395 protein-coding genes, 3 tRNA genes and 13 pseudogenes (1 of these 411 running past the window's edge) are annotated in these 461,373 nt (G+C 64.4%); 202 read left to right on the top strand and 209 right to left on the bottom strand.

What is annotated here, in order from left to right; all coding sequences use genetic code 11:
* Positions 1-796 carry the 3' portion of an ABC transporter permease gene (locus OKW26_RS24320; protein WP_090804632.1) on the top strand. 29 nt of this gene lie to the left of the window's left edge, so only the last 796 of its 825 coding nucleotides appear in the window; the start codon falls outside the window, past its left edge; it ends in the stop codon at positions 794-796.
* A 78-nt stretch (positions 797-874) separates the two neighbouring features.
* Here OKW26_RS24320 and OKW26_RS24325 read toward each other — a convergent pair whose 3' ends face one another.
* Complete coding sequence (locus tag OKW26_RS24325; RefSeq protein WP_187610153.1) at positions 875-1,849, bottom strand: NADPH:quinone oxidoreductase family protein; 975 nt, start codon at positions 1,847-1,849, stop codon at positions 875-877.
* A gap of 344 nt (positions 1,850-2,193) precedes the next feature.
* On the opposite strand from OKW26_RS24325, the gene surE reads away from it, so the two are divergent.
* The 6 genes from surE (at position 2,194) to rlmD (ending at position 8,549) form a co-directional block, all read left to right on the top strand.
* Positions 2,194-2,952 (top strand): 5'/3'-nucleotidase SurE, encoded by a 759-nt coding sequence (surE, locus tag OKW26_RS24330; RefSeq protein ID WP_184063695.1) that lies wholly within the window; start codon positions 2,194-2,196, stop codon positions 2,950-2,952.
* On the top strand, positions 2,949-4,136 hold the full coding sequence (locus tag OKW26_RS24335; protein WP_429355468.1) for a protein-L-isoaspartate(D-aspartate) O-methyltransferase: 1,188 nt from the start codon (positions 2,949-2,951) through the stop codon (positions 4,134-4,136). The genes surE and OKW26_RS24335 overlap by 4 nt, the downstream gene beginning before the upstream one ends.
* Positions 4,137-4,141: 5 nt before the next feature.
* Positions 4,142-5,089 (top strand): peptidoglycan DD-metalloendopeptidase family protein, encoded by a 948-nt coding sequence (locus OKW26_RS24340; protein WP_429355469.1) that lies wholly within the window; start codon positions 4,142-4,144, stop codon positions 5,087-5,089.
* 11 nt (positions 5,090-5,100) lie between these two features.
* Positions 5,101-6,189 carry an RNA polymerase sigma factor RpoS gene (gene rpoS / locus OKW26_RS24345; RefSeq protein WP_018418126.1) on the top strand — a complete coding sequence of 363 codons (1,089 nt, stop codon included), beginning with the start codon at positions 5,101-5,103 and terminating at the stop codon, positions 6,187-6,189.
* 4 nt (positions 6,190-6,193) lie between these two features.
* Positions 6,194-6,970, top strand: a complete 777-nt coding sequence (locus OKW26_RS24350; protein ID WP_184064915.1) for a 3'-5' exonuclease — start codon at positions 6,194-6,196, stop codon at positions 6,968-6,970.
* A gap of 148 nt (positions 6,971-7,118) precedes the next feature.
* The gene (rlmD, locus tag OKW26_RS24355) at positions 7,119-8,549 is read left to right on the top strand and encodes a 23S rRNA (uracil(1939)-C(5))-methyltransferase RlmD (protein ID WP_429355470.1); all 1,431 of its coding nucleotides are present in this window, start codon (positions 7,119-7,121) and stop codon (positions 8,547-8,549) included.
* Between the two features lie 93 nt (positions 8,550-8,642).
* Here the strand turns inward: rlmD and OKW26_RS24360 are convergent, their stop codons facing one another.
* The gene (locus OKW26_RS24360) at positions 8,643-9,503 is read right to left on the bottom strand and encodes an outer membrane protein assembly factor BamD (RefSeq protein WP_090804648.1); all 861 of its coding nucleotides are present in this window, start codon (positions 9,501-9,503) and stop codon (positions 8,643-8,645) included.
* 38 nt (positions 9,504-9,541) lie between these two features.
* On the opposite strand from OKW26_RS24360, the gene OKW26_RS24365 reads away from it, so the two are divergent.
* The 14 genes from OKW26_RS24365 to OKW26_RS24430 all read left to right on the top strand — a co-directional run bounded on the left by OKW26_RS24365 (position 9,542) and on the right by OKW26_RS24430 (position 24,753).
* On the top strand, positions 9,542-10,792 hold the full coding sequence (locus OKW26_RS24365) for an RluA family pseudouridine synthase (RefSeq protein ID WP_429355471.1): 1,251 nt from the start codon (positions 9,542-9,544) through the stop codon (positions 10,790-10,792).
* Positions 10,789-11,652, top strand: a complete 864-nt coding sequence (gene pgeF, locus OKW26_RS24370; RefSeq protein WP_429355472.1) for a peptidoglycan editing factor PgeF — start codon at positions 10,789-10,791, stop codon at positions 11,650-11,652. Before OKW26_RS24365 ends, pgeF begins: the two co-directional genes overlap by 4 nt.
* A 606-nt stretch (positions 11,653-12,258) precedes the next feature.
* Positions 12,259-14,073, top strand: a complete 1,815-nt coding sequence (gene phaC / locus OKW26_RS24375) for a class I poly(R)-hydroxyalkanoic acid synthase (RefSeq protein ID WP_429357125.1) — start codon at positions 12,259-12,261, stop codon at positions 14,071-14,073.
* 196 nt (positions 14,074-14,269) lie between these two features.
* Positions 14,270-15,451 (top strand): acetyl-CoA C-acetyltransferase, encoded by a 1,182-nt coding sequence (locus OKW26_RS24380; RefSeq protein ID WP_184043870.1) that lies wholly within the window; start codon positions 14,270-14,272, stop codon positions 15,449-15,451.
* A gap of 225 nt (positions 15,452-15,676) precedes the next feature.
* A complete protein-coding gene (locus OKW26_RS24385; protein ID WP_184003457.1) occupies positions 15,677-16,417 on the top strand; it encodes a 3-ketoacyl-ACP reductase in 741 nt (246 codons plus the stop codon).
* A gap of 137 nt (positions 16,418-16,554) precedes the next feature.
* Positions 16,555-17,190, top strand: a complete 636-nt coding sequence (gene phaR / locus OKW26_RS24390; protein WP_429355473.1) for a polyhydroxyalkanoate synthesis repressor PhaR — start codon at positions 16,555-16,557, stop codon at positions 17,188-17,190.
* A gap of 273 nt (positions 17,191-17,463) precedes the next feature.
* Entirely contained in the window at positions 17,464-18,507 is a 1,044-nt protein-coding gene (locus OKW26_RS24395) for a tRNA dihydrouridine synthase (protein ID WP_429355474.1), read from the top strand.
* An 81-nt stretch (positions 18,508-18,588) separates the two neighbouring features.
* Positions 18,589-19,983, top strand: coding sequence for a 30S ribosomal protein S12 methylthiotransferase RimO (gene rimO, locus OKW26_RS24400; RefSeq protein WP_184043864.1), 1,395 nt, complete (start codon positions 18,589-18,591; stop codon positions 19,981-19,983).
* 3 nt (positions 19,984-19,986) lie between these two features.
* Positions 19,987-20,937 carry a sugar kinase gene (locus tag OKW26_RS24405; RefSeq protein WP_429355475.1) on the top strand — a complete coding sequence of 317 codons (951 nt, stop codon included), beginning with the start codon at positions 19,987-19,989 and terminating at the stop codon, positions 20,935-20,937.
* 87 nt (positions 20,938-21,024) lie between these two features.
* Positions 21,025-22,209: a beta-ketothiolase BktB gene (gene bktB / locus OKW26_RS24410; protein WP_090804666.1), complete on the top strand. Its 1,185-nt coding sequence runs from the start codon at positions 21,025-21,027 to the stop codon at positions 22,207-22,209.
* A gap of 63 nt (positions 22,210-22,272) precedes the next feature.
* Positions 22,273-22,941, top strand: a complete 669-nt coding sequence (locus OKW26_RS24415; protein ID WP_429355476.1) for a hypothetical protein — start codon at positions 22,273-22,275, stop codon at positions 22,939-22,941.
* An 84-nt stretch (positions 22,942-23,025) separates the two neighbouring features.
* Entirely contained in the window at positions 23,026-24,210 is a 1,185-nt protein-coding gene (locus OKW26_RS24420) for a cystathionine beta-lyase (protein ID WP_429355477.1), read from the top strand.
* A gap of 183 nt (positions 24,211-24,393) precedes the next feature.
* On the top strand, positions 24,394-24,570 hold the full coding sequence (locus OKW26_RS24425) for a hypothetical protein (protein ID WP_184065081.1): 177 nt from the start codon (positions 24,394-24,396) through the stop codon (positions 24,568-24,570).
* A 51-nt stretch (positions 24,571-24,621) separates the two neighbouring features.
* Positions 24,622-24,753: a hypothetical protein gene (locus tag OKW26_RS24430; protein ID WP_260321381.1), complete on the top strand. Its 132-nt coding sequence runs from the start codon at positions 24,622-24,624 to the stop codon at positions 24,751-24,753.
* Between the two features lie 78 nt (positions 24,754-24,831).
* Here the strand turns inward: OKW26_RS24430 and serB are convergent, their stop codons facing one another.
* Positions 24,832-25,671 (bottom strand): phosphoserine phosphatase SerB, encoded by an 840-nt coding sequence (gene serB, locus OKW26_RS24435; RefSeq protein ID WP_429355478.1) that lies wholly within the window; start codon positions 25,669-25,671, stop codon positions 24,832-24,834.
* A 216-nt stretch (positions 25,672-25,887) separates the two neighbouring features.
* Here serB and OKW26_RS24440 point away from each other — a divergent pair, with 216 nt between their 5' ends.
* The 4 genes from OKW26_RS24440 (at position 25,888) to OKW26_RS24455 (ending at position 31,590) form a co-directional block, all read left to right on the top strand.
* Positions 25,888-27,123 (top strand): cytochrome P450, encoded by a 1,236-nt coding sequence (locus tag OKW26_RS24440; protein ID WP_429355479.1) that lies wholly within the window; start codon positions 25,888-25,890, stop codon positions 27,121-27,123.
* Between the two features lie 201 nt (positions 27,124-27,324).
* Complete coding sequence (locus OKW26_RS24445) at positions 27,325-28,335, top strand: Ku protein (RefSeq protein WP_429355480.1); 1,011 nt, start codon at positions 27,325-27,327, stop codon at positions 28,333-28,335.
* A 48-nt stretch (positions 28,336-28,383) separates the two neighbouring features.
* Positions 28,384-31,200: a DNA ligase D gene (ligD, locus tag OKW26_RS24450; RefSeq protein ID WP_429355481.1), complete on the top strand. Its 2,817-nt coding sequence runs from the start codon at positions 28,384-28,386 to the stop codon at positions 31,198-31,200.
* A gap of 87 nt (positions 31,201-31,287) precedes the next feature.
* A complete protein-coding gene (locus OKW26_RS24455; protein ID WP_184033394.1) occupies positions 31,288-31,590 on the top strand; it encodes a hypothetical protein in 303 nt (100 codons plus the stop codon).
* 22 nt (positions 31,591-31,612) lie between these two features.
* Here the strand turns inward: OKW26_RS24455 and OKW26_RS24460 are convergent, their stop codons facing one another.
* On the bottom strand, positions 31,613-32,581 hold the full coding sequence (locus OKW26_RS24460; protein WP_429355482.1) for a LysR substrate-binding domain-containing protein: 969 nt from the start codon (positions 32,579-32,581) through the stop codon (positions 31,613-31,615).
* Positions 32,582-32,693: 112 nt separating this feature from the next.
* On the opposite strand from OKW26_RS24460, the gene OKW26_RS24465 reads away from it, so the two are divergent.
* Together OKW26_RS24465 and OKW26_RS24470 are read left to right on the top strand one after the other, a co-directional pair.
* Entirely contained in the window at positions 32,694-33,710 is a 1,017-nt protein-coding gene (locus tag OKW26_RS24465) for a zinc-binding alcohol dehydrogenase family protein (protein ID WP_429355483.1), read from the top strand.
* Positions 33,711-33,943: 233 nt separating this feature from the next.
* The gene (locus OKW26_RS24470) at positions 33,944-34,492 is read left to right on the top strand and encodes a DUF6013 family protein (protein WP_429355484.1); all 549 of its coding nucleotides are present in this window, start codon (positions 33,944-33,946) and stop codon (positions 34,490-34,492) included.
* A gap of 95 nt (positions 34,493-34,587) precedes the next feature.
* Here OKW26_RS24470 and OKW26_RS24475 read toward each other — a convergent pair whose 3' ends face one another.
* Together OKW26_RS24475 and OKW26_RS24480 are read right to left on the bottom strand one after the other, a co-directional pair.
* Entirely contained in the window at positions 34,588-35,394 is an 807-nt protein-coding gene (locus tag OKW26_RS24475; protein ID WP_429355485.1) for an ABC transporter permease, read from the bottom strand.
* Positions 35,391-36,131: an ABC transporter ATP-binding protein gene (locus OKW26_RS24480; RefSeq protein WP_184064988.1), complete on the bottom strand. Its 741-nt coding sequence runs from the start codon at positions 36,129-36,131 to the stop codon at positions 35,391-35,393. The genes OKW26_RS24475 and OKW26_RS24480 overlap by 4 nt, the downstream gene beginning before the upstream one ends.
* 170 nt (positions 36,132-36,301) lie before the next feature.
* Between OKW26_RS24480 and OKW26_RS24485 the strand changes: the two genes are divergently transcribed.
* Complete coding sequence (locus OKW26_RS24485) at positions 36,302-38,785, top strand: AsmA family protein (protein WP_429355486.1); 2,484 nt, start codon at positions 36,302-36,304, stop codon at positions 38,783-38,785.
* A gap of 150 nt (positions 38,786-38,935) precedes the next feature.
* Here the strand turns inward: OKW26_RS24485 and OKW26_RS24490 are convergent, their stop codons facing one another.
* The gene (locus OKW26_RS24490) at positions 38,936-39,427 is read right to left on the bottom strand and encodes a hypothetical protein (protein WP_184033415.1); all 492 of its coding nucleotides are present in this window, start codon (positions 39,425-39,427) and stop codon (positions 38,936-38,938) included.
* A gap of 68 nt (positions 39,428-39,495) precedes the next feature.
* Between OKW26_RS24490 and OKW26_RS24495 the strand changes: the two genes are divergently transcribed.
* The 4 genes from OKW26_RS24495 to OKW26_RS24510 all read left to right on the top strand — a co-directional run bounded on the left by OKW26_RS24495 (position 39,496) and on the right by OKW26_RS24510 (position 44,028).
* Positions 39,496-39,816, top strand: coding sequence for a hypothetical protein (locus OKW26_RS24495; protein ID WP_187610130.1), 321 nt, complete (start codon positions 39,496-39,498; stop codon positions 39,814-39,816).
* Positions 39,813-41,423: a sensor histidine kinase gene (locus tag OKW26_RS24500; RefSeq protein ID WP_429355487.1), complete on the top strand. Its 1,611-nt coding sequence runs from the start codon at positions 39,813-39,815 to the stop codon at positions 41,421-41,423. The genes OKW26_RS24495 and OKW26_RS24500 overlap by 4 nt, the downstream gene beginning before the upstream one ends.
* An 80-nt stretch (positions 41,424-41,503) precedes the next feature.
* Positions 41,504-41,995, top strand: coding sequence for a response regulator (locus OKW26_RS24505; protein WP_429355488.1), 492 nt, complete (start codon positions 41,504-41,506; stop codon positions 41,993-41,995).
* 59 nt (positions 41,996-42,054) lie between these two features.
* The gene (locus tag OKW26_RS24510) at positions 42,055-44,028 is read left to right on the top strand and encodes a response regulator (RefSeq protein WP_429355489.1); all 1,974 of its coding nucleotides are present in this window, start codon (positions 42,055-42,057) and stop codon (positions 44,026-44,028) included.
* A 123-nt stretch (positions 44,029-44,151) separates the two neighbouring features.
* Here OKW26_RS24510 and mscL read toward each other — a convergent pair whose 3' ends face one another.
* From mscL to mfd, 4 genes are all read right to left on the bottom strand, one after another.
* Positions 44,152-44,598 carry a large conductance mechanosensitive channel protein MscL gene (mscL, locus tag OKW26_RS24515; protein WP_090804694.1) on the bottom strand — a complete coding sequence of 149 codons (447 nt, stop codon included), beginning with the start codon at positions 44,596-44,598 and terminating at the stop codon, positions 44,152-44,154.
* A 99-nt stretch (positions 44,599-44,697) separates the two neighbouring features.
* Positions 44,698-45,732 (bottom strand): threonine ammonia-lyase, encoded by a 1,035-nt coding sequence (locus tag OKW26_RS24520; RefSeq protein WP_090804696.1) that lies wholly within the window; start codon positions 45,730-45,732, stop codon positions 44,698-44,700.
* Between the two features lie 89 nt (positions 45,733-45,821).
* Complete coding sequence (gene argE / locus OKW26_RS24525) at positions 45,822-47,054, bottom strand: acetylornithine deacetylase (protein WP_429355490.1); 1,233 nt, start codon at positions 47,052-47,054, stop codon at positions 45,822-45,824.
* A gap of 172 nt (positions 47,055-47,226) precedes the next feature.
* Positions 47,227-50,706 carry a transcription-repair coupling factor gene (mfd, locus tag OKW26_RS24530; RefSeq protein ID WP_429355491.1) on the bottom strand — a complete coding sequence of 1,160 codons (3,480 nt, stop codon included), beginning with the start codon at positions 50,704-50,706 and terminating at the stop codon, positions 47,227-47,229.
* Between the two features lie 121 nt (positions 50,707-50,827).
* Here mfd and ispD point away from each other — a divergent pair, with 121 nt between their 5' ends.
* Both ispD and ispF read left to right on the top strand, forming a co-directional pair.
* The gene (gene ispD / locus OKW26_RS24535; protein ID WP_429355492.1) at positions 50,828-51,541 is read left to right on the top strand and encodes a 2-C-methyl-D-erythritol 4-phosphate cytidylyltransferase; all 714 of its coding nucleotides are present in this window, start codon (positions 50,828-50,830) and stop codon (positions 51,539-51,541) included.
* Positions 51,542-51,623: 82 nt separating this feature from the next.
* Positions 51,624-52,103, top strand: coding sequence for a 2-C-methyl-D-erythritol 2,4-cyclodiphosphate synthase (gene ispF, locus OKW26_RS24540; protein WP_018432029.1), 480 nt, complete (start codon positions 51,624-51,626; stop codon positions 52,101-52,103).
* 34 nt (positions 52,104-52,137) lie between these two features.
* On the opposite strand, the gene OKW26_RS24545 is transcribed toward ispF, so the two are convergent.
* The 3 genes from OKW26_RS24545 to ompR all read right to left on the bottom strand — a co-directional run bounded on the left by OKW26_RS24545 (position 52,138) and on the right by ompR (position 54,890).
* Positions 52,138-52,686: a peroxiredoxin gene (locus OKW26_RS24545; RefSeq protein WP_090804730.1), complete on the bottom strand. Its 549-nt coding sequence runs from the start codon at positions 52,684-52,686 to the stop codon at positions 52,138-52,140.
* A gap of 76 nt (positions 52,687-52,762) precedes the next feature.
* Positions 52,763-54,112, bottom strand: coding sequence for an ATP-binding protein (locus OKW26_RS24550; RefSeq protein ID WP_090804732.1), 1,350 nt, complete (start codon positions 54,110-54,112; stop codon positions 52,763-52,765).
* 43 nt (positions 54,113-54,155) lie between these two features.
* Positions 54,156-54,890, bottom strand: a complete 735-nt coding sequence (gene ompR, locus OKW26_RS24555; protein ID WP_006048917.1) for a two-component system response regulator OmpR — start codon at positions 54,888-54,890, stop codon at positions 54,156-54,158.
* A 227-nt stretch (positions 54,891-55,117) separates the two neighbouring features.
* On the opposite strand from ompR, the gene OKW26_RS24560 reads away from it, so the two are divergent.
* Positions 55,118-55,444 (top strand): hypothetical protein, encoded by a 327-nt coding sequence (locus tag OKW26_RS24560; RefSeq protein ID WP_184065017.1) that lies wholly within the window; start codon positions 55,118-55,120, stop codon positions 55,442-55,444.
* 492 nt (positions 55,445-55,936) lie between these two features.
* A pseudogene (locus OKW26_RS24565) lies at positions 55,937-56,906 on the top strand (DUF1501 domain-containing protein); the annotation flags it as partial.
* Here the strand turns inward: OKW26_RS24565 and OKW26_RS24570 are convergent.
* Positions 56,812-57,648, bottom strand: a complete 837-nt coding sequence (locus OKW26_RS24570) for a squalene/phytoene synthase family protein (protein ID WP_429355493.1) — start codon at positions 57,646-57,648, stop codon at positions 56,812-56,814. The pseudogene OKW26_RS24565 and the gene OKW26_RS24570 overlap by 95 nt on opposite strands.
* A 230-nt stretch (positions 57,649-57,878) precedes the next feature.
* Between OKW26_RS24570 and OKW26_RS24575 the strand changes: the two genes are divergently transcribed.
* Positions 57,879-57,965, top strand: a tRNA-Leu gene (locus OKW26_RS24575).
* A gap of 120 nt (positions 57,966-58,085) precedes the next feature.
* Here OKW26_RS24575 and OKW26_RS24580 read toward each other — a convergent pair.
* From OKW26_RS24580 to OKW26_RS24590, 3 genes are all read right to left on the bottom strand, one after another.
* Complete coding sequence (locus tag OKW26_RS24580; RefSeq protein ID WP_184065023.1) at positions 58,086-58,373, bottom strand: hypothetical protein; 288 nt, start codon at positions 58,371-58,373, stop codon at positions 58,086-58,088.
* 119 nt (positions 58,374-58,492) lie between these two features.
* Complete coding sequence (locus OKW26_RS24585) at positions 58,493-58,942, bottom strand: MarR family winged helix-turn-helix transcriptional regulator (protein ID WP_184063596.1); 450 nt, start codon at positions 58,940-58,942, stop codon at positions 58,493-58,495.
* Between the two features lie 63 nt (positions 58,943-59,005).
* Positions 59,006-60,151 (bottom strand): glycerate kinase, encoded by a 1,146-nt coding sequence (locus OKW26_RS24590; protein ID WP_429355494.1) that lies wholly within the window; start codon positions 60,149-60,151, stop codon positions 59,006-59,008.
* Positions 60,152-60,693: 542 nt separating this feature from the next.
* Here OKW26_RS24590 and tig point away from each other — a divergent pair.
* From tig to OKW26_RS24630, 8 genes are all read left to right on the top strand, one after another.
* A complete protein-coding gene (gene tig, locus OKW26_RS24595; protein ID WP_429355495.1) occupies positions 60,694-62,040 on the top strand; it encodes a trigger factor in 1,347 nt (448 codons plus the stop codon).
* Positions 62,041-62,234: 194 nt separating this feature from the next.
* Positions 62,235-62,888: an ATP-dependent Clp endopeptidase proteolytic subunit ClpP gene (gene clpP, locus OKW26_RS24600; RefSeq protein WP_013089401.1), complete on the top strand. Its 654-nt coding sequence runs from the start codon at positions 62,235-62,237 to the stop codon at positions 62,886-62,888.
* 196 nt (positions 62,889-63,084) lie between these two features.
* Entirely contained in the window at positions 63,085-64,356 is a 1,272-nt protein-coding gene (gene clpX / locus OKW26_RS24605) for an ATP-dependent Clp protease ATP-binding subunit ClpX (protein WP_013089402.1), read from the top strand.
* Between the two features lie 201 nt (positions 64,357-64,557).
* Positions 64,558-66,978 carry an endopeptidase La gene (gene lon / locus OKW26_RS24610; RefSeq protein WP_018418078.1) on the top strand — a complete coding sequence of 807 codons (2,421 nt, stop codon included), beginning with the start codon at positions 64,558-64,560 and terminating at the stop codon, positions 66,976-66,978.
* A 318-nt stretch (positions 66,979-67,296) separates the two neighbouring features.
* Complete coding sequence (locus tag OKW26_RS24615) at positions 67,297-67,569, top strand: HU family DNA-binding protein (RefSeq protein WP_018418077.1); 273 nt, start codon at positions 67,297-67,299, stop codon at positions 67,567-67,569.
* 101 nt (positions 67,570-67,670) lie between these two features.
* Positions 67,671-67,746 (top strand) — tRNA-Val (locus OKW26_RS24620).
* 47 nt (positions 67,747-67,793) lie between these two features.
* Positions 67,794-67,870, top strand: a tRNA-Asp gene (locus OKW26_RS24625).
* 86 nt (positions 67,871-67,956) lie between these two features.
* On the top strand, positions 67,957-69,891 hold the full coding sequence (locus OKW26_RS24630) for a SurA N-terminal domain-containing protein (protein WP_429355496.1): 1,935 nt from the start codon (positions 67,957-67,959) through the stop codon (positions 69,889-69,891).
* An 81-nt stretch (positions 69,892-69,972) separates the two neighbouring features.
* Here OKW26_RS24630 and OKW26_RS24635 read toward each other — a convergent pair whose 3' ends face one another.
* On the bottom strand, positions 69,973-70,314 hold the full coding sequence (locus OKW26_RS24635) for a hypothetical protein (RefSeq protein ID WP_090804745.1): 342 nt from the start codon (positions 70,312-70,314) through the stop codon (positions 69,973-69,975).
* A 117-nt stretch (positions 70,315-70,431) separates the two neighbouring features.
* Positions 70,432-71,136 (bottom strand): arylesterase, encoded by a 705-nt coding sequence (locus OKW26_RS24640; RefSeq protein ID WP_184003517.1) that lies wholly within the window; start codon positions 71,134-71,136, stop codon positions 70,432-70,434.
* Between OKW26_RS24640 and OKW26_RS24645 the strand changes: the two genes are divergently transcribed.
* Positions 71,135-71,821 carry an ABC transporter ATP-binding protein gene (locus OKW26_RS24645; RefSeq protein ID WP_026225394.1) on the top strand — a complete coding sequence of 229 codons (687 nt, stop codon included), beginning with the start codon at positions 71,135-71,137 and terminating at the stop codon, positions 71,819-71,821. The genes OKW26_RS24640 and OKW26_RS24645 overlap by 2 nt on opposite strands.
* 136 nt (positions 71,822-71,957) lie before the next feature.
* Here OKW26_RS24645 and pgi read toward each other — a convergent pair whose 3' ends face one another.
* The 3 genes from pgi to OKW26_RS24660 all read right to left on the bottom strand — a co-directional run bounded on the left by pgi (position 71,958) and on the right by OKW26_RS24660 (position 77,042).
* Positions 71,958-73,580 (bottom strand): glucose-6-phosphate isomerase, encoded by a 1,623-nt coding sequence (pgi, locus tag OKW26_RS24650; RefSeq protein WP_429355497.1) that lies wholly within the window; start codon positions 73,578-73,580, stop codon positions 71,958-71,960.
* A 347-nt stretch (positions 73,581-73,927) separates the two neighbouring features.
* Positions 73,928-75,568, bottom strand: a complete 1,641-nt coding sequence (locus OKW26_RS24655) for an NAD(P)H-hydrate dehydratase (protein WP_429355498.1) — start codon at positions 75,566-75,568, stop codon at positions 73,928-73,930.
* A 178-nt stretch (positions 75,569-75,746) separates the two neighbouring features.
* Positions 75,747-77,042, bottom strand: coding sequence for an NAD(P)/FAD-dependent oxidoreductase (locus OKW26_RS24660; RefSeq protein WP_429355499.1), 1,296 nt, complete (start codon positions 77,040-77,042; stop codon positions 75,747-75,749).
* Between the two features lie 313 nt (positions 77,043-77,355).
* On the opposite strand from OKW26_RS24660, the gene purL reads away from it, so the two are divergent.
* Positions 77,356-81,492 carry a phosphoribosylformylglycinamidine synthase gene (gene purL / locus OKW26_RS24665; RefSeq protein WP_429355500.1) on the top strand — a complete coding sequence of 1,379 codons (4,137 nt, stop codon included), beginning with the start codon at positions 77,356-77,358 and terminating at the stop codon, positions 81,490-81,492.
* A gap of 166 nt (positions 81,493-81,658) precedes the next feature.
* Here the strand turns inward: purL and OKW26_RS24670 are convergent, their stop codons facing one another.
* The 5 genes from OKW26_RS24670 to OKW26_RS24690 all read right to left on the bottom strand — a co-directional run bounded on the left by OKW26_RS24670 (position 81,659) and on the right by OKW26_RS24690 (position 85,532).
* A complete protein-coding gene (locus OKW26_RS24670) occupies positions 81,659-82,438 on the bottom strand; it encodes a peptidylprolyl isomerase (protein WP_429336418.1) in 780 nt (259 codons plus the stop codon).
* Positions 82,439-82,448: 10 nt separating this feature from the next.
* Positions 82,449-82,760 (bottom strand): BolA family protein, encoded by a 312-nt coding sequence (locus OKW26_RS24675; RefSeq protein ID WP_013089413.1) that lies wholly within the window; start codon positions 82,758-82,760, stop codon positions 82,449-82,451.
* 1 nt (position 82,761) lies between these two features.
* Entirely contained in the window at positions 82,762-83,292 is a 531-nt protein-coding gene (locus OKW26_RS24680) for a septation protein A (RefSeq protein ID WP_085481354.1), read from the bottom strand.
* A gap of 162 nt (positions 83,293-83,454) precedes the next feature.
* Entirely contained in the window at positions 83,455-83,877 is a 423-nt protein-coding gene (gene msrB / locus OKW26_RS24685) for a peptide-methionine (R)-S-oxide reductase MsrB (RefSeq protein WP_184043795.1), read from the bottom strand.
* 98 nt (positions 83,878-83,975) lie between these two features.
* Positions 83,976-85,532 carry a protein adenylyltransferase SelO gene (locus tag OKW26_RS24690; RefSeq protein ID WP_429355501.1) on the bottom strand — a complete coding sequence of 519 codons (1,557 nt, stop codon included), beginning with the start codon at positions 85,530-85,532 and terminating at the stop codon, positions 83,976-83,978.
* A 155-nt stretch (positions 85,533-85,687) separates the two neighbouring features.
* On the opposite strand from OKW26_RS24690, the gene OKW26_RS24695 reads away from it, so the two are divergent.
* The 3 genes from OKW26_RS24695 to OKW26_RS24705 all read left to right on the top strand — a co-directional run bounded on the left by OKW26_RS24695 (position 85,688) and on the right by OKW26_RS24705 (position 90,943).
* A complete protein-coding gene (locus OKW26_RS24695; protein ID WP_429355502.1) occupies positions 85,688-87,385 on the top strand; it encodes a 3-(methylthio)propionyl-CoA ligase in 1,698 nt (565 codons plus the stop codon).
* Between the two features lie 141 nt (positions 87,386-87,526).
* Complete coding sequence (locus OKW26_RS24700; protein ID WP_429355503.1) at positions 87,527-89,617, top strand: 3-hydroxyacyl-CoA dehydrogenase NAD-binding domain-containing protein; 2,091 nt, start codon at positions 87,527-87,529, stop codon at positions 89,615-89,617.
* A gap of 147 nt (positions 89,618-89,764) precedes the next feature.
* Entirely contained in the window at positions 89,765-90,943 is a 1,179-nt protein-coding gene (locus OKW26_RS24705) for an acetyl-CoA C-acyltransferase (protein ID WP_429355504.1), read from the top strand.
* A 20-nt stretch (positions 90,944-90,963) separates the two neighbouring features.
* Here OKW26_RS24705 and OKW26_RS24710 read toward each other — a convergent pair whose 3' ends face one another.
* Together OKW26_RS24710 and OKW26_RS24715 are read right to left on the bottom strand one after the other, a co-directional pair.
* Positions 90,964-91,473, bottom strand: a complete 510-nt coding sequence (locus OKW26_RS24710) for an LEA type 2 family protein (RefSeq protein ID WP_429355505.1) — start codon at positions 91,471-91,473, stop codon at positions 90,964-90,966.
* A 69-nt stretch (positions 91,474-91,542) separates the two neighbouring features.
* Entirely contained in the window at positions 91,543-91,935 is a 393-nt protein-coding gene (locus OKW26_RS24715) for a hypothetical protein (protein ID WP_429355506.1), read from the bottom strand.
* 178 nt (positions 91,936-92,113) lie between these two features.
* On the opposite strand from OKW26_RS24715, the gene OKW26_RS24720 reads away from it, so the two are divergent.
* The 5 genes from OKW26_RS24720 (at position 92,114) to OKW26_RS24740 (ending at position 97,182) form a co-directional block, all read left to right on the top strand.
* Complete coding sequence (locus OKW26_RS24720) at positions 92,114-93,619, top strand: PLP-dependent aminotransferase family protein (protein ID WP_429355507.1); 1,506 nt, start codon at positions 92,114-92,116, stop codon at positions 93,617-93,619.
* Between the two features lie 64 nt (positions 93,620-93,683).
* Positions 93,684-94,169, top strand: a complete 486-nt coding sequence (locus OKW26_RS24725) for a PaaI family thioesterase (RefSeq protein ID WP_026225390.1) — start codon at positions 93,684-93,686, stop codon at positions 94,167-94,169.
* 28 nt (positions 94,170-94,197) lie between these two features.
* On the top strand, positions 94,198-95,196 hold the full coding sequence (locus OKW26_RS24730; RefSeq protein ID WP_429355508.1) for an NADP-dependent oxidoreductase: 999 nt from the start codon (positions 94,198-94,200) through the stop codon (positions 95,194-95,196).
* Positions 95,197-95,248: 52 nt separating this feature from the next.
* Positions 95,249-96,130, top strand: a complete 882-nt coding sequence (locus OKW26_RS24735; protein ID WP_429355509.1) for an SDR family oxidoreductase — start codon at positions 95,249-95,251, stop codon at positions 96,128-96,130.
* Positions 96,131-96,222: 92 nt separating this feature from the next.
* Positions 96,223-97,182, top strand: coding sequence for an alpha/beta hydrolase (locus OKW26_RS24740; RefSeq protein WP_429355510.1), 960 nt, complete (start codon positions 96,223-96,225; stop codon positions 97,180-97,182).
* A 65-nt stretch (positions 97,183-97,247) separates the two neighbouring features.
* Here the strand turns inward: OKW26_RS24740 and OKW26_RS24745 are convergent, their stop codons facing one another.
* The 3 genes from OKW26_RS24745 to OKW26_RS24755 form a co-directional block, all read right to left on the bottom strand.
* Positions 97,248-98,114 (bottom strand): NRDE family protein, encoded by an 867-nt coding sequence (locus OKW26_RS24745; RefSeq protein ID WP_429355511.1) that lies wholly within the window; start codon positions 98,112-98,114, stop codon positions 97,248-97,250.
* Positions 98,115-98,259: 145 nt separating this feature from the next.
* Entirely contained in the window at positions 98,260-99,327 is a 1,068-nt protein-coding gene (locus tag OKW26_RS24750) for a YgfZ/GcvT domain-containing protein (RefSeq protein WP_184065075.1), read from the bottom strand.
* Between the two features lie 310 nt (positions 99,328-99,637).
* The gene (locus OKW26_RS24755; protein WP_090804775.1) at positions 99,638-99,934 is read right to left on the bottom strand and encodes a hypothetical protein; all 297 of its coding nucleotides are present in this window, start codon (positions 99,932-99,934) and stop codon (positions 99,638-99,640) included.
* A gap of 533 nt (positions 99,935-100,467) precedes the next feature.
* Here OKW26_RS24755 and mltG point away from each other — a divergent pair.
* The 10 genes from mltG to OKW26_RS24805 all read left to right on the top strand — a co-directional run bounded on the left by mltG (position 100,468) and on the right by OKW26_RS24805 (position 110,294).
* Positions 100,468-101,478, top strand: coding sequence for an endolytic transglycosylase MltG (gene mltG / locus OKW26_RS24760; protein ID WP_184063529.1), 1,011 nt, complete (start codon positions 100,468-100,470; stop codon positions 101,476-101,478).
* Complete coding sequence (gene tmk, locus OKW26_RS24765; protein WP_090804781.1) at positions 101,478-102,098, top strand: dTMP kinase; 621 nt, start codon at positions 101,478-101,480, stop codon at positions 102,096-102,098. The genes mltG and tmk overlap by 1 nt, the downstream gene beginning before the upstream one ends.
* A gap of 95 nt (positions 102,099-102,193) precedes the next feature.
* On the top strand, positions 102,194-103,237 hold the full coding sequence (locus tag OKW26_RS24770; protein ID WP_429355512.1) for a DNA polymerase III subunit delta': 1,044 nt from the start codon (positions 102,194-102,196) through the stop codon (positions 103,235-103,237).
* 49 nt (positions 103,238-103,286) lie between these two features.
* Positions 103,287-103,802, top strand: a complete 516-nt coding sequence (locus tag OKW26_RS24775; RefSeq protein WP_090804789.1) for a GNAT family N-acetyltransferase — start codon at positions 103,287-103,289, stop codon at positions 103,800-103,802.
* A 93-nt stretch (positions 103,803-103,895) separates the two neighbouring features.
* Positions 103,896-104,687 (top strand): TatD family hydrolase, encoded by a 792-nt coding sequence (locus OKW26_RS24780; protein ID WP_429355513.1) that lies wholly within the window; start codon positions 103,896-103,898, stop codon positions 104,685-104,687.
* Between the two features lie 52 nt (positions 104,688-104,739).
* A complete protein-coding gene (locus tag OKW26_RS24785) occupies positions 104,740-105,471 on the top strand; it encodes an ankyrin repeat domain-containing protein (RefSeq protein WP_429355514.1) in 732 nt (243 codons plus the stop codon).
* Between the two features lie 213 nt (positions 105,472-105,684).
* The gene (locus tag OKW26_RS24790; protein ID WP_090804794.1) at positions 105,685-106,041 is read left to right on the top strand and encodes a Rap1a/Tai family immunity protein; all 357 of its coding nucleotides are present in this window, start codon (positions 105,685-105,687) and stop codon (positions 106,039-106,041) included.
* A 119-nt stretch (positions 106,042-106,160) separates the two neighbouring features.
* A complete protein-coding gene (locus tag OKW26_RS24795; RefSeq protein WP_429355515.1) occupies positions 106,161-107,384 on the top strand; it encodes a mechanosensitive ion channel family protein in 1,224 nt (407 codons plus the stop codon).
* A gap of 158 nt (positions 107,385-107,542) precedes the next feature.
* A complete protein-coding gene (gene otsA, locus OKW26_RS24800) occupies positions 107,543-108,955 on the top strand; it encodes an alpha,alpha-trehalose-phosphate synthase (UDP-forming) (protein WP_429355516.1) in 1,413 nt (470 codons plus the stop codon).
* 271 nt (positions 108,956-109,226) lie between these two features.
* A complete protein-coding gene (locus OKW26_RS24805) occupies positions 109,227-110,294 on the top strand; it encodes a glycosyltransferase family 4 protein (RefSeq protein ID WP_184066675.1) in 1,068 nt (355 codons plus the stop codon).
* A gap of 208 nt (positions 110,295-110,502) precedes the next feature.
* On the opposite strand, the gene OKW26_RS24810 is transcribed toward OKW26_RS24805, so the two are convergent.
* The 3 genes from OKW26_RS24810 to OKW26_RS24820 form a co-directional block, all read right to left on the bottom strand.
* The gene (locus tag OKW26_RS24810; RefSeq protein ID WP_184066672.1) at positions 110,503-111,090 is read right to left on the bottom strand and encodes a BPSL1445 family SYLF domain-containing lipoprotein; all 588 of its coding nucleotides are present in this window, start codon (positions 111,088-111,090) and stop codon (positions 110,503-110,505) included.
* 386 nt (positions 111,091-111,476) lie between these two features.
* Positions 111,477-111,926: a hypothetical protein gene (locus OKW26_RS24815; protein WP_184066670.1), complete on the bottom strand. Its 450-nt coding sequence runs from the start codon at positions 111,924-111,926 to the stop codon at positions 111,477-111,479.
* Between the two features lie 237 nt (positions 111,927-112,163).
* Positions 112,164-112,463, bottom strand: coding sequence for a PsiF family protein (locus tag OKW26_RS24820; protein WP_187610095.1), 300 nt, complete (start codon positions 112,461-112,463; stop codon positions 112,164-112,166).
* 39 nt (positions 112,464-112,502) lie between these two features.
* Here OKW26_RS24820 and OKW26_RS24825 point away from each other — a divergent pair, with 39 nt between their 5' ends.
* The 3 genes from OKW26_RS24825 (at position 112,503) to OKW26_RS24835 (ending at position 114,981) form a co-directional block, all read left to right on the top strand.
* On the top strand, positions 112,503-112,760 hold the full coding sequence (locus OKW26_RS24825; RefSeq protein ID WP_184066664.1) for a hypothetical protein: 258 nt from the start codon (positions 112,503-112,505) through the stop codon (positions 112,758-112,760).
* Between the two features lie 151 nt (positions 112,761-112,911).
* Positions 112,912-113,211, top strand: coding sequence for a YciI-like protein (locus OKW26_RS24830; RefSeq protein WP_018418036.1), 300 nt, complete (start codon positions 112,912-112,914; stop codon positions 113,209-113,211).
* Between the two features lie 579 nt (positions 113,212-113,790).
* Positions 113,791-114,981, top strand: a complete 1,191-nt coding sequence (locus tag OKW26_RS24835) for a transposase (RefSeq protein ID WP_429355517.1) — start codon at positions 113,791-113,793, stop codon at positions 114,979-114,981.
* A gap of 69 nt (positions 114,982-115,050) precedes the next feature.
* Here OKW26_RS24835 and OKW26_RS24840 read toward each other — a convergent pair whose 3' ends face one another.
* Positions 115,051-116,610, bottom strand: a complete 1,560-nt coding sequence (locus tag OKW26_RS24840; RefSeq protein WP_429355518.1) for a mannose-1-phosphate guanylyltransferase/mannose-6-phosphate isomerase — start codon at positions 116,608-116,610, stop codon at positions 115,051-115,053.
* Between the two features lie 606 nt (positions 116,611-117,216).
* Between OKW26_RS24840 and OKW26_RS24845 the strand changes: the two genes are divergently transcribed.
* The 15 genes from OKW26_RS24845 (at position 117,217) to OKW26_RS24915 (ending at position 135,718) form a co-directional block, all read left to right on the top strand.
* Positions 117,217-118,614 carry an undecaprenyl-phosphate glucose phosphotransferase gene (locus tag OKW26_RS24845; protein ID WP_184066658.1) on the top strand — a complete coding sequence of 466 codons (1,398 nt, stop codon included), beginning with the start codon at positions 117,217-117,219 and terminating at the stop codon, positions 118,612-118,614.
* A gap of 80 nt (positions 118,615-118,694) precedes the next feature.
* Positions 118,695-120,140, top strand: coding sequence for a UDP-glucose dehydrogenase family protein (locus tag OKW26_RS24850; protein ID WP_429355519.1), 1,446 nt, complete (start codon positions 118,695-118,697; stop codon positions 120,138-120,140).
* Positions 120,141-120,173: 33 nt separating this feature from the next.
* Positions 120,174-120,629, top strand: a complete 456-nt coding sequence (locus OKW26_RS24855) for a low molecular weight phosphotyrosine protein phosphatase (RefSeq protein ID WP_429355520.1) — start codon at positions 120,174-120,176, stop codon at positions 120,627-120,629.
* On the top strand, positions 120,623-121,828 hold the full coding sequence (locus tag OKW26_RS24860) for a polysaccharide biosynthesis/export family protein (protein ID WP_429355521.1): 1,206 nt from the start codon (positions 120,623-120,625) through the stop codon (positions 121,826-121,828). Before OKW26_RS24855 ends, OKW26_RS24860 begins: the two co-directional genes overlap by 7 nt.
* Positions 121,829-121,964: 136 nt before the next feature.
* Positions 121,965-124,163 (top strand): polysaccharide biosynthesis tyrosine autokinase, encoded by a 2,199-nt coding sequence (locus tag OKW26_RS24865; RefSeq protein ID WP_184066711.1) that lies wholly within the window; start codon positions 121,965-121,967, stop codon positions 124,161-124,163.
* 56 nt (positions 124,164-124,219) lie between these two features.
* The gene (locus tag OKW26_RS24870) at positions 124,220-125,161 is read left to right on the top strand and encodes a glycosyltransferase family 2 protein (protein ID WP_187610089.1); all 942 of its coding nucleotides are present in this window, start codon (positions 124,220-124,222) and stop codon (positions 125,159-125,161) included.
* Positions 125,158-126,318, top strand: coding sequence for a glycosyltransferase family 4 protein (locus OKW26_RS24875; RefSeq protein ID WP_429355522.1), 1,161 nt, complete (start codon positions 125,158-125,160; stop codon positions 126,316-126,318). The genes OKW26_RS24870 and OKW26_RS24875 overlap by 4 nt, the downstream gene beginning before the upstream one ends.
* Before the next feature lie 3 nt (positions 126,319-126,321).
* Positions 126,322-127,824: a glucose-6-phosphate isomerase gene (locus tag OKW26_RS24880; protein WP_429355523.1), complete on the top strand. Its 1,503-nt coding sequence runs from the start codon at positions 126,322-126,324 to the stop codon at positions 127,822-127,824.
* Positions 127,821-129,050 (top strand): glycosyltransferase family 4 protein, encoded by a 1,230-nt coding sequence (locus tag OKW26_RS24885; protein ID WP_429355524.1) that lies wholly within the window; start codon positions 127,821-127,823, stop codon positions 129,048-129,050. The genes OKW26_RS24880 and OKW26_RS24885 overlap by 4 nt, the downstream gene beginning before the upstream one ends.
* Before the next feature lie 70 nt (positions 129,051-129,120).
* Positions 129,121-130,287, top strand: a complete 1,167-nt coding sequence (locus OKW26_RS24890) for a glycosyltransferase family 4 protein (RefSeq protein ID WP_429355525.1) — start codon at positions 129,121-129,123, stop codon at positions 130,285-130,287.
* Positions 130,288-130,617: 330 nt separating this feature from the next.
* Positions 130,618-133,041 (top strand): ATP-binding protein, encoded by a 2,424-nt coding sequence (locus OKW26_RS24895; protein ID WP_429355526.1) that lies wholly within the window; start codon positions 130,618-130,620, stop codon positions 133,039-133,041.
* The gene (locus OKW26_RS24900; protein WP_429355527.1) at positions 133,034-133,765 is read left to right on the top strand and encodes a methyl-accepting chemotaxis protein; all 732 of its coding nucleotides are present in this window, start codon (positions 133,034-133,036) and stop codon (positions 133,763-133,765) included. The genes OKW26_RS24895 and OKW26_RS24900 overlap by 8 nt, the downstream gene beginning before the upstream one ends.
* A complete protein-coding gene (locus tag OKW26_RS24905; RefSeq protein WP_429355528.1) occupies positions 133,762-134,301 on the top strand; it encodes a hypothetical protein in 540 nt (179 codons plus the stop codon). Before OKW26_RS24900 ends, OKW26_RS24905 begins: the two co-directional genes overlap by 4 nt.
* A 33-nt stretch (positions 134,302-134,334) precedes the next feature.
* A complete protein-coding gene (locus OKW26_RS24910; protein WP_429355529.1) occupies positions 134,335-135,321 on the top strand; it encodes a chemotaxis protein CheX in 987 nt (328 codons plus the stop codon).
* 31 nt (positions 135,322-135,352) lie between these two features.
* Entirely contained in the window at positions 135,353-135,718 is a 366-nt protein-coding gene (locus OKW26_RS24915; RefSeq protein ID WP_018418019.1) for a response regulator, read from the top strand.
* 42 nt (positions 135,719-135,760) lie between these two features.
* Here OKW26_RS24915 and gmd read toward each other — a convergent pair whose 3' ends face one another.
* The 4 genes from gmd to OKW26_RS24935 form a co-directional block, all read right to left on the bottom strand.
* The gene (gmd, locus tag OKW26_RS24920; RefSeq protein ID WP_429355530.1) at positions 135,761-136,804 is read right to left on the bottom strand and encodes a GDP-mannose 4,6-dehydratase; all 1,044 of its coding nucleotides are present in this window, start codon (positions 136,802-136,804) and stop codon (positions 135,761-135,763) included.
* Between the two features lie 56 nt (positions 136,805-136,860).
* Complete coding sequence (locus OKW26_RS24925; RefSeq protein ID WP_429355531.1) at positions 136,861-137,610, bottom strand: SGNH/GDSL hydrolase family protein; 750 nt, start codon at positions 137,608-137,610, stop codon at positions 136,861-136,863.
* Positions 137,607-138,689 carry an acyltransferase family protein gene (locus OKW26_RS24930; protein WP_429355532.1) on the bottom strand — a complete coding sequence of 361 codons (1,083 nt, stop codon included), beginning with the start codon at positions 138,687-138,689 and terminating at the stop codon, positions 137,607-137,609. The genes OKW26_RS24925 and OKW26_RS24930 overlap by 4 nt, the downstream gene beginning before the upstream one ends.
* A 258-nt stretch (positions 138,690-138,947) precedes the next feature.
* Complete coding sequence (locus tag OKW26_RS24935) at positions 138,948-139,214, bottom strand: hypothetical protein (protein WP_184066608.1); 267 nt, start codon at positions 139,212-139,214, stop codon at positions 138,948-138,950.
* A 33-nt stretch (positions 139,215-139,247) separates the two neighbouring features.
* Between OKW26_RS24935 and OKW26_RS24940 the strand changes: the two genes are divergently transcribed.
* From OKW26_RS24940 to OKW26_RS24950, 3 genes are all read left to right on the top strand, one after another.
* The gene (locus OKW26_RS24940; protein ID WP_429355533.1) at positions 139,248-141,449 is read left to right on the top strand and encodes a hypothetical protein; all 2,202 of its coding nucleotides are present in this window, start codon (positions 139,248-139,250) and stop codon (positions 141,447-141,449) included.
* A 62-nt stretch (positions 141,450-141,511) separates the two neighbouring features.
* A complete protein-coding gene (locus OKW26_RS24945) occupies positions 141,512-142,978 on the top strand; it encodes a flippase (protein WP_184066604.1) in 1,467 nt (488 codons plus the stop codon).
* The gene (locus OKW26_RS24950) at positions 142,975-145,428 is read left to right on the top strand and encodes a glycosyltransferase family 4 protein (RefSeq protein ID WP_429355534.1); all 2,454 of its coding nucleotides are present in this window, start codon (positions 142,975-142,977) and stop codon (positions 145,426-145,428) included. Before OKW26_RS24945 ends, OKW26_RS24950 begins: the two co-directional genes overlap by 4 nt.
* A gap of 121 nt (positions 145,429-145,549) precedes the next feature.
* On the opposite strand, the gene OKW26_RS24955 is transcribed toward OKW26_RS24950, so the two are convergent.
* Together OKW26_RS24955 and OKW26_RS24960 are read right to left on the bottom strand one after the other, a co-directional pair.
* A complete protein-coding gene (locus OKW26_RS24955; protein ID WP_429355535.1) occupies positions 145,550-145,840 on the bottom strand; it encodes a contact-dependent growth inhibition system immunity protein in 291 nt (96 codons plus the stop codon).
* A 9-nt stretch (positions 145,841-145,849) separates the two neighbouring features.
* Positions 145,850-146,737 (bottom strand): RNase A-like domain-containing protein, encoded by an 888-nt coding sequence (locus tag OKW26_RS24960; protein WP_429355536.1) that lies wholly within the window; start codon positions 146,735-146,737, stop codon positions 145,850-145,852.
* A 429-nt stretch (positions 146,738-147,166) separates the two neighbouring features.
* Between OKW26_RS24960 and OKW26_RS24965 the strand changes: the two genes are divergently transcribed.
* From OKW26_RS24965 to OKW26_RS24975, 3 genes are all read left to right on the top strand, one after another.
* Positions 147,167-148,189: an IS30 family transposase gene (locus tag OKW26_RS24965; protein ID WP_429352295.1), complete on the top strand. Its 1,023-nt coding sequence runs from the start codon at positions 147,167-147,169 to the stop codon at positions 148,187-148,189.
* 78 nt (positions 148,190-148,267) lie between these two features.
* On the top strand, positions 148,268-148,717 hold the full coding sequence (locus tag OKW26_RS24970) for a hypothetical protein (RefSeq protein WP_184146169.1): 450 nt from the start codon (positions 148,268-148,270) through the stop codon (positions 148,715-148,717).
* A 300-nt stretch (positions 148,718-149,017) separates the two neighbouring features.
* Positions 149,018-149,782: a hypothetical protein gene (locus OKW26_RS24975; RefSeq protein WP_184066588.1), complete on the top strand. Its 765-nt coding sequence runs from the start codon at positions 149,018-149,020 to the stop codon at positions 149,780-149,782.
* A 47-nt stretch (positions 149,783-149,829) separates the two neighbouring features.
* On the opposite strand, the gene OKW26_RS24980 is transcribed toward OKW26_RS24975, so the two are convergent.
* Complete coding sequence (locus tag OKW26_RS24980; protein WP_429355537.1) at positions 149,830-151,077, bottom strand: acyltransferase family protein; 1,248 nt, start codon at positions 151,075-151,077, stop codon at positions 149,830-149,832.
* A gap of 258 nt (positions 151,078-151,335) precedes the next feature.
* On the opposite strand from OKW26_RS24980, the gene OKW26_RS24985 reads away from it, so the two are divergent.
* Complete coding sequence (locus OKW26_RS24985; protein ID WP_008921966.1) at positions 151,336-151,479, top strand: hypothetical protein; 144 nt, start codon at positions 151,336-151,338, stop codon at positions 151,477-151,479.
* 283 nt (positions 151,480-151,762) lie between these two features.
* Positions 151,763-152,680 (top strand): UTP--glucose-1-phosphate uridylyltransferase GalU, encoded by a 918-nt coding sequence (galU, locus tag OKW26_RS24990; protein ID WP_184066584.1) that lies wholly within the window; start codon positions 151,763-151,765, stop codon positions 152,678-152,680.
* Between the two features lie 71 nt (positions 152,681-152,751).
* Here the strand turns inward: galU and OKW26_RS24995 are convergent, their stop codons facing one another.
* The 6 genes from OKW26_RS24995 to OKW26_RS25020 form a co-directional block, all read right to left on the bottom strand.
* Positions 152,752-154,926, bottom strand: a complete 2,175-nt coding sequence (locus OKW26_RS24995; RefSeq protein WP_429355538.1) for a malate synthase G — start codon at positions 154,924-154,926, stop codon at positions 152,752-152,754.
* An 80-nt stretch (positions 154,927-155,006) separates the two neighbouring features.
* A complete protein-coding gene (locus tag OKW26_RS25000; protein ID WP_184003617.1) occupies positions 155,007-155,411 on the bottom strand; it encodes a heme-binding protein in 405 nt (134 codons plus the stop codon).
* Positions 155,412-156,558: 1,147 nt separating this feature from the next.
* The gene (locus tag OKW26_RS25005; RefSeq protein WP_429355539.1) at positions 156,559-156,990 is read right to left on the bottom strand and encodes a MarR family winged helix-turn-helix transcriptional regulator; all 432 of its coding nucleotides are present in this window, start codon (positions 156,988-156,990) and stop codon (positions 156,559-156,561) included.
* Between the two features lie 96 nt (positions 156,991-157,086).
* Entirely contained in the window at positions 157,087-157,710 is a 624-nt protein-coding gene (gene petA, locus OKW26_RS25010) for a ubiquinol-cytochrome c reductase iron-sulfur subunit (protein ID WP_184066576.1), read from the bottom strand.
* Positions 157,711-157,845: 135 nt separating this feature from the next.
* Positions 157,846-158,277 (bottom strand): carboxypeptidase regulatory-like domain-containing protein, encoded by a 432-nt coding sequence (locus tag OKW26_RS25015; protein ID WP_090804862.1) that lies wholly within the window; start codon positions 158,275-158,277, stop codon positions 157,846-157,848.
* Between the two features lie 81 nt (positions 158,278-158,358).
* Positions 158,359-159,816, bottom strand: a complete 1,458-nt coding sequence (locus OKW26_RS25020) for a trypsin-like peptidase domain-containing protein (protein ID WP_429355540.1) — start codon at positions 159,814-159,816, stop codon at positions 158,359-158,361.
* Positions 159,817-160,052: 236 nt separating this feature from the next.
* On the opposite strand from OKW26_RS25020, the gene OKW26_RS25025 reads away from it, so the two are divergent.
* Positions 160,053-160,934, top strand: coding sequence for an MOSC domain-containing protein (locus OKW26_RS25025; RefSeq protein ID WP_429355541.1), 882 nt, complete (start codon positions 160,053-160,055; stop codon positions 160,932-160,934).
* Between the two features lie 38 nt (positions 160,935-160,972).
* On the opposite strand, the gene cobA is transcribed toward OKW26_RS25025, so the two are convergent.
* Positions 160,973-161,773, bottom strand: coding sequence for a uroporphyrinogen-III C-methyltransferase (gene cobA, locus OKW26_RS25030; RefSeq protein WP_429355542.1), 801 nt, complete (start codon positions 161,771-161,773; stop codon positions 160,973-160,975).
* Positions 161,774-162,367: 594 nt separating this feature from the next.
* On the opposite strand from cobA, the gene nirB reads away from it, so the two are divergent.
* The 6 genes from nirB (at position 162,368) to OKW26_RS25060 (ending at position 172,018) form a co-directional block, all read left to right on the top strand.
* Complete coding sequence (gene nirB, locus OKW26_RS25035; protein ID WP_429355543.1) at positions 162,368-164,908, top strand: nitrite reductase large subunit NirB; 2,541 nt, start codon at positions 162,368-162,370, stop codon at positions 164,906-164,908.
* A 39-nt stretch (positions 164,909-164,947) separates the two neighbouring features.
* Positions 164,948-165,313, top strand: a complete 366-nt coding sequence (gene nirD, locus OKW26_RS25040) for a nitrite reductase small subunit NirD (protein ID WP_184066563.1) — start codon at positions 164,948-164,950, stop codon at positions 165,311-165,313.
* 50 nt (positions 165,314-165,363) lie between these two features.
* Positions 165,364-169,551, top strand: a complete 4,188-nt coding sequence (locus OKW26_RS25045; protein ID WP_429355544.1) for a molybdopterin-dependent oxidoreductase — start codon at positions 165,364-165,366, stop codon at positions 169,549-169,551.
* A 170-nt stretch (positions 169,552-169,721) separates the two neighbouring features.
* Positions 169,722-171,089, top strand: coding sequence for an MFS transporter (locus tag OKW26_RS25050; RefSeq protein WP_429355545.1), 1,368 nt, complete (start codon positions 169,722-169,724; stop codon positions 171,087-171,089).
* Between the two features lie 118 nt (positions 171,090-171,207).
* On the top strand, positions 171,208-171,669 hold the full coding sequence (locus OKW26_RS25055; RefSeq protein ID WP_184074052.1) for an SRPBCC family protein: 462 nt from the start codon (positions 171,208-171,210) through the stop codon (positions 171,667-171,669).
* On the top strand, positions 171,653-172,018 hold the full coding sequence (locus OKW26_RS25060; protein WP_184033686.1) for an ArsR/SmtB family transcription factor: 366 nt from the start codon (positions 171,653-171,655) through the stop codon (positions 172,016-172,018). Before OKW26_RS25055 ends, OKW26_RS25060 begins: the two co-directional genes overlap by 17 nt.
* A 203-nt stretch (positions 172,019-172,221) precedes the next feature.
* On the opposite strand, the gene OKW26_RS25065 is transcribed toward OKW26_RS25060, so the two are convergent.
* Positions 172,222-172,587, bottom strand: a complete 366-nt coding sequence (locus OKW26_RS25065) for a hypothetical protein (protein WP_184074050.1) — start codon at positions 172,585-172,587, stop codon at positions 172,222-172,224.
* 260 nt (positions 172,588-172,847) lie between these two features.
* A complete protein-coding gene (gene tam, locus OKW26_RS25070; protein WP_429355546.1) occupies positions 172,848-173,645 on the bottom strand; it encodes a trans-aconitate 2-methyltransferase in 798 nt (265 codons plus the stop codon).
* 94 nt (positions 173,646-173,739) lie between these two features.
* On the opposite strand from tam, the gene OKW26_RS25075 reads away from it, so the two are divergent.
* The 3 genes from OKW26_RS25075 (at position 173,740) to OKW26_RS25085 (ending at position 175,848) form a co-directional block, all read left to right on the top strand.
* Positions 173,740-174,639: a LysR family transcriptional regulator gene (locus tag OKW26_RS25075; protein ID WP_090804878.1), complete on the top strand. Its 900-nt coding sequence runs from the start codon at positions 173,740-173,742 to the stop codon at positions 174,637-174,639.
* Positions 174,640-174,723: 84 nt separating this feature from the next.
* Positions 174,724-175,347: a glutathione S-transferase family protein gene (locus OKW26_RS25080; protein ID WP_429355547.1), complete on the top strand. Its 624-nt coding sequence runs from the start codon at positions 174,724-174,726 to the stop codon at positions 175,345-175,347.
* Positions 175,348-175,503: 156 nt separating this feature from the next.
* On the top strand, positions 175,504-175,848 hold the full coding sequence (locus OKW26_RS25085; RefSeq protein ID WP_090804882.1) for a hypothetical protein: 345 nt from the start codon (positions 175,504-175,506) through the stop codon (positions 175,846-175,848).
* An 82-nt stretch (positions 175,849-175,930) separates the two neighbouring features.
* On the opposite strand, the gene fabV is transcribed toward OKW26_RS25085, so the two are convergent.
* The gene (gene fabV, locus OKW26_RS25090) at positions 175,931-177,127 is read right to left on the bottom strand and encodes an enoyl-ACP reductase FabV (RefSeq protein ID WP_429355548.1); all 1,197 of its coding nucleotides are present in this window, start codon (positions 177,125-177,127) and stop codon (positions 175,931-175,933) included.
* A gap of 134 nt (positions 177,128-177,261) precedes the next feature.
* On the opposite strand from fabV, the gene OKW26_RS25095 reads away from it, so the two are divergent.
* Entirely contained in the window at positions 177,262-179,790 is a 2,529-nt protein-coding gene (locus OKW26_RS25095; protein WP_429355549.1) for a penicillin-binding protein 1A, read from the top strand.
* A gap of 54 nt (positions 179,791-179,844) precedes the next feature.
* Here the strand turns inward: OKW26_RS25095 and OKW26_RS25100 are convergent, their stop codons facing one another.
* Complete coding sequence (locus OKW26_RS25100; protein ID WP_429355550.1) at positions 179,845-181,197, bottom strand: MFS transporter; 1,353 nt, start codon at positions 181,195-181,197, stop codon at positions 179,845-179,847.
* 296 nt (positions 181,198-181,493) lie between these two features.
* Here OKW26_RS25100 and OKW26_RS25105 point away from each other — a divergent pair, with 296 nt between their 5' ends.
* The gene (locus tag OKW26_RS25105; protein WP_429355551.1) at positions 181,494-181,901 is read left to right on the top strand and encodes a hypothetical protein; all 408 of its coding nucleotides are present in this window, start codon (positions 181,494-181,496) and stop codon (positions 181,899-181,901) included.
* Between the two features lie 124 nt (positions 181,902-182,025).
* Here OKW26_RS25105 and OKW26_RS25110 read toward each other — a convergent pair whose 3' ends face one another.
* Positions 182,026-183,096 (bottom strand): DNA-binding protein, encoded by a 1,071-nt coding sequence (locus OKW26_RS25110; protein ID WP_429355552.1) that lies wholly within the window; start codon positions 183,094-183,096, stop codon positions 182,026-182,028.
* A 98-nt stretch (positions 183,097-183,194) separates the two neighbouring features.
* On the opposite strand from OKW26_RS25110, the gene OKW26_RS25115 reads away from it, so the two are divergent.
* A complete protein-coding gene (locus tag OKW26_RS25115; RefSeq protein ID WP_184066511.1) occupies positions 183,195-183,611 on the top strand; it encodes a FadR/GntR family transcriptional regulator in 417 nt (138 codons plus the stop codon).
* A gap of 353 nt (positions 183,612-183,964) precedes the next feature.
* Here OKW26_RS25115 and OKW26_RS25120 read toward each other — a convergent pair whose 3' ends face one another.
* Positions 183,965-185,350 (bottom strand): MFS transporter, encoded by a 1,386-nt coding sequence (locus OKW26_RS25120; RefSeq protein WP_090812492.1) that lies wholly within the window; start codon positions 185,348-185,350, stop codon positions 183,965-183,967.
* Positions 185,351-185,439: 89 nt separating this feature from the next.
* The gene (locus tag OKW26_RS25125) at positions 185,440-186,606 is read right to left on the bottom strand and encodes a M24 family metallopeptidase (RefSeq protein WP_429355553.1); all 1,167 of its coding nucleotides are present in this window, start codon (positions 186,604-186,606) and stop codon (positions 185,440-185,442) included.
* Positions 186,607-186,781: 175 nt separating this feature from the next.
* On the opposite strand from OKW26_RS25125, the gene OKW26_RS25130 reads away from it, so the two are divergent.
* The gene (locus OKW26_RS25130; protein ID WP_184066505.1) at positions 186,782-187,777 is read left to right on the top strand and encodes a LysR substrate-binding domain-containing protein; all 996 of its coding nucleotides are present in this window, start codon (positions 186,782-186,784) and stop codon (positions 187,775-187,777) included.
* Between the two features lie 16 nt (positions 187,778-187,793).
* On the opposite strand, the gene iolB is transcribed toward OKW26_RS25130, so the two are convergent.
* The 9 genes from iolB to OKW26_RS25175 all read right to left on the bottom strand — a co-directional run bounded on the left by iolB (position 187,794) and on the right by OKW26_RS25175 (position 198,631).
* On the bottom strand, positions 187,794-188,624 hold the full coding sequence (iolB, locus tag OKW26_RS25135; RefSeq protein ID WP_429355554.1) for a 5-deoxy-glucuronate isomerase: 831 nt from the start codon (positions 188,622-188,624) through the stop codon (positions 187,794-187,796).
* 59 nt (positions 188,625-188,683) lie between these two features.
* Positions 188,684-190,177, bottom strand: coding sequence for a mannitol dehydrogenase family protein (locus OKW26_RS25140; RefSeq protein ID WP_184066499.1), 1,494 nt, complete (start codon positions 190,175-190,177; stop codon positions 188,684-188,686).
* Positions 190,164-191,222, bottom strand: a complete 1,059-nt coding sequence (uxuA, locus tag OKW26_RS25145; protein ID WP_311734902.1) for a mannonate dehydratase — start codon at positions 191,220-191,222, stop codon at positions 190,164-190,166. Before uxuA ends, OKW26_RS25140 begins: the two co-directional genes overlap by 14 nt.
* Before the next feature lie 417 nt (positions 191,223-191,639).
* Complete coding sequence (locus tag OKW26_RS25150) at positions 191,640-193,364, bottom strand: FAD-binding protein (protein WP_429355555.1); 1,725 nt, start codon at positions 193,362-193,364, stop codon at positions 191,640-191,642.
* 66 nt (positions 193,365-193,430) lie between these two features.
* Positions 193,431-194,666, bottom strand: a complete 1,236-nt coding sequence (locus OKW26_RS25155) for a CaiB/BaiF CoA transferase family protein (protein ID WP_429357126.1) — start codon at positions 194,664-194,666, stop codon at positions 193,431-193,433.
* Positions 194,667-194,847: 181 nt separating this feature from the next.
* A complete protein-coding gene (locus tag OKW26_RS25160; RefSeq protein WP_184066490.1) occupies positions 194,848-195,681 on the bottom strand; it encodes an enoyl-CoA hydratase-related protein in 834 nt (277 codons plus the stop codon).
* Between the two features lie 20 nt (positions 195,682-195,701).
* A complete protein-coding gene (locus OKW26_RS25165) occupies positions 195,702-196,973 on the bottom strand; it encodes a TRAP transporter large permease (protein WP_090804962.1) in 1,272 nt (423 codons plus the stop codon).
* Positions 196,974-196,984: 11 nt separating this feature from the next.
* Positions 196,985-197,518: a TRAP transporter small permease gene (locus OKW26_RS25170; protein WP_429355556.1), complete on the bottom strand. Its 534-nt coding sequence runs from the start codon at positions 197,516-197,518 to the stop codon at positions 196,985-196,987.
* 12 nt (positions 197,519-197,530) lie between these two features.
* Positions 197,531-198,631: a TRAP transporter substrate-binding protein gene (locus OKW26_RS25175; protein ID WP_244144790.1), complete on the bottom strand. Its 1,101-nt coding sequence runs from the start codon at positions 198,629-198,631 to the stop codon at positions 197,531-197,533.
* 207 nt (positions 198,632-198,838) lie between these two features.
* On the opposite strand from OKW26_RS25175, the gene OKW26_RS25180 reads away from it, so the two are divergent.
* The 7 genes from OKW26_RS25180 to OKW26_RS25210 all read left to right on the top strand — a co-directional run bounded on the left by OKW26_RS25180 (position 198,839) and on the right by OKW26_RS25210 (position 205,939).
* Positions 198,839-199,411: a MaoC family dehydratase gene (locus OKW26_RS25180; RefSeq protein WP_244144791.1), complete on the top strand. Its 573-nt coding sequence runs from the start codon at positions 198,839-198,841 to the stop codon at positions 199,409-199,411.
* 48 nt (positions 199,412-199,459) lie between these two features.
* A complete protein-coding gene (locus tag OKW26_RS25185) occupies positions 199,460-200,605 on the top strand; it encodes an acyl-CoA dehydrogenase family protein (RefSeq protein WP_090804968.1) in 1,146 nt (381 codons plus the stop codon).
* Between the two features lie 44 nt (positions 200,606-200,649).
* Positions 200,650-201,843: a CaiB/BaiF CoA transferase family protein gene (locus tag OKW26_RS25190; RefSeq protein WP_429355557.1), complete on the top strand. Its 1,194-nt coding sequence runs from the start codon at positions 200,650-200,652 to the stop codon at positions 201,841-201,843.
* On the top strand, positions 201,840-202,283 hold the full coding sequence (locus OKW26_RS25195) for a MaoC family dehydratase (RefSeq protein ID WP_018424295.1): 444 nt from the start codon (positions 201,840-201,842) through the stop codon (positions 202,281-202,283). The genes OKW26_RS25190 and OKW26_RS25195 overlap by 4 nt, the downstream gene beginning before the upstream one ends.
* 188 nt (positions 202,284-202,471) lie before the next feature.
* On the top strand, positions 202,472-203,365 hold the full coding sequence (locus OKW26_RS25200) for a helix-turn-helix domain-containing protein (RefSeq protein WP_090804973.1): 894 nt from the start codon (positions 202,472-202,474) through the stop codon (positions 203,363-203,365).
* A gap of 145 nt (positions 203,366-203,510) precedes the next feature.
* Complete coding sequence (locus OKW26_RS25205) at positions 203,511-204,734, top strand: glycoside hydrolase family 88 protein (RefSeq protein WP_184066481.1); 1,224 nt, start codon at positions 203,511-203,513, stop codon at positions 204,732-204,734.
* A gap of 47 nt (positions 204,735-204,781) precedes the next feature.
* Positions 204,782-205,939 carry a fumarylacetoacetate hydrolase family protein gene (locus tag OKW26_RS25210; protein WP_429355558.1) on the top strand — a complete coding sequence of 386 codons (1,158 nt, stop codon included), beginning with the start codon at positions 204,782-204,784 and terminating at the stop codon, positions 205,937-205,939.
* Positions 205,940-206,028: 89 nt separating this feature from the next.
* Here the strand turns inward: OKW26_RS25210 and OKW26_RS25215 are convergent, their stop codons facing one another.
* The 7 genes from OKW26_RS25215 to OKW26_RS25245 all read right to left on the bottom strand — a co-directional run bounded on the left by OKW26_RS25215 (position 206,029) and on the right by OKW26_RS25245 (position 212,951).
* The gene (locus OKW26_RS25215; protein ID WP_429355559.1) at positions 206,029-207,036 is read right to left on the bottom strand and encodes a galactitol-1-phosphate 5-dehydrogenase; all 1,008 of its coding nucleotides are present in this window, start codon (positions 207,034-207,036) and stop codon (positions 206,029-206,031) included.
* 32 nt (positions 207,037-207,068) lie between these two features.
* Positions 207,069-207,836 (bottom strand): SDR family NAD(P)-dependent oxidoreductase, encoded by a 768-nt coding sequence (locus tag OKW26_RS25220; protein ID WP_090804981.1) that lies wholly within the window; start codon positions 207,834-207,836, stop codon positions 207,069-207,071.
* 43 nt (positions 207,837-207,879) lie between these two features.
* The gene (gene hisD / locus OKW26_RS25225; RefSeq protein ID WP_429355560.1) at positions 207,880-209,193 is read right to left on the bottom strand and encodes a histidinol dehydrogenase; all 1,314 of its coding nucleotides are present in this window, start codon (positions 209,191-209,193) and stop codon (positions 207,880-207,882) included.
* Positions 209,194-209,293: 100 nt separating this feature from the next.
* The gene (locus OKW26_RS25230; RefSeq protein WP_429355561.1) at positions 209,294-210,352 is read right to left on the bottom strand and encodes an ABC transporter substrate-binding protein; all 1,059 of its coding nucleotides are present in this window, start codon (positions 210,350-210,352) and stop codon (positions 209,294-209,296) included.
* 65 nt (positions 210,353-210,417) lie between these two features.
* Positions 210,418-211,224, bottom strand: coding sequence for an ABC transporter ATP-binding protein (locus OKW26_RS25235; RefSeq protein ID WP_018422900.1), 807 nt, complete (start codon positions 211,222-211,224; stop codon positions 210,418-210,420).
* Positions 211,225-211,263: 39 nt separating this feature from the next.
* Positions 211,264-212,172, bottom strand: coding sequence for an ABC transporter permease (locus tag OKW26_RS25240; protein ID WP_429355562.1), 909 nt, complete (start codon positions 212,170-212,172; stop codon positions 211,264-211,266).
* On the bottom strand, positions 212,169-212,951 hold the full coding sequence (locus OKW26_RS25245) for an ABC transporter permease (RefSeq protein ID WP_429355563.1): 783 nt from the start codon (positions 212,949-212,951) through the stop codon (positions 212,169-212,171). Before OKW26_RS25245 ends, OKW26_RS25240 begins: the two co-directional genes overlap by 4 nt.
* A gap of 197 nt (positions 212,952-213,148) precedes the next feature.
* Between OKW26_RS25245 and OKW26_RS25250 the strand changes: the two genes are divergently transcribed.
* The gene (locus tag OKW26_RS25250; protein WP_187610049.1) at positions 213,149-214,195 is read left to right on the top strand and encodes a LacI family DNA-binding transcriptional regulator; all 1,047 of its coding nucleotides are present in this window, start codon (positions 213,149-213,151) and stop codon (positions 214,193-214,195) included.
* A 33-nt stretch (positions 214,196-214,228) separates the two neighbouring features.
* On the opposite strand, the gene OKW26_RS25255 is transcribed toward OKW26_RS25250, so the two are convergent.
* From OKW26_RS25255 to OKW26_RS25275, 5 genes are all read right to left on the bottom strand, one after another.
* Complete coding sequence (locus tag OKW26_RS25255; protein WP_429355564.1) at positions 214,229-215,230, bottom strand: Ldh family oxidoreductase; 1,002 nt, start codon at positions 215,228-215,230, stop codon at positions 214,229-214,231.
* On the bottom strand, positions 215,227-216,228 hold the full coding sequence (locus tag OKW26_RS25260) for a hydroxyacid dehydrogenase (RefSeq protein ID WP_429355565.1): 1,002 nt from the start codon (positions 216,226-216,228) through the stop codon (positions 215,227-215,229). The genes OKW26_RS25255 and OKW26_RS25260 overlap by 4 nt, the downstream gene beginning before the upstream one ends.
* Positions 216,225-217,559, bottom strand: a complete 1,335-nt coding sequence (gene dctA, locus OKW26_RS25265) for a C4-dicarboxylate transporter DctA (RefSeq protein ID WP_429355566.1) — start codon at positions 217,557-217,559, stop codon at positions 216,225-216,227. Before dctA ends, OKW26_RS25260 begins: the two co-directional genes overlap by 4 nt.
* 227 nt (positions 217,560-217,786) lie before the next feature.
* Positions 217,787-218,962 carry a UxaA family hydrolase gene (locus tag OKW26_RS25270; protein WP_018422893.1) on the bottom strand — a complete coding sequence of 392 codons (1,176 nt, stop codon included), beginning with the start codon at positions 218,960-218,962 and terminating at the stop codon, positions 217,787-217,789.
* 83 nt (positions 218,963-219,045) lie between these two features.
* Positions 219,046-219,315: a UxaA family hydrolase gene (locus tag OKW26_RS25275; protein WP_429357127.1), complete on the bottom strand. Its 270-nt coding sequence runs from the start codon at positions 219,313-219,315 to the stop codon at positions 219,046-219,048.
* A 254-nt stretch (positions 219,316-219,569) separates the two neighbouring features.
* Here OKW26_RS25275 and OKW26_RS25280 point away from each other — a divergent pair, with 254 nt between their 5' ends.
* From OKW26_RS25280 to OKW26_RS25305, 6 genes are all read left to right on the top strand, one after another.
* Entirely contained in the window at positions 219,570-220,355 is a 786-nt protein-coding gene (locus tag OKW26_RS25280; RefSeq protein WP_429355567.1) for a GntR family transcriptional regulator, read from the top strand.
* Between the two features lie 475 nt (positions 220,356-220,830).
* Positions 220,831-221,850 (top strand): ABC transporter substrate-binding protein, encoded by a 1,020-nt coding sequence (locus tag OKW26_RS25285; RefSeq protein ID WP_184066444.1) that lies wholly within the window; start codon positions 220,831-220,833, stop codon positions 221,848-221,850.
* A gap of 2 nt (positions 221,851-221,852) precedes the next feature.
* Positions 221,853-222,662 (top strand): ABC transporter ATP-binding protein, encoded by an 810-nt coding sequence (locus OKW26_RS25290; protein WP_244144794.1) that lies wholly within the window; start codon positions 221,853-221,855, stop codon positions 222,660-222,662.
* Positions 222,655-223,575 carry an ABC transporter permease gene (locus OKW26_RS25295; RefSeq protein ID WP_429355568.1) on the top strand — a complete coding sequence of 307 codons (921 nt, stop codon included), beginning with the start codon at positions 222,655-222,657 and terminating at the stop codon, positions 223,573-223,575. The genes OKW26_RS25290 and OKW26_RS25295 overlap by 8 nt, the downstream gene beginning before the upstream one ends.
* 28 nt (positions 223,576-223,603) lie before the next feature.
* A complete protein-coding gene (locus tag OKW26_RS25300; protein ID WP_090805001.1) occupies positions 223,604-224,356 on the top strand; it encodes a sulfite exporter TauE/SafE family protein in 753 nt (250 codons plus the stop codon).
* A 34-nt stretch (positions 224,357-224,390) separates the two neighbouring features.
* The gene (locus OKW26_RS25305) at positions 224,391-225,299 is read left to right on the top strand and encodes a LysR substrate-binding domain-containing protein (RefSeq protein WP_429355569.1); all 909 of its coding nucleotides are present in this window, start codon (positions 224,391-224,393) and stop codon (positions 225,297-225,299) included.
* On the opposite strand, the gene OKW26_RS25310 is transcribed toward OKW26_RS25305, so the two are convergent.
* From OKW26_RS25310 to OKW26_RS25335, 6 genes are read right to left on the bottom strand one after another with little or no spacing between them, the layout of a single operon-like run.
* Positions 225,239-226,990, bottom strand: coding sequence for an L-aspartate oxidase (locus tag OKW26_RS25310; protein WP_429355570.1), 1,752 nt, complete (start codon positions 226,988-226,990; stop codon positions 225,239-225,241). The genes OKW26_RS25305 and OKW26_RS25310 overlap by 61 nt on opposite strands.
* A gap of 34 nt (positions 226,991-227,024) precedes the next feature.
* Positions 227,025-227,636: a FumA C-terminus/TtdB family hydratase beta subunit gene (locus tag OKW26_RS25315; RefSeq protein WP_429355571.1), complete on the bottom strand. Its 612-nt coding sequence runs from the start codon at positions 227,634-227,636 to the stop codon at positions 227,025-227,027.
* A 46-nt stretch (positions 227,637-227,682) separates the two neighbouring features.
* The gene (locus OKW26_RS25320) at positions 227,683-228,552 is read right to left on the bottom strand and encodes a fumarate hydratase (protein ID WP_429355572.1); all 870 of its coding nucleotides are present in this window, start codon (positions 228,550-228,552) and stop codon (positions 227,683-227,685) included.
* A gap of 29 nt (positions 228,553-228,581) precedes the next feature.
* Positions 228,582-229,001 carry a succinate dehydrogenase, cytochrome b556 subunit gene (gene sdhC / locus OKW26_RS25325; RefSeq protein ID WP_090805014.1) on the bottom strand — a complete coding sequence of 140 codons (420 nt, stop codon included), beginning with the start codon at positions 228,999-229,001 and terminating at the stop codon, positions 228,582-228,584.
* Positions 228,998-229,330, bottom strand: a complete 333-nt coding sequence (locus OKW26_RS25330; RefSeq protein WP_184040186.1) for a succinate dehydrogenase — start codon at positions 229,328-229,330, stop codon at positions 228,998-229,000. Before OKW26_RS25330 ends, sdhC begins: the two co-directional genes overlap by 4 nt.
* Complete coding sequence (locus tag OKW26_RS25335) at positions 229,327-230,058, bottom strand: succinate dehydrogenase/fumarate reductase iron-sulfur subunit (protein WP_090805017.1); 732 nt, start codon at positions 230,056-230,058, stop codon at positions 229,327-229,329. Before OKW26_RS25335 ends, OKW26_RS25330 begins: the two co-directional genes overlap by 4 nt.
* Positions 230,059-230,391: 333 nt before the next feature.
* Between OKW26_RS25335 and gcvA the strand changes: the two genes are divergently transcribed.
* The 7 genes from gcvA (at position 230,392) to OKW26_RS25370 (ending at position 239,944) form a co-directional block, all read left to right on the top strand.
* Positions 230,392-231,300: a transcriptional regulator GcvA gene (gene gcvA, locus OKW26_RS25340; RefSeq protein ID WP_184066433.1), complete on the top strand. Its 909-nt coding sequence runs from the start codon at positions 230,392-230,394 to the stop codon at positions 231,298-231,300.
* A gap of 287 nt (positions 231,301-231,587) precedes the next feature.
* Entirely contained in the window at positions 231,588-234,086 is a 2,499-nt protein-coding gene (locus tag OKW26_RS25345) for a CoA transferase (RefSeq protein WP_429355573.1), read from the top strand.
* A gap of 377 nt (positions 234,087-234,463) precedes the next feature.
* Positions 234,464-235,555 (top strand): ABC transporter ATP-binding protein, encoded by a 1,092-nt coding sequence (locus OKW26_RS25350; RefSeq protein ID WP_429355574.1) that lies wholly within the window; start codon positions 234,464-234,466, stop codon positions 235,553-235,555.
* A 39-nt stretch (positions 235,556-235,594) separates the two neighbouring features.
* A complete protein-coding gene (locus OKW26_RS25355; protein ID WP_187617887.1) occupies positions 235,595-236,632 on the top strand; it encodes a polyamine ABC transporter substrate-binding protein in 1,038 nt (345 codons plus the stop codon).
* A gap of 52 nt (positions 236,633-236,684) precedes the next feature.
* Entirely contained in the window at positions 236,685-237,947 is a 1,263-nt protein-coding gene (locus OKW26_RS25360; protein WP_429355575.1) for an ABC transporter permease, read from the top strand.
* Positions 237,948-237,951: 4 nt separating this feature from the next.
* The gene (locus OKW26_RS25365) at positions 237,952-238,791 is read left to right on the top strand and encodes an ABC transporter permease (protein ID WP_184043501.1); all 840 of its coding nucleotides are present in this window, start codon (positions 237,952-237,954) and stop codon (positions 238,789-238,791) included.
* 145 nt (positions 238,792-238,936) lie between these two features.
* Entirely contained in the window at positions 238,937-239,944 is a 1,008-nt protein-coding gene (locus OKW26_RS25370; protein WP_429357128.1) for an MDR family oxidoreductase, read from the top strand.
* Positions 239,945-240,057: 113 nt separating this feature from the next.
* On the opposite strand, the gene OKW26_RS25375 is transcribed toward OKW26_RS25370, so the two are convergent.
* The 5 genes from OKW26_RS25375 to OKW26_RS25395 all read right to left on the bottom strand — a co-directional run bounded on the left by OKW26_RS25375 (position 240,058) and on the right by OKW26_RS25395 (position 245,199).
* Positions 240,058-241,569, bottom strand: a complete 1,512-nt coding sequence (locus OKW26_RS25375; RefSeq protein WP_184066426.1) for a CoA-acylating methylmalonate-semialdehyde dehydrogenase — start codon at positions 241,567-241,569, stop codon at positions 240,058-240,060.
* Between the two features lie 155 nt (positions 241,570-241,724).
* Complete coding sequence (locus tag OKW26_RS25380) at positions 241,725-242,882, bottom strand: iron-containing alcohol dehydrogenase (RefSeq protein ID WP_429355576.1); 1,158 nt, start codon at positions 242,880-242,882, stop codon at positions 241,725-241,727.
* A gap of 48 nt (positions 242,883-242,930) precedes the next feature.
* Positions 242,931-243,134: a hypothetical protein gene (locus OKW26_RS25385; RefSeq protein WP_429355577.1), complete on the bottom strand. Its 204-nt coding sequence runs from the start codon at positions 243,132-243,134 to the stop codon at positions 242,931-242,933.
* A 667-nt stretch (positions 243,135-243,801) separates the two neighbouring features.
* The gene (locus tag OKW26_RS25390) at positions 243,802-244,065 is read right to left on the bottom strand and encodes a hypothetical protein (RefSeq protein ID WP_429355578.1); all 264 of its coding nucleotides are present in this window, start codon (positions 244,063-244,065) and stop codon (positions 243,802-243,804) included.
* Positions 244,066-244,380: 315 nt separating this feature from the next.
* Entirely contained in the window at positions 244,381-245,199 is an 819-nt protein-coding gene (locus OKW26_RS25395) for a reverse transcriptase domain-containing protein (protein ID WP_429355579.1), read from the bottom strand.
* A 41-nt stretch (positions 245,200-245,240) separates the two neighbouring features.
* Here OKW26_RS25395 and OKW26_RS25400 point away from each other — a divergent pair.
* The 3 genes and pseudogenes from OKW26_RS25400 to OKW26_RS25410 form a co-directional block, all read left to right on the top strand.
* A pseudogene (locus OKW26_RS25400) lies at positions 245,241-245,468 on the top strand (DUF5372 family protein); the annotation flags it as partial.
* 43 nt (positions 245,469-245,511) lie between these two features.
* Positions 245,512-245,676 (top strand): hypothetical protein, encoded by a 165-nt coding sequence (locus OKW26_RS25405; protein WP_244144848.1) that lies wholly within the window; start codon positions 245,512-245,514, stop codon positions 245,674-245,676.
* Positions 245,669-247,888, top strand: a complete 2,220-nt coding sequence (locus tag OKW26_RS25410; protein ID WP_429354536.1) for a recombinase family protein — start codon at positions 245,669-245,671, stop codon at positions 247,886-247,888. The genes OKW26_RS25405 and OKW26_RS25410 overlap by 8 nt, the downstream gene beginning before the upstream one ends.
* A gap of 14 nt (positions 247,889-247,902) precedes the next feature.
* Here OKW26_RS25410 and OKW26_RS25415 read toward each other — a convergent pair whose 3' ends face one another.
* Positions 247,903-248,433: a hypothetical protein gene (locus OKW26_RS25415; protein ID WP_429355580.1), complete on the bottom strand. Its 531-nt coding sequence runs from the start codon at positions 248,431-248,433 to the stop codon at positions 247,903-247,905.
* 347 nt (positions 248,434-248,780) lie between these two features.
* Between OKW26_RS25415 and OKW26_RS25420 the strand changes: the two genes are divergently transcribed.
* The gene (locus tag OKW26_RS25420; RefSeq protein WP_429354846.1) at positions 248,781-249,938 is read left to right on the top strand and encodes an IS110 family transposase; all 1,158 of its coding nucleotides are present in this window, start codon (positions 248,781-248,783) and stop codon (positions 249,936-249,938) included.
* A gap of 1,126 nt (positions 249,939-251,064) precedes the next feature.
* Here OKW26_RS25420 and OKW26_RS25425 read toward each other — a convergent pair.
* Together OKW26_RS25425 and OKW26_RS25430 are read right to left on the bottom strand one after the other, a co-directional pair.
* Positions 251,065-252,807: a hypothetical protein gene (locus OKW26_RS25425; protein ID WP_429355581.1), complete on the bottom strand. Its 1,743-nt coding sequence runs from the start codon at positions 252,805-252,807 to the stop codon at positions 251,065-251,067.
* The gene (locus tag OKW26_RS25430) at positions 252,804-254,735 is read right to left on the bottom strand and encodes a hypothetical protein (RefSeq protein WP_429355582.1); all 1,932 of its coding nucleotides are present in this window, start codon (positions 254,733-254,735) and stop codon (positions 252,804-252,806) included. Before OKW26_RS25430 ends, OKW26_RS25425 begins: the two co-directional genes overlap by 4 nt.
* Positions 254,736-254,905: 170 nt before the next feature.
* On the opposite strand from OKW26_RS25430, the gene OKW26_RS25435 reads away from it, so the two are divergent.
* Positions 254,906-255,199, top strand: a complete 294-nt coding sequence (locus tag OKW26_RS25435) for a hypothetical protein (protein ID WP_429355583.1) — start codon at positions 254,906-254,908, stop codon at positions 255,197-255,199.
* Between the two features lie 432 nt (positions 255,200-255,631).
* Complete coding sequence (locus OKW26_RS25440) at positions 255,632-256,768, top strand: IS110 family transposase (RefSeq protein ID WP_429355584.1); 1,137 nt, start codon at positions 255,632-255,634, stop codon at positions 256,766-256,768.
* Between the two features lie 584 nt (positions 256,769-257,352).
* Here OKW26_RS25440 and OKW26_RS25445 read toward each other — a convergent pair.
* Positions 257,353-258,327 (bottom strand): Tim44 domain-containing protein, encoded by a 975-nt coding sequence (locus tag OKW26_RS25445; RefSeq protein WP_429355585.1) that lies wholly within the window; start codon positions 258,325-258,327, stop codon positions 257,353-257,355.
* Between the two features lie 82 nt (positions 258,328-258,409).
* Positions 258,410-258,901: a CBS domain-containing protein gene (locus OKW26_RS25450; RefSeq protein ID WP_429355586.1), complete on the bottom strand. Its 492-nt coding sequence runs from the start codon at positions 258,899-258,901 to the stop codon at positions 258,410-258,412.
* Positions 258,902-259,048: 147 nt separating this feature from the next.
* Between OKW26_RS25450 and nhaR the strand changes: the two genes are divergently transcribed.
* Positions 259,049-259,945, top strand: coding sequence for a transcriptional activator NhaR (nhaR, locus tag OKW26_RS25455; protein ID WP_018419936.1), 897 nt, complete (start codon positions 259,049-259,051; stop codon positions 259,943-259,945).
* Between the two features lie 224 nt (positions 259,946-260,169).
* Positions 260,170-260,478, top strand: a complete 309-nt coding sequence (locus OKW26_RS25460) for a DUF4148 domain-containing protein (RefSeq protein WP_187614534.1) — start codon at positions 260,170-260,172, stop codon at positions 260,476-260,478.
* A 476-nt stretch (positions 260,479-260,954) separates the two neighbouring features.
* Here the strand turns inward: OKW26_RS25460 and OKW26_RS25465 are convergent, their stop codons facing one another.
* The 5 genes and pseudogenes from OKW26_RS25465 to OKW26_RS25485 form a co-directional block, all read right to left on the bottom strand.
* A complete protein-coding gene (locus OKW26_RS25465) occupies positions 260,955-261,305 on the bottom strand; it encodes an HPF/RaiA family ribosome-associated protein (protein WP_184066411.1) in 351 nt (116 codons plus the stop codon).
* Positions 261,306-261,466: 161 nt separating this feature from the next.
* A pseudogene (locus OKW26_RS25470) lies at positions 261,467-261,577 on the bottom strand (LysR family transcriptional regulator); the annotation flags it as partial.
* Between the two features lie 77 nt (positions 261,578-261,654).
* Positions 261,655-262,761, bottom strand: coding sequence for a diguanylate cyclase domain-containing protein (locus tag OKW26_RS25475; protein WP_429355587.1), 1,107 nt, complete (start codon positions 262,759-262,761; stop codon positions 261,655-261,657).
* 268 nt (positions 262,762-263,029) lie between these two features.
* Positions 263,030-263,182 (bottom strand): hypothetical protein, encoded by a 153-nt coding sequence (locus tag OKW26_RS25480; RefSeq protein WP_187614535.1) that lies wholly within the window; start codon positions 263,180-263,182, stop codon positions 263,030-263,032.
* 130 nt (positions 263,183-263,312) lie between these two features.
* On the bottom strand, positions 263,313-265,568 hold the full coding sequence (locus OKW26_RS25485; protein ID WP_429355588.1) for a phosphocholine-specific phospholipase C: 2,256 nt from the start codon (positions 265,566-265,568) through the stop codon (positions 263,313-263,315).
* A 338-nt stretch (positions 265,569-265,906) separates the two neighbouring features.
* Between OKW26_RS25485 and OKW26_RS25490 the strand changes: the two are divergent.
* Positions 265,907-266,434 (top strand): annotated as a pseudogene (locus OKW26_RS25490) (IS5 family transposase); the annotation flags it as partial.
* Positions 266,435-266,668: 234 nt separating this feature from the next.
* Here OKW26_RS25490 and OKW26_RS25495 read toward each other — a convergent pair.
* The 8 genes and pseudogenes from OKW26_RS25495 to OKW26_RS25530 form a co-directional block, all read right to left on the bottom strand.
* Positions 266,669-267,361, bottom strand: a pseudogene (locus OKW26_RS25495) (fumarylacetoacetate hydrolase family protein); the annotation flags it as partial.
* A gap of 47 nt (positions 267,362-267,408) precedes the next feature.
* A pseudogene (locus tag OKW26_RS25500) lies at positions 267,409-268,500 on the bottom strand (ISL3 family transposase); the annotation flags it as partial.
* A 164-nt stretch (positions 268,501-268,664) separates the two neighbouring features.
* Positions 268,665-269,240 (bottom strand): hypothetical protein, encoded by a 576-nt coding sequence (locus OKW26_RS25505; protein WP_429355589.1) that lies wholly within the window; start codon positions 269,238-269,240, stop codon positions 268,665-268,667.
* 80 nt (positions 269,241-269,320) lie between these two features.
* Positions 269,321-270,892, bottom strand: a complete 1,572-nt coding sequence (locus OKW26_RS25510; RefSeq protein WP_429355590.1) for a UxaA family hydrolase — start codon at positions 270,890-270,892, stop codon at positions 269,321-269,323.
* Positions 270,893-270,988: 96 nt separating this feature from the next.
* Entirely contained in the window at positions 270,989-271,738 is a 750-nt protein-coding gene (locus OKW26_RS25515; protein ID WP_429355591.1) for a hypothetical protein, read from the bottom strand.
* On the bottom strand, positions 271,713-272,606 hold the full coding sequence (locus OKW26_RS25520) for a fumarylacetoacetate hydrolase family protein (RefSeq protein ID WP_429355592.1): 894 nt from the start codon (positions 272,604-272,606) through the stop codon (positions 271,713-271,715). Before OKW26_RS25520 ends, OKW26_RS25515 begins: the two co-directional genes overlap by 26 nt.
* 13 nt (positions 272,607-272,619) lie before the next feature.
* A complete protein-coding gene (locus OKW26_RS25525; RefSeq protein ID WP_429355593.1) occupies positions 272,620-273,432 on the bottom strand; it encodes a 2-keto-4-pentenoate hydratase in 813 nt (270 codons plus the stop codon).
* Positions 273,429-274,241: an IclR family transcriptional regulator gene (locus OKW26_RS25530; protein ID WP_184067543.1), complete on the bottom strand. Its 813-nt coding sequence runs from the start codon at positions 274,239-274,241 to the stop codon at positions 273,429-273,431. The genes OKW26_RS25525 and OKW26_RS25530 overlap by 4 nt, the downstream gene beginning before the upstream one ends.
* Positions 274,242-274,325: 84 nt before the next feature.
* On the opposite strand from OKW26_RS25530, the gene OKW26_RS25535 reads away from it, so the two are divergent.
* The 10 genes from OKW26_RS25535 to OKW26_RS25580 all read left to right on the top strand — a co-directional run bounded on the left by OKW26_RS25535 (position 274,326) and on the right by OKW26_RS25580 (position 282,993).
* Positions 274,326-275,759, top strand: coding sequence for an MFS transporter (locus OKW26_RS25535; protein WP_429355594.1), 1,434 nt, complete (start codon positions 274,326-274,328; stop codon positions 275,757-275,759).
* A gap of 122 nt (positions 275,760-275,881) precedes the next feature.
* Positions 275,882-276,334, top strand: a complete 453-nt coding sequence (locus tag OKW26_RS25540) for a cupin domain-containing protein (RefSeq protein WP_090805074.1) — start codon at positions 275,882-275,884, stop codon at positions 276,332-276,334.
* Between the two features lie 10 nt (positions 276,335-276,344).
* Positions 276,345-277,247 carry a shikimate dehydrogenase family protein gene (locus OKW26_RS25545; RefSeq protein ID WP_262419986.1) on the top strand — a complete coding sequence of 301 codons (903 nt, stop codon included), beginning with the start codon at positions 276,345-276,347 and terminating at the stop codon, positions 277,245-277,247.
* Between the two features lie 172 nt (positions 277,248-277,419).
* On the top strand, positions 277,420-277,845 hold the full coding sequence (locus OKW26_RS25550) for a Gfo/Idh/MocA family oxidoreductase (RefSeq protein WP_429355595.1): 426 nt from the start codon (positions 277,420-277,422) through the stop codon (positions 277,843-277,845).
* Positions 277,787-278,440, top strand: a complete 654-nt coding sequence (locus OKW26_RS25555; protein ID WP_429355596.1) for a Gfo/Idh/MocA family protein — start codon at positions 277,787-277,789, stop codon at positions 278,438-278,440. The genes OKW26_RS25550 and OKW26_RS25555 overlap by 59 nt, the downstream gene beginning before the upstream one ends.
* Positions 278,441-278,469: 29 nt before the next feature.
* A complete protein-coding gene (locus OKW26_RS25560) occupies positions 278,470-279,498 on the top strand; it encodes an alpha/beta fold hydrolase (protein ID WP_429355597.1) in 1,029 nt (342 codons plus the stop codon).
* A gap of 509 nt (positions 279,499-280,007) precedes the next feature.
* On the top strand, positions 280,008-280,568 hold the full coding sequence (locus OKW26_RS25565) for a hypothetical protein (protein WP_429355598.1): 561 nt from the start codon (positions 280,008-280,010) through the stop codon (positions 280,566-280,568).
* 267 nt (positions 280,569-280,835) lie between these two features.
* Complete coding sequence (locus tag OKW26_RS25570) at positions 280,836-281,528, top strand: NnrU family protein (RefSeq protein WP_429355599.1); 693 nt, start codon at positions 280,836-280,838, stop codon at positions 281,526-281,528.
* A 153-nt stretch (positions 281,529-281,681) separates the two neighbouring features.
* A complete protein-coding gene (locus OKW26_RS25575) occupies positions 281,682-282,389 on the top strand; it encodes an SDR family NAD(P)-dependent oxidoreductase (protein ID WP_184067560.1) in 708 nt (235 codons plus the stop codon).
* A 139-nt stretch (positions 282,390-282,528) separates the two neighbouring features.
* Positions 282,529-282,993 carry a RidA family protein gene (locus OKW26_RS25580; RefSeq protein ID WP_429355600.1) on the top strand — a complete coding sequence of 155 codons (465 nt, stop codon included), beginning with the start codon at positions 282,529-282,531 and terminating at the stop codon, positions 282,991-282,993.
* Between the two features lie 68 nt (positions 282,994-283,061).
* On the opposite strand, the pseudogene OKW26_RS25585 reads toward OKW26_RS25580, so the two are convergent.
* From OKW26_RS25585 to OKW26_RS25620, 8 genes and pseudogenes are all read right to left on the bottom strand, one after another.
* Positions 283,062-283,247 (bottom strand): annotated as a pseudogene (locus tag OKW26_RS25585) (biosynthetic-type acetolactate synthase large subunit); the annotation flags it as partial.
* 121 nt (positions 283,248-283,368) lie between these two features.
* Positions 283,369-283,569 carry a copper chaperone gene (locus OKW26_RS25590; protein WP_184067569.1) on the bottom strand — a complete coding sequence of 67 codons (201 nt, stop codon included), beginning with the start codon at positions 283,567-283,569 and terminating at the stop codon, positions 283,369-283,371.
* 48 nt (positions 283,570-283,617) lie between these two features.
* On the bottom strand, positions 283,618-284,847 hold the full coding sequence (locus OKW26_RS25595; protein ID WP_429355601.1) for an MFS transporter: 1,230 nt from the start codon (positions 284,845-284,847) through the stop codon (positions 283,618-283,620).
* A gap of 91 nt (positions 284,848-284,938) precedes the next feature.
* On the bottom strand, positions 284,939-286,462 hold the full coding sequence (locus tag OKW26_RS25600; RefSeq protein ID WP_429355602.1) for an efflux transporter outer membrane subunit: 1,524 nt from the start codon (positions 286,460-286,462) through the stop codon (positions 284,939-284,941).
* Positions 286,459-287,535 (bottom strand): HlyD family secretion protein, encoded by a 1,077-nt coding sequence (locus tag OKW26_RS25605; RefSeq protein ID WP_429355603.1) that lies wholly within the window; start codon positions 287,533-287,535, stop codon positions 286,459-286,461. Before OKW26_RS25605 ends, OKW26_RS25600 begins: the two co-directional genes overlap by 4 nt.
* Positions 287,536-287,547: 12 nt before the next feature.
* Complete coding sequence (locus OKW26_RS25610; RefSeq protein ID WP_429355604.1) at positions 287,548-289,155, bottom strand: MFS transporter; 1,608 nt, start codon at positions 289,153-289,155, stop codon at positions 287,548-287,550.
* Positions 289,156-289,577: 422 nt separating this feature from the next.
* Positions 289,578-290,159 (bottom strand): G/U mismatch-specific DNA glycosylase, encoded by a 582-nt coding sequence (gene mug, locus OKW26_RS25615; protein WP_429355605.1) that lies wholly within the window; start codon positions 290,157-290,159, stop codon positions 289,578-289,580.
* Positions 290,146-291,117 (bottom strand): GlxA family transcriptional regulator, encoded by a 972-nt coding sequence (locus OKW26_RS25620; RefSeq protein WP_184067587.1) that lies wholly within the window; start codon positions 291,115-291,117, stop codon positions 290,146-290,148. The genes mug and OKW26_RS25620 overlap by 14 nt, the downstream gene beginning before the upstream one ends.
* A gap of 419 nt (positions 291,118-291,536) precedes the next feature.
* Here OKW26_RS25620 and OKW26_RS25625 point away from each other — a divergent pair, with 419 nt between their 5' ends.
* The 4 genes from OKW26_RS25625 to OKW26_RS25640 are packed head-to-tail and all read left to right on the top strand — an operon-like array spanning position 291,537 to position 296,274.
* A complete protein-coding gene (locus OKW26_RS25625) occupies positions 291,537-294,434 on the top strand; it encodes a 2-oxoglutarate dehydrogenase E1 component (protein WP_429355606.1) in 2,898 nt (965 codons plus the stop codon).
* A gap of 6 nt (positions 294,435-294,440) precedes the next feature.
* Positions 294,441-295,046: a GlxA family transcriptional regulator gene (locus OKW26_RS25630; RefSeq protein ID WP_184067593.1), complete on the top strand. Its 606-nt coding sequence runs from the start codon at positions 294,441-294,443 to the stop codon at positions 295,044-295,046.
* Complete coding sequence (locus tag OKW26_RS25635) at positions 295,046-295,345, top strand: ArsR/SmtB family transcription factor (protein ID WP_429355607.1); 300 nt, start codon at positions 295,046-295,048, stop codon at positions 295,343-295,345. Before OKW26_RS25630 ends, OKW26_RS25635 begins: the two co-directional genes overlap by 1 nt.
* On the top strand, positions 295,345-296,274 hold the full coding sequence (locus tag OKW26_RS25640; protein ID WP_429355608.1) for a LysR family transcriptional regulator: 930 nt from the start codon (positions 295,345-295,347) through the stop codon (positions 296,272-296,274). Before OKW26_RS25635 ends, OKW26_RS25640 begins: the two co-directional genes overlap by 1 nt.
* Before the next feature lie 60 nt (positions 296,275-296,334).
* On the opposite strand, the gene OKW26_RS25645 is transcribed toward OKW26_RS25640, so the two are convergent.
* From OKW26_RS25645 to OKW26_RS25665, 5 genes are all read right to left on the bottom strand, one after another.
* Positions 296,335-297,669 (bottom strand): HlyD family efflux transporter periplasmic adaptor subunit, encoded by a 1,335-nt coding sequence (locus OKW26_RS25645; protein ID WP_429355609.1) that lies wholly within the window; start codon positions 297,667-297,669, stop codon positions 296,335-296,337.
* Between the two features lie 34 nt (positions 297,670-297,703).
* On the bottom strand, positions 297,704-299,224 hold the full coding sequence (locus tag OKW26_RS25650; protein WP_429355610.1) for an efflux transporter outer membrane subunit: 1,521 nt from the start codon (positions 299,222-299,224) through the stop codon (positions 297,704-297,706).
* A gap of 54 nt (positions 299,225-299,278) precedes the next feature.
* Positions 299,279-299,716 carry a MarR family winged helix-turn-helix transcriptional regulator gene (locus OKW26_RS25655; RefSeq protein ID WP_184067764.1) on the bottom strand — a complete coding sequence of 146 codons (438 nt, stop codon included), beginning with the start codon at positions 299,714-299,716 and terminating at the stop codon, positions 299,279-299,281.
* A 106-nt stretch (positions 299,717-299,822) separates the two neighbouring features.
* Complete coding sequence (locus tag OKW26_RS25660) at positions 299,823-301,385, bottom strand: DHA2 family efflux MFS transporter permease subunit (protein WP_429355611.1); 1,563 nt, start codon at positions 301,383-301,385, stop codon at positions 299,823-299,825.
* An 86-nt stretch (positions 301,386-301,471) separates the two neighbouring features.
* Positions 301,472-301,909 carry a MarR family winged helix-turn-helix transcriptional regulator gene (locus OKW26_RS25665; protein ID WP_429355612.1) on the bottom strand — a complete coding sequence of 146 codons (438 nt, stop codon included), beginning with the start codon at positions 301,907-301,909 and terminating at the stop codon, positions 301,472-301,474.
* A gap of 195 nt (positions 301,910-302,104) precedes the next feature.
* On the opposite strand from OKW26_RS25665, the gene OKW26_RS25670 reads away from it, so the two are divergent.
* Complete coding sequence (locus tag OKW26_RS25670; RefSeq protein WP_429355613.1) at positions 302,105-302,527, top strand: VOC family protein; 423 nt, start codon at positions 302,105-302,107, stop codon at positions 302,525-302,527.
* 200 nt (positions 302,528-302,727) lie between these two features.
* Complete coding sequence (locus OKW26_RS25675; RefSeq protein ID WP_429355614.1) at positions 302,728-303,438, top strand: SDR family NAD(P)-dependent oxidoreductase; 711 nt, start codon at positions 302,728-302,730, stop codon at positions 303,436-303,438.
* 31 nt (positions 303,439-303,469) lie between these two features.
* Here the strand turns inward: OKW26_RS25675 and OKW26_RS25680 are convergent, their stop codons facing one another.
* The 9 genes and pseudogenes from OKW26_RS25680 to chrA form a co-directional block, all read right to left on the bottom strand.
* Entirely contained in the window at positions 303,470-304,414 is a 945-nt protein-coding gene (locus tag OKW26_RS25680; protein WP_429355615.1) for a LysR family transcriptional regulator, read from the bottom strand.
* A 166-nt stretch (positions 304,415-304,580) separates the two neighbouring features.
* A complete protein-coding gene (locus OKW26_RS25685; RefSeq protein ID WP_429355616.1) occupies positions 304,581-305,681 on the bottom strand; it encodes an NAD(P)H-dependent flavin oxidoreductase in 1,101 nt (366 codons plus the stop codon).
* Between the two features lie 58 nt (positions 305,682-305,739).
* The gene (locus OKW26_RS25690; RefSeq protein WP_429355617.1) at positions 305,740-307,023 is read right to left on the bottom strand and encodes an MFS transporter; all 1,284 of its coding nucleotides are present in this window, start codon (positions 307,021-307,023) and stop codon (positions 305,740-305,742) included.
* Positions 307,020-308,228 carry a YbfB/YjiJ family MFS transporter gene (locus OKW26_RS25695; protein WP_429355618.1) on the bottom strand — a complete coding sequence of 403 codons (1,209 nt, stop codon included), beginning with the start codon at positions 308,226-308,228 and terminating at the stop codon, positions 307,020-307,022. Before OKW26_RS25695 ends, OKW26_RS25690 begins: the two co-directional genes overlap by 4 nt.
* 120 nt (positions 308,229-308,348) lie before the next feature.
* Positions 308,349-309,281, bottom strand: coding sequence for a LysR family transcriptional regulator (locus OKW26_RS25700; RefSeq protein ID WP_429355619.1), 933 nt, complete (start codon positions 309,279-309,281; stop codon positions 308,349-308,351).
* Between the two features lie 346 nt (positions 309,282-309,627).
* A pseudogene (locus tag OKW26_RS25705) lies at positions 309,628-309,791 on the bottom strand (Hsp20/alpha crystallin family protein); the annotation flags it as partial.
* A 48-nt stretch (positions 309,792-309,839) separates the two neighbouring features.
* Entirely contained in the window at positions 309,840-310,115 is a 276-nt protein-coding gene (locus OKW26_RS25710; RefSeq protein WP_090805149.1) for a DUF1488 domain-containing protein, read from the bottom strand.
* Between the two features lie 172 nt (positions 310,116-310,287).
* On the bottom strand, positions 310,288-311,142 hold the full coding sequence (locus OKW26_RS25715) for a potassium channel family protein (protein WP_429355620.1): 855 nt from the start codon (positions 311,140-311,142) through the stop codon (positions 310,288-310,290).
* Positions 311,143-311,305: 163 nt separating this feature from the next.
* Positions 311,306-312,547 (bottom strand): chromate efflux transporter, encoded by a 1,242-nt coding sequence (chrA, locus tag OKW26_RS25720; RefSeq protein WP_429355621.1) that lies wholly within the window; start codon positions 312,545-312,547, stop codon positions 311,306-311,308.
* A gap of 359 nt (positions 312,548-312,906) precedes the next feature.
* Here chrA and acs point away from each other — a divergent pair, with 359 nt between their 5' ends.
* Positions 312,907-314,805, top strand: coding sequence for an acetate--CoA ligase (gene acs / locus OKW26_RS25725; protein ID WP_429357129.1), 1,899 nt, complete (start codon positions 312,907-312,909; stop codon positions 314,803-314,805).
* A 31-nt stretch (positions 314,806-314,836) separates the two neighbouring features.
* On the top strand, positions 314,837-315,448 hold the full coding sequence (locus tag OKW26_RS25730) for an acetate uptake transporter (protein ID WP_429355622.1): 612 nt from the start codon (positions 314,837-314,839) through the stop codon (positions 315,446-315,448).
* 243 nt (positions 315,449-315,691) lie between these two features.
* On the opposite strand, the gene OKW26_RS25735 is transcribed toward OKW26_RS25730, so the two are convergent.
* The 11 genes and pseudogenes from OKW26_RS25735 to OKW26_RS25785 form a co-directional block, all read right to left on the bottom strand.
* Positions 315,692-317,260, bottom strand: coding sequence for a F0F1 ATP synthase subunit alpha (locus tag OKW26_RS25735; protein ID WP_429357130.1), 1,569 nt, complete (start codon positions 317,258-317,260; stop codon positions 315,692-315,694).
* Complete coding sequence (locus tag OKW26_RS25740; protein ID WP_429355623.1) at positions 317,244-318,002, bottom strand: F0F1 ATP synthase subunit B; 759 nt, start codon at positions 318,000-318,002, stop codon at positions 317,244-317,246. Before OKW26_RS25740 ends, OKW26_RS25735 begins: the two co-directional genes overlap by 17 nt.
* Before the next feature lie 8 nt (positions 318,003-318,010).
* Positions 318,011-318,256 carry a F0F1 ATP synthase subunit C gene (locus OKW26_RS25745; RefSeq protein WP_090805166.1) on the bottom strand — a complete coding sequence of 82 codons (246 nt, stop codon included), beginning with the start codon at positions 318,254-318,256 and terminating at the stop codon, positions 318,011-318,013.
* Positions 318,253-318,951, bottom strand: coding sequence for a F0F1 ATP synthase subunit A (locus tag OKW26_RS25750; protein WP_429355624.1), 699 nt, complete (start codon positions 318,949-318,951; stop codon positions 318,253-318,255). The genes OKW26_RS25745 and OKW26_RS25750 overlap by 4 nt, the downstream gene beginning before the upstream one ends.
* Complete coding sequence (locus OKW26_RS25755; protein WP_429355625.1) at positions 318,948-319,241, bottom strand: ATP synthase subunit I; 294 nt, start codon at positions 319,239-319,241, stop codon at positions 318,948-318,950. The genes OKW26_RS25750 and OKW26_RS25755 overlap by 4 nt, the downstream gene beginning before the upstream one ends.
* Positions 319,234-319,587, bottom strand: a complete 354-nt coding sequence (locus tag OKW26_RS25760) for an AtpZ/AtpI family protein (protein WP_429355626.1) — start codon at positions 319,585-319,587, stop codon at positions 319,234-319,236. The genes OKW26_RS25755 and OKW26_RS25760 overlap by 8 nt, the downstream gene beginning before the upstream one ends.
* Complete coding sequence (locus OKW26_RS25765; RefSeq protein ID WP_090805169.1) at positions 319,584-320,015, bottom strand: F0F1 ATP synthase subunit epsilon; 432 nt, start codon at positions 320,013-320,015, stop codon at positions 319,584-319,586. The genes OKW26_RS25760 and OKW26_RS25765 overlap by 4 nt, the downstream gene beginning before the upstream one ends.
* A gap of 16 nt (positions 320,016-320,031) precedes the next feature.
* Positions 320,032-321,501: pseudogene (atpD, locus tag OKW26_RS25770) on the bottom strand (F0F1 ATP synthase subunit beta); the annotation flags it as partial.
* A 75-nt stretch (positions 321,502-321,576) separates the two neighbouring features.
* On the bottom strand, positions 321,577-322,617 hold the full coding sequence (locus OKW26_RS25775; RefSeq protein ID WP_429355627.1) for a zinc-dependent alcohol dehydrogenase family protein: 1,041 nt from the start codon (positions 322,615-322,617) through the stop codon (positions 321,577-321,579).
* 420 nt (positions 322,618-323,037) lie between these two features.
* Positions 323,038-323,913 carry a helix-turn-helix domain-containing protein gene (locus OKW26_RS25780; RefSeq protein WP_429355628.1) on the bottom strand — a complete coding sequence of 292 codons (876 nt, stop codon included), beginning with the start codon at positions 323,911-323,913 and terminating at the stop codon, positions 323,038-323,040.
* 37 nt (positions 323,914-323,950) lie between these two features.
* Positions 323,951-324,508 carry a carboxymuconolactone decarboxylase family protein gene (locus tag OKW26_RS25785; protein WP_429355629.1) on the bottom strand — a complete coding sequence of 186 codons (558 nt, stop codon included), beginning with the start codon at positions 324,506-324,508 and terminating at the stop codon, positions 323,951-323,953.
* A 205-nt stretch (positions 324,509-324,713) separates the two neighbouring features.
* Here OKW26_RS25785 and OKW26_RS25790 point away from each other — a divergent pair, with 205 nt between their 5' ends.
* Positions 324,714-325,730 carry an alcohol dehydrogenase gene (locus OKW26_RS25790; protein WP_184022783.1) on the top strand — a complete coding sequence of 339 codons (1,017 nt, stop codon included), beginning with the start codon at positions 324,714-324,716 and terminating at the stop codon, positions 325,728-325,730.
* A 234-nt stretch (positions 325,731-325,964) separates the two neighbouring features.
* Here OKW26_RS25790 and katG read toward each other — a convergent pair whose 3' ends face one another.
* Positions 325,965-328,223, bottom strand: a complete 2,259-nt coding sequence (gene katG, locus OKW26_RS25795) for a catalase/peroxidase HPI (RefSeq protein WP_429355630.1) — start codon at positions 328,221-328,223, stop codon at positions 325,965-325,967.
* Positions 328,224-328,769: 546 nt separating this feature from the next.
* Between katG and OKW26_RS25800 the strand changes: the two genes are divergently transcribed.
* From OKW26_RS25800 to OKW26_RS25820, 5 genes are all read left to right on the top strand, one after another.
* Positions 328,770-330,014 (top strand): tyrosine-type recombinase/integrase, encoded by a 1,245-nt coding sequence (locus OKW26_RS25800; protein ID WP_429293102.1) that lies wholly within the window; start codon positions 328,770-328,772, stop codon positions 330,012-330,014.
* A 214-nt stretch (positions 330,015-330,228) separates the two neighbouring features.
* Positions 330,229-330,810 (top strand): hypothetical protein, encoded by a 582-nt coding sequence (locus tag OKW26_RS25805; RefSeq protein WP_429355631.1) that lies wholly within the window; start codon positions 330,229-330,231, stop codon positions 330,808-330,810.
* A 335-nt stretch (positions 330,811-331,145) separates the two neighbouring features.
* Positions 331,146-331,745, top strand: coding sequence for a DUF2760 domain-containing protein (locus tag OKW26_RS25810; protein WP_429355632.1), 600 nt, complete (start codon positions 331,146-331,148; stop codon positions 331,743-331,745).
* A complete protein-coding gene (locus OKW26_RS25815; RefSeq protein WP_429355633.1) occupies positions 331,742-333,589 on the top strand; it encodes an Hsp70 family protein in 1,848 nt (615 codons plus the stop codon). The genes OKW26_RS25810 and OKW26_RS25815 overlap by 4 nt, the downstream gene beginning before the upstream one ends.
* A 5-nt stretch (positions 333,590-333,594) precedes the next feature.
* Positions 333,595-336,468, top strand: a complete 2,874-nt coding sequence (locus tag OKW26_RS25820; RefSeq protein ID WP_429355634.1) for an Hsp70 family protein — start codon at positions 333,595-333,597, stop codon at positions 336,466-336,468.
* A gap of 109 nt (positions 336,469-336,577) precedes the next feature.
* On the opposite strand, the pseudogene OKW26_RS25825 reads toward OKW26_RS25820, so the two are convergent.
* The 5 genes and pseudogenes from OKW26_RS25825 to argG all read right to left on the bottom strand — a co-directional run.
* Positions 336,578-337,024, bottom strand: a pseudogene (locus OKW26_RS25825) (3-hydroxybutyrate oligomer hydrolase family protein); the annotation flags it as partial.
* A gap of 38 nt (positions 337,025-337,062) precedes the next feature.
* Entirely contained in the window at positions 337,063-337,581 is a 519-nt protein-coding gene (locus OKW26_RS25830) for a RidA family protein (RefSeq protein WP_429355635.1), read from the bottom strand.
* 118 nt (positions 337,582-337,699) lie between these two features.
* Positions 337,700-339,235: a transglycosylase SLT domain-containing protein gene (locus OKW26_RS25835; RefSeq protein ID WP_429355636.1), complete on the bottom strand. Its 1,536-nt coding sequence runs from the start codon at positions 339,233-339,235 to the stop codon at positions 337,700-337,702.
* A 157-nt stretch (positions 339,236-339,392) separates the two neighbouring features.
* A complete protein-coding gene (locus OKW26_RS25840; RefSeq protein WP_311540826.1) occupies positions 339,393-340,424 on the bottom strand; it encodes a diguanylate cyclase in 1,032 nt (343 codons plus the stop codon).
* A 179-nt stretch (positions 340,425-340,603) separates the two neighbouring features.
* A complete protein-coding gene (argG, locus tag OKW26_RS25845; protein WP_429355637.1) occupies positions 340,604-341,938 on the bottom strand; it encodes an argininosuccinate synthase in 1,335 nt (444 codons plus the stop codon).
* 300 nt (positions 341,939-342,238) lie between these two features.
* On the opposite strand from argG, the pseudogene OKW26_RS25850 reads away from it, so the two are divergent.
* Both OKW26_RS25850 and OKW26_RS25855 read left to right on the top strand, forming a co-directional pair.
* Positions 342,239-342,532: pseudogene (locus OKW26_RS25850) on the top strand (cytosine deaminase); the annotation flags it as partial.
* A gap of 59 nt (positions 342,533-342,591) precedes the next feature.
* Positions 342,592-343,521 (top strand): LysR family transcriptional regulator, encoded by a 930-nt coding sequence (locus tag OKW26_RS25855; RefSeq protein WP_090805804.1) that lies wholly within the window; start codon positions 342,592-342,594, stop codon positions 343,519-343,521.
* A 4-nt stretch (positions 343,522-343,525) separates the two neighbouring features.
* Here OKW26_RS25855 and phnX read toward each other — a convergent pair whose 3' ends face one another.
* Entirely contained in the window at positions 343,526-344,329 is an 804-nt protein-coding gene (phnX, locus tag OKW26_RS25860) for a phosphonoacetaldehyde hydrolase (RefSeq protein ID WP_429355638.1), read from the bottom strand.
* Between the two features lie 62 nt (positions 344,330-344,391).
* Positions 344,392-345,642, bottom strand: coding sequence for a 2-aminoethylphosphonate--pyruvate transaminase (locus tag OKW26_RS25865; RefSeq protein ID WP_221309359.1), 1,251 nt, complete (start codon positions 345,640-345,642; stop codon positions 344,392-344,394).
* Between the two features lie 118 nt (positions 345,643-345,760).
* On the opposite strand from OKW26_RS25865, the gene OKW26_RS25870 reads away from it, so the two are divergent.
* Entirely contained in the window at positions 345,761-346,660 is a 900-nt protein-coding gene (locus tag OKW26_RS25870; protein WP_184067675.1) for a LysR substrate-binding domain-containing protein, read from the top strand.
* Between the two features lie 115 nt (positions 346,661-346,775).
* On the opposite strand, the gene OKW26_RS25875 is transcribed toward OKW26_RS25870, so the two are convergent.
* Entirely contained in the window at positions 346,776-347,522 is a 747-nt protein-coding gene (locus OKW26_RS25875; RefSeq protein WP_429355639.1) for a glucose 1-dehydrogenase, read from the bottom strand.
* Between the two features lie 941 nt (positions 347,523-348,463).
* Between OKW26_RS25875 and OKW26_RS25880 the strand changes: the two genes are divergently transcribed.
* Positions 348,464-349,351, top strand: coding sequence for a LysR family transcriptional regulator (locus tag OKW26_RS25880; RefSeq protein WP_187612768.1), 888 nt, complete (start codon positions 348,464-348,466; stop codon positions 349,349-349,351).
* A 123-nt stretch (positions 349,352-349,474) separates the two neighbouring features.
* Positions 349,475-350,824, top strand: coding sequence for a TAXI family TRAP transporter solute-binding subunit (locus OKW26_RS25885; protein ID WP_429355640.1), 1,350 nt, complete (start codon positions 349,475-349,477; stop codon positions 350,822-350,824).
* 27 nt (positions 350,825-350,851) lie between these two features.
* Here OKW26_RS25885 and OKW26_RS25890 read toward each other — a convergent pair whose 3' ends face one another.
* The 6 genes from OKW26_RS25890 to OKW26_RS25915 all read right to left on the bottom strand — a co-directional run bounded on the left by OKW26_RS25890 (position 350,852) and on the right by OKW26_RS25915 (position 356,582).
* On the bottom strand, positions 350,852-351,754 hold the full coding sequence (locus OKW26_RS25890; RefSeq protein ID WP_429355641.1) for a ProQ/FinO family protein: 903 nt from the start codon (positions 351,752-351,754) through the stop codon (positions 350,852-350,854).
* Between the two features lie 90 nt (positions 351,755-351,844).
* Entirely contained in the window at positions 351,845-353,209 is a 1,365-nt protein-coding gene (locus OKW26_RS25895; RefSeq protein WP_429355642.1) for an ATP-binding protein, read from the bottom strand.
* Positions 353,206-353,868 carry a response regulator gene (locus OKW26_RS25900; RefSeq protein ID WP_429355643.1) on the bottom strand — a complete coding sequence of 221 codons (663 nt, stop codon included), beginning with the start codon at positions 353,866-353,868 and terminating at the stop codon, positions 353,206-353,208. Before OKW26_RS25900 ends, OKW26_RS25895 begins: the two co-directional genes overlap by 4 nt.
* A 248-nt stretch (positions 353,869-354,116) precedes the next feature.
* Entirely contained in the window at positions 354,117-354,947 is an 831-nt protein-coding gene (gene hpnK / locus OKW26_RS25905) for a hopanoid biosynthesis-associated protein HpnK (protein WP_429355644.1), read from the bottom strand.
* Entirely contained in the window at positions 354,947-356,212 is a 1,266-nt protein-coding gene (gene hpnI / locus OKW26_RS25910; protein WP_184067706.1) for a bacteriohopanetetrol glucosamine biosynthesis glycosyltransferase HpnI, read from the bottom strand. The genes hpnK and hpnI (OKW26_RS25910) overlap by 1 nt, the downstream gene beginning before the upstream one ends.
* A gap of 19 nt (positions 356,213-356,231) precedes the next feature.
* The gene (locus OKW26_RS25915) at positions 356,232-356,582 is read right to left on the bottom strand and encodes a hypothetical protein (RefSeq protein WP_184043340.1); all 351 of its coding nucleotides are present in this window, start codon (positions 356,580-356,582) and stop codon (positions 356,232-356,234) included.
* A gap of 378 nt (positions 356,583-356,960) precedes the next feature.
* On the opposite strand from OKW26_RS25915, the gene OKW26_RS25920 reads away from it, so the two are divergent.
* Together OKW26_RS25920 and OKW26_RS25925 are read left to right on the top strand one after the other, a co-directional pair.
* On the top strand, positions 356,961-357,620 hold the full coding sequence (locus tag OKW26_RS25920) for a response regulator (protein WP_090805227.1): 660 nt from the start codon (positions 356,961-356,963) through the stop codon (positions 357,618-357,620).
* Complete coding sequence (locus tag OKW26_RS25925) at positions 357,617-359,020, top strand: ATP-binding protein (RefSeq protein WP_184067710.1); 1,404 nt, start codon at positions 357,617-357,619, stop codon at positions 359,018-359,020. Before OKW26_RS25920 ends, OKW26_RS25925 begins: the two co-directional genes overlap by 4 nt.
* Before the next feature lie 17 nt (positions 359,021-359,037).
* On the opposite strand, the gene OKW26_RS25930 is transcribed toward OKW26_RS25925, so the two are convergent.
* From OKW26_RS25930 to OKW26_RS25950, 5 genes are all read right to left on the bottom strand, one after another.
* Complete coding sequence (locus OKW26_RS25930; RefSeq protein ID WP_184067713.1) at positions 359,038-360,099, bottom strand: lysylphosphatidylglycerol synthase domain-containing protein; 1,062 nt, start codon at positions 360,097-360,099, stop codon at positions 359,038-359,040.
* 145 nt (positions 360,100-360,244) lie between these two features.
* Positions 360,245-361,405: a bacteriohopanetetrol glucosamine biosynthesis glycosyltransferase HpnI gene (hpnI, locus tag OKW26_RS25935; RefSeq protein ID WP_429355645.1), complete on the bottom strand. Its 1,161-nt coding sequence runs from the start codon at positions 361,403-361,405 to the stop codon at positions 360,245-360,247.
* Positions 361,402-362,823, bottom strand: coding sequence for a hopanoid biosynthesis associated radical SAM protein HpnJ (hpnJ, locus tag OKW26_RS25940; protein ID WP_184043334.1), 1,422 nt, complete (start codon positions 362,821-362,823; stop codon positions 361,402-361,404). Before hpnJ ends, hpnI (OKW26_RS25935) begins: the two co-directional genes overlap by 4 nt.
* Positions 362,824-363,204: 381 nt before the next feature.
* The gene (locus OKW26_RS25945) at positions 363,205-363,615 is read right to left on the bottom strand and encodes a hypothetical protein (RefSeq protein ID WP_429355646.1); all 411 of its coding nucleotides are present in this window, start codon (positions 363,613-363,615) and stop codon (positions 363,205-363,207) included.
* A gap of 36 nt (positions 363,616-363,651) precedes the next feature.
* Entirely contained in the window at positions 363,652-363,855 is a 204-nt protein-coding gene (locus OKW26_RS25950) for a cold-shock protein (RefSeq protein ID WP_007181784.1), read from the bottom strand.
* Between the two features lie 292 nt (positions 363,856-364,147).
* Between OKW26_RS25950 and OKW26_RS25955 the strand changes: the two genes are divergently transcribed.
* Both OKW26_RS25955 and OKW26_RS25960 read left to right on the top strand, forming a co-directional pair.
* Complete coding sequence (locus tag OKW26_RS25955; RefSeq protein ID WP_184067722.1) at positions 364,148-365,593, top strand: NAD-dependent succinate-semialdehyde dehydrogenase; 1,446 nt, start codon at positions 364,148-364,150, stop codon at positions 365,591-365,593.
* 133 nt (positions 365,594-365,726) lie between these two features.
* Positions 365,727-366,347: a GNAT family N-acetyltransferase gene (locus tag OKW26_RS25960; RefSeq protein ID WP_429355647.1), complete on the top strand. Its 621-nt coding sequence runs from the start codon at positions 365,727-365,729 to the stop codon at positions 366,345-366,347.
* Positions 366,348-366,378: 31 nt separating this feature from the next.
* On the opposite strand, the gene kdgT is transcribed toward OKW26_RS25960, so the two are convergent.
* A complete protein-coding gene (kdgT, locus tag OKW26_RS25965; protein ID WP_429355648.1) occupies positions 366,379-367,401 on the bottom strand; it encodes a 2-keto-3-deoxygluconate transporter in 1,023 nt (340 codons plus the stop codon).
* A 293-nt stretch (positions 367,402-367,694) separates the two neighbouring features.
* On the opposite strand from kdgT, the gene kduI reads away from it, so the two are divergent.
* The 6 genes from kduI to OKW26_RS25995 all read left to right on the top strand — a co-directional run bounded on the left by kduI (position 367,695) and on the right by OKW26_RS25995 (position 371,752).
* Positions 367,695-368,531, top strand: a complete 837-nt coding sequence (gene kduI, locus OKW26_RS25970) for a 5-dehydro-4-deoxy-D-glucuronate isomerase (protein ID WP_429355649.1) — start codon at positions 367,695-367,697, stop codon at positions 368,529-368,531.
* Positions 368,532-368,537: 6 nt separating this feature from the next.
* The gene (gene kduD / locus OKW26_RS25975; RefSeq protein WP_429293132.1) at positions 368,538-369,308 is read left to right on the top strand and encodes a 2-dehydro-3-deoxy-D-gluconate 5-dehydrogenase KduD; all 771 of its coding nucleotides are present in this window, start codon (positions 368,538-368,540) and stop codon (positions 369,306-369,308) included.
* A gap of 99 nt (positions 369,309-369,407) precedes the next feature.
* Positions 369,408-370,346, top strand: coding sequence for a DNA-binding transcriptional regulator KdgR (kdgR, locus tag OKW26_RS25980; RefSeq protein ID WP_429355650.1), 939 nt, complete (start codon positions 369,408-369,410; stop codon positions 370,344-370,346).
* A 445-nt stretch (positions 370,347-370,791) separates the two neighbouring features.
* Positions 370,792-370,962, top strand: coding sequence for a hypothetical protein (locus OKW26_RS25985; protein ID WP_429357187.1), 171 nt, complete (start codon positions 370,792-370,794; stop codon positions 370,960-370,962).
* Positions 370,963-371,041: 79 nt separating this feature from the next.
* A complete protein-coding gene (locus tag OKW26_RS25990) occupies positions 371,042-371,428 on the top strand; it encodes a hypothetical protein (RefSeq protein ID WP_184067739.1) in 387 nt (128 codons plus the stop codon).
* 75 nt (positions 371,429-371,503) lie between these two features.
* Complete coding sequence (locus OKW26_RS25995) at positions 371,504-371,752, top strand: hypothetical protein (protein WP_429355651.1); 249 nt, start codon at positions 371,504-371,506, stop codon at positions 371,750-371,752.
* Positions 371,753-371,798: 46 nt separating this feature from the next.
* On the opposite strand, the gene OKW26_RS26000 is transcribed toward OKW26_RS25995, so the two are convergent.
* From OKW26_RS26000 to OKW26_RS26015, 4 genes are all read right to left on the bottom strand, one after another.
* The gene (locus OKW26_RS26000; protein WP_429355652.1) at positions 371,799-373,181 is read right to left on the bottom strand and encodes an MFS transporter; all 1,383 of its coding nucleotides are present in this window, start codon (positions 373,179-373,181) and stop codon (positions 371,799-371,801) included.
* A 172-nt stretch (positions 373,182-373,353) separates the two neighbouring features.
* A complete protein-coding gene (locus tag OKW26_RS26005) occupies positions 373,354-373,692 on the bottom strand; it encodes an NIPSNAP family protein (protein WP_429355653.1) in 339 nt (112 codons plus the stop codon).
* On the bottom strand, positions 373,689-375,476 hold the full coding sequence (locus tag OKW26_RS26010; RefSeq protein WP_429355654.1) for an FAD-dependent oxidoreductase: 1,788 nt from the start codon (positions 375,474-375,476) through the stop codon (positions 373,689-373,691). Before OKW26_RS26010 ends, OKW26_RS26005 begins: the two co-directional genes overlap by 4 nt.
* 10 nt (positions 375,477-375,486) lie before the next feature.
* The gene (locus tag OKW26_RS26015; protein ID WP_429355655.1) at positions 375,487-376,368 is read right to left on the bottom strand and encodes an SDR family NAD(P)-dependent oxidoreductase; all 882 of its coding nucleotides are present in this window, start codon (positions 376,366-376,368) and stop codon (positions 375,487-375,489) included.
* A gap of 179 nt (positions 376,369-376,547) precedes the next feature.
* Here OKW26_RS26015 and OKW26_RS26020 point away from each other — a divergent pair, with 179 nt between their 5' ends.
* On the top strand, positions 376,548-377,438 hold the full coding sequence (locus tag OKW26_RS26020) for a helix-turn-helix domain-containing protein (RefSeq protein ID WP_429334703.1): 891 nt from the start codon (positions 376,548-376,550) through the stop codon (positions 377,436-377,438).
* A gap of 36 nt (positions 377,439-377,474) precedes the next feature.
* Here OKW26_RS26020 and OKW26_RS26025 read toward each other — a convergent pair whose 3' ends face one another.
* Both OKW26_RS26025 and ilvA read right to left on the bottom strand, forming a co-directional pair.
* On the bottom strand, positions 377,475-378,665 hold the full coding sequence (locus tag OKW26_RS26025) for a 4-hydroxybenzoate 3-monooxygenase (RefSeq protein WP_429355656.1): 1,191 nt from the start codon (positions 378,663-378,665) through the stop codon (positions 377,475-377,477).
* Positions 378,666-378,902: 237 nt separating this feature from the next.
* The gene (gene ilvA / locus OKW26_RS26030) at positions 378,903-380,489 is read right to left on the bottom strand and encodes a threonine ammonia-lyase, biosynthetic (protein ID WP_184065926.1); all 1,587 of its coding nucleotides are present in this window, start codon (positions 380,487-380,489) and stop codon (positions 378,903-378,905) included.
* A gap of 101 nt (positions 380,490-380,590) precedes the next feature.
* Between ilvA and OKW26_RS26035 the strand changes: the two genes are divergently transcribed.
* On the top strand, positions 380,591-380,872 hold the full coding sequence (locus OKW26_RS26035; protein WP_184022741.1) for a hypothetical protein: 282 nt from the start codon (positions 380,591-380,593) through the stop codon (positions 380,870-380,872).
* Here OKW26_RS26035 and OKW26_RS26040 read toward each other — a convergent pair.
* From OKW26_RS26040 to OKW26_RS26050, 3 genes and pseudogenes are all read right to left on the bottom strand, one after another.
* Positions 380,844-382,109, bottom strand: coding sequence for a virulence factor family protein (locus OKW26_RS26040; RefSeq protein ID WP_429355657.1), 1,266 nt, complete (start codon positions 382,107-382,109; stop codon positions 380,844-380,846). The two genes, OKW26_RS26035 and OKW26_RS26040, sit on opposite strands and share 29 nt — an antisense overlap.
* Positions 382,106-384,698 (bottom strand): annotated as a pseudogene (gene mprF, locus OKW26_RS26045) (bifunctional lysylphosphatidylglycerol flippase/synthetase MprF). The gene OKW26_RS26040 and the pseudogene mprF overlap by 4 nt, the downstream one beginning before the upstream one ends.
* A 480-nt stretch (positions 384,699-385,178) precedes the next feature.
* The gene (locus OKW26_RS26050; protein ID WP_184056639.1) at positions 385,179-385,322 is read right to left on the bottom strand and encodes a hypothetical protein; all 144 of its coding nucleotides are present in this window, start codon (positions 385,320-385,322) and stop codon (positions 385,179-385,181) included.
* Between the two features lie 228 nt (positions 385,323-385,550).
* Between OKW26_RS26050 and OKW26_RS26055 the strand changes: the two genes are divergently transcribed.
* Positions 385,551-386,954, top strand: a complete 1,404-nt coding sequence (locus tag OKW26_RS26055; RefSeq protein WP_184056642.1) for an MFS transporter — start codon at positions 385,551-385,553, stop codon at positions 386,952-386,954.
* A gap of 52 nt (positions 386,955-387,006) precedes the next feature.
* On the opposite strand, the gene OKW26_RS26060 is transcribed toward OKW26_RS26055, so the two are convergent.
* The 6 genes from OKW26_RS26060 to OKW26_RS26085 all read right to left on the bottom strand — a co-directional run bounded on the left by OKW26_RS26060 (position 387,007) and on the right by OKW26_RS26085 (position 393,592).
* A complete protein-coding gene (locus OKW26_RS26060) occupies positions 387,007-387,501 on the bottom strand; it encodes a DUF421 domain-containing protein (RefSeq protein ID WP_090805813.1) in 495 nt (164 codons plus the stop codon).
* An 89-nt stretch (positions 387,502-387,590) separates the two neighbouring features.
* Positions 387,591-388,256 carry a glycosyltransferase gene (locus OKW26_RS26065; protein ID WP_429293145.1) on the bottom strand — a complete coding sequence of 222 codons (666 nt, stop codon included), beginning with the start codon at positions 388,254-388,256 and terminating at the stop codon, positions 387,591-387,593.
* Positions 388,253-388,858: an SAM-dependent methyltransferase gene (locus OKW26_RS26070; protein ID WP_429355658.1), complete on the bottom strand. Its 606-nt coding sequence runs from the start codon at positions 388,856-388,858 to the stop codon at positions 388,253-388,255. The genes OKW26_RS26065 and OKW26_RS26070 overlap by 4 nt, the downstream gene beginning before the upstream one ends.
* 33 nt (positions 388,859-388,891) lie before the next feature.
* Complete coding sequence (locus OKW26_RS26075) at positions 388,892-390,088, bottom strand: acyl-CoA dehydrogenase (protein ID WP_429355659.1); 1,197 nt, start codon at positions 390,086-390,088, stop codon at positions 388,892-388,894.
* 120 nt (positions 390,089-390,208) lie between these two features.
* Positions 390,209-392,182: a hybrid sensor histidine kinase/response regulator gene (locus OKW26_RS26080; RefSeq protein ID WP_429355660.1), complete on the bottom strand. Its 1,974-nt coding sequence runs from the start codon at positions 392,180-392,182 to the stop codon at positions 390,209-390,211.
* A gap of 351 nt (positions 392,183-392,533) precedes the next feature.
* Positions 392,534-393,592 carry an NAD(P)/FAD-dependent oxidoreductase gene (locus OKW26_RS26085; RefSeq protein WP_429355661.1) on the bottom strand — a complete coding sequence of 353 codons (1,059 nt, stop codon included), beginning with the start codon at positions 393,590-393,592 and terminating at the stop codon, positions 392,534-392,536.
* A 243-nt stretch (positions 393,593-393,835) separates the two neighbouring features.
* Here OKW26_RS26085 and OKW26_RS26090 point away from each other — a divergent pair, with 243 nt between their 5' ends.
* Positions 393,836-394,273, top strand: a complete 438-nt coding sequence (locus OKW26_RS26090; protein WP_184022732.1) for a carboxymuconolactone decarboxylase family protein — start codon at positions 393,836-393,838, stop codon at positions 394,271-394,273.
* A gap of 42 nt (positions 394,274-394,315) precedes the next feature.
* Here the strand turns inward: OKW26_RS26090 and OKW26_RS26095 are convergent, their stop codons facing one another.
* Entirely contained in the window at positions 394,316-395,176 is an 861-nt protein-coding gene (locus OKW26_RS26095; RefSeq protein WP_429355662.1) for a LysR family transcriptional regulator, read from the bottom strand.
* A 151-nt stretch (positions 395,177-395,327) separates the two neighbouring features.
* On the opposite strand from OKW26_RS26095, the gene OKW26_RS26100 reads away from it, so the two are divergent.
* From OKW26_RS26100 to OKW26_RS26115, 4 genes and pseudogenes are all read left to right on the top strand, one after another.
* Complete coding sequence (locus OKW26_RS26100) at positions 395,328-396,725, top strand: DHA2 family efflux MFS transporter permease subunit (RefSeq protein ID WP_429357131.1); 1,398 nt, start codon at positions 395,328-395,330, stop codon at positions 396,723-396,725.
* A 95-nt stretch (positions 396,726-396,820) separates the two neighbouring features.
* Positions 396,821-397,749, top strand: a pseudogene (locus tag OKW26_RS26105) (LysR family transcriptional regulator).
* Between the two features lie 77 nt (positions 397,750-397,826).
* A complete protein-coding gene (locus OKW26_RS26110) occupies positions 397,827-398,054 on the top strand; it encodes a hypothetical protein (RefSeq protein ID WP_018417758.1) in 228 nt (75 codons plus the stop codon).
* Positions 398,055-398,281: 227 nt separating this feature from the next.
* On the top strand, positions 398,282-399,397 hold the full coding sequence (locus OKW26_RS26115; RefSeq protein ID WP_429355663.1) for a glycosyltransferase family 2 protein: 1,116 nt from the start codon (positions 398,282-398,284) through the stop codon (positions 399,395-399,397).
* A gap of 279 nt (positions 399,398-399,676) precedes the next feature.
* Here OKW26_RS26115 and OKW26_RS26120 read toward each other — a convergent pair whose 3' ends face one another.
* The 13 genes from OKW26_RS26120 to OKW26_RS26180 form a co-directional block, all read right to left on the bottom strand.
* Positions 399,677-400,984 (bottom strand): MFS family transporter, encoded by a 1,308-nt coding sequence (locus OKW26_RS26120; protein ID WP_429355664.1) that lies wholly within the window; start codon positions 400,982-400,984, stop codon positions 399,677-399,679.
* Positions 400,985-401,240: 256 nt separating this feature from the next.
* Positions 401,241-402,764 (bottom strand): SpoVR family protein, encoded by a 1,524-nt coding sequence (locus OKW26_RS26125; RefSeq protein ID WP_184049337.1) that lies wholly within the window; start codon positions 402,762-402,764, stop codon positions 401,241-401,243.
* A gap of 244 nt (positions 402,765-403,008) precedes the next feature.
* Positions 403,009-404,280, bottom strand: coding sequence for a YeaH/YhbH family protein (locus OKW26_RS26130; protein ID WP_429355665.1), 1,272 nt, complete (start codon positions 404,278-404,280; stop codon positions 403,009-403,011).
* A 162-nt stretch (positions 404,281-404,442) separates the two neighbouring features.
* Positions 404,443-406,365 (bottom strand): PrkA family serine protein kinase, encoded by a 1,923-nt coding sequence (locus OKW26_RS26135; RefSeq protein WP_184056670.1) that lies wholly within the window; start codon positions 406,363-406,365, stop codon positions 404,443-404,445.
* Positions 406,366-406,956: 591 nt separating this feature from the next.
* Positions 406,957-407,718 carry a 2-keto-4-pentenoate hydratase gene (locus tag OKW26_RS26140; RefSeq protein WP_090805819.1) on the bottom strand — a complete coding sequence of 254 codons (762 nt, stop codon included), beginning with the start codon at positions 407,716-407,718 and terminating at the stop codon, positions 406,957-406,959.
* Between the two features lie 367 nt (positions 407,719-408,085).
* Entirely contained in the window at positions 408,086-409,882 is a 1,797-nt protein-coding gene (locus OKW26_RS26145) for a methyl-accepting chemotaxis protein (RefSeq protein WP_429355666.1), read from the bottom strand.
* Between the two features lie 355 nt (positions 409,883-410,237).
* Positions 410,238-411,167 (bottom strand): ribokinase, encoded by a 930-nt coding sequence (gene rbsK, locus OKW26_RS26150; RefSeq protein ID WP_429355667.1) that lies wholly within the window; start codon positions 411,165-411,167, stop codon positions 410,238-410,240.
* Positions 411,168-411,253: 86 nt separating this feature from the next.
* Positions 411,254-412,297 carry a LacI family DNA-binding transcriptional regulator gene (locus OKW26_RS26155; RefSeq protein WP_184056684.1) on the bottom strand — a complete coding sequence of 348 codons (1,044 nt, stop codon included), beginning with the start codon at positions 412,295-412,297 and terminating at the stop codon, positions 411,254-411,256.
* A 168-nt stretch (positions 412,298-412,465) separates the two neighbouring features.
* A complete protein-coding gene (locus OKW26_RS26160) occupies positions 412,466-413,569 on the bottom strand; it encodes an ABC transporter permease (protein ID WP_184056687.1) in 1,104 nt (367 codons plus the stop codon).
* The gene (locus OKW26_RS26165) at positions 413,569-415,161 is read right to left on the bottom strand and encodes a sugar ABC transporter ATP-binding protein (RefSeq protein WP_429355668.1); all 1,593 of its coding nucleotides are present in this window, start codon (positions 415,159-415,161) and stop codon (positions 413,569-413,571) included. The genes OKW26_RS26160 and OKW26_RS26165 overlap by 1 nt, the downstream gene beginning before the upstream one ends.
* A gap of 291 nt (positions 415,162-415,452) precedes the next feature.
* Positions 415,453-416,427 carry a sugar ABC transporter substrate-binding protein gene (locus OKW26_RS26170; RefSeq protein ID WP_184022717.1) on the bottom strand — a complete coding sequence of 325 codons (975 nt, stop codon included), beginning with the start codon at positions 416,425-416,427 and terminating at the stop codon, positions 415,453-415,455.
* A 315-nt stretch (positions 416,428-416,742) separates the two neighbouring features.
* Positions 416,743-417,720: a magnesium/cobalt transporter CorA gene (corA, locus tag OKW26_RS26175; protein WP_184056692.1), complete on the bottom strand. Its 978-nt coding sequence runs from the start codon at positions 417,718-417,720 to the stop codon at positions 416,743-416,745.
* A 179-nt stretch (positions 417,721-417,899) separates the two neighbouring features.
* The gene (locus tag OKW26_RS26180) at positions 417,900-418,340 is read right to left on the bottom strand and encodes a hypothetical protein (protein WP_260320941.1); all 441 of its coding nucleotides are present in this window, start codon (positions 418,338-418,340) and stop codon (positions 417,900-417,902) included.
* 339 nt (positions 418,341-418,679) lie between these two features.
* Here OKW26_RS26180 and cydX point away from each other — a divergent pair, with 339 nt between their 5' ends.
* Together cydX and OKW26_RS26190 are read left to right on the top strand one after the other, a co-directional pair.
* Complete coding sequence (cydX, locus tag OKW26_RS26185) at positions 418,680-418,826, top strand: cytochrome bd-I oxidase subunit CydX (protein ID WP_184056699.1); 147 nt, start codon at positions 418,680-418,682, stop codon at positions 418,824-418,826.
* Positions 418,823-419,404 (top strand): AAA family ATPase, encoded by a 582-nt coding sequence (locus OKW26_RS26190; RefSeq protein ID WP_429355669.1) that lies wholly within the window; start codon positions 418,823-418,825, stop codon positions 419,402-419,404. Before cydX ends, OKW26_RS26190 begins: the two co-directional genes overlap by 4 nt.
* Positions 419,405-419,520: 116 nt before the next feature.
* Here OKW26_RS26190 and OKW26_RS26195 read toward each other — a convergent pair whose 3' ends face one another.
* Together OKW26_RS26195 and OKW26_RS26200 are read right to left on the bottom strand one after the other, a co-directional pair.
* Complete coding sequence (locus tag OKW26_RS26195; RefSeq protein ID WP_187610529.1) at positions 419,521-420,618, bottom strand: saccharopine dehydrogenase family protein; 1,098 nt, start codon at positions 420,616-420,618, stop codon at positions 419,521-419,523.
* A 257-nt stretch (positions 420,619-420,875) separates the two neighbouring features.
* Positions 420,876-421,334 carry an Lrp/AsnC family transcriptional regulator gene (locus OKW26_RS26200; protein WP_090805298.1) on the bottom strand — a complete coding sequence of 153 codons (459 nt, stop codon included), beginning with the start codon at positions 421,332-421,334 and terminating at the stop codon, positions 420,876-420,878.
* Positions 421,335-421,705: 371 nt separating this feature from the next.
* Here OKW26_RS26200 and OKW26_RS26205 point away from each other — a divergent pair, with 371 nt between their 5' ends.
* Entirely contained in the window at positions 421,706-422,215 is a 510-nt protein-coding gene (locus OKW26_RS26205; protein WP_184056708.1) for a Spy/CpxP family protein refolding chaperone, read from the top strand.
* A gap of 264 nt (positions 422,216-422,479) precedes the next feature.
* Complete coding sequence (locus OKW26_RS26210; RefSeq protein ID WP_429355670.1) at positions 422,480-422,917, top strand: PGDYG domain-containing protein; 438 nt, start codon at positions 422,480-422,482, stop codon at positions 422,915-422,917.
* A 29-nt stretch (positions 422,918-422,946) separates the two neighbouring features.
* Here the strand turns inward: OKW26_RS26210 and OKW26_RS26215 are convergent, their stop codons facing one another.
* The 8 genes from OKW26_RS26215 to OKW26_RS26250 form a co-directional block, all read right to left on the bottom strand.
* Complete coding sequence (locus tag OKW26_RS26215; RefSeq protein WP_429355671.1) at positions 422,947-423,312, bottom strand: DUF3022 domain-containing protein; 366 nt, start codon at positions 423,310-423,312, stop codon at positions 422,947-422,949.
* 96 nt (positions 423,313-423,408) lie between these two features.
* On the bottom strand, positions 423,409-424,308 hold the full coding sequence (locus OKW26_RS26220; protein WP_429355672.1) for a YhfC family intramembrane metalloprotease: 900 nt from the start codon (positions 424,306-424,308) through the stop codon (positions 423,409-423,411).
* Between the two features lie 83 nt (positions 424,309-424,391).
* Entirely contained in the window at positions 424,392-425,486 is a 1,095-nt protein-coding gene (locus tag OKW26_RS26225) for a LacI family DNA-binding transcriptional regulator (RefSeq protein ID WP_429355673.1), read from the bottom strand.
* Positions 425,487-425,540: 54 nt separating this feature from the next.
* The gene (locus OKW26_RS26230; RefSeq protein WP_429355674.1) at positions 425,541-426,506 is read right to left on the bottom strand and encodes a 2-hydroxyacid dehydrogenase; all 966 of its coding nucleotides are present in this window, start codon (positions 426,504-426,506) and stop codon (positions 425,541-425,543) included.
* Positions 426,506-427,795, bottom strand: a complete 1,290-nt coding sequence (locus OKW26_RS26235) for an MFS transporter (RefSeq protein WP_184022705.1) — start codon at positions 427,793-427,795, stop codon at positions 426,506-426,508. Before OKW26_RS26235 ends, OKW26_RS26230 begins: the two co-directional genes overlap by 1 nt.
* A 123-nt stretch (positions 427,796-427,918) precedes the next feature.
* Entirely contained in the window at positions 427,919-428,902 is a 984-nt protein-coding gene (locus OKW26_RS26240) for a sugar kinase (protein ID WP_429355675.1), read from the bottom strand.
* Positions 428,903-429,043: 141 nt separating this feature from the next.
* Entirely contained in the window at positions 429,044-429,829 is a 786-nt protein-coding gene (locus tag OKW26_RS26245) for a sugar phosphate isomerase/epimerase family protein (protein ID WP_429355676.1), read from the bottom strand.
* Between the two features lie 236 nt (positions 429,830-430,065).
* On the bottom strand, positions 430,066-430,959 hold the full coding sequence (locus tag OKW26_RS26250; protein ID WP_184022703.1) for a LysR family transcriptional regulator: 894 nt from the start codon (positions 430,957-430,959) through the stop codon (positions 430,066-430,068).
* Between the two features lie 132 nt (positions 430,960-431,091).
* Here OKW26_RS26250 and OKW26_RS26255 point away from each other — a divergent pair, with 132 nt between their 5' ends.
* The 6 genes from OKW26_RS26255 (at position 431,092) to OKW26_RS26280 (ending at position 437,331) form a co-directional block, all read left to right on the top strand.
* Positions 431,092-432,171: a YeiH family protein gene (locus OKW26_RS26255; protein WP_429355677.1), complete on the top strand. Its 1,080-nt coding sequence runs from the start codon at positions 431,092-431,094 to the stop codon at positions 432,169-432,171.
* Between the two features lie 201 nt (positions 432,172-432,372).
* Positions 432,373-433,110, top strand: coding sequence for a glutathione S-transferase (locus OKW26_RS26260; RefSeq protein WP_090805317.1), 738 nt, complete (start codon positions 432,373-432,375; stop codon positions 433,108-433,110).
* A 112-nt stretch (positions 433,111-433,222) separates the two neighbouring features.
* Positions 433,223-434,956: a ClcB-like voltage-gated chloride channel protein gene (locus OKW26_RS26265; RefSeq protein ID WP_184056737.1), complete on the top strand. Its 1,734-nt coding sequence runs from the start codon at positions 433,223-433,225 to the stop codon at positions 434,954-434,956.
* A 142-nt stretch (positions 434,957-435,098) separates the two neighbouring features.
* Positions 435,099-436,436 (top strand): C45 family autoproteolytic acyltransferase/hydolase, encoded by a 1,338-nt coding sequence (locus OKW26_RS26270; RefSeq protein ID WP_184056739.1) that lies wholly within the window; start codon positions 435,099-435,101, stop codon positions 436,434-436,436.
* 216 nt (positions 436,437-436,652) lie between these two features.
* Positions 436,653-436,907, top strand: a complete 255-nt coding sequence (locus OKW26_RS26275) for a hypothetical protein (protein ID WP_184003891.1) — start codon at positions 436,653-436,655, stop codon at positions 436,905-436,907.
* Between the two features lie 193 nt (positions 436,908-437,100).
* The gene (locus OKW26_RS26280) at positions 437,101-437,331 is read left to right on the top strand and encodes a DUF2795 domain-containing protein (protein ID WP_184003893.1); all 231 of its coding nucleotides are present in this window, start codon (positions 437,101-437,103) and stop codon (positions 437,329-437,331) included.
* 31 nt (positions 437,332-437,362) lie between these two features.
* Here OKW26_RS26280 and OKW26_RS26285 read toward each other — a convergent pair whose 3' ends face one another.
* Positions 437,363-438,427: a LysR family transcriptional regulator gene (locus tag OKW26_RS26285; protein WP_184049287.1), complete on the bottom strand. Its 1,065-nt coding sequence runs from the start codon at positions 438,425-438,427 to the stop codon at positions 437,363-437,365.
* 269 nt (positions 438,428-438,696) lie between these two features.
* Between OKW26_RS26285 and OKW26_RS26290 the strand changes: the two genes are divergently transcribed.
* Positions 438,697-438,909 (top strand): hypothetical protein, encoded by a 213-nt coding sequence (locus OKW26_RS26290; RefSeq protein ID WP_184056745.1) that lies wholly within the window; start codon positions 438,697-438,699, stop codon positions 438,907-438,909.
* An 85-nt stretch (positions 438,910-438,994) separates the two neighbouring features.
* On the opposite strand, the gene OKW26_RS26295 is transcribed toward OKW26_RS26290, so the two are convergent.
* Complete coding sequence (locus OKW26_RS26295) at positions 438,995-439,612, bottom strand: TetR/AcrR family transcriptional regulator (RefSeq protein WP_090805323.1); 618 nt, start codon at positions 439,610-439,612, stop codon at positions 438,995-438,997.
* Positions 439,613-439,830: 218 nt separating this feature from the next.
* Here OKW26_RS26295 and OKW26_RS26300 point away from each other — a divergent pair, with 218 nt between their 5' ends.
* The 4 genes from OKW26_RS26300 (at position 439,831) to OKW26_RS26315 (ending at position 446,347) form a co-directional block, all read left to right on the top strand.
* On the top strand, positions 439,831-440,979 hold the full coding sequence (locus tag OKW26_RS26300) for an efflux RND transporter periplasmic adaptor subunit (RefSeq protein ID WP_184066035.1): 1,149 nt from the start codon (positions 439,831-439,833) through the stop codon (positions 440,977-440,979).
* Positions 440,976-444,104 carry an efflux RND transporter permease subunit gene (locus OKW26_RS26305; RefSeq protein WP_429355678.1) on the top strand — a complete coding sequence of 1,043 codons (3,129 nt, stop codon included), beginning with the start codon at positions 440,976-440,978 and terminating at the stop codon, positions 444,102-444,104. Before OKW26_RS26300 ends, OKW26_RS26305 begins: the two co-directional genes overlap by 4 nt.
* A gap of 14 nt (positions 444,105-444,118) precedes the next feature.
* Entirely contained in the window at positions 444,119-445,684 is a 1,566-nt protein-coding gene (locus tag OKW26_RS26310) for an efflux transporter outer membrane subunit (RefSeq protein ID WP_429355679.1), read from the top strand.
* Positions 445,685-446,074: 390 nt separating this feature from the next.
* Entirely contained in the window at positions 446,075-446,347 is a 273-nt protein-coding gene (locus OKW26_RS26315; RefSeq protein ID WP_429355680.1) for a hypothetical protein, read from the top strand.
* Positions 446,348-446,429: 82 nt separating this feature from the next.
* Here the strand turns inward: OKW26_RS26315 and OKW26_RS26320 are convergent, their stop codons facing one another.
* Positions 446,430-448,931, bottom strand: coding sequence for a penicillin-binding protein 1A (locus tag OKW26_RS26320; protein WP_429355681.1), 2,502 nt, complete (start codon positions 448,929-448,931; stop codon positions 446,430-446,432).
* Positions 448,932-449,490: 559 nt separating this feature from the next.
* On the opposite strand from OKW26_RS26320, the gene OKW26_RS26325 reads away from it, so the two are divergent.
* The 3 genes from OKW26_RS26325 to OKW26_RS26335 all read left to right on the top strand — a co-directional run bounded on the left by OKW26_RS26325 (position 449,491) and on the right by OKW26_RS26335 (position 452,641).
* Positions 449,491-450,156, top strand: a complete 666-nt coding sequence (locus OKW26_RS26325) for a hypothetical protein (protein ID WP_184056770.1) — start codon at positions 449,491-449,493, stop codon at positions 450,154-450,156.
* Positions 450,157-450,614: 458 nt separating this feature from the next.
* Positions 450,615-451,295 (top strand): PspA/IM30 family protein, encoded by a 681-nt coding sequence (locus tag OKW26_RS26330; RefSeq protein WP_090805336.1) that lies wholly within the window; start codon positions 450,615-450,617, stop codon positions 451,293-451,295.
* Between the two features lie 161 nt (positions 451,296-451,456).
* A complete protein-coding gene (locus OKW26_RS26335; RefSeq protein ID WP_429355682.1) occupies positions 451,457-452,641 on the top strand; it encodes a tetratricopeptide repeat protein in 1,185 nt (394 codons plus the stop codon).
* Between the two features lie 93 nt (positions 452,642-452,734).
* On the opposite strand, the gene OKW26_RS26340 is transcribed toward OKW26_RS26335, so the two are convergent.
* Positions 452,735-453,403 (bottom strand): TetR family transcriptional regulator, encoded by a 669-nt coding sequence (locus tag OKW26_RS26340; RefSeq protein ID WP_429355683.1) that lies wholly within the window; start codon positions 453,401-453,403, stop codon positions 452,735-452,737.
* A gap of 211 nt (positions 453,404-453,614) precedes the next feature.
* Between OKW26_RS26340 and OKW26_RS26345 the strand changes: the two genes are divergently transcribed.
* A complete protein-coding gene (locus tag OKW26_RS26345) occupies positions 453,615-455,105 on the top strand; it encodes a flavin-containing monooxygenase (protein ID WP_429355684.1) in 1,491 nt (496 codons plus the stop codon).
* A 247-nt stretch (positions 455,106-455,352) separates the two neighbouring features.
* Here the strand turns inward: OKW26_RS26345 and OKW26_RS26350 are convergent, their stop codons facing one another.
* The 4 genes from OKW26_RS26350 to OKW26_RS26365 form a co-directional block, all read right to left on the bottom strand.
* Entirely contained in the window at positions 455,353-456,171 is an 819-nt protein-coding gene (locus OKW26_RS26350; protein WP_184056784.1) for an ABC transporter permease subunit, read from the bottom strand.
* On the bottom strand, positions 456,168-457,100 hold the full coding sequence (locus tag OKW26_RS26355; RefSeq protein WP_184056787.1) for an ABC transporter permease subunit: 933 nt from the start codon (positions 457,098-457,100) through the stop codon (positions 456,168-456,170). The genes OKW26_RS26350 and OKW26_RS26355 overlap by 4 nt, the downstream gene beginning before the upstream one ends.
* Positions 457,097-458,263, bottom strand: a complete 1,167-nt coding sequence (locus OKW26_RS26360) for an ABC transporter ATP-binding protein (RefSeq protein ID WP_184022680.1) — start codon at positions 458,261-458,263, stop codon at positions 457,097-457,099. Before OKW26_RS26360 ends, OKW26_RS26355 begins: the two co-directional genes overlap by 4 nt.
* Positions 458,264-458,353: 90 nt before the next feature.
* On the bottom strand, positions 458,354-459,454 hold the full coding sequence (locus OKW26_RS26365; protein WP_429355685.1) for a polyamine ABC transporter substrate-binding protein: 1,101 nt from the start codon (positions 459,452-459,454) through the stop codon (positions 458,354-458,356).
* A gap of 534 nt (positions 459,455-459,988) precedes the next feature.
* Between OKW26_RS26365 and OKW26_RS26370 the strand changes: the two genes are divergently transcribed.
* Entirely contained in the window at positions 459,989-461,290 is a 1,302-nt protein-coding gene (locus OKW26_RS26370) for an Nramp family divalent metal transporter (RefSeq protein WP_184056796.1), read from the top strand.
* Positions 461,291-461,373: the final 83 nt, after the last annotated feature.

A 461,373-nucleotide genomic window follows, 5' to 3' on the forward strand; every position in this document is an offset into this window, starting at 1 on the left:
GAATCTGGTGATCTGGCAGTGGCTGCTGCTCGTGCTGTGCTTCGTGCTGTGGTACGTGCTGACGAGCCCGACGCTGATACCGCCGTTCTATTTCGACGATCCGAACAAGGCGGCGTTTTTCTTTGGCGAGCCGCAGAAAGTACTGCAGCGGATCTGGGAATGGTTCACGGGCGGCGAGATCTATCTGCATCTGTGGATCACGCTCGTCGAGACCGTGCTCGCGTTCGTCTTTGGCACCACGATCGGGCTCGGCGTCGGCCTGTGGCTCGCGCTCGCGCCGACCGCGAGCGCGCTGTTCGATCCGTACGTGAAGGCCGCGAACTCGATGCCGCGCGTGATTCTCGCGCCGATCTTCGGCGTGTGGTTCGGCCTCGGCATCTGGTCGAAGGTCGCGCTCGGCGTCACGCTGGTGTTCTTCATCGTGTTTTTCAACGTCTACCAGGGCGTGAAGGAAGTGAGCCCGGTCGTGCTCGCGAACGCGCGCATGCTCGGCGCGAACCGCAAACAGCTGCTGCGTTTCGTCTATCTGCCGAGCGCGATGAGCTGGGTGTTTTCGAGCCTGCATACGTCGGTGGGGCTTGCGTTCGTCGGCTCGGTGGTGGGCGAGTATCTGGGCTCGGCGCGCGGCGTCGGCTATCTGATCCTGCAGGCCGAGGGCACCTTCGATATCAACACGGTGTTCGCGGGGATTCTGGTGTTGACCGCGTTCGCGCTGATTCTCGATGCGATCGTCGGGACCGCGGAGCGGCGTTTGATGAAGTGGCAGCCGCGCACCGGGGATACAGAGAAGCTGTGAACGTGGATCGCAAGCGGCGCGGCGGCCGAAATCGCAGTCGGCCGCCGCGCCGTTCTTGATGCTGCTTTATTGGTCGTGCTACGGCGTGATGACCACCTTGCCGATCACGCGGCGCTCGGCCATGTCGCGCAACGCGCGGCCGGTGTCGTCGAGCGAGTAGCGGGCCGACACGTAGGGCTTGAGCTTGCCTTCACGAATCCAGCCGGTCATCTGCTCGAATGCCGCGCGATTGCGCTGCGGCTCACGCTTTGCGAAGTCGCCCCAGAACACGCCGACCACGCTTGCGCCCTTGAGCAACATCAGGTTCAGCGGCAGCCTTGGAATCTCGCCATTCGCAAAGCCGACCACCAGATAACGCCCCCTCCAGCCGATGCTGCGAAACGCCGGCTCCGCATACACGCCGCCGACCGGGTCGTAGATCACGTCCGGACCTTTGCCATCGGTGAGCGCCTTGATGCGCTCGCGCAGATCCTCGGTGTTGTAGTTGATCGTCGCGTCCGCGCCGTGCTTCACGCAGGTCGCGAGCTTTTCGTCGCTCGATGCCGCCGCGATCACGCGCGCGCCGAGCGCCTTGCCGATTTCGACCGCCGCCAGCCCGACTCCGCCGGCCGCGCCGAGCACGAGCATCGTCTCGCCCGACTGCAGCGCGCCGCGATCGACCACCGCGTGATGCGAGGTGCCATACGCGAGCGTGAACGCGGCCGCGAGTTCGAACGACACGTCATCGTCGAGCGGCACGCAGGCCGCGGCGGGCGCAAGCGCCTGCTCGGCAAAACCGCCGGAGCCGGTGAACGCGGCCACGCGCGAACCAGGCTTGAACTGCGTGACGCCTTCGCCCACCGCGCGCACGATGCCCGCGGCTTCCGAACCGGGCGTGAACGGCAGCGGCGGCTTGAACTGGTATTTGTTCTCGATGATCAGCACGTCGGGAAAATTGACGGCCGCGGCCTTCACGTCGATCACGACGTGGCCAGGCGGCGCTTCGAGATCCGCCAGGTTGTCGACGACCAGGCTCTCGGGCGGCCCGTACTGCTTGCAGCGAATCGCGCGCATCGTGTCTCCGTATCGTTCAGGGTTGGCACTGTTTTCGAGTGTAAAACAAAGCGCACGACCGTGCGATTTATTGCGCTGCGGGTTACAACTTGCAGCGCGCTTTCGATGCGTCGCGCGCGCTTCTCGCGCAAGCCGTATTGCATTGCACAGCGCGAAGCACGCACAGGATCCGATTTCATCGACGAGCGCGCACGGCCGCGCATTCAGTGCGAAGCAGCATCTTTGCGTTCGATACAAGCATTCGCGCACCTGGAAAATACTGGCTCGCACGACGCTTGTGCACGCCACGCAGACACGCCGTCCATGTCGTTCGCGTGCCATCTTTCCTCGGTTACAATCGGCGCATGCGAATCCTACTCAGCAACGACGACGGTTATCTGGCGCCGGGCCTCGCCGCGCTTTACGAAGCGCTGAAGCCGATCGCCAACGTCACCGTGATGGCTCCCGAACAGAACTGCAGCGCCGCGTCGAATTCCCTGACGCTGTGGCGGCCGCTGTCGGTCCTGCGTTCGGCGAACGGTTTCTACTACGTGAACGGCACGCCGACCGACTCGGTGCACATCGCACTGACCGGCATGCTCGACCATACACCGGACCTGGTCGTGTCGGGTATCAACAACGGCCAGAACATGGGCGACGACACGCTGTATTCCGGCACCGTCGCAGCCGCCACCGAAGGCATCATGTTCGGGGTGCCGGCCATCGCGTTCTCGCTCGTCGACAAGGACTGGGCGCATCTCGAAGACGCGGCCCGCGTTGCCGCCGAAATCGTCGCGCATTATCTCGCGCGGCCGTTGCCGGGACATCCGCTGCTGAACGTCAATATCCCTAACCTGCCGTATGACGAACTGCGCGGCTGGCAGATCACGCGACTCGGCAAACGTCATCCGTCGCAGCCGGTGATCCGCCAGACCAATCCGCGCGGCGAACCGATCTATTGGATCGGCGCCTCGGGCCAGGCGCGCGACGCGAGCGAAGGCACGGACTTCCATGCGGTGGCCAACGGCGCCGTGTCGATCACGCCGCTGCAGCTCGATCTGACCTACACGCAAATGCTGCCCGCGGCGCGCGACTGGCTGCGCGCCGGGAGCGGCAGTTCATGACCGGCGAGCGCGCGAAGCGCTTTCCGTTAGGTCTCGAGGACCTGGTGCGCGAACCGCGCCGGCCCGAGGGACGTCCGGGTGAGATGCGCGCGGCGGCGCTCGCGGCGAGCGCGGCGTTGAACGCACGGCAGCAGTCGGCGAAACCGACGCAGGGCGGCGCGGCCGCACGGGCGCAAGCGAGGACCTCAGCTGCTGCGCAAGCTACGCCGGCGACGCGACCCCAGGTGATTCCCCAGGCGAAGACGCAAAGCTCTCCGTTTGGTACGTCAACGGCGGCGACCGGTGCAATGCCGCCAAAGCCGCAGGCCGCGCCAGTCGCAAAGACAACGGCGAACTCGTTGGCTGGTGCATTGGCGGGGCAGCCTGTCAAGCAAGCACCAAAGTCGTCGGTCAAGCCAGGCAAAAACTCGACGCATGCGCCTGGCCACAGCGCACGCGCGACGCCATCGCCACTCCAGTCGCAACTGCAGCAAAGCGCGAAACCCGCGCCGAACGCCGCGTTGGCCGGTGCAATGAGCGGCGCGATGAACAACGCCTTGGCGCTGACCTCGGAACGGGTTCGCGAACGCATGGTCGAACGCGTGCGAGCCAATGGCGTCAGCGATCAGCGTGTGCTGAACGCGATGGCGGCGGTGCCGCGCCACATGTTCGTCGATCCGGGTCTTGCGGCCCAGGCGTACGAAGATGCCGCGCTGCCGATCGGTCATCACCAGACTATCTCGAAGCCGTCGGTGGTTGCGCGAATGATCGAACTCGCGGCGGCCGGGCGCGCGCTGAACACGGTGCTCGAAATCGGCACCGGTTGCGGCTATCAGGCGGCGGTGCTGAGCCAGGTCGCGCGCGAGGTTTATTCGATCGAACGCATCAAGCCGCTATCCGAGCGCGCGAAGACGAATCTGCGTCCGCTGCGCATTCCGAATATCCGGCTGCATTACGGCGACGGGCGGCTCGGTTTGCCGTCGGCGGCCCCGTTCGACGCGATCGTGATCGCGGCGGCCGGGCTCGACGTGCCGCAGGCGTTGCTCGAGCAGCTTGCGATCGGCGGACGTCTGGTTGCGCCGGTCGGCTCGCAGGAAGGACAGAGCCAGGTGCTGACGCTGATTGAGCGCCTCGGCCCCGCGCAATGGCGCGAGTCGCGGCTTGATCGCGTTTTCTTTGTACCCTTAAAATCCGGAGTGATTTGACACCGATGAGTATGTTGCGCGCGATGCAGAGAACCACCCCGAATACCCCCCTGACCGTAACCCAGCGCAGCGTGTGCGTGCTCGCCTTGTCCCTGTTGATGACGGCCTGTGCATCCCGGCTCGACCAGGCGCCCGTCGTCGACCGCTCCGGCGGCGGCACGCTCGCCACCGCGCAGGGCGCGGCGCAACCGGCGGTGCCGCTCGGCCCGCCGCCGCCCGGCTACTATCGCGTGAAGCCGGGCGATACGCTGTACCGCATTGCGCTCGAAAACGGCCAGAATTACCGCGACATCTCGACGTGGAACAACCTGACTAACCCGAATCAGATCGAAGTCGACCAGCTGCTGCGCGTCGTGCCGCCGGGCGCGAATACCGCGGCCATGACGCCGGGCGTGTCGACCGCGCCGATCGGCAGCACGGGCGCGGTGCAAACACCGCTGAACAACAACGCGCCGGCCGTGGTCGGCGCCGCGATGCCGCCGCTCTACGGCGGCGCGACGAACGGTACGCCCGCGAATGGTGCGGTAGCTGCGCCTCCGGCCAATCCCTCTGCGGCGAGCGCCGACGTCGGCAGCGCCGCGGCAGGCAACGTAGCATTTGCATGGCCGGCGCGCGGTCCGCTACTCAACACGTTCAACGACTCGACCAACAAGGGCGTCAATATCGGCGGCTCGGCGGGCGAGCCGGTTAAAGCGTCAGCCGATGGTCGCGTCGTCTATGCCGGAAATGGGCTGCGTGGTTACGGCAATCTCATTATCATCAAGCATGATGCAACTTATCTCACCGCGTATGCACACAACCGCGCTTTGATGGTAAAAGAGGGGGACGCGGTTACGAAGGGGCAGAAGATCGCAGAGATGGGCGATAGCGATTCCGACCGTGTGATGTTGCATTTCGAAGTTCGCCGACAGGGTAAACCAGTCGACCCACTGAAGTATTTGCCGCCGCAATAAGCGATACGACCATGCCGAAATCGAAGCGCCGCCCGCCGCAAGCCGAGTCTGAGACGATCAGCGAAGTCACGTCTGCCGCAGTGGACGAAAGCGGCGCTTCGGAAGTGGAAGAAGAGGTCGCGGAGGAGCGCGATCTCGACGAACGCCAGAGCGGCCTCGACGACAGCGAGAGCGCTGACGCGCGCGAAACCACCGGCGAGGCTCCGCCCGACGCCGACGATTTCCGCGCACTGCTGCAGGCCGAGCTCACGGCCGACACGATTCAGCATTATCTGAATCGCATCAGCGTGAAGCCGTTGCTCACCGTCGAGGAAGAGCAGAAATATTCGCGCCTTGCCAAGGCCGGCGAGTTCGAAGCGCGGCAGGTAATGATCGAGCGCAATCTGCGGCTGGTCGTCAGCATTGCCAAGGGTTATCTGAATCGCGGCGTGCCGCTGCTCGATCTGATCGAGGAGGGCAACCTCGGCCTCATGCACGCAATCGAAAAATTCGATCCGACGCGCGGCTTCCGTTTCTCGACCTACGCGACGTGGTGGATCCGCCAGAGCATCGAGCGCGCGATCATGAACCAGGCGCGTACGGTGCGATTGCCCGTGCATGTGATTCGTGAGCTCAACCAGGTGTTGCGCGCGAAGCGCCATCTGGAAAAGAACTCGATGAATTCGGGGGAGGCGGCCGAGCGCCGCGACGCGAGCATCGACGACATCGCTTATCTGACCGGCAAGACCACCGACGAAGTCACCGACATCCTCGCGCTGAACGAGCACACCGCCTCGCTCGATGCGCCGCTCGATCTCGATCCGGCGAGCAGCCTGCTCGATCTGCTGTCGGACGACCAGAGCCAGTCGCCAGACGCCGAAGTGCAGCATCGCGAACTCGAAACACTGACACGCGCATGGCTCGCGCGTTTGTCGGACAAGCACCGCCATGTGATCGAGCGGCGCTTCGGTCTGAATCACATCGAGCCCGCCACGCTCGAGGAGCTGGCCGACGAAATGGGCCTCACGCGCGAGCGTGTGCGCCAGATCCAACAGGAAGCGCTGGTGCGGCTGAAGCGCTTCTTTGCCTCAAACGGTGTCCGCAAAGACGCCGTTCTCTGACCTGATGACACCGATTCTTGTTTTCGACATCGAGACGATTCCCGATGTCGCCGGCATCCGCCGGCTTGAAGATTTGCCCGCGTCGATGAGCGACGCCGACGTCGCCGAGCACGCGTTCGCCGCACGCCGCGAAAAAACTGGCAGCGATTTTCTGCCGCATCACCTCCAGCGGGTCGCGGCGATTTCCTGCGTGTTCCGTGACAACAACGGTTTTCGCGTGCGCTCGCTCGGTACGCCCGAGGACGGCGAGGCGACGCTCGTGCAGTCGTTCTATCGCGTGATCGAAAAGTACACGCCGCAACTCGTGTCGTGGAACGGCGGCGGTTTCGATCTGCCGGTGCTCAACTACCGCGCGCTCGTCAACGGCATCCCCGCCTACCGGTTCTGGGATCTCGGCGAGGACGACCGCGACTTCAAGTGGAACAACTACATCAGCCGCTACCACGCGCGACACACCGATCTGATGGACGTGCTCGCGATGTACCAGGCGCGCGCGAACGCGCCGCTCGACGCGCTCGCGAAGATGTGCGGCTTTCCGGGCAAGATGGGCATGGACGGCAGTCAGGTGTGGCAGGCGTTCCAGCAAGGGCGTATCGAGGAAATCCGCAATTACTGCGAGACCGACGTCGTCAATACGTACCTGCTGTATTGCCGCTTCCAACTGATGCGCGGTGGCTTTTCGCCGTCGGAGTATGCTGACGAGATCAACCTCGTGAAGAACGCGCTCGCGCTGGAAAGCGCGCCGCAATGGGCCGAGTATCTGGCGGCGTTCGAGCAGTAAGCGCGCGCGAGCAGAGCCTCCGCCGGGGAGCCGCAATCCGGGCCGCGATCCGCACTCGCTCCGCGTGTGGTCCGCACCGCATCGCAGGCAAGCCCGGCGCTTCGTCTACAATCCCGCCTTTCCCCATAGTTTGTCAGGAAGTCCGCAGGTGTCCCGAACTGCCCCCCAACGTCGCTCGCCGCGGCGCTCATCGAAGCATGCCAGGGCGCACGCCCCGGCGCCGGCGCCCGTCATTACCGGCAACGAACCGCTCATCGAAATCGTTTCGCTCGATATGGAAGCGCGTGGCGTGGGCCGCACCACGAGCGAAGACGGCACGCCGGGCAAGGTCGTGTTCGTCGAAGGCGCGCTGCCGGGTGAACTCGTCAGTTATTCGACGCATCGCAGCAAGCCGAAATTCGAGCAGGCCGAGGTCGTCCAGGTGTTCCGCGAAAGCGTGCTCCGCACGACGCCGAAATGCACGTACTTCAACATCTGCGGCGGCTGCTCGATGCAGCATCTCGACATGCGCGCGCAGGTGGCGGTCAAGCAGCGCGTGCTCGAGGACAGCCTGCAGCATCTGGCGAAGCTGCGCCCCGAAACGGTGTTCCGGCCGATTCACGGGCCGTCCTGGGGTTATCGCTATCGCGCGCGGCTCGCGGTGCGCTATCTGCCGGAGCGCGGCGGCATGCGCATCGGCTTTCACGAGAAAAAGAGCAGCTATATCGCCGACATGAAGACCTGCGAGGTGCTGCCGCCGCACGTGTCGGCGATGCTGATGCCGCTGCGTTTCATGGTCCGCAAGCTGTCTATCTACGACCGCGTGCCGCAGCTCGAGCTCGCGGTCGGCTCGTCGGTCACGGCGCTCGTCGTGCGCAACCTCGAACCGCTGACGGCCGGGGACGAGCAGGTGCTGCGCGAGTTCGCGGACGAGCACAAGGTGCAGTTCTGGATCCAGCCGGGCGGTCCCGACACGGTCACGCCGCTTTATCCTCTCGACGTGCAGCTCGACTACACGCTGCCCGAATACGGCATCCGTATGCCATTCAAGCCAACTGATTTCACCCAGGTCAATCACGCGATCAACCGCGTGCTGGTGAGCCGCGCGCTGCGCCTGCTGGCGCCGGCACGCACCGACCGCGTGCTCGACCTGTTCTGCGGGATCGGCAACTTCACGCTGCCGCTCGCGCGAATCTCGCGGGAAGTGGTCGGCATCGAGGGTAGCGAAGTGCTGACCCAGCGCGCGCTCGCGAATGCGGAGCTGAATGGCGTCGCCGGGCATACGTCGTTCGCGTGCCGCAACCTGTTCGAAGTCACCGCCGACGACTTGCGCGCCCTCGGCCAGTTCGACAAGTTCCTCGTCGATCCGCCGCGCGAAGGCGCGCTCGCGATCGCGAAGGCGCTCGCGGAGATCGCGCAGAGCGGCAACGGGCCGCTGCCGACGCGCATCGTCTATGTGTCGTGCGCGCCGGCCACGCTCGCGCGCGATGCCGGGCTGCTCGTGCATGAGGCCGGCTATCGGCTGGTGGGCGCGGGCGTCGTCAATATGTTCCCGCATACGTCGCACGTGGAATCGGTTGCGCTGTTCGAGCGCGATTGAGTCTCGCGGCGCGCATAAACGAAAACGCCACGACCGAGGTCGTGGCGTTTTCGTTTTCAGACGAAGGTCAGTGTGCCGTCGGCGCGTGAGGCATTAGAACTGCCACCACGACTTCGCCGTGCCGGGCCGTGCGTGGCCGGTCACGTACGGGCTGTCGGGGAAGGTGCCGGCCAGCACGCGACGAGTGTCGTCGGCGAGTTGCTGGTTGTTCAGCTTCTCGTACGACAGGATCATGATGTGCAGCGCGTCTTCGATGGCCGGCGCGTTCTTGTACTCGCGCAATGCGAGCTGCGCACGGTTGATGGCGGCGACATAGGCGCCGCGGCGATAGTAGTAGTCCGCGGCGTGGACTTCGTGCGATGCAAGCGCATTCACGATGTAGCGCATGCGCTGCGCGGCGTCCGCCGCGTACTTGCTGTTCGGGAAGCGGTCCACCACGACCTTGAACGCGTCATACGACTCGCGCAGTGACTTCGGATCGCGCTCGCTCATATCCTGGCCCGAGAAGCGGCCGAACAGACCGAGGTCGTCGTTGAAGTGGATCATGCCCTTCAGGTAATACGCGTAGGCGATGTCCGGATGATCCGGGTGCAGCTGGATGAAGCGGTCGATGGCCTGGTCGGCGGCGGCGTTTTCGTTGTCTTTCCAGTTGCAGTACGCGACGTTGATCTGCGCCTGCTGGGCGAAGTGGCCGAACGGGTCGCGGCCCTCGAGCAGCTCGAAATACTTCGCGCACTTGCCCCAGTCACCACCGGTCAGTGCGTCGTTCGCCTCCGTATATAATTTGTTGTTGTTCCACGCTGCCGTTTCGTCGGTCTTCTCCGGCAGGCCGTGGCAAGCCGCAACAGCGACGACGGCCGCGGCGCACGCAATGTATCCGGCCACTTTCCGGGCCGCCTTCTTGATGGCCGCCAAATTGATCGCCGCTTCAGTGATGGTGTTCAAGGCTCGCATTTTCCAGTCTAGCTTTACGTCCAGGTGACCCAGATTCAATGACCCGCTCAAATACTCCAGGCGCCGCAGGCGCCGGGAATGGCAACGAAGATTATAGCGTAAGCGCCGACCCGGCCGACGCGTTGGGCGTCGATTCCCTCGACGACGATTTCTCCAGCGACGCGCTCGCCGCAAGCAGCCCGCAAGGCTCTGCGGCCGCGGCGGCACCCGTGCCCGTGCGCGCGGCCGACGAAGCGCCGCGCAGCGTCGTGGTACCCGACGAACTGGCCGGCGAGCGCCTCGACAAGGTGCTCGCCAAAGTATTCCCGGAGTTCTCGCGCAGCCGTCTGCAAAGCTGGATCGAGGCGCAGCGGGTGCGCGTCGACGGCAAGGCGGCGAAGATCCGCCAGCCGGTGCCGCTTGGCGCAACGATCGAGCTCGTGCCCGATCTGCTGCCCGAGCAGCTCGCCTTCACGCCCGAGCCGGTGCCGCTCGACATCGTCTACGAGGACGACACGCTCGTCGTGATCAACAAGCCGGCCGGCATGGTCGTGCATCCGGCGGCTGGCAACTGGAGCGGCACCGTGCTGAACGGGCTGCTCTACCGCTATGGCGAGTCCGCGGCGGGTCTGCCGCGCGCGGGCATCGTGCATCGGCTCGACAAGGAGACCTCGGGGCTGATGGTGGTCGCGCGCACGCTCGAGGCGCAAACCGACCTCGTGCGCCAGTTGCAGGCGCGCACGGTCAAGCGCCGCTACCTCGCGCTCGTGTGGGGCAACCTGCCCGACGAAGGCACGATCGACGCGCCGATCGGCCGCGATCCGCGCGAGCGCACGCGCATGGCCGTGGTGACGGGCGCGGCCGGCAAGCCGGCGCGCACGCATTTCCGGCGCGTGGCCTCGGCGATCTGGCAGCGTCAGCCGGTCACGGCGATTCACTGCGATCTGGAGACGGGGCGCACGCATCAGATTCGCGTGCATTGCGCGCACATCGGTCATCCGTTGCTCGGCGATCCCGTGTACGGACGCGCGCGCGGCAAGCGCTCGGTCGCGCCGCTGCCAGACGGCTTCGCGCGCCAGGCGCTGCACGCGTGGCGGCTCGGCCTGATTCATCCGAAGACCGGCCGCTCGATGCAATGGCGCGCCGACGTGCCGGCCGACATCGGGGCGTTGTCGGCCGCGCTCGGTCTGGGTCGCGACGACGCGGGCGAGTTCGACGATGCGTATGGCGAGGATGAGGACTACGATGCATCGGTCGACGACGGCGCGTACGATGAAGGCAGCGACCACGACGAGGACGATCACGCATGAGCACCAATCTCCCGGAGCTGGGTTTTGCCGATGTCGTGCAACCCGCATGGAACGTGTCGCCGCGCGTGCGCGCGCTCGTGACCACCCGCGACGGCGGCGTCAGCAACGCGCCGTTCGGCCGCTGGCGCGATGGCGCCGAGCAACCCGGCGGGCTGAATCTGGGCACGAAGACCGGCGACGATCCCGCCGCGGTCGCGAGCAATCGCGCACGGCTCGTCGCGCTTGCCGGAGTTCGCGAGGCCGCGTGGCTCGAACAGATCCATGGCGCCGGCATCGTCCGCGCCGAGGATGCGATCGCGCACGCGCGCGACCATGGTGCGCCGGCGCGCGCCGACGCGAGCGTCACCGATGGCGCGGGCATCGCGTGCGTCGTCATGGTCGCCGATTGCATGCCGGTGCTGTTGTGCGACGAAGCGGGGCGCGCGGTCGGCGCCGCGCATGCCGGGTGGCGCGGACTCGCGGCGGGCATCGTCGAGCAGACCGCCGCGCGGGTCGCGGCGCTGGCGGGTGTGCGGGCGAGCGAGCTGCATGCGTACCTCGGGCCGTCGATCGGGCCCACCGCATTCGAAGTCGGCGCAGACGTGCGTGACGCCTTCATGACCGGTGCCGACGATGCACAACGCGACGCGACCGCGCAGGCGTTCGTCGCGCATCCCGCGAATGCCGGCAAATATCTCGCCGATCTGCCGGCGCTGGCGCGCCTGCGCCTGCAGCGGCTCGGCCTTACGCGCATCAGCGGCGGCGATCTGTGCACGGTCACGTTGCGCGAGCGTTTTTATTCGTATCGCCGTGATCGCGAGACCGGTCGCATGGCCGCGTTGATCTGGATCGACGAACAGGCGCAATCAATTGCCGATTAATTCGGGATGGCGCGCGGGCGCATCTTGTCATACTTTTAAAATCGAGCCGTGGTTTTATTTCGCGTGAATGCGCACCGGGTCGTTATTCGCGAATCCCACTGCCGACCCGTCGCTGACGGCCCGTTCCCCGGCCTTCACGCGCATTTTTTGTTGCGCCGCCGGAAGGCCCGCCGATAGCGCGAATCGCCCGCCAGCTGTGTGGGCGACCGAACGAATAAATTTGCTTAAGTGCCATGCGCCATAGGAGTTTTTCGGATTTACCCGCGGCAGGCATCATTTGATTCGTTAAAGCGCGATTTGCCATACAGGGAAAACGATAATTAAAAAACTATCGCACTGCGGCAAAATCGGGAGCAAGCATTGACATGCCTTGTGATGGGGAGCAAGAATGTTCCTTCTAAGCTCCTCGTCGTTCATGGGACAGGGCGTGACGAAGTCGCGAGCAATCGCCACGTGCGCACGGAACTGCCTCTCAACCCGTCCGCAAGGACTTACCGGTCAAAAGCAGGTATGGCAGCATCTCATTCCTCAGCTTCCCCCAGCACCGACTCCTCGAAGGAGCAGACGCAGCAGGCCGGTTCGAGCGGTGTATCGTCAGCCGCAGGCATGCAGCAATTTCTCGACGCCTGGATGAACGCCTGGCGTTCGTTCGGCGCGCAGCCCACTGGCACGGCATTTCAGATGCCCTCAATGCCGCAGATGCCGGACCTCGCGCAGATAACGGCGGGCTTCCCGCAAATACCGGCGTTTCCCGGCATGCCCGACTTCAGCAAGCTGGCCGCCGGTGCGTTGCCGTCGTTGCCGGGGCTGAGCATTCCCACCGCCGCGATTCCGCCCGAGCGTTTGCAGAAGCTGCAGACCGACTATTCGCGCGAGGCGATGGAGCTGATCCAGCAGGCCACCACGTCGGCGATCAAGGCGCCCGAGCTCAAGGACCGGCGCTTTAGCGCGGACGCCTGGAGCGCGGCGCCCGCCTACGCGTTCACCGCCGCGTGGTATCTGCTGAACGCGCGCTATCTGCAGCAGATGGTCGACGCGCTCGACACCCAGCCGAAAACCCGCGAGCGCATTCGCTTCGCGGTCCAGCAGTGCACCGCGGCGGCCTCGCCGAGCAACTTCTTCGCGCTGAATCCCGAAGCGCAGAAAACGCTGCTCGACAGTAAAGGCGAGAGCTTGCGCCAGGGCGTGATGAACCTGCTCGCCGACATGCAGCGCGGCAAGATTTCCCAAACCGACGAATCGCGTTTCGCGGTCGGCGAGAACCTCGCGAACACCGAAGGCTCGGTCGTGTTCGAGAACGATCTGCTGCAGCTGATCCAGTACAAGCCGCGCACGGCGACCGTGCGCGAGCGGCCGCTCCTGATCGTGCCGCCGTGCATCAACAAGTACTACATTCTCGACCTGCAACCCGAAAACTCGCTCGTCGCGCACGGGCTTGATTCGGGCCATCAGGTGTTCCTGATTTCGTGGCGCAACGCGGATCAGTCCATCGCGCACAAGACGTGGGACGACTACATCGGCGAGGGTGTGCTCACCTCGATCGACACCGTGCGCAAGATCAGCGGCCGCGAGCAGATCAATACGCTCGGCTTTTGCGTCGGCGGCACGATGCTCGCCACCGCGCTCGCGGTGGCTGCGGCGCGCGGCGAACATCCGGCCGCGTCGATGACGCTGCTCACCGCGATGCTCGACTTCTCCGACACGGGCGTGCTCGACGTGTTCGTCGACGAGGCGCACGTGCAGATGCGCGAGCAGAGCATCGGCGGCAAGAACGGCGCGCCGCCGGGACTGATGCGCGGCGTCGAGTTCGCGAACACGTTCTCGTTCCTGCGCCCGAACGACCTCGTGTGGAACTACGTCGTCGACAGTTACCTGAAGGGCCGCACGCCGGTACCGTTCGACCTGCTGTACTGGAACAGCGACTCGACCAGTCTGCCTGGGCCGATGTACGTCTGGTATCTGCGCAACACGTATCTCGAGAACAAGCTGCGCGAGCCCGGTGCGCTGACCACCTGCGGCGAGCCGATCGATCTGTCGAAGATCGACGTGCCGACCTTCATCTACGGTTCGCGCGAAGACCATATCGTGCCGTGGCAAACCGCGTATGCGTCGGCGCCGCTGCTCACCGGGCCGCTAAAGTTCGTGCTCGGCGCGTCGGGCCATATCGCCGGCGTGATCAATCCGCCCGCGAAGAAGAAGCGCAGCTTCTGGAAGCTCGATACCGACGCGAACACGCTGCCCGAAAGCGCGGACGAATGGTTCGACGCGGCGACCGAAGTGCCCGGCAGCTGGTGGCCGGAATGGACCGACTGGCTCGATCAGTACGGCGGCAAGAAAGTGAAGCCGCGCGCCAATTTGGGCTCCGACGAATTCCCGGTCATCGAGCCGGCGCCGGGCCGCTACGTGCGGCAACGGGAGTAGGTTCACGCACAGGCTCGACGCGCGCGGACGGCATTGCTGTCGACGTCGGCATAGTGCGCAGTCGGCCGGTGCATAGGTGTTTGGCAGGTGAATGAGCGTCTGGTTGATGAAGGCGTGAGAGCAACGCAAGTTGCAACGCAATTTTTAACGTAACGGGCTGTGGCGCAGTTGGCCGGGATGCCCGGAGGATATGGAAATGACTGATGTTGTGATCGTATCGGCCGCTCGTACTGCAGTGGGCAAGTTTGGTGGGTCGCTGGCGAAGATTGCCGCACCTGAACTCGGCGCGCTCGCGGTGCGCGCCGTGCTCGAACGGGCCGGCGTGAAGCCGGAACAGGTGAGCGAAGTTATTCTGGGCCAGGTGCTGACGGCGGGCTCCGGTCAGAACCCCGCGCGTCAGGCGCTGATCAAGGCGGGTTTGCCGGCGGCCGTGCCGGGCATGACGATCAACAAGGTCTGCGGCTCGGGTCTGAAGGCCGTGATGCTCGCGGCCAACGCGATCATCGCCGGTGACGCGGACATCGTCGTGGCAGGCGGCCAGGAAAACATGAGCGCCGCGCCGCACGTGCTGCCGGGTTCGCGCGACGGTTTCCGCATGGGCGACGCGAAGCTGATCGACTCGATGATCGTCGACGGCCTGTGGGACGTCTACAACCAGTACCACATGGGCGTGACGGCCGAGAACGTCGCGAAGGAGCACGGCATCACGCGCGAACAGCAGGACGCGTTCGCGGCGCTGTCGCAGAACAAGGCGGAAGCCGCGCAGAAGGCGGGGCGCTTCAACGACGAAATCGTGCCGGTCGAGATTCCGCAACGCAAGGGCGAGCCGCTGCGCTTCACCACCGACGAATTCGTGCGTCATGGCGTGACGGCCGAATCACTCGCGAGCCTGAAGCCGGCGTTCTCGAAGGAAGGCACGGTCACGGCGGCCAACGCATCGGGTCTGAACGACGGCGCAGCCGCGGTGCTCGTGATGTCGCTGAAAAAAGCGGAAGCGCTCGGCCTCACGCCGCTCGCGCGCATCAAGGCATACGCGAACGCGGGTGTCGATCCGAAGGTGATGGGTATGGGCCCGGTACCGGCTTCGCGCCGTTGCCTCGAGCGCGCGGGCTGGACGCCGGCCGATCTCGACCTGATGGAAATCAACGAAGCGTTTGCCGCGCAGGCGCTCGCCGTGCACAAGCAGATGGGCTGGGACACGTCGAAGATCAACGTGAACGGCGGCGCGATCGCGATCGGCCACCCGATCGGCGCGTCCGGTTGCCGGATTCTCGTCACGCTGCTGCACGAAATGCAGAAGCGCGATGCGAAGAAGGGTCTGGCGTCGCTGTGTATCGGCGGCGGCATGGGTGTCGCGCTCGCGGTCGAGCGCGTTTAAAGTACGCTGGGTACGCCGCGCGCACTCGCGACCGGTCGCGCGCGGTCTTCGCCAGCACAGGCATCTGGCCGCGCGGCACGCCAACTGGCGGTGCGGCGCGCTGCAACAGGTGACTCGTGTGCAGTGCGCGTTGCCAGACGGTCGCCCGGCGGCAACGCGAACCAGCATCAGGTGAGGCACGAGGCCGCCGGCAGGCGCCTCGACAACGATAACGGAGTGTGGTTTATGACACAGCGAATTGCGTACGTAACGGGCGGCATGGGCGGCATCGGCACCAGCATCTGCCAGCGTCTGCACAAGGAAGGCTTCAGGGTGATCGCCGGCTGCGGCCCGAATTCGCCGCGCCGTGCGAAGTGGCTCGACGAACAGAAGGTACTCGGCTACGACTTCGTCGCCTCCGAGGGTAACGTCGGTGACTGGCAATCGACCAAGGACGCATTCGACAAGGTCAAGGCCGAAGTCGGCGAGATCGACGTGCTGGTCAACAATGCCGGCATCACGCGCGACGTCGTGTTCCGCAAGATGACGCACGAAGACTGGACGGCGGTGATCGACACCAATCTGACCAGCCTGTTCAACGTCACCAAGCAGGTAATCGACGGCATGGTCGAGCGGGGCTTTGGCCGGGTGATCAACATTTCGTCGGTGAACGGCCAGAAGGGCCAGTTCGGCCAGACCAATTATTCGACCGCGAAGGCCGGCATTCATGGCTTTACGATGTCGCTCGCGCAGGAAGTGGCGACCAAGGGCGTGACGGTCAACACCGTGTCGCCGGGCTACATCGGCACCGACATGGTCAAGGCGATCCGCCCCGACGTGCTGGAAAAAATCGTCGCGACGATTCCGGTGCGCCGCCTCGGTCAGCCGGGCGAAATCGGCTCGATCGTCGCGTGGCTTGCGTCGGAAGAATCGGGCTTCGCCACGGGCGCCGATTTTTCGCTGAACGGCGGCTTGCATATGGGCTGAGCCATCGGCGCGCCGGACCGGAAGGCGGCGCGCTTCGGCTCAGATGGTTTCGCCGGCGTCCCGGCTGCGCAATGGATCCCGTTGCACAGCCCGGACGCCGTTTCCGCGTTTGCTTAACTCGAGCTTAAAGGCGTTACATGACTACTACTACAAAGAAAACGGCCGAACGACTGATCAAGAAATATCCGAATCGTCGGCTCTACGACACCGAGACGAGTACCTACATCACGCTGACTGATGTGAAGCAACTCGTGCTCGATCAGGAAGATTTCAAGGTGATCGATGCCAAAAGCAACGAGGACCTGACGCGCTCGATCCTGCTGCAGATCATTCTCGAAGAAGAGAGCGGCGGCCTGCCGATGTTCTCGTCGTCGATGCTGTCGCAGATCATCCGGTTCTACGGTCATGCGATGCAAGGCATGATGGGCACGTATCTGGAAAAGAACATCCAGGCCTTCATCGACATTCAGGCGAAGCTTGCCGACCAGTCGAAGAATCTCTATGAAGGCAAGGCGATGAACCCCGAAGTCTGGTCGCAGTTCATGAACATGCAGGCGCCGATGATGCAGGGCATGATGACCAGCTACATCGAGCAATCGAAGAACATGTTCGTGCAGATGCAGGAGCAGATGCAGAATCAGGCGAAGACCATGTTCGCCACGTTCCCGTTTACGCCGGGCGGCGCGGTCAATGCGAGCAATGCGAGCAATGCGAGCAATGTGAGCAATGCGCCGGCCACGCCGCAGGCCAATCCGGAGACGGAGAAGAAGTGAAGGAGTGAATGGCGGCGAGCTCGCGGGAGTGCAGCCGCCGACGCGCTACAATGGCGGCCCGCGCGTGGGGACGCTTTTCCGTCGGAACCGGATTCCGGCCGCGGCTCGATGTCCGTTGCGTCCACTGCCGGCACACCGCTGCTTGCGCCGTTACCATTTCTTCCGCTGGGCCCGTCCTATGTTTCAGACCGTCTCCCTGATCGCGTCAGCGTCTTCCGTTGCGAAGGCCGCGCGGCTCATTCTGCTCTGACTCCCTGTTCAGCCACACCGCTCATGAGCCGGCTGTTTCTCGCCCCAATGGAAGGGCTCGCTGACTATGTGCTGCGCGACGTGCTGACGAGCGCGGGCGCTTTCGACGGCTGCGTGTCCGAGTTCATCCGCATCACAGGCTCGCTGCTGCCAACCCGCGTCTACGAGCGCGAGGCGCCCGAAATCCTGCACGCGAGCGTGACCGCCAGCGGCACGCCGATGGTGATCCAGCTGCTCGGCAGCGATCCCGAGTGGATGGCACGCAATGCCGCGTACGCGGCCATGCTGTCGCCCTACGGTATCGACCTGAACTTCGGCTGTCCCGCCAAAGTCGTCAATCAGCACGGCGGCGGCGCGATGCTGCTCGCGAACCCGAAGTTGCTGAACCAGATCGTCTCGGCCGTGCGCGCCGCGGTGCCTGCCGATATCGCGGTGACGGCAAAAATGCGCCTCGGCGTGTCCGACACGTCGCGGGCGATCGAATGCGCGCAGGCGCTCGCGGACGGCGGCGCGGCCTCGCTCGTCGTGCATGCGCGCACGCGCGACGACCGCTATCGGCCGCCGGCGCACTGGGAGTGGATCGCGCGCATCGACGACGCCGTCGACGTGCCCGTCATCGCGAACGGCGAAGTCTGGACGGTGGCGGACTGGCAGCGTTGCCGCTCGGTCAGCGGCTGCGCGGACGTGATGATCGGGCGCGGCGCCGTGTCGGATCCGTTCCTCGCGCAGCGAATCCGCGGGCTCCTCGACCCGTGTCCATCTGCCGACGAATGGCAACAGGTGCTGGGTTCGATCGTCGGCTACATGAACAAACTGCGGGCGCATGGCACGCTGACCCATGAGCACGGCCGCGTCAAGAAGTGGCTCAGCTACCTGCAGCGGACCTGGCCGCAAGCCGCCGAACTGCATGCGGCGATCCGGCGAGTGCAGGACTCTGACGAAATTCTTACGGTAATCGGCCAGGCGCTGGCGGCCGGAGACGCGTCGGCGCCGACGCGTCAGCACGTTTCCAGCGACGAAAATAGCGAGCTGAATCAACCTGGTCCTGCCGAACCCATCCCCGTTTGAAGACTAGAATTCAAAGACTTACGAGCGGTGGCGGTGGCGAACCGCTACAATTCAGGGTTTAACGTCTTCAAGCGGTTCCCCATGTCTTCCACCCCCTCGAACGCTCCGGCCGTGCCGGGCGCCACGCCGAAAGTCGGTTTCGTCTCTCTCGGCTGCCCCAAGGCCCTCGTCGATTCCGAGCAGATCATTACCCAGTTGCGCGCCGAAGGCTACGAAATCTCCGGCACCTATGACGGCGCGGACCTCGTGGTCGTCAACACCTGCGGCTTCATCGACGAAGCCGTGCAGGAAAGCCTCGACGCGATCGGCGAAGCGCTCAACGAAAACGGCAAGGTGATCGTCACCGGTTGCCTCGGCGCGAAGAAGAGTGCGAGCGGCTCGGGGCTGATCGAGGAAGTGCATCCGAAGGTGCTCGCGGTGACCGGCCCGCACGCGCTCGGCGAGGTGATGCAGGCGGTGCACAGCCATCTGCCGAAGCCGCACGATCCGTTCGTCGATCTGGTGCCCGCCGCGGGCGTCAAGCTCACGCCGCGCCACTACGCGTACCTGAAGATTTCCGAAGGCTGCAATCACCGCTGCACGTTCTGCATCATCCCGTCGATGCGCGGCGATCTGGTGTCGCGCCCGGTCGCGGAAGTGATGCTCGAGGCGGAGAACCTGTTCAAGTCCGGCGTGAAGGAACTGCTCGTGATCTCGCAGGACACGAGCGCATATGGCGTCGACGTCAAATACCGCACCGGTTTCTGGAACGGCAAGCCGATCAAGACGCGCATGACGGATCTGGTCGCCGCGCTCGGCGAACTCGCCGCGCAATACGGTGCGTGGGTGCGTCTGCATTACGTGTATCCGTATCCGAGCGTCGACGAAGTGATTCCGATGATGGCCGAGGGTCCGTACAAGGGCCACGTGCTGCCGTATCTCGACGTGCCGTTCCAGCACGCGCATCCGGAAGTGCTGAAGCGCATGAAGCGCCCGGCCAACGCCGGGAAGGTGATGGAGCGCGTCAAGGCCTGGCGCGAGATCTGCCCCGATCTGACGATCCGCAGCACGTTCATCGCCGGCTTTCCGGGCGAGACCGAAGAGCAGTTCGAGACGCTGCTCGATTTCATCCGCGAGGCGGAGCTCGATCGCGTCGGCTGTTTCGCGTATTCGCCGGTCGAAGGCGCGAGCGCGAATGAACTCGACGGCGCGCTGCCCGATGAAGTGCGTGAGGAACGTCGCGCGCGCTTCATGGAAGTGGCCGAGCAGGTGTCGGCCAAGCGCATCGCGAGGAAGGTCGGCAAGACGCTGAAGGTGCTCGTCGACGAAATCAACGCGGACGGCGGCATCGGCCGCACCGCGGCGGATGCGCCGGAGATCGACGGCGTCGTCTATATCGCGCCGTCCGCCAAGGCGTCGAAGCGCTACAAGGTCGGCGATTTCGTATCGGTGAAGATCACCGGCGCGGACGGCCACGATTTGTGGGGCGAGGTCTAAGCGATGACGCACAGCGCGGCCGCACAGCCTGAAGCTCACACACCGGACATCCTCGCGCTCGGCGAGGCGATGATCGAATTCAACCAGTCGGCGAAGGATCAACCGAACTACCTGCAAGGCTTCGGCGGCGACACGTCGAACTTCTGCATCGCGGCCGCGCGCCAGGGTGTGAGGACCGGCTTCGTGTCGGCGGTCGGCGCCGATCATTTCGGACGCCTGCTGGTCGATCTGTGGGAGCGCGAGCAGGTCGACACGTCGTTCGTGCGCATCGATGCGCAGGCGTCGACCGGCGTCTATTTCGTGTCTCACGGCCCCAACGGCCACGCGTTCGACTATCTGCGCGCGGGCTCGGCGGCGAGCCGCTATGCACCCGCCGATCTGCCGCGCGACGCGCTCGCGGCGGCGAAGGTCGTCCATCTGTCCGGCATCAGTCTCGCGATCAGCGTCAGCGCCTGCGACGCCGCGCTCGAAGCGATCGCGCATGCGCGCGCGAATGGCGCGCGCGTGAGCTTCGACACCAATCTGCGTCTTAAGCTGTGGCCGCTGGCGCGGGCGCGCGCGGTGATGCTCGAGGCGATCCGCCAGACTGACATCTGCCTGCCGAGCTGGGACGATGTGACCGAACTGACGGGGCTGACCGGCCGTGACGAGATCGTCGATTTTCTGCTGTCGCATGGGCCGGGCGTGGTCGCGCTGAAGCTCGGCAAGGACGGCTCGTATATCGCGACGCCGAACGAGCGGCGCGTCGTGCCGGGCCACGTCGTCGACGCGGTCGATGCGACCGGCGCCGGCGACTGCTTCGGCGGCGCCTTTATCGCGCGCATCGTCGCGGGCGACGATCCATTTGCCGCCGCGCGCTACGCGAACGTTGCCGCCGCGCTGTCCACGCAAGGTTATGGCGCGGTCGCGCCGATTCCGTCGCGCGAGACCGTCGAGCGGCGGCTGGCGAACTAGGTTTTACGTAAGCCGCGCGCGGCGCAGCATGGCCCGCGCTGGTGCAATCATCCAGGCAGACTGGAGAGACAACAGGAGGGACAGGCGATGCAACGGGACGTAGTGGTGGTAAGTGGTGTGCGCACGGCAATCGGCACGTTCGGCGGCAGCCTGAAGGATTTCGCGCCGACCGATCTCGGCGCGCGCGTGGTGCGCGAAGTGCTCGAGCGCGCGAGCGTGTCGGGCGACGAAGTCGAACACGTCGTGTTCGGCAACGTCGTGCACACCGAGCCGAAAGACATGTATCTCGCGCGCGTCGCGGCGATCAACGGCGGGGTCGCGCAGCATACGCCCGCGCTGACCGTGAACCGGCTGTGCGGCTCGGGCTTGCAGGCCATCGTGTCGGCCGCGCAAAGCGTGCTGCTCGGCGATGCCGATATCGCGATCGGCGGAGGCGCTGAAAACATGAGCCGCGCGCCTTACTCGATGCCGGCCGCGCGCTTCGGACAGCGCATGGGCGACGCGCGTCTCGTCGACATGATGGTCGGCGCGCTCAACGATCCTTTCCAGTCGATCCACATGGGCGTGACCGCCGAGAACGTCGCGCGCAAGTACGAGATCTCGCGCGACGCCCAGGACGCGCTCGCGCTCGAGTCGCATCGTCGCGCGGCCCACGCGATCACGAGCGGCTACTTCAAGGAACAGATTCTGCCGATCACGATTGCGTCGAAGAAGGGCGACGTCGTGTTCGACACCGACGAGCACGCGCGGCTGAACGCAACCGCGGAAGACTTCTCGAAGCTGAAGCCGGTGTTCGTAAAGGACAACGGCACGGTGACGGCGGGCAACGCGTCGGGCATCAACGACGCGGCCGCGGCCGTCGTACTGATGGAGCGTAGCGTCGCCGAGCGGCGCGGCGTGAAGCCGTTGGCGCGACTCGTGTCGTACGCGCATGCGGGCGTCGATCCGGCGTATATGGGCATCGGCCCGGTGCCGGCGAGTCGCAAGGCGCTCGAGCGGGCGGGTCTCACGGTCGCCGATCTCGACGTGATCGAGGCCAACGAGGCATTCGCCGCGCAGGCCTGCGCGGTCAGCAAGGAGCTCGGCTTCGATCCGGCCAAGGTCAATCCGAACGGCTCGGGCATTTCGCTCGGCCATCCGATCGGCGCGACCGGCGCGCTGATCACCGTGAAGGCGCTGTACGAGCTGCAGCGCATCGGCGGGCGCTATGCGCTCGTCACGATGTGCATCGGCGGCGGGCAGGGGATCGCGGCGATTTTCGAGCGTCTGTGACCGCGCACGGCAGGCCGGCGCGACATAGGTAGCAAGCAGGAACCAGCAACAAGGATCGACGGGATGCAGGAAGCGAAAGTGACGAAGGGTTCGGCAACGCGCACGTTGCGCCTGCGCGCCGGCGTGGTGGTGAGCGCCGCCGCGCTGTTGTGCACGGGCACGGTGCTGTGGATGCCGTCGCAGGCGTGGGCGGAAAGCGATGCGGTCAAGGCACTGGCCGCGCCGCCGCCGATCCAGCTGCCGCTGAAACCGAGCCCCGAGTTCGCGAAGTTTCCGCGCTACGTGGGCACGCTCGGCGCGCGGCCGATCGTGCTGCGGCTCGGGCCCAAGACCGACGATCCATCAGGCGTGCACGGCGAGTATCAGTACACGGATAGCGGCGAGGTGATTCTGATCGCTGGCGATCGCGACGGCGATACGCTCGAAGTCGAGGAATCGAACGACGGCACGCATATCACCGGCAACTGGGTCGGCAAGTTCGCGGCGGACGGCTCGCTCGAAGGCGACCGCATGAACGTCGACGATTCGAACCCGCAGGAATTCAACCTGAAGCCGCTGGCGGCAGGGCAGGCGGTGCCGGTGACCGGTTCGGCCGGCGGTGCGGCGGCGAGGCCTGCAGCCCCCTCACCGCAACCGGCCGCGGCCAACGGCGCAGCGGCGGCTCCCGCGCCGGCATCCGCTGCCGGGGGGCACCCAGTGGGCGGCGTCAGCAACCTGCAAACGGGCTACTGATGCGCACGCGCGCCGGGCATCCGGAATCGCGCAGCGCGGCCGTTGCTTCAGGCTCGCTTCACTATGTTTTTCATCGAGCTTCACATGACTGAATCCAAATTCAAACATGGCCTGCAGACCCGCATCGTGCGTGCCGAGGACCAGATCACGCCGGGCTTCGAATCGTTCTCGACGCCCGTCACGCGCGCGTCGACGGTGGTGTTTCCCGACCTCGCCGCGATGCGCGCGCTCGACTGGAAAAACGACGCGCAATGGCGCTACGGCCTGCATGCGACGCCGACGCAGATCGCGCTCGCTCAGCGCCTCGCCGCGATCGAGGGCGGCAATCATGCGCTGCTGCAGCCGTCGGGGCTGTCGTCGATCTCGAACGTCTACTTCGGGCTCGTGAAGGCCGGCGACGACGTGCTGATTCCCGATAACGTGTACTCGCCGAACCGCGACCACGGCGACTGGCTCGCGCGCGATTTCGGTATCACGGCGCGCTACTACGATCCGCTGATCGGCGCGGGCATCGCCAGTCTGATCCAGCCGAACACACGCCTGATCTGGATCGAGGCGCCCGGCTCGGTGACGATGGAAGTGCCCGACGTACCGGCCATCACGGCGGCGGCGCGCGCGCGCAAGATCGTCACCGCGATCGACAACACGTGGTCCGCGGGCCTCGCGTTCCGGCCGTTCGACCATGGCGTCGACATCTCGGTGCAGGCGCTGACCAAATACCAGTCGGGCGGCGGCGACGTGCTGATGGGCGCGACGATCACGGTCGAGCGCGACGTGCATGTGAAGCTGAAGGCGGCGCGCATGCGCATGGGCATCGGCGTGTCCTCGGACGACTGCTCGCTGATCCTGCGCAGCCTGCCGAGCATGCAGTTGCGTTTCGCGCAGCACGATCGCGTGGCGCTGTCGCTCGCGACGTGGTTGAAGAGCCGGCCGGAAATCGTCGCGGTGTTGCATCCGGCGCTCGCCGACTGTCCGGGGCACGAAGTGTACAAGCGCGATTTCAGCGGCGCGGGCGGACTGTTCTCGGTGGTGTTCGACGAACGGTACAGCGCGGCGCGGATCGACACGTTTTGCGAGTCACTCGAACTGTTTTCGCTCGGCTGGAGCTGGGGCGGCGCGCATAGCCTCGCGATGCCGTACGACATCGCGTCGATGCGCACTGCGGCGCAGTGGCCGCGTCGCGGCACGTTGGTGCGCTTCTATATCGGTCTGGAAGACGAGGCGGACCTGCGTGCGGATATCGAGCAGAGCCTGGCCAAGCTGGCTTAACACGCGTTAGCCCTGTTCGACACGTTGTTCGAGAAGCCCGCCGGGATGTGTTCCCGGCGGGCTTTTTTGTTGCCCTGAGTATCAGGCAGACCCGACCGTTCGGCCGAATGTTCGATGCCGCGGCGCGACGCTACGATCGTGTGCTTGCCGGATAACGTTGCGGCGCTCGGTGGAGGGGCTTGGATGAATCTTTTCTTCTGGCTGTTGCTGAACCTTGCGGTGCCGATTGCCGCCGTTATCGATCACCGGCAGACCGAGTCCGTGGTTGGCGCGCTATCACGTGGGGCGATAGGCACGTCAATTTTCATGACCTGCCTGGCGGCGCTTCTATCCGCGGCCCTGCACATTTACCTCAATTAGTTTTATTGGATAGTGCAGCTCTTATACTTGTTCTGTCTTGTGGAGGAGCTTATGAAACAATTTATCCTGTCATTGGAAATAGGCAAAAATCACGATCGCATCATGAAGGGCGTGTTGATCTTCAGCATCCTGATTTCCATCGGCATGTTCGCGCTGTTCCTGCCGGCCATTTTCAACAGATAACGCAACGGTTCGCGCGGCTCGCTAGCGCGTCGGTCGTTGTGCCGGCGCGAGCGATAACGGATCCCTCGAGCGCCAGCCTCAAACCAACCGCAGCAAACCGTCCAGTCCAACGAAATTGAACGACACGCTGGCTGCTTCCCGCACCACCGGCTTCGCCCGGAATGCAACGGAGAGTCCCGCTTCGGCCATCATTTTCAGATCGTTCGAGCCGTCGCCCATCGCAATTGCGCGCGACGGTTCGATGCCGAGCGTCGCGCAGGTTTCGCGCAGCGTGCGCGCTTTCACCTCGGCATTGACGATCTCGCCCATCACATTGCCGGTCAGCTTGCCGTCGATGATTTCAAGCGTGTTCGCGCGCGTGAAATCGAGCCCAAGGCGCGTCTTCAGCTTCGCGGTGAAGAACGTGAAGCCGCCCGACACGAGCAGCGTTTTCAGGCCCGCCTGTTTCGCGCCGGCCAGCATGCGTTCGGCGCCCGGCGACAACCGCAGCCGCTCCTCGTACACGCGCTCGAGCGCGCTGGCGTCGAGCCCTTTCAGCAGCGCGACCCGACGAATCAGGCTCTCGTTGAAGTCCTTGATCTCACCGCGCATCGCAGCCTCGGTGATCGCCGCGACTTCGGCTTTGAGCCCGCAGAAATCGGCGATTTCGTCGATGCACTCGATCGTGATCAGCGTCGAATCCATGTCCATCGCGACGAGGCCGAAGTCGCTCAACTGGCGGCCGGTTTCGACAAACGCGTAGTCGAGTCGATGCGCATAGCAATACGCTTCGACGTCAGCGCGTTGCGCGAGGTTCGCGTCGGCGATGCGAATCGCGTGCTCGTCGATGACGGCGGCGTGCGAGCCGCGTGCGAGCGCGACGAGCGTTTTGTGGTGGTCGGCGGAAAGGGGGGCGACGCTTTGAATGACGAGGTTCATGGACGACCGGTGACGCAGGAAGAAAGAGGCGCGTGGCGCGCGGAAAATCCCGCTATTGTATCGGTTCTGTGCGTTGGCCCGTCGCAGGCGGCTGGTCGTCGCGTTGGCTGAAGCCGGCGATCGGCGCATCGCCGTAACGGAGCAGGCCGAACGAATACGGTCACACGAACCCACCACCCCACACGGGCGCAACAAGACGCCCCACGGAGACAACGCATGACCCCGGCAACCGCCAGCGAGGCATCCTCCCTTGCCCGCGACTTCGATCTGCGTCATCTGAGCCCGGCGTTCTACGCCGATCCCTATCCGGTCTATCACGCACTGCGCAGCTATGAGCCAATCCGGCGCATGCCCGACGGCTCGCTGTTCCTGACGCGCTTTCGCGACGTGCAGGCGGTCTACCGCGACCCCAAGACCTTCAGCTCCGACAAGACCGTCGAGTTCCGCCCGAAATACGGTGACTCTCTCCTCTACGCGCATCACACCACGAGTCTCGTGTTCAACGATCCACCGCGCCATACGCGGGTGCGCAAGCTGATCGCCGGCGCGCTGACCGCGCGCGCGATCGCGGCGATGGAGCCCGCGCTGATCCGGCTCGTCGACGGCCTGCTCGATGCGGCCGCGCAGCGCGGGCGTATCGATCTGATCGGCGAATTCGCGGCGGCGATTCCGGTCGAGGTCATCGGCAATCTGCTCGACGTGCCGCACGATGAACGCGCGCCGCTGCGCGACTGGTCGCTCGCGATACTGGGCGCGCTCGAGCCGTCGCTGACCGACGCGCAGTTCGAGCGCGGCAATCGCGCGGTCAGCGAATTCGTCGACTATCTGCGCGGCCTCGTCGCACGACGCCGCCGCGAGCCGGGCGATCCGCAGCACGACGTGCTCACGCGGCTGATCCAGGGGGAGGGGCCGGACCAGCAGCTATCTGAAGCCGAACTGCTGCAGAACTGCATTTTCATCCTGAACGCCGGGCACGAAACGACCACCAACCTGATCGGCAACGGGCTCGTCACGCTGAGCGAGTGGCCTGACGAGCGTGCCGCGCTGCTGCGCGAGCCGGAGTTGATCGGCACCGCGGTCGAGGAGTGCTTGCGCTTCGAGAGTTCGAACCAGCTCGGCAATCGCATGGCCACCGTCGATACCGAGATCGGCGGCGTCGCGCTCGCGCGCGGCACGCCGGTCACGCTGTGCATCGGCGCGGCCAATCGCGATCCCGAGCAGTTTGCCGAGCCGGACCGCTTCGATATTCGCCGCGACCCGAACCGGCATCTCGCGTTCGGGTTCGGGATTCATCAGTGCGCGGGTCTGTCGCTGGCGCGGCTGGAGGCGCGGATTGCGATCGGGCGCTTCGTGCAGCGCTTCCCGGCGTATCGCGTCGATGGTGAGCCGACGCGGGGCGCTCGCGTGCGGTTTCGCGGGTTTGCGTCGGTACCGGTCCTGCTCGAGCCTTGATGCGGGCGCCGCGTAGACCGCGCGCACGAGGAAAACCGTAGGTTTTGCCGCCTCGTCGCAAGACTTACAACCCCATGACAGCACGCCGCCGAGCCGACCCGCTCCTGCTTTACGCGTGGCAGCAGTGTCGAGCGCGCCGAAACGCGGGCACGCTTGCTGCTTCGCCTGATATCTCACGGCCATGGGACAGGGGAGCGCGCGATGGCACACATGATCTGGAGGGGCGCAATCAGTTTCGGGCTCGTCCACGTACCGGTGCAGCTTTATCCGGCGACGCAGTCGGAGAAGGTCGGCTTCAATCTGCTCGACAAGCGCACGATCGATCCGATCGGCTACAAGCAGTTCAACAAGCGGACCGGCAAGGACGTGAGCCGCGACAACATCGTGCGCGGCTTCGAGTACGAGAAGGATCGCTACGTCGTGCTGTCTGACGACGAAATCCGCTCGGCGAACCCCGAGTCGACGCAGACGGTCGACATCCTCGCGTTCGTCGACGCCCCCGACATCTCGTTTCTCTATCTCGATACGCCGTATTTCCTGACGCCCGACCGCAAGGGTGAAAAAGTCTATGCGCTGTTGCGCGAGGCGATGACGGCGTCGGGCAAGATCGGCGTCGCGAGTGTCGTGCTGCACAACAAGCAGCATCTGGCGGCGCTGATTCCGCTCGGTCCGATGCTCGCGCTGAACACACTGCGCTGGGCCGACGAGGTGCGCAATTTCGACGAATTCAACGTGCCGCCCGAAGGCATGAAGGCGGCCGGCGTGTCGGCGAAAGAACTCGACATGGCGAAAAAGCTGATCGACGACATGAGCGAGACGTGGGACCCGATGCAGTATCACGATACGTTTCGCGACGACATCATGGCGCTCGTCGAGCGCAAGATCCAGGCGGGCAAGACCGAGGAGGTCGTCGAGGTCGAAACGCCGCACGAGTCGCGCAAGTCCGCCGACATTCTCGACCTGTCCGATCTGCTGCGCCGCAGTCTTGGCCGCGGCAAGGGCAAGCAGGCCACCACGGGCCGCAAGCGCGCCGCCGACGAGGACGAGGATCAGAGCGATAGCGAGGCCGAGTCCGATGAAGAGGCGGCCGCGCCCGCGCGCAAAAAGCCGCGCGCGGCAAGCACGGCGCGTAGTCGCAGCGGTAGCGGCGGCACCGGGCGCGCGACGTCGAAAACCACCGCAACGTCCCGCAAACGGCGCGCGGCGGCCTGAGCGCGCGGCCGAGCCGTCTATGGCACCAAACGCACCGGAGTCATCGCCATGAACGACCGGCTCGAGCACTATCATCGCAAGCGCCGCTTCGAGGACACGCCGGAGCCGGCCGGCGCGACGACCCGCAAGCGCGCCGCGAGCAAGACCGGCAAGCGCGCGACACATGCCGCGCCCGATACGCTCTCCTACGTGATCCAGGAGCACGACGCGCGGCGTCTGCACTACGACTTCCGGCTCGAACTGAACGGCGCGCTGCTGTCGTGGGCGGTTCCGAAGGGGCCGAGCCTCGACCCGTCGGTCAAGCGGCTCGCGGTGCACGTCGAGGACCATCCGGTCGAATACGGTACCTTCGAGGGCGAGATTCCGCCCGGCAACTATGGCGCGGGAACCGTGATCGTGTGGGATCGCGGCACGTGGGAGCCGGCGGGCGGCGCGGCCGAAGCCGCGCGGTCGTATGCGGCCGGCAAGCTCAAGTTTCATTTGCACGGCGAGAAGCTGCATGGCGGCTGGACGCTCGTGCGGAGCCACATGCGCGGCAGCGGCGACAAGGAGCAATGGCTGCTGATCAAGGAGCGCGACGAGGAAGCGCGCGACGAAAGCGACTACGACGTGCTGAAGAAGCTGCCGGGCAGCGTGCTGGCCGACGGGGCTTCGAAAGGCAGGAAAACGAAGCAATCGAAAGCGCAGACGAAAACCTCGCGCGACGGCAAGGCCACGAGCGCGGGCAAGCCGGCGAAATCCGCATCCTCGCGCCGCGCAGCCGATCCCAAACGCCCCGACATCGTCGCGACGCGCAGCGCGCAGTCGCTACGCGAACTCGCCGCATCGCCATCGATCGAAGGCGCGGTCAAAGCCGCCTTGCCCGCGAGCCTGAAGCCGGAGCTGGCGACGCTCGTCGACAGCGCGCCGCCAGGCGATGACTGGCTCTACGAAATCAAGTTCGACGGCTACCGCGTGCTCGCGCGCATCGACCACGCGTCGAAAGCGAAGGGCGGTCCCGTCAGCGTTTTCACGCGCAACGGCAACGATTGGACCGCAAAGTTCAGCAAGCAGATCGAGGCTCTCGCGGCACTCGATGTGCAAAGCGCGTGGCTCGACGGCGAAGCGGTCGTGCTCGATGAACGCGACGTGCCGAACTTCCAGTTGCTGCAAAACGCGTTCGATGCGCATCGCCCGCAGGACATCGTGATCTATCTGTTCGATCTGCCGTTTCTGAACGGCTACGACCTGCGCGACGTGCCGCTCGAACAGCGCCGCGCGATTTTGCGGGCGCTGCTCGAAGGCGTCGACGATCGCGTGCTGCGCTTTTCGAACGACTTCGCGTTCAGCGCCGACGAGCTGCTCAAGAGCGCGTGCGACATGGCGCTCGAAGGCATCATCGGCAAGCGGCGCGACAGCAGCTATGTGTCGGGCCGCTCGCCGTCGTGGATCAAGCTGAAGTGCCGGCGCCGCCAGGAGTTCGTGATCGGCGGCTATTCGGAGCCGGGCGGCAGCCGCGTGGCGTTCGGCGCGCTGCTGCTCGGCGTCTACGACGCCGATGGCCGGCTGCAGTACGCGGGCCGCGTCGGCACCGGCTTCGACGCCGCGCTGCTGCGCTCGGTCAAACAGGCGCTCGACGCGCACGCGAGCAAGCGCATGCCGTTCGCGAGCACACCGCGCGAGCGCAGCCGCACGCCCGTGCATTGGGTCGAGCCGGTGCTCGTTGCCGAATGCAACTTCGCCGAATGGACGGGCGACGGCATCGTGCGCCAGGCGTCGTTCGTCAGCCTGCGCGACGACAAGCCGGCGCGCCAGATCGTCAGGGAAACCGCTCGACAAGGAGCCGACGTGCAACAGCAAACCGAAACCACCACCGCCGATACGCCACGAACAGGCGCGCCGAAAAAGCGCGCAACCAGCAAGACCGCGAGTGCCGCCAGGCCCGCCGCCAAGGAAAGCGCACCCGCCCGAACCACGGCAACACGCTCGCGTGCACAGAGCGAAATCGCCGGCGTGCGCATCTCGCATCCCGATCGCGTGATCGACAAGAGCAGCGGCGCAAGCAAACTCGAACTGGTGCAGTACTACGAATCAATCGCCGAATGGATGCTGCCGCATCTGCGCGAGCGGCCCGTCGCGCTGGTGCGCGCGCCCGAGGATATCGGCGGTGAGCTGTTCTTCCAGAAGCACAGCCAGAAGCTGTCGATTCCGCACGTCACGCAGCACGAGGGACTCGATCCGGGCCATCCTCCGCTGATCACGATCGACACGCTCGCCGCGCTGGTCGGCGCCGCGCAGATGGGCACCGTCGAGTTTCATACGTGGAATGCGGTCGCGTCGAATATCGAAAAGCCCGATCGCATGGTGTTCGATCTCGACCCGGACCCGTCGCTCGGCTGGGAACGCATGGTCGAGGCCGCGCAACTGACCCGCTCGCTGCTCGACGAACTGGGCCTGAAGTCGTTCTGCAAGACGAGCGGCGGCAAGGGCTTGCACGTGGTCGTGCCGCTCGCGAAGCAGGCCGGCTGGGACGAAGTGAAGGATTTCTCGCAGGCGGTCGCGCAGCACATGGCGACGACGCTGCCGCAATACTTCAGCGCCAAGATGGGCGCGCAGAATCGCAAGAAAAAGATTTTCATCGACTATCTGCGCAACAACCGTGGCTCGAGCACGGTGGCCGCATTCTCGGCGCGCGCGCGGCCGGGGCTCGGGGTGTCGGTGCCGCTCGCGTGGGACGAACTGGAGAGCACGACGAGCGGCGATCAATGGGGCATCCGCAACGTCCACGAGCGCGTGGACCGCCTCGGAAACGACCCGTGGGCCGACTACGCAAAGACGCGTCAGCGCATCACCGCGGCGATGAAAAAACGTCTGGGCGTCGCGTGATGAGCGCGCGTCCGGGGAGCTGAATCCAACCCGCGAATGCGCCGTGCGTACTTGGCGCGCGAACGCGCTTCGCGAAGGAGCAATGCAATGAAGACCCTGCCGCAATCGACCGATGGCGACCCGCAAGCCGACCCGCACGCGAACAAGGATCCGAAGTCGTTGCAGGAAGCCGCGGCGCCGCTGCCGCATGAAGCCGACCAGCATCCCGAGTCGCAGCACGAGGACGAGCCGCGCCATGTCGGCAAGCAGGCGCATGACGACATAGAGCATGGGCAGCAGGATACCGACCGCCGCGGCGGCGGCGAGTATCAGCAACGCACGCAGAACGACGCGCATGCCGATGTGAACTCGGATCGCAAGCAGGGCGGCGCAAAGGTCGGCAAGCGCTGACGCGGCGTAGCGGGCATCGCGCCTACGCGCCCGCCAGACCAACCGGCTCGCGATCCCAGTACGGCGGATCGCCAAAATGCGCGGCGACGAAGTCGATGAAGGCGAGCGTCTTCGGCGGCACGAACGCGCGGCTTGGGTACACGGCCCAGATCGCGACGTCGTCCGCGAGAGGATAGCTGTCGAGCACGCTGACGAGTTTGCCGTTGCGCAGATAGGGCGCCACGTCCCATGTCGATTTAAGCGCGATGCCGAAGCCCGCGAGCAGCGCGTCGCGAATCACCTCGCCGTTGTCGGTGACGAGGCGGCCGCTCACGCGCACGTCGAGGGGGCCGGCGGGCGTCACGAAGCGCCAGTCGCGCTGCGCCGACAGGATGATGCACTCGTGCCGCGCGAGATCCGACGGATGATGCGGCGTGCCGCGCGCGGCCAGATAGGCGGGGGCCGCGCACAGCACGCGGCGGTTGACCGCGAGCCGCCGCGCGACCAGCGACGAATCCTTCAGCACGCCGACGCGAAGCGCGACATCGATTCCCGCGTCGACCAGATCGACCACCTGATCGGTCAGGCGCAGATCGACGCTGACCCCCGGATAGCGGCGCAGAAACTCGCTGATCACCGGCGACACATGCTGACGCCCGAACGACGACGGCATCGACACGCGCAGCCGTCCCTGCGGTGCGGCCTGCGCGTGGCCGACCGATGCGCGCGCTGCGGCGGCCGCGTCGAGCAACGCCTCGGCGCGCGTCATGAACACTTCACCGTCCTGGGTGAGGCTGATGCGGCGCGTGGTCCGATGCAACAAACGCGCGCCGAGGATCTTTTCGAGTTGTGCGATCCGCGCGCTCGCGACCGCCGCCGACAAACCGAACTCGCGCCCGGCCGCCGACACGTTGGCGAGCAGCGCGGCACGCACGAACAACGCGACGTCGAGCAGATCGAGCCGTTCGCGTTCGCTGGGCACGGACCGGCCGGCCGGGCTTGAATCGTCCATTATTCTGAAAAACCAAAAAATGTTTCAGTGATTATGACTGTTTTATCAGAATAAGAACCATCCTACGATACGAGTCATGCGTGCACATCAACCGAACCCACAAGGAGCAGCCATGAAAGCCGTCGGACTCTACCGTTATCTGCCCATCGATCACGCCGAAGCGCTCGTCGACGTCGAGATCCCGAAACCCGAAGCGACCGGCCGCGATCTGCTGGTCAAGGTCGAAGCCATTTCCGTGAACCCGGTCGACACCAAGGTGCGCGCGCCGAAAGACACCGTCGAAAAGACGCCGCGCGTGCTCGGCTGGGATGCGGCCGGCACTGTCGTCGCAGTTGGCCCCGAGGTCACGCTGTTCAAGGTCGGCGATCCGGTGTTCTATGCGGGCAGCATTACCCGGCCGGGCGCCAACAGCGAATTTCATCTGGTGGACGAACGGATCGTCGGACACAAGCCGGGGTCGCTCGATTTCACGCACGCGGCCGCATTGCCGCTGACCGCGATCACTGCGTGGGAAGCATTGTTCGATCGCCTCGGCGTATCGCCGCAGGGCGCCGACGCCGGCCGTACGGTGCTGATTTTCGGCGGCGCGGGCGGGGTCGGCTCGATCGGCATCCAGCTCGCGAAGCAGCTCGGCAAGCTGCAGGTGATCGCGACCGCGTCGCGGCCCGAATCGGCGAAATGGGCACGGGAGCTGGGCGCGGATCACGTCGTCGATCATTTCGGCGATCTGCCCGCGCAGATGAAGGAGATCGGCATCGAGCAGGTCGACTACGTGCTGATCTTCAACGACACCGACCGTAATTTCCCGGCCGCCGCGCAACTGATCAAGCCGCAAGGCGGCGTCTGCACGATCGTCGAGAACAGCGCCGCCGTGCCCGTCGAATTGCTGAAGGCGAAGAGCGCCGCGTTTCACTGGGAGTTCATGTTCACCCGCTCGATGTTCGGCACGACCGACATGATCGAGCAGCACAAGCTGCTGACCGAGGTCGCGCGGCTCGTCGATGCCGGCACGTTGCGCACGACGCTCGGCCAGGACCTCGGCCGCATCAACGCGGAGAATCTGCGTCGCGCGCATGGGTTGCTCGAAGCAGGACGCGCGATCGGCAAGCTGGTGCTGACCGGCTTCTGAGATGAAATCGACGCGCAGAAAGCGCGTCGCCGCAAGCGGGTTAACACCCGGGCCGACACGACACGCGCGGCAGCGCGCTTGGCGTTAGACTGACGACGCAGCATGCCAAAACGGTTGCGTGTCTTGCGGCGAGGCCAGCCGGTATGAACCGGCCGGCCCTCGGCAGTGCGTGAACAGTGCACAGGCAGTCGCGTCGACGCGAGCGCGCAGCGGCACAACAACGAGGTGACAGTATGAGCTTCAGCTTCAAACTCTCCGCCGTTTCCGTTGTCGCTTCTCTCGCCTGCGCGCTCGTGCCGGCTGCTCGCGCAGCCACGCCGATCACGGTGACCAACAAGGCCCCGCTCGACGGTCCGATCCGCTACACCGTCCACGTCACGTCGAAACAGTTCGGCAATTCCCAGGAGACCCGCACGATCCGCTCGGGCGAATCGGACGACTTCACGTGGAAGACCGTGCCGCCCGGCGGTCCGGTGGCCGCGACGGACGCATGCCCGGACTATGCGTCGCTGCCGGTCGACGAGAATGGCGCGATGATCCGCCAGACGCAGATCCGCTTCTCGCCGGTGGTGTCGAGCGACGGCACCGCGGCCGTCCAACTGAGCTTCCAGGCGCAGACGCCGCATGGCGTGAAAACCGTGACGAGCGGCGGCAAAACGCTCAAGTGTCCGAACGATGTGAGCGTGAGTCAGATCGTGCGTTTCACGATGCCGGTCAACGGCACGACGAAAACGCTGACGCTGACCGACGGCACGGAGATCGCCGTCACCGCGAAGCGGTGAAGGTTCGAGCGTGCGGCGTGATGGCCGCGTGCGCGAGCGTAGCACGCGCTAGCGCGTCATCCTTATGCGTCATCCTTATGCGTCATCCTTATGCGTCATCCTTTGTGTGCCGCACGCTCGACGAGCCGCGTCGGCAAGAACTGATGCTCGGCCGAAAAGAGCCGCCGGTACGTGAGCAGCACCGCGCCCACGGTCCCCAGCGCCGACGCCGCGGCGATCAGAAACATGATGACGATCTGATAGCGCACCGCCTGCAATGGCGATTGCCCGGCCAGCACCTGACCGGTCATCATGCCCGGCAAACTGACGACGCCGACCACCGCCATCTGGTTCAACGTCGGCATCATGCCGGCGCGCACCGCCTGGCGCGCCGGCGCCTGGGCGGCCTCCCAGCGTGTCGCGCCGAGCGCGAGCGCCATGTCGACGCGGTCGCGCCGCGCGGTCAGCTCCTCGGTCATCCGCTCGATGCCGAGCGATACACCGGTCAGCGTGTTGCCGAGGATCATGCCGAGAATCGGAATCGCATATTGCGGCGCGTACCACGGATGGATGCGGATCACGACGAACAGTCCCACCGCGGCCACGAGCCACGAGCTGACCCAGATCGACAGCACGCTGTCGGCGCGTTGTCCGGCATAGGTGTGGCTGCCGCGCTGCGCGCCGGCGAAACCGGCGATCAGCGTCATCACGATCATCAGCGGCAGCACCACGTACCAGCGAGCGAAACTGAACACCCAGCCGAGCACATAGCCGATCGCGAGCAACTGGACCACGGTGCGCACCGCCGCCCATGCGAGCTTGCGCTCGAGATCGAGCTTCAGCGCGACCGACACCGCGCCATTCACGACGATCAGGAGCGTCGCGATCGCGACGTCCCACAAGCTCAGATTCTGCAGGCTCATTGGCGGGGCTCCCGACGCTGGTCCGCGGGAGCGCGTTGGTCCGCATCGCGCCGCACGCAAGTGTGTTCGGCCAGTACGCCGGCGCGCATCGTCAGATGCCGTTCGCTCATGCGTGCCGCCTGCTCGACATCGTGCGACACCCACATCGATGCGTGAGCGCCCGGCGCGGCATCGAACCACGCCTGCACGAGCGCTTCGATCGCGCGCGACGACGCCGGATCGAGCGAGGCGGTCGGCTCGTCGAGCAACAGCACTTCGGGCGCGAGTTGCAGCACGCGGATCAGCGCGGCGATCTGCGCTTCGCCACCCGATAATTCGCTTGCGCGCTTGCCGAGAAAGTCCTCGCCGCGGCCGGCCTGCATCGCGAGCCTGGCCGCGCGCGTGCGATCGAAGCGCGCGTCGCGATATGCCCGCAGCTCAAACGGATAGCGCAGATTGTCTTCGACGCTGCCGTCGATCAGCGCGGGCCGCTGCCGGATATACGCGATTGCGCGCCGGTAGCGCGGAATCCGCGCACGCTCGAGCGGCGCGCCATGCCACAGGATGCGCCCCGCATCGACCGGATCGAGCAGCGCGAGCGCGCGCAGAAACACGCTCTTGCCGGAGCCGGACGGTCCGGTAATCGCGACGCGCTCGCCGGCGCGCAGGGCGAAGGTGGTCGGCTGCAACAGCGTCTGGCCGCGCTGCGCATCGCGCCGTACGATGCCGTCGGCGAGGACGAAGGGAACATCGGTCATGGTTGGAACGCCGTGGGGAGGGTGTGCCGGTGGGGCTGTCGGTAAAGCGTGCGCCATGATAAAGCGACGAGGCGCAACAGCGCACGACCGACGCGGCGATTCATGCTCGCGCGCCAGGTACGATAACTGCTGCACGGTGCACAACGTGGAACAACACGCGGAGCTTTTCAATGGCAGGGTCGAGCGGCACCGGACGACGGGTCGGAAAAATCTTTGCATGGCTGCTGGCGGCGCTCGTGATCCTGATCGTCGCGCTCGTGATCTTCATCCTGAGCTTCGACTGGAACCGCGCGCGGCCTTACATCGACGACAAGGTCAGCCAGGCGATCGGCCGGCCGTTTGCGATCAACGGCGACCTGAAGGTGGGCTGGCGTCATGCGGTCGGCGAGACCGGCTGGCGCGGCTGGGTGCCCTGGCCGCGCTTTTCGGCGGCCAACATCGCGATCGGCAATCCCGACTGGACCAAACAGCCGCAGTTCGCGACGCTCGACGAAATCGACTTCGAGGTCGAGGTGCTGCCGCTGCTCGCGCACGACATCGAGATTCCGGCGATCAACCTCGTGAATCCGTCGGTCGATCTGGAACGTCTTGTCGACGGGCGCAATAACTGGACCTTCAAGCTGCCGTCGTCGAGCGGACCCACCGAGTGGAAGCTCGATCTGCACGATATCGCGTTCGCGAAGGGCAACATCGCGCTGTCGGATCAGCAGAAGAAGGTCGAGGTGCAGATGGTCGTCGATACGCTCGGGCAGCCGATCCCGATCGGCGACGCGCTGAAGCAGCAGGAAGCGGCCTCGCGCAGCGCGTCGGCTCAGGCCGTCGGCCGGGCGGGCGCGCGCCAACTCGCCGCGCAGGCCGAGGCAGAGGCGGCCTCGGAGGCGAAGGCGGCTTCCGCAGCGGCGGCTTATGAAGCGGCGGCGCAGGCGTCGGGCGCATCGGGCGCGTCCGCAACGTCGGGCGTGGCCGCGAGTTCCGGCGCGCTCGCGACGAGCGGCGCCGCCGCACCGGCCGAAACCACCAGCGGGAGCGCCGGCCCGGCCGCGGCTGTCTCGGGGGCGAGCGGCACCGCACCTGGCGCCAGGCGCGCGACGCCGCTTTATGCGATCGGCTGGACCGTCAAGGGCACCTACAACCGCACGCCGGTGTCGGGCAACGGCAAGCTCGGCGGCGTGCTCGCGCTGCAAGACGCGAACCGGCCGTTCCCGGTGCAGGCCGATGTCAAAGCCGGCGATCTGCATATCGCCTTCGTCGGCACGCTCACCGATCCGGCGCATCTCGGGGCGCTCGATCTGCGTCTCTGGCTGCAGGGCAACAGCATGGCGCGCCTCTATTCGCTGACCGGCGTGACCTTGCCCGAGACCCCGCCGTACGCGACCGAGGGTCGTCTGATCGGTCAGTTCAAAGCGAGCGGCAACGTGTTCACGTATGAAAACTTTACAGGCCGGGTCGGCGGCAGCGATCTGAACGGTTCGTTGACCTATACCGGGCGCGAGCCACGTCCGCTGCTGCAGGGCGAACTCGAGTCGCATCTGTTGCAGTTCTCGGATCTCGCGCCGGTGATCGGCGCCGATTCGAACGCGAGCAAGGCGAGGCGCGGCGACGCGGCCGCGCAGCCGAGCAACCGCGCGCTGCCGGTCGAGGAGTTCCGCACCGAGCGCTGGAAGGCGATCGACGCCGACGTCAAGTTCACCGGCCGGCGCATCATCAAGAACGCGAACCTGCCGATCACGGATCTGTACACGCACGTCGTGATGACCGACGGCGTGCTGTCGCTCGTGCCGCTGAAGTTCGGCGTCGCGGGCGGCTCGCTCGCGTCGGACATTCATCTGGATGGCAGCGCGGCGCCGCTGAAGGGGCGCTTCGCGATGTCGGCGCGGCACGTCAAGCTGAAGCAATTGTTCCCGAGCTTCAAGACGATGCAGAACGCGCTCGGCGAGATCAACGGCGATGCGTCGCTGTCCGCGACCGGAAATTCGCCGGCGGCGCTCGCGGCGACATCGAACGGCGAGTTGAAGGCGCTCGTGACCGACGGCACCGTGAGCCGTCTGCTGATGGAGGCGGCCGGGCTCAACGTCGCGAACGTCGTCTATGAAAAGCTGTTCGGCGCGCGCGACGTGAAGATCAACTGCGCGGCCGCCGATTTCGTCGTGACCGACGGCGTGCTCGAAGCGCGCGTGTTCGCGCTCGATACCGACGACGCGGTGATCAACATCGACGGTCACGTGAATCTGCGCGACGAGACGATGGACCTGGGCGTGCATCCGCATACGAAGGGCTTCCGGGTTTTTTCGCTGCGCTCGCCGCTGTACGTGAAGGGCACCTTCAAGGATCCGCACGTCGGCGTCAATGCGGCCGCGCTCGCGTTGCGCGGCGGCGCGGTGGTCGGGCTCGGGCTGATCAATCCGTTCGCGGCGCTGATCCCGCTGCTCGCGCCGAGCAACAACAAGCCGCTACCGTGCTCGCAATTGCTCGCGCAAGCGCGGCAGATGCCGAAGGCGCCGCCGCCGGGCGTCAAGCAACAGCCGAAGGCGCCGATATCGCTCGAGGGCGCGCCGGTCAACAAGTCTTCGGGCGGCGCGTCGTCGCCAGCCGCGGTGGATCGTAAGCCCGCGACGCAGTCGCCGGCGAGCGCGGCCGAATACAAGGGCGGTTGAAGCGCGGCGAGCGCGTCGATGATGCGATCGCCGAATCAACGGCATGATGCCGCGTGAGGAACTGCGCGCGGTTGCCGTCGAGCCAGGGTTTCGATGAAGCGAAGGGAACGACCTGTCAGCAGCCCTGAACTTCAGGGTGCCCGATTGGGCCTATCTGAGCGAACGTGGTGTTGCATCGCCCGACGCATCCTGGCGACGCACGCCGCGCCGGGTACCGATTCGTGTCGCGCCGAACTCCGTCAGAATCTTGCCGCGCGCACGGCTCGCGAACACGAGGAAGCCGAAGCCGTCGGCCTCGTACCAGTAGCCGCCGTTCTCGAGACCATCGAGCGGCTGCTCCAGCGCGTTGGTAATGGATTCGAGGCAGCGCCGCCGCAATTCGGCTGGCGCGGGGTAGGGCGGCTGTGCGCCGCGCACACTGCATAGAAGCACGTCGAGTCCGGGCAGCACGTGTGCATAGAGCACCGGTTCGTCCTGCGCGCGAGCCCGCGCAATCTTGGTGTCGAGTTGACCGAACGGCTTGAAATGCCGCAGAACCGCGAGGAACGACTCGTCGCCGTCCACCTTCGCGCGTCTACGCTTTTTCGGGAAGGACATAAAAATTCGCCTGAAAAAGAATTGCAAGAATCGCTGCGTCCTCATGCGACCACTCCCGGCTTTCGCGCGCCGCACGTCGATGTTTTATAGCATACGACAAGGCCGGATTCACGATGATTCGACGCTACCGCATCGCCCCACCGCCTCCCGCACGAATCATGCCGAACCGCCTCGCCGCGCGCATTCGCATCCCAGCACACCTTGTCTCCATCATAGACGCAGGCGGCGCGGAAAAAACATCCCATCCCAATAAAAAAGTCATTTTTGTGTGGTCGAGCGCTTGCTGGCGCGTCGTTGAAATATCTCCGATTCACGTCGATAATGGCCCGTCCAGCCGCGCGGCGCCCGCCTTGCAGGGCGCGACGGGTGCGCGCGAGCCCCGCCGTTCGAGTGACAGCCTGAACCACAGCCTGAACGCCCTGACGGAACCATGAAACTATTCACCAAAGGTCTGCTGCTGATCGCGATACCGAGCGTGGTCGAACTCGCGCTGCTCGGGGTCGTCTTCGATGCCCAGGAGCGGACCGCACAGGCCGCGCGATGGGTCGACAACAGCAAGCAGATCCTCTACGAGTCGTCGGCCATCGTCGATCCGCTGCTGCGTCAGGCCGCGCGCGTGCGCACGGCGATGGTGACGGGCAGCGCCTCGCTGATCGACCGCCATGCGGTGTGGGTCGACCTGAATGACCGGCTCGCGAAGCTCGATGCGCTCGTCGCCGAAACGCCGGCTCAGGCCGAGCGCGTGCGCAGCATGCGGCGCGCGATCGACGCGTATCGCGAACAGAGTGTCGCGATCTCGCAGGCGTTGCACGAGGGCCGCAGTCTACGCCCCTATATCGCGCTCGAAACCGGCGAGTTGCCGGAGCAGATCGCCGTGTTCCGCGACGAGTTGGCCCAGTTCGGCGCGGCGGCGTCGGAGCTCGACGTCGAGCGCTCGAGCGCGCTCGGCGAGCGGCGCGAGCTTCAGCAGCGCGCACTGATCGCCGCGGTGTTCGGCTCGATGCTGATCTGGGCGGTCACCGCCTTCGTGTTCGCGCGCGGCATCGGCCAACGCCTCGAAGTGCTGACCGATAACGCCGAGCGGCTCGGCAGCGGCCGGCCGCTCGCGGCGCCGTTGTCGGGCAGCGACGAAATCGCCGCGCTCGACACGGTGCTACATCAGACCGATGCGCGTCTGCGCGAGGCGGAAGCCGGGCAGGAGGCGCTGAAGACGGAGCTCGAAGCACGCGCGCGCGAACTGGCGGCCGTCAATGAGGAATTGCGCCAGGAAACGCAGGACAACGAGATGTTCATCTACAGCGTGTCGCACGATCTGCGCTCGCCGCTCGTCAATCTGCAGGGGTTTTCGAAAGAACTACACGTGTCGTGCGACGAACTCGACGTGCTCGTCGGACAGGCTCGTCTGCCGGAGAACGAAGCACGGCGCATGACGCAGATCCTCGATGGCGACGTGCGCGAGTCGTTGCACTATTTGCGCACCGCGGTCGCGCGCGCGGCGGCGATCATCGACGCGCTGTTGCGCATCTCGCGCGCGGGACGGCTCGAATATCACTGGCAGCGGGTCAGCGTCGAGCGCACGGTGGCGCGAGTCGTCGATGGGCTGCAAGGCACGATCGACCAGCGCGCCGCGAGCGTCACGGTGCGCGAGCTGCCGCCCGCATGGGGCGATCCGGCGGCGGTCGAGCAGATCTTCGGCAACCTGATCGGCAATGCGCTGACTTTCCTCGATCCGGCGCGCCGCGGGCGCATCGAGGTCGGCGCGCTCGCGCCCGAACCCGTCGACGAAAGCGAGCCGCGCGCGGTCCGCATGCGCATCTATTACGTCCGCGATAATGGGCTCGGCATTCCGGCCGTGTATCTGTCGAAGGTGTTTCGCGCGTTCCAGCGTCTGCACGGGGATGTCGCAAGCGGCGAGGGGATCGGCCTCGCGGTGGTGCGGCGCGCGGTCGAGCGGCACGGCGGGCGCGTCTGGGTCGAATCGGCCGAAGGCGCCGGATCGACCTTTTTCGTGGTGCTGCCCGAGCAGCCGGCGCGCCTCTGAGCGCCGCGCACGCCGGCGCGGGCACCGTCGCTGCCATTCTCCCGGCGGCATGGATGACGAATCGTTGGCACGGAGAGCCTATGAATCACGCGCAAACGGTCAGCATCGTTCTGATCGAAGACGACGACGGCCACGCGACGCTCGTCGAGCGGAATCTGCGCCGCGCCGGCATTTCGAACGGCTTCGTGCGCTTTCGCGACGGCCAGCAGGCGCTCGATTACTTCTTCGGCCCCGCGGCCGCTGAGCCGTTGACCGACGCCGACGGCCATCCCTATCCGCCGCGCGAGAATCTGGCGAATTTCGTCGTGCTGCTCGATCTGAAGATGCCGCGCGTCGACGGCTTCGAGGTGTTGCGGCGTCTGAAGGAAGCCCCCGAGACCGCCGCCGTGCCCGTGATCGTGCTGACCACGACCGACGATCCGCGCGAAATCGCGCGCTGCTACGAACTCGGTTGCAACGTCTATCTCTGCAAGCCGGTCGAATACGATGCGTTCATCGAGGCCGTGCGTCGGCTCGGCTTTTTCCTGCAAGTGGTCAAACTGCCGCCGGGGCAGCGGTTCGCGCCGCCTTGAAGCTGTCCGAAAGCCGTTCATGACAAGATGAGCACCGTACCGAGCCGGAGAGCACCTGCATGATCGAAGAAGTGTCCACGCCGCACGCCGCCTATGTGCTCGTCGTCGATGACGACGAGGGCATCTTGCGGCTCGCGCGCAAGTCGCTCGAACGCGCCGGCTGCCGGGTGACGATCTGCGCCGGCGTCGAGGCGGCCCGCGAGCGGCTCGCGAGCCGCGCCCCCGATCTGCTCGTGCTCGATTATCAGCTGAGCGGACCGGAGACCGGGCTCGATTTCTTCCGGCGTCTGCGCGCGGAGGGCGTGCGCATTCCGGCGATCCTCGTGACCGGCTTCACCGACGAGTCGCGCGTGATCGAGGCGCTGCGCGCGGGCGTGTCCGACGTGGTGCCGAAGTCCGGCGACTATCTCGACTATCTGCCAGAGGCCGTGGAGCGCGTGTTGTCGCAGGTGCGGCTGCAACGCGCGTCCGACGAAGCGCGGGTGCTGCGCGATCGCGAGCTGCATTACCGCACGCTGTCGGAGACGTTGCCGCATCTCGTGCTGACCTGCGACGCGGCCGGCGATTGCGACTTCCTGTCGAAGCAGTGGTACGACTACACCGGCTTGCCCGAACATGGCTCGCATGGTCTCGCGTGGCTAGAGGCCGTGCATCGCGACGATTGCGAGCAGATCCGGCAAAGCTGGCTGAAGGCCGTCGCGAGCCGCAGCGGCGACTATCGGCAGGAGATGCGGATTCGCCGCCATGACGGCGAGTACCGCTGGTTCGACGTGCGCGTGGTCGCGATGCGCGATGCCGATGGCAACGTCAGCAAATGGTTCGGTAGCTGCACCGACATCCACTCGCAGCGCGAGGCGATCGAGGAGCGCGAGCGACTGCTCGAGTCCGAGCAGGCCGCGCGCCAGGCCGCCGAAGAAGCGAATCGCGCGAAGGACCGTTTTCTCGCGATGCTGTCGCACGAATTGCGCACACCGCTCACGCCGGTGCTCGCGGGCGCGAGCGTACTCGAGATGATCCCGGAACTGCCGGAGCAGGCGCGTGCGAGCGTGCGCATGATCCGCCGCAACGTCGAACTGGAGGCGCGGCTGATCGACGATCTGCTCGATCTGACGCGCGTCGCGAACGGCAAGCTGCGGCTGTCGCTGGAGACCGTCGACGTACACGAGGTGATCGACAGCGTGCTCGAACTCTTTCGCAGCGAAATCCAGGTCAAGCAGCAGGACGTGCATGTCGAGAAGCACGCGACGCATCACTACGTGCTCGCCGATCGCGCGCGGCTGCAACAGATGCTGTGGAACCTGATTCGCAATGCCGCGAAGTTCACGCCGGACGGCGGCCATATCTATGTGCGCACACGCGACGAACGCATGCAGGTGCAGATCTCGGTCGAAGACACCGGCATCGGCATCGAGCCGGAGCAGATCGGCAAGCTGTTCAATGCGTTCGAGCAGGGCGACCAAAGCATGACGCGGCAGTTCGGCGGCCTGGGTCTCGGTCTCGCGATCACGAAGGCTTTGACGGACGTGCACGGCGGCACTGTGACCGCGCGGAGTCCCGGTCCGCATTGCGGCGCGACCTTCACGATCACGCTGCCGACCGCCGCCGCGCGGGCCACCGCGCCGCCGGTCATCGTGCCGAGCAACCTGCAGCCGGCGAGTTCGCTGTCCGTGCTGCTGATCGAGGACCATGCCGACACCGCCGACGTGATGGCCCAATTGATGCGCGGCCTGGGTCATCAGGTGACGGTGGTCGGGCGCGTCGACGATGCGCTTGCGGCGACGCAGTTGCACAGGTTCGATCTGGTTGTCAGCGATGTCGGATTGCCCGATGGCACCGGTCTTGATTTCGTCAAGGCGTTTCGCGAATATTCCGACGTGCCAGCCGTCGCGCTGACCGGCTTCGGCACCGACGAGGACGTGCGCCGCTGTTTGAGCGCGGGCTTTACATCGCATCTGACGAAGCCTGTCAATTTCGGCCAGCTCGAAGCGATGATCGAAAGCGCGGCGCAATTGAAGGCGCAAAAGGAAGGGTAAGGCTCGATAAAGCGCAGCGCGCTCAAAGCAGCGTGAAAACACAAAGGCCTGTTGCGACGCCGATCGCAACAGGCCTTTTGATTTCACTGGCTCAGGCCGTCCAACCCGAGCTTGATTCGACGATTAACGCTGCTGGTTGTTCAGCGAATCGCGGATCTCGCGCAGCAGCAGCACGTCTTCCGGCGGCGGCGGCGGCTCCGCCGGCGCGGCTTGCGGCTCCTTGCGCAGTTTGTTGATGAACTTGACCATCAGAAAGATGATGAACGCGAGAATGATGAAGTTGATCGTCGCGGTAATGAACGAACCGTAACCGAACACCGCCACGCCACCCGTCTGCAGGTCTTTATACGATTCGGGGTTGCCTTTGTAAGTGGCCGGAATATGGCCCAGGCGAACGAACAGATTGGAGAAATCGAGGCCGCCGGTAGCGACCCCGACAACCGGCATGATCAGGTCTTTAACCACGGAATTGACAATGGTGGAAAACGCGCCGCCGATAATCACACCGACCGCCAGATCCATCACGTTGCCTTTGAGGGCAAATTCTTTAAATTCCTGGATCATGCTCATACCTACACCTCCCTGATGTGAATAGCCGAATCATACCAACCTGAAGCGGATAGGCTAGTGCTTTGGCCGCAAGGCAACAAGCGCATCTGCTGCGCGTCGCTAATGAGGAAACTGTGACTCGCTATGGCGCGCGCGCTCCAGATGCGCGGCAAAACTGACCGGGTCGATATTGGCGCCGCACAGCAGCACGCCCACGCGTTTGCCCTGCAACTGTTCGCGCAGCGGTCCGAGCAAGCCGGCCGTGGCGGCCGCGCAAGCCGGCTCGACCGCGAGCTTCAGCTGATTGAACAGGATCAGCATCGCCTCGCGCAACTGGTCGTCGGACACGGTGACGATCCGATCGACATGGCGGCGGCACAGCTCGTAGCTGTATTGCTCGGTATGCGGCGACATCAGCGAATCGGCGATGCTGTGCATGTGGCCCATTCTGACCGTATGGTTGGCGGCAAAACTCTTGCTCATCACGTCCGAGCCTTCGGGTTCGACGCCGTACACGTGCACGTTCGGATTCGCGAGCCGCAGCGCGGTGGAGACCCCGGCCGCGAGTCCGCCGCCGCCGATCGGCACGATCACCGCTTCGAGGTCGGGCGTTTGCGTGGCCCATTCGTAGCCGAGCGTCGCCGAGCCGAGCACCGTGCGATAGCCGTTGAACGGATGCACGAAATAGCGGCCTTCCTCGGCCTCGACGCGGCGCACCAGTTCGAACGCTTCGGCGAGATCTTCCGCATAGACGATGTCGGCGCCGTACTCGCGGCACAACGCGACGCGGGCCGGATTCGCCGCGCTGAACAGCACGACCTTGGCGCTGACGCCGAGCCGCATCGCCGCATAGGCGACCGCCACCGCGTGATTGCCGCCCGACACGCAGGTGACACCCGCGCTCTTTTGCGCGTCGTCGAGCGCGAGCAGGTTCGTGAAGGCGCCGCGTGCCTTGAAGCTGCCGCCCGCCTGCAGCAGCTCGAACTTGAAATTGACGACGGTGCCGCGCAGCGACGAGAAGTCGAGCCGGTCGAACACCGGCGTGCGCGCGACCCAGGGCGTCAACGCGAAGTGCTGCGCGGCGATGTCGTCGAGCGTGGGGATCGGCTCACCGTCGATCGTGTGATCCGTGTGCTGCGGCATGGCGCTGGACATGGCGGTCGCTCCGGAGTCGTCGATGTCGCTGAGGCCCGTGGCTCGGCGCGCAGGTTCACTGCGGCTGCGCGCCGCTGCAACGAAACGGGCTAAGCGGCCTCGACCGACATGCTGTGGATGAACTTGCGCAAGAAGCGCTCGCACGCGACGAGCTGCGCGAGCTCGACGAATTCGTTCGCCTTATGCGCCTGCTGGATGTCGCCGGGGCCGCAGACGATGCTCGGAATCCCCGCGTTCGAAAACAGGCCGGCCTCGGTGCCGTATGCGACCTTGCGCTTGTCCTGGTCGGCCGTCAGCGCGCGTACGAGCTGCGTGATCGCGGCCTGTTCAGACGAATCGAGTCCGGGCGCCGCGGCGATCTTCGTGATCTCGATCGCGGCCGACGGGTGCTCGCGCAGCATTTTCGGCAGCAGCGTTTCGCGCGCGTAGCTGTCGATGCGCGCGAAGATCTGCTCGGGATCGAGCGTCGGCAGATTGCGGAACTCGAACTGGAACTGGCATTCGGCCGGCACCGTGTTGATTGCGTTGCCGCCCGTGATCGTGCTGGTCTGCGCGGTGCTGAACGGCACGTCGTACAGTTCGTCGAAGGGGCCTTGCGCGCGGAACTGGTCGGCCATGTCGCGGATGTAGCAGATCAGGCGAGCCGCGTACTCGATCGCGTTCAAGCCCTTCGGCGTCAGCGACGAATGCGCGGCCTGGCCGCGTACGCAGCACTGATACGCGTTGATGCCCTTGTGCGCGATGATCGGGCGCATGCTGGTCGGCTCGCCGACGATGCAGCCGTCCGGCTTCACGCCGCGCTTCATCAGATCGGCGATCAGAAGCGGCGCGCCCACGCAGCCCACTTCCTCGTCGAACGACAGCGCGAAGTGGATCGGCTTCGCGAGCTTCGTGCGCTGCATGTCCGGCACGAGCGCGAGCGCCGCGCCGATGAAGCCCTTCATGTCGCAGGTGCCGCGGCCATAGAGCTTGTCACCGCGAATCTCCGGCTTGAACGGATCGCTGTCCCATTGCTGGCCGTCCACCGGCACGACATCGGTGTGGCCCGACAGCACGACGCCGCCGTTCGTTTCGCCGTCGTGCGCGGGAATGGTCGCGAACAGGTTCGCCCATTTGCCGCCCTTGCCGTGCGTCAGCGTCGCGTCGATACCGACCGCGCGCAGTTCGTCGCGCACGGTTTCGATCAGGCCGAGGTTTGGATTGCGGCTCACCGTGTCCATCGACACGAGACGGGTGACCCAGGGCAGAGATATCGGAGAAGCGGGGGACGTGGAGGAGGCGGACGACTGCAACGATTGCGCTGTTTCAGCGACGTGAGACATGACATGACTCCAGCGTTTTGTGTCTATCGATCATATCCCAAATTGCATTTTCGTCAGGATGTCCAAAAAGCCGGGCACGCGTTGGCGCAGTGCAGCATCGACGCAAAAAAAACGGGGGACGTCCCCCCGTCTTTTGCGGTTTTCACGAGCCTGTGCGCGCAGCGTGCCGCGCTCAGCGAGCCGGCGCCGCCGCCGTGCCGCGGCTCGGCGAACCGAGCGCGCGCAAGGTCTCCTTGACGGTCGCGACGCGCACCGCGAGATCCGGGCTGCGCGTTTCGATTCGCAGCTTGTCCTGACCCGCGAGCTTGATGTGCTTGTGCTTCTGCACCATCTCGATGATCCGCATCGCGTCGACGGGCGGATTGGGGATGAACTGCAGGCCGATCACCGCTTCACCGGCATCGATCTTCGAAATGCCGAGCGGCTTCGCGGCGAGCCGCAGTCGATGCGTCTCCACCAGCGCATGCGCCTGCGGCGGCAGCTTGCCGAAGCGGTCGATCAGCTCTTCCTGGATGCCGTCGATCGAATCGTTGTGTTCGCAGTTCGCGAGGCGCTTGTACAGCGACAGACGTTCCTGCACGTCGCCGCAATAGTCCGACGGCAGGATCGCCGGCGAATGCAGGTTGATCTCGGTGGTCGCGGCGAGCGGCGCGGTGAGGTCTGGCTCCTTGCCGTTCTTGAGCGCCCTCACTGCGTCGTTGAGCATGTCGGTATAAAGCTGGAAGCCGATCTCGTGAATCTCGCCCGACTGCTTGTCACCGAGCACCTCGCCGGTGCCGCGAATTTCGAGGTCGTGCATCGCGAGATAGAAGCCCGAGCCGAGTTCCTCCATCTGCTGGATCGCTTCGAGCCGCCGTTGCGCCTGCTTGGTGAGCCCCTGCGGATCGTGCACGAGCAGATACGAGTACGCCTGGTGATGCGAGCGGCCGACCCGGCCACGCAGCTGATGCAATTGCGCGAGGCCGAACTTGTCGGAGCGGTGGATCAGGATCGTGTTCGCGCTCGGCACGTCGATGCCGGTTTCGATGATCGTCGTGCACAGCAGCACGTTCGCGCGTTGCGCCACGAAGTCGCGCATCACCCGCTCCAGTTCCCGCTCGTGCATCTGTCCATGCGCGACCGCGATGCGCGCTTCGGGCACCAGCTCTTCGAGCATCTGCCGGCGATTCTGGATCGTCTCGACTTCGTTGTGCAGGAAGTAGACCTGGCCGCCGCGCTTCAACTCGCGCAGCATTGCTTCGCGAATCACGCTGTCTTCCTCGCGCCGCACGAAGGTCTTGATCGCGAGGCGCTTTTGCGGCGCCGTTGCGATCACCGAAAAATCGCGCAGGCCTTCGAGCGCCATGCCGAGCGTACGGGGAATCGGCGTCGCGGTCAGCGTCAGCACGTCGACTTCCGCGCGCAGCGCTTTCAGCGCCTCCTTCTGACGCACGCCGAAGCGATGCTCCTCGTCGATGATCACGAGTCCGAGCCGCTTGAACTGCACATCGGACGACAGCAGCTTGTGCGTGCCGATCACGATGTCGACCGAGCCTTCGTTGATCTGCCGGATCGCCGCGTTGGCTTCTTTGGTCGACTTGAAGCGCGACAGCTCGGCGATGCGCACCGGCCAGTCGGAGAAGCGGTCGCTGAAGGTTTGCGTGTGCTGCTCGGCGAGCAGCGTGGTCGGCGACAGCAGCGCGACCTGCTTGCCGCCCATCACCGCGATGAACGCCGCGCGCAATGCGACCTCGGTCTTGCCGAAGCCGACGTCGCCGCATACGAGCCGGTCCATCGGCTTGCCGCTCGTCATGTCGCCGATCACGGCCGCGATCGCGGCGGCCTGGTCCGGCGTTTCCTCGAAACCGAAGCTCTCGGCGAACTTCACGTAGTCCTTCGGTTCGAGCGCGAACGCGTGGCCCTCGCGGGCGGCACGGCGGGCGTACAGGTTGAGCAGCTCGGCGGCGGTGTCGCGGATCTGCTGCGCGGCCTTGCGCTTGGCCTTTTCCCACTGGCCCGAGCCGAGCGAATGCAGCGGCGCGCTTTCCGGATCGGCGCCGCTATAGCGCGAGATCACGTGCAATTGCGCGACCGGCACGTAGAGCTTGCTGTCGCCCGCGTATTCGAGATGCAGGAACTCGGTTTCGCCTTCGCCGAGATCCATCGTCACGAGACCCATGTAGCGGCCGATACCGTGCTGCGAATGCACGACCGGGTCGCCGAGCTTCAGCTCGGACAGATCGCGCACCATCGAATCGACGTTGCTCGCCTGTTCCTGGCGGCGGCGTCCCGCGCGGCGCGCGAGCGGCCCGTACAGCTCGGTTTCGGTGATGATCGCGATGCCGTCGCCCGGGAGCGCGAAGCCGTTCGCGAGCGGCGCGACGCCGAGCGAGAAACGCGCGTCGCTCTTGAGCCAGTCGGCGAAGCTGTCGGCCGAGGCGGGCTTCAGCTGGTTGTCGGCGAGCAGTTGCAGTAGCGTCTCGCGGCGGCCCGCCGATTCGGCGGCGAACAGCACCCGGTTCGGCGTCGTGCTCAGATACGCGCGCAGCGCCGAGACGGGATCGTCGGCGTGACGATCGATCGCGAGGTTCGGCAGCGCGATCGACCAGGCGCCGTCGCCGTTGCTGGGCAGCACGAGCCGTGCGAACGGTTTCGCGAACGTGAAGAAATCCTCGTCCGACAGGAACAGCTTCTGCGGTTCGAGAATCGGCCGGTCGCGGTCGTGCGACAGGAAATTGAAGCGCTGCTTCGTGTCGTTGGTGAAGCGCCGGATCGCCGCGTCCAGATCGCCGACGAACCCGAGTTGCGAACCGTCGGGCAGGTAATGGAAGAGGGTGGCCGTCTCCTCGAAGAACAGCGGCAGATAGTATTCGATACCCGCCGCCGGCACGCCGTTGCCGATGTCTTTATAGATCGACGCGCGGCTCGGATCGCCCTCGAAAGTCTCGCGCCAGCGGCTGCGGAATGCCGTGCGCGCGGCCTCGTCGAACGGGAATTCGCGGCCCGGCAGCAGGCGCACGTCCTTGACCGGATAGAGGCTGCGCTGCGTGTCGGGGTCGAACGCGCGGATCGAGTCGACCTGGTCGTCGAACAGGTCGATCCGGTAGGGCAGCGGCGAGCCCATCGGGAACAGATCGAGCAGCGAGCCGCGCACGCAATATTCGCCGGGACGCACCACCTGGCTCACGTGCTCGTAGCCGGCGAGCGTCAGCTGCGCCTTCAGCTTCGCTTCGTCGAGCCGCTCGCCTTGCGAGAACGAGAACGTGTAGGCGGCCAGAAACGATGCAGGCGGCATCCGGTACAAGGCCGTCGTGGCCGGCACGAGCAGGATGTCGCAGCGGCCTTCGCCGAGGTCGTGCAGCGTCGCGAGACGCTCGGAGACGAGGTCCTGGTGCGGCGAAAACGTGTCGTAAGGCAGCGTCTCCCAGTCGGGCAGGAGGCGCACGCGCGCGTCCGGCGCGAAGAAGCCGATTTCCTGCGACAGCCGCTGCGCGTCGAGCGCGCTTTCGCAGACCACCGCAAGCAGCGGCATCTTCTGGCGATACGCGAGATGGTAGCGGGCGATCAGCAGCGCGTCGGACGAACCGCGCGTGCCGTCGAAGGCGAAACGCTGGCCGGCCTTGACGAGCGCGACGGGCGGGGTGGACTGCGAGGATGCGGCGATGTCTGGCATAAAGGAGAAAAAGGGCGGCTCTGGGCTCACGCGACGGCCAAGTTTACGCGTGTATGGGCGTGGATGCGAAGGACCTATTATAAAATCCGTCCTTTACTTTGACCTGGCGGCATCCGTACTCGTGACTTCCCGTCTCTTTGCCCTGATCCCGTGCGCAGGCACCGGCAGCCGTTCCGGCGCCGCGATGCCCAAGCAATACCGCACCGTCGCCGGCCGCGACATGCTGCATTACTCGCTCGCCGCGTTCGACGCGTGCAGCGAATTCACGCAGACGCTCGTCGTCATCGCGCCCGACGACCAGCACTTCGACGCCCGCCGCTTCGGCAATCTGCGCTTCGCGGTGCGTCGCGTGGGCGGCGCGTCGCGCCAGGCGTCGGTGCTCAACGGTCTGCACGCGCTCGCCGAGTTCGGCGCCCACGACGCCGACTGGGTGCTCGTGCACGACGCGGCGCGGCCGGGCATCACGGCGGCGCTGATCCGTACGCTGATCGGTTCGCTCAAGGACGATGCGGTCGGCGGCATCATGGCGTTGCCGGTCGCCGATACCTTGAAGCGTATCGACAGCGCGTCGGCCGATGGCCGCATCGCCCATACCGAAGCGCGCGACGGCTTGTGGCAGGCGCAGACGCCCCAGATGTTCCGCATCGGCATGCTGCGCGAGGCGATCCTGCGCGCCCAGGCCGACGGCCACGATCTGACCGACGAGGCGAGCGCGATCGAATGGTCGGGCCACGCGCCGAAGCTCGTGCAAGGCAGCCTGCGTAACTTCAAGGTCACGTATCCGGAAGATTTCGATCTGGCCGAGGCGATTCTGAGCCGCCCCGCCGGTTCGTGAAACCGCGCATGAGCACATTGGAAAGATTTAGAAAGGCTTTAAAGAAGCTTTAAAGGCTTCAGCACTTGAGGACGTGACACACATGGATTTCAGAATTGGGCAGGGCTACGACGTGCATGCGCTGGTGCCGGGGCGCGCGTTGATCATCGGCGGCGTGACGATTCCGTACGAGCGCGGGCTGCTCGGTCACTCGGACGCGGATGTGCTGCTGCACGCGATCACCGACGCGCTGTTTGGCGCGGCCGCGTTGGGCGATATCGGCCGCCACTTCTCCGATACCGACGCGAAGTTCGCCGGCGCCGACAGCCGCGTGCTGCTGCGCGAATGCGTGGCGCGCGTGAAGGCGGCCGGCTTTGCGATCGGCAACGTCGACAGCAGCGTGATCGCGCAGGCGCCGAAGCTCGCACCGCATATCGAAGGGATGCGCGCCAATATCGCGGCGGACCTCGGTCTGCCGATCGAGCGCGTGAACGTCAAGGCGAAGACGAACGAGAAGCTCGGTTATCTCGGCCGCGGCGAGGGCATCGAGGCGCAGGCCGCGGTGTTGTTGGTCAGGAGCTGAACGGGTTTTTTGTTTGGGTGACGGGCGGTGCCGCTTACAGCGTCGCGCCGCCAATCGTCCGATTGCTCGGACACAGCTCGTCCGTTTGCAGGCCGTCGAGGATGCGCAGCACTTCTTCGGGATTACGGCCCACGTACAGATTGTTGACCGACACGTGCTGGATCGTGTTGTCCGGATCGACGATATAGGTCGCGCGCAGCGCGACGCCCGCTTCCTTGTCGCGCACGCCGAGCTGGTCGATCAGCTCGCCTTTCACGTCGCCGAACGAGTAGTGGTTGAGCCTGTCGAGCTCCTTGTACTCGCGGCGCCATGCGAGCTTCACGTATTCATTGTCGACGCTGCCGCCGAGCAGCACGGCCTCGCGGTCCTCGAACTCCTTGACGAGCTTGCTGAATTCGACGATTTCCGTCGGGCAGACCAACGAAAAATCCTTCGGATAGAAGTAAATGATTTTCCATTTGCCTGGAAACGACTGCTCGGTGATGTATTCGAACGCCGAGACGCCGTGTTCTTCGTGATGGTTGAAGCCCGGCTTGGCGGCAATGACGGTGAACGCTTCGAGTTTATCGCCAACGGTTTTCATGCAAAGGCTCCTTCGGAAGTCGCAACAAGCGGCGTGTTTCGAATGGCGACGGCGCGCGGTGCCGCGCGTCGTCGGCTCACGCGCTTTTCGCGAGCGGAAACTCGATCGTCACTTCAAGCCCGGGTCCGGGCGAGCGGTTGCGCAGCCGTAGCGCGCCGCGATAACGGGCGACGAGCCGCTGCACGATCGCCATGCCGAGGCCCGTGCCGTTGGCCTGGGTGCGCGCCGAATTCACACGATAGAACGGCCGCGTGACGAGCGCGAGCTGGTCTTCGGGAATGCCGGGGCCTTCGTCGACCACCGAGAGTTCGACGCGCGAGTGCGACACGCGCGTTTCGAGAATGACGCGCGGCACACCGTCGCCGTCGCTGAGGCCATATTTGCGCGCGTTCTCGAGCAGATTGCCGACCACGCGACGCATGTCGGTTTCATCGGCCTCGATCACTGCCGACGGAGCGAGCCGCGTGATCAGCCGCATGCTGTCCTCGCTTTGCATGCGTGCGGCGAGTTCGCTCGCGATCACCGAGAGGTCCACCGGTTCCGGCACACGCTGCACGGGACGCGCGTAGTCGAGGAAGCGGCCGATGATCATGTCCATTTGCTCGATGTCGTCGACCATCGCGTCCTTGGTGGCCTGATCGGACGGGCTCATTTCGGTCTCGAGCCGCAGCCGTGCGAGCGGCGTGCGCAGATCGTGCGAGATGCCCGCGAGCATCAGCGCGCGGTCCGCCTCGAGCTGTTCGAGGTCGCGCACCATCTGGTTGAAGCTTCGATTGGTTTCGGCCGCCACACCCATGCCGCGCTCGGGCAGCGGCTCGGGCGATTGCCCCGAGCCGACCCGGCGCGCGGCCATCGCCAGACGCGCGAACGGCCGGTTCACCAGACTCGTGATGAACGCCGCGCCGAACAGCGACAGCGCGAGCGCGAACACGCCCCAGCCGGCCCATTGCAGGCCGGTGGCGTTGTCGAGCTGATCGCGGTCGAGCGCGACCCAGTAATCGTCGTCGTCGATCTTGAAGCTGATCCATACGCCGTTGATATCGTTGACGCTCTGCGCGATTATGGTGTCGTCGCCGAGACGGCCGCGGATGTCGTGCTCGATCAGGCGATTCAACGATTCGTCGGGCTGGAGTTTGTATTTGTCGGTGGCTTCGCGCGGGTACACGCGCACCCCTTCGTTGCTCTCCAGATCCTGCAGCAGCGCGCGCCGCAGGTCGGGATCGGAATAGAGGAGTGCGGTGCGCGTGAGCTTGACGATCGCGACGAGTTGCAGAGCCACGCGCTGCGCGCGCGGCTCACGCTCGATCACGCGAAAGCTCTGGAACCACGCGGCGAGACTGACTGCGATCAACAGCGCGATCAGCAGAAAGGTCCGCCAGAAAAGGCCGCCGAACGCGAGCGTCAGGAGGCGCCGGTCGATCCGCATGGGCCCTTCTTATGTGACACAGAAACGAAAACGGAGCACAAACTCAGGCTGCACCGTCGGGGATGAAGACGTAGCCGAGGCCCCACACGGTCTGAATGAAGCGCGGGCTGCCCGGATCCGGCTCGATCAGCTTGCGCAGACGCGAGATCTGCACGTCGAGGCTGCGGTCGAAGACCTCGTATTCACGGCCGCGTGCGAGTTCCATCAGCTTTTCGCGCGACAGCGGCTGACGCGGATGACGCGCGAATACCTTCAGCACCGAGAACTCACCGGTGGTGAGCGGAATTTCCTGGCCGGCCTTGGTCAGCGTGCGGGTGGCGAGATTCAGCGCGAACTCGCCGAACTCGAAGACCTCGGTGGTCTCGGACGGAGCGCCGGGCAACTCGGACGGCGACTGGCGACGCAGCACCGCGTGAATGCGCGCGACCAGTTCGCGCGGATTGAACGGCTTGGGCAGATAGTCGTCGGCACCCATCTCGAGGCCGACGATGCGATCGACATCCTCACCCTTGGCCGTCAGCATGATGATCGGCGTGCGGTCGTTGCTGCCGCGCAGTCGCCGGCAGATCGACAGGCCGTCCTCACCGGGCAGCATCAGATCGAGCACCAGCAGATCGAAGCGCTCGCGCACCCAGAGCTTGTTCATTGACGGCGCATTTTCGGCGACGTAGACGTTGAAGCCTTGTTCGCCGAGGTAGCGGCGCAGAAGATCGCGCAGGCGTGGATCGTCGTCGACGACGAGGATTTTCGAAGGGTTTTTGGTTTCCATGGTCGGCATCTTAGCGCGATTAGAAAGTGGTGCGCGGTTACACCATTTCTGGGGTTACAGTCGGTTACAAAATTTACCCGCGGTGTGGCGCGACGTAAAGTATGCGCGTTTAGACTGCTTTACTGAATGCGGCTGTTCGGTGGATACTTCACTCGACAAAACTCTCGCACCCGGCTGTTACCGGGGTTTGTATACGCATCTGAGGTAGCCGGTTGCCGCGCCACGAAGGGAACAACATGAAGGGAGGGGTTTGGCCAAACGTGCGCCTGAGCGTGATTGCACTGGCGGTTGCCGGTACGCTGGCAGGCACACTGGGCCCGACGCTCGCTCATGCGCAGCCGTCCGCGGATAGAGCGGCGAGCGAGCATGCGCCCCGCTTGGGCAATGGCAGAACCAGCCGCCACAACCCGAGCATCGATCGCCCTGCCTCTGACGCGATGCTGCGCACCGCGGTTCCCCCCGATCTCGATCAACGTCGCCGCGACGGGCATATGACGCCCGAAGAGCGTCGGCTGTTGCGGCAGCACATCGAAGACGCCGTGCGCGAGTTGTACAAGCGTTAATCCCAGCGCGCGCATTGCCGCGTGAAAAATCCCGTTGCATCTTCAGCGTCCACTTTCTGATCCGCTGCTCCGTTGAGTCGCCAGCGCCGGCGCGTTTTTGTGCGCGTCTTCGTGCATACAGGCGCCTCGGCTCACGATGTCACGCTACTCACGAGCGCGCCGCGAAGCGATATCGCGACCTCCCGACTGTATTGGAGCCGATCCCAACGCGCGCCGAGCGCAACGCATGGACGCCGGATCAGCGTCACATCTCCGACACGCCGGACCCGGCACGCGTCGAGCCGATCGCCATGCAGTTTCGCGCGAGCGGTTATGACATCGAGGTGACGCTACGCGCGCTCTTTTCTCAGCGATGCGTTCTGGAGCGATGGCAATCGCGCGGTGCTGGTGAAGTCGCCGGTCGAGTTCGTGATCGGCGCGCTGGGCGCATTCGCTGTCGGCTACGACGACACGGCGCCGTTCGCCGCGCAGATACGCGCGCTCGGCGAGAACCTGTTCTATCCGCCGAACCTGTCGCATTTTCGTTCGATCGAGATCTGGGATACCGCGTCACGCTCCGACCGATATCTGCGCGACGGCTGGCTCACGCGCGCGTTCGCGATGAGGCCGGTGCCCATCGGTTTCGCGGCCGACAGCGTCGTGATCGGCAGCGCCGAAATCGGGCCGCTCGCAAACGGCGCGCGCGATCGCGCTGGTCAATCCCGCGCAGTTCGTCAGGGCCTCTCGACTCGCGACGTCAGTGTCCTTGCACGAGCGCAATCCCGCGCTCGCGCCTATTCCCGACGTCGAAAACGACATCGTGAAACCGGCCGGTCGTCTGCGTGCGACGCAAGGGCAGCCTCAGTTGAAGACCGCGTTTCCGGGCGGCGCGTTCGGCAGTTCGATCAAAACGGCAATGCAGGTGCTGGCCGCTTCGGACACGCTGAAGATAGCTGGCGCCGGACGCGCGCCACTGGAGCAGCCGTTGAGCGGGCAGGGCGTGGCCGTGATCCGGCTAACGCTGAACGGTTTCGATACGCACCAGAACCAGCCGGGACAACAGGCCGAGTTGCTCAAACAGTTCGCGCAAGGGATGGTGGCGATGCAGGCCGCGCTCGTCGAGTTGGGCCGGTGGAACGATACGCTCGTGATGACGTACGCGGAATTCGGGCGCCGTCCGCGCGAGAACCAGAGCAACGGCACCGATCACGGCACGCTGGCGCCGCACTTCGTGACGGGCGGTCGCGTGCAGGGCGGTTTGTTTGGCGTGCCGCCGATGCTTGCGCGGCTCGATGGGAATGGCAACCTGCCGGTCGGCGTGGATTTTCGCCAGCTTTATGCGACGGTGCTCGGGCCCTGGTGGGGGTTGGACGCGCCCGGCGCTCAGGCTACTTCGCGCGCCACGCGATCCATAGCTTGCGGATCGGCGTCAACGCGATGCGTTGATGCAGCACGTGATAACCGTCGCGCTCGATTTCATTGAGCAACGCCAACGCGAGCGCCGCGAGCGCGAGCAGCGTGCGCTGCGCGCGCCGCGCGCTGGCGGGCACCGCGGCGAGCGCGGTCTGCACCGCGTCGCGCGCGCGATTCGTTTCGAACCGCATCAGCTCGGTGAAAGCGTCGGTGTATTTGCGGTTGATCAGATCGGCGGCGGTGACGTTGTAGCGTTGCATCTCGTCGATCGGAACGTAGATGCGGCCGTGCCGGGCATCGTTGCCGGTTTCGGCGACGAACTGCGCGAGCATCAGCGCCTCGCCGAGCGGAGCGGCCCACGCCGACGCATGTGCGGCATCGTCGGCCGATCCGGTTGCAGCCGCGCGCGACACCAGCGAAGCAAAATTGCCACCGACACCCTGCACATAGCGCCGCAGGTTCGGATAGTCGAGATAGCGTGCCTGGTCGAGATCCATCTCGAAGCCCGCGAGCAGTTCCTGCAGAGCCCGACATTCGGCCTGCGCGTCGGGCAGATAGGCCGCGAGTGCCTTGGACACCGGATGCGACGGCGAGCCGGCGGCCAGCGCGGCAATTTCTTTCTGCCACCACGCGAGCTTCGTGCGGCCGACCGCCGGATCGCTCGTCTCCTTGACCGTTTCCTCGAACTCGCGACGCAATGCGAAGAGCGCCGTCAACAGCGGTTGACTGGCGGCGCGCGCCTGGCGAAGCGCATAGTAGGTGCTCGATCCTGGGGGCGCCGCTTTCTGCTGGCAATAGTCGTCGAAATTCACGGGATGAGAGTGTGGGGAAGGACTGGCGAGAAGGGCGCCGACGTCCGTCGCGGCGCCCGTCTCGACGAGCCGAAAATTGTAGCATCGGCGTCGCGCGCGCAGATACCGCCGGGTGCAGACAAGCGCGAATCAATCGGTTAGAATCTCGCGCTTACACTTTCGGGCACGTGTTCAGCGCGCTTGGGAGTGCACAGGACAATCGGGCGCGACGCATTGCGGCGTACCCGGCTGCGAGGGTGGCGAAATTGGTAGACGCACCAGGTTTAGGTCCTGACGCCCGCAAGGGTGTAGGGGTTCGAGTCCCCTCCCTCGCACCACTTATTGGTAGTCAAGAAAAACCCCGTCAAGTCTTTGGACCGACGGGGTTTTTTCTTTTTTGCGCGGTCTTCTGAAAGGCCTCAGTGTTGCTCCGCTGCCTTTCATCGCGACCGCGCGACTCAGGCACCCGGCGTTCCCGGCGCTTCCTGCGAGCCCGGCAATTCCGCTTGCGCGGCGCCTTCGAGGAAACGGCGCGTCGACTCGAACGCCTGCAGCATCTGGTCCGGCCATGGCGTTTGCAGCATCACCGCCTGATGATTTTCAAATGCCGACGACAGCAGTTTCGCCAGTTCCGGCGAACGAAGATGACGCAGTACGACGCTGACCGCGATCGCGCTCGCCTGGCTCGCGCCGGCGGTCTGGAGTTCCGACGCGGTGAGTGCCGCGACCTGTTTGTTGATGTCCACTGAAGCGTCCCTGGATGAAAAAGAGGGTGAAGGCGCGTTGGCCGAGGCTCAATTTTGACACGCGCCGCCCAATGCCGTGAAACGGCGCTTTTCAAACACGGCCGGTTCGCCGCGCGCTATCACTCCCGCGCGTTCATGGCACGGATCACCTTGTCGAGCGCCGCGCCGAACGCGGCCCTTTCCTCTTCGTCGAGGCACTCGAACATATCGCCGTTCCACTTGCGCGCGATCGGCATCACTTTGCGATAGAGCGCGCGGCCTTCCTGCGTCAGCGAGACCAGCACGACGCGGCCGTCCGCGGCGCTCGCTTCGCGCTGCACGAGTCCCTGCCGGATCAGCGCTTCGGCCGCGCGACTCGCCTGGCTTTTGTCGAGATTGGCATGGCGTGCCAACTCCATGATCGAGAACGGTCCGAACGATCCCACCGTCGCAATTACCCGCGCTTCGGGCAGCGTCACGTCGAGCTTCGCCGCGTAGCGCGCGCTGATGCCGCGCTCGGCCAGTTTGTTCAGTACATGCAGACGATACGTGAGGAACTGCTCGAGCCCGGCTTTGGCGGAGTCCTTCATGGTCACCCCGTGATGAGTGGAACGGTCGTGGCGCTGTGATTGTTGCGGCAACCGTTTCGCGGGTCAACGCACGCCGTATTTCAGGCGCGTCAGCTGCTCGGCTTCGTTGGCGAGCAGGCGCGCCGCGTCGCGAATCGCGACGTCGAGCGTGATCGGCCCCGGCGCCGGAGAAAAGCAGCCGCCGAAGTATTCGGCAAGACGCGGCAGCGCGGCGGGGTCGATCGCGCCGGACAGCAGCGTGGCGGGCACGCCCGCGGCACGCGCATGCGCGCAGGCGATGAACGGCGCCTTGCCGTGCAGCGTCTGTACGTCGGAACGGCCTTCACCGGTGATCAGCCAGTTGGCGCCCGTGAGCGCGGCGTCGAGGCCGATTTGCCGCGCGACGGTTTCCGCGCCCGGCTCGAACTGCGCGCCGAGCATGTGCAATGCGAAGCCGAGGCCGCCCGCCGCGCCCGCGCCCGGCAGGTCACGCGCCGTGCGGCCGAGCGCGGCTTCGAGCAGATCGGCGAAGCGCGCGAGCGCCGCGTCGATCGGCGCGACCTGTTCTGGCTTCACGCCTTTTTGCGGACCGAAGATCGCGGTCGCGCCGTGCGCGCCGCTCAACGGATTGTCGACGTCCGACATGCCGACGAACTGCGTGTCGGCAAGCCGCGCGTCGAGCAGCGACGCATCGACCCGCGCGACGCCCGCAAGCTGCTCGGGTGTGCCTTCGAGTACGTTGCCTTGCGCGTCGAACAGTTGCAAGCCGAGGCCAGTCAGCAGGCCGGCGCCGCCGTCGTTCGTGCTGCTGCCGCCGAGCGCGACGAAAAAGCGCCGCACGCCGGCATCAAGCAGCGCGCGAATCGCTTCGCCCACGCCGCGCGTGCTGCGCGCCTCGACCGGCACGCCCATGCCGACGGGGTCCGTAATGCCGACGATTTCCGCCGTTTCGATGATGGCGCTGCCGTCCGTGAGCAGGCCCGTCAGCGCTGCACGCGTCGGACCGGCCGCGCCGCGCACGCTAAGCGTGCGGCGCTCGCCGCCGCTCGTGAGCATTGCGTCGAGCGTGCCTTCGCCGCCGTCGGCCATCGGGCAGATGCGCACGCTCGCGTCGGGGCGTGCGCGCTGGACGCCGGATGCGATCGCTTGCGCGACCTGTTCCGCGCTGAGCGAGCCTTTGAATGAATCGGGAGCGACGACGACGACAGGCGAGGACGACGAATTCGGCATGGTGTCTCTGAGAGGTTTGAGTCGTTGTAAGCGGTTGCCGGAGCGGATGAAGCGACCGGCTGCCGGTGACCGGCGGTGGCGGCCCGACCGAGTGCGTTAGCTTATCAGCATGGGGGCGTCGGCTGAATATGTCGAAAGGCATAGGCGGGATCGCGGCCACGACGCGTCGGCCGCGAGCGGGTGCGAGCGTCCACGCGAACGTTCTGTTGCATGACGAAAGAGCGCCGAGGAACGCATGACGCTAACCGGATAGCGATGCCAGCGGCAAATCGCGCTCGCTGTGTCAAAACTAACCGAAAATGGCCCTCAAAACGCCCGGAATGCAGGGAAAGCTCGATGCAATCATCGAATCCCGGCTAGGCGCGCAAATAGTTTGCTAAAATATTCGGCTCTTTGGACTCAACCGTGCTGCCGACGGCCTGCAAGCCCGCGGCGCAGGTGCGTGATCGATGCAATCGGCGCAAATCGATGCGAAGCGACATCGACGGGCAGCACGGAGAAGATAACTGATTCGCTCGAATAATTTTAGGACGATTGAAGCCATGGCTAACGTTGTTGAAAACCTCGGCAAGCTCGAACGCCGCGTGACGATTTCCCTGCCGAAGGATGCCGTGCAGAAGGAAGTGGATTCGCGTATCCGTCAACTCGCGAAGAACGTGCGCATGCCGGGTTTCCGCCCGGGCAAGGTGCCGCTCAAGATGGTGACGCAACAGTATTCGGGCCAGGTGGAAGCCGAAGTGCTGAGCGACAAGGTCGGCAAGGAATTTTTCGACATCAGCCGCACCGAAAACCTGCGTGTCGCGGGTCAGCCGAGCTTCGCGCCGAAGACCGACGCTGGTGAAGGCAGCTACGCGTTCGACGCGACCTTCGAGGTGTATCCGGAAGTGAAGCTGGGCGACGTCGCCACGGCTGAAATCGAGCGCACCATGACCAGCATCAGCGAAGCGGAAATCGACCGCACGCTGGACATCCTGCGCAAACAGCGTGTGCACTTCCACGCTCGCGGCGAGGCAGGCGAGCACGGCGACGGCGGCGCGGACACGGCCGCCAAAGACGGCGACCGCGTGACGGTCGACTTCGTCGGCAAGATCGACGGTGAAGCATTCCAGGGCGGTAGCGCCGAAGACTTCGGCTTCATCCTCGGCGAAGGCCGCATGCTGCCGGAATTCGAAAAAGCGGCGCTCGGCTTGAAGGTCGGCGAAGCGAAGGAATTCGACCTGACGTTCCCGGACGACTACCACGGCAAGGAAGTGGCGGGCAAGACGGCGCAATTCACGATCACGATGAAGAAGATCGAATGGCCGCATCTGCCGGAAGTCGACGGCGAATTCGCGAAATCGCTCGGCATCGAAGACGGCGATCTGACCAAGATGCGCGCTGAAATCAAGGACAACCTCGAGCGCGAAGCGAAGCGCCGCACGCAAGCCATCGTCAAGAACCAGGTGATGGACGCACTGCTGAAAATCTCGGAGCTCGACGTCCCGAACGCGCTGATCGAGCAGGATCAGGAGCGCCTCGTCGCGATGGCTCGCCAGGATCTGGAACAGCGCGGCGTGCCGAACGCGAAGGACGCGCCGATCCCGGCCGCGATGTTCAAGGAGCAGGCCGAGCGCCGCGTCAAGCTGGGTCTCGTGCTGGCCGAACTGGTGAAGTCGAACGAACTGCAGGCGAAGCCGGAGCAGATCCGTGCCGAAGTCGATGAATTCGCGAAAAGCTACGAAGACCCGAAGGAAGTCGTCCGCTGGTATTATTCCAACCAGCAACGTCTTGCTGAAATGGAAGCGTATGTCGTTGAAGCCAACGTCGTCGACTTCGTTCTCAGCAAGGCCAAGGTGACGGACAAGGAAGTGAGCTTCGAGGAACTGGCAAGCGCAACGGCGCAAGCGTAAGCGTCGCTGCAACGGCGTGCCGGCTGTCGGAGCGACCGACGGCCCGCACGCCGTTTTTTTGTGCCATGAATCTGTGTGACGTACCGGATCCGGTCGTGCGGCGCACACGAAGACGGCACTTGAATACGGGCTCGTCGCACCAACCTGTGTCCAGCAGCTAATATTCAGAATATTTCCAGACAAGGATCCATTGCATGACCTTTCGCGCCCAAATGCTGGACACGTTGACCTCCCAGTCGTCCCGGGATCTCGAAGCGCAGGCACTCGGTCTGGTGCCGATCGTCGTGGAAACGAGCGGCCGGGGCGAGCGCTCCTATGATATTTATTCGCGTCTGCTGAAGGAACGTATTGTGTTCCTCGTGGGCGAAGTGAACGACCAGACGGCCAATCTGGTGGTTGCGCAGATGCTGTTTCTGGAAAGCGAGAATCCGGACAAGGACATCTACTTCTACATCAACAGTCCGGGCGGCTCCGTGTCTGCCGGTATGGCGATCTACGATACGATGCAGTTCATCAAGCCGGACGTCTCGACGCTGTGCATGGGGCTTGCGGCGAGCATGGGCGCGTTCCTGCTCGCGGCCGGTGCTAAGGGCAAGCGTTTCGCGCTGCCGAATTCGCGCGTGATGATTCATCAGCCGCTCGGCGGCGCGCGCGGCCAGGCATCGGACATTGAAATCCAGGCGCGTGAAATCCTGTACCTGAAGGATCGGCTGAATCATCTGCTCGCGCACCACACCGGTCAGCCGGTCGAACGTATCGCGCGTGACACCGACCGTGACAATTTCATGTCCGGCGATGACGCGCAGGCGTACGGCCTCGTCGACCAGGTGGCGCACAAGCGTCCCTGATCTGGTACGGTTTTGCCATGCTGTTTTGCCCACTGTTGCGGCAAAACCGTCATCGGGTCGGTTGTGAATGTTCAACTTCCGTCCGGGCGTCTGCGGCAAGCGCCGTTATCGTGCTCACTAGCCCTGCCGCACCCAAACTGCGTGGCGGGGGCAAACGGCGTATTATCTAATCCGGTGTCCGGAGGCTCACACATCTATGGCGGACAAGAAAGGTTCTAACAGCGAAAAGCTGTTGTATTGCTCGTTTTGCGGCAAGAGCCAGCATGAGGTCAAGAAACTGATTGCTGGCCCGTCGGTATTCATCTGCGATGAATGTATCGATCTGTGCAACGAAATCATTCGTGACGAGGCTGCAGGCGCGGGCATCGAGGCCGGCTTGTCCAAGTCGGATCTGCCGACCCCGCAGGAAATCCGCGAAATTCTCGACCAGTACGTGATCGGTCAGGAGCGCGCGAAAAAGATCCTCGCGGTCGCGGTCTACAACCACTACAAGCGCCTCAAGCATCTCGACAAGAAGGACGAAATCGAGCTGTCCAAGAGCAACATCCTGCTGATCGGCCCGACCGGCTCCGGCAAGACGCTGCTTGCGCAGACGCTCGCGCGCCTTCTGAACGTGCCATTCGTGATTGCCGACGCGACCACGCTGACGGAAGCCGGCTATGTCGGCGAAGACGTCGAGAACATCATTCAGAAGCTGCTGCAGAATTGTAATTACGAGGTGGACAAGGCCCAGCGCGGTATCGTCTACATCGACGAAATCGACAAGATCAGTCGCAAGTCCGACAACCCGTCCATCACGCGCGACGTGTCGGGCGAGGGTGTGCAGCAGGCTCTGCTGAAGCTGGTCGAAGGCACGATGGCGTCGGTGCCGCCGCAAGGTGGCCGTAAGCATCCGAACCAGGACTTCATCCAGGTCGATACGACGAACATCCTGTTCATCTGCGGCGGTGCGTTCGACGGCCTCGAGAAGGTCATCGTCGATCGCACCGAGAAGACCGGCATCGGTTTCGGCGCGAGCGTGAAGAGCAAGCAGGACCGCGACGCCGGCGAAGTACTGCGCGAAGTGGAGCCGGAAGATCTGATCAAATTCGGCCTGATTCCGGAGCTGATCGGCCGTCTGCCGGTGGTCGCCACGCTCGGCAAGCTCGACGAAGCGGCGCTGATGAAGATTCTCGTCGAACCGAAGAATGCGCTGGTCAAGCAGTATCACAAGCTGTTCAGCATGGAGCGCGTCGAGCTCGAAATCCGTCCGGCCGCGTTGCAGGCCGTGGCGCGCAAGGCGATCCGCCGCAAGACGGGCGCGCGGGGCCTGCGTTCGATTCTGGAACAGGCGTTGCTTGATGTCATGTACGACCTTCCGCAAATGAAAGGTGTCAGCAAGGTCATCATCGACGACAACGTTATCGACGGCGACGGCAAACCGCTGCTGATCTACGAAGACGCGCCGAAGGTCGCGGGTTCGAACTGATCGGCTTTCGAGTTCTGCAAAAAGGCCGTTCATGGCGACGTGAACGGCTTTTTCGTTTATCGTGTGGTCAGGCTGGTTGTTCTCAACTATGGAGTCACTGAACCTTCGGAGTCACTGAACTTTTCCCACACGCGGAGGCTTGCAATATTTTCTGCTGGCCTCACCTATCGAACGAACTGATTCCACTCATGGGGAAATGAAATGTCAGGAACCCAACTCCTCCCGCCGGAACGCATTACGCTGCCGCTGCTCCCGCTGCGCGACGTAGTCGTTTTCCCGCACATGGTGATTCCGCTCTTCGTAGGCCGCCCGAAGTCGATCAAGGCTCTCGAAGCAGCGATGGAAGGCGGCAAGCACATCATGCTCGTCGCCCAGAAGACGGCTGCGAAAGATGAGCCGACCGAAAAGGACATGTACGAAGTAGGGTGTATCGCCAACATCCTGCAGATGCTGAAGCTGCCCGACGGTACCGTGAAGGTGCTCGTCGAAGGCTTGCAGCGCGCGAAGACGCTTTCCATCGAAGAACAGGAAACGCAGTTCTCGTGCGAAGTCATGCCGCTCGAACCTGACCACGCCGACAGCGCTGAAACCGAAGCGCTGCGTCGCGCGATCGTGTCGCAGTTCGACCAGTATGTGAAGCTGAACAAGAAGATCCCGCCGGAGATCCTGACCTCGCTGTCGGGTATCGACGAGGCAGGGCGTCTCGCCGACACGATCGCGGCGCATTTGCCGCTCAAGCTCGACCAGAAGCAACACATCCTCGAGATGTTCCCGGTGATCGAGCGGCTCGAGCATCTGCTCGCGCAACTCGAAGCCGAGATCGACATCCTGCAGGTCGAAAAGCGTATCCGCGGGCGCGTGAAGCGTCAGATGGAGAAGAGTCAGCGCGAGTACTACCTGAACGAACAGGTCAAGGCGATCCAGAAGGAACTCGGCGAAGGCGAAGAAGGTGCGGATCTCGAAGAACTCGAGAAGCGCATCACGGCCGCCCGCATGCCGAAGGAAGCGAAGAAGAAGGCCGACGCCGAGCTGAAGAAGCTCAAGCTGATGTCGCCGATGTCGGCGGAAGCGACGGTCGTGCGCAACTACATCGACACGCTGATCGGCTTGCCGTGGCGCAAGAAGAGCAAGGTCAACAACGACCTGTCGAATGCGGAGCGCGTGCTCGACGAAGACCACTTCGGTCTCGAGAAAGTGAAGGAACGTATTCTCGAGTATCTCGCGGTCCAGCAACGTGTCGACAAGGTCAAGGCGCCGATCTTGTGCCTCGTGGGGCCTCCGGGCGTCGGTAAGACTTCGCTCGGTCAGTCGATCGCGCGCGCGACGAACCGCAAGTTCGTGCGCATGGCATTGGGCGGCGTGCGTGACGAAGCCGAGATTCGTGGCCACCGTCGCACGTACATCGGTTCGATGCCGGGCAAGATCCTGCAAAGCCTGACCAAGGTCGGCGTGCGCAATCCGCTCTTCCTTCTCGACGAAGTCGACAAGATGGGTCAGGATTTCCGCGGCGATCCGTCGTCGGCCCTGCTGGAAGTGCTCGATCCGGAACAGAACCACACGTTCGCCGACCACTACGTCGAAGTCGACTTCGATCTGTCGGACGTGATGTTCGTGGCGACGTCGAACTCGCTGAACATTCCGCCGCCGCTGCTCGACCGGATGGAAGTGATTCGTCTGTCCGGTTATACCGAAGACGAGAAGGTCAGCATCGCGCAGCGTTATCTGCTGCCGAAGCAGAAGAAGAACAACGGCCTCAAGGATGGCGAGGTCGATGTGACGGAAACTGCGATCCGCGACATCATTCGTTACTACACGCGCGAAGCGGGCGTTCGCTCGCTCGAGCGTGAAATTTCGAAGATCTGCCGCAAGGTCGTGAAGATGCTTCTGCTGAAGAAGGCGGAAGGCGCGGTGAAGGTCGACGGCAGCAACCTCGACACGTTCCTCGGCGTGCGCAAGTACGACTTCGGTCTGGCCGCGAAGGAAAATCAGGTGGGCCAGGTCACGGGTCTCGCGTGGACGGAAGTGGGCGGCGATCTGCTGACCATCGAAGCCGCGGTGATGCCGGGCAAGGGCAATGTGATCCGCACGGGTTCGCTCGGCGACGTGATGAAGGAATCCGTCGAAGCGGCGCGCTCGGTCGTGCGTTCGCGTTCGCGTCGTCTTGGCATCAAGGACGAAGCGTTCGAGAAGCAGGACATTCACATCCACGTGCCGGAAGGCGCAACGCCGAAAGATGGTCCTTCGGCTGGTATCGCGATGACGACCGCGCTGGTGTCGGTGTTGACCGGTATTCCGGTGCGCGCCGATGTCGCGATGACGGGCGAAATCACGCTGCGTGGCGAAGTTCTGCCGATCGGCGGCCTGAAGGAAAAGCTGCTGGCGGCGCATCGCGGTGGCATCAAGCTGGTGCTGATTCCGGAAGAAAACGTCAAGGACTTGACGGAGATTCCGGACAACGTGAAGAACGCGATCGAAATCGTGCCGGTCCGCTGGATCGACAAGGTGCTCGAACTTGCGCTCGAGCGTGTACCGCAGGCGTTACCGGAAGAAGAACCGAAGCCCTCGGCGCCGGTTGGGGCTGAACCGGGCAAGGATGCCGCGACGGACGTCGTCAAGCACTAAGGTTCGATGCGCATCAGAATGCGCTGACGCCAAAGCATTCTGCAGCGGTGTCGTTCGCTGCAGCAAAAAACCCGCGGTCAAGAGCCGCGGGTTTTTTTGCCCGCGCGGCTTCGTCGCCAGGCCGCATCGCCAGTCTTTCCGCTGCAACATACTGTGACAAAAGCGCCCCTCTAAAATAACGCCGATCAGGCTCAACCCCGGTTGACACAAGGGTTTCGGCCGCTTCTAATGAGGCGGCCTGGCGTTCGCGCCGGCCGCGTGGCGGGAGGTGCTGGAAAGCACTGTCACGATTGCCAATAAATATTCACGGGGGTTTGAATGAACAAGACGGAATTGATCGATCACATCGCACAGCAAGCCGACATTTCGAAGGCCGCGGCGGGCCGTGCGCTCGATGCAGTCATCGCGGGCGTCAAAAACACGTTGAAGAAGGGCGGATCTGTGACGTTGGTCGGCTTTGGCACGTTCGCGGTCGGCAAGCGCACCGCGCGCACCGGACGCAATCCGCGCACGGGCGCCGCGATCAAAATCAAGGCAGCAAAAGTTCCTAAATTTAGGCCTGGCAAAGCTCTGAAGGATGCGCTAAACTAGTGCGCTTGCTGCTTGAGGAATTGCTTAACCCGACTGCATGAACGATTCACTGGGAGGGCAGCGGCAAGGCAGAAAACACATCAAGCACTGAATCACGAAACGGGTGCTTAGCTCAGTTGGTAGAGCGGCGCCCTTACAAGGCGTAGGTCGGGAGTTCGAGCCTCTCAGCACCCACCAGTTTCAGATTCGGCTGCAGTGTTTCCAGTCGCAAAAGTGCAGTATAAGGAGTGGTAGTTCAGTCGGTTAGAATACCGGCCTGTCACGCCGGGGGTCGCGGGTTCGAGTCCCGTCCACTCCGCCAGTATCCACGAAAGGCGAACTCCGGTTCGCCTTTTTTGTTGCCCGCTGTTGTAAGATCGGGCGTTCTGTTTTTGGCACCCCTCACGCATGCTCGATTTTTTCCGCAATCACCAACGCCTGATGATGTTCATGCTCATCCTCGTCATTTTGCCGGGGTTGGGTTTCGTGGGTATTCAGGGTTTCCGCGGCTTCTTTGACGAAAGTGCAAACGTCGCGAGTGTCAACGGTCACAAGATCACCCGTGTCGAATACGACGACGCGATGCGCCAGCAGATCGACCGCGGGCGTCAGATGCTCGGCGCGAAGTTCGACATGAAGTCGTTCGACACGCCGGAGCGCCGTCGCCAGATGCTCGACGGCATGATCGAGCAGCGTGTGCTTGCCGACGAAACGCAGCGTCTGCATCTGAGCGCATCGGACGAAGCGGTGCGCCGCGCGCTGCTGTCCGATCCGGTGATCTCGTCGCTGAAGAATCCCGACGGGTCGATCGACCTCGACCGCTACAAGCAACTGCTCGCGATGCAGGGCATGACGCCCGATCAGTACGACGAGCGCGTGCGCTACAACCTCGCTATGCAACAACTGCCCGCGAGCATCGAGGCGAGCGCGTTCACGTCGAAGACGCTTGCGCAGCACTTGACCGAGCTCGCGCAGCAGCAGCGTGAAGTGCAGGGCATCGCGTTCCATCCGCACGATTACGCGGCGAAGATCCAGCCGACCGATGCGCAACTGCAAGCGTACTACGACGCGCATCGCAACGACTTCGCGACGCCCGCTACGGCGACGATCCAGTACCTGGTGATGTCGCCGGCCGCGCTGAGCGCATCGGTGCAGCCGAGCGACGCGGACCTGAAGAAGTACTACGACGACAACATCGCCCACTTCCGCACCGAAGGCGAAGTGCGCGCGAGCCATATCCTGATCGCGGCACCGAAGGACGCGAGCGCGGCCGACAAGGCCAAAGCGAAGCAGAAGGCCGAGGAGTTGCTCGCGCAGCTCAAGGCGCATCCGGACCAGTTCGCGCAGATCGCGCGGCAGAACTCGCAGGATCCGGGTTCGGCATCGAAGGGTGGCGATCTCGGTTACTTCGGCCGCGGCATGATCGCGGGCGGCCAGGCGTTCGACGACGCGGTGTTCGCGCTGAAGAAGGACGAAATCAGCGGCATCGTCCAGACCGACTTCGGTTTCCACATCATCAAGGTCACCGATATAAAGCCGGCGGTCACGAAGTCGTTCGACGAAGTGAAGGACCAGATCGCCAGGGAGCTGAAGACGCAACTGGCGAGCAAGGCGTTCACCGACAGCTCGGAAGGTTTCACGTCGCTCGTCTATGAAAAGGCCAAGAGCCTGCAGCCGGCCGCTGACAAATTCAAGCTGCAGATCCAGACCGCGACGGTCACGCCGCAGCCGGATCCGAAGCTGCCGCCCGACAGCCCGCTGAACAACCCGAAGTTCCTCGCTGCCGTGTTCGCGAACGACTCGGTATCGGCGCACAACAATACGCAGGCCATCGACGTCGGCAACAACACGCTGATCGCCGCGCGTGTGACCGACTACAAGCCCGCTGCCGTGCCCGCATTCGACGCGGTGAAGGACGCGGTGCGTCAGAAGGTGATCGCCGTGCAGGCGAACGAAGCAGCGCACAAGGACGGCGTCGCGAAACTGGCCGAGTTCGAGAAGTCGAAGGCGACGGCCGGTTTCTCGTCGCCGCTGAAGGTGTCGCGCAATGACGCGCAGGGCGTGCCACCTGCCGCACTGAGCGCAATCTACAAGGTCGATGCGCAAAAGTTGCCGGCCTACGTCGGTGTCGATCTCGGCGACGACGGCTATGCGATCTATCGCGTGAACCAGATCGTGCAGCCCGCGGCCACCGACGCGCAGCATCTCGCTGTCGCGCAGCAGCAGATCGCGCAGGTGGACGCGCAGTCGGAGACCGAAGCCTATCTGAAAGCGCTGCGCGAGCGCTCGAAGGTGAAGATCTACGGTACGCTCGACAGCGCCGCCCAGTCGGCCGATCAGTAAGCCGCAGTAAGCATTACCTGCTCGTCCAAAAGCAAGCCCCGCATTTGCGGGGCTTTTTTTATCTACAGCCAGGTGGCAGCTTTACAGACAGCCGCTGATCGCGCCGGTGGCGTTGCCACCGCCAGCGCCGCCGGCGCGAAAGCCGACCCACGTGCCCTTACCGCTATACGAAGGACGGACCACCGCGGCCGCGCCGTTGGGCGGCTGCTGGCCCGGGACGTAGACGTCCATGGCCTGATCGTTGGCGAGGATGTTTTGCGAGATCACCTGTTGTTGCGAACTATCCGCCCATTTCTGCGCGATGCAGGTTGCGACGGCGCGAGGCGGCTGCTGGCTTTGACCCACCGACTGAACGCCGGCCGGCGGTTGAGCCGCGCAAGCCGAGATGGCAATGGTCAAAGCGATTAACGGTAAATATTTCAACGTTATCTCCTCAGAAGTCGCTCAAGAATGAGCCGGGTGGCAGGGATTGCCCATATGTCGAACGGCTCGGCGATCCATGTTCCCCCAGGTTCCGGAAACAAGTCGTTAGCAGGTCTTTCAGTGCGGCGAACTTGTGCGAAGAAGTGGCTTGACAGCGGGCCACACGTTGTTGAGTAGCAGCGGCTGTGCCTGCTGCGTCGGGTGGAGCTGATCGGCCTGGAACATGTCCGGTTTATCCGCGATGCCGGCGAGAAGAAACGGCACGAGCGGCACATGGAACTCCTTCGACAGCTGGCCGTAGAGGCCGTGGAACTTTTGCGTATAGTCGGGGCCGTAATTGGGCGGCACGTACATGCCGACGAGCACGACCTTCGCGTGGCCTTGCTGCGCCTGTTCGATGATCGTGCGCAGGTTGTCCTCGGTCGTCGAGAGCGGCACGCCGCGCAACGCGTCGTTGGCGCCGAGCTCGACGATCACGATGCTCGGTTTGAGCCGTTCCATCAGCGCGGGCAGACGCGCGCGTCCGCCGCTCGTCGTGTCGCCGCTGATGCTCGCATTGGCGACGCTATAATCGATGCGCTCTTCGGCCAGACGCTGACGCATCAACGCGACCCAGCCCGTATCGCGGGGCAGCCCGTACTCAGCGGAGATGCTGTCGCCGAGCACGACGATCACCGGCTTTGCGGGTTCGGGCGTATTCGCCGCGTGAGCCCGCAACGGTAACGAAACCAGCGCGGCGGCCATCATGGTCGCGCCGAATGCCGCAGACAGCGCCGCGGCGCGAGGGGCGATGGCGCGCACTTTCAACCTACGCTTCACCATGCCAAACAGAACTGATCCAGTCATTGAAGTGCGGGGCTTGTGCAAGAGGGTTAAGGATGCTGCGGGCGAACTGACGATTCTCGATGACATCGATCTTGCCATCGATGCCGGCAGCAGCGTCGCGATCGTCGGTGCATCCGGGTCGGGCAAGTCTACGCTGCTCGGCTTGCTCGCGGGATTGGACAGCGCGAGCGCGGGCTCGGTTCGGCTGCTCGGGCGCGAACTCGGCGAGCTCGACGAAGACGGCCGCGCTGCGTTGCGCAGCGGCGCGGTCGGCTTCGTGTTCCAGTCGTTTCAGTTGATGCCGCATCTGACCGCGCTCGAAAACGTCACGTTGCCGCTCGAACTGCAAGGCGGCATCGGCACACGCGAGGCCGCCGCGCGTGCGCGTGAACTGCTCGAACAGGTTGGGCTCGGGCAGCGTACCGGTCATTATCCGAAGCTGCTGTCGGGCGGCGAGCAGCAGCGCGTCGCGCTCGCGCGCGCGTTCGTCACGCGCCCGGCGATCCTGTTCGCCGACGAACCCACCGGCAGTCTCGACGCGGCCACCGGCCACGCGGTGATCGATCTGATGTTCGAGATGAATCGCGCGCACGGCGCGACGCTCGTGCTCGTGACACACGACATCGAACTCGCGCGGCGTTGCGATACGACGGTGACGATCGAAGCGGGGCGGCTCGCTTGATGGCCCGGCCGATCGCGGGCTTGCACGCGCGTACCTCGAGCATGTCGTCGTCGAAGCAAAAACAAAGCGGGCCGTAGCCCGCTTCGTTCTGTTTGTGGCGCGTTATCGCCCGCTATCGTGCGCTCCAGACTTCCATTCAGCGCTTCAACGCAGCCCGGGCCCGCGCGATCAGCGCCGACGTCGACGAGTCATGCTTCTTCACGTCGGTACTCGCCGCGCCCAGATCGGCCTCGACCACCTTGCCGAGGATCTTGCCGAGTTCGACGCCCCACTGATCGAACGGGTTGATGTTCCACACCGACGCCTGCACCAGCACCTTGTGCTCATAAAGCGCGATCAGCGCGCCGAGCGTGCGCGCGGTCAACGCGTCGAGCAGCAGCGTCGCGGTGGGGCGGTTGCCGGGGAACGTCAGGTGCGGTGCGAGTTCCGGCTTGTCGGGGCCGGCCACCTTCTTCGCTTCCTCGAGCGTGCGACCCAGCATCAACGCTTCGCTCTGCGCGAAGCAGTTCGCGAGCAGCTTCGGATGATGGCTCGCGAGCGGATGCTCGGGCGTCAGCAGCGCGATGAAATCGATCGGCACGATCGTCGGGCCCTGGTGCAGCATCTGGAAAAACGCGTGCTGACCGTTCGTGCCCGGCTCGCCCCACGTGACTGCGGAAGTCGCATAGTCGACGAACGCGCCGTCGAGACGCGCGGACTTGCCGTTGCTCTCCATTTCGAGCTGCTGCAGATACGACGGCAGGAAATGCAGCGCCTGCGAATACGGCGCGACCAGATAGCTCTGCGAGCCGAAGAAGTTGCGATACCAGATGCCGATCATGCCGAGCAGCACCGGCAGGTTCCTGTCGAGCGGCGCGGTGCGGAAGTGCTGGTCCATCTCGTTGGCGCCGGCGAGCAGCTCGTCGAACTGTTGCGGACCTACCGCGATCATGATCGATAGACCGACGGCCGACCACAGCGAGTAGCGTCCGCCGACCCAGTCCCACATCGAGAACACGTTCTCTTGCGCGATGCCGAACTTGACGACTTCGGCGGTATTGGCCGACACACCGACGAAGTGCTTCGCCAGCGCGCTTTCCGGGCAGCCTTTCTGGATGAAAAAGTCGCGCAGCGAGCGCGCGTTGGTCATCGTCTCCAGCGTCGTGAAAGTCTTCGACACGATGATCGCGAGCGTCTCTTCGGGATCGATCTGCTGCATCACGCTGTACAGATCGGCGCCGTCCACGTTCGACACGAAGTGCGTCGAGATCTCGGGCGTCGCGAGATGATGCAATGCGTGCACGACCATCTTCGGCCCTAGATCCGAGCCGCCGATGCCGATGTTTACGACATGACGGATCCGCTTGCCGGTGTAGCCGGTCCATGTGCCGCTGCGGACCTGCTCGGCGAACGCGGCCATTTTCTTGCGCTCGGCCTGCACTTCGACGAAGAACGGCGCCTTCGGGTCGGTTGCGCGCAAGGCCGTGTGCAGCGCGGCGCGGCCTTCGGTCGGGTTGACGACCTCGCCCGCGAACATCGCGTCGCGGCGCTTCTCGACGCCAGCTTCGCGGGCGAGTTGCACGAGCAGTTGCAGGGTTTCGTCGGTGATGCGGTGCTTCGAGAAATCGGCTGAGAGACCGCCGCCCGCGAACGTGAAGCGTTCGGCGCGCGTGGGAGCGGGATCGTTCTCGGGAGCGAACCAGTCGCGCAGATGCGCATCGCGAATCGTGTCGTAATGCGTCTGCAGCGAGGACCAGGAGGGGAGCGAGTTCTGGGTCATAGCGTCCGTCTAACCAAGGGGCACGAAGGAAGGCGCGCGCATGAAGCGTGGCCGAGAATGATGCGGCGATGCAGTCAGAGCGATGCCACGCGGCCCGGATCGGGACAGGTGCCGACGATACTTCGCGAAGCGGGTGAACTTCGCGAACACGCGAGGCGGCGCCCGCGCCCGCTGGAGTATCGCCGCGACCCGCGATCGACCCGACGCGCGGCGCAGGCAATCAGTATAGCGGGGATGCGCGACGGGCAGCAGGGCGTTGCGCGCGCTCGCGATGATTGGGATCGCGATGTTTCATCGGTGTGAACGAGCGCCGCGAATGCGATTCGTATTCAGAGCAATCGCGCGCGTCAAGCAAGCGGCGCCGAATAGAACAGCCGGTTCAACAAGGTACGCACCATCGGTGCGAGCTCGCCGGCCGTCAGCCCGGCGGGGCCGTGGCCCTGCGCGGTCAGCGCATCGGCGGCGAGGCCGTGCAGATAGACGCCCGCGAGCGCCGCCTCGAAGCGTGGCAGATGCTGCGCGAGCAGCGCGCCGATGATGCCGCCGAGCACGTCGCCGGTGCCGCCCGTCGCGAGCGCGGCGTTGCCGGTCGGGTTCAGCGCTAGGCGGCCGTCGGGCGCGGCGATGATCGTGCCGACGCCCTTCAGCACGACGACGCTCGCAAAACGCGCCGCGAGCGCACGCGCGGCCGCGAGACGGTCGCGTTGCACGCTCGCCGCATCGCTGCCAAGCAGGCGCGCCGCTTCGAGCGGATGCGGAGTGAAAATGCACGGATCGCCTTGCACGCCGCGCGCGGTGACTTCCGCGGCGAGCGCGGGATCCTTGGCGACCAGGTTCAGCGCGTCGGCATCGAACAGCTTGGGCACGTCGAGTTGCAGCACGTCGTGCAGTACCCGCGTCCCGCGTTCGCCGTGCCCCATGCCGCAGCCGATCGCGAGTGCGTCCATCGAATCGAGCGGCAGCGTGTCGATCGGATGCAGCATCAGTTCGGGGTGCGGCGGATCGTAGGGCGGGGCGCCTTCGCCGAGCAGCGCGACGTGGACCTTGCCCGCGCCGGTGTAGAGCGCCGCGCGCGCCGCGAGAATCGGCGCGCCGCACATGCCGGTGTCGCCGCCGACCACCGCGAGGCTGCCGAAGGTGCCCTTGTTGGTCGCGAAGTTGCGTGGGGGCATGAAGGGGCCGAAGAGATCGGGCGCGCTGAGCTGGATCGCCGCACGTGAGGCGCTGGTGGCAGCGTCCTGGCAGCCCCCGCCGTTGATCCCTGCCACGAGCCCGATCGGTGCGACCGTCACTCGCCCGGCGAGATCGCGGCCTTGCGCGGTGAAAAGCCCCGGCTTCGCGCCGATGAACGTGATCGTGTGCGTCGCATGGACCGCCGCCGCGCCGTTGCCGCCGATCACCGCGCCGGTGTCGCTGTCGAGCCCGCTGGGCACATCGAGCGCGAGCACGGCGCCTTGTGTCGGGCGCGTCTTCGTGCGCTGCGACAACTGCCGCGCGAGCGTCGCGAAGACGCCGTCGAGCGGCCGCGCGAGACCGATGCCGAACATACCGTCGACGAGCCAGCCATAGCCGTCGAGCGAGGCGGGCGGCGCCGCGTCGATCGGCACGCCGGCGGCGCGCGCGGCGTCGAGCGCCCAGCGCGCGTCGGCGGGCTTCACTTCAACCGGCATACAGACTTCGACTGCGATGCCGGCCTTGTGCAGTTCCGTCGCGACGACCAGCGCGTCGCCGCCATTGTTGCCGGGGCCGGCGACCAGCCACGCGCGCTGCTGCGACTTCGTCACCGACGTATCCGCGGCGATCCGTTCGAGCAGCCAGCGCGCGGCCGCATGACCGGCGCGCGCCATCAGCGTGTGCTCGGGCAGGGCCGCGGCGGCCTGGGATTCGGCGATCCGCAAGTCGGTCAGTGTCAGCAGCGGCAGCGCAAGCGGCTGCGAGTCGGTCAGCGGATCGAAAAGGGAGAGCAGCGAGTTTTCTGCGTCTGTCATGGCGAAACCTGGCGGTGCGCCCGCGGCGCGGCGGGCAGACTTTGGAATCGCTATGTTAGTGCCGATAGGCGCACGGCGTGCGGCTGTTTCGGTGCGCGCGGCGGAAGCGGCGCGATGAACGCGGGGTATCGACAGCGGGCTGTCAGCCCGCCATACCCGCCTGGAACCGCACGAAACCTTACTGGAACCGCTCCGGCCTCAATGCAGCGAGCGTGTCTTGCGGCAACGTCGGCGTCTGTCCCGACATCAGCTGTGCAACGAGCTTGCCCGCGCCGCAGGCGAGACCCCAGCCGGCCGGGCCATGCCCGACGTTGATGAACAGCCGCGGATGCAGCGCGTTGCCGATCACCGGCAAGCCATCGGGCGACAGCAGTTTCACGCCTTCCCACGGCAGCGCCGCCGAAATGCGCGCGGCGCCCGGAATCCAGTCGTGCGTCGCCTGGCCGAGCAACGCGAGCGCCTCCTTGGTCAGCGCGTCGCCGAGCGGCTTGTCGATCTGGCTCGCGCTTTGCAGCACCGCGCCGCCCGCGATCCGCAGCCGATGGTTCATCCGGCTGATGCCGATGCGCTTGACCGCATCGACGATCGCGACGTGCGGCGCGCATTCCTCGTGCGCGATCGGCGCGACCAGAGAATGCAGCCGCAGCGGATGCAGCGGCAGCCTGAGCCCCGCGCGTTCGAGCAGCGCGAGGCTGCCGTAACCGGCGGCGACCACGACGGCGTCGGCCTGGACCACGTCGATCTCGCGCGAGCGGGGCGCGCCGTCGCGCGGCGCCAGTTCGACCGCCGCGCGCTGACTGTCGAGACGAATGCCGGTCACCTCGCAGTTCGGCATGAACTGCACGCCGCCTTGGGTATCGAGCACCTGTTTGACGAGCTTGGTAAAAAGCGGACAGTTCGCGGTGCGCTCGTGCTCGAACAGCACGCCGCCGGCGAATTCAGGATCTGTGGGGACCGCATGCTCGAACGCCGTGCATTCGGCCGGGCTCAGCACGTGATGCGGCACCTCGAACCGGTGCAGCAGATCGAGCGCGGCTGCGTTCAGCTCCCATTCGTGCGCGCTGCGCACGAGGTACAGCAGACCGCTCGCCTGTTCGAATTCGAGGCCGAAGCGGGCTTCGACGTCGGCCATCGCATCGCGCGAGGATTCGATCAGCGGCCGCAGCAGCGCGTACTGGCGCGCGAACGCCTCGGGCTCCTGCCATGCTCCGAGCTGCTTGATGAACTGCCGCGCGGCGCCGTTGAAGCCGGTCTTGCTGATCACGCCATTTTTCGCGTTGTAGCGGCTCGCCATGAAGGTCGGGCCGAACCAGACGTCGAGCGGCGTCGGCAGCACGTTGCCGCCTTGTCCGTAGGTGGCGCCTTGCGCGACGGTCGCGTGACGCTCGACGACGCATACCCGGTGGCCGGCCGCGCGCAGGTGATAAGCGGTGGCGACGCCCGCTATCCCGCCGCCAATGACGATGACATCCATGCTCTGATTCGATGTGCCGGCGGGCGGCTCGCGCGCGTTCCCGCTGGCTGTGACATGCGGCGCGCCGCCGGGTGAAACCCGGGTCGCGTGCGCCGATCTGGTGAAACGCGAATGATAGCAGTCAAAACACCCGCGCGGCGACGCGACGGGCACCGCGGCGACGCCCTGCGCGGGCAGGCGCGGGCCGCCGCCCACGCACCCCGGAGCCCGCTGGAAGCCCGTTCCCGGGGTATAATCCCGGACTTCCTTTCCGCCTCACGTCGCCTGCATGCGCGGCTCCCCGGCATCAATGAGCGACGCAACGTCAAGTCCCATGGCCCACTTCTCGTGTTTCCCCGGCGCTTCGGCCCTCTCCGATTTCCGTCAAACCCGCCTGCTCGACACGCTCACGCGCATCGACCCGAATATCACCGGCGTGCGCGGGCAGTATCTGCACTTCGTCAATGCCCAGACCGAACTGTCCGCTGAAGACAGCGCGAAGATCGAGGCGCTGATGCACTACGGCAATCCGTTCGAAGAGGGCAAGGAGCGTGGCGCGGTCGAGACCTTCCTCGTCGTGCCGCGCTTTGGCACCGTGTCGCCGTGGGCCAGCAAGGCAACCGACATCGCGCATCTGTGCGGGCTCACGCGGGTGCGCCGCATCGAGCGCGGCGTCGAGTACTCGGTGACGCTGAAAAGCGGCCTGCTCGGCGGCAAGAAGACGCTGTCGGACGAAGCGCGCGCGGCCGTCGCCGCCGCGCTGCACGATCGCATGACCGAGAGCGTCGCGCCGTCGCGCGACCATGCGTTGCATCTGTTTGACGAATTGCCGGCCAAGCTTCTGCAAACCGTCGACGTGCTCGCGAGCGGCCGCGCCGCGCTCGAAACCGCCAACGCGGAACTGGGCCTCGCGCTCGCCGACGACGAAATCGACTATCTGGTCGACGCATTCACGAAGCTCGGCCGCAATCCGACCGACGTCGAGCTGATGATGTTCGCGCAGGCCAACAGCGAACACTGCCGCCACAAGATCTTCAACGCGGACTGGACGATCGACGGCGAGAAGCAGGACATGTCGCTGTTCAACATGATCCGCAACACCGAGAAGCTGAACCCGCAGGGCACGATCGTCGCGTATTCGGACAACTCGGCGATCATGGTCGGCGGCATGGCCGAGCGCTGGTTCCCGCGCACGCCGGCCGACCTCGGCGCGAGCGAATTGCCCGAGCACTATGGCCGCAGCGTCGAGCTCACGCACACGCTGATGAAGGTGGAAACGCACAATCATCCGACCGCGATCTCGCCGTTCCCGGGCGCCGCGACCGGCGCAGGTGGCGAAATCCGCGACGAAGGCGCGACCGGCCGCGGCGCGCGTCCGAAGGCGGGCCTCGCGGGCTTCACGGTATCGAACCTCGAACTGCCGGACGGCGTCGAGGCGTGGGAAAACGCCCGCGACACCGCTCAGCCGCTCGCGCAGCGCAATCCGGCCGACCAGCACGAAGCGTACGGCCGCCCGGACCGCATCGCCTCGCCGCTGCAGATCATGATCGACGGCCCGCTCGGCGCCGCCGCGTTCAACAACGAATTCGGCCGGCCGAACCTCGGCGGCTATTTCCGCACCTACGAGCAGAACGTCGCGGGTCTCGTGCGCGGCTATCACAAGCCGATCATGATCGCGGGCGGCATCGGCAATATCTCCGACCAGCACACGCACAAGCACGATCTGCCGGAAGGCTCGCTGCTGATCCAGATCGGCGGCCCGGGCATGCGCATCGGCATGGGCGGCGGCGCCGCGAGCTCGATGGCGACCGGCACCAACACCGCCGAGCTCGACTTCGACTCGGTGCAGCGCGGCAACCCGGAAATCGAGCGACGCGCGCAGGAAGTGATCAACGCGTGCTGGCAGCTCGGCGACAAGAACCCGATCCTCAGTATTCACGACGTCGGCGCGGGCGGTCTGTCGAACGCGTTCCCCGAAGTGGTGGACGGTGCGGGCAAGGGCGCACTGTTCGAACTGCGCAAGATCCAGCTCGAAGAAAGTGGTCTGTCGCCGCGCGAAATCTGGTCGAACGAAGCGCAGGAGCGCTACGTGCTGGCGATCGCGCCGGCGGATCTGCCGGTGTTCGAGGCGATGTGCAAGCGCGAGCGCTGCCCGTTCGCGGTGATCGGCACGGCCACCGCCGAGCGTCAGCTGAAGCTCATTGATTCCGAACTGCAGGAAGGCGCGCACCAGCCAGTCGATATGCCGATGGAAGTGCTGCTCGGCAAGGCGCCGCGTATGCACCGCGACGTAAAGCGTGCCGAGCGCAGGCTCGAACCGGTCGACGTGACCGGCCTCGCGCTGCAGGACGTCGCGCAGAGCGTGCTGCGTCATCCGACGGTCGCGAGCAAGTCGTTCCTGATCACGATCGGCGACCGCTCGGTCGGCGGCACGACCGCGCGCGATCAGATGATCGGTCCGTGGCAGGTGCCGGTGGCCGACGTCGCGATCACGACAATGGATTACGCAGGCTTCAGCGGCGAAGCGATGACGATGTCCGAGCGCACGCCGCTCGCCGTCATCAACGCCCCGGCCTCGGGCCGTATGGCAGTCGGCGAGGCGATCACCAACATCGCGGCGGCGCCGATCGCGTCGCTCGACAAACTCAAGCTGTCGGCCAACTGGATGGCCGCGTGCGGCGCGCCTGGCGAAGACGCCGCGCTCTACGACACGGTCAAGGCGATCGGTATGGAACTGTGCCCGGCGCTCGGTATCGGCATTCCGGTCGGCAAGGATTCGCTGTCGATGCGCACCCGCTGGGAAGAGAGCGGCGTCGCGAAGGAAGTGGTCGCGCCGGTGTCGCTGATCATCTCCGCGTTCGCGCCGGTTGAAGACGTCCGCAAGCATCTGACGCCGCAACTGCAGCGCGTGAGCGAAGTCGGCGAGTCGGTGCTGATCGCGATCGATCTCGGCCGCGGCAAGCAGCGTCTGGGCGGCAGCATTCTCGCGCAGGTCACGCAGCAGGTCGGCGACACGGTGCCGGACGTCGACGATCCGGAAGATCTGAAGCGCTTCTTCAACGCGATCCAGGCGCTCAATAGCGACGGCAAGCTGCTCGCGTACCACGACCGCTCGGACGGCGGCCTGTGGGCGACGGTCTGCGAAATGGCGTTCGCGGGTCACGCGGGCGTATCGCTGAACGTCGACATGCTCGTGCTCGACGCGCACCACGAATCCGATTACGGCGACGCGAAGGACTGGGTGAAGCAGACCAGCGGCCGCCGCGACGACCGCACACTGCGCGCGCTTTTCAACGAAGAGCTCGGCGCCGTCGTGCAAGTGCGCGCGGCCGATCGCGACGCGGTGCTCGCCGCGCTGCGCGAGCATGATCTGTCGGCGTGCTCGCACGTGATCGGCAAGACCAACGAGCGCGACGTGATCGAGATCTATCGCGACGCGAAGAAGCTCTACGAGGCGCCGCGTGCCGAACTGCATCGCACGTGGAGCGAAGTGAGCTGGCGCATCGCGCGTCTGCGCGACAACCCGGCTTGCGCCGACGCCGAATACGACGCGCTGCTCGACGCGGCCGACCCTGGCATCACGCCGGTGCTGAGCTTCGATCCGGCCGACGATGTCGCCGCCCCGTTCGTCCCCCAAGGGGACTTCCTTCGGGGCGTCCCCCAGGGGGACTTCCTTCGGGGCGTTGGCAAGGGCGCGCGTCCGCGCGTCGCGATCCTGCGCGAGCAGGGCGTGAACTCGCATCTGGAGACGGCCTATGCATTCGATCGCGCCGGCTTCGACGCGCACGACGTGCATATGAGCGACCTGCTCGCGGGCCGCGCGAACCTCGCCGATTTCGCGGGTGCGGTCGCGTGCGGCGGCTTCTCGTACGGCGATACGCTGGGCGCCGGCGAAGGCTGGGCCAAGACGATCCGCTTCAACGCGCAACTGGCCGACATGTTCGCCGCGTTCTTCAGTCGTGGCGACACGTTCGCGCTCGGCATCTGCAACGGCTGCCAGATGATGAGCAGCCTCGCGTCGATGATCCCCGGCGCCGAAGCATGGCCGAAGTTCACGCGCAACAAGTCGGAGCAGTTCGAGGCACGCTTCTCGCTCGTCGAGGTGCAGGCATCGCCGTCGCTCTTTTTCGCCGGCATGGAAGGCTCGCGCATTCCGGTCGCGGTCGCGCACGGCGAAGGCTTTGCGGACTTCTCGCAGCAGGGCGACAAGTCGAAGGTCGCGGTCGCGATGCGCTATGTCGATCACCGTGGTCAGGCGACCGAGCAGTATCCGTTCAACCCGAACGGTTCGCCCGAGGGCATCACGTCGGTCACGACGGCCGACGGCCGCTTCACGGTGCTGATGCCGCACATGGAGCGCGTGCATCGCGCGGTGCAGATGAGCTGGCATCCGCAGGGCTGGGGCGAGATCGGCACGGACGCGAGCCCGTGGCTGCGCGCGTTCCAGAACGCGCGTCGCTGGCTCGGTTGATGAGTCGAGGGGCTGCCGCCCGCGTGCGGCGGCTCCTGTTTGCGGCAGCCACGCACGCCGCCGCCGCAAATCTTGCAGCAACAAAAAAGCCGCCCACGGGCGGCTTTATCGCATTCAGGCTTCAGAGCCAGGCGGACTATCCGAAGACAATCCGCCCGCCGACCCCTTACTGAATCTTCGCGTTCTTGCGCAGATTCTCTTCGAACGCCTGCAGCTTTTCCTGCTGGATCTGCTGCACGATCTGCGCGCGCACCTGCTCGAGCGGCGGCGGCGTGACGGCGCGGATGTCGTCGACACGGATGATGTGCCAGCCGAATTGCGTATGCACCGGCGTGTCGGTCATCTGGCCTTTCTGCAGATGCGTGGCCGCGTCCGCGAATTCAGGCACGTAGGCCTTCGGATCCGACCAGTCGAGATCGCCGCCGTTCTTGCCCGATCCCGGGTCCTTCGAGTACTGCTTGGCCAGGGCCTCGAAGCTTGCGCCGGCCTTGATCTTCGCGATCAGCTCCTTCGCCTGTTGCTCGTTGTCGACGAGGATATGGTGCAGGTGATATTCCTTGCCGCCCGCATCCTTGACGAGCGCGTTGTAGCGCGCGGTGATTTCGGCGTCGGTCGGCTGATTGTTCTTTACGAAGTCTTCGATCAGCGCGCGCAGCACGACAGTTTGCTGCGCGACCGCGATTTGCGCCTTGACGTCCGGACGGTTCGGCAGCCCGCGACGCAGCGCTTCCTGCATCAGGATTTCGCGATTCACGAGCTCTTCGCGCACGGCCTGCTGCAGTTGCGGCGTGTCCTGCTGTCCCTGGTGAACCAGTTGCTGGATCAATGCATCGGCGCGCGACTTCGGAATCGGCGTGCCGTTCACCACGGCGATGTTCTGTGCGAATGCAGGTGCGGCCGCGAACGCAGCCAGCAATACCCAGTGGCGGGTTTTCTTCAAGGTCATCGAAAGGTTCCTAGCGGGGCAACAAAGCAAATTCTTCGGGCGTATACGCCGTGATGGCAAGGGCATGAATGCCGCGCTGCATGGCATCGGCCAGCGCATCATACACCATGCGATGCCGCGCCACGCGGGGCTTACCGGCAAACGCGACGGCCACGATCGTGACACTGAAATGACCGCCGGCGGCGGCACCAGCGTGGCCCGCGTGCTGCGCGCTGTCGTCGGTGATGCGGATCGATTCGACGGGCGCGAGCGCGGCCGCGAGGCGCGCCTCGATGAGCGCGGCGCGCTCGGCGGTGGTGGCGTGCATGAACAGGTCGCTCATGTCATTCCTCCTTCATGTACTTCGACAGCCACAGGCTCTGCCCGACGATGAACACAAGCAGGCAGCCGGTCGCGCCGAACAGCTTGAAATTGACCCACTGATCGGTCGTGTAGTGATACGCGACGAACAGGTTCAGCAGACCGAGCAGCACGAAAAACACCGCCCAGATCAGGTTCAGCTTGCCCCAGATCGCGTGCGGCAGCGTGATCTGCTTGCCCATCATCGCTTCGATCAGGTTCTTGTTGAAGCCGAGCTGCGACACGATCAGCGCGACGGAAAACGCCCAGTACAGCACGGTCGGCTTCCATTTGATAAAGGTGTCGTTGTGCAGCACGAGCGTCGCGCCGCCGAATACGACGACGACGCCGAGGCTCACCCACAGCATCGGGTCGACCTTGCGGTGGCGGAACGCCACCCACGCGATCTGCACCAGCGTGGCGACGATCGCCACTGCCGTCGCCGTGAAAATGCCCCAGATCTTGAAGGCGACGAAGAACAGGATGATCGGGAACAGATCGAACAGGAATTTCATTATCTGATCGGGAAGTCGGAGAGTGAGTCGAACGTTGAAGCGCGCCCGCCTGGCGTGCAAGGTGCGCGGTGCCCGCTGGCGAGCGGGACTGCCGCATTGGAAGGGCGCCGCGCGCACTTCCAATGCGGCGCCGAAGGCGGGCAGGGATGCTGTCGCGCCGCGTTACTTGGGCTCGAATTGTAACGCAGCTGAATTGATGCAGTAACGCAGACCGGTCGGCGCCGGTCCATCCTCGAACACGTGGCCCAGATGCGCGCCGCAGTTCTTGCACTGCACCTCGATGCGCAGCATGCCGTGTGAGCGATCGGTCTTCTCGGCGATCACCTCGCCGTTGATGGGGCGGAAATAGCTCGGCCAGCCGCAGCCGGCGTCGAACTTGGTGTCCGATTCGAACAGCGGTGTGCCGCAGCACACGCAGTCGTAGACGCCGCGTTCCCAGTGATCGTCGTAGCGGCCCGTGAACGGGCGCTCGGTGGCCGCATGGCGCGTCACCTGGTATTCCATGTCGGTCAGCTGCTTGCGCCACTCGGCGTCGCTTTTCTGTACGGCTGGGGCGTCATGCTTGAGATCGTCGGGGTTGCTCATGGTCGGGTTCCTGTCTCGGGTTTGTCTCGCGGGTTTGTGCTGGTTCGTGCCGGTGTTTTCTGGAGGCACGGCCGTGGCGATTCAACCGCGCCGGCGCGTCATGACGAACAGCTCACTTCCAGTGAGTTCGCCCAGTCGGGCGGCAGGCCCGCATACGACGCGTATTCGGGCTGCTCGTCGAACGGGTGACGCAACACGGCCGCGAGCCGTTCCACCTCGGAGAAATCCTTCTCCTTCGCGCGTTGGATCGCCGTTTCCGCCAGATGGTTGCGAAGTACGAATTTGGGGTTCACGCGATTCATTGCAATGGCGCGCGCAACGTCGTCGCGTGACTCTTCGGCGAGCCGCGCGCGATAGTCGTTCGCCCATGCGTCGAAGGCGACGCGATCGAGGAACAGGTCGCGCACCGGCGTATCGCCGCTTGCATCGTGTTTCGACAGGCGCGCGAGATTGCGGAACGTCAGCGTGAAATCGGCGCGGTTCGCGTGCATCACTTCGAACAGCCGGTTGACCAGCGCGTCGTCGCCGTCGTGCGCCTGTTCGAGGCCGAGCTTCGCGCGCATGCGGTTTTCGAGCGCCGGCGCGAAACGGTCCTTGAAGCCGGCGAGCACGTGCTGCGCATCTTCGACCGCCTTGTCGGCGCGCACGCTTTCGTCGTGCTTCTCGCCGAACAACGGCAGCAGTCCCTGCGCGAGGCAGAACAGGTTCCAGTACGCTATTTGCGGCTGCAGCCGGTAGGCGTAGCGGCCCTGCGTATCGGAGTGATTGCAGATGTGGCCGGCATCGAAGCCATCCATGAAACCGAACGGGCCGTAGTCGATCGTCAGGCCCAGGATCGACATGTTGTCGGTATTCATCACGCCGTGACAGAAACCGACCGCCTGCCAGTCGACCATCAGATCCGCGGTGGAGCGCACCGCCTCGGCGAGCAGCGCCAGATACGGATCGTCGGCCTCCTTGCAATGCGGATAGAAGCGCTCGACGACGTGATCGGCGAGCGCGCGCAACGCGTCGACACGATCGTTCGCGTAGAAGTGCTCGAAGTGGCCGAAGCGCACGAAGCTCGGCGCGACGCGCGTGACCACCGCGGCGGTTTCGATCGTCTCGCGCCGCACCGGCTGGTCGGAGCCGATCACGCACAATGCGCGCGTGGTCGGAATGCCGAGATGATGCATCGCCTCCGAGCACAGATATTCGCGGATCGACGAGCGCAGCACCGCGCGGCCGTCGCCCATGCGCGAATAGGGCGTGCGACCCGCGCCTTTGAGCTGCAGTTCGTTGCGCTCGCCGTCGTGTTCGAGCTCGCCCAGACCGAGCGCGCGGCCGTCGCCGAGCTGGCCGGCCCACACGCCGAACTGATGCCCCGAGTACACCGACGCATAAGGCAGCGTGTCGGCCGGCCAGTCGCGCGTCGCGTTGCCGCAGAACAGCTCGATAAAGCCCGGATCGCGCTCGATACCCTCGGGCATCCCGAGCCGCGCGGCGGTCTCGACCGAGAAGCCGACGAGATAGGGTGCGTCGAGCGGCGCGGCGGGCAGGCGCGTGAGGAACGTGCCGCCGAGCCGCGCGAACGCGTTGGCTGGGGGAGTGGCGAGTGTGTTGGAAAGATCCGTCAAAGCTGCGGATAGCCCTGCAAAGCTTGGGGAAAACGACATGTTGAGCGCCTCTGGATTAGCCGATATTGTAAGTCCGCGCCCGCGGCGCTGCTGGGCGGCCGCCTTCATCGTTCGGACCATGCTGCTGCGCTCGACGCCGCCACGATCTTGCGCCAACCCATCGACCCACTGACAAGCCGAGGAGACCCCGCCTTATGACGACGCCGCTGCTGGGCCAGATGATGGACGTGCCGCTCACCGTGTCATCGTTGCTCGCGCATGCCGCGCGGCATTTCGGCAGCACCGGGATCGTGTCGCGGCGCATCGAAGGCGACCTGCATCGCTACACCTATCGCGATTGCGAGAAGCGCGCGAAGCAACTCGCGCAGGCGCTCATCGCGCTCGGAGTCGAACCGGGCGAACGCGTCGCGACGCTCGCGTGGAACGGCTACCGGCATCTCGAAGCGTATTACGGCACCACCGGGTTCGGCGCCGTGTGTCACACGATCAACCCGCGGCTTTTCCCCGACCAGATCGCCTACATCGTCAATCATGCCGACGACGCGTACGTGCTGTTCGACACGACGTTCGCCGCGCTGGTCGACACGCTCGCGCCGCAGTGCCCGCGCGTGCGCGGCTGGATCGCACTATGCGATGAAGCGCATCGGCCGCCGATGCAAACGTCGGTGCTGTGCTACGAAACGCTGATGGACGGGCAGGACGGCCGCTTCGACTGGCCCGCGCTCGACGAGCGCCGGGCGTCGTATCTCTGCTATACGTCGGGCACGACCGGCAATCCGAAAGGCGCACTGTATAGCCATCGCTCGACGGTGCTGCACGCGTTCGGCGCGGCGTTGCCCGACGCAATGAACCTGTCGGCGCGCGACTCGGTGCTGCCCATCGTGCCGATGTTCCATGTCAACGCATGGGGCCTCGCGCACGCGGGGCCGCTGACCGGCGCCAAGCTGGTGTTCCCCGGCAAGGATCTCGACGGCAAGTCGCTGTACGAACTGATGGAGAGCGAACGCGTCACGTTCTCGGCCGGCGTGCCGACCGTGTGGCTCGGTCTGCTGAACCACCTGCGCGAAACGGGCGCGAGGTTTTCGTCGCTCGAGCGCACGGTGATCGGCGGTTCCGCCTGTCCGCCCTCGATGCTGCGGATACTCGAGGACGACTACGGCGTGCAGGTGATCCATGCATGGGGCATGACGGAGATGTCGCCGCTCGGTACCTTGTCGAAGCTGACCTGGGAGCAGAGCCAGCGGCCGCTCGCCGATCAGCGCAAACTGCTCGAAAAGCAGGGTCATGCGATCTACGGCGTCGACATGAAGATCGTCGGCGAGGATGGCCGCGAGCTGCCTTGGGATGGCGTCGCGTTCGGCGATCTGCACGTGCGCGGGCCGTGGGTCATCGACCGGTATTTCCGCAAGGAAGACTCGCCGCTCATCGACGGCTGGTTCCCGACCGGCGACGTCGCGACGATCGACCCCGACAGCTTCCTGCACATCACCGATCGCTCGAAGGACGTGATCAAGTCGGGCGGCGAATGGATCAGCTCGATCGACGTCGAGAACGTCGCGCTCGCGCATCCGGCGGTCGCGGAAGCCGCGTGCATCGCGTGCGCGCATCCGAAGTGGACCGAGCGCCCGTTGCTCGTCGTCGTCAAACGCGCGGGGCAAGAGGTCACCCGCGACGAACTGCTCGCGTACTACGACGGCAAGGTCGCGAAGTGGTGGATCCCCGACGACGTCGTGTTCGTCGACGACCTACCGCACACGGCGACCGGCAAGCTGCAGAAGCTGAAGCTGCGCGATCTGTTCCGCGACCACGTGCTGCCGTCCGCGCTCGAAGACGGCCGCAGCTGTCCGCTGACCCCCGAGTCTCAGGGGAAACCCCACTCTGGAATAAATTGAACGTTCGTTCTTTTTTGGTGTATCGTGCCTGCTGACCCCGGAACCGTCGCTTGAAAAAGTCTGACCATAAGCAGGCTCGATGAACCGGACGGGCGGCGCATCATGCGCCGCCTCAATGCAGGATCGCACGGAGGCACGCAGATGGCAGTGAACTACACAACTCATGACGGCGTGGCCGTCCTCACGCTGAACAATCCGCCCGTCAATGGGCTCGGTCTGTCGACGCGCGCGGGTATCGTCGAAGGGCTCGAGCGCGCGCAGAACGATCCGGCCATCAAGGCCATCGTGCTGACGGGCGCGGGCAAGGCCTTTTCGGGCGGCGCCGACATCACCGAATTCAATACGTCGAAGGCGACCCAGGAGCCGACGCTCGCGACCGTCATCAAGGCCGTCGAAGGCAGCGCGAAGCCGGTCGTCGCGGCGATCCACAGCGTCGCGATGGGCGGCGGCCTCGAACTTGCCCTCGGCGCGCATTACCGCGTCGCCGCGGCCGGCGCGCAGATCGCGCTGCCCGAAGTGAAGCTCGGCATCCTGCCGGGCGCGGGCGGCACGCAGCGTCTGCCGCGCGCCATCGGTCTGGAAGCGTCGCTGAACATGATCGTGTCGGGCGCGCCGGTGCTCTCGGAAAAGCTCGCCGATTCGGGGCTGTTCGACGAAGTCGTCGCGAATCCCGCCGAACTGGCCGAAGCCGCGCTCGCGTTCGCGCGCAAGGTCGGCGCCGCGGCCGGCCCGCATCCGAAGGTGCGCGAGCGCAAGATCGAACATCCGAATGCGGCCGGTTTCATCCAGTTCGCGCGCAATAGCGTCGCGGCAATCGCGAAGAACTTCCCGGCGCCGCATAAATGCATCGACGCGGTCGAAGCCGGTGTGAAGGACGGCTTCGACAAGGGCCTCGCATTCGAGCGCGAATGCTTCATCGCGCTCGTGCAGACGCCGGAGAGCCGCGCGCTGCGTCACGCGTTCTTCGGTGAGCGGGCGGCGAGCAAGATTCCCGACGTGCCGGCAGATACTTCGGTGCGCGACATCGAGCGGGTGGCCGTGATCGGCGCCGGCACGATGGGCGGCGGCATCGCGATGAACTTCCTGAACGCGGGCATTCCGGTCACGCTGCTGGAAACGAAGCAGGAAGCGCTCGACCGCGGTCTCGCGACGATCCGCAAGAACTACGAGGCGACCGTCAGGAAAGGCAAGCTGAAGCCCGAGGTGATGGAACAGCGCCTCGCGCTGCTGAGCTCGACGCTCTCCTACGACGACCTGAAGCACGCCGACATGATCGTCGAAGCCGTGTTCGAAGAGCTGGGTGTGAAGGAGCAGGTGTTCCGCCGGCTCGATGAAGTCGCGAAGCCCGGTGCGATCCTCGCGTCGAACACGTCGACGCTCGACGTCGACAAGATCGCCGCGTTCACGAAACGTCCGCAGGATGTGGTCGGCATGCACTTCTTCAGCCCGGCCAACGTGATGAAGCTGCTCGAAGTCGTGCGTGGCAAGGAGACCGCGAAGGACGTGCTCGCCACCGTGATGAAGCTCGCGAAGAAGATCAGGAAGACCGCGGTGGTGTCGGGCGTGTGCGACGGCTTTATCGGCAACCGGATGATCGAGCAATACGTTCGTCAGGCGCTCTTCATGCTCGAAGAGGGCGCGTTGCCTGCGCAGGTAGACAAGGCCATCGAGAAGTTCGGCTTCGCGATGGGTCCGTTCCGCATGAGCGACCTCGCCGGCAACGACATCGGCTGGGCGATCCGCAAGCGCCGCTATCTCGAACACCCCGACATGCACTACTCGAAGATCGCCGACCGTCTGTGCGAGATGGGCCGCTTCGGCCAGAAGACCGGCGGCGGCTGGTACGACTACAAGGCGGGCGATCGCACCGCATACCCTTCGGGCGTGGTCAACGAAATGATCGGCGAGTACTCGAAGGAAACCCACTCTGAGCGCCGCAAGATCAGCGACGAGGAAATCGTCGAGCGTCTGGTGTTCGCGCTCGTCAACGAAGGCGCGAAGATTCTCGAGGAAGGCATCGCGTCGAAGGCGTCGGATATCGACATGGTCTATCTGACCGGCTACGGCTTCCCGTTGCATCGCGGCGGCCCGATGCTGTACGCGGACACGGTGGGGCTCTATAACGTCGAGCGCGCGATTCGCCGCTATGCGGCGCGGCCGAACGGCGACGCGTGGAAGCTCGCGCCGAGCATCGCGAAGCTCGCGGCCGAAGGTCGCGGGTTCAACGGCTGAGCGCGGCTGGCTTCAGCCCACGAATTGAGCGATGCGGGTTTCCCCCGCATCGCTCGCATCAAACGACAGAGGCGGCGCGGTGATGCGCTTTTGAACGCACGGCAGTGAGCCGGCGCGCCACTTTTGACACTGCAATTGGAGACATGCATGACTGACGCCGTAATCGTATCCACCGCCCGCACGGGTCTCGCCAAATCGTGGCGCGGCGGTTTCAACATGACGCACGGCGCGACGCTCGGCGGCCACGTGACGCAGGCCGCGGTCGAGCGCGCGAAGCTCGATCCGGCGCGCGTCGAGGACGTGATCATGGGTTGCGCGAATCCGGAAGGCGCGACGGGCGGCAATATCGCGCGGCAGATCGCATTGCGCGCGGGCTTGCCGGTCAGCGTGGCGGGCATGACCGTGAACCGTTTCTGCTCGTCGGGATTGCAGACGATCGCGCTTGCGTCGCAGCGCGTGATCGCCGGCGAGGGCGACGTGTACGTCGCGGGTGGCGTCGAGTCGATCTCGTGCGTGCAGAACGAGATGAACCGCCACATGATGACCGACGGCTGGCTCACCGAGCACAAGCCGGAAATCTACTGGTCGATGCTGCAGACCGCCGAGAACGTCGCGAAGCGCTACTCGATCTCGAAGGAACGCCAGGACGAATACGGCGTGCGCTCGCAGCAACGCGCGGCGGCCGCGCTCGAAGCCGGTAAATTCAAGGACGAAATCGTGCCGTTGACGGTGCTCGCCGGCGTCGCCGACAAGGCGAGCGGCCGTCTCTACACAAAGGAAGTGACCGTCAGCAGCGACGAAGGCATTCGCGCCGACACGACGCTCGAAGGCGTGTCGAAGATTCGCACCGCGCAGCCGGGCGGCGTGGTCACCGCGGGCAATGCGAGCCAGTTCTCGGACGGCGCATCCGCTTGCGTCGTGATGAACGCGACGCTGGCCGAACGCGAAGGGCTGCAGCCGCTCGGCATCTTCCGCGGCTTCGCGGTGGCCGGCTGCGAGCCCGACGAGATGGGCATCGGGCCGGTGTTCGCGGTGCCGAAGCTGTTGAAGAAGGCCGGCCTCAAGGTCGAGGACATCGGCCTGTGGGAGCTGAACGAAGCGTTCGCGGTGCAGGTGCTCTATTGCGCCGACCAGCTCGGCATTGCGCACGACCGCCTGAACGTGAACGGCGGCGCTATCGCGGTGGGCCATCCGTACGGCGTGTCGGGAGCGCGGCTCGTCGGCCATGCGCTGATCGAAGGCAAGCGGCGCGGCGTGAAGTTCGTCGTCGTGACGATGTGCATCGGCGGCGGGCAGGGCGCGGCGGGTTTGTTCGAAGTGGTTTGAGCGGGCGTGGGCCGGCGTCATTACCAGCCCGTGTCCGACGACGGCAGGCTCAGCGTCCCCTGATCGGTGAATCGCGTCGTACCGGTCACGCCACCCGCGAGCTTGCCGCGCAGAACGTACGGAACCTGTCCCGACTGCGCGGCGCCGGCTAGCGCAAAGGCTTGACGAACCGCGGCGAAAGCCGGCACGGTCAGCGGCACGGTGACGACGGTTTCACCGAAGCGCGGCACGGTGCCGCTCTGGTCGCTGACGCCGGAGGCGAACGGCTTGCCGTTCAGTTCCAGATCGAGCGACACGCCGTTGAAGCTGACCGCGGAGTCGTTGGGATTCTGCACGCGCAGCTTGACGTTGAAGCGCATCTCCATGCCCTGGCCAGCGATCGGCTCGATGCCCGCCACATTGACGTGCAACGGGTCGGCGCCGAACAGGCCCGCGCAGCCAGCGAGTGTCAGCGTGACAGCGACGCCGGCGGCGAACAGGCGCCACACCCGTGAGACCAAGCCCGGCTGCAGCGCGCGAAAGAATGACATGACCTGCACCTCGAACGAAGCGGGTTGGTCATGCATTGTAACGGGCCACGTGGCGCGCGCAGCGACGTTTCAGGCGGCGCGCCGCCACCGTGTGCGCACGACGCAAGCGAGACGCCGAGCGGCTTGCAGAACGAAACCGCGCGCGCTGTGTTCAGCGTGTGCAGGCAGCACGATGAACGCAGCGCGATCGGCCTGCGTCGCGCGGATCGACACGACGCCACGTTGCGAGGTCACAAACCGCTCGCCTTCGTGCAACGTGAGCGACGTGAGCGGGGCGTCGTTGCCGAGCCAGGCCAGCGAATGATCGCGGAAGACGAGTTGCAATGCACCTTCGACCGCGATGATCGAACTGCGCGCGCGCAAGTCGTGCAGGGCCATCTGACCGGCGGCAAGATGCGACGCCGCGGGGCGATGCAGTTCTGCACCGGGTAACAAGCGATCGTGGTATGGACGCACAGGCATGACCGATTCCTTTAAACCGTCTTCGTGTCACACAGCTTAGGGAATCCGTCCGGATGAAAACAGGCGCAGCTGTCGACAATCTGAACCGGTACAGTGATGCGTTTCGTCACGCTGTATCGGTCCGAATCACGTCGATGTGTATCTGTCGCGGCGCGCGGACTATCCGCACCATCGGCTCATGAGCGAACCCATCTTCACACCGCAAGGTCCCTCGACGGACCGGCCAGCCGAGCGCCAGCCGCTTTACCGGCAACTGGCCGACCAATACCGCCGCGCGATCGGCAACGGCGCGCTGCGCCCGGGCGAGCGCATGCCGTCGATGCGCGCATTCATGCAGCGCCACGGCGTGAGCCTCGCGACGGCGACCGAGAGCTATCGCGAACTGGAACGCGCCGCGCTGATCGACGCGCGGCCGCGCGCCGGCTATTTCGTGCGCGTGCCGCCGACGGCTGCGTTGCCCTGCGCCGCCGAGCCCGATCTCGCGATGCAGCCCGGCGCCGCCGCGCAGTTCGTCGGCATTCACTCGGAGATTTCGGCGCTCGTGTCGAAATTTCAGCGCTATCCGCACGCGCTGAATCTCGGCGGCGCGACCGCGTCGCCCGATCTCTATCCGACCGATGCGTTGCAAAAGGCCGCGGTGCGCGCGTTGCGCCGGCGGCCCACCTTGCTGACAGCCGTCGGGCCCGATCAGGGTGATCCGGCGTTGCGCGCGATCATCGCCCGGCGCGCGCTCGAGGCCGGCAGCCAGATCGGCGCGGACGACATCATCATGACGCACGGCGGCGTCGAAGCGATGAACCTCGCGTTGCGCGCGGTGACGCAGCCGGGCGACACGGTCGCGGTCGAATCGCCGTGCTTCTTCGGTTTGCTGCAGGCGCTCGAAAGTCTCGGTCTGCGCGCGCTCGAAATTCCGACCAGCCCGAGCACCGGCCTCGCGATCGAGGCGCTGGCGTTCGCGCTGCACACGCATCCCGACATCAAGGCGGTCGTGGTGGTGCCGAACCTGCAAAACCCGCTCGGCAGCGTGATGCCCGACGCGCACAAGGCGAGCCTCGTCGAACTGTGCGCGCGCGCCGGCATCGCGCTGATCGAGGACGATCCCTACCGCGAGCTCGTCGATGCCGCGCCGCCGCCCCGCTCGCTGAAGGCGTGGGACACCGATGGCACCGTGATCCATTGCACCTCGTTCAACAAGACGCTGGCGCCTGGCATGCGCGTCGGCTGGATCAACGGTGGCCGGTGGCATCCGCGCATCGGTATGCTGAAGTTCGCGCAGTCGCGCCACAACGAGCAGTTGTCGCAAGTCGTGCTCGCCGGGTTCCTGGAGACGAGCGCATACGAGCGCCATTTGCGGCGATTGCGCGAGAGCTTGCAGCTGCGGCGCGAGCGGATGGCCGCGGCGGTGGCGGCATCGTTTCCCGACGGCACGCGGTTCACGCCGCCGCGCGGCGGGATGTTTTTCTGGATCGAATTGCCGCGTCACGTATCTTCGTCGGCCTTATTCGACGCCGCGTTGCATGACGGTATTCGCATCATGCCGGGCACGGTATTTTCGAACGCCGGGCGTTTCGATCACTTCATTCGGCTCAGCTGTCCGAGTGCGGATCTGGATCTGACCGACGAAGCGGTGCGCAGACTAGGGCGCCTCGCGGCACGGATGGCAGCCCATGCGTCAACGCGATAGCGGGTATCATTTCCCGCCGTACGCTCGACACGCGCCGTCGGCTACGAAATCTGATATCTGAGCCATGACCGATCCATCCACCTCATCCAGAACGGGCCATGCATCGTTGCCCGAAAGTCCCTTCATCGACCGTCTCGGCGCACAGTTGTTGTCGGCCGCCGACGGCGTCAGCGAAGTCGTGCTGCCGTTGCAACGCGATCATATGAACACGTGGGACGTCGCGCATGGCGGCGTCACGATGACGCTCGCCGACGTCGCGCTCGCGATGGCCGCGCGCAGTCTCGCCGGCGACGGCGTCGGCGTCGTCACCGTCGAGATGAAGGTCAACTTCATGCAGCCGGGACGCGGCGAGTTGCGCGCGACCGGCCGCGTGCTGCATCGCTCGACGACGATGGCCTATTGCGAAGGCGAGATCCGCGACAGCGAAGGTCACTTCGTCGCGAAAGCGCTCGGCACCTTCAAATACATGCGCCGCCTCGCGGTGGGCCGCGATGTCACGCGGCAGCGTCTGCGCAGCGACCCGGCGGCGAAGCCCGGTCCGAGCGACTGAGCACCCAACAACCCAAGGAGACGACCGCATGGCCCAGATCAATCGCCAATTGCTGCTGGTTTCGCGCCCCCAAGGCGAAGTCACGCCCGATAACTTCAAGCTCGTAGAAACGCCGCTCGCGCCGCTCGCCGACGGCGAAGCACGGGTGCGCAACCACTATCTGTCGCTCGATCCGTATATGCGCGGACGCATGAACGATAGCAAGTCATACGCGGCGCCGCAGCCGCTGAACGAAGTGATGATCGGCGGCACGGTCGGCGAGGTCGTCGAGACGAGGAATCCGAAGTTCGCGGTCGGCGACAAGGTCGTCGCGATGTTCGGCTGGCAGGAGTACGGCACCTCCAATGGCACGGGCATGCAGAAGGTCGACGACACGCATGTGCCGCTGTCGGCGTATCTCGGGCCGGTCGGCATGCCGGGCGTCACCGCATGGTACGGGCTGAACCGCATCATCGCGCCGAAGGCCGGCGAGACGGTGGTCGTCAGCGCGGCGAGCGGCGCGGTGGGCAGCGTGGTCGGTCAGCTCGCGAAGGCGGCGGGCGCGCGCGCGGTCGGCATCGCGGGCGGCGCGGACAAGTGCCGCTATGTGGTCGAGACGCTCGGCTTCGACGCGTGCGTCGACTACAAGGCCGGTAACCTGTACCAGGACCTGAAGGCCGTCACGCCCGACGGTGTCGACGGCTACTTCGAGAACGTCGGCGGCGAGGTGCTCGACGCGACGCTCGCGCGCATGAACGCGTTCGGGCGCATCGCATTGTGCGGCTTCATCGCGGGCTATGACGGCCAGCCGCTGCCGCTCAAGCATCCGTCGCTGATGCTGACGCAGCGGCTGCTCGTGCAGGGCTTCATCGTCAGCGAACACATGGACGTGTGGCCCGAGGCGCTCAAGCAACTCGGCTCGCTCGTCGCGCAGAAGAAGCTGCAGTATCGCGAGACGATCGCGCAAGGGCTCGAAGCCGCGCCCGAGGCATTCATCGGCTTGCTGAAGGGCCGTAACTTCGGCAAGCAACTGGTCAGGCTGATCTGAGCGCGACGTCATCATGCAACGGCAAGCCGCCGCTCAACCAGGGAGTCACAGGATGTTCGAATTCGCGGGCAAGGTGGCGGTGATCACCGGCGCGGGCAGCGGCTTCGGCCGCGCGTTCGCGCACAAGGGCGCGGCGCTCGGCATGAAGCTCGTACTCGCGGACGTCAACGCCGACCAGCTCGCGCAAACCGTCGACGCCTTGCGCGAAACCGGCGCCGAGGCGATCGGCGTGCCGACCGACGTATCGAACGCCGCGCAGGTCGAGGCGCTCGCGCAGGCGGCGCTCGCCGCGTTCGGCAAGGTCCACGTGCTGTTCAACAACGCGGGCGTCGGCACCGGCGGCTTCCTGTGGGAAAGCTCGGCGAACGACTGGTCGTGGGTGTTCGGCGTCAACGTGATGGGTGTCGCGCACGGCGTGCGCGCGTTCGCGCCGATCATGCTCGCGCAGAAGGAGCCCGCGCATATCGTCAATACGGCGTCGGTGGCGGGGCTGCTGGCGCCGCCGGCAATGGGCATCTACAACGCGTCGAAGCATGCGGTGGTGGCGCTGACCGAGACGCTGTATCACGACCTGAAGCTCGCGCAGGCCGGCACGGGCGGCGAGGTCGGCTGTTCGCTGCTGTGTCCCGCCTTCGTGCCGACCGGCATCGCGGAGGCCGAGCGCGCGCGTCCCGACGAGTTGCGCAACGCGGACCGGCCGACGCGCTCGCAGATCGCGGCCGGCAAGCAGTTGCAGCGCGCGGTGCAGTCGGGCAAGCTCACCGCCGACGATGTCGCCGACATCGCGTTCGAGGCGATCGCCGCGCGGCGTTTCTATATCATCACGCATCCGGGCATCATGGCGACCGTGAAGCTGCGTCACGAGGATATCGAGCAGTTGCGCGAGCCGTCCGATCCGATGTCGCTGAAGCCTGAGGTGAAGAACGCGCAGTAGCGGCCGGCTGCGCGGCCGGTGCGCCGGCTCCTGACAATCATTGGCGCACTGCGCGCCGCCCGATGCGCGACGCGCACCGCGTTGCCGAAACCATGCCGCTGAATCCCACGATCGAGCAGGTGCTCGACATGATCGCGCGGGCCAAACGCCCGCAGTACCACCAGATGAGCGCGCAAGCGGCGCGCGCGTCGTACGAGAAAAGCGCGCCGATCCTCGAGATCGCGAGCGCGCCGATGTTCTCCGTCGAAGATCTGCGCGTGCCGACGCGCGACGGCGCGACGATCCGCGCGCGCTTCTACTTCCCGGTCGAGCCGGGCTGGGCCGAGCCGCTGCCTGCCTTCGTGTACTACCACGGCGGCGGCTTCACGGTCGGCAGCGTCGATACGCACGATGCGCTGTGCCGGATGTTCGCGCGCGACGGCCAGTGCGCGGTGCTGTCGGTCGATTACCGGCTCGCGCCTGAGCACAAGTTTCCGACCGCTGTCGACGATGCCTTCGACGCCCTCAACTGGCTACACGGGCACGCGGCCGAATTCGGCATCGACGGCACGCGGCTCGCGGTGGGCGGCGATAGCGCGGGCGGCACGCTCGCGACGGTTTGCGCGGTGCTCGCGCGCGACGCCGGCCTCGCGCTCGCGCTGCAATTGCTGATTTATCCGGGCACGACCGGCCATCAGCAGACCGACTCGCACTCGCGCCTCGCCGACGGCTTCCTGCTGTCGGGCGACACGATCCAGTGGTTCTTCGAGCACTACGTGCGAGATAGCGGCGATCGCGACGACTGGCGTTTCGCGCCGCTCGACGGCGAGCGCGGTGCGCCGGATTTTCGCGGCGTCGCGCCCGCGTGGATCGCGACCGCCGAATACGATCCGCTCAGCGACGAGGGCGATGCGTATGCGGAGAAACTCCGTGCGCTCGGCAATCCGGTCACGCTCAAACGCTACGCCGGCATGATCCACGAGTTCTTCAAGATGGGCGGCTTCGTGCCCGAAGTCGCGCAGGCGCATGCGGACGCCGCGGCGGCGTTGCGCGCGGCATTCGGCATCGGGTGAGGGCGGTGATCGCGAAGCGATGAGCGGCCGGCAGCGAATGCGCCGGCCAGGCGGTGCTCAAACGATCACGCCACGCTCATCCGGTCGCGCTCGACATTGAACGCGAAGCTGCGTTCGAAATCGCCGGGCCGCACGATCCGGTGCGAGCCGTTGTCGTCGCTGCGCTCCGCGACCGCGACGCCGATCACGTCGCCATAGGCGGCGACGCGCAGCGCGGTGGTGCTGCGCGTGCCATAGTCCGGCGATTCGATGAACGCCGCCGACAGCACGCGTTCGCGTTCGAGCGGAATACCGGTCGACGGCAATTCGTCGTCGCGCGCGAGCCGCGGATCGCGCATCAGATCGATCAGGCGTTCGAGCGGCGGCATCGGATCGCGCGCGAGCAGCGCGCCGAGCTCGCCGCGCTTTTTGACCAGCTTCGGCCACGCGGTATCGAGCACCGCGTTCGAGATGCCGTGCGTGCCCGGCGCGAGCAGCGCGGGGCCGCTGTTTGCGTCGACGGCGCCGCGATTGCAGTACCACGCGAGCTCGCGACGCGTCCAGTCGCCGACCAGCAGATTGAAGCCGTTGTAGATGTCGCCTTTTTGCGCGACGTGCCGCAGATACGCGAGCGGCGTCTCGTGTGGATTGCCGTCGGCGTCGCGCGCGGCGCTCGTGAGCCAGTCGCTGACGAGCGTGCCGCGGGTCGGCGCATCGGCGCGCATTTCGCCCGGCGCGCGGTAATTGGTCAGCGCGGCGAAGCGGCCGTCGCGCGACAAGCCGAGCCACGTGCCGCCGCCCACGAGGTCGCGGCCCCCCAGCACCTCCGGCGCGTCGCGCCACCAGCCGATCGGCTCGGCCGTGCGGCGGAAGAACTCGTCGCGATTCGCGGCGAGCGTGAACAGCGGACCATCGAGCGCATCAGGTCGCCAGTCGAAAACGATCAGGCACATCGGGGAGCATCTCCCGTTCAGAGCATGGGGCGGCCGCCAGATGCAGCGACGCAGGCGGCAAACGAAAGCGGCAAAAAACAGACGAGAATAAAGCAGTCAATAAAAAACGGCGCCCGATTGCGCCGCTTTTTACCCTCTCCAACGATCAGACTTCGGCCGGCAGCCCGTAAGGCAGCGTCAGGAAGCGCAGCGCGGGGCCGTCGGCCGCGCCGACATGTACGCTGCCGCTGTCGAGCGCCGTGAGCTTGGTCTCGACCAGCAGATCGACGCCGCCGCCTTGCGCCGATGCCGCGTTGACGATCATCCCGCACGGCTGGCCCGGATCGTCCGAGTGGAACAGCTCGGTGCCGGGCCGCACCGTGTCCAGCTCGCCGGCGACGTTGGCGAGCGACGTGCGCCGCTTGATCGTGCCGCGATACTGGCTGCGCGCGACCACTTCCTGACCCGGATAGCAGCCCTTGCGGAAATTGACCGCGCCGAGCACGTCGAAGTTGACCATTTGCGGCACGAACTGCTCGACGACCGGCTGCGTGATGCGCGGCTCGCCCGCGCGGATGTCGAGCCAGTCCCACACGGCCGGCGACACGCGCTTTAGCCTGCCGTCGAGCGACGGCAGCAGCGCTTCGATCTGCGCTTTCGGGCCGATCCACAGATAGCGCAGCCGCTCCAACGCATCGGGCACGCGGATCAGTGTGCCCGCTGTGCCGTCGACCTGCACGTGCACACCGTCGGGCAGCGCGTCGAACACGCCGGACAGCGCGCCGCGCACGTCGCCCGCGAGGCCGACCACCGCGAGCTCGCCGCTCGCGTCGGCGAGCTTGGCCTTGGCGCGCAGCACGAACATCGACAACCGCTTTTGCACCGCGGCCTGCACGTCTTTCGATACCAGCAGGCGGATCGTATCGCCGCTGCGCCAGCTGAGGAGCGACGCGAGCAGCCGGCCCTTGGCCGAGCAGTAGCCGCAGAGGCGCGCGTTCGCGGCGTCGAGATGCTGGACGTCGTTGGTCAACTGGGCGTGCAGGAAGCTCGCCGCGTCGTCGCCGGTCGTGTCGATCACGCCGAACTGCGGCAGCGGCATGTACGCGCCATGCTCGAGCACGGCGGTGAATTCTTCGGCCGACGGGCGCGGCAGGATGGGCAGGGCGGCGGGCGCCGCCGCGGCGGGAGTGAGACCGGAAGCGTTACCTGAGGCGTTCACGAGCGGTGTGTTCATGGATTCCGGGAACAGTCAATTCTGACTTTGGCTAAGGCAAACAGTCATTATATTCAGTCCAGCCCTGTCGCGTTTCGCAAGTCCCTGGCGAATGAAGGCTTTCCGAGAGCCTGGCGCAGCAGGGGATTGCACGTTATCACCCTCCGGCTGTGCCCATGTTGTGACCATGTTGGGGTGTTCTGCCAGAGGGTCCGGCGCAAGATGGGCGGGCACCCGACGTGCCGGATCTGCTGTCCGCTGCCGCGGTCACAGACGAGCCGCCGCCGGGGTGGCTGCGGCGGGGCCACTGAGTAAGGCGGACGAGCCACTGTCATTCCGTGGGCGGCTTGGCCGGTGCCCAGTCCATCGGCTGCTCAGTCGTGATTTTCAGCCGTTCGCGCAATTCGGGATGCGCGATTGCCTGAATCAGAATCGCCATTCCTCCAAGCTTCCGAGCGTCTTCGTCTGTCACTGGCAACATTGAATTTTCCGGAGCATCCGGTGGGATAGTGATTGCCAGCGCTCGATCAATCGCCGCTTGCACATGAACCCGTGAAACTGTGCACATCTTTAATTGCTGAGTATCGGCGTCATAAAAAATGACGCTAGCCCGATCCGGTTTAGTCATCTCAATATCCCCTGCATGCCTGGAATTTATCGAATGCTCGCTGTGTGCAGAGCGCATAGGTGCGTGGATCTTGATACATTGCTCGGGCCACCTGACACTGCTCCATGTCTGAATGGTAGTCCGCGAAACACTCAGCCTCATCCATCTCGGAACGGGGCGTGGAGTCTCCCAATTGCCGCAGCTCGTGCTCGGGTCTTTCGCGGCGGCGTGCAGGTCGCCCTTGAACCGTCGTTTGAAACTGTCAATAACGGTCAAAAGCGGCAGGAGCCGAAAAGGCGTTTGGTCGGGAATTGTCGAACCTTTGGAACTCTGACCTATGTTGTGACAGCGTACGACTCGAGTAGCATCAGACCGACGCCAGCGGATTTCATATTGTTTTTTCCGGCCGTGACCATCTGGTGCCCGCATCTATACAATACAGGTCGCAAAAGGCCGAAAGGGCTGCAAAACGGCACAGTCTCAATGTTGACCGACGCAAGACTTTCCCGTTAAAAATCAGTTCGTTGCCATCTAAACGCTAATTCTTTCCTGTCGTGTCCCTTCTGAAGAAATGTTTCGTCGCCGGCGCGCTCGTCGTTGTGCTGGCCGCGGCGGCCATCGCCGCTGGATACTACTGGGCCACCCGCCCGCTCGAATTGACCCCGGCGCAACTCGACGTCACCGTCAAGCCGCACAGCAGCCTGCGCAGCGTCGCGCTGCAGCTCAATCGCGGCGGCGTGCCGGTCGAGCCCGAGCTGTTCATCGCGATGACGCGGTTGCTCGGGCTGCAAAGCGAGCTGAAGTCCGGCAATTACGAGTTCAAGAGCGGCATCACGCCCTACGAGGTGCTGCAGAAAATCGCGCGCGGCGACGTCAACGAATATGTGGCGACGGTCATCGAAGGCTGGACCTTCAAACATATGCGCGCTGAACTCGACGCCAATCCCGCGCTGAAGCACGACACGCTCGGCATGAGCGACGCCGATCTGATGAGCGCAATCGGCGCGCCCGAGGCGTCGATCGGCAACGGCGAAGGGCTGTTTTTCCCGGATACCTACCTGTTCGACAAGGGCACCAGCGACCTCGACATCTATCGCCGCGCTTACCGTCTGATGCGCGTGCGTCTCGACGAGGCGTGGCTCTCGCGCGCGCCGAACCTGCCGTACAAGTCCCCGTACGACGCGCTGACGATGGCGTCGATCGTCGAAAAGGAAACCGGCAAGGCGTCCGACCGGGCGCTCGTCGCCGCGGTGTTCGCCAACCGTCTGCGCGCCGGCATGCCGCTACAGACCGACCCGACCGTGATCTACGGAATGGGCGACAGCTACGCCGGCCACATCAGGAAGAAAGACCTGCAGACCGACACTCCATACAATACCTACACGCGGATGGGCCTACCGCCGACGCCGATCTCGCTGCCGAGCGTCGCGTCGCTGCAGGCGGCGATGAACCCGGCGCAAAGCAACGCGCTGTACTTCGTGTCGCGCGGCGACGGCAGCAGCATCTTTTCTGACACCCTCGGCGAACACAACAAGGCCGTGGACAAATACATTCGAGGGCAATGATGGCGCGCGGCAAATTCATTACGTTTGAAGGCATCGACGGCGCGGGCAAGACCACCCATCTGGGCTGGTTCCGCGAACGGCTCGAGGCGAAGCTCGCGCCGAGCGGCCGCTCGGTCGTGATGACACGCGAGCCGGGCGGCACGCCGCTCGGTGAGCAGATCCGCGATATCGTGCTGCATCAGAAGATGGATCTCGAAACCGAGGCGCTGCTGATGTTCGCGCTGCGCCGTCAGCATCTGGCCGAAGTGATCGAGCCGGCGCTCGCGCGCGGCGATTGGGTGCTGTCCGACCGTTTTACCGATGCCACTTTCGCCTACCAGGGCGGCGGCCGCGGCTTGCCGCGCGACAAGCTGGAGACGCTCGAGCGCTGGGTGCAGGGCGGTTTCCAGCCGGATTTGACCGTGCTGTTCGATTTGCCGCCCGCCGTCGCCAACGAGCGGCGCAGCGCGGTGCGCAATCCGGATCGTTTCGAGAGCGAGTCGGCGGCGTTTTTCGAGCGCACGCGCGCCGAATACATGCGCCGCGCCGAAGAAGCGCCATATCGATTCGCTATCATCGACTCTTCGCAGAGCATCGTTCGAATTCAGAAACAGCTTGAGGAGTTGATTGCAACCCTATGATTCGAAATAGATATAATCGCTTCTTATAATCTCGTGCGAAGTTCACTCGACATCTGAAGTAGCGCCTACAATCGATTGATTCAAAAAGACAAACGATGATCTATCCGTGGCAAGCCGATGACTGGAATCGCCTGCAGCAGCTGCACGGCCACTGGCCGCACGCATTGTTGCTGCACGGCCAGGCGGGCATCGGCAAGCTGCGTTTCGCGCAGCACCTCGCGCAGGGTCTGCTGTGCGAGGCGCCGCAACCGAACGGCGAGCCGTGCGGCGCGTGCGTGGCCTGCAACTGGTTCGCGCAGGGCAATCATCCCGACTACCGCATCGTCGTGCCGGAGGCACTCGCCGCCGAAGCCGGCCTCGCGAACGCCGCGAACGGCGCCGACGACAAGGCCGAAAAAGCCGATGGCGACGAAGGCAAGAAGACCCGCACGCCGAGCAAGGAAATCAAGATCGAACAGATCCGCGGTCTGCTCGACTTCGTCGGCATCGGTTCGCATCGCGGCGGCGCGCGCGTCGTCGTGCTGTATCCGGCCGAGGCGCTCAACGTCGCGGCCGCCAACGCGTTGCTGAAGACGCTGGAAGAGCCGCCCGCGGGCGTCGTGTTCCTGATGGTGTCGGCGCGCGTCGACCGTTTGCTGCCGACCATCATTAGCCGCTGCCGTCAGTGGCCGATGAGCGTGCCCGCGCCGGACACCGCCGCGCAGTGGCTGGCCGCGCAAGGCGTCGACGACGCCCGCGCGCTGCTCGCCGAAGCGGGTGGCGCGCCGCTCGCCGCGCTCGCGCTCGCCAGCGACGAAAACCGTCCGCTGCGCGACTGGACGCTCAAGCAGCTCGCGGCCGGCGCCGGGTGCGACGCATTCGCGTGTGGTGAGGCGCTGCAGAAGCTCCCGGTGCCGCTCGTGCTCGGCTGGCTGCAGCGCTGGATGTACGATCTGCTCGCGCAGCGCACCGCCGGCGCGCCGCGCTATTTCCCGCAGGCGTCGGCCGCGCTCACCCGCTGCGCCACCCAGGCCGACGCCAACGCATTCGCGCGTTTTCTGCGCACCGTCACGCGCCAGCGCGCGGTCGAGAACCATCCGTTGAACGCGCGGCTCGTGTTCGAGGAACTGTTCATCGGCTATCGCGCGCTGTTTGCGTGAGCCCGCAGCCGGACAGCCTGCCGTCTTTTTTTCATTCAAGCCAACCGCCATGAGCCTTTCCTACCGCGACGCCACGCTCGACGATCTGCCCGCGATCGTCGCCATCTACAATTCGACGATCCCGTCGCGCCAGGTCACCGCGGACCTCGAGCCGGTCAGCGTCGAGAGCCGGCATGGGTGGTTTCATGCGCACAGCCCGCAGAAGCGGCCGCTGTGGGTGGTCGAAGATCCGAAGCAGGCGGGCCGCGTGATCGCGTGGCTCAGCTTTTCCGATTTTTATGGCCGGCCGGCTTATCAGCGCACCGCCGAAGTCAGCATCTATCTCGACGAAAGCGCGCGCGGCCAGGGACTCGGCAAGCAACTGCTGGCGGCGTCGCTCGACGCGGCACCGGGTCTTGGCATCGATACGGTGCTCGGCTTCGTGTTCGGTCACAATGAAGCGAGCGTGCGGCTGTTCCGCGGCTTCGGCTTCGATGCATGGGGCACGTTACCGCGCGTCGCGGTGCTGGATGGCGTCGAGCGCGATCTGGTGATTCTTGGCAAGCGTCTTGCGCACGCCGGTTGAGCACGCTGTGCAAGCAGCGCCACCTGAGCTGTCCCAAGCGGCCCCGGCCACGCCATCGCCCAGCCGCAAGCCCCTTTTTCGCAGGACCTGACCATGTTTGTCGATTCACACTGCCACATCAACTTCGAAGGACTCGCGGACCGTCTGCCGCAAGTGCTCGAAAACATGCGCAGCCATTCGGTCTCGCACGCGTTGTGCGTGTCGGTGGATCTTGAAACGCTGCCGTCGGTACTGGACATCGCCAGCCGCTATGACAACGTGTACGCGTCGGTCGGCGTGCATCCCGATCACGAGCACATGCGCGAGCCGAGCGTAGCCGAGCTGGTTGAACTGGCCGGGCACCCGAAGGTCGTCGCGATCGGCGAAACCGGGCTCGATTACTACCGCCTCGAAGGCCGCTCGATCGCCGACATGGAGTGGCAGCGCGAGCGCTTTCGCACGCACATCCGCGCCGCGCACGCGACCAGCAAGCCGCTGATCATCCACACCCGCTCGGCGTCGGAAGATACGTTGCGCATCATGGCCGAGGAGCGCGCCGGCGTGCCGGGCGGCGTCATGCATTGCTTCACCGAACCGTGGGCCATCGCCGAGCAGGCGCTCGCGCAGAATTTTTACATTTCGCTGTCGGGCATCGTCACGTTCAAGAGCGCGACCGATGTGCAGGACGTCGCGCGCCGCGTGCCGCTCGACCGTCTGCTGATCGAAACCGACTCGCCGTACCTGGCGCCGGTGCCGTATCGCGGCAAACCGAATGAACCTGCGTACGTCAGTTATGTCGGACGCTTCATCGCGCAGCAACGCGAGATGCCGGACGAGGCGCTGGCCGCCGCTACCACGCAAAACTTCTTCAGACTGTTCGGACTCGCCGCACCGGCCGGAATCTGAGCCACAAAGCCGCGTAACATCAAAGGGATAGGAAGATTTCCTAAAGTACCATATGACAAATATTTCGACGTCGTCCGCTGATTTCCAACCGCTGTCCGCCGGGTCGGCCGCCCGGGCTCTCGCGCCGGCGCGCCGTCTCGCGTGCGCCGCCGCGCTCGCGTGCGCGGCGCTCGTCGCGGTGCCCGCGCATGCGGCGCCGATCGACTCGCTGATCAAGTCGGTCAAGTTCGACGACGTCGACGGCGTCAACAAGCTGCTCGCGAAGGGCATGGACCCGAACAGCGTCGACAATCAGGGCATCCCGCTGCTCGTGATCGCCGCGCGCGAGAAATCCGACAAGGTCGCGGCCGCGTTGCTTGCGAATCCAAAGACCGATATCGAGATTCAGGACAAGGCCGGCGAAAACGCGCTGATGATGGCGTCGCTGGTCGGCGACCTGAACTTCGTGAATCTGCTGATCGCGAAGGGCGCCGAGGTCAACAAGAAGGGCTGGGCGCCGCTGCACTACGCGGCCGCGAACGGCCACGACGACATCGTCAAGGTGCTGCTCGACCACTCGGCCTACGTCGACGCGGGCTCGCCGAACGGCACCACGCCGCTGATGATGGCCGCGCGCGGCGGCCACGTTTCCACCGTCAAGCTGCTGCTCGACAACGGCGCGGACCTGTCGGTGAAAAACCAGATCGGCATGACCGCGCTCGATTTCGCCAAGACCTACAAGGAGCCGGACGTCGTCGAAGGGCTCACGGCGCGCATGCAGCAGACGCAGCAGCAGAAGCAATGACGTTTTGTCGGCAGGCGGCGCGGTGCGCCCGCGAAGCGTCAGGCGCCTCGCCATGCCGTGCCGCTTTGCAGCCGTTTTGCCCGAGCTGCGCGGCTGCCGGCCTGCTGCCGCCGCGTAAAACAGTGCAGAATGACGACTTCGGCGCGCCGCGTAGCGCGCCGTCCGGACGCGGCAGAAAGACCGCGTGAATAAACAACCCTGGAAAGGAACACCATGCTGCGGGCTTTGATTTTCGCCGGCGCGCTTGCCTTGCCGCTTTCGGCAGCCGCGTTTACGGGAGGCGACCTCAACAAGCTGTGCACCAAGACGGACGTGGCTTCGCGTAGCGCCTGCGCGGCCTACATCGAAGGCGCGGCCGACGGCATCTTCAACACGATCGACGCGATCGGCGGCACCACCGGTCCGCGCGTCGGCCAGTACTTCTGCCTGCCGCCGGATGCGCGCTCGGCGCAGTTGACCGACGCGGTGCGCAAGTACATCGCCGAGAACCCAAACGCCGCGGGCTACAACGCGAGCACGGCGATTTCGCTGGGTCTCGGCAAGGCGTTTCCCTGCAAGAGCGGCGGCTGATCGATAACCGCGGCGCATCGAAGAACCCGTTGTAACGCCCAGGCGCGGTCGTGCGCCCCGGATGTCAGTAGTCGCGCAGGCGCGCCGCCGCTCATCGAGCCCGGAGGAAGATGCCCGTTATGCCTACTATCGACGACTTCTACCGCGTGGCGGCCGCGCCGCTGCATACGTGGCTCGGCACGCTGATCGTGACGGCCATCGTGGCGATCGTGGCGAGCGGCATTCACCGCTTCGGCGCGCGCGTCGTGAAGCGACTCGCGCGGCCGCACGCGCTGACGAGCGTCGTGCTGCGCTACATCGACAAGCCGTCGCTGTTCGCCCTCGTGATCCTCGCGTTCGCGTGGGTCTGGTCCGAGGCACCCGACACCCTCAACTTCATCGAACCGGTGCGCGACATCACCGGCATCGCGCTGATCGCCGCGCTGACGTGGCTGTCGGTGCGCTCGGCCGCGGCGATCGGCGAAGCGATCATCCGCGCCCATCCGCTCGATTCCGCCGATAACCTGCAGGCGCGCCGCATCCATACGCAGGCGCGCGTACTCGCGCGCTCGGTGATGATCGTGATCGTGATCATCGGTGTCGGCGGTGCGCTGATGACCTTGCCCAACGTGCGGCAGATCGGCGCGAGCCTGCTGGCGTCGGCGGGTGTCGCCGGTCTGGTCGCCGGTATCGCGGCGCGGCCGGTGCTCGGCAACCTGATCGCCGGTTTGCAGATCGCGCTGTCGCAACCGATCCGCCTCGACGACGTCGTCGTGATCCAGGACGAGTGGGGACGCATCGAGGAGATCACCGGCACGTACGTGTCGGTGCGGCTGTGGGATCAGCGCCGTCTGATCGTGCCGCTGCAATGGTTTATCGAAAATCCGTTCTCGAACTGGACCCGCAGCAGCTCGCAGATCATCGGCACCGTGTTCCTGTTCGTCGATTACCGGATGCCGCTCGCGCCGCTGCGCGAGGAGCTTGCGCGCATCGTCGAGAACGCGCCCGAGTGGGACCGTCGCGTGCAGGTGCTGCAGGTGACGGACTGCACCGAGCGCGCGATGCAGTTGCGCGCGCTCGTCAGCGCGCCCGATTCCGGCCTTGCGTGGGATCTGCGCTGCCGCGTGCGCGAAGGGCTGCTCGATTTCGTTCATCGGCATTACCCGGAATACCTGCCGCGGGCGCGTGCCGAGGTGTCGGCGGAGCTGGAGACCGGTGGCGCTGGCCCGAGCGACTGGCTGCCGCGCAGCCGGCAGGCGCCAGCCGGCAGCACCGCCGCGCATACCGAAGCCGATCCGGTGGCGAGCCGCATCGATCGCACTGGCGCGGGCGAGGTCGCGCAGAAGGCTAAGGAGCAGGCTTAGCCGGGCGTTGCGGATCGCGAATCGCGCGTGGCGAGCGGCGAATGGCGACCGCCCTCGGCAAGCCCGGCGATGCGCGGGCACGCCGATTGCTGTTCAGGGGCGCGCCACGCCTGCCCAGGCGTCGCGGCGCATCGCAAGAATGACGGAGGACATGCACTATGGGCCGATTGATCGTCGTGTCGAATCGCGTCGCGACGCCGACGGAGACCAAGGGATCGGCGGGTGGACTCGCGGTCGGCGTATTCGGCGCGCTGAAGGATGCAGGCGGCGTCTGGTTCGGCTGGAGCGGCGACGTAGTCAGCGAAACGGTCGCCAACGCTGGGCCGATGCTCGAGCAGGACGGCGCGGTGACCTTCGCAACCGTCGGCCTCACGCGCAAGGACTACGACCAGTACTACCGCGGCTTCTCGAACGCGACGCTGTGGCCGGTATTCCACTACCGCAACGACCTCGCGCGCTACGAGCGCGAGGAGTACGCGGGCTACCGGCGCGTCAACGCATGGCTCGCTCACAAGCTGGTCAAGCTGCTCGAACCCGACGACATCATCTGGATTCACGACTACCATCTGATCCCGTTTGCCGAGGCGCTGCGCAGCGAGGGCGTGACGAACCGCATCGGTTTCTTCCTGCATATTCCGTTTCCCGCGCCGCAGATCCTGCTCAACATTCCGCCGCACGAGGAACTGGTGAAGTCGATGTCGTGCTACGACCTGCTCGGCTTCCAGACCGCCACCGACCAGCAGGCATTCCACGACTACGTGACGCGTCACGCGCGCGGCACGGTGAGCGCGGACGGCATCGTCGAGGCGTTCGGGCGCAAGCTGTGCACCGGCGTCTACCGGATCGGCGTGTTCCCCGACGAAATCGCCGAGCAGGCCAAGCGCTACGAAAGCCGCCAGCACGTGCTCGAGCTGAAGCAAAGCCTCGAGGGGCGCAAGCTGGTCATGAGCGTCGACCGGCTCGACTATTCGAAGGGACTGGTCGAGCGCTTTCGCGCGTTCGAGTTGCTGCTCGAACGCTCGCCCGAATGGCGCGGCAACGTCACGCTCGTGCAGATCGCGCCGCCTACGCGCTCGGACGTCGCGACCTATCAGAAGATCCGCCAGGATCTCGAATACGAGGCAGGGCGCATCAACGGCCGCTACTCGGGGCTCGACTACACGCCGATCCGCTATCTGAACCAGCAGTACGACCGCTGGAAGCTGATGTCGCTGTTTCGGGAGTCGCAGATCGGCTTCGTCACGCCGCTGCACGACGGCATGAACCTCGTCGCGAAGGAGTACGTGGCCGCGCAGAATCCCGACGATCCCGGCGTGCTCGTGCTGTCGATTTTCGCGGGCGCGGCCGCCGAGCTCTCTGGCGCGCTGCTCGTCAATCCGCACGATGCGATCGGCATGTGCGAGGCCTTGCAACGTGCGCTGCAAATGCCGCTCGACGCGCGCCAGCGGCGTCACGAGATCGACATGGCCGCGCTGCGTAAGAACGATCTCGGAGTGTGGCGCGACAGCTTCCTCCGGGATTTGCGCAGCATGCCAGTGCGCGGGTCGGGCGAGGGCGGCGGCCACAAATGACGGCGCGGCGACGGCCCAAAGCCCGCGCAAACCCGGCGCGTGGCCGCGTGTCACCGGATGTAAGCCGCTTGTAACAGCACCGAGCAATTGCAAGACCTGCGGCTTTTCGACCGATGCCAGGGAATAATTCCCCGTAGCGACGATGCATGCGGCGCGCTTAGGGACCGCGTTAGGGACCGCGCGCATTGTTCCGACGTCATGGCGCTGTCATACTCGGCGTCGCCGACGGCATCGCGATTGCGCGCCAGCCGCCGGCTCACGGAGACACAATATGAAGATTGCGCAGATCGCCCCGCTGACCGAATCGGTGCCGCCGAAGCTCTACGGCGGCACGGAGCGCGTCGTGTCGTACATCACCGAAGCGCTGGTCGAGCAAGGCCACGACGTGACGCTGTTCGCGAGCGGCGACTCCGTCACGAGCGCGAAGCTCGAAGCGGTGTGGCCGCGCGCGCTGCGGCTCGATCCGGGCATTCGCGACCGCGTCGCGCCGCATATGCTGTTGATGGAACTCGTGCGCCGCCAGGCCGAAGAGTTCGACGTGCTGCATTTCCACCTCGACTACTACTCGTTCTCGGTATTCAAGCGGCAGGACACGCCGTTCGTCACGACGATGCACGGCCGGCTCGATCTGCCCGAGCAGCAGCCGGTGTTCGACACGTTCAACACCGCGCCCGTGATCTCCATTTCGAACGCGCAGCGTCATCCGCTGCCGCAGGCGCGCTGGCTCACCACCGTCTATCACGGCCTGCCGGCGCAGCTCTATACGCCGCAACCGGTCGAGCAGAAGTACCTCGCGTTTCTCGGTCGGATTTCGCCGGAAAAGCGCGTCGATACGGCGATCCGCATCGCCGGCCGCTGCGGCATGCCGATCCGTATCGCCGCCAAGGTGGATGCGGCCGATCGCGAGTACTTCGAGCGCGATATCCGGCCGTTGCTCGACCTGCCGTACGTCGAGTACATCGGCGAGATTGCCGATCATCAGAAGGCCGAGTTTCTGTCGGGCGCGCATGCGCTGCTGTTTCCGATCGACTGGCCGGAGCCGTTCGGTCTCGTGATGATCGAGGCGATGGCTTGCGGCACGCCGGTGATCGCGTTCAACCGCGGCTCGGTGCCCGAAGTGCTCGAAGAGGGCGTGACCGGGTTCATCGTCGAGGACGAGATCGGCGCGGTGGCGGCCGTGAACCGGCTGCACAAGGTGTCGCGCGCGGGCGTGCGGCGGCGTTTCGAGGAGCGCTTCACGTCGCACCGGATGGCGCGTGAGTATGTGGAGGCCTATCAGTTGGTGATTCGCGCACAGAAGCGCTCGAGGTTCAAGGTGGTCGATTCGTCGGGCCGTTGACGCGGGATCGTTGGGACGTGTCGAAGCGAAGGACGGCGGTGCGCGATGCGCGGCGCCGTTTTTTTTTGCGCGCGAGTTTTTCCGTTCCCGAGCGTCGGCATCGGCATCCATAACAAAAAGACCGCGCGACGACCCGCACAGGGTCCACCGCGCGGCCTTCGCCGCGATGCGCGCGCAAGTGATCAGTGAAGCGCGCCGATGAGCGCGCTCAGATCTTCAGCCGCGTGACCTTCGTGCCTTGCAGCGAGACGTCGCCCATCAGGCCCGCGTTCGTCAACACGAAAACCTGCACCGGCGCAGTGGCCGTGGTCGTGTCGACGGCGCCATTCGCGCCGATCTTCACGAGCGCGACCGATGCATCGACGCCGGCCGACCAGCCCTCCGCGTTGCGGAATTTGTCGAGCGAATCCTGCGTCATGAACAGGAAGATGATCGCCTTCGACTGCGCGCCCGCCTGCAGGCCGAACGAGCCCGACGCGGTGCTGTAATAGCCGACCGTCGCGCCGCCCACCCGCAATGCGCCTTCGCCATACTGGCCGCCGACGATCAAGCCCGCCTGCAGCACCGACGGGAACACCAGCACGCCGCGCGCCTTCGACACCAGCTCGCGCGAGCCCGGCACGGTCGTGAATAGCTTGGACAGCGTGCCGTCGACGCTGGCGTCGATCGACTGTCGTTTCGAGGCGTCGACATGAGCATTTTCCGGCGTGTTGCCCGTCGTCGTGCAGCCGGCGAGTGCAAGGCCTCCGAAAGCAAGCGCAGCGGTCGTCTTCAACATGAAGTGTCGTCTTTGCATCGTTTTTCTCCGTCATGGATCCGGGGCGCAACCGTGGTGGTGTCGCCTGGTTGCCTTTGAGTTATAACACAGGCTGGTGCAAAAGGCGCGTTGCGTGACAACGCGAAAAGCCTTATGGGACAAGGGTTTGAGCCTGATCGCAAAAAGTCTTCCCAGTAAATTTGACCGGCCTTGCGCGCGACTTCCGAGCACGCGTCGAGCGACGATCCGAGGGGCGACGCTAAACAGCGCCCGAGTCGCGGCGATTGTGGGGACGCTTCGGCGTGGCCGCACGATGGGCCGGTTTTTACCGATTTTCGCGTTGCGCGGCGGCCCATCGACATGGCAATGAGAGTGTTGTTTCGGCGCAGCAAATTGCGGCGAAGTGCAAGCGGCGCGGCCGCCGCTCACCCATGATTCGCCGGACTCTTGACCGCGGGCGGGCGCCGCAGCGCGCGGCGCACCATGCCGATGATCGCGCCGATCGCGAACAGCATAGCCGCCGGCACGATCCAATAGCCGACGAATGCGTGCCACAGATAGGCCAATAGCGTCGAGCGGCGCACGCTGTATTCGTTGATCGCGTCCTGCTGGCGCGGCGCGTTGGCGGCCAGTACGTCGGCCGGGCAGCCGGCCGCCTTGGCCTCGTCGGGCTTGCCATGGCAATGCGCGGGCGCCCCGGCGATGCGCTGCGCCTGGGTGAAATTCCAGGTGGTCAGCGCGCGGTCGAGATCGACCGCGTTGTACGACATTTCCTCGCGGATCTCGTTGACCGCCACGATCGCCACAGGCACGGCCCAGAATATGATGACCAGCAACCACCGCCTTAACCAGCGGTTTTTGTGCTTCGATACCATCCTTGCCTCCGATCGATGCTCAGTAGCACCAACGACAAGATGGCGGCCCGCGTAGTTGTTTGGTTCTATATGAGTGAGGGTGGGCCGTCTCCGCAGCCATCATAGAAGAAAACGGCGCGTTGCGGCGGGTGGACGACGAAGCGGGGGGACTCGATCGGAGCGCCGCGTGGGCGCAACGATGCGCCGGCGCGGCGTCGATCGGAGGGCGCCGGCGTGGGGGACGGCTCCGCCTTTCGCTCAGTTGGCCGGCGCCGAGGAGGACAGGCAGGTCTTCATGAAGGCCTTGCGGTCGTCGCCTTTCTTGTCGGCCGCCTGCTTGTTGCACACCTTCATCTTGTCCTGCTGGCTCATCGGTGCGGCGGCGGCCGGCTTCGCGGAAAGACAGGTTTGCATGAACGCCTTGCGCTCGTCGCCTTTCTTGTCGGCGGCCTGCTTGTTGCAGTCGGCCATCTTGGTTTGCTGGCTGTTCTGCGCAAACGCCGGCGATACGAGTACCGCGCCCAACACCAGCGTAGCGATAGCGGATTGAATTTTCATGGGACACTCCATCGGTGGTGAAAACGTTTCTGATCGTTCATGCGCGCGGGCGACGACGGCATTCATGGGCCCATCGGCGCATCCATTATGGCAAATGCCGTCTGCGAGAACGGCTCAAAATGCATTCCGGTTGACAGCGGTCCGCGCTCGTTTTCCCTGAGCAGCGTGGCGCAACTGGCGCCGCGGCGTTTGAAACAATCGAATGAACGAGAGCGCGAATTTTGTCATGCAATGCAGATTGCTCGTGACGTTTATTTCAAGCTTATTGAAACGAAATTACGGTTTCCGCTATTTTGATATATGGTTAACAGGCAATGAGAATTTTCATATTGCTGCGAATGCAACTGAATAGAAAATAGGCACGAAATTCGGTAGTCGCCGTTATCCTCGACTGCGCTCCGGTGCATGCCGCTCCCTGCCAACCCTCAACCTCGCGAGGAGACTCACCATGCATTACCTGTTGATGTACGAGTTGGTACCCGACTATCTGGAGCGGCGCGGCGAGCATCGCGACGCGCATCTGAAACTCGCATGGGCCGCCGCCGAGCGCGGCGAACTGCTGCTCGCCGGCGCGCTCGCGGAGCCGACGGACGGTGCGGTGCTGCTCTTCACCGGCGCGTCGCCTGCGGTGGCAGAGGCCTTTGCTACCGCCGATCCGTACGTACTCTCCGGACTGGTTACGCGTTGGCGCGTGCGCGAATGGACCACGGTCGTCGGCGAGCACGCATCGAAACCAGTGCGCCCGTAACGTCGTTCGAAGCGACTTCGTCGCTTCTGTCACGCCTCGAACTCCGCGCATGCGCGGCCGCCGCGTGTGCGCCTCCGGTTGCCTCCATGTCACCGCGCGGGCGCGTCGCAGTCCGTTCGCCGACGCTCGAAACCGATGTCACATCAACCATCAAAGCGCATAGAAATGCATGCTGGATCGGCAATTACATTTCTAAAGCCCATTCTGTTCGGTGATGCGGTATTGTGCTTTGCAATAGACAGATCCGATGCCGGATAAGCAGCGGCTTCTGTTACGGCAATACGAGAATCGACGCAGCGAAACCGACAAGATTGTTTCTATCCGTAACACTTGTCTCAACTGTACTCATGCAAAGATTGGAATGGTATGCTTCGTGCACAAATTTTCCCACGCACGAGTGAGACCGCGTTTTGTGCTTCGTAATAGGGAAGAGCCGCACCACGTGTGGGCGGGCTGCTCCAGCGAGCCGAACGGACCAAACAAATTTGTGCAACCGAGGGCCGCACACGGGTCGTGAACGCTGAGAATCCGTGGCAGGCCCAACGCCGCGGCCAGGCCAGGCCGCGTGGAGAAAATCCAATGTTTTTCGATGAGCTAAACAACGACGAATGGGCGCTGCTCGCGCCGCTCGTCTCCGACGAGCCGGCCGTCCGTCTGAACCGGCGCGGCCGGCCGCGCGCCGAACCGCGCATCGTGACGAATGCCGTGCTGTGGATCATGACCACCGGCGAGCCGTGGTCGAAGCTGCCGGGCCGCTATCCGTCCGGTCCCACCTGCCGCCGCCGCTTCGAAGAGTGGCAACTGAACGGCACACTGCTGGAGATGGTCCGTCTGCTGTCGCAGAGCGGGCGCACGTTCGCATACATTCCCCAACCGGCGCCGCCCGTTACGGCCAGACCTGCGGCACCGGTTGCGCAAACCCCGAGCCCGCGCGAAGACAATAATCTGCGCGGCGTGTCGTGGAAGAGTCCCGAGTCGTGGCAGGCGCCCGGCGTTGCGAGCGCGTTGAGCCAATGGCGTACGGCCGATCCGATCGGCGACATCACGCGGCAATTGTCGGGGCTTGCGCCGGCGAGCGCGGTGGCGACATCGGCGTTCGCGACGTCCGCAGTGGCGACGTCCGCGACGGCGGCGCAGATGCGCGTCGAACCGGCCGCATCCGGCACGGTCGAGCCCGTCGCGGTCGACGACCCGCGCCCGTCGCTGACGATAGGCCTCGCCCCGCGCGGCATGCAGGTCGCCGATTCGCGCGGTTATCTGATCTACGTGGTGGTCGAGGAAGTGCCGAATGCGATGTATCGCGGGTGGGCGGAGATCATCAGGGACGGCAAGCGCGTCGAGCGCTCTGGCCTCGTGGGCCCGCGCTTCGCGGATGCGCAGCACGCGCAGCAGTTCGCGCTCGACTGGGCGCGTCAGTGGATCGATCGCGAATGCGCGACCGACGCGGCGGCCACGACGATGGTCCACGCAACGGCCGCGCCCGCGTCGGCGAACCTTGCGCAGCGGTCCGCGGACCGTTCGTTGTCAGGCCTGCGTCATGCGCCGGAACCGGCATCGGTCAATGGCATCGCGAATCACCCGGGCAATCACGGCGCGCCGTTGCACGGGCCGCTGAAGCCATCACTGAATGCATTGCGCGGGACGCTGCGCCGCTATCCGTCGGACACCGCGACCGCGGGCGGGGCAAGCACGCCCACGGTGACGACCGACAGCGGCACCGCGGAGCACTTATCCGCAACCTACAAAGAACTCATCTCATACGTGGGATGAGCCCGGCGGTCCCCGCGGCCGCTTTGCGCCGCCGCCGGTTCCCGCTTCGTCATTGCGACCGGTCGCGCCTCATTGCCTTCCGTACGTATCGTCGAAGCGCACGATATCGTCTTCGCCGAGGTACGAACCCGACTGCACCTCGATCATTTCGAGCGGCATCTTGCCCGGGTTTTCGAGGCGATGCGTAACGCCGAGCGGAATATAGGCCGACTCGTTTTCGGACACGATAAAGCGTTCGTCGCCGCGCGTGACGAGCGCGGTGCCGCGCACGACGATCCAGTGCTCCGCGCGGTGATGATGCATCTGCAGCGACAACCGCGCGCCCGGCTTCACGACGATCCGCTTGACCTGGAAGCGCTCGCCGGTGTCGACGGAATCGTAGTTGCCCCACGGCCGATGCACCTTGCGATGATTGGCCGCTTCGAGCCCGCCATTCTCGCGAATCCGGTTGACGATCTTCTTGACGTCCTGCACGCGTGATTTGTCGGCGACCAGAATCGCATCGGCGGTCTCGACGACGACGAGATCCTGCGTGCCGACGCAGGCAATCAGTCGTCCTTCGGAATGCGCGAAGGTGGAGTTCGCGCCTTCGAACATCACGCGGCCGCGGCTCACGTTGCGATCGGGGTCCTTCTCGCTGATGTCCCAGATCGCGTCCCACGAACCGACGTCGGACCAGCCGGCCGCAAGCGGCACGACCACGCCCGACGCGATGCTCTGATCGGCGCCGAGCTTTTCCATCACCGCGTAGTCGATCGAATTCGACGGCGAGCCGCTGAACGCATCGCGTTGCAGCCGGAAGAAGTCGCCGTCCGCCGTGCTGCCCGCGAAGGCCGATTCGCATGCTTCGTAAATGGCCGGCTGAAAATGGCGGATCGCTTTGAGCCACGTCGATGCGCGCACGATGAAAATACCGCTGTTCCACCAGTATTCGCGTGATTCGACATAGCGCTGCGCGAGTTCCAGATGCGGCTTTTCGACGAAACGGTCGAGGCGATGCGCGACCGGGCGAGCCGCTGCTGCGGTCTGCGCATCGTCAGAACCGAGCGGCGCGCCGATGCGGATATAGCCGTAGCCGGTTTCGGCACGCGTCGGCACGATTCCCATGGTGACGATATGGCCAGCGGCCGCATGCTGTACGCCGGCGGCGAGCGCCGCGTGAAATTCTGCGCTGTCGGTGACCGCGTGATCGGCGGGCATCACGACCATGATGCCGTCTTCATCCTGCGCGGCGACGGACAACGCGGCCACCGTCAACGCGGGCGCGGTGTCACGGCCCACGGGTTCGAGTATCAGCCGGCTCGGCTTGGCGCTCGTGCGCAATTGTTCGGCCGTCGTGAAGCGCTGTTCTTCATTGGCGACGACCACGAGCTGGCCGGCAAGCGGATAACCGGTTTCGAGCCCATCGAGACGGCGGGTCGTCGATTGCAGCAGCGACTCTTCGCCGAGCAGGCCGATCAGCTGCTTCGGATGCTGCTCGCGCGACATCGGCCACAGCCGGGTGCCCGAGCCGCCCGCGAGAATCACGGGATGAACCTTGAGCTTGACGCTGGTTGCGGTTGAGGGCATGGGCGATTGGGCGGGGGTGGGCCGGGTGCCGGCAGGCGTGACCGGGGCCGGAGCTGTCATGGTGAACTCTCCTCGAGGCTGGATGAATGCGTCGAGTTTTATCACGAAGTCACGAATCAATAAAAGCGCGTTAAATACAATTCCGATAAACGGCGTATCAAATTTATTCGAAATTCACCAAAAAATGTCTCGTCGATTTATTTATAAATAAAAATTACCTGAAAAAAATCAGCAAGCATTTTTTTCTCTTAATGATGCGCAAGAATGACAGCGCGAGTGGCGCCAGAGCTTCGCGCCAGAACTGTTGGCAAAGCGAAAGCTTCTACATGAAAGCGCTCGAATGGGCTGCCCGGAATGTTATGTCGGGCCGCATTGCGGCAACAATTGCCGCACAAAATGCATAAAAAATGGCGAAATTTTGACCGATACAATTTGAGATTTTTTGCGGTCTTGTCGTGGGAATTTTAATACCGCTTTATTGAGGTATGAACAAGGGTATTCACTCATTCGCATTCGGAATTTGCGGTCTGGCCATTCAGGCTCATTCAGTCCAATCGCGCCGCCAGGCAGATCGGAAATAAAAAAGCCCAACGATGAAACCCGCATGCAACAGCCATTTCAACCAACCGATGGATCGCACTTGACTGACGAACAGAGGGGCGGCGCATGCTGAGCGTTCTAGCAAGAATCATCGACATCGCCATGGTCGCGCTCGCCGCGGTGCTGGCGGCGGGCGTGCACAGCGGCAGAGTGGTATGGCTCGACGATATGCAAAGCGTGTCGCTCGCGTTCGGCTGCCTGCTCGTGGTGGTGTTCTTCCCGCCGCTCGGCATCTATCAGTCGTGGCGTGGCAAGCCGCTCTACGATCTGCTGTCGCGCGTCACGGGCGGCTGGCTGATGGTCGAAGTGACCGGCGTGCTGATCAGCTTCAGCGTGCACCGCGCCGACAGCCTGTCGCGGCTGTGGCTCGTTTACTGGGCGCTCGCGTCGATCGTGCTGCTGGTCGTCACGAAGGTGATCGTCTATTCGATCCTGCGCGGGCTGCGCCGCGAGGGCTTCAATCAGCGCGCGGTCGCGATCGTCGGCGGCGCGCCGTACGGCCGCTTCCTGATCGAACAGATGCGCGGCCGTCCCGAAGCTGGCTTCAAGCCCGTCGTCGTGTTCGACGAGGACGGCACGATCAATCCCTACGAAGACCCGGACGCCGCGCACGCGGTCGCCGGCGTGCCGGTCGAGCGCGACTATCAGCGCATGATCGAACTGGTACGGCAGCGCGCGATCCGCGAGTTGTGGCTCGCGCTGCCGATCTCGAAGGAGAAAGCGATCCATCGCTTCGTGATGGATCTGCGCAACGACTTCGTGAACATCCGCTTCATCCCCGACGTCGGCAGCCTGACGCTGTTCAATCAGCCGATGGTCGAGCTGCTCGGCGTGCCCGCGATCAATCTGGCCGCCTCGCCGATCACCGATCTGCGCGTGCTGCCCAAGCGCGTGTTCGACAGCCTGTTCGCGTTCGGCGCGTTGCTCGCGCTGTCGCCGCTGATGCTCGCGATCGCGCTGATGGTGAAGCTCAGCTCGCCGGGGCCGGTGTTTTTCCGCCAGCGGCGCAAGGGCATCGACGGCCGCGAGTTCGAGATCTTCAAGTTCCGCTCGATGAAGGTCCACACGGAAGCGGCCGGCAAGATCACCCAGGCGACGCGGCGCGATCCGCGCATTACCGCGGTCGGCGCGTTCCTGCGCCGCACCAGCCTCGACGAACTGCCGCAATTCATCAACGTGCTGCGCGGCGAGATGTCGGTGGTAGGTCCCCGTCCGCATGCGCTCGAGCACGACGACATCTACAAGGATCTGGTGAAGGGCTACATGCACCGCTACCGGATCAAGCCGGGCATTACCGGCTGGGCGCAGATCAACGGTTATCGCGGCGAAACCGATCGCATCGAAAAGATGATGGGCCGCGTAAAGCTCGATCTGTACTACATGCAGCACTGGACCTTCTGGCTCGACATCAAGATCGTCGTGCTGACGCTGTGGAAGGGCTTCGCGGGCAGCAACGCCTATTGAACGCGGGGTGCCGGGCCGCGCCGATGCCACGCATCGCGCGAGCGCATTCCTGAATCAACTTTTTTACCGAGGTGCAATCCATGAACCTGACGATCATCGGTAGCGGCTATGTCGGCCTCGTGACCGGCGCGTGTCTGGCCGACATCGGCCACGACGTGTTCTGTCTCGACGTCGACGCGCGCAAGATCGACGTGCTCAACAACGGCGGCGTGCCGATCCACGAGCCGGGGCTGCAGGAGATCATCGCGCGCAATCGCCGCGCCAGGCGCCTGACGTTCTCCACCGACGTCGAGGCCGCGGTCGCGCACGGCGACATCCAGTTCATCGCGGTCGGCACGCCGGCCGACGAGGACGGTTCCGCCGATCTGCAATACGTGCTCGCGGCCGCGCGCAACATCGGCCGCCATATGACCGGCTTCAAGGTGATCGTCGACAAATCGACGGTGCCGGTCGGCACCGCCTCGCGCGTGCGCGAAGTGGTGGCCGCCGAACTGGCCGCGCGCGGCGTCGAGCCGATGTTCTCGGTCGTGTCGAATCCGGAGTTCCTGAAGGAGGGCGCGGCCGTCGAAGACTTCACGCGGCCCGATCGCATCGTGCTCGGCTGCGACGAGGACGTGCCCGGCGAAAAGGCGCGCGAACTGATGAAGCGCCTGTATGCGCCGTTCAACCGCAATCGCGAGCGCACACTGTATATGGACGTGCGTTCGGCCGAATTCACCAAGTACGCGGCCAACGCAATGCTCGCGACACGTATCTCGTACATGAACGAGCTCGCGAATCTGGCCGATCGCGTCGGCGCGGATATTGAAGCGGTGCGCCGCGGCATCGGTTCCGATCCGCGCATCGGCTATGACTTCCTCTACGCGGGTTGCGGCTATGGCGGCTCCTGTTTTCCGAAGGACGTGCAGGCGCTGATCCGCACCGCGGCCGACCACAATGCGAACCTGCGCATTCTCGAAGCGGTGGAAGCGGTCAACGATGCGCAGAAGCAGATCCTCGCGCAGAAGATAGTCGCGCGTCTCGGCGAGGATCTGTCGGACCGCACGTTCGGCGTCTGGGGTCTCGCATTCAAGCCGAATACCGACGACATGCGCGCGGCGCCGAGCCGCGAGCTGATCGCCGGGCTGCTGGGCCGCGGCGCGCGCGTGAAGGCCTACGACCCGGTCTCGATCGACGAAGCGAGGCGCGTGCTCGCGCTCGATCTGAAGGACGTGCCGCAGCAGCATGCGCGACTTTCGTTCGTGAGTGAAGAGATGGAAGCGGCGAGCGGCGTCGATGCGCTCGTGATCCTGACCGAATGGAAGGTCTTCAAGAGCCCAGATTTCGATGCGCTGAAGCGCATGCTGAAGACGCCGCTGATTTTCGACGGCCGCAATCTGTACGAGCCGGACGTGCTGCTCGAACTCGGCATCGAGTATCACGCGATCGGCCGGCGGCATGCGTTGCGCAACGCGCCGGCGCGTGTCGGCGCGAAAGGTTCGATGCAGACGGCGGACCTCGCCGCGACGGCAGCCTCCGGCCGCTGAAGCCACCGCGATCGCCGCGCGAGAGAGTCCGCCATGTTCGACAACGTTCTGATCGTGTGCCACGCCAACGTGTGCCGCTCGCCCGCCGCCGAGATGCTGTTCAAGGCGAGCCAGGCGCGCGCGCCGCGCTCGGGGGCCGCACCTATCGCGTTTCATTCGGCGGGCATTCGTGCGGTGAACGGCCACGGCATGGACCCGGTGATGCGGCGCCTGCTCGAAGAGCGCGGCGTCGCGGCCGGCGTTCACCACGCGCGGCGCCTCGAGCGCTCGCTCGTGCGCGCGGCCGATCTCGTGCTGGTGACCGAGCGCGCGCAGGTGAGCAAGGTCGAAGCGCTCGATCCGTCCGCGCGCGGCAAGGTCTATCCGCTCGGCAAGTGGGAAGCCGATTCGGACGTCGCCGATCCGCACGGCGGCGCGGAAGACGAATACAGGGAGAGTCTCGTGCTCATCGAACATCTGGTCATGGGATGGCTGAAAAAAATATGCTGAAGAAACTCCGCATCGAAAACTCATTCGCGAGCTTGCGCACGAAGCTCGCCGCCTCACTTCTGCTGACGTCCTTTCTGTCGGCCTGCGCGACCGCACCGGGCAATTACCTCGACACGTCGCGGCTCAAGGACAACGATCATGCGCCGAGCGAAACCTATCCGGTCCATCTGATCGACGCGAACCTGATCATGGCGCAGGCGCAAGCCGCCGCCGCGAAAATCCAGCCGTTGCCGCCAGCGGCGCTGTCCGATCCGTCGCTGTACGTGTACCACCTCGCGCCGCAGGACATTCTCGGCATCACCGTGTGGGATCACCCCGAGCTGACCACGCCGCAGGGCAGTACCTTGTCCTCGGGCGGCAATACCACGCAGACGATCGCGGGTGCGTTGCAGCAACCGTATACGGCCGCGCTGCCGGGCCAGGCCGATCCGTACGGCCAGACCATCGCCGCCGACGGCACGATCTTTTTCCCGTTCGTCGGCCGCATCCAGGCCGCGGGCAAGACCACGACCGAGCTGCGCGATCAGCTCGCCGCCCGCCTCGTGCCTTATATCCGCAATCCGCAGGTCGACGTGCGCGTGCTGTCGTATCGCGGCCAGAAGGTCCAGGTCACGGGCGAAGTGAAGCAGCCGGGACCGCTCGCGGTCAGCGACGTGCCGCTGAAGCTGGTCGACGCGATCACGCGCTCGGGCGGCACGAACCCGGACGCCGACATCCAGCGCGTGCGACTCACGCGCAACCACAAGCTCTATGTGCTCAATGCCGATCGCATGCTCGATCAGGGCGATACCACCCAGGACGTGATGCTGCAGAACGGCGACGTGGTCAACGTGCCGGACCGCACCGACAGCCGCATCTTCGTGTTGGGCGAAGTGAAGACGCCGATCCAGGTGCCGATCGCGCGCGGCCGCATGACGATCGCCGACGCGCTCACGCAAGGGGGCGGCATCCTCAACACCGACGCCAATCCGCGCCAGATCTACGTGATGCGCGGCATGCGCGAGCATCCGACCACGCCCGAGGTGTTCCGCCTCGACATGACGCAGCCGGACTCGATCATGCTGTCCTCGCAGTTCCAGTTGCAGCCGCTCGACGTCGTGTACGTGGGCACCGCCGCGTCGACCACGTTCAACCGTGTGTTGCAGCAGGTGCTGCCGAGCGTGCAGACGCTGTTCTATCTGAAGCAGCTGACGCGCTGAACGTTTGGCCTGTAACGTCCCGCGCCGCTGTTGTCCGGGCGGTGCGGGACGTGCAACGAAAGCAGAAGTACCGCTGACGCGAAAGCCGAAGCCAACGACACGGGATGGAACAGTGAGCAATCAACTCTCTCCACACATGGCTGGTCCGATCAAGACCGAAGAAGAAGACGTCGTCCTCGGACAACTGGTGCAGGTGATCCTCGACGACATCTGGTGGCTGCTCGCGATCACCGCGATCATCGTCGCGATGGCGGTCGCGTACTGCTACCTCGCCAAGCCGACTTATTCGGCCGATGCGCACGTGCGCGTCGAGCAGTCCGACAGCATGTCGCAGGCGCTCACGCAAACGCAGACCGGCGCCGCGATCACCAGCGGCTCGACGTCGCTGCCGACCGACGCCGAGATCGAAATCATCAAGAGCCGTGGCGTGGTCGCGCCGGTCGTGCAGCAGCTCAAGCTGAACTTCAGCGTTACGCCGAAGACGATCCCGCTGCTCGGCAGCATCGCCGCGCGCCTCGCCACGCCGGGCCAGCCCGCGCGCGCGTGGCTGGGGCTCACGTCCTACGCATGGGGCGGAGAAAAAGTCGACGTCGATTCGATCGACGTGACGCCGTCGCTCGAAGGCGAGAAGCTGCTGCTGCGCGTGATCGACGCGCAGCACTATGAACTGTTCGCGCCGAACGGCTCGCTGCTGCTGCGCGGCCAGGTCGGGCAGCAGGCGCAGGGCGGGGGCGTGACGATGGTCGTCAACACGCTGATCGCGCGCCCCGGGCAGGAGTTCACCGTCGTGCGCTCGAACGATCTCGATGCGATCACCGCGTTCCAGTCGGCGATCACGGTGCAGGAGCAGGGCAAGCAGACCGGCGTGATCCAGATCTCGCTGGAGGACAAGAGTCCCGAGCATGCGGCGCTCGTCGCCAATGCGCTCGCGCAGTCGTATCTGCGCGAGCACGTGTCGAACAAGCAGGCCGACGCGAGCAGGATGCTCGACTTCCTGAAGAGCGAGGAGCCGCGCCTGAAGGCCGATCTCGAACGCGCGGAGGCCGCGCTGACCGCTTATCAACGTCAGTCCGGCTCGATCAACGCGAGCGACGAGGCGAAGGTCTACCTCGAAGGCAGCGTGCAATACGAGCAGCAGATCGCCGCGTTGCGTCTGCAGATGACGCAGCTCGCCGAGCGCTACGGCGACGACCATCCGACGCTCGTCGCCGCGCGTCAGCAGATGGCCGAATTGCAGGCGCAGCGCACCAAATACGCGGACCGCTTCCGCAATCTGCCGGCCACCGAAGTGAAGGCCGTGCAGTTGCAGCGCGACGCGAAGGTCGCCGAAGACATTTACGTGCTGCTGCTCAATCGTGTGCAGGAGCTGTCGGTGCAGAAGGCGGGCACCGGCGGCAACGTCCATATCGTCGACGCCGCGCTGCGCCCCGGCGCGCCGGTCAAGCCGAAGAAGATGCTGATCATCTCGGCGGCGGTGATTCTCGGGCTGATCGCGGGCACCGGTTTCGTGTTCCTGCGCCGCAATCTGTTCAAGGGCATCGACGACCCCGATCACGTCGAGCGCGCGTTCCATCTGCCGGTGTTCGGCCTCGTGCCGCAAAGCGCCGAGCAGGTGCAGCTCGAAAACAGCTATGCGCGGGGCGGCGAACGGCTGCGTCCGGTGCTTGCGAACGCGCGGCCGAAGGACGTGACGATCGAAAGTCTGCGCAGCCTGCGCACCGCGATGCAGTTCACGCTGATGGACGCGCGCAACCGCATCGTGATGCTGACGGGGCCGATGGCCGGCGTCGGCAAGAGCTTCCTCAGCGTGAACCTGGCGATGCTGCTCGCCCATTCGGGCAAGCGCGTGTTGCTGATCGACGGCGACATGCGGCGCGGCACGCTCGAACGTTACGTGGGCGGCTTGCAGGAAAACGGCCTGTCCGAGCTGCTGAGCGGCCAGATCTCGCTGGAGGAAGCGATTCGCGGTTCGAGCATCGAGGGCCTGAGCTTCATTTCGTGCGGCCGCCGTCCGCCGAATCCGTCCGAGCTGCTGATGTCGCCGCGTCTGCCGCAGTATCTCGACGGCCTCGCGAAGCGCTACGACGTGATCCTGATCGACACGCCGCCGGTGCTCGCGGTGACCGATGCGTCGATCATCGGCGCGTATGCGGGCTCGACGTTCTTCGTGATGCGCTCGGGCATGCACAGCGAGCTCGAGCTGGCCGATGCGCTGAAACGCCTGCGCTCGGCGGGCGTCCACGTGCAGGGCGGCATCTTCAACGGCATGCCGGCGCGCTCGCGGGTCGGCTACGACCGCGGCTACGCGGCGACTCAGGCATACCTGAGCACGTGACGCGGGCTCCGCGCTCCAGCACCGACTTCTGCACGACAGGAACAGAGGAGATCACGATGAAACTGACGGTACTGGTACCGACTTATCGCCGCCCGGCCGATCTGGCGCGCTGCCTCGCGGCGCTCGAGCGGCAATCGCGCGCGCCCGACGAAGTGATCGTGGTCGCGCGCGTCGACGACGACGCGACCCATGCGTGCCTGCGCGATCCGTCCACGGGCGGCCGCCTGCCGCTCGTGATCGCGCCGGTGGACATCCCCGGCCAGGTCGCGGCGCTGAATCGCGGGCTCGACGCCGCGAGCGGCGACGTGATCGCGATCACCGACGACGACGCCGCGCCGCGCCGCGACTGGGTCGAGCGCATCGCGGCCGCGTTCGAAGCCGATGCGCGCCTCGGCGCGCTGGGCGGGCGCGACTGGGTGCACGAGAAAGGCCGCGTGCTCGACGGCGAGCGGCCGCTGGTCGGCAAGGTGACCGCGCACGGCAAGATCATCGGCAATCATCATCTGGGTGTCGGTGCGGCGCGCGAGGTCGACATCCTGAAGGGCGCCAACATGAGCTACCGGCGCGAAGCGGTGCGCACGATCCGCTTCGACGCACGTCTGCGCGGCGCGGGCGCGCAGGTGCACAACGACATGGCGTTCAGCCTCGCGGTGAAAAACGCGGGCTGGAAGCTCGTGTACGACCCGCAGATCGCGGTCGATCATTTCCCGGCCGAGCGTTTCGACGACGACAAACGCGACGCGCAGACGATGGCCGCGCTGCGCAACGCCGCGTTCAACTTCCATCTGATCCTGCGCGATCAGTTGCCGCCGCTGCGCCGCGAAGCCGCGTGGTGGTGGTGGACGCTGGTCGGCACACGGCTTTATCCGGGCCTCACGCATGCGGCGCTCGCGCTGTTGTCGAAGCAGGCGCAGTTGAAGCTGTCGCGCTGGCGCGAGGTTCGCGCGGGCGCCCATGAGGCGCGGCGCGCGCTGTCGAAAAGCGGAGTGTCCGCATGAGTACGAAGGTTCACGTTCATCTCTTTTACGGCGCCGATCCGCGGTTTTATCGCAAGGGCGACGATATCGGCTGCCTGTACGGTTATCACCATGCGCAGTCCGAAGCATTCGCGCTGACTTATTCGCAGGACGCGCGCGAAAGCCGGCCCGTGCGGCTCGTACGGCGCGCGCTGAAGGCCGCGCTCGGCTTCGATTTCATCCATACGTGGCGCAATCGCGCGCAGATGCTGCGCTCGGACGTGATCTGGACGCATACCGAGCAGGAATGGCTGGCCGCCGCGCTGATGCTGCTGCTGTGCGGGCGCAAGGCGGGGCCGGGCGCGTCGCCGCTGCTGCTCGCGCAAAGCGTGTGGCTGCTCGACAAGTGGCCGTCGTACGGCATGGTGCGCGGCTGGTTGTATCGCAAGCTGTTGACGCGGGCGGATCGCTTGACCACACTCGCTAGCGAAAACGCCGGGTTGTGCCAACGCTATTTCCATCGCGACGCGACGCCGCTGCTGTACGGCCTGAACACGCGCGACTTCCCGGTCACCGCGCCGACGCAGTGGACGCCGCGCACGCCGCTGCGCATCGCGGCGATCGGCAACGATCGCGACCGCGACTGGGAGACGCTGATCAAGGCGGTCGGCAACGATCCGCGTTACACGGTGAAGCTCGCGACGCGACGGCGCATTCCCGCGTCGCTGCGCGCGTCGAATGTCGAGATCGCGCTGTTTTCCGGCATCAAAAAGCAGCACGAGCTGTACGACTGGGCCGACGTGATCGTCGTGCCGCTGCGGCCGAACTCGCACGCGTCGGGTATCACGGTGATGCTCGAAGCGGCGGCGCTCGGCAAGCCGATGGTCGCGACCGACGTCGGCGCGCTGCGCGACTATTTCCCCGCCGACGAAGCCGCCTACGTGCCGCCGTTCAATCCGCAGGCACTGCGCGATGCGCTCGACCGGCTCGCCGCCGAGCCTGACGAGGCGCTGCGCCAGGCGCAGGCAGCCGCGGCCGGTCTGCTCGCGCGCGATCTGACCACCCAGCACTACGCGATGCAGCACGTGCGGATCACGCGCGAGATGCTGAGCGCGCGCGGGCAGGCGAGCGCGCATGCCGGCGCGGCCACGCACGCGCAGCCCGCCGCACCCGGGCGCGAATCGCGCGGAGGCCTATAAGCGATGTCGACGATTCCGCGCGCGAACCCGTTGCCGCCGGCAGGCGCGGCCAACGCCGGCCCTGCAAAAGACGCCGCGAGCGGGCTGCTGTCAGGCGGCCCGCGAGAATGGCTGCCGCCGCTCCTGCTGTGGCTGATCGCCGCGGTGCTGATCGTCGCGCATCAGGGCACGGTGCTCACGCTGGCGTTCCCGGTGCTGGCGATCCTGACGGGTCTGTGGCTCTACTTCAAGAGCCCGGCGCGCTACATCGGCTTCATGTGGTGGCTGTGGTTCCTGAGCCCCGAAGTGCGGCGTCTCGCCGACTGGTCGAAGGGCGCGTTCACGCCGACGAGCCTGATCCAGGTCGCGCCGCTCGCCGTCACGATGATCAGCGGGCTGTCGCTGCTGCGCTACTACCGGCTGCTCGCGCAGCGCCGCGGTTTGCCGGTGCTGCTGATCCTGCTCGGCTTGATCTACGCGTTCCTGATCGGCGTGATGTCGAGCGGCCCGCTCGCGGCCACCTACGACCTCGCGAACTGGCTCTACCCGATCCTGATCGGCTTTCACATCATGGCGCACACGCGCCAGTATCCGCAGTATCGCGACACGATCATCAACACGTTCATCTGGGGGATGCTGGTGATGGGCGGCTACGGCCTGATCCAGTTTTTCATCATGCCGCCGTGGGACGCGCTGTGGATGCTCGGCTCGCAGATGAACTCGCAGGGCGACCCGGTGCCGATGGGCGTACGCGTGTTCAGCACGATGAACTCGTCGGGCCCGTTCGCGTTCGCGATGATGGGCGCGATGGTGTTCGTGATGGCCGCGCAGCATCGCGTGCGCTGGATCGCCGCCGCGCTCGGCTTCTTCTCGTTCGCGCTGAGCCTCGTGCGCTCGACGTGGGGAGGCTGGGTCATCGCGCTCTTGATCCAGCTCGTGAAGTCGAACAACAAGGTGCGCGTGCGCATCGTCGCGAGCGCGGTACTGCTCGCCGGCTTGTGCGTGCCGCTGCTCGCGGTCGGCCCGGTGGCCGAGCGGATGCAGGCGCGGCTAAACACGATCGTCAATCTGCACGACGACCAGAGCTACGCGGCGCGCAACGAGTTCTACGCGACCTTCGCGAAGACCGCGTTTACCGACGTCTCGGGCGAGGGCATGGGCGCGACCGGCACCTCGACGAAACTGTCCAACGACGGCGGCCAGCTCGGCCAGTACGGCAACTTCGACAGCGGCGTGATGAACATTCCGTTCGTGCTCGGCTGGCCCGGCACCTTGCTGTACATGTCCGGCATCGTGTGGCTGCTGACCCGCGCGGTGCTCGGCTCGTTCAGGCTGCGCGACGACAAGTTCGTCTCCGCGTGCCTGAGCCTGTGTCTTGCGACCTTCGCGATGCTCGTGTTCACGAACTCGCTGGTCGGCACCGGCGGCCTGCTGCTTTTCATGGGCGCTTTTTCGATTCTTTCCGCGGTTCACCACGAAAAAATGAACCGCGCACGCACGCTATTTCTCCACGGAGGCACGGATTGAGAGTCGCCATTGTCACGCACGTAGTGCGCCATAACGACGGCCAGGGGCGCGTCAACCACGAGATCGCGCGCGCGGCGCTCGACGAGAACATCCGCGTGACGCTGGTCGCGTCGCACGTGGCGCCCGAGCTGCTCGCGCATCCTAACGTGCGCTGGGCGCCGGTGAAGATCGGCCGCTGGTGGCCCACCAATCTGCTGCGCCAGCAGGTGTTCGCGGCGAAGAGCGCACTGTGGCTGCGCGCGCATCGCCGCGACTACGACGTGCTGCACGTGAACGGCTTCATCACCTGGATGCGCGCCGACGTCAATACCTCGCATTTCGTGCATAGCGGCTGGTTCGCGAGCAAGTACTACCCGTTCGGTCTCACGAAGGGCGTGTGGTCCGCGTACCAGTCGGTCTATACGCGCTGCAATGCGTTGCTCGAGCGCTGGGCGTACCGGCGCTCGAAGGTGATCACCGCGGTGTCGCAGAAAGTCGCCGACGAAATCCGCGCGATCGGTCTCACGCCGCGCAACCGCGTGGACGTCATCTACAACGGCGTCGACACGCAGGGCTTCGCGGCGGCGAGCGGCGATCGCGCAAAGTTCCGGCTACCAGACGATGTGTTCCTGCTGCTGTTCGTCGGCGACCTGCGCACGCCGCGCAAGAATCTCGGCACCGTGCTCGCCGCGTTGAAGCATCTGCCCGAGCATGTGCAGATCGCGGTGGCCGGCTTTCTGCCGGGCAGCCCGTATCCGGACGAGGCGAAGGCGCTCGGCATCGCGCATCGCGTGCATTTTCTCGGGCTCGTGAAGGAGATGCCGGTGCTGATGCATTCGGTCGACGCGTTCGTGTTCCCGTCGCGCTACGAAGCAATGAGTCTGTCGCTGCTCGAAGCGATGGCGGCGGGGCTGCCCGTCGTGACCGCGCGCACGGCCGGCGGCGCCGAGATCATCACGCCCGAGTGCGGCATCGTGCTGGACGATCCCGACGACCCGCAAGCGCTCGCTCGCGCGGTCGCGCAACTCGCCGGCGACGACGGCGCGCGCCACGCGATGGGCCAAGCCGCGAGCGAACTCGCGACCGGCTTCGGCTGGGCGCGCATGGCCGCGCAATACATCGCGCTGTACCGGCAGTTGGCGGGGCAGCAGGAAAACCGCCGGCGCAGCCAGACGGAAGCGACGGTCGTCGCGCAGAACGATGCGCTGACGCTGAACCATCTCGCCGGACAGAAGAGCGTGGAATGACCGCGCGAAGCGCGCCATCCACGTCTAGACATAGCAACTCACCGCAAGCAACACACAGGGGCACACCATCATGACGACTGGCTCAATCAAATCGCTGCAGATCGGGATGCACTGGTTTCCCGAACGCGCGGGCGGCCTCGACCGCATGTACTACTCGCTGGTCGGCGCGCTGCCGGGCGCGGGCGTCGCGGTGCGCGGCGTCGTCGCCGGCTCGCCGAAAGTCGCGGCCGATACCGGTGGCGCGATCAACGGCTTCGGCCCCGCCACGCAATCGCTGCCGCTGCGGCTAATGGCGGCACGCCGCGCGCTACGCCACGAAATCCGCACGTCGCGGCCCGATGTGATTTCGTCGCACTTCGCGCTCTATACGTTTCCGGGGCTCGACGTGACGCGCGGCATTCCGCAGGTGTCGCATTTTCAGGGACCGTGGGCCGACGAGAGCCACGTCGAAGGCGCCGATTCGTTCGGCCAGCGCGCGAAGCGTTATCTGGAGCAGTCGGTATACGCGCGTTCGTCGCGGTTGATCGTCCTGTCCGACGCGTTCGGCAAGATTCTCACGACGCGCTACGGCATCTCGCCGGAGCGCGTGCGCGTGGTGCCGGGCTGCGTCGATGTCGAGCAGTTCAATCTGCCGATCACGCAGGCCGAGGCGCGTCTGCGTCTGCAATTGCCGCAGGACCGACCGATCGTGCTGGCGGTGCGACGGCTGGTGCGGCGCATGGGTCTCGAAGATCTGATCGATGCGGTGAAGCTGCTCAAACGCAGCGCGCCCGACGTGCTGCTGCTGATCGCGGGCAAGGGTCGGCTCGAAGGTGAGCTAGAGGCGCGCATCGCCGACGCGGGGCTCGAACACAACGTGAAGCTGCTCGGCTTCGTGCCCGATCAGCATCTGGCGGCGCTGTATCGCGCGGCCAACATCAGCGTCGTGCCGACCGTCGCGCTGGAAGGCTTCGGGCTCATCACGGTCGAATCGCTCGCGTCGGGCACGCCGGTGCTGGTGACGCCGGTCGGCGGATTGCCCGAGGCGGTGGCGGGTTTGTCGCCCGACCTGGTGTTGCCGGAGACCGGCGCAGCTGCGATCGCCGCGGGTCTCGCCGGCGCGCTGAACGGTACGCTGAAGTTGCCCGATGCGGATGCATGCCGCCGCTATGCGCGCGAACGCTTCGATAACGCGGTGATCGCGAAGCGCGTCGCGGCGGTGTATGCCGAAGCGATTGCGGGGAGCGTGCTGCATTGAAGCGCAGCGGCCGCGGTTCAATCGAATGAAAAAAGGGGCGAGGCTCGGATCGCTGCGTTCGGGCCTCGCGTTCATGTCGCCGCAAAACCGGCAAAAAAAATAGGCCACAAATAACGGCACTTTCCTGTTGAACTTGAGCCCGGATCAGCCCTTGGCCGCGATTTTCCGACCTTATTTTTCAAATCCCTGAAACGTGGCGCCCGGCGTCGACTTCGTCACGTTTACGTCACACATCCGCGACGATAATCCCCGCGCCCGAAAGTACAAAAACACACGGGCGTCCCGCCAGAAAGCGGGGACCTTGTATTTTCAGATCTCGGGGATTTTCAGATGACCATCCGCCACCGCATTACGCTTCTCGTCATTCTGATGCTTGTCGCGCTATCCGCCATTGGCGGATACGCCGTGCTTCAGACCCGCAACAGCGCCGCCAACGTCAGGCAGGTCACCCAGGGCGTCGTGCCGAGCGCGCTCGCGTCGGCAGACCTCGTATCGCAGGTCAAGGACGTGCAGCTCGCGATGATGACGCTCGTCTATGCGCCTGACGCGAACATGGTCTCGCAGGCTCAAGACCTGCTGAAGAGCAAGGAAGCGTCGTTGCAGGCGGCGCTCGACGTGCAGGCGAAGGCCGCGCAAGGTCAGGCCCAAACCGGGCTCGTGAGCCAGGCGCGCGACAGCCTCGCGAATTATTTCAACGCGGTCAACGACACCGCGAAGATGAAGGCCGACGGCAAGAACGAACTGGCGCAGGCCTATCTGTTCGCGAACGTCGCGCAATACCGCGATGAACTCGAAGGCATCGTCGAGACGCTGCGAATCGAAAAGAACCGCCAGAAAGATGCCGCGATCGACGAACTGAACAGCGCGCTCGCCACCACGACGACGGCGATCGGCGCCGCGACCGGCGCGGCCATCGTCGTGCTGTTGCTGATCAGCGCGCTGCTGTATCGCCAGATCACCCGGCCGCTGAGCCGCATGCAGGTGGAGATGAGCGAGATCGCGGCGAGCCAGGACTTCACGCGCCGCGTGCCGGTCGGACGCATGGACGAGATCGGTCATTCGATCGTCGCGTTCAACGGCATGATCGAGAAGATCCAGCAAAGCTCGCTGCAACTGAAGCAGAAGACCGCCGATATCCAGGCGATGCTGCAAAACATGCAGCAGGGGATTCTGACGGTGGTCGAAGGCGTGGTCGTGCATCCGGAGTACTCCGCCTATCTCGAGGCCATCTTCGAGACGCGCGAGATTGCGGGCCGTCCGTTGCTCGATCTCGTGTTCGGCGGCACCGAGATCAACAGCGATGCGCTCTCGCAGATCGAAGCGGCGCTGCAGGCATGCATCGGTGAAGACAGCATGAACTTCGAGTTCAATCAGCACCTGCTCGTCAACGAGATCGCCAAGCCGATGGCCGATGGCCGTGTGAAGACGCTCGACCTGAGCTGGTCGGCCATCACCGACGAACACGACGTCGTGCTGCGCTTGATGCTGTGCGTGCGCGACGTGACCGAACTGCGCGCGCTCGCCGCCGAGGCCGGCGAACAGAAGCGCCGGCTGGAAATGATCGGCGAGATTCTCGCGGTGAGTCAGGAGAAGTTCCATCACTTCGTCGAAAGCGCGACGGGCTTCATCAGCGAGAACGAACGGATCATCCGTCAGCATCACGAGCCGAGTCACGAAGCCGTCGCCGAGCTGTTCCGCAACATGCACACCGTCAAGGGTAATGCGCGCACGTACAGCCTTCAGCATCTGACCGGCATCGTCCACGAAACCGAACAGCGCTACGACGCATTGCGCCGCGCTGACAGCAGCGAAGCGTGGGACCAGCAGCTTCTGATCGAGGATCTGCAGCGCGTGAAGGCCGCGCTCGAAACCTACGCGACGATCAACGAAGTGAGCCTCGGCCGCAAGGGGCCGGGCCAGAGCGGCGCGGTGGATCGCTACCTGATGGTCGATCGCGAGTCGATCCAGAAGCAGCTGGATCTGCTCGAAAGCGCCGATCCGGCCGACCGGGACGCGCTCGTGTCGATGCGCGAATCGTTGCAGCGCGAACTGCGTCTGTTGGGCACCGAATCGGTCTACGAAGCGCTCGCGGGCGTGTTCGACTCGCTGCCGTCTCTGGCGGCCGAACTCGGCAAGGAGGCGCCGGTCGTCAGCATCGACAACAACGGCTACCGCGTGCGCAGCGAGGTCAGCCATACGCTGCGCAATGTGTTCACGCACCTGCTGCGCAACTCGGTCGACCACGGCATCGAGCCTGCCGCCGAGCGTATCGCGAACGGCAAGGACCCGGCCGGCGTCATCGAACTGGAAGTGGGCGTCGACCATCACGCGCTGCAGATCACCATCAGCGACGACGGCCGCGGTCTCGCGCTCGCGAAAATCCGTGGGGCCGCGATCGAACGCGGCTGGATCGACGCCGATGCCGCGCTCAGCGACGAAGCGATTGCCGAGATGATTTTCCGTTCCGGCTTCTCGACCGCGCAGACCGTCAGCGAGATTTCGGGCCGCGGCGTCGGCATGGATGCCGTGCGCGATTTCGTGCGGCGCGAGCATGGCCGCATCGAATTGCGTTTCACCGACGATCGTCGCGGCGCGGACTATCGCCGCTTTCAGACCGTCGTGTCGTTCCCCGAGGACTGGGCGGTGGACAGTCTCGAGGCGTCCGCCGATGCAGCGCGCGAGCGTGACGCGGATGCGGTAGCAGGCCGACGGCCTGATGGATTGAACGAAGCGATGGGAGCAGGTTGTGCTTGAAAGCTATCTTTTGGCCGCAGGCGTTGGCGGTATTCTCTGCGCACTCGCGACGGGAATTTTTTATCGTCGGAAGCTTCGCGCGGGTGCGCAGGCGCAACGTGTCGACGCGCTCGCGCGGCAGTGTCTCGAGCAGCAACTCGACGCGGCGGTCCGGCTCGGCGAGCAGGCCGACAGCGAGCGCGCCGCACTGGAGTCGATGCTAGCCGATCTGCGCGCGCAAGCGGGGCAGTGCGCGCACGATCGCGAAGCGTTGCAGGCGTCGCTCGACGCCGCGAGTTCGCGAAGCGACGAATGGCTGCAGCATGCGACGCGGATCGCGCACGAGGCGGGCCGTCTGAAGACGCTGACCATCACGTTCGAGCGTTGGCACGAGCAGATGATTTCGCTGATGTCGCAGAACCGCGACATGCACAAGAAGAACCAGGAGCTGTCGGCGATCGTGCAGCACGTGCTGATCGTTTCGCTGAATGCGTCAATCGAAGCGGCGCGCGCCGGCAGCGCGGGTCGCGGCTTTTCGATCGTCGCGGGCGAAGTGCGCTCGCTGGCGTCGCGCTCGCAGGAGTTGTCGAAGAGCTATCGCGAGAGCCTGCATCGCAACGACCTGACGACGGCGGCGACGTTCCAGGACATCCAGGCCGGCGGCAAGATGATCACGGCGTCGCTCGGCGGCGTCGAAGCGCTGGCGACCCAGTTCCAATCCCGGCTCGAGCAGGCCGCAGCGTGATTACCGATCAGGCGAAGCAAAGCATCGCGGACATCTTCTGTCACGCGGCCCGCGCGAGATTGGCCGCGACGCCGGGCGATTCGTGCGAGATCACGGCAGTGCCGAGGTGGGATCGCGATCATCCGGCCGGACCTTGCGCGATGGCGTTGACGATCTCGTCGATCGGCTTTCGTCTGCTGTTCGTGCTGCATTTCGGCAAGGACGACGCGACGCACGCCTACTACGCCAGCGGCGACACGACGCGTTCGCTGTCGGAAACGCTGATGGAACTCGGCAACCTGTGCTGCGGCTACATGAACCAGCAACTGGTCAATCATTTTCCCGATCTTGGCATGTCGACGCCGTATGAATTGAACAGCGCCTGTGTCGAGTATCTGGACGAGTTGCGGCCCGATCACGTGTGGGCGTACGAGCTGACGATCGGCGGTGCGGCCCGGCTGGGTGTCACGTTATGTCTATGCGCGCAGGCGCCCCTCGATTTCAAGGCTGAACTCGCCACGGCCGACGAGGCGGAAGGCGAACTCGAACTTTTCTAGCCCCTCAACACTGCATTCGCAGACTGAAACACGATGAATACCAGCAAGCCCGTCAGCAAGGTGCTCGTGCTCGACGACTGTCCGGCACACGCGCAAGCGCTGAAGCTCTTTTTCGACGAACACAACCTGATCGCACTGAAGGTGCGCGACAGCAACCGCCTCGGCTCAGTACTGGCCACCAATATCGATCTCGGCGGCGTTCTGCTGGCGGATAACTACGGGGGCTCGGTCGAGCAGGCGGCTACGAGCGCCGCGCGCATCAATGCCTTGCGCCCCGAACTGCCGGTGATCCTGCGTTCGAGCGGCCACGCGCCGCTCGAACGGCTTCCGAAGCCGTTGACGAACGCGGCATGCGCGCATTTCAATGCCGCCGATCTGACGGCGCTGCGTGAAGCCGTCGATCGATACATCTTCAGCCTCGACTTCCCGAACGCGCTCGTGCGCGGTATCGCGGAGATCACGCAAGCGCGGCTCGCCACGTTGTTCGACGGCGTCACGGTGCAACGCGACACGCCCAGTATCGTGCGCGATCGAATCATCTTCGGCGAGGTCTTCAGCCTGATTCCGCTCGAAGGCAGCTGGTGTCGCGGCTATATGTTGATGCAGGCCGAAGAGGAGCCGCTGCTCGGCATGATCGATCGCGATCGCGCGGCACGCGAGCCCGGCATGGGCGCGGGGCAACCGGGCTTTCGCGATCTGAACGACGTGCTCGGCGAATTGACCAATCTGATCTGGGGGGCATTCAAAAACCGCTTCCTCGATCAGCAGAACGCTCGCGATGCAAGTCAGGTGCAGGTGCAGGTGCCACTGCTGGTCAATCACAAGCATCGCTACATCTCGTTCGGCTCGGACAATCCGCAGTTGCGGTTTCAATATCGATTGAGCGACACCGCGAGCGGACAGTCGGTGTCGATCGACCAGCGCTTCGTTTTCAACCTGAGCTGGTCACCCGAAGATTTTTCTGAAAACGCGGTGGATGTCGACGATCTCGTCGAGTCCGGCGAACTCGATCTGTTTTGATACGACGCGTCGGTGACGCAAGGGAATGGTTATGGCAAAGATTCTGGTGGTGGACGATTCGAGCACGGTACGCGATGAAGTCGCGGGTTTTCTGGCGAAAAACGGTCTCGACGTCGCGACGGCCATCGACGGCAAGGATGGCCTTGCGAAGCTGAAAACGGATTCGAATATCCGCCTGATCGTCAGCGACGTGAACATGCCGAATATGGACGGCCTGACGATGGTCGAAAAAATCCGCGGCGAACTCGCGAACAAGACCGTCAACGTGATCATGCTGACGACCGAAAGCAGCCCCGCGATGAAGGAGCGGGGCAAGGCCGCCGGCGTGAAGGGCTGGATCGTCAAGCCGTTCAAGGGCGATGCGGTGCTGGAGACGTTCCGGAAACTGGCGGGTTGACGGGGCAGTGTGCGGCGAGCCCCGCCGCACACGGATGCCGTGTTAGAACGTCTCGTGGTGCTCGTTGCGCGCGATGTCCGCCTGCACCATCATCTGGCAAAGCTGTTCGAGCGAGGTTTGCGGTTGCCAGCCGAGCGTGTCGCGCGCCTTGTCCGCGCAGCCGATCAGCAGGTCCACTTCGGCCGGCCGATAGAACTTCGGATTGACGCGCACGAGCGTCTTGCCGGTCGCGACGTCGATGCCGGTCTCGCGCTCGTCCTTGCCCGCCCATTCCAGCTGATAGCCGGCCGCCGTGAACGCCATGCGCACGAAATCGCGAACCGTTTCGGTGCGGCCGGTCGCGAGCACGAAGGTGTCGGGCGCGTCGGCCTGCAGCATGCGCCACATGCCCTCGACGTATTCGAGTGCGAAGCCCCAGTCGCGCTGCGCGCTCAGGTTGCCGAGTTCGAGCACGTCCTGCTTGCCGAGCTTGATCTTCGCGACCGTGTCCGAGATCTTGCGCGTGACGAATTCGAGGCCACGTAGCGGCGATTCGTGATTGAACAGAATGCCGCTGCTCGCGAACAGGTCGTACGACTCGCGATAGTTGATCGTCGACCAGTGCGCGAACAGCTTCGCGACGCCATACGGGCTGCGCGGATAGAACGGCGTGCTTTCGCGTTGCGGCACCGCCTGCACGAGGCCGAACATCTCGGAGGTCGACGCCTGGTAGAAGCGTGTCTTCGGGCTCAGGATACGCAGGCCTTCGAGCAGATTCAGCGCGCCGACGCCGGTCACTTCGGCGGTGGTCACCGGCTGGTCGAACGACACGCCGACGAAGCTCTGCGCGGCGAGGTTGTACAGTTCGTCGGCCTGCGTGCCGTCGAGCAGGCGCAGCGTCGAGCCGAGGTCGGTGAGGTCGTGTTCGACGAGACGCAGATTCGGATGATCGAGCACGCCAAGCTCACGCATGCGCCAGAAGTTGACCGAACTCGTGCGCCGGTAGGTGCCGGTCACGTGATAGCCCTTGTCGAGCAGCAGCCGGGTCAGATAGGCGCCGTCCTGTCCGGATACGCCGGTGATGATCGCTTTGCGTGGTTGGCTCATAGCTTGCCTTCTAGTTTGTGGGAGAAAAGAGAACGGAACGCGCGTAAGGGCCTGGCTCAATGCGCGTTGTCCAGCAGCCGCCGCACCACCGGTTCGACGACCCGATAATCCTGTTCGGCCTTCAGCCGGTACAACTCCGGCTTTGGATGCGCGCCGTCCGACATCAGCGACTTCCAGTCGGGCAGGCTGCTCACATACGCGTATTGATCGACGAGCGGCACCTGCTGTTCGGCGGCCACGCGTCGCGTCATCGCTATCATCGCGGCGAGCCGTGCGTTGAGCCGGTTATCGGGCATCGGGTTCGAGGTCTGCAAGACAGGCTCCTTGCCGAGCGCTCGCGCGGTTTGCACGAGCGACGTCTCGGCCGCGTAAAACTGCTCGGGCGTCTGGTTGTGCATCACTTCGTTGATGCCGTAGTTGATCAACACGATCCGCGCGGGCGAGGCGGCGAGACGTTCGCGCCACGGCAGTCCCGCCGTCGGCCCCGCGCGACGATTGCCGGTGCCGTCGCGCAACTGCCAGGCCATCGTGCCGCCGACGCCGTAGTTCGTGACGCGCACGCGCTCGCCGTCATGCGCCTGCAACGCTTGCTGCAGATACGTGACGGCGTTGCGGGCTTGCGGGCCGCAGTGGCCATCGCTGCAGGTGATGCCGAGCGTGGTCGAGTCGCCGTAAGCGTCGATCAGCAGTTGCGTCGGCGATGACACTGCCGGCCCGGCCACGGCCGCGCGCGTTGTCGGCGCGATCAGCATCAGCGCCGACACGACACCCAGCACGTGGGCAGCAACAACGGCCAGGCGGTTCATGCGCGGCCTTGCGGTGCTTGCCGCGCAACGTGGGCGCCGGCGCGGGTCGTCTTTCTCGACCCGCGCGCGCCGAAAATCAGGCGCTTCTCGAATGCGAACCACGTGATGCTCGCGTACACCAGCGTGATAGCGAGCGCGATCGCGGCGCTCAGATAGCGATTCAGATGCAGCGGCCACACCATGTACAGCACGCTCAGGTGGATCAGATAGATCGTGTAGCTGATGGTGCCGATATAAACGAGCACGCGATTGCACAACAGCCGCTTCACGATGCCCTTGCTCTGCAGCGCGATCACGACGATCGATGTGCACAGCACCAGCGACACGCTATACAGCCCGGCATTCGACAACGGCGTATTCGCTGCGCGAAAACGCGGGTAGTGCAGATGCAGCCATGCCAGCACCGCGAGCGCGGCCAGAGCGCCGAGCACCGCGAGTCCCTTGAACGGTTCGAGCGCATTGCGATCGCGCCGCACGGCAACCGCGAGCAGCGCGCCGGCCGCGAGCAGATCCATGCGGAACGGCGTCAGGTAGTAGATCGGCCAGAACGAATCGAACCACGGCGTCGCGAGCGCGCGCAGCAGCGGCACCAGAACGATCAGCGCGGCCGCCACCAGCCCAAGCAGACGCTCGGGCACGAGCAGGATCACGAACGGCCAGAAGATATAAAACTGCTCCTCGACCGCGAGCGACCACAGCACGTTGAGGCTGTCATGACCGCTTTGATTGAGCGCATCGCCGATATTGGTCGCGAAGAACGCGTACCAGTACCAGTGCCGCGCCCACGCGAGGCCGAACAGCAGCGACGACACGGCCATCAGCAGCAGGTACGGCGGCAGGATGCGGCGCGCGCGCCGCGCATAGAAATAGCTGAAATACGACTGCTGGCGCGACTTGCGATCGAGCAGGATGCCGCTGATCAGAAAGCCGCTCAAAACGAAGAACAGATCGACGCCCATCCATAGCGGCGCTTTCAACGCGTGCTGCGCGAACACCGCGAGCACGGCGATCGCGCGCAGACCGTCGAGCTGCACGATGCGGGAATGGGAGGGCGCGAGGGGCAATGCGCTGGCTGTCATGAACCGTCCATGGTGTAAAGCGGATGAGCCGGGCGAAGCGCCGCGCGGTTCGCCACGGATTGCCAGCGAACAGGCGCGCGCTTCGCGTCGCAACTGAAGTGCAATCGATTCTAGGGAAAAGAAACTCGAGAAAAAACCCGTTGGAATGGGCTAATTGAATCAGATTGAAACAGGGTATTTCTTTGGCCATTCTCGAAAGATTTATATGTTTATGTGGTGAGCATCGGGCAATCCGTAATAAATGCGCATTGCGTGATATCACATCGGTAGGAACGGGGGATCGTCGCGACAGAGGCGACTGACGGCGAGGCTTGCGCTTTGATCGATTTTTAAAATCGTTTCTTTTGCGACGTATAAGCGGACGAATATTTTTGAATTATTTTCGATTTTCGTCACCGCATTTTTTCCGCGTAACTTAGCCGTGCGGACGGCTGCCTTCAGGCGCCGCGCTTCAATCGGTTGCGCTTCGTTTCGCTTTGCCACATCACTGAATTTCGCCCCGAGCGGGCGCAGGTCCGCGTGCATCGCGTTGACCGGACATCGACTGGAGGTTCCGCCTTGCGCCGTATCACGTTCAAAAGCTGGTTCGCCCTGACAGCCTGCGCTGCCGCCGTCGTCGCCGCATTGGCCAGTCTGCCGGCTCGCGCCGAAACCGCTTTGAACGCGAAGACCTCATGGATCGGCAACAGCTTCGGCTTTGGCGATGGCACATGGACGCAGATCGATATCACCGCGATCGCGGTCACGCCCGACGGCAAGGTCTATACGAACGCGCCGTGGGACGAAAGCGGCGCCGAAGCGAGCGTCTATCAGGACGGCAAGATGCTCGGCTTCGCGGGCGGCACGCATGGCTGGGGCAACGCCGGCGGCAATGCGATCGCGGTCAACCGGAAGTATGTGTTCGTCGCGATCGCGGTCGGCAATGAAAAGGGACGCCTGGTCGAGCCGGGCGTGTGGCCGGACAAGGGTAAGCAATGGTTTGGTATCTCGCGGCGCTTGATCGACGAGCCGAAGCGCGTGGCACCGTTTCAGCCCGCCGCTAAAAACGCGGACCCGCACGCGCAGCTCGCGGCCGGCTTTCTGATGATGAACGAAGTGCCGACCGGCACGAACGCCGAGATCGGCGGGCTCGCCGCGAACGACACGACGCTGTTCGCGGCCAATACCGCGCGCAATCGCATCGAAGTCTACGATGCCGAGTCGATGCAGCAGAAAGCGACGTGGAACGTGCACGAGCCTGGACGTATCGCGCTCGCGCCCGACGGCACGCTATGGGTGCTCAGCGGCACGCGCGGCGATCGCGCGCCGGGTATCGAGCATTACACGGCGACCGGTCAGCGCATCGACGAGACCATCACGCTGCCGGCCGATACGGTCGCGGTCGGCCTCGCCGTCGATGCGCAAGGCCGCCTCCTGATCGCCGATAACGGTCCGCGCCAGCAGGTGCTGTTCTTCACGAAGCGCGACGGCCGCTACACGGAGTCGGGCACGCTCGGCGAGCGCGGCGGCATTTTCAGCGGCGTCGCGGGCAAGCCCGGACCATTGCGATTCAACGGGTTGACCGGCGTGGGTGTCGATGCGCGCGGCAACGTGTACGTGTCGACCAATGGCATCGGTCCGCGTTACGAGCCGATCGGCGCGGGCCTCGGCGCGACGCTCGAAAGTTATGCGCCGAACGGCAAGCGCAACTGGCAGGTCGAGGGGCTGCTGTTCGTCGACGGCGCGTGGATCGATCCGGCCCGGCCCGACAGCGTCTATACCGGCAACAAGCGCTTCGAACTCGATTTGTCGAAGCCGTCTGGACAGGACTGGAAATACGCGGGGTTCCTGTCGAATCGGTTCAAGTACCCGGACGATCCGGTGTTCCATACCGACCAGTATCCGGGTCTGCCGATCGCGCGACGGTTGAAGGGGCACACGTTCCTCTATCTGACCGACATGTATGCGGATCACCTGAAGATCTATCGCTTCGATCCGCAGCATGACGGCGAGACCGCGATTCCCTCGGGATTCATCGCAGGTCGCGAGCGCGCGGTCGCGAAGGTGCCGAATGCACCGCCGGGCGGTGACTGGATCTGGCGCGACACGAATGGCGACGGGCGCTTCGATCGCGACGAATACACGCTGAACACGAGCGGCACGAAGCTCGCCGGCGGCTGGGGCTGGTGGGTCGACATGGCCGGCGACATCTGGCGTACCCGGGATACGAAGGGCATCTATCGCTTCCGTTTCGGCGGACTCGATGCGAAGGGCAACCCGGTCTACTCGTACTCGAACCTGACGCAGTACCCGGTGCCGGCACCGTTCAGCGAACTGCATCGCGCGATCTATGAATCGGACACGGACACGATGTACGTGAGCGGCTATACGGCCGATATGCCGACCGCGCAGGGCTTCTGGAAGGAAGTGGGGCGCGTGCTGGTGCGCTATGACAAGTGGTCGAGCGGCAAGCCGGTGCAGCGCTACGCGATCACGCTGCCGTGGCAGACGCAGAGCAAGCCCATCGCGACGATCATCGGCGTCACGGTCGAGGGGCAATACGTGTTCGGCGTCGAGCCGGTCGGCGCGGTGCACGTGTGGGACAAGGACAGCGGCAAGGAACTCGGCGTGATCCGGCCGGGCCCCGAAGTGGGCCGCGCGTCGGGTTGGGTCGACGTGCCGAACGGTATCAGCGCGACGAAGCGCGGCGATGGCGAGTACCTCGTCTTCGTCGAGGAAGACGCGCGCGGCAAGGTGCTGATGTATCGCTGGAAGCCTTGAGGTGCGTTGGCCTCGCTGACGCAGCCCCGCACGCAATCTAACCGCAAAACCGAAGGGATTCGATGGACAAAGGCATTCTCAGGAACGTGGCGATCAACTTTTTCGGGCTCGTGCTGCCGACGTTCGTGTCGCTCGTGACCGTGCCGTCGTATATCCGGCTGCTCGGCGTGGAGCGCTACGGTGTGATCAGTCTCGTGTGGACGCTGATCGGCTACTTCGGGATTCTCGATCTCGGCATGAGCATGGCCGCGCAGAACCATATTTCGAAGGCGCGCGCGTCGGGCGATCAGCAGGAAAGCGCGCGCGTGTTCTGGAGCGCGACGTGGCTCAATCTGACGACCGGCGTGGCGGGCGGTCTGATCATCTACTTCGGCGCGTTCCTGTACACCGCGTATTTCACGAAGGTATCGCCCGAGTTGCAGCACGAAGTCTATATGGCGCTGCCGTGGCTCGCGGTTGCGATTCCGATCGCGAACGTGTCGTGGGTGTTCGCGGGCGCGATCAATGGCGCGGAACGCTTCGGCGTCTACAACACGAACCAGACGATCGGCACGTTCCTGTTCCAGCTGCTGCCGCTCGGTGCCGCGTGGTGGCTCGGCGCGACTTTGCAGAACGTACTCGCCGCGGCAGTCGTCGCGCGGATTCTCGCGGCGTTGCTGCTCGGCCGCTACGCGCTGAAAGTGCTTGAAATACGCAGCATTCAGCCGCCGCGGCTCGGCGTCGCAAAGGGGCTGTTCAACTTCGGCGGCTGGATGCTGATCGCGAGCGTGACGACGATGGTCGCCGATTCGCTCGATCGCGTCATGCTCGGTTCACGGCTCGGCGCGCGTTTCGTCACGTACTACACGGTGCCGCAGAACCTCGTCACGCGTCTGAACATCGTGCCGACCGCGCTGGTACGCACGCTGTTTCCGCGGCTTTCCGCAGTCGGCCGCGCCGACGCCGACACGATCACGCAGCAATCGCTCGAATTTCTGAACGGCGTGTTCACGCCGGTCGCGCTCGTCGCGATGCTGGTGCTCGAACCGTTCCTGCATCTGTGGGTCGGCAACGAGATCGCGACGGTCGCGGCGCCCGTGGGCCGCATCATGATCGTCGCCGTGTGGCTCGTCGGCCAGGCGAACGTGACGCGCATCCTGATTCAGTCGCAGGTCAATCCAGCCACCGCCGCGCGCATCGGCCTCGTCGAGTTGCCGCTTTTCGCCGGCGCGTTGTGGCTCGGTATCACGCATTTCGGGCTGACGGGCGCGGCGGTCGCGGTCGCTGCCCGCGCGCTGTTCGACTACGCGGTGCTGCTGCGTTTCGCCGCGATCCGCGCGCGCCAGATCGTGCTCGACATGCTCGCTCATCTCGCCTTCCTGCTCGCCAGCCTGTGGCTCGCCAGCTTCCTGCCGAGCCTCGCGCTCGCGATCGCCGCCGGTGTGCTGATGGTCGGCGCGAACGTCGCGTGGTCGATCACGATGACGCCCGCCTTGCGCAATCTTGCGCGTTCACTGCTATTGCGACTGAATCCGAGGAAAAGCGCATGAATCATGACGTCCTTGAAAAAAAACTGTTGAGGCCCGCGACGCGCAGCGCGCTCGACGAGCTGACGAGCGTGCCCGGCATCCAGCCGGCACCGCGCCGTACCGCACCGCGCGCGAGCAAAAGCGTGCGCATCGCGATCGTGCACGACTGGCTCGTCACCTACGCGGGCGCGGAGAAAGTGCTCGAGCAGATCATCGCGTGCTTTCCCGATGCGGACCTGTTCAGCCTCGTGGACTTTCTCGACGATCGCAGCTTCCTGCGCGGCAAGCCGGTGACGACGTCGTTCATCCAGAAGTTGCCGCTCGCGCGCAGCAAGTACCGCTCGTATCTGCCGCTGATGCCGCTCGCGATCGAGCAGCTCGACGTGTCGGCGTACGACGTCGTGATCTCGAGCAGTCACGCGGTCGCCAAGGGCATTCTGACCGGTCCCGATCAGGTGCATATCAGCTACGTGCATTCGCCGATCCGCTATGCGTGGGATTTGCAGCATCAGTATCTGCAGCAGTCGAAGCTGACCAACGGCCCGAAGTCGGCGCTGGCGCGGCTGATTCTGCATTACATGCGCAACTGGGATATCCGCACGTCCAACTCGGTCGACGGCTTCGTCGCGAACTCGGCGTTCATCGCGCGACGCATCAAGAAGGTGTATCAGCGCGACGCGCAGGTGATCTTCCCGCCGGTCGATGTCGAGGCGTTCACGCTGTGCACGCAGAAGCAAGACTTTTATCTGACCGCCTCGCGCATGGTGCCGTACAAGAAAATCGATCTGATCGTCGAGGCGTTCGCGCGGATGCCCGAGCGCAAGCTCGTCGTGATCGGCGACGGACCCGACATGGCGAAGATCCGCGCGAAGGCGGGGCCGAACGTCGAGATCATGGGCTATCAACCGTTCGAGGTGCTGAAGGACCGCATGAGCCGCGCGAAGGCATTCGTGTTCGCGGCCGAAGAGGACTTCGGCATTTCGGTGGTCGAGGCGCAGGCTTGCGGCACGCCGGTGATCGCGTACGGCAAGGGCGGGGCGCTCGAAACGGTGCGCGATCTGTCGGAGCCGAAGCCGACCGGCATGTTCTTCGATGAACAGGATACCGCCTCGATCATCGCTGCCGTGAATCGTTTCGACGAGCTTCGGCACCGGTTCCTGCCGGAGAATTGCCGCGGCAACGCCGAGCAGTTTTCGGCCGCGCATTTCCGCGAGCGCTTTTTCTCGCAGGTGCGCGCGGCGGTGCCCGCGTTGCGCACGGCGACGCTGCCGGCCTATACGCCGTATCGGCCGGCCGTGCAGGGCGCCGCGAACGTGCCGCGCATTCTTGCCGTCGATCAGAGCGGCGTGCTCGGCGGCGCCGAACTGTCGCTGCTCGAAATCGTCAAGGCGCTGCGCTCGCGCATCGAGGTCGTGCTGTTCGACGACGGGCCGTTCAACACCGCACTCGCGAAAACCGGCGTCGAGGTCACTGTACTCGATGCCGGCGCGCTCAAAAATGTGCGCAAGCAGGGCGGTTCGATGCCGAAAGGTCAGGCGTTGAAGGGACTCATCTCACTCGTGCGTGCCACCGCGAAACGCGCGCGCAAGGTGGATGTGATCTACGCGAACACCCAGCGTGCGATGGTGATCGGCGCCGTGGCCGGCAAGCTCGCGAGACGGCCGGTGGTCTGGCATTTGCGCGACATCGTCAGCGCCGAGCATTTCGGCGGCAAGCAGCTTGCGATCATCAAGTGGTGCGCGCGGCTCGGCCTCACGCACGTGATCGCCAATTCGGCTGCGTCGGCGCAGGCGTTTGCGAAGCTTACGCGGTTCGACAGCAAGCGCATCGACGTCGTGTTCAACGGGATCGCCGCGGAACCGTTCGACGCATTGCGCACGGTGCCGCAAGCGGTGCTGCGCGAGCGCCTGAATCTGCCGCGCGACGCGTTTCTCGTCGGCTCGTTCAGCCGGCTTGCGCGTTGGAAGGGGCAGCATGTGCTCCTCGAAGCGATGGTGCTCAATCCGCAGATGCATGCAGTGCTGGTCGGCGCGGCGCTGTTCGGCGAGGACCAGTATGAGAGCGAACTGCGCGCCTTCGTCGCCGCGCACAAGCTTGGCGAGCGCGTGCATTTTCTCGGCTTCCAGCACGATATTCCGGCCTGCATGTGCGCGGTCGATGCAGTCGTGCATACGTCGATCACCCCGGAGCCGTTCGGTCGCGTGATCGTCGAGGGGATGCTCGCGCAGCGGCCGGTCGTGGCGTCGCGCGCAGGCGGCGTGCTCGAAATCATCGACGACTACGAGAACGGCGTGCTGTGTACGCCGGGCGATGCGCATGCGCTCGCCGATACGCTCGCCGAATTGCGCTCGAACGGCGAGTTGCGCGACAAACTGGTCAGGAACGGCTATCGGACCGCGCAGGAGCGCTTCGGCACGCGCAGCTATGTGGATGGGGTTGCGCAGATTCTGACCGGCGTGGCAGCGCGGTGACGAGGTGATTTTTACGCGAGGGTAGACGAGGGCTTGGCCAGTCCTTGCTTGGCGTAGCGGAGCGAAAGTCTCGAACGACTTTCGCTCCGTTTTTTTTATTCCTCGCGCAGCGACAGGTTGATTACTCGCTCAGAAGGCGCTTGAGTTCGTCAAGGAATGAAGCAGTAGTGTGGCCCCACAGATTGGGATCAATCCCTGCGCCGTAATCTCTTTCGAACGCAGAATCGAGGTCGGACGGATGCTCATTCATGAATGAATTTATTTCATCAACTATTTCCTTTTGATATTCCAGTGGGCTATCATTTCTATAGCATGAGACAATTTCAGAGATTGTGTTTCCCCACAAATCAAAATCCTCATTGAAATACGCACCGAAAAGCTCGTACATTCTAGGGTAGCGATCTGATAGCATTGGCTATCCTTAGCCCACGTGGGCGGTAAATATGTAATACGGCATATTATTATATTCCTGAAACTTCAAAATTACGGTGACTTCGTTCATCTTGGTCAGTTCGTTGGTTTTTCTCGTTACCCCGTATCCTATATCGCCACAAACTTTCTTGACCAATGTAAGGGGAATGCGGTTTTTCGGAGATTGTATCCAGCTCTGTATTTTCAAGGCATTTGAGTTCATTACATCAGATATCGCCAACTCTGCCACCTGAAGATTATAAAACGATGAAACAACCCTTTTTTGGGGTTCCCGTTTAAGGCGTTCCCGTAGCCATGCCTCGTCCTTCTCAACATGCTTCAGAATCGTATGCCCGCCAAGCCTTGGATTAATGGCCTTCGCCTCATGCATTTGCAGATTGATCCTGCCGTGTTTGCCATGCGCCGCTGTGTATTGCAGAAATTTCGACGGCGCTTGATCGTAATGACCGGTATTAACGAGCGCGAAAAACTCGTTATTTCCACTTCTATGATTGAAGATGAAATCAACAACCGCATCGTACTCGTACTGAAACAACGGAACAAAAATTCTGCTATTTACAATTCGCTCGGCTTCGCGTAGATCATGATGAAGCAGTTTCAGCGCCTGCGGTTCGGTAATTCCATTTCCGTAAAGCGCTTCGGAAGGTGCGCCGGATATTGGTCCGATATGGACCAGATGTCCGTATCCGATCGTGGAATTTCCGCCGCCGCCACCTCCATCCTTATCGTACAAATGCGACCGAAAGGCCTCCCACTGCGCAGTGAACTGAACTCCAGCTTGGGAAACATTCCACGGCTTGCCGATCCTGTCCGACTGGAGAATTACAAGTGAATTCGGGTTTGTATCTGTTAGTGCTGCTCCCAGTGCATCACGCATTACGCCTCCCTATGACCAATAAAGACGTGAATGGATCTCGCACCATGTGTCTGATAGCGCTTGGTGCGTCCCTGCAAATCGGTAATACCGTGAACAAGTGCGCCCGATGGAAGTTGGGCGGTGTAATACGTATTAGGGAGTGCATTACCTCCAGCATCGGTTAGCGTGAACCGCTGATCGAAACGATTCCGTGAGCGTCCGCGACAATCGCACGCCCATGCGTAACCGAGGGCTTCGGCCATGTCGTAACCGTTTGAATACGACTTCAACCTATCGAACGGAAACCATTCGCCGGTTTCGGCGTTCAGCGCCATTGCAGACGGCATTGGCGGGAAGTTTGAGTAGATTGAATAGGTGATACGGCAAACTTGGCACTCTTCTTAGTCTCTAGTTCCAAGTGCAACACCTTGAATGAGGTAGGGTGTTGCGATGAAGAAGAACTACAAGCATTTGAGTGCGGAAGAACGCGCGGCGATCATGATCGAACATCAAAAGGGCGGCAGCATAAGAACTATTGCGGGGCTGCTGGGGCGCAGCGCTTCGACGGTGTCGCGCGAACTGGCGCGTAATTGCAGCGTGGACGCGCCGCGCTACTGTGCGACGCAGGCGGCCTCGGCCTATCGGCTGCGTCGTCGGCGCTGCGTACGGCCGCGCAAGTTGATCGAAGGCAGCGCGCTTTATCGGCATGTGCATGATCACCTGGTCTACTGGCGCTGGTCGCCGCAGCAAATCGCTGCCAAACTGCGGGCCATGTATCCAGACGACCCAAGTCAGCACGTCAGCCACGAGACGGTCTATGCTGCCATTTACACGTATGCACGTGGCTCGCTGAAACCAGCCATGATCGCAGCCTTGCGCCAAGAAAAACCGGCGCGCGGAAATCGGCGCACGACGCTTGCTGGCGGCAGCTATGTTCCCGAGGATTTGCGCATCCAATATCGCCCCGAGCAGATCGAGCAACGGCTGTTGCCGGGGCACTGGGAGGGCGACTTCATCAAGGGTGCGTTTAATCGTTCCGCCGTGGGCACGCTGGTCGAACGCAAGACGCGCTTCGTGATTCTGTGCCGCATGGATGGCTGTACGGCCAGGAATGCGCTGGAAGGCTTCTCGCGGCAAATGAAGAAGTTGCCGGCCTTTCTTCGCGAGAGCCTGACCTACGATCGGGGAACGGAAATGGCCTGCCATGTCGAGCTCTCCAGGCGGCTCAATATCGATATCTGGTTTGCTGATCCGCATGCGCCCTGGCAGCGCGGCAGCAATGAGAACACCAACGGCTTGCTGCGTCAGTTTCTGCCAAAGGGCACAGACCTTTCGACGCTCTCGCAGACCCAACTCAATGACATCGCCAAATTGCTTAACGGGCGGCCTCGCCAGACGCTCGGCTGGGACTCCCCCGAGGAAGCAATGGCTAAAGAGTTAGAGAAGGCTGGATTAGCTAAACGTTGCACTTGACTCTTGAGACTGCCCACCCACTGGGGTTGGTCAGGCGCCGTCGTGCTGAGGGCCGACTGTTTGCTACGGGGAATTATGATGCGACTCACTAAGATAACGGTTGCAGTGATCCTATCATGCGGCACGTCGGCCGCCTTTGCAGACGCGACTTGCGAGGCATCCGCGAAAACGCGCGATGACTATCTGGCGTGTACAAATGCCGACACGAAAAGCATGCTAAGTGACGCTGAAAAACTCTATCGAAATCTCCACGCCAACGCTAAGGGCGAAGCGCTCGCGGAACTCGCGAAAAATCACAAGCTGTGGGAAGAAAAATTGCAATCCGATTGCAAGTTATTTGGGATGGCATTCAACGACTGGAAAGGCGGTTATATGCCTGATACAGACTTCCAGGTGGCGGCCTGCAGGCAGGATGCGGCAAAACAGAGGCTCGAATTTTATGAATGGTTGTCTTGTCCGGACGATATGGAATCGTCGGAGCATCCGGAATGCTCAACGGTTAAAACGATTCTTGGACGCAAGAAATAAATCGAAATTGAGTTGAGTCCGATCTGTAACGAGAGGGAACTGCGCGTGGATGTGCGACAAGCTGTTGAACTGCGTACGGACACTCGTTGAGGACGTGCCGCTTGCAGAAGGGAAAACGCGTTCAATTCCGGTGAAGGATCATCCGAATCTGATCGTCGTGGCTTGGCGTGCAGGGAATGGGCGATGAGTGATCCGATCAATAAGGATCTGCGATTGCTTTTCCAGTGCTGCCCACGGAAGCACGATTTTCTGGACGCTTAACCCCGACTATCTGAAAGCGACAGGCGCCAAAGCATACCGATGACAATCACTACGATACTGGTGGCGGCTATGGCCGCCCTATCTGGCAGCGCACATGCGGCTCAGTCTTACGACAGCTACGAAGCCTTGTACGTTGCCCAGGCGGGGGCAGTGTTTGGCGACCCGATCAAACGAAACGGTGACCCGACCGATCAAAACGCCGGCGTGGTCTATTCCTACCCAGGCGAGCCAGGCACTTTTATGAAGCTGCAAGCCAAACTGGAACGGAAAACGCTAAACATTGAACTCTGGAAGGATCGCCTGGCAGTCGACGGCAAATCCTATCGCTTTGCGCACGCTACGACATTCCCCGGCGAGCATGTGTCGGAAATCTTTCCGCAATCAGCCAACGTATTCATTGCAGCGCGAACCGATACGCATCCGCCCTTACTCTGCGTGGAAGGGCACGGCAACGGTTCGGGCGAAGCCGGAAGTCGATACCGGCAGATCTCGCTGCTGGTCAACCCTCTAGCGCGCAAGCCGACGTTTCTTCATCTGCCGAGTTTACTTTCGTCATGTCGGGCCGTCGTGGCGACGAAGGAAGGGAAGCTTGCCTTTCCGAATAACAGTTACGTATTCGACGATGCACAGGCATCCCGCGTTGGCCTGTTAGTGTCGTACTACACGTTTAAGAATCAGCGATTTGTCCCGGTCCCGGCTCTAAAGCAACTCCGGCTCAAATTTACGCATCCAGAGATACCGTTTCAATTTTCCATTCAGGACGAGCACCAGGTATCGACGTTGCTATTCAGCGAGATCAAATGATGGTGAAGCACCCGAACGCGCGGGATTGATCCAATGTCAACGTTCTATCAGCGCCCTTTAGGCTTAAAACTCGCCGACCACCTCATCGCAGGCAACTCAACGAGCCGATAGAACACATAGGCGGCCGGCACCGCGACCAGCATATAGCCGAACGACGGCCAGATCGACATCTGCAGCGACGAACGAAACAGCCACGCCGACAGCAACACGAAAATCGGCAGATGGATCAGATACAGCGAGAAGCTGAAGTCGCCGACGCGGGACAGCAGGCGCGACAGCGCGTGCGACCCTGCGCGAAGCAGCGCGAGCACGCCGCTCGCTTCGCGTTGCGGGTCCTTGCGCGCATCGAGTGTCTTGTACAGATAGCACGCGAAGCCGAGCGCCCATATCTGGAACGCGCCGTACTGGCCGAAGTGAAACGCGACGCAGCCTGCCGCGAGCAATCCCGCCGCGAGCACGTACAGCAATGCGGGCGCACGCGTGCGTACCGCGCTGCGCGCTTTGGCATCGGCGATCCACGCACCGAGCGTCCAGGAGAACCAGTACGACGTGAAGAACTGCAGATCGTGGCGCTCCAACCCGTACGCGGACGCAACGTTGATCGCGCCGACGAGCGCGAGCACGGCGTTCATGCCGATGCGTCTGCGTAGCGCGAACAGCAGCGGATAGATCGCATAGAACTGCACTTCGAGCGACAGCGTCCACAGCGCGCCGTTCGAGCCATACGTTTTACCCGCCACACCCTGCAGCGAAAACAGGTTGACCAGAAACGGATGCCAGCCGATGTCGCGAATCTTGTGACTGACGGGCGGCAATTGCAGGCTCAACGAATCGAGCGCGAAGGTCAGTACGAGCGCCGCGAGCAGCACCGGGTAGATGCGCGCGAAGCGCCGCAGCCAGAAGTTGCCTGCATCGAGCCGGTAAGCGGGATTGCCCGCGAGCCGCAGCGCGCCGCCGCGATGGATGCAGTAGCCACTGATGACGAAGAACATCGGCACACCGGCCGAGCCCCATGCGATCGGAAACGTCAGATACGCGGCGAGACTACTGGGACTCAATGAATGTCCGACGCTCTGATGAAACGCCTGCATGCCGACCCACACGATCTGGCGGCAATGAAAGTAGGCGACCAGCAGCGCGGCGAAGCCTCGCATCGCGTCGATCGCGTGCTCCTTGCCGGCGCTATCGACACGCGCGTCGCTGCGCGCATGCGCCGTGGCCGGGTTTCTCTCCGGGCCCGGCAGCGGGGAGAGGGGCAGGGATGAGCCGGCGGCATCCAGTGCTGGGTCGCTCATACGCGGTCCTTATCTGAAGCGGAAAAAAGAAAAAATTGCGCGGAACAAGCCTTCGAGCGGGCGTCTTGCGCACCCGCGACGCATCCATCCTAGAGCACCGCAATCCTGAAAAATGATTAAAAAATTCCATTTCGCATTGAATCCGACATCGATTTTGTGACGAATTGTAATTGCGAGCCGACGTATGGGGTATCGAATTATTTATCGCTTTTGTCGTGCTAATTTAAAGCAAGGATTTTCTGACCCCGAGGTGAAGTCATGAACCTGCATTTACTGGCCGGCGTGGCCGTCCTGCTGATCCTGGTGGCCGCCTCCGCCTACCGCGATGCCTTGCGCAACGAGCCGATCCGTCGTTACCGGATGAACCCAGGCAAGCTGCCACCGGTCGACGAACAGGAATGACGTGCTGCCGAAGCCGGTCATCGGGTCGCCAGGCGCCCCTGCCAGGGGTCGTCCGAAAGGTAAGACTTTCGGATTTGCTCGATCACCAACTGGTAATAGATACGTAATAATTTCCTCAATTTGTCACAATATCGCATTTCGATTAATACGTTAATTATCCGAATTAAATCGGAGAAAAACGCTTGCGTGAACCTCGCAGTTTTTCTGCTAGTCTTGCGCCGGCATTGATTGGCCGCCAGGTCCGAGAACACACCAATTTCTAACCGATGTGGGAATGCCTACCATGCTGAAAGTCACCAAAGCCGTGTTTCCCGTAGCGGGCCTCGGGACACGATTCCTGCCGGCTACCAAAGCAAGTCCGAAGGAAATGCTGCCGATCGTCGACAAGCCGCTGATCCAGTACGCGGTCGAAGAAGCGATCGACGCCGGCATCACCGAGATGATCTTCGTGACGGGCCGCAGCAAGCGCGCGATCGAAGATCACTTCGATAAATCCTATGAGATCGAGTCCGAACTCGAAGCGCGCAACAAGCAGAAGCTGCTCGACCTCGTGCGCAGCATCAAGCCGGCCAACGTCGACTGCTTTTACGTGCGCCAGGCCGAAGCGCTCGGTCTCGGCCATGCGGTGCTGTGCGCCGAAAAACTGGTGGGCGACAGCCCGTTCGCGGTGATTCTCGCCGACGACCTGCTGCATAGCGCGAAGCCCGTGATGAGTCAGCTCGTCGATACTTTCAACCACTATCACAGCTCGGTGATCGGCGTCGAAACGATCGCGCGCGAGGACAGCCGCTCGTACGGCGTCGTCGACGGCCGCGAGTGGGAAGACAACGTGATCAAGCTGTCGGGCATCGTCGAGAAGCCAGCGCCGGATGAGGCGCCGTCGAATCTCGGCGTGGTGGGCCGCTACGTGCTGATGCCGACGATCTTCAAACATATCCGCGCGCTGAAGCCGGGCGCGGGCGGCGAGCTGCAACTGACCGACGCGGTGCAGTCGTTGCTGACCGAGGAGCAGGTGCTAGCGTATCGCTACTTCGGCACGCGCTTCGATTGCGGCAGCAAGCTCGGCTATCTGAAGGCGACCGTCGAATTCGCACTGCGCCATCCCGAGGTGAAGGCTGAATTCGAGGCGTATCTGCAAGCCTTTATGAAGAACGAAGCGTCGGGTGGCGAGGCGGCGCAATTGACGGCAGAAGCCGCGTGAAGTGACACGACCTGGAAGAAAAAACGGGCGCCGCATTGCACGGCGCCCGTCGTCGTTTCGGCCGGACGGCCTCAACCCTGCTTCTTCACCTCGAGCCGGAACTTGTGCAGCAACGGCTCGGTATATCCGCTCGGCTGCTGGCGCCCCTCGAAGACGAGCGCCTGCGCGGCCTTGAACGCGATCGTGTCGAAGCCGGGCGCCATCGACTGGTAAAGCGGATCACCGGCGTTTTGCGCGTCCACCACCTTGGCCATGCGCTTGAACGTCTCCTCGACGAGCTCGCGCTTGATCACACCGTGATACAGCCAGTTGGCGATGTGCTGGCTCGAAATACGCAGCGTCGCGCGGTCTTCCATCAGGCCGACGTTGTGAATGTCCGGCACTTTCGAGCAGCCGACGCCCTGGTCGATCCAGCGCACCACATAGCCGAGAATGCCCTGCGCGTTGTTGTCGACCTCGGCGCGGATTTCGTCGTCGCTCCATTGCGCCTTTTCGACGACCGGAATCGTCAGCAGGCCGTCGAGCAGTTCGTCGCGCACCGTCGCATAGTCGGTGCGTTCGAGTTCCTGCTGGACCGCCTGCACGTCGACCTGGTGATAGTGCAGCGCGTGCAGCGTCGCCGCGCTCGGCGAGGGCACCCACGCGGTGTTCGCGCCGGCCTTCGGATGGCCGATCTTCTGCTCTAGCATTGCGTGCATCAGGTCGGGCATCGCCCACATGCCCTTGCCGATCTGCGAGCGGCCGCGCAGGCCCGCGCTCAAACCGACCAGCACGTTGCTGCGCTCGTACGACGTGATCCACTTGCTCGACTTCATGTCGCCCTTGCGCATCATCGGGCCCGCTTCCATCGCCGAGTGCATCTCGTCGCCGGTGCGATCGAGGAAGCCCGTGTTGATGAACGCGACGCGCGCCGACGCTTCGGCGATACAGGCGAGCAGGTTCACGCTGGTGCGGCGCTCTTCGTCCATGATGCCCATCTTGATCGTGTTGCGCGGCAGCTTCAGCAGGTCTTCGACGCGCGCGAACAGTTCGCTCGCGAACGCGACTTCGGCCGGTCCGTGCATCTTCGGCTTCACGATATAGATCGAGCCGGTGCGCGAGTTCAGCTTGTTCTGGCGGTCGCGCAGCGCGCACAGCGTGGTGATCACCGCGTCGAGAATGCCTTCCGGAATCTCGTGGCCGTCTTTCGTCAATACGGCCGGGTTCGTCATCAGATGGCCGACGTTGCGGATGAACAGCAGCGAGCGGCCATGCAGCTTGACCTGCGACTTGCCGTCGGCGCCGATGTATTCGCGATCGGCATTGAGCCGGCGCGTGAAGGTCTTGCCGTTCTTCGTGACCTCTTCGGTCAGGTCGCCGTTCATGAGGCCGAGCCAGTTGCGATAGAGCTGCACCTTGTCGTCGGCATCGACGGCTGCGACCGAGTCTTCGCAATCGATGATCGTGGTGACGGCCGCTTCGACGACGATGTCCTTCACATGGGCCGCATCGGTCTTGCCGATCGAATCGTTCGCATCGATCTGGATCTCGACGTGCAGGCCGTTGTGCTTGAGCAGCACCGCCGACGGCGTGCTCGCGTCGCCCTGATAGCCGACCAACTGCGCGGGTGTCTTCAGCGCCGTGGTGCCGCTTTTCAGCGCGACGACCAGTTGGCCGTTCTCGACGCTATAGCGCGTTGCGTCCGCGTGCGAGCCGTTCGCGAGCGGCGCGGCCTGATCGAGGAACTTGCGCGCGTACGCGATCACGGCTGCGCCGCGCACCGGGTTGAAGCCCTTCTGCTTTTCCGCGCCGTCCGTTTCGGGGATCGCGTCGGTGCCGTACAGCGCGTCGTACAGGCTGCCCCAGCGCGCGTTTGCGGCGTTCAGCGCGTAGCGCTGGTTCGACAGCGGCACGACGAGCTGCGGGCCGGCCTGTCCGGAGATTTCGCTGTCCACGTGGTCGGTCGTGGCCTGGACGCTTGTGGGCACGGGCACGATGTAGCCGATGCCTTCGAGAAACGCACGATACGCGCGCAGATCCCGCACCGGGCCGGGATTGGCCCGATGCCAGTTGTCGAGTTCGCTTTGCAGGCGGTCGCGCTCGGCGAGCAACGCCCGATTTTTGGGCGCCAGCTCGTGCACGAGGGCGTCGAATCCCGACCAGAAGGCGGCGCTGTCGATTCCGGTGCCGGGCAGGGCTTCGGATTCAACGAACTGGTCGAGGTTGGCGGCGACCTGCAGTCCGCCGCGCGGGTTCATCTGAGTCATCGACTGCTCCATCTGTTATGGGACCGACGAGGGGGCATCGGTCCGCGTTGTGTCTCGGGATTGCTTTGGCGCTCGGCGCTTTACACGCCGAGCGCCTGAATGCCGGCTTTCGCGATCTGCGCATCCTGCTCCGACTTGACGCCCGACACGCCGACCGCGCCGACCACGTGGCCGTCGACGATCACCGGCACCCCGCCTTCGAGCGTGCCCTGCAGCGGTGCGCTGAGGAACGCGGTGCGGCCGTTGTTGATCATGTCTTCATAGACCTTGGTTTCGCGCCGGCCGAGCGCCGCGGTGCGCGCTTTTTCGGTCGCGATATACGAGGTGGAGGGCGCCGCGCCGTCGAGACGCAGCACCGCGAGCGGATGGCCGCCGTCGTCCGCGACGACGATCGCGACAGGCCATTTGTTCTTCTCGGCTTCCGCACGGGCGGCATCGACAATGCGGGTCGTCTCGGCGACGGTCAACACGGGTTTGCTCAGCATAATGAATTTCCTGTCTCGGTGATGGGAAGGTGGCGTCTACAGCTTCTTTCGGTAACCGGCGACGCGGCGCTTCAGAAGATCCTCGGGGCTCCGTTGCAAGCTTCTTGCGGCTCTCCGGCGCGCGGCTGATCCGACGATTTTACTTCCGCGCGAGGCAGCGCGAAACGGCGGCCTCGCCAGGCGGCTCTGCCCGTGCGCTCGACAGTGCCGCCGCAACGCCACGCGCCGGGCGGTTCACAAGCGCGGCCTGGTTCAGAAATAACGAGGTAGACCAGCCGATGAGCTGGTTTTCGAAGCCTTCAATGCGGCCAGACAATGGTCGCACCGCGAGCCGTAGCGGGGGCGACGGCTTCGGTTCATCGTCGGATGACAGCGGCCAAGCGAACGAGGCCCGGTTCACGCTTTCACGAGTGATCCAGACCCGCGCATGGGCGACGCGAACACCGCTTAGCCGCCCACGAACCAGTCGAAACCAGTGGAAGGCAGCCGAAACTGGCTGATACGCCCGAAGAAACGTTCGATCTGCGGTCGACCTCTATCAGGTCGGTTTCCCGCACTCGCCGACAATGAGGCCAACCGGGGCAGCAGCATTGACTATGATCGCGCTGTCAGTCCGGACCACACGATGACGGCTCGGCGGTGCGACCCAGTCAGCGATCGGGGGGCGTTGATGAATGGCGATCGCGGAGAAATCCTTGCACCCAGTTTTCGGGGCGACGTCCGAGGTCGGGTGCGCGATGGCAAGGTGGGCGAAGCCCAAACATATTCCAGCGCATAGTGCAGGCAGCGTACGCATGGTGTGTCCTCCTTGTGCGAGAGAACCAGTAGAGTGCCAGTCAACTGTCTGTCAGCTTCGATCAGTGGGGCTCTGCAGCGATCGACCTTGCTCCGCGTCGGCAGTGGCGGATCGATCGTTGGCTCGTTGAAGGCACGACAGGCCTGGTACGCTTTCAATCTATGCAGTGGCGATTAAAGCAGGCTTAAAGGCTTTCCCCGTGCCGGCACGATGATCGCCCGTTCTCTCCACGGTGCGGGGACGCCTTGTGGCAGGTGCATGCTATCCATACGCTGAAGGCCCCGGCAAACGAAGAATCTCGCGGATGTGAGCGCCGATGGCCGACCCGCATTGCAGGCCGCGGCGTCAATATCAATCGGACGATCCAGCAGTCCCGCCGAAAAGGGGTATCTGTTGAACCTGAAACTGCCCCAGCGCCCAACCGAATGACTCGATTTCCCGCTTATGCGGCATCGCGAGCTTCAACAGGCACCGCTCGCCTTTTTCCGTCAGGTGGACCTGCACGAGTCGCCGGTCGGAAGCGTCGGGGTGACGCTCGACGAGCCCGGCGGCTTCGCAGCGGGACACGAGCGCCGCGGTGCCGTTGGGCGCTGCCTGCAACCGTTCAGCCAGTTCGCCGATACTGGCCCAGGAGCGGTCGGGAAATCCCCTGACGTGAAGCAGCATCTGATATTGCAGAGGCGTGACTCCTTCCGCGTGAGTAATTTCTTCCGAATACCGCAGGAACCTGCGTAACTGGTAACGGAATGCCGACATGGCTTCGAGATCCTGCTTGTTGGGCATGCCGACCCGGATGTGCGGTGATGTTTGCTTCACTTTGCTACCTGGTATTGCGTGACCGTAGCAGGAACTTCCCGCGTCCTCGACCGTATGCCGCGGCTATGCCTCCTCGCCTTTTTCATCCTGTCCGATAACGACGCTCGTCGACGACGCAAACATGTAACGCGGCACATCCAGATTCTGGGGCGCGGGTTTGTCTTTGAACACTCGACCGGCCAGGTCGTAAGTCGAGCCGTGACAAGGGCACAGAAAGCCCCCGGGCCAATCGTCGGGCAGACTGGGTTGCGGCCCGGGCTGGAAGCGGGGCAGCGGGGTGCAGCCGAGATGGGTGCAAACGCCGATCACAACGAGTATGTTGCGATGATCCGGGCGCGACCGGTATTCGTTGTTGCAGTAGGCCGGTAGCGGTATCGAGAACGGATGCACGGTATGCGGGTCGGCGACCATCGGGTTGGCCTTGAGCACGGCCGTCAGCATCTCGTTGGTTCTGTTGACGATGAAAATCGGCTTGCCGCGCCACGCCACGGTCATCATGCTGCCAGGCTCGAGTCTGCTGATGTCGGCGCTGACTGGCGCCCCGGCTGCCCTCGCACTCGCTGGCGGCGCAAACGAGTCGACAAAAGGAACGACGACCGCCACGCCTCCTATGGCGCCGACGGCCGATGTGGCGATGAGCCATCTGCGGCGGGTTTCGTCGAGAGGCTCGCTGGAACCGTTTTTCATGGCAAGCTCCGAGTCGGTTCGGTTGCCCATCGCGACTTTTCACGAGTACCGGTTACCGAATGCACCGCCGCGGTCGTCACGCGCCGGAAAGCCGGCGAATCGGATCGCGTGCGGCCAGAAAGGCGAGACGCCGGTCTACATCGACCACAGGAACACTTCATGCACATGCGACGACGGAGCGATATTCACGTCCCTGCGCTCCGTCTTGCCGTTATATGTGGCGCTTACGCTATACCGGCCGTGAGGCAGCGACGCCAACAGGAAAGGACCCTTTGCGGTGGTCTGCAATATCGTATTGCCGTGCATGTCGGATAGCGTCACCGGGATATTCGCAAGGTACTCGTTGCCGCTAGCCGCCTTGCCCGCAAACTCGAGCGTGAGTGGATACCTTGGCATGACCTCCTTGATAGCGGTGGATTGGCCAAGGCCGATCCCGCCGCTCAGGAACGTAACCTCACCCTCGTGCTGTACCGCGGGTAAAGGCTGAGTTGCCGCGAACGCGTATTGGACGCTTGCACTCAGTGCGAGTGCCGTCAAGCCAACTTTGACGATTGCGTGCTGGTTCATTTCGAGCTCCTCGTAAGGTGTGGCGATGAGGTACGCGCCGCCACTGCGCTGCCAGGGTCTATTTACATATATAAACAGACCCTAGCCCATGTCGATGGTGACGAACATGCGCTGTCCGTCGCGTTGGACCAATAGCGCGACCGCGTTACCGCTGTTCGCCGCTTTCCGCCGGAACTGGGCGGGACTTGCTACATGAGTGCTGTCGACCATCAGGATGATGTCTCCCGGTTCGATGCCGGCGAGCGCGCCGGCCCCCGTGCTTTTTTCGACCAGGACACCACCTTCGACACCTGCGTCGTGTCGCTCCTGTGCGGTCAAACCGCGCACGGTCAACCCATCGGGAGCTGCGACCTGCGCAATGGCCGGGATCTCGGCAGGAGTGGCATTCAGACTGCCAAGCGCGACTGTCGTATCGTGCGTGGCGTTATCGCGCCAGTACACGAGATGGACGGACGTGCCCGGTTTGAGATCGGCTACTGTGACGGGCAACTGGGTCGAATCTGGAATATCAACGCCATTGACCTTCATGATGACGTCGCCTGGTCTGAGACCGGACCTGGCAGCCGGTCCTCGCGGGTCGACCGAGCTGACGAGCGCCCCTTGCGGCCTGTTCAGACCGAAAGATTGCGCAAGCGGCCAGCTGACATCCTGAATCGTGATGCCGAGGCGTCCGTGTTCCGCCTCGTGGTGCAGTTGCAACTGTCGGGCAACTTTCATCGCTTCATCGATCGGCAGCACGAACGCGGCTCCTTCAACGTCGCCGATCTCTTTCGTGATAGGCATTTCGATCCCAATGACGTTGCCGTTCAGACTGAACACCGGGCTGCCTGCATCGCCCGCATTTTCGGTCACGTCAGTCTGGATAAGCGGTACATACGACTCGCCTGGCAAAGGCCGCGACATGTTGCTGATGATGCCTGCCGTCACCGTGTCGTTCAGTCCATAAGGGGAGCCGATCGAGACGACCCACTGACCGGCCTTGTTCGCGGACGGTGAGCCAATTTTGACTGTCGGCAGTTTGGTGGCGGGAATCTTGAGCAGCGCGATACCGCTCGCTGGGTCGTCGCCGACCACCTTGGCCTTGAACTTGCGACCGTCCTTTAGCGTCACGCTGATTCGGGTTGCTTTGGTTATCAGGCTGGAGTCGGTGAGAATGTAACCATCGGCGGCGATGATGAATCCAGAGCCGCTGCGTTGCGATGCCAGGCCTGCCGCGCCAGGAGGGGCGTAGGCGAACTGCTGGAACTGCCGGGTAAAAGGATCGTCTTCGCTGCCGGCCGGCGGCCAGAGGGGAGTGAAGGTGGCGACGGGTTGAGCCGCTGTCACGCTGATATTGACGACTGCTTTGCCTTCTTCGCTGACGAGGCGCGAGAAGTCCGTCACTATCGCGGGCGCCGTGTCGTGGCCTGGAAGCCTGGCAGCCGGCACATTCGCGCCAGAGCTTACGTTGTTCGGAGGGGATTGCGCCATGCAGCCCGCGGACACCGCCACGGTCAGACATTCCACGATCAGGAAGTACTTGAGGTTGTCGCGTCGCATCACATGCCCCCCGACACGAGCAGTTGAGTCGGTTGAGTCGGAGTAACGCGTCTGTCCGATGCGTTCTCCATGCTGCTGTGATTCGACTCTAGGTCGCCACTTTTAAAACAAGCTTAAAAAAGCCCGATGAGAGGGTCCGGCTCGCACGTCCCCGTCAACGCTAATTTCGGTACTATACGGATCTACTTTCAGTCCCCGATTTTCGCCGGAACTGCGCTCCCGACGCGCGTGCAACCATGCCTACCATCAACGAACTGTTCGTCTATCCGATCAAATCCTGCGCGGGCATCGCGCTCACCGAGGCGCGGCTGTTGGCGACGGGCCTCGAATACGACCGCAACTGGATGATCGTCGATCCCGAAGGCGCGATGTTCACGCAGCGCGCGTATCCACGCATGGCGCTGATCAAGGTCGAACTCGGCGCAGAGGATCTGATCGTCAGCGCGCCGGGCATGCGTGAGCTGCGCACGCCGCTCGATGCCGCGCGGCTCGCCGCGGCACCCAGGGTCGCTACCGCGGTGTGGCGCGACGCGGCCTACGGGCTCGACACCGGCGCAGAAACGGCGGCCTGGTTCACGGAGTTCCTCGGTCTGCCCGCGCGCTTGCTGCGCTTCGATCCCGAGCGGGAACGCGTCGTCGATCCGGACTATACGGACAGCACGGGGGGCGCCACGACCTTTTTTGCCGATGGCTTTCCGCTGCTGGTGGTCGGCCAGGCCTCGCTCGACGATCTGAACGCGCGCCTGAACGGCAAAGGCGCACCGTCGATCGGAATCGATCGCTTCAGGCCCAATATCGTGCTCAGCGGCCTCGATGCCTATGAAGAGGACTATGTCGAGACACTCGCCGTCCGCGCGAATGCGGACTCGAGCGCGCGCGTCGAGTTACGGCTCGTCAAGCTGTGCACGCGCTGTCCGATGCCGACCATCGATCAGGCGCGCGGCGCGCCCGATCCCGACTGGCCGAACGAGCCGACCGACACGATGCTCGGTTACCGAGTCAGCGAACGCTTCGACGGCGCGGTCACGTTCGGCAACAACGCGCTGGTCGCGAGCGGGGCGGGGGCCTGGCTGCGCGTCGGGCAGCAGGTCGACGCGGAACTCGGGTTCGGCGATTGATGGGATGAAAGGCGGGCGAGGCCCGCTTCGATCGCCGATCAGGCTGCCCGCGCCATGGCCGACGCGGGTAGTGTTTGCCCCTCTCGATTGCCGCGAGCTTCGCGTTCCCAGCAAGGCGCTTCGACGCTCTCGCCAACCGCATTGCCCACCAGAATCACCGCCGGACTGCCGAAGCCGGCGCCGAGCGCATCGGCGGCGAGCCGATCGAGCCGCGTCAACAGGCGCCGCTCGCCGCCGCCGCCGGCCCACTGCACGACCGCGGCCGGCGTTTCGGCCGGCAGGTGCGCGAGCAACGCAGCGGCGATGCCGTCGATGCGCCGCATGCCCATATAGATCGCGAGCGTCGTGCGCGTCGCGGCGAGCGCGCCCCAGTCCGGCTCGCCGTGATCTTCGGTGTGCGCGGTGACGAAGCTCACGCCGTGGCAATGCCGCCGATGCGTGAGCGACATGCCGAGGCCCGCGGCGGCCGCGAAGCCCGACGAGATGCCGTTGACGATCTCGACCGCGAGGCCCGCATCGCGCAGCACCGCGAGTTCCTCGCCCGCGCGACCGAACAGCAGCGCTTCGCCGCCTTTGACGCGCACCACGTGCAGACCCTTCAGCGCATAACGCCGCATCAGCCGCTCGATGAACGCCTGCGGCGTCGAGCGGCAGCCGCCGCGTTTGCCGACGCGAATCACGCGCGCCTGCGGCGCGAGGGTCACGATGTCGGGATTCGCGAGGTCGTCGAGCAGCACGACGTCGGCGGCCGCGAGCGCCTTGACGGCCTTCAGCGTCAGCAAGTCGAGGTCGCCCGGGCCGGCGCTCAGCAGCGTGACCTTGCCGGTGTTGGTGTTCATGTCGGTGTCCTTATGCCGTTGGTTTCCGTTGGCCCGAAACGAAAACGGCGCCCGCCCGTGAAGATCACGAGGGGACGCCGTTGTCCGTTGCATTGCCTGTCGACGGTTGAGTCTGCGCGTCGCGACGACGTTGTCGCGATGAGGTTGCGCAAGAGCAATGCAAGGACCACGCCATCGATCCGATCAAGGCGCGCAAGCCGTTGCCACACATTGCGATTCACGCGGAAAACATGACGGCGATCGCACGCCCGTGCGCCGTCGTTTCGCACGTCGACAGTGCTGCGTCGCACCATCCCTGTGCCTGGCCGCCTCAAAACGCGTCGCGCGCGGGCTCCGGTCCGAAGCCGCGCGACTTGCCGCAAATCCCCGCCACACCGCGCTTTCGGGCGCATTTATCGAAATTGGCACAGCCCTTGCGATAAGCGTTGCCATCGGACCAACGTGGGTTCGTCGCGCTTGCAGCACAACTGCACGCGCCCCGCAGCACCCAACAGGACAACGGCGTCCCCCGAATTCGGCCCCTCGGCTGGATTCGCGGGACGCCGTTTTTATTTCCGCAATCGCTTTCGCCAGACACCAGAGGACAGCGCGCTCATGAAAATCATCGTTATCGGCCACGGGATGGTCGGCCACAAACTGGTCGAATGCCTGGCGCAACGGGCCGCGCACGATCTCGACATCACGGTGCTGGGCGAAGAATCGCGACCGGCCTACGATCGCGTGCATCTGTCCGAGTTCTTCTCGGGCAAGACCGCCGATGACCTGTCGCTCGTCGAGCCGGGCTTCTTCGAGCGCCACGGCGTGCAACTGAAGCTGAACGCGCGGGCGGTCGCGGTCGATCGCGACGCGCGCACGGTGACGGTCGCGACCGGCGAAACGCTGCCGTACGACCGCCTCGTGTTCGCGACCGGCTCCTATCCGTTCGTGCCGCCGGTGCCGGGCCGCGAGCGCGGCGACTGCTTCGTCTATCGAACGATCGACGATCTCGAAGCGATGCGCGAATGCGGCGCCCGCTCGAAAACGGGCACGGTCGTGGGCGGGGGCCTGCTCGGTCTCGAATGCGCGAAGGCGCTGCGCGACATGGGTCTGCAAACGCACGTGGTTGAATTCGCGCCGCGCCTGATGGCGGTGCAGGTCGACGACGGCGGCGGCCGCGTATTGCGCGGCCGGATCGAAGAGCTTGGCGTCACGGTGCACACGCAGAAGAACACGACGGCGATCGTCGACGGCGAAGCGGGCACGCACCGCATGCAGTTCGCCGACGGCAGCCATCTCGACACCGACATGATCGTGTTCTCCGCCGGCATCCGTCCGCGCGACGATCTCGCGCGCGCATGCGGCCTCGAACTCGGCGCGCGCGGCGGCATCGCCATCGACGACGCGTGCCGCACCAGCGATCCGCACATCTATGCGATCGGCGAATGCGCGCTGTGGCGCGGCCAGCTGTTCGGGCTCGTCGCGCCCGGCTACGAGATGGCGCGCGTGGTCGCGAAGCAGTTGCTCGGCGACCCGGCCGAATTCGCCGGCGCCGACATGAGCACGAAGCTCAAGCTGATGGGCGTCGACGTCGCCAGCATCGGCGACGCGCACGGCAATACGCCGGGCAGCCGCACCTACCAGTTCAGCGACGAACGCAAGCAGATCTACAAGAAGCTCGTCGTGTCCGATTGCGGCAAGCATCTGCTCGGCGGCGTGATGGTCGGCGACGCGAGCGAATACGGCACGCTGCTGCAGATGATGCTGAACCGCATCGAGCTGCCAGCGTCCCCCGAATTCCTGATCCTGCCGCAAGCGGACGGCAGCGCGAAGCCGGCGCTCGGCGTCGAGGCGTTGCCCGCGGCCGCGCAGATCTGCTCGTGCAACAACGTGTCGAAGGGCGAGCTGTGCGCAGCCGTGTGCGCGGGCGCGACCGACATCGGCGCGTTGAAGAGCGCGACCGGCGCGGGCACCTCGTGCGGCGGCTGCGTGCCGCTCGTCACGCAGGTGATGAAGGCCGAGATGAAGAAGCAGGGCCTCGCGGTGAACAACCACGTCTGCGAGCACTTCCCGTATTCGCGCCAGGAGCTGTATCACCTCGTGCGCGTCGAGGGAGTGCGCAGTTTCGGCGCGCTGCTCGCCAAGCATGGCCGCGGGCTCGGTTGCGACATCTGCAAGCCGGCGGTCGCGAGCATTCTCGCGTCGTGCTGGAACGAATTCGTGCTGAAGAAGGAGCACGCGTCGCTGCAGGACACCAACGACTACTACCTCGCGAACATCCAGCGCGACGGCACCTATTCGGTCGTGCCGCGCATGCCGGGCGGCGAAGTGACGCCCGACGGCCTGATCGCGGTCGCGCAGGTCGCGAAGAAATATGGCCTCTACACGAAGATCACCGGCGGCCAGCGTGTCGATCTGTTCGGCGCGCGCGTCGAGCAATTGCCGTCGATCTGGGAAGAGCTGATCGCGGCCGGCTTCGAATCGGGCCACGCGTACGGCAAATCGCTGCGTACGGTGAAGTCGTGCGTCGGCTCGACGTGGTGCCGCTATGGCGTCGGCGATTCGGTCGGTCTCGCGGTCGAACTCGAGAATCGCTACAAGGGCCTGCGCACGCCGCACAAGATCAAGTTCGGCGTGTCGGGCTGCACCCGCGAATGCGCGGAAGCGCAGGGCAAGGACGTCGGCGTGATCGCGACCGAGAAGGGCTGGAATCTGTACGTGTGCGGCAACGGCGGCATGAAGCCGCGTCACGCGGAACTGCTCGCCGCGGACCTCGATAAGGCGACGCTCGTGCGCTATATCGACCGCTTCCTGATGTTCTACGTGCGCACCGCCGACCGACTGCAACGCACCAGCGTGTGGCGCGACAACCTCGAAGGCGGGCTCGACTATCTGATCGACGTGATCGTCGACGATCGCCTTGGCGTCGCCACCGAGCTCGAAGTGGAGATGCAGCATGTGGTCGACACGTACGAGTGCGAATGGAAAAAGGCCGTCACCGATCCCGAAACGCGCAAGCGCTTCCGCCATTTCGTCAACAGCGGCGAGTCCGATAGCAACGTCGCCTTCGTCGAGGAGCGCGGACAGATCCGGCCGGCAACGCCCGCTGAGCGGCAGGTGCAGCGCATCGGGATTCCCGTTGTCGTCGAGACGGTTTGACCTCATCCGATTCCCGCTTAACTCAAAAGGAGCCCAGTCATGAAGAACGAACGCTTGCCCCGCGCCTGGACCGCGATCTGCGCACTCGACGACATCGTGCCGAACACCGGCGTTTGCGCGCTCGTCAATGGCGAACAGGTGGCCGTGTTTCACGTCGATGGCGGCCAAGTCGAGTCGCCGGCCGAGCCCACGGTCTACGCGATCGAAAACTTCGATCCGGGTTCGCACGCGGCGGTGCTGTCGCGCGGACTCGTCGGCAGCCTCGGCGAGCGCATCGTGGTCGCGTCGCCGATCTACAAGCATCACTTCGATCTGCGCACCGGCGAATGCCTCGAAACGCCGTCGTATTCGGTCAGCGCATTTGCCACGCGCGTCGAAAACGGCCAGGTGTGGGTCGCGGTTTGAGGTAGCGGCCTTTGTCCATCGTTCTGATGTTTCAACCCGATCATTCGCGCATGTCTGCTACCAGCGTAAAGAGCGTGTGTCCGTATTGCGGCGTCGGCTGCGGCATGGTGCTGCACGTCGAGGACGGCCAGGTCGTGAAGATCGCTGGCGACAAGGAGCATCCGGCCAACCTGGGCCGGCTCTGCACCAAAGGGCAGTCGGCCCACGTCGCGCTGCGCAAGTCGGGTCGTCTCGAAGGCGCGTTCGTGCGTCGTGCGCGCGACGAAGACCCGGTGCCGCTGCCGATGGCGCAGGCGCTGAGCGATACCGCCGCGCGTCTGCGGCGCGTGCTCGACGAGCATGGTCCCGATGCGCTGTCGTTTTACGTGTCGGGGCAGATGTCGCTCGAAGCGCAGTATCTGGTCAACAAGCTCGCGAAGGGCTTTATCGGCACGAACAATATCGAAGCGAATTCGCGTCTGTGCATGGCGAGCGCGGCGAGCGGCTACAAGCTGTCGCTCGGCGCGGACGGTCCGCCCGGCTCGTACGAAGACTTCGATCACGCGGATCTGTTTTTCGTCAGCGGCGCGAATATGGCCGACTGCCACCCGATCCTGTTCCTGCGCATGATGGATCGCGTGAAGGCGGGCGCGAAGCTGATCGTCGTCGATCCGCGCCGCAACACGACCGCCGGGAAAGCCGATCTGTTCCTGCAGATCAAACCCGGCACCGACCTCGCGCTGCTGAACGGTCTGCTGCATCTGCTGCACGAAAACGGCGCAACGGATGCGGCTTTTATCGCCGAACACACCGAAGGCTGGGACGCGATGCCCGCGTTTCTGGCCGGGTATACGCCGGAGAACGTCGCCCGCATCACGGGCCTCGCCGCCGACGACATCCGTCGCGCCGCGCAGATGATCGCGTCGGCCAAAGACTGGATGAGTTGCTGGACGATGGGCCTGAACCAGAGCACGCACGGCACGTGGCACACCAACGCGCTGTGCAATCTGCATCTGGCGACGGGCCGCATCTGCCGGCGCGGCAGTGGACCGTTCTCGCTGACGGGCCAACCGAACGCGATGGGCGGCCGCGAAATGGGCTATCTGGGCCTTGGTCTGCCGGGGCAGCGTTCGGCGCTGGTCGCCGCAGATCGCGCGTTCGTCGAAGCACTGTGGGGCATCGCACCGGGCACGCTCAAGGCGGACGCGGGCAACAACGGCACGATCGACATGTTCGCGCGCATGGCCGCGGGCGACATCAAGGCGTGCTGGATCATCTGCACGAATCCGGTCGCGACCGTCGCGAACCGGCAGACCGCGATCGCCGGTTTGCGCGCGGCCGAACTCGTGATCGCGCAGGACGCGTTCCTCGATACCGAAACGAACCGCTACGCCGACGTGTTGCTGCCCGGCGCGCTGTGGGCCGAAGCCGAAGGCGTGATGGTCAACTCGGAGCGCAATCTGACGCTGATGCAGCAAGCCATCGAACCGCCCGGCGCGGCGCTGCCCGACTGGCAGATCATCGCGCGCATCGCGTGTGAAATGGGCTTTGCCGATGCGTTCAGCTATGCGAGCGCCGACGAAGTGTTCGCCGAACTCACGCGCGCGGCGAATCCGGCGACCGGCTACGACCTGCGCGGCGCGAGCCATCGCCGCTTGAAGGACTCGCCACTGCAGTGGCCGATCGCGTCAGCCGATTCGTCCGAGCGCAATCCGCTTCGCTATCTGAATGACGGCGTGAGCCAGACACTCAGGGAGTCGGAAGATGGCGGCCACCCGCGCATTGCTTTTCCGACCGCGAGCGGCAGGGCGAAGTTTTTCGCGCGTGCGTATCAGCCCGCGGCCGAGTTGCCCGATCGCGAGTTTCCGATCGTGTTGAACACGGGCCGTCTGCAGCATCAGTGGCACACGATGACCAAGACCGGCAAGGTCGCGATGCTGAACAAGCTGAACCCGGGACCCTTCGTCGAAATTCATCCGGACGACGCGGCCGAACTCGGGATTCGCGCGAAGGACGCGGTCGAGATCCGTTCGCGGCGCGGCCGCGCGGTCCTGCCCGCCGTCGTCACCGATCGTGTGAGCGCGGGTCAGTGCTTCGCGCCGATGCACTGGAACGACGTGTTCGGCGACGAACTGTGCATCAATGCGGTGACCAACGACGCGGTCGATCCGGTTTCTCTGCAGCCCGAACTGAAAGTCTGCGCGGTCGCGCTGAGTCCGGTGACGGCGGATCGCGACGCGAGCACTCGCAATGACGACGATGCGCTCTCTACCCCCGCCGACGCAGCGGTTTTAGCGCCCAGCGCCAAGGATCAACCCATGCCTCGTATCGAAGCCCTCACCACTTTGCTGCAACTGCCGCCCGAGCCCGCGCCCGTGCCGTCGCTCAGCGACGCGGAGCGCGCGTATCTGGCGGGTTTCGTCAGTGGCCTGCGTTCGGCCGAAGCGCAAGGTCTCGTCAACGTGCCGGTGCTGCCGCACAGCGCACCGTTCGATGCGGTGAAGCGGCTCTATGTCGATGGTCTGCTTGCGGGACTGTATAGCCGCAGCGCGACGACAGCCCAGACGTCGACCGCTGCCTTGCGGCCGAATCTCGCGCAGGAAGAGCCACGCGAATCGGGCGTGCGCATCGTGCGCGTGCGGCCGAAGGTCACGCTGTTGTGGGCCTCGCAAACCGGCAACACCGAATCGCTGACCGAGCGTTACGCGACGCGTCTGATGGAATCGGGCTTCGAAATCCGCACCGCGTGCATGGCCGACTATTCGTTCGCGACGCTCGCGAAGGCGCAATACGTGCTGCTGATGACCAGCACGTTCGGCGACGGCGATGCGCCCGACAACGCGCAGGACTTCTGGACGCAACTGAACGCCGCCTCGGCGCCGCGCCTCGACGGCGTGCGTTTCGCGGTGCTCGCGCTCGGCGATCGCAACTACGATCAGTTCTGCGGTCACGGCCGCCGTCTGGACGAGCGGCTCGCCGCGCAGGGTGCGCTGCGTCTGAGCGAGCGCGTCGATTGCGATACTGAATATCAGCAGGGCGCCGATGCATGGCTCGAACGCGTGATCGTCTGCATCAAGCAGGCGGATGCCGCGCTGTACGCGGTGCCGCCGGGCGGCATGATCAACGCGGTGGTGGGCGCGGTGCCGACCAAGGCGCGGCCGGCCGCGTCGCGCGTCGTCGGCAATCTGCGCCTGAACCGGCAGGGCGCCGCGAAGGATACGCGCTACGTGTCGCTGCAAACGGGCGGGACGAACCTCGAATACGAAGCGGGCGATGCGCTCGGCGTGTGGCCGAGCAACTGCCCCGAACTCGTCGACGAACTGATCACGCTGAGCGGTTTGCACGCGGAGGCATCGGTGCACGTCGCGGGTATCGGCGACATGCGGCTCGCCGATGCGCTCGGCAAGCACTACGAGATCGCGCGGCCGAGCGCCGAGGCGCTCGCGTTCGTCGCGGCGCGCAGCGGCAATGGCGCGCTGGGCGATCTGCTCGCGCCCGAACGCAAGGCGGATCTGAAGCAATGGCTATGGGGACAGCAGCTCGCCGACGTATTGCACGAGTTTCCGGTGAGCCTCTCAGCCGCCGAGCTGACCGGCATGCTGAAACGCCTGCAGCCGCGTCTGTATTCGATCGCATCGAGCCCGAAGGCGCATCCGGGCGAAGTGCATCTGACGGTATCGGCGGTGCGTTACAGCAACGGGCGGCGACACCGCAAGGGCGTGTCGTCGACGTTTCTCGCGGATCGCGCAAGCGACACCGACGTGCCCGTGTTCGTGCAGAAGTCTGCGCACTTTCGTCCTCCTCATCAATCGGACACGCCGATGATCATGGTCGGACCGGGCACCGGCATCGCACCGTTTCGCGGCTTTCTGCACGAACGGCAGGCACGCGGCGAGCGCGGACGCAACTGGTTGTTCTTCGGCGAACAGCATGCCGCGACCGACTTCTACTATCGCGACGAACTCGAAGCGATGCGCGCGAGCGGTCTGCTGACCCGGCTCGACGTCGCGTTCTCGCGTGACCAGGCCGACAAGATCTATGTGCAGGACCGCATGCGCGAACACGGTGCGCAACTGTGGGCATGGCTCGAAGACGGTGCGCATTTCTATGTATGCGGCGACGCGAACCGGATGGCGCGCGATGTCGATGCGGCGCTGAAGGACGTCATCACGACTCACGGTGGCATGAGCGAAGAGAAAGCACTCGAATACGTGAGCCGTCTGACGCGCGAAAAGCGTTATGCACGCGACGTGTATTGAGCCGCCGATGCGTTGCAGAAGATGCCTTTAAAAAGGCCTCGTAACAGACAGCCCGATGGCATGACGCTTGCGTGTCGAGTCCCAGTGAAAACTCTGGGCGACATGCCGGCGCAAAACACAAGTAACGCAGCAACTGGACTACCCGTCATTTTATTTACTGAGGATCTCTGATGAAAAACGTGATGCACTCCCTGCGAAGCGGTGATTGGCGCGCACTGGTCGCCTGCTTTCTGTATTTCGACACGGGCTTCACCGTCTGGGTGCTGTATGGGCCGCTCGCGCCGTTCATCAGCAAGAGCATCGCGATGACGCCCGCGCAGCAGGGTCTGCTCGTCGCGGTGCCGGTGTTGTCCGCGGCGATTCTGCGCGTGACGCTCGGCAATCTGTATCAGTCCGCGCACGGCAAACGCATTGCGTTGATGGGCGTGCTGCTGTCGGCGGTGCCGACGATCGTGCTGCCGTTGCTGCAATCGGTGCCGTCGTACGAAATGCTGCTGGTGCTCGGCGTGTTCCTTGGCGTCGGCGGCGCCAGCTTCGCGGTCGCGCTGCCGATGGCCGGCAGTAACTATCCGCCGAAAGTGCAGGGCCTCGTCTTGGGGCTGGCCGCGGCCGGCAACATCGGCGCGGTGCTCGACGGCTTCCTGTTCCCGCAACTGGCGACGCGCTACGGTTGGCAGCTCGCCGCGGGCGGCGCCTTGCCGCTGCTCGCGATCGCCGCGATCACGCTGTACTTCTGGGCCAACGACGCGGGCGTCAAAACCGGCAGCGTGCTGCGCGCCTTCGGCAGTTTCGCGACGACGCTGGTCGGCCTGATCGCGCTCGTGCTGCTCGTCGAAGCGGGGCTATTCGGCGCGGGCAAGACCGGCGTGCTGCTGCTGCCGGTGATCGGTGCGCTGCTGGCGATCGCGGTGCTGCCGCAACGCTACCGCTCGGTGCTCGCCGAGCGCGATACGTGGGTCATCATGCTCGTCTATAGCATCACGTTCGGCGGTTTCGTCGGTATGTCCTCGTATGTGTCGCTGCTGCTGACCAACCTGTATCAACTGTCGGAAATCGACGCGGGCCTGTTCATGGCGCTGCTCGCCGCGACCGGCGCGATGGTGCGCCCGCTCGGCGGTCTGATCGCCGACCGCGTGTCGGGCGTGCGCGCGCTGACCGTGCTGCTGGCGATCATCGCGGTTTGCGATTTCCTGTTCGCGGCGGCGATGCCGTCGCTCGCGGGCGGCATTGCGTTGCTGCTGTGCCTCTATGTCGCGTTCGGACTCGGCAATGGCGCGACGTTTCAGCTCGTGCCGCATCGCTGGGCCGGCCGCACCGGGCTGATGTCCGGCATCGTCGGCGCGGCGGGCGGCATCGGCGGCTTCTATCTGCCGGTCGTGATGGGCATCGCGAAGGAGAGCACCGGCAGCTATCAAATGGGCTTCGCGACGTTCGGCACACTGTCGGCTTGCGCGTTCCTTGCGATCGTCGCGCTGCGCCGGCCGTGGATGGCGTGGTCGATGCAAACCGGCGTCATGCACGCGCATGCGACGGAGTAAGGCGCGGCGCGCGGCGTCCGGTCGTGCCGGCGCCGCACGCATCACGCTCTGAACAAAGCGCAGTCGAATGCTTGCATATCGGAGGCGGTGCTTCTAATATGCAGTCAGGAGGCTGCATATGAACTCATCGACCGATCGCATCGAAAAGCAGGTTCTGTTGAAGGCGCCGCGCTCGCGCGTCTGGCGTGCGCTGTCCAACGCCGAGGAATTCGGCAAATGGTTCGGCGTGAATCTCACCGGCAAGCAGTTCGTCGCGGGGCAATCCACGCAGGGGCACATCACCTATCCAGGCTATGAGCATCTGCTGATGAACGTGCTGGTCGAGCGTGTCGAGCCCGAGCATCATCTGTCGTGGCGCTGGCATCCGGCCGCGATCGACATCACGATCGACTACACGCCTGAGCCGACCACGCTCGTGGAATTCGATCTGAGCGACGTCGAGTCGGGCACGCTGCTGCGCGTCGTCGAATCGGGCTTCGACCAGTTGCCGATCGGGCGCCGCGCGCAAGCGTTCCGGCTGAACGACGGCGGCTGGGAGCAGCAGATGGTCAACGTCGAGCGATATGTCGGCGCGAGCTAGGGCGGCCCCCGCGAGGGCGGGCCTCAAGGCGGCGACACTGCGCAGTTCGGCGGCGGTGTTCGCGGCGCTCGGTGACGAGACGCGTCTGCGGCTTGTCGCGGCGTTGTGCGCGGGCAGTGCGATGTCGATCGCGCAGCTGACGGCCGGCACCGACATCACGCGGCAGTCGGTCACGCAGCATCTGCAGGTGCTGGCCGACGCGGGCCTCGTGCACGACGTGAAGGTCGGACGCGAGCGCCTGTGGGCGTTCGAGCCCGCGCATCTCGACGCGGCGCGCCGCGCGCTCGACGCGATTTCGCGGCAGTGGGATCAGGCGCTGCTGAAGCTGAAGACGATGGTCGAAGAATGAAGGGCGGGCGTCCGTGGTGATTGCACGAACCGAGCCGGCACGCGGATTGGCCGCCTGCCGGTAGGCGGTACGCGATGGCGGGTGCCGCATTTTTTACCGACTGCGAGCGGCACATCGTGCGCGGAAGCGCGGAACAACGCAAAAAGGGGCCAAAAAATTGGCCCCCAATCCACTGTAAAAAAGGAAGAAAAACGAGCCCGCGACTAATCGGCGATCCGCTTGTCGGCCAGCGCGTTCTGGCAGTCGGCCAGAACCTGCCGGACGAGCCGGGCTTGCGGGTCGAGTTCGTCGGTATCGAGAATTTCTTCAACTGCGTCGCGCGCCCAGTCGGTATCGACGAAGCGCGCGTGGCGCCGCGCGATTTCGACCGCGGTGGCCGACAGTTTCGCGACGCACAGCCAGTCGGCTTCGCGCGCGCGGCGGTCGAGCCACTTGTGCGCGGACTGCACGTGAAACGCCGCGTCGGGCCAGTCTTCGTTCAGATAATAAGCGCCGAGGCTTCCGCATGTGAGCCAGCACAACAGCTCCAGGCGGTCACGGGGACTCAGATGTTGGCGTACATCACTCATGGCGACGCTCGCTGCAGTAAATGGCTTCCCGGTGAGGCCGGCGGGCGCCGTCCTCCGCTTTTTACACACGCTTTTTACAAACATTAGCATGCGGAATTCCCGGGCGGCAATTCCTGACCACCCTTAGCGTGCGGTGCCGCCACAGGTGGGGTTTTCGGGCGGTGCGTCAGCGTGGTGCGCCGGCGATCTGATTGCCCCGGGACGACCCGCCGCAGCCGAAGCGCCGGCGTTTACCGGCTCGCAGCGGTTCCCGGCGCGCTTCAACCTTCGCCGCGCGTCGCGACAATGAAAAACCGCGGAAACGGCAGCAGCACCGTGCCATCGGCGAGCGCCGGGTAGGCTCTGACGATTTCGTCGCGATAGCGTTGCACAAACGCGCCGCGTTCGGCGTCGTCGAGCGCGGCGAGAAACGGCCGCAGCGCGCTGCCCTTGAACCATTCGACCACCGCGTCGGCGCCCGCGAGCGGGTGGTGATAGACCGTGCGCCACACGTCGACGCGCGCGCACAGCGGCTTGAGCAGCGCGTAGTACCAGTTTGCGTCGTAGCGCATGGTGCGCTCGACACCGTTCAGCTTCGTCGCCCAAGGCCCGTCGATGGCGATTTCGCGCAGCAGCCGGTGCGCCGGTTCGTCGAGATTGTCGGGCATCTGCACGGCGAGGCTGCCGCCCCTGGCAAGTTTGGCCACCAGCGCGGGGAACAGCCGCTCGTGGTCCGGCACCCATTGCAGCACCGCGTTCGCGAGGATCACGTCGTAGGGGCCGTGCGCGTCCCACGTCGAAACGTCGCTGATGTCGAAGCGCAATTGCGGCAGCCGCCGACGGGCCGCCGCGATCATGTCGGCGGAGCGGTCGATGCCGCTGACCGACGCGCCCGGTACCCGCTCGGCCAGCACCTCGGTCGAGTTGCCCGGGCCGCAGCCGATGTCGACCGCGAGCCGCGCGCCGTTCAAGGGCACCGCCGCGAGCAGATCGCGGACCGGCCGCGTGCGCTCGTTCTCGAACAGCATGTACTGCTTCGCGTGCCAATCACTATGCTCGTTGGTGGTTTTGTCGGTCATCTTTTGCTCCTTCGCGGGGTTCGTTGCGGCCATTCTCGGCCGCTGACAGACCAGAGTAAAATGAATTTATGATCCCGATTACTTCATTTTTCTAATGAAAATCGACACGCTCGGCGTGCAGGCTTTCGTCGCGATTGCCGATCGCGGCAGCTTCCAGAGCGCGGCGGATTCGCTGCACGTCACGCAAACCGCGATCACGCAGCGGCTGCGCAAGCTCGAAAGCTATCTCGGCGTCACGCTGATCGAGCGCACCACGCGTTCGATGGCGCTCACCGAAATCGGTCGCAATTTTCTGCCGCAGGCGCGTCGGCTGCTCGGCGAGCTGGCGGACGCGCTCGTCGAGATCCGCGAAACGGGCATCGCGCGACGCGGCGACGTGTCGATCGCGTGCGTGCCGACCGTCGGCGTGCAGTATCTGCCGCGCATCCTGCAGGCGTATTCGGCACGCTATCCGCACAATCGCATCAAGATTCTCGATCACGCGTCGTCGGCGGTGGAGGAGGCCGTGTTGCGCAGAGAGGTCGAGTTCGGCATCAACATCGCGCGCGAGCATCATCCCGATCTCGCCACCGTGCCGCTCACCGAAGACCGCTACGTGCTGATCTGCCACGAGGACCATCCACTCGCGAAGCGGCGGCGCATCGCATGGCGGCAGTTGCAGCCGTTCCCGCTGATTTTCGCCGGCGAGGTCAGCGGTAATCGCGCGCTGCTCGACGTCGCGCTGGAATCGAGCGAGCTCGCGCTGCGTTCGTTCTACGAGGTGCAGCGCAGTTCGACCGCCGTCGGACTCGTCGCGCAACGCGTCGGCGCGGCCGTGGTGCCCGCGCTCGCGCTGCAGAACGGCGCGTATCCGAGCGTGCGCACCGTCGAGCTCACGCAGCCCACCGTGTCGCGCACGCTGGTGCTCGTCGCGCGCAAGACCGCGCAGTTGTCACCGGCCGCGCAGGCGCTGTACGACATGATCCGCGAACAGGCGACGCTGAAAACCGGATGACGGCGCGCCGCGCGCAAGGCAAACTGGCTGGCTTCCGAGTTTCATTCCTTCAACCCGTTCGATCCACGCGGTACCCAACGACTCATGCTGCAGATACTCGGCAAGACCACCTCGATCAACGTGCGCAAGGTGTTGTGGACCTGCGCGGAACTTGGGCTTGCGTTCGAACAGGAAGACTGGGGCTTGGGCTTTCGCTCGACCGAGGTCGCCGAATTCCGCGCGCTGAACCCGAACGCGATGGTCCCCGTGATCCGCGACCGCGACTTCGTGTTGTGGGAATCGAACTCGATCATCCGTTACCTCGCGAACCGTTATCGCGGTGACGGGCTGTATCCGGCCGATCCGGTCGAGCGCGCGCGCTGTGATCAATGGATCGACTGGCAGGCGAGCGAATTGAACCGCTCGTGGAGCTACGCGTTTCTCGCGCTCGTGCGGCACTCGCCCGAGCATCTGGACCCGCGCCAGATCGCCGCGTCGTGCGCGAACTGGTCGAAGCATATGGCGATCGTCGAGCAGCAACTTGCGCGCACCGGTGCGTATATCGCGGGCGACGCGTTTTCGCTCGCCGATATTCCGATCGCGCTGTCCGCGAACCGCTGGCTCGAAACGCCGCAGCAGCACGACGATTTGCCGGCGCTGGCCGCTTATATGGCGCGCCTGGCCGGGCGCGACGGGTATCGCAAGCATTGCCGAAACGGCACGCCGTAAGCGTTGAATCGCGCGCTTCTGCAATCTGTCGGTGCTTACAGAATCCGCCTTCAATGCTTACGCTCTGCTTGCGGATTCCCGCGCTCGACGGCTGCTGCGCGGTGCACCCCGCGTCGCCTACAATGGCGGCCATCTAGCGACATTGAAGGTTCAACGATGCGGTTAACGAAATTCGCGCTGGCTTTGCTGGCGGCGTGCTTCACTCTGAACGCGAGCGCCGAAATGACGGCCGCGCAATACAAGCGCTGGGCACACGCCGACAACAACTCGATCTATGCGGCGTACATCACCGGCACGATCAACGCGTTCGGCTGGGCGAATGGCGATCTGGTCGCGAGGAAACAGCCGCAGCTGTTCTGTCCGCCACCAACGCTCGCGATCGGCAACCAGACGGTCTATCCGTTGCTCGATGCGTTCTTCGCGAACCATCCGGGCATTTCCGAGGATTTTCCAATCGGGCTCGCGATTCTGCGCGCGTTGCAGGGCGCGTATCCGTGCTGACGTGTTGAAGGAGTGAGGGGAGGGAGGCGAGGAGGGGCAACCTCAGGGGCGAACTCGCTAAGCGGGCCCGCCCCCCGGTGGATCAAACCTGCACGAGATTCGGAATCTGCACGTCCGGATTGACGTCCGCGTCGTAATCGACGCCCTTCATTTCAAAGCCGAACAGGCGCAGGAAATCGGTCTTGTAGCCCGCGAAATCGGTGAGCTCGTAGATGTTGTCGTTGCTCACCTGGTTCCACAGCTCCTGCACGCGGCCTTGCACCTGCGGATCGAGTTCCTTGTAGTCGGCGCGCAGACGGCCTTCGTCGTCCAGATGCGGCTGGCTGCCATAGAGGCTGTCCTTGTACAGGCCGTAGACCTGCTCGATACAGCCTTCGTGCGTGCCTTTTTCCTTCATCACCTTGAAGAGCAGCGACAGATAGAGCGGCATCATCGGAATTGCCGAGCTTGCCTGCGTGACGACTGCCTTCAGCACCGCGACGCGCGCATCGCCGCCCTTGGCCGCGAGCTTTGAGCGGATGCCGAGCACTTTCTGGTCGAGATCTTTCTTGGCCGCGCCGATCGAGCCGTTCCAGTAGATGTCGTGGGTGATCTTCTCGCCGAGGTAGGTGAACGCGGTGGTCCTGGCGCCGTCGGCGAGCACGCCGGCTTCGCCCAACGCGTCCATCCACATCTGCCAGTCCTCGCCGCCCATCACCGCGACCGTGTGCGCGATTTCTTCCGGCGTCGCCGGTTCGAGGACGGTTTCCTTGATCACTTCCTTGTCGGTGTCGACGCCGCGCAGATTGACAGCCTTGCCGATCGGCTTGAGCACCGAGCTGAACACTTCACCGGTCTTCGGGTGCTGGCGCTTCGGCGCCGCGAGGCTATAGACGACCAGATCGACCTGGCCGAGATCGCGCTTGATCACTTCGATCGTGCGCGCCTTCACTTCGTCGGAGAACGCGTCGCCGTTGATGCTGGTCGCGTACAGGCCTTCGGCGGTGGCGAACTTCTCGAACGCCGCGGTGTTGTACCAGCCGGCCGTGCCAGCCTTGGTTTCGCTGCCGGCGCGCTCGAAGAACACGCCGAGGGTCGACGCGCCCGAGCCGAACGCTGCGCTAATGCGGGCGGCGAGGCCATAGCCGGTCGACGCGCCGATCACGAGCACCTTCTTCGGGCCGTTGGCGATGGGGCCGCGTGCCTTCACATACTCGATCTGTTCCTTGACGTTGGCTTCGCAGCCGGTCGGATGGGTCGATACACAGATGAAGCCACGCACACGTGGTTTGATGATCATGAAGCACCTCTTGTCGGAATTGGCGACATTATAGTGGCCCCGCCGGAGCCGCACTCCATGCCGCGAACGAGGCAAAAACCGGCGCACCCCCCACATCTTGGTACGATTGCGCCTTTCCCAGCCGACGACAGCAAGTGAAGCGCCTCTTTTCCTCCTTTCTGGCGGCCCTCGACAAAGGGCTGACGCTCGCGAACCCGCTGTTCGCGAAGGCCGCATGGCATCTGCGCCATCCGACCCGCCGCACGTTCGCGTGGGGGCTCGCCGCGCTGCCGGTGCTATTCGTACTGTACGTGCTGCTGCTGATTCCGTTCACGCCGAGCATCGGCGACATCCGCAAGGCCAAGATCGAGCAGCCCGCGCAGATCGTGTCGGCGGACGGCAAGCTGCTCGCCGAGTTCAAGCCGTCGAACCGCGAGTGGGTCAAGCTGAAGGACATCTCGCCGAACGTCGTGAACGCGCTGATCGCCACCGAGGATCACCGCTTCTATCAGCATTTCGGGCTCGACTGGCGGCGCACCGCTTCGGCCGCGCTGCACACGTTCTCCGGCGACCGCCAGGGCGGCTCGACGATCACGCAGCAGCTCGCGCGCAATCTGTATCCCGACGAAATCGGCCGCGCGCCGACGTTGACGCGCAAGCTGAAGGAAGCGATCACCGCACTGAAGATCGAGGCGTTCTACACGAAGGACGAGATCCTCGAAACCTACCTGAATACGGTCCCGTTCCTGTACAACGCGTACGGCATCGAGATGGCTGCGCGCACCTATTTCGACAAGTCCGCATCCGACCTGAACGTGCTCGAAGCGGCGACGCTGACCGGCATGCTGAAGGGCAACGCGTACTACAACCCGGTGCTGAACCCCGAGCGCGCCTTGCAGCGGCGCAATACGGTGCTCGCGCAGCTGGTCAAGTACGGCAAGCTGACACCCGCCCAGTACGACACGCTCGCCCGCAAGCCGCTGCGTCTCGACTTCGAGCGCCAGATCGAGCCGCCCGGACCCGCGCCGCACTTCACGCAGCAACTGCGCAAATGGCTCGTCGCGTGGGCCGATCGCAACGACTACAACATCTATTCCGATGGACTCGTCGTGCGCACGACCATCGACTCGCGTCTGCAGACGATGGCGACCCAGGCGGTCACGCTGCAGGGCAATCAGTTGCAGAACATCGCGAACTCCGCGTGGGGCACGCGCGCGGGCTGCTCGGCGGACAAGGACCTGCTGCGCACGTTCCTGCGCGAAACGCCTGACTTCCGCGCGGCCAAAGACACGGGCCTCGCCGACGACGACGCGCTGAAACGCCTGCTCGCCGATCGCAAGCTCGTGCAGAGCGTGTGCGACACGAAGACGCGCGTGCAGGCCGACTTCCTCGCAATGGACCCGCGTACCGGCGAGATCAAGGCGTGGGTCGGCAGCCGCGACTTTGGCGTCGATCCGTTCGATCACGTGCAGCAGGCGCGCCGTCAGCCCGGCTCGACCTTCAAGCCGTTCGTCTACGCGGCGGCCTTCGAGGCCGGCGCGAAGCCGGACGACAAACTGCCGGACAATCCGGTTCAGATCCAACTCGCCGGCGGCGAAATCTGGAAGCCGAACGACGAGGACGAGCCGAGCGGCCGCATGATCAGCCTGCGCGACGCGCTCGCCTATTCGCGCAACCGCATCACCGCGCAGGTGATGGAGTCGGTGGGTCCGAACAGGGTCGCCAGGCTCGCGCGCGCGATGGGTGTGCGCGACAGCCAGCTCGACCCGGTGCCGTCGCTCGCGCTCGGCACGAGCCCGGTCACGCTCAAGGAAATGGTGTCGGCGTACGGCACGATCGCGAACCTCGGCGGCTACGTCGAGCCGCTGATGGTCACGCGCATCGAGGACCGCAACGGCAACCTGCTCGCCGAATTCAAGCCGGCCACGCCGAGTCGCGAGCTGCCCGCCGACACGGCGCGCACGCTCGTCGACGTGATGCGCGACGTGATCAGCCGCGGCACCGGCGCGAGCATCCGCACGCGCTTCGGCGTGCGCGGCGATGTCGCGGGCAAGACCGGCACGACCCAGGGCAACGCGGATGGCTGGTTCATCCTGATGCAGCCGCAACTGGTGGCGGGGGCGTGGGTCGGCTTCAACGACAGCCGCGTGACGCTGCGCAGCGATTACTGGGGGCAGGGTGCGCATAGCGCGCTGCCGATCGTCGGCGATTTCTTCCAGCGCGCGCAGCGCTCGCGGCTCGTCGACAGCCACATGAAGTTCGATACCGCGCAGCAGCCGGGCTGGTTCGCCGAGCGCGCCGAACGCTTGCGCGACTGGATCGGGCACCTGTTCACGCGCACGCCGGCGCAGCCGGACAAGCAGATCGTGGCGCGTGCTCCGGCGCGGCGCGCGCCGGTGGCGTCGGTGCAGCCGCCGACGTCTGCCGTGGCGGCACCGGCGGCGGCGTCAGAGGCAGCGGGTGCGTCCGCGGTGCAGGGCGAAGCGCGCGCGTTGCCGCCGTTGCTGCCGGCGCCGGGGTCGGGGTCGGCTCCCGCGCCGGCGCCGGGTAATACCGTCGACGGTGAAGCGCACGGCGGCGGTGCGGCAGCGCTCGCGCCAACCCCGACGCCGGACGACATCGTGCCGCCCGATGCGGGCGGTCAGGGCACAGAAGGGTCGAATAACGGCAGCGGGGCGAATTGAAGGCGACCCGGGCGGGCTGCCCGGGTGCGTATTGAACGGCGCGTGGGACTAGCGCTAAGACCTCGCGACCCCCGCTTCACCCGGCGGTCGCGCATGCGGATTGCCATGCGTCGTCTCGAGCGACGTGTCGTGATGCAGCAGCAACACCGCCGCCATGCCGATGAGTCCCGCGCCCGACAGGCATAGCAGCCCGGCGCCGAAGCCGCCGGTGCTGTCCTTGATCCAGCCCATCGCGAACGGCCCGAAGAAACCCGCCAGGTTGCCCAGTGAGTTGATCGCGGCGATGCCGCCCGCGGCCGCCGCGCCCGACAGGAACGCGGCCGGCAAGGTCCAGATTACCGGCAGGCAACCGAAGATGCCGAAGCCGGCAATCGATAGCGCGATCATCTTCTGCACCGGATTGTCGAGGCCGGCCGCGGCTGCGATGCCGGCCGCCGCGACGAACAGCGCAATCGCGACGTGCCAGCGGCGTTCGAGGTGGCGATCCGAATGCCGTCCCCACAAAATCATGCTGACGAGGCCGACCACGTACGGCAGCGACGTCACGAAACCCGTCTGCAGATTAGTGAGGCCGAACGACTTCACGATCTGCGGCAGGAAGAAGCTCAGGCCGTAGTTGGTCGCGTTCGCCCCGAAATAGATCAGCGCGATGGCGAGCACGCGCGGATTGATCAGCGCCTCCTTCACGCTGAAGTGGCGCACCGCCTCGCGATGCTCGCGCTCCTGCTTCTGCCGCGCGATCAGCCAGTCGCGCTCCTCGGCGCTGAGCCAGGTGGCGTCGGCGGGCTTGTCGGTCAGATACAACAGCACCGCGACCGACAGCAATACCGCCGGCACCGCCTCGATCAGATACAGCCACTGCCAGCCGCCGAGTCCGCCGCGGCCGTCGAGCGACAGCAGCGCGCCGGAGATCGGGCCGCCGATCACCGTCGACAGCGGAATCGCCGCCATGAAGTAGCCGACCACGCGCCCGCGATACGCGGCCGGAAACCATAAGGTCAGCAGAAAGATGATGCCGGGGAAAAAGCCGGCCTCGGCGACGCCAAGCAGAATGCGCAGGCCGAAAAACACGTGCGCGGGCGAGAGCCCGGTGAAGCGCGCGATGTCCGGGATAAACGCCATCGCGCCCGCGAGAATACCCCACGTAAACATGATCCGCGCGATCCAGCGGCGCGCGCCGAATCGTTCGAGCAGCAGGTTCGACGGCACTTCGAAAAAGAAGTACGCGATAAAGAACACACCCGCGCCGAAGCCGAACGCGCTCGCGGACAGATCGAGCGCCTTGTTCATCTGCAAGGCCGCGAAGCCGACGTTGACGCGATCGAGATAGGCGATGAAATAGCACAGGATCAGGAACGGCACGAGCCGAACCGTGACGCGCTGAAGGGTACGTGCCTCGAGATCCATATATGTCTCCTCCGGTTCGGCGACCGGTGTATGCCGCTATGTGGTGGGGTCCGTCTGCGGTTCGAAATGCCGGTCCGTCGAACAGGCATCGTTACAGACTAGACGCTCAAAAGGGATTCCGGAAGGTCTTTTGTGAACCATGTGGTCCGCTCATTGCCGACGCCGTCGCGGCGTGGCGCTCGCGTCCATTGTTAGGACTCGCGCAACAGTGTTTTCGGTTGTATCGGCTGATCTTGGGCGAACGATTCCGGATAATTGCTGCCTGACTAATCAGTTAAAAATGCAGGTGATCCACGATGTCGAATCAGGGTTCGGACAAGCTCGCTGAGGCGCGCAAAACGGTGCGGGTACCCGAAGTCGCGTCCGTCGCGCGAGCGGAAAGCACGCAAAGGAAGAGGGCGCCGCTGCCCACGCGCATGCGCGCGGTGGCGGCGGTGGCGCTCGCGTGCGCGAGTCTCGTCGGGTGCGCGTCGAGCACGGATGTGGTCGCGAGCGGCAAGCCCGGCAGCTACACGGTCGCCGCCAGCGCGACCGGAGGACGCATGGCCTGGGCGCGCGCGCACGAACTCGCGATGAACGAGGCGCGCGACTACTGCGATCGTCTCGGTATGCAAAGCAGCGTGAATACGGAGACGGTCAGCGGCGTCAGCGCGATGACCGAGCACGGCTCGTCGGTCAGTTTCGAGTGTCATCCGCGGTTCTGACGCAGCGTTGCGCGCGGGCGGCGGGTGCCGCCGCCCCATGACGATCACTTTTTATCGAACGTCACCAGGTGTAACCACTTATCGCGACTCGCGTGGTGACATGCCGCCGGGACGCCGGCAGTCCTCAGTCTTCGCGTGGTTTGGCGTTGGTCGAACGTTTGACGAACGGTGCGCCCGAGAAGCCCACCGTCGCGCGGCCCTGCACGGGTGATGTTTCGCGGGCGCGGCGGGCAGGGCGCGCGGACGTTTTTTCTGTTCGCGCCGTCTCGATCTGCCGCGAAAGCGTGTCGATACGCTCGCGCAACAGGTCGGTCGCCGCCACCCGTTCAGCCAGCAACGCATCCTTTTCCGCAAGCTGCCCGCGGGTCGCGGCATGCCGCGCAGCGGAGGCAGCCAGTTCTGCCTTTGATGCGGCCAACTCGTCCCGAATCGCGTCCCGCTCGGCCCGCGATTCGGCTTCGAGCGTCGCCGCCCGCTCGTGACTCGCCTGGAGCTCCTTGCGCAGACGTTGCGCCGCCGCTCGTTCACCGTCGATTTCGAGCAAGGCGCGCTTTTCCGCCGCGGCGAGCCGCTGCTCGTTCTGCTCGTGCGAGCGGCGCAGCTTCGCGAGTTCGTCGGCGAAATCGCGGCGGGCATCGGCGAGCGCGGCGGCTCCCGCCGCGATTTCTTCCTTCGATGTCGCCAGTTGCGCCGTCAGCATGTCGTTGGCGGTCTGCAGCTCGACGATGCGCGCGTCGAGTCTGGCAATCCGCGCGCGCAGGGTCGCGACATCGTTGGCCGCCTGTTCGGCTTTGTCGACGGCGTCTTGACGCTGCCTGTCGTGTTGCTTGGCCTTTTCTTGCGCGGCGGCGATTTGCGCGTCCGCGTCCTGCCTGAACACGTCGAGCGCGGCGTTCGCGGCGTCGCTCGACAGACGCCACAGCTGGGCCGCCAATTCGCCGGCAGCCGCTGCGACCTCGGGCGGCAAGTCCGGACGGCCGACGTCCACACGCGTCTTGTCGCGCACGTCGGTCCAGAAATCGCGCAACGCCTTGGCCGGCGCGCTCATGCTGCCTTTGCGCACCAGCTGGTACAGGCGGTTCGCGGTCGGTGTTTCGCCGTAACGGAAAAACAGCAACGCGCAGACCTCGCGATAAAGCGTCTGCGTGTCGGACGCGTTTTGACGGACGACTTCGATGTCGGCTTCGAGGGTCATGTGGAAGCGGCTTTGGGGAATATGGATGTGTTGATAATACAACGTAAAACGCACCATATACTACACAATTCAATCTTAAACACGACATTAGTACTATAATGTCGTGTTTAAGATTTGGCTGCGAGTTGTCGATCGTTAGCGTCCGTCTGTTTGCACAATTTTGTTACCGACAGCTGGAAAGAGTCCGCGAAGCCTTGGCGAAGTACCAGCTTCTGGACGCGCAATCGTCGCCATTGGCACAGGCCCAGGCGGACCTCGAATTTCACGACACAATTCTGGTGGCAGCAGGCAGCCATATATTGACGACGATCACGCGACAGGTACTGGCGGTCACCATCACCCACCGGTCACGATACGCGTACACGCCTGAACAACTGAAGCAGGCGCAAACTCAGCACGAGTCAATATTCAATGCGATCAGCACTGGCGACTATGCGTTGGCCAAGTGGCTGATGGCCGAGCACGTGAACAAGTCTAGCGATCTGGCTGCTCAACATCTTTCGTCGTTCGCGTAGTCTTGTGCGACCCCACGGGGAACACCACGTTCTCCCGTGGCTCTGCGGTAGTCTCGCCCTGGGCGCTCCCTCATCTGCGCAGTACGCAGCGGGATGCATCCGACAGCAGCAATCCGGCTAACCCGAACTTTGGCCCCTCAGACAGCCGGAACCGGGGTGATCGCCCTTTTCCTGCAGTTTGATACGGTTAATCAGCGCGGGTTGCAGCTGATCCGCCTGGTCTCATTGCGGTCATCCGAGCCATCGTCGTACAGTTCGTATTCGTCAGCGCATCCCGTCTTGAACGCACGTACGCGCGGTGCGAAGGTGTAGCCATCGTAACGACGGAGCAATGCGATGGAGAACACCAGCGCTCAGCGCGACAAAGGACGCGGCGAATGCGCGCACGCATGCGCACCCAGCGCGGTGGCCGCTTCATCTTCCGGCTCCGCGGACAGATCCCGCTTGAAAGTCTCGGCGAGGAAAAACGCGCACACCAGGCTCAGCAACCCCGTCGCCGCGATATAGATCGAAATGGGCAGCGTCTGGCCATACGTGGCGAACAGATAAGTGGCGATCAATGGCGTCGGCCCTGACGTGATGATGCCGGCGATCTGATACGGCAGCGACGCACCCGTATAGCGCACCCGCGTACCGAACAGCTCCGCAAACCACGTCGATTGCACGCCGTACACGGACGCCTGGCTTAACGCGATACCGCAGACGTACGCCACGAGAATCAAGGTCGGATTGCGTGTCTCGAGCAACGGAAAGAACGCGAATCCGTAGATCGCCACGAACACCGCCCCGAACATGAAGACGGTCCGGCGTCCGATCAGATCCGACAGTTTGCCGAACAATGGCAGCGTGATCAGCGCGAAGGCGCAGCCGAGAATGATGGCGTTCAGCAGGAGTCCGCGCGGCAGGCCGAGCCGCGTCGTGCCATAGACCAGCACGAACACATTGATCACGTTGAAGGTGATGTCGACCGCGAAGCGCGTGCCGATCGTCAGCACGAGGTCTTTCGGATGCCGGCGCAGCAATTCGATCAGCGGCGCCTTGACGACCTGCTTGCTCGCCTTGATCTGTTCGAATACCGGCGATTCCATGACGCGCAGCCGGATAAACAGGCCGATCGCGATCAGCGCGACGCTCAGCAGGAACGGCAGGCGCCATCCCCAGGTATAGAACGCGTCCGACGGCAGACTCGACACGGCTTTGAACACCGCGGTCGAGAGCATCAGCCCGAGCGGCACGCCCAATTGCGGGAACGCGCCGAAGAAGCCACGCTTGCTGGCCGGCGCCGTTTCTACCACCATCAGCACCGCGCCGCCCCATTCGCCGCCCACGCCAAGCCCTTGCAGAAAGCGCATCGCCACCAGCAGGATCGGCGCCCAGACGCCGATCGAGGCGTAAGTCGGCAGCAGCCCGATCACGAAGGTGCCGACGCCCATGATCGTCAGCGTCGCGACGAGCGTCGCCTTGCGTCCGATGCGGTCGCCAAAGTGCCCGAAAAACACCGCGCCGAAAGGCCGTGCGAGATAGCCGACCGCAAAACTCCCGAACGCCGCAATGGTGCCGACCACCGGATCGAACGAGGGGAAGAACAGCCTGGCGAAGACCAGCGCCGAAGCGGTGGCATAGAGAAAAAAGTCGTACCACTCGATGGCGGTCCCGACCACCGAAGCGACCAGCACACGGTTGACGGCCGAGCGGCTGATAACCGGCGCGTTGCCGGATGAAACGGGCGATGTGTTCATGTCTCCTCCCTTCTCTGGGAATCTATGTTTTGAACTGCTGCGTGTCGGCGGCGCGGGTCCGCCGGCACGTTACGATAAATTCACTGTGCTCACCAGTGCAGTTCCATCGGGAACTGGTCAAGCGTTTCGACGCCGCCCGAGGTCAACCGCACGATACGTTCCGTGCGCAAACCGCCGACGTTCGGCACCGTAATGGTCGCCTTCAGGGTAAAGACCATGTTTTCCTGCAGCACGGTCCTGTTGCCCGGCCCGATCCACGGCGCTTCTTCTTCCGGGTCCATGCCGGTGCCGTGACCGGTGCCATGGCCGCGCGCTTCGCTCGAGTATTGCTCGTAGTTCGATTTCACCAGCGCCTGCTGGATCACCGCATTCAGTTCCATGGCCGCCATGCCGGGACGCGCGGCGGCAAGCCCCGCTTCGACCGCGCGCGCCGCTGCCGCGACGATCGCCATCTTCTCGGGATTCGCCGGACCGTAGGTAAAACCGCGTCCGCCATCGGCCACGTACCCACGATAACGCGCGCCGATGTCGGTCATGATCAGGTCGCCCGGTTGCAGGATGCGGTCGGTGGGGCGCGCCAGGTTATACGCCGAGCGCGGACCGGATTGCACCATCGAATCAAACGCGGTCCGGTCTGCTCCTCCCGCGAGCATCGCGCGGTCAGCGATCAGAGCGAGTTCACGCTCGGTGTAGGGACGGCGGTCGGCGAGCGCGTCGCGAATCGCTGCCATCGCCGAATCGGTCAAGGCGGCGGCTTTGCGCATCAGTGCGACTTCGGCGTCGCTCTTGATCGCCTTGATTTCGGCCAGCACCATCGTCGGTTCGAGCTTCAATTCGTTGAGACCGGCGTTCAGGCGCTGCAACAGGTCCGCGGGGATATAGGCGGCGCCGGCGAGGCCGACCGTGCCGCTGCGATGCCGCGCCGAAAATGCCTGCACCTGTTGCGTGACTTCACGCAGGCTGCGCACTTCGAAGGCGGTCACGCTCGTCGCGTAGTCGAAGCATTGATCCGACACGAACAGCACGGGGTCGCCGTCCACGGGCAGCAGCAGGATCGCGTTGGCAATGTCCGATACGCCGTCGAGCGGGCGGAATTCGGTAAAGTAGCCGATGTTCGCGCCACGCCAGCAATCGCCGAAGGCAAGCAGGCCGACCAGCCCCGCCTTGTCGAGTGCGCTGCGGACCTTGGCGACGCGGCCGAGGAACTCGTCGGTGGTGATGCCTTCCGGCGGGATGTCTGTGGTACGAGTGTTCATTACTTCTTCGTCTCCTGTGTGGCTGCAGGATGCAGCCCGCCTCAATGCCCATGAAGGGAATTCGCCCCGCCTTGGAATGCAGGCCGTCCTCTGCATAGTAGAATCGACCGATATGCTTTGATAATGAAAAATAACGCAAAACCTATATCGATACGGAATACATGGAGGCGACATCGTGACCTCGGCAATTCATCCGGACACCGGCGCAGGGGCCATCGCGACGAGCCGCTTCGACCCCACGCGTCTGAAGACACGTCAATTGGCCCTGATCATTCAGCTCGATACCCATCGCTCGGTATTGCGGGCGGCGAACGCCGCGCACATGACGCAGCCCGGGGCGACCAAGTTGCTGCGTGAACTGGAAGAGACGATGGGTGTGGAGCTGTTCGAACGGCATCCGCGCGGTGTCGAGCCCACCTGGTACGGCGAGGTGCTGATCCGCCATGCACGCAGCGTGCTGGCGGAGTTGCGGCACGCGTACGACGAAGTGTCAGCGCTCAAAGCCGGCCTGACCGGGCAGGCGATGATCGGCACCGAGGTCACGGCGGCCACCAACCTCGTGCCTCAAGCGGTGGCGCTGCTCAAGAAGCGCTTCCCGCAGATTCGCGTCAACATCGAGATGGAGTTCAGCGAGGTGCTGGTGCAGCGTCTGCAGGAAGGCAAGCTGGATATGATCGTCGCGCGAATCCGCAATCCGGACGACCTTGCGGAGCTGCACTATGCGCCGCTCGCAGAAGCACAGCACGCGCTGTTCGCACGCGTTGGCCATCCGCTCGTCAAGCGCAAGGCGCTGAGCTGGGACGAACTGGCGCCGCAAACGTGGATCTTGCCGCCAAAAGGCAACGTCATGCGCAATCAGTTCACGCAACTGTTTCTCGAACGGAAGCTCGCGTTGCCGACGGATGTGGTCGAGAGCTCGTCGCTGCCTGTCATCACGAGTCTGCTGCAAATGAGCGATATGATCGCGCCGCTTGCGCGCGAGCCGGTGCGGCCTTATTGCATTGCCGGTGCGCTCGAACCGCTACCGTTCGAACTCGATCTGAAGCTCGGACCGGCGGGCATCGTCACACGGCGCGGCGACAGGCTCTCGCCGGGCGCGCGGGCGATGCTGCAAGCGCTGCGCGAGGCCGCCGGATTCGACACCCAAGGCCCCGACGCCGACAGCGATTGACTTACCGCAACGGGACTCAGCGCGCGCCGTCCACCGCGACCCTTGCGCCGGGTTGTAGTAACCATTCATGAGCCGGCTCGTTATGTACGTGCCAGGCGCGGCGCGGGCCGGCCATCACGTTCAGGTAGTAGAGGTCATAGCCGTGCGCGGCGGCAACCGGGTGATAGCCGCGCGGCACCAGCACGACATGCTTGTCGTACGCCGCGAGCGTTTCGTCGAGACTGCGGTCGTCGGTATAGACGCGCTGAATCGCGAAGCCCTGCGGCGGCGAGACCCGGTGGTAATAGGTTTCCTCGAGATAGGTCTGCTGCTCGCCATTGTCGGTATCATGCCGATGCGGCGGGTAGCTCGACCAGTTGCCCGCCGGCGTCACCGATTCCACCACCAGCAAGCTCTCCGCCGGCTCGGTTTCCGGAAGGATGTGGCGCACGTGACGCAGATTGGCGCCAGCGCCACGGGTTTCCTGCCTGACCTCGTCAGGTGCAATGAAGCGCGGCGGCAGGCCACCCTTCGCGGGCGCGGAACAGATGCCGAGTTCGACGTCGTGCGTGGCCACGACCGTGTAGCGCGTATGCGGCGGCACATACATGGACCACGGCGCGCCATCGAACGGCGATATCCGTGCGCCGATCGCGCGGCTCGCGAGCCCTTCGCATCCGACTATTGCGCGCCCCCTGACAAGCACGACCACGACTTCGCGATCGCCCGTCTCCCGCGTAAGCCTGGCGCCGGCGTTCAGGTCGAAAACGTCGAAGCCGACGTATTTCCAGCCGGCGCTCGCCGGCGTGATATGGATGATCTGGCCGTCTTCGGCATGCTTTGACGGTCTGACGAGCAGGTCGCTCATGTCTTCCTCCCGTTATTTAGGGCTGCTACTCTGTCTGCAGAACGTGGCGGTCGCTGCGGCTACGTGCATGGCCGTGAAGCGGTACAAGCGCCCATGGCTTTGACGACGCCTTGTGCGCGAATCGCCGCCAGATGGCGTGCGACCTGCGTGACGAAGCGCGGCTGTGCGCGCAGATCGCATCCGAAAATCGACTCGATTTCGAACAGTGTTTGTACCGCATCGATGGCATCCGCGTGCAAGGTCGAGCGGACCGCCTCGGCCAGTGTGTCGGCGAGCGGGTCCGCGATGGCGTAGGTGCGGCCCGTCTCGTCCTGACCGCTGAGGTACGCGATCCAGCCGGCCAACACAAATGCGAGACGTTCGGTCGGCGCGCCGCTTTTCAGGTTGGCGCGCACGCTTTCCAGCCAGCGCTGCGGCAGTTTCTGCGAGCCGTCGGTCGCGATCTGTTGCAAGCGGTGATCGAGCGCAGTGTTGCGAAAACGCGTGAACAGTTCAGCGCGATAGCTGGCCAAAGCGGGGCGCGACAGCGTCGGCTCCACCTCGTCGCGCAACATGTTTTCGACAAAGTTCCGCACGGCCGGCGCCGCGATCGCCTGATCGACGGTGTCGTAGCCGATCAGCGACCCGAGGTACGCGAGCGCCGAATGCGCGCCGTTCAACATCCGCAATTTGGCCTGCTCATAGGGACGCGCGTCACCCACGAGCGTCGCGCCTGCGCGCTCCCACGCCGGCCGCGGCCCCGCGAAGCGGTCCTCGATCACCCATTGCGAAAACGGCTCGGTCATCACCGGCCACGCATCGTCGGCACCAAGTTGCTTCGCCACGTGCATGCGATCGGCGTCGGTGGTGAGCGGCACGATCCGATCTACCATCGTGTTGGGAAACGCGCCCTCTCGCTCGATCCAGTCGGCCAGCACAGGATCCGCTTCGCGCGCGAACGCCAGCGTCAACGCGCGCATCGTGCCGCCGTTGGACGGCAGGTTGTCGCACGACAGCACGGTAAACGGGCCCAAACCGGCCGCGCGGCGCAGCGCCAGCGCGCGCACGACGAAGCCGATCGCGCTACGCGGCGCGGCGGCCTCGCGCAGATCATGAACAATCTCGGGATGATCGAACTGCAACGCGCCGCTGGCCGGATTGCGGCAATAGCCTTTCTCGGTGATCGTCAGGCTGACGATATGGCAGCGCGGATCGCTCATCGCATCGAGCACGGCGGCGGGCGACTGCGGCGCGACCAGCGAAGCGATCAGCGCACCGACCACCTGGAACGAATCCGCATCGCCGTTTCGCACATTCACGGTATACAGATGGTCCTGCGCAGTGAGCGCCTCCGACGTGTCCGCACGCCGCAACGAAACGCCGACGATGCCCCAGCGCTGATCGCCAGCGCGCAATGTGTGCTCGGTGTACACCGCCTGGTGCGCGCGATGAAACGCCCCGAGGCCCAGATGGACGATGCCCGGTGCAAGGCTCGTGCGATCGTAGGCGGGAACGACGACTTCGCCAGCGGCGCGCGGCGCGAGCGAAGCCACGACGGCATTACTCAGCCGCATGATAGGCCGGATGTTTGGCGAGGCCTTCCCAGATGCCGTTCAGGTAGACCGCACCCAGCGCGCGATCGAACAGCCCATAGCCGGCGCGGCCCGTTTCGCCCCAGATCATTCGCCCATGGTCCGGCCTTGCATAGCCTTCAAAGCCGGTTTCGAAATAGGCTTTGACGATTTCCGCCATGTCGAGCGAGCCGTCGGCCGAACGATGCGAGGTCTCATGAAAGTCGCCTGCGGCATTGGTTTGCACGTTACGCAGGTGCGCGAAATGAATCCGGCCACGCGCGCCGAACTCGCGCACCAATGCCGGAATATCGTTCTGCTGGTCCGCGCCTAGCGAACCGGAACACAGTGTCAGGCCGTTGGCGGAATCGTCGACGATCGCCAGCACGCGCTGCAGGTCAGCGCGATTCTTCACGATGCGCGGCAGGCCGAAAATCGGACGCGGCGGATCGTCGGGGTGGATCGCCATCTTGAGGCCGGCTTCTTTGGCCACCGGAATGATCGCGCGCAGGAAGTAGTCGAGATTGGCCCAGAGATCGGCTTCGTCTAGCGCTTCGTAGTCGCGCAGCAGGACTTTCAACTGTTCGGGCCGATAGCTCGCGTCCCAGCCGGGCAACTGGATACCCTGGCTGACGTCGAGCTCGCGGATCGCTTGCGTGTCGAACGCGAGCGTCGTCGAGCCATCGGGCAGGTGCATTTCCAGCGAGGTGCGGGTCCAGTCGAAAACCGGCATGAAGTTGTAGCAGACCACCTTCACGCCGCAGGCGCCGAGGTTACGCAATGTCTCGCCATAGTTGGCGATGAGCCTCTCGCGCGTCGGTCGGCCCAGCTTGATGTCCTCGTGCACCGGCACGCTTTCGATCACTTCCAGTGTCAGCCCGTGAGCCTCTATCTTCTGCTTCAGCGACAGGATCCTGTCGATCGGCCACACCTCGCCCACAGGCACGTCATAGATCGCCGAGACGACCCCGACCATGCCGGGGATCTGGCGGATATAAGCGAGCGGCACAGGGTCCGCGTCGCCATACCAGCGGAAGGTCATTTTCACGATCGAGTCGCCTCCTCGTACGCTCGCCTCGCCTTCGACGCAGGCAGCGCATCAATGAATGGTCGGTTCGGCCCTTCCGTATTGGCCCACGGCGGCGAGGCGGCGTCTGGACGCCTTGCGCCTGGGTTCACGCGTCGGGGCGCAGCCAGGAGTCTGCATACTAGCGGGGATCGATATGCCTTTATAATGAAGAATAACGCTTGATCTATACCATTATGGAATACATGAGGCTGCGCGGTTGCCGCTCGCCTGCTGCCAGAAACAGTACGCGCGACTCGTTCAAGCCATCTGCAGCCTGCCAGTTCTACTCGTTGGTGACGTACGCTATCCTCATCATGTCGTCTTTGTACGACTCAACCGCCTTACCGCGACAGCCCCCCTGATCGAACGGCGCAAGGTGATTAGCTCGCTACCGACTCACGACGACAGATCCGCCAGCCGCCCTAACCACAGACCTTCAGGCACGTTCCGCTCGAGGAATATGTTGCAGGCGAAGTCCGCGTTGCGCTCGGGAAAGTCTTCGCGGTAGTGACCACCCCGGCTCTCGCGCCTGACAAGCGACGCCGAAGCCATCAGTTCACCGACCTGGATCAAGTTCGCCAATTCGATGCCCCGCATGAGCTCAGCCGGCGTGCCGATCACCGTGTCCTGAAACAACTGGTTTCGCGTCTCCCTGCAGACACGCCTGAAGGTCCGGAGCCCGGCTTCCTCGCGCACGATCAGCAAATACCGGTTTGCACACTGCTGAATCCGTGCTTTCAGTTCGTCCAGCGTGTGCCTGCCATTTCGGCGGAATTGCTTGGCGACCGTGCGGTTGTCGTCCAAGGCCCCGGTCATCGCGCGGTGCGTCATCTTTTTCGCGCGTTCGGCCGCGGCCAGGCCCGCCCGGCGGCCGAAGACCTGGCACGTCAGGGCCATATTGCCGCCGAGACGGTCTGCGCCATGTGGACCCGCTGCCACCTCACCCGCAGCGAACAGACCCTTCAGATTGGACTGTGCGTTTTCGTCTATAAATAATCCGCCGTTGATCGCATGCGCGGAACAGGTGATCTGCACTCGGTCCCGATAAAGGTCGACGCCGTGCTCCTTATACCATTGGCAGGTTAGCGGCCACATCCTTGCGATGCTTCGGCTCTTGTCGGCCAGTATCGATTCGAGATCGCATCCGGCGAAGTCGAGAAACACGCCTCCTTCAGCCGTGCCGCGGCCATCGTTGAGTGCCTTCTGAATCGAAATTTCGACGTAGCGTGAGATGTCGCTCGAGCTGAACGGAAAGTGCCGCTCTTTTTGCCGAATGACATCTTCCTGAGCCAGCCCCGTCGGCAGATAGTCAGGGACGAACGCCCTGCCATCGCGGTCGGTGAGATTCGGGTGCGCGTCCCACAGGTAGTTGCCGAACAGGTTGACGAAAGGCGTCAGCACGCTCACACCGGCCTGCATGAACTCCATGTTGACCAGTCGCGCGCCCGCGCGATAAGCCATTGCATAGCCGTCGCCGGTAATGTCCGATGGATACAGGTTTTGGGCGAACAGCTGACTTGCACCCCCGGTGGTAAGAATCGTCGACTTGGCACGGATCAGCATCGGGTTTCCATCCGAATCGATCGCGTATGCGCCGAGACATTCGCCGTCCTGCGACAGCAGGTCGACGATCATCAACCGGTCCATGACCTTGATGCCGCGCCGGGACGCTTCGGTCCCCAGCGATTTCACGATTGGTTTGAAGTGCTCATGAATCACATGCGAGCGCGGTTTGGAAGAAAAGCATGCGCGAAAAACCAGGTAGTGGTCGTCCTCGCGCTCAAACTTTACGCCGTATCGTTCGAGGTAGCGCAGAGACTCATGCGCTTCGTTCGCGAGAATCGCGCTCAAGCGCGGGTCCGCCATGCCTTGAGCGGCATGCAGGATATCGGCGAGAAAAACATCAGGATTATCGCTGTGATCCCCTGCTCCGTCCGGCACATTGAAGGCGCCTACTTCAGCTACGCTATGAAACGTCGCGCCGCTTTTGCGAAATGCCCCTTTGATCACAACCAGCACGTCAGCGCCACTGGAATCCGCCTCGAGCGCGGCCCGCAGCGCAGCGCCGCCGCTGCCAACGACCAGCACATCCGTACTGACTTCCCTGCACCTGTCACTCATGCCTGCTTCCCCTGTTTTCATCGACGCGTACGGCACGCTCGCCGCATGGATGGCTTCAAACCCGCTTCACGCGACTCCGCCTTTTGCCGCGGCCGCCGCAACGGCCTCGGCGTCCTCGGCAACGCCGATTACGCCGTCCGCCAGCAGCGAGTCGATCATCGGCCGGTTCATTCCCACCCCTGACAAGATGTCGATCGTGTGCGCGCCCAACCGTGGCGGCGGCATACGGATAGCTGGCGCGCTGCCGTTGTAGCGCACCGGGTGATTGACGAGCGTCACGGGGCTGCCGGTTGCACCCTCGACTGTCTCGAAGCTCTTCAAGTGGCGCACCTGCGGATCGGCGACCACCTGCGCATAGTCGTTGACGCGCGTGTGCCAGACATGATGCCGTTCGAATAGTGGCAACCAGTGCGCCGTCGTGTCCTGCGCAAGCCGGCGCGCAAGCCGGTCGGAGATTTCCTGCTGCTCGTCGAATGCGCGCTTCGCGGGAATCCGTTCCTTTTCCGGGATCCCAAGGATCCGATAAATGATGTCGAGAGGACTCAGCGACAGTGCGATGAAACCGTCCGCAGTTGCATAAATGCCGTACGGTGCGGGGAAGTACCAACCTGATACACGCCCCGCCTGTCGCACGTCGTCATGGCCGTCGCCGTTCAGGAAACACGTGAGAGACTCCTGTTGCAAATCGAGCGCAGCCGCCAGCAAGCTTACGTCGACCCGGCAGCCCTCGCCCGTACGCTCGCGGTTGAGCAGTGCCGTCAGGATACCGTTCGCATACAGCGCAGCGCCGTGATGATCCACGACAGACACGCCCACCGCGCGTGGACCGTCCTCCCGGCTTCCGGTGATTGTCGCGATACCCGACATGGCCTGAATGATCAGGTCCTGCCCCGGCCGGCTGGCATAGGGTCCATCCGGACCGAATCCCGAGCCGGATGCATAGATGATGTCCGGCTTGACTGCCTTGAGTGCCTCGTAACCCAATCCCAGCTGTTCCATCACACCGGGACGGTAATTCTCGGCGACCACGTCGACCTGAGGCAGCAAGCTCATGACGATATCGATCGCCCGAGGGTCCTTGAGATTCAAAGCCAGACTGCGCTTATTGCGATTACCCATCAAAAGCAGCATCGTCTGCCCATCGATGGCGCGGTTCGCGCCGCCCCACTTGCGCTGAAATGCGCCGTCGACGGGTTCGACCGATATGACGTCGGCCCCGCAATCGGCGAGGTGCTGCACGCCCAAAGGCCCCATCAGAAAATGATTGAAGCTGAGAATGCGGATACCATTCAGCCCGTTCATATAATCTCCGTTACGTCGTGAGTCCGGCTGTCGGGGTGAGGTGGAACAGGGTTCTACTGAACTCCGCGTTCGCCCTGAACATTCGGAAGGCCGCGGCGTGGATATCTGCATCGATGCCGGTCAGAACTAAAGGAAAGCGTTGCCGATCGCGTCGAGAGGCGCATGCGCGAGGCACCAATGGTCAGCGACCCTTGAAGCGCGGCGGCCGCTTTTTGACGAATGCGCGGTGGCCTTCGGCGCGATCCTCGGTCTTGAACACGTCGAGATTCGCCTGATGCTCGCACTGCAGGCCTTGTTGGAGGTTGGTCTCGAACGAATCGAGCACGGCGCGCTTGGCCAGTCGGACCGCGAGCGGCGCGCGGGCGGCGATCAGCGACGCGATCTCGACGGCGCGTGCGATGCTGCGTGCCGGCGCGACGACCTCGGTCACAAGTCCGTGGCGCTCGGCCTCGGCTGCCGTCAGCGGCTCGCCGGTAAGCACGAGTTTCATCGCCAGTGTCTTGCCGAGCACCCGCGGCAGGCGCTGGGTGGCGCCATCGCCCGGAAGCGCGCCGATGACGATCTCTCGCTGCGAGAAGGTCGCGTCGTCCGCCGCGACGACGATATCGGCCAGCATCACCAGCTCGTGGCCACCACCGATGGCGAAGCCGTTGACCGCGGCGATCAGCGGCTTCGGAAAGGTTTCAATCGCCTTCCAGCTCGCGAGGCGCACCGGGTCCGCATACGCTGCGACCCCGCGTGCCGCCATGTCGGCAATATCCGCACCGGCGCTGAAGAAACCCTCGCCGCCGGTGAGCACGACAGCCCTGACTTCGTCGCTGACTTCGGCTGCCGCGAGCACGCGCGCCAGTTCCACCAGCAGCGGCACACACAGCGCATTGCGCTTGTCGTGATGATTCAACGTGATTAACCAGACGAAGCGAAGTGGTTGTTCCAGCTTCAGGTACTTCAGGTCCTCGAATGCGGCCAGCGGGACCGGCGCCGCGCCGCTTCGCTCGACGTGAGTCGTGTTCATGATGAGCCTCCGTTCTCGTGTTATTTGATTGCCAGCAAGTTCGGCAGGAAGCGTGGGATATGCGGGAAGACGATGATCAGCAGCAGGTCGACCGCCAGCGCGAAGATGAACGGCAGGATCGCCCGAGTCGCTTTTTCGACGGACACGCCGCCGATGGACGCAGCCGTAAAGAGGCAAAAACCAATCGGTGGCAGGTTGATGCCGATGGCTGAGTTGACCAGTACGATGACGCCGAACACCACCGGATCGATATGCATTTGCACGACGAGCGGCAGGAACACAGGGATCACCACCGCAATACTCGAGATCGTTTCGAGTACGGTATGGGCTACCAGAAGGAAGAGATTGATCAGGATCAGCAACACGAACGCGCTGGTCGTCACGGCCAGGAAGCTGTTGGCGACGTGTAACGGAATTTGCGCCTCAATCAGATAGCGGCCGAGCACGAACGCGAGCCCGAGAAGAAACGATACCCGCGTGGTATTGATGGCCGTGCGCGTGAGTATTTCCCCGAACTGCGACAGCTTGAGCGACTTGAAGATGAAGGCGCTCACCAGCGTCACATAGAACGCCGCGACGACGCCTGCTTCTACCGGCGTGAAGACGCCGCCAAGGATCCCGCCCAGAATGATCACGGGCGTCAGCAATGCCCAGATCGCCTGTCTGAAAGTCGTCCACAGCCGCCTGGCGGAAAACGCTTCGACCGCCGTATAGTTCTGGCGCACCGCAGTCAGGTAGTTCACGAGCATGAAGGAAACGACCACCAGCAGCATCGGCACTATCCCCGCGACGAACATCGTTCCGACCGAAACGTTGGCGGTGTAGGCGTACACCAGCATGCTCATCGACACGGGCGACAGCAATCCGAGTGAGCCCGCTGCCGACTGCAGCGCGACTGCGAACGCGCGTGAATATCCCTGCTTGACCATCCCGGGGATCATGACCGAGCCGATCGCTGCGGTATCCGCAGTCGCCGAACCGGAGAGGTCGGCGAAGAACATACTCGCAACGATCGTCACCTGTCCGATGCCGCCGCGCATGAAGCCGACAAGCGCCTGCGAAAAGTCGATGATCCGGCGCGAGACGCCGCCCGCATCCATGATTGCGCCTGTCAACATGAAGAACGGGATGGCCAGCAGGCCGACGTTATTCAGGTTCGAAAACAGCTGCTGCGGAATCACCAGCAGCGGGGTTCCATTCAGCGTCAATGCAATCGTCGCCGCAATGCCGATGCAAATGGCCACCGGTACACCCAAGCCGAGGAACCCGGCGCCTAGAGCGAGTGCCCACATGTTGATTCACCTCAGATATGTTCGGAGACGCCCTGCAACAGAGACTGCCTCGTTTGCGCGCCGGGCGCGAGATGAGAAACCGCGATTCGGACCGCGGAATGAAAGACCAGCAATGCGCCGCAGACGGGAATCGAGAGATATGGGTACACCATTGAGATCGGCAGAGAGGTCGCAGTTTCGGTGCCCATCAGCTCCAGCATGTCGCCACCGTACATAAGGAAGACCACGCCGAGCGCGAGGACTACGCAGTCGGTAAGGTCCGTCAGTGTCTGCGCGAAAGCGGGCGGACAACGGTCGGCCAGTACCCGCACCTCCGGATGAACCCGCAGCTTGGCTCCTGCCGCCGCACCGAGGCACGTGAGCCACACGAACAGATAAGCCGCGAGTTCGTCGGACCACGACAGCGAGTTGTGCAGGATGAAGCGGAAGACCACCCCGAGGCCAGCGACGAACACCATCATGAGAAGTAGTCCACCGCATAGGAACAGCGTGATCTTCAGGACCAGGTCATCGATAAACAGGAGATTATGGGCAAGCTTTTCCATGGCACTCTCCCTTCATTTCGAAGCGACAGCGGACTTGTCGGCCGCCTTGATTTCCTGATAAAGCGCCTGGCCATCGGGAATGTCGCTGAGCAGGCCCTCGCGCGCCCTTGCGGTCGCGGCGGCCCACGGCACCGTGTTTATCTCGGTCACCTGGGTGCCATTCTTCTTCATCGTTGCGAGCGCGTCGTCGTACTCGTGCTTGTATTCCTTCATGTCATAGTCCGCGGCGACGGCGGCAGCGGCATGAAACGCCTGCTGCTCGTCAGGCGAAAGACGCGTCCAGGCGCTCTTGCTGATTGCCAGCACCACGGGCAGGTAGTTCACGTGGGTCAGGTAGTAATGCTTCGCGACATCGGAAAATTTGTCCTGGATGAACTGCTCCGGTGACGTATCGCCGCCGTCGACCAGGCCTTGCGAAAGCGCCAGAAATAACTGGTTATAAGGCAGCGGCGTCGGATTTGCGCCCAGTGCCTTATAGCCCGCGATATAGCCGCGACTCTGCATCACTCGAACTTTCATATCCTTCATGTCATCGAGCGAGCCGACGGGCTTTTTAGCCGTGAACAAATTGCGTTCGCCCACCGACAGCCACGTCAAGCCGATCATGTTGACCGCCGGCATCATGTCGAGGAACTTGCGGCCGACCGGTCCTTGCAGAAGCCGGTTGGCGTCGTCGATGCTGCTGAAGAGATAAGGCGTATCGAAGATCTGCCACTGCTTGATCGTGTTTCCGATCGGCGCCTGTGCGGAAATCATGAGCTCCTGGGTGCCGGTGCGCAGCGCTTGTGCCATCTGCACTTCGCCGCCGAGCTGTGACTGCGGAAAGATCTCGATCTTGACCTTGCCGTGGGTTCGCTGCGCGACCTCCTTCGCGAACACTTGGGCAGTCAGCTGATAGTGGTTGTCCGGGGCGAGGGTGTGGCCCAGCTTCATGACGATCGGCTCGTCCGCACGGGCAACGCTTGCGACAACGACGCCCGCTGCGAGCAGCGTACCCACCATCATGGTGCGCCATGCGCGGCGCGCGCTGAAGAATGATTTCATTTCGTCTCCTTCCGTACTGGAATGTAATTTTCGCGCCGCGTCAGGCCGATCCGTCTGCAGGCGCTCCAAGTATTCGTGAGTGCACGCAACGGGCGTTAGGACCGGCCGACCGATTTCTTGTACTTTTTTACGGCGTCTTCGATAGCACGCGTTTGCCAGACTGCCTGGCGATTTATCCGGCGCACACGAGGCGAAAACCCTTGGTGGTATTGACTGATAGCTGACCGGGGGCAATCCGCGGCCGCTTGCGGATCGGCCGAAGACTGCAATCACTGCGTGCATACAGTCAAAAAAGTCCAAGCATTCGCCCAAACCGTCCTAACGGTCAGCAACCCGCACTCATTAAATTTGAGTCACACCCGCCGGCCCCAATCAACAAAGAACAGGCCGGCTCCGCAACCGACTCTCACTTCCAGAACCACCATGGCCAAACGCCCGCACATGGATTGTTACGCGGTCGGCGACACTGCCGATTTCGCCAAGACCGTAACTGAATTCGATATCTACGGCTTCGCCGGGATCGTCGGCGATTTCTATGCGGTGCATTTGAACGAGGAATTCGCCAAAACCACGCGCTTCGAGAAGCGCATTGCGCAAGGATGTCTGTCGGTCGGCTTCTTATCGACCGTGATGGGCTATATGGCGCAAAAGGCGCCGAGCCCCGGTGCGGTTTCTTACCGATACGACATCACGTTCAATGCGCCGGTATTTATCGGCGACACGGTCACCGCCCGCCTCACGCTGCGCGAGAAGGACGACGATCGCAACATGTGCGTTTTCAGGGCAGACGTCACGCGCCAGGACGGCACGCTGGTCGCATCTGGCGATACCTATCTGAAGGTGCTGTAACGCAGCCCCCTGCTTCAACCCATCTCCCGCTTTTTCACAGAGTCGAACATGCCGCATTGGTTAAACGAACAACACACCGCGATACGCGACGCCGTGCGCCGTTTCGCGGAAAACGAAATCGCTCCTGTCTCGGAAGAGCTTTGGGAAGCGGAAGCCTTTCCTTACGACATCTGGAAGCGTGCCGGCGAGCTCGGCTTCGCCGGCCTGCCTTATCCGGAGAGTTGGGGTGGCGGCGGTGGCGAATGGCTTTCCTATGTAATCGTGTTAGAGGAACTCGCACGGGTAGATTGCGCAATCGCCAACTCTCTAATGGCCAATTCGACGGTCGCAAGCCTGCTTTCCAACTATGGCACCGATGAGCAAAAGGATCGTTATTTGTGCCCTATCCTCGACGGCCGCAAGGTCGGCGCGATCGGATTATCGGAGCCCAACGCGGGCTCCGACGCGGCCAACATCGCGACGCGTGCGACGCTGGAAGGCGACCAATACGTCATCGATGGATCGAAGACCTTCATTAGCAATTCCGGCACGGAAGTGACCGGGCCGGTCGTCATCGCCGCGGTAACGGGAACGCGCCCCGACGGCCGCAAGGAAATTTCTAACTTCATCGTGCCCAACGGCACCCCCGGTTTCAGCTACGGACGCAAACTGCGTAAGATCGGCTGGCGCGCATCGAGCACCTACGAGTTGTTCTTCGAGCGCTGCACGATCCCGACCGCCAACCTGCTCGGCGAACGCGGTGCGGGCTTGCGACAGACGCTCGCCCAGATCAGCACGGGCCGAATCCTGATCGGCGCGCTCGCGCTAGGCATCCTGCAGGGTTCACTGGATCGGTCGATCGCGTACATGAAGGAGCGGCGCGCATTCGGCAAGCCGATCGCCGAGTTCCAGTCGCTGCAGTTCAAGATCGCTGACATGGCGGCCCACGCGCACGCCGCGCGACTGATGCTCTACGATGCCGCCGCGCTCAAAGATGCAGGCGTTCGCTTCGATCAGCAGGCGTCGATGGCCAAGCTCTTCGCCACCGAGCGCGCGATGGAGGCGGCTCATCAGGCGTTGCAGATACATGGCGGTTACGGCGTGATGAGCGAGTACCCAGTGTCGCGCGCATTCGGCGACGCCAAGGTGCTGGAGATCGTCGAGGGCACCTCGGAGATTCAGAGAATGATCATCTCGCGAAACCTGCTTGCCTGAACCCTCAGTCAAACAGATACGGACACGCGGTCGGGAGACAAGTCATGCTGGAAGGCATCAAGGTGTTAAGTTTTACTCACTTCTTGCAGGGCCCCGCCGCCGTGCAGATGTTGGCCGACGTCGGCGCGGGCGTGATCAAGATCGAACCGCCGGGCGGCGCGTTCGAGCGCAGTTGGACCGGCTTCGATGCGTATGTCGAAGGTGTGAGCATGTTTTTTCTGCTCGGCAACCGCAATCAGCGCAGCATCTCGCTGGATCTGCGCGACGAGCGCGCGCGCGAGATCGTCTGGCGGCTGATCAAGGAAGCCGATGTCCTGATCGAAAACTACCGGCCAGGCGTCCTGCAGCGCATGGGCTTCGGTTACGACGATGTCCGCGAGATCAACCCGCGGCTCGTGTACTGTTCGTGCACCGGCTACGGGTCATCGGGACCGTATCTCAAGCGGCCAGGGCAGGACCTGCTGCTGCAGGCCATCAGTGGCATGACGATGCTCTCCGGCGAGGCCGATTCCCCGCCCACGCCCGTCGGATCCGCGATCGTCGACCAGCACGCGGCGGCGTTGGCAGCCTTCGGCGTGGTCGCGGCCTTGCAGGCGCGTGAACGCACCGGCAAAGGCACGCTGGTCGAAAGCAACCTGCTCAACGCGGCGCTCGATCTTCAGATCGAGCCGTTCACCTACTACCTGAACAAGGGACCACTCTGGCCGCGCACGAACCCGCCGACCGGCAGCCGGTTCCATCCGTCGCCCTATGGGGTTTACAGGACTCTCGACGGCTGGATCGCCGTTTCGCTCACGCCCACTGAGAAGCTGGCGGCGGCCTTGTCTCAGCCCGTGCTGGCCGGGTTTTCGCACCCAAAGGACAACGTGCGCCGCCGCGACGAATTGAACCGCATCGTTTATGACGCGCTGACTGCGCGCACGACGGCCGACTGGATGACGACCTTCGATGAGCACGACATCTGGTACGCGCCCGTGAACGACTACCATCAGGTCGAGGCCGACCCGCAAGTGGCGCACAACCGCATCATCATGGAGGTCGAGCATCCGCAGGCCGGGCCGATTCGTTTGCTCGCACATCCGGTTCGATACGACGGCGCAGCACCACCGCTCACCCGTCAGCCGCCGCGGCAAGGCGAACACACCCGCGAGGTGCTCGCCGAACTGGGCTACGAGCCGGACGAAATCGATACGCTGGTCGAAGCGGGCGCGGCGCTGACCGGGCGGAGAACTGCATGAACACTCATCTGAATCAGTGCCACGAGATGCTGCGCTTTGACGATATCCAGATTGGCCGCTGCCAGGTACTCGTGCGTACCATCGCGGAAAGTGACGTGAACGCTTTCGGCCATCTGTCGGGCGACCTCAATCCCTTACACATGGATCAGCACTTCGCGGCACGCACGCCATTCGGCCACCGCGTGGCGCACGGCCTGCTGACCGCGGCATTGGTGTCGACGACCCATACCGGGTTGACCGGTCCCGGCTTCGTCTACGTCGGGCAGGAGTTGCGCTTTCTCGGACCCGTCTTCATCGACGATACGATCAGGATCCATGTGACCGTAGTCGAGAAGAAACCCGCCAAGCGCATCCTCGTGATGGACACCATGGTTCGCAATCAGGACGGCAAGCCGGTGCTGACCGGACTGTCGGCGCTGAAGGAATTGCGTTTCCAATGATCTGACAATCGGCAGGCGAGGCCAAACCTTTGCGGGTTTTCGACAACAGCCGTCACGCCGATTTGCTATTTACAATTACACTACGTTCGATGCCGACCGGCGAAGGAGAAACAGCACGCTTGATTTAGCCAAGGAGTGAGCTGGCTAAGCGAGCCAAACAAGTGAGCTGGATGCAGGAGACAAATTAAATGCTTAGAGGTTGTGGTTGTCAGTTGCCGGTCTTCAAGATCGCCAACTATGAGTATGGGTCGCGAATCAAGTCGATCGACTTTCATTTCGCACCCCTCGAAGATATGAAATCGACGTTGCCGTATCCTCATCGGCACGAGTTCTATCACATCGTCTGGGTCGTGTCGGGCAGCGGTCACCACATCATCGACTCGATTCGCTACGAGGTGCGGCCCAATACGCTGTTCTTCATGGCGCCAGGCCAGATCCACGACTTCGCATTGTCCGAAGATACAGTCGGCCACGCGATAAGTTTCTCGTCCGAATTTTTCGCCTTCAAGGTTCAGAACCGCCATTCGCAGACGGAAATTCCGGTCTACGATTTCGAGCGAATTCCGAACACGGTTTATATGAGCGACGCACAAGCTCAGGACCTTCATCATGTGCTGGATGGAATCGATGCGGAATATCAGGGTGAAGAGGCAGGCTACGAGGACGTCATCTGGTCATATCTGCGCGTTCTGCTAATCAAGTCCGTGCGTCTGGGCGGCGACGCCGTGACCGACGTCAATTCGTCGCGTAGCGTGCTGTTGTCGCGACGCTTCAAAAGCCTGCTGGAAAAACATTTCACCACGGTCCACGACGTCGCTCGCTACGCATGCCTGCTGAACGTCACAGAACGCGCGCTGAACGATGCGACGCGCCAGGCGCTCGGCAGCACGGCGGCCAAGCTGATTCGTGAACGCGTGATGCTGGAAGCGAAGCGTCTGTTGCTGCATTCGGAGGTCAATGTGGCGGAGATCGCAACACAGCTTGCCTTCGACGACCCGGCCTACTTCAGCCGATGTTTCCGCAAGCACACGGGCCGCTCGCCAATCGACTTCCGCCGCAGCCTGGAGAAACTGAGCATTTGAAGCAGTGGGACGATAGGCGTCCGGCTGCGACGTAGGAAAGTCCAATATAAGCCGCGCTTCGTCCTAACCGCTGGAACCGCCGCGCTCCTAGAATTTGCGTGCCCCCGTCACTCGGGAAACGCGAAAGTCATCAGGAGACCAAGGCGTGAATGCTTCGTACCAAGACCAAGGACTGTCCTCTGACCGGTCCGCCCTCTTCACCGATATCCTCGATCGCATTGCGACCAAAGTTGCAGAGGACGAGCCGACGCTCGGCGTCGAATTCCCCCAGATCACAGCGCCCGACGGAAAGTGGGTCCGGCTTCCGGCGTCGCTGTCCGCAGGCTACAGCGGTTCAGCGTGGAGCCACGGCAATTGGTTTTGCGGGTTCTGGGTCGGACTTTTGCTAACGTCGTATTTGCACACCGGCAACGACAAATACCTCTCGTGGGCCCGCGAGCGCATGCGTCTCGTCGCGCAGCGCGCGCAGGATCCTAACACGCACGACATCGGCTTTATCTTCGACAGCAGCGCCGTCCCGGGCTACGAAATCACCCGCGACTCGTGGTACGCGCAAATTGCGATGGAAGCCGCGGACAAACTGCGCGCGCGTCTTGTCACCACGCGCAGCGGCGCCTATCTCGCTTCCTGGGGCCCGCTTGACGATCCGCGCGGACGCAGCGCCTCGGCTATCGACACGATGGCTAATCTATCGTTGCTTTACTGGGCGGCGAACCATTCCGGGGACGGCAGTTATCGCCTCGCCGCCGAAGCGCACTCCGTCATGACCGCCAAGGCGTTTATCCGCCCCGACGATTCGACGTATCACGCGGTGGAGTACGACGTGACAACAGGTGCGCGCCAGCGCGGCTACACGTTTCAAGGCGCATTCGACGAATCGGCGTGGAGCCGGGGCCAGGCGTGGGCCGTCTATGGCTACGTGAACACGGCGCGTGAAACCGGCAAGCGCAACTGGCTAGACCTTGCCGGGCGGCTAGCGGCGTACTATCTGCGCCGGCTCGATGGACGTCCTGTGCCACCGTGGGATTTCGACGCCACTGGCGCGGACGCGGAAATCAAGGATACTGCCGCAGCAGCGGTGATGGCGTCAGCGCTGATCGAGATGGGCCGTCTGCATCCCGACCCTGCTGATGCGGTTCGCTGGCGCGAACACGGACTCGCGATGCTCGAAGCTCTATGTCGTGACGAGTTTGCCTACGAACCTGCGCAGCGGGGACTTTTGAGGAATTCCTGCTATTCGAAGCCGCACAATGAAGGCGTCGATGGCGCGACGATGTTCGGCGATTTCTTCTTCGCGGAAGCACTGAGTCGCGTGATGCTGCCAGGCAGGCTTCGGCCGGCCGACCCGCAACGCGTATCGCTCGCTTGAAGCGTATCTCCCCTCGCGGTTCCCAACTCTCGCTAGCCAGGCCGTCCATGATATCGAACGATCTTCCGCATTTTGTACCTACTGACCTACCCGATGCCCTGCTGGTCGGACGCATCTGGCGAAACGCGCCGATAGACGGGCCGTCGGTGGTCGTTGTTCGTGCCGGTCAGGCCTTCGACATCACGGCGTCGGCGCCGACGACCTCCGACCTGTTCGAGCACGTGGACCTCGTCGAGTTTGCGCATCACGTCGAGGGCGAGGCGCTCGGTCCCGTCGAGAACATCGGCCGCGCATTGCTGGCGCCGTGCGATCTTCAGGCCATCAAGGCATGCGGCGTGACCTTTGCCGTGAGCCTGCTCGAACGGGTCATTGAAGAACAGGCTAACGGCGACGCGACTCAAGCCGACACGGTCCGGGCGACGATCGCGCAACTGATCGGCACTGATCTCTCCAGGATTCGCCCCGGCACGGCAGCTGCCGACTGTCTGAAGCGGGAACTGGAACGGCGCGGCGCATGGTCGCAATATATGGAGGTCGGCATTGGGCCGGACGCAGAGGTGTTCACCAAGTCTCAACCGATGTCGGCGGTCGGCTACGGCGCGGACGTTGGGCTGCACCCGGCCTCCCGCTGGAACAATCCCGAGCCAGAAATTGTGCTGGCGGTAAACAGCCGCGGAACGATCGTCGGCGCAACCCTCGGCAACGACGTCAATCTCCGCGACATCGAGGGCCGCAGTGCGTTGCTGCTCGGCAAAGCGAAAGACAACAATGGCTCATGCGCGATCGGTCCTTTTATTCGGTTGTTCGATGAACGCTTCACCATGGACTCGGTGCGGGCGGCCAGCGTGTCGCTCAGGATTGAAGGCGCGGACGACGGATTTATTCTCGAAGGCGTGAGCCACATGCGCGAGATCAGCCGTGACCCAGAGGAACTTGTGGCCCAGACTGCCGGGCCGCATCACCAGTATCCAGACGGCTTCATGCTGTTCCTCGGCACGATGTTCTCTCCAATTGAAGACCGGCATGCTCCGGGCAGCGGCTTCACGCATCACCTCGCGGACAAGGTGACGATTGCAACGCCGGAGCTCGGCGCACTTGTCAACACCGTGCAGTCGTCAACCGAAATCGCGCCATGGCGATTCGGCGTACGCGCTCTTTACGAGACCCTTGCAAAACGGCGGGCGCTTACCCGCGCCATGGCGTAGGTACCATTCACGTGGACCGCCTCCGCGGATTCCAGCCTCGCCAAGCTACAAAGACTTTGTTCGCGAATCAGCGGAACGGGATACTAAATTTAGAAGCCCGGCGTCAGGACGACTTTCCCTGACGCCGTCCTGCCGTTCTGCAAATCGTCGAACGCCTGGCTTCCGGCATCGAGCGGCCGCACGTCGAGCCAATCCAGCGAACCGAACGCGCCTTCGTGCAACGCCGAAACCGTCGCGCGAAGATCCGCCATCGTATAGGTGTACGTACCCAGCAGCGTGATTTCAGCGAGCGTCAGCTTGCGCATATCGATTTCGCTTGCCCAGTCCTGGAGGCCGATGTGCATCACGACGCCGCCAGGCTTCACCGACGATAACGCGAGCGCGCGTGTCGGCTTTGCGCCCACGGCATCGATCACGAACTCAAACCGGCTTTCAGGCGCCGGCGCGTCCAACGGATCCCATGTCTCGCACTGCGCATGCTGCTCCGCCGATCGTCGACGCAGCGGATTGACCTCCGCCATTTCAACCGACCGGCAGCCGTACGATTTCAGTAACAACGCCGACAGCAATCCAATCGCCCCGCCGCCAATGACCAGCGCGCGGGTTTCCGGCAACGGTCTTTGCAGCGCGCGCATCGACAGATTCAGCGCATGCAGCGCCGTAGCAGCCGGCTCGGTCAGCGCGGCGTGCGTTGCGGGCATCTCCTGCGGAATTTCGACAACGCATCCCGCAGGCAACGACATATATTGGGCAAATGCACCCGGACGCGTCATGCCGACCATCGTCCGATTCGCGCACAGATTGTCGCGCCCCTGCACACAATATTCACAGTGCCCGCAGGTGATCAACGGATTGCCCGTGACGCGCAAGCCTTTCATCAGATGCGGTGCGCGCGTCTCCACGATCGTGCCGGCGAACTCATGACCGAGAATGAGGCCGGGTTTGCGTCGCGGATCGTGGCCGTGGAATGCGTGCATATCGGAGCCGCAAATACCGACCGCATCGATCCTGAGTATCACCTCGCCGTCGGCTGCCAGCGGTTCGGGCCGATCCAGCAACTGGAGCTCATTGGGCTGCGTGTAGACAAGTGCTTTCACAAGCGTTCTCCGTCGTGCAATTGCGTTACCGCCTACCGCGCGGTGTAGCCGCCGTCGACCATGATGGTCTGGCCCGTGACGTACGCGGACGCGTCACTCGCAAGAAACACCGTGACGCCATACAGATCGTCGAGTTGTCCATTGCGTCCGATGCACGTGTTCTGCGCGTGCATGTCCGCGACGCGCGCGTCGTTGAAAACGGGAGCCGTCAGCGCAGTGGGGAAAAAGCCCGGCCCAATCGCGTTGCACGTGATGCCGTAGCGTGACCACGCCTGCGCGATAGCACGCGTCAATTGCACGACACCGCCCTTCGCCGCGCCGTATGGCGCGCTATCGTTGAATGCACGGTATGACTGCAGCGACGCGATGTTGATGATGCGACCATGTCCGCGCGCCTTCATCGAGGGTGCGAGCGCCTGCGTCATGAAGAACGGCGCGCCAAGATGCAGTGCGAGCTGCTGTTGCCACGCTTGCGGCGTCACTTCATCGAATGGTTGACGCAGATTGACGCCCGCCGCGTTGACGAGAATGTCAATCTGGCCGTGCTGTGCCGCTGCATCGAGCGCGCAGGCGCGCGCCGCATGCGCGTCGCTCAGATCGCATGCGTGCATGTGCGCATCAATACCGTCATCCCGCAGCCGCATTGCCGCTTCGTCGAGCGCATCACTTCGCCGCGCCACCAGCACGACGCGCGCACCCGCCCCGCCCAACGCGCGCGCCATCGCTTCGCCGATGCCCGAGTTGCCGCCGGTCACGAGCGCGGTTCTGCCATTCAGGTCGAATAGTCGAGCGATATTCAACGGTGTCCTCCTTCGTCGTACCGATTGCACATGCCGATGGCGTTCATACCTGTACCGGTTCGCCACGCACGAATGCTTCGTCGGGAAAGTACTTCTGCAGGCGGTCGTCAGCGGTACGGGCGTGGGCTTCCATGCCTTCGAGCCGCGAGATACGCGCCGTCACTTCGCCAATGCGCTTCGCCGCATCGCGCGTCATGCGCTGCCACGTCAGCGTCTTCACGAACTTGTGCACCGAGAGCCCCCCTGAATAGCGCGCTGCGCCCTTGGTGGGCAGAACGTGATTCGGACCGCTCGCCTTGTCGCCGAATGCGACCGTCGTTTCTTCGCCGAGAAAGAGCGAGCCGTAGCACGTCAGATGATCGAGCCACCAGTCCAGATCGGCAGCCTGCACTTCGAGGTGTTCCGATGCATAGCGGTCAGACACGTCCACCACTTCCTCTCGCGTGTCGCACAGGATCACTTCGCCGTAGTCGCGCCACGCGGCGCCTGCGGCATCGTGTGCGGTCGGCGGCAACGCATCGATGAGTTGCGGAACCCGCTCAATGACCTCGTCGGCGAGCGCCTTCGACGTCGTGAACAACCATGCCGGCGACTCGTGGCCATGCTCGGCCTGGCCGACCAGATCGCTCGCGACCATCGCCGGGTCGGCACTGGCGTCGGCGATCACCGCAACTTCCGACGGCCCCGCGAAGACGTCGATCCCAACCTTGCCAAAGAGCGCGCGCTTCGCCTCCGCGACGAACTTGTTGCCCGGCCCCACCACAACGTCCGCCTGCTTGCCGGTAAAAAGCCCATACGCCATCGACGCAATCGCCTGCACGCCTCCCAGCGTCATCACGACATCGGCGCCTGCCGCCTTGAACGCATACAGCACATACGGATGGATGCCGCCTCCGCGAAACGGGCTCGAACAGGCAATCACCGTTTTCACGCCCGCTGCCTTGGCAGTCGCAACGCCCATGTATGCCGACGCGATATGCGCGTACCTGCCAGCAGGCGCATAACAGCCGACCACGTTGACGGGCACCACTTTTTGCCCTGCCGTCACGCCTGGATACAGTTCGACCGAGAAATCCCCAATCGAGCGCCGCTGTGCGAGCGCGAAGTCGAATACCTGTTGCGCGGCGAAATCGATATCGGCCTTCACGTGCGCGGGCACTTCGAGCGCACGCCGTTCGATCTCATCGGCGCAGACGATGATCGGACCGTCCCAGTTATCGAGTTTCTTCGCATACGCACGCGCGGCGTCTTCGCCATGCGCCTGAATCTGCGCAAGCATTTCACCGACGACCTGTTGCGCCGTCGCGGTCTCGGTTTCCGGCGTCTTGGCTGCTTTCTTCAGGTAAGTCACGCTCATCGCCTTCTCCTTCATCGATGTTAAAAATAATGCAAGCGCTTGCAGCGAGGGGCTTTTAAAAGGCCACACCGTGGCCTTTTTGCGCGATCGCGACCGCGCGTTATTTGCTGCCGTCCATTGCGAACGCCGCGAGTTTAGGGTCGCCCAACACACGCTTCATCGCGCTGTCGTCGATATAGTCTTTTGCTTCGGGGACGGACGCGAGCGCGCCCGATGCATGCATGAACTGCGCGATCTTCGTGAACGAATCGTCGGCCTGCGATGCGCCTTTCGTGCGGTCCATCGCGGCGAGTTGCTGCTTCAGGTCGAAGGTCGGGCGCGTAGCGAATTCCTTGCGCATCGAATCGTCGCTGATGTTGACGCCGCCCTCCTGGTAAAACTTCTTCATCATCGCGACGGCCTGGTCAGGGTGCGCCTTCATCCACGCCCATGCATGCAGATAGACGGCGAGAAACTTTGCCACCTCATCGGGATGCTGCTTCTCGAATTCGCCACGCGTGACGAGCGCGCCGGGCACCGATGCGCCGCCGTCCTTACCGGAGCACAACACGCGCGCGCCCGCCTTCTCTTCGAGCGTATAGTCATACGGCGCCCACACGCCCGCGTAATCAGCATTGCCCGACGACACAGCGGAAATGATCTCGGCCTGGCCCATGTTCTTGAGCGTCACGTCAGCCTTCGTCAGCCCATACTTTTTCAGGCATGCCTGTACCGCGTAATCACCCGTCGAGTTGGACGTCAACACGATGGTTTGGCCTTTCAGCGACGCCGGATTGCGGCGCACCGCGTCATAACGCGCCTTGCTCGCCATCAGAACGTTGCCCTGCGATTCGTCGTTTGTCAGGCCGATCACCTGAATGCCGAAGCGCTTGTAGCCGAGCACCGCCGGCACGGAACCCGTGCCGCCCACGTCCCAGGATTTCGACGCCGCCGCCGCAATCTGCGGCACGCCTGCGGGAAACACCGAAAACTCGGGCTTCAATCCGACCTCTGCCCACCACCCTTTTTCGGTTGCGACATAGAACGGCAACGCCCAATACAGCGCGGGCTGATAGCTGACCCTGATCGGAGTGAGATCGGCGGACCACACCGTGCCCGGCAACGCCGCACTGCCCGCGCAGAGCAACGCAATGAAAGGGATCGCGCGCAGACGTTTCATGTTGGTCTCCTGTTTTATGGGGTATTGCGCTCAGCCGTTGGAACCGGTGGCAGTTTTATGCAGCTTCATGCAGCGACACGTTCGACAGCGCCGTGTTCGTCGCGCAACGACTTCCAGATATGCGTGCGCAACCGGACGAACGATTCGAGATCCATCACGTCTTCGATCCGCTTGCACGCGTCCCAGCCATGCTGCTCGCGCACGGACTTCACATCGATCACTTCTTTCACGCGCCCCGGCCGGCCCGTCATCACGACGACGCGATCCGCGAGATATACCGACTCTTCGACCGCGTGCGTGATGAACAGCACCGTGCGCGGATTCACGCGCGTGAGCCGCACCAGTTCTTCCTGCATGACGACCCGGGTTTGGGCATCGAGCGCGCCGAACGGCTCGTCCATCAGCAGCACGCCGGGGTCGAGCGCATACGCGCGCGCGATCGCGACACGCTGCTGCATGCCGCCCGATAGTTGATGCGGATACGCCTGCTCGTAGCCGCGCAGATTCATCAGCGACAAATAGCGTTCGATCGTTTCGCGTCTTGCGTCGGCGGCCATGCCCTTCGCGCGCAAGCCGAGATCGATGTTGTCCCACACTGTCTTCCACGGGAACAGCGCGAACTGCTGAAAGACGACCGCGCGATCGGGTCCTGGCCGTGTCACCTTGCGGCCCGCCACCGTCACGCTGCCCGAAGTCGGAAACTCGAGACCCGCGACCATCCGCAGACACGTCGTCTTGCCACAGCCCGACGGCCCGACGATCGCAACGAATTCCTTGTCGGCGATTTCCAGTTCGACGTGTTCCAGCGCGACGACGCTCGCCTTGTCGCGCCTGAACATGCGGGACACATCATTGAAACGAATCATGCTCATCGTGCGCTCCGTCACGGTTGAGGGAGTGAAGCCACGGTGCTAGTGCCGGGCCACGCGCCGGTTGCGCATCGCGTACGCTTCGATGCGTCCAAGCAGCAGGTCGATTGCCGCGCCCACCATACCGATTGCGATCATCGCGCTCATCACCGTCGCAGTGTCGATTGCCGCTTGTCCCTTGACCATCATGTAGCCAATGCCGCTCGACGCGACGATCAGTTCGGCGCCGACCAGCGACATCCAGCCCAGTCCCGCCGCGACGCGCACACCTGCGATCACCGACGGCAACGCGCCTGGCAGCAGCACTTCGCAGACGATCATCCGGTTCGACGCGCCGAGCATGCGCGCCGCTTCGAGCAGCCTGGCGTCGACCTGCTGCGCACCGCGATAAGCATTGACGACGCACGGCGCAAACGCACCCGCAAAAATGATCAGGACCGGGCCACCGATGCCCGTGCCGAACCACAACGCGGCAAACGGCACCCATGCAATCGGCGCGATGAAACGCACGGTTTCGAAGAGCGGCGTCACGCAGTAGTCGAGCCAGCGGAACCAGCCCATCATCAGACCGAGCGGCACGCCCAGCGCGACGGCCAGCAAAAAGCCCATCAGATAGCGTTGCAAGCTCGACCACAGATGCACTTCGAGCGTGTAACCGACAAACGGATGCGTGAGCAGATCGGCAAACTTGTGAACGACTGCAAGCGGCGTCGGTAGAAAGATCGCGGGGAAGAGTTCTGCTGCCGATGCCAGCCACCAGATGCCGAAGAATGCGATCAGCCCCGCGGCATTCAGCGTCCAGAGCGGCACGTTGCGTCGAGCCACAGCACGCCCAGGCTCGCTGACCATCTTGCGCTGGCGCAACGTGCGTGCCGCACTGCCGGACTCGCGATCGACGCCGACGGGCTCGATGTCAGGATGCGCGACACCGCGCAGATGACCCGGTTTCATCTGTTCGCTCTCCAAGGCATGAGTTGCCGTTCGATTTGCCCAAGCGCGACAGTCATCAACCATCCACACAGCGCGACCGTCAGCATCGCAACGACGATCATCGCCGGATAGATGTCGAGCGAGCCTTGCGTCAGCAGATGCCCGAGACCTCTGACCGCACCGATCAGTTCGCCCGCCACGAGCGTCGTCCATGAAGCCTGCAATGAGAGGCGCAAGCCTGTGAAAATCATCGGCAGCGCGCCGGGAATCATCACTTCCAGCACGAAGCGCGAACGCCGCAAACCCAGCATCTCGGCGGCCTCGAGCATCGGCACGTCGAGATTGCGCACGCCCGCGAAACTGTTGATCACGCATGGCACGAACGCCGCGAACCAGATCACCATCACCTTCGCGGAGTCGCCGAGTCCAAGCCAGACGATCGCGAGCGGAATCCACGCGAGCGGCGGAATGGGTCGCAACAGCAGAAAGATCGGGTTGAAGAACGCTTGCGCACGCGCCGAGTAGCCCATCCATAGGCCGAGCGGCACGCCCGTCACTGCCGCCGTCGCGAAGCCGTATAGAACGAGCTTCACGCTCTGCACGATGTGCTGGTCGAGACGGCCGTCGGCATAACCGACCGTCACCACCTGGGCAAGCGCCTGCCAGGTATCGAACGGAGTGGGGAATCTCGACGCTGCGACGATGCCTGTGAGAGCCGTCAGCACGTACCACGCGGCGAGCGTTGCAGCGAGCGTGCCGATGCTGCACAGGAAGCGCGGTGAACGGATTGCGGGGAACACATTGTCTCCTGCCTGTTCAGCGGCGTGAAATGCAACGCGCCGCGCAATGAAATGTAACCGCTTGCATTTGAATATAGACGCTATGATCACGGGTCACATCGGGATTTATACCGATTCGAATGATGTTGTACTGTCGTTCGCTTGCAAGCGGGCACTACAATCAATTGAGCCTATCCAAACCTGTCTGATCTGCCGCAATGAATACCTTGCCACGCGCCCGTATCAGCGATGTCGCCACACTCGCCGGCGTCTCGACGGCAACTGTGTCGCGCGCTCTCTCCAACCCCGACATGGTGAAAGCGGACACGCGCGCGCGCATCCGTGATGCGATCGCCACGCTGGGATATGTGCCCGACGGCGCGGCGCGCGCGCTTGCGCTGGGCCGTGCGCGAATGGTCGGCGCAATCGTGCCGACGCTCGACAACGCGATCTTCGCGCGTGCGGTGCAAGGCTTGCAAACCACACTGTCGAATTCCGGCTATCAGTTGCTGATCTCCGCGCACGAGTACAACCTGTCCGCGGAAATCGAAGTCGTGCGCGCGCTGCTGGAACGTGCTGTCGACGCAATCGTTCTGGTCGGCACCGACCATGCGCCGCAAACCTATGAACTGATTCGCGCGAGCCACGTCGCGCTGCTGCTGACCTGGTCGCACGCCGAGCGCCCCGGCGCAGCCGGCAGCGGCGACGCAGATACACCGCCGTCGATTGGCTTCGACAACCAGTTGATCGGGCAACTGGCCGCTGAACATCTGCTCGAACTCGGTCATCGCCGCTTCGGCGTGATCTCGGGCTTCACGCGCCATAACGACCGCGCGCGTCAGCGGATCGAAGGCTTCCGGCGAACCCTTGCACAGCACGAGATCCGTCTGCCTGATGCGAACATCATCGAACAGCCGTTCGGCTTCGAAGGCGGTCGCGCCGGGCTCAAGCTACTGACGCAATTGCGCCCTGCTCCAACCGCCATTTTCTGCGGCAATGACGTGCTCGCGCTGGGTTGCCTGTTCGAAGCGCAATCGGCCGGTATCGCCGTGCCGCAGCAGTTATCGATTGTCGGTTGCGACAATCTGCCCATCGTCTCGCAGATCACACCAGGTCTCACTACCGTGCTGTTGCCCACTTACGAACTCGGCGAACGCGTCGCGCGCGCACTGCTGCGCTGGCTCTCGGACGGCGTGCCGCCGCAGCGCGAGTGTCTGCCGATCGAACTGATCGTGCGTGGCACGAGCGGCCCGGCGCCCGCGTGAAGTGCGCCTGGTTCCTTTCGGCGCATTCGCGCATTACGCGACCAAGGTCTGCAACTGTGTGAGCAACGCATCGGGAATCTCGATTCCATCGCGGCTTGCCGCGTCGGCCAACGCATGCCGCCGTTGCCCTGGCAAACGGACATCCGCATCCTGCAACATCGCCGCGACAAGCGCCTCGACCCGTTCTACGTACATCTCATTGCCCGCCAGCGCGCCCGGATCGATGGCCCAGAACAGATGGCCGATCCGCGAGCGTGCCCCCTCCTCGGTCAGGAACGAGCCCGCTTCATAGCCGAAGTTCGCGCCCGCCAGCGCCGCCGCCAGCAGTTCGACCATCAGCGCGAGCATCGCGCCTTTCGCGCCGCCGAACGGCAGCATCATGCCGTCGAGCGCCGCCTTGGCGTCGGTGGTCGGCGTACCGTCGCGGGCGGTCGCCCAGCCGGACGGTATGGGCTTGCCTTCGCGCGCCGCAACCATGATCTTGCCGCGCGCCACTTGCGACAGCGACAGGTCGACCATCAATGCGTCGCCATTGCGGCGCGGAAACACGGCGGCAATGGGATTGGTGCCGAATAGCGCATGACGCCCGCCCCACGCGGGCATCGCCGCCGGGGAATTGCTGAACGCAAGGCCCACCATGCCCGCCGCGCCGATCGCCTCCAGGTGATATGCGCCGACGCCGAAATGATGGCTGCGGGTCACGCTCGCCACTGCGCTGCCGTGTTCGCGCGCACGGCCGATCAAGGTCTCGACAGCAAGCGCGCAGGCGGGAAACGCCATGCCATCGGCGGCATCGACGAGCACGGCGGCGTTGCGCGTCGCAACAATGGAGGGCTTCGCCTGTGGATCGACGCGCCCGTTGCGCAACTGCGCGACGTACATCGGCAAACGCGAAACACCGTGCGACGACAACCCGCACGAGTCCGCATACACCAACGCGCGGGCCGTGGCCGTCGCGGTCTCCGGCGTTGCGCCCGCGTTGCGGACGGCGCGCGTCGCGAGTTCGAGCAGTTCGTCGGCTGAGACTCGCGTCATCGTGAAATTCCTTCGGTTACGTGTGAATCACGCTGCGCAAGCAGGGCCTCCGTCACGCGCGCCGCAACGAGCGTGCTGACACGTTCGTTCGACTGCATGGTCAGCCCCGCAATGTGCGGCGTGAGAATGAGGTTTGGTGCGTCGGCCAGCGGGGATCGGGCGGCGAGCGGCTCGTCGTTGAAAACGTCGAGCGCCGCGCCGCCGATGCGGCCTTCGCGCAACGCCAAGGCAAGCGCCGCTTCATCGACGATCCCGCCGCGCGACGTGTTGACGATGATCGCGTGGCGCTTCAGCGTCGCGAGTTGCGATGCGCCGAGCAGATTGCGCGTGCTGTCGACGAGCGGCACATGCAGCGTGATCACATCGGCGGCACGCAACGCTTCGTCGATGCTCACGCGGCGTGCGCCGGTCGCGGCCCAGCACGCCGCGTCGACCGGCTGCAGCGGATCGTAGGCGAGTACCTGCATGCCCAGCGCACGCGCGAGCTGCGCAACGAGTTGCCCGATGCCGCCGAAGCCGATGACGGCAAGCGTGCTACCCGCCGCTTCACGGCCATTCGAAAGCGCCGCGCGCGGCCATTTGCCCGCCGCGACCTCCATGCTCGAACGGTATGCACCGCGCAGCAGCATCAGTGCCGTGGCGAGCACGTACTCGGCCACCGCGCGTGCATTCGCACCCGTCGCCGGGAACACCGATACGTTGCGTTGCGCGCATGCGTCCAGATCGATGTTGTCGAGCCCGACGCCCAGACGCCCGACTACGCTCAGACGCGGCGCGGCATCGAGCAGCGCGGCCCTTACCTGCGTGCGATTGCGCACGATCAGCGCGTCGGCATCGGCCAGCAACGCGTTCAACGCAACGGGTTGATCGACGAGCGACGCATCGGCATGCACGTCGAAGTGCTCGCTGAGCGCTGCGACTGCGCAAGCGTCGATGAATTCGCTGATGACGATCTTCTTGCGCGTCGCGCGCGGATTGGTATTCAGGTTCGTGCTCAATTCGAGCGCTCCTGTACATACGCGGGCGGCGCCATGTCGTTGACATCGCTTGCGTTCGCTTGCGGCTCGCCGCGTTGAACTTCCGGCGGCGCGGCCAGCAGTTTGCGCGCGGCCTGCACATCGAATGCGCCTTCCCAGCGGGCGACGACAATCGTCGCCACCGCATTGCCGATCATGTTCACGATCGCGCGAATCTCATTGAGCACGCGATCGATACCGAGTATCAGCGTAATGCCCGCAACCGGAATGATGTTGTGCGTCGACAGTGTCGCCGTCAGTGCGACCAGCGCCGCCCCCGCCACGCCCGCGCCGCCCTTTGACGTCACCATCAATATCGCCAGCAGCCCGATCTGTTGCAGTAGCGTGAGATGGGTATTGGTGGCCTGCGCGATGAAGAGCGAGGTCATCGTCAGATAGATCGCGGCGCCGTCGAGGTTGAACGAATAGCCCGTCGGCAGCACGAGCCCGACTACCGGCTTCGGACACCCAAGCCGTTCGAGCTTTTCCATCAAACGAGGCAACACCGATTCCGTTGTAGACGTGCCCAATACGATCAGCAGTTCCTCACGCAGATACTTGAGCAGCGGCCACAACCCCACGCCCGCCCAGCGGCAGATCGTGCCCAGCACCAGGGCGATGAAGAGAAAGCTCGTCAGATAGAAGCACACGATCAACAGACCGAGTTGCTGCAACGTCGAAATGCCATATTTTCCGACTGTGAACGCCATCGCGCCGAACGCGCCAAGGGGAGCCAGGCGCATGATCATTTCGACGATCCGCATCAGCGCTTCGCCGCTCTGTTCGATCACGCGCGACAGGAAGCGGCTGCGCCGCGACATGATCGATAGCGCGATGCCGAACAACACCGAGAACAGCAACACCTGCAACAGATCGCCCCGCGCGAACGCGCCCACGACCGAATTCGGCACGATCTCTTCGAGGAAGCTGGTGTTCGACTGCGCGTGAACTTCCGTCACGTAATGGCTGACTGCATGCGTATCGAGCGTCTTCGGATCGATGTTCAGCCCGGAGCCGGGGTGCAGCAGATTGGCGACGACAAGGCCGATGACGAGCGCCACCGTCGTCACCGCTTCGAAGTACACGATGGTTTTGAGGCCGACGCGCCCGACCTGCTTGAGATTCTCCATCCGGGCGATGCCGACGGAGACGGTACAGAAGATCACCAGCGTGATCAGCATCTTGATGAGCCGGATAAAGGTATCACCGAACGGCTTCATCTGGACGCCGAGATCCGGCCAGAAATAACCGACGAGAATGCCTGCCGCAAGTCCGATCAGAACCTGCACGTAAAGATGTTTTAGCACGCGCAAGATGGTGTCTCCTCCACTCGCTGCTGCTGGAAAATGGAACAGCGCCGTGCGGCGCGTGCCGGGCTTCTCGGGCCCGAGACGTCACGCGTGCGCGCGCTGCTGCGAAAACTCCCTTGAATACAGGGGATCCAAAGCTGACGCGAAGCTAACTGTCATCGCAGCCGCCTGCGCGATCAGGATTCGTGCGCTATGCAGCGCGGCCCGTCGCGAGGACGGGCCCGGAGAAATTACGCGCTTTCGAACAGACGCGTCAACACGAACTCGCGGTGGCCCAGCGCTTCCGCCGACGTAAAGCGCCCGTTCGCGGTGCGCAGCATCGATTCCAGCAGTTTGTCGCCAGCCTGATCGAGATTCTGTTCGCGCTGCAACAGTCCCGACACATCCACGTCGATATGCTCGCTCATCGTGCGCACCGTACGCGGGTTCGCGCAAATCTTGATGACAGGCACGATCGGATTGCCGATCACGTTGCCCTGCCCGGTCGGGAAGAAATGCACGGCAAAGCCCGACGCGGCGCACAGCGTCACCATCTCGGCCGCGGCTGACGACGAATCCATGAACCACAAGCCCGGCCCCGTCGGTTCCTCGGCCTTGTCGAGCACGCCGTCGACTCTGCACTTCTTGCCGATCTTCTGGATATTGCCCAGCGCTTTTTCTTCGATGGTCGTCAGGCCGCCCGCGATGTTGCCTTTGGTCGGCTGCGACTCCGACAGATCGTCGGTCTTCCAGCGGTTGATCATGTCCTGATAGCGGTCGAACATGAACTGGAAGCGCTCGCGCACCTGGTCGTTCGCGCAACGCGCGGCAACGATCTGCTCGCCGCCCGTGAGTTCGGACGTCTCGCCGAAGACGAGCGTCGTGCCCAACCCATAGAGCTTGTCGAACGCATTGCCGACAGTCGGGTTCGCGCCGCAGCCGGACGTGGTATCGGATTCGCCGCACTTCGTGGATACCCACAGGTCCGAAATCGGGCATTCTTCGCGATCGAGCGACGTGGCGTACTGCACCATCTCTTTCGCGGTTTTCGAGGCACGCATGATCGTATCGTGATCGCCATGCAGTTCGATGCCGAAGCCCATCACCGGCTTGCCTGACTTCGCAATGCCGTCTACGACGCGTTTGGTCCAGCCTTCCTCGATCCCGATCACGACGACCGCCGCGACATTCGGGTTGCAGCCGGCGCCGATCAGCGTGCGGAAATGCAGATCGAGGTCGGCGCCGAACTGCAGGCGGCCGTATGGATGCGGTAGCGCCATCGTGCCTTTGATGGCCGTTTCGACGGCCAGCGCGGCGGCGTTCGACAAATCGTCGACGGGCAGGATGATCACATGGTTACGCACGCCGACGCGTCCATTGGAACGGCGAAACCCGCGGAAAGTGGTGTTCTGGTCAATCACGCTCATGGTGGCTCTCTTCGATCTGGCTCTGTTGAGTGGGGAAGCTCGCTCGCAATGTCGATGCGCGAGCTGGTCGATCCTCGCGCCGGCTACCAGCGCTTCGTCTTGATGTTGTGAACATGCGCATGTTCACCCGCGCGGATCGGCGCAACGACCTTGCCGATGTCCACGCCGTACTTGAACACCGTGTCGCCGACCGCCATGTCTTTTAGCGCCACCTTGTGACCGATCGGAATGTTCTGTCTCGCCGAGATCGTCACGAGCTCGTCGTCGTCCATGATCCACGCGTTCAATTGGGTCCCCGCCTTGATGCCTTCGACAACCGCCACACCGACGGTGTCTTTCGCTTCGTGCAGCACGATATGAATCGTTTTGCGGTCTGACGAAGGGCTGGCGGAAGATCCTTCACCGGATTGTTGCGGTGCACCTGCTGCGGTGTGGCTCATCAGTTGTCTCCAGTCTGTTGGTACGGTTTGGTTCGCCTGCGTGAACCCATCTTAGGCGGCACATTTGCATATGTCAACCAGATCATCTATATGTGTTTGATGAACCGTATGAAGTAGAATCAATTGAAAGACAGCAGCAGTGAAGATGCAACGACAGGATGAGATCGATGAATACGTTGACGACGGGTATCAATCTACCGAACGGCGTGGCCGCCACGCCGGCAATCGGCGGCACGCGCTACAAGGAAGTGAAGAATGCGATGCTGGCCGCGCTGGCCGCGCACGAATGGAAGGGCGGCGAAACGATTCCTTCGGAAAAGCGGCTGGCCGAACGCTTCGGCGTATCGATCGGCACGCTGCGCAAGGCAATCGACGAACTGGTGGCCGACAACATTCTGGTGCGGCATCAGGGGCTCGGTACTTTCGTCGCGCAACACCAGCGTGATCGTCATTTCTTCCGCTTCTTCCGCATCGTCCGCCAGGACGGCGACAAGACCTACCCGAGCGTAACGCTCGTGCAGTTCAGGAAGGCCAAGGCTACGCGCGATATCGCGACGCTGCTGAAAGTCGAAACGGGCGCGCGCGTGTTCACGTTCATCAACCGTCTGGCGCTGCATGGCGAAACGGTGATGATCGACAACATCACCGTACCCGAGGCGCGTTTTCCGGGCCTGACGGAAGCCGCGCTGCGCAGCCGGCCGAGCACGCTGTACAACTTCTATCAGGATGCGTTCAACATCAACGTGCTCGGCACCGAGGAACGCGTGCGCGTCGCGGTAGCCAATGAACTCGAAAGCAAACTGCTGGAAGTGCCGCACGGCACGCCGCTTCTTGAAGTGCGGCGCGTCGCGTATTCGTATCATCAGGCGCCCGTCGAAGTGCGGATCTCGCATGCGAACACCGCACGCTACGAATACGTCGGTGCTTCGGCATCGCACGAAGAGCCGCTCTGACAAGGCCAGAAGCCAAGCGCGGTGCGCAGCGCCAAAAGCCGCCGGCCGCGCGCCGCACATGTCACGTTTTCCCGCATTTGCAATCAACAGCACGATCACCTACACTCGCTACTCATACAGATGAGTTAAATCACACGGCGCTGAATTCGCTGAATGCCACAGTCACCGAAGCAAGGCATTTCACGCGCAATCCGGTTGCCCACAACACACCATCTGTGAACCTGATTCCGGCCGCGTCGCGCAAACCGTTTTGTCGCGAGCAGGCCGGCAACAAGGAGACACTCACGATGCGTACCCCGCCTCATCGTCATCCCGCTCATGTCCTTCATGTCGCGCCTTGCCGCGTGACGCATGCGTTGCGCCGGCCGCAGCCACGCGAGACCGAATAGGCACACGCAGCCCCCCCATCCGGTTTATCCGGTGTCGCATTTCAACAGATTGGCCGTGCCGTTCCTGTCGCAAGGAGTGTCCAGCGATGAGCCTTCGTAAAGTTGCCGTATTTCTCTCAACGCTGCTCGCTCTCGGCGCAGCTCTCACCAGTGCGCCCGCCCGCGCCGAACTGTCGGAGATCCGGATCGCGCGCCAATACGGCGTCAGCTATTTGCCGCTGATGCTGATGCAGGATCAGAAGCTGGTCGAAAAGCACGCCGCGCAACTGGGCGTGCCGAATCTGAAAGTGTCATGGGTCGAATTCGCGGGCGGCAACGTGATGAACGACGCGCTGCTGTCCGATTCGTTGCAGATCGCGTCAGGCGGCGTCGCGCCGCTCGTGCTGCTGTGGGCGCGTACGCGCGGCACGCCCGTCGAGGTCAAGGCGCTGTCGGCGATCAATTCGATGCCGCTGCTGTTGAACACCAACAATCCGACGGTGAAAACGTTGAAAGACTTCACCGGCAAGGACAAGATCGCGCTGCCCGCAGCGAAGGTGTCGATCCAGGCAATCACGTTGCAAATGGCCGCGGAAAAGGCCTTCGGCGCCGGCAACCAGGGGCAGCTCGATAAATACACTGTCTCGCTGGCTCATCCCGATGCGCAGCAGGCGCTGCTGTCGGGCAATAGCGAAGTGACCGCGCATTTCGGCTCGCCGCCGTTTCAGGAACAGGAATTGGCCCACCCTGGCGTGCGCACCGTTGTGAATTCGTATGACGTTCTGGGCGGCAAGTCGACATTCAATCTGGTCTGGTGCATGACGAAGTTCTATCAACAGAATCCGAAACTCGTGCAAGCCTTCATGGCCGCGCTCGACGATGCCGAAGCGCAGATCACCAGGGACAAGCACGCGGCCGCACTCGCCTACCTGCGCATCAGCAAGGACAAGAGCAATGTCGCCGACATCGAAAAGATGATTTCGTCGCCCGATGTCGCCTTCACGACCACGCCCGAAAACACGCTCAAATACGCGGATTTCATGGCACGCACGGGCCTGATCAAGACCAAACCCGCCTCGTGGAAGGACATGTTCTTTCCGACCGCCCAATCGCTTCAAGGGAGTTGATCATGCATCGCACGCGTGCTGGAGCCACCCGCGCCACATCCTCGCCGAGCGGCATGCCGTTACTGGATGTCGCCGGCGTAACGCTGCAATACAAGACGCCGCGGCATCTCGTGATGGCAACGTATCGCGTCGACTTTCAGGTATTCGAAGGCGACCGTTTCGTTTTGCTTGGGCCATCGGGTTGCGGCAAGTCGACGTTGCTCAAGAGCGTCGGCGGCTATCTGCTGCCGACGGAAGGTTCGATCACGCTGAAGGGCAAGACGGTGACGAAGCCGGGCCCCGACCGGATGATGGTCTTTCAGGAATTCGACCAGTTGCTGCCGTGGAAGACGGTCAAGCAGAACGTGATGTTTCCGCTGCTCGCTTCGCACCGGCTGTCGGCGCGCGAAGCGGAACAGCGCGCGATGCATTACATCGACAAGGTCAACCTCACGAAATTCTCGGACAGCCATCCGCATACGTTATCGGGCGGCATGAAGCAGCGCGTGGCGATTGCGCGCGGCATGGCGATGGAACCGGACATCCTGCTGATGGACGAGCCGTTCGCCGCACTCGATGCGCTCACGCGCCGCAAGATGCAGGACGAACTACTGACGCTATGGCAGGAAACGCGCTTCACCGTGCTATTCGTCACGCATTCGATTCCGGAAGCGATCAAGGTCGGCAGCCGGATTCTGTTGCTGTCGCCGCACCCGGGGCAGGTCAAGGCAGAACTCGATACGGCGGCGGCAGGCGAATCCGCTGCCACGCTCGAAAAACGCATCCAGCACATGCTGTTCGAAGACGAAATCCACGAGGCAGAGAATGTCTGACGCTACCGCACACGGTTCCGCATCCGTCCATCCGCCCCGTAACGACATGATCACGCACGCGCCGCGCGGCGAGATCATTCGCGAACCCAGCGATGCACAGCATTTCAGCGTCGTCGAAAAGCCGCTGTCACCGTTCGAGCGCCTGTACAACCAGAGCTGGCTGCGCAAGTTCCTGATCCTCGCGCTGCTCGCGCTGGTCTGGGAAGGCTACGGACGCTGGCTCAACAATCCGTTGCTGTTTCCCACTTTCAGCGCGACCGTCGACGCGTTCTGCACGAGCATCGCAAACGGCGAACTGCCCGGCAAGGCATGGGCGTCGATCCACGTATTGCTGCTCGGCTACGGCTGCGGTCTGCTGCTGGCCGCGTTGCTGACGGCCGCCGCGATCACCTCGCGCATCGGCACGGACTTTCTCGAAACGATGACCTCGATGCTCAACCCGCTGCCCGCCATCGCGCTGCTGCCGCTCGCGCTGATCTGGTTCGGGCTCGGCAACGGCAGCCTGATCTTTGTGCTCGTGCATTCGGTGACATGGTCGGTCGCGTTGAATACGCACTCGGGCTTTCTGTCGGTGAGCAACACGCTGAAAATGGTCGGGCGCAACTATGGGTTGCGCGGCGGGCGCTACGTCGCCGCGATTCTGGTGCCCGCTGCGTTCCCGAGCATTCTGACCGGCCTGAAGATCGGCTGGGCCTTCGCGTGGCGCACGCTGATCGCGGCGGAACTCGTGTTCGGCGTGAGTTCGGGTTCCGGCGGCCTCGGCTGGTTCATCTACGAAAACAAGAACCTGCTCGACATCGCGAACGTGTTCGCGGGTCTGTTCACGGTGATTCTGATTGGCCTCGCCGTCGAAAACCTGATCTTCCGCGTACTCGAACGCCATACCGTGCAACGCTGGGGCATGCAGTCGTGAAGCATGACGTGCACGCACGGGAGGCTCGTTGCTAAGCGCCGACATCGCGCTGCTGGTGATTGGAGGCAGCGCGGTCGCGGGCTTCGTGTCCGGGCTGGCGGGATTTGCGTTCGGTCTCGTCGCGATGGTGTTCTGGGCATGGGCGCTGCCGCCGCAAGCGATCGGGCCGATGCTCGTGGTCGGCTCGCTGGTCGGACAGATGCTAACCGTGCATACGGTGCGCTCGCAGATACGGCCGAAGATCATCGGTCCGTTCATCGCAGGAGGCATCGTCGGCGTGCCGATCGGCGCGACGCTGCTGCCGTTCATCGATCCCGTCGGCTTTCGGATCGGCGCCGGTCTGCTGATGATCGTCTATTGCGGCGTGATGCTCGCCGCGAAAGATCTGCCGACGGTGACGGCAGGCGGTGCCTGGGCGGACGGCGGCGTCGGTGTGGTCGGCGGCATTCTGGGCGGCATTGCGGGGCTCGTCGGTCCGGCACCGACCATATGGTGCATGCTGCGCGGTCACAACAAAGATACGCAGCGCGCGATCTGCCAAAGCTTTTTCATCGCGATGCAATCGCTGACGCTCGTCACGTATGCACTGACGGGCCTGATCGGCAAGCAGACGCTAGTACTCTTCGGCTGGATGCTGCCGTCGTCGCTGCTGTTTGCGTGGCTCGGCTCACGGCTTTATCGGCGTCTGTCGGACACCGCGTTTCGGCGGGTGCTGCTTGCGCTGCTGTTCGCTTCGGGCGTGGCGCTGCTGGGCTCATCGCTTGTTCACGCGATAAAGTAATGCCGATGCGGCAACGTCAAACTGAGTGAGCGTCATGAGTGCGATTCGCTATTTCGTCACGTTTCTGTCCGTCGCGCGTCACGGCTCGTTCGCCGCAGCCGCCGACGAAGTGTGTCTCACGCAGGCCGCCGTGAGCCTGCAGATGCGTTCACTGGAACGCGATCTCGACATGGTGCTGTTCGAACGGGGCGCGCGCTCGGTCGCATTGAGCGAACAGGGACGCACGATCGTGCCGCTCGCCGAAACGCTGGTCGCCAACTATCGGCGGATTCTGGCCACGGCGGGCCGCGACGAACTGGCGGGCGTCGTGCGGGTCGGCGCGCTGGTGTCGTCGCTGATGGGCGCGTTCGCCGATGCGATGCTGAATCTGAAACGCCGCTACCCGCGCCTCGAACTGAAGCTTTTCACGGGCCTGTCGAGTGACTTCACGCTACGCGTGGAGAACGGAGAACTCGACGCCGCCATCGTCACGCAGTCGCCCACCGGCTTTCCCGCCGCGTTGAAGTGGACGGTGCTGTATCACGAGCCGATGGTGCTGATCTCGTCGGCTGACAATCCGCGCGCGCACGTCGACACGCTGCTTCGTGAGCCGTTCATCCGTTTCGACCGGCAGACGTGGACAGGCATGCTGATCGACGACGCGCTGCGCGGCCTCGACGCTTCCGTGCACGACATCATGGAGTTGAACTCGCTCGAATCGATCTGCGAAATGGTGAAGCGCGGTTTCGGCGTTTCGGTAGTGCCGCGTCTCGCGAATGCGAACTGGAATCACGAATCAGGGCTGCGCGTGACCGAGTTGCCCGAGCGGATCGCGCCGCGCCGCGTCGGCCTGCTGGAACGGCGCGAACACGGACGCGAAGCGTTCACGGCCGCCGTGAAGCGTCACTTCACGACGGCGGCCGACGTTTCCGCCAGTGGCAATGATTCGTCGAGCAGCGACTGACCAGGCTTCACGCGCGTGAACTGCACGCGCCGGCGGCTGGTTTCGAAGGCGTTCTGCTGAAGCCGCAGGCATACATACTCGGATGTGTCCAGATCTCCGGCGTCGGGAAAGTCTTCGCGGAAATGCGCGCCGCGCGAATTCTCGCGCAGCAACGCCGACTCGGTGATCGCGCGGCTCACGAGCGTCAGGTTGTGCAGGTTCATCCAGTCGTGCCACGACAGGTTGAAGCGCAGATCGCGTCCATCGACACCCGTGCGGTCCAGCCGTTCGCCGATGTCGATCAATGCGCTTCTCGCGCGCAGCAAGCCCTGCTCGTCGCGCAGAATGCCGACGTCGCGCCACATCAACTCGTACAGGTCGTCGCGTATCGATTCGAGATCGCCCGCAGGCTGGCCGAGCGGCCGCGTGCAACGTTCGATGGCGCGCTCGATCTGACTGGCATCGGCGGTGGCGAGGCGCCCATGGCGCGGCACCCAGCGCGCGAGCGTCTCACCCGCAATGCCGCCGAACACCGTCGAATTCGCGACGCCGTTGCCGCCCAGCCGGTTCGCGCCGTGCACGCCGCCCGCATCCTCGCCCGCGACGAAGAGGCCCGGCAGCGTCGTCGAACAGTCGGTCTCGAACAACACGCCGCCCATCATGTAGTGCGCGGTCGGCACCACTTCGACCTGGCCGCCCGCCAGATCGAAGCCGCAATCCGCGCAGCGTTCGACCATGCCCTTGAAACGCTGGCGCACGCTGTCGGGCCCGAGATGATCCATGCGCAGATAGACGCCGCCGTTCGGCGTCGTGTTGCCCGCGCGCAGTTCACGGTAAATGCTGCGCGAGACGATGTCGCGCGTCGCGCGCTCGCCGCGCGGATCGTAGCGGTGCATGAAGCGCTCGCCGTCGCCCGTCAGCAGATAGCCGCCCGCGCCGCGCAGCCCTTCTTCGAGCACGGTGCCCGTCATGCGCGTATGAGTGCCCGCCAGCAAGCCCGTCGGGTGGAACTGCACCATCTCCATGTCGCGCAACGTGAGGCCGGCACGCAGCGCCATCGCCATGCCGTCGCAACTCTTGTCTGCGCTCGGCGTGTGGTACTTGTACATCGTGGGGCCGCCGCCCGTCGCGAGCAGCACGGCCTTCGCGCGCACGAAGACGAATTCGCCGCTGCGAATGTCGATCATCAGCACGCCGGCCAGTGCGCTGCCGTCTTCGGACTCGATGAATTCCACCGCGCGATGTTCTTCGAGCCGCTCGATCCCGCGCGCCCACACCTGTTCGGCAAGCCGGTTGATGATCTCGATGCCAGTCTGATCGCCCTTGTGCACCGTGCGGTCGAAGGTTTGCCCGGCGAATGCCTTCTGCTTCAGCGTGCCGTCCGGGTTGCGGTCGAAGAAGCAGCCCAGTTCGTTTTCGAGTTCGTTTATCCGCTCGACCGCGCGTGTCACCAGCGTCCACGCGAGTTCCTGGTTCGACAGCCATTTGCCGCCTTCGATCGTATCCATGAAGTGACGTTCGATCGAATCGCCCTGTGCTAGCGCGACGTTATAGCCGCCCTGCACCATGCGCGTACAGCCGCATTTGCCGAGCAATCCTTTCACGGCGATCGTGATGCGCAACTGCGGCGCGTCGGCCTGCGCATGCAGCGCGGCAAACAGGCCTGCGCCGCCGCTGCCGAGAATCAGGATGTCGGTATCCACGTGCTTCATGGTCGGTTCCCGTGATGAACGACGCTGCGTTCGTTCAGCTTCTGATGCCCAGCGACGCGAGCACCGCTTCGCGCCGCTCACGCGTGCTCTGCTGGACCTTCGTGTAGACGCTGTCGCCGTGACTATCCATCGCGACGAGCAGCGGGCCGAATTCGCCGATCCTGAAGCGCCATAGCGATTCGGGGTTCAGGTCGTCGAGATCGACGTCTTCGATCTGTTCGATCCATGTCGTCTCCAGCGCCGCCGTGCCGCCGACGATCGCGAGATACACGCCGCCGTATTTTGCGAACGCATCGCTCGACGCCTGCCCGAGCCCGCCCTTGCCGATCACGATGCGCACGCCGTATTGCGCCATCAGCGCCGCGGTGAAGCGCTCCATGCGTGCGGACGTCGTCGTGCCGACGCAGACAGGCTCGTAGCCCGCCGGATGTGCGTCCGAGCGTGGCACCTTGCGCACGTTCGGCGCGGTGTGAATCACCGCATGGCCGCGCAGATCGAAGCGAGTCGTGCGGCCACGGTCGAACATGTGGATCTGCGTGGCGTCGCGGATGCCGAACAGCGTGCCTGTCAACGTAACGGTGTCGCCCGTGCGCAACGCGCGAATCTGCGCTTCGCTAGCGGGCATGGACAGCGTGTGATGAGTCATCGATCGTTCCTTGACGGTGTGCGTGCCGATGCGGACAGCCCGCGTGTCAGTAGCCGTACTCGACGCCCGCCGGCGTCAGCGTGGCGCGCGCGCGGCGGGCCGAATGACACTGCATGTTCACGGCGACCGGATTCATCGTGATATGCGTCGCCGCCAGTTCGAGGTGGACCGCGAACGACGTCGCGTCGCCGCCGAGCCCCTGCGGGCCGACGCCCAGGCGGTTCACCGCGGCCGACAGTTCCTCCTCCAGCGCGGCCGCCGCCGGATCGTCGCAATGCGTACCGAGCGCGCGCGTCGCGGCACGCTTGGCGAGCCACACGCACAGATCCGAGGTACCGCCGATGCCCACGCCTACAATCGTCGGCGGACACGTCTTGCCGCCCGCATCGACCACGCAGTCGATCACGAAGCGTTTGATCGCGTCGACACCTTCCGCCGGAATCGCCATTTTCAGAAACGAGTTGTTTTCCGAACCGCTGCCCTTCGGAATCATTTCGATCACGAGCGTATCGGCTGTCGAGTCGAAGTCGATATGGATCGCGGGCATCAGCACGCCGCAAGACGAATATTCGTTTTTCCGCGTCAACGGATGCACGACCGACGAGCGCAATGGATGCTCGCGCGTGGCCCGTTCGCAGCCGCGCCGGATCGCTGCTTTCAACGCGACGCCGTCGAGCGCGAGGCCCGTGCCGATCGTCACGTTGTAGATCGGCAGCCCGGTGTCCTGGCACAGCAGGTTGTCCTGATCTTCGGCAATCGCGATATTGGTGCGCATTGTGCCCAGCACGCGGCGCGCGGTGTCGTCGGTTTCAGCGCGTTCGAGGCGCGCGATACCGTCCTTGATGTCGGGCGGCAAATGCTTCAGCGCGCGTATGTACAACTGCTTCGCGACCTCTTCGATCTGCTGCATGTCCATTGATGAATCTCCGTCGGGGGACCGTGCGTTCACGACGTGAGCGACAGCGCAAACGCCAGCCCGATGACCAATGCGCCGCCCGCTGTCGCCGCGATCAGGTTCTTGCGCAAACCGCTCCATGGCCGGTATTCGATGAGCAGAATGCGCACGCCGCCGAACAGATGCGCGGCCAGCAACGTGACGAGGCCCCACTCGGCGAATACGAAGGCGGGTTGCCTCGTCACGGCGAGAAACGACTCGAACGATGCTGCACCGTGCAAAGCGGTGCCGAGCGCCCAGAAGTGCAGCGGCAGAAAGAAGGCGAGCGCGAGTCCGGACAGACGGTGCACAAGAAAGGCCCACCACGCGGGATGGTTGCGCGCGCGCGAGTCGGCGCGCCGGCCAGGGGTGCGGTGTCCGGCGTGGTTCGTGTCTGTTGCCGGTTTCGCTGCGCGTGCCATGTCGCTCATTGCGGCCCTCCTACCAGCGCGAAGACCGCGCGCAGACCGGCAATCGCCAACGCAATGCCGACGATCACGCTCGCCACCCCGACGCTGCGCCCGCGCCAGCCGAGCCACTCCTCGGCGATCCTTCTCAAGCCGACAGGCACATGCGCGGACGACGCAAGCACGAACACGGAATAGAACACCGCCCACGCCGTATTGCCGTGCAGACGCGCGATCACGTTCGCCGCGCTCAGCCCGCCATGCACGACGATAATCATGGTGACAAGATGGACGGCCACGCATAAGGTCAGCACCATCGCCGACAGGCGCTGCAACCGCCAGCCGCTCATCATCGCGGTTCTCCTTTCGGCGCATGGCCGCGAAGCCGCTTCAGGCCAGCAATGCTGGCCGTCGGCTGCAGCGACTTGGGACACCGTTCGGTACACGAGCCGAGCGTATGGCACGAATGACAGCCTGCGTCGTTGGAGACGGCTGCGACGCGGGTTTGCTGCTGGATGTCGCGTACGTCGTTGACGAGCGTCCACGCACGGTTGAGCGCGGCGGGTCCGAGATAGTCGGGGTTCCATGCGACGACGTCGCAGCTCGCATAACAGACACCGCAGCCGATGCATTCAATCCCCGCGTCGGCCGCCTTGCGTTCGGCGGAGGCGGGATCGACGCAAGCGGCAGGTTCGTTACGCGTGTGCTCGCCCTTGAAATAGCCCTTCGCATCGCGCCATTTGTCGAAGAAGGCGGTCATATCCGTCGCCAGATCCTTGATGACGGGCAGGTGATTGAGAGGCGCGATTTCGAGCACGTCACCGGCGTGCTTCATGACTTTGGTGACGTGCGTGCGGCAGGTCCATCGCGCGCGGCCGTTGACGGTCATTGCGCATGAACCGCACATGCCGACCCGGCACGCAAAGCGATAGGACAGCGTCGCATCCAGATGGCGCTGGATGTGGATCACCACGTCGAGCACGGTCTGACTTTCCATGCGCGGCACGTCGAAGCGCTGAAAGCTGCCTTCGTCGTTACCGCGCCAGACGTCGACCTTGAGTTGCGGGGGAGTGGTTCGCATCGTGACCGTTGAGGTTCGAATGATTGCGAAGCCAGTCTAAGGGGCGCGCGCCGCCCGTCAAAGCCAAAGATTCTTGTTGCAAGCTCAAGGTTTTTTTATGCTCGCGGGCGTGCGAGTGCCTGTGAGAACGCTCTTGAAACCGCCCCACCAGGCTTGTCATTTCAGAGTGTTCGAAATTCCGCGCTAACATATGTTCGATTGCCCAATTGGAGTGCGTACGCACTCGTCGACGCCTGGGAACGCCGCCGCGTCCGCGGGTCTAGTGGATCCTGAGTTGCCGCAACACGCAACTAATCCACGAAGTCGGACAGCTTTAGTCAAACGGTCTGCAGAATGAGAAAACGATTACCTCCGCTTAACTGGTTGCGCGCATTTGAATCCTCTGCCCGGCATCTCAGTTTCACCCATGCGGCGACAGAGTTGAGCCTGACCCAGGCGGCGGTAAGCCAACAGGTGAAGGGACTCGAGTCGCAGTTGGGGGCAGTCCTCTTTAAGCGCTTGCCAAGAGGACTCGAGCTCACTGAGGCCGGGCTAGCCTATTTGCCGGTTGTCCACGAGGCCGTAGAGCGACTGGCGGCCGCAACTGAAGAGATCTTCGGGCAAGGTCACGGCAGAGTCCTTACCGTTCGGGTCAGCCTGGTGTTTTTTACCCATTGGCTGGCAATGCGCTTACCCGACTTTCGTGAACGCCACCCCGAGGTCAATCTGCGTATCACCAGCAACATATGGGGGGGCGATTCGAGCGTGACCGACGTCGAAGCCGATATGGAAATCCGCTATGGACATGGAGAATGGACGGGACTCAAGGCCGAGCGGCTGACCTGGGATACGTTGCTGCCGGTCTGCGCCCCATTCTTGCCCTCCGAACAGGCGCCACTGGCTACGCCGAAGGATCTCCGTTACCACGAACTACTCCACGTCCTCGGCTACGAGGAGGGCTGGGGATACTGGTTGAAGAAAGCAGGCGCGGGACAGGTCGACTCTTCGAAGGGAATGCAGTTCGATACCTTGATCTCTGCTTTGAGAATGGCCGAGCTTGGTCAAGGGGTGGCCTTGGCGCGCTCGTCGCTGGTCCAGTCGATGCTGGACACCGGGCAACTGATAGCGCCTTTCGAATCCCGGCTTACGACCAGTGAAGCTTTCTACCTGGTCTATTCTCCTCACAGCATCGTCAACCCTGATGCCGCGGCGTTCGTGGCCTGGCTGAGTGCGAAGGCTCAGGAGGGGCGTGCGCGGAACTGATCAGGCAGGTTGACATCGCACGTCCATTTCGCCGGGCTGCCAGTGATCGACTGGTCATTTTCCGGCGCATTCACTCCGCCGGCCTCAGCCATAAATAAAATAGCCCCATCCTCGGTTTTTTTATTGCTTTACCGGCTCCCCGTTGTATCCGACAGTGATCCCCAGTTCGTCGCCAAGGCCCCTCGCCTCGCATTCGAAATGCGGTTGATTGGTGCTGGCGGCGACCCACCACAATGATGACCTGCGTTTCGGAAGATCCGCAGGTCCTGGAGATGAGTCGGTGAGCCATGGGAAAGCATGATCAACTGCCTTTTAGCGGCGTGAAAGTCATCGACTTTGGCCAGTACATCGCCGGGCCGGCCGTGGCGATGATCCTGGCGGATCTCGGCGCCACCGTCATTCACGTCGATCCCCCTGCTGGGCCGCTTTGGGACAGCCCGGCCAATGCCGTACTGAACCGCAACAAGTATTGCTTGCAGCTTGACCTGAAGTCCGCGCAGGGGCTCGAGGCGGCCATGGCATTCATCGCGCGTGCCGATATCGTGATCGAGAACTTCCGGCCGGGCGTCATGACCCGGTTGGGTCTGGACTTCGCCGAGCTGCGTCGTCAAAGGCCCGAGCTCATTACGCTGTCCATCCCTGGCTTCGCCAGCAACGACCAGTTGCGTCGTCACTGGCGCGCCCTCGAGCCGATTATTGCGTCGGCCTCCGGGGTATTCACCGATATGGGTCAGAACCGCGTACTGATGGGGATAAACCCGAGCTTTTCGCCGCTGCCGCTTGCCTCGTCCTACGGCACCATGCTGGCTGTCTCCGCGGTGGCACTCGCTCTGCAAGCGCGGGAGCGCACGGGAGTGGGTGATCAAATCGAGGTGCCTCTGGCCGCGGCGGTGATGGAGGGGCTGTCTTACAACTCGATCAAGATCGACGGTTATCCCGAACGCTACAAGACCTTGCGCGAAAAGGAAATTGAGCGGCGGCGCTCGGAAAATCTTCCGATGAACCTCAGCTACGAAGAACTGCAAGAATATCTCGACCCCTTTTACCGCACCTACGAGTGCGCGGACGGTCGCAAGTTCTATGCGGTCTGCCCGTCACACCGCTCGCACGCCAGGCGTTGCCTTCAGGCGATGGGCTTGTACGAGGAAATGCTATCTGCCGGGCTGCCGACAGTGAGCGACCCCTACCTTCCTATCTCTCAGTGGGAGGGGGACGCGTCACTCGGTGTCTACCCGTTGCCTGACCATTGGGCCCGGCGCATTTCGGCACGCATGAAGGAGGTGTTCCTGACCAAGACAGCGACCGAGTGGGAAAAAATTTTCGGCGAAGGCCGGTTTCCCGGTGCGCCCCACCGATCGACTCAAGAATGGTTGCATGACGAGCACGCCAACGCCGCGGGTCTGGTGGTCGATGTCGACGACCACCAGTACGGCAATATGAAACAGCCCGGCGCGATCGCCTGGCTGGAAGACAGTGCCGACTTGATGCTCTCGCCCGACTCACGCCGCACGGTGAGTCTCGAAGAAGCCCTGGCCATCCTGGATAAGTGCGCGCCCACGGCACTGCCGCCCCCATCTGAACAGCATGTTGGCGGCTGGCTTGACGGTGTGCGTGTCCTCGATCTGACCAATGTCATCGCGGGTCCGCATTCGACCTCCTACCTCGGCCGGTTCGGCGCCGAGGTTATCAAGCTCGACCCCGTAACGCCCAACTATGATCCCTGGAACACAGTGGTCTTTGGCATGTCTTCGGGCCGCGGCAAGCAAAGCGTCCTGGTCGACCTGAACCACCCCGACGGACGCGAGGTGTTTAACCAATTGGTTCGTTCGGTTGATGTGATCGTGATGAATGCACCGGATCGTCAACTGGCACCTTTGGGTCTTGACGAAGCCAGTCTCCAGGCCGTCAACCCTGGCGTGATCTTCTGCCAACTGGATTGCTTTGGGGGACCGCGTCGCGGCCCGCGGACCGATTATCTCGGTTACGACGACTTGATCCAGGCCAGCACCGGCATCATGCTGCGCTTCGGCGGCGGCATGGCAACGCCAGAGGAACACGCTCACGTCGGAACCATTGACGTGAATTGCGGGTTCGCTGCAGCGCTCGGCGTTGCCGCCGCGTTATATCGCAAAGCCAGAACCGGCCAGATCAGCCGTGCCCGGACCTCCCTGGCATCGCTCGGCAACCTGGTGCAGATTCCCTTCTGCTACGACTACCCACGGCGGGCCCCGTTCGATGAGCCTTCCGGCCGTAGCGCCCAGGGCTTTGGCAACCTGTCACGCTTCTTTCGGGCCGCGGATGACTGGTTGTATGTGGACGCCAGCGAAAAGGAACTGGACAAGCTAAACGCCGTAGAGGGGCTGACGGGCATCCGCGACGCGGCAGATCCCGCAGCGTTTCTCAGCTCCGCGTTCGTCACGGCCTCCGCCGAAACCTGGCAGACGCGGTTGCAAGCGGCCAATGTGGCGGCAGCCATTCCGGACAATATCGACAACTTGCGCCAACGCTACAGCCGCCCTGCAGACAATCGTCCGGGTATCGATAACGCCAGCTATTCATTCAGTGTGTATGCCGAGCATCCGAGTGGACGACGCGTCATCCAACTCGATCCTTTTGCGATTCGCCCTCACGTTGCTCCGATCCGCGCACTGGCGCCAGCAGAAAAGTTTGGTGCCTCGACCCGAGGGGTTCTGCGCAAGATGGGCTACAGCGATACCCAGATTGCGACGTTGATTGCGCGAGGGGCGGTCGGCGAAAGCTGGTGCGAAGAGTACTTGCCCAGCTGAACACGTCACCGTTGCGGGCAAGCCGGAACAAATCGCGACCGCTCCGCTGATGGGTGGGCGCGGCCGATAGCAGCAAGCACCCTAGAAGAAAAAAGGCCGTAGCGAAAGGGTGTTCGAATATTTATAAGATTGGAGACGAAGATGCACGTACGACACCGCAAGCTCCCGGGTACCGAAAACACCCGGCGAGGCGCAGAAATCGTTATCGAGAACCTCAATCGAGCTACGCAGCACATGGCGCGAAAACGCCCATGGCGAGGCACGGGGAAGGAGGTACCCTGTGCGCCGCCCTGTCGCCGCAGCCGATCTGCAGACACAGCACTACCGCCTGCGCTGCCAGGTGCCTTCCGCACCGAAAGACATTGAGGGTAACGATCATGCAAGACCAGGGCAACACATTTGTGAGCTTCCGCAATGTTCGGAAGACATACGACGGAGAAACACTCGTCGTCAAAGACCTGAATCTCGACATCCAGAAGGGGGAGTTTCTCACCTTGCTTGGTCCGTCTGGCTCGGGAAAGACCACCTGTCTCATGATGCTCGCCGGGTTTGAATACCCAACCGATGGAGAAATCTGGCTGGATGGTCAGTTACTTAATCGTATTCCGCCGCATAAACGCGACATTGGAATGGTATTTCAGAACTATGCACTCTTTCCACACCTGACCGTCGGACAGAACCTCGAGTATCCCCTCAAGGTTCGCAAGATGCCGCCAGACGAGCGGGCCGCGCGCGTCAAGCGGGCGCTCGAGATGGTCCACATGGAAAAGCTGGGTAAGCGAATGCCAGGTCAGCTCTCAGGCGGTCAGCAACAGCGAGTGGCGCTTGCGCGTGCGTTGGTGTTCAACCCAAAGCTTGTGCTGATGGACGAACCGCTTGGCGCGCTGGACAAACAGCTGCGCGAGCACATGCAGATAGAGCTCAAGGCATTGCACGAATCTCTTGGCCTGACCTTTGTGTACGTCACACACGATCAAGGTGAGGCGCTCACGATGTCTGATCGAGTAGCGGTCTTTGATCAGGGGGTGATCCAACAGCTCGACCAGGTCGACTCGCTCTACGAATCGCCGAGGAATCTGTTTGTAGCCAACTTCATTGGTGACAGTAACCGGGTGGAAGGCACCGTCGTAAGCCGGGATGGTAACTATTGCGAATTGCGCATTGCAGACGGTACGACCGTACGCGCGCTGAATGTTGCCGGGCTCAATGTCGGTAGCCGCGCCACAGGGGTGATCCGTCCCGAGCGGCTCTCGATTGGACGGCAATCCGAACAGCAGCGCAATGTCATCAACAGCGAAACGCTTGGGATGATCTACTTCGGCGATCACGTCCGGCTACGCTGCCGCTGCCCCGGAGAAACAGAGTGTTTCGTGAAGGTTCCGCTCGGGCAGGACGGGGCGGCCCATGTCCAACCGGGAAATCGCATCGCGTTGTCGTTTCATGAAGATCATCTAAGAGTTTTCAATTGACCACGCGTAGCGAAATCACCTTGTGCCAAGGAGAACGAAATGAGGTTCTTTAGAAATACGGTCGGCGTGGCTGCCATGATGTGTTGTTCCGCTTTCGCATTGGCCGACAGCCTTACGACGGTCAATTACGGTGGCGCCGTGGGGAATGCCGAGAAGGCTGCCTGGGTTGAACCGTTCTCGAAAGCGAGCGGTATTCCGACGATTGCGATTGAGTACACGGGCGAAATGGCCAAAGTCAAAGCGATGGTCGACGCCAAAGATGTCACGTGGGATGTCGTTGAAGTCGAGTCGGCAGACATCGGACGCGGCTGTCAGGACGGACTCTTCGAGAAGCTCGACTGGTCGAAGATCGCGAAAAAGGGTGATCTGGTGCCTGGATCGGTGACTCCCTGCGCTGCCGGCACATTCGTGTGGTCGACCGTGCTGGCATACAACCCGACGCTGACGAAGGGCACGCCACAGGGCTGGAAGGATTTTTGGGACGTCAAGAAATTTCCTGGCAAGCGTGGCATGAAGAAGGAGGCGCGTTATAACCTCGAGTTCGCACTGATGGCAGATGGCGTTCCGGCGAAAGACGTGTACACCGTGCTGGGCACGGAGGCTGGCGTCAATCGGGCGTTCAAGAAGATGGACGAGCTCAAGCCACACATTCAGTGGTGGGAGGCTGGCGCACAGCCGCCGCAGTTCCTGGTCGCCGGTGACGTTTCGATGTCCACCGCGTATAACGGCCGCATCGACGCCGCAATGCGGGCGGGGAACAAGAACCTGGGTATCTCGTGGGACCAAAGCATCTATGAGCTGGACTTTTTCGTGATTCCGAAGGGCTCGAAAAATAAGGATGCAGCCGAGAAGTACATTGCCTACGTGCTCGAACCTCAGGCTCAAGCTGCGTTCGCGCGGCACATTCCGTACGGGCCAACCAACAAGAACGCTTTAAAGTTGCTCGATGCGGCCACTCTTGAAAACCTGCCTAACTCGCCGAAGAACGGCAAAACCGCTATCCCCAACGACGTAGAGTTCTGGACCGACCACGGCGACGGGCTGGAACAGCGCTTCACCGCGTGGGCAGCGAAATAACGCGAATCGCGTACCCATCGCTCGAACGCATGGGTACGCGAAGGAGAGAGACATGAGCGCGGTAACTACTCAGCAGCAGGATTGGCATTTGCGTGAGCTCAAGCGATCGCTTAGGAACGTGAATTTACGTAAGCAAATGGCGGCGCTGGCGCTGGTCGCTCCTCTTGCTATTTTCATTTTTCTGGTATTCGTAATGCCCGTTGCATCCATGATTTCGCGGTCGATTCAGAGTCCGGAAGTCGTTGACGCGTTGCCACACACGACGGCGGCGCTGCGAAACTGGGATCGGAAATCGGCAGTTCCGGATGACGCTTTTCGCGGGCTGATGCTGGATATCGAGCGCAACGGCGGGAACAACAGTTCGGGTACCGCTGCCGGCCGACTGAACGGGCAGAAGGCGGGTTTCCGTTCGTTGTTTTACAAGACTTCGAGCGCACTTCCGTTCGGCGACGATGATTCAGCGCTGCCTGCGCACGAGGTGCGACAAAAGCTGATCGAAATCGACAGGCGTTGGGAAGATCCCGCTTACTGGCAGGTAATCGCTAAAGATTCATCCCGATACACAAGCCAGTATCTCCTCGCGACGATGGACTACCGTCGCAATTCTGCCGGTGACATCGTTCCGGTTGATCCAGGCGCCTCGGCATATCGGGAGGTATTCATGCGAACGTTCGTGATTAGCGGCCTGGTAACGCTCGCCGCGCTGCTCCTCGGCTACCCCCTGGCATACTGGATCTCCAGTCTGCCGGCGGGTAAGGCAAATCTGCTGATGATCCTGGTGCTCCTTCCCTTCTGGACTTCGATCCTCGTGCGGATCTCCGCCTGGATCGTCATCCTTCAAGGATCGGGCCTCGTCAACAAGGCGTTGCTGTCGCTGGACCTGATATCGTCTCCATTGACACTGCTGTTCAACCGGACGGGGGTGCTGATCTCGATGACTCATATCCTCCTGCCGTTCATGATTCTGCCGCTGTACAGCGTCATGAAATCAGTGCCAGCCAGCTATACGAAGGCAGCGATCTCGCTGGGTAGTCACCCGTTCGGCGCGTTCTGGAAGGTCTACTTTCCGCAAACGCTGCCAGGAGTCGGCGCCGGCGGACTGCTGGTATTCATCACGGCTTTGGGCTACTACATTACTCCGGCATTGCTGGGCGGAGCCGGCGACCAGATGGTGAGCTACTACATCGCCTATTTCACGAATGTGGCCTTGAACTGGGGCATGGCGTGCGCACTGGGAGCGGTTCTGCTTCTCGTGACGTTGATACTCTTCGCTGTTTATCGAAAGATCGTTGGCAACGAACTGAAGGTAGGTTAGGACCATGAAAACGACCGTATTGCGTTTTGCACCTTATACATCGGCTCCCGAGATCGCGTGGCACTACTTTTTGCGATCGACCAATGTCATGATCCTGCTTTTTCTGGTCTTGCCGATACTGGTGATCATCCCGCTTTCTTTCACGGACAATACATTCCTGGTCTATCCGATACACAAGTTCTCGTTCAAGTGGTACCACAATCTGTTTACGTCCATTGACTGGCTTCGTGCCGGAAAAAACAGCTTCATCGTAACCCCGCTTGCCACGATCCTGGCCACTGTCCTCGGGACGTTGGCCGCGTTGGGCCTCAACAAGGCGACGTTCAAAGGCAAGGGCGCGCTGATCGGCATTTTGATCTCGCCGATGATCGTGCCGGTGATCGTCACTGCCGTCGGGATGTATCTGTTCTTTGCGAAGTGGGGGTTAGCCGGGTCGTACCTTGGTCTGATTTTGGGTCATACCGCTATCGCTGCTCCATTCGTGGTGGTCACTGTCAACGCCACCCTTGCCGGGTTCAACCAGAATTACGTGCGCGCGAGCCTGAGCCTCGGTGCGTCGCCCGTCAGGACGTTCTTCTCCGTCACCCTGCCGATCATTGCGCCGGGCGTTATTTCTGGAGCCCTGTTTGCATTCGCCACGTCGCTCGATGATGTCGTCATCACGATGTTCATCGCGGGTCCGACACAAGGTACATTGCCGTTGCAGATGTTCATCGGCCTCCGGGAAAACATTACGCCGACGATTGCTGCCCTTGCGACAATTCTGATTGTATTTTCCAGCCTGCTTCTGGTGACGATGGAGTGGCTGAGGTCCAGAAGCGCGGCGCGACAGATAGCGACGTGACATTGCTTGCCGCGGCACCTGTCGCCTTATGCCCGTGGAAGCCGTCAGGCATGGCGCAGTGGTACATCCTTGCATGGTTTATGTTGTCCGGATGTATCACTTCGCCATGCCTGACCGCCTGCGTTTACCGTCAAGGAGGTCAAGCATGGCTTTTTCAGCCCTTTATCTGCAGCAGAATGACAACGGTTTTTCGGCCGGGGTTACCAGCCTCGATGACCGAACCCTCGACGAGCATCCCCTCGCAGCCGGCGAAGTGCTCATTCGTATCGCGCACTCGACGCTTAACTACAAGGACGCGCTAGCGGTCACGAACCGCGGTCCGGTCGTACGCGCCTGGCCAATGGTCGCGGGTATCGATGGCGCCGGCGAGGTGGTGACATCGACAGATTCTCGCTGGAAAGCGGGAGATATTGTCCTCGTCAACGGATGGGGCCTCGGCGAAACACACTGGGGGTGCCTCGCAGAGAAAGCCCGCCTGAAGGCCGACTGGCTGATTGCGGTACCGCCGGGACTATCAACGGCCGAAAGCATGGCAATCGGGACGGCCGGTTACACGGCGATGCTATCCTGCCTTGCGCTGGAACAGGCCGGTGTCAAGCCGGCCGACGGTGAAGTCCTCGTGACCGGCGCGAGCGGCGGTGTGGGCAGCGTGGCAATCTCGCTATTGAGCAGTTGGGGATTTACGGTCGTGGCATCGACGGGCAAGCCGGAGCAGGCGCATTTTCTGAAGCGTATCGGCGCCGCCGATGTGGTCGATCGGGACTCGCTGTCGGCAGCCGGCAAGCCGTTGCAGAAAGAGCGCTGGGCGGCGGTGGTGGATTCTGTCGGCTCGCATACGCTTGCCAACGCATGCGCACAGACGAAATATGGCGGCGCCGTAACGGCATGTGGTCTCGCGCAAGGCATGGAGTTCCCGGCGAACGTTGCGCCTTTCATTCTGCGCGGTATAAAACTGTTGGGCATCGACTCGGTTATGTGTCCGATCGCTCATCGTCAGATAGCGTGGAATCGGCTCGCTGCGGATCTGGATCGAGCAAAGCTCGCCGAACTCACGCACCGGATAGCGTTGCACGACGTGCCGGAGGCAGCCGTGCAAATGATGGATGGAAAGCTGAGCGGTCGCACGGTTGTCGACATTTGCCGCAGCGCATGATGTCGGGCGCTTCCGTTCGGATTTGAAGGTCTGCGACTTCAGGACCGGTGGTGTGCTCTCCCGTGCCGGGATGTGGCAGCACGGGAGCTGTAGCGGGTTTTGCAGTGGAAAGACTACCTCGCCGTCGGCATCGCGAATTCGGCACCTTGCTCGATACTCTCCGGCCAGCGTTGCATGATTGACTTCTGACGCGTATAGAACCGGACGCCTTCTTCGCCATACGCGTGCGTGTCACCGAACAAGCTACGCTTCCAGCCGCCAAATCCGTGCCACGCCATCGGTACCGGAATCGGTACGTTGATGCCAACCATTCCAACCTCAATTCTCCGGCCAAACTCGCGCGCGATGTGTCCATCGCGAGTGTAACAGGCGACGCCATTGCCGAATTCGTGCGCGTTGACCAGGTCGACGGCCTCTGTAAAGTCCTTCGCACGGACGCAGGACAGCACCGGTCCGAAGATTTCCTCTTGATAGATGCGCATCTCGGGCGTGACGTGGTCGAACAACGTGGCACCGGTAAAAAAGCCTTCCTCGTGCCCCGGAACTTTGAGGCCACGTCCATCGACAACCAGCGACGCGCCTTCTTCGACGCCAATCGCGATGTAGTTTTCAATGCGTTCCAGCGCCTGACGTGTGACGATCGGCCCCATCTCGGCGTCGGGCTCCGTGCCGTTCTTTACTATTACGGAGCGTGCTCGATCAGCGAGCCGCGGAATCAGCTTGTCCGCAACGTCGCCTACGAGGACTGCGACCGAGATCGCCATGCACCGTTCACCCGCGGAGCCGTAGCCTGCGCCGACCAAAGCGTCGACGGCTTGATCAATGTCAGCGTCGGGCATCACAACCATGTGATTCTTCGCTCCGCCAAGCGCCTGGATCCGTTTTCCGTGCTTTGCTCCCGTCTCGTAGATGTAGTTGGCAATCGGCGTCGAACCGACGAAACTGATCGCTTTTACGTCAGGATGTTCGAGCAGAGCATCCACGACTATCTTGTCCCCTTGCACGACGTTGAACACTCCGTCAGGCAACCCGGCTTCCTGCAGCAAGCGGGCCATGTAGAGCGACGCTGAGGGATCACGCTCGCTGGGCTTCAGAATGAACGCATTGCCTGCGGCAATCGCGATCGGAAACATCCAGCAAGGAACCATGCACGGAAAGTTGAAAGGCGTGATTCCCGCGACAACGCCGAGTGGTTGCCGGGTCGTCCAGTTGTCGATGTCGGTCGACACCTGTTCCGTATGGTCACCCTTCAGCAATTGCGGAATGCCGCAGGCAAACTCGATCACATCGATGCCCCGTGCCACTTCGCCTTGCGCATCGCTGAACACTTTTCCGTGCTCGGCGGTCATGATCGCTGCCAGTTCGTCCTTGTGCTGGTTCATCAGTTCGAGAAAGCGGCGCATGACGCGCGCGCGACGGATGGGTGGCGTATTACTCCATCCCTGGAACGCCTGTTTCCCCGACGCTACGGCGGCGCTTACGTCGGACGCGTCGCCGAGGTGCAGCATGCGTGCCGGAGAACCGGTCGCGGGGTTGAATATCGGCTGCTTTCGAGTGCCGGTGCCTGGCACGCGGCGACCGTTGATGAAGTGAACCACGTCTGCGTCGTCGTTGAAGGGCTGCATTTCATACTCCTTGCTGGGATCGGAACAGGCTCTAAGGGCCACAAAAATGGGCGATGGGAATAGGGTTTTGCTTCCCGATGCCAAGAGTTGTTGTCGCATCTGAATGACCTTCACTTCGATAGCTCAGATGCGGTTTTTTTGAGGGGGGAATTTGCTTACCAGAGACCGCGGTAGAGCTCGACCATTTCCTCGACCGTGGGCACGCGTGGGTTATTGCCAGGCGAGCCGGAGGCCAGAGCCTGCCGTGCCATGGTCGGCATCAAGCTGAAGAAGCGCTCGCGGTCGATACCAAATTGTTCGGGCGTCGGCACCTGAAGGTCATCGTTGATCGACCGCAATTCAGCGAGCAACCTGGCGTTGGCGGCCTGCGTACTGTCCTGCCTGTCGGCCACGCCCATGGCACGAGCGCAATCAGCGTAGCGTTCTTCCGCCGCCGGGATCGAGAACGCGGTCACACTGGGCAGCAGCATGGCGTTGGACAGCCCATGGGGAACGTGGAAAAAGGCGCCGATCGGTCGACTCATGCCGTGCACCAGCGCCACGGACGCAGCGGAAAACGCCACACCGGCGAGCGTCGAACCGAGCATCAGGGCTTCGCGGGCGGCTGTATCCTGGCCGGATCGATAGGCTTTACGCAGATTGGGGCCAATCAAGCGCATGGCCGCCAGGGCCTGACTGTCGCTGTACAGGTTGGCTTTCTGGCTGACGTAGGCTTCGATCGCGTGGGTCAGCGCATCAATACCCGTATCGGCGGTGACGCGCGGCGGCAGGCTGAGGGTCAGGTTATAGTCGACCAAGGCTGCCACGGGCATGAAGCCGATGCCCACACAGAGCATTTTTTCGTCGTTCTGCTGGTCAGTGATGATCGTGAAACGGGTCACTTCCGAGCCGGTTCCCGCAGTGGTGGGCACCGCGATAATGGGCAACCCAACCTCGGTAACAACGCGCGGAAACTTATAGTCGCGCATTTCTCCACCATGCTTGGCAAGAATGCCAATCGCCTTGGCGCTGTCGATCGGACTGCCGCCGCCCAGTGCAATGATACTGTCGTAGTCTCCTGCGCGAGCCTTCTCCACGCCAGCTCGAATCGAGTCAACCGTGGGCTCGGGGACCGTATCAGCGAAAATTTCGGCTGTCATGCCATTGGCGGCGAGATTTTCCTGAATGCGCCCGGCATAGCCCAACTGCACCATCATCTTGTCGGTGATGATCAGAGGTCGACTGCAGCCGAGAGTCGCCAGAACCGTGGGAACTGTCTCGCTGGCGTTGGCGCCGACCTGGAGGATGCGCGGCAAAATCACATGGTTAGACATATCGAATCCAGTATGAATGTCGGTTAAAAATAAAAAGCAATCCGGGATCTAATCATTAATTGAAGTCTTCATCTCGATGCCTTGTTTTTCTGATAATTTAGATAACCAGACATCGATATCTTTGCTATTGGGAATGGTGAAACTTGCCGGAGCGGTATGGTTTTCGGTGTTCGTTAATTCCCAGTTAGGCATCACCTTTTCGAGAGGTCCCTGCAGGCGTGCATCGCGATGACGCAATAAATCCAGCGTCATTAACAGAGATAGCGGCAAAGTGATATGCCCATGGCCGGGCCGACCGTGCGTTGCCCGAAGTGAATGGCCCTGACTTCGTAAGCCGATAGTTGATTAAGCTTCCACATGACTCATCGTCTCGTCTCCCGGACCCGCAGATTTGCTGCAATGCAGGTCATCATTGTCGTCGGTAGCCGTCAGCACTGATCAATCGCGTTTCGGCTGCAAGCTGCCGTGGCGGCGCGCTGAGGTTACTGTCGGTTAGAACGAGGAGCGGGTAAAGCAATAAAAAAGCCGATGATGGGTCCGCTTTACTTATGGCTATGCCCGTCGGGGCGAGGTGGAAGGCTATTTTTGCCCGTCCCCGCCGAACTGAGCGATCTGAAGAAGCAGTTACATTGATCTCGTCCACGTCATGTGAGCGGTCGCCGCGCGCGAGAGCGACCTACGGCGGGGACATCTGCGCTGATCCGCCCCGCCGCCCTCGATCGATATGACAAGCAGTTCTTCTCCGCTTCGAACACGATGTCGGTCGCGACGTTCGGCTGGTGCGAGCAGGAATGCTTTACTTGCGTATAGGACTTCAACGCCTGATGCCCTCCAGTGGCGCCACACAGACTGAACGTTCGGCGCTGCAATGGCCGTTGCCAAGCCGGATCTTGAGGCGGGTGCCGCGCCTCACAGCGATCTAGCGCCGCTGTCTCAGCAAGTCGAATTGGCGCTGTTGTCTCAGCGAATTCAGTTCGCGCTGCTGCCTCATCAAATCCAGGTCGCGCTGTTGTTTCAGTAATTGGAGTTGTTCGTTCTGGAGTTCGATCTGTTGCTTCTGCGCTTCCAATTGCGCTCTATAGGCCCCCGTGCTTTGGTCAGCCAGCGCTTCCTGCGGGTAAGTCTGCGCGTAGGCGAGGGAACAGCCAGCCGTCAATGTCGCAGCAACGATAAGTGCTTTCATGATGCCCCCGGGCGGATGCTCTTTTGAGATATTTTAGGCCAGAAAGGTGGGGCATCGGCGGGACCGACGTGGCTGTCGGCGTCGTGCCCGGATCGGTGATTGCGTATGTTGAGCGAGCGGCGTGCGTGGCAATGAGAGGCCGGCATCGGTAGAGTCGAGATGTGACGCGGTGACTTTAGGCTGGGTTTGTCTGTTGCCGCCTCTTTCGTCTGGCGGTGCCCGAATAACCTCACCATGGCTCCGTTTTCACATCCCGCTCATCGAACCCAGCGTGCAGATCTCCCGCACTGGGCTCTCGGACAAGACAGCACACCTTCACACACGCCAGGCTACGCCCCCACGTGCGCTCAGACGTACGAGACCGAAGTGCCCGTAAAGGTGCGGGAGTGGATAGCCCCCGCCCTTGCGTCGCCTGAGCTTATGTTTGTTGCGTAGCCACCGGCGCAACCGCGTTGCGGTGTAGCTGTCAAGCGCACGATAGGCGCGGCTAACGCTTCCTACCTGGAAGTAGTTCGCCCAGCCGCGTAACGTGCGGTTCAACTTGCCCACCAGCGCCGTGGTCTCTTGCCATGCCGTCTTGAGGGCGGTCATCGCATGGATCTTGTCGACCATGCGCCGGATACTCTTCTTCGACGGCCTCATGCCCATACGGGCCTGACCAGTCGTCGCTGAGTACATCCGCCCAAACGTAAAACCCAGGAAGTCGAATTCGCCTTCCGGCACCTTGCAGATTCGCGTCTTCTCCTCGTTGACCGTCAGCTTCAGCTTGCCCATGATCGCGCGCAGTCGCGACAAGGCTTCTTCAGCCTTACCCCGCTTGCACAGGATCACGAGATCGTCCGCGTAGGTCACGATTCGACTGCCAAGACTTCGCTCAAGCCCGAGCTTCTTCCATGCCAGCACAAACCGGCGCATGTACACATTTGCCAGCAGTGGTGAGACGGGTGAACCCTGGGGAATGCCGCGTCTACTGTCCCTGGCCTCCGTCGTACGTTTCTTCCGGCCTCGGTCATCGGTTTCTTCAACGGGGCATTCCAGCCACATCCTGATCAGATGCAGCACGCGCCGATCGACGATGCGTCGCGCGAGCGACAACATCAATTCGGCGTGGGGAATACTTCCGAAGGAAGCCACGACAGACTACCCCATCCCACGACGTTCCTGAATCAGTCGTCATCACACGAGCTGGCCATCCGTTCGAAGGCCAGCGCCTACAGGTCATCAGCCGACGGCAACGCGCCGGCCGATTACACTTTCTGCTGATCCTGCCCGACGAGTCCCGCGGGCTTATTCCCATCGACTGGACCGACTTCCCAGCGTCCACAGCCAACGGCGTCACCATCGCCGCCGCTTCGCGAGCCGACGCCATCGGTTCACTCGCCGATCTTCTCCGCGCTCGCGCGATCATTGACGCTTTACTGCGCCAGACGGAACAGGAGAGCGACGATGCAACTGAACCTGCCCCTAGCGGACCTGCCGTCGGACGACGGCAGCCTATGGGAACAACTGGACCAAACGGCGCGCGACGCGGTGATCGACGCACTCGCTCGCGCAATCGCGAGGGTCGTGACGCAAAGCCGTCAGGGCCAGCGGGAGAACGATGATGAGTGAGGCCAGCAGCAAGATTAGTCCCAGTCATTTGCAGCGCACCGCGTTCGTCTACATTCGCCAGTCCAGCGCCAACCAGGTTGAGAACAACCGTGAATCGACGCAACGCCAGTACGCGCTCGCCCAGCGAGCCACCGCCCTCGGCTGGCCCGAGCAGCACGTCTGCGTAGTTGACGATGACCTGGGGCTTTCGGGGGCCACTACGGCAAGCCGCGGCGGCTTCGCACGCATGACTGCCGAAGTCGCACTCGGGCACGCCGGCATCATTCTCGGGCTCGAAGTGTCACGTCTGGCGCGCAACAATTCTGACTGGTACCGGTTGCTCGACCTTTGCACCATGACCGATACGCTTATCGGCGACGCCGACGGCGTGTACAACCCGGCGCTTTTCAACGATCGTCTGCTTCTCGGCCTGAAGGGCACGATGAGCGAGGCCGAACTGCATACCCTGCGTGCGCGTCTCGACGGTGGCATCCGGAACAAGGCTGCACGAGGCGAACTGCGACGAGGTCTGCCTACTGGAATGGTTTGGGGCGAGGCTGAAGGCGAGGTGCGACTGCATCCGGACGAAGCCGTTATCAGCGTGCTGCGTGCGGTGTTCGCCCGCTTTAGCGAGTTCGGCACAGCTCGCCGTGTCTGGCTATGGTTTCGCGCAGAGAACCTATCGTTCCCGCTGCAGCTCAACTACAGCACCCCTGAAGCGATCCGCTGGGTCGCACCGACCTACATCGCGATCTACAACGTGCTCACCAATCCGGTTTATGCTGGTGCCTACTGTTACGGCAAGAGCCGCAAAGAACGCTATGTCGACGAGCACGGTGTGCTCAAGACACGGATACGACGCCTGCCTCAGTCGCAGTGGTCCGTGCTCATCCGCGATCATCATGAAGGTTACATCGATTGGGCAACCTACGAGACCAATCAAATGCGTCTGGCTACCAATACCAAGCCCCGCCCCCACGAAGCCGGCGGCGCCGTGAGAGAAGGTACCGCCTTGCTGCAAGGTCTGGCAACATGTGGCCACTGCAGCCGCAAACTTGGAACTCACTATCGTGGAACCAACCAGACGCCTGGTTACCACTGCTCGAACAAAGGGATCGAGAATAGTCGCGGCGTCTACTGCCTTAACGTCGGCGGCCTGCAAATCGACGCGGCAGTTACTCAGGCCTTTCTCCATGCGGTTGAACCCGCAGGCCTTGAGGCTGCCGTACGCGCGGCTGAACGTCTCGAAGCTGATCATGATGCCGCGCTCGCGCAGTGGCGCCTGAGCGTTGAACGGGCGCAGTATGAAGCACAGCGTGCCGAGCGGCGATACCGTGCCGTGGATCCCGAGAACCGCCTCGTCGCACGCGGGCTCGAAGCGCAATGGGAGAAGCAGTTGTACGAACTCGAGCAGGCACAGCAGGAGCTTGCCCGTCGTGAACAACTTCGTCCGCGAACATTGAGTGCTCAGGAACGACACAACCTGCTCTCGCTCGGCCAGGATCTCCAGCGCTTATGGGAGGCGCCGAGCCTCGCCGTGCGCGACAGGAAGCAGTTGCTGCGCACGCTACTCGAGGAGGTTTCGATTACCGTCAATCGCGAACAATATCAGGCTCATCTGAAGCTGCGCTGGCGCGGCGGCAAGCTCACCGAATGCGATGTTGCACTACCTCGCTCGCGTCCTGCCACCATTCGCACCGACGAAGATACCCTGGCATTGGTACGTCGACTCGCGCAGCACTATCCCGATGCGACCATCGCAGGCATCCTCAACGCGCAAGGCCGTCTGAGCGCACAGGGCCTTCGTTTCAACCAGAACCTTGTTGGCAACCTGCGCCGTCACTGGAAGATTCCCTGCTTCGAACCACCGGCTGAACGGCCTGAAGGAGAACTGCTCAGCATTCGCCAGGCCGCCCGGGTACTGTGCACCGCACCGTCGACACTCCACCGCTGGGTCAACGCCGGCTTCATCGCTGGCGAGCATCCCACGACCGGCGCACCTTGGCGCATCCGCATCACGGAAGCGTTGCGTGGCCTCTTTGTTGATAGTACTCCTGATGGATACGTCGCCATGCAAGTCGCAACGCGACGACTTGGCGTTTCCCGTCAAACGGTGTTGCAGCGTGTAAAGCGCGGCGAACTCGACGCCGTACTGGTCCGTCGTGGACGAGCCAAAGGCTTACGTATCAAGGTCGTCAACGATCAGCCGGACTTCTTCGAACGCACTTCATGAACCAAGGGGCATTGCTATGAGAGATCCAAGTAGTCCGCGAGGTCGGCGTCAACGACGTCCGTACGACCGCGAAACAGCAGTTCCTCCACCTCGACCACCGCTTGCTGGGCATTGCGGCCCGGCCGATAGGCGTACTGCTCGGATGGAAGGTCGGCTTCGAAGATCGGTTCGAGCACCAGCATCGCTGCTGTCATGCACACCCGGTCTCGCAGGGTCGAGATGCCCAGTGGCCTCAGCTTGCCATTGGCCTTCGGGATAAACACTCTTCTGATAGGGTCCGGCCGGTAATTCTCCTGCCTGAGCGCAAGCGCCAGTTCGCCGAGCCACCTCTGCACCCCATACGCTTCGACCTCCGCGAAGTCTTGCCGATCGACACCCGGCGCGCCCTTGTTAGAGCGGCACTGGGCGTACGCATGCGCCAGCACATCCTCGCGATAGATCTTGTCGTACAGCGCGTAGAAGCGATATCCGGCTTCTGCCTTCGCTTTCGTGTGTAACGCCATCTGCAGCTTCTGAACACGAATCGGAGTTGATAGGTTGCCCAATCTCCACGTCCTCACTACGTATTGCGTCTGTCTTGAACTGAGGCCCCTTCCCTCCACCAGCATTACACCGGCTTCCCCGGTACTACGAGCCTCTCCGTCACCCCAAGGCGCCCGGCCTGTCCCTCGCGGGCGTCCGGTTGCTCATCCCTGAGCACGCCAGGGGGCTTCCCGTGTTGCGTACGCTTTCCTTGTGTGCATGCTGTCGCCACTACCCCGGCGCAGCGACTGGTGGCACTGCTTCGCTCATCCATCCAGTCGTATCAGATCCTATGTATCGGGACACCTGCGGGTAAACCGAACCGAGTCATAAAATCAGTTGATCGAACCTTGCTACGAGGAGAGGCATCATGCGCACCGATCAGACGTTCACGACCGGTAGTAATGAGGAGCTCGTGCTCGCGGTCTCGCTCGAGCTGGCCGCCGGCAAGTGGAAGGTCGCGCTGCACGATGGCCGGCGCGAGAAGCCCGCCGTCCACACGGTCGCGCAGCCGCTGGCCGCTGACCGCCTGCAGGCCGTGCTTGACGTCATCGAACAACAGAAGCTGAAGTGGTCGCTGCCGGCCGGCGTGCGCATCGTCGTGAGCTACGAGGCCGGCCAGGACGCGTTCTGGATCTGTCGCGCGCTGCAAACGCGCGGCATTGAATGTTACGTCGTCGATCCCGCCAGCATTCCGGTCGAGCGCCACAGGCGGCGCGCGAAGACCGACCGGCTCGATGCCATCAAGCTGGTGATCAACCTGCGTGCGTGGCTGCGCGGCGAACGCGACCGCATGCATGTGGTGCACGTGCCCTCCGCCCAGGATGAAGCATCGCGCCAGCTGATGCGTGATCGCGGCCAACTGCACAAGGAAGTGAACCAGCACTTCGACCGGATGCGCAAACTGCTGGCCACACTCGGCTGCTGGGATGAGGTCGACCACAGGGCCTTCGCGGGCCGGCTCGCCCGTGACGAGGTGCGCTGTCATGACGGCACGCCGCTGCCGCCCGAACTGCGTGAGCGCCTACTGCGCGAATGCGAACGGCTGGCGCTGGCGCAGCAGCAACTCGCCGCGCTGGAGAAGACGCGACAGGCGAGCGTGCCGGCGCCCGTGCGCCAGCGCAGCGATGCCCTGGCACGCCTGAAGGGCATTGGCGAAGTGGGCGCGTCGCGCCTCACGCTCGAACTGTTCTGGCGGGAGTTCAGCAACCCGCGCCAGGTGGGCGCGTGCGTCGGGCTGGTGCCGCAGCCCTGGGACAGCGGCGAGAGCCAGACCGACCAGGGCATCAGCCGGCAGGGCAACCGGCGCGTGCGTGCCCTGCTGGTCGAGATGGCGTGGTGCTGGCTGCGCCACCAGCCCGGCAGTGCACTGACACAGTGGTTCAACCAGCGCACGCAGGGCACGGGACCGAACCGCCGCGCGCGGCGCATCGCAATCGTGGCGGTGGCACGGCGCCTCGCGATTGCCCTGTGGCGCTACCTGAGGGACGGCGTCATCCCTGCGGGAGCCCAGTTGAAGTCCACCTGAGCTCCGCTTCGGCCTTCGCGTCGGGTCATGGAAATCCGCTGGACGAGGAGTCATGGGAGGTGCATATGGTCTGAAGCGAACATGCCCGTGGGGAAGGCGGGTTGCTCACGCAACCGATTTGTCAGATGGGGCATGTTCCCGCTCACGAGGTCGGCACAACGCGCATCGGATGAGGCTGGCCCCAGTGCCAGCGGATAGAAGTCGGTGGGACGTCAGGTCCCACGCGCGCGGCGATTTGGCTTCGGACCAGACGGAATATCGAATTGATCGCAGCAATGGAGGGGCCGAAATTCGCCCTGCAGGCTGGCGAACGCAATCACCTGCGCTCGCCAGCCCGGGTCAGGCTATTGTGCCTTCGCAGCGTCAAGGGTCGCTGCGCTCAGGCTTCACCTGCCCTTGACCCCGCTACGGCACTTCTTTATGGAGCACGCCCGATGTGCATCGATGTGTGATTTGCAGTCAGTTTCGCGCGAAACGCCTTGACAACTTGCTGCTCATAGAAGCCTTCCCCGAAAGGGTCGTCGGGTCGGCCTGCGCATCGGCATTTTCGAGGCTTACTCAGCGTTCACTCACGTTACGGCCTGCACACTCGCGCTGTCACCAATTCGTGACACGCTTATCCGAAGGCTTCAGCCATTTCGTTACCTCCATGACTGCTCCAGTTGCTTCCGGCTGGAGCGGTTGCCGGGCGGGGCTTGCACCCGCTGGAAAGCGCCGCCTTTGCACGGCGCACACCCAGAACTGCCATTCGTGTCGCAGCCACGTCAGCGGCCGTTGTCCAAGTCCAACGGCCATTCGCTCACGCTAGGTCGACTGCACCTTCTCGACCTGTTGCTGTCCGTGGTTGTCGTTCCCACCTAACGGCCTGTATCAACCTAAACCTCCCAGCCTCCACGATTTCCGTGGCGGTTCAGACGATCAATTCGACGGTCGGATGGTTTGAGGCATGAGCTTAATTTCGCGGATGTTTGACATGCGAATGATACCGAGAGCAGGCGCACACGGCATTTACCCGCCACGATTTCCACCTCGCGACTGCCAGTGCTTGCCGAATCCCGTGCAGTCGTTGACGATGACCGTACGTCGATGGCGCTCGCATTCCACGCCCTTACCTAACGTGCTACCACTAGCTGCCACCAATTTCGGCTTTACCGTCGCCGTTGTGGGTCTTCGCGCGCTTCTCTCTCAGGAGTTCCAACCATAGGTTGGGCGGTAGCGGAAGGCGGTGATGCTGGCACGCCATGGCAAGGATCGGCCAATGCCCCAGTCTGATGGCAGACAGCTTGTCGAAGGATGTAGTCCCCGCGCACTCGTCCCCCAGAATTCTCAGCGCGCTTCCGCCGTCGGCGGTGATCGGGATATTGCCTAGCGAGGTCCCGTGATTGTCGCCACCGGCGTAAACATGATCCTCACTGTCATCGGCAGCCAGCCAGAACTGCATATTGCAGTGAGCGAGATGTTTTTCTGCGAAACTGGCGATGTATTGGGCACTTTCATCCTCGCCGAACGAGGAGGCCCAGAGCGACAACAGAGGGTACAGAGTGCTGCCCTTCGTCTGCGCTTCACGATACTCGTCCGTGTTCTCGCGAGGATGGACGAGCAGCGCCCGGTAGTCGGCGTAGATGGTGGGATACCGGTTGTTCGACCTGAATGCGAACGTCGTCCGCTGAATGATGTTACCCGCGTAGTTGGCTGCTGCCTTGCTCCAATCGCCTAGCATCGTAAGGAATACGAGCACCAGTCCGATCTCGATCGACTGCTCATCCGCTACCGGCGTGAGAAGGATCGGGTTGTTTCTAATGAGTTGGACGATCTTCTGCGCGAGTTCGCTGGCTTCCGGGCAGTTCCAGTCGTCCCGAGACGTCGGCAGCGGATCAAATCCCGCCGCGAACCAAAGATGCCACAGCCCCCGCATTGCGATGCGGCCGAGCAATTCGAAGAGCTTGAGGTTGACGTCGACCGGCGATGCGGATTCGACCGCCATCGAGATCGCATGCTCCTTGTCGACGAACGGGAGGATCTTGCGTCCTAACAGCTCGTCCCCAATCAGAAAGTGAAGCTTGACCAGCTCCGCGAAGGCCATGCCGACCTCCTCGGCTGCCTTGGTCGACTTCCCGACGTCGTCGCGGATGAGGTTCCACGCCAGCAGGATGGACAGCTGGCTGGCCCTGTACGGACCTTCGACGTTCTCGGCGTCGCGGGCCCAGACGAACTGGACCCACAGGCAGATATAGATCTGCCGCACAATCGTCGCCCGCTGCCTCGGAGTCGTGTCCGAGACGTCGCAAAGCCCTCGCACGAGCTCGCGGAAATGCTTGAACGCCACCTGTGGCTCGTCGACCATGGCGACGGCCTTCTGGAAGCTGTTGCGCAGGGCCTTGTCGACCAGCTGCTCGCGAAGAACTCCGTCAACGAGCAGGGCGGCCATGTAGTCGCCGTTCCACTCCCCGAACGATATGCCGTCCCTTGTATGCCGCTTGGTGAACTGCGTGACGTTGTCGCGGACGGCCTCCTGAATCTCGCCTCCGAAGCAAAGGCAGATCACGATCTCTAGCTTCGCGTACGCTTCGGGAACGCGTGTCGGAATGTAGACGTCGAGGATGTCGTTGATCGAGCTGCGCAGCGCCTGAGGATTGCCATCCCAGTCAGCGCGGGTCAGATCTCCCTGTTTGATCGAGAACAGGAACAGCTTGCGACTGCCGTCGCTGTCTTTGCCGACGGCCGCTACGTCGACTCCATACTGCCGGGTTCCGACCGTTGGCCGGGAGATCACGGTATACCCGAGCTCGCTTAAGAGGTCTGGCAGGACGGCGTCGAGCTCCTTCCGCTCCTTCAGTGAGGCCAGATACTGTCTGAAGACCAGCTTCATCGCGGCGGCTCCTCCGACCGAAACGTAAGGAGCATTAGCTGGAGTCCGATGGGATCGACGATGTCGACCCGGGGCATCTCGAACGACGCCCCCACGCTGCCGAGCTCGGTCTCGATCCGGCGAGGCTTCTCGCCCGGTAGGTCGACCCAGCTCACCGCGCGATTTCCGTACAGCATGATCGATTCCGTCGCGATCTGTGCGACGATGGAATTCTTCCGCGCCTTCCTCATCGCGTCGGACATACTGTCGGTGCGCCGCTCCCACTCGAGCTGTCGCTCGTGTTCGGACGGGTGCAGCTCGGGCACCCGTCCGGGCGCCTTCAGGCCCTCGAGGTACGCATCCTGCGCGTCAAGCGCACGCCGCGCCGCCGGCGCGGCTGGATCCTTCGCATCATCGGCGACCGGCACGAGATAGTCCCTCGCTACGCCCGCGTAGTTACGCAGCACGGGATCGATCAGCACCTCTTCGACCTTGGCGGCCGTTGCCGCCGGCGCTGTCCGAAGCAGCGAGGTCAGCAGCGATGCCGTGAGAAGCGGCTTCAGGAAAAAGGCCGCTACCGCCTTGCGTGCCAGATACGGATACTCCGCATCGCTCAATCCGTAGCGAGAGAAGTCGACCGAAAACGCCCGCTCGTCCCGGCCAGCGCCAAACATGGCCCTGTCCATTGCACTGCACAGCCGGTAGTCGCCGTTGCGCAGCCATGCCACCACCCAATCCGCAAGAGCGTGGTCTGCATCTTCGACGACCATACGCACCATCGAATCCAGGCGCTTCAGTTTGATGGCGTCATCGGGGCGGGTGAGCAGGTCCTCGACGAATCCGCGAACCGCGTCAACCTCTCCCGCCTTGACAAGCTTCGAGAGCGCAATGTCGAGGAGGTCGATGGTCAGGTTGTTCTCGCCGGCAACCCCGCGAAGCGCGTGCAGGAGCTTCTCACGCAGATCCTCGCTCAAGGGCTCAGCTTCGAAGGCAAGGATTCTGGCCGCAACGTGCAGCGTCTGGCCCCCTCCTCCGGCGACCGCCGTGGCGGCGATCCGCTTGAGCTCCGCAACGCGCTCGGCTGGCGCGTCCTTGACCCTGTTCGCCGCCGCAGAAAGTAGTTGGCCACGGAACGCGTCGTCGTCGTTGGCATCCTGTGCCGCCGCGAGTGCGACGAGTAGACGGTCCCACTCGGCGGCGTCCGACATCTCGATCTGGCCCAACGCACTGAGCGCGCTCAACCGCTGCCGCTCGGTGCCGCTCTCCAGAAACGCATAGGCGCGCCTGGTAAACAGTGCACGGTCGACGTCGACGCCGGTCTTGATGGCGATGACAAGGTAGCTGTCTGCGTTCGGCACGCCTTCGTCGATTAACGCGAGCAGGTCCACGGGTCGCGTCGACTCGGCTCCGCACCACACGGCGAACTTGTCGATATGGAGACCGGCCGCCATGTCGTCGCCGCCGCCGACTCGAAGGACCTCGACGACGCGAAGCATCTCCCTGACCGATCCTGAAATCCTTGGGATTAGCCGTTCGTAGAGGTGCTGCCCATCGAAGAAGTGCATTCCCCGATGACGCTCGACCGCCTCTGGGGTAATGACCGCGAGCAGATCGATCTCGCCCGTGTTGTGCATCTCTGTGAGCAGTTCGATCGTAGCGCTGTCCTCGTCCAGCCAGACGCGGCCGTAGTCGTCGAACAAGGCGTCGACGAGCGTTCCATCAGCCGCCTTCGCCAGTATCTCACCTCGGTCCGGAACGCACACGTTACTCATCTCGGAAACACATCGAAAACGTCCGTCGGTTGCATCAGCACCCCGTCCGAATTGCGCATGTCGCGTCACCAGTCCGCCAGAGGCCGAGCGGCCACTCAACCCCGGCATCCGATCGAGATCGAATGGCCTCGTCATCGTCACCTCTACGATCAGGGGTAAGTCAGGTTCTTCTTCCATCGCAGCGACGTGATGCCATGCTTCCCCGCCACGCGCAGACGACGCTTGTTGGAAACACACACCGCATCAAATTGATGTGGCACACTGCAAACATTATAAACAGGAGAATGTGAATGGCGACGCGGCGGCGTAAATTCCCGAGTCCGGGCAATTCGAGGAGGGGCGATCCGATGGTGATGATCGATGCCGAAGAAGTCCTGGTACTTTACAACCAAGATAATCCAACGAAGCCCGCGCAGCGCATCACTGCAAAGGTTAAGGACTACATGGATCACCTGTCGCAACAGGAAGGGTGGGTGGGAACCGCGCATGTCAAAAATGCCAAAACAGGTCATGGAGCGGGCTTGTTGCTCGTGGCACCGCAGCAAACGGTCAATGTAAATGTGTTGATCGTGCCCGACGCACAGAAACAAGCGAAGGCGAAAGGCCTAAAAGCGGGTAACGATGACATCACGGATGTCTAAGCGGTTCCTCACAGCATGATTCGAGGGCATGTCCCGAGTCAATGCCCTCTATCGTCCAAGGCAAAGCTCTATATGGTGAGTGCGTCAGTTTGCCCGCGAGCTCGCGCGTTGCGTATGGCTTGAGCGATAAGCGAGCATCTTGTGCGCTCAACGCGGGTGACCGACGGTCGCGTATGTTCGCGGTCACCGCATCCGACACGTCGATAACGATCGCCCGATTCTTAGACCGTCCGTCTCGCTGTGGCTTATCCGTCACGCGGCGTGCTAGCGCTGAACGACGGAATAGGCCGATGGAACAAACCTCAAGATGATCTGCCGGATCGAGTCTTACCTGCGTGGCCGCTATCCGGTGTGGAGATGCTATGTGGGACTACCCAAGCCAGACCCGTTTAGCTAAAACGGAATTTCCAACCCTGTGCAAAGGAGACGGAAATGTCGGCGACCCAGACAGTCCCACAAGGCAATGATACGGCGATCCAAGTCCAGCTCTACATGAGCTTCGAACTCGGCGGCAAGTCGTGGAAGTTGACGGCCAGCGATGGCCGGCGCGGCCCGAGCCGTTTCAGCGTGCACGCCGGCGACACGGCTGCGGTGCTCGACTGCGTGCGCCGCGCCAAGGAGCGCTGCCAGCTCGAACCGCAGGCCCCGGTGCATTCGTGCTATGAGGCCGGCCGCGATGGCTGGTGGCTGCATCGCTGGTTGAGCGGGCAAGGCATTGACAACCTCGTGGTCGACCCGGCGAGCATCGAAGTGAACCGACGCGCCAGACGGGCCAAGACCGACCGGCTCGACGGCGATAAGCTGCTGGTGATGCTCAGGCGCCACCACGCTGGCGAGCGCATCTGGTCGGTGGTGCACGAGCCCACGCCCGAGCAGGAAGACGCGCGCCGCACGCACCGTGAACTGGCCCGGCTGAGCCAGGAGCGTACCGCCCACACGAACCGCATCCGCTCCCTGCTGGTGCTGCACAACCTGCGTGTGCCGGTCATCGTCGGCGGGCGCGACTGGGCGGCGTGGTGGGAGCGCCATCGCGAGCAGGTGCCGCCGGTGTTGCGCGGCGAGATCGAGCGCGAGAGCGCGCGGCTGGCGCTGGTCAGGCAGCAGCTCAAGGTGCTGGAAGCGGCGCGGCGCCAGGAACTGGCCGAGGGCAAGCATCCGCTGGTGGCGCAACTGGCACGGCTGCGCGCGATCGGCCCCAAGGGCGCCTGGGTGCTGGTCAAGGAAGTGTTTGGCTGGCGACGTTTCGCCAACCGGCGCGAGCTGGCCGGCAGCCTGGGGCTCACGCCGACACCCTACGACAGTGGCGGCAGTCAGATCGAGCAAGGCATCAGCAAGGCGGGCAACAAGCGAGCGCGCACGATGCTGGTCGAACTCGCCTGGCGCTGGCTGCAGCTGCAGCCCGACAGCCTCCTGACCCAGTGGTTCAACCGGCGCTTTGCCGGCGGCGGCAAGCGCATGCGGCGCGTGGGCATCGTGGCGTTGGCGCGGCGCCTGGCTATCGCGCTGTGGCACTACCTCGAGCACGGCGAGATTCCGGCCGGAGCCTCGCTCAAGCCGGCAGCTGCCTGAAATTCCGGGCAGCACGGGTACCACGCAACGCCTTCGCACGCAACACGTCATCATGATCCAGGGTCGACGCGCCCGGAACGTCGGCGGGTCACGGCACCCCGTGACCGTCTCGCAGAGATGGGGCGCGCCCATAACCGGGGTTTGCCAGCGCGCCTTGCGCGCATGCTGCATGAGGTGCAGGGTGTTGGCGCCCTGCACGGATAGAAGTTCGTTCGGGCACTGGCTCGAACGCTCATCACACCCCGACCCCGGACCAGGATGGCACAGCCATGTCGCGCCAAGGCATCACGCGCTCAACAACCTACAGGAGCCACCATGAAATCCAAGCCCTTCACGTGATCAAAAACGGCTTGACATACAAGTCCCCATAGAAGCCGACGTTCGAATGTCCGTCGGAGTGCGAGGCTCGAACGGCCGTAGATGGCCGACTATCGCCTGATGCGCCCAGCGTTTGCCACTCCGCAAGTGGCGCTCGACTTTCTCGCGCACGGTCGCTGGCGAAAGGTTGGTCTCAGGTAGTTCCGCGGCGCGCACCACCCTCACGAATAACCGGCAGCAGGCCGCTGCCGGTTTCAACTACACTCTCATCCGTCAATTTGCTGAATGCCGGCCAGTCGCCACGCCTGGTTGCCACGTGCGTCGCTGACCATGTTCCAGACTTCCTGGAACGGCTGGGCAGTCGGCGCATCGTCTTCCCGCATTTGACCGTAAAAGCGAACGCTAACCAGCGTTTCATCCGCATTGCGTTCTGTGCCAAGCACTTCCGCGTCAAGTTGCGTGACTTCCGTATGACTCACCTGGCGACCCCGAGCTTCGAGGTCCCGCTTGATTTGCGCGAACATCTCCGGCGTCGTCAATTCGAACAGGTCACCCTGCTCGTTCCGGTCCCATGCGCCTTGAAGGCGCATGAACAAGGTCTTTGCCGATACAAGAAACGCCGCCTGATCTTGCTCGAGTGGTAGTCCCGTTGTCCTCTCCGTGTCCGCTGCTCCCGTCGAACCCATCGCCGCGTTCGGCCAGCCCCGCAAGTTCGCTTCAGGCCGCGCTTGCGGGATCTGATTCAGAAACCGTGAGCCGTTCGTTTGCTGGCGGTTCACGGGACCGTGTCCATAGGCAAGATCCGGACGACGCCGGTTGGCGATAAAGCGGAACAGCATCACGCCGGCGAAAATCACCGCCCCGATCAGCAACGCATTCGACAGCATCTGCGCCAGCCCTTCGCCCAGGCCAAACGACGACAGTAATGCTGCAATCCCAAGGCCCGCAGCGAGACCTGCCAGCGGGCCCATCCAGCGGTTACCCGCTGCCGCAGCAGGCGCCTGCGCGGCCTGTTGTGCCGGCTGTGCCTGTTGTGCCTGTTGGCTTCGCTGCGCTTGTCCAGACGGCGACGCCGTCTGCGACTGCCGCCCGATGCTTTGACTCCCGCCTACGCGCTTCGCCTCGGCGTCGTTCGACGCCACGGCGCCCAGCGCCAGCAGTCCCGCCAGACCGAGCGCGGCTGTCCCGCGCGTGACTGCACCGGCAGCACGTCGTAATTTGTTGATGATTTGCGTGTACATAAAAACCTCTTTCGATGAGTCGCGAAACTGCCCGCAACGCGCTCCATTTGCGCGCGCAAATACATTACGAACAGTAATATTTTTAGCTACGCAAGCTCGCCGCTAGTTGTGCCTTCGATCCATCAAAAGCGGCGTGAAAACCGTTGCCGTGGATGTAGTGCTCCAGTTGCCGGATGGTGTGTTCCTGCTCGGAAATCAGGTTCTTGATCAGGTCGCCGATCGACACCATTCCTGTCACCTGCCCTGCCCTGATCACAGGCAGATGGCGAATCCGATGTTCTGTCATGATCGCCATGCACTCATCCGTCGTCTGCTCCGGACTGACATAACGCACCGCCGTCGACATGATGTCGCGCACAGGCGTATTCGTTGACGAGCGTTCCATCAGAACGATCTTCCGGGCGTAATCGCGCTCCGTCACGATGCCGGCTATGCGCCCGTCGTGCGTGGCGATGAGCGCTCCAACCTCCCGGTGAGCCATGATCGATATCGCGTTGCAAACCGAAGCGGATGCCTCGATCGACCACACTGTCCGGGAAGCTTTCGCACGCAGCAATTCTGCAACCGATGCCATATGTCACCTCTGTCAGCTGTCATGAAACGCCCGCCGACGCTTCGGGGCGAGGTTTTAATCTAACTGAGCTCATGCCAACATAAAATTCGTATTTTTATTGTTGATACTTCGAGAAAAACGTATCTTTCCGTAATCGGTGGAGGGTTCGTGAATTTCAAGCATCTCTATTACTTTTGGGTCGCGGCTCGCGCGGGCGGCATCGTGCGCGCGGGCGAGCAGTTGCACATCACGCCGCAAACGCTCAGTGGCCAGATCAAGCTTCTCGAAGAGGCGCTGGATAAGAAGCTGTTCAGGAAAACCGGCCGCACGCTCGAACTGACCGATGCGGGGCGCCTCGCGCTCGACTACGCCGACGAGATATTTTCGTTAGGTTCGGAACTCGAAAGCGCTGTGCGGCGCGAAAGCGAATCCGGTGCGCAAACGCGGTTTCGCGTCGGGATCGCGGATTCGGTCCCCAAGGCGATTGCGTACCGGCTGCTGGAACCCGCGCTGAGCGCCTCGGCGTCGCTGCGCATGATCTGTCACGAAGGCAAACTGCACGCGCTGCTCGCGCAACTGGCCGTGCACCGCCTCGATCTGATCATCGCGGACGCCCCCATTCCCGTCGACGTCAACATCAAGGCATTCAATCACCGCCTCGGACGTTCGACGCTAAGCTGCTTCGGAACCCAGGCGCTGATTCAAGGCAGCAAAAAACGCTTCCCGATGTCGCTCGACAAGCTGCCTGTGCTACTGCCCGGCACGGAATCCGCCGTGCGGCGCAAGCTGGATCACTGGCTCGCCTCGCACGCCATTTCGCCGCGCATCGTCGGCGAGTTCGACGACGGAGCGATGACCATGGCATTCGGCCGCGAAGGCCGCGGCCTGCTGTTCGCGCCAACCGTGCTCGAAAGCCAGCTGCAGACAGAGCACAACCTGACGATAGTCGGGCAGATCAATTCGATCGTCGAGGAATTTTTCGCAATCTCTATCGAGCGCCACATCAGCCACCCGGCTGTCGCGATGATCATGGACGCGGCGCGTAGCGAACTGTTCAACGTTTAGCGGGGCCGTTTCCGATGTGAACGCGACGTTCGAATGTCCTCGTGAGAGCGCGTGCCGGTGGCTGACGATGGCCGCACCCGGCCGGATGGCCACGCACTCGCATAAGCACCACGAATTGAGCAACGGCGATAAATGAATAGGCTCCAGCAAAACGGTGGGATTGATTCGAAGGACAATGCTCAGTCTCGATCAAACTTCAACGCTTCATTGGAGGAAATTGGGCCATGAAGAACTCGCCGCGGATCTGGCCGGCGCTTCCTGCGTTGATTCTTTCGCTCGCTGGCTGCGCGGCGGGCGGCATATCGCAAAGCTTGCCGCCATTAAGCGCTGCGCAATGCCGCGACCTGGCCGCGCTCAGGAACAACGCCCCTCCCACCCCTGAGCGAAGCCGGAGCGAACTGGCGGCCCTGAGGAAAGCGGGCTACGACCCATCACCATGGTTCGATCCACACTACCCGGAGGATCTGCAGGCGGCGCAGCGTCAGGTCGATCGTTGGTATCAGGCGGAATGCCAGCAGGCGGAACCCGACTAAGGCGCCGGCGTCGTCCGCGATACGGCTGCGCTGACGATGATCGCAATGCGATAGTTCCATTGGGCCGATCGCGCCTTGCGAGCCGAGAAATGGAACCGTGCAAAGGTCGCCCATCGACCCTTTATGTCATTCGACAACAGCTCTTGCCACCGTCTCTTTCTGAAGTACTGCGGTCGTTCGTTCACTACTTTACCAACGGATGTTGGTGGAAAGCCGGCAGTACGCTGTTTCGCGGAGATTGACTGCAGTCGCACAATCGATCTCGCCTTTATCGCGGCGACGTCCCGGCAATTCGTCGCCGCGTTCGCCGGTTGCAACCGACTGAGGGGCCCGATATGGCAATGCCAGGAAGCGAATTACCCGGCGGCCGCCAAGCTCCGGTGATAGGTAGCGCCCAGCGGTGCGTTGCTATCCGAGCCTTCCAGAACCAATCGAGCGGCATTGTTTTAGGGGCAGTCCGCTAGGCCTTGTCGCGCCTAGAGGCCGCTACCCCGGTAAACGGCATCGAAATCACGGGGACCCCGAGTCGCAATGCGCGCCTGCTGCCTGCGGATGATCGAACGCGCCGCGCGGGCCAGCGCGAGATCGAGTGCGCCGCGCCAGTCTCTTGCGATCGACGTCACGACGACAGGCGTCGCATCGGGCGTCTGCACCTGCACCTGGCAGCGTTTGTCGAGTCCGCCGCGCGGGCCGTTGATGTCCGACATGCTGACGGTCGCCTTCGAAATCAGCCAGTCCATGCGGCGAAACACGAACCGGATGCGTTGGCGCGCGAAGCTGCGCAGACGGACGGCTTCACGGTCGCGGGACTTGAACAGGACTTGCATGAGACACCTCCTTCGTGGGTACGGCTCAAGAGTACGGTGAGAAGGCGTCGAGGAAAAAGCAGAAATAACGGAAATGCAGCTTCGGAAAAACCGAACCTTCTTTTTCGTGATCACGAACGCGCTCACGCATGCGCCGCACTCAACACCTTTTGCGTCAAAGGAGCAAGAATGGCATGGACGGCCAGCTTCGAAATGCCATCCGTCAAGCCGACCGCGAAGCGCGCGACGGTCCCGCTGGCCGCTTCGCGCACTTCGTCGTGCAACGCGCGCCCGGCCGCGTCCGCGGCCCTGCACCTGCATCAAATGCGCTCGCCAACACGAGCAGGGCACCGCCGGGAACCCTGTCCGCTTACGCGCCGGCACCCGTCTCATCGAAGAATGAGGTTTTGTCCGTCCCGTTCGCTTTGGCGCGATACATCGCGCTATCGGCCTGGCGCATCAGGGCGTGTACATCAAGACGTTCGTCCGCGCTATTGGCACCGAGCATGCGCACGCCAATGCTGGCCGATACGGCGACGGGATGACCGCCGATCTCTCGAAGCCCATGAAGGATGTCGTGAATACCGTCGGCAATCGCGCGCGCGCCGGCGTCGCCATGCACGTGGCGGGCGAGCACCGCGAACTCGTCGCCTCCCAGGCGGGCAACCGTATCGCCGCGGCGAATGCGTGTCTGCAGACCGTTGGCGAAGCACTGCAACAGTTCATCACCCACCGCATGCCCATAAGCGTCATTGACGTACTTGAAGCCGTCGAGATCGATGAACATCAAGACAGACTGTCCTTTATCGTCGTCTCGCGCCGCAGTCGCTTTAGCGATCGCCTGCTCGAGGCGAATGCGGTTGCTGAGTCCTGTCAGAGGGTCCGTCGCAGCCTGCCGTTCGAGCCGATGCACGAGGGCCATCAAGTACACGGAAGTCGCCGCGATGCTGAGCATGATGCCCAATCCCACCGCGAGGTTTTCTCTCCACCACGGCTCGACGCGCATCAAAATCACGACGCCTGCAAGCGCAACTGCACATGAAAGTAGCAACGGCCGCTTGCCGTGGCGGCAACCGGCACCCACAAGGAACCAGAACACGACCCAGAGCAAGGGCAGCGCCACGCGCCCGCCGAGCGCCAAGGCAGTCATGACAAGCGCCTGGTCTGCAATGGTGGTGACCGTCAATCGAAGGCGCGGCCGAACTGTCGCGGCGGCCGCGGCTATGTATGTCACCACGCCGAATACCACGTATGCGAAAACCACACCCAGAGTGTCATACGCGGCGGCCGTGCGTTGGAGCGCGGCGACGGCGATATAGCCGATCAACACGACCGTGCCCAGGCATATCCGGAGGAGCGCCTGCTCCTTCTCAGGTTGTCCGCGAAAGACACCTAGAAACGTTTGCTCATGCCAACGCTGCGCGCCCGGCCGCTCCATGCCGTGTACCCCGTCAATATTGTCTTTTGCAGCGGGCATTCTATCGCTTTTGCCGGCGACCAATGCTTCTTGCCGCTCTCTCCGTCCGCTTCCTGAAAGCCGCCGTTCGAACGTCCGTTTGAGCGAACGGGTACCCAAGTCCTTGGGGTTGAGAAGCTAAGCGTGCTTTATTTTCCGCTTCCTGAAGCGACCCCTGCTGGAGGTTCACGCGCCTGCCGCCATGGAGCTTTGTCGCCGCAGCGAACTTGATGCGATGGATTGGGAGAATCCTGCGTCGGAGGGAGGCTGGATCCGCTATGCTGCTGAGTCAATCGAGCAGAAGGCAGCAGGCCATCAGAAGCAGCACAAAGGACGCGAACAGGCAGACGATAGCCGCGGTATGCAACAATTCGTCGTCGTGCGTGTAACACTCCTCTCTGTGGATTCGTTCGGCGATCAAGTGTGTAGAGTCGGTCTGCATGTCGTGCTCATGCATAGGTGGCCAGACTTTGGAAGTCATCGAACGAGTCTTGAAGACGCGTGGGGAACCGGCACCCTTCAGCACGAAAGCGCCGGTTTTGTTGCCCCTCCATCAAGGCCAATCGAGTGTCTCAGTGCTTACCAGGCATGGTCCCGCTCATGCCCATGGCCGGATCGCTAACCGAGTGCTTGCCGGTCTCCACCCGTCCTGCAAAGCGACGGTAGAACGCCTTATCGCTATCGCAGGTCACAGCAAAGTCGTACCACTGGCCACTGGACGCCAGAAACCAGTGAAGCGAGTCCATGCCTGTGCCTGCCAGTTGAACCTGCCATGGGCCATCGGTGCGGTAGGCCATCGGCGTAATCGTGAAGTTGCAGGCACTCTTGCCGGTATTCATCAGGTCGGCATAAACGTCGCCGTTGGCGATGTCGTAGCAGACGCGGATTTCCGGCGTGACCCCGCTGTCGGCAAGGCGGCTCAGGTCGCCTTTGAAATGCCGGTGATAACCGTTCGGGCCTAGCACCCAAAGATCATACATGCCGAGGTTGTCCTGCTGCGCGTTCCAACTGTCGGCCAGCGTCTTACCGTCCTCGACCACGTAGCGACGCGGCACGCGATTCAGCTTGTAGCGGTCATACACATGGAACACCGCGGCCTGGGTACCGGTATTGGAAAACAGTAATTCGACAGTGCCGTTGGCCGCGCAGCGCGCGCTTGTGTGCAACTCATAAGGTAGCGCGCGAGAGGGTCGCGTGCCGCTTGCCTGGATCGGCAACTGCATGTCCACCGGCAGCGGCACGGCTGGCAGGGCCTGTTGCGAGTTGCGCAACTGGTCGGCCTCGGCCCGGGTGCTGCGCCCGTTCAGCGTGGGTAACAACTCATTGTTGGGAGTTTTGAAGTTGAAGGCGCTAGTCAGGTCTCCGCACACGGCGCGGCGGTACGGGCTGATATTGGTCTCCTTCACACCAAAGCGCTCTTCCAGGAAGCGCAGCACCGACGTATGGTCGAAGACCTGCGAATTGACCCAGCCCCCGCGACTCCATGGCGAGATCACGTACAGCGGCACGCGCGGGCCGGGCCCGTAGACGCGACCGTCCTGCGCGGGCTGGTCCTTGCTGCCCTGCGGCGCCGGATAGGCGTGGTACTCGAACCGCATGTCATCATCGGACAGTGTGGTTTTGCCTGCCAACGTCTGATCGGGATTTCGTGACGGCGCCGACGGCGAGGGCATGTGGTCGAAGTAACCGTCGTTTTCGTCGAAATTGATCAACAGCACGGTTTTGCTCCACACTTCGGGCACAGCTGTCGGCGCATCGAGTACCTCTTGAAGGAACCACGCGCCCTGAACCGGACTGGATGGCCCGGGGTGTTCGCAATAGATCGATGGCGCATTGATCCAGCTGACCTGCGGTAGCCTGCCTTCGCGGATGTCGCGCTTGAACGCATCGAGGTAGCTTTCCGGCGTGGTGCCCGGCAGCGTGTTCGCGATGCCCTTGTACAGCGGGTTGGCTGCGTTGTCCGCGGCTGCATCGTAGGCGTGATAGGGCAAGGGCTGCCCGGTATCGGCATAGGGATTGCCCGGCGCTCCGCCACTGGCCACGGGGAAGCCCGAGGCCAGATTGGCGCGGCGAAATTGCTGGAAGGCGCCCAGCATGTTGTCACCCCATTCGTCCGGCATGTTCTGGTACGAGATCCAGCTCACGCCCGCATCTTCGAGGCGCTCTGCATAAGTCTTCCAGGTGTAGCCTGTATCGACCGAAGCCGCCAGGCCGTCGATGTAGTCCCACTCATTGTTGACGAAAGCCACGCCAGCGGCAGTGGGACCGTTCGTGCCCGTGATGTGGAAGGAGCGGTTGGCATCGGTACCCGTATGCATCGAACAGTGATACGCATCGCACAGCGTGAAGGCATTGGCCAGCGCGAACTGAAACGGGATTTCCTTTTCCTTGAAGTAGCCCATCGAGACATCTGTCTTGTAGGTGGGCCAATTCGACATACGGCCGCTGTCCCACGCGTTCTGGCTGTCCACCCACGTGTGATTGGCGCCCGATGCGCGCTGTGCGTTGTTGGCGCTGCCGTCAAGGTGATACGGGGTGAGTACAGCGCCGTTGCCGCGCTGCTGCTGCCAGACCTTGCGGCCGTTGGCCAGCGGAATGGTGAAGCGGTCACCGAAGCCGCGTACGCCCTTGAGCGTGCCGAAATAATGGTCAAACGAGCGATTCTCCTGCATCAGGATAATCACATGCTCGACGTCCTTGATGGTGCCGGTGGCGTTGTTGGCGGGAATTGCCAGCGCGCGGCGGATGCTAAGCGGGAAGCTGGCCAGCGTGGCAGCGGCAAAGCCGGCGCCACTAGCGGCTTTCAGAAATTTGCGGCGTGAAATCATTGAGTGTTCTTCTGCAGGCTCGGTCGTAGCTCAAGGCGCGCAGCGCTTGACCGGGCTGGGTTGTTCGGAGTCCGACTTGGTGGGCGTGCTTGTGGACGTGTTTGTGGACGAATCGGTACCGCCGCACGAGGCGAGCATGGCGGCCGCGATCAGGGAAGCGGCAAGCGTTCTTATGAGTCTTTGGATGGACATGGCGTCAACATTGTCTAATTTAAGAAAGCTTTATGTTTTATTTTAGAAAGAAAAACGTAATGCTGACGCGAGTGTAGGAAGGCAATGTGACCGCTGTGTGATCAGGTGGCGCGACTGAAGATGTTTAAAGAGGCAGGCAGAACAGGATGAAGCAGCAGACGCTGGCGATGGCAGCCGATCAAGGTGCGGGTTTCGAGACGCACCGCAAACGCACGCGCGACGAGTTTCTCGACACGATGAATGCGATCGTGCCATGGCCGCAGTTGTGCGCGGTGATCGAGCCGCATTATCCGAAGCGCGGCAATGGCCGCCCGCCAATTGGTCTGGAGCGCATGCTGCGGATCCACTTCGTGCAGCACTGGTTCAATCTGGCCGACTTCGCTTGCGAATAGGCACTCTACGACAGCGCCAGCCTGCGTCGCTTTGCCGGCATTGATCTGGGTTGCGAAGCTGTGCCCGATGCGACGACGCTGCTCAAATTCCGGCGCCTGCTGGAGACGCTCAAACTGGGCGAGCAATTGTTTGCCGAAGTCAGCCGGGTGCTGCAGGCCAGCGGCATGAAGCTCAAAAGCGGCACCATCGTGGACGCGACGATCATCGGCGCGCCGAGCTCGACGAAGAATGAGCAGAAGGCGCGCGACCCCGAGATGCATCAGACCCGCAAGGGCAAGCAATCGTGTGTGTCACGAACCTGAGCGCAAGCTTGGGATGCTGTACCGAAGATGGAAGTAGGTCTTCCGAAGTCGGCCTGCAGGGGCAGGCTTCAAACCGCCCGGTGCCGCTGCGTTCAAAAGGCGTGGTGGTGAGAGACTGTGGAAAAGTCACCCGTTGAAGGTGGCAGGCAAGTATTGAGAAGCGGTCCGCTGATAGTCAATGAAATATCAGCGGACCCACGGGCAATGGAGCGACTACGACTCCGCTTTCCCGGTATGCCCACGAAGAATGCTGGCGAGCAGTGCGCCGACCCCAAACTCCCAGGGCGCAATGCGATGCGAATGGTTGACCGTGTTGATGAGCGCACCGAATCGCGGGCTCGATATCGTCACCGTATCGCCGATCTGATGCGTGAATCCTTGCCCTGGCACGCTACGATCCGCGGTCGGTGCAAACAACGTCCCGAGATAAAGCATCATTCCGTCCGGGTATTGATGGTGAGAGCCCATCGCTTGCGCAACGAGTTCTGTCGGGTCCCGGCTGATGCGTTTCATGGAGCTCGCCCCTGTCAGAACATATCCATCTGTTCCTTCTACGCGTAGCGAAAGCTCCGCAGCCCGAACATCATCGAGACCGAATCTACTGTCGAAGAGGCGAATGAACGGGCCAATCGAAGCTGACGCGTTGTTGTCCTTCGCCTTACCGAGCAGCAGCGCACTCCGGCCTTCGAAATCCCGGAGATTGACGTCGTTCCCAAGCGCGGCGCCGACGATTTCCGCCCGGCTGGTCACTGCCAGCACGATTTCAGGCTCCGGGTTATTCCACTGCGAATTTTCATGAATTCCGATTTCGCTGCCGGTACCGACAACGGACATGGGCTGCGCTTTCGTGAAAATTTCCGCATCGGGACCGATGCCGACTTCCAGATACTGCGACCACATTCCTTCCTGAATAAGGGTCTTCGCGGAAAAGAGTGATGAAAAATCTCCATTTTTCAGATTCGAGGCAGCATGCAAGTGAGGATCTTCAGGCGCAGATACTGCTCATCTCGCAATCCGTACGCGCGTCGTTGGATGACCCGAATCTTGTTATTGAGTCCCTCAACGAAGCCGAGCGGCACCTTGTTTTCTGGCTTGCAATAGGAAGCAATCCCCTCCCAATGACGCTCGACCATCGCGGCAAACTTCTCATAGGGCTTCAAACGCTGCCACCTCAGGCTGGATTTCCAGTTCTCGAAGAAGCGACGTGCCCAGCCTTCGCGCTCGTAGTCCCACAACTGCCCGAACGACTCCTTGAGCAGGTACGCGGTATTCAGCCGTCGGTTCGCTGCGAGAAGCGTCTTCAACGAGTTCCTGCCTTCCATCGACAGGTTTTCGCGATGACTAAGCAGAACGTACTTCTGGCCTTTGATGTAGCGCCGCTGCTCGCCTTGCAGGCGAGCGTATTCGCTCTTGCGCACTTCATCCAGGGCTTCGTTGAGCTGCTTTATGACGTGGAATTTGTCGTACAGGATGGCCGCATGCGGCACGCGTTCCTGCGCGACGTTGTAAAACGGCCGCCACATGTCCATCACGACAAGCCGGATGCCGCGGGCCTTTTTCTCGCCCAGCCAGTCATAGAACTGATGCATGCTGGCCTCCTTTCGATCTTCGCCACCGAACCAGATCGCACGGCCCCGTATCAGGTCGCTCACAACAATGCGGTACGTCTGTCCCCTGCCAATCGAAATCTCGTCGATGCCGATGACCTTCGGCCCAGGCGTGCCGAACCGCTCCAGTTGCGCCCGCATGTACTGCATCTCGAGGTCCTTGACCGTGTGCCAGTGCAATCGCAGTTCGTCGGCCACGTCCTTGATCGTGCTCTCGCGACAGCGACGACCGACGTACCACGCGAAGCGCTTCGTGTAGTGAGGGTTGTCCGCCAGAAAGCTCAGTCGTTCGCCTTTCACGCTGCCATCGCATCGACAGCGGACCCGACGAGCTTCGAGTTCCAGGTAAATCCGTACGTCGCCGTTCGGCAGATCTCGAACGCGACGCACCGTGCGATCGTGGATCGAGCACCGTCGACCACATCCCTTGCAGGCCGTTTTTTTGAGCGCCGAACCAGCGTGACTACGCGTGCCATGCGATCACCGAAGACACCGCGCAGCGCTTCGCAAGGACGGAATCCGTCGAACCGGTATGCGTCAGAAAGACGCTTGAGTTTGCGTGAAGTAGCCATCGCGAAATCATGCCCGATTTCGCGAGGCCATCAAGACGCGCGAACCCTTACCCAGATTGGCTCTCCGACGTTTTCATCATGAAAAACCATCACACTTTTCCGCGAAGATCCCTGAATAAGTACGTGGCGCACCGCTTCGGCTTCGGCAGACCCCGGGCGAACGCTTGCGAGCCGATCGCCCAGTACTGACATGACACGCGCGCGCACTTCGTCGGCCCGGCTCGCGTCGCCTCCCGAGCGCTCCTCGATCACCCGCTCCAGAAGGCTTTCGACGAACGTCACACCGCTCGCCTTGACCGCCTGAAGGTCACATGGCGCGATGAGCCAAGGAGTCGACGGATCGCGCCGATCGAAGGCGGAATTGGCAAGAACCAGGTCCAGTGTCGCAAGTCTCGGCAGGTTCGCAGCGGCCTCCTTCAGCCGAAGGCCGATTCCTGGCTGCTCAAGCAGCGTGCTGGTCGTCAGCGCGAACGACGACACATCTACCAGTTCGCCCCCGATAACGGCAACAGGACACGGCGCGCCGATATCGGGGCACCACGCGCGCCCCACGAGCACCGCCTGCTCCAGATCGTCAGGCAACGCGGATCGGTCATTCAATGGCATCTAATCTTTTTCCAACCTGGTATGGGTTATTGCTGAGCATCAGTGCGGTGCACGCTCTACTTGTGCCTGACAACAGCGGCTCACATGATTGCGCTGATTTGCCAAGGCACGAATTCGTTTTGCCCGTAACCGTGCTGCTCGCTACGAGAGCGTTTCCCGGAGGCCACGTCGAGCAGCAGTTGGAACAGCACTGCGCCAAGTTGCTCGATCGTTGTGCTGCCTTCCAGCACTTCTCCGCAGTTCAGGTCCATATCGTCGGACTGACGTTGCCACAGCGCGGTGTTTGTCGCGAGCTTTACCGATGGCGAGGGCGCGCAGCCGTAAGCCGAACCGCGTCCCGTCGTAAAGCAGATCAGGTTCGCACCGCCGGCAACCTGGCCGGTCGCCGACACCGGATCGTAGCCAGGCGTGTCCATGAACACGAGACCGCGCGCCTTGACCGGCTGAGCGTATTCGTACACCTCGACCAGGTTCGTGGAGCCTGCCTTTGCGATGCCGCCCAACGATTTCTCGAGGACGGTCGTCAAACCGCCGGCCTTATTGCCCGCCGACGGATTGTTGTTGATCTGCGCGCCTTGCCGCTGCGCGTATGCTTCCCACCACCTGATGCGATCGACCAGTTTCTGTCCCACTTGGGGCGTTACCGCGCGGCGGGTCAATAAGTGCTCGGCGCCATAAATCTCCGGCGTCTCCGAGAGAATCGCAGTACCGCCGCGCCGCACGAGCAAATCGACGGCTGCACCCAGCACAGGATTGGCCGTGACGCCCGAATATCCGTCCGACCCACCGCATTGAAGGCCAATGGTGAGATGACTTGCCGAAACCGTTTCCCGCTTAACGTCATTCGCGTCGGGCAACATCTGCCGAACCAGTTCGATACCTTTTGCAATTGTCAGGGTCGTGCCACCGGTGTCCTGAATCGTGAAGGTTCGCAAGCGGTCGTGTTCCCTGAGCCCCTGGGTTTCGAGCAGCCGCGAAATCTGATTCGTTTCACAGCCCAGGCCGATAACCAGCACGCCCGCGAAGTTGGGATGGCACGCATAGCCGCCAAGTGTGCGCTGGAGGATCGCGAGGCCGTCGCCTTCGGAGTCAATAGCGCAACCCGAACCATGGGTGAGCGCGACGACGCCATCGACGTTCGGAAACGCGGCCAACGCTTCAGGACGAATGTCACGGCGGAAATAGTCGGAAATGGCTCGCGCGACCGTGGCGGAGCAGTTCACCGAGGTAAGGATGCCGATGTAATTGCGCGTTGCCACACGGCCGTCTTCACGCACAATGCCGCGAAATGTCGCCGATTCAGTTGACGGGACAGTGGCACGTACGCCCTGACTGAATGCGTAGTCACGGGCGAATTCGCCCATCGCGAGATTATGGGTGTGAACGTGCTGCCCCGCGCGGATCGGCTGACTCGCAAAGCCGATGATCTGGCCATAACGGTGCACCGCTTCACCTTCACCGATGTCGCGTGTCGCCACTTTGTGACCGGGCGGGATCAATCCCGAGACCGTCACCGCTTCCTCATCCAGCACCGTGCCGGACATGAGCTGATCGAGGGCGATGACGACATCGTCAGCGGGATTGAGTCGAATGACGCGAACCGGTCCGACCGCGGTCGATGCGACAGACTTGCCCGCAACAGGGGACGACATGGAACTACTCCTTCGTTTCTCAATGCGTAACGACGGTTTCAGGATCGGCTGCACGACGTCGCATTACGCGCGGTGCAGCCGTGTTCAAACGACGTTTCAGCCAGCGCTCCACGGCGTCTTGCAGCGCGTGTACTCGAGTTGATAGAGCGTGGCGTCCGGCGCAACCGCAGCGGCCCCTGGCAAAGCAGTGAGCCCGGCAAGGAAAGCGTCCACTGTTGTGCGGACGTAGTCGGCACGGCATCCTTCGATCATCACGATCCATGTCGGCACCTGGGTGCCTTCCGAACGCGCCTTCTTCTCAGCAGTTTCGACCTTGCTGACGGCCTCATCGGCCAGACACAGGTGCACGCCCGTGATCCCGGGCCGGTCGGCGAGCGGCGGCAAGACCCGTTGACGCAATCCCTTCACGACATCGGCCCGCGCCGCGGAAGGCACGTCGAAGCGCACCGTCATGAGATTGACTCCCTGCCCAACACCTTCCGAATACGCCACATGGCAGATCGAGCGGGCCACGCTGCGAAACGAGGCGACGACCTGCTTCGTCCACGGCGTCGGCGAATTGAGCCGAAGCAGGTAGTCCTGCGCGCCGAGCACCTCCACGGTGTCGGCTTCGTACAGATTGAAGTACTCGGGGCCCGCATCCAGCGCAATGTAGCGCCGCCCGCGCCTGAACCCCGGAATCCCGGCGCGTTCCGGCATGTGCTCGCGGTTGTGCCACTCGTAGAATTCATCCTTCGCTTCCGGCAGCAGGTCATGCCAGATTGCGACGACGCCCGTTCCAGCAAGGCTCATATCTCCTCCTTCTACAGATCGAATCGTTTTATCGTGCCAACGGATATTCGCCACGGCCCCATGCCGTGCCAAGCGAATCCGCATACCGCACCACCTTCTGGCTCTGCTCGCCGAGTCCGCTGCCGCCGAGGGTCATGGTGTCGCCCGCTTTCAGAAAGACGGGCGGCTTCTGACCGAGGCCGACACCGGGAGGCGTCCCGGTAATAATGACGTCGCCAGCCATCAGTGGCATGAAGCGGCTGAGATACGCCACGATATGCGCGACGTTAAAGATCATCGTGCGTGTGTTGCCCGTCTGACGACGTGTGCCGTTGACGTCGAGCCACAGGTCGAGCACCTGCGGGTCGGGCACTTCATCGCGAGTTACGAGCCACGGGCCGAGCGGCGCAAAAGAGAAGCCGCTTTTGCCCTTGGTCCATTGGCCTTCGCGTTCGAGCTGATACGCGCGTTCGGAAACGTCATTGGCAAGGCAGTAACCCGCCACATGATCGAGCGCGGTGGCTTCATCGATCTGCCAGGCGGGTTTGCCGATCACCACGCCCAGTTCGACCTCCCAATCCAGCTTTTGCGCGTCTGCCGGCAAGATGACCGGATCGTTCGGACCGCTGATCGAACCCGTATGCTTGTTGAACACGACCGGTTCCCGCGGGATGGGCGTATCGGTTTCAGCGGCATGATCAGAGTAGTTCAGACCAATGCACACGAGGTTACGGACATTGCCGATACAGGCGCCCAGGCGCGTGCCCGCTTCCACGACGGGCAGGCGATTCAGATCGAGTTCGCTCAGCTTCGCAAGGGCCGCAGGCGAAACAGTCGTTCCGTCGATGTCGTCGACGACGCCGGTCAGATCGCGGATCGCGCCGCTTGAATCGATGACACCGGGATGCTCCTGACCAGGCTGGCCGAAACGGACGAGACGCATTTAAAGACTCCTATCAAGACAAAAAAAGTATCGGCAACGTGCCGAGATCACCGAAGCCGATATGCAACTCACTGCCGATCGGCAACTCGAGCACGCCCGCGTAAGAGCCCGTGATCACCGCCTGGCCGGCATGCAATCCAAGGCCGCGGACGCGGAGAAAATTGACGAGCCAAACGATCGGCGCGAGCACGGTGCGATCAGGGTGGCGGCCAGCAAAACTGACCGTGTCGTGTCCGGCGCGAGTCACACTGACGGTGAATTGGACCGGGAGATCGGCCGGCGTCGCGCCATCGCGCAACTCAACGCGTGGCCCAATGACAAGACCGGCGTTGAACAGACCGTCTGCCAGCAATTCAGGAAACGTCAGCGATTCTGGATGCGCATAGCGACTGCCCAGCAGTTCGAGCGCGAGGTGAACATTCCCGAGAGCGTCGAGCACCTCGGCTTCGCCATACGATTCGCGCCGTGGCGGCAGATCGCGAGCCAGCAAACAGGCGAGTTCAGGCTCTGCCCTTACCAAGGACTGCCCAGGCATGGCGCGAATGCGGCATTGGGCGCCTCGATGGATGACGGCGTCGTAGATTGGCGCAGCGATGAGTTTGCCCGCCGGCGGCAGCGCACATTTCCACGCGCCAGCCTGCCGGCCGAGCTGATCGCCCACCTGTTGCTGGATCGCGAAACCCTCGTCCAGATTCGCGGGCCGCAGCTCGATGGGAAGGCGCTCCACGAGCGTGCCTTGCCGGCGCGCCGCGACGAGGACACGTGCTGCCTGCTCATCCAACGCGGTGAGTCGCTCGAGAGCCTGAGCTGCGCCCGGCGCGTTCATGCCGCCTCGCTCGCATGTGCACCGACGCTCTGGCGCGGCCATACGGCACCCAGCTTCGCGGACGCTTGCTGCAATAGCGCGTAAAAGGCCTCGTAACGCTCCGGCTGAACCCGTGTGACCGGCCCGGCAATGCTCATGGTGCCGACCACCGCACCGTCAGGCAGCGCACGCACCAGCACCGCCAATGCGACGACACCCGGCTCGGCCTCTTCGACGACAAGGCCATAGCCACGCTGCCTGGTCCGCTCCAACTCCGGAATCAGCTGCTCGACGCTGGTAATGGCCTTCGGCGTCCATGCGCCCGCGGCGGACGCTTTTCCGAGTCCACCACGCAGGGCGTATTCGATCGCCTGGTCGTTCGGCATTCCAGCCAGCCACGCCTTGCCAACCGATGTGGCATGCAAGACGATGGGACTATGCATGGACGGCGAATACATCAGGCCCGGTGCCGCGCCCTGGGACGCTGCCAGCCATGCGAGTGTTCCTTCGTTGACCACCGTCAGCCGGACCAGCTCGCGGCACTGACCCGCGACCTCATCGAGGATCGGCTGCACCAGACCCGGCAGACCAAGCCCATGCAGGTACCGCTGACCGAGCAGGGACAGCTTCAAGGTCAGACGGTACTGGGAGGTCTGTTCATCCTGTTCCGCCCAGCCCTGCTCGCACAGTTGCGCGAGTACGCGATGCGCGGGGCCCTTCTCCAGCCCGAGTTCGGCGGCGATATCGGAGATGCGCATCCAGCGCGCCTCACGTGCGAGCAACTCGATCGCCTGCAGCGACCGGTCAACTGCTCCCTTGACAACTCTCATAATTGACGTAACATGATTCTTAATGGAACGGTGTTACAACAATAGACAAACAGCACCGGAAAGTCAATCACGATGGAGACAAGCATGAATCGGAACACCCGGGTTAAGCCTCACGGCAAGCGCCAGTCGAAGATCGCCGCGGCCAGCGGCTGGATCGGCTCGGCGCTGGAGTACTACGACTTCTTCATTTACGCGACCGCGGCGTCGCTGGTGTTCCCGCAGCTCTTCTTTCCGTCTGATAATCCAACGGTCGCCATCATCGCCTCACTGGCAACCTTCGGTGTCGGCTATATCGCCCGCCCGGTGGGCGCCGTCGTCCTCGGTCACTGGGGCGACCGCCACGGCCGCAAGACGGTGCTGCTCCTCTGCATGTTCCTCATGGGCTTTTCAACGATGGCCGTCGGGGTCCTGCCAACCTATAAGCAGGTCGGCATCTGGGCGCCGGTGCTGCTCGTGGTTCTTCGCCTCATCCAGGGCTTCGCGGTCGCCGGGGAGCTCTCCGGCGCCAGCTCGATGATTCTCGAGCACGCACCGTTCGGTCGGCGCGGCTACTTCGCGAGCTTTACCCTCCAGGGGGTGCAGGCCGGACAGCTCATGGCGGCAGCGATCTTCCTGCCTCTCGCGCATTTCATGCCCAGGGACCAGTTCACCTCCTGGGGCTGGCGGATTCCGTTCCTGCTCAGCATTGTCGTTCTCATCGCGGGCTACGTCATTCGCCGCAAAGTCGATGAGACCCCGGCGTTCGCCGAGGAGCGCGTGCACGGCGAAATTCCCGCCTCGCCAGTCGTCGAAGTGCTCCGGCAGAGCTGGGACGATGTCGTGCGCGTGGTCTGCATGGCGCTTACCGCCGTAATCGCCCTTGTCGCCGCGGTCTTCGGCACCGCCTACGCGGTTCAGCCGGCGTACGGCATCGGCTTCCCTCCCGGCATGTATCTGTGGATCCCTGTTCTGGGCAATATCTGCGCAGTGATCCTGATTCCCTTCGTCGGCAACCTCTCAGACAGGATTGGTCGCAGGCCGCCAGTCCTTGTCGGCACCCTCAGCGCCGGACTGCTCTCGTTCGTGTATCTGTACGCTATCAGCATCCATAACGTGTGGCTGGCGATGGTTCTCTCGGTGCTCATGTGGGGCATCGCCTATCAGGGCTTCAACGGCGTATTCCCGAGCCTGTTCTCCGAACTGTTCCGCACGCGCGTGCGCGTGTCCGGGATGGCCATTGGACAGAACGTCGGGACGACGCTTTCCGCGCTGCTCCCGGCATTCTTCGTCGCGGTCGCGCCCCCCGGCTCCGCCAATATTCCACTGAAGATCGGAGCCCTGACATTCGGCATCTGTGTCGTGGCCGCGATCGCCGCCTTTACCACGCGCGAGACGTACCGGGTCCGGCTCCACGATCTCGGCGACCGCAACGCGGTCCCTGTACCCAAAGGCGAATACGATCGTCTGCGCGCCGAGATGTTGCGTGAGGCGACCGGAACAGCCGACTCACAGGATCTGACGAACCAACTGCGCTCGTAGCCGAAAGCAAGGGCCATATCGGCAGCGACCGCCCGGCGCAACTTGCGCTGTTCGGACGAGCCGGGCAGGAACACGCGGCCGCGGCACTCGCCAATATCTGATGCCACACAGGAGAAAGACACATGCACAACCAAGGTACGCCACGTTACGATGGCCCGCGCGAACTCGCGCAATCCCTGACTCCGTTCGCACGTGTGAGCGCATCCGCAGCGGTCTGGAACAAGGAAGGGCTGCGCGCGGACTCCGAGTATCGCGACCTCGGACTCGCCGCGGTGACCAACGGTCGCATCGGCGCCAAGCACATTCGCGCACTGACCCCGTTCACCGATGCCACGGGCTGGCATTGGCACGACATGACTGCGCACTATCTGTATGTGCTGCGCGGATCGGTGACGTTCCGTTTCGCCGGCGTCGAGGGCGATGTGACTCTCAATGCCGGGGACGACCTCTCGCAACCCGCCGGCGTTCCGCACAATGTGATCTGGCGCTCCGATGACCTTGAAGTCATCGAGATTAACGAGCCCGCTGTCTACGGAACATGGGATCTCGCCGAAGCCCCGGCACCCTGGAAGTGAGCAGTAAGCTATGACTGCACCTTCCGTCAACATCGGACATGAGGCCGCAATGCATCCACATATCACGGGAAGAACGCGACTTTACGGGTTAGTGGGCGATCCGCTGACGGCAGCCAGGTCGCCGCAACTGCTGAACCAGCTTTTTATCGAACAGCGCGCGGACGCGGTCTGCGTTCCGTTTTGGGTCAAGGCGGAAGACCTGTCCGCATTCGTCGCCGGCGCACGAGCGTTACGCAATCTTTCCGGCCTGCTGGTCACAATGCCTCATAAGCAACGGATGCTGGATTTTGTCGACGAACTCCATCCCACTGCTTCCAGGGTCGGCGCACTCAACGTGATACGTTGCAACGAAGATGGACGCTGGGTCGGCGCCATATTCGATGGCGTGGGCTGTGTGCTTGGCATGCAATGGGAAGGCAATCATCCGGCGAATAAGTCCGTTCTTCTCGTCGGTGCCGGAGGCGCGGGCAGGGCTATCGCATTTGCAGTCGCGGCGGCGGGCGCCCGAACGTTAACCATATCCGACGTCGACGAGCAGCGGGCTGGCGAGCTCGCGGAATCCGTTGCTGCCGAAACCGGTTGCATCACGCATTCCGGACCTCCCGACCCGCACGGTTTCGAAGTCGTGATCAATGCCACACCGCTCGGCATGAACGCGAATGACGCCATGCCGGTAAATCCCGAGCGGCTCGCACCCGGCACCATCGTCGTAGACATCATCAATGCGCCAGAGCCGACGCAGCTTCGCCGCGCCGCGCATGCGCGCGGCTGTCGTACCCAGGACGGGGGGCCGATGCATGAAGGGCAGGCAGTGCATGCCCTACGCTTCCTTGGGTTCGATTACCACCCTGCTGGCAGGTCAGCACCAGACGACGGCGTGCTTTTCGCGCCTGCAACGAACGCAAGTCGTTAATGCCCTAACGCCTCTGGGAAAGCGCCCGGAATCGACAGTTTTACCAGTTTGAATGGAGGGAAGATGCGATGAACAGTTTCAACGTTTCCACATTGGTATGTGCGGCCAGCTTTAATGCGCGCATCGCGCAAGCACGGAGTCGATTCGTCGACGGTGCGAAGGGAGAACACGCATGAAAGTCGCATTGCTGGAGGCCAGCCATTGGCATGTCCCACTCTATCTCGATGCGCTCGAGGCGCCCGGTATCCAGGTGGTAGCCGTTTCAGATGCGGAGCAAGTAAAAGGACAGGCAATTGCCGCGCGCTTTCGGAGCACGTTGTACTCGTCGGCGTATGAGTTGCTCGAGCGCGAGGATGTCGATTTCGCGTTTGTGTTTGGGCGGCATTCCGAAATGCCGACGCTCGCGGAGGCGGTGATCGAACGAAAAATTCCGTTCGCGCTGGAGAAACCCTGCGGCGTAAACATGTCGCAGGTCACCGCGGCTGCGCAAACTGACCGAGGAAGCCAATCTTTATTGCGCCGTACCGTTGATCTTCCGGATGAGCGAGTTGCTCGGCGCACTGGAAGATGCGGAGGATTGCATACCGTCGGACTTTAACTACATGTCTTTCCGTTTCATTGTAGGTGCGCCTGGTCGTTACGAAGCTGCAGGCGCAGGTTGGGCACTCGATCCTGTGTTTTCCGGAGGCGGATCCACGATCAATGTCGCAACCCACTTCATCGATCTCTTCAGATTACTGACCGGCAAAGAAGTCGCGCGAGTCTCCGCCACCATGAACTCCCGAACGCATCGAGGCGCCGTCGAGGACTACTCGTTGCTGACAATGCAAACCGAAGACGGCGTGATCGGGCTCGTGGAGACCGGATACAGCTTTCCCAGTACTCAAGACGAGCAGCGCGAATTCTCCTTCACCCTTTCATCCGATCGCATGTACGCAAAATCGGGCCCCGACCGGATCGAGATTCGGGACCGGAACAATCTTGCCGCCGGCACTCGCAGTCGCCGTCTCCAGTTAGAGACCGACATTTACTACCCACTGTTCGTCAAGCGAGTGCTTGGTGAATGCCGCACAGGTGCAAGGCCGATCGCGTCCTTGCGCGACGCCGAGGCGATGATGCAGGTCATGGATGCGGCCTACGCTTCTGCTCGGCAGGGGGGTGCGCTTCAGACTCTTGAACCGATTTCCGGGTAATCCAGGCCATCGGATTGCGTCGCACGCCTATGCCGCTAACGAGATATTGCAATTTGGCCGATTATCCTGCACCGAAGGAAGGCGACTGGATCGCGCGAGACTTCCGTTTCCACACCGGGGAGGTGATGCCGGAGGTGCGGCTACACTACCGAACCATCGGCGACCCGTCCGGCGAGCCGGTCCTGGTCCTGCACGGCACGACGGGCACAGGCGCCAGCATGCTGACGCCCGCGTTCGCGGGAGAGCTGTTCGGGCCCGGACAGCCGCTTGATGCCAACAATTATTTCATCGTCCTCCCGGACGGAATTGGAGCCGGCGGATCGTCCAGGCCGTCGGACGGGCTGCGCACGCGGTTCCCGGCTTACAACTACGACGACATGGTGCTCGCGCAGTACAGGCTCCTGACCGAGGGCCTGGGCATCAGGTACTTGCGCCTGCTGATCGGCAACTCGATGGGCGGCATGCACGCGTGGATCTGGGCGGTGCGATATCCGGACTTCATGGACGCGCTGGTGCCAATGGCGTCGCAACCGACCGAGATGTCGGGCCGCAACTGGATGCTGCGCCGCATGCTCACCGAGATGGTCCGCGACGACCCGGAGTACCTGGATGGCAATTACGCCAGCCCGCCCCGCTCCTTGCGCATTGCCAGCGCGTTCTTCGCGCTGGCCACCAACGGCGGAACGCTGGCCTACCAGAAAGCAGCTCCGACAATGGAGTTGGCCGACAACTTCCTGGACACCCTGTTGGCCCAGCCTTTCACGTTGGATGCCAACGACTTCTTATATCAATGGGGTGCCTCGCGCGGCTATAACCCGGCACCCGGCCTGGAGCAGATCCGGGCTATGGTGCTCGCCATCAACGCGGCCGATGACGAACGCTATCCGCCCGAGACCGGTCTGATGGAGCACGCGATGCAGCATGTGCGCCACGGCCGGCTGCTTTTGATCCCTGCCAGCGAGGATACGTGCGGCCACGGTACCAACGGCCTGGCGCGTTTCTACAAAGCCGAGTTGCAGGAACTGCTGCAATCAGCCCCACGCCGCGCCTCCAGGTGATGCTGACCGGACAATACGGCGCCCCTTCGTCCGGCGCCTCGCTATTGAGCTGGACCTACACAACATGTCTTTCGAGCAACGACCATGTTCCGTTCGGCGATGGGCTGTTGCTGTCGCCGTGCGGCAGCGGGATGTGACGCATACGCTGCCCTCGCGTCCGCCTTGAGCGTCCGCCCGATGGTGTTGTCGCTGCGGTGCTCGTTTCTGCCGCTCGTGGATCAAGCGAACTGGCGCCAAGGCCCGTTGCGCCACAGAGGCGCAGCGGGACGAATGGAAGCGTCCCGCGAATGGATTTACGCCGGAGGGATTCCAGCATCTCGCGTTCAGGTTCATCGTTGGCCCGATAGCTCGGTATGAGCGCGGCGGGTGCAGTTGGATGCTGGATAAACGACACGCAGGTGGAGGGTCCACGTTGAATGTCGGGGTTCATTTCATTGACCTGATCTCATCCCTCACAAACAGATCCCATCACCCACGTCTCGGCGCAGATGCGAACGTATCGACCTGATGTGACCGTCGAGGAGCAAGCCGTGTTCACGTGCCGAAACGCTGCGGGACAAATCGGCGTGGTTGAAACGGGTTACCTGTATCCATCGACAGCGGAGGATCAGCGAGACTTCGCGTTTTCCATCTCGCATACCTCCTCCTACGTCCGGGGTTATGCCGACCAGCTTTACATCAAAGCGCGGGGCCAACAGCAACGGCGCGCCACGAAGGTGGAGTACAACACGGACGAGTTTTATTCGGTGTTCTTAAAGCGCAGCTGGGCCGATCTGGCGAATGGTTGTCCTCCCGTTGCAGGGTTGCGCGAGGCCGAGCATGCGATCGCTGTCGTCGAGGCAGGATACCGCTCTGTAGCCAACGACGGCGCACCAGAACCGGTCGACAATGCCTTCTGGGACCGTTGCCGCCTAACGGCTCTACCCGCCGCTACGCCTTGCGACGAGTTGTTGTGCGAGTCAAATTTCAACGCAGACCTTAACTCCGCCGCCAAGGGGCCGCTCTTCGCCGCTTGCGGAAGACCGCACCACGCGCGCCCGCCCTCGCCTCTCGACATTTGCCGATCCTGAACCTCTCGACGGATGCGATTGTTCTGGTTGGCAAGACGGTTGTTCACTTCGACGCGCCGGGGATGGTTGGCGGCCCATTGCCCCGCTTGCGCAGTCGATGCGATGGCGAGTGTCCCGGCCATCGCGACGACGACACTGCCAATCAAGGTTTTGCGGCGCGCGGCAATCGAAACTCGCGAAGCGATCGCTGCATTCCTTGTGGCGCGCGAAGTAGTATTCTCGCAATGCACGCGGTCGACCGATCATCTGACTTGAGGAGCCGGGCCAATGGGAAGCATCGACACACTTGTCGTGGCGGCATTCGCTTTTGTCGGCAGCCACTTTCTCCTGTCCCATCCGCTGCGGGCGGGTATGGTCCGGGCAATCGGCGAACGGGGTGCCATGGGCGTCTATTCGCTGATTGCGATACTGACGTTCGGCTGGATGGTCATGGCTTACGACAGGACGCCCGTCTCCGCGCCGCTATGGCCGGCAGGCAACGCGCTGTGGGCAGTTGTGACCGTGCTCATGCTGATCGCGTCGATCCTTCTGATGGGCTCCCTGATCCGCAACCCGGCGTTGCCCACCGGCGGCCGGCCCACCGCGTTTCCCGACGCGGCGCGCGGCGTGTACGCAGTGACCCGTCACCCGATGATGTGGTCGTTCGCGCTTTGGGGACTGTGCCATATCGCCGTGTTCCCGGTCACCCGGAACATCGTGCTTGCCGGGGCGATCATCATCCTCGCGCTGGTCGGTGCCGCGCTACAGGACCGCAAGAAACGGCGGCTGCAACCCGATCTGTGGCCCGCATGGGAATCGAAGACGAGCTATCTGCCGTTCGCGGCGATCGCCGCCGGCCGCGCGCGGCTGGGCGGGTTCGGCATGCACGCGCTGGTGGGCGGCGTCGTTTTCTGGCTCGTGGCGACGTGGGCTCATATCCCGCTCTCCGGTTGGCCGGCGGGCATCTGGCGCTGGCTCTAGCCGCACGGTTCCACGAGATTTGTTCTCGTGGCGCAAGACTCTTTGTCCACGGTGTGTGTTCGAATTCGCGGCGGATGCGCCTACAGTGCCCTCCATCGGGTCCATCGATTCGAACGGCCAGCAGGCCAGATCAATCACACTGTGAGACAAACCATGAGCACTTCCAAAGTCGTCATCGTCACCGGCGCATCGCAAGGCATCGGCGCTGAAACCGTCAAAGCCTTCCGCGCGCAGGGTCATCGCGTCGTCGCCACGGCTCGTTCCATCGCACCGGCCGTCGAGGCCGACTATGTCGCCGTGGCCGGCGACATCGGCGACGCCGCTACCGCCCGCCGCGTCGTCGACGCTGCCATCGAGCACTTCGGACGCGTCGATACGCTCGTCAACAACGCGGGCATCTTCATCGCGAAGCCGTTCACGCAGTACACCGCCGAAGACTACGCGGCGATCCTGAACGTCAACCTGAACGGCTTCTTTTACATTACCCAGTACGCGATCGACGCGATGCAGAAGCACGGCAGCGGTCACGTGGTCAGCATTACCACGACGCTCGCCGAAAAGGCGAACAGCAAGGTTCCGTCGGTGCTCGCGTCATTGACGAAGGGCGGCCTGAATGCCGCGACGCGTTCGCTCGCCATCGAATATGCGCGCGCCGGTATCCGCGCCAACGCGGTGTCGCCCGGCATCATCAAGTCGCCGATGCATCCCGCCGAATCACACGCGACGCTCGCCGGGATGCATCCGGTCGGGCGCATGGGCGACATGAGCGACATCGTCAATGCGATCCTCTATCTCGACTCGGCACCGTTCGTGACCGGCGAGATCCTGCATGTGGACGGCGGCCAGAGCGCAGGCCAGTAAGTGGTCTGGCGTCACCCGCACTCGCCCGGCAAGCCGACCCACACCGCACCCATGACGCGATTCATCGTCAGTGCGGGTGTCCGCACATTGCGCGCATGATCTGATTCGCGCGCTCGACGCCCCACTCAAGGAGCCCACCATGTCCGTCCAACAGAAACTCGCAGAACTCGGTCTCGAACTGCCCTCTCCTGCGCAACCGCTGGGCAGCTATACGGCTGTCAGCGAAGCCGGAAACCTGCTTTTCATCTCGGGACAGGTGCCGCTGTCCGACGGCAAAATGGTCTATTCGGGGCGTGTCGGCGAGAACCTGACGCTCGAAGAGGGCCGCAAGGCTGCCCAACTCGCCGCGCTCAACGTACTCGCGCAGATCTCGCGTCATCTCGGCGGTTTCGAGCGCCTGCATCACATCGTTCGCGTCGAGGGGCACGTCAGTTCCGCCGATGGATTCTACGGGCAGCCCGCCGTGGTCGACGGCGCTTCGGATCTGTTCGCTGCCGTGCTCGGCGACAAAGCGGGACATGCGCGTTCAGCGTTCTCGCATAGCCAGGGTCCCGCCGACGCCGCTGTCGTGATCGTCGTCATCGCCGAATTCCTGCCCGCCTGATCGACGCGCGCCAGGCGTGACGCACGCCCTTCCCGCTTGGCGGCGCGGGCCTCGAAACGCCTCCAAACGTGCTTGCCGCCAGCCTCCCGCTGATCGCGAGACGGGATGAAAGGCCCGGTGATCATCTCCGCATAGCTTTGTCCCGGCCCGACCATGGGAAACACATCGGCGTTCTGGTCGATCATGACTTCGAGGAACGCCGGTCCGGCGAATTCGATGAACGCCCTGAGTTTCTGTTCCAGTTCAGCGAGCGATTCGTCGGCGCGGCGCTCGGTTACGACGAAGCGGCTTCGGATGGCGGTGGCAATCGCGCCGCGGCCCATGCCTGGCGTCAGCGATCCGCCCGCCGCGATACGCGCGCGGGCGTCGTTGGAGTCACCACTCCTTGACGGCCACCTCGTAGTTGTCGTCGTAGAACGCGACGAGAAATTCCTCGGGCATCAGCCACGAGTCGACGCTCACGCTTTGCGTGCCAACGTCGACCGCGACTTTCGCGTCGGGATCGACCGACTTCATCGCATGCTCGAGCCTGGTAACATCATCCGCACGGATTTCAGTTTTCATCGAGAACTTCATGTTTCACCTCACCAGTCATCTACGTTCGAACCAGGCGGCGGCTCGCGATCAATCCGGGCTCGCCTGGACCTCGACCACCGTCCCGCGAGGCGTGCCGATCCAGTGAATCGCGGCGGCGAGACTGCCGAGCGCGATACCGAACGCGACGATGCCCGTCCAGCCATAGCGTGTCATCAACCAGCCGCTGACCGTCGCACCGAGCGCACCGCCGAAAAAGGTGGCCGTCATATAAAGACTATTGATACGGCCCTGCGCTTTCGGATCGACCGCGAACGCGCGCGTCTGGTTCGATACGAGACCGGACTGCACGCCGATATCGAGCACGATCACGCCCACGATCAACAGCGTCAGCGAGCTCGCCGCGCCCGACAGCAGCAGATACGCGAGCGTGACGATGCCGATGCTAGCGCCGATCACCTTGCGGAACCCGACCCGATCGGTCGCATTGCCGCCCAGTGAAGCGGCGAACGCGCCGGCCGCGCCGATCACGCCGAAGCCGCCTGCCCATGCGCTGCCGAGATGCCACGGTCCGCTCGCGAGAAGCGCGGCGAGATTGACCCAGAACCCGTTGAAGCAGGCCCACAGCAGGGCCTGGATCAGCATCGATTCGCGGATCGGCCGATTGTCCCGCGCGAGCGGCCACAGCGAAGCGAGCAGGCGCCCATAGGAGAGATTCGTCGACGGCACGCCGCGCGGCAGCAGCGCTGCGGCCGCGATCCAGACCGGCACCATGAAGGCCGCTTCGGCGACGTACACCGCGCGCCATCCATACGCCGCGCCGATCACGCCAGCGATGGTACGGCCGCTCAGGATGCCGACCATGATCCCGCTCACGACGGTGCCGACGTTGCGCCCGCGCTCGCTCGGCAACGACATCACGGCGGCGAACGGCACCAGCTGCTGCGGAACGCAGCTCACGATGCCGAGGCCGAACGACGCCGCGACGAGCGCCCAGATGCCGGGCGCGACGGCCGCGGCGACGCCGAACACGCAGGCGAGCGCGATCTGGATCAGCACCAGCTTGCGGCGATCGAACCGGTCGCCGAGCGGCAGCAGCAACGCGAGCCCGCTCGAAAAACCGAGCAGTGCCGCGGCGGCGACGAGATCGACCGTCGTCACGTCGACGCGCAGACCCGCGGCGACCAGCGGAAGGATCGGCTGCGTGCAGTAAATGTTGGTGATCACCGCGCCGGCGATGATCGCCATCATGACGATCTTGCCGCGCGATGCGAATGCGGGCGTGGCGGCACTATCGGCTGAATGGGTTGAATCGCGCATGACAAGCTCCTTGTTGTTCGTTCGCTCCGGTATTCGCAGCGACATGCCGCGATCCGGTTCCAGTATTGAACGGCGGGCGGCACGTTGCCCGTTATCCGCCGTAGGTCGACTCCCATCCCCCTCCCAGCGCTTTACAGAGCGTGATCAGATTGGTCGCGGCGGTGGCTTTGCTCTTCTGCAGATTGCTCTGCGCTTCGAGCAATTGCCGCTGCACGTTCAGCACGTCGAGATAGTCGAGCGCGCCCGCCTTGTAGCGTTCCCGCGCAACGGCCAGCGCGCGCTCGTTCATGCTGACGGCCGTGGCGAGCCGATCGCGGCGGCGTTGTTCGGCGTCGTAGGTGACGAGCGAATCGTCGACTTCCCGCCACGCGCGCAGCACCGTCTGCCGGTAGACGATGGCGGCTTCCTGTTGTTGTGCTTCACGCAGTTGCAGCGTGCCCTTCAGACGGCCTCCCTCGAATATCGGCAACGTAATCGAAGGCCCGACGACGAACTGCCCGGACGCCCAGCTGGCGAGATTCGACAGTTGAAGACTCTGAAACCCCGCGCTGCCGTTCAGCGTGATGCGTGGATAGAAATCGGCCTTCGCGACGCCGACGGTCGCGGTTGCCGCATGCAGGTCCGCCTCCGCCTTGCGGATATCGGGCCGGCGCTGCACGAGCTCGGACGGGAAGCCGATCGGCACCTGCGCGGGCAGCACCGGCACCTCGCGCGGTTCGGCAAGCGTCTGCCGCAGCGCACCGGGTTCCTGCCCGAGCAGCAGCCCGATCGCGTTGATCGTGGTCTCGCAGTGCGACTCCAGCGTCGGAATCAGGCTTTCGATGTTTTCCACCTGCGCGGCAGCGTTCGACACGTCGAGATCGGTCGTGACGCCTTCATGCGCGCGAACCCGCGTGAGCTTCAGCACATCGTTGGCGATGTCGAGGTTCTGTGTCGCGATCTGCAGCAGATCCTGCGTGTCGCGCAGCTCGATATAGTCGCGCGCCAGTTCCGCGCGCGCTCTCAACAGCACCGCGTTGCGGTCCTCGTATGAGGCCTGGGACAGCGCGCTCGCCGCCTCGACGCTGCGTCGCACGTGCCCCCACAGATCGATCTCCCACGACGCATCGAACCCGGCCTGATACAGGTTATAGGCGGGCGAGCCCGCCGAGCCGGGCAACGGAGCCACGCCCAGCGGCGCGCTGCCGGAAGCCGATTGCGGTTGGCTTTGCGTCGGCGTGACGCCGAGCAGCGACAGGATGCCGTTCTGGCTGCCGCGTTCGCGGTTGTACGAGGCGGCGCCGTCGAGCGTCGGGTATTCGGCGGCGCCGGCAACGCGCCGCTCGGCCCGGCTTTGCAGCAAACGCGCGGAGGCCGCGGCCACGTCGAGGTTGGCGTCGGCCAGCTGCTTTTCCAGCTGGTTGAGTACCGGATCGTTGAACAGCGTCCACCAATCCGGACCGAACTGGGATTCCACCGCCCGGCTCGGCGACTGCGCGGTTTGCGTGCGCTCGAAGACCTGCGGCGTGGCCGTCTGTGGACGTTCGAAATTCGGACCCACCGTGCATGCCGTCAGCGCGACACAGGTCAGAAGCGCTGCGACGATCGCGCGCGCAGAGTAGTTGCTCGTGTTCATTCTCTTTGCGCTCCCTCGGCCGTCGCTTCGCCGCTGTGGCCCACCACGACGTCCGCTTCGACCGAGAGCCCCACGCTCAATGCCGCTGCACTCGCCTGGCCGCGATCGATCGTGATCTTGACGGGCACCCGCTGCACGACCTTCGTGAAGTTGCCGGTGGCGTTGTCGGGCGCGATCGGCGCAAAGCTCACGCCGGTCGCCGGCGCGAGGCTATCGACACGGCCGCGGATCACGATGCCGGGCAGGCTATCCACCGTCACGCGTACGCCTTCGCCCGGTCGCATATTGGTGATCTGGCTCTCCTGGAAGTTGGCGACCACGTACGCGTCCGACAGCGGCACGATCGCCAGGACTGGCGCGCCGGGCGTCACGAATGCGCCGACCCGCGCCGAACGGCGGCCGACCTTGCCGTCGACGGGTGCGCGGATCTCCGTGTACGACAGGTTGAGCTTCGCCTGCTCGAGCGCCGCCTCGGCGTGTTCCAGCGCGCCCGCAACCTTGTCGCGCTGCGTGCGCAGCACGTCCAGATTCTGCTCGGTGGCCAGCAACGCCGCCTGGTCGTGCGACTGCTGCGCAAGCTGCTGCGCGAGCGTGCTCGAAGCGCGTTGTTGTTCCTGCGCCGTCCCCGCGCCGGCGTCGGACAGGTTCTGGTAGCGCGACGCGTTGGCCCGCGCAAAACCGATCGATGCGTCGTCGGCGCGCAGCGTCGCGCGCGCCTGCTCCACCAGCGACGGCTGACGCGCAATTTCCGCATCGAAGTTCGCCACCGATGCCTTCGCCGCGACCACTTCCGCCTCGGCGCTCATCAACGCCGCGCGAAAGTCGCGGTCATCGATGCGCACGAGCAGTTGGCCCGCTTTCACGTCCTCGTTGTCGTTGACCAGTACGTCCGTGATCTGGCCCGGGACGCGCGGCGCGACGAGCGTGAAGTCCGCGGTGACGTAGGCGTCGTTGGTGGACTCGGTATTCGGGCTCGCGAGCAGCCTCGTGCAGCCCCATGCAGCGAGGCCGACGACGCCGATGACCGCGGCAGCACGAAAGATCTTCAATGGGGATGGCATAGTCGATGACATGGGAATCGTTCCTCAATGCGAAGCAGGCGGCGTCGTGCTCCACGGCGGATAGATGCGCACCGGCAGCACTGGAACCAGCAGAAGAAGCGCAACGGCGACACACGCCATCACGCGGTACAGATCGGCGGAAGTCAGAACGACCGCCTGTTCGTGGATCCGGTGCGCGAGCTGACCCAGACCGAAGTCCGCGCCGACGCCCTGGTTCGCCATCAGTGGGCGGTTGCCCAGCTGGTCGACCAGCATGCTCGAATGGAAATGCTCGCGCGCGGTCCCCACACTTTCGATGAGCCCGCTCGCCACCGCCGCGGAAAACGTCTTCAGGGAATTGAACATCGCCGAAGCAAACGGACCCTCGGTGGGCGGCAGCCCCGTCGTCACGCCCATCAGGATCGACATGATCACCATCGGCTGCGCGACGATCTGCAACGATTGCAGCAGGTAGAAGTTGTCACGAATCCACTCGGAAGTCATGAAGCTTCCCATCGCGCAGGTCACGAGCATCAGCGCGAGACCTGTTGCGATCACCCAGCGGTGATCGGCGCGGCGCGTATTCAGCAAAGCGGCCGTCAGCGGCAGCGTGAGCAACAGCGGGATGGCCAGAAACAACGACAGCGGCGCGGTCTGCAGCGGGCGGTAGGTATGGACTTTCGCGAGATACTGGCCCGGTATTGCCGCCATACCCACCAGCAGGATCACAGTGCCGAGCAAGGTCGAAAGTCCATGCGTGAAATTCCTGCGCGCAAGCAGTTGAAGCTTGAAAAACGGCACCGGCTGACACCATTCGTTGACGAGAAATGCAACGAGCAGCGGCGCCCCCGCGCCGAACATCACGCGAATGAACCCCGAATCGAACCAGTCGAGACGATCGCCCTGCAAAAGACCGATCACCAGCATCGCGATGGCGGGAAATCCGGTCACGAAGCCGATCCAGTCGAACGAGCGAAACCGCTCGAGCTTCATCGGGTCCGCGGGAAGCCCCCGCTGAATCGCGATGCAGCACAGCACGCCGAGCGGAACGATCTGCCAGAACGCCATGCGCCAGCTGACGAACTCCGTCCACAACGCGGCGAGCGGCGTGCCGAGGGCCGGCCCGAAGGTCGCTGTCAGCGCATAGCCGGCGAGGCCATACAGCTTGAGATTGGGCGGCAGATAGCGCAGCGCCACGATGATCAGCATCGGCGGAAGACTTCCGCCCGCGATTCCCTGCAGGATGCGCAACACGTACAGCGTCGGCAGGTTCGGGGCGAACGGGCACAGCAAGCCGAAGAACATCGTCGCGAGTACGGCGCCGATCGTGAACCGCTTCAGCGTGAACGTGATGCCGAACCACGGCGCAAACACCATCGTCGCGACGTTCGCTGCTTCGAACAGCGAAGTGAGCCAGGTGCCGTCGTCATGTCCGATCAGGAACGCGCCCTGGAGATCGGCCATCGCGGCCGCGGTGACCTGCTCGTTCAGGATCGCCAGCAACGATGCGAACAGCATGCCGACGAGCCCGAGCGCAATACGCGCCGTAAAAGTCACCTGCGCAGGAGCCGTCCGGGGCGGCGCCGCTACCACGCGTACAGGATTGCGTTCCAGCGATCGCGGGATACTCGGCGCTTCCGTTTCAGTCGTCATAGGTTTCAACCCGCTCTGGTTTAGTTAGCTGTACTGCCCGACGCGGACAGTCAGCTGTCGGCTCACCGCTCTTCGTTGCTGTTCACCGATTGCTTAATTGTCAGAGATCGGGCCGATTTCTTAAAGCTTCGGCTAGGCGGGTTTTGGGCCATCCAGTACGGAAAATTGGCCAGGCCGTGCTGTGTCGACCGGCTGTGCGCCGCTCGCGCGGCATGGGCGGAAAAGCGTGCGTCGTGACGAACCATGGTGGTTCGTCACGGGCCATGCGATTCAGGCGCTGGTTTGAGTCAAGCGGAACGCTGATGCGCGACCAGCCGTTACAGGCTGCGTGGAACCGACCCGCAGGGCTCGGGCAAAAGCGTGAGACGCGGCTTAGCGCGCCGCAAAAGGCAGCAACGCCCGCCTATGGCGGCAATCGCCGTCTAGTCGGGAAGCGCCAGTTTCGCAGCCAACCGGAGCTCACGGTAGGCGCTCACGAGTGCATCGAGGCTGAACGATCGGTTCAGTCCGCTTGGGTTTGGCAGGACCCATGCGCGCGCACCGGCGAAATCACGGGCTTGCAAGCCCCATTCGATATCACGCTGGCCGGACATTTCGGCGAGCGCCACCTTGCCAAGAAACGCGATGAAGCGCGGCGCGTAGTGTCGAATCTTCAGTTCGAACTGCGCCGCGGCGGCTTGAATCTCCGCCTTCGACAGTTGGTCCGCACGAGCCGTGGGACGTAAGACCGCCGTGGTAAGACCGTATCCACGATTCAACAGTTGCCGGTCGTTCTCGGGGCGAAACTCCTCGTCCGTGAAACCGGCGCGATGGAGAACTCTCCAGAACCGGTTACCCCTGCCTTCGAAGTGGTGCCCTGTCGACGCCGCGCGTAATCCCGGGTTGATGCCGCAGAAGAGGATCGACAAGCCGGACTGAATGATGTCGGGAAGCAATTGCGCCGAATCGTCGTTGGTCAACGACGACACGTCCGCCAGCGCCGCGGTGGGCTCACTGTTGTGCACTCGCCTCCCCTCTGAATCGCATCCGATATTGCTTCGGCGTGACGTTGAGCCGCCGCGAGAATGTCGTGCGCATATGCGTGGCGTTGTGAAAGCCGCATTTGAACGCGACCGTCTTCAGCGGAGCATCGGTATCCTCGAGCAGTTTTCTCGCCGTATCGACGCGCACCTGCTCGACGAATACCGAGGGCGTCACCTTCGCGTGCTTCGCGAATACCCGCGACAATGTACGGCGGCTCACCGAGGCCGCGCTCGCGAGCTCCTCGATCGACAGCGTCCCGGTAATATGCTCGCTCACATATCGATAGACCTTGTGGAGGATCGGATCTTCGTCCTTGCCCGCGCCGATATAGGGGCTGTACTGCGACTGACCGCCTTCCCGCTGGATATACACGACCAGACGCTTCGCGACCCGCACCGCGAGCTCGTGCCCCCAGTCCTCGGCGACGAGCGCCAGACACAGATCGATGCCCGCGGTCACGCCGGCTGACGTGAAAAGCCGACCGTCGCGAACGAAGATCCTGTCCGGCCGCACGTTGGCTTGCGGAAATTCATTGGACAGCCGATTCGCGTCCGACCAGTGCGTCGTGACTTCCTTGCCATCGAGCAGCCCCGCACGCGCGAGCACGAATGCACCATTGCATACGGAGCCGAAGCGGCTCGCGCTGCGCGCCTGATTCTGCAACCAGGTCAGGAATTCATTCGAAGGCTGCGCATCGGGCAACTGAGGTCCGCCCGCGACCAGCAGCAGGTCCCATTGAATGTCACGGTCGGCATAGCCAAACGAAACCGCCAGTTGCATGCCATTCGAGCAGGTCACGGTGCCCGCTTCGCGTCCGACCAGCGAGACCTCGTAGCGCTGATGCTCGGGAAGAAACGTGTTCGCCTCGGCGAACACATCGAGTGGGCCTGCTACATCCAGCGCCTGCACACCATCGAATACAACAATGGCGACTTTCATGCCGTGACCTTCATGGTGGAAACTATGTTTGCGATGCCGTGGCGCAGCTTACCGCATCATCGGCCGCTGATGCCGTCAGCGCCCGGAAAAACTATTGTGTCTGGGCGTAACAAATCTCTCGCCGCAACGATGCCCGACACGAGGTAAGCCAGCACTGCGCGCGTGGCCCAAAACTTCGACTAGTTGGCAGACGAACGCACCATCCGCGCATTTCCGCCACAGCATCGATTAACTAGACTGTCTACACGACTGCGACTTGGGATATCACCCGGGCGTGCCGGGAGGTCTCCCGCCAAGGACGGCGCTTGTGACGCGCGTCGATGCCTGGCTGTTCGGTGGGTGGCTACAAGCAACGATAGTCGTCACTCCATATGTTGCGGCCGGCTCACGGCCGCACAGCGAGCAAGGGCAGATTCATCATGTTGAAGGAACGTCAGAGCTCTTTCCTGTTCGGGGGCAACGCCCCCTACGTCGAAGAGCAATATGAGCTTTACCTGGCTGACCCGAATGCGGTCACAGCCGAGTGGCGGACGTGGTTCGACGCGTTGCGCGACACCCCCGCCATCGATGGCAGCGATCGTGACGACCAGCCGCACGCACCGGTGATCTCCAGCTTCGTCGAGCTGGCTAAACGAACGCCGCGTACCGTCGTCGCGGCCAGCAACGAAGCCGGTAGCGAGCCCGATAAGCAGGCCAATAAGCAACCCAATAAGCAGGCCAACAAGGAGGCCGCCGACGCGCTGGGCCTCGCGAGAAAGCAGGTGGCGGTGCAAACGCTGATTGCCGCGTTCCGGATGATCGGCACGCGCGTGGCCGATCTCGACCCGCTGGCGTGGACGCCGCCACGCTCCTACGCCGAATTGACGCCGGCCTACTACGGCCTGACGGCCGCCGACATGTCGACCACGTTCAGCACCGCCGACACGTTTCTCTTCGAGGACGACGCGACGCTGAAGGATATCGTTGCCGCGCTCGAGCAAACGTACACCGGCACACTCGGCGCCGAGTTCATGCACCTCGCCGACGCGCAGCAGCGGCGCTGGTGGCAGCTACGGCTCGAATCCTCGCGCGCCACGCCGTCGCTGCAGGCCGCTGAGAAACTGCGGCTGCTGGAGCGTTTGAGCGCAGCCGAAGGGCTCGAAAAACACCTGCACGCGCGCTATGTCGGACAAACGCGCTTCTCGCTCGAAGGCGGCGAGTCGTTGATCGTGCTGCTCGACGAACTGGTCCGGTATGGCGCGTCGAAGAAGCTGCGCGCGCTCGTGATGGGCATGGCGCACCGCGGCCGCCTGAATGTGCTCATGAATGTCGTCGGCAAGCCGCTGCGCGCGCTGTTCGACGAATTCGACGGCAAGGACGCCGAAAAACTGACGGACGGCGATGTCAAGTATCACAAGGGCTTTGCCAGTTCGGTCGAGACCGACGCCGGACCGGTCGAGGTGACGCTCGCGTTCAACCCGTCGCATCTGGAAGTCGTCAACCCGGTCGTGCAAGGCATGGCGCGCGCGAAGGCGGATCTCGCCGGCAGCGCCGACGGCGACGACGTGCTGCCGGTCGAAATCCACGGCGACGCGGCGATGAGTGGACAGGGCGTGGTCATGGAAACGCTGAGCCTTTCCTACACGCGCGGACACGGCACGGGCGGCACCGTCCACGTCGTCGTCAACAACCAGATCGGTTTTACGACTTCCGATCCGCGCGACACGCGTTCGTCGTTCTATACGACGGACGTCGCGAAGATGATCGAGGCGCCGATCCTGCACGTCAATGGCGACGACCCTGAAGCGGTCGCGATGGCGGCGCGGCTCGCCCTCGACTATCGCAGCAAGTTCAAGCGCAGCGTCGTCATCGATCTCGTCTGCTTTCGCAGGTACGGGCATCAGGAACAGGACACGCCCGGCATCACACAACCGCTGATGTATCGCTCGATCGCGGGTCATCCGGGCGTGAGGACACGCTACGCGAACCGGCTGATCCAGCAAGGCGTGCTGAAGGCCGACGAGGCGCAACGCTACGTCAGCGCGCGTCGCGAACTTCTCGAGCGCGCGCACGAGACCGTGGGTTCCTATGCTTCGCCGCTACACGAGGAAGCCGGCGAGCGCTCGCGCTCAGCCGCGCAAACCGGCCCGGCCCGCCACCTCGCCCCGTCGGCCGACGATCTGCGCGGCCTCGCGCAGCGGATCTCGACCGTCCGCGCGGACCTGACGCTGCATGTGCTCGTCAGGAAGATGATGAACGGGCGTCAGGAGATGGCATCCGGAAAACGCCTGCTCGACTGGGGCATGGGCGAACATCTGGCATTCGCATCGTTACTCGCGGCCGGGGTCGGTATCCGACTGAGCGGGCAGGACAGCGCACGCGGGACGTTCAACCACCGGCACGCCGTTCTGCACGATCAGACACGGATACATCGTCCCGATGGGGTCTATGTTCCACTCGATCATCTCGGCGCAACCCAGGGCCGGTTCACCGTGACGAACTCGATTCTCTCCGAGGCCGCCGTGCTGGCATTCGAGTATGGCTATTCGACGGTGAATCGCAATGCGCTGGTGATCTGGGAAGCGCAATTCGGTGATTTCGCCAATGGCGCGCAGGTCGTGATCGACCAGTTCATCGCGGCGGGCGCGGCCAAGTGGGGACAACACAGCGGCCTGACGCTGTTCCTGCCTCACGGGCAGGAAGGCCAGGGTCCCGAGCACGCGTCGGCGAGGCTCGAGCGCTACCTGCAATTGAGTGCGCAAAACAATATGCGGGTTGCGGAACCGACCACGCCCGCGCAACTGTTCCATTTGCTGCTGATGCAGGCCCGCGCCTTCGAACGGCGCCCGCTCGTCGTGATGACGCCCAAGTCGCTGCTGCGCCACCCGGAGGCGACCAGCACGTTCGACGAGTTGAGTCACGGCGAATTCCGCGAGGTTCTGCCGGACACCCAGATCGACGCGTCGCGCGCGACTGATGTGGAGCGTGTGATCGTGACGAGCGGCAAGGTCTACTTCGAATTGCTCGCGCATCGCCGCAGCGCCGGTATGACCGACACCCCGATCATCCGCGTCGAGCAGCTCTATCCGTTTCCGGCGCAACAACTGGCCGCCGAGCTCGCTCGCTATCCGAACCTGAAGAGCGTGGTCTGGTGCCAGGAGCAAGCGCGCAATCAGGGCGCATGGAATTTCGTCGAGCCGCTGCTACGCGAGATTCTGCCTGCCGGCACGACGCTGCTGTACGCGGGACCTGATGCTTGCGCATCGACCGCGCCGGGATCGCATGCGGCGCATGTGGCGACACAATCCGCGCTCGTGTCGCGAGCGTTCACCGGCTGAGTGCGCATGCGTGTCGCGATGATGCTCTATGCGGGATTTCAGCTGCTCGAGGTCAGTGGTCCGATGGATGTGTTTCATCAGGCCAACCGCCTGTATGGCGGCGTCCTCTATGAGGCGCATCTGATCGGGCCGTCGCCGGGGCCGGTGTTTTCGTCGAACGGGACGGCCGTGGGTACGACCGAGTGCCTGTTCGATACGCGCCCGCCCTTCGATATTGTCGTGGTGCCTGGCTCCCCGGTGGTCGGTTCTGCCCGTGAGCATCGCAAACTCGTGGACTGGTTGAGCGATGCGGGACCAAGGACCCACAGGCTCGCCTGCATTTCGAACGGCGCGTTTCTGCTTGCAAGAGCCGGTCTCGCCGATCGCCGCTGGCTGACCACGCATTGGCGCGACGCTGACCGCCTCGCGGCCGAATATCCGCTGGTCCATGTGATGTCGAATCCTGGCTGCCTGAAGGATGGCAACCTGTACTCGTCGGGCGGCGCGAGTGCGGGCATCCATCTCGCCCTGTCGCTGGTGCGGGAAGACCTCGGCGAACATGCCGCGGGAACGATCGCCACGGCGTTGCTGACGCCGCCGGCACGAAGCGCCGGGCACACACGGAGTAATTGATGATCGACACGAACCTGATTCACAAGGCTCTCGCGAATCCGCTGCGGCGCGACATCCTCGCGTGGTTGAGAGCCCCCGCCGAGACCTTTCCGAACGGCTATCTCAACTATGGCCGCGGCGTACCCGTGCACGTCATCCAGGCGCGCAGCGGTCTGGCCCAGTCGACGGTATCAATGCATATCGCCGTGCTCGTCGAAGCGGGACTTCTGGTTCCGAAGCGAGTCGGCCAATGGATTTTCCTGTCGCGCAATGAAGAAGCGATACGGACATTTACGGAACAGGTTCGCGTGCATTTGTAATGGACAAGCTCAACATGATGCGGATATTCGTCCGCATCACCGAAGAAGGAAGCTTCACGGCAGCGGCCTCGCGCCTGAACATTCCGACAGCCAACGCGTCGCGGGCGGTCGCGCAACTCGAGACGCATTTGCGCACGCGTCTGCTGCACCGAAGTACCCGGCGCCTCGCGCTGACCGAGGCGGGCGAGCGATATCTGGACCGCTGCCAACAGATACTCACCTCTGTCGACGAGGCCGAAGCCGAGGCAGCCAATGCGCAAGTCAGACCCTCGGGGCGGCTGCGCGTGCATGCGTCGCCAGGCTTTGGCACGACCTATCTGGTGCCGGCAGCGGTCCGGTATCAGGAGCGCTATCCTGCCGTGTCGGTCGAGCTGACGTTATCGTCAGGCACGCCGGATCTTCTCGACGATGGCTACGACCCGATGCTTCGATTGAGTGCGACGCAGCTGCCCGACTCGGGGCTCGTTTCGCATCGGCTCGGAGAGGTCCACAGCGTGCTCTGTGCAGCGCCCGCTTATCTGCACGCGCGCGGTACGCCGCACACGGTACAGGACATTCGGGGTCACACTTGCCTACAGCTCGTTATGTCGATTTTCCCGCGCGATCGCTGGCATCTGGACGGACCCAACGGCCGTGAAACGGTCGAGCTTCCGAAGGCGGCGGTCGAAGTCAACCTTCCTGACGCGCTCGGTGTCGCGCTGCGCGAAGGGGTGGGTATCGGAGCGCTGCCGATGTCGAGCGCGCTGCCCTTGCTCGACAGCGGCGCACTGGTGCGCGTGCTGCCGCAGTATCGGCTGCAGAAACTGACGGCCTTCACGGTCCATGCGTCGCGCCAGTATCTGGACGCCAAAATCAGGACTTTCGTGGATTTCCTGCGCGAGGCCGTACCGACGGCATTGGCCGAGGACGAGGCGGCGCTCGGCCGTTGAGCCCCGCCTCGGTGACCTGCCGCTTCACGCTGTGTCGCGACAGGCTGCGCTCGACGCGCTTCAACCCGCATTTGCCTTGTGTTCGTGCGACGCCACGCGTTGCGATTGCGATTGCGATGGCGATGGCGATGGCGATGGCGATTGCGGTTGCGCGGCCATCGCGCGGGAGATCATTTCGTTTTGCTTGATGATCTTGTCGATCTCGGCGTCGGCCTGCGCATCGTAGTGCGCGAAAACATCGGTGCGATAGCGCGTGTTCTGCGCCGCGCCCAACTGCGAACCGGATTCGTCGCGCGTATCGGCGTCGACCGCCATCGACAGGCCGATACGCAGCGGATGCGCGGCCAGCTCGGCCGGGTCGAGCGCGATGCGAACCGGCAGCCGCTGCACGATCTTGATCCAGTTGCCGGTGGCGTTCTGCGCCGGCAGCGTCGCGAACGCGCTGCCGGTGCCGGCCGAAAAGCCCTCGATACGCCCGTGATATCGCGCGCCGCTACCGTAGACGTCCGATGTCAGCGTGACCCGCTGGCCGATCCGCATGTGCTTGAGCTGCACTTCCTTGAAGTTCGCGTCGACCCATACGCCGTCGAGCGGCACGATCGCCATCAGCGGCGTGCCGGGCGCGACGCGCTGGCCGACCTGAACCCGGCGCTGCGCGACGTAGCCGGTCACCGGAGCCGGCAACGTATCGCGCGCATAGGCGAGCCACGCGGTCCGCACTTTCGCGGCGGCGGCCTGCACGTCCGGATGCTGTTCGACCGTGGTGCGGTCGGTCAGCGCGTGGTTGGCTTCGCCCTGCTGGCGCGCGGCGTCGAGCGCTGCCCGCGCGACGCTGACCGCGTCGCGGGCGTGCGCGATGTCTTCGGCGGACACGGCGCCCGTGTCCGCGACGGCCTCGCGACGATGCAGGTCGTCGCGGGCGCGGCCCAGATCCGCTTCGCGCTGAGCGACGTTCGCCGCGTAGAAGTCGTTGTTGACATACAGGCCGCTCACGCGTCGCACGGTCTGGCCGAGCTGCGCTTCGGCATCGGCGAGCGCAAGTCTCGCATCGGCCGGATCGAGCGTGACGACGGGGTCGCCCTGCTTCACGATCTGCGTGTCGTCGGTGTTGACGGCGATCACCGTGCCGGTGACCTGCGGCGTCAGTTGCACGAGATTACCGCTGACGTACGCGTCGTCGGTCACTTCGTGATATCGGCCCTCGGTCAGGTAGTACCCGCCGTAGGCCGCGCCCGCGAGCACGACCGCAGCGCCGAGCAGCGCGATCAGGCGTTTGCGGCGTGCCGGCGGCGTGGCCTTGTTGTCATCTTGGGGCGTGGCAGGCGCTTGCCCGCCCGTCTTCTGTTCGTCTTCCCGATCCGCCAGTTCGCGGTCGGTCGTGATCGAATCGCTCATTGCAGTTCTCCTGATAGGTTTTCCGACCTGCCGTTCAACGTGCGGCAACCGCGGCATTGGCTTGACGGGTCGGGACGGCGGCGACGTCCGCGTGATGGTCGGCGCTGGCCGACGTATCGACATAGCCGCCGCCCAACGCCGACGCGAGCTCGATCTGCTGGTCGCGGCGGTTCATCTTCAGATTGGCGATCGCCTCGTCGGCGTTCAGCGCGGTGACGTCGGCATTGAGTACGGTCAGCTGGTTGGTGAGGCCGGCCTTGTATTGCGTGGTCGCCAGTCGATCGGCATCGCTCGCGGCCTGCTGCGCGGCCTGCGCATCGCCGAGCTGCGCGTCGCTCGAGCGGATCTGCGCGATCTGCGCGGCCACGCCGCTCAGCGCGCCGATCAGCGTCTGGTTGTAGGTCGCCACCGCATAGTCGAACTGGGCGTAGCGGCCCTTCAACTGCGCGCGCAACTCACCCCCATCGAAGATCGGCAGATGGATCGCCGAGCCCACCGAGGCCGTGCGACTCGCGGCGCTCAAAAGGCGGCCGAAGCCGAACGCGTCGAAACCGATCGCGGCGCTCAGGTTGATGTCGGGATAGAACTCGGCCTTCGCTTCCTTCACCTCGTGCGTGATCGCATCGACGCGCCAGCGCGCCGCGACGATGTCGGGCCGGCGGCCCAGCAGATCAGCCGGCAGGTTGTCCGGCAGACGCACGTCGTCGCCGACGCCGAGCGTCGGCCGCGTGATCGCGAGTCCCCGGTCGGGACCCTTGCCAAGCAGCGCCGCCAGTTGATACCGGGTGGTCAGGATGCTGCCGTCGAGCGCGCTGACGCGGGCACGGCTCGTGAACAGATTCGCCTCGGCCGTCTTGCGCTCCACTTCGGTATCGAGGCCGTTTGCGATGCGGCTCGCGGTGATGCGGTCGATCTGCTCGCGCCGCGCGACTTCCTGCTGCGCGATGTCGCGCAATGCGTAGAGCCGCGCCAGCTCGTTGTAAGTGCGGGCGATCGAGGTGTCGAGCGTGAGCCTGACGACTTCCACGTCGGCCTCGCTCGCGGACGCCTCCGAGACAGCCGCGCGCAGCGCCTCGCGGTTCTTGCCCCACAGGTCGAGATCGTAAGAAGCGCTCAGCAGCCCCTTGTTCTCCGTCTGCCATGAGCCGGCGTACGGCGGCGGAATCAACGCGGTGCTGCTGTACTGCTGGCGCGTCAGCGTGTACGACGCATCGACGCGCGGCAGCGTGTTCGCCTTCGCCGTTTCGCTGTAGGCTTGCGCCTGCTCGACTCGCGCGCGCGCCTGGCCGAGCGTCGGGCTACCTTGCAGTGCCTCGGCGATCAATGCTTTCAGTTGCGCGTCGCCGAACTGGTCGACCCAGTCGGCGGATGGCCAGTGCCCCTGCTCTTGCGGGAGGCTCTGGGACGTTTCCAGCTGCCGTGGTTGATCGATCTGCTTGTCGCTGTGGATGCCCGCATAGTTTGCACATGCCGCCAGCACCGCGAAGGAGATCACCGAAACACCGAGCTTCAGCGAACGGGCGACGGTGTTTGCCCTAGAAGTCTGCGTTTTCATTTTCTGACAAATCAGATTAATGGTGAAAAAAAGCGCGGCACACGGCCGCGCCGTTCAATCGCCTGTGAACTTGCGAAGCAGGCGGTCCAGCTCGGCAAACTCGGCCTTCGTGAATTTGCGCAAGCGGGCGTTCAACACATGCGGCGCGACTTCCGGAATCCGCGCGGCGACTTTCTGCCCCTCCGCGGTCAAGGTCAGATTGACCACGCGGCGATCTTGCGGGTCGCGCGATCGTACCAGCAGCCCCTTCGATTCCAGCTTGTCCAGCATCCGCGTCATCAGGCCGGTGTCGATTCCGAGCAGCTTCGACAGCTCGAAAGGCGTGGTTGCCACACCCTGCTTCAGCGAAAGCAGGATGCCCATCTGCTGGCCGTTGATTTCGAGGTCCTTGAGCGCCGCGTCCATTTCCGCGACGACGACGTTACGGGCCTTGACGAGCCTGAAGCCGATACTGTTCGTAAGCATGAAGTTCTTCGTCGTGTAATGGTCCATGGCGGTGTCCTCCTCGTTGATTTGAACAATATCTGCATTATCAGATAATGTCAAGAAGAGGATGGTCTGTTTCATTTTCCGTCCGAACCAGGTTGCCAAATTGGATTCAATGTCCGCCGGCGGCTGCCGCGCCCGCGGCACCACCCTTGGCCGGCTTCGTCACCCAGATCAGCGGGATGATGACGACAAAGATCACCGCCGAGATCCAGAAGATGTCGTTCAGGCCGAGCATCGTCGCCTGCGCGTTCAGCGAGGCTTCGTAAAAGGCCGTGGCCTTGGGAACGCCCGCGTCCAGCGCCGCCTGCAGGTGCGCGATCGCGCCGGTAAAGCCAGGATCGTCCACGCTCGATTGTTCGGCAAGTCGCGCATGGTGCAGAATCGTGCGGTCGTTCCACGCGGTGCTCATCAGTGACGTGCCCACCGCGCCGGCAAAAATCCGCGCGAAGTTGGACAGACCCGCCGCCGCCGGAATCTCCTCCGGCTTCAGACCCGACAGGATGATCGCGGTGAGCGGCGTGAAGAACAGCGCGGTCGGAATGCCCTGCAGCAAGGTGGGCAGCACGAGCGTCCAGGCGTCGACGCCGGTCGTGTAGTTCGAGCGCATGAAGAACACGCCGGCGAATCCGACGAACGCAAGCGTGGCAAGCACCCGCATGTCCGAACGAGGCATGATCTTGCCCATCACCGGGGCGAGGATCACGGCGAAAATGCCGAGCGGCGCGGTCACGAGCCCCGCGTCCACCGCCCGGTAGCCGAGAAAGCCCTGAATCCACTGCGGCAGGATCACGAGATTGGCGAAGAAGATGGCATAGGCGACCGAAATCGCAATCGTGCCGCCGAGAAAGTTACGTCTGGCGAAAAGCCGCAGGTTGACGATCGGCTTTTCCTCCGTCAATTCCCAGATCAGGAAGAACAGGAAGCTCACCACGGCGACGATCGTCAGCGCCCAGATCACCGGCGAGCTGAACCAGTCGAGGTCGCGGCCCTTGTCGAGCATGATCTGCAGCGGTGCGACCCATGCGATCAGCGAGATCAGGCCGACCTTGTCGATCGGGAGCTTGCGGGCCGGCGTCTCGCGGTCGCGGTAGATCGACCAGATCGCGCCCGCGGCGAACAGGCCGACCGGCACGTTGATGTAGAAGATCCACGACCAGCTGTAGCTGTCGGTGATCCAGCCGCCGAGCGCCGGGCCCGCAATCGGCCCGACCGTCGCCGTCATCGCCCACAGCGCGAGCGCGCTCGAGCTTTTTTCCTTCGGAAACGAGCCGAGCAGCAAAGCCTGAGAAAGCGGCACCAGCGGCCCCGCCACGGCGCCCTGCACGACGCGGGCGGCGAGCAGCACCATCAGGTTCGGAGCGAGACCGCACGCCGCCGATGACAGCACGAACAGCAGGATTGCCCAGACGAACAGCTTGACCTGGCCGACGCGCTGCGTGAGCCACCCCGTCAACGGAATCGACACCGCGTTGGCCGCGGCAAACAGCGTGATGACCCATGTGCCTTCGTCGATCGACACACCGAGGTTGCCGGAGAGCGTAGGAATCGCGACGTTGGCGATCGACGAATCCAGCACATTCATGAAAGTGGCGAGCGCCACCGCAAACGTGCCGAGTGCAAATTTTGCGCCAGTCAGCTGGGCCGGCGCGGCTGGGTTGCTCGATGGATTCATGTTGCGTCCTCGTCTCGGTTCGAAGCGCCCGTCAGTGGCGCGTTATTATCTGCAATGTCAGATAAATGGTTAAAAAAAATGCCGCCTCAGCGGTCCAGCAGCCTTGAAAGAAGCTGGCTCAACGCGTCGAAATCGGACTTCGAGAGATGCGAAAGCCGCTCGCTCCATGCTCCTTGGACAACCTGTGTGTTCCTGGCGGCGACGATCTGCCCTTCCCGCGTCAACGACACATCCACGAGGCGACGATCCCTGCCGTTGCGGGCGCGCTCGATCAATCCGCTGTTTTCGAGCTTGTCCAGCACGCGGGTCATCCGGGCCGGGTGGACACCCGCCAATTTCGACAGTGCGGCCGGTGTTTTCACGCTGCCGCGCGCCAGCGTGAGCAGAACGCCGCGCTCCTGCAGATTCAGTCCTGCATCCGCGAGCCCCGCCCTGAGTTCGCTTGCAATCAGCTGACGCGCCTGACCCAGCACGGACGCCAGCTTCTGCGTGCGCTCAAAGTCTTCGTTGATCGAATCATCCATCGATCGCCTCCTCGATATCTGACTTCAATATATTTGACTATGCAGATTGATGCAAGCAGATTTCCTCGCCGTATGCGCTACATGGTGTAAAAACTGAATTGAACCGCCGGCGAATATCGCCGCGATTCCTTGGGGCTAAATTCTTTCCGGCACGGATTCGGGCGCTGCCCGCTCTCCCTTCAGGAGGACGAAACGATGACTGACAAACCGCTTACGCTGGGTCTCGATCACGTCGGACTCACCGTCCGCGATCTGAACCTCACGCGCGACTTCTTCGTGAAGTGTCTGGGCTGGCAGCAGGTGGGAGAGAGGCCTGCCTATCCGGCTGCGTTCGTGTCGGACGGACATGTCGTGGTGACCCTCTGGCAGGTCACCGATTCAAGCCGCCTCGTCGAATTCGATCGCAAGGTCCATGTCGGACTGCATCATCTTGCGCTGCGCGTGGGCAGCGAGGAAGCACTGCAGGACACCTTCGCGCGCGTGTCCGCCTGGCCGGGCGTCAAAGTCGAATTCGCGCCCGAAGACCTCGGTGGCGGGCCCAAACGCCACACGATGGTGTACGAGCCGGGCGGCATCAGACTCGAGTTCGATCACGACCCACGAACGCAGACATCGTGAACGCGGATGCGCGCGACAGACCGACCGGCACCGACAGGACCACTGCCGCTACGCGCCATCACTCACCGCTTGTTCCTGCGGCTCACAACTGTTAGTCCGCGCCTTGTGTGCAAAAGCGGAGCACGACCGCATAAATTAGTAGCCATTGGAGCCATCAGTCCGATCACAGATTGCTGATCCAACCTACTTCGAGGTTCACTATGAGTCAGTCTCCCAAAGTCATCGTGGTCACCGGTGCATCGCAAGGCATCGGCGCCGAAACCGTCAAGGCATTTCGCAAGCTCGGCCATAACGTGGTCGCGACATCGCGCGGCATCAAGCCGTCCGACGATCCCAAGCTCGTCACCGTGGCCGGTGACATCGCCGATCCGGCCACGGCTCGACGGGTGATCGAGACGGCCGTGGCGCGCTTCGGTCGTGTCGACACGCTCGTCAACAATGCGGGCATTTTCGTGGCCAAGCCGTTCACCCAATACACCGCGGAAGATTACGCGACGATCACCGGCATCAATCTCGCGGGCTTCTTCCACATCACGCAGCTCGCGATCGCCGAGATGGAAAAGCATGAGCGCGGGCACGTGGTCAGCATCACGACGAGCCTCGTGGATCACGCGATTGACGGCGTACCGTCCGTGTTGACGTCGCTGACCAAGGGGGGCCTCGCCGCCGCGACCCGCTCGCTCGCGATCGAGTATGCGAAGCGCGGAATTCGCGCCAACGCGGTTTCGCCCGGCATCATCAAGTCACCGATGCACGCGCCCGAAACGCATGCGGCGCTTGGCGCATTGCATCCAGTGGGTCATATGGGCGAGATGAGCGACATCGTGAATGCGATCCTCTATCTCGACTCGGCACCGTTCGTGACCGGCGAGATTCTGCATGTGGACGGCGGCCAGAGCGCAGGCCACTGAGCGGGCCATGCGATGAAGCGGCGCGCGCCGCTCAATGCGCGCGCGTGCTCGGCGCGGGCGTCGCGGGTTTGGCCAACTGCTCGACGAGAAATTCGACGAAAGCCCGCACGCGCGAGGTCAGGTAGCGCGCGTGCGGATAAAGCAGGATGAATGGTCGCGTGCGTCCGCCCGCTTCGCGCAACACTTCCACGAGCCGACCTTCGCGCAGGTCGTCCTCCACGACGAAGCGATACGTCTGAAACAGGCCCGCGCCGGCACGCGCGAGCGTCACGCCGGCGAGCGCATCGCCCGACGTTCCATAGCTTCCCGTCGTCAGCACGTCGCCATCTTCAGGCGAACCCTCGAAGGTCCAGGCGAGATGACGCCCGCTGCTCGGCAGTTCGAACTGGATGCACTCGTGCGCCCGCAGGTCCTCGACGGTTTTCGGCATGCCCGCGCGCTTCAGATAGGCGGGCGCCGCCACCACGACCATTTCCGCGTCTTCGAGCTTGCGCGCGACGAGATTTGAATCGGCCAGTGCGCGACCGCGTATCGCGAGATCGAAACCTTGTTCCGCAAAGTCGATGTTGCGATTGCTCAGGTGCGTCTCGACCTGGACTTGCGGATAGCGCTCGCGAAACGCCGGCAATATCGGCAACACGCGATAGTGTCCATACGGCGTCGGCATGCTGATGCGCAGCACGCCGGCCGGCGTGGTCTGCTCGCCCGTCACTTCGCGCTCGGCGTCCATCAGTTGCGACAGGGCTTGCCGGCACTGCTCGAAGTAGCGCCGCCCCGCGTCGGTCAGACGGATCTGGCGTGTAGTGCGCACGAACAGGCGCACGCCGAGCCGTTCCTCGAGCCGCGCCACCGAGCGGCTCACCGCCGCCGGTGTGACACTCGCGGCATTGGCCGCCAGCGTGAAGCTACCCAGCTCCGCCGCGAGGCAGAAGAGCTCGATGCTGCCCAGCAGGAGATCGTCGAATTTGCGTTGCATGCCTGTCCGCCTTTGTTTTGTTGGCTTGAGAACCCGTCGATCGCGGCCGCGCTGGACCGAATGCATGGGGTGCGGAACTGAGGCGGGAAGCTAATCGGACATCGGCCCGCGCATGCCCACGCGTGCCGATGTGTTCCATCTGTGCGCTGGTATTGAAGCTGGACTGCTAGTTCCACACCGATTGCAACCGCTCGATACTTTCTCGCGTTTCGCGTTCCAGTTGCGCCATCAGTTCGCCGGCCGGCAACGAGCGCGCAAGCGGCGCGGCCTGGCCCGCCCATTGCGCGCCGTAGCCGAATTCACCCTTGGCCTTGGCGGCTGCATTGAGCGCCTTGCCCGCGTCATAGGTGATCGGATAGGACGGCGTGCGCGGGGCTTGCGGGTCCTCGCCGAGCGCGGTGAAGCGATTGACGATGCTGCGCGCGAGCCGCCCCGAAATGACCGACGTGAACGTCGTCGAGCGTGCTGCATCGCTGAGCAGCGCGCGGCGATAGCCGTCGTCGATCGAGGTTTCCGGGCACGCGACGAACGCCGTGCCCAATTGCGCAGCCTGCGCGCCCAGCGCGAGCGCGGCCGCGATGCCGGCGCCGTCCATGATGCCGCCCGCCGCGATCACGGGCAGGTCGAACTCGCTCGCGAGCAGGCGCGTCAGCGCGAACGTGCCGAGGCGTTCGTCGCGCCCGGTCGTGTCGAACACGCCGCGATGACCGCCCGCTTCGATGCCCTGCGCGACGATCGCATCGACACCCGCCTCGACGGCCGCCGCCGCTTCGTCGAGATTCGTCGCGCTCGCCAGCAAACGGATGCCCGCGTGCTTCAGTTGCGCGATCACCGCATCGGGCGGCAAGCCGAAATGGAAGCTCACGACGGCCGGCTTCTCCGCGAGCAGCATCGCCTGCATCGCGGTGTCGACGACGAAGCTCGTGTAGATCTCGCTGAGCGCTTGCGGCGGCGTCGCGCCGTATTGCCGGAACACCGGTTCGAGCCAGTCGAGCCATGCACGCTCGACGGCCGCATCGGGTGTCGCCGGGCGATGGCAGAACACGTTGACGTTGAAAGGCTTCGTCGTTAGCTCGCGAGTCTGATGGATCGCGCGGCGCGCGTTCTCCGCGTTCATCGCGGCAACGCCGAGCGAGCCGAGACCGCCCGCGTTCGACACCGCGGCGGCCAGCGCCGGCGTGGTGACGCCGGCCATGGGCGCCTGAATGATCGGCTTGTCGATGCCGAGCGTGCGCAGTAACGCGCGATTATCCGCTTGTGTGCTCATGTTCCCTCCCCACCGGATGCGTTAAACGATTCGATGTGCCTGCCAGCTTGCCAGCATGTCAGGCCCCAGCGCGGCGGTGCGCCCAGCCCGCGAGGCCGCCGCAAGCGATCAGCAGCGCGCCGGTCACGAAGAACACCGCGTGCAGCCCGAGATGAACGCCGATCACGCCGCCGATCACCGGTCCCACCACCTGGCCGCTGAATTGCGCCGATTGCAGATAACCGAGCATGCGGCCGGTCCTGCTTTCATCCACCGATTGCCGCGCCAGCTTGCCGATCGAGGGCAACAGGCCCGCGAGCGTCATCCCCATCAGCACGCGCAAAGCCGCGAGCTGCCACCAGTGCGTGACGAAGGCTTGCGGCACCATCGCCAGCCCCGTGAGCACGAGGCAGACAACGATCACGCGCCAGCTCCCGAACCGGTCGGCCAGCGCGCCGAGGCGCGCGGCCGTCAGCATGCTTCCGAGCGCCGAGCATGCCATAACCACGCCGGCCACGCGCGCAAGATGCGTGGCATTCACGCCAAGGCCGCCGATATACACGGTGATGATCGGCTCGATCGACATGTTGGCGAGCAGCACCATCATCGCGGTCACGAGGAGCGCGGCCACCACCGCGTAATTGGTGCGTCGGGCGGGCGCGTCGGCGGTGCCGCGCGCATGAGCTTTCGCGTCGCTATCCGGGTGAAACTCTTCCTTCACCACGAAGATGGTGAGCAGCGCCGCCGCCGCGATCATCGCGCCGCCCGCGAAGAACGTGCCGCGAATGCCGATCCAGTCTGGCAGCACGCCGCCGATGAGCGGCCCGACCAGATTGCCCGCGAGCGCGCCCGTCGAAAGTATGCCGAGCGCCCAACCCGCGCGCTCGCGCGGCGCCTGGGTGCCCACCATCACCGTGGAAGCCGATGCATAGCCGCCCACCAGACCAGCGATCAGGCGCAGCGCGACCAGTTCGTAGACATTGTGCGCCACGCCGATCAACGACATCACCAGGGCCATACCGATCGCCGCGCGAACGAGCATGGGTTTGCGGCCGAAACGGTCGGCCAGACGCCCCCACAGTGGCGCGGTAAGAGCGGTGCCGAGGAAGGTCGCGCCGAAGGCGATGCCCGACCACTGGATCACCGCGGACGGCGAACCGACACCGAGTTGCCGCACATAGAGCGGCAGGAACGGCAGCAGCATGCTCAGGCTCACGAGCGTCGTGAACGAGCCGAACACGCAGACGACGAGATTGCGACGCCAGTACTGGACGTTGCGCTCCGCATAGCCGCGCGGCCGCGCGTCGTGCTGCGCATACGGCCGCGCGAGCGCCGCCGGTGCAGAAGAATGCGTGGTATTCATTTCGCGCTCCGCGCGGAAAACAGCTCGACGGCGAGTGCGAGCAGAAGCGCCACCGCGCCAATCGCGTAGAGCGCGCGATAATTGCCGCCGCTCGAAGCGAATACGAACGAAAGACCGTAGGCCGCCAACGCCTGCATCACGGCGAAGCTCGTCGTCGCGCGGCTCCATGCGTCCTTGACGGCGGACGGATGGTGCGCGAGCAGCTCGTTCACGCGACCGAGCGCCAGCGGCACGATGCCCGGCGTGAACGCGCCCACGACAAAGGCGGAGACCATCAGCCCCGTCGGCCCGAATAAGCCCGCGGCCAGGATCGCGACCGCAGCGGCCTGCACCAGATACGCGACGCGCAGCGCGCGGCCGAAACCCGCGCGATCGGCGAGATGCCCTGCCGCGAGCGGCCCGACGATCGCGCCCAAGCCGTACAGCACCCAGAACTCGGCGCCCGCATCGACGCCGCGGCCCAGCCCGCGCGCCACGAAATCGACGAGGAACAGCATGTGCGGCACGAGCCCCACGGCGTTCAGGCCATATTCGACATAGAGCGCGCGCAGGCCGGCGCGGGGATACGCAGGCGCTGTTTCGAAGCGCGAATGAGCACCGGCGTGCGCGGGCGCCGCGTGCTCGGGCCAGCCGTTCCACGCCACGGCGGTCAACACGAGCGAAACGGCCGCGAGCCCGAGCCAGGTCCACGTGAGCCCCTGACGCAACAGAATCGGCACGATCGTGCCCGAGGCCGCGATGCCGAGCCCGATCCCCGTGAAGATGCCACCGCTCGCGAAGCCCCGGCGCGCCGCCGGCACGTGCGCGAGGATCGTGGGTGCGGCGAGCACCATCAACGCGCCGCCCGAGAGCCCCGAGGCCAGGCGCCAGATGAAAAACCACAGGAACGACACGGGCACCGCGCAGGCCACGAAGGCGATGGTCGCGAGCAGCATCATCGCGCGCAGCACGGTGGCGGGTTTCGCCACGCGTACCATCGCGCCCGCCAGCAGTGCGCCGGCCAGATAGCCGCCGAGGTTCGCCGCGCCGAGATAGGCCGCGGTCGAGGCGGGAAACCAGTGCGCGCCGATGATAGCCGGCAAAAGCGGCGTATAGGCAAAGCGCGCGAGACCGATGCCGATCAGGCTCGCGCTGGCCCCGGCGAGCGTGCCCCGCCAGACGTTGTAGCCGGCCGGAGCGGCCGGATTCGAGATGGCTTGCTGCATGACGACTCCCATGGACCGGTGCTGTTAAGCACCCGATGAATATGGGAGCCAGTCTAGAACGACTCGCATCTCGGGAGAATCACCGCACTGCGTAAATCATTCTTCCGCGCGGCGATCGAATCAGCGTCGATCGGCGTCGGTGATTTGCTGAGCCCGCTCGAAATACTCGCGCAGCAGCGGCGTGGCGAAATCGACGAAACCGCGCACCTTCGGCACCGCAAGGCGCCCGTGCGGCGTCACCAGGTTGACGGGCAACGGCGCATGCTCGCTGTCGCGCAGCACGATTTTCAGCGCGCCGGCCTTGACCTGCTCGGCCACGTGATAGGAGAAAAGCCGCGTGACGCCATGCCCGGCCACGGCCGAAGACAGCGCAGCGCGAATCGTGTTGACGATGAAGCGCGGCGTGAACCGGACGACCTGCGGCAGCGCCGTTAGACGGGCCGCCGGAAAGCTCCACGAATCGAGCCCGAAATGCGTCATCGAGATGATCGGATGGCTGGCCAGATCGGTGGGGACATCGATGGCCGGGTGCGTGGCGAGATAGTCGGGCGAAGCGACCACCACCCGCCTCACCTCGCCGACCGGAATGGCGACGAGCGTGGAGTCCTGTAGATGAGCGATGCGCAACGCCACGTCGATGCCCTCGTCGACGAGGCTCACGGGCCGGTCGAGCAGGTGCAGGCGGATCGACGCCTGGGGATGGCGATCGAGAAACGAATCGACAATCGGGCACAGCACCTCCTCGCCCACCGCCACCGCCGCCGTCACGCCTAGCAGTCCGCGCGGCGCGGAGCGCTCGTCGGCTGCGAGCAGGTCCGCCTCCTCCAGATCCGCGAGGATGCGCCGGCACGCCAGCGCATAGCGCTCGCCCGCCTCGCTGAGCCGGATCGTGCGCGTGGTGCGGTGTAGCAGCGGCGTGCCCGTGTGCGTCTCCAGAAACGCGATGGCCCGGCTCACAGCCGCGGGCGAGCGGCCCAGCCGACGGCCTGCGCCCGTCAGACTGCCCTCGTCGAGCGTGGCGACGAATACCTTCATGGCGTCGATACGGTCCATTGCGTGTTTGAGCTTGAGATTGGGCCTAGGTGGCGCCGCAGTCTTTTAGGGCGGTGAGTTCCGGCACGATCTTAGCGGAATACGAGAAGCGACAGCGTGGCATGCACGGCTGCACAATCGTAAGACTGAATGTGGCGCTAGTGCGGCGCTTGGCATACCCTGAAGAAGTTGTTCAGCAGATCCTGGTACGCTCCGCTGCCGCTAGCGGGCTGGGTACGTCAAATGTCGCGAGCACCCATTCGGGTGCGAAGGTGCGCGAGCGCTTTCCTGCAGACTGGCGCGCGCTTCAGCCGGACCTTCGCCGCAACAAAAAGGCGCGCCCGTGACAGCGCGCCATCCTCGCGTGTCAGTCGATGGTCAGCCGCTTGCGATCGCCCGACGCCTTTTTCGGCAAGCTGAGCGACAGCACGCCATCCCTGTACTCGGCTTCGCGTTCGCCTCCTCGACCTCGCCGCCGAGCGCGAACGAGCGGCTGAAGGTGCCGGCGTAGCGCTCGCGGCGGATCACCCGCCGCGACGACGCGTCGTTGATCCACGTCAAGCGTGCCCGCCCGACCCGTCACGCGCAAAACCTGAAAAACCCGCTATGCAGCAGCACGGGCCTGGCGCCGATCTCGTCGAGCAGACGCCGGGCGGCCTGTTCGATCTGGGAACGGTGCGCGAGGAACGCCTGGAGCAGATCGTCTTCCCGCAGCGAGCGCGCGCCGAAATGGTCTTCGAGCGCCTCGGCCGTGATCGCGCACTGCACGGGCCGATCGTCGACGAGCGCCGGAAACGCCAGCACCAGATCGCGGGCGCAGTATTCGGGCATGCAGGACGGAAAGGAAATGTGCATGGTGACGCCCCCACGGGCATGAAGTGCCGCATCGGCGGATGCGAGGTAGCGGACCCGCCGCGACGTCTCCAGCTTAATCACGCAATCCACGGCGGATTTGACGTACGTCAAGGCGGAGTCGCGCACGGTCCGCGCAGGCCCCGTTTGCCGCGGCCCTGTCAGCGCGAACGGGTCATTCGCCCGTGCGCGTCACGGAACCCGCAGCGGCGTCGCTGCGTCGAGCGGCGGCGTCGATCGTCTGCCGCAACGCCTTCAGTTCAGCGTGCAGGCGCACGATTTCATCGTTCAGATGCTTGATATCCCGATGCATCTCGCGTCGCAACGCCCTCTCTTCCTTGCCGATGAATGCCGCGGCGATGCTCGCGAAGACCAGCGACAACATGCCGTAGCCGAGCAGCACGACAAATGCCGCGAACACACGCGATGCGGGCGTCGTCGGCGCGATGTCGCCATAGCCCACCGTCGCGCTGCTTTCGAACGCAAGCCACAGCCCTTCGGAGTACGAGTGCACGTGTGGTTCGAGCCAGTAAAATCCGGCGCCGGCCATCGCGAGCACGAGCGCGCCGGCGAGCAGCAGCCACATCAACCGGTTCGGCGTGACGAATTCGCGCAGCGACAGCACGATGCGCAACGCGACGACACCCATGAACGACAGCCGCAGCAGCCATTCGACGGGCTGCCACGGCGGCGTTCCGAAACCGGTGCTGAGCGCCGCGCCCAACGCGATGAGCAGGTCGAGCCAGTTGTTCGCGAGCAGCGTCTTCGGCCGTCTGCTCAGATGGGCCAGCCAGGTGAACGACAACGCGAAGCCGGCGAACATGCCGACGTATAGTGTCCGCGACAGGCTCAGCGCCAGCGGGGTGCGCACCGTCAGTTCGACGTAGAACGCGGGGATCGCGCAAAAGCTCAGCGCGCACAACCCCCAGCGCAGGTGGCGCCATGCCCGCACGGCGCGCGGACCGTCGTGCGCGCTGGCACCGCCCAATCCGTAGCCGCCGAGGCCGTGGTCGATCATGTGGTCCGTCATCGCGCGAATGGCTTCCGGCCTGTCGGGTTTCGGGTTTCGCGCGATACCGTCGTGGTGCCGCAAACGCACCGAGGCCGCGCGATCATCGTTGCAGGCTAACCGACCCGCGGCTGTCAGCCTTGATGCAGATCAGTGCTGGTGCAATGCGTGCGCGATCAGCCTGTCAGAGCGGGTGCAGCACCGTTTGCGCGACGCCGGCCGCCACACACAGCACGACGACCGCAAGCGGGGGCACCTTCCAGCGCAGCAACAGCAAAAAGCCGATGCACGCCACGGCGAAATCCGTCGCCGACAGGACCGCGCTCGTCCACACCGGCGAATAAAGCGCGGCGGCCAGCAGGCCGACCACCGCGGCATTGACGCCGGCAAGCGCCGCCGCCATCGCCGCACGCGCGCGCAGCGCCTGCCACCACGGCAATGCGGCGAGAACGAGCAGCAGACCCGGCAGAAAGATGCCCACTGTCGCCAGCAGTGCGCCGCTCCAGTGTCTGGGTGGCAGCGCCATCATCCAGCCGAGAAACGCCGCGAACGTGAACAGCGGTCCGGGTACGGCCTGGGCCGCGCCATAGCCGGCCAGGAAGTCGTTGGGCGCGACCCATCCGGTCGCGACGGTTGCACGCTGCAACAACGGCAGCACCACGTGGCCGCCTCCGAACACGAGCGCGCCGGAGCGATAGAACGCATCGAATACGCGGATCCCTTGCGAGGTCCCGCTTGCCGCCCATAGCGGCAACGCGAACAGCAATGCGCAAAAGACCAACAGCGCGACGATGCCTGCCGTGCGCGACACCTGAAAATCGCCGGCCCGCAGAGGAATGGCGCGTGGCGCTTGCACCGCCGTGGTCCGGCACAGCGCGACACCGAGCACGGCGCCGGCGCCGATCACGATCAGTTGGGCGTAGACGGTGCCAGGAACACTGAGCAATCCGAGCGATGCGAGCGCGATCGCCGCGCGGCGGCGATCCGGACACAGACGCCGCGCCATGTCCCAGACAGCCTGCGCGACGACGGCCACCGCGACGAGCTTCAGGCCGTGAATCACGCCCATGCCGAGCGCGCCGCCCAGGTCCGGCGCGATCGCGGCAAAGGCCAGCATCACGAGTACCGACGGCAGCGTGAAGCCGCACCAGGCCGCTAGCCCCCCACCCCACCCGGCCCGCAGCAGCCCGATCGAAAACCCCGCCTGGCTGCTCGCGGGTCCCGGCAGAAATTGGCACAGGCCGATCAGGTCGGTGAAGGCTTCATCGTCGAGCCAGCGGCGCCGCTCGACGAACTCGCGCCGGAAGTAGCCGATGTGAGCGATCGGACCGCCGAAACTGGTCAGCCCGAGTTTCAGAAAGACGACGAAAACCTCGATCACGCGCGTGAGCCGTGAGCGGCGCGGCGACGACAAATCAGTATCCATGGATGTGCGGGTTCGAGCGCTGCCGATGTCGAGAGCCGGCGGGCAAGGGGCCGTCGGCGGGCCTCGTGTTTGACGACGCACAGTATAGAGGCCTACGGCGCGACCACGCGCCGCACCCGCGCTTGATCTGGGTCAATCGCGCCCCTTGCTTCCCGCAACACACTGGTCGCGACATCCAGAACACAGTTCGAGTCATGCGAGCAGCCGCGCCGCCGATCGTTGGATATCGGCAGTCGCGGTGTGCCCGTCCCATATCACTCATTCAAGCCAGCGAGGAGACTATGTCCACTGTCGCCATCAACCATCAAGCGCCGGAAACGGCGGCCCCGCCGCTTCTGACGGACACGGCCATCGACGGCATGGCCGCCTACGAAGCGCTCGTCAACGAAGCGCGCAGCGACCGGACCGGCTTCTGGGCGCGGCTCGCGCGCGAGCATCTGAGCTGGCACCGGCCCTTCACCAAGGTACTCGACGAATCGAACGCACCGTTCTTCAAATGGTTCGACGACGGTCTGTTGAACGCCTCGTACAACTGCCTCGATCGTCATCTGCACGACGGCAATGCCGACAAGACCGCGATCATTTTCGAGGCCGACGACGGCAGCGTGACGACCATCACCTACCGGCAACTGCATGCGCGCGTGTGCCGCCTCGCGAACGCGCTGCGCGCGCGCGGCATCGCGTGTGGGGACCGCGTGATGATCTATCTGCCGATGTCGATCGAAGGCGTCGTCGCGATGCAGGCCTGCGCACGCATCGGCGCGTTGCATTCGGTCGTGTTCGGCGGCTTCTCGGCGAAGTCGCTGCATGAACGGATGGTCGATGTCGGCGCCGTCGCCGTCATTACCGCCGACGAGCAGATGCGCGGCGGCAAGAACCTGCCGTTGAAATCCGTCGTCGACGAAGCGCTGAAAATGGCAGGCACCGACGGCATCCATACCGTGATCGTCTATCGGCGTACGGGCGGCTCGATCCTGTGGGACGAACCGCGCGACTGCTGGCTGCACGAACTCGAAGCGGCCCAACCCGACACCTGCGAGCCCGAATGGGTCGGTGCCGAGCATCCGCTGTTCGTGCTGTACACGTCCGGTTCGACCGGCACGCCGAAGGGCGTGCAGCACAGTACGGCGGGCTATCTGCTGTGGGCCGCCGTCACGATGAAGTGGACCTTCGACCTCCGCGCGGACGACGTGTACTGGTGCACGGCCGACATCGGCTGGATCACGGGACACAGCTACATCTGCTATGGCCCGACCGCGGTCGGCGCGACCCAGGTGATTTTCGAGGGCGTGCCGACGTGGCCGGACGCGGGACGGTTCTGGGAGATGATCGCGCGGCACAAGGTCAGCATCTTCTATACGGCGCCCACCGCGATCCGCTCGCTGATCAAGGCCGCCGAGACGGACAGCGGCGTGCATCCGCGCCGCTTCGACCTCGACTCGTTGCGTTTGCTCGGCACCGTCGGCGAGCCGATCAATCCGAGCGCGTGGGAGTGGTTTGCGCGCGAAGTCGGCGGCGGGCGCTGTCCGGTGCTCGACACCTTCTGGCAAACCGAAACGGGCGGCCACATGATCACGCCGCTGCCGGGCGCAACACCGCTCGTCGCGGGATCGTGCACGTTGCCGCTGCCTGGCATCGAGGTGGCGATCGTCGACGAAACCGGCTGCGAACTGCCGAACGGCCAGGGCGGGCTGCTGGTCGTCAAGGAGCCGTGGCCGTCGATGCTGCGCGCGATCTGGGGCAATCCCCAGCGGTTCCGCAGCGGCTACTACCCCGCGGACCTGGGCGGCAAGCTCTATCTGGCCGGCGACGGCGCGATCCGCGATGCGCAGACCGGCTACTTCACGATCACCGGCCGCATCGACGACGTGCTGAACGTGTCCGGCCACCGCATGGGCACGATGGAAATCGAATCGGCGCTCGCCGCGCATCCGCTGGTCGCGGAGGCCGCGGTCGTCGGCAGGCCCGACGAGACCATCGGCGAAGCCATCGTCGCGTTCGTCGTGCTCAAGGGCCCACGCCCGCAAGGCACCGAAGCAAGGCAGCTCGCCGACCAGTTGCGCGCGTGGGTCGGCAAGGAAATCGGGCCGATCGCCAAGCCGAAGGAAATCCGCTTCGGCGACAGCATGCCGAAGACGCGCTCCGGCAAGGTCGTGCGGCATCTGTTGCGTTCGGTCGCGAAGGGAGAAACGCTCGCGCAGGACATGTCGACTGTCGAAAACCCCGCCGTGCTGCGGCAGTTCGGCCACCACGAGTAAGCCCCCCCGGATCGATTCAGGAGACTTCACGATGAAACCCACCGCACCCAACCCCGCATCGCTCGGCCTTGCGGCTTTCGCGCTGACCACCTGGCTGCTCAGCATGATCAACGCAGGCTGGTTCAGCGGCGGCTCGCTCGGTCTCGTGCTCGCCGTCGCGTTCGCGTTCGGCGGCAGCATGCAGATCGTTGCCGGACTGATGGAGATTCCGCGCGGCAACACGTTCGGCGCCACCGCGTTTCTGAGCTATGGCGCGTTCTGGTGGTCGTTCGGGCTGTTTGCGTTGTTCCTGCACGAGCAGGTGCCGGCCGCGTTCGTCGGCTGGTATCTGCTGTTGTGGGGCATCTTCACGTTCTATATGTGGATCGCGACGTTCCGCTCATCGCGCGCGCTGCAGGGCGTGTTCGTCGCGCTGTGGGCAACCTTCTTTCTGCTCGCGGCCGGCGAATGGCTCGGTTCGGCGACACTGCGGCACGCGGGAGGCTATGGCGGACTGCTGACCGCGCTGCTGGCGTTCTATCTGTCGGCGGCGGAGATCATCAACGAGTCGTTGGGCCGCACCGTGCTGCCAGTCGGCGCGAAACCCGGGCTCGTCAAAATGGAAACGGTCGGCGCCGCTGTGGTGACGCGTTTTGCGGAGTGACTGATTGCGCGCATTCGGCGCTTCATCAAGCCCGTCGCGAATCCGACATGCGCGGCGGGTTTTGTCGTCTGGCCGTGCTCATTCAGGCGCGCAGTTCGCCCTCGATCGTGCAACGGGGCGCCATCCCATGCCCCTGGCTTTGCCACGTCCCCGGGACGGATACCACTTGTGGCGCGCGCACGTCCCAGCACGATGCCGATCACCGTTTCGATCTGCCTCGCCGAAGCGGTACGGCTTTCGATCTCACCGAGCTTGCTGGTCATCAGGGTTCCCTGCCGCTTGCGTCGCGCTCGCGCGTTCGTGCGTCGCGCGCTCGACGAGCGCGCGAATGCGCCCGCTCAGACTGTCCCGCAGCGTGTCGTCGAGCGCGTTGCGCAGCCACGCCGCGGGGGCCGCGTCAGTGTGCGCGTCGTCCGCCGAGCTGAGCTTGTCGCGCACCCACGTCGTCACCTCCGGCGCGACGCCGTCGAACACGCCGGCGGCGAGCGCCGCGAGCAGCTCGATCTGATCGGCGACGCGCAACGCGTTGAAACGCGGCTGCGTGAGCAGCGCGCGAATCCGCTTGCCCCGATCGATCTGCGCGTTGACGCGTGCGTCCGCGAGACCGCCGAAGCGGCTGAACATCTCCAGTTCGAGAAACTGCGCGTAGTCGAGCCGCAAGCGGCCCGCGACGTCGCGCAGCGCCGCATGCTGCGCCTTGCCGCCGACCCGGCTCACGCTCAGGCCGACATCCACGGCGGGCCGCTGGTTCGCGGCGAACAGCGCAGCGTCGAGCACGATCTGTCCGTCCGTGATCGAGATCAGGTTGGTCGGAATGTAGGCCGACAGATTGCCGGCGTCGGTCTCGGCGATCGGCAGCGCGGTCAGCGAACCGCCGCCGAGCGCGGGCGACAGTTTCGCCGCGCGTTCCAACAGTCTCGCGTGCAGATAGAAAATATCACCGGGATACGCCTCGCGTCCGGGCGGCTCGCGCGTGAGCAGCGCGAGTTCGCGATGCGTCGCCGCGTGCTTGGTCAGGTCGTCGATCACGATCAACGCGTGCTGGCCGCGATCGCGAAAGAACTCGGCGATCGACACACCCGCGAACGGCGCGATCCATTGCAGTCCGGGCGGCGCGGCCGCCGAGGCGACGACGAAGATGCAGCGCTCGAACGCGCCATGCTCGCGCACGGCATCGATCACGCGCTGTACCGCCGTCGCGCGCTGCCCGACGGCGACATACACGCAGATCACGTCGCTGTGCTTCTGATTGACGATCGCCTCGACGGCGAGCGAGGTCTTGCCCGTCGCGCGATCGCCGATGATCAGTTCGCGCTGCCCTCGCCCGATCGCGAACAGCGCGTCGACGACGAGCACGCCCGTCTGCAGCGGTTCGCTGACGAAGTCCCGCTCGATGATCGCGGGCGCCGCGCGCTCGACAGGCAAACGCGTGACGGCACCGAGTGCCTCGCCGTCATCGAGCGGCCGGCCGAGCGGATCGACGACGCGGCCGAGCAGCGCGTCGCCGACCGGCACGTCGAGCACGCTGCCGGTCCCCACGACGCGCATGCCGGCCCGCACCGCGTCGCCGCTATCGAGCAGCACGACGCTCGCGCTCGCCACGTCGAGCGAATGAATGAAGCCGCGCACGCCGCATTCGAGTTCGACGACCTCGTCGAGCGCGGCGTCGGGCAGACCCGAGACGAACGCGATGCCATCGGCGATCTGTTCGACGCGGCCGATGCTCGCCGCCCGCGGTTCGAGCGCGACGCGCGCGAGCGCGGCGCGTTTGCGCGCGAGCCACGCGTCGGCGGTGTCAGCGCGCGTGGCCATCGTCGCGAAGCAGTTCACCGTGAATCTGGTCGAGCTGATCGCGCCAGCTATTGCGCACCACGGCGTGCGCGCCCGACAGTTCGAGCCCCGCGAGCAGCGTGCGGTCGATGTCGGTATCGAACTCGAGGCGCTGTGCGAAGGCGGCCGCGAGCGCCGTTTCGCACGCGGCGCGCTCGTCCGGCGTCAACGCGCGCGGCGCGCTAACACGCAGCGGCACGTCCCCGGCAAGCGCGGCGCGCGCGCCGGGCGACAGCCGGCGCACGCCGTCCGCGAGTCCGTCGATGAACCCGGCGACGCGCAGGTCCTCGGGCGAGCGGTCGAGCAACTGGTCGAGCAGCTTGCCCGCGATGTCGACGGCGAGCTGCGCGGCCGCCGCCGACGCGGCTTCGGCCTCGCCCGCGCGCTCGCGCTGCCGGTCCGCGGCCGCCTGGGCGCGCAGCCGCTCGGCCTCGTCGTGCGCGGCGTCGAGCAGCGCCGCGTGCTGTGTGCGCGCGTCGGCCTCGATCGTCGCGAACGCCTGCGCGCGCTGCGCGGCGAGTTGCTCTCGTTCGACCCGCAGCGCCTCGCGTTCGGCCTGCGCCGCGAGCTTCGCGGCGTTCGCGTCACCCGTCAGCGCATTCGCGCTCGCCTGTCGCTCCGCGATGATCTTCGCAACCGGACGGAACAGGAAGCGCGCGAGCAGCCAGACCAGAATCAGCGCGTTGAGCGTCTGCAGCGCGAGCGTCGACCAGTCGATTTTCATCGCATGCCCTACTTGACGAACGGATTGGCGAACAGCAACAGCAGCGCGACCACGAGGCAATAGATCGCCATCGTCTCGATCATCGCGAGCCCGACGAACAGCGTGCGCGACAGCGTGCCCGCCGCATCGGGCTGCCGCGCGATCGCGTCCATCGCGGCGGCGACCGCGCGGCCCTCGGCGAGCGCGGGCCCGATCGCGCCGAACGCCACGGCGAGCGCGGCGGCGGCGATGCTGACGATTTCGATGAGGTTCATGCCGGTCCTTTCTGATTGTCGTGAACGGCGGCGCGCGACTCGCCGACGGCGGCGCCGATGAATACCATCGCGAGCACCGCGAAAATGTAGGCCTGCACCGCGCCGGTCAGCAGATCGAGCGCCATCAACGGAATCGGCACGAGCAGCCCGGCCAGCGACAGCACGATGCCGACCACGAAGACGCCGCTCATCACGTTGCCGAACAGGCGCACCACCAGCGAAAACGTGCGCGTGATCTGCTCGACGACGTTCAGCGGAATCATCACCCAGGCCGGTTCGGCGAACGTCGCGAGATAGCCGCGCCAGCCGCGCGAGCGCACGCCGCACACGAGCGTCGCGGCGAGCACGACGAGCGCGAGCGCGGCATCCGTTTCCAGGTGCGCGGTGGGCGGCTCGACGCCCGGAATCAGCGACGACCAGTTCGAGATCAGCACGAACAGGAACAACGTGCCGATCAGCGCGCGATACGGCGCGGGCTCGGTCTGCATCGTGTCGCGGATTTGCGTATCGAGCGTGCCGACCAGCAGTTCGAGCGCGGTCTGCGTGCGCGACGGCAGGATGGACAGCTTGCGCGTGAGCCACAGCGAGACGACCGTCACGACCGCCATGATCACCCACGTGACGACCACGGGCGTGGTGATCACGAGCGGACCGAGGCGTACGAGCGGCTCGGTGACGAGCGGCGAATGAATCACGACGTCGCTCGCCGCATGCCGAGCGCAACACCGCGTGCCCACAGGAAACCGCCGATGCCGCCGAGCAACGCGAACGCGCCCGCTTTCGCCAGCAGGACGAATAAAGCGGCCGTCAGCGCGAGCCGCGCCAGTTGCAGCGCGAAGGCGCGCAGCGCGCGTCCTCGCGCGAAGTACGCGACGTTCCAGCGCAGCGTCGCGAAGTGCAGCGCACCGCTCAGCAAGCCGACCGCCATTCCCGTGGCGGCAAGCGCGAGCGTGTCGGTGAAATGAAACGTGGTGGCGTCAATCACGATCTCTCCTTTGCTGTCGATGCATCCAGCGCCATGCGGACCATAGGCCGATGCCCGCGCCGATCATCAGAAGCGGCGCCGCAAAAAACACCCGCGTACCGGCGATGCGGTCGAGCCAGCGCCCGAGCGCGAGGCAAAGCAGGATCGGCAGCACGATCGTCCAGCCGAGAATGCCGATCTGGCCGAGTCGCGCGCCCAGCGACGGCTCCGGATTCGCGCGCCCGGTCCGCTCGCGGCTCGCCGCGCGCTGCGCGGCTTGCGCGACGCGATCAGCGGGTTCGCCTGATTCGTCGCGTTTGCCATCCGTTTTCCCGTTTGCCTTGCCGGCAGCAGGCCGCATCGTCATCCCGGTTCTCCACGTGTGGCTTGCGGGCGCAGATAGCGCAGCATCTGGCGCACGGCCTGCGCGTGCAGACGCGTCTGCTCCACGCGCGCGCGCCGCATCGCGTCGAGCTGCGCGGCACGCGCGCGGCGCACGTCCGCTTCGAGCGCTTCGAGCGAGTCGCCCTGCACCGCTTCGCGGCACGCAAGCGAGACGGCCGTGCCGTGCGACACGATCAGCACGCCACCATCGACGGCACAGTAATGCTCGCCGCCATCCGCCGTGCGCCAGCGCACCACCGATGCGCTCAACAGCGTGACCATGTCCGCATGCCCCACGCGCACGCCAAAAGCACCGCTTTCATCCTCGGCGCGCAACGACACGACCGGCAAGCCGTCGACCATGACGCGCGCCGGTGTCGCGATCGTCAGAGACAGGCCATGCCGGGGCATCGCACACTCCTCGTCACGCCGCGACGGCGCTCGCGGCCGTCGACCTGCCGCGGGCTTCGTTGTCGCGCGCCTCGTCCAGCGCGCCGACCATGTACAGCGATCGCTCCTGCCAGTCGTCGCACTCCCCGGCGAGAATCGCCTTGCAGCCGACGATCGTCTCGGCGAGCGCGACCGTTCTGCCGGGCTGTCCGGAGAACGCTTCGGTGACCGCGAACGGCTGCGTCAGAAAGCGCTGCAGACGGCGCGCGCGCTGCACGGCGCGGCGGTCGTCGATGCCGAGTTCCTCGATACCGAGCAACGCGATCACGTCCTGCAGCTCACGCTGATGTTCGAGCAGGCGTCGCACCTCGTTGGCGAGCGCCGCGTGCTCCGCGCCGACGACGAGCGGATCGAGCAGGATCGACGACGAGGCGAGCGGATCGATCGCCGGATACATGCCCTCGGCGGCGAGCGCGCGCGACAGCACGATCATGCTGTCGACGTGCGAGGCGATCGTCGTCACGGCGGGGTCGGTGAAGTCGTCGGCGGGGACGTAGACGGCCTCGATCGCCGTGACCGCCGCGTTGCCCACCGACACGATCCGCTCCTGCAACGCTGCTACCTCGCTCGCGAGCGTCGGCTGATAGCCGACCCGCGACGGCATGCGCCCGAGCAGCCCCGACACTTCCGCTCCCGCCTGCACGAAGCGAAACACGTTGTCCATCAGCAGCAGCACGTTCTGGCCGCGCTCGTCGCGGAAGTACTCGGCGATCGTCAGCGCGGTGAGCGGCACCCGCCAGCGCGCGCCAGGCGGTTCGTTCATCTGTCCGTAGACGAGCACGGCGCGCGGCAACACGCCCGAGCCGCGCATGTCCGACAGCATTTCGTGCCCCTCGCGGGAACGCTCGCCGACGCCGGCGAACACCGACATGCCACCATAGCGCGCGGCCATCGCGTGAATCAGCTCCATCACGAGCACCGTCTTGCCGACGCCCGCACCGCCGAACATCGCGGCCTTGCCGCCATGCGCGAGCGGCGTCAGCAGGTCGACGATCTTGATGCCGGTCTCGAACAGCCGCGTGGCGCCGCGCTGCGCCGCGAGCGGCGGCGCGGCGCGATGGATCGGCCTGCGTTCCACGGTCTCGGGCACAGGCTCGCCGCCATCGCGCATCACACCGGCGACGTCGAGCAGTCGGCCGAGCACCGCGTCGCCGACCGGCACCTCGATGGGGCCCGCGCCGACCCGCACGGCGGCGCCGCGCGCGAGGCCCGCGGTGGCCTGCAACGCCAGCGCGCGCACCGTGCGCTCGCTGGTGTGCGCCTGCGCTTCCGCGAGGATCGAGGTCCCGTCCGGCCGCGTGATCCACAGCGCGGTATCGACTGGCGGCAGTTCGTGCGCGTCGAACTGGACATCGACGACCGCGCCGCGCACGGTGCTCACGCGCCCGCTTGCTGCGACCGTAGCCGTGGGCGGTGCGGTGTTTTGACGGGCTGCGCTCTCTGCAATTGGCACGTGGCGCTCCAACGATCAGTTGCAAACCCCTTCACGCTGACGAATCGTCCAGCATCAAATCGGGACCGTCTATGACGCCTCGATCAACACCTTCAGCGCGCGCGTGCTCGACGCGCGGGAGAACGTTTCGTAAGCCGACAGAATATCGTCGAGCCGGAAGCGATGCGTGATCAGACGCGTGGGATCGATCCGCCCCGCCTTGACTGTCTTCATCAGCATCGGTGTACTGACGGTATCGACGAGACGCGTCGTGATCGCGATGTTGCGATCCCACAGTTTTTCCAGATGCAGATCGCACTTGACGCCGTGCACGCCGATGTTCGCGATCGTTCCACCCGGCGCGACCAGCTGCTGGCAAAGCTCGAACGTCGGCGGAATGCCGACCGCCTCGATCACGCAGTCGGCGCCTACCGATTCGGTCAGCTTCAGCACTTGCGCGACCGCATCGGCACGCGCGTTGTCGATGCAAGCGGTGGCGCCGAAGCGTTGCGCGACCTCGAGCCGGTTCGCGTCGGGATCGATCACGATGATCTGCGCCGGCGAGTAGAACTGCGCGGTCAACAGCGCAGCGAGACCGATCGGCCCCGCGCCGACGATCGCCACGGTGCAGCCCGGCTGAACCTTGCCGTTGAGCACGCCGCACTCGAAGCCGGTCGGCAGAATGTCGGACAGCATCACGAGCGCCTCTTCGTCGAGGCCAGCCGGAATGCGGTACAGACTGCTCTGCGCATGCGGAATGCGCACATATTCGGCCTGCGTGCCGTCGATCCGATTACCGAGAATCCAGCCGCCCGTCGTGCAATGCGAATACATGCCGCGCCGGCAGTAGTCGCAGCGGCCGCACGACGTGATGCACGAGATCAGCACGTGATCGCTGGCCGCGAGCCCGCTCACCGCCTCGCCGACCTGATGCACGACACCGACGCCTTCGTGGCCGAGAATGCGGCCCGGCTCGCAGGTCGGCACGTCGCCTTTGAGAATGTGCAGATCGGTGCCGCAGATCGTCGTGCGGGCGACTTTGACGATTGCATCGGTGGGCGCCGTGAGTTCGGGTATCGGCCGTTCGTCGAGCGACTTTTTGCCGGGACCGTGATAAACGAGTGCTTTCATGACGGACTTCTCCTATGGCCGGAATGAAACACGATGCGTGGCGGCAAACGTGTTCGCGCCTGAACCTGGTCGTGTCATGCGTCGGCTAGCGCCGGCGGGAACGTAATGCGTCACGCGCTTGCATCATGAGCCCCAGCGTGGCGGGCGGCTTGATCTGGGTCAAGCACTACGAAAACAACGCCGACGCGTCGATGTCGGCCATTTTCTCGAGTTCTTGCAGATAGAGGCCGGGAAAGGGGCTCGCGCCTGCCTGCACATCGGCCGCGAAGAAGCTGCACGCGCGAGCACCTCGGTCACGTCGCCGAAGTCGGAGATGATGGCCGCGCGCGAACTGGGCGCGCGGCGGAACCAGAGTGGCGTCGGATTGCTCGACCTGATCGGCTCGGATGATCGCCAAAAAAAATCGAAGACATCGCTATATCACGGCATACGGTTTGCCGATATTGGAGGTTGCGGGGACGCGTGCGCCGCGAGCAGCTGCTGATGGCGTGCTTCGGTGGCGTCGTCGGCGGGGAACATGCATTCGATGCGCAACTCCTGCGCGGCCACGTTTTGCGGTGTGCCCACGGTCGTGACCATCGAGAAATAGCGCAGCACCACGCCCTCGCTGATGAAGCCGAGCGGAACCATCGGCAGCGTCGCGGGTGTCGCGGACGAGCCATGATGCGTCTTCCAGTCGCGCGGCACGTCGGGATACGCAAGCAGTTCATCGAGTAGACGCTTCGTGTTGGCGCCGATTACATGACCGACCGACTCACGATACACGCGTTGCAGCAGACTTCGCGCGACCTCCTCCCACTCGGCGACGAACGGACGCATGCCATGTGGATCGAAGATCAGATGCAGCATGTTGCGCGGGCCTTCGCGCGCGGTCATGTCGATGAAGCAGTTGAAGAAGCGCGGGGCCGCGTCGTTGGACATCAGCACGTTCCAGTCGCGGTCCATCACGAGCGCCGGAAACGGCTCATGCTGACGCACGACCCGTTCGAGCGCGCGAACCACGCCGTGCATTTCCTGCGCATTCCACGGTGCTTCCGAATAGATCGGTGCATAACCCGCGGCAAGCAGCAGCGCATTGCGCTCGCGCAGCGGCACGTCGAGGGTCTGCGCAAGCGTCAGCAGCGTGTCGCGGCCCGGCACGCTGCGCCCGCTTTCGATGAAGCTGATCTGCCGCTGCGAGATGCCGGCCTCGAGCGACAGATCGAGCTGACTCACGCCACGCACGTCACGCCAATAGCGCAACAGACTGCCGAGATCGCCCGGCTGCACTTTCGGATCGTGACTTGTGACGTTCATGGTGTTGCCCTCCTGTTGATGCCTGAACGGGATCGCTTCAGCGCGCGGGCGCGTGCCACGCGAATTCGGCGAACTGCGTTTCGAGCGGCGGCTCGGTCACGCTGCCGGTGTAGTTCGTGATCGTCGACGCGGCGACCGCCGCAACCACCTCGAGAATCTGCTCCGCGCTGAAACCTGCCGCGAGGAAGCGTTGCCGGTCCTCATCGGCGAGGCGGCCGCGTTTTTCGATCAGCGTGCGCGCGAGCGTCGACAGCGCCGCGAGCTTCGTGTCGTCGGGCAGACTGCCGTGGCGGATCGCCTCGACATCGGCGCGGCGCAGGCCCGCGTTCAAGCCGAGCGCGGTATGAAACGCAACCGCCCATTCGCTCGCGTTCGTCACGGCGTTGGTGAGCAGCAGCGTCTGGATCTCCGGTTCGGTCAGACTGCTCGCATGCACGCGCTCGAACAGGCCGATGAAGCCGTTGATCAGCACCGGTGAAGCCGCCATCTTGGCCGCGATGTTCGGAATCAGGCCGAACGCCTGCTGCAGTTTGCGGAGCACGGGTTTCGATTGCTCGGGAGCGGACTCGATCGTGTGAACGGGATAGCTGGACATGGTATCTCCTTGACGTGTGCGCCATCGGAGCGACGGCGCGGTAGTCGAAGAGTAGAGGCAGCCGCGCGGCTCGCCAATTACATCGGATGTCATCGCCATCGGCCATGCGGCGGCGGCTTCTTTCTGGCGAGCCGCCTGGACGCGGAATATCATGTTGGAGTTTGTTCCCCTCTTGTCCCGTTCGTCACTGGAAAGGAAGAACATCATGCCCACAATGAAAGCAGTCGAAGTGAAGCAGGCCGGCGGCCCGCTCGAACTGGTCGAACGCGAAGTGCCCGAGGCGGGCGCGGGTCACGTGCGTATCAGGATTCAGGCTTGCGGCATCTGCCATAGCGATGCGATGACCAAGGAAGGCCTGTGGCCGGGCCTGGCCTATCCGCGTGTGCCCGGTCACGAGATCGCGGGCGTGATCGATTCGGTCGGTGCGGGTGTCGAGGGCTGGCAGGTCGGGCAGCGTGTCGGGGTCGGCTGGCACGGCGGGCATTGCGGCAAATGCGAACACTGCCGCCAGGGCGATTTCGTGCTGTGCAAGTTCGCCCTCATCCCCGGCATCAGCTACGACGGCGGCTACGCCGAATACATGGTGGCCCCGGTCGAAGCCCTGGCGCGCATTCCCGACGATCTGTCCGACGTCGATGCCGCGCCGCTGCTCTGCGCGGGCATCACGACGTTCAACGCGATACGCAATAGCGGCGCGCGCGCTGGTGACGTGGTCGCGATTCTCGGGATCGGCGGCCTCGGTCATCTCGGCGTGCAGTTCGCGCGCAAGATGGGCTTTCGCACGGTGGCGATCGCGCGGGGTCAGGACAAGGCCCCGCTCGCGCAGCAACTGGGCGCGCATCACTACATCGACAGCAAAACGGAAAACGTCGCCGAGAAGCTGCAGGCACTGGGCGGCGCGAAGCTGATACTCGCCACGGTGACGAGCGGCAAGGCGATGACCGCGACGCTCGGCGGTCTCGGCCTGAACGGCAAGCTCGTGATGGTCGGCGTGTCCGAAGAGCCGGTCGAAGTGCCGATCGTGCAGTTCATCATGGGACGCAACTCGGTGCAAGGCTGGCCCTCCGGCACCTCGGCCGATTCGCAGGACACGCTCGCGTTCAGCGCGCTCACCGGTGTCAAGCCGATGATCGAAGAGTATCCGCTCGCCGAGGCAGCGCAGGCCTTCGACCGGATGATGAGCGGTCACGCGCGTTTCAGGGTGGTGTTGAAGATGGTCTGAGTGGCAGCCTCCGGTGGGGCAATGGAAATTGCATGACCATTCTGGTTACGGGCAGCACGGGTGTCATCGGCACCCGGTGCTCGCACATCTGAAAGGCGGCGGCGCAGAAGCAGTGACGAGGCGAAGAAAAAGCGCGCTTGCCGGCATCCCGGCAAGCGCGCTCGATGACTTCGCAAATCCACCGTCAAAAACTGCGTCGACGTGGCAAAGAACCACTCGCCAGCACTGGCTGGATCAAGCCAGCTCGAAACGATCCAGATTCATCACCTTGACCCACGCGGCAACGAAGTCGCGCACGAATTTCTCCTTGCCGTCCTCGCTCGCGTAGACCTCGCCCAAGGCGCGCAGCACCGAGTTCGAGCCGAACACCAGATCGACGCGCGTACCGGTCCACTTGACCTCGCCGCTCTTCGTGTCGGCACCTTCGAACGTTTCCGCGGCCTCCGACACCGGCGTCCATTCCGTGCCCATGTCGAGCAGGTTACGGAAGAAGTCGTTGGACAGCGTTTCCGGCTTGCTCGTCAGCACACCTTCGCTGCCAGCGCCCACCTTCAGCACGCGCAGGCCGCCGATCAGCACCGTCATCTCGGGCGCCGTCAACGTCAGCAGTTGCGCCTTGTCGATCAGCAGCTTCTCCGCCGCCACCGGGAACTTGCCGCCCAGATAGTTGCGGAAGCCGTCGTGGACCGGCTCGAGCATCCCGACCGATACGACGTCGGTTTGCTCCTGCGACGCATCCATCCGACCCGGCGAGAACGGCACCGTCACCTGCTGGCCAGCGTTCTTCGCGGCCTGCTCGATACCGGCGCCACCCGCCAGCACGATCAGGTCGGCAAGCGAAATCTTCTTGCCGCCGGACTGCGCACCGTTGAACTCGCTCTGGATGCCTTCGAGCACCTTCAGCACCTTCGCGAGCTCAGCGGGCTGGTTGACGGCCCAGTCCTTCTGCGGTGCGAGCCGGATGCGCGCGCCGTTGGCGCCGCCGCGCTTGTCCGAGCCGCGGAACGTCGAGGCCGAGGCCCACGCGGTCGTGACCAGCTGCGACACCGACAGCCCCGACGCGAGGATCTTCTGCTTCAGCGCCGCGACGTCCTTGTCGTCGACGAGCGGGTGATCGACGGCCGGAATCGGGTCCTGCCACAGCAGTTGCTCCGACGGCACTTCCGGGCCAAGATAGCGGGCGCGCGGACCCATGTCGCGGTGCGTCAGCTTGAACCACGCGCGCGCGAACGCGTCGGCGAACTCGTCGGGGTTGGCCATGAAGCGCCGCGAGATCTTTTCGTAGATCGGGTCGAGGCGCAGCGACAGGTCGGTCGTCAGCATCGTCGGCAGCACTTTCTTCGATGGGTCGTGCGCGTGCGGATACGTGGCCTGCGCGTCCTTCGCGACCCACTGGTTCGCACCCGCCGGGCTCTTCGTCAGCTCCCACTCGTGGCCGAACAGGCTCTGGAAGTAGCTCATGTCCCACTGCGTCGGCGTCGCGGTCCACGTGACTTCGATACCGCTCGTGATCGTGTCGCCGCCCCTGCCGGTGCCGAAGCTGTTGCGCCAGCCGAGCCCCTGGGCCTCGAGACCGGCACTTTCCGGTTCCGGACCGACGTTATCGGCCGGCGCCGCGCCGTGCGTCTTGCCGAACGTGTGGCCGCCGGCGATCAGCGCGACCGTTTCCTCGTCGTTCATCGCCATGCGGCCGAACGTTTCGCGGATGTCGACTGCCGCGGCGAGCGGATCGGGATTGCCGTCCGGGCCTTCCGGATTCACGTAGATCAGGCCCATCTGCACCGCGCCGAGCGGGTTTTCGAGGTTGCGGCCGGGCGGATCGGTACGGCTCTTTTCGGTGCCGTGCAGCTCCTCGTCGGCGACCAGCACGCCTTCGTCGTCTTCCCTGCCGGCCGCTCCCTTGCCGTAGCGCACGTCGCCGCCGAGCCAGGTCTTTTCATTGCCCCAGTAGACGTCCTGATCCGGTTCCCATGTGTCCGCGCGGCCGCCGCCGAAACCAAAAGTCTTGAAGCCCATCGTTTCGAGCGCGACGTTGCCGGTCAGGATCAGCAGGTCGGCCCACGAAATTTTCTGGCCATATTTCTGCTTGATCGGCCATAGCAGCCGGCGAGCCTTGTCGAGGCTCACGTTGTCCGGCCAGCTATTGAGCGGCGCGAAACGCTGCTGGCCGCGCCCTGCGCCGCCGCGGCCGTCGCCGATACGGTACGTGCCGGCGGCATGCCATGCCATACGGATAAACAGCGGGCCGTAGTGGCCGAAATCCGCGGGCCACCAGGGCTGCGAATCGGTCATCAGCGCGGCGAGGTCTTTCTTGACCGCGGCGTAGTCGAGGCTCTTGAATGCCTCGGCATAGTTGAAGTCTTCGTCTAGCGGATTGGAGCGGTTCGAATGCTGGTTGAGCAGGTCGAGGCGCAATTGCTTCGGCCACCAGTCCCGATTGGTCGTCCCGCCGCCGGCGGTATGGATGAACGGGCACTTTGCTTCGTTTGACATGCGTTCTCTCCTTTGGAGGATGTCTCCGTTGTCGATCGGAGTCGGTGCCTGGGTACTTTCTCCAATCCCATGCAAGGTACTTGTTATGCGTTTGTCATCGTGTCAGGCTTGCGTGGCAATTTGACGACCCGAAAACCCGACAGTCGGCCGAATGGCTCGGCAGTGCACTCATGAAATCCAGGGTCGAGCGCAACGCAGCCGATGTCCGTAACGGCTGACTCCGGTCGGCGCTCCACTCCTATTCGAATATAGGCGAGGACAAAGTTCAATAGAATTCGAATACGGCAATGCCACTAATAGACGGCGACTATAGCGGGCGGAAAACGAGCGCCGCCCTGCATCACTATATGCCGATCGATCGTCACCGCGTCGAAGCTTGAGCGCACCCGGCTGTTTTGCGCCAGGCGCAGCCGACTGTGTGATAGGGTTTCGCGTTTCGTCCGCAACAGAGTGGGCACTGCTTTCTTTTCAGGCAAGCGCTTCTGAGAGCACCTGAGCGGAGCAGAATGACGCCAACCGGCGTGCGCCCGAGGAGTGTCCCGAACCGTGTCCAAAGCCGTGCCGAAAGCTGCCCCGAACGCTGAGCTCGCCACCGTCCAGCCCGTCGAATCGCTCGTCGTGCCGGAACTGCTCGATGGCCGCGACGGCACCAATCGCGGCGCGGCGGAAAACTCGCAGCTATCGGCGCGCAACGACCTCGACGCCGTGCGCGCCTGGCTGTCCAATTACGCGGACACCAAGACCACCTTCGACAACTACCGCAAGGAAGCGGAGCGGCTGCTGCTGTGGGCCGTCGTGCAGCTCGGCAAGCCGTTGTCGTCGCTGACGCACGAGGATCTCCTGCTGTTCAAGGCGTTCATCGCCGATCCGCAGCCGGCCACGCGCTGGGTGTCGGCGAACGGCGGCAAGTACGCGCGCGGCGACGCACGCTGGCGGCCGTTCAACGGGCCGCTGTCGCCGGCCAGCCAGCGCCAGGCGCTGATCATCCTGAACGCGATGTTCACGTGGCTCGTCAATGCCGGCTATCTGCGCGGCAATCCGATGGCGCTCCTGCGACAACGCGCGAAGCGCTCGGCGCCGCGCGTGACGCGCTATCTGTCGACCTCGCTGTGGGACGAAGTGAAGCTGTTCGTCGAGCAGCTGCCGCAAGATACCGATGCGCAACGCGCGTACTATGCGCGTTGCCGTTGGCTGACCACGCTGTTCTATTTGCAGGGCATGCGCATTTCCGAGGTGGCCGGCGGGCAGATGGGCCAGTTCTTCAGAAGGCTCGGCGCCGATGGTCAGGACCAGTGGTGGCTCGAGACGCTCGGCAAGGGCGACAAGGAGCGGATCGTGCCGGTGTCGGCCGAACTGGTTCAGGAGCTGCGCAGCTACCGCACGCTCAATGGCCTCGCCGCCCTGCCGACCCGCGCCGAGGAAACGCCGCTCGTGCTGCCGTTCAAGGGCCGCAACCGCTGCCTGTCGCGCTCGGCGATTCACGACGCGATCAAGGGCATCTTCGCGGGCGCGGCCATGTGGCTGCGTGCGCGCGGTCCCGAATTCGCCGATCGCGCCGACGAGCTCGAGCGCGCGTCGGCGCACTGGCTGCGGCATACGGCCGGTTCGCATCAGGCGGACGGCGGCGTCGATCTGCGCACGATCCGCGACAACCTCGGCCACGTTTCGCTGAATACGACCAGTCTTTACCTCCACACCGAGGACGACGCGCGGCATACCGAGACCGTTAATCGACACCGGATGAACTGGGACGACGCGAAGTCTGAAGACGGCAATGCGGGCGGCAATTAAGCGCGGATCGGGCGGGTGAAACGCGCCGGAATTTTTGCGTTATTTCTTTCTATTTCCCAGTTGGATCAATTCATCAGGCGATGCGCGCCGGGCACGCGTTTGCGCCTGCGCGTTTACCCGCTCGTTTCCCTGGTCGTCGATTCATATCTCAAGAATGCAAAACGCCGACCGTTAAACGGGCGTCGCTCGACAAATAACCAATACAAACCGGGGAATGAACTTGAAAACCATCACCAACGCGCTGTTGGCGTCGGCTGCGTGCGCTACCTTTCTCGCGGGCTGCGTGACCAGTGGGCAAGGCCGGCTCGTCAGCGCCCCGAACCGGGTCAACGAAGTGAGCGTGACCGCGTATCAGCCGTTGCCGACCGATGGGTACGTCGCCAACGTGGTCGATCGCGATGTGGTGATCGTCGGCGGCGATACGTATATCTGGGTCGTCGGCCGGGACGGCGTCCGGCATCGCCAGTTCTATTCTCATGGCGATCATCGCGCCGAGGTTTTCCATCGCCGTGAGGAACTGCATCGTGTGATGGCGAGCCATGACGGTCATCTGCCGGAGCATCCGGGCGGCGGCGCGCATCCGCCGCTCGGGCACCCGGGCGGCCCCGCGCCGGCGATGGCCGCGCACGGACAGCCGCCGCGAGCCGACAGGCACGCCGCCGGACCGGTCAGGTCTGCGCCCGCGACGGCCGCGCACGGACAACCGCGCCGCGCCGACATGCACGTCGCCGGGCCGGTCAGGCCCGCGCCCGCACCATCGGCAAAGCGGGTGTCGAAGGATCCGAAGAAGTCGTAACGTCGCTGATAGGCGCGCTGCCAAAGCGCCTTCCTGCATCGCCCGCTTCCCCCAACTCCCCGCCAATCCCACCCCATTGCCCGCTAGAATTGCCGGCTTTGCCCGCGTCGGGCGCGCCGCAAGGCAAAATACGGGTTTTGCGCGCGCCGCACGCGCGGCCGACCCGGTCGCGAAGCGTCCCCAAACCGTTCTCGGGCCCGGCGGTTGCATCGTCGCCCCCGGGCCGCGCGCCGACCCGCAACATCACAGCCCCGCCCGGCCCGTCAGCTTCGCTGCCCGGCGCACGCGGCGCGGCGAGGACCGCTCGTCCCCAACAGAGCAGATCAGGAGCCTTTATGAGCGATTCGAATCCATCCTTCCTCGGCCGCATTTCGCTGGCCGTCGGCACGTTTTTCAGCATTCTCGGCAATGGCGACTTCGCCGCCGACGTCCTGCGCCTGCGCAACGGCGAAAAGATCGGCGCGGCCCCGGCAGCCGCCCCCGCCGCCACGCCAACCCCGGCCCCTGCCGCCGCCCCGCAACCGAAGCCGCAACCCGCGCCGGTGCTGAAGGAGGCCGCCCCCGACGCCGCGCTGCAACTGCTCGGTCTGCTGCAACGCGACGCGCGCTTCATCGATTTCGTCGAGGAAGACATCAAGGCCTATAGCGACGCCGACATCGGCGCGGCCGCGCGCCTCGTGCACGAAGGCTGCCGCGCGACGCTGCGCGAGCACTTCACGATCCGCCCGGTGCGCGACGAAGCCGAAGGCAGCCGCGTGACGCTGCCCGCAGGCTTCGACGCGAGCTCGGTCCGTTTGACCGGCAACGTGGTCGGCAGTGCGCCGTTCAACGGCAGCATCAGCCATCGCGGCTGGCGCGTCGAGGATGTGCGTCTGCCGAAGCTGGCGGACGGTCATAACGCCAAAGTCATCGCACCGGCGGAGGTGGAGCTATGAGCGACGCACGCTATTCGATCGGCATCGATCTCGGCACCACGCACTGCGCGTTGTCCTACGTGGACACGCACGCGAGCGACGGCGAGAAAACTACCCAGGACGTGCTGTCGATCGCCCAGCTCACGGGCCCCGGCGCAATCGATAATCTGCCGCTGCTACCCTCGTTCCTGTACCTGCCGCATCCCGACGAACTGGCCTCCGGCGACCTCTACCTGCCGTGGACCGGCCAGCGCGAATTCGCGGTCGGCGAATTCGCGCGCAGCCGCGGAGCCGGCACGCCGATCCGGCTCGTGTCGAGCGCGAAAAGCTGGCTGTGCCATCCGGGCGTCGACCGGCGCGCGGGCGTTCTGCCGAACGACGCGCCGCCCGAAGTCGCGCGCGTGTCGCCGCTGGAAAGCTCGGTGCGCTACCTGACGCACCTGCGCGAAGCTTGGGACCACGCGAATCCGGATGCGCCGTTCGGCGAGCAGGACGTCACCGTGACGATCCCGGCGTCGTTCGACCCCGCGGCGCGCGAGCTGACGGCGGAGGCCGCCGAGGCCGCCGGCTTCACGCGCATGACGCTGCTCGAAGAGCCGCAGGCGGCGCTCTATAGCTGGATCCAGAAGAGCGGCGGCCAGTGGCGCAAGCAGGTCAAGATCGGCGACATCATCCTCGTCGTCGACGTCGGCGGCGGCACGACCGACCTGTCGCTGATCGCGGTGATCGAGCGCGACGGCAATCTCGAACTGCATCGCGTCGCGGTCGGCGATCACATCCTGCTCGGCGGCGACAACATGGACCTCGCGCTCGCGCACGTGGTCGCGCGCAAGCTCGCCGCGCAAGGCACCCAGGCCGACGCATGGCAACTGCGCGCGCTCACCTACGCGTGCCGCGCGGCGAAGGAAACGCTGCTCAGCGACCCCGCCACCGACACCGTGCCGCTCGTCGTGCCGAGCCGCGGCTCGAAGCTGATCGGCGGCTCGATCCGCACCGAGCTGACGCGCGCCGAACTGACACAGACCATCCTCGACGGCTTCTTCCCGCAGGTCGACAGCGCCGCGCGTCCGGTGAGCCGCGCGCGGGTCGGTCTGACGCAACTCGGCCTGCCGTATGCGCAGGACGCGGGCATCACGCGGCATCTGGCGGCGTTCCTCGGGCGTCAGGTCGGCGCGCTGGCGGAACTCGAAGGGCTGCGCGAGCATGACTCGCCCAACGCGAGCTTCCTGCATCCGACCGCGGTGCTGTTCAACGGCGGCGTGTTCAAGTCGGCGCTGCTGGTCGAACGGATCATGGGCACGCTGAACGGCTGGCTCGCGACCGAAGGCGCGGCGCCGGCCCGTCTGCTCGAAGGCGCGGACCTCGATCTGGCGGTCGCGCGCGGCGCGGCCTACTACGGCTACGTGCGGCGCGGCCGCGGCGTGCGGATTCGCGGCGGCACCGCGCGCGCGTACTACATCGCGATCGAATCGGCGATGCCGGCCGTGCCCGGGCTCGAGCCGCCGGTGCAGGCGCTGTGCGTCGCGCCGTTCGGCATGGAAGAAGGCACCGACGCCGAGCTGCCCGCGCAGGAGTTCGGGCTGGTCGTCGGCGAGCCCGTGCATTTCCGCTTCTTCGGCTCGTCGGTGCGTCGTCAGGATCAGGTCGGCACGCTGCTCGATTACTGGAGCCCCGAGGAGTTGCAGGAACTCGAGGAAATCGAGGCGACGCTGCCGGCGGCCGGCCGCACCGCCGGCGAAGTCGTGCCGGTGAAGCTGCACGCGCGCGTGACCGAAGCGGGCACGCTCGAACTCGAAGCGATCCCGCGCGGCTCCGACGAGCGCTGGAAAGTCGAATTCGACGTGCGCGGCAACGCGAATGCGTGATTGACATGAAGCGGTACAGCGTCGGCATCGATCTGGGCACCAGCAACACGGTGCTCGCGTACGCGCAAGCCGGATCGCAGCAGATTCGTGTGTTCGAGATCGAGCAACTCGTGAGCCCCGGCGAAGTCGCCGCGCGGCCGCTGTTGCCGTCGGTGCGCTATCAGGCGGCCGACGGCGAACTGAGCGCGGCCGATCTGCAGTTGCCGTGGTCCGGTGCGCGTGCGGCGTCGGGCCTCGGTAAGGACGCGACGCAGCCGGTCGTGGTCGGCCGGCTCGCGCGGCTGCTCGGCGCGCAGGTGCCGGGGCGGCTCGTCGCGAGCGCGAAAAGCTGGCTGTCGCACGCGTCGGTCGATCGCGTCGCGCCGATCCTGCCGTGGGGCGCGCCCGACGACGTCCGCAAGATTTCGCCGCTCGACGCGAGCGCGAGCTACCTCGCGCACGTGCGCGCCGCATGGAACCAGCACTTCCCGAAGGCGCCGCTCGAACAGCAGGACGTCGTGCTGACGGTGCCCGCTTCGTTCGACGAAGGCGCGCGCGCGTTGACCGTCGAAGCGGCGCGGCTCGCGGGGCTGCCGTCGCTGCGGCTGCTCGAAGAGCCGCAGGCCGCGTTCTACGACTGGCTGTTCCGGCATCGCGACACGCTTGCCGACGAGTTGGCGGACACCCGGCTCGTGCTGATCTGCGACGTCGGCGGCGGCACCACCGATCTGACGCTGATCGAAGTCGGCCTGTCCGACGACGGCGAGCCGCGCCTGACGCGCGTCGGTGTCGGCAATCATCTGATGCTCGGCGGCGACAACATGGACCTCGCGCTCGCGCATCTGGTCGAGGCGCGGCTGTTGGGTGGTGCCGGCGGCGGTGCGCAGGCGCCGCAACGGCTATCGGCGGCGAGCCTGTCGCAGCTGGTCGAGCGATGCCGCGTCGCGAAGGAGCAATTGCTCGGCGCGCAGGCGCCCGAGTCGGCGCCGGTCACCTTGCTCGGCGCGGGCTCGAAGCTGATCGGCGGCGCGCGCACGACGCAGGTCACGCGCGACGAGGTCGAGAAGATCATCGTCGATGGTTTCTTGCCGCGGGTGGCCGCCGATGAGCGTCCGGGCCGGCCGCGCGGCGCGATCGTCGAATTCGGCCTGCCGTACGCGACCGATGCGGCGGTCACGCGGCATATCGCGGCATTTCTCGAACGTTTCGCCGCGCAGTCGCGCAAGGCCCTGGGCGCGGATTCCAGCACGCCGGACGCATCCGGCACAGCCGCCCTGCCCGTTCCCGACACGCTGCTGCTCAACGGCGGCGTGTTCCGCGCCGACGCGCTGTCGCGGCGTCTGGCCGACACGCTCGGCGGGTGGCGCGGCGCGCCGCTCAACGTGCTGCACAACGACAACCCCGACGTCGCGGTCGCGCGCGGCGCGGTCGCCTATACGCTCGCGCGCGCGGGCTTCGCGCCGAAAATCGGCGGCGGTTCGCCGCGCAGCTATTTTCTGGTGCTCGACGAAACGCCGGCCGGCAAAGACGACGCCGAGCCGGACGCGGCGCCGGCGCAACGCGGCATCTGCCTGCTGCCGCGCGGCACCGAGGAAGGTCACGAGATTCTGATCTCGGACCGCACGTTCGCGCTGCGGCTCGGGCATCCGGTGCGCTTTCACCTGGTGTCGTCGAGCGCGGACACCGCGTATCAGCCCGGCGAACTGGTCGACCTCGCGGGCGGGGACTTCGTGCGTCTGCCGCCGATCGCGACGATCGTCCAGCCACGCGACGGCCATCGCGCTCGCGAAACCGCCGTGCGCATCGCGACGTCGCTGACCGAGGTCGGCACGCTCGACGTCCATTGCATCGAACTCGACGAGCCATCGCAACGCTGGCTGCTCGAATTCCAGCTGCGCCACGGCCACGCCGACGCGCAAGTGGATCTATCCGCCGAGGGCGCACCGCAACGCCACCCGGCGCTCGATCGCGCGATCGAACTGATCGACCGTTGCTTCGGCGCCCGCGCGCAAAACGTCGACCCGAAGGAGATCAAACGACTGCGCGCGCAGCTCGAACATCTGCTCGGCCCGCGCGACAGCTGGAACAGCGCGTTGCTGCGCGAACTGTTCGGCGCGCTGTGGGAGCGCGCGCGCCGCCGCCGCCGCTCGGCCGATCACGAACGGCTGTGGCTGAATCTGGCCGGCTATTGCGTGCGGCCCGGCTTCGGTTATCCGCTCGACGAATGGCGCGTCGAGCAACTGTGGACGCTGTTCGACGATGGCATCCAGTACGTGACCGACAGCCAGGTATGGTCGGAATGGTGGACGCTGTGGCGCCGCGCGGCCGGCGGCCTCGGCGAAGATGCGCAGCTGCGCGTGCTCGACGCGATGGACTATCTGCAGAAGGCCGCGCAATCGCGTCACAAGCTGCCGTTCGATGTCGCGAAGACCGGCTTCGCCGATATGGTGCGCCTGTCCGCATCGCTCGAACGGATTCCGGCCGAACGCAAGATCGAACTCGGCGAGGCGGTGCTCGCTCGCCTGAAAAAGCCCGCCGAAAACCATCAAAGCTGGTGGGCGGTCGGACGGATCGGCGCGCGCCAGCCGTTTTACGGCAGCGCGCATAGCGTCGTGCCGCCCGAGGTCGCCGCGCAATGGCTCGATGCGATCCTCGCGCTCGACTGGAAGAAGGTCGACCCCGCCGCCTTCGCGGCCGTCCAGATCGCCCGCATGACCGGCGACCGCTCGCGCGATCTGCCCGACGCGCTGCGCGCGAGCGTCGTGCGACGCCTCGAAGCGGCGAGCGCGCCGCGCGCCTGGGTCACGATGGTCAGCGAAGTCGTCGCGCTCGATAACGCCGACGAAGGTCGCGTGTTCGGCGAATCGCTGCCGGTCGGGTTGAAGCTGATCGGCGGCTAAAGCGTTTTGCGCGGCGCGAAGCTCAGCACCGCTCGTGCGGCGTCCAGATGCACAGCAACGCGCACCCAGGCGGATACCCGTGTGCGCGCATTGCTTCAGCACGCGCCGCTCAATTCGGCACGTTCACGGCGCCATTCGTTGCGGAAATCGCATTGACACCCGGGCTCGCCGCGATCGCCGGCAGGTTGGCCGTGGTCAGCGCCGGTGCGGCTCCGGGCACGCCGCCGCGCGGTATCGTGTGGATCACCTGCGACGGCGGCAACGGCGTGCCGTTCTTCAGATGAGCCCACATCAGGTTGAGCGCCTGAAGATTGTAGTAATGCAACGGCACGAAACGCGTATCGAAACCGGCGACGCCGAGGAACGCGTCAAAGTGCTGAGCGTTCGTGACTTCGTACAGCGCCAGCTTGCTCGCGCCGCCCTCGACCACCTGGTTCAGTCCGAGATACGGCCGCGACGCGTGATTGATCGGCACCAGCGCATCCGCGCATCCTTGCACGGTGATGGTCGGCTTGCCATGCAGATTCGCATTCACGCGAATTGCATCGACGCTGGCCTCAGACGATCGCTCGCGACAGCGGTGGCGGCACGAGCTCACGCCTCGCTCGATGCAAGCGCTCGAGCGTCTCGTGGAAAAAGTTCGACTTCAGCCTCGATCTCCACGGGAATGTTGAAGGGAAGCTCGGCCAGTCCCACCGCGCTGCGAGCGTGACCACCGCGCTCCTCGCCAAAGACAGCGAGTATCAGTTCCGAAAAGCCGTTGATCACCGCGGGCTGTCGGTTGAACCCGGGTGCCGAGTTGACCATGCCGAACACCCTCGTCCAACAGGCGATGCGCTCCAGACTTCCGAGCTCGCGCTTGAGGCTGCCCAGAATAGCGAGCGCGGTGAGACGAGCCGCCACGAAGGCCTGCTCCTGCGAGACCTGACTGCCCACCTTGCCAAGTGGCTCGGCCAGCGAGCCGTCCGCGTTGGTCGGTCCATGGCCCGAGATGCAAGCCCTGTGGCCGACTATCCGCACCCATGGGAACGGAAGCGTCAGGCCGGGAGGAAGCCGCAACGGTTCCGGCAAGACGTAGCCAAGTGCGTCCAAGCGATCTTCAACGGTCGACATATTCAGACTCCACGTGAAGGCCCGACGGCGTTTTTTCGCGCGCGCGCCTCGACAATCGCGCAGCGGCGTGGCTGCGGCACGTCGCTGCGGTGACAGCCATTTCAGATGCCCGCTTCCCTCACGCTCCGCCCTGCTTGCGCATCTGCCCGATAGCGCGAGCGCGTGCAGCCTCGGCCTCCCGGACGAGCCGGTACGCAACGTAATATTTAAAGACATTGCGCACGTACGTCGTTGGTTCGATGCCGATTTTCTCGGCGACTACGATTTCGACATTGTTGAACCACTTGTTAGGATCGAGACCGCGCGCCGCCGCTTCCTTGCGCATTCTGGCGATCTTTGCGGGTCCTGCGTTGTAGCTTGCGAATGCGAACAGCGAGCGGTCCCGTTCCGAGAAGTGAGCATCGGGAAAGTAACGGGCCATCAGCACATCGAGATATTTCGCTCCCGCATGTATGTTGGACTCCGCCACCCTGATGTCGCCAACCGCAAGTTCCTTCCCCGTGGCTGGCATCAACTGCATGATTCCGATTGCGCCAACGTGACTGCGGGCGCTCTGGTTCAGCTGGGATTCCTGATAGCCTTGAGCCGCCAGCAAAAGCGGATCGAAGCGGTACTTCGCACCGTATTTTTCGAAAAGACCGACCGTCTGCCCGAACCGCTTCAGCTCCGCTGACTCCGTATTGTTGGAGATCTGCTTGATGCGCTTCATTTCCTGCTGCAGACGGACTTCCGCGACACTCTGCTTCTTCACGTAATTCAGGTAGAAGTCGTTGATCGCGTCCCGCAGTTTGGGGCTCTTGAAGCGCACCGCCCAGCCGATGTAGCCTGCGTCGCGCACCGAAATATCGTTATGCACGACGATTCCAGCCAGTACCGGCGCCCATACCTTTGCCTTCCAGTCGTCCACGACGAGGATCTGGAGCAGCCCGACATTGAGCATCTCCATTGCGTCCTCGTCCTCGAGCGCGTCGGGCAGCGGCACGAGTTTCACCGGAGCTTTGCCTTCCTTGCCAAAACGCGCGTTCAACGCCTTCAGGCTCTCGTAATAGCTGCTGCTTGGCCGCACATGGACCGTCTTGCCGCTGAGATCGTCGAGCTTCGCGAGGGCCGGCGACTTCGGCCCGGTCACGACCACTTCGCGTACTGCTGTCCGGTCACGCGGCGCCACGAAGTCGACCTGCTTCAGGCGGACCTCCGTGACCGTCAGATTGCCCGCGGCGATGTCGCCCCGGCCCGCTATCAGCCCCGGGAGCAACTGGTCGCGAGTCGTCGGAATGATGACCAGGGTGAGCGGACGCTTGCCGAGCGTCGCCCGGTACTTCTTGTTCACATAACGCTCGAAGTCCCGCATGAGACCGGCGGTCAGCCCACGTTCGTGACCTTGCTCATTCAGATAGAGCGTTCGACTGTAGGGAACCAGCACGCGGATCAGACGCCGGTCGAGCATGGCGTCGAAATCGCCCGTGAACGGTTGATTGCCGAGATCGATACGGCGCGCCGCGGGAGCCGACGCCGCGGCGGTTGGGGATGCCGGGAGGGCCGACGAGGCGGCCGGCTGCGCGGCGACACTTTGGGCGGCGACGCACGCCGCGGGACCGACGATCATGCCTGAGCAGAACGCCGCGATGTACAGCAACGTTTGAATGATGCGCATCGTAAAACACCCTGCTGTCGCACCCGGCGACTGCGTCGACGTTCACTACGCGCATCCATATTGCCACGCTGGCAACGGCTGAAAATGGGACGATGGTCCTATAAGCAATGCGCCATGACTGAAGATAGAGCCGTACCGACGCAATCGCCAACGCCCGCTACGCCATCGTCACGCGATTTCGTCCTTGATGCTTCGAGCGATACAACGCACGGTCAGCGCTCGCGAAACCGTCGCGATGCGCGGGGCGCGACAGGTCGCTGATACGCGTGAGCGACGCGCCAATGCTGACCGTCACCACCCCAAGCGGCGACGCGCGATGCTCGATCGCGAGGTCCGCCACGCGCTGGCGCAGCGTTTCGAGCGTGTCTTCGAGCATCGATGGTTGCGCTTCGAGCACCAGCATTCCGAACTCCTCGCCGCCCATGCGCCCGACCACGATGCGCTCGCTGTCGGCGGCGGCCTGCATCACGGAGGCGACCAGACTCAGACAGTGATCGCCGGCCTGATGACCGTAGGTGTCGTTGTACTGCTTGAACCAGTCGACGTCGACGACCACCGAGCCCATCACGTCGCCGTCGCGCGCCTCCTTCCAGCGGCGCGCGATGGTTTCGAGCAGGAAGCGCCGGTTGTACAACTGGGTGAGCGGATCGATCGCGGTGGCCGTGCGCATCTTCAGATCGTTTTCGATCATCGCGCGCAGGTGGTAAAACACGCCGCGCCGGCCCGCGTCGAGCCGGCCCGGCGCCGGGTCCATCGCGCACAGCGCGCCGACGATCTCGCCGTTCGGCGCGCGCAATGCGATCGCCGCGTAAAAGCGCACGAACGGATGACGCTTGACGAGCATGCATTCGCCGAAGCGGCTGTCGTTGTGCGCATCCTCGATCACGAACAGGTCGGCATCGCGCACCGCGTAGTCGGCGAGCGAGCGCGCACGCGTGACGAGCGGCATCGCCATGCCGACCTCGGCGCGATAGTGCTGATGCTCCTCGTCGAGCAGCACGATCGCGGTAATTGCCGCGCCGGTCACGCTCTTCAGAATCTCCGCCGCATGCGTGAAGCACTCGCGCATCACCTGGTCGTCGTGCAACAGCCACTCGATGACCGAAGACTCGACCTCGGGTTCGCCGGCGGCGGTCGAGTCGACTGGCATCCGGCTGGCGAGGCGGTCGTTACTGTAAGCGAGTTGCACGGAAGGGTTCCAGAATGGGCTTAGCTTATGTCAACGGCATAGGCACGCGAAACTTGAGCACAGAATGTGGGACCGCGCCCAGGCGCCGGAGCGCATCCGGGAGCCCCAAAGAAAATGGGCCGGCTCTCGCGAGCCGGCCCATCGATCGATGCGACGTTCAGGTAATCAGACGCGCCGCCTTACTCCTTGTCGCCCTTCACCTGCGGCAGCGCCGACGTCTCGTTCGACGACAGCAGGCCCACCTGCGAGTAGATGCGCAGCTTGTCGCGCGTGTCGGTGATGTCGAGGTTGCGCATCGTCAGCTGGCCGATGCGGTCGCGCGGCGAGAACGTCGATGCGACCTTTTCCATCGACAGACGCTCGGGCTGATACGTGAGGTTCGGCGACTTCGTGCTGAGGATCGAGTAGTCGTTGCCGCGACGCAGCTCGACGCTCACTTCGCCGGTGATCGCGCGCGCGACCCAGCGCTGCGCGGTTTCGCGCAGCATGATCGCCTGCGGATCGAACCAGCGGCCCTGATACAGCAGACGGCCGAGGCGGCGGCCGTTCTCGCGGAACTGCTCGATCGTGTCTTCGTTGTGGATGCCGGTGACGAGACGCTCGTAAGCGATGTTGAGCAGCGCGAGGCCCGGGGCTTCATAGATGCCGCGGCTCTTCGCCTCGATGATGCGGTTCTCGATCTGATCGCTCATGCCGAGACCGTGACGGCCGCCGATCCGGTTCGCTTCGAGCAGCAGCTCGACCGCGTTCGGGAACGTCTGGCCGTTCAGCGCGACCGGCTGGCCTTCCTCGAAGCGGATCGTCACTTCTTCCTTCGCGATCTGCACGTCGTCGCGCCAGAACGCGACGCCCATGATCGGGTTCACGATCTTGATGCCGGACTCCAGGCTTTCGAGGTCCTTCGCTTCGTGCGTCGCGCCGAGCAGGTTCGAGTCGGTCGAATACGCCTTTTCCGCCGACATCTTGTAGTCGAAGCCCGACTGGCGCATGAACTCGGACATTTCCGAGCGGCCGCCGAGTTCGTCGATGAACAGCTGGTCGAGCCACGGCTTGTAGATCTTCAGGTCCGGATTCACGAGCAGACCGTAGCGGTAGAAACGCTCGATGTCGTTACCCTTGTACGTGCTGCCGTCGCCCCAGATGTTGACGCCGTCGTCCTTCATCGCGGCGACCAGCATCGTGCCGGTCACGGCGCGGCCGATCGGCGTCGTGTTGAAGTAGGTGACGCCCGCCGTCGAGATATGAAACGCGCCGCACTGCAGCGCCGCGATGCCTTCCGCGACCAGCTGCGCGCGGCAGTCGATCAGGCGCGCGCCTTCGGCGCCATATTGCGTGGCGCGACGCGGGATCGAATCGTAATCGTCTTCGTCGGGCTGACCGAGGTTGGCCGTGTAGGCGTACGGCACGGCGCCCTTCTTGCGCATCCAGTGCAGCGCGGCGCTAGTGTCGAGGCCGCCGGAAAACGCGATACCGACCTTCTGGCCGATCGGAAGACTTTCAAGGATTGTACTCATAAGCAGTAGCGTTAAACTCGACGTACGGGGAGATTTGGGGATAACAGCTAAGTATCGGGCAAGCCTGGCGATCAGGCAAGTTACGCGGGAGTATACCGTGAACCGCCGTCCGGCCTTGGATTTTGCCGGTCGGCGCGGCCTCGCGCCGCAATCTCGCTGCGCCGAATTTCCGGATTAATTCACGCTGTATTTGCGGTAACGGGGGCGGATTTATTATCGTCTAAGGGTAGCATCGCGGATTGCGTCAACGCACCGGCCGTTCACCCTTTTCATCCCGTTCATTCCCCTTGCCCGCCGCCCATGACCACGACCACCCCGGACGCCTCGCTGGTCACCCACGTGCGGCTCGCCGACGGCAAGCGCGCCGAGGTGTCGATCGTCGATGGCCGGATCGCCGCGCTCGGCGCCGCTCTGCCATGCGAGCCCGGTGTGCCGGTCGAGGACGGCGGCGACGCGCTGCTGCTGCCCGGTTTCGTCGAAGGGCATACGCATCTGGACAAGACCAACTGGGGCTTGCGCTGGTATCGCAACGAAGTCGGGCCGAAGCTGACCGATCGCATCGAAAACGAGCGCCGCTGGCGCGCCGAAAGCGGCACCGCCGCGCGCGCATGCGCCACGCCGTCCGCTACAACAAAGACGTTTTTTGGACTCGAATGATCAATCTTTTTCAGGCCATGCAGGCCTTCGTCAAGGTGGCCGATGTCGGCAGCTTCGCGCAGGCCGCCGGGCAACTGAACGTGTCGACGTCGGTCGTCACGCGTCATGTGTCGAGCCTCGAACAGCATCTCGGCATTCGCCTGTTTCAGCGCACCACGCGCAAGGTCGTGCTGACCGAGGCCGGCGCGCAATACGCGGACGGTTGCCGCGTGCTGCTCGCCGAACTGGAGGAAGTGGAGTCGCGCGCGACCACGGCCTCGCGCGACGTGGCCGGCGACCTGCGCATCGTCGCGCTCGGCAGTTTTTCGCTGTTTCGGCTAACGCCGCTGTTCGCCGAATATCAGGCGCGCTTTCCGCAAGTCAACCTGCGCGTCACGCTGACGGAAAAACGGGTCGATCTGCTCGAAGGCGGCTTCGATGTCGGCATCGTGACCGAGCATATGATCCGCTCGGAGTCGCTGGTGGCGCGGCGTCTGATCAACTCGCACGCGGTGCCGGTGGCAGCGGGCGCGTATCTCGCGCAGGCCGGTCATCCGCAAACGCCGGCCGAACTGGACGGGCATCGGCTGATTGCCGCGCCGTTCGACACGACCGGCCCGATGTGGATCTTCCGCAAGGGTGACGGCGATGCCGAAAGCGCGAGCGAGGACGGCGACGATAGCGGCGAGAGCATCGCCATCGATGCATCGTTCACGGTCAACAGCATGATCATGCAGAAGCAGGCCGCGCTGGGCGCGATGGGCATCGCGCTGCTGCCGCTCGAAATGGTCGAGGACGAGTTGCGCGCCGGCACGCTGGTGCGCGTGCTCGACGGCTATGCGGTGCTCAATGGCGACGTGGCCGTGTCGCTGGTGTATCCGAGCCGCGAGTTCGTGCCGCGCAAGGTGCGCGAGTTCATCGATCTCGCGGTCGGTTTCTTCAAGTGACGCTTCAAGGCCGCTCGCCGCGCGCGAGCCGCGCGTCGATGTCGTACACGACCGGCATCAGATCCGCGACGCTATCGATCACGTAATGCGCGCCCGCCGCCTTCAGCCTGGCCATCGCGGCGTTGCGGCGCGCGGCGAATTCGTCGGCCGGCAACGCCTTCACCTCCGCCTCGCTCATGCCGAACGCGTTGCCGCTCACCGCGACACCGACCGCCCACGTGCCGGCGTTGATGCCTTCCTCGATGCCGACCTCGGTGTCGTCGACCTTGATCGCCTCTTTCGCGCGCCACACGCCGAGCAGCGGCAGCGTCCGGTAGATCATGTACGGTGACGGCCGCCCTTCCGGCGTATCGCCGGTGCACACGATGCTGTCCGGCGCAAAGCCCTGCGCGGCCGCGCCCGGTACGATTTCGTCGATGATCTCGCGGGTATAGCCGGTCGTCGTGCCGATGCGGATATCGTTCCGACGCAAGGCGCTCGCGACTTCGGCGACGCCCAGGATCACCGCGCTGTAGCTCGCCGCGACCGCGATGTTCTTCGGCACGAACACGTCGTACACGGCGTCGATATCGGCGTCGGTCGGCGTATGGCCGTGGCGCTCGGCCCAAGCCTGCGCCACGCGCGGCAGCGCCATCAGCGCCGCGATATGCGGCCGCTTGGCCATGCCCATCGGGCCGCGCGCTTCGTCGATCGTGATCGGCACGCCGAACTGCTCGAAGGTCTCGACGAAGGCCCCCATCGGCGCGCGTGAACCGTAGTCGACCACCGTGCCGGCCCAATCGAAAATCACTGCCTTCACGTGTTTCATCTGCTTGACTCCCCAGGAATCCGAATGTATTGGGTTTGCCGTCGCGGGTTTGCTGTCGCGGCTCAGGCCGCCTGCGCGAGCGCCTTGCGTTCGTCGAGCGCGGCGGGCGGCGGCCCCGCGTGCGTGACGCCCATCGTGCGCAGCGCTTGCGCGCAGGCATCGACCACGCGTCGCATCACCTGCTCGTCGACCTGACCGATGCAGCCGATGCGGAAACTGTCGACCACCGTCAGCTTGCCCGGATAGATGATGAAGCCCTGCTCCTTCATCAGTTCATAGAAGCGCACGAACTCGAACGACGGATGCGCCGGCGAAAAAAACGTCACGATGATCGGCGAGCGCCAGCGCCCGTTGAGCAGCGGCTCGAAGCCAAGCTCGTGCATGCCGGCCACCAGCACGTCGCGATTGTTGGCGTAGCGCGCGAGCCGCGCGGGCTGCCCGCCTTCGAGCTGGTAGAGACGCAGCGCCTCGAGGAACGCGGCCACCGTATGCGTGGGCGGCGTGAAGCGCCACTGGCCCGTGCGATCCATCACGTCCCATTGATCGTAGAGATCGAGCGCGAGCGAATGGCTGCGGCCTTTCGCCTCGCGCAGGGCGCTCTTGCGCGCGATCACGAAGCCGAAACCCGGCACGCCCTCGATGCACTTGTTCGCCGACGACACGAACGCCTCGCACGCGATCTGCCGCACGTCGAGCGGCACCGCGCCGAAGGCGCTCATCGAATCGATCAGCAGTTTGCGGCCGTGCCTCGCGACCGCGGCTGCAATCTCATCGAGCGGATTGAGGATGCCCGAGCTCGTTTCGCAATGGATCGCGACCACGTGCGTGATCGATGGATCGGCGGCAAGCATGCGCTCGACTTCGAGGCCGCGCGGCGGCAGGTAGTCGCCCTTGTCGAGCAGTGTGCAGGCGCGGCCGAGATAGCCAAGCGTGATCGCCGCGCGCTTGCCGTACGCGCCGTTCGCGAGCACGAGCGCGTGGCCGTCGCGCGGAATCAGGCTGCCGAGCATCGCTTCGACGCAGTAGCTGCCGCTGCCCTGCAGCGGCACGCAGTCGTAGTCGCCCGCGGTGTCGCCGGCGATCGCCAGCAGGCTCGCGCGCAACTCGGCGGTCATCGCGCGGAAGTCGCCGTCCCACGAGCCCCAGTCGCGCAGCATCGCCTGTTTCGTCGATAGTGCCGTGGTCAGCGGGCCCGGCGTCAGCAGATAAGGCTCGCCGCCAGCCGGCGCGGCGCAGGGTGTGGTGCAACGGGTCGATGTTGCCGCGGCTGCCACGGCCAATGTCGCCGCCGAACCGCCGATCGCGCTTTCCATGTCCGCCACTCCGATATCGCTATGTCGATAGCTCACACGATACAGAAGCGTTGTGCATCGGCAAAATCGATATAATCGATGACGGTATCGCAAAAACTTATTTGCTGGCGAGGCACACGTGCAATACGCGCAATTGCGGGCGTTCCATGCGGTCGCGGAACATGGCGGCTTTTCGAAAGCGGCGCAGGCGTTGTCGCTGACGCAGCCGGCGGTGTCGGATCACGTGCGGCGGCTCGAACAGGATTACGGCGTCAAGCTGTTCGAGCGCGGGCCGCGCGGCGTGGAGACGACCGAACTCGGGCTGCGCCTGTTCAGCGTGACACGGCATATGCTCAGTTGCGAGCGGGACGCCCGCCAACTGCTCGAATCAGCGGGCGGGCTGGAGTCGGGTTCGCTATCGCTCGCGGCCGATGCGCCCGATCTCGCCGTCGCGCTGATCGGCGCGTTTCGCCAGCGGCACCCGGGCATCGTCGTCACGCTGTCGATCGCCAATGCGGCAGAGTGCATGCAGCGCGTGCTGTCGAGCGCGGTCGACGCGGCGATCACGGCCGCGCCGCAGGTGCATAGTCGCTTGCAGTCGCGCGTGTTGCGGCGCGATCCGCTGGTCGCGATGGTGCCGGCGAGCTACCCGGCCGCGAAGAAGCGCCGGCTGAGTTACGCGGAGCTCGTCGAACAGCCGATGATCTTCCGCGAGCCGCAATCGGTCACCCAACAACTGCTCGAAATCGAGCTCGTGCGCGAGTCGTTGCAAGTCGAGCCGGTCATGTACGTGGATGGCCGCGAGGCGCTGGAGGAAGCGGTCGCGCAGGGAATCGGCGTCGGCGTCATTGCGCGCGCAGAGTTCAACGAGTCGCGGCGGATCCGGATGGTGCCGCTGCTCGATTGCCGCGTGCAGATGATCGAATCGCTGACGCGGCTCGCCGAGCGGCCGGGTTCGAATCTGCTCGACGCGTTTTTTGCGGTGGAGTTGCCGGGAGCCGAAACAGAGGTCTTGGGGGGCGATGTTCAACGCGCGTAGCTCGCGCGCCGTCGCTGCGAGGAGCGGCGTGGCCTTCATGCTGTCGGCCCCGCCGCCCGCGAGCGCGCTCGAATTGTTCCGCGGGTTGCCACCAGCGTTGGCAACCCCTTCAGACTTAACGCGAGCCGCCGCTCGCGATCAGGCTCTCGCCCGTCAACCAGCGCGCGTCATCCGACGCGAGGAACGCGACGACATCCGCGATATCGTCGGGTTGGCCGATACGGCCGAGCGGCGTCGTGCTGATCGCCCACGTTTCGAAGTCCGAGCCGATCACGCCGGCGCTGTGGGTGCCCTCGGTCTCGACCATGCCGGGATTCACCGAATTCACGCGGATCTTGCGCGGTCCGAGTTCCTTGGCGAGCACGCCGGTGATCGCATCGACCGCGCCCTTGGTCGCCGTGTAGACCGCGGTGGTCGCCGGCGTGATGCGGGTCACGACCGAGCTCACGTTGACGATGCTGCCGCCTTCGCCCAGATGCCTGGCCGCCGCCTGCGACACGAGCAGCAGCCCGAGCACGTTGACATCGAAGTGCTTATGGAAGTGCGCTTCGGTGATCTCTTCGAGCGCCGCGAATTCATAGACACCCGAGTTGTTGACGAGAGCGTCGAGCCGCCCGTACGTTTCGATCGCCGTATCGATAATGCCGTTCGCGTCCGCGGCCTTCGACACGTCACCGCCAACCGCGACCGCCTTGCCGCCCGCCGCGGTGATATCGGCGACCACCTTGTCGGCGCCCGCGCGGCTCGACGCATAGTTCACCACGACCGACGCGCCTTGCGCCGCCAATGCCTTCGCAATCGCCGCTCCGATGCCTTTCGATGCACCCGTTACAACCGCTACCTTGCCTGTGAGCTTGCTCATCATCGTGTCCTTTCAATGGTTCGCGCCGGCATGCCTCGCGAGGAGCCGCGGAGTCCACGCCAATAAAAGCCGGAAATGCAGTGGCGCTGTCACTGATCGTTAATTTAGGCACGGCGCGAGGCCGGATAAAGCGGCTCGAGACGAATTGATACGCCGCTTCCGACGAACAATCGATTCGCATCAGACCTCGATGGCCCCGTTTACGCGTGGCTTACGACGATTGATGCTGTTTGGCTTGCGCCGCGGCGTCGGCGTCGCGCAAGCGCGCGCTGACCGACCGCAAGAGCGGCACGCGGCAGCAGAGACGTGCAACCGCTCAAGACTCCTACGGGCAGACGCCGCGATCAGGCGCTACACACTCAAAGCGCTTTTATTCACCGCGCTTTTGTTCGCTGCTGAGCAGCAGCGCGATGTGCGCGGCCACGCTCGCGAGCACCGCGAGCGCGCCGAGCGTATCGAGAATAATGGGCCACACGATCTCCCTCCTCCGCGATCCGCTGCTCCCAACGTCTTTTAAACGAATGCGCGCGCCATCGATTGCACACCGGGGCCGAGCAGACAGATAAAGAACCAGCGACGAAAACTCGCCGCACTGATACGCCCGCGCACGCGCTGACCGAGCTGCCGCAACCAGCGTGCCGAGTACGATGCCCGCCAGCATCGGCCATACGCGTTCGACGAGCGCGCGCACGCCCGATCCCGCAAACAGCTGCCACCCGTTGGTGACGAACGACGGCAACAGCATGCGCGAGCTGAATGCGCTGCCGCGCGCGGAAAAGGCGCTCGTGCGTCATCTGGCCGGCATTGAGCGGCGCTGTTGCTATCATTCGTTGCCCTCGCGCAGCGCCGCGGCGGCAGCACCGTACCGCAACCGGCAGCGCCCAAGGCGCAGCAGACCAACGCAACACCAATCGCCGACGCATCACATCTCAGAGGCATGCATGGAATTTCGCCAACTTCGCTACTTCATCGCGGTCGCCGAGGAGATGAACATCACGCGGGCGGCCAATCGTCTGCATATGACACAGCCGCCGCTGTCGCGGCAGATCCAGCAGATCGAGGAAAGTGTCGGCCTGCCGCTGTTCGAGCGCGGCTCGCGGCCGTTGCGGCTCACCGAAGCCGGCCGCATTTTCTACACGCAGGCGAAACGTCTGGTCGATGAAGCCGACGAGCTCGCGCCGCTCACGCGCCGGCTCGCGCAACTCGCGGAACGCATCGTGATCGGTTTCGTACCGTCGACGCTGTATGGCGCGCTGCCCGCAGTGATCCGCTCGTTTCGCGAGGCCGCGCCGCACATCGAGCTGTCGCTGATCGAGATGTTCACGATCGAGCAGTTGGCCGCGCTCAAAGGTGGCCGCATCGACGTCGGCTTCGGCCGGCTGCGCTTCGACGATGCGCAACTCGCGCGCGAAGTGCTGGTCGAGGAACGGATGATCGCCGCGTTGCCGCAGGACCATCCACTCGCGCGGCAAAAGAAGCCGCTCACGCTTGCCGCGCTCGCCGAGGAAACGCTGATCGTCTATCCGAGCACGCCGCGGCCGAGCTATGCGGACCAGCAGATCTCGGCAATGCACGATCAGGCGCTGGAGCCGAAAGCAATCCATGAAGTGCGGGAGTTGCAGACCGCGCTAGGGCTGGTCGCCGCGCAGGTCGGCGTGTGTCTCGTGCCGGAGAGCGTCGAGGGCTTGCGCGCGCATGGCGTCGCGTACCGGCCGATTCCGTCGGCAAGCGCCGCGTCGCCGATCATCATGAGCCGGCGCCTGCAGGACGAATCGCCGGCGACGCTGCTGATGTGCTCGCTCGCGCGGCAGTTGTTCAAGCGCGTTTGAGCGCCGCGTGCGTGAGCACGGCGATGCGGCGCCGCGCGCCCGGTCAATAGAGCGAACCGTCGACGGCAAAGCCGCCCCGCACAGGCGACAATGCCTTCACCTGGCTTCCCGCACGGAGTCTTCATGAAAGCGCAGCGTCCGCGGCCTCCGCACTTTCCCGCCGAACCTACGCGCGCCGAATGGCGCGAGCACCTGCTGCCCTACTTCATCACGGCGCTGCTGATCGCGTTCGCGATCGTGCTGATCGTCTGGATCGCCAATCCGGCGCCGCCGCGCACGATCACGATCAGCGCCGGCCCGCGCGACAGCTCGTTCGTCGTCACCGCGAACCAGTACCGCAAGATCCTCGCGCGCAACGGCATCCGCCTGAACGTGCTCGAATCCGAAGGTTCCGTGCAGAACCTGCAGCGGCTGCTGGATCCGAAGCAGCACGTCGATATCGCTCTCGTGCAGGGCGGGGTGGCCGAAGGGCTCGATACTTCGTCGCTGGTGTCGCTCGGCAGCGTGTTCTATGTGCCGATCGTCGTGTTCTATCGCGGCACGGCGCTCACGCGACTGGCGCAGCTCGAAGGCAAGCGGATCGCGGTCGGCCGCGAAGGCAGCGGCACGCGGCTGCTCGCGCTGCAACTGCTCGCGGCGAACGGCATCGAGCCCGGCGGCGCCACGACGCTGGTGCCGAGCGACGGCCTGCAGGCCGCCACGCAGCTGGTTGCCGGCGAGGTCGACGCGGCGATTCTGAGCGGCGATTCGGCCACGCGCGGCCTGATGCTGCGGCTATTGCGCGTACCCGGCATCTCGGTGATGAATTTCGACGAAGCGAGCGCCTATACACGCGTCTTTCCGTTTCTCGACCAGATCGACTTGCCGCCCGGCGTGCTCGATCTGAAGCGGCGCATTCCGCCCGAGACCGTTCACCTGATTAGTCCGACGGTCGAACTCGTCGCGCGCAGCACGCTGCATCCGGCGATTTCGGATCTATTGATCGAGGCGGCGCAGGAAGTGCACGGCGCCGCGGGCCTGTTGCAGCACGCCGGCCAGTTCCCGAACCCGGTCGAGCACGAATATCCGATCAGCGACGACGCGCAGCGCTATTACCGGACCGGCAAGGGCTTGTTGTATCGGACGCTGCCTTTCTGGCTCGCGAGCATCGGCGATCGTACGCTCTTCCTGCTATTGCCGGTTGCCGTGCTGCTGTTGCCCGCCATGCGCGTGATTCCGGCGCTGTACCGGTGGCGGGTGCGCTCGCGCATCTATCGTTATTACGGTTCGCTGATCGCGATCGAACGGCACGCGCTCGCCGGCGCAACCGACGAGGAGCGCACCCAGCTACTGGGGCAACTGGACGAGATCGAGGCGGCGCTGAGCCACCTGCGCATGCCGCTCGCGTATGCGGATGCGTTTTACGTGCTGCGCGAGCATGTGGGATTCGTGCGCAGCCGGTTGACGGCTGCGCCGCCCGTCATGGCCTCGTGATCGAGGCCATGACGGGCTGTGCCAAGGTTAGGCTTGGGAGGGGGGCGAGGCGGGAGCGGTGGCTTGCGGTTCGTGTTGCGCGCTGGTCTGCGCCTGGGTGTCCGCGCTCCCGGCGGCATCCGCCGCTATGGCTTCCGGCGACGCAGCAGCGGCATCCGCTTGGCGGGCCGCTTGTTCCGCGACTGCCGCTACCCCTGCTTCGGCCTGCGGCGCTTCAGCGGCCGCGCCCTCGGCCGGTGTACCTGCATCGGTCGGCGCATTCGCGCTTGCCGTCGCGGTGGCGGTCTTCTGCGCGCCCTTCGCCGCGCGATGCGCAAGCAGGCGCTGAGCACCCGCCGCTTCCTGCGCCGTGACCTTGCCGGCTTCGACGCCCGCCAGGTCGACGCGCGCCGCGCCTTCGACGAGGCTCTTCCAGTAGCGTCCGCCACGGCACCACGTCTTGATCGCGTCGCGCAGTTCGGCTTCGCTCAGCGACAGCTCCTTCGCATGCACGACGAGGTCTTCGAAAATGCCGATCTTCAGCGGCAGCTTCGGGGCCGGATTCTTCGGGAAAGCAACCGGGAAATGTTTTTGCAGACGACCGATCGAGCGCACCACCGGGTCCACCGGCTTGGCGTCCACCGCCGGCTTGGCGGGCGCGGTGTGGCGCGCCGGCTGCGGGCCGCCGGCTCGCGTACCCGGCTTGCCGTCCGGGCGAGCGCCGGCCTTTGCGGCCGGCTTCGCGCCGGGCCGGCCACCGGGCTTCGTGCCCGGATTGGCGCCACGCTCGGCATGTGAACCAGGATGTGCCGCTGAATTTGAAGCGGGCTTGCCAGCGGACTTCGAAGCGGGGCGCGCGGCCGATTTGCGATCGGGCTTGCCGGCGGACTCTGCGGCGGCGCGCGCCGCGGCCAGTTGCTTCTTCAGTTCAGCGAGTTGTTCGAAACCCATAGTGCACAACCAATCTGTCGATCCGTAAAAATGAGATTGTAGCAGCGTGCGCCTGCGCGCTTGTGACAACCCGAGCCGCAGCGACGATCGTCAATTCGCGGCCGTGACGGGCGCGTGGGCGGCGGGCGCGCGCAGCCCCGTGACCGACACCCGCAAACCGGGCGCCCCGACATTGTTGCTCAGCGACAGGCCGAGCTGATGCCGCTCGGCGATCCGCGCGACGATCGCGAGACCGAGCCCGCTGCCCTCGCCCTTCGACTCCTCGCCGCGATAGAAAGGGTCGAACACGCGTTCGAGTTCCGCCTCGGGAATTCCCGAGCCGCTGTCGACGACCTCGAAGCCCACGCGCTCGCCCGTGCGTCGCAGCACCACGTCGACACGGCCGCCCGGCGGCGTATGACGGATTGCGTTATTGATCAGGTTCCCTAACAACACGCTGATACTGTGCGGCTCCGCGAACACCGTATAGGCGTCGTTCGGTGTGCGAGCGTGTTCGCATTCGAGGCCGAGATCGATCTCGCGCAACTCCGCGAGCACGGAACAGTCGCTGACCGCCTGCTCGCCGATGCGGCGCAGGCTGACCGGCACCGTCGACGTGACCGGCTGCGCGTCTTCGCGTGCGAGCGTCAGCAGTTGCTGCACGAGGTGGATGATCCGGTTCACCCGATGTTCGACGCGCTCGAGCGTCTGCCCCTCGCCTCTCAGCGATCCATCGCGCGACGCCGCCTGCAGTTGCAGCTTCAGCGCCGCGAGCGGCGAGCGCAACTCGTGCGCGGCATCGGCGATGAACGTGCGCTGCGCCTGCGACGCCGTATGCAACCGTTGCAGCAGATCGTTCAGCGCTTCGAAGAGCGGCCGGATTTCGACCGGCAGGTTGCCGTCGAGCCGCAGCGGTTCGAGCGAATCGATCGAACGCGTCGCGAGCGCGCGCGACAGCCCGCCGATCGGCGCGAGCCCGCGCGCGACCACCAGCAGCACCAGCGCGATCGTCACCGGCAGCAGCACGCCGAGCGGCCACAGCGTGTGCAGCGCGAGCTGCAACGCGAGTTCTTCGCGCACCGAGACCGGTTGCGCGACCTGCACGTAGCGGTCTGTCTGCGCGACGCCGAAGATGCGCCAGTGGTAATCGCCGCGCGGCACTGTGTGAAAGCCCGGCGGCAGACGCTCGAACTCCGGCGCCCGCGCGGAGCGATAGACGAGCGTACCGCCGCGGTCCCAGATTTCGATGACGATGCGGTCGTCGGCGAGATCGCCGAGGTCGGGTTCCCGCCGCTCGCGGCTGCCCGCGCCGCTCAGCGCCGACGGCAGCGACAGCGCGACGGTGCGCAGTTCGTAGTCGAACAGCTCGCTCGCCTCGCGCCGCGCGGTATGGAAGATCGCGAAAGCCGCGATCATCGACGCCGCCGCCATGCCGAAGATCAGCCAGCCGAGCAGCCAGCGGCGAATCGACGTCATCCGCACCTCTTCAGGCGGTAGCCGACCCCGCGCACGGTCACGACCTGGTCCGCGCCGATCTTGCGCCGCAGACTGTGCACATGCACTTCGATCGTATTGCTGCCGACTTCCTCGCCCCAGCCGTACAGCTTTTCTTCGAGCTCGGCCTTCGTGAACACGCGGGTCGGCTCCTCGATCAGCGCCTGCAGCAACGCGAATTCGCGCGGTACCAGCGGCAGCGGCATGCCGTCCTTGGTCACTTCATGCGCGGCGGGGTCGAGCGTCAGTTCGCCGTGACTGTAGACCGGCTGCTTCTGGCCGGTGCGCCGGCGCAGCAGCGCGCGAATGCGCGCGGCCAGTTCGTCGAGATCGAACGGCTTGATCAGGTAGTCGTCGGCGCCGGCGTCGAGACCGCGGATGCGCTCGTCGACCGCGTCGCGCGCGGTCAGGATGATCACGGGCGCCGCGCCGCCGTTGCGGCGATACGCGTTCAGCACGTCGATGCCGTCTTTTTTCGGCAGGCCGAGGTCGAGCAGCACGAGGTCGTACACGCCGTTATCGAGCGACAGTTCCGCCGCGCGGCCGTCCTCGGCCCAGTCGATCGCGTAGCCGGCGCGGCGCATCGCGCCCAGCACCGATTCCGCGATCATGTCGTCGTCTTCGACCAGTAGCAGGCGCATGGCCTCTCCTCTCCTTGGTGCGGTTTTGGCCGCCGCATTATCGGCCGTCGCAGCTTAACGAACCCTTACGGGGGTACGGACGACGCGTCGATTTCGCACGGCCCGGCTCGCGCGATTCGACGTTAAGCCTGTCTTATCGTGCAGTTGCCGCTCGTGCTGTTGCTGCTGCCGGCGTTGCTGAAGCTGTTGATGAAAAAGCAGCCGGTGTGAGCGTGGCCAAAGTTTTCCACGTTTCGCGAAGCATGGCGCTACGCAAGCACATCCGCGAACCCGCCGAGCCGCCCCCCAAGCGCGCGGATCGCGGCGGCCACCCGTGGCGACAGCAGCGCCTGCAACTCGTCGGCATGCCGGTAGTCGTGCATGCCGTCGCTCAGCGCGTCGCCGGCCAGCGCCGGATGACAGTAGATTTCGCCGACACCATGCGGCAGATTCGCGAGCGCGGCGAGCCAGGTCGCCTCATCCATGCGCCCGCTCGCCGCGATGCCGACCACGTAGTCGTTGTGCGCGATCCCCGCGCGCTCGAGCTGCGTCTTCACGTGCGCGATCCACGGCCGCAGCCACAGCGGCGCGTTCGCTTCGAACGGCAAACGCATCGCCCTCATGCCGTAGTCGCGGCCGATGTCGAGGATCAGGCCGAGCACGGTCGGATGCAGATGAAAATGCTTGTGCGTGTTCACGTGGTCGAGCGTAAGGCCGGTCGCGGCGAAGGCTTCGAATTGCGCGCGAATTTCGTGCGCGAGCTGCCGGCGCACGTGCGGCAGAAAAAAGAAGCGCACACCGTCACGCACCATGTTGCTGCCGAAGCGGTCGTTCTCGTCGAGCAGCGCGGCGACCTGCTCGCGCGGCGCCAGCGCGGCGCCGTCGGCCAGCACCAGATGCAGGCCCACGCGCAGTTCCGGCAGCATACGCGCGCGCGCGACCGCGTCTTTGGCGGCCGGCGCGCCGACCATCAGACTCGCGGCGCGCAGCACACCGTTGCGATGCGCGCGCTCGACCGCGATATTGACACGCTGATGCAGACCGAAATCGTCGGCGGTGATGATCAGTCCGCGCGGCTGGGTGGGTTTTGCGCTGTCCATCACGTGAGGCTGTCCAGCCGGCCGCTGCGCTCGGCCGACGGCGTGCCGAGCTGCATGCGCTCGCCGCGCCACACGACGTGCGAACCGAACGCGCTGACGAGCCACTGGAGCGCGAGCAGCGTATCGCGCAACGGCACCAGCGGCAGATCGCGCCAGAACGTGCGCACGCGGCGTGCCGCGCGCAGGTGCAGCAGCAGGCGCGCGCCAACGCAGACCGCGGTGGCCGACGCGCTCGCGACCACCGCCGCGAAAGGCGCGTGAGCACACGTCGCGAGCGACACGGTCTGCCCCGCGCTCGTCAACAGCCACGGCGTGGGGAACGTGATCAGCAGCGACACGAAGCCCGGCGGATTGACCGAGCGGATCGTGCGCAGCCAGCGCGTTTCGCGCTGCCACAGCGCCGCGAAGGTCGGCTCGATCACGTCGGTCGCGACCATCACGCGCGACAGCACCGTTTGCAGACCGAGCGCGCGCACGTGCTCGGCGAGCCAGTAGTCGTCGGCGAGGCAGTTTTTCAGCGCTTCGAAGCCGCCGATGCGCTCCAACGTCGCGCGCCGCAACGCGAGCGTCGCGCCGAAGCCGAAGCGGCGCGAGCCCATTGCATGGGCGACCCGCACCGAGGGCGCGAACCACTCGTTGATGAACAGCGCACCGACACGCGGCCAGAAGCCGCCGACGCCGCGCGCGACGTACAGGCACGTGACCACGCCGACGTTCGGGTCCGCGAGCGGCGCGGCGACGCTGTCGAGATAGTCCGGGTCGACCGCGATGTCGCTGTCGGCGATCACGATCACGTCGTGGCGCGCGCGTGCCGCCATGTTGATCAGGTTGCTGACTTTCAGATTGCTGCCGTGTACGCGTGTGTCGATTGCAAGCTCGATGTCGCACTTCGGATAGGCGGCCTGCAATCGGCGCACCACCGCGATGGCGGGATCTTGCGGGGACGACACACCCAACACCAGCTGAAAATGCTGATGTCGCTGCTCGCAGAAGGTTCGCAGATTTTCGTAGAGACGCGGCTCGGCGCCGCACAGCGGCTTCAGCACGCTGACACCGACCTGCGCGAACCGCCCGGTTGGGCAATCGAGCGAATCCGTCAGCGAACGGCTGAGCGCGCGATTGACGGCCCTGCCCCCATGATGGTTCGATTTATGTCGGGCGGTGAAAAACGGCATGGCGAGCGCGGCGGCTGCCGTGTAGATCGAAGCGCTAACGCAGGCGGCTAACAGAAGCCATTGACATGCAATCAACGCGTGCGCCGCCATTGTGTGCCGTCCGTGTCCGTCAGTGCTCGGCCAGCACGAAAGGTTGCCCCGTTAGTCGCAGATGAAGCACGACGAGCCACCGGCGCGGACAATTCGCTGCGATCACGGCGGGCCATGCGCCGCGAGCAGCGCGAGTCGCGCAGTCGCGCCGCACCGCGACTTCGAAGGCGACCTCGGCAAATTCGCGCGCGATCACCACGCCGCCGATGATCAGCGCGAGCGCGAACAGCCTGAACGATGCCGAAGCGAAAAAAGCGTCAGAGACCGGCAATACCGGCAACGCCATGCACAGCAGCGCTTCGGTGCCCGCGGCCGTCAGAGACGCCACTAGCAGATGGGCTCGTAGCATGTCGATGGTGACTCGCTTCATAACGTGCCTCGTGCGCGGCCTTGCGGCCTGACCGGATGCTGGCAATGGCGGGACTCGTCGAGATCGTCCATTGACGCCATCGACCAGCATAAAGAATGCCTCGCGCGTCGCTCCATCGAAGTCCTTACGATCAGGTTGCGATGGTCTGACGACAACGTGGTCTCGCACATGCATTACGATCTGCGACGACCATTTATAGCGCGTCGATGGTATCGATTCAAGCTGAAGGAAACCTTAACCACGCGCATGGCATGAAGCGGCTAACGAACGGCGTGGTTACACTTCGGAACGCGGCAGATGGTTCGTCTATGTGCATCAATGCCGCTTGCTTCAAAATGCTCGACGTTATGCAAAGCCCCACAATGGAATATTTGCCTCATGCGCTTACTCCTCGTAGAAGACGACGAACTCATCGGCTGCGGTGTCGAGGCAGGCCTTCGTCAGGCCGGCTTCACAGTCGACTGGGCACGCGACGGCCACAAGGCCGGCCTCGCGCTCGACACGACTCAATATGCCTTGGTAGTACTCGACCTCGGCCTGCCGCGCGTGAGCGGCACGGAGCTGCTCAAACGCGTGCGCGACGCCGGCAATGACGTGCCGGTGCTGGTGTTGACCGCAAAAGGCACGGTCGTCGATCGCGTCGGCGGACTCGAAGCGGGCGCCGACGACTATCTCGGCAAGCCGTTCGATCTCACCGAGCTGGTGGCGCGGTGCCGCGCGCTGTTGCGCCGCGCACAAGGTCGCAGTATCGATCTGATTCGTTACCAGAATCTGACAGTGAATCCGGCCGCCCAAACGGTGCAGATCGACGAGGCGCGCGTGCCGCTCACGTCGCGCGAATGGGCGATCCTGCTGCAACTGCTGACCAATCTCGGCATTCCTCAGTCGCGCTCGCGGCTCGAAGAAAGCCTGTACGGCTGGCAGGAAGAAATCGAAAGCAATGCGATCGAGGTGCACGTGTCGAACCTGCGCAAGAAGCTCGGCGCAAGCCTGATCAAGACCGTGCGCAACATCGGCTATGTGATGGAGAAAGAATGATCGGTCCGTCGATTCGGCGGCGCCTCGTGCTGCTCGTGCTCGCGAGCATCGCGATCGTATGGGGCGGCGCGCTCGCGTCGAGCTACCGGCAAGCCATCCACGAAGTCGCCGAGTGGGAACGAGCGCGTCTCGCCGAACTCGCGCAGATGCTCGCGCTGCTCGATTCGACGAATCTGATGACGCTCGCCAATGCGCGCATCGACGTGCGCGAAGAAGAGAGAGGCGGTGAGCCCGGCGCGAGCGATCTCGACGACGACGACACGCTGCCGCGCGACGCCCTCTTCCAGGTGCGCGCGGCCAACGGCGCCATTCTGGCGGGCAGCCCGCAACTGCATGCGCTCGCCGCGTGGGATTTGCCGTTGCCGCCCGCGAGCGGCGCGCAGGACGTCACGTTGGGCGGCCAGCTCTATCACTCGTTCACGTTGCGCGAAACGGCGCTCGGTCACAGCGTGCGCGTGTTCGAACTGGCCAACACCCGCAGCGACCTGGTGAGCGGTGTCGCGAGCCGCATCGCGCGGCCCACGCTGATCGCGCTGCCAGTGCTCGCGGTGCTCGTGTGGCTCAGCATCGGCTGGAGTCTCGCGCCGCTGAAGGTGTTGTCGGCCGCGATCCGTTCGCGCGACATCAACCGCATGGACCCGGTCGGCATCGGCCGCACGCCGCTCGAGGTGCGCCCGCTCGTCGACGCGATCAACCAGATGCTGGCGCGTCTGCACCATGCGCGCGAGCTAGAGCGCGCCTTCACCGCCGATGCCGCGCACGAACTGAAGACGCCGCTCGCCGCGATCAAGGTACAGGCGCAGGTCGCGCTCGCCGAGCCCGACATCGCGCTGCAGCGGCTCGCGATGGAGCGCGTCGTGCAAGGCGTCGATCGCAGCGCGCGGCTCGCCGAGCAACTGCTGCTGCTCGCGCGGCTCGACGTGCAGGAGAAGCTGCCCACCGAGCCGCTGAGGCCGGCGGCGATCGCGAAAGATACGCTGCTCGCGAACAGGCGCAATGCGCAACAGAAGCACATCAATGTGATGCTGGTCGGCGACATGCTCGCCGAGATCGACGCGGAGCCCGTGCTGATCGGCATCCTGCTCGACAATCTGCTCGATAACGCGATCAAGTACGGACGCTCGGGCGGCACTGTCGAAGTGGCGGTGCGCCATGCCGACGAGCAGGTGCAGCTGATCGTGCGCGACGACGGCCCCGGCGTCGCGCCGGACGATCTCGCGCGGCTCACGAACCGCTTTTTCCGCGCGACCGGCAATCAGGCGACCGGCAGCGGGCTCGGTTTGTCGATCGTTGCGCGGATCGCCGAGCATTTCGGCGCGAGTCTGCAGCTAGGCGCCGGGATCGGGGACCAGGGGCTTGCGGTGCGGGTGTCGTTTCCGGCCTATCGCGCGACGCGCTGAAGGCGCGCGCCAATCGCTCAGCGCCGCTCGCCGCCCCGGTTCGCGTCAGCGACGCCCGAACGCTGCTTGGCCAGTTCGGCGCGCACGCCGTGCGGTGCGGCATGCGGCCGCGCGCTGCCGGACGCCTCGAACAGCTGCCACGCGATCAGGCCCGGCACGAATATCAGCAGATCGCGAATTCGCCGCGCGGCCGCGAGCGCGAGACAGGTGGCGGGGTCGAGCCCCAGTGCGCCGCCAATCAGTATGAAAGCGCCCTCCTGCACGCCGAGACCGCCCGGCACGAAGAACGCGGCGCTGCTGACCGCCTGGATCAGCGATTCGATCACGATCGCCTCGACGAGCGTCACGCGCGCGCCGAGGAAATACAGCGCGAGCCAGATTTCGAGCGAGGTCAGCACGCATTGCAGCGGCTGCCAGAAGAACAGATAGCGCAGCACGACCGCGCGGCGGCGCCAGATCACCTTGATCGACTGATCGATCTGCGCGGACTGGCCGACCAGCGCGGTTAGCTTGCCGCTCGTCACGCGGTTCGCCACGCGCGTGATGCGCTCGAACGGATTGGCATGCTGGACGAGCCCGAACAGCAACAGCACCGGCGTCAACGCGACCACGCCCCACGCGAGCTGCCCGGCGAGCCGCAGCGCGCCCGATTGCGCATTGGCGAACAGAAAACCAATCCCGACCATCGTGAACATCAGCTGGCTGATCACGGTCAGTTGCATGTCGACGATGGTGCTGGCCACCGCTGTCGACGGCCTGACGCCCCAGCGCTTGAACATACGGAACGACACGAGTTCGCCGCCGATCCGCGCGACCGGCAGCATGCAGTTGACCGATTCGCGCACCCACACCAGATGCAGCATCCTGCCGAAGCTGGGGCGGTTCGCGCCGCGAATCAGCGAGCGCCAGTCGCACGCGTTGGCGATCATCGGCAGCACATGCGCGAGCGCGGCCACCACGAGGCCCGCGCCAGCCGCGCGCAACGCGCTGAGCACCGCGCGCGGATCTTCGCGCCAGACGAGCCACAAAGAGATCAGCAAACCCGCGAGCGCAGCCGCGCGGCCCAGATGCTTCATCATGCGGGCACCTCGCACACGACCTCGGTATACGTGATGCGCCGCACGCCGCGTGTCGCCGGGGCGCTGCCGTGCGTCTCCAGGGCGCTCCCATTTCGCCCGTTCGAAGCTTCTTCGTTCATTGCCAGCCCAATCTGCCGTTCGTTCGTCATTCGTCCTGCGCCGCCGACAGCAGCCCATCGCCGTCGACCTTGAAGCTGAAGCCCCGCCAGATCACCCGCGACGAGCGGAAGCTCGCGACGAAAATCGCAAACGATACGATATCCCATAACGGCAGAAGCCACAGATCGCGGCAGCGTTGACGCAACGCCCGATCCGCGCGCCACTTCAACGCGAGACGCGCCACCACCGTCACTGCCGCAAGCAGCCACGCCCACGGCGCGCCGCCCGAGCACGCGAGCGCGAGCAGCGCGAACGGCAACGGATGCACGAGCGCCGTGCCGAAGTGTCCGAGCGGATCGATGCGGCGAATCGTGCGGCTCCAGCGCAGTTCGTGCGTCACGAGTTGCGCGGCGCTCGCTTCGACACACGCATGCGCGATTGCGAACGGCGGAATCGTGACCTGCTCGCCCGCCGCGCGCACCGCCGCGCCGATCTCGTAGTCCTCGGCCAGATGCTGCACGAACGGCTTGAAGCCGCCGATCCGCTCGTAGGTGTCGCGCCGCATCGCGATGGTCTGGCCGAAGCACGGCCGCGCGAGCCCGAGCGCGAGTCCGGTGACGACGCCCGGCAGGAACTGGTAGTTGGTTGCGATCGCCGACAGCCGCGGCCAGAAACCCGGATCGGGCTGGCCGCGATATGCGCAGGTGACGAGCCCGACGCCCGGCTGCTGCAATTCGCCGATCACGTTGCGCAGATAGTCCGGGCCGACGCACACGTCGCTGTCGGCGAACACGAGCACGTCGTGGCGCGCCTGCGGCACCATGTTGAGGATATTGCTGATCTTGCGGTTCGGGCCGTACAGACGCGCATCGGCGACGACGGTGATGTCCGCCTGAGGATGGAGACGCCGCAGTTCGTTGACGGTTTGCAGCGCGGGGTCGGCGCAGTCATGCACGCCGAACAGGAATTGCACGGGCCCGGGATAATTGTGCGCGCAGAAGCTCGACAGATTGTCGAGCAACGCCCACTCGTTGCCATGCAACGGTTTGATCACCGTAATGGGTGGAAAGCTGGAGGGTTCGGCTACATCCCTCGCGAAGAAGCGCCCGATCAGCGCGCTCGCGAGCACGGTGTAGCCGATGCCGACAACGGTCGCCGCCGCGCACGCGTACGCGAGCGTGACGGCGGCGAGGTGTGCGGCGCTCACGCCTCGTGCGCGCGCAGGAAGCGGAAAAATTCGACGCCTTCGCGCAGGCGCCGTTTCATCATGTCCCAGCTCGTCAGCATTTCGCGCAGGATCTCCCAGATCTTCGACGGCCGGAAATAAAAGCGTTTGTAGAAGTTTTCGAGCTGATGGTACATCTCGTCTCGCGACAGATGCGGGTAGCCGATCGCCGCCAGCTGCACGCCTTCCTTGCTGACGAGATTGATCACCTTGTTCTCCGCGAGCCAGCCGTTCTCGACCGCCTGGTTATAGAGCGTAGTGCCCGGGTATGGCGCGGCGAGCGACACCTGGATCGTCAGCGGATTGATCTCTTTCGCGTACTCGATGGTCTTCTGGATCGTTTCCGGCGTCTCGCCCGGCAAGCCGAGAATGAAGGTGCCGTGCACCTTGATGCCCAGCGTGCGGCAGTCCTGGGCGAAGCGCCGCGCGATGTCGGTACGCAAGCCCTTCTTGACGTTCAGCAGGATCTGGTCGTCGCCGGATTCGTAGCCGACCAGCAGCAGGCGCAAGCCGTTTTCCCTCATGATCTTCAGCGTCGAGTAAGGCACGTTCGCCTTCGCGTTGCACGACCATGTGACGCCCAGCTTGCCCATGCCTCGCGCGATTTCTTCGGCGCGCGGTTTGAAGTCGGTGAACGTGTCGTCGTCGAACATGATCTCCTTGACTTCGGGCATGTTGTCGCGAATCCACTTGACTTCCTCGAGCACGTTCTCGACCGAACGCACCCGATAGCGATGGCCGCCGACCGTTTGCGGCCACAGGCAGAACGTGCACTTCGAGCGGCAGCCGCGGCCGGTGTAGAGCGACACGTACGGATGCTTCAGGTAGCCGTTGAAGTAATTCTTGATGGTCAGATCGCGCTTGTAGATCGGCGCGACGAACGGCAGCTCGTCCATGTTCTCGAGGATCGGGCGCGCTTCGTTGTGCTCGATCGAGCCGTCGGGGGTGCGATAGCTCAAGCCGAGGATCTGCGCGAACGGCTTGCCTTCGGCGATTTCCTTGCAGGTGAAATCGAATTCCTCGCGACACACGAAGTCGATGGCCTCGGTCGCGGTCAGCGAATTGTGCGGATCGACCGCGACCTTCGCGCCGACCATGCCGATCAGCAGCGACGGCTTGCGCTTCCTGAGGTCCTGGGCGAACAACGCGTCGGTCGGGAAGGATGGCGTGCTGGTGTGGATCACCACCAGCTCGTATTGCGAGGCGATGTCGAGGGCGGCGTCGACGGACAGGCCGTCTGCCGTGGCGTCGAGCACGCGGCTGTCGGGAACCAGTGCCGCGGGTTGGGCGAGCCACGTCGGATACCAGAACGAGCGAACTTCACGCTTGGCCTGATAGCGCGAACCCGCACCACCATCGAAGCCGTCGTACGACGGCGCCTGCAAGAACAGAGTTTTCATGGATGCTCCAGCAAGCCTTTATAGGCGCTTTCGGTTTTCAGTCGGGAATCTATTCTGTTCCATTGCCCGAATGCAGGTCGGAAAAGCCTGTGCTCGACCTGCACGTAGCGGTGGCCGCGGTCCGGAAAGGCCACGGGCAGTGGCGCAAATAGTACGGAGCAAAGCTGAAGGAAACCTGAAGAATAATACTGCGTTCAGACCGCGCGCGGCATGCTCCGATGGGGCGATTTGTGTAATCGACGCGCTCGTGCAATCGTGTCGCATCGATGTCGTATCGGCGTGGTAAATGGATAGGTTCTCGCGTGGCGTGCGGGCGAGCCCCGCCGGCGCCGCCGATTCACGCCACCTTCACGGGCGCGAACGCTCGGCCCGACGCGTCGCTCATCGCGCGAGATGCCTCGCCCATTCGAGCCAGCCGAGATTGAGGGCCGCGTTTACCACTACGCCGAGCGCCGACGCGAGCGCGGCGATCATGGTCCAGAAGGCCGAGCGCCGCGCCGCGCGCGCCGACGTGTGGGCGGCGGCCGCAGCGTCGCGCGACGCGCTCGCCGCCGCCTGCGCGATATGCGACGACGCCTCCATGCGCGCGAGCGACCTCAGCGCGAAACCGCGCTCGTCGTCGCGCGTGGCGGCGGCCGCCTCATGCGCCGCGTCGTCGCGCTGCGTCTGCTCGAACAGATAGCGATGACAGAACGGCGTCAGCGGTTCGTCGGGATAGCGCGCGGCGAAGGTTTTCGCATAGGCGGCGCCGCCATTGCGCTCGATCTTCGCGTAGGCGGCGTCCTTATCCATGGTTGCCTCGCATGCGGACGAGCCGCCCGGCCGGCGTCACACGGGCTTGATGTCGGCCGCCTGTTTGCCTTTCGGCCCCTGCTTGATTTCGAAGCTGACTTTCTGGTTTTCCTGCAACGACTTGAAACCTTCGGATCGAATCTCCGAAAAATGGGCGAACAGATCTTCGCCGCCGTCATCGGGAGTGATGAAGCCGAAGCCCTTTGCGTCGTTGAACCATTTCACTGTTCCGGTTGGCATGGCGATGTCCTCGTGATGCGCTGTAGTAGCGGTTGAATGGATGAAGCGCTGCGTCCTGCAAGCGTTTCGTGCGGCGCTGACGCGGCGCCCCGGCACGACCCGCAAAATCGCTCCGGTGCCAAGCCTCAGCAAGCCGCATGCCGCGACCGGGCGCCTGCGGGCCGCGCCGGTGCGATTGCCCGCAATCAGATAAGATAAATGGTATCCGCAATTCATTCATGGCCGCGCAGGAATGTCGCCTCGTGCCGCACGTCCGCGCGGCCAGTTGTTGTCCCACTCACAGGAACCCAGCATGGCCATCTCGAGCTATACCGATACCCGTCTTCTGATCAACGGCGAATGGTGCGACGCCGCCAGCGGCAAGACCCTCGACGTGATCAACCCCGCCACCGGCCAGGCCATCGGCAAGGTCGCGCATGCCGGCATCGCCGATCTGGACCGCGCGCTCGAAGCCGCACAGCGCGGCTTCGAAGCCTGGCGCAAGGTGCCGGCCAACGAGCGCGCAACCGTCATGCGCCGTGCCGCCGCCCTCGTGCGTGAGCGCGCCGCGGACATCGGCCGCCTGATGACGCAGGAACAGGGCAAGCCGTTTGCCGAGGCGCGCGGCGAAGTGCTGGCGGCCGCGGACATCATCGAATGGTTCGCGGACGAAGGCCGTCGCGTGTATGGCCGCATCGTGCCGTCACGCAACCTTGCCGCGCAGTCACAGGTGCTGAAGGAGCCGATCGGCCCGGTCGCGGCGTTCACGCCGTGGAACTTCCCGGTCAACCAGGTCGTGCGCAAGCTGTCGGCGGCGCTCGCCTGCGGCTGCTCGTTCCTCGTCAAGGCGCCGGAAGAAACCCCGGCGTCGCCGGCGGCGCTGCTGCAAGCCTTCGTCGAGGCCGGCGTGCCGGCCGGCACGGTCGGCCTCGTGTTCGGCGATCCGGCTGAAATCTCGAGCTACCTGATCCCGCATCCGGTGATCCGCAAGGTTACGTTCACGGGCTCGACGCCGGTCGGCAAGCAGCTCGCGGCGCTGGCCGGCTCGCACATGAAGCGCGCGACGATGGAGCTCGGCGGCCACGCGCCGGTGATCGTCGCAGAAGACGCCGACGTCGCGCTCGCCGTCAAGGCAGCCGGCGCCGCGAAGTTCCGCAACGCGGGCCAGGTCTGCATCTCGCCGACGCGTTTTCTCGTGCACAACAGCATCCGCGAAGAGTTCGCCGCGGCGCTCGTCAAGCACGCTGAAAGCCTGAAGCTCGGCGACGGCCTCGCCGAAGGCACGACGCTCGGGCCGCTCGCCAACTCGCGCCGTCTGACGGCGATGGCCAAGGTCGTCGACGACGCCCGCAAGACCGGCGCGAAGGTCGCGACGGGCGGCGAGCGCGTCGGTACCGAAGGCAACTTCTTCGCGGCCACCGTGCTGACCGACGTGCCGCTCGACGCCGACGTATTCAACAACGAGCCGTTCGGCCCGGTCGCCGCGATTCGCGGCTTCGACAAGCTCGAAGAAGCGATCGCCGAAGCAAACCGCCTGCCGTTCGGCCTCGCCGGCTACGCGTACACGAAGTCGTTCGCCAACGTGCATCTGCTGTCGCAGCGCATGGAAGTCGGCATGCTGTGGATCAACCAGCCTGCCACGCCGACGCCGGAAATGCCGTTCGGCGGCGTCAAGGATTCCGGCTACGGCTCGGAAGGCGGCCCGGAGGCGATGGAAGCCTACCTCGTGACCAAGGCGGTCACGGTGATGTCGGTTTAATCACGGGTTTAATCACGCCAATCACGCGCTTCGGGAACGGCGCCGCGGTTTTGCCGCTCGCATCGTTCCCGAGCGCGGCTCAACCGATCTGCCAGGTCCACGAGTCTTCCGCTCGCGGACCTTTTTTATTGCCATGAACGATATTTCCGCCGAATCGATGCAGCCCACGCTGAGCGGCTCGTTCGTCGAGCTGCGGCCGCTGCGCGAGGAGCACGCGCAGGCCCTCGTCGACGCCGCCGCCGACGGGCAACTGTGGGACATGAAGCTGACCGTCGTGCCGGGCCCGGCGACGATCGACGCCTATATCGCCACCGCGCTCGCCGGCCGTGCGGCCGGCAAGGTGATGCCGTTCGTGGTCGTGCGGCGCGACGAGGATGACGAGAATGACCGTGCTGGCCGGATCGTCGGCAGTACGCGGTTCTGGAAGATCGATCGCGCGAACCGCAAGCTCGAAATCGGCCATACGTGGCTCGCCGCCTCGGCGCAGCGCTCGGTCGTGAACACCGAGGCGAAATATCTGCTGCTGTGCCACGCGTTCGACGTGATGCGCTGCGTGCGCGTGCAGTTCACGACCGACGAGCTCAACGACAAATCGCGCGCGGCGATCCTGCGCATCGGCGCGCAACAGGAAGGCATCGTGCGGCACGAGCGGATCATGCCCGATGGGCGCAAGCGCAACTCGGTGCGCTTTAGCATCATCGACGACGAATGGCCGGCGGTGAAAGCGATGCTCGAAGCGAAGCTGGCGCGCTGAGCGGCGCGCCGGCTTCCTGCTACCGACTCATTCAAACGGGCGCATCGCGCTGCTCGTTGAGCGGCGCCGCCTGCGTCGCGGTGGCGAACTCCTCGCGCAGCGCATCGCGCGCATGATGCCGGCGCACCCACAGCGCCGTGAGAATCGGCACCAGAATCGCGGTCACGAGGCAAGCGGTGGCGACCATCGCGGTCGCGGCCGGCACCAGCGGTTTGAAGCTCGGAATCATGTCGGCGATGATCGCCGGATTCGCGACCGCGGCCCCTGCCGTCGACGACGCCGCCAGCCCCGCCGCGCCATTGCCGCCGGCAATCCAGCGATCGGCGAGAATCAGCGGCACGCCAGTCACGACGATCACGCCAAGCCCCAGCACGATGCCCGGCAGACCGCTCGTGACGATCACGTTCAGATCGATGCCGTTGCCGAGCGCAAAGCCGAAAAACGGAATCAGCGGATGCACGCAGCGGCCGAACAGCTCGCGCAGCTCGCTATCGAAGTTGCCGAGCGCAAACCCGATCAGAAACGGCAGCACCGCGCCGACGAACAGGCGCGGCTCGAAGAACGCGACCCCCGTCGCACCCAGAATGATCATGCTGATCAGCGGCCCCGATTCGACCGACATCAGCACGAACGCGCCCGCCTCTTCCCTCGTGCCGTACTGTTGCATCACGGCCGCGTACAGCCCGCCGTTGGTCATGTCCATCGACGTGGTGATCGCGAGCATCGACAGTCCCGCGAACAGCCCGGTCTTGATGCCATCGATCGGAATGAAGCGCGCCGCGATCAGCGTGACGATCCACGCGACCAGCATCTTGGTGGCGAGCAGCGTGCCCGACTTGCGCAGCACGGTGCCGGTCGCGCGCAGGTCGATCGTCGCGCCCATGCAGAAGAACCATACCGCGAGGATCGGCACGGTGCCGGTAATCAGGCCGTTGGTGAACGAGCCGAAGTATTTGCCCGCGCCCGGCGCGAACGTATGCACACAGGCGCCGAGCAGCAGCGGCACCAGCATCAGACCGCCAGGAATGCGGTCGATGGCCTTCTTGATCTTCATGCCTCCTCCATGGACGGTGACGTCCCGTTGACGGGCCAATGACCCGCGTTGGTGTCCCGTTCTACGCCGGGCTCTCCCTGTCCGGCGCAATATAGCATCATGAAAGGAACGCCGTTCCGTTTTATTTACTAAACCTGACTATCGTTTACCCGGTCGTTCGCGCTATGTGTTGCCAGCCGCAATCACCCGCCGCAATATTTTCGGACCAGTGTTCCGAAATCAAGATTCTGCGTTACAGTCTCGGGCACGAGGAAGGCGGCGCCGCGCCCCATATACCGACAGGAGAACGATCAATGGACGTGAGACAGGCCATCAACAGCGAATACGCGAAGACGCTCGACACCACCGGGCTGCGTCGCGAGTTTCTGGTGGAGCAGATCTTCGAGCGCGATGCGTTGAAGCTCACGTATAGCCATAGCGACCGGATCATCGTCGGTGGCGTGTGGCCGGTCGAGCGCGCGGTCGAAGTGCCCGGCTCGCTCGGCAAAGCGATCGGCGTCGACTATCTGCTCGAGCGGCGTGAACTCGGCGCGATCAACATCGGCGGCGACGGCTGGGTCGACGTCGACGGCACGCGCTACACGGTGCGCCGCGAAGAGGCGATCTATATCGGCAAGGGCGCGCAAGCGGTCGCGTTCGGCAGCGCCGACGCCACCCGGCCGGCGAAGTTCTATCTGAACTGCGCGCCCGCGCACACCACCTATCCGACCCGCACGATCTCGCTCGACCAAGCGTCGCCCGAAACCCTCGGCGATCCGGCCACGAGCAACCGCCGCACCATCTACAAGTTCATCGTGCCCGACGTGCTGCCGACCTGCCAGCTGTCGATGGGCATGACGAAGCTCGAACCGGGCAGCCTGTGGAACACGATGCCCTGCCACACGCACGAGCGCCGCATGGAAGTGTATTTCTACTTCGACGTCGCCGACGACGCCGCCGTCTTCCACATGATGGGCGAGCCGCACGAAACCCGGCATATCGTCGTGCGCAACGAGCAGGCGGTGATCTCGCCGAGCTGGTCGATCCATTCGGGCGTCGGCACGCGCGCGTACACGTTCATCTGGGGCATGGTCGGCGAGAACCAGGTGTTCGGCGACATGGACCATCTCGCGGTCCGCGAGCTGCGCTGAGCGAACATGAGTCCGAACACAGTGAACACTTTCGATCTGACCGGCAAGGTCGCCATCGTGACCGGCAGCAACACCGGCCTCGGCGCCGGCATGGCCGTCGCGCTCGCCGCGGCCGGCTGCGACATCGTCGGCGTCAGTCGCGCGGACGCGGGCACGACCGCCGCGCGCGTCGAGGCGCTCGGACGCCGCTTCGCCGATGTGCGCGCCGATCTCGCGTCGACCGTTTCGGTCGACGACATCGTGCGCGCCGCGCTCGAAGCGTTCGGCCGCATCGACGTGCTCGTCAATAACGCAGGCATCATCCGTCGCGAAGACGCGCTCGAGTTTGGCGAAGACGACTGGGACGCGGTCATGGACGTGAATCTCAAGAGCCTGTTCTTCCTGTCGCAGGCCGCGGCGCGTCAGTTCGTGCGCCAGCAAAGCGGCGGCAAGATCATCAACGTCGCGTCGATGCTGTCGTTCCAGGGCGGCATCCGCGTCGCGTCGTACACCGCATCGAAAAGCGGCGTGCTCGGTCTGACGCGACTGCTCGCGAACGAATGGGCCGCGCGACGCATCAACGTGAACGCGATCGCGCCCGGCTACATGGCGACCGCGAACACCGCGGCGTTGCGCGACGACGCGCAGCGCAACGAGGAGATACTCGGCCGCATTCCGGCCGGCCGCTGGGGCGTGCCCGACGATCTCGCGGGGCCGGTGGTTTTTCTCGCCTCGTCGGCGTCGGACTACGTGCATGGGCATACACTGGCGGTGGATGGCGGCTGGCTCGCGCGCTAGGGACGGCACAAGCTCGCCACGAGTGCGCGCGACGCGCTATGCTCTCGCGCCGGCGAGCATCGGCTCGATGCGGCAGCGGCGAGTTGGCACAGACAGGGAATGACGGACATGGCGGCAACGGGAACACACAAGAACACTGCGAGGAACACTGCGCGCGACAAGACGCTCGACAAGGCGCTCGATAAGACCCGCGGCAAAGCCCGTAAGGAACCCGCCGGCGCAGCGTCGCTCGATGCGGACAGCGGTGAGCGCGGCGAATCGGCGTCGTCGATCGGGCGCGTGTTCGCGATTCTCGGCGCGATCGGCGACACCGGACAGATCGGCATCAGCGAGCTGTCGCAACGGCTCGGCATGTCGAAGACGACCGTGCATCGTGTGATTCAAACACTGAAGGCGCTCGGCTACGTGACCCAGGAAGTCGAAACCGAACGCTATCGGCTGACGATCCGTCTGTTCGAGCTCGGCGCGAAAGCGCTCGAAAGCGTCGATCTGGTGCGCGAGGCCGACATCGAGATGCGCCGCATCGGCCAGATGACGCGCGAAGCGGTACACCTGGGCGCGTTCGACGACGACGCGATCATCTACATCCACAAGATCGACGCCGACTACGGGCTGCGCATGCAGTCCAGGATCGGCCGACGCAATCCGCTGCATAGCACGGCGATCGGCAAGGTGCTGCTCGCATGGATGGTCCCGGCCGACGCGCGTGACGTGCTCTCGCACATCGAATTTCGCAAGTCGACGCAAAAAACCCTGACCTGCGCCGAAGCGGTGTTGAGCATCCTGCCGCGCGTACGCGAGCAGGGCTACGGCGAGGACAACGAGGAGCAGGAAGAAGGCCTGCAATGCATCGCGGTGCCCGTGTTCGACCGCTTCGGCCGTGTGATCGCCGGTCTGTCGATTTCGTTTCCGACGATGCGCTGCGGTGCCGACACGAAGCAGCATTACGTCGCGTTGCTCAAAGAGGCCGGGCTCGCGATTTCGACGCGGCTCGGCTATCGCGAAGCGACCGCCCCGGAGCCCGCGGCCGCGCAGTAGGTTGCGCGCGCGATGCGTTTTTACCTATCCCACCGAAGCTTAAGACAAGCTGATGACGCTACAGGTGTAGCGTCTTTCCATCAGGCTCGCCCGAGCTCACTACCGAACTTCTTACCCAGTCTGCAACCGAATGTATCTGCGCGGCATACATATGCCGAAAATCGATGCGCTTCTTTTTTCAGCAATCGAGGCGCCGAACCTTCGCTTCGAATCCATGCTTCGTCTGCCATTGAATGCGGTTTTTTTCATAGACCCTTCAAGGGTTTGACCGCGCGCTTGACAGTCGCCCGGCATGTCGACCCGTAACCCACGGCGCCTTCCCTCCTCGTTCATCGCACTCGCATCGACGTTTCGGCGCGAGCTCGGATCGACACGTCCTGTTACACACAAACACACCGGTAATCGCGCCGCTCAGTAGAGTTCGGTTCAAACGAAAGCGGATCAGATGAAACGCTTCGCACGACAGGCACTCGCATCACAGATTTCAGGGAGCAACATCATGAAAAAAATCCTCGCATTGGTCATTCTTGCCGCCACGCTCGGTGGCGCGTTGAGCGGCTGCATCGTCGTCCCTGACGATCATCCGCATCATGACCATTACTACGAACGTTATTGATCGGGCCATCACGCGCAGTAGGTGCGCGTCCGGCTCGCCACTCCATCACAGACATCCACACAACAAACAGAGAACAATCATGAGTCTTTCACGCAACCGCTGGGTATCGTTGACCGTCGTCGCGGGTCTCGCGATCGGCGCATCGACGGCCGCTTTCGCGCACGTCGATGTCGGCGTGAATATCGGCGTGCCGGGCATCGCGGTCGCGCCCGCCGTGGTCGAGGCTCCGCCGCCCGTCTATGTGCAGCCCGCGCCCGTCTATGCGCCTGCGCCGCCTCCCGCGGTCATAGTCGCTCCGGGCTGGTACGGCGAACGCTACTACGATGGTCATCGCTATTGGGAGCGTCGCGAGTGGGAGCGTCATCACAACGAATGGCGCGATGCACGCGGACCGCACGGCGATTGGCACGACAACGGCTGGCACGGTCATGGTCATGACCATGACGATCGCGGGCATGACCATTGATAGACGGCAGGTGGCGTCCATCGCGCCAACGTGTCGCGCCTGCATTCGCGCCACCCCTTTGACAGGAGCGACGACGTGCTACGCAATGATCCGAGACGAGTAACCGCGCAGGTCGACGGCGCGCACATTTGCGCCGAATACAGCGAGCTGACCGGCCAGTTGTGCCTGCGCCAGGACGGCACGCTGGTGCGCGAATGGTTTCCACCGCATTCGTGGATGGCGATCGCGTCGGTGGCCGGCGCGCGCCACTGGGGCACGCGGCCAACCGACGACGAATTGCTCGCGCTGCTGCACAACGAAATGGCGTTGCTGCGCGCGTTCTGAGTCGTCGCGCGTCTTTCGAGACGTAGCGGCACGCCCGACGCCGCGCTCATTCGATCGCTATGGCGCCGACGTTTTCATCGACCGATGCGTGATCGAGCGGCTCGCGCCGCATCATCAGTACCACCCCGCCCGCCGCGATCACGGCCGGCACCGCGAGCAGGCTGAACACCGCGCCGAAGTGCCAGCCGAGCCCCATCAACGCCGCACCGACGAGCGCGCCCGCCACGCCGCCGACGCGGCCGATTCCCAGCATCCACGCCACGCCCGTCGCGCGCGCCCGGGTCGGGTAGAAGCTCGCCGCGAGCGCCGACATCGACGTGACCGCGCTGGTCGCGACCGTGCCGGTCAGGAAGATCAGCGTCCCGAGCCAGACCTGATGGCCGACGCCCCGCCCGACCAGCAACACGAGCGCGCCGACGAGGACATAGGTGAACGCGATCACGCGATGCCCGGCGAAGCGATCCATCACCCAGCCGACGCACAGATTGCCGAGGATGCCCCCGAGCGGAAACAGCGACGTCATCAACGCGGCCTTTTCACCGGAGAAGCCGGTGTCCTTGAACAGCGTCGGCAGCCAGTTGGTCAGCAGATAGTAAATCAGTAGCCCCATGAAATAGGCGAGCCACAGCATCAGCGTGCCGAAGCGGTAGCGCGCCGACAGGATGATCGTGAGCGCCCCTTGCGAACGCGCGTCGCCGGTATTGCGGCACACGTCGACCGCGAAAAAACGGCATCCGTCGAAGCGGTCGTGGGGCGCGATGCGTTGCAGGATTCGCGCGATCCGTTGATCGGCGCGCTTACGCACCGCGAGAAATTGCGCCGATTCCGGCAGAAACAGTATCAGCATCACGCTCAGCACGAGCGGACCGGCGCCGCCGGCGACCAGCACGCTCGGCCAGCCTAAATGCGGAATCAGCCATGCGGATGCGAGACCGCCGATCGCGAGACCGCCTGAAAAGCCGCAGAACATCGCATTGACGGCGACCGCGCGAATCCGCGCGGGTGCGTACTCGGCCATCAGCGTGACCGCGTTGGGCATCGCCGCGCCGAGACCGAGGCCGGTGAAAAAGCGCAGCAAGGTCAGCGATTCGATCGAGCTCGCGCGGGCCGCCGCGAGACTCCACAGCCCGAAGAAGAACACCGACAGCACTAGCACCGTCTTGCGTCCGATGCGGTCCGCGCAGGGGCCGGCCGCGAGCGCGCCGATGCCGAGTCCCACCAGCGCCGCGCTCATCACCGGGCCGAGCGCGCTGCGCGCGATGCCCCACTGCTGCACGAGCGACGGCGCGATGAAGCCGACCGCGGCGGTGTCGAAACCGTCGGTGGCGACGACCAGAAAGCACAGCACCAGAATCGTCCATTGAAACGGCGAGAAGCGCTGTTCGTCGATAAAGGCCTGCACGTCTACACTGCGTTCGGAGCGGCTCATGTGCGTGCTCCTTTCAGCTGGTTCATTGCGATGTCTCCTTGAGATGAAGAGGTGTTTTTCTTATTGTTCGAATTGCTGTTCAACACGCGCTCGCCGCGACGACGGTCGCGACCGTGCTTGCGAGCGTCGCGCTGTCCGTTCGTTCATGCCTGTCTCCTCCTCGAACGGGCGGCTAGCGCAGCATCGTCAGCGTCCTGAAGTCGACTCGCCTGATGATGCGGCTCTCCTGCGCGACGATCAGATGCGCGGACGCCTGCAGATACGCGGGCCACTCCGGATCGGCATCGCGCGCGGTACGGCGCTGATCGTAGTCGCCGATGCTCTCGTAGCCCCACAGATGCACGACCTGGTTCAGCACGCCGATATCGCTCATGTAAAAGCCGACTGGCGCGCCCAGATACTTGAGCTGAATCGGCATCGCGAGCCGGTCGAAAACGTCGATGAACTCCGCCATGCCGCGCGGACGGATCGTGTAGATGCGATGATCGACGAAAGGTTTGCCCTGGCTCATGTGCCGGTCCTCAATACGGTTTCGGCTGCGCGGGGGTCCGCGTTGCTTGCGCTCTTCGCGCTGTTTGCGCTTTTCACGCTCGCGCCCGCGAGATGACGACCGGTGATATAGCCGAACGTCATGATCGGCCCGAGCGTGATACCCGCGCCCGGATAGTTGCCGCCCATCACGCTCGCGCGATCGTTGCCGACCGCGTACAGGCCGGCGATCGGTGCGCCTTTCACGTCGAGCACTTCGCCGGTGACGTTCGTCGAGATGCCGTCGAAGGTGCCGAGATCGCCCATCACGACCTTCAGCGCGTAGTACGGACCGTCGCCGATCGGCGCGACGCAGGGGTTCGGCTGGTGCTCCGGGTCCCCCAGATAGCGATTGAACGACGTCGTACCGCGGCCGAATTCGCGATCTTCGCCACGCACCGCGTCGGCGTTGTAGCGCTTCACGGTCGCCTCGAGCGCCGTGCCGTCGAGACCCGCGTTGCGCGCGAGTTCCGCGAGCGTGCGGCCCTTGCTCAGATAGCCGTTGCGCAGCAGCGGGCCGAGCGGCACGGGCGCCGGCTTCGCATAACCAAGCCCGTATTTGCGGATCGTCGCGTGATCGCAGATCAGCCACATCGCGGTTTCGCGTTCGTTCGCGCAGGCCTCGATCATCGCGGCACCCACGTCGTGATACGAATTCGCTTCGTTGGTGAAGCGCTTGCCCGCGCGCGTCACGCCGATCACGCCAGGCTTGTAGCGATCCACCAGATGCGGAAACACGCCGACGCTGCCGTCGCTCATCGGCACGCGCGACACCGGCATCCATGCGGCTGGCTGCGGAAAACGGATCGCCACCCGCGCACCGAGACGTTCGGCCATGCCGACGCCGTCGCCCGTATTGCCGCGCGGCACCGGCGACAGGTGTTCGCCGCCGCGCCGCAGATGCGGATACGCGTGGGCGATCCGTGCGACGTCACGCGAGAAGCCGCCGCACGCGAGCACCACGCCGCGTCGCGCGACGATGCGCATCTCGCCTTCCGGTCCCGCGACGAGCGCGCCGGTGACGCTGCCGTTCGCCACGGTCAGCTCGCGAGCGGCCGTGTTCGTATGGATCGGAATGCCGAGATCGAGCGCGGACTTCGCGAGCCGCGCGGCGAGCGCGTTACCGCTCGTGATCTGCACGCCGCGCCGGTACAGCGCAAGGTCCTTCAGATGGCTCGCGAGGCGCTTCGCGACGTACAGCGCGGAGGTGAGCGAACGCGTCGCATTGAAGAAGTGCTTCAGGTCCGCGTTCGACGAGTTGAACATCATGCCGATGAACGTGATCGTCTTCAGCGGCGGGCGCAATCGCGAGATGTCCTGGCCCAGCGCGCGCGCATCGAACGGCGCGGCGACGACCGAGCGGCCAATGTCGACACCACCGCCCACGTTCGGGTGATAGTCGGGATACAACGTCGGCACGAATTTGACGGTGGTTTCGCGCTCGAAGAAGTCGAGCATCTCAGGGCCCGTGTCGAGAAACGCGTCGACGGCGGCGGCATCGAAGTACGCGCCGGTTTCGCTGCGCATATAGGTCAGCGCCGCTTCGCGCGTATCGCTGACGCCGTTGCTCCTTGCGTGACGGTTGCCCGGAATCCACAGCACACCGCCTGAAAACGCGGTCGTGCCGCCGAAGAACGGCTCCTTCTCGATCACGACGACATCGAGACCGTGTTTGCGCGCGGTGATCGCGGTCGACAGCCCTCCCGCACCCGAACCGATCACGAGCACGTCGCACGTGAGTGTTGCGCCGCATGTTGCGTTGGTCATGATGGTCTCCTTACGCTCGGACCTGGCGGTCGGCCTGGGTGGCTTGCGCGGCCTGGTTGGCATCGAAGCCGGGACGCGGCACGAGGTCCATCAGCATGCTTTCGAAGCCGCCATCGACGACGACTTCGGCGCCGTTCACATAGGCCGCGCGTTCGCTCGCGAGAAACGCGACGACATCGGCGATATCGTTCGGCTCGCCGATCCGGCGGCTCGCCGTCATCGCGCTGCGCCGGCGTTCGATATCGCCGTGCTCGTAGAACGCCGCCGACAGCGGCGTGCGGATCATGCCCGGGCACACGGTATTGCTGCGAATACCGCGTGGTCCCCACTCCGCCGCGATCTGCTTCGACAGCATCGTGACACCGGCCTTGCCCGCGCTGTAAGCGCCGCTATAGGTCTGCGGATGATGCGCGGCCACCGACGCGACATGCACGATTGCGCCAGCGCCGCGCTTCAGCATGCGTTGACCGAATTGCTGCGAGCACAGCATGTAGCCGGTCAGATTCACGCGCAGCATCGCATTCCATGCATCGAGTCCAATCTCTTCGATGCCCCCCGGCCGCAACAGGCCCGCGTTGTTCACGAGCACATCGGCGACGCCGAGGCGCGCTTCGAGCTCCGACACCGCGCCGCGCACGCTATCGATGTCGCCGATATCGCAGGCGAGCGCCAGCGCTTCGACACCGCTCGCGTTCAGCGCTTGCGCGACGTTACGGCACTTCTGCTCATCGCGATCGAGCAGCGCCACGCGTGCGCCAGCGTCGCCCAACACCTGAGCAATCGCGCTGCCGATGCCGCCCGCCGCGCCGCTCACGACGCAGACGCTGCCTTCGAGCCCGAGCCAGTGTCGCGCGTTGGCGGGTGTGTCGCGCCGATCTTTCCGTTGATTCATTTGCTTAGTCCTCCCGATCTCCATGTTCACGATCGCGGCGAGCTTAGGTTGGCCGGCTTCACCAAACTGCATCATTCGACCGCGTCTTCGATGGAAAAAAGTATAGCCACGCGGTTCGGGACGAAATTGGACAAAGGCAGCACATCGCAGGACAATTCGAACATTGGAGACAAAACCGCATGAGGAATATCCCTAACTACGATCTGTACGGAGAGTCCGCGCGGCCGCCGTGGTACGACGCGTTCAATTTCGAATGGATCGTCGAGCGCAGTCGTCCGAACGACTGGCATATCGCCGCGCACCGGCACGATGCATTGCTGCAGATTCTCTATATCCGCAGCGGTTCGGGCCACGTGCTGATCGAAAGCGAAAAGCTCACGATCGACGCGCCATGCCTGATCCTGATTCCAGCGCAAACGGTGCACGGTTTCGTGTTTTCGCCGGAGATCGACGGGCTCGTGATTACGGCCGCGCAGCGCGCGCTGGAGTCGATTTCGAAAGCGGTGTCGCCGGGCCTCGTGCCGGTGCTGCAACGGCCCGCGCTGATTCCCGTGCGGCCCGCGGTCGGCGAGCGCACGTTGATGCCCTTGTTCGGTTTGCTGGAGCAGGAATTTCGCGGCAGCGCGCGCGGCCATATCGCCGCGGGCATGTCGCTGATGATTGCACTTTTCGTGCAGGTCGCCCGGCTGACCGATGCCGCGTCGAGCGCGGGCGCGACCGTCAACGACCGGCGCGCCGCACAGATCAAACGGCTACGCGAACTGATCGCCACGCATGTGCGCGAGCATCTGCCAATCGATTTTTATGCGGAAAAATTGGGGGTGACCGCAGCGCAACTGGGGCGCATCTGCCGTGAGGAGCTTGGCCATTCGCCGCTGTCGCTCGTCAACGATCAGTTGATACGCGAGGCGCAGCGCGATCTGGTCTACTCGGGTTCGAGCATCAAACAGATCGCGCATGCGCTCGGTTTCGAAGATGCGGCCTATTTCAGCCGCTATTTCCGCAAGCAGACCGGCGTCACGCCCAAGGAGTTTCAGGCGGCCGCGCATCGGGATCTGTCGATCAATTAGCGATCCCGATGATCGCGCGGTGCTTGCAGTAGCAGCTTACAGCTGCGCCTGCATCTGCGCGCCGGCGACGCCGACGTAGTTCTCCGCCAGTACTGTCGCGGCCGTGCGCGACGTCGTCACGTACTCGAGCTCGGCGACCTGCAGTTGCTGCTCGAACGCCGAAGCGCCTTCGATACGATGCAGCATGCTGGTCATCCAGTACGAGAAGTGCTCGGCGCGCCAGATGCGTTTGAGCGCGGTTTCGCTGTAACGGTCGAGCAGATCGGCGCGGTTTTCCTTGTAGAACGCATCGAGCGCCTTGCTGAGCACGTTCACGTCGGCGACCGCGAGGTTCATGCCCTTCGCGCCAGTCGGCGGGACGATATGCGCGGCGTCGCCAGCGAGGAAGAGGCGCCCGTACTGCATCGTCGTCGACACGAAGCTGCGCATGCCGACGATGTTCTTCTGAAAGATCTTGCCGTCGATGATCTTGTGGCCTTCGTCCGAATCGGCGCGCGCATGCAACTCGGCCCAGATGCGATCGTCGGACCAGTTGTCGACCGAGTCCTTCGGATCGCACTGGAAATACATGCGCTGGACGTTCGGCGAGCGCGTGCTGATTAGCGCGAAGCCGCGCTCGTGGCGCGCGTAGATCAGCTCGTCCGACGACGGCGGCCCTTCGCACAGAATGCCGAACCAGCCAAACGGATAGACGCGCTCGAAATCCTTGCGCAGCGTCTGCGGGATCGCCTGGCGCGACACGCCTTGTGAGCCGTCGCAGCCGATCACGAAGTCGCATTGCAGTTCGTGCTCCGCGCCTTCGTGGCGATAGCGGATCGACGGCTTATCGGTATCGATGCCATGCACCGACGTCTCCGATACGCCGAAACGCAGTTCGGCGCCCGCGGCGACGCGCGCCGCGACTAGATCCTTGATCACTTCGTGCTGGGCATAAACCGTGATCGCATGACCGGTGAGGTCGGTCAGATCGATGCGGCGACGCTTGCCTTCGAACGCGAGTTCGAAACCGTGATGCAGCGCGCCTTCGGCTTTCATGCGTTCGCCGAGACCGGTTTGCGTCAGCAGGTCCATCGTGCCCTGCTCGAGCACGCCGGCGCGAATCGTCGATTCGATCTGATCGCGCGTGCGCGTTTCGAGCACGACCGAGTCGATACCGCGCAAATGAAGCAGATGGGAAAGAAGCAGGCCAGCGGGCCCTGCACCGATGATGCCGACTTGGGTGCGCATGTAGTCTCCTGAATGCGGTGATGAAATTTGCGCTCAGTGTGACGATCGCGACGCCTATCCCGCAATGCGATATAGCGGATAGGCCGTATCGCGTTGCGCGATAGAAGGTGTAAGGCGGGAGCCGGCGCCGCGCGGATGTTTCGGCCGCAAACGCAAGACTGGCGGGGTTTTCCGCCGATTTGGACGACCCGCGGCTCGTGCTGCGGCATGGCGTGCCCTCAGGTAAACCCCGATCCGCTAAACGAGCTTCAATTCGCCAAGAAATAGTCGATAGACCGGATTCTTCGTCTCTTCCCAGCACGGATAGCCGAGCGTTTCGATGAAGCGCTCGAACGCCGCGTGGTCGCTCCCGGGCACCTGAATGCCGACCAGAATCGAGCTGTAGTCCGCGCCCTGGTTGCGGTAGTGGAACAGGCTGATGTTCCAGTTCGGCGCCATCGACGACAGGAATTTCATCAGCGCGCCCGGACGTTCCGGAAACTCGAAGCGAAACAGTCGTTCGTCGCGCGCGAGCGGCGAGCGGCCGCCGACCATGTAGCGGATGTGCTGCTTCGACAGTTCGTCGAAGGTCAGGTCGACGGTGGCAAAACCGTGCGCTTCGAAGGCGCCGGCGATCTGCGCCGATTCGCTGCGATTGCGGATCTGCACGCCGACGAAAATATGCGCCGAGTTCGCGTCGGCGATCCGGTAGTTGAACTCGGTGACGCTGCGCGTGCCGAGCAGCTCGCAGAAGCGCCTGAAGCTGCCGCGCTCTTCGGGGATCGTCACCGCGAAGACCGCTTCGCGCGCTTCGCCCACCTCCGCGCGTTCGGCGACGAAGCGCATGCGGTCGAAGTTCATGTTCGCGCCCGACGTGATCGCGATCAGCGTCTGGTTCTCGATGCCTTCCCGTTCGGCATACTGCTTGGCGCCGGCCACCGCGAGCGAGCCCGCCGGTTCGAGCACGCTGCGCGTGTCCTGGAACACGTCCTTGATCGCGGCGCACAACGCATCGGTGTTCACGAGCAGCACTTCGTCCAGATATTCGCGGCACAGACGGAAGGTTTCTTCGCCGACGAGCTTCACCGCAGTGCCGTCGGAGAACAGGCCCACTTCGTTCAGCGTCACGCGCTCGCCCGCCTGCAACGACGCGGCCATCGCGCACGAATCGTCGGTCTGCACGCCGATCACCTTGATCTCGGGGCGTACCGATTTCACGTATGCGGCGACACCGGCCGCGAGACCGCCGCCGCCGATCGGCACGAAGATCGCGTGAATCGGCCCTTGGTGCTGGCTGAGGATTTCCATCGCGACGGTGCCCTGACCGGCGATCACGTACGGATCGTCGAACGGATGCACGAAGGTCAGGCCGCGCTCTTCCTGCAGCTTGACCGCGTGACCATAGGCGTCGCTATACGACTCACCGAACTGCACGATCTCGACAGTCGGCCCGCCATGCGTGCGGATCGCGTCGACCTTGAGCTGCGGCGTCGTCACCGGCACGACGATGATCGCCTTCACGCCCATGCGTGCCGCCGATAACGCCACGCCCTGCGCATGATTGCCCGCCGACGCGGTGATCACGCCGCGGCTGAGCGCCTCGGCCGGAATATGCGCCATCTTGTTGTATGCGCCGCGCAGCTTGAACGAGAACACCGGCTGGTTGTCCTCGCGCTTCAGATAGACCGGGTTGCGCAGCCGCGCCGACAGGTTCGGCGCGCGTTCGAGTTCGGTCTCGCGCGCCACGTCGTAGACGCGCGCGGTCAGGGTCTTTTTCAGGTAGTCGTGAGACGGCGCGACGCGCCCGGCCGCTGCGGCGGCCTGTTCGAGTTCGTTTAACAGCACGGCAAGCTCCTGGGTGGCAACATTCGATGCAACAACGCATCAACGGCGATCGACATCGAACGATAGCAATCGCGGCATGTTCGCCAGGAGGCAGGCAGAGAATGAACCTGAAAGCGGACATAAAAAAACCCGCCTCGTTTGGCGGGTTATGTGTGACTGCAAGTCGACGCGCGCTAACCCACCATTCGATGAATGATGCTAATAATCAGCGCAATACGGATGTCGAGGCGGTTCATGTCGGCGATCTTCGTCGACTCGGCAAGCTTTGTCAATCTCCGCGCAGTGCGGCAGTGCCACACAAGAAAAACGGGGCGCACCGGCAAGCGCGCCCCGCAGAGACGACCAACACCGACATCAATCGCGCACGCCGCTCTGCTTTTTGAACGCCGCGAGAATGCGTTGCTCGAGCGCGTTGTAATCGCGGCCAAAGTGATGATCGCCGGTCGTGCGGATGACTTCGACGCCGGTTTTGTCGAGCGCCGGACACAGCGTGTCGGTCTCGCTCTCGCCATAGAAGCATTGAACGATCGACGGCGGCACATGCGTCAACTCGGGGCGCACGTTCAGCGCCTTGTCGCTCGCGGGCATGCCGAGCCAGCCGCCGACGCGGATCTGGAAGTCGGCGTCGGGCGCGAAGCCGAGCAGCGAAATCAGCGACACCTTATCGCGCTGCGCCTGCGGCAGACGGTTATACGCGAACGGCAGCACGTCCGCGCCGAACGAATAGCCGATCAGCGCGATATGCTGCGCGTGCCAGCGCTCGCCATAGGTTTGCATAACGCGCGCGAGATCGCGGCTCGTTTGCGCGGGCGGCTTCTCGCTCCAGAAATAACGCAGGCTGTCCCAGCCGACCACCGACACGCCATCTTTCTGCAGTGCCTGCGCGATCGTCTTGTCGAGATCGCGCCAGCCGCCATCGCCGGAAATCACGATCGCCATCAAGCCGTTCGGATGCGCGGCCGGCAATTCGATCAGCGGCAGGTCGGACACGTCGTCGGCACTGATCGAGACCGGCTGCAGATGCGGCGTCAGCAATGCAACGAGACGCGCGCGATCGGCATTGCCCGTGCTCGCCTTTTCGACGAAGCCCGGCACCTTGTCGCGAATCACGGTCGGGTCGGGCGGACACGGTTCGAAGCGCGCGTCGAGCTTGTGATCGGCGTCGACCGACACCGCGCCCGCGATCGTATTGGACGGCGCCTGCTCGAGCACGTGCATCGCGAGCGTCGCGCCCTGTCCCGTACCCGCGACGATCGGCGCGAAGTAGCGGCTCGACTGCGATTGCCGTTCGAGCTGATGGCTGAGCGCCTCGGCATCGCCCACCAACTGATGACAGGTTTCCTTTTTCGCGGCGAGGTTGGCCGCGTAGTGCGCGGTATCGACGCCGACCGTCATCGCGCCCGCTTTCGCGAGCGCATCGGCGCTCTGCTGATCGGCTGCGCTCCAGCCGCTTGCCTGCGAATACAGCACGACGAAGCCGCGCAGCGGCCCCTCGGGCTGCGTCACGCGCACGTCGCCATAGCGGCCGCCGGGCACGGTGGTGGTGGCCGCGTGCGCGAGCGCGCCGCAACTCAGAACGCTCGCCGCGACGGCGAGCCGGAACAACGGATGCAATGTCATGAACGCCGGCCTCCTGCCAGCAGCGACAGGTCCGCGAGCGTGAAGAACACGCCCGAACCGGATGCCGCGAGATAACGCGGCTCCCAGCGCGGCTGGAACTTGCTCTTGAAAGCACGCAGTCCGCGGAAGTTGTAGAAGCGGCCGCCGAAGCGCCACACGATGCCGGCCAGCCGATGCCAGCGTGACGCGAGCGGCGTCGGCTGCACACCGGAGAGCGGCGCAATGCCGAGACTGAGCGAGCGGAAGCCCGCCTCTTTCAGATGCAGCGCGAGCTGCGTGAACAGATATTCCATCGCATACGGCGACGCGCTTTCGACGTGACGCATCACGCCGACGGTCGCCTCGGTATTCATATCCGTCGTCATGAAGGTCACGAATGCGACCGGCTCGCCGTTCTGGCGCACCAGCATCACCGACTGCGCGGCCAGGTATTCGTCATGGAAAGCCGCGACCGAGAAGCTCTTCTCGCGCGCGTCGCGGCTGTCGAGCCAACCGTCGGAAATGCCGCGCAGCGTTTCGAGCGAGGCCGGCACATGGGCCTGATCGATCACTTCGACGCTAAAGCCGTCGCGCTCGCCGCGCTTGAGCGCATAGCGCAGATGCGCGCGATGCGAGCCCTTCAGATCGAAGTCGTCGAGCACGACGTGGGCTTCCTCGCCGAGCTTCATCAGCGTGAGGCCAGCGTCGAGATACAGCGGCAGCGCATTCGCGCGCACCTGGTAGAACGCGGCGCGGCCGCCATGCGCATGCGCGAGCGCGACGAACTTGCTGATGAGACCCGCCCACTCTTCGCGCGGCCCCACCGGATCGTGCAACGCGGCCCACGTGCGGCCGTATTTCGCGTACATCAGGAACGCTTCGCGCGACTCCGAAAACAGGAAGCTCTTGTCGCCCATCAACGCGAGACCCGCATCGCTGCGTTCCTGCGCGCGCACGATGCGCGCGGCGTCGTGCAGATCTTCGGGCGCCGGCTTCACGAAGCGGCCCGGCGCCGGACGCAGCAATTGCCAGAACGAGAAGGTCGCGGCGAACACGCTCGCGGCGAGCGTCGCGCGCAGCGCGCGCGGCGCGCGCTCGTCGAACGCGAATTGCCACCACAGATCGCCCGTGTACGGCACGTCACGGAAAGCGAACAGCATGACCCACGTCGCGAGCATCAGCACCATCGCGACCGACACGAGCCAGCCGGCCGTGAAACGCTCCGCGAACAGCGACGAATGACGGTTGAAGCGCTTGCGCGTCGCGAGCAGCAGCACGATCAGCATGCCGAGCACACTGGCTTCGACGAACGCGAGACCCTTGGTCAGCGACAGCGCGAGGCTCAGCAACGCGAGCGCGAGCGTCATCCACCATGCCGCATCGAGCCGCCGCAGCAGGCCGCGCGCGACGAACAGCAGCAGCACGCCGAGCACGCTGCATAGCATCTGCGAGCTTTCGAGCACCCACAGCGGCACCAGGTCGCGCAGCATATGAATGCGCTGCCAGAACGCCGGCGTCGCGCTCGAAATGACCAGCATGCCGCCGACCACGAACGTGACGAGGCTCAGAAACAGCGGCGCGAGTTCCGACACGCGCTCCGCCTGCAACATCGACAGACGATTCTTCAGCGCGCGCCTCTTCGAAGCCCGCGAGCAGCGCCGCGGAGACGATCAGCGGCACGCCGAAATAGATCGCGCGATACGCGAGCAGCGCGGCGACCATCTGATGCATCGGCACGCTGCCGCTCAGCGTGAACACCATCGCCGCTTCGAACACGCCGACGCCGCCTGGCGTATGGCCAATCAGGCCGAGCAGCATCGCGGCCGCGTAGACGGTGATGAAGCCGACGAAGCTCACGTTCGCATGCGGCAGCAACGCCCACAACGCGAGGCCCGCGGCGACCACGTCGAGCACCGCCAGCGCAACCTGCGCGAGCAGATCGCGGCGCGCGGGAATATCGAACGAGAGCCACTGCCAGCGCGTGCGGATCGGCCGGGTTTGCCGACGGCACGCGGCCGCGGCGAGCGCCAGCGCGAGCAGCAGCGCAGCGCCGCTCCAGCGCAGCGCGACTGGCGACAGATGCAGCATCGGCGCGAGCTGGCCCGCCATGCAGACCATGCCCAGCGCGGTCATCAAGACGAGGGCGAGCGCGAGCGACACGCTCGTAAACACCGTCATGCGGCCGATCTGCGCGGGCGTGATGTTCGCGACGCCGTACACGCGCGCGCGCACCGCTCCGCCCGTCAGCGCGCCGAAACCGGTCGCATTGCCGAGCGCCGAACCGGCCGTCGCGCCGACCCACAGCGCCGCGCGCGGCACGCTCGCGCCGAGATAGCGCAGGCCGACCGCGTCGCGCCCGACCAACGCGACGTAGCTGAGCGCGGTCGCGCCGAGCGCACCGCTCCACTCGCGCGCCGACAGCTGGCGCAGTTCGCGGATCACCGAACGGTAATTCACTGCCTCGGACAGATGCTGCAGCACGACCAGCAGCAACCCGCAAATGACGAGCGCGAGCACGGGCGACAGAAGGCCCCGGCTGCCAAGCGCTTTCGATGCACGGCCGAGCAGCGCGGGGAGGCGCTCGAAGCTGTGTTGAAGTTGGTGGGACATGGTCAATGCGGGCCTTGCGAGGAGCGGTCGCGGCGACGGATCGTCACGCGCGGTATCGCCTGTGGCGGCGATTACAAAGTGATAACGGCAAAACGTGCAAAAGGTTGACAGCATTAGCAATTTTGCCGTCGGTTCACTTGCGCGTCGCGTGTCAAAAGCGCGCGATTGTAATGCTTCCTCGCGTGATGGCGCGCGATTGTAATGCTTCCTCGCGTGATGCGAGGCATCGGGCCGGCGCAACCGCGGCATCAAGATCACGGCTGGGCGTGCCGTCATCAGGAGCGGAAGCACGATATCAGGAAGGGAAACGGCGATGGCAGCCGGGAATTGGGCTGACGGCGGGCGTCTATCTGGTGGGACTGGGGAGCCGACTCGCTGAACGTGCTCCGCTTGACGGGGCCAGAAAGCACAATGCCCGCTACTCGAGCGGGCATTGACACGACAGCAGGGGCTTGCGTGGCCCGCGCGGGAAACTCGCGCTTAGTTCGGGCGACGGTACGCTTCGGCGATCACTGCGCAGTTCTGCAGATGCAGGTTCAGCGCATGCAGCGCCAGCGCGCGCAGCTTGCCGAAGAACGTGTTGGCAGCGGGGGTGGAACGGACGGCATTCGATGCGGTGTTCATGGCGACTCCTGATCAGGGTTTATACCTACGGAATAACCCGATTATAGCGATCTCGTGCCGCAGCGCAACAAAACAATATTTTTTGGCGACGTCGTGATGCCAACGTCGCGTACCGGCTACGGAAAATTCGTAAAGGGGCGGCATCGGTCGTGCAGGTATTAACAATCCGCACCGTACAGGTGCATAATGCCCCCTTTGCCTGCGACGCTTCGCCGCAGGCTCGCCGATATGACCGTCGCCCAGACCCAAAAAGCTCTGATTGCGCCTCTTATCGTCGCGTGCGCGATGTTCATGGAAAGCGTCGACGCCAACGTGATCGTCACCGCGCTGCCGGCCATGGCACGCGATTTCGGGCGCGATCCGGTCACGCTGAAGATCGCGGTGACAAGCTACGTGCTCGGGCTCGGCGTGTTCATCCCGGTATGCGGCTGGCTCGCCGACAAGTTCGGCGCGCGCACGGTATTCCGCACCGCGATCGGCGTCTTCGTGACGGGTTCGCTGTTGTGCGCCGCGTCGAACTCGCTTGCCACTTTCACGGTTGCGCGTTTCATCCAGGGCGTCGGCGGCGCGATGATGGTGCCCGTCGGGCGCATCATCATCTTTCGCGTGGTGGAGAAAGCCGACTTCATCCGCGCGATGAATTACCTGAGCGTGCCCGCAATGCTCGGCCCTGCCGCCGGTCCGCTGCTCGGCGGCTTCATCACCACGTATCTGCACTGGCGGCTGATCTTCTTCATCAACGTGCCGATCGGCATTCTGGGCATCTATCTCACCAATCGCTATATCGCCAATACGCGCGAGCCCGACCCCGGCCCGCTCGACTGGATCGGCTTCCTGCTGTCGGCGGCGGGCGCGGTGCTGCTGTTGCTCGGCTTGTCGCTGGTCGGCGGCGAACTGATTTCGAACACGGACGCGTTCGGCATGTGCGCGCTCGGCGCGGCGCTGCTCGCGATCTACGTCGCGTATGCGCAGCGCGTCGCACTGCCGCTTCTGGATTTGCGTTTTTTCAAGGTGCCGACTTTCCAGGCGAGCGTGCTCGGCGGCTCGCTATTTCGCATCGGTCTCGGCGCGTTGCCGTTCCTGCTGCCGCTGCTGCTGCAGGAAGGCCACGGCATGAGCGCGTTCCAATCGGGGCTGATCACCTGCGCGTCCGCGTTCGGCGGCATGTTCATGCGCACGATCGCCTCCACGGTGCTGCGCCGCTTCGGCTTTCGCCAGGTGCTCGTGTTCAACGCCGCGCTATCGGGCATTTCGATCGCCGCGTGCGGGCTGTTTTTCCCGCACACGCCGACGTGGATCATCTGGGTCGTCGTGTTGCTCGGCGGCTTCTTCCCCGCGTTGCAGTTCACGAGCCTCAATTCGCTGACCTACGCGGAGATCGCGAGCCGCGACGTCGGCCGCGCGACGAGCCTCGGCAGCGTCGTGCAGCAGATGTCGCTCGGCCTCGGCGTGACGGTCGGCGGCATCGTGCTGCAGATTTCGCGCGCGCTGCATGGGCATCCGAGCATCACCTGGTCGGATTTCTGGCCCGCGTTTCTCGTGGTCGGGCTTTGCTCGTTCGCGTCGATTCCGGTCACGCTGCGCCTGCCGCGCGGCGCGGGCGCGGAGATTTCGCGAGGCGGGCGCGGCTGAGCCGGCTACCGTGTCACCGCGCGAGCGCCCCGCTCTTCACGGGTTCGGGCGCTCACGCGCGCTTGCGAATCACGCTCACTTCGCCATTGCGTTCGAGAATCGCGGCGGCCACGTCGTCCATCGAGCGCGAGCCGGTTTTCTGCCGCACGCTTTCCTCGATGTCGGTGCGCGTGACGAGCGCCGCGTGCATTTCGTTCGCGTGGAACTTGCCGTCGCTGAACACCTCGCGCTCGGCGCCGCCCACCAGCAGCTCGAAGCGGCGCGAGCGTATGAACGACCACGCGAGCACCCGGTGACACACGACGATCGCGAACGACGCGACCACGGTCGCGATAAACGGCGACGCACCGACGATCGCGCGGCTCAGCGTCGCGCCGAGCAGAATCACGACGACCGAATCGAACGGCGAGCGCTGCCCGAATGAACGGCGCCCCGATACACGGATCAGCGCGAGCGCGATCACGAACACGGCGATCGAGCGCATACCCATCTGCAACGGATCGAGCTCCCTGCCTTGGCCGAATAGAACGAAAAACGCGTCCATCATGTTCGCCCTCCCCGCGGCGGATTGCCGTGCGAATGTTCTGGTGTCCGGATAGTTGCGAGCGAGACGAGCCCGCGACGCGTCGCCGTCGCTCAGGCCAGCGCGCCGTCCGTCGCCCACGAGATGAGCGTATCGCCGAAACCGCCGCGCACGCGGGCCACGGTGCGCGCGCTCGTGGTCACGCGCGGCGCGGCGCTCCACGCGATGCGCGCGCCAGTCGCGATCAGGCGATCGACGAGCGCGGCATCCTCGCTGCACTTGAGCGGCGGAAAGCCGCCCGCGCGCCGATAGGCGTCGGCGGAAACGCCGAGATTCGCGCCGTGCACATGACGATGTCCGTCGGCGTCGACATACGTCTTGCGAAAATATTCGCGCACGCTGTGCGGATGCGCGCTCCAGTCGTCGACGGCGATCGAGCCGCACACCGCATCGGCGCCGAGCGCCAGTTGCGCGGCCAGCCAACCGGGCGACACGCGGCTGTCGGCATCGGTAAACGCCAGCCAGCGCGCGCCGTGCGCGAGCAGCAGCGACGCGCCGAGCGCCCGCGCGATCCCGACGTTGCGCGCCTTCAGCGTCAGCGTCTGCACGCCGTAAGCGCGCGCGATCGCTCCGCTGAAATCGCTGCACGCGTCGAGCGCGACGACGATCCGCACCTCCTCGCCGGCGAGCGCTTCGTGTCGCGACGCTTCGAGCAAGGCCGCGAGGCACCGTGCGAGCAACGTCTCTTCGTTATGCGCCGGAACGATCACGCCGATCATAGAAGCCCCTCGCGCTGCGCGACCGAACGTGCGTCACGCGACCACACGTCGATCAGCAAGTCGGCTTCGTCGTGATGCGCGAGACGCGCGAGACCGCAGCGTGCATCGAATAGCGCGTGCGCATGGTCGGCGGATTCGCGCGCTTCGGCGAACGGCCGGCGCCAATGACAGGCGAGCAGCGTGCCGTCCGGCGTCAGCGACCCGGCGATCCGCGCGGCCAGCGTTTCGAGTTCGCCCGCGTCGAGGTAGTACGCGAACTCGCTGATCACGATCAGATCGAACGGCCCGTGCTCCGTCGGCCAGTCGCGCGGCACCCTGCGCTGCTCGATCCGCACGTTCGATGCGCCCGCCACGCGTTCACACGCAAGCTCGACGGCGCGCGCGTGCAGATCGGCGGCGAGCAGCGCGTCGCAGCGCGTCGCGAGCCCGGCCGTCAACTCGCCGTTCGCGCAGCCCGGTTCGAACGCGTTGCGATAGCGCGCCCGCGGCAGCAACGCGAGCGTCAGCGAACGCTTGCGGCGTTCGTACCAGCCTTCGCGCAAACGCCACGGATCGTCGCTGCGTCGGTAGAGTTCATCGAAGTACGGCGCCGTCGAGTTCATCTGAGCGATCCTCCCAAGGCAGGGGGAAAAAAGTCATAGCGTCCACGGCGCGAGTGTTTGCGAAGACGCCTGATGCGATGCCGGCGCGGCAGTCGTGTCAGCGGCCTCGACGAGCCGTTCGCCGAGCGCTGCGAGGTCGCGTTCCGCGTGGCTTTGCCGCAGAAACACCGGCAGGTCGGCGAGCGCCCGCGCGAAGCGCGCGTCGCGGCACAACGGGCCCGCGCCGAGCGCGCGTGTCGCGTGCTCGATCACGGCGCTCGCGGCCTGCTCGACGGCCAGACGCGCGCGCAACACGCGCGTCGCTGCATCGGCCGACGGCTGCGCGTCGATCCACGCGGCGGTTTCGCGCAGCAGCGCGGCGGCCGACTGCAAGGCGACATCGGTCGCACCGAGATGAGCGAGCCGATGCGCGTCCGCGTGCCGGGCGCACGCGTCGCGCAGCGTGCGCGCGATCTGCGCGGCCGCGCCGTACCAGCACGCGGCGATACCGGCGCCGCCATGCCAGAAGCCCGCGCGGCGCAGATACGCATGCGGCGCACCGACGAGCGTCGCCACGGTGTCTTTGAACGTGACATCCGCGCTCGCGGTCGCCTGCATGCCGACGGCCTGCCACTTCGATGTATCGATCGAGATCGAGCTCTGGTCCAGCGCGAGCGCCGCGAGCACGGGCTCATCGTCGCGCCATGCGCTCACGAGCGCATGGGTGAGCGCCTGCGCGCCGGAGCACCAGGCTTTGGTGCCGGACAGGCGCACCTGCGCGCCCTCGCCGGCAACGGTCTGGATTCCTTCGTCGATGGCGCGCACCCGCGCGTGCGGCGCTTCGGCGGCCCACACGCCCCAGCGGCTTGCCGCGGGCGGCAGCGGACCATTGAGCTCGGCGAGAATCGCAAGCGCATCGGTATGGCCTTCGAACAGTTTGACGAGGCCGAGGTCGCATGCGGCAACGGCGGCCAGCGCGCGCCAGCGCACCAGCGTCTCCCCATGCCCCGGCCATGGCAACGTCGGCGTGCGATCGTAGCCGCGCTCGATCAGATCAGCGAGCAGTGCTCCGAGGGCAGCGGGATCGTTCGCATCGAAACGCGCGTCGCGCAGAAAATCGTCGAGCGAGATAGCAGGCTTGCCGGGCTGCGGCGCGCGGGCGCTCGCGCGTAGTGCGCGGCCACCGTGTTGATTTGAGACCTGCCGTGACTGGGCCTTGAAGCTGGCCGCGTGGTCGCGCGTGTCGAGCATCGTGCCTCCCTGCACCGGTTAGATCCACGGCCCGCCGGGCGGCGGCGGACTGGAACGTATGCAGAGTCGCAGCAAACACCGTGCCCCGGCTGGCGAGGCAGCCGCGCAGCGAAACAGCGGCTACGTCCAGCCGCTTCCGCTCAGGCGTCCATCCGCCTTCGCGAGCAACGCGTCGAGGACCGCCATCTCGACCGGCTTCACGAGGTGCGCATGGAAACCCGCGTGGCGAGTTCGATCGAGATCGCTCGCATGGCCGAAACCCGTCATCGCCGCGTACATCGTGCGCGACATCTCGGGCCGCGCGCGCATCGCCGCGAGCGTCGCATAGCCATCCATCTTCGGCATCGCGAGGTCGATCAGCGCGAGATGCGGCGAGAAGCGTGGCGAGATCTGCAGCGCCTGCTCGCCCTCGTAGGCGATACGCACCTCGTGGCCCTTCAGTTCGAGCAGCATCGCGAGGCTGTCGGCCGAATCGCGATTGTCGTCGACGAGGAGAATGCGCAGCGGCTGCACGTGGGGCGCGGCATCGATCGTGCCGCTCTCCGCGGTGTCGGACTGCGCGGAGGCGAGCGGCAGACTCAGCGTGAACGTGCTGCCGAGTCCCAGTCCTTCGCTGCTCGCGACGATGCTGCCACCATGCATTTCGACGAGCGACTTGCACAGCGTCAGGCCGATCCCAAGGCCGCCCTCGCCGAAACTTTGCCCTTCCTTCTCCTGCGCGAACAGTTCGAAGATCTTGTCGAGCGAGCGCACCGGAATGCCGCAGCCGGGGTCGCGCACTTCGAGCACCGCCATACGAAAGTCGACACGTCCCTGCATCTCGATCGCGCTGCCGTTCGGCGAAAACTTCGACGCGTTGTGCAGCAGGTTTTGCAGGACCTGCACGAGCCTCGTCATGTCGCCGCGAATCATCACGGGAGCGTCGGGTACATGCGCGACCACGCGCTGCTCGCGCGAGTCGGTGAACGGCCGCGCCGCTTCGATCGCGCGCGCGACGAGCTCGGCGAGATCGACGCGCGCAATACGCAGTTCGACCTTGTCGGACATGATGCGGCCGATATCGAGCAGATCGTCGACGAGTCGCGTCAGGTGCGTGACCTGGCGATCGATCAGATCGCGCGCCCGCGCGACCACCGGGCTCAGATCGGTTTCCATCTGCATCGTGCCGACCGCGTTGCGCACCGGCGCGAGCGGATTGCGCAGTTCGTGCGCGAGCGTCGCGAGAAATTCGCGCATGCGCTCCCCGGAGCGCTCCAGTTCCTCGCGCCGGCGCCGCTCGGTCAAATCGCGCGTGACCTTGGCGAAGCCACGCAAGCGTCGCGATTCGTCATAGACGGCCGTGATGATCACGTTGGCCCAGAACGTCGAACCGTCCTTACGCATGCGCCAGCCTTCGTCTTCGACGGCGCCGATCTGCCGCGCGATCGCGAGCTCGCGCGCGGGCTTGCCGGCCGCGGCCTCCTCGGGCACATAGAACTGCGAGAAGTGCCGGCCGACGATTTCGTCGTGCGTATAGCCCTTGATGCGCGCGGCGCCCGAATTCCAGCTGACGACGAAGCCTTGCGGATCGAGCATGAAGATCGCGTAGTCCTTCACGCTATCGACGAGCAGACGGAAGCGCTCCTCGCTCTGGCGCAGCGCTTCGAGGTATTCGCGCTGCGCGGTCAGGTCGCGCGTGATCTTCGCGAAGCCCGTGACCGCGCCCTTCTCGTTGCGTATCGCGGTGATCACGACGTTCGCCCAGAACGTCGTGCCGTCCTTGCGCACGCGCCAGCCTTCATCTTCGAAACGGCCGGTCAGCGCAGCCTGTTCCAGTTCGTAGGTCGGCCAGCCGCGCGCGACGGCTTCCTCGGTATAGAAGCGCGAGAAATGCTGACCGACGATCTCGCTCTGCGCATAGCCCTTCAGCTTCTGGGCGCCGGCATTCCAGCTGACGATGTTGCCCTTCGCATCGAGCAGAAAGATCGCGTAGTCCGAAATCGCCTGCACGAGCGACAAATAATCGATGCCGACGGGCGCCGACGGCGCGGCCTCGGCCGGCACTCGAGCGCGCTCGGCGTAGTCGTGGGAAGAAGAAGCTTCGAGCTGGGTCATGGCGGACACGTCATTGGAACTTTCGTTTTAAGCAAGCCTCGCGCCTGGCCGGCGGCGAAGCCGTCGCGCAAGCGCTTGCGCGGTCCACGGAGGGGGCCGGGATGCGCCGCCAAGGGCGCTCGCGCGCCGGCTGGTAAGGCGCCAAGCTTATAACGGCGAGCACCGCGATAGCTAGCGGGTCATGACGGAAAACGTCGCCGCGCTGCGGTTTCGGCTTTCCGTTTTGGCCTTCGTTGGCAAAAACAGGCGTGTCAATTGAAAAAGGTATTCACGACGCGGCGGGCTGCGCGATCGGCCGCTGAGAATCGGCACACGTCGCCAATCGAAACGGCTGCTGCGCTGGCGCGCCCGTCAAGCCGCCGCGCCGATCTTTTCCGCGAGCTTCGCGTCGTAGCTCGAATGGACATGCACGCGTTTCCTGTCGGGATACGCGTACGCGTACGCCTTGCGCAGCGCGAGCGACGCCTCGTGAAAGCCCGACAGGATCAGCTTCTGCTTGTTCGGATAGTTCGCGATGTCGCCGACGGCGAAAATGCCCGGCCGCGAGCTTTCGTAGTTCGAAGTATCAACGTCGACGCGCCCGCCATGAATCGTCAGTCCCCATTGCGCGATCGGTCCGAGATCGGCGACGAGTCCATACAGCGCGATCAGATGGTCGGCTTCGAGCTGTGTCTCGCCGTTGACCTGCCGCAGCGTCAGCGAACGCAGCGCGCCGTCTTCCACATCGAGCGCCGCGATCCCGCCGACGACGAAGTCCATCTCGCCAGCGTCGACCGCGCGCCGCATCAGCTCGACGCTCGAATCGGCCGCGCTGAAGCCGGCGCGCCGATGCACGAGGGTCACGCGCCGCGCGACCTTGCGTAGTGCCAGCGCCCAGTCGAGCGCCGAATCGCCACCGCCCGCGACGACCACGTTTTTGTCGGCGAAATCGGCGAGGCGCGGCACGCTGTAGTGCACGTAGCGCTGTTCCAGCGGCACGGCCTCGGGGAGCGGGAGCTTTTGCGGGACGAACGCGCCGTTACCGGCGGCGAGCAGGATCGCCGCGACGTCGAACACGAGGCCGCGCTGCGTGCGCACGGTCCAGCGTCCGTCGTCGCGCTGCTCGACCGTGTCGACGCGCTGTTCGAGATGAATCGGCACATCGAACGGCTTGCATTGCGCGACCAGTCGCTCGACCAGTTCGCGCGCGGTGCACGCCGGAATCGCGGGGATATCGTAGATCGGCTTGTCGGGATACAGCTCGATGCATTGGCCGCCGACCCGTCCGAGTATGTCGACGATCTGACAGGTGAGGCCGATCACGCCGGCCTCGAATGCCGCGAACAGAGCCACGGGACCGGCGCCGACGATCAGGACATCGGTGCGGATCGGCGAGGTGGGCACAGCGGACGGATCGGTGGCAACGGTCATGGGGCAGGTCTCCGGATCACGGTGAAAGGCGGCAATGGAAGCGTCGATGACCCACCATACCGAATCGGCCCGCACGCGGCAACGATGCCATCGTCGACGGTAAGGGTGCTGGGCGTGCCCGCTCAACGCCCGAAAGTGGCTACCTGAAAATACCTGGAATCGGCCATTCTTATGATCCAAACGACGGACTAAGCTAACACCTGTCCGATGCATCGCATCGTCAAACCCGCCCAGGAGCCCATCATGGAACAACGTCTCGACTTCTACAAAGCCAATCCCGCCGCGATCAAATCGCTGCTCGGCGTCGAAGAGCGCATCGGCAAATCGTCGCTCGAAAAATCGCTGACCGAACTGGTGCGGTTGCGCGCGTCGCAGATCAACGGCTGCGCGTATTGCGTCGATATGCATACGGCGGACGCACGCAAGGGCGGCGAAACCGAGCGGCGTCTCGCGACCGTCGTCGTGTGGCGCGAAACGCCGTTCTTCACGGACCGCGAACGCGCGGCGCTCGAGTGGACCGAAGCGCTCACGCTGGTGTCGCACGATCATGTGCCCGACGCGGTATGGCAGGCGGTGCGGCCGCATTTCAGCGACGAGGAACTGGTCGACCTGACGCTGCTCGTCTCGGCGATCAATGCATGGAACCGCTTCGCGATCTCGTTCCGGAAGATGCCGGCCTGAGCCTCGGCATGACGGCAGCATGAGGCGACGCACTGCCCCGCCTCACTCCCCGATCCACGACCCGCGCAGGTCGCTGTCATGCAGCAACTGCAGCAGCGTGCCCGCCGGGCGACTCAAGCGCTTCGCCGCCAGCGCGATGAATTCCACCGACGGCAGCGTCGGCAGTCCGGCCGCATTCAACGGCGGCGCGAGGCCGCGCGCGGCCAGATACTGCGGCCGCACGGTGATGCCGAGTCCGCCGCGCGCGGCCGCGATACAGCCGGAATGACTGCTGCTCGTGCAGACGATCTGCCAGCTCGCGCCGGCTTCGGCGAGCGCATCGAGCACGACCGCGCGCGTCACGCTCGGCTCGGCGACCAGAATCAGCGGCAGCGGCTGACCCAGATCGACGAGCGTGCCGGTCCGCGCCAGCCATTCGAGGCGCCCGGTGAAAAGCGGCACGCCGCGCCGGTCACCGAGCCGGCGCTTGCCGACCAGCAGATCGATCGCGCCCGCGTCGAGCAACTCGTAGAGCCTGCCCGTCATGCCGATCGTGATTTCCAGTTCGACGTCGGGATGCGCGTTGCGAAACGCCGCGAGCACGGTGGGGAGCGGGCCGAGCGCGATGTCGTCCGACGAGCCGAGCCGCACGCGCCCCTTCAGACGCGGCGCGCGAAACTGCGATTCCGCGCGCGACAGCGCCTGCAGGATCACGCTCGCATGCGCGAGCATCGCTTCGCCGTCGGGTGTCATCGCGAGCGAATGGGTGTCGCGCACGAACAGGCGCCGGCCCACGCTCTGTTCGAGGCGCCGGATATGTTCGCTGACGCTCGACTGCGTCAGGTCGAGCCGCCGCCCCGCTTCGGTGAAGCTATGGCAAGCCGCGACGGTCGAGAAGGTCTTGAGCCAGATTGGATTGAGCATGCGTGATTGTGGCGCTGCTTATCGGCATTGTCGATAACAGTCAGCGGGCTTAGTGGGGTTCCCGATTGACGAGGATGTCAATAAGATGACGGAATTCCGCCTGGCCCCGCTCTGGCGGCGCTTTGCCGCCGCCGCGCCCGCTGTCGAAAACATGACCAAGGATTCCTCTCAAACCGCCCTACTATGGATCGTCGCCGCCGGCTTCTTCATGCAGTCGCTCGACACGACGATCGTCAACACCGCGCTGCCGTCGATCGCGAACAGCCTGCGCGTCGCGCCGCTCGCGATGCAACCGGTCGTCGTCGCCTACACGCTGACGATGGCGATGCTGACGCCCGCCTCCGGCTGGCTTGCCGACCGCTTCGGCACCCGCCGCGTCTATTTCGCCGCCATTCTCGTGTTCGTGCTCGGCTCGATCTGCTGCTCGAGCGCGCACACGCTCGGCCAGCTCGTGATGGCGCGCGTGCTGCAAGGCCTCGGCGGCTCGATGCTGCTGCCGATCGGACGCCTCGCGGTGCTGCGCAGCGTGTCGGGCGAGCAATACGTGTCGGCGCTCGCGTTCATATCGATCGCGGGGCAGCTCGGCCCGATCGCCGGGCCAACGCTCGGCGGCTGGTTCGTGCAGGCGATCACGTGGCACTGGATCTTTCTGATCAACGTGCCGATCGGCGCGCTCGGTCTGTACGCGGTGCATCGCTTTCTGCCGTCGCATGACGAGGCGCAGGCGCCGCCGTTCGATGTGATCGGCTGCGCCCTGCTGTCGTCGTGCATGATCGCGTTTTCGCTCGCGATCGACGCGCCGGTCCCTTCGCATCGCGCGGCGTGGTCGGCGGGGCTGTTCGCGTTGGCCGTCGCCAGCGCGCTCGCCTACGTTCCGTACGCCAGAAACCGCCGCGATCCGCTGTTCAAGCTGTCGCTGTTCGGCGAGCCGAACTTCAGCGTCGGCCTGATCGGCAACCTCGTATGCCGGGTCGGTTCGAGCGCGGTGCCGTTCCTTGTGCCGCTGCTGCTGCAATTGCAGCTCGGCTACTCGCCGCTGCACTCGGGTCTGATGATGCTGCCCGCGGCACTCGCCGGCACGCTCGCGAAACGCTGGATCGCGCCGCTCGTGCGCCGCTACGGCTACGATACGTTCCTGCTCGTCAACACGGTCATCGTCGGCTCGGCGATCGTCGCGTTCTCGCTGATTTCGCTCGGCACACCGCTCGTGATCGAAATCGCGATCCTCGCGGTGTTCGGCGCGGCCAACTCGATGCAGTTCGCGGCGATGAACAGTGTCACGCTGAAGGACCTGTCGCACGAAGACGCCGGCATGGGCAATAGCCTGTTCTCGATGGTGCAGATGCTTGCGATCGGGCTTGGCGTGTCGATCGGCGGCGGGCTCGTCAATCTGTTCGCGGCGCAATGGTCGGCGGCGCTCGGCTTCCGGCTCGCATTCGTGTGCGTCGGCGCGATCACGCTCGTGTCCGCGTGGATCTTTCGCCACCTCGACGACCCGTCTGGCACGCGCGTGATTCGCGGCCAGGCTGCGCCGAGCGCGGGGCGTTGAGACGCGACGCGTTTCATCGCGTGCCGGCGCATGCATTCGAAAGGTCTTGGCGTTAGCATGTCGGGCATCCATGGCTACCAGGCAGGGAGCCCCCGATGCCATTCGATGAGCGCGTGCTGAACGGCATGGGCGTCCTGACTGCGATCGTCGATTGCGGCAGTTTCGCGGCCGCTGGTGAAGCGCTCGACATGTCGCAATCGGGCGTAAGCCGCTCGGTCGCCCGGCTCGAAGCACGCCTCGGTATTCGTCTGTTCGACCGCACCACGCGCTCGGTCACGCTGACCGACGAAGGCCGGCGTTTCTACGAGCAGATCGTGCCGCTGCTCGGCGGACTCGAGGAAGCGGCCGCCTCCGCCGCGCACGGCGCGACCGCGGTGCGGGGCCGTCTGCGCGTCAACATGGACCCGTTCTTTTCGCGGCTCGTGCTCGGGCCGCGCCTCGGCGGCTTCATCGACAAACACCCGGACCTGCAGCTCGAACTCGTCACGCGCGACCAGTTGGGCGACATGGTCGGGGACGGCTTCGATGTCGCGATCCGCTTCGGCGACCCGCCGGTGTCGACGCTCGTCGCCCGCAAGCTGCTCGATACGCGCATCCTGACCGTCGCGGCGCCGTCGTATCTGAAGAAGCATGCCAAGCCGGCGAATCCGGGCGAGCTCGAAGACGGCCGGCATATCTGCATCAAGTTTCGCGATCCGCTCACCGGTTATCCGTTCAGCTGGGAATTCCATCGCGGCCGCAAGCAGCTCGCGCTGACGCCGCAGGGGCGGCTGACCGTCAACGACATCGGCACGCTGCATAGCGTATGCATCGCGGGCCAGGGCATCGCGCAGATTCTCGCGCTCGGTGCGGAGTCGCTGCTTACGAGCGCAAGCTGATCGAGCTCTTTCCGGATTGGGGCGACGAGGTGTACCCGCTGTATGCGCTGTATCCGTCGCGGCACCATCCGCCGGCCAAGGTGCGCGTGTTTCTCGACTTCATCATGTCGCTGACGGGCGGCAGGCCGCGCCACGCGGTTGCCTGAGCGCGGAACGTTTGTTTGCTCCCGCCCGGGTCCGCCTCTTGCTGCCGGAGGTTTGTCTTCCCTCCAGGAGAGCAGCGATGAGCAAAACGACGGAAAAATCCCAAGGCGAAGCAAAAAGCGCGGCCGACAACGAATCGAAAAGCGAGGCCAGCGCCCAGACCGAGGATTTCGCGCATCCGCACCGCGCCGTGCATAGCGACAACGCGAAGAGCAAGATGCCCGAGCGCCACGACGAAGGTCACAAGCAGTCTCCGGCGGACCGTCCGGGCAAAAAGCCCGGCGAGGGCGAACCGTCAGTCGGTTGAAAAAATAGAACCCTATATCGGAGCGGCCCTGGCTGCGTCGTGCATCCGGGCCGCATCACTTTTCCCTTCCAGCACCTTTCTGTAAGCAAACATTTCTTCCTCATTTTTACCGAATATTTTTTTGACGCCTTGGACTATTTTGCTGCTTGCAGCAAGGTGTGCGCCCTGCGAACCGGCTGCCGCTTTCCGCCGGTTTTTGCCGCTTCCGATCGATAAAAGGCGTCATCATGTCCAACGCGTCAAGTTCTCCCCTCGCCCGTGCGGCGCTCGCCCATGTGTCCATCTGCGTGCCCACCTGCAATCGTCCCGACCTGCTGATCGAATGCGTCGACTCGTGCCTCGCGCAAAGCTATCCGCATGTCGAAATCGTGATCGGCGACGATTCGACGGACGCGCGCTCGCGGCAACTGATCTTGCAGCGTTACCGCGACGAGCCGCGCGTGCGCTACGAGAAGCACGAGCCGCCGCTTGGCCAGGCGCGCAATGTGTCGAGCCTGTTCGAGCGGGCGCGCGGCGACAAGATCCTGCTGATCCACGACGACGATCTGCTGACGAGCGACGCCGTCGACAAACTCGTGTCGTTATGGCAGCGCTATCCGCGGCTCGATGCGGCATTCGGTGCGCAATACGAAGCGGATCACGACGGCGCGATCGATCTCGCCGCGAGCGCGCGCCTGAACGAGGCGTTCCGGCGCACTGAGGCCCGCGAGGGTCTCCAGCCGCTCGCGGGCCGCACCGGCCTGATCCAGATGTTTCCGAACAATGGCTGGATGGCCGACGCGCGGCTCGTCAAGCGGGTCGGCTACGACGCGCGGTATGGCGTCTGCTGCGACTACGTGTTCGGCACCGAGCTATGCCTGGCCGCGCGCGAGGTGTTTTATCTGCACGACTACGTGTCGGTGTATCGGAAGACCGCGACGTCGGTCTCGCACAGCACGCGCGGCACGAGCATGGCCGCAACGTTGAGCGCCTATGCGTTCGTGAAGTCGCTGCGTCTGCCGGCGCCGCTCGAACCGTCGCGGCGGCAGGCGCTGCGGCGGCTCGCACCGATCGTGGTGTCGATTCACGCGAGCAACGGCGAGGCGCGCGCGGGCTGGCGCATCGCGCGCGCGCATCTGTTCGCCTACAACTACGGCTTTAGCGCGCGGCTTTACTACCATCTGCTGATGCTGGCGCGCGCGGCCTGGCGTGGCCGTCTGCCGATGCCGCGCGCCGCGGCCGATGCTGTCGCCGGCGTAGCGGCGACGCCTTCGATGGCGACGGTCGCGGCGGTTGGCGCGGCCACGGTGAATGAGGCCGCGAGGGTCGATGCGTTCGTCGACAACGGGCCGAAGCCGGTATGAAATGCGACAGGCGCGTCGCGACCGATCGACGGCATCGCCGGCCGCGCGGTGCAGATTCATCTGCGCAGCGGCGCGAGGATGGATCAGGCCGAGAGCTTGCGCGACCTGCTGCATGCGTGGCGGACACGGATCGTCGTCAGTTGAGCGAAGCGCGCTGCTCCTCGCTTGCGGATTGACGCGCAAACGTCGATGCCATGAAAAACGGCGGCCCGGTTGCCCTGGACCGCCGCCTGAACGCTGCCATCGCGGCACGACGTTTCGCCGTGTCCGACTAGCGGTTCACGGCTCGTGCCGCAGATACCCTTCCGACGAGGGATCGCGCATGCGCAGCGACACGATACCCGCGAGTGCACACAGCGCCGTCACGTACCAGAAGAACATCGTCTCGACACCGGCGGACTTCAGCCACAGCGCGACATATTCCGCCGAGCCGCCGAAGATCGCATTGGCGAGCGCATACGACAGCCCCACGCCAAGCGCACGCACTTGCGGTGGAAACATTTCCGCCTTGATCAGGCCGCTGATCGACGTATAGAAGCTGACGATCGCGAGCGCCACCACGACCAACGCGAAGGCCGCATACGGGCTCGTCACGTCTTTCAGCGCATGCAGCAGCGGCACCGTGCCGAGGGTCGCGAACAGGCCGAAACACAGCATCGAGCGGCGCCGCCCGATGCGGTCCGACAACGCGCCGAACGCCGGCTGCATCAGCATGTAGACGAACAACGCGGCGGTCATCACCGAGCTCGCGGTCTTCGCGTGCATGCCGGCCGTGTTGACCAGGTACTTTTGCATGTAGGTGGTGAACGTATAGAAGATCAGCGAGCCGCCGGCCGTGAAGCCGAGCACCGTCATGAATGCGGTCTTGTGCTCCCACAGCCCGCGCAGCGTGCCCGCTTCCTTGCGCTGGCGCATCGCCGCGGTGGTGGTTTCATCAAGGGATTTACGCAGATAGAGCGCGATCAACGCGGCGAAGGCGCCAATCACGAACGGCACACGCCAGCCCCACGCCTTCAGCTCTTCGGTCGTCAGCGTCTGTTGCAGGGTCACGAGCACCAGCAGCGCGCACAGTTGGCCGCCGATCAGCGTCACATACTGGAACGACGCGAAAAAGCCACGCCGGCCCTTCAACGCGACTTCGCTCATATAGGTCGCGCTGGTGCCGTATTCGCCGCCCACCGACAGCCCCTGCAACAGCCGCGCGAGCAGCAGCAACGCCGGCGCGAGCGCGCCGATCTGCGCGTAGGTGGGCAGCATCGCGATCACCAGCGAGCCGCCGCACATCATGAATACCGACACCATCATCGCGGTGCGGCGACCACGTTTGTCGGCGAGCCGCCCGAAGAACCAGCCGCCAATCGGCCGCATCAGGAAGCCCGCGGCGAACACGCCGGCCGTGTTCAGCAACTGCGTGGTCGTGTTGCCGCTCGGGAAGAACGACGGCGCGAAGTAAAGCGCCGTGAACGAATACACATAGAAGTCGAACCACTCGACGAGATTGCCCGATGAAGCGCCGACGATTGCAAAAATGCGGCGCCGCGTGTCGTGCGCCGAGGCCACGACGTATTGTTCGGTTTGGTCGTTCATGCTGGTGTCTTTCCTTATTTAAACGAGGAGGACGGTCGTGGTGCCGCCTTGATGTCGCGCGCCCAGCCTGAGCGGCCGCCGCGGGTGCGCGAATTTTACATAAATGAAAGCACAGGAAGGTTTTTTGTCAGCATGGCCTGATGAAAGCCCTGGGTCGGCCGGATTTGCGCACCAATAGAACAAAGCCCCTGCCAGTTGGGGACTGGCAGGGGCTTGACGGGCGACACGGACCGCTCAGGCGGGAGTCAGGCGGCGCTCATATTCTCACGGACGGCGGCATATACCGGCAGTCGTAGCGTTTTCTGACGGTACCGTTTTCGTCGACGCTCTCGAGGTACACGTCGAACTGCCACAAGCGCGCCATGTGCTTGAGCACCTCCTCGCTATCCGACGACAGGTGCCGGTTGTCGCTCATGAAATGCCTCAACGTCAGGCTGCGATCGCCGCGTGTATTGACGGCCCACACCTGAATGTTCGGCTCGCGGTGATGCATGTCGTACTGCCGCGACAACGCCTGGCGCACGTACTGGTAGCCGCTATCGTCGTGAATCGCCGACACTTCGAGCGCGTCGCGCATGTCGTCGTCGAGCACCGAGAACAGGCGCATTTCGCGGATCAGATGCGGCGACAGATACTGCGCGATGAAGCTCTCGTCCTTGAAGTTGCGCATCGCGTAGTGCATCGCGGGCAGCCACGGACTGCCGGCCAGATTCGGAAACCACTTGCGGTCTTCGTCGGTCGGCGCTTCGCAGATGCGCCGGATATCGCTCATCATCGAAAAGCCCAGCGCATACGGATTGATGCCGCTGTAATACGGTTTCGTGACCGGCGGCTGATAGACGACGTTGCTGTGTGAATGGAGAAACTCCATCATGAAGCCGTCTTCGAGCTTGCCCTGGTTGTACATCGTATTGAGCAGCGTGTAGTGCCAGAACGTCGCCCAGCCTTCGTTCATCACCTGGGTCTGCCGCTGCGGATAGAAGTACTGACCGATCTTGCGCACGATGCGGATCACCTCGCGCTCCCACGCTTCGAGCAGCGGCGCGTTTTTCTCCGCGAAATACAGCAGGTTTTCCTGCGGCTCGGGCGGATAGCGCCCCTCGACCTCTTCGGGCAGCGGCGTATGGCGCGTGGGCAACGTGCGCCACAACTCGTTGACCTGCGACTGCAGATACGCCTCACGTTCGCGACGCGCCGCGAACTCCTTCTGGAGCGACAGCTTCTGCGGCCGCTTGTAGCGGTCCACGCCGTAATTCATCAGCGCGTGGCACGAGTCGAGCAATTCCTCGACGCGATCGAGCCCATAGCGCTCCTCGCATTCCGCGATGTAATTCTTTGCGTAGACGAGGTAGTCGATGATCGCGTGCGCGTCCGTCCATAAGCCGAACAGATAGTTGCCCTTGAAGAACGAGTTGTGACCGTAGGCCGCATGCGCGATGACGAGCGCCTGCATCGTCATCGTGTTCTCTTCCATCAGATAGGCGATGCAGGGGTTCGAATTGATGACGATTTCGTACGCGAGCCCCATCTGGCCGCGGCGATAGCTTTTTTCGGTAGCAAGGAAATGTTTGCCGAACGACCAGTGACGGTAGTTCACCGGCATGCCGACGGACGCATAGGCATCCATCATTTGTTCGGCGCTGATGAGTTCGAGCTGGATCGGATATACGTCGAGCTCGTATTGCTCCGCAACACGGGCAATATGCGAGTCGTACTCTTCGATCAATTCGAAGGTCCAGTCGGACGGGCACGGCAGAGGCCGTCTATCGGCTACGTTCATACGGACTTCCCTTTGCCCTCGTTGGGCGTTCCGGTGTGTCCCGTGCTGCAGCATCGCGGACTGCTCCGGCGTGAGCGGCTCCCGTGCTGGCCGCTCCTGCCTCGGCATGCCCCGACTGTCGCTGCGGCACGCCTTTGTTGCGCTGCGGCGCGGTCATACGGCGGGTCGCCCCTGGGTCACCCCTTGTCGTACGAATCGCCGCGCGCTTCGTCGTTCAGGCGCTTCGTGCGCCACCAGTATCCCATCAAGAAGTCGCCGCCTGCTTCTCGAACAGCTCGCGAAACACCGGATAAATATCGGCCGCGGTTTCGACCTTCTTCATCGCCATGTGCGGTTGCGACAGCGCCAGTTGCGCGTATTCGAGCCACAGATTCTGCTCTTCGGGCGTCACCTGAATATACGCAAAATACCGCACCTTCTCCAGGATGTCATCCGAGAGTATTTTGCGGCACTTCGGCGAGTCGTCGGTCCAGTTGTCGCCGTCCGACGCCTGGGCGCCGTAAATGTTCCATTCAGTCGGCGAGTAGCGCTCGTCCATCACCTTGCGCATCAGTTCGAGCGCGCTCGACACCACGGTACCGCCGCTTTCGGTCGAGTGGAAGAACGTGTCTTCGTCGACTTCCTCGGCGCGCGTGTGGTGGCGGATGAACACGACTTCGATGCGCTCGTAGTTACGCTTCAGGAACAGGTACAGCAGGATGAAGAAGCGCTTCGCGAGATCCTTGCGCTGCTCGTCCATCGAACCGGACACGTCCATCAGGCAGAACATCACCGCCTGGCTCGACGGCGTGGGCTGCTTCACGCGATTCACGTAGCGCAGATCGAACGGATCGATGAACGGGATCCGCCAGATGCGTCCTTTCAGATGGTGGATGTCGTCCTCGAGCAGCTTGATCTCGTCGCGGCGATCGGCGGGATCGGCCTTCAACTCTTCCAGCTGCCGCTCCATTTCGTGCAGCTGGTTGACGAGCGGCGCGCCGAGCGCGATGCGCCGGCCGAGCGCGCTGCGCAACGAGCGCACCACGTCGATATTGTTTGGCGTGCCCTCCGCGGCCCAGCCCGCGCGGACGCTTTTCCACGTCGGCACGGCCATCAGATGGGTCTTGACGAGACGCGGCAGTTCGAGGTCGTCGAAGAAATACTGCATGAACTCTTCGCGGCTCAGCTCGAACACGAAGTCGTCCTGACCCTCGCCCTCGTTGCTGGCCTGACTGCCTCCGCCGCCGCCACCGCCGCCTTGCGGGCGCTGGATCTTGTCGCCGCGGATGTAGTCCGAGTTGCCGGGATGCACCATCTCGCGCCGGCCGCCCGGTCCATGACGGAACGACGGCTCCGCGATGTCCTTGCGCGGAATGGTGATGCTCTGGGTGTTCTGGATGTCCTTGATGCTGCGATCGCGCACCGCCTCCGAAACGGCACGACGAATATAGCTTTTGACGCGGCGCAAAAAGCGCTCACGGTTCGCAATACTCTTGTTCTTGCCTGCCAACCTGCGGTCGATGATTTGATGAAGCACGCCCGGTCTCCCGTCCATGCAACCGCGATTCCCTGCGGCCGCACTAATATTTCGGGTGCGCGAGACGCCCGCCGCGCAGTGCAATGCTATGCGGCTTGCGCCTCGCCGGTTGCCCGTACGGTCGAACCGTACGGGCGGCACACCATGAGTATCATGCGCGCATCACGACGACTTGCGCACGCGCAGATACCAGTCGCACAGCAAGCGCACCTGCTTCGGCGTATAGCCCTTCGCCACCATGCGATTGACGAAGTCTTCATGCTTGCGCTGCTCTTCGGCCGAGCCTTTCGCGTTGAACGAGATCACCGGCAACAGCTCTTCCGTGTTCGAGAACATCTTCTTTTCGATCACGACGCGCAGCTTCTCGTAGCTGATCCACGCGGGGTTCTTGCCCGCATTCGCGGCCCGCGCACGCAGCACGAAATTCACGATCTCGTTGCGGAAGTCCTTCGGATTGCTGATGCCCGCGGGCTTCTCGATTTTCTCCAGCTCGGCGTTCAACGCGGCACGGTCGAAGCTCTCGCCGGTGTCGTGGTCGCGGAACTCCTGATCCTGGATCCAGAAGTCCGCATACGTGACATAGCGGTCGAAGATGTTCTGACCGTACTCGGAGTACGACTCCAGGTACGCGGTCTGAATCTCCTTGCCGATGAACTCCGCATAGCGCGACGCGAGCACGTCCTTGATGAAGGACAGATACTTCTGCTCGGTTTCCGGCGGGAACTGCTCGCGTTCGATCTGCTGTTCGAGCACGTACATCAGATGCACCGGATTGGCCGCGACCTCGGTCGAGTCGAAGTTGAACACGCGCGACAGAATCTTGAACGCGAAGCGGGTCGACACGCCGGTCATGCCTTCGTCGACGCCCCCGAAGTCGCGATACTCCTGATACGACTTCGCCTTCGGGTCCGTGTCCTTCAGATTCTCGCCGTCGTAGACCTGCATCTTTGAGAACAGGCTCGAGTTCTCCGGCTCGTGCAAACGCGTGAGCACGGACAACTGCCCCATCATCTTCAGCGTGCCCGGCGCGCAGACCGCGCTGGCGAGCGACGAGTTGCGCAGCAGCTTCTCGTAGATCTTGACCTCTTCGCTATAGCGCAGGCAGTACGGCACCTTGACGACGAAGATCCGGTCGAGCAGTGCCTCGTTGTTACGGTTGTTGCGGAATGCCTTCCATTCCGATTCGTTCGAGTGAGCGAGGATAATGCCGTCGAACGGAATCGCGCCGAAGCCTTCCGTGCCCTTGAAGTTGCCTTCCTGGGTCGCCGTGAGCAGCGGGTGCAACACCTTGATCGGCGCCTTGAACATTTCGACGAACTCGAGCAGGCCCTGATTGGCGAGGCACAGGCCGCCCGAGTAGCTGTACGCGTCGGCATCGTCCTGCGCGTACTGTTCGAGCTTGCGGATGTCGACCTTGCCGACCAGCGACGAAATGTCCTGATTGTTCTCGTCGCCCGGTTCGGTCTTCGAGATAGCGATCTGGCGAAGGATCGACGGATAGCGGCGCACCACGCGGAACTTGCGGATGTCGCCGTTGTACTCGTGCAGGCGCTTGACCGCCCACGGACTCAGAATGCCTCGCAGGTAGCGACGAGGAATGCCATATTGCTCTTCGAGGATCGGACCGTCTTCCTCGTAGTCGAACAGACCGAGCGGCGATTCGTTGACGGGCGAGCCCTTGATCGCATAGAACGGCACGCGTTCCATCAATTGCTTCAGACGTTCCGCGATCGACGACTTGCCGCCGCCGACCGGTCCTAACAGATACAGGATCTGCTTCTTTTCTTCGAGCCCCTGGGCCGAATGCCGGAAGTAGGCGACCACCTGCTCGATCACCTCTTCCATTCCGTAGAATTCACGGAATGCGGGGTATACCTTGATGACCTTGTTCGCGAAGATACGCGATAAACGCGGATCGTTGCGAGTGTCGATCTGTTCCGGTTCTCCGATTGCCGTCAACATGCGTTCGCCCGCAGTGGCGTACGCGGCGGGATTGTCTTTGCAGAGCGCGAGATACTCCTCGAGCGAGAGTTCGTCCTCCCGTGTTTTCTCGAAGCGGGTCGCGAAACTGCTGTAGATATCCATGCTACCTCCTCGCCGAAGTCTGGGGCGATGTCGTGCGCGGCGCGCTATTCGGAAACGACATCGCTCGAATTCATCCTAAACCCTTTTAAATTTTTTTTCACGGACTACGTTGCGAAAATCGCGCCGTAACCGCCACCGCTACAATCCTCACTTGGAAACAGAGATTCGACCACCTACAATTTTTTTTACTCGTGCAGCAACCAGTCACATCATCTGCTGCCCCGCTGTATCGCTACTTTCTTCAGCACCGCATCGCTATTCAGTGCTCCTGCAGGACTTCGGCGGACCGCTGCATCGCGTCAAGTCACCGCGTTGCTATTGCACATCCCGTACCCGCACCGTCGACCCTCCATCAAAATGCGGCTGTCTGCGCACGCACACTTCGTCACCAAAGGCATGCACGTGACGAACTCGCGGCGCTCTCATAGGTATACGGAAGGACGCGGCAAAGTTGCAACAAATGCATTCGAACAGTTTGACGATTCAAAGACTGCCACCGTTTCAAATTCGCCAAAAATAAAAACGGCTGCACGCGGGCAGCCGTTTGGAATCAAGCGTTGTAATTTGCGGTTACAAGCGCCGCAGCATCGATCAGGTCAGTTCAATTTCCACTTCACCCAATCCGTCGATATGACCACGCACGATGCCGGGTTCGTCGATCTTGTGCGCGCCGACGTATGAACCGGTGGTCAAGGTCCAGTTGCGCTCGATCGTGATGCCCATCGCCGCGCAATGGTTGACGAACCACACGAGCAGCTCGCGCGGATCGCCTGCCGGATTGCCGGTCACTTCCGGTATCAGCGAGCGGCCGTTGAAACTCAGCTCCAGTTCCGGCGACACGAAGTCGAAGCCGCGCGCGAGGCTCGCATAGACGGCCGGATGGCCGGTGATCAGCGCGCCGTTGTTCTGCGCGTCGGCCAACTGCGCGAGCGGCGCGACGTTCGGCCATTCGGCGAAGCGGCTGTCGACGATCTCGATGGCCGGCAGCACGGCGCCGACCTTCGACAGTACCTCGTCGCGCGCATACGCCTGAGCGCGCGGCTCGATCGTCACGTCGAAGCGGAACGCGATCTCGAGCTCCACCAGCACGCGAAAGAATCCGTCATGCGCGAGCCTCGCTGGCGACGGCATCACCAGCGAAGCCGGAATCGGTGCGCCCGACGCGGCGCCGCCCGGCGACTTCGCGCCGATCTTCCACGCGCCGGTCGACTCGCCGAGGCCCACGATCACCGCCTGCTGGATCGCGTAGGCGGTCGCCGCGTCGGGCGGCAGGCTGTCGGGTGCGGGCGCGTCGATCGGCCGGCGCTGCCGGCGCGCCTCGACGAGGCGTTGCGCAAGATCGTATCGCGTCATGTCGGTTCTTTGTGGCTGGCGCATGGCAGGGTTCGCAGGACGTAGCAATATGTGGGAACCACCTGTTGGAGGTGCGGGCAGCCGCGCGCCGCGCAAACGGATCGGGGCCGTGCCCGTCAATGTACCGGATCGCGACACGCGCCGGTGAAAGGCGGCGGCGCGCAAACGTTAATTCTTGCCGCAGCTGAAAAAAACCGCGCATGGGGTGTCCAGGCGCGGCTTTTCGCGAAGCGATCGTCGCGGGTGCGACGCGGATGCCGGACAGCTAGCGAACGGGAACGCGAACGGCTGTTGCGCCGAACGTCGCGTCTCGACTCACCCGACGCACGACAGCGCCGCCGCCCATGTACACCTGATCCGAGCCAGCTCAGAAGGTCTCCCAATCCTGGTCGCTGCCGGCCGTCGCCGCGGACCTGGCCGGCGCGCGCGTGGGCGTGGGCGTGGACGCGGCCGCTACCTGCGGCGCGACAGCGCCCCCGGCCGGGTTCGATGTCTTCGCCGGCAACGCCGCCTGCGCGGTAGCCGGCGCGAGCTTGCGTGCGCGTGTAGCGACCGGGCGCGTGGACACCGGGCGCTTCGGCGCCGCAAGCGCCGACGCCGCTTCGTGACCGCCACGGCCGCTGTCGTCGACCTGGAACACCGCGACCGCGCTGCGCAGCCGCGCCGCCTGCTCTTCGAGCGACGACGCGGCGGCGGCCGCTTCCTCGACGAGCGCCGCATTCTGCTGCGTGACCTCGTCCATCTGCGTGACCGCGCGCGCGACCTGGTCGATGCCGCCGCTCTGCTCCTCCGACGCCGCCGCGATCTCGCCCATGATGTCGGTCACGCGCTGCACCGCGCCGATGATTTCGCTCATCGTGCGGCCGGCCTCGTCGACGAGCGCCGAGCCCGACTGCACGCGCTCGACCGACGTATCGATCAGCTCCTTGATCTCCTTGGCCGCCGCCGACGAACGCTGCGCGAGGCTGCGCACTTCGCCCGCGACGACCGCGAAGCCGCGCCCCTCCTCGCCGGCGCGCGCCGCCTCGACGGCTGCGTTCAACGCGAGGATGTTGGTCTGGAAGGCAATGCCTTCGATGATCGAGATGATGTCGGCGATCTTCGCCGAGCTCTGGTTGATGTCGCCCATCGTGCCGACCACCTGGCCGACCACCGCGCTACCCTTGTTGGCGATCTCGGACGCGTTGGCCGCGAGCGCGCTCGCCTGGCGCGCGTTGTCGGCATTCTGCCGCACCGTGCCGGTCAGCTGCTCCATGCTCGAGGCGGTTTCCTGCAGCGCCGACGCCTGCTCCTCGGTCCGCGACGACAGGTCGATGTTGCCCGCCGCGATCTGGCGCGTCGCGGTCGCGATCGACTCGCTACCGCCGCGCACGCTGCGCACCGTTTCGGTGAGGCTGCGCTGCATTCTGGCGATTCCTTCGAGCAGTTGCCCCATTTCGTCGCGCGATGTCGCGATCACCGGACGACGCAGATCGCCGGCCGCAATCGCATCGAAGTGGCCGAGCGCTTCGTCGAGCGGACGCGCGATCGAGCGGCTCAGCGTCAGATACGACAGCGCCGCCGCCAGCACGCCGACCACCAGCGCGCCGATGCTGACCACGCGGAACGTCTGGAAACTGCTCTGCGCGGAGTCGAAGCCCTCCCTGGCCGAATCGAACTGGTATTTGCGCAGTGCGTCGTCGGCGCCGACGAGGTCGTTGAAGACGACCTGCAGATTCTTCGCGTGCTCGACCAGCTTGCCCTGATCGTTCGCCGTGATCGCCACCGCGAACGTTTCGAGTTGCTGATGCAGCGCGTTGCGCTTCGCGGCGACGTCCTGCGCAAGCCGGTCTTCGTCCGCGTCGCGTGGCAAATCGAGATATTTTTTCCACCACGTGTCGGACGTGCCCCCGAGCATGCGCCCGCGCTCGATGGTGGTGGCCGCTTCCGGCGTGCCGACCAGGAACGCGGCGCGGTCGAGCGCGAGTCGTTCGCGCGCCGCGTAGATTTCCGCGTTGCCGATGTTCACCGCGCCCGGCATCGCGTTGGTGAACGTGTCCTCATAGGCGTCGTTCGAACGGCTCATGCCGAACAGACCGAAAACGCCGATCGCAACCAGCAACGCGGCGAGGAACGCCATCGTGAGGCCAATTCGCGCCTTGATCGTGATGCCTTTATTCAACATGCTTGGTCCTGTGTGCTGTACTCAATGAGAGGCTGCTGCCTACGCAGCGTGGGAGCGGCGTGTGTTGGGTCCGGCGCTTTTTTGAAAGAGCGCTCTAATTTCGTTTACGGCAGCGCATTCATAGACTTGAAGCATTTAAAAGTATGAACAAAGACGTTGTAAGACGTTGAAAGCAAGTTGACTGGAAATGAGTGCGTTCGCGGCGCGCAGGGAAACGCGGCGATATTCGTCAAAGCACGATTTTTGACGTTGTGTTGGCGGGAATGGGTGGAGATGCGAGCCGTTCGGAGTCGCCCGAAGCGGTGGCAGGACAGTTCGATCAGGCAGCGTGCGCGGTGCCAATGCCGCCGCGGCGTCAGTCCGATGCGTCGACCTCGGAGCGCGTCGGAATCGATGGCTGTGCGCCCGCGCGCGTCACCGATAGCGCGGCGGCGCGCTGCGCGAAGCGGATCGCCGCATCGACGCTCGCGCCCTGCGCGAGCTGCGCCGCGAAGCCGCCGATGAAGGTGTCGCCGGCCGCGGTCGTATCGACCGCCTCGACGCGCGGCGCGTCGTACAGCGTCGCGGCCGCGCCTTCGAGCGACGCGTGCACGCCGCGCGCACCGAGCGTGACCAGCACGTTGCGTGCGCCGGCCGCGCGCAATGCGGCGGCGGCCCGTGCGGCGTCCTCGGGCGAGTCGACGGGCAGACCGCTCAGCGCGGCGGCTTCGAGTTCGTTCGGAATCAGGTAGTCGATCAGCGGCGGCCAGTCGGCCGGCAACGGGCCGGTGGCGGGCGCCGGATTCAGGATCACGGTCTTGCCGAGCCGCCGCGCCGCCGCCAGCGCCGCGCGCACCGATTCGGGCGGGGTTTCGAGCTGACAGACCACGACGGCGGCGGCGGCGAGCGTCGCTTCGTGTCGCGCGATGGTGGCCGGCGTGACCTCGCCGTTGCTGCCCGCGACGATCACGATCGTGTTCTGGCTCGCATCGTCGACGACGATCAGCGCCACACCGCTCGGCTCCCTGCCGGTTTCGAGCGCGGCGCAGTCGATGCGCTCCGCTTCGAGGCCCGCGCGCAGCTGCGCGCCATTCGCATCGGCACCGACGCAGCCGAGCATCGACACCTGCGCGCCGAGCCGCGCGGCCGCGACCGCCTGGTTGCCGCCCTTGCCGCCCGCGACCTGCGCGAAGCCGCGGCCGGCCAGCGTCTCGCCCGGTTGGGGCAGGCGTGGCGAACGCACCACGAGGTCCATGTTCAGACTACCGACCACCGTGACGCGTGCGCGCGTTGGGTTGCTTGCCACTCGAGTGTCCTCCGTTGCGCGACGGGTCGCGTCGCTATTGCGCGCGCGTCCTTCGAGCGCCCCTCATGCGTCCTTGATCCGGCGCATCAGGCCGCCAGATCCCGCCGTTCCTCGCCCGCCCATGTCGCGGTGGACTCCCGCACGATCAGCCGCGGCGACACCACGCGGCGGCGCGCAGGCGCTCGCGTGGTGCGGTTCGACGACGCCTCGGCGATCCGGTCGATCAGCGTCTGCGCGGCCGTGTCGCCAAGCGCGCGCACCGACTGTCCGACCGTCGACAGCGACGGGAACGTGAAGCGGCCCAGCTCGATATCGTCGAAACCGATGATCGAGCAATCGCGCGGCACGCTGATATTGCGCTCCGCCGCCGCGCGCAACGCGCCGATGCCCATCATGTCGTTGCCCGCAAAAATCGCCGACGGCCTGACCGTATCGAACAGCTGCGCGGCCGCGCGATGTCCGCCCGTCCCCGAAAAATCGCTTTCGACGATCGCATCGGCCGGAATCTCGATGCCACGCTCGGCCATCGCGCGAATGAAGCCGTGCACCCGCATCGCGCTGACCGCGGTCTGCACCGGCCCCGTGATGCAACCGATCCGCACATGCCCGAGCTCGAGCAGATGCCGGGTGGCCAGATACGCGCCCTTCTCGTGATCGATCTGCACGAGGTCCGCGCTGACTCCCTCGATGTTGCGGTCCACCACCACGAGCGGCTCGCGCGCGTCGGCGAGCGCCTGCGCGAGCACAGCGTCGTCGCCGGCCGACGCGACGATCAACCCGTCGATGCGTTTTTCCTGCAGCACGCGCAGATAGTTGCGCTGCTTCGCGGGGTCATCGTCGGAGTTGCAGAAGAACACGCAGTAGCCATTGCGCGCGCAGCCGTCCTCGATGCCGCGCGCGAGCTCCGCGAAATACGGGTTCGTGCTGTTCGGCACCACCAGTCCGATCGTCGCGGTCGCGCGCGACTTCAGCGAGCGCGCGACCGCCGACGGCACATAGTGCAGTTGACGGATCGCGTGCTCGACTTTCGCGCGCACATCGGCCGACACCGGCCGCGAGTTGTTCACGACGTGCGATACCGTCGTGAACGACACGCCCGCCACCGCCGCTACATCCTTGATCGTCGTCATAACCTGTTGCTCTCCTGTCGAACGGAGTTAGCGCTTTAGCGCTTACTCCGGTCCCATGCAAAACCCCGTTAGGTCTGTTGCTCCCGCCGGATGCGCCGCATGGCGACCCACGGATGTCTTCATCGAAGACAGACCACGCTCATTCATCGTTGCGCGGCGGCTCCCACCTCAGGCGCGTTTGCGACGGCTGCGGTACGTATCGAGCACCACCGCCACCACGATCACCGCGCCGGTGATCATGCGCTTGGTCGGCTCGTTCGCGCCGATCTGCGCGAGACCCGCCGCCAGCACCGAAATGATCAGCACGCCAAAGAACGTGCTGATAACCGAACCACGCCCGCCCATCAGACTCGTGCCGCCGATCACGACCGCCGCGATCACCTGCAGCTCCAGGCCGACACCCGCATTCGGATCGGCCGCCTCGAGCCGCGAGATCTGGAACAGCGCCGCGAGTCCGGACAGCGCGCCCATCAGCGCGAACACGATCACCTTGTACGGCCGCGGATTGACGCCCGCGAGCCGCACCGCTTCCTCGTTGGTGCCGATCCCGACCAGATAGCGCCCGAATACCGTGCGCGTCAGCACCAGCTGCGCGATCACCATCACCGCGACCGCCATCAGAAAGGCCGGCGAGATGCCAAGCGCGATCGGGTTCGACAGAAAATCGAACGCATCGCCGATATACGCGGTGCGCGAATTGGTCATCTGATACGCCATGCCGCGCGCCGCCTCGAGCACGCCGAGCGACACGATGAACGACGGAATTCGCCAGCCCACCGTCACCGCGCCGGTCACGGTGCCGGTCAGCGCCGCGACCGCGACCCCGAGCAGCGCGCCGGCAGCTGGCCCCCAGCCCCACTTCAGCGTCACCACGCTGACCACCGACGCCCCGAGCGCGAGCACCGAGCCCACCGACAGATCGATCCCCGCGATGATCAGCACGAAGGTCATGCCGACCGACATCACGACGAGATCCGGAATCTGGTTCGCGATCGTGCTGAACGTGTCGTAGGTCAGAAAGTGCGAACTCAGCAGCGAGAACAGCACGATCATCGCGAGCAGCGCGCCGGCGAGGCCCAGGTAGTTCGAAAAGCCGAGCCGCGTGCCGGCCGGCTTGCCGCTCGCGAGCGGCGCCGACGGATCGGCGGGCGGCGTCACGGCGGGCGCGTCCGGCGCACCGCCTTGCTTGCCGTCCTGCTGGCCATCCTGCTGGCCGCCCAAATGGCCGTCCTGTTTGACACCCGCTGCCTCGCGCCACGATTGATCGGTCATCACAGACTCCCTGCTTCGTTGACGCCGTGCGTGTGCAGCAGCGCGTCACGGCCGCGGTAGCCGGCGAACGCAGCCGCGAGCAGCGCATCCTGGCTCCAGCTCGCGCGCTCGAACACGCCTGTCATGCTGCCCGCCGACATCACGCCGATCCGGTCGCAGATCAGCATCAGTTCGCGCAGATCGCTCGACACCACGACGAGCGCACGGCCGTCGCGAGCGAGCGCGCCCATCAGGCCGTAAATATCGAACTTCGCGCCGACGTCGATGCCGCGCGTCGGTTCGTCGAACAACAGCACGCGGCAGTCGCGCGCGAGCCAGCGGCCGATCACGACCTTCTGCTGGTTGCCGCCCGACAGCTCGCCGACAACCTGCGCGGGCCCCGAGCTGCGAATCCGCATCGCGGCGATCTGCTTGTGCGCCAGCGCGTTCTCGCGCTTCGCGTCGACCACGCCGTGCCGCGCGACGCTGCCGAGATTGCCGAGCGACAGGTTGGCCGCGATCGGTTGCGGCAGCAGCAGGCCTTCGCCCTTGCGGTCTTCGGTGATCAGCGCGATACCCGCGCGTACCGCGTCCGCCGGCGAGTCGATTCGCACCGGCGTAGGCGGCGCGCCCGGCGTCGCGGCGAGCGACACGCTGCCGCGGTCCTTGCGGTCGGCGCCGTAGATGAGCCGCATCAGCTCGGTGCGGCCCGCGCCGATCAGTCCGCTCACACCGAAAATCTCGCCCGCGCGCACCTCGAACGACACGTCGCGCACGACCTTGCCGCGCGCGAGCCGCTCCACTTTCAGGAGCGGCGCGCCGATGTTGCGCTCGCCGAGATCGATATGCTCGCCGAGCTCGCGGCCGACCATCCACGTGACGATCTGCTCGCTCGTCAGGTTCGCCATCGCGTCGACATGCACGAGGCGGCCGTCGCGCAGCACCGCGACCCGTTCGGCGACCCGCGCCAGTTCCTCGAGCCGGTGCGAGATATAGACGAGCGCGACGCCGCGAGCCTTGAGCCGCCCGATCTGCTCGAACAGCAGATCGACCTCGCGCGCGGTCAGCATCGCGGTCGGCTCGTCGAGGATCAGCACGCGGCAGTCGTCGATCAGGTTGCGGGCGATCTCGACCATCTGCTGATGACCGATGCCCAGTTCGCCGACCAGCGTGTCGGGATCGATCGCGTCGAGCCCGACCTGCGTCATCGCCTCGCGCGCGTTCTCGCGCAGCTTGCCGCGATCGATCCAGCCGAAGCTGAACGCGCCCGCACGCGGCAGCCGGTTCAGGAACAGGTTCTCGGCGACCGACAGCGTAGGCAGCAGATTCAACTCCTGCATGACCATGCGCACGCCGAGCGCCTCGGCCTCGGTGCGGCTCGCGGGCGCGTACGGCGCGTCGGCAAGCCGCATCGTGCCCGCGCTCGCTTCGACCAGCCCGCCGATGATCTTCGACAGCGTGCTCTTGCCCGCGCCGTTCTCGCCGGTCAACGCCAATACCTCGCCCGCTCGCAGCGACAGCGATACGTCGGCGAGCACCGGTTCGGCATAGGTCTTGCCGATGCCGCTGACGCTCAGTACGACAGGCAAGGCGTCGTGGTCGGTCGAATCCATCGCGCTCCTGGTTACATGGCGCTTCTGGCGCCTTCGTGGCGCCCCACTACGCGGAATGCACAGCTGCTCATGGCCGCGCTCCCTCTCACCAAGCGAGCCGCCGTCATGACGCTTATCTCTGGGATTAACGGCGGTGCGGCGGGATTCTTGAGCGTTCGTTGAATAAAAGCGGATCGCTGGGTGGTGGTTTGCCTCTAAAACACGCTATCCATAATTCGTGGTGATTTTTGCGGCTTCCCGTGCGTTTTTCCGGCTGCGCCCGGCTCGTGCTTCACGCCGGGCGCGGCGCGCTTACTTCAGGGTGTCCTTCGTCACCAGAACGACCGGCGTTTCGACGACGCCCGACAGCTGCGACTGCTTCTTGTTTTCGCTCAATGCCTTCAACGCGGTATCGATCCCGAACACGGCCTGCTTCGCCGCGAACTGGTCGGCGGTGGCGAGCACGCGGCCGTCCTTCAGCATCGGATGGATCGCGTTGATGTTGTCGTAGCCGACCACCAGCACCTTGCCCTGCTTGCCGGCCGCGCGCACGGCCGACACCGCGCCGATCGCCATGTTGTCGTTGCCGGCGAGCAGCGCCTTCAGGTTCGGATACTCGTTGAGCATGGCCGATGCGACCGCGTTGCCCTTGTCGATTTCCCACTCGCCCGACTGCACCGACACGACTTTCGCGCCGACTGCCTGCATCGCGTCCTTGAAGCCCGCGGTACGCTGCTGCGCGTTGGTGGTGGTCGACACGCCTTCGAGGATGCCGACCTCGTCGCCGGCCTTCAGGCGCTTCGCGAGGTAGTCACCGACGAGCCGCGCGCCCTTGCGATTGTCGGGGCCGACGAACGGCACGTTCAGGTCTTTCGACTTCAGCACGTCCGGATCGAGCCGGTTGTCGATGTTGACGACGATGATGCCCGCGTCGACCGCCTTCTTGACGACCGGCACCAGCGCCTTCGAATCGGCCGGCGCGAGCACGATCGCGTCGACCTTCGACACGATCATCTGCTCGACGATGCGGATCTGGTTGGCGGTGTCGGTTTCGTCCTTGATGCCGTTGGTGATCAGGTCGAACTTGCCGGGGTTCTGCTTCTGATAGTCTTTCGCCCCGGTCTCCATGGTCAGGAAGAACTCGTTGGCGAGCGACTTCATCACGAGCGCGACCTTCGGCTTATGAGCCGGGGCGTTCTGCGCGTGGGCGGCGGAAAAAGGCAGGACGGCGGAGGCGGTGGCGAGAACTGCGGCGGCAAGAATGCGACGACGGGTTCGATGGCTCATGCGTATCTCCAAGGTTGTCAGGCTCGCGGGCGAGCCGTATTTTTTGTGATGCGCAAACGTTTGCGAGGCCCATTCTCAGCGCAAGCTCTTCGGAATGTCAACGATTCGCGCTGTTGCAACGCACCGGCGCGCAACATCTGCGGCGCCGCAATGCGCTCGATCGATCCGGGCAGCGTGTGGCAAGGTTCCCTCGCTCAGTTCGTGCAGTCGATGACGCCTGTGCGTCGCGTGCGGCGCGACCCACAGGCCGCTTATGCTGGCCTGGTATCGCGCGCGCCGCAAGTGAAACCCCGAGGAAATTGAACGGCGCGCCAGCTACAGCCAGCCGGCCTTGCGAAAACGCCGGTACAGCACGCAGTCGATCGCCAGCATCACCGCCAGCACGACCGGATAGCCGAACTTGAAATGCAGCTCGGGAATGCGCTCGAAGTTCATCCCGTAGATGCCGGCGATCATGGTCGGCACCGCGAACAGCGCCGCGAACGAGCCGAGCCGCTTGGTGATTTCGCTCTCGGCGAGCGAGATCATGCCGAGGTTCACCTGCACCGCCGTGACGACGATTTCGCGGCGCCCCTCGATGGTTCTGACGATCCGGTCGAGGTGGTCGTAGACGTCGCGGAAGTACGCCTGCATGCCTGCGCAAACACTCGGAATGCGGCCGCCCGTCAGTTTGCCGACCGCTTCCTGCAGCGGCACGATATGGTGCTGGAGGATCACGAGCCGGCGCTTCATCGAGTACAGGTCCTGCACGATCGCGCGCGAGGCGGCCGAATCGTTCTTCTCGAAGATGCGGTCCTCGAGCGTTTCGAGCTCGGTGCTCATCGCCTCGATGATCGGGAAATAACGGTCGACCACGTCGTCGATCAGTGCGTACAGCACGAACGCCGAGCCTTCCTTCAACAGATGCGGCTCGCGCTCGCAGCGCGTCCGCACGCTCTGGAAACCGGTGCGCGTGCCGCGGCGCACCGACAGCACATAGTTGGTGCCGGCGAACACATCGACTTCGCCGATCACCAGCTCGCCTGTCTCATCCATCTCGACCGTGTGCATCACGGTGAAGACCGAATCGCCGTACTCCTCGATTTTCGGGCGCTGATGACCGTGTTGCGCGTCTTCGATCGCGAGCTCGTGCAGATTGAATTCGTCTTTCATGGCCGCGAGTTCCTCCGGCTCCGGGTCTTTCAGTGCGACCCAGACGAAGCACTCGCGCCGCGAGACGTAGTCGCTGATGCTGTCGATATCGATGTCGGCGAGTTTCCGGCCGTCCTGATAGGCGGCGCAATTGATCAGCATGTTCGGATTACCTTGCATACAAAAGCAGACCTCGCCACCCTCTCACGTAAGCATTGCGTAAGACGGTCGACGGGTCTGCATGAACGGACAAGCACGCTTCCAGCCGGCTTGAATCAGCCGCCATGTTAAGACGTGCCGCGTGAGCCGCGCGTTTCCAATTGTTAATGCGCGACGACAGGCTACTGCGCGACCCGCTGCAGGCCGATGCGGTGATCGTCGTTGAACGTGACCGAGGCGCGGTTCGTGTAGCGCGGGTCGGCCGTCACGACGAAGTTCAGCTCGATGACCGGATCGAACTGCGTCGATACGCCGATCCGATGCGCGCCGGGCCGCAGATAGAACACCACGTGCTCGCCGTTCATCAGGTCGGTCACGCGCTCGCCGTCGATATAGACGAGCGCATTGCGGAACCGCACGATCACGTCGCGCGAACGCTCGCGCCGCACGTCCACCGCGACGAGGCCGGGGCCCGGCGCCGTATAGCCCTGTCTGACGATGCGCTCGGCAGGCACCGGTTTGAACGGTACCGGCTCGGCCGGCGTCGACGCGCAGCCGGCCAGCGTGAGCACGCTGAGCGCGACGCATGCGGCCAACGCGGCGCAGCGTGCGGACCCGGCCATCCGTGCGGCTCGGCAGCGGCAAGACAGGCGCCTCGGCATGCTGGTTCTCCCCTGTGCTCTCGATTGCGGCCCGCGTTTCCGACTACGCGGTGTGGGTCGTCGCTCCGTGTCCGCCGGTTCGGCGGACACGGTACGCTCGTACGCATCACCGTTGCGCATCATAGCAACGCGCGGACATACCGCCAGCCCCGGCGCACGGAGCTCGGGCGCCGCGCCTCTTGCATGGCGCGGCGTTCTTCTTCATGATCGGTGCAGGCGGCCGCGCTCGCGGCTGGCCATCGTCGGTTGCCGGCATGCCTGTCGATCCGCGTCGCCGGACGCACGATCAAGGAGACTGCGATGTGGTATTTCACCTGGATTCTCGGCGTGGGTGTGGCGCTCGGCTTCGGCATCATCAACGTGATGTGGCTCGAGGCCAACGGCACGTTCGCGCGCGACCCGCGCCCCGATGACGCCGCCGCGCCGCGTGAGGACAAGCCTGCGTGACTTCTCTGGTTTTCTTTTGCGGTCATGCGGGCACGGGCAAGACGACGCTGGCGAAAAAACTGCTCGGCCCGCTGATGAAAGTGAGCGGCACCCCCTTCTGCCTGCTCGACAAGGACACGCTGTACGGCGGCTATAGCGCGGCCGCGATGGCGATGCTGACCGGCAATCCGAACGATCGCGACAGCCCTCTTTTCCTGCAGCATCTGCGCGACCCCGAGTATCGCGGCCTCATCGATACGGCGCGCGACAATCTCGAACTCGGCATCAGCGCGTTGGTCGTCGGCCCGCTGTCTCGCGAGGTGCGCGAGCGGCGGCTGTTCGATCATGCGTGGCTCGGCGTCGCGTCGGACGTGAGGTTGCGTGTCGTGTGGGTGCGGACCTCGGAGGACGTGGCGCGGCAGCGGATCGTCGCGCGCGCGAATCCCAACGATGCGTACAAGCTCGCGCACTGGGACGACTACCGGCGGCGGCGCTTCGAGCCGAGCGGCGCGAGCCGCGAGGGTCTGCTGATGTTCGACAATACCGCGCCCAGTTCGGCGGACCATGAAGCGCTCCTCGCGCAAATCGTGGCTGGATGACGGCCCTCCCTTCTGTCTGGCGAGTGCCGCGCCGGCCCGATGATGGCTGAAAAACGGAAAATCCCCGTACGTCGCCGACGTACGGGGATTTTCATTCGACGCGAGCCATGCCGGCCTCAAACGGTCGCCATCGCCTCCAGCGACTGCCCTTCGTACAACTTGCCGAAGCGGTTCGCCAGAAAATCGCCGAGCGACACCTGCTCCTGGCGCACGAAGCCCTTTTGCGGCAGCTTGCGCTCGCGGAACAGATCGAGCACCGCGCACATCGCGCCGGCGGTCGTGATCTGAATCGCGCTCATCGGCACCCCGCAGACGGTCTTCGCGAAGATCTTGCGCGTGAACACCTCCTGCACCAGCTGACCGTCGCGCATGCCGCTCACGGTGATGAACACCAGCACGACATCTTGCGCGGTCGACGGCACCGAGCGGCGCATGATGGTCTTCAGCGTATCGCGGTCGCTCGACAAACGCAGGTCTTCGAGCAGGAACTGCATCAGGTTGCGATGACCCGGATAGCGCACCGACTTGTAGTCGAGCGATTCGACGCGGCCCGCCAGCGTTTCGCACAGCGTGCCCAGCCCGCCCGACGTGTTGAACGCTTCGTACTCGGTGCCGTCGAGCGAGAAATGCTCGAGGCCTTCGAGCGGCTGCACCCATTGCGTGCGGCCATCGCGGATGGCCTCGCACGGCTGGCAGTACTCGTTGATCAGGCCGTCGACGCTCCACGTCAGGTTGTACTTCAGCGCATTGGTCGGAAACTCGGGCAGCGCGCCGACGCGCATCTTCACGTCGCGGATTTCCGTGAAGCGATTCGCGAGCTCGTGCGCGGCAATGCCGATGAAACCCGGCGCGAGACCGCACTGCGGCATGAATGCGTGATCGGCATCTGCGGCGATCGCGCGGATCGCGTGCGTCGCGCGTACGTCCTCGGTCAGGTCGAAATAATGGACATCCGCGCCCTTCGCGGCCGATGCGACGTTGACCGCGAGGTAGTACGGCAGCGCGTTGATCAGCACGTCGAAGCCCTGGATCGCGGCGCGCAGCACGGCGGCGTCGGCGGAATCGATGCGGCGGGTGGGAATGCCCTGGGCGGCGAGCTTGTCGAGCGCGTGCTGATCGCGGTCGAACGCGACGACTTCGTAGTCGCCCGTCTCGCGCAGCATATGGGCAATGGTGTGACCGATCAGACCTGCGCCAACGATAGCTACTTTCATCTGCTTCTCCTTGTTATCCATGTGCTGTCTCTGAGCTTGGGAAGTGCGCCGCGTGTTGCGCGCGGCGCCTGCGGGCCGAACCCCTGAATGACAGTGTAGGAAGAAGCAAAAACAGTTCATACGCGCAAAATGCTGCGGTATGACCATGCGGTTCGACGTTCTGACGAATCGGTCAAACGATTTGTCGAAACAGCGTAAAAAAGGCGTCAACGATGAACTCTCTCAGCACTCGCGAAGAGGTTACGCCGCGCGCCGACTCACACCGTGCCGCGGTCGATCTTGCGCGCGAGAATGATCGACGTCGTGGTCCGCTCGACGCCCTCTAGTCCGCCGATCTGATCGAGCAGATCGTTGAGCCGCTCGGGTGAATCGGCGCGCAGCCATGCCACGTAGTCGAACTCGCCGCTGACCGCGCACAGCATCTGGACTTCGGGCATTTTGCCGAGGCGTTTCTGCACGGCCGGTCCGTGCTTCGGCGCGATGATGATGCCGACATACGCGACGATGCTCGAATCGAGCACGTCCTGGCCAAGCCTCACGCTGTAGCCGGCGATCACGTTGCTGCGCTCGAGCCGCGCAATGCGCGCGATCACGGTCGTGCGCGCGACGCCGAGCTGCCGCGCAAGATTCGCGACGCTCTCGCGCGCGTTGGCTTGCAGCAGTGCAACGAGGTTGCGGTCGAGGTCGTCGAGCTGGTCGAGGCGCGGAGGTCTCATCGAAGGGGAAGGAAGTTGGTGTGGAAGGAAGTTGGTGTGGAAGGAAGTTGGTGTGGAATGTCGCGGATTATCGCGCGTCTGCACGCAGCGGCGCCATGTCACGCGCTACGGTCACAGATGCACGGCACACTGTGGGGCGGCCCCGGCGCAGTATGCCGGCGCGATTGCCGCTCAGGCGCGAGCCGTTTCGCGTTCGTTTCGGTTGTAAGCGTTTGTCGCACACGCACCGTATTGTAGGGTTAACGTGTTACTAATAGCGGCGCCGGGCGAATGCGGCAGCCGCTTGCGGTGCGGCGCCATTCGCCGCTGGCGCGGGGCAAGACGCTCGCCGCGCGCCGTGTCTCAATAACGAACAGACATCAGGAGTTTCGATGAAAAAAGCACTGGTTATGCTGGCTACGGCCGTTTCGATGGGCGGCGCGTTCGCCCAAACCGCCGCGCCGGCCGCCGCGCCGGACACCACGGCCTCGGCCTCCGCGGCCAAGGCCGGCCACGAACGCAACGTCGAAGACCGCATCGCTTATCTGCACTCGCAACTGAAGATCACGCCCGCGCAGGAAACGCAATGGAAGGCGTTCGCCGACGTCATGCGCAGCAACGGCGAAACGATGGGCCAGTTGTTCGAGCAGCGCAAGGCGGCTACCAACGTGAGCGCGCTCGACGACATGAAACAGTACGCAACGATCGCGCAGGCGCATGCGGACGGCATGAAGAAGCTCGTCGATGCGTTCGATCCGCTGTATAGCAGCCTGTCGCCGGAGCAGAAGAAGCTCGCCGACGCGACGTTCCACCAGGGCGGCCCCGAGGGTCATCATCGCGGCCACCATGGCAAGGGCGGCAAGCCCGCGGCAGCCGCGAGCGACGCGACCGTCAAGCCGTAATGAAAGAGCGCCCGCGGCGGGGGTTGCCCCGTTGCGGGCGCGGGTCCGTTCGGATGCGGTTGATTTCGGCAATTCCGATGGCGCCCGAACAGCGGCTTTCTCACCACGTCTCAGCCTTTCGCCTTCCCCCGCCCGGCTCATGCATCTGGCATTATTCGGGGCGCGCTGTCTGGGCCGGCTACCCGTCCCAGCGACTCGACGCACGATCGCCGCAAAGCGGCAAGTCTCGCCGCAACGCTCACCCCCTAATCTTCCACCCGCTTCATGACCGAACTCAGGAATCTCGATTTGCGTGACGATCCGCACGCCCAACGCGTCGTCAAGGACGAAACGGTAAGCGTCGAATTCGCCGCCGCCGAAGGCCAGTTGATGAGCCTCGAAGGCCCGAACCGCTATGTGCGCGGCGATGCGCTGATCACCGGCTCGATCGGCGAGCGCTGGGTCGTGTCGCGCGAGCGCTTCGATGCGAAGTACCTGCCCGCCGATGCCGCGCTCGCGCACGGCGAAGCCGGCGCCTACCGCAACCGCCCGGCGGTCGTACTCGCCCGCCGGATGGACGAGTCCTTCTCGCTCGCGCGCTGCGCGAGCGGCGGCGACGTGCTGCACGGCGCGGCCGGCGACTGGGTCATGCAGTACGCGCCCGGCGACTATGGCGTCGTGCAGGCCGCGCGTTTCGCGAAGGTCTATCGGCTCGCGGATTGAATCCGCTTCGCCCGCGCTTCATTCGCGCGTCACGCGAACTCTTCGCCGAGATCGACCGTGACTTCGCGCGGGACCGCCTCGCCATTCGCGTACATTTCTTCGAGCGAGCCCAGGCTCGCTTCGACGTACGCGCGCAATACCGCAAAGCTGCGGCCACGCAACCGCGCCGGCATCGCGCGATAACGCGCGAGCGCCGCCGGCGCGATCGCGACCGTCATCGCGATACGGCGCGCGGTGGAACCGAAGCGCATTGCTACCCAGTGAACCGTCAGTGTGGGCGTGCCATCGTCGGCGGCACGCTCGATGAACTGCGTCTGCTCGGGAAACAGATCGCTGATGACGCGGGCGAGCTCGTCGAACTCCGGATGCGCGCAGTCGTATTGGTAAGCTTCCATGAAGGCTGCCGGGAAAAGAAGGTCCTGAAACGTAGGCGCATTTTAGAGAAACGCTGAAAGGATAGCGAGGCGCCTGCCGTCCAGCGGCTCATCCGCTCACGCCGCGGCCGGCCGCCGGTAAATCCGTATCAGCAGTCCCGCGACGAACACCGCCGCCACCGCATAGATCGTATCGGCCGCCGCGAGCGGCAGCAGCCACGCCTGCGTCATTGCCGCAGGCACGTCGATCAGCGCGTGCACCCCGATCGCGAGCGGCAGGATGCCGCGCGAGCCGGCCCGCACGCCGCGCCACATCAGCACCGACAGGCCGATCTGGAACACCAGCGCCGCGACGCGTTCGAGCGCGAAAATGCCGGCCAGTTGCGGCGTCAGGCTCGCGAGAATCAGATGCACGCGCATCACCGCTTCGGCCGGCAGATTGCCGAGGTAATCGCCGAGCCGGCCACGGTTTTCGAGGACCGCGAACACGAGCCACTGGAACTGCACGAACACGCCGACCATCCACGCTTCTGCGCCGCCGTGGCCGAGGCCGTAGCTGAGCGCGGCGCCATCGTCGGCGCGCAATGCGGCGGTGCGCGTGTCGGCGGTCGTGCTGGCGGCGGGGCTCGCGCCCGCGCTTGCAGCGACGCCGGCGGGCGCGTCGACGTTCGCCTTCTTGCGCACCGCCGGCCGCGCCGCCGCGCGCTTCATGAGCAGCCGCATGCCGAAGAACCGCCCCACTTCCTCGCAAACGCCCGCGGCCAGCGCACCATAGACGACGAACGCGAGCGGCTGCGAAAGGAACGCCGCGGTCGTCTCGTTGCCACGCAACAGATAGTCGTGCAGTGCACGCTCGATGACCATCGCGAACAGCGCGAACACCGCGACGCCGGCGATCGCGTCGCGCGGCCGAAGCGCGAGCGGACGGCGCAATTGTCGGTAAATCAGAAACGGTAAAGCGGCGATGACGAGCGTGGCGAGCGCGAGACTCGCGAGGGTGAGCGGTGGCACGACCATGAGTATCCTTGCGGGGTTCCTTGCAATCCCCGGCGCGCAACCGCTGCGCGCCGCAGCCCGCATCATCGCAGATTGGCCGGAAATCAGCGTGCGGTCGACGCACGCACGATCAGCTCGCCGGGCAGCAGGCAGTCGCGCGCGCCCGTCTGCGCGCCTTCGATGCGCTCGTGCAGGAATTCGACCGCGCGATAACCGATGTCGTAGGTCGGCTGGCGGATCGTCGTGATGCCGGCGAGCTCGGCCCAATCCGGATCGTCGATGGAAAGCAGCGCGACGCGGCTCTGCCAGTGCGCGCCGTAACGCGCGTTCAGATGCAGCGCGAGACGCAACGCGACCGGTGCGTTGGCCGCGAACAGCGCGACGCGTGGGGAGGCGCCGGCGGGCTCGGCACCGGCCCCGCCTGGCGAGTCGATCGCACGATCCAGCTCCGCGAGAGCGCGCTCGAGCGCAGTTGCATCGGCGAGATCGAGCACCAGCGTACGACCGCGCGCGCGGCCATCGTCGCGCATCGCCCGATCGAATGCTTCGACGCGCAACTGCCGCGAGCTGACCTGCTCGAACGGCTGCACGACGAACCAGATGTGCTCGAAGCCCCGTTCGAGCAGATGCCGCGTACCGAGCGCGGCGGCCGCGCCATTGTCGAGACCGACCATGTCGGCGACCAGCCCCTCCACGCGCCGATCGACCAGCACCGCCGGAATCCCGCCGTCGCCGACCGGCCGCAACGTCTCCTCGCGCACGCCTAGCGCGTTGACGATCACACCTTCCACGCGATACGTGGTCAGCAGTTGCAGATAACGCCGCTCCATCTCGACTTCGTTCGCCGCGTGGCAAATCAGCGGCATCAAGCCGAGCGCGTGGCACGCGGCCTCGACGCCTTGCAGCACTTCGACGGAGTACGGATTGGTCAGGTCGGCGACCAGCATGCCGATCAGCCGGTTGCGGCCGCGCTTCAGGCCGCGCGCCATCTGGTTCGGCTGATAGTCGAGCCGCGCGATCGCGGCTTCGATGCGCGCGCGCAGCTCGGGCGACAGCGCGCTGAACTCGCCGTTCAGATAGCGCGAGATGCTGGTCTTGCCGGTGCCGGCTTCACGCGCGACATCGGTGATCGTCGCGCGGCGCGTCGGCGCGCTCGGGGGACCAGGCGGCATGCTGGCCGGGGGCGGGGTCGTGCTCATTCGCTCATCGCTCGTGCCGGTCCGAGGACGGGAGCTTGCGCGCCGCCCTGCGAATCACTTCGCCAGGACGTCACGGTTGACGATGTTGGTCGTCAATGTGCCGTCGAGCGCGGCGACCAGGTTCTCCGCCGCGTTGAGCGCCATCGCATGACGGGTCTCGTGCGTCGCCGAGCCGATATGCGGCAATGCGACCACGTTCGGCATGGCGAGCAACGGCGAGTCGGCAGGCAACGGTTCGGAGTCGAACACGTCGAGGCCCGCGCCGTGAATCGTGCCGTTGCGCAGCGCCTCGATCAGCGCCGGTTCGTCGACGGTCGCGCCGCGTGAAGCGTTGATCAGGATCGCGCTCTTCTTCATCGCGCGCAGTTCGGCGGCGCCGATCAGATGCCGCGTCTCTCGCGTGAGCGGCACCTGCAGACAGACGAAATCGGACTGCGCGAGCAATTCAGCCAGCTCGACGCGCCGCGCGCCATACGCCTGCTCCGCTTGGTGGTTCGCGCTGCGGTTCGTATACAGCACCTTCATGTTGAAGCCATGCGCCGCGCGTCGCGCGACCGCGCCGCCGATCCGACCCAAGCCGACGATGCCGATCGTCTTGCCCTGCACGTCGAGCCCGAACTGCGCGGGCCCGATGCTCGTGCGCCACTGCCCTGCCTTGACCCAGTCGGCCAGCTCGACGACGCGCCGCGCGGACGCGAGGATCAGCGAGAACACGGTATCGGCGGTCGATTCGGTCAGCACGTCCGGCGTGTGCGCGAGCACGATGCCGCGGCGCGTGAGGTCGGCGACGTCGAACTGGTCGTAGCCGACCGAGATCGTCGACAGCGCCTTCAGCCGGCTCGCGCCTTCGAGCATCGCCGGCGTGATCTGCACGCTCGCGCCGATGCCGCCGTCGGCGTCGCGCAGCGCGGCGACGAACGCATCATGCTGTGACGGATCGACCTGCACGACCTGCGCATGCTGTTGCAGATAGGCGAGCACATCCTCGGGAAGCGACTTCCAGGCGACGATCTTGTTCATCAGCTAATTTTCCTTGCGACGGTGGGACGAGCGGGGCCACGTTGTTCGGCGGCGGCCGGCTTGACGGCGAGCGTGAGGATCACCGCGGCGACGAGCGCCACGCTCATGAATGCATACGATGCCGCGGGCGACCCGGTCGCGCCGTTCAGATAGCCGACCACGTACGAGCCGACGAACGAACCGAGCGCGCCCATGCTGTTGATCAGCGCCATCGCGCCGCCCGCGACGTTCTTCGGCAGCAGCTCCGGAACGATCGCGAAGAACGGTCCATACGGCGCGTACATCGCCGCGCCCGCGATCACGAGCAACGCATACGAAACCCAGAAATGCGCGGAGCCGAGCCCGTACGACGCCGCGAACGCAATCGCACCGATCAGCAGGAACGGCCACACGAACACCTTGCGGCGGTTGAGTTTATCCGATGCCCACGAAGCTGCAAGCATCGCGATCGTCGCGGCCAGATACGGCAGCGCCGACAGCCAGCCGGTTTCCACCATGCCGAACGACGAGCCGTTCTTCAGGATCGACGGCAGCCACAGCACGAAGCCGTACACGCCGATGCTCCAGCAGAAATACTGCGCGCACAGCTTGATGACCGCGGGCGTGCGAAACGCCTCGCTGTAGTTGCGCACCGGCTTGATCGCGGCCTGCTCCGCGCGCAGCGTCTGCGCGAGCGCGTCTTTTTCCTCTTGCGTGAGCCACGACACCTGCTCGGGCTTGTCCTTGACGAGGAACCACCAGCAGATCGCCCAGATGATCGCGGGCGCGCCCTCGGCGATGAACATCTGCCGCCAGCCGAACGAATGCACGAGATAGCCGGACACGACCGACATCCACAGCACTGTGACCGGATTGCCGAGGATCAGGAACGTGTTCGCGCGCGAGCGCTCGCTCTTGGTGAACCAGTTGCTGATGAAGATCAGCATCGCCGGCATTACCGCGGCTTCGACGACGCCGAGCAGGAAGCGGATCGCCATCAGCGACGGAATGTTGCTGACCATGCCGGTCAACGCCGCGCAGCCGCCCCACAGAACGAGGCTCCAGAACACCAGTTTCTTCACGCTGCGGCGCTCGGCATAGATCGCACCCGGAATCTGGAAGAAGAAATAGCCGAGGAAGAACAGCGCGCCGATCAGCGACGCGAGCCCCTTGCTGATGCCGAGATCCTGGTTGATGCCGGCCGCCGACGCGAAGCCGAAATTCGCGCGATCCAGATACGCGAGGCTGTAGGTGATGAACACGATCGGCATGATCGTCCACCAACGGCGAATCGCAAGTGATGAGGTCATGGAAGTCTCCTTGGACGGCGTCGTCCCGAATCAATGATGAAAAAATCTGGGCGCGCTGTGGGCGCTCTTGTTGTCGTCGATGCTGGTTGTGGATGCAGCGCTATCGATGCGGTCCGATCCGCGTCAGGCCGCGCTTGCGATGTCCGGTACCTCGGCCAGCTCCAGCGCGTCGAGTTCGGCGCGGCTCGGCAAACCTTCCGAATCGCCGATCACCTGGATCGCGAGCGCGCCGATCCGGTTGCCACGCGCGACCGCCTGCGCGAGCGTGCGGCCTTCGAGCAGCGCGCTGATCACGCCGACCGCGAAACCATCGCCCGCGCCGACCGTATCGACGACGCTCGCGACCGGCCGGCCAGCGATCGTCGCGGCATCGGTCGCGGTGCGGTAATACGCGCCCTGCGCGCCGAGCTTGACGATCACGCCGCGCGCGCCGCGCTCGAGATAGAACTTCGCGATGTCCTCCGGCTGCGTGTGGCCGGTCAGAATCTCACCCTCGCCGATGCCGGGCAGCACCCAGTCGGCGAGCGCGGCGAGCGCGTTCAAGCCTTCGACCATCGCCGCGCGCGAGGGCCACAGCGTCGGACGCAGGTTCGGGTCGAACGAGATCGTCCTGCCCGCAGCGCGCATTTCGCGGGCCAGATGGAATGCGAGTTCGCGCGAGCTTGCCGAGATCGCCGGGGCGACGCCGGTCAGATGCAGATGACGCGCGGGCAGCACGTAATCGGCGAGGTAGTCGTCGAGCGACAGATGGCTCGCCGCCGAGCCCTTGCGGAAGTATTCGACCGCCGGGTCGCTGCCGTCGTCGCTCTTCGACTTCAGCTGGAAGCCGGTCGGATGGCGCGCGTCGGTGCTCACGCATTGCTGGTCGATGCCCTCTTTCGTCAGCGTGTCGCGCACGTACCGGCCGAACGAATCGTCGCCGACGCGGCTCATCCAGCCCACCCTGAAGCCGAGTCGGGACAAGCCGATCGCGACGTTCAGATCCGCGCCGGCGATGCGCTTCGTGAAGTGCCCGACGCCCGCGAGCGGGCCGGCTTCGGCGGCGACGAACATCGCCATCGCTTCGCCGTAGGTGATCACGTCGAGCGCGGGGTAAGGGTGCGTCATGCTGGGCTCCTGGTGGTGCTTCTGATGCGGTGATTCGTGTTGCGTGGAATGCGTTCTTTGCTGCCTGGGTTGCTGCCTGGGTTGCTGCCTCGTCTGCTGTACGGCTTCGACCGAGGCGCTTCGTGATGCCGCGTCGCGCGTCTACACGCGCGCAAGCCAGCTCACATAACGCGCGGCATCCGCGTCGATCCGGCTCGGATCAAACGGAAACTCGATGCCGCGCGGCACCTCGCGCGGCAGCCGGTCGAGGAGCGCGCGCAATGGCGCGTCATCCTCGGCCGGCGCGCTCGCAAAGCGCCGCGCGCCCTCGCCCGTGGTGGTCTTGCAATGGATGTACTCGACGTACGGCGCGAGCTGCGGCGCGATGGATAGCGGCGCGACGTCGAGCCACGCCCAGTTGCCGGTATCGAAGGTCATGCCGAGCACGCCAGCGTGGCCTTCACGCGCGAGCGCATCGAACAGCCCGACGAACTGCGCGGGCGAGCCGCCCTGCGCCAGTTGCCCGTTTTCGACGACGAGCCGTGGCTGCGCACCGCCCGTGGTGCCCGAGCCGCTCGCGACGATGGCCGCGCCGTGAGCCTCGCCCGCGAAGCCGCCGAGTTGCAGCTTGACGAAGCGCGCGCCGAGCGCGGCCGCCTGATCGAGCGCGACACGCAGTGCGTCGGTATCGAGCTGGCCGTCGGCCGCGTACAACGATGCCGGCGTCGAGAACACCGACCACAGCCCGAGATCGGCCAACGCCGCGCCGAGCGCGCGCAGCCGTTGCGGGTCCGCGTCCGCGTCGCTCGCGAACAGCTCCCGGCGCACTTCGAAACCCGCCGCGCCGGCGCTCTTTGCCGCCTGCGCCCATTTCAGATGGCCGTCGGCGCGCACGGCGTTCACGCCGAACGCGCTGGCGACGACCACGATCTCCACTGCATCAGCCATATCCAACTCACGCAATCCTGAAGCGAAACCGCTTTTGGAACCGGTTCCAACCAAACTTCGAAAAAAAGCGCCGAGGCGCTGCGATGTGCGAATGGTGCTCGGGACAGCCATCGCGCACCATAGAGGAAATCCCCAGGCGCGGCCGGCATACGGCGAGCGTAAAGCGAAGCGCGCCGGACACGGCAGCGCCCCGCGCGGGTTCGGATTCTCGACCCCATACGCTGCCAGCGCGGTAATCAGCCGCCCTCGTCCGCGACGCACATCGCCAGAAACTGCTCGACCACCCGCGACGGCGCGCTCGCATGCGGCACCAGAATCGACAGCCGCCGCGTCAGCGGCTGCGGGCTCAGCGACATGAGCCGCAGCGCACCGTCCTCATGCCGCATCGACATCGCCGACACGAAACCGACACCCATCCCCGCCCGCACCGCCTCCTTCACCCCTTCGACCCCCGCGATTTCGAGCGCCACGCGCATCGGCACGCCCGCGCGCGCGAACTCGCGCTCGACCGTCTGCCGCACGCCCGAGCCTTCCTCGCGCAGCACCAGCGGATACGCGCCGAACGCGGCCAGCTCGATGCGCCCGCCATTGTCCGCCTGCGCGAGCGGATGCGAGCGCGGCATGATCGCGACGATCTCGTCCTCGCGCCACGCATGGACGACCGTGTCCGGCGGCAGATCGGCGCCGGCGGGCCCCTCGATCATCGCGATGTCGACCGAGCCGAGCGCACCGACGATCTCGGCCGTGTTGCCGTTGGCGGTATGCACGCTCACGTGCGGATAGCGGCGATGGAATTCGGCGATCAGGTACGGCAGCAGGTAGCTCGCCGGCGTCGTGCTCGCGCCGATCCGCAAGGTGCCCTGTTCGAGACCGCGCAGCGCGTCGCGATAGGCATGCGCCTGCCGCCAGGTGTCGCGCAGCCGCGCCGCATAGGCGGCGAGCTGTTCGCCGGCTGGCGTCAGCCGCACCCCGCGGCCATCGCGCTGATACAGCGGCTCGCCGAACTCGTCCTGCAATTGCCTCAGCTGGCCGGACACCGCCGGCTGCGACAGATGCAGCGCCACCGCCGCCCGGCTGATGTTGCGATGCTCAGCGACGGCGGCGAACGTTATAAGTTGATCCGGGGTCATCTCGATTAAATATCCGTTGAGCCGATACTTCACATTCTAAATCACGATTTTTCATATCGATATATCTACTTTAGGATTAGCCCCATTGCTGCTTATGCAGTCCCACGCAAGTCCGTTACGAAACCACCGATCATGTCCACACCCACCGCCCCGCTCGCCGCCGCCTCCCCCGCGCTGTCCACCCGCGGCCAGCTCAACGGCGTACTGTTCGTCGCGCTGTTCGCCGCCGCGGTCACGCGCATCGCGGCGATTCCGGCGATTGCCGGCCTTGGCCTGAGTCCGCTGATCGTCGGCATCGTCGCGGGGGCGATCTACGGCAACGCGCTGCGCGACAGCATGCCGGTCAGTTGGGCGGCCGGCGTGAATTTCTCGGCGCGCAAGCTGCTGCGCATCGCGGTCGCGTTCTTCGGCTTGCGTGTGAGCCTGCAGGAAATCGCCCAGGTCGGCCTGCCGGGTCTCGCGGAGTCGGTGCTGATCGTCGTCAGCACGCTCGTGATCGGCACCTGGGCCGGCATGAAAATCATGAAGCTCGATCGCGACACCGCGCTCCTGACGGCGGCCGGCAGCGCGATCTGCGGCGCGGCCGCTGTGCTCGCGTTCGAATCGACGCTGCAGTCGAAGCCGCACAAGAGCGCGATGGCGGTCGGCAGCGTCGTGCTGTTCGGCACGCTGTCGATGTTCCTCTACCCGGTGCTGTTCAACGCAGGCTGGCTGCATCTCGACACGGTCGGCGCCGGCCTGTTCTTCGGCGGCACGATCCACGAGGTCGCGCAGGTGGTCGGCGCGGCGAGCAACGTGAGCCCCGAAGCGACGCACATCGCGACGATCGTCAAGATGACCCGCGTGATGCTGCTCGTGCCGGTATTGCTGGTGGTCGGCCTGTGGGTGAACCGCGCGACGCGCGGCGCGACGGATGGCGGCACGGACGGCGCCGCCCCGCGCAAGCTGGCGATCCCCTGGTTCGCACTCGGCTTCCTCGCCTGCGTGGCGATCAACTCGCTGCATGTGCTGCCGGAAAGCGCCACCTCGACGCTGAACCTGTTCGACACCTTCGCGCTGACGATGGCGATGACCGCACTCGGCATGGAAACGCGCTTCTCGCAGATTCGCGAAGCGGGTCCGCGCGCGCTGACCACCGGCCTGATTCTGTATGTATGGCTGATCGCCGGCGGACTCGGCATCACATGGACCGTCCAGCACCTGTTCCACTAAGCCGTCGCCGGCTCTCCCGCCTTCCCCGACACCCCGCCGCGCGCGGGGTTTTGCGCTTTCCGGCGCACCATCCCGGCCGATCACACGGCATACTCGTTGCTGCGAACTTTGCCCCCCAACCCGCCCGTGCGCGACGTCCGATGGCAGCGGTGAAACCGCCTTGCCGCGACGCGTCCGGGCGACCGGAATGAGGATCGATCGATGAGCCTGGAACTGTACTACTGGGATGGCCTGCAAGGCCGCGGCGAATTCGTGCGGCTCGCGCTGGAGGAAGCCGGCGTCGACTATGTCGAAGTCGCGCGCGGCAAGCCTTCGAAGGGCCTTGGCACCAAAGCGATGATGGCGGTGATGCAAAGCCCCGACGAGCCGTATCCGCCGTTCGCGCCACCGTTTCTGAAAGACGGCGATCTGGTGATCGCGCAGACCGCCAACATCCTGTTCTATCTCGGCCCGCGGCTCAAGCTGGCGCCGGAGGTGGACAGCCTGCGCTATGTCGCGAACGGCCTGCAGTTGACGATCGCCGACGTCGTCACCGAAGCGCACGACACCCACCATCCGCTCGCGAGCGGCCTCTACTACGAGGAGCAGAAAGACGCGGCGAAGGTGCGCGCGCACGATTTCATCGACCATCGGATTCCGAAGTTCATGTCGTACTTCGAGCGCGTGCTCGCGCAGAATCCGGCCGGCGACAGCTTCATGGTCGGCGACACGCTGACCTATGTGGACCTGTCGATGTTCCAGCTGATCGACGGTCTGCTGTACGCGTTTCCGCGCGCGCTGAAGCGCTTCGGCGAGCACTATCCGCGGCTCGCCGCGCTGCACGACGCCGTGATCGCAAGACCGAACATCGCCGCGTATCTGGACTCGGACCGGCGCATCGGCCATAACGAAAGCTGCATCTTCCGGCACTATCCTGAACTCGACAAGGCGGCGACTTGAACCGCGCCGCCCGCCTCCGCCCGCTCGCCGCCCCGCGCCCGCCATTCGAGGCGGGCGCGCTGCTGTTGCGCCGCGGGTTTTTCAACCTTCCTTCACGCCCCGTACCGACGACGTGCTTTCATTCCTGCTGAAGCTGCGCACCCGCGCCCAAAGCGTTTTCCGCCTCTCAGAAGCCCATACGGTGCTGGTCTGGGCCGTTGTGGTCGGCATTGCCGGCGCGTTGGCGACCATCGTGTTTCGCAAGGGCATCGAACTGCTGCAGTTGGCGATTGCCGGCCGCTCCGGCAGCTTCGTCGACATGGCGCGCAGCCTACCGTGGACCATGCGCATCTGGCTGCCGGCCGCGGGTGGTCTCGTCGCCGGCATTTTCCTGCTGATTGCGCAGCGTCACGCCGACACGAAAACGCACACCGACTACATGGAAGCGGTCGCGATCGGCGACGGCGTCGTGCCGGTGCGCCTGAGCCTGTGGCGCAGCGTGTCGTCGCTGTTTACGATCGCGAGCGGCGGTTCGATCGGTCGTGAAGGTCCGATGGTGCAGCTCGCGGCGCTCGCCTCGTCGCTGATCGGCCGCTGGGTCCACTTCGATCCGCCGCGGCTGCGCCTGCTCGTCGCGTGCGGCGCGGCGGCCGGTATCACGTCCGCGTACAGCGCGCCGATCGCGGGCGCGTTTTTCGTCACCGAGATCGTGCTCGGCTCGATCGCGATGGAAAGCTTCGGGCCGGTGCTGGTCGCGGCGGTCGTCGCGAACATCACGATGCGCGAGTTCGCCGGCTACAAGCCGCCCTACGAGATGCCGGAGTTTCCGACCGTGACCGGTCCCGAGGTGCTGCTGTTCGTCGCGCTCGGCGCGCTGTGCGGCGCGGCCGCGCCGCAGTTTCTGCGGCTGCTCAACGCATCGAAGGCGGCCTTTCGCAAGCTGCCGGTGGCGTTGCCGGTGCGGCTCGCGCTCGGCGGTCTCGTGGTCGGCATCATTTCGGTCGCGGAGCCCGAGGTGTGGGGCAACGGCTACAGCGTCGTGAACTCGATCCTGCATTCGCCGTGGACATGGTCCGCGCTCCTGCTGGTGCTCGTCTGCAAGCTCGCGGCGACCGCGGCGACGGCCGGCTCCGGCGCGGTGGGCGGTGTGTTCACGCCGACGCTGTTCGTCGGCGCGGCGGTCGGCTCGCTGTTCGGCCAGGGCATGCACGCGTTGTGGCCGCATGCGACGTCGGCCGCTTACGCCTATGCGATGGTCGGCATGGGCGCATTCCTCGCGGGCGCGACCCAGGCGCCGCTGATGGCGATCCTGATGATCTTCGAGATGACGTTGAGCTATCAGGTCGTGCTGCCGCTGATGCTGTCGTGCGTGGTCGCGTATTTCATCGCTCGCGCGATCGGCAAGACCTCGATGTACGAGATCACGCTGCGCCGCAATCGCGAGGAGCAGGAGCGCTCGCGATTGCGCGCGACGCAGATGCGCGAGCTGATCCGCCCCGCGCAGACCGTCGTGCCGCCGAACGCGACCGTGCACGACATGACGCGCGTGTTCCTCGAGTATCCGGTCAAGTATCTGTACGTCGCGAACGACTCGGGCGCGTTTCTCGGCGTGGTCGCGCTGAAGGACATCACGTCCGATCTGCTCGAGCGGCGCGAAACGTCGATGAAAACCGCCGCCGATTATCTGCAGCCGCATTTCGACGTGCTGACGCCGGACATGTCGCTCGCCATCGCGTTACAGCACTTCATGGCGTTTCAGGGCGAGCGGCTGCCGGTGATCGAAAGCACCGCGCATCCGAAGCTCGCCGGCGTCGTCTACAAGACCTCGCTGCTCGATGCGTACTTCCGCATGAGTCCGTCGCGCTAGAGCTTTCGAAGGCTTCGCGGGGCGCGATGCAAAGCGCCGCGGATTCTCTACAATGGACAGACCCGCCGGCCCTTCACGCGGCCGGCACGCGTGAGCCCAGCTTGGGCGCAGCGACAGCGCCCGCCGTAGCGTCGGAGCGAAGATGAGCGAACCGTCCCCCGAGGCCGTACGCCGCGATCAGGCCGGCTGGATTTTCGTGCATATCGAAGGCGAGCCGTACGATCGCGGCGAGCAGCACGGCCAGTTGCTCGCCGACGAAATCAGAAACGCGATCCGCACCGCGCGCTATCTCGCCAAATGGGACACCGGGGAGGAGTTCGACACCTTCGTCAATGCTGCGACGAGCCAGTTCGCGAGCAAGCTCGACACCGAATTCGCCGATGAAATCCATGGCATCGCCGACGGCGCGAAGCTGCCGTTCGCCGAAGTGCTCGCGTGGAACGGCTACATGGATCTGCTGCAAAGCTGGTGGCCGACGCACGCCGCGCAGGCGCAGCCGCATCTGGGCGCGAAACTGTGGCGCGGCCGGCGCGGTCACCACTGCAGCGCGTTCATCGCAACCGGCAACGCGACGCGCGACGGCCGCATCGTGATGGCGCACAACTCGTGGGACCGCTACGCGGCCGGCGACGCGTTCAACGTCGTGTTCGACATCGTGCCCGACCGCGGCAACCGCATCCTGATGCAGGGCCTGCCGGGCTGCATCTCGAGCCTGACCGATTTCTGGGTCACGGCGGCCGGCCTGATGATCACCGAAACGACGATCTCGAACTTCGCGGGCTACAACGCGGCCGGTGCGCCCGAGTTCTATCGCTCGCGGCGCGCGTCGCAATATGCGAACAGCATCAAGGAATGGTGCGACATGTTCTCGCTCGCGAACAACGGCGGCTACGCGAACAGTTGGCTGCTCGGCGACACGAAGACCGGCGAGATCGCGCGTTACGAACTCGGGCTGCACTATGCGGGCTTCGAGACCACCACAGACGGTTTCTACAGCGGCTACAACACCGCGACGGATCTGAAGATCCGCAACCAGGAATGCATCGGCGAAGGCGAGGACTATACCGACGTGCGCAAGAACGGCGCGCGGCGTCTGCGTTTCATGCAGCTCGAGGAACTGCATCGCGGCAGCATCGACGTCGAGCTCGCGAAGCAGATGATCGCCGATCATCACGACGTCTATCTCGATCGCAACGACAACCCGTGCTCGCGCACGATCTGCGGGCATCTGGAGCTCGATGACGCGCGCTTCGGCGGCACCGATCACGGGCCGTTCAATCCGTGGGGCGCGAACGACGGCAAGGTGATCGACAGCGAAATGGCCCGCGAGATGGCCTTCACCGCGCGCTGGGGGCATCCGTGCGGCCGGCCGTTCGACGCACAGGCGTTCATGAAGCGGCATCCGCAGTGGAACTGGCTGAACGGCTATATGCGCGACCGGCCGTCGTGGCCGTGGACGCGCTTCGATGTGCTGCGCTAGCGCATGGCGGACGCGCGCGCCTGTTCATGCGATGATGGAATCTACAATCCGGTTTTGTCGCAAATGTGCGCGCGTTGCAGTATTTGCCATCTAAGATGGTAAGGAGCCTGGGCCGCGCAGCGCCATGCCGTCCTCGGCTTGCACCGTCCTCTCGACGCGGGACGGCACAGGGTTTGCTCGATTGTCAGCGCCGCATGAGCTTTAGGAGGTCGGGCGATGAAAACCTCGACACTGTTAATCATGGTGACGCTGTCAGCCTCGTGCTTTGCCGCGCCGGTTCATACCGCCTCGGACAGCACGGATTCCATCACGCTCGCGCAACGCGCGAACGCCGCGCCGGTCGCGCCTCCGGCCCCAGATGTGTCGAGCACCGACGCCAGCCGTCCGCAGCACTGGGAGCATATTGCGCTGCCGAAGTCCCGACATCTGGAACGCAGCCTGACCGGGCAGAACGAGCATCTGACCACGTGAGGGCCGCCGCAACGGCCGGCGGCGGCGCGGCTACGACGGCGCGCCTGCCCCGGTTTGCGCCGGCTGTCATGACGATGGGGTGGCGATGCACGCGGGATTGCAACAGACTGCGAGAAACTCATCGCGGCGAGGCGCTGGCTTTTCGTGGCAGCAATAACGACGTGACTAACTCAAGCTCACCAGGAGCATGCGCATGACGGCCTCGGACATCCCCGGCGAATCGATCGATCTGCAGATCGCCGATCTTCTCAGCGAAGTCGAATTCCCGACCAACAAGGACGCACTCGTCGACGCCGCGCGCGAAGCCGGCGCGAGCAACGAGGTGTTGGCGATGCTCGATGGTATGCCGGAGCAGGATTATGTCGACATCGAGTCGGTCACGCGCCTGATCGGCGGCAACTATGGCCCGGGCCTGGGGATCTGAACCCGGATTCAGCCTCGCCTCAGCTCACACGTCAGAACTGCGACGACGCCGCGATCCGCGCGCGCGCCACCCGCGTCACACGGCGCGTCGTGCGGCTGTTTTCGAGCGCGTCGTCGGCGATCTCGCGCGCCGTCGGGGCGTCGGACCCGCTCACCCCGGCCACCACCCGCACCGGCGCCACGCTACGGGAATCCCGCGCCTGCGCGCTGTCCGGCTGGAAATGCTCGACCAGATGGTCGATGAACGTCCGCACCTTCGCCGGCAGATGTAGCCGGCTCGGATACGCAATCGTGATTTCGATGGGCGGCAGACTGTACGCGTCGAGCAGACGCACGAGCCGCCCCGCCGTCAGATCACGGCCGATCAGGTAGCTCGGCAGGATCGCCACGCCCATGCCGAGCAGCGCGAACTGCCGCAGCATCTCGGCGTTGTTCGCCGCGATCGCGTTGGTCGGCCGCACCCGCACTTCGCCGTCCGGCCCATTGAACAACCGCTCCTCGCCGCCCTGCTCGGCCGGCCTGCTCAGGCACGAATGCCTGAGCAGATCCTCGGGGCGCTTCGGCGTGCCGTGTTGCGCCAGATACTCGGGCGTCGCGCAAACCGTCATGTAGCCGGTCGTCAACCGCCGCGTGACGATGCTCGCGCTGCGCATGTGCCGCGCAGCCAGGATGCCGACGTCGAAGCCCTCTTCGACCAGATCGACGTGGCGGTCGGCGAGCGTGACGTCGGGCACGACGTCGGGATAGCGCGCCGCGTACGACTGCACGACCGGCGCGAGACTGTGCAATCCGAACACGACCGGCGCGACGATGCGCAGCGTGCCGACCGGCTCGTGATTGCGCGCCACCACCATCTGCTCGACGCTCTCGAGATCGGCGAGGATGTGGCGTACGCGCTCCAGATAGGTCGCGCCGGATTCGGTCAGCGAAAGACGGCGGGTGGTGCGGTTCAGCAGTCGCGTGCCGAGCCGCGCTTCGAGATCCGCGACGTGCCGCGTGACGACCGCGGTGGACAGATCCAGCGCGCCCGACGCGCCGACGAAACTGCCGAGGTCCGACACCTTGACGAACACGCGCATCGACTGCAGTTGATTCATGGACGACTCCTGCCTCGGTAAAGCCGGGCCGGCGCAACCGTTGCCGCCTGTGTCGACCCGCGCCGCATGGGCGCGCGCGGGTCCGCCCAACGCAACCGATTCTAGCGATAGGACATGTCCCAACCCTGACCCAGACATGACATTCCGGTCAGATTCGGCGCGGCGTGTCCATCGCGCCACTATTACGGCGTCTATCGTGGATTTTAGCTAGGTATAAACCCTAGTTTGCTGGTAAGATGGCGGCCAAAGAAAGTTACCGCTACACCGCCATGCCACATCGTTTTCGTCTGCTGGAAAAGATCGCGTTTTCGCTGGTTTGCTGGTCGGCCGCCGCAAGCTCGGCCTATATCGCTTACGAGCGCTGCCCCGATATCAAGGTTGCCCTGCACGCCGGGGAAAAATTCCTCGACGCCAGCGGCCAGTACGCGTTCGCGTGCGCGGCGCCCGCCGCCGAGGCCTGCGCGCGACTGCCGGTCGAATGATTTTTCCGCCTTGAACCGTATCTGATGCGCGATCCCTCCGGGTCGCGCATTCGCGCATCTGCGCCTCCAGGCTCAACGCCTACCGTTACGCATCGCGCCCGAACACCACGCGCGAGAAAAACCCCGCCAGCACCGTTTCGGCCATCTCCGCCGGGACATTCTGCGGATCGACCGTGTAGAAGAACTGCACGCCGTCGCACAGACCCATCAGGCCGATCGCGAGCTGCTCGGGCGGCATCGACATCGGCGTGCCCACGCGCTCCGAGAACTCGCGCACATAGGCGCTCAACTGTTCGATCTTTTCGTGCATGAACGCGTTGAAGCGCAGCCGGAAACGGCCGTCGCGCACCGCCAGCAGCTTCGCCTCGACCCACAACAGAAAACACTTGTTCTCACGATGCAGCGAGCTGTAGTAGCGCAGCACGCGCGCCTCCATCTCCTCGCGCGACGCCGCGCTTTCGAAGATCGCATGCAGGCCCGCCTGCATCGCTTCGTGATCGCGCCGCAATAACTCCAGAAACAGCTCGGTCTTGCTGCGGAAGTTCGAATAGAACGCGCCGCGTGTATAGCCAGCCGCCGCCGCGATGTCCTCGACACTCGCCGCGACGAAGCCCTTCTTCATGAAAATTGCCTGCGCGGCATCGAGCAGCCGCTCCCGCGTCTGGTCCTTGCTCTGCTCTCTTGTCAGTCTTTGACGTTTCATGGCCGCAAGCCTAGCACCCAAAAGAATTCAAATCCATCTATGTATTCAGATACATGAGTGTATTAAAATGCATTGCTTCATTCAAAGCCATCCCTGTATGCCATTAGCATGACGCGGCATGCGGGTCTTCGCTGGCGGGCCGCGCGGCTTGCCGTGTTCGTTCGCTGTCTCCAGTTGGGGTAATTGTGAAGCGTCCCGGTTCTCCCGCATCGTCAGCGATGCGCCAGCAGTCTCCCCCATCCTCTCACCGCGGTTTCTCCAGGCAGACCTGCGCGCTGGCGCTGGCAGGCGTGCTAGCGCTCGCGGCCTGCTCGAAGAAGGAAGCCGCGGCGCCCGCGCCGCGCCCGGTGGTCGCGCTCGCCGTGCATGCGGACGGCCACGCGCTGCAGGCGGCGTCGCTGCCCGGCGAAGTGCAGGCGCGCTATTCGACGCCGCTGTCGTTCCGCGTCGCCGGCAAGATCATCGAGCGGCGGGTACGGCTCGGCGACACGGTGAAAAGCGGCGAAGTCGTCGCGCTGCTCGACCCGGCCGATGCGCAGAAAAACGCCGCGAGCACGCAGGCGCAGCTCGACGCCGCACAGCACAACCTCGTCTATGCGCAGCAGCAGCTCGAACGCGACAGGGCGCAGGCCAAAGAGAACCTGATCGCGCCCGCGCAGCTCGAACAGACCACCAACGCCTACGCGTCCGCGCTCGCGCAGCGCGATCAGGCGCAGCAGCAGGCGGCACTCGCGAAGAACCAGCTGCAGTACACGACGCTCGTCGCCGGTCATGCGGGCGTCATCACGGCTGAACAGGCGGACACGGGCCAGAACGTGTCGGCGGGTCAGGCCGTCTACAACCTCGCGTGGAGCGGCGACGTCGACGTGCTGTGCGACGTGCCCGAAAGCGCGCTCGCCGCATTCGCGGTCGGCCAGAACGCGAGCGTCACGCTCGCCGCGCTGCCGGGCCGCAAGCTCGGCGCACGCGTGCGCGAGCTGTCGCCGGCCGCCGATCCGCAGAGCCGCACCTGGCGCGCGCGTCTGACCCTGCTCGATGCCGGCGCCGACGTGCGCCTCGGCATGACCGCCGACGTCACGCCGGCCGTGCCGCTCGCCGCGGCGGCCGCGCAGCACGGCGTGTTCACGCTGCCGGTCACCGCGCTGTTTCACGAGGGGCGCGAACCGGCCGTGTGGGTCGTGCGCGCCGCGGACAACACGCTCGAGCTGCGTCGCGTGACCGTCACGCGCTACTACGAGCGCACGTTCGTCGTCAGCGATGGCCTGAAAGATGGCGAAAGCGTCGTGCTGCAGGGCGTGCACACCGTGAGCGCCGGCCAGAAAGTCCGCGCGATCGCGCCGCTGCATCCCGAGGACTTCGCTTCATGAGCACGTCGCACGAAGAAGGACGCTTCAATCTGTCCGCGTGGGCGCTGCGTCATCAGGCGCTGGTCGTATTCCTGATCGCGCTCGCCACCGCGTTCGGCATCCTCGCCTACACGCGGCTCGCGCAGTCGGAAGACCCGCCCTTCACGTTCCGCGTGATGGTGATCCGCACGTACTGGCCGGGTGCCACCGCGCGCCAGGTGCAGGAGCAGCTGACCGATCGCATCGGCCGCAAGCTGCAGGAAACGCCGTACATCGATTTCGTGCGCAGCTACTCGCGTCCCGGCGAATCGCTGATCTTCTTCACGATGAAGGACTCGGCGCCGGTGAGCCAGGTGCCCGAGACGTGGTACCAGGTGCGCAAGAAAGTCGGCGACATCGCGTCGACCTTGCCGCCGGGCATCCAGGGCCCGTTCTTCAACGACGAATTCGGCGACGTCTACACCAACATCTACACGCTCGAAGGCGACGGCTTTTCCGCCGCGCAACTGCACGATTACGCGGACCAGCTACGCTCGGTGCTGCTGCGCGTGCCGGGCGTCGGCAAGGTCGACTATTTCGGCGATCCCGATCAGCACATCTACATCGAGATCGCGAACACGCAGTTGACGCGTCTCGGCATCTCGCCACAACAGCTTGGGCAGGCGATCAACGCGCAGAACACGATCGCTCCCGCGGGTACGCTGACCACCACGGACGACCGCGTGTTCGTGCGCCCGAGCGGCCAGTTCAACGACGTGCGCGCGCTCGCCGACACGCTGATCCGCATCAACAACCGCACGTTGCGTCTCGGCGACATCGCGACGATCAAGCGCGGCTACGACGACCCGGTCGTCACGCAGATGCGCTTCGGCGGCAAACCCGTGCTCGGTATCGGCGTGACGATGCAGCCGGGCGGCGACGTGATCCGCCTCGGCCGCGCGCTCGATCAGCAGATGACCCAACTGCGCGCCGCGCTGCCCGCCGGATTGAATCTCGTCGAAGTATCGAGCATGCCGCACGCGGTCGCGCGCTCGGTCGACGACTTCCTCGAAGCGGTCGCCGAAGCGGTCGGGATCGTGCTGGTCGTGAGCCTCGTGTCGCTCGGCGTGCGCACCGGCATGGTGGTCGTGATCTCGATTCCGGTGGTGCTCGCGGTCACCGCGCTGTGCATGTACCTGTTCGATATCGGCCTGCACAAGGTATCGCTCGGCACACTCGTGCTCGCGCTCGGCCTGCTCGTCGACGATGCGATCATCGCGGTCGAAATGATGTCGGTGAAGCTCGAGCAAGGCTGGAACCGCACGCGCGCCGCGGCCTTCGCGTACACCAGCACCGCCTTTCCGATGCTGACCGGCACGCTCGTCACCGTGTCCGGCTTCCTGCCGATCGCGCTCGCGAAGTCGAGCACCGGCGAGTACACGCGCTCGATCTTCGAGGTGTCGGCGATCGCGCTGATCGCGTCGTGGCTCGCGGCGGTCGTGCTGATTCCGCTGCTCGGCTATCACATGCTGCCCGAGCGCAAGCGCCATGCGCACGAGCCTGACGATCACGAACATGACATCTACGACACGCGCTTCTACACGCGTTTGCGCGGCTGGATCGGCTGGTGCATCGAGCGGCGCTTCGTCGTGCTCGCGATCACCGTGCTGTTGTTCGTGCTCGCGATGGCCGGCTTCTCGCTCGTGCCGCAGCAGTTCTTCCCGAGCTCGGACCGGCCGGAGTTGCTGGTCGATGTGCGGCTGCCCGAAGGCGCGTCGTTCGATGCAACGCTGCGCCAGGCGCAGCGCCTCGAACAGGTTCTCAAAGGCCGGCCTGAAATCGATCACTCAGTCAGCTTCGTCGGCACCGGCGCGCCGCGCTTCTATCTGCCGCTCGATCAGCAATTGCAGCAGCCGAACTTCGCACAGTTCGTGATCACCGCGAAGTCGGTCAAGGATCGCGAGAAGCTCGCGCAGTGGCTCGAACCGGAGTTGCTCAACAACTTCCCGGCGATCCGCACGCGCCTGTCGCGCCTCGAGAACGGGCCGCCGGTCGGCTATCCGGTGCAGTTCCGTGTGAGCGGCGACGACATCGCGACCGTGCGCTCGATCGCCGAACGCGTCGCCGCGACGATGCGCGCCAATCGCGGCACGCGCAACGTGCAGTTCGACTGGGACGAACCCGCCGAGCGCTCGGTGCGCTTCGAGATCGACCAGAAACGCGCGCGCGAACTCGGCGTGACGTCCGAAGACATCGCCAGCTTCCTCGCGATGACGATGTCCGGCTACACGGTCACGCAGTATCGCGAGCGCGACAAGCTGATCAGCGTCGATCTGCGCGCGCCGCGCGCCGAACGCGTCGACCCGTCGCAGTTGACCGCGCTCGCGATGCCGACGCCGAACGGCCCGGTGCCGCTCGGCACGCTCGGACATCTGCGCAACGACCTCGAATACGGCGTGATCTGGGAACGCGACCGTCAGCCGACCATCACCGTGCAGTCGGACGTGGCGGCCGGCGCGCAAGGCATCGACGTCACGCACGCGGTGGACCGCGCGCTCGCGCCGATCCGCGCGACGCTGCCGGTCGGCTACCGGATCGAGATCGGTGGCTCCGTCGAGGAAAGCGCCAAGGGTCAAACCTCGATCAACGCGCAGATTCCGATCATGGTGATCGCGGTGCTCACGCTGCTGATGATCCAGCTGCAAAGCTTCGCGCGCGTGCTGATGGTCGTGCTGACCGCGCCGCTCGGCCTGATCGGCGTCGTGCTCACCTTGCTGCTGTTCGGCCAGCCGTTCGGTTTCGTCGCGATGCTCGGCGTGATCGCGATGTTCGGCATCATCATGCGCAACTCGGTGATTCTCGTCGATCAGATCGAGCAGGACATTGCGTCGGGACACAAGCGTTTCGATGCGATCGTCGGCGCGACCGTGCGGCGGTTCCGGCCGATCACGCTGACCGCCGCGGCCGCCGTGCTCGCGCTGATTCCGCTGCTGCGCTCGAACTTCTTCGGGCCGATGGCCACCGCGCTGATGGGCGGCATCACGAGCGCGACGATCCTCACGCTGTTCTATCTGCCCGCGTTGTACGCCGCGTCGTTCCGCGTACGCGCCGACGAGCGCGAGCCGCAGACGCCGTCCGGTGCCGGCGCCACGCACACGGGTAACTGAGCATGAGCACGAGCATGACTATTCCCGCCCTCTCCCCCCAACGCCGCGCGCGCTTCGACGCGCTGGCCCGTACCACGCTTGCCGCGAGCATCGCCAGCATCACCTGCATGCTCGGCGCCTGCTCGTTCGGACCGAACGGCGACGCGCCCGCGATGCCGCAGCCCGCGCACTACGGTGCCGAGCCGCTACCGACGCAAACCGTGCCCGCGCAGGGCGTCACGCAGCAGTTCGTGACCGGCGCGCAGCCGGTGCCCGAATGGTGGAAGCTGTACCGCTCGGATGCGCTGAACGCGCTCGTCGACGAAGGCCTGCGCAATAGTCCGACGCTCGACGCGACCGACCGCAGTCTCGCCGCCGCGCGCGAGCAATTGCGCGCGCAGGTCGGCAGCTCGCTGCTGCCGACCATCGACGCCGGCGGCCAGGCCACCCGCAATCGCGCGCTCGCGATCCCCGAGATCGGACCGAACACGTTTCTGTACAACGTGTTCGTCGGCCAGTTGCAGGCGCACTACACGTTCGATCTGTTCGGCGCCGCGCGTCTCGCGAACGCGGCGCTCGCCGCGCGCGTGAACGTGCAGGTCTACCAGCTCGAGGCGGCGCGGCGCGCGCTCGCCGCGAACATCGTGACCGCGACGATCACGAGCGCCGCGCTGCACGCGCAGATCGATACGACCGAGCGGCTCGTGGTTCTCGCCAACGATCAGGCGCGCGATACCGAGCGGCGCTTCGCGCTCGGTGCGGTATCGCATGCCGATCTGCTGAACGCGCAGCAGAGCGCGGCGAGCGTGTCGGCGAGTCTGCCGGCGCTGAAGCAACAGTGGCTCACTACGCGTCACGCGCTCGCGGTGCTGCTTGGCCGCACACCCGATGCAGCGCCCGACGACATCGATCTCGCGCAGTTGCATGTGCCGGAGCAGGTGCCGGTGGTCGTGCCGTCGGAGCTGCTGCGCACGCGGCCTGACATCGAGGCCGCCGACGCCGCGCTGAAGGCCGCTGCGACCGATGTCGGCGTCGCCACCGCGCAGATGTTCCCGAGTCTGTCGCTGTCGGCATCGATGGGACAAGGCGGCTTTAGCTGGCCGGTCGCGATGTCCGGTGCGGGGGCCATCTGGAGCATCGGCGCGTCGCTGTCGCAACCGCTGTTTCACGGCGGCGCGCTGCTCGCGCAGCGCCGCGCGGCGCAGCACACGTATGAAGCGAGCGTGTCGCAGTACAAACAGACCGTGCTGGCCGCGTTTCAGAACGTCGCCGACACGCTCGCCTCACTCGAGCACGACGCGCAGTCGCTCGACGCCGCGAACGTCGCCGCGCGTTCGGCACAGGGCGTGTTCAACGAAACCTCGGCGCGCTATCGGCTCGGCGCGCTGCCCGTCGCCGCGACGCGTTCGAGCGAGCAGCAATGGCGCAACGCGCAGCTCGACGAGATCCGCTATATGAGCGCGCGGCTGACGGATACGGCGGCGTTGTTTCAGGCGATGGGGAATCCGCTGGTTGATCAGGCAGGCGCATCATCGGCTGCGGCGACTTCGGCTTCTGCGCCTGCATCGGTTGGGACGACGAACACGGCGACATCCAACTAAATCTCGGATTCCGTACGGAACGCGGCGCACTTATCCCCAGTTCGTGTTGATGAGCCTGTTGAAAACTGTCTGAACAACGGGCTAACGCATTGAACCTAATACGATTTGTTTGTACGGTGCAAAACGAATCAGAAGCAAGCCACAGGACACGTGCTCTGCAGCGCCTCAACGGTGTTTATCGATCACTGAATCGTGCTATCAGATCGATGCATGCTTGAGGCGCGAAAGAACTTGCCCACTCTTGCGAGCTTTTGAACTCGGGCTCAAGACGAGCAAGCGCCTCAGATAGCCACTGCGACCGTTGCGCTTCGAGAGGCAAATGATCGGTCTCTGATCGAATGACGACGAAGATTCTCCTTCGCTCTATCCCTGAGCGATAAGGGTCTCGTCGTGACAAATCAGCAAGGCGAGCAACACATTGCCTGGGAAGATATTCGCGAAATCGTCGCTACGCGGTCAGAACAATGGATTGGAAATTCGATCGTATTGCTCGTCCGGCTAGACGATGGCCGTACCATGACCGTGCCGGAAGGCGATTCAGCCTGGCATGATCTGACCATGAAGTTATCGGAGCATCTTGCCGGCGCGAAACGCTACGAGGAGTGGGCACTTCAGTCCGCTTTTTCCGACGATGTGCCTCGCGTCGAGGTGTTTCGCCGCTGACATGACGGTATGCGGCGAGAGCGGGCCGGTGCCCGTATCGCTTAAGAATCCGTGGCCCCCCGCGCACCCGCCATCCGAGACATCAAGGCTTGTTCGACTCGAACAGATCCATGATCTGCTTCTTCTCGGTCGTCGACACGCTCGGCGGCGGCACCACCGGCGGCGTCATGCCCGCCGGGCCGACCCCGCCCACCGCATCGGTCGCGCCGGCCATCGGATTGCCCGAATCGAGACCGATGCTCGCGACGAAGCCTTGCCCCGGCAACTTGTCGGTAAAGAACAGCTCGCCGTTCATCACCGTCACACCGTCGGGTTGCTGCGGCTCGGCCTGGGGCACACCGCGCAGCGCGCGCTGCATGTACTCGACCCAGATCGGCAGCGCGAGCTGCGCGCCGAATTCGCGGCTGCCGAGACTCTTCGGCTGGTCGTAGCCCATCCACGCAACCGCCACCAGCGACTGCTGATAGCCGGCGAACCAGCCGTCCTTCGCGTCGTTGGTCGTGCCGGTCTTGCCCTGCAGGTCCGAGCGCTTCAACACGTTGGTGCCCGCGCCCGTACCCGCGGTCGCGACCGAGTGCAACAGGCTGTTCATGATGTATGCGTTACGCGGCTCGAGCGTGCGCGGCGCGTCGTGCCCAGCGACGAGCGGCTGCGCGCGCGAGATCGCCACGCCACGCGCGTCGGTCACTTCGTTGATCAGATACGGATTGATCCGGTAGCCGCCGTTCGCGAACACCGAGTACGCGCCCGCCGACTGCAGCGGCGTGACGAGGCCCGCGCCCAGCGCCATCGGCAGATACGGCGGGGTCTTGTCGGCGTCGAAGCCAAAGCGCTGCGTGACGAAGTCCTGCGCGTACCTGGTGCCGATGAACGACAGGATGCGGATCGACACGAGGTTCTTCGACTTCTGCAGCGCGACGCGCATCGACATCGGACCATCAGGCTGATCGTCGTCCTTCGGCTCCCACGCGTCGCCGCCCGGCGTGCTCGGCGGGAAGTACAGCGGCGCGTCGTTGATGATCGTCGCCGGTGCGAGCCCCTTGTCGAGCGCCGCCGAATAGATGAACGGCTTGAAGCTCGAACCCGGCTGCCGCCACGCTTGCGTTACATGGTTGAACTTGTTCTTGTTGAAGTCGAAACCGCCGATCAGCGCGCGGATCGCGCCGTCCTGCGGCGTCAGCGACACGAGCGCGCCCTCGACCTGCGGTAGCTGCGTGATCTGCCAGTTGCCCTTGTCGTCGGCGACGAGGCGCACGATCGAACCCGGCTTGATGCGCAGCGTCGCGTTCGCGCGCGGGCTCAGCGCCGCGGCGACGAAGCGCAGGCCGTCGCCCGCCACCGTCACCTGCGTACCGTCGACCAGTTGCGCGACCACCTGCTTCGCGCTCGCGTCCGTCACCACGCCGGCGATGATCTCGCCGTTGTCCGGGTGATCGGTCAGCGCGTCGTCGATCGTCTGGTCGCGGTCGTCGCCCGCCTCGGGCAACTGCACGAAGCCTTCCGGTCCGCGATAGCCGTGGCGCCGCTCGTAGTCCATCACGCCCTTGCGCACCGCGCGATACGCGGCGTCCTGATCGGCGGAATCGATCGTGGTGGTCACGTTCAGGCCGCGCGTATAGGTTTCGTCCTTGTACTGCGCGTACATCATCTGCCGCACCATTTCGGCGACGTACTCGGCGTGCACGCTGTACTCGTTGCCCGGATTCTTCGTGTGAATCTCTTCCTTCACGGCCTGGTCGTACTGCTGCTGCGTGATGTAGTTCAGCTCGAGCATGCGTCGCAGGATGTACTCCTGACGGATCTTCGCGCGCTTCGGATTGACGACCGGGTTATACGCGGACGGCGCCTTCGGCAGGCCCGCGAGCATCGCGGCCTGGGCCAGCGTGAGGTCCTTCAGGTCCTTGCCGAAGTACACGCGCGCGGCCGCGGCGAAGCCGTACGCGCGCTCGCCCAGATAGATCTGGTTCATGTACAGCTCGAGGATCTGGTCTTTCGTCAGCGCGCGCTCGATCTTGTACGCGAGCAGCATCTCGTAGATCTTGCGCGTGTACGTCTTCTCGCTGGAGAGGAAGAAGTTGCGCGCGACCTGCATCGTGATCGTGCTCGCGCCCTGCGACGCGCCGCCATGCGCAAGGTCGGCGAAACCGGCGCGCAGGATGCCGACGAAGTCGACGCCGCCGTGTTCGTAAAAGCGGTAGTCCTCGATCGCGAGCACCGCTTTTTTCATCTGGTCGGGGATGTCCTGGAAGCGCACGAGGCTGCGCCGCTCCTCGCCGAATTCGCCGATCAGCACGTGATCGGCGGTGTAGACGCGCAGCGGCACTTTCGGGCGATAGTCGGTCAGCGCGTCGAGCGACGGCAATTGCGGCCCCATCACGACGAGCGCATAGCCGACGATCAGCGCCCCGACCACGACGACGGTCGCGATCAGGCCGAAGAACCACAGCACGAGCGACGCGCCGATCGAACGACGGCCGCGCTCGGGCTCGCGCGAAGCGGCATTGCGTCCAGGGGTGCGTTGGTGGGAGTCCCGGTCTTCACCGGCCGGAGAGTTCGAGGAATGCGGTCGTTTGATGATTGGCATGACTGGAATAATGGGCCCGCAACTGCGCGCCTGTCTGCACGCGCTCGCGGCGCGCGCATGGGTCGTATTCGACATCCTGGCAGGGACGTACGCCGCCCTGCGGACCTTGCCCCCGGCCGGCCGCACGGCACGCCACGGACCATGTCCGGCGCAACGTAACAGCGCATTTTAAAGAAATCGGCAGCGGTCCAAGGCAGTTTTTTTGTAAGAATTCCCTTTGCCGGCCGCCTTTTCCTGGTAAGGGTCTGTAATTTCGCGCAGCGCGCATTGCAGCGTGCGCGCGACGCGCAGCTTGTGCGGGGTTATCAACATTTTCTGTTGAAAGGGCTGTGGACAAACCGGCCGCAAACACTACAACTCGTTGATGCCACGGGATTTTCGCACCGCGCTTGTTCCGTGGCGGCGCAACTCGTCATATGATGAACCCCGCGCGCGTCCCTCGATGCGCGCGATGGGGACCCCAACGGCGGGATCCAACGGCAGTTCCGATGACGGGTTCCGACACCGTATCCGAAGGCACGCGCCGATCCGCCCATGCTAACAAGACTGCGAGTCGATCATGTCCAAGCCCAGTGAGCGCATCGTCGTATTCGTCACGACCGCGCAGAAACGTGCGATCACCGCGACTGCCGAGGATCTGGGCATCAGCGTGAGTGAACTGATGCGGCGCGCGGTGCTGAGCTTCGGCGCGACCAGCGAACAGGTCAAGGCCGCGAGCATCGTCGACCGGCTGCGCGCGCCGCGCGCGCCCGATCCGCTGAACGCGGCGCTGCAGCGCGTCGCGCGCGGTACGCGCTATGCGCGCGCCGCGCTGCCGGTAGCGCTGCAAGCGGATGAGAAAGACGCGGCGGCTCCGGCGGCTGCCGGCGCCGCCGATGCCGTGGCTTCGCCCTCGATGCAGCAAGCCGGTCGCCCCGCTCCCGTGACCGACGCTGTGGATGCCCCCGCCCCGCTGCTTCCCGCGGGCGTCGCCGCCGCGCTCGCCGCCGGGCAGGACGAACAGGCCGCGGCCACCGCCGAAGCCGTCGCGCGTCTGACGGCAGCACGAGCCGCCGAAAACGCGGAAAACGCCGAAGCGGACGCAATCGACAACGCCGCGTCGAAACGGCTGCCCGGCACGTCGGCGCGTCTGCGCAACTCACTCAAGCGCCGCCCCAACGACCAGGACTCCGACGACGACGAACCGCACAGCGACCCGAGCGCCGAAGGCGGCCGTTTCGCGTGACGCAAAGCGTGACGGAAAATTACTGCGCACCGAGCCGCAATCACTGCATCCGAGCGAGCAGGCGAGCGTACGCAACGAGTCCCCGTTGCATATCGTTACATCAGTGACACCTGCGTGAAACGCCGCTCGGTAACGCCCGCCCACACCCGCAAACAGCGGCTTTTCGCGAATCGTTCGCGCCTTCGGGTAGCGCATCGATTAAGCCATCTTTAAGACAGCCGGTGGTGTAATATCCGCCGTCAAGTCCATGCCCATCGCGGCTTTCCATCATCGAGGCAATCCTCAACCGGCATTGCGCCTCAACAAAAACGGACCGCGCTATTGCAATTGGCAAGTGCGCCCCGAACTCCGGTCCGAACGTTGCGCAGCATGGCGCACGGCGGCGTAAAGTAGCAGTAGTTCAAGGCAGTCAGGCGCGCACGCATCGTCGGCGCCGCTCACATTCTCTGGAGGTTTTCATGTCGCTTTTTGACAGCATTTCGCGCACGCTCAAAGGTCTTTTGAACGATGCGGCCGATTCGGTGCAGGATCCGTCGCGCGACTCGCGCCAGATCGTGCGCGAACTCGACGACAGCATCGGCAAGGCCGAAAACTCGCTGATCGAGATTCAGGCGCAGGTCGCCACCCAGCAAAGCAAGCGCGATGTTGCCGCGGACAAGGCGAAGAAGTATGAAGACGGTGCTCGCCGTGCGCTGCAGTCCGGCGACGAAGCGCTCGCGCGTGAAGCGCTCAGTGCGCAGGCCACGGCCGAAGCCGAACGCGATGCGCTGACCAAAGAACTGACTTCGCTGGAGCCGTCGGTCGCACAACTGAAGAGCCAGATCGAGGACATGCGCACGCGCCGCAACGACCTGAACGCGCGCTCGAACATCCTGCAAGCCAAGCAGCAGATCGCGCAGGCGAAAGATACCGCGGCCACCGCACTCGGCGGCATCGGCGGCAAGAACCTGTCCGAGGATTTCCAGAAGCTGGAAGATAAAGTCGCGCTGTCGAACGCGCGTTCCGACGCGCGTCTGAACTCCGCCGACGAAAAAAGCGGCAAGGCGCTCGACGACAAGCTCGCGGATCTGAACCGCGGGCCGTCCGTCGACGATCGGCTCGAAGCGCTGAAGAAGCAGCTCAATACGCCGGCGCAGTAAATGCTGGATGCCTGTACTTCCTCGCAGCAAGTACACCCAGCAATGACAGCAGTAGCAGTACATGCCGGTGCGCTCGCTTCTGAACGCACCGGCATACCGGCCGCCACAGGCAGCCACCGCAATCGACTGATGGAGACGGGCGCGCCCCGCCCGGTCCGCAAATGAAAAAACTTTTCGCAACCGCCTTCGCTTCGCTGCTGCTCGTGTCGGCCGCGGCGTTCGCGGTGCCGACCGCTCAGCAAATCGAATCGGCGATGTCGCAGGGCAACTGGCAGCAGGCCGACGCCGGCCTCACCGAAGTGTTGCAAGCGCATCCGAACAGCGCGCACGCGCACTATCTGTACGCCCAGGTGCTCGATCGCGAAGGCCGTTCCGCCGACGCGCTCGCGCAGCTCCAACAGGCAAAGACGCTCGATCCGCAGGTCCGCTTCACCGACCCGAGCCGCTTCGCGCAAACCGAAGCGCGCCTGCGCCGCGACGCGGAACGCGCGGGCGGCAACGTCACCCGTCACGCCGCGAATCCGTTCGCGCAGCAGAATGCGCCTGCTGTGCAGCAACAGTCGGCGATGATGTCGCAAGCGCAACAACGGCATGGTCCGGGGGTGGGTATGTGGATCGGTATCATTGTTCTGATCGCGGTGATCGCGCTCGTGCTGCGCTGGACCTTGCGCCGCGCGCGCAGCCAGGAAGACACGCGCGCCGACGAGGACCGCCGCGCACAATTGAAGCGCGCCACCGACATGCTCAACACGGTGCGTTCGATCAAGCTCGACGTGAAGCTGTCCGCCGCGCCGGGTCACGAGTTGCTCGAGAAAGACGTCGAAGCGACCGAAGAACAGTTGCGCGGCGCCGTCGAAACGCTGTCGAACGGCAAGAATCCGCTGCCGCCCTATGCACTCGATGAATTCGAGCAGCGCATCGCGAGCCTGCGCGCGCGCGCCGACGGCCGGCCCGATCCGACCGCCGCGTCCGTGGGCAGCGCTCAGCAATCGACGTACGCGCAGGAGGCCGAGCGCTTCGGCAACCCGCAAGCGCCTTATCCGCAACAGGGTCCCTATCAGCAGCAGCCGCAGGTCATCGTGCAGCAAGGCGGTGGCATGGGTGGCGGCATGGGCGGTCTGCTGACTGGCGTGCTGCTTGGCGAGGCGCTCAGTCATGGGCGTGACCGCGTAGTCGAGCGCGACGTGGTCGTCGACCCCGACGAACTGCGCCGGCGCGGCAACGACGGCGGAAACGGCGGCGGCCTCGACTTCGGTCAGGGTTCGAACGACTGGAACGATGACGGCAGCAGCGGCGGCATCGACATGGGCAGCAACGACGATTCCGGCGGTTGGACCGATACCTGATCGAACCCGATCGATCCGCGTCGAATGAAAAGACAGGCTCCTTCGCGGAGCCTGTTTTTTGCCTGCCGGTTTTGTGTACCGCCTTCGTTCAGGTCAGGCCCGCGCCGACTCCGCCTGGCTACCCTCGTGCTGCGCGAGCACGACCGCCCCCGCAAACAGCCGCACGATGAAACGTTCCGCGTAATCGATCAATGCGTCGCGGCGCGCGGCGTTCGCATCGATGTATTCAGCGGATAGATGAAACAGTTGCAGCACGATCTGCGTGCAGACTTCGTCGACGGTCTCGCGCGCGAGTCGCGGCATCAATTCGAGCTGCACGACGTCGTCCGCCATCTCCGCCGACACCTCGTGCAGGTTCGCGCGCACCGCTTCGCGCAAAGCCGGCGACGTGCCGTGGTATTCGGCCAGCGCGCTCAGGAACGCCTCGCGGTTCGCGAGCGCGAACGCGAAAAACGCGACGCACGCGCGCCGCGGCACGCTGTGCGGTTCGTTGTGCGCGGCGAGCCAGCGCTCGCGCCGCAGCATCGGCCGAAGCCGTCGGCTCACCGAGGCGACGGCTTCGTGCGCAAGCTCGTCGAGCGCGCTGAAATGGCGGTAGAACGTGTTCGGATTGAGCCCCGCCTCGCGTGCGAGCTCGCGCAAGCCGAGGCTCGCGAAACTGCGGCCGCCGGCGGTCAACCGCAGCGCGGCCTCGATCAGCTTGCGCTTGCCGGGCGGCAACTGCGGGCCAGCGACGGACGCTGCTTCGGGGACGGTCGTCATCGTGCGTTCAATCGTCGCGCGGTATGCGCGTTTAATAGCTGCACTCTAAACGATCTTGACGCGATGTGTACAGTTGTCTACCCTGCGCGTTAAGCCGTGTGTAGACAGCTGTAGACGCGCGATTTCGCCCCTGCCCGTCGCGCCGCGCGAGTCCAGCGCGCCGTAGCCGCTATCGTTTCGCCCGCCGCTTTCGCCCGTGCCGGAGACCGCCGTGACGCCTGCCCCTTCCGCTTCATCCACCGCGCTGCGCATTGCGATCGTCGGCAGTGGCTTTGCCGGCATCGGCATGGCCATCCGTCTGCAGCAAATGGGCATCACGTCGTTTACGGTCTATGAGGCCGCGAGCGGCATCGGCGGCACGTGGCGTGACAATACCTACCCCGGCGCGGCCTGCGATGTCCCCTCGCATCTCTATTCGTTCTCGTTCGAGGCGAATCCGGCGTGGTCGCGCTCGTTCAGCAGCCAGGCCGAAATTCTCGCGTATCTGCAGCACTGCGCGCGCAAGTACGGCGTCGATCGCTACGTGCGTTGCAATGCGAAAGTGAGCGCCGCGCGCTTCGACGAAGCGCGGCAGATCTGGCTCGTCGAGCTCGACACGAACGGCGCGCGCGAAATCGTCGAGGCCGACGTGCTGATCGCCGCGAACGGTCCGCTGTCGCGTCCCGCGCTGCCGCGCATCGCCGGCATCGAACGTTTCGAGGGCAAGCTGTTCCATTCGGCGCGCTGGGATCACGCCTATCCGCTCGACGGCAAACGCGTCGCGGTAATCGGCACCGGCGCGAGCGCGATCCAGTTCGTGCCGAAAATCCAGCCGCGCGTCGCGCATCTGGCACTGTTCCAGCGCACCGCGCCGTGGGTGATGCCGAAGCGCGACAAGCCGATCGGCCTGCGCGCGCAATGGCTGTTCCGTACGCTGCCGTTCACGCAGCGCTTCGTTCGCAGCGCGATCTATTGGCAGCTCGAGTCGCGTGGGATCGCATTCGTTGTCAATCCGAAGCTGATGAAGATGCCGATGAAGTTCGGTCTCAGCTATCTGCAGCGACGCGTCAAGGACCCGGCGCTGCGCGCGAAGCTCACGCCGAACTACCGACTCGGCTGCAAGCGCGTGCTGCTGTCGAGCGACTATTACCCGGCCGTCTGTCAGCCGAACGTCGACGTCGTGACGAGCGGTATCCGCGAGATCGTCGCGGATGGCATCGTGACCGACGACGGCGTGCACCACCACGCGGACGCGATCATCTGCGGCACCGGCTTCCAGGTCAACGACGTGCCCGCGCCGTTCGAAGTGACCGGCCTCGACGGCACCGACCTCAGCACGCTATGGCTGCGCGATGGCCCCGAGGCCTATCTCGGCACGAGCATCGCGAACTTCCCGAACTTCTTCATGATCGTCGGCCCGAACACCGGGCTCGGCCATAACTCGATGATCTACATGATCGAGTCGCAACTGCGATATATCGGCGATTGCCTGCGCGTGCTGCGCAAACAGAATGCGCGCACGATGACCTTGCGCGCCGACGTGCAGCGCGATTTCAACGCGCGTTTGCAACAGGAGATGCGGCACGCGGTGTGGACTAGCGGCTGCCACAGCTGGTATCAAACGCAGAGCGGCAAAGTCACCGCGATCTGGCCCGGCTTCACGTTCAGCTTTCGCAAGCGTACGCGCCGCGTGCGGCCGCAGGATTACCGCTTCGCGCGTTGAGTCCGCACAATGGCAGTCCGGCGCCGCGGGCATGGGCCGGCGCATTCGTTACCCGCCACCGCTCAGCAACTGCAACAGCTCCCACAGGAACTTCGCGATGATCACGATCAGTTCCCACAGCCGATAGAGCGGCTGCCAGTCCAGCACGCGCAGAAGGGACTCGATCATCGCTATCGTCAGAAGAAGTGAGGGCCGCGATTTCCAGTTCGATCACGCGTCGCGCGCGATGCCCGCGCGTCGCGCAAGCTCAAACCGCCATCACGGCCCGCCTGCGCTCCGCGCGCTGCATGAAGAAGTTCGCCGCGACGACGCCGACCGTGACGACCGCGATGAACAGCGTCGCGAGCGCATTCATCTCCGGATTCAGACCAAGTCGCACGCGCGAGAACACGACGAGCGGCAAGGTCGTCGAGCCGGGACCCGACAGGAACGCGGACAGCACCACGTCGTCGATCGACAGCGTGAACGACAGCAGCCAGCCCGACACCAGCGCCTGTGAGATCAGCGGCAGCGTGACGAAGAAGAACACGCGCAGCGGTGTCGCGCCGAGGTCGAGCGCGGCTTCCTCGAGCGACGGATGCAGTTCGCGCACGCGCGATTGCACGATGATCGCGACGTACGAAATACACAGCATCACGTGACCGATCCAGATCGTGAAGATGCCGCGTTCGGCCGGCCAGCCGATCCAGCGCGCCATTTCGATGAACAGCAGCAATAGCGAGATACCCTGAATCACTTCGGGGATCACCAGCGGCGCGTTGATCATGCCGGTGTACAGCGTGAAGCCGCGAAAGCGCCCCATGCGCGCGAGCACGAAGCCGGCCCACGTGCCGATGATCACCGACGCGAACGCCGTGAGCAGGCCGATACGCAGCGACAGCCACGCCGACGTGATCAGCTCGCCGTCCTGCAACAGCGCCGCGTACCAGCGCGTCGAGAAGCGCGTCCACACCGTCATCAGTTGCGATTCGTTGAACGAATACACGACGAGGCTGACGATCGGGATATACAGAAACAGAAAGCCGATGCCCAGAGCGATCAGCTGCAGCATGCGATTCGGCTTCATTGGCGGCCCTCCTCCAATGCCTTCGCCTGGGCATGCTGGAACAGCGCCATTGGCACCAGCAGCAGCAGCACCATCGCGCATGTGACGGCGGACGCCATCGGCCAGTCGGCGTTGTCGAAGAACTCATTCCACATCACGCGGCCGATCATCAGCGTGTTCGCGCCGCCGAGCAACTCGGGAATCACGTACTCGCCGACCGCCGGAATGAACACCAGCAGACAGCCGGCGATGATGCCGTTCTTCGACAGCGGCAGCGTGATCTGCCAGAACGCCTTCCACGGCTTCGCGCCGAGGTCGTAGGCGGCTTCCAGCAAGGTCAGGTCCATTTTCACGAGATGCGCGTACAGCGGCATCACGAGAAACGGCAGGTACGAATAGACCATGCCGATATAGACCGCCGTGTTCGTGTGATACAGCTCGATCGGCGAATGGATCAGGCCGACCGACATCAGGAAGTTATTCAGCAGCCCGTTGTTCTTCAGAATGCCGATCCATGCGTACACGCGGATCAGGAACGAGGTCCAGAATGGCAGCATCACGGCCATCATCAGCAGGTTGCGGGTGGCCGGATTGGAGCGCGCGATGTAGTACGCCATCGGATAGCCGATCAGCAGACACAGCACGGTCGAAATCGCCGCGACCACGACCGAATTCACATAGGTCGCGAAGTACAGGCTGTCGGTCAACAGAAACGCGTAGTGCGACAGATCGAGCGTGATGTGCAGCGCGCCTTCCGCGAAGGTGACGAGCTGCGTGTACGGCGGAATGCCGAGCTGCGAATCGGCGAAGCTGATCTTCACGACCAGCAGGAACGGCACGAGGAAGAACAGCAGCAGCCAGATGAACGGCCCCGCCACCACCGCGGTGCGTCCCCTGAACTTCAGACGCCGCACGGGCCACGCGAAAAACGACGAAAGCGCCTCTTTCATGACGTCAGCACCACGCCGGCCGATGCGCTCCAGCGCACGTAGACTTCGTCGCCCCAGGATGGCGGATCGATTTCAGTGAGCGCCAGGCTCGTCACGTTCGCGATCACGGTCTTGCCGCCGTCGAGCTTCACGTGATACAGCGAATAGCCGCCCATGTACGCGATATTCGTGACGACGCCCCTGCCCCAGTTGTAGGCGCCCTCCGGCGGCTTACGCGTGAGGGCGATGCGTTCGGGGCGCACCGAGATCGTCACCGGCATGCCGAGCGGACCGGTGATGCCGTGATTGACGTGCAAATGGCACGTCAGATCCGGCGTTTCGATGAACACGTGATCGGGCTCGTCCTCGACCGTGCGGCCTTCGAACAGATTGGTCGAGCCGATGAATTCCGCCGAGAAACGGCTGTTCGGGTACTCGTAGACTTCATGCGGCGTGCCGAGCTGCACGATCTGGCCTTCGCTCATCACGGCGAGGCGGTTGGCCATCGTCATCGCTTCCTCCTGATCGTGCGTGACCATCATGCAGGTGACGCCGACCTGGTCGAGAATGTTGACGAGCTCGATCTGCGTGCGCTGGCGGATCTGCTTGTCGAGCGCCGACATCGGCTCGTCGAGCAGCAGCAGCTTCGGCCGCTTGACGAGCGAGCGCGCGAGCGCAACGCGCTGCTGCTGCCCGCCCGACAGCTGATGCGGCTTGCGCTTCGCGAAGCGGCCCATCTGCACGAGTTCGAGCGCGTTGTGCAGGCGATCTTTCAGCTCGGCCTTCGGCACGCCTTCCTGCTTGAGACCGAACGCCACGTTCGCCTCGACAGTCATGTGCGGAAAGAGCGCGTACGACTGGAACATCATGTTGACCGGCCGGCGATACGGCGGCAGTTGCGCGAGATCTTCGCCATCGATCAGGATCTTGCCCGACGTCACGGTTTCGAGCCCGGCCATCATGCGCAGGAGGGTCGACTTGCCGCAGCCCGAGCTGCCGAGCAGCGCGAACAGCTCGCCCTTCTTCACCGTCAGATTGACCCCTTTGACCGCGACGGTCTCGCCGAACTTCTTCACGACATCGACGATCTGGATGAACTGCTCCGCTGCGTCTCCCGTCACGGCGTTCGAGCCCGTCGACGGCACCGCCGTCCCGGCCAGCGCGCCCGGCTGGTCACTACTCATCATAATGCTGCTTCACTCCGGCGTTTGACGAACAAAGCCCCCGGTGAACACCGAGGGCTTCATAGGCTGCTTATCTGTTTGTTGTCGCGCTTAGCGGCCGGACTTGAACTCGGTCCACAGCCGCGTTTGCAGCCGCTGGATTTCCTGCGGCAGCGGTTTCAACAGGAACAGCGTCTTGATGGTTTCCGGCGACGGGTACACGGCCGGATCGTTCGCGACGTCCTTGTCCACGTACTTGCGCGCTTCCATATTGACGCTCGGGTAGTACACGGCGTTGGTGATCGCGGCGTGCACCTGCGGCGTCTCGATGTAGTTGATCCACTCGAGCGCGGCTTCCTTGTGCTTCGCGTCCTTCGGAATCGCCATCACGTCGAACCACACCGGCGCGCCGCCCTTCGGCACGAAGTACTCGATCTTATACGGCTTCTTCGCCTCGATCGCGCGATGCTTGGCGATCACGACGTCGCCCGACCAGCCGTACGCGAAGCAGATGTCGCCGCCGACGAGATCGTTGATGTAGCCCGACGAGTTGAACTGCGTGATGTACGGGCGGATCTTTTTCAGCATCGCGAGCGCGGCGCGGTAGTCGGCCGGGTTCGTGCTCATCGGGTCTTTGCCTATGTAGTGCAGCGCAGCTGCGAACATCTGGTCCGGCGCGTCGAGCACCGACACGCCGCAGGCCTTCAGCTTCGAGATGTATTCCGGCTTGAACAGGATGTCCCAGCTATCGAGCGGCGCGTCCTTGCCGAGGATCTGCTGGACCTTCGTCACGTTGTAGCCGAGGCCGGTCGTGCCGTACGCCCAGGGCACCACGTACTTGTTGCCTGGATCGGCGCCGGCGACGAGCGCCATCAGCGACGGGTCGAGGTACTTCAGGTTCGGCAGCTTCGATTTGTCGAGCGGCTCGAAGATGCCCGCGGCGATCTGCTTGCCCGCGTAGTTGCTGGTCGGCACGACGATGTCGTAGCCCGAGTGACCGGTGAGCAGCTTCGCCTGCAGCGTGTCGTCGCTGTCGTAGTTGTCGTACTTGACCTGGATGCCGGTCTGTTTGGTGAAGTTCGGTATCGTGTCCTTCGCGATGTAGTCGGACCAGTTATACACGTTGAGCTGCGTATCCTTCGCAGCGGCCGTCAACCACGGCGCCGCGCACAAGATCAGCGCCGCCATATGCCCCACTATCCGCTTGTTCATCCCGTTCTCCGATCCTCTCGTCACTCAAGCCGCGCCGTCGCCCGCACGGTCCCCTGAAAACCCCGAAAACTACCACCAATTATTGCCCGCACAAAAAAAAACCCGGAGCTGTCGCGCAAACGGTACAGGCTCTGGCCGCACCCTTGCAAAATGGGCGCAATTTTAACGGGTTATCGGCCCGTGTCTACCGAAAAATACGCGGTCGTCGGCCGCGCTTTATCCGCGCTGGGCACAGGCTGCGAGGGTTTCGTCGAGTCGCTGTTATCTGGTTGTCAGCTCGGCGTTGGCTCGCACCTGGGCGGTGCGCCGCTCTGGCGCGCGCGAGTGCCGGACGGTGCTTGCCGGCGCAGAGCCGCGTCGGCGTCCGGCGCGCCTTTCATGCGCCGCGGCGCCGCCACGACGGCTCGAATGCTCCTATCATGATCTTTTGATGCGTATTGCGCGACGTCGTCGCGCGATGGCCGGCCAGCCGCTGCGCGCGTGCGATGGGCATGTGACTTGCAACAGGATGCGTTTCCCACAAGCTCTGGCACGATGAACACCAATCCTTTCGCGATGCGTCCCAACCGGCGCCGGCGCCTGCCGGGCGAGCCGATGCGTCCCGCGCACTGGTTCTCGTTCCTCGGCGCCGGCGCGCTGATCGCGGTCGGCTATATCGATCCCGGCAACTGGGCGACCGCGCTCGGCGCCGGCGCGGGCTACGGCTACCGCCTGCTCGGCATCGTGCTGCTGTCGAGCCTGATGGGGATGCTGATGCAATGGCTGTCGTCGCGCCTCGGCGTCGTGACCGGGCGCGACCTCGCGCAATTGTGCCGCGAGCGCAATGGCCGGCGCGCGACGCTGTTCCTGTGGCTGACGAGCGAGGTCGCGATCATCGCCTGCGATGTCGCCGAGGTGGTCGGCAGCGCGGTCGCGCTGCAACTGCTGCTCGGCGTGTCGCTGACGGTCGGCGTGCTGATGTCGGCGGTCTGCACCTTCGCGCTGCTCGCGCTCCAGCAGAAAGGCGGCCGCAGGCTGGAGGCGGTGATCGCCGCGCTGATCGGCTTCGTCGGCCTGTGCTTCGTCGTGCAGCTCGCGCTCGCGCGGCCCGACTGGCACGCGGCGCTGGCCGGCACCGTGCCGAGCCTGGAGCTGATCAGAAGCGCGGGCATGCTGTGGCTAGCGGCCGGCATCGTCGGCGCGACGGTCATGCCGCACAACCTGTATCTGCATTCGGCGCTCGTCAAGCATCACGCGCCCGACAGCAGCGACGCGCAGATCAAGGCCGCGCTGCACGTCGTCAATCTCGATACTTTCGGCTCGCTTGCGTTCGCGTTCGTGATCAACGCGGCGCTGCTGATCGTCGCGGCGGCCGTGTTCTATGCCAGCGGTCATCGCGACGTGACCGATCTGGCCGATGCGCATCGGCTGATCGCGCCGCTCGTCGGCAGCCGCTGGGCCGGCATCCTGTTCGCGACGGCGCTGCTCGCGTGCGGACTCAGCGCGACCGTCACCGGCACGCTGGCCGGTCAGACGGTGATGGAGGGCTTCCTGCGGCTGCGGTTACCGCGCTGGAAACGCGCGCTGCTCACGCGTGCGCTCGCGATCGGGCCGGCCCTGCTCGCGGTGGGCGTGTTCGGTCAGCATGGCTCGAATCAGTTGCTGGTCGCGAGCCAGGTCGTGCTGAGCTTGCAATTGCCGCTCGCGGTCGTGCCGCTGATCCGCTGCGCGTCCGATGCGGCGCTGATGCGCGGCTGGCGCGTGCACGGCGTGCCGCTCGTGCTGTCATGGCTGTCGGCGGCGTTCATCATTGCGCTCAATGGCGCGCTGATGTGGCAACTGGCGACTTCGGCGTGATCGCAGACGCAAAGGTCAGCGCAATTGACATGAAGTTCGCACGACGCTGAGCGGCGCATGCAAGGCGCACGGCGCGCATCGGT

This window comes from Paraburkholderia sp. 32 (genome assembly GCF_050435345.1).
In the GTDB taxonomy this organism is placed as follows: Bacteria; Pseudomonadota; Gammaproteobacteria; order Burkholderiales; family Burkholderiaceae; genus Paraburkholderia; species Paraburkholderia tuberum.

Bases quoted from the DNA above. Each gene is read 5' to 3' on its own strand.
- OKW26_RS24955 (WP_429355535.1), bottom strand. From the start codon at position 145,840: ATGCTATCAGATCGCTACCCTAGAATGTACGAGCTTTTCGGTGCGTAT.
- OKW26_RS24840 (WP_429355518.1), bottom strand. From the start codon at position 116,610: ATGACAGCTCCGGCCCCGGTCACGCCTGCCGGCACCCGGCCCACCCCC.
- OKW26_RS26040 (WP_429355657.1), bottom strand. From the start codon at position 382,109: ATGACATTGCATCCGTTGTTCCGGCTCGCCGTCGCGGCGAGCGTTCTG.
- OKW26_RS26145 (WP_429355666.1), bottom strand. From the start codon at position 409,882: ATGTTGAATAAAGGCATCACGATCAAGGCGCGAATTGGCCTCACGATG.
- OKW26_RS25650 (WP_429355610.1), bottom strand. From the start codon at position 299,224: ATGAAAACGCAGACTTCTAGGGCAAACACCGTCGCCCGTTCGCTGAAG.
- OKW26_RS24460 (WP_429355482.1), bottom strand. From the start codon at position 32,581: ATGGACGATTCAAGCCCGGCCGGCCGGTCCGTGCCCAGCGAACGCGAA.
- OKW26_RS25045 (WP_429355544.1), top strand. From the start codon at position 165,364: ATGTCTGCTACCAGCGTAAAGAGCGTGTGTCCGTATTGCGGCGTCGGC.
- OKW26_RS24545 (WP_090804730.1), bottom strand. From the start codon at position 52,686: ATGAAAACCGTTGGCGATAAACTCGAAGCGTTCACCGTCATTGCCGCC.
- OKW26_RS25780 (WP_429355628.1), bottom strand. From the start codon at position 323,913: ATGAACGTCACAAGTCACGATCCGAAAGTGCAGCCGGGCGATCTCGGC.
- OKW26_RS25710 (WP_090805149.1), bottom strand. From the start codon at position 310,115: ATGCACATTTCCTTTCCGTCCTGCATGCCCGAATACTGCGCCCGCGAT.
- OKW26_RS24770 (WP_429355512.1), top strand. From the start codon at position 102,194: ATGATCTATCCGTGGCAAGCCGATGACTGGAATCGCCTGCAGCAGCTG.
- OKW26_RS24360 (WP_090804648.1), bottom strand. From the start codon at position 9,503: ATGCGAGCCTTGAACACCATCACTGAAGCGGCGATCAATTTGGCGGCC.
- OKW26_RS26210 (WP_429355670.1), top strand. From the start codon at position 422,480: ATGACCGAACTCAGGAATCTCGATTTGCGTGACGATCCGCACGCCCAA.
- katG (WP_429355630.1), bottom strand. From the start codon at position 328,223: ATGTCAAACGAAGCAAAGTGCCCGTTCATCCATACCGCCGGCGGCGGG.
- OKW26_RS25315 (WP_429355571.1), bottom strand. From the start codon at position 227,636: ATGACTCATCACACGCTGTCCATGCCCGCTAGCGAAGCGCAGATTCGC.
- OKW26_RS25535 (WP_429355594.1), top strand. From the start codon at position 274,326: ATGAATCGGAACACCCGGGTTAAGCCTCACGGCAAGCGCCAGTCGAAG.
- OKW26_RS25775 (WP_429355627.1), bottom strand. From the start codon at position 322,617: ATGAAAGCACTCGTTTATCACGGTCCCGGCAAAAAGTCGCTCGACGAA.
- OKW26_RS26170 (WP_184022717.1), bottom strand. From the start codon at position 416,427: ATGAGCCATCGAACCCGTCGTCGCATTCTTGCCGCCGCAGTTCTCGCC.
- OKW26_RS26270 (WP_184056739.1), top strand. From the start codon at position 435,099: ATGAGCGAACCGTCCCCCGAGGCCGTACGCCGCGATCAGGCCGGCTGG.
- OKW26_RS24420 (WP_429355477.1), top strand. From the start codon at position 23,026: ATGACTGAATCCAAATTCAAACATGGCCTGCAGACCCGCATCGTGCGT.
- OKW26_RS24440 (WP_429355479.1), top strand. From the start codon at position 25,888: ATGACCCCGGCAACCGCCAGCGAGGCATCCTCCCTTGCCCGCGACTTC.
- OKW26_RS26115 (WP_429355663.1), top strand. From the start codon at position 398,282: ATGTCCAACGCGTCAAGTTCTCCCCTCGCCCGTGCGGCGCTCGCCCAT.
- OKW26_RS25695 (WP_429355618.1), bottom strand. From the start codon at position 308,228: ATGCAGCAAGCCATCTCGAATCCGGCCGCTCCGGCCGGCTACAACGTC.
- OKW26_RS25355 (WP_187617887.1), top strand. From the start codon at position 235,595: ATGAGGTTCTTTAGAAATACGGTCGGCGTGGCTGCCATGATGTGTTGT.
- tmk (WP_090804781.1), top strand. From the start codon at position 101,478: ATGGCGCGCGGCAAATTCATTACGTTTGAAGGCATCGACGGCGCGGGC.
- OKW26_RS24830 (WP_018418036.1), top strand. From the start codon at position 112,912: ATGCATTACCTGTTGATGTACGAGTTGGTACCCGACTATCTGGAGCGG.
- OKW26_RS25370 (WP_429357128.1), top strand. From the start codon at position 238,937: ATGGCTTTTTCAGCCCTTTATCTGCAGCAGAATGACAACGGTTTTTCG.
- pgi (WP_429355497.1), bottom strand. From the start codon at position 73,580: ATGACCCAGAACTCGCTCCCCTCCTGGTCCTCGCTGCAGACGCATTAC.
- OKW26_RS24870 (WP_187610089.1), top strand. From the start codon at position 124,220: ATGAAACTGACGGTACTGGTACCGACTTATCGCCGCCCGGCCGATCTG.
- OKW26_RS25525 (WP_429355593.1), bottom strand. From the start codon at position 273,432: ATGAACGCGCCGGGCGCAGCTCAGGCTCTCGAGCGACTCACCGCGTTG.
- OKW26_RS25050 (WP_429355545.1), top strand. From the start codon at position 169,722: ATGAAAAACGTGATGCACTCCCTGCGAAGCGGTGATTGGCGCGCACTG.
- OKW26_RS24415 (WP_429355476.1), top strand. From the start codon at position 22,273: ATGCAGGAAGCGAAAGTGACGAAGGGTTCGGCAACGCGCACGTTGCGC.
- OKW26_RS26275 (WP_184003891.1), top strand. From the start codon at position 436,653: ATGAAAACCTCGACACTGTTAATCATGGTGACGCTGTCAGCCTCGTGC.
- OKW26_RS24640 (WP_184003517.1), bottom strand. From the start codon at position 71,136: ATGGTGAAGCGTAGGTTGAAAGTGCGCGCCATCGCCCCTCGCGCCGCG.
- OKW26_RS24775 (WP_090804789.1), top strand. From the start codon at position 103,287: ATGAGCCTTTCCTACCGCGACGCCACGCTCGACGATCTGCCCGCGATC.
- OKW26_RS26300 (WP_184066035.1), top strand. From the start codon at position 439,831: ATGCGCCAGCAGTCTCCCCCATCCTCTCACCGCGGTTTCTCCAGGCAG.
- OKW26_RS25530 (WP_184067543.1), bottom strand. From the start codon at position 274,241: ATGAGAGTTGTCAAGGGAGCAGTTGACCGGTCGCTGCAGGCGATCGAG.
- tam (WP_429355546.1), bottom strand. From the start codon at position 173,645: ATGACCGACAAAACCACCAACGAGCATAGTGATTGGCACGCGAAGCAG.
- OKW26_RS26005 (WP_429355653.1), bottom strand. From the start codon at position 373,692: ATGAGCCAGGGCAAACCTTTCGTCGATCATCGCATCTACACGATCCGT.
- bktB (WP_090804666.1), top strand. From the start codon at position 21,025: ATGCAACGGGACGTAGTGGTGGTAAGTGGTGTGCGCACGGCAATCGGC.
- OKW26_RS25875 (WP_429355639.1), bottom strand. From the start codon at position 347,522: ATGAGCAAGCTCACAGGCAAGGTAGCGGTTGTAACGGGTGCATCGAAA.
- OKW26_RS24495 (WP_187610130.1), top strand. From the start codon at position 39,496: ATGATTCGACGCTACCGCATCGCCCCACCGCCTCCCGCACGAATCATG.
- OKW26_RS26020 (WP_429334703.1), top strand. From the start codon at position 376,548: ATGAGGAATATCCCTAACTACGATCTGTACGGAGAGTCCGCGCGGCCG.
- OKW26_RS25950 (WP_007181784.1), bottom strand. From the start codon at position 363,855: ATGCCAACCGGAACAGTGAAATGGTTCAACGACGCAAAGGGCTTCGGC.
- OKW26_RS25955 (WP_184067722.1), top strand. From the start codon at position 364,148: ATGGCCATCTCGAGCTATACCGATACCCGTCTTCTGATCAACGGCGAA.
- OKW26_RS25405 (WP_244144848.1), top strand. From the start codon at position 245,512: ATGCAACTGAACCTGCCCCTAGCGGACCTGCCGTCGGACGACGGCAGC.
- OKW26_RS25390 (WP_429355578.1), bottom strand. From the start codon at position 244,065: ATGAAAGCACTTATCGTTGCTGCGACATTGACGGCTGGCTGTTCCCTC.
- OKW26_RS25665 (WP_429355612.1), bottom strand. From the start codon at position 301,909: ATGGATGATTCGATCAACGAAGACTTTGAGCGCACGCAGAAGCTGGCG.
- OKW26_RS25670 (WP_429355613.1), top strand. From the start codon at position 302,105: ATGACTGACAAACCGCTTACGCTGGGTCTCGATCACGTCGGACTCACC.
- OKW26_RS24860 (WP_429355521.1), top strand. From the start codon at position 120,623: ATGCTGAAGAAACTCCGCATCGAAAACTCATTCGCGAGCTTGCGCACG.
- OKW26_RS25435 (WP_429355583.1), top strand. From the start codon at position 254,906: ATGGTGATGATCGATGCCGAAGAAGTCCTGGTACTTTACAACCAAGAT.
- sdhC (WP_090805014.1), bottom strand. From the start codon at position 229,001: ATGAGCGACATGGCACGCGCAGCGAAACCGGCAACAGACACGAACCAC.
- OKW26_RS25170 (WP_429355556.1), bottom strand. From the start codon at position 197,518: ATGGAAAAGCTTGCCCATAATCTCCTGTTTATCGATGACCTGGTCCTG.
- OKW26_RS25055 (WP_184074052.1), top strand. From the start codon at position 171,208: ATGAACTCATCGACCGATCGCATCGAAAAGCAGGTTCTGTTGAAGGCG.
- otsA (WP_429355516.1), top strand. From the start codon at position 107,543: ATGGGCCGATTGATCGTCGTGTCGAATCGCGTCGCGACGCCGACGGAG.
- OKW26_RS25380 (WP_429355576.1), bottom strand. From the start codon at position 242,882: ATGTCTAACCATGTGATTTTGCCGCGCATCCTCCAGGTCGGCGCCAAC.
- OKW26_RS25925 (WP_184067710.1), top strand. From the start codon at position 357,617: ATGATCGGTCCGTCGATTCGGCGGCGCCTCGTGCTGCTCGTGCTCGCG.
- OKW26_RS26195 (WP_187610529.1), bottom strand. From the start codon at position 420,618: ATGAAAGTAGCTATCGTTGGCGCAGGTCTGATCGGTCACACCATTGCC.
- OKW26_RS25430 (WP_429355582.1), bottom strand. From the start codon at position 254,735: ATGGAAGAAGAACCTGACTTACCCCTGATCGTAGAGGTGACGATGACG.
- OKW26_RS25580 (WP_429355600.1), top strand. From the start codon at position 282,529: ATGTCCGTCCAACAGAAACTCGCAGAACTCGGTCTCGAACTGCCCTCT.
- OKW26_RS25985 (WP_429357187.1), top strand. From the start codon at position 370,792: ATGAAACGCTTCGCACGACAGGCACTCGCATCACAGATTTCAGGGAGC.
- OKW26_RS25990 (WP_184067739.1), top strand. From the start codon at position 371,042: ATGAGTCTTTCACGCAACCGCTGGGTATCGTTGACCGTCGTCGCGGGT.
- OKW26_RS25310 (WP_429355570.1), bottom strand. From the start codon at position 226,990: ATGAAGCACGTGGATACCGACATCCTGATTCTCGGCAGCGGCGGCGCA.
- OKW26_RS25365 (WP_184043501.1), top strand. From the start codon at position 237,952: ATGAAAACGACCGTATTGCGTTTTGCACCTTATACATCGGCTCCCGAG.
- OKW26_RS25600 (WP_429355602.1), bottom strand. From the start codon at position 286,462: ATGAACACGAGCAACTACTCTGCGCGCGCGATCGTCGCAGCGCTTCTG.
- OKW26_RS24365 (WP_429355471.1), top strand. From the start codon at position 9,542: ATGACCCGCTCAAATACTCCAGGCGCCGCAGGCGCCGGGAATGGCAAC.
- OKW26_RS26100 (WP_429357131.1), top strand. From the start codon at position 395,328: ATGACCAAGGATTCCTCTCAAACCGCCCTACTATGGATCGTCGCCGCC.
- OKW26_RS25865 (WP_221309359.1), bottom strand. From the start codon at position 345,642: ATGGAAAGCGCGATCGGCGGTTCGGCGGCGACATTGGCCGTGGCAGCC.
- OKW26_RS24425 (WP_184065081.1), top strand. From the start codon at position 24,394: ATGAATCTTTTCTTCTGGCTGTTGCTGAACCTTGCGGTGCCGATTGCC.
- OKW26_RS24615 (WP_018418077.1), top strand. From the start codon at position 67,297: ATGAACAAGACGGAATTGATCGATCACATCGCACAGCAAGCCGACATT.
- acs (WP_429357129.1), top strand. From the start codon at position 312,907: ATGGCCGCCTACGAAGCGCTCGTCAACGAAGCGCGCAGCGACCGGACC.
- OKW26_RS26245 (WP_429355676.1), bottom strand. From the start codon at position 429,829: ATGGCTGATGCAGTGGAGATCGTGGTCGTCGCCAGCGCGTTCGGCGTG.
- phaC (WP_429357125.1), top strand. From the start codon at position 12,259: ATGCAGCAATTTCTCGACGCCTGGATGAACGCCTGGCGTTCGTTCGGC.
- OKW26_RS25625 (WP_429355606.1), top strand. From the start codon at position 291,537: ATGTTGAAGGAACGTCAGAGCTCTTTCCTGTTCGGGGGCAACGCCCCC.
- OKW26_RS26335 (WP_429355682.1), top strand. From the start codon at position 451,457: ATGAAAAAACTTTTCGCAACCGCCTTCGCTTCGCTGCTGCTCGTGTCG.
- OKW26_RS24930 (WP_429355532.1), bottom strand. From the start codon at position 138,689: ATGACAGCCAGCGCATTGCCCCTCGCGCCCTCCCATTCCCGCATCGTG.
- lon (WP_018418078.1), top strand. From the start codon at position 64,558: ATGTCAGGAACCCAACTCCTCCCGCCGGAACGCATTACGCTGCCGCTG.
- OKW26_RS25655 (WP_184067764.1), bottom strand. From the start codon at position 299,716: ATGGACCATTACACGACGAAGAACTTCATGCTTACGAACAGTATCGGC.
- OKW26_RS25120 (WP_090812492.1), bottom strand. From the start codon at position 185,350: ATGAACACATCGCCCGTTTCATCCGGCAACGCGCCGGTTATCAGCCGC.
- OKW26_RS25110 (WP_429355552.1), bottom strand. From the start codon at position 183,096: ATGACCCTCGAAGCCGACATCGAAGTCGTCCGTCAAAACGCGTCCGAC.
- argE (WP_429355490.1), bottom strand. From the start codon at position 47,054: ATGTCTCACGTCGCTGAAACAGCGCAATCGTTGCAGTCGTCCGCCTCC.
- OKW26_RS25235 (WP_018422900.1), bottom strand. From the start codon at position 211,224: ATGAGCATGATTCGTTTCAATGATGTGTCCCGCATGTTCAGGCGCGAC.
- OKW26_RS25255 (WP_429355564.1), bottom strand. From the start codon at position 215,230: ATGACGCGAGTCTCAGCCGACGAACTGCTCGAACTCGCGACGCGCGCC.
- OKW26_RS25385 (WP_429355577.1), bottom strand. From the start codon at position 243,134: ATGACGCTGGATTTATTGCGTCATCGCGATGCACGCCTGCAGGGACCT.
- galU (WP_184066584.1), top strand. From the start codon at position 151,763: ATGCTGAAAGTCACCAAAGCCGTGTTTCCCGTAGCGGGCCTCGGGACA.
- OKW26_RS26085 (WP_429355661.1), bottom strand. From the start codon at position 393,592: ATGACCGTTGCCACCGATCCGTCCGCTGTGCCCACCTCGCCGATCCGC.
- OKW26_RS24825 (WP_184066664.1), top strand. From the start codon at position 112,503: ATGCGCGCGGGCGACGACGGCATTCATGGGCCCATCGGCGCATCCATT.
- OKW26_RS25475 (WP_429355587.1), bottom strand. From the start codon at position 262,761: ATGCCCGCTGCAAAAGACAATATTGACGGGGTACACGGCATGGAGCGG.
- OKW26_RS25820 (WP_429355634.1), top strand. From the start codon at position 333,595: ATGAAGCGGTACAGCGTCGGCATCGATCTGGGCACCAGCAACACGGTG.
- OKW26_RS25505 (WP_429355589.1), bottom strand. From the start codon at position 269,240: ATGCCATTGAATGACCGATCCGCGTTGCCTGACGATCTGGAGCAGGCG.
- OKW26_RS24505 (WP_429355488.1), top strand. From the start codon at position 41,504: ATGAATCACGCGCAAACGGTCAGCATCGTTCTGATCGAAGACGACGAC.
- OKW26_RS25945 (WP_429355646.1), bottom strand. From the start codon at position 363,615: ATGGATAAGGACGCCGCCTACGCGAAGATCGAGCGCAATGGCGGCGCC.
- phnX (WP_429355638.1), bottom strand. From the start codon at position 344,329: ATGAAACACGTGAAGGCAGTGATTTTCGATTGGGCCGGCACGGTGGTC.
- OKW26_RS24960 (WP_429355536.1), bottom strand. From the start codon at position 146,737: ATGCGTGATGCACTGGGAGCAGCACTAACAGATACAAACCCGAATTCA.
- OKW26_RS26165 (WP_429355668.1), bottom strand. From the start codon at position 415,161: ATGGATTCGACCGACCACGACGCCTTGCCTGTCGTACTGAGCGTCAGC.
- OKW26_RS26295 (WP_090805323.1), bottom strand. From the start codon at position 439,612: ATGAAACGTCAAAGACTGACAAGAGAGCAGAGCAAGGACCAGACGCGG.
- OKW26_RS26095 (WP_429355662.1), bottom strand. From the start codon at position 395,176: ATGCTCAATCCAATCTGGCTCAAGACCTTCTCGACCGTCGCGGCTTGC.
- OKW26_RS24465 (WP_429355483.1), top strand. From the start codon at position 32,694: ATGAAAGCCGTCGGACTCTACCGTTATCTGCCCATCGATCACGCCGAA.
- OKW26_RS25560 (WP_429355597.1), top strand. From the start codon at position 278,470: ATGCCGCTAACGAGATATTGCAATTTGGCCGATTATCCTGCACCGAAG.
- OKW26_RS25195 (WP_018424295.1), top strand. From the start codon at position 201,840: ATGAACACTCATCTGAATCAGTGCCACGAGATGCTGCGCTTTGACGAT.
- OKW26_RS25630 (WP_184067593.1), top strand. From the start codon at position 294,441: ATGCGTGTCGCGATGATGCTCTATGCGGGATTTCAGCTGCTCGAGGTC.
- OKW26_RS25765 (WP_090805169.1), bottom strand. From the start codon at position 320,015: ATGCCCCGGCATGGCCTGTCTCTGACGATCGCGACACCGGCGCGCGTC.
- OKW26_RS26110 (WP_018417758.1), top strand. From the start codon at position 397,827: ATGAGCAAAACGACGGAAAAATCCCAAGGCGAAGCAAAAAGCGCGGCC.
- OKW26_RS26290 (WP_184056745.1), top strand. From the start codon at position 438,697: ATGCCACATCGTTTTCGTCTGCTGGAAAAGATCGCGTTTTCGCTGGTT.
- OKW26_RS26090 (WP_184022732.1), top strand. From the start codon at position 393,836: ATGGAACAACGTCTCGACTTCTACAAAGCCAATCCCGCCGCGATCAAA.
- OKW26_RS26060 (WP_090805813.1), bottom strand. From the start codon at position 387,501: ATGATGGACGCGTTTTTCGTTCTATTCGGCCAAGGCAGGGAGCTCGAT.
- OKW26_RS25885 (WP_429355640.1), top strand. From the start codon at position 349,475: ATGAAAGCGCAGCGTCCGCGGCCTCCGCACTTTCCCGCCGAACCTACG.
- OKW26_RS25460 (WP_187614534.1), top strand. From the start codon at position 260,170: ATGAAGAACTCGCCGCGGATCTGGCCGGCGCTTCCTGCGTTGATTCTT.
- OKW26_RS24385 (WP_184003457.1), top strand. From the start codon at position 15,677: ATGACACAGCGAATTGCGTACGTAACGGGCGGCATGGGCGGCATCGGC.
- OKW26_RS24980 (WP_429355537.1), bottom strand. From the start codon at position 151,077: ATGAGCGACCCAGCACTGGATGCCGCCGGCTCATCCCTGCCCCTCTCC.
- OKW26_RS24675 (WP_013089413.1), bottom strand. From the start codon at position 82,760: ATGAGCGACCTGTTCATGCACGCCACCACCGCCGAGCGCGCCGCGCTC.
- OKW26_RS25790 (WP_184022783.1), top strand. From the start codon at position 324,714: ATGCCCACAATGAAAGCAGTCGAAGTGAAGCAGGCCGGCGGCCCGCTC.
- serB (WP_429355478.1), bottom strand. From the start codon at position 25,671: ATGAACCTCGTCATTCAAAGCGTCGCCCCCCTTTCCGCCGACCACCAC.
- OKW26_RS26055 (WP_184056642.1), top strand. From the start codon at position 385,551: ATGACCGTCGCCCAGACCCAAAAAGCTCTGATTGCGCCTCTTATCGTC.
- OKW26_RS24730 (WP_429355508.1), top strand. From the start codon at position 94,198: ATGGCCCAGATCAATCGCCAATTGCTGCTGGTTTCGCGCCCCCAAGGC.
- OKW26_RS25930 (WP_184067713.1), bottom strand. From the start codon at position 360,099: ATGATGAAGCATCTGGGCCGCGCGGCTGCGCTCGCGGGTTTGCTGATC.
- OKW26_RS25480 (WP_187614535.1), bottom strand. From the start codon at position 263,182: ATGCAGACCGACTCTACACACTTGATCGCCGAACGAATCCACAGAGAG.
- OKW26_RS24480 (WP_184064988.1), bottom strand. From the start codon at position 36,131: ATGACCGATGTTCCCTTCGTCCTCGCCGACGGCATCGTACGGCGCGAT.
- OKW26_RS26225 (WP_429355673.1), bottom strand. From the start codon at position 425,486: ATGAGCACGACCCCGCCCCCGGCCAGCATGCCGCCTGGTCCCCCGAGC.
- OKW26_RS24780 (WP_429355513.1), top strand. From the start codon at position 103,896: ATGTTTGTCGATTCACACTGCCACATCAACTTCGAAGGACTCGCGGAC.
- OKW26_RS25105 (WP_429355551.1), top strand. From the start codon at position 181,494: ATGTCGAATCAGGGTTCGGACAAGCTCGCTGAGGCGCGCAAAACGGTG.
- nirB (WP_429355543.1), top strand. From the start codon at position 162,368: ATGAAAATCATCGTTATCGGCCACGGGATGGTCGGCCACAAACTGGTC.
- OKW26_RS24880 (WP_429355523.1), top strand. From the start codon at position 126,322: ATGTCGACGATTCCGCGCGCGAACCCGTTGCCGCCGGCAGGCGCGGCC.
- OKW26_RS25305 (WP_429355569.1), top strand. From the start codon at position 224,391: ATGAGTGCGATTCGCTATTTCGTCACGTTTCTGTCCGTCGCGCGTCAC.
- OKW26_RS25510 (WP_429355590.1), bottom strand. From the start codon at position 270,892: ATGTCGTCCCCTGTTGCGGGCAAGTCTGTCGCATCGACCGCGGTCGGA.
- kdgT (WP_429355648.1), bottom strand. From the start codon at position 367,401: ATGAAGATCAAGAAGGCCATCGACCGCATTCCTGGCGGTCTGATGCTG.
- OKW26_RS24965 (WP_429352295.1), top strand. From the start codon at position 147,167: ATGAAGAAGAACTACAAGCATTTGAGTGCGGAAGAACGCGCGGCGATC.
- phaR (WP_429355473.1), top strand. From the start codon at position 16,555: ATGACTACTACTACAAAGAAAACGGCCGAACGACTGATCAAGAAATAT.
- OKW26_RS26200 (WP_090805298.1), bottom strand. From the start codon at position 421,334: ATGAGACCTCCGCGCCTCGACCAGCTCGACGACCTCGACCGCAACCTC.
- OKW26_RS25230 (WP_429355561.1), bottom strand. From the start codon at position 210,352: ATGAAACGTCTGCGCGCGATCCCTTTCATTGCGTTGCTCTGCGCGGGC.
- OKW26_RS25900 (WP_429355643.1), bottom strand. From the start codon at position 353,868: ATGCGCCTGCTACTGGTCGAAGACGACGACATGATCGCGGAATCGGTG.
- OKW26_RS26000 (WP_429355652.1), bottom strand. From the start codon at position 373,181: ATGAGCCGCTCCGAACGCAGTGTAGACGTGCAGGCCTTTATCGACGAA.
- purL (WP_429355500.1), top strand. From the start codon at position 77,356: ATGGCCCACTTCTCGTGTTTCCCCGGCGCTTCGGCCCTCTCCGATTTC.
- OKW26_RS25645 (WP_429355609.1), bottom strand. From the start codon at position 297,669: ATGAGCGATTCGATCACGACCGACCGCGAACTGGCGGATCGGGAAGAC.
- OKW26_RS25375 (WP_184066426.1), bottom strand. From the start codon at position 241,569: ATGCAGCCCTTCAACGACGACGCAGACGTGGTTCACTTCATCAACGGT.
- OKW26_RS25440 (WP_429355584.1), top strand. From the start codon at position 255,632: ATGTCGGCGACCCAGACAGTCCCACAAGGCAATGATACGGCGATCCAA.
- OKW26_RS26220 (WP_429355672.1), bottom strand. From the start codon at position 424,308: ATGGTCGTGCCACCGCTCACCCTCGCGAGTCTCGCGCTCGCCACGCTC.
- OKW26_RS24865 (WP_184066711.1), top strand. From the start codon at position 121,965: ATGGCTGGTCCGATCAAGACCGAAGAAGAAGACGTCGTCCTCGGACAA.
- OKW26_RS26250 (WP_184022703.1), bottom strand. From the start codon at position 430,959: ATGACCCCGGATCAACTTATAACGTTCGCCGCCGTCGCTGAGCATCGC.
- OKW26_RS25815 (WP_429355633.1), top strand. From the start codon at position 331,742: ATGAGCGACGCACGCTATTCGATCGGCATCGATCTCGGCACCACGCAC.
- OKW26_RS25075 (WP_090804878.1), top strand. From the start codon at position 173,740: ATGAAAATCGACACGCTCGGCGTGCAGGCTTTCGTCGCGATTGCCGAT.
- OKW26_RS26070 (WP_429355658.1), bottom strand. From the start codon at position 388,858: ATGAACTCGACGGCGCCGTACTTCGATGAACTCTACCGACGCAGCGAC.
- OKW26_RS26140 (WP_090805819.1), bottom strand. From the start codon at position 407,718: ATGACGCGATACGATCTTGCGCAACGCCTCGTCGAGGCGCGCCGGCAG.
- OKW26_RS24935 (WP_184066608.1), bottom strand. From the start codon at position 139,214: ATGCACGCGGACCTGCGCCCGCTCGGGGCGAAATTCAGTGATGTGGCA.
- gmd (WP_429355530.1), bottom strand. From the start codon at position 136,804: ATGAGCCAACCACGCAAAGCGATCATCACCGGCGTATCCGGACAGGAC.
- OKW26_RS24925 (WP_429355531.1), bottom strand. From the start codon at position 137,610: ATGAACCGCCTGGCCGTTGTTGCTGCCCACGTGCTGGGTGTCGTGTCG.
- OKW26_RS25125 (WP_429355553.1), bottom strand. From the start codon at position 186,606: ATGAACACTCGTACCACAGACATCCCGCCGGAAGGCATCACCACCGAC.
- OKW26_RS25295 (WP_429355568.1), top strand. From the start codon at position 222,655: ATGTCTGACGCTACCGCACACGGTTCCGCATCCGTCCATCCGCCCCGT.
- OKW26_RS24430 (WP_260321381.1), top strand. From the start codon at position 24,622: ATGAAACAATTTATCCTGTCATTGGAAATAGGCAAAAATCACGATCGC.
- OKW26_RS24340 (WP_429355469.1), top strand. From the start codon at position 4,142: ATGAGTATGTTGCGCGCGATGCAGAGAACCACCCCGAATACCCCCCTG.
- OKW26_RS25660 (WP_429355611.1), bottom strand. From the start codon at position 301,385: ATGAATCCATCGAGCAACCCAGCCGCGCCGGCCCAGCTGACTGGCGCA.
- ompR (WP_006048917.1), bottom strand. From the start codon at position 54,890: ATGCCGACCATGGAAACCAAAAACCCTTCGAAAATCCTCGTCGTCGAC.
- OKW26_RS26365 (WP_429355685.1), bottom strand. From the start codon at position 459,454: ATGAACAAGCGGATAGTGGGGCATATGGCGGCGCTGATCTTGTGCGCG.
- kduD (WP_429293132.1), top strand. From the start codon at position 368,538: ATGAGTCCGAACACAGTGAACACTTTCGATCTGACCGGCAAGGTCGCC.
- OKW26_RS24705 (WP_429355504.1), top strand. From the start codon at position 89,765: ATGACTGACGCCGTAATCGTATCCACCGCCCGCACGGGTCTCGCCAAA.
- OKW26_RS25610 (WP_429355604.1), bottom strand. From the start codon at position 289,155: ATGACGACTGAAACGGAAGCGCCGAGTATCCCGCGATCGCTGGAACGC.
- OKW26_RS25545 (WP_262419986.1), top strand. From the start codon at position 276,345: ATGACTGCACCTTCCGTCAACATCGGACATGAGGCCGCAATGCATCCA.
- gcvA (WP_184066433.1), top strand. From the start codon at position 230,392: ATGAGAAAACGATTACCTCCGCTTAACTGGTTGCGCGCATTTGAATCC.
- OKW26_RS25280 (WP_429355567.1), top strand. From the start codon at position 219,570: ATGAATACGTTGACGACGGGTATCAATCTACCGAACGGCGTGGCCGCC.
- OKW26_RS26350 (WP_184056784.1), bottom strand. From the start codon at position 456,171: ATGAAGCCGAATCGCATGCTGCAGCTGATCGCTCTGGGCATCGGCTTT.
- OKW26_RS24510 (WP_429355489.1), top strand. From the start codon at position 42,055: ATGATCGAAGAAGTGTCCACGCCGCACGCCGCCTATGTGCTCGTCGTC.
- OKW26_RS26155 (WP_184056684.1), bottom strand. From the start codon at position 412,297: ATGACGACGATCAAGGATGTAGCGGCGGTGGCGGGCGTGTCGTTCACG.
- OKW26_RS26320 (WP_429355681.1), bottom strand. From the start codon at position 448,931: ATGCCAATCATCAAACGACCGCATTCCTCGAACTCTCCGGCCGGTGAA.
- OKW26_RS25080 (WP_429355547.1), top strand. From the start codon at position 174,724: ATGCTGCAGATACTCGGCAAGACCACCTCGATCAACGTGCGCAAGGTG.
- OKW26_RS25065 (WP_184074050.1), bottom strand. From the start codon at position 172,587: ATGAGTGATGTACGCCAACATCTGAGTCCCCGTGACCGCCTGGAGCTG.
- OKW26_RS25715 (WP_429355620.1), bottom strand. From the start codon at position 311,142: ATGACGGACCACATGATCGACCACGGCCTCGGCGGCTACGGATTGGGC.
- OKW26_RS24380 (WP_184043870.1), top strand. From the start codon at position 14,270: ATGACTGATGTTGTGATCGTATCGGCCGCTCGTACTGCAGTGGGCAAG.
- OKW26_RS25330 (WP_184040186.1), bottom strand. From the start codon at position 229,330: ATGATGAGCGGCTGGCGGTTGCAGCGCCTGTCGGCGATGGTGCTGACC.
- OKW26_RS24500 (WP_429355487.1), top strand. From the start codon at position 39,813: ATGAAACTATTCACCAAAGGTCTGCTGCTGATCGCGATACCGAGCGTG.
- OKW26_RS25690 (WP_429355617.1), bottom strand. From the start codon at position 307,023: ATGAATACCACGCATTCTTCTGCACCGGCGGCGCTCGCGCGGCCGTAT.
- OKW26_RS24485 (WP_429355486.1), top strand. From the start codon at position 36,302: ATGGCAGGGTCGAGCGGCACCGGACGACGGGTCGGAAAAATCTTTGCA.
- OKW26_RS25680 (WP_429355615.1), bottom strand. From the start codon at position 304,414: ATGCAACGCAAATTCGACGATCTCCTGCTGGGCAGCATCGAGCTCTTC.
- OKW26_RS25190 (WP_429355557.1), top strand. From the start codon at position 200,650: ATGCTGGAAGGCATCAAGGTGTTAAGTTTTACTCACTTCTTGCAGGGC.
- OKW26_RS26125 (WP_184049337.1), bottom strand. From the start codon at position 402,764: ATGAACGTAGCCGATAGACGGCCTCTGCCGTGCCCGTCCGACTGGACC.
- OKW26_RS25740 (WP_429355623.1), bottom strand. From the start codon at position 318,002: ATGAAAATCGACTGGTCGACGCTCGCGCTGCAGACGCTCAACGCGCTG.
- OKW26_RS25335 (WP_090805017.1), bottom strand. From the start codon at position 230,058: ATGCGAACCACTCCCCCGCAACTCAAGGTCGACGTCTGGCGCGGTAAC.
- mscL (WP_090804694.1), bottom strand. From the start codon at position 44,598: ATGAGCATGATCCAGGAATTTAAAGAATTTGCCCTCAAAGGCAACGTG.
- OKW26_RS26305 (WP_429355678.1), top strand. From the start codon at position 440,976: ATGAGCACGTCGCACGAAGAAGGACGCTTCAATCTGTCCGCGTGGGCG.
- OKW26_RS25020 (WP_429355540.1), bottom strand. From the start codon at position 159,816: ATGCGACGCGACAACCTCAAGTACTTCCTGATCGTGGAATGTCTGACC.
- OKW26_RS25150 (WP_429355555.1), bottom strand. From the start codon at position 193,364: ATGAGTGACAGGTGCAGGGAAGTCAGTACGGATGTGCTGGTCGTTGGC.
- OKW26_RS25550 (WP_429355595.1), top strand. From the start codon at position 277,420: ATGAAAGTCGCATTGCTGGAGGCCAGCCATTGGCATGTCCCACTCTAT.
- OKW26_RS26050 (WP_184056639.1), bottom strand. From the start codon at position 385,322: ATGAACACCGCATCGAATGCCGTCCGTTCCACCCCCGCTGCCAACACG.
- OKW26_RS25000 (WP_184003617.1), bottom strand. From the start codon at position 155,411: ATGCTGAGCAAACCCGTGTTGACCGTCGCCGAGACGACCCGCATTGTC.
- OKW26_RS24325 (WP_187610153.1), bottom strand. From the start codon at position 1,849: ATGCGCGCGATTCGCTGCAAGCAGTACGGGCCGCCCGAGAGCCTGGTC.
- OKW26_RS26035 (WP_184022741.1), top strand. From the start codon at position 380,591: ATGAACCTGAAAGCGGACATAAAAAAACCCGCCTCGTTTGGCGGGTTA.
- OKW26_RS25450 (WP_429355586.1), bottom strand. From the start codon at position 258,901: ATGGCATCGGTTGCAGAATTGCTGCGTGCGAAAGCTTCCCGGACAGTG.
- OKW26_RS26065 (WP_429293145.1), bottom strand. From the start codon at position 388,256: ATGATCGGCGTGATCGTTCCGGCGCATAACGAAGAGACGTTGCTCGCA.
- OKW26_RS24395 (WP_429355474.1), top strand. From the start codon at position 17,464: ATGAGCCGGCTGTTTCTCGCCCCAATGGAAGGGCTCGCTGACTATGTG.
- hpnJ (WP_184043334.1), bottom strand. From the start codon at position 362,823: ATGAAAACTCTGTTCTTGCAGGCGCCGTCGTACGACGGCTTCGATGGT.
- OKW26_RS25485 (WP_429355588.1), bottom strand. From the start codon at position 265,568: ATGATTTCACGCCGCAAATTTCTGAAAGCCGCTAGTGGCGCCGGCTTT.
- OKW26_RS26340 (WP_429355683.1), bottom strand. From the start codon at position 453,403: ATGACGACCGTCCCCGAAGCAGCGTCCGTCGCTGGCCCGCAGTTGCCG.
- nirD (WP_184066563.1), top strand. From the start codon at position 164,948: ATGAAGAACGAACGCTTGCCCCGCGCCTGGACCGCGATCTGCGCACTC.
- OKW26_RS24490 (WP_184033415.1), bottom strand. From the start codon at position 39,427: ATGAGGACGCAGCGATTCTTGCAATTCTTTTTCAGGCGAATTTTTATG.
- hpnK (WP_429355644.1), bottom strand. From the start codon at position 354,947: ATGGACAGCGCAAAACCCACCCAGCCGCGCGGACTGATCATCACCGCC.
- OKW26_RS24975 (WP_184066588.1), top strand. From the start codon at position 149,018: ATGACAATCACTACGATACTGGTGGCGGCTATGGCCGCCCTATCTGGC.
- OKW26_RS26010 (WP_429355654.1), bottom strand. From the start codon at position 375,476: ATGACCAACGCAACATGCGGCGCAACACTCACGTGCGACGTGCTCGTG.
- OKW26_RS25410 (WP_429354536.1), top strand. From the start codon at position 245,669: ATGAGTGAGGCCAGCAGCAAGATTAGTCCCAGTCATTTGCAGCGCACC.
- OKW26_RS24405 (WP_429355475.1), top strand. From the start codon at position 19,987: ATGACGCACAGCGCGGCCGCACAGCCTGAAGCTCACACACCGGACATC.
- OKW26_RS25210 (WP_429355558.1), top strand. From the start codon at position 204,782: ATGATATCGAACGATCTTCCGCATTTTGTACCTACTGACCTACCCGAT.
- OKW26_RS24475 (WP_429355485.1), bottom strand. From the start codon at position 35,394: ATGAGCCTGCAGAATCTGAGCTTGTGGGACGTCGCGATCGCGACGCTC.
- OKW26_RS24810 (WP_184066672.1), bottom strand. From the start codon at position 111,090: ATGCAAAGACGACACTTCATGTTGAAGACGACCGCTGCGCTTGCTTTC.
- OKW26_RS24915 (WP_018418019.1), top strand. From the start codon at position 135,353: ATGGCAAAGATTCTGGTGGTGGACGATTCGAGCACGGTACGCGATGAA.
- OKW26_RS24445 (WP_429355480.1), top strand. From the start codon at position 27,325: ATGGCACACATGATCTGGAGGGGCGCAATCAGTTTCGGGCTCGTCCAC.
- ligD (WP_429355481.1), top strand. From the start codon at position 28,384: ATGAACGACCGGCTCGAGCACTATCATCGCAAGCGCCGCTTCGAGGAC.
- OKW26_RS25595 (WP_429355601.1), bottom strand. From the start codon at position 284,847: ATGCGCGATTCAACCCATTCAGCCGATAGTGCCGCCACGCCCGCATTC.
- OKW26_RS24745 (WP_429355511.1), bottom strand. From the start codon at position 98,114: ATGTGCCTGATCGTTTTCGACTGGCGACCTGATGCGCTCGATGGTCCG.
- OKW26_RS26015 (WP_429355655.1), bottom strand. From the start codon at position 376,368: ATGAATCAACGGAAAGATCGGCGCGACACACCCGCCAACGCGCGACAC.
- OKW26_RS24350 (WP_184064915.1), top strand. From the start codon at position 6,194: ATGACACCGATTCTTGTTTTCGACATCGAGACGATTCCCGATGTCGCC.
- OKW26_RS25060 (WP_184033686.1), top strand. From the start codon at position 171,653: ATGTCGGCGCGAGCTAGGGCGGCCCCCGCGAGGGCGGGCCTCAAGGCG.
- petA (WP_184066576.1), bottom strand. From the start codon at position 157,710: ATGAAAAACGGTTCCAGCGAGCCTCTCGACGAAACCCGCCGCAGATGG.
- OKW26_RS26230 (WP_429355674.1), bottom strand. From the start codon at position 426,506: ATGAACAAGATCGTCGCCTGGAAGTCGCTTCCCGAGGATGTGCTCGCC.
- OKW26_RS24645 (WP_026225394.1), top strand. From the start codon at position 71,135: ATGCCAAACAGAACTGATCCAGTCATTGAAGTGCGGGGCTTGTGCAAG.
- OKW26_RS25165 (WP_090804962.1), bottom strand. From the start codon at position 196,973: ATGTGGGCACTCGCTCTAGGCGCCGGGTTCCTCGGCTTGGGTGTACCG.
- OKW26_RS24890 (WP_429355525.1), top strand. From the start codon at position 129,121: ATGACGACTGGCTCAATCAAATCGCTGCAGATCGGGATGCACTGGTTT.
- OKW26_RS24715 (WP_429355506.1), bottom strand. From the start codon at position 91,935: ATGCCTGTGCGTCCATACCACGATCGCTTGTTACCCGGTGCAGAACTG.
- OKW26_RS25445 (WP_429355585.1), bottom strand. From the start codon at position 258,327: ATGTACACGCAAATCATCAACAAATTACGACGTGCTGCCGGTGCAGTC.
- OKW26_RS25140 (WP_184066499.1), bottom strand. From the start codon at position 190,177: ATGCGGCTGAGTAATGCCGTCGTGGCTTCGCTCGCGCCGCGCGCCGCT.
- iolB (WP_429355554.1), bottom strand. From the start codon at position 188,624: ATGAGCGACCTGCTCGTCAGACCGTCAAAGCATGCCGAAGACGGCCAG.
- OKW26_RS25420 (WP_429354846.1), top strand. From the start codon at position 248,781: ATGCGCACCGATCAGACGTTCACGACCGGTAGTAATGAGGAGCTCGTG.
- OKW26_RS25760 (WP_429355626.1), bottom strand. From the start codon at position 319,587: ATGACGATGCGGCCTGCTGCCGGCAAGGCAAACGGGAAAACGGATGGC.
- OKW26_RS26160 (WP_184056687.1), bottom strand. From the start codon at position 413,569: ATGACCGATCAATCGTGGCGCGAGGCAGCGGGTGTCAAACAGGACGGC.
- OKW26_RS25855 (WP_090805804.1), top strand. From the start codon at position 342,592: ATGATCAATCTTTTTCAGGCCATGCAGGCCTTCGTCAAGGTGGCCGAT.
- chrA (WP_429355621.1), bottom strand. From the start codon at position 312,547: ATGGATACTGATTTGTCGTCGCCGCGCCGCTCACGGCTCACGCGCGTG.
- OKW26_RS24855 (WP_429355520.1), top strand. From the start codon at position 120,174: ATGTTCGACAACGTTCTGATCGTGTGCCACGCCAACGTGTGCCGCTCG.
- OKW26_RS26325 (WP_184056770.1), top strand. From the start codon at position 449,491: ATGTCCAAGCCCAGTGAGCGCATCGTCGTATTCGTCACGACCGCGCAG.
- OKW26_RS24755 (WP_090804775.1), bottom strand. From the start codon at position 99,934: ATGACTAAACCGGATCGGGCTAGCGTCATTTTTTATGACGCCGATACT.
- OKW26_RS26280 (WP_184003893.1), top strand. From the start codon at position 437,101: ATGACGGCCTCGGACATCCCCGGCGAATCGATCGATCTGCAGATCGCC.
- OKW26_RS24655 (WP_429355498.1), bottom strand. From the start codon at position 75,568: ATGACAGACGCAGAAAACTCGCTGCTCTCCCTTTTCGATCCGCTGACC.
- OKW26_RS24750 (WP_184065075.1), bottom strand. From the start codon at position 99,327: ATGAACACACCGCTCGTGAACGCCTCAGGTAACGCTTCCGGTCTCACT.
- OKW26_RS25240 (WP_429355562.1), bottom strand. From the start codon at position 212,172: ATGAAACCGGGTCATCTGCGCGGTGTCGCGCATCCTGACATCGAGCCC.
- OKW26_RS26120 (WP_429355664.1), bottom strand. From the start codon at position 400,984: ATGAACGACCAAACCGAACAATACGTCGTGGCCTCGGCGCACGACACG.
- OKW26_RS24585 (WP_184063596.1), bottom strand. From the start codon at position 58,942: ATGAAGGACTCCGCCAAAGCCGGGCTCGAGCAGTTCCTCACGTATCGT.
- OKW26_RS25895 (WP_429355642.1), bottom strand. From the start codon at position 353,209: ATGACGTCGATTCGCCGCTGGCTGCTCGGCTGGCTGATCTTCGGCATG.
- corA (WP_184056692.1), bottom strand. From the start codon at position 417,720: ATGCTGATCAATTGCGCCGCCTATCAGGACGGCCGGAAACTCGCCGAC.
- OKW26_RS24690 (WP_429355501.1), bottom strand. From the start codon at position 85,532: ATGTCGTTTTCCCCAAGCTTTGCAGGGCTATCCGCAGCTTTGACGGAT.
- clpP (WP_013089401.1), top strand. From the start codon at position 62,235: ATGACCTTTCGCGCCCAAATGCTGGACACGTTGACCTCCCAGTCGTCC.
- pgeF (WP_429355472.1), top strand. From the start codon at position 10,789: ATGAGCACCAATCTCCCGGAGCTGGGTTTTGCCGATGTCGTGCAACCC.
- OKW26_RS24725 (WP_026225390.1), top strand. From the start codon at position 93,684: ATGACCGATCCATCCACCTCATCCAGAACGGGCCATGCATCGTTGCCC.
- OKW26_RS25285 (WP_184066444.1), top strand. From the start codon at position 220,831: ATGAGCCTTCGTAAAGTTGCCGTATTTCTCTCAACGCTGCTCGCTCTC.
- OKW26_RS24720 (WP_429355507.1), top strand. From the start codon at position 92,114: ATGAGCGAACCCATCTTCACACCGCAAGGTCCCTCGACGGACCGGCCA.
- OKW26_RS24875 (WP_429355522.1), top strand. From the start codon at position 125,158: ATGAGTACGAAGGTTCACGTTCATCTCTTTTACGGCGCCGATCCGCGG.
- OKW26_RS24735 (WP_429355509.1), top strand. From the start codon at position 95,249: ATGTTCGAATTCGCGGGCAAGGTGGCGGTGATCACCGGCGCGGGCAGC.
- OKW26_RS26310 (WP_429355679.1), top strand. From the start codon at position 444,119: ATGACTATTCCCGCCCTCTCCCCCCAACGCCGCGCGCGCTTCGACGCG.
- OKW26_RS24820 (WP_187610095.1), bottom strand. From the start codon at position 112,463: ATGAAAATTCAATCCGCTATCGCTACGCTGGTGTTGGGCGCGGTACTC.
- rimO (WP_184043864.1), top strand. From the start codon at position 18,589: ATGTCTTCCACCCCCTCGAACGCTCCGGCCGTGCCGGGCGCCACGCCG.
- argG (WP_429355637.1), bottom strand. From the start codon at position 341,938: ATGAGTACAATCCTTGAAAGTCTTCCGATCGGCCAGAAGGTCGGTATC.
- OKW26_RS24740 (WP_429355510.1), top strand. From the start codon at position 96,223: ATGCCGCTGAATCCCACGATCGAGCAGGTGCTCGACATGATCGCGCGG.
- OKW26_RS25810 (WP_429355632.1), top strand. From the start codon at position 331,146: ATGAGCGATTCGAATCCATCCTTCCTCGGCCGCATTTCGCTGGCCGTC.
- OKW26_RS26360 (WP_184022680.1), bottom strand. From the start codon at position 458,263: ATGAGTAGTGACCAGCCGGGCGCGCTGGCCGGGACGGCGGTGCCGTCG.
- OKW26_RS25640 (WP_429355608.1), top strand. From the start codon at position 295,345: ATGGACAAGCTCAACATGATGCGGATATTCGTCCGCATCACCGAAGAA.
- OKW26_RS24520 (WP_090804696.1), bottom strand. From the start codon at position 45,732: ATGTCCAGCGCCATGCCGCAGCACACGGATCACACGATCGACGGTGAG.
- OKW26_RS26215 (WP_429355671.1), bottom strand. From the start codon at position 423,312: ATGGAAGCTTACCAATACGACTGCGCGCATCCGGAGTTCGACGAGCTC.
- OKW26_RS25785 (WP_429355629.1), bottom strand. From the start codon at position 324,508: ATGTCCAGCTATCCCGTTCACACGATCGAGTCCGCTCCCGAGCAATCG.
- OKW26_RS25730 (WP_429355622.1), top strand. From the start codon at position 314,837: ATGAAACCCACCGCACCCAACCCCGCATCGCTCGGCCTTGCGGCTTTC.
- OKW26_RS24680 (WP_085481354.1), bottom strand. From the start codon at position 83,292: ATGAAATTCCTGTTCGATCTGTTCCCGATCATCCTGTTCTTCGTCGCC.
- OKW26_RS26180 (WP_260320941.1), bottom strand. From the start codon at position 418,340: ATGGCCGGGTCCGCACGCTGCGCCGCGTTGGCCGCATGCGTCGCGCTC.
- OKW26_RS25290 (WP_244144794.1), top strand. From the start codon at position 221,853: ATGCATCGCACGCGTGCTGGAGCCACCCGCGCCACATCCTCGCCGAGC.
- OKW26_RS24790 (WP_090804794.1), top strand. From the start codon at position 105,685: ATGCTGCGGGCTTTGATTTTCGCCGGCGCGCTTGCCTTGCCGCTTTCG.
- mfd (WP_429355491.1), bottom strand. From the start codon at position 50,706: ATGCCAGACATCGCCGCATCCTCGCAGTCCACCCCGCCCGTCGCGCTC.
- OKW26_RS25570 (WP_429355599.1), top strand. From the start codon at position 280,836: ATGGGAAGCATCGACACACTTGTCGTGGCGGCATTCGCTTTTGTCGGC.
- OKW26_RS25735 (WP_429357130.1), bottom strand. From the start codon at position 317,260: ATGGCCACGCGCGCTGACACCGCCGACGCGTGGCTCGCGCGCAAACGC.
- OKW26_RS25890 (WP_429355641.1), bottom strand. From the start codon at position 351,754: ATGGGTTTCGAACAACTCGCTGAACTGAAGAAGCAACTGGCCGCGGCG.
- OKW26_RS25025 (WP_429355541.1), top strand. From the start codon at position 160,053: ATGCCTACCATCAACGAACTGTTCGTCTATCCGATCAAATCCTGCGCG.
- tig (WP_429355495.1), top strand. From the start codon at position 60,694: ATGGCTAACGTTGTTGAAAACCTCGGCAAGCTCGAACGCCGCGTGACG.
- ispF (WP_018432029.1), top strand. From the start codon at position 51,624: ATGGATTTCAGAATTGGGCAGGGCTACGACGTGCATGCGCTGGTGCCG.
- OKW26_RS26135 (WP_184056670.1), bottom strand. From the start codon at position 406,365: ATGGATATCTACAGCAGTTTCGCGACCCGCTTCGAGAAAACACGGGAG.
- OKW26_RS24630 (WP_429355496.1), top strand. From the start codon at position 67,957: ATGCTCGATTTTTTCCGCAATCACCAACGCCTGATGATGTTCATGCTC.
- OKW26_RS24470 (WP_429355484.1), top strand. From the start codon at position 33,944: ATGAGCTTCAGCTTCAAACTCTCCGCCGTTTCCGTTGTCGCTTCTCTC.
- OKW26_RS25880 (WP_187612768.1), top strand. From the start codon at position 348,464: ATGGAATTTCGCCAACTTCGCTACTTCATCGCGGTCGCCGAGGAGATG.
- OKW26_RS25920 (WP_090805227.1), top strand. From the start codon at position 356,961: ATGCGCTTACTCCTCGTAGAAGACGACGAACTCATCGGCTGCGGTGTC.
- OKW26_RS25425 (WP_429355581.1), bottom strand. From the start codon at position 252,807: ATGAAGCTGGTCTTCAGACAGTATCTGGCCTCACTGAAGGAGCGGAAG.
- OKW26_RS24970 (WP_184146169.1), top strand. From the start codon at position 148,268: ATGCGACTCACTAAGATAACGGTTGCAGTGATCCTATCATGCGGCACG.
- OKW26_RS24785 (WP_429355514.1), top strand. From the start codon at position 104,740: ATGACAAATATTTCGACGTCGTCCGCTGATTTCCAACCGCTGTCCGCC.
- OKW26_RS25830 (WP_429355635.1), bottom strand. From the start codon at position 337,581: ATGTCGACCGTTGAAGATCGCTTGGACGCACTTGGCTACGTCTTGCCG.
- OKW26_RS24895 (WP_429355526.1), top strand. From the start codon at position 130,618: ATGACCATCCGCCACCGCATTACGCTTCTCGTCATTCTGATGCTTGTC.
- OKW26_RS24910 (WP_429355529.1), top strand. From the start codon at position 134,335: ATGAATACCAGCAAGCCCGTCAGCAAGGTGCTCGTGCTCGACGACTGT.
- OKW26_RS24995 (WP_429355538.1), bottom strand. From the start codon at position 154,926: ATGACTCAGATGAACCCGCGCGGCGGACTGCAGGTCGCCGCCAACCTC.
- cydX (WP_184056699.1), top strand. From the start codon at position 418,680: ATGTGGTATTTCACCTGGATTCTCGGCGTGGGTGTGGCGCTCGGCTTC.
- hpnI (WP_184067706.1), bottom strand. From the start codon at position 356,212: ATGGCGGCGCACGCGTTGATTGCATGTCAATGGCTTCTGTTAGCCGCC.
- OKW26_RS26330 (WP_090805336.1), top strand. From the start codon at position 450,615: ATGTCGCTTTTTGACAGCATTTCGCGCACGCTCAAAGGTCTTTTGAAC.
- OKW26_RS26240 (WP_429355675.1), bottom strand. From the start codon at position 428,902: ATGACGCACCCTTACCCCGCGCTCGACGTGATCACCTACGGCGAAGCG.
- OKW26_RS26080 (WP_429355660.1), bottom strand. From the start codon at position 392,182: ATGACCCAGCTCGAAGCTTCTTCTTCCCACGACTACGCCGAGCGCGCT.
- OKW26_RS24335 (WP_429355468.1), top strand. From the start codon at position 2,949: ATGACCGGCGAGCGCGCGAAGCGCTTTCCGTTAGGTCTCGAGGACCTG.
- OKW26_RS26285 (WP_184049287.1), bottom strand. From the start codon at position 438,427: ATGAATCAACTGCAGTCGATGCGCGTGTTCGTCAAGGTGTCGGACCTC.
- OKW26_RS24670 (WP_429336418.1), bottom strand. From the start codon at position 82,438: ATGACCTTGAAGAAAACCCGCCACTGGGTATTGCTGGCTGCGTTCGCG.
- OKW26_RS26260 (WP_090805317.1), top strand. From the start codon at position 432,373: ATGAGCCTGGAACTGTACTACTGGGATGGCCTGCAAGGCCGCGGCGAA.
- OKW26_RS25200 (WP_090804973.1), top strand. From the start codon at position 202,472: ATGCTTAGAGGTTGTGGTTGTCAGTTGCCGGTCTTCAAGATCGCCAAC.
- OKW26_RS25270 (WP_018422893.1), bottom strand. From the start codon at position 218,962: ATGAGCGTGATTGACCAGAACACCACTTTCCGCGGGTTTCGCCGTTCC.
- OKW26_RS25005 (WP_429355539.1), bottom strand. From the start codon at position 156,990: ATGCCCAACAAGCAGGATCTCGAAGCCATGTCGGCATTCCGTTACCAG.
- OKW26_RS25745 (WP_090805166.1), bottom strand. From the start codon at position 318,256: ATGAACCTCATCGAAATCGTCAGCATCGCCGCCGCCGCGCTCGCCGTG.
- OKW26_RS25700 (WP_429355619.1), bottom strand. From the start codon at position 309,281: ATGGACCGTATCGACGCCATGAAGGTATTCGTCGCCACGCTCGACGAG.
- OKW26_RS25915 (WP_184043340.1), bottom strand. From the start codon at position 356,582: ATGAAGCGAGTCACCATCGACATGCTACGAGCCCATCTGCTAGTGGCG.
- OKW26_RS26355 (WP_184056787.1), bottom strand. From the start codon at position 457,100: ATGAAAGAGGCGCTTTCGTCGTTTTTCGCGTGGCCCGTGCGGCGTCTG.
- OKW26_RS24850 (WP_429355519.1), top strand. From the start codon at position 118,695: ATGAACCTGACGATCATCGGTAGCGGCTATGTCGGCCTCGTGACCGGC.
- OKW26_RS24950 (WP_429355534.1), top strand. From the start codon at position 142,975: ATGAATCATGACGTCCTTGAAAAAAAACTGTTGAGGCCCGCGACGCGC.
- OKW26_RS25960 (WP_429355647.1), top strand. From the start codon at position 365,727: ATGAACGATATTTCCGCCGAATCGATGCAGCCCACGCTGAGCGGCTCG.
- surE (WP_184063695.1), top strand. From the start codon at position 2,194: ATGCGAATCCTACTCAGCAACGACGACGGTTATCTGGCGCCGGGCCTC.
- OKW26_RS25835 (WP_429355636.1), bottom strand. From the start codon at position 339,235: ATGCGCATCATTCAAACGTTGCTGTACATCGCGGCGTTCTGCTCAGGC.
- OKW26_RS24845 (WP_184066658.1), top strand. From the start codon at position 117,217: ATGCTGAGCGTTCTAGCAAGAATCATCGACATCGCCATGGTCGCGCTC.
- OKW26_RS24455 (WP_184033394.1), top strand. From the start codon at position 31,288: ATGAAGACCCTGCCGCAATCGACCGATGGCGACCCGCAAGCCGACCCG.
- OKW26_RS25185 (WP_090804968.1), top strand. From the start codon at position 199,460: ATGCCGCATTGGTTAAACGAACAACACACCGCGATACGCGACGCCGTG.
- OKW26_RS25620 (WP_184067587.1), bottom strand. From the start codon at position 291,117: ATGAAAGTCGCCATTGTTGTATTCGATGGTGTGCAGGCGCTGGATGTA.
- OKW26_RS24710 (WP_429355505.1), bottom strand. From the start codon at position 91,473: ATGTCATTCTTTCGCGCGCTGCAGCCGGGCTTGGTCTCACGGGTGTGG.
- OKW26_RS25555 (WP_429355596.1), top strand. From the start codon at position 277,787: ATGAGCGAGTTGCTCGGCGCACTGGAAGATGCGGAGGATTGCATACCG.
- OKW26_RS25575 (WP_184067560.1), top strand. From the start codon at position 281,682: ATGAGCACTTCCAAAGTCGTCATCGTCACCGGCGCATCGCAAGGCATC.
- OKW26_RS25015 (WP_090804862.1), bottom strand. From the start codon at position 158,277: ATGAACCAGCACGCAATCGTCAAAGTTGGCTTGACGGCACTCGCACTG.
- OKW26_RS25160 (WP_184066490.1), bottom strand. From the start codon at position 195,681: ATGAACACGACTCACGTCGAGCGAAGCGGCGCGGCGCCGGTCCCGCTG.
- OKW26_RS25360 (WP_429355575.1), top strand. From the start codon at position 236,685: ATGAGCGCGGTAACTACTCAGCAGCAGGATTGGCATTTGCGTGAGCTC.
- OKW26_RS24550 (WP_090804732.1), bottom strand. From the start codon at position 54,112: ATGCGGATCGACCGGCGCCTCCTGACGCTCGCGTTCGGCGGCCTTTTC.
- OKW26_RS25685 (WP_429355616.1), bottom strand. From the start codon at position 305,681: ATGAGCACACAAGCGGATAATCGCGCGTTACTGCGCACGCTCGGCATC.
- OKW26_RS25675 (WP_429355614.1), top strand. From the start codon at position 302,728: ATGAGTCAGTCTCCCAAAGTCATCGTGGTCACCGGTGCATCGCAAGGC.
- OKW26_RS25155 (WP_429357126.1), bottom strand. From the start codon at position 194,666: ATGAACGGGCTGAATGGTATCCGCATTCTCAGCTTCAATCATTTTCTG.
- OKW26_RS25540 (WP_090805074.1), top strand. From the start codon at position 275,882: ATGCACAACCAAGGTACGCCACGTTACGATGGCCCGCGCGAACTCGCG.
- OKW26_RS26235 (WP_184022705.1), bottom strand. From the start codon at position 427,795: ATGACCTCATCACTTGCGATTCGCCGTTGGTGGACGATCATGCCGATC.
- OKW26_RS24945 (WP_184066604.1), top strand. From the start codon at position 141,512: ATGGACAAAGGCATTCTCAGGAACGTGGCGATCAACTTTTTCGGGCTC.
- OKW26_RS26255 (WP_429355677.1), top strand. From the start codon at position 431,092: ATGTCCACACCCACCGCCCCGCTCGCCGCCGCCTCCCCCGCGCTGTCC.
- OKW26_RS24795 (WP_429355515.1), top strand. From the start codon at position 106,161: ATGCCTACTATCGACGACTTCTACCGCGTGGCGGCCGCGCCGCTGCAT.
- fabV (WP_429355548.1), bottom strand. From the start codon at position 177,127: ATGATCATCAAACCACGTGTGCGTGGCTTCATCTGTGTATCGACCCAT.
- OKW26_RS24590 (WP_429355494.1), bottom strand. From the start codon at position 60,151: ATGCCGAATTCGTCGTCCTCGCCTGTCGTCGTCGTCGCTCCCGATTCA.
- OKW26_RS25805 (WP_429355631.1), top strand. From the start codon at position 330,229: ATGAACTTGAAAACCATCACCAACGCGCTGTTGGCGTCGGCTGCGTGC.
- OKW26_RS25605 (WP_429355603.1), bottom strand. From the start codon at position 287,535: ATGTCATCGACTATGCCATCCCCATTGAAGATCTTTCGTGCTGCCGCG.
- hisD (WP_429355560.1), bottom strand. From the start codon at position 209,193: ATGAGCGTGACTTACCTGAAGAAAGCAGCCAAGACGCCGGAAACCGAG.
- OKW26_RS25465 (WP_184066411.1), bottom strand. From the start codon at position 261,305: ATGCAAGTCCTGTTCAAGTCCCGCGACCGTGAAGCCGTCCGTCTGCGC.
- OKW26_RS25100 (WP_429355550.1), bottom strand. From the start codon at position 181,197: ATGGATCTCGAGGCACGTACCCTTCAGCGCGTCACGGTTCGGCTCGTG.
- OKW26_RS26205 (WP_184056708.1), top strand. From the start codon at position 421,706: ATGAAAAAAGCACTGGTTATGCTGGCTACGGCCGTTTCGATGGGCGGC.
- OKW26_RS25115 (WP_184066511.1), top strand. From the start codon at position 183,195: ATGTCGTGTTTAAGATTTGGCTGCGAGTTGTCGATCGTTAGCGTCCGT.
- OKW26_RS24805 (WP_184066675.1), top strand. From the start codon at position 109,227: ATGAAGATTGCGCAGATCGCCCCGCTGACCGAATCGGTGCCGCCGAAG.
- OKW26_RS24815 (WP_184066670.1), bottom strand. From the start codon at position 111,926: ATGGTATCGAAGCACAAAAACCGCTGGTTAAGGCGGTGGTTGCTGGTC.
- OKW26_RS25520 (WP_429355592.1), bottom strand. From the start codon at position 272,606: ATGCGTCTCGTCCGTTTCGGCCAGCCTGGTCAGGAGCATCCCGGTGTC.
- OKW26_RS24695 (WP_429355502.1), top strand. From the start codon at position 85,688: ATGACGACGCCGCTGCTGGGCCAGATGATGGACGTGCCGCTCACCGTG.
- OKW26_RS24985 (WP_008921966.1), top strand. From the start codon at position 151,336: ATGAACCTGCATTTACTGGCCGGCGTGGCCGTCCTGCTGATCCTGGTG.
- kdgR (WP_429355650.1), top strand. From the start codon at position 369,408: ATGACGGACATGGCGGCAACGGGAACACACAAGAACACTGCGAGGAAC.
- clpX (WP_013089402.1), top strand. From the start codon at position 63,085: ATGGCGGACAAGAAAGGTTCTAACAGCGAAAAGCTGTTGTATTGCTCG.
- OKW26_RS26075 (WP_429355659.1), bottom strand. From the start codon at position 390,088: ATGCTCGACACGCGCGACCACGCGGCCAGCTTCAAGGCCCAGTCACGG.
- OKW26_RS24560 (WP_184065017.1), top strand. From the start codon at position 55,118: ATGAAGGGAGGGGTTTGGCCAAACGTGCGCCTGAGCGTGATTGCACTG.
- rpoS (WP_018418126.1), top strand. From the start codon at position 5,101: ATGCCGAAATCGAAGCGCCGCCCGCCGCAAGCCGAGTCTGAGACGATC.
- msrB (WP_184043795.1), bottom strand. From the start codon at position 83,877: ATGAGCAACCCCGACGATCTCAAGCATGACGCCCCAGCCGTACAGAAA.
- OKW26_RS25250 (WP_187610049.1), top strand. From the start codon at position 213,149: ATGAATACCTTGCCACGCGCCCGTATCAGCGATGTCGCCACACTCGCC.
- OKW26_RS26370 (WP_184056796.1), top strand. From the start codon at position 459,989: ATGAACACCAATCCTTTCGCGATGCGTCCCAACCGGCGCCGGCGCCTG.
- OKW26_RS25590 (WP_184067569.1), bottom strand. From the start codon at position 283,569: ATGAAGTTCTCGATGAAAACTGAAATCCGTGCGGATGATGTTACCAGG.
- OKW26_RS25320 (WP_429355572.1), bottom strand. From the start codon at position 228,552: ATGGACATGCAGCAGATCGAAGAGGTCGCGAAGCAGTTGTACATACGC.
- OKW26_RS24835 (WP_429355517.1), top strand. From the start codon at position 113,791: ATGTTTTTCGATGAGCTAAACAACGACGAATGGGCGCTGCTCGCGCCG.
- OKW26_RS25345 (WP_429355573.1), top strand. From the start codon at position 231,588: ATGGGAAAGCATGATCAACTGCCTTTTAGCGGCGTGAAAGTCATCGAC.
- OKW26_RS24660 (WP_429355499.1), bottom strand. From the start codon at position 77,042: ATGGATGTCATCGTCATTGGCGGCGGGATAGCGGGCGTCGCCACCGCT.
- OKW26_RS26025 (WP_429355656.1), bottom strand. From the start codon at position 378,665: ATGCGCACCCAAGTCGGCATCATCGGTGCAGGGCCCGCTGGCCTGCTT.
- OKW26_RS25085 (WP_090804882.1), top strand. From the start codon at position 175,504: ATGCGGTTAACGAAATTCGCGCTGGCTTTGCTGGCGGCGTGCTTCACT.
- OKW26_RS24700 (WP_429355503.1), top strand. From the start codon at position 87,527: ATGGCAGTGAACTACACAACTCATGACGGCGTGGCCGTCCTCACGCTG.
- OKW26_RS25635 (WP_429355607.1), top strand. From the start codon at position 295,046: ATGATCGACACGAACCTGATTCACAAGGCTCTCGCGAATCCGCTGCGG.
- OKW26_RS25350 (WP_429355574.1), top strand. From the start codon at position 234,464: ATGCAAGACCAGGGCAACACATTTGTGAGCTTCCGCAATGTTCGGAAG.
- cobA (WP_429355542.1), bottom strand. From the start codon at position 161,773: ATGAACACCAACACCGGCAAGGTCACGCTGCTGAGCGCCGGCCCGGGC.
- kduI (WP_429355649.1), top strand. From the start codon at position 367,695: ATGGACGTGAGACAGGCCATCAACAGCGAATACGCGAAGACGCTCGAC.